Here is a 461,373-nt window from a genome sequence, read left to right on the forward strand (position 1 = left end):
CTGATGACCATAGCGAGTCGGTACCACCCCTTCCCATCCCGAACAGGACCGTGAAACGACTCCACGCCGATGATAGTGCGGATTCCCGTGTGAAAGTAGGTAATCGTCAGGCTCCCAAGCAGCAAGCACAAACCCCACCCCTTCAAGGTGGGGTTTTTGCGTTTAACAGCCACACTACATCCCAGCGGGCGCAAAACACTCACTCCCGCCCCAGCCGCACCGCGTCCGCGTATCCCGTCAGTTCCAGCTCAACTCTGAGCAACCTTCAATTCCATATCGAGCCTTGTGGCTATTTGCTTGCAACAGGGCACATTCACGCTCTTTTATTCCATTCCGAGCGAGCATCAGCAATCATCCGTCGCTCCTCTCCGTCTGCACACCTAGCCTCGACGCCTTAACAACCCTCTCAAAATACTGTATAAATATACAGTGAAATTGGTCGCTTACGCGTGCCCGATGCCGGGCAGGGCGAAGCTTTCCCTATTGAAAGAGCGTGTCTATGGCTGCAGCGATTCAGCTTGCGACGACCGAAATGTCGTCGCAATTGCGACGACAGGTATGGCAGGGCAATGAGCTTGCCGAGGCGGATTCGCGTGTGATTTCCAGTGGTTACGTCCCACTGGATCAGTTGTTGCCGGGACAAGGCTGGGCAGTCGGCGGCCTGACGGAGTTATTGATCGAGCATTGTGGTGTAGGGGAGATGCGGCTATTGGCCCACGCACTTTGTCATCTGACGAAGCAAGCTGGGCGGCATGTCATGTTCGTGGCGCCCCCCTATCAGCCGTGCGCCGCGGCGTTGAGAGCATGGGGCGTCGATGTCGAACGAGTTTTATGGGTGCGCTCGAGTGAAGATCAGGCGTTATGGGCCGCCACCCAGGCATTGAAGCAGGATGGCATCGGCGCTGTCCTGATATGGATGACGAAGGCGCGTGCCGATAAGGTCCGGCGTCTGCAAGTGGCGGCTCAGGAGTCGTCATCGCTGGCATTTTTGATCCGGCCCGTCGGGGCGGCCACGCAATCTTCGCCAGCGCCATTGCGAATGATCTGCGAGCCGATCCTGCCAGCCAATGCCCAGACGATCAATCGCCGCGAATGGTTGCAGGAAATAGGACTGTCCATCGACATCTTCAAGCGTCGCGGGCCGCCACTCGCTGAGCCTTTACGTCTCGTTTTACCTTTGCAAAGCGCCTTGTTGCCGATGACCGGAGCCGGCAGCCATCAAGGACGAGAGATCAAACATGTTGTGGATCGCAGTCACCTTGCCACTCCTGTCGCTGGAAGCGGTCAAGCCTCTCGCGCCGCTCCCGGATGGTTCGCCCGCGAAGCCGAGTCGGCGTGAGCCTCGCGACAGCGAGAATCAACCTCGAGATGCCGAGCCGGCTCCCGAGGCGCGTTGTTACGCGCTGGCCGATCACGCGCATATCCTGCTGCCTGATTTCGACGCGCAGTGTGCCGGCGTCCATGCGGGACATTCGCGTTCATCTGCCTTGGCGCTGGCGCCGGGCCTCGAGTTGCTTGTCGCCGATGTCGATCGCGAAACCCAGGCAGTCAAAGCGATGGCGCTCGCATTGCTGACGTACACGCCAAAAGTCTCGCTTGCCGAAGGACACACGTTGCTGCTCGAGGTCGGTTCGGGTTTGCGCTTGTTCGGCGGCTTGCGCACGTTGTTGTCGCGAGTGTCCGCCACGGTGGCCGAATTCGGTTATACGGCGCGCATCGCCTGCGCGCCGACTGCCTGGGGCGCGTGGTTATTGGCGCAAGCGCGCGCCGCACGACAGGGGCGGCGCTGGCATGTGGTCAAGGACACTTCGCTTGTACGCGTGCTCGACCGCCTGCCCGTAGCGTTGTTGCCGGTTGCGCAGACGCACCGCGAGGCGTTTGCGCATGTCGGCTGCAACACGCTGGCCGAGTTGCGGCAATTGCCGCGCTCGGGTGTGGTGCGACGTTTCGGCAGCGGCATTCTGGATCTGTTGGCACAAGCCTATGGCACGCGCGCCGATCCGCGCGAATCATTTCGTGCGCCGGCGTCGTTTCATGCACAGCTGGAGTTGCCGTCGCGGGTCGATAACGCCGATGCGCTGCTGTTCGCCGCACGTCGGCTGATTGTGCAGTTGGCTGGGTGGTTGAGCGCGCATCATGCTGCACTCAGCGCTTATACCTTGCTGCTCGAGCATGAATTGGCGGCCCGTCATGCGCCGAAGACATCGAGTTTGAGAGTCGCGTGGGCGATCCCGTCGCGTGATGCGGAACATCTGATCTGGCTGTTGCGAGAACAATTGAATCAGACCATTCTGGTGGCGCCGGTCATCGAGTTGAAGCTGGTCGCGGATCAGATCGCGGAACACGCCGGGAAGTCGGACACGCTGTTTCCCATGCCAGAATCAGATGGCGAGTCGATCGCGCGTCTGCTCGAGCGCTTGAGTGCGCGTTTGGGGCCGGAGAATGTGCTGAAGATGTCGGTGCAGGACGATCATCGCCCTGAGCGGGCAATGCGCATCGAGACTTACCAGTCGCAAGCGACTTCGGGTAAGAAGCGTACGCCGGCGAAGGCCAAGGCAAAAATCAAAGCGGATAAAACCTGGCTCACCGATGAGTTGCGGCATGCCGCATCGGAAGAAGAGCGGGCAGGCCGAGAGGTGGCGGCCTTCGCAACCCATACTGCCAACGCCTCTCTCGAGGCATCCACAACCCGCTCGTCATCCGGGCGCAGCAACACACACACCACACTCTTTACGCCAAAACCAGACGCCGCCCAAGCCTCGCTCGATCTACCCGACAGCGCGTTGCCTTCGCAACCTCGCCCAGTCTGGATGCTCGATAAGCCACTGCGTCTGATGATGCGCGACCAGCGTCCAATCTACCGACGCCCCTTGAAAATGCTCACCCGTACCGAGCGGATCGAAGCCGGCTGGTGGGATGGCGATCGAGTCGAACGGGACTACTACGTCGCGGCCGACGACCGCGGCCATATGTTCTGGGTGTATCGCGAACGCCTGAGCGGCGAGTGGTATCTGCAGGGCCTGTTCGGCTGAGCATCATGACGAACTCCCAGCCATCGCGCGTCATTCAGCAAGCACTCGCAGCCAACCTGCCTCCGTATGCGGAGCTGCACTGTCTGACGAATTTCTCGTTCCTGCGTGGCGCTTCGCATCCGTATGAACTCGTGGAACAGGCGATGTCGCGCGGCTACAGCGCACTCGCCATCACCGACGAATGTTCGTTGGCGGGCGTCGTGCGAGCCCACACGGCGTTGAAGGAAATCACCGGGGAGTGGAACCGTCAACAGAAAGAGCGCGCGGACAAGGCGAAAAAAACCGCATCCGCGGACTGCACGGAACCTGCAGAACCCGAACCATTAAAACCAATCCCTCAGCTGATCATCGGCAGCGAACTCCACCTGACCGACGACACCGGCGAGTCCTTCTGCACACTGGTTGCACTAGCAACCAACCGCAACGGCTACGGCAATCTCTCCGAGCTGATCACACTAGCCCGGTCGCGTGCGGATAAGGGAAGTTACCGCCTGAGTCCATCCGATTTCACTGATGCGTTGCCTCATCTGGAGCATCTCAAAGGATTGCCCGATTGCATCCTGATGCTCGTGCCGCAGCGCACGGCAACGTTGTCGCACACGCTGCGTTGCGCGCATTGGCTCGCCTCGTTCGCTGCGCCACGTGCGTGGCTCGCACTCGAACTGTGGCAAACCGGCAGCGACGATCTGCAGATCGACGCCTTGCGCATGATTTCAAACGAGTGCGGATTACCGCTCGTCGCGGCCGGCGGTGTGTTGATGCATGCACGCTCGCGCAAGCCGTTACAGGACACCATGACCGCCATCGGTCTCGTCACGCCGCTAGCGGCATGTGGTCACGCGCTCGAGGCGAACGCGGAGCGGCATATGCGTACGCGGGTGCGGCTCGGCAAACTGTATCCACGCGATACGCTCGAAGAAACGTTGCGTATCGCTGCGCTATGCCGCTTTTCGCTCGATGAACTCAAGTACGAGTATCCCGAAGAGTTGGTGCCCGCCGGCGAGTCGCCTTCGAGTTATCTGCGCAAACTGGTGATGGCGGGCGCCGTGGAGCGCTGGCCGAAGGGCATGGATCTGAAGCGGATCAATCAGATCGAAAAAGAGTTGCAGCTGATCGCCGATCTGAAATACGAAAAGTATTTTCTCACCGTGCACGACATCGTGAGCTTTGCGCGCTCACGAAACATTCTGTGTCAGGGTCGAGGTTCGGCCGCCAATTCGATCGTGTGTTATTGCCTGCATGTCACGGAGATCGATCCGGTGCATATGAACATGCTGATCGAACGTTTCATTTCGCGCGCGCGCAACGAGCCACCCGATATCGACGTCGACTTCGAGCATCAGCGACGCGAAGAAGTGATCCAATATATTTATGCGAAGTACGGTCGTCATCGCGCCGCGCTGACCGCGTCGCTGATCACGTATCACGCGCGCAGTGCACTGAAAGACGTCGGCAAAGCCCTGGGTCTCGAGGTGTCGTTGATCGAGCGGATCAGCAAGTCGCAACAATGGTGGGACGGCACCGACGCGGTCGCTAAATATCTGGCCGAAGCGGGCTTCGACGCCAACTCGCCGATCACGCAGAATCTGATCCGGCTGACGAAGGAATTGCGCAGTGTGCCGCGTCATTTGTCGCAGCACGTCGGCGGCTTTGTGATCGCGAAAGACAAGCTGTCGCGGCTCGTGCCGATCGAAAACGCGACGATGAAAGATCGTAGCGTGATCGAATGGGACAAGGACGATATCGACGCGCTCAAACTCCTGAAAGTCGACGTGCTGGCGCTGGGCATGTTGTCGGCGATCCGGCGTGCGCTGGAGTTCGTCGCCTTGAGGCGGGGCTTTCCGCAATTCAGGGTGCAGGACATTCCGCGCGAAGATCGAGCCGTCTACGAGATGTGCAGCCACGCCGATACGATCGGCGTGTTTCAGATCGAATCGCGTGCCCAGCAAAGCATGCTGCCGCGTCTGAAGCCGAACAAGTATTACGACCTCGTGATCGAAGTGGCCATCGTACGGCCAGGGCCGATTCAGGGCGGCATGGTGCATCCTTATCTGCGTCGCAAGCAGGGTCTGGAACCGGTCGATTACGCCAAGGATGAGTTGCGGCCGGTGCTCGAACGCACACTCGGCGTGCCGATTTTCCAGGAGCAGGTCATGCACCTGGCGATGGTTGCGGCGAAATACACCGGCGAGCAGGCCGACCAGTTGCGTCGTGCGATGGCCGCATGGCGGCGCAGCGGCAACCTGGCGAAGTATCAGAAGGACCTGAGCGACCGGATGTTGGCGCGTGACTACGAGCCCGAGTTTATCGAGCGTATCTGCAAACAGATCGAAGGCTTCGGCGAGTACGGTTTTCCCGAGAGCCACGCGGCGAGCTTCGCGCTACTCGTCTATCTCAGCGCATGGCTGAAGCGCTATGAGCCGGCGGCGTTTCTGGCCGGTTTGCTGAATAGTCAGCCGTTGGGTTTTTATTCGCCGTCGCAACTCGTGCAGGATGCGAAGCGCCACGGCGTCGAGGTATTGCCGCCCGACGTCACGCTGAGCGATTGGGAGTCGACGTTCGAACAACGCGGGCAGGTAGGGCAGCGGATCTTATCGGACGAGACCGGTTTGCATCGTCAGCAATCCGTATTGTCGGCGCAGCAATTACGCGATCTTTCGTTGCGGCACTTGAAAGTGAATAGAACGATCCGGCGTGCGGCGAGACGTTTGACCGCGCGGGTGTTTCAGCCATCGAGCACTTATGGCGCACGCGGTCCGGCGGTGCGTATCGGCATGCATCTGATCAAAGGGCTGGCGCAGGGCGCGGCCGAACGCATCGTGGCGGCTCGCCGCGACGCGCAATTTGCCGATGTCGACGATCTCGCGCGGCGCGCGGCCTTGACGCGGCGCGATCTCGAAGCGCTTGCCGCGGCGAATGCGCTGGTGAGCATTGCGGGCCATCGGCGTGAAGCCTGGTGGGCCGTGACGGCGCAGCATGTCGTGCCCAAATTGCTGCGCGATGCGCCGATCGCCGAGGCGCCGCTGGCGTTGCCGCAAGCAGCGGAAAGTCGCGAGATCGTCGACGATTACGCGAGTATCGGCCTCACGCTCAATCGTCATCCATTGGCGCTATTGCGAGCGCGGCTCGCCAAACAGCGTTTTCGCACGGCCGCGGAACTCGCCGCATGCCGGCACGGCACGCTGGTCCGGGCGTGCGGCATCGTCACCGTGCGGCAGCGGCCGGGCACGGCGAACGGCACCGTGTTCGTTTCCATCGAAGACGAGACCGGCTCGGTCAATGTGATTGTCTGGCCGTCGCTCGTGGAAAAACAGCGCAAGGTTTTGTTGGGAGCGTCGCTGCTGGCGGTGTACGGCGTCTTGCAGCGCGACGACGGCGTGGCGACGGGCGGCAATCCGGCCGGTAAGGCGGCTGAGGCGGCTGAGGCGGCGAATGGGGCGAGTGTGGCGAACGCAAACAGGCAGAGAAAGGCGGGGCAGAAACATCAAGGCGAAGTGATCCATCTCGTCGCCCATCGTCTTGAGGATCACAGCGAATGGCTCGGTGAACTGGCTACGGCGAGCCGCGATTTTCACTAAAGGCGGCTAGCCGTCTTCCACTCCCGCAACCACCTGGGATCAGGCGGATGTCGTGTCGCGCCACGCAAACGCAGCCAGCACTTGCCGGATCGCTTCATCGAACGGCGTGCGGCGGCCGATGCCGAGCGCTTCGAGCCGCTCCGACGCCAGATGGCAGTTATGCGGCCGCGGTGTCGTATCGGTCGGCGTGTATTGCGGTGTCAGTTGCGCGTCGAGTTGCAGCGCTTCGGCGAGGCGCTGGGCAATCTCGTACTTGGTCATCGGCTCGTCGCCCGACCATTGCACGATGCCGCGGATCGCTTCGTCGCGAGCGTGCCGCGCCAGCATTTGCCGGATCACGACCGCGACGTCGGGCGTAAAGGTGGGATAGCGGATCGCCCAAGCGTCCATCGTGGCCGGCTGGGCACCGATTTCAGCCGATGCGGCAATTGCCGGCACGAGACTCGTCACCGCCGATTCCGCCCAACTGACGATCGGCCCGTACAGCAAAGGCAGACGCAGCACGCAGCCGAGATCGGTGGTTTCGCTCATCGCGCGTTCGCCTTCGAGCTTGCTGTGTCCGTAAGCATTGAGCGGGGCAGGTGCCGAGTCATGCAGATAGGGCGGCTGCGTGCCGTCGAACACGTAGTCGGTGGAAATCGACAGCGTCCAGGCACCGCGCCGGTCCGCTGCTGCAGCGAGGGTGCGCACGGCGTCGACATTCAACGCGCGGGCAAGCGCAGGATCATGCTCGCAGACATCCGGCCGACGCTCCGCTGCGGCGATGACGAGCGCGTCCGGCGCTTCCCGTTCGACGAACTGCTCGACCGCCCGCGCGTCGCGAATATCCAGTACCACGGTGCTCGCCGATGGCCGACTGAACGCCGTGGCGACGACTTGCCAATCGCTTTGTTGCGCCAACTCGTCGACGAGCGCGCGGCCGAGCAGCCCGGAGGCGCCAATCACGGCAACTTTGAACATGACGTGAACTCGCTTAAGCGGCCGCGCTGCCGGTCACGCTTTTGACCGTGTAACCGGCATCGTCGATAGCGGCTTTCAAGGCGTCGGCCGCTTGCGACGACTCGACCGTCACGCGACCGGCTGCCAGATCGACCCGCACCTGCGCATTGGCATCGTGTTCGCGGATGGCGTTGGTGACCGCCGCGACGCAATGTTGGCAGCTCATGCCTTCTACCTGGAATTCGATCGTCATTGGAAAAGCCTCGAAGCGTAAAGGTTGCGATAGCTGGATTATGCCTGCCGATCCGGCGCATGACCTTCCCATTGTGGGAAGGTGTACGATCGACGAACACTCTGCAACAGTCACGGGATCCGTCATGAATATCGGTGAAGCGGCACGCGCGTCGGGCGTCACGGCAAAAATGATTCGCTATTACGAGAGCGTTGGCTTATTGACGGCGAAGTCGCGCACCAGCGCCGGTTATCGCGTGTACGGCCCGCAGGAGGTTCATTCGCTGCGTTTCATTCGTCAGGCGCGGCGACTCGGGTTTCTGGTCGAGGATATTCGAAAGTTGCTGGCGCTGTGGCATGACCGCTCGCGCGCCAGCGCCGAGGTGAAGGCGATTGCGCTGGAGCATGTGGCTGATCTGGATAGGCGAATCGCAGAACTCACCGATATGCGCGACACCTTGGCGCACCTCGCACACCACTGTCACGGCGACGATCGCCCCGACTGCCCGATCATCGAGGGATTGGCCGACGCTACTCCGATTACAGAAGCGGGTTGTCATGCGGACTGATGGGCTTTACGAGCAAAAGGTGCAACCCCACTCGATATTTCGTCGCAACCTTCAGTGATTTGCACCGATATTGTGCTTTAAAATTAGGGGCTCCAACGAGATGTACGCCAAAACCATCGCGGGTTCATTTAAATCAACGACTTATGTGCACCACGTCCGTGCACCATTCCAAAGCGGAATGCACGTCATGCGGGCATTTCATTGGCGCGGTTGCACTCCGAGGCTATAATTCGGGTTAACCCTTTTACGGGAAATCCCTGATGCCGAACTCACCGGGGATTCAATCTGATCCTTGGAGAACATCATGTTTGCAGTCATTCTTGAAAAGCTGAGCATCTGGTTTGAAACCGCAGAACGTAGCCGCCGTGAAGCCTATCTGGCATCGTCGTCGGATATCGTTCAGCTCGAGCAACGCATCCGCTCGCTGGAAACCAACGGCTACTCGCTGTAAGTTTCATTTGCGTCAGGTTGGACCCGGCGGCGTTGGTTGAGCGGCCGTTGCAGTTCAGTGTAAGCCCCGTCTATGCGGGGCTTTGTCACATCTGAAGCGCGAAAATCCGCCACACGTATGGCGTGAAAAGGCTATTCATGGCGAATGCCGACTAGCACGACTCTGAGCGCTGCGGTAACGTAAGGTGTTGCTGTGCAATCCGGCATCCTCAAAACCCTATCGGTCCGCCCATGAACCTAGTCCGTTCGTTCAGAACTATCCTGTCTGCGGCCGTCGCCGTTTCGCTGACAACAGGTTTTGCGGCATCGAGCGCATTTGCCGCGTCCAGCGATGCTCGCAAGCCGTTGATCCTGGACTCGCAAAACGGTATTAGCGACGGCCAAAGCGGCACCGTGCTGCAGACCGCTCCGCTGTCGAAGCAGCCAATCGTCGGCGCTCAGCCGATCGCTGCGCCCACGGAACTGGCGCCGAATTCGTCCACGCCCTATATCGTCGCGCCCTATATCCAGTTGCCGTCAGGCGGCGGCGCCATGCCGCAGCCGCAACCTCGCCCTGCGCCTCGCCCGCAATAGGCGTTTGCGCGCCATATCCGCGTTTCGGTTTCGTTCGGTTCCGTCGACGCATCGACCGGTTGGTTGATTGCCATTGGGGTTTCGGCGCATGGCGCCCCCGAAATCCACCGACGACAATCATTGCGCGGTCTCTCGCCGGCGCTCCGGATTTTGCAGAGCGCGCCTGCGCCGTCCGCATCAAATAAAAACCGAACAAGGAGACATTCCATGCCTACTCACTGGATGCGGCGCGCCGCCGGCGCCGGCCTCACGCTGTTCGCGCTCGCCATGCTGCCCGGTAGCGTGCTCGCCAAAGACACACCGGAAAAACCCACTCTGACCATGGCCGTTGGCGGTTTGCCGGGTCTTTATTATTTGCCGGTGCTGGCCGCGCAGCAATTGGGCTATTTCAAGGACGAAGGCCTCGATGTGACGCTGGAAGATTTCGCGGGCGGATCGAAAGCGCTCGAAGCGGTGGTGGGCGGCAGCGCCGACGTGGGCGCGGGCGCGTTCGAGCACACGCTGTTCATGCAGGCGAAGGGGCAGCACTACCGGGCGTTTGCGTTGATGGGTCGCGCGCCGCAAATCGTCGTCGGGGTGTTGAAGTCGAAGGCCGATCAACTCAAGACACTCGCGGATTTCAAAGGCGCGAAAATCGGCGTAAGCGCACCCGGTTCGTCGACGGATCTCGTGCTGACCGTGGCTTTGCGCAAGGCCGGTGTACAGCGTAACGAGATTTCGGCGATCGGCGTGGGTAGCGGCGCGACGGTGCTGGCTGCAGTAAGCGGTGGGCAGATCGACGCGCTTTCCAACGTCGATCCCATGATGACCAAACTGACGCGCTCGGGCGCCATCAAGGTATTGATCGACACCCGCACGGTGAAGGGCACCCAGGAAGTGTTCGGTGGAACGATGCCGGCGGCGACACTCTACGCCTCGGACAGCTTCATCCAGAAGAATCCGAAGACGACCCAGGCGTTGGCCAATGCGATCGTGCGCGCGGACCACTGGTTGCAGAGTGCGAGCGACGCGGATCTGCTAAAGATGGTGCCGCCCGCATATCTGCTCAACGACTCGGCGCTGTATGTGGAAGCGTTCCACAACGTGCGCGATGCCTACTCGCCGGACGGTCTGATGCCCGCCGACGGGCCGGCGACCTCATTGCGCGCGCTGTCGTCGTTCGATAGCCGGCTCGATCCGAAGAAGATCGATCTGAATGCCACCTATACGAACGATTTCGCGCATAAGGCGGCTAGCCAGATCAAGTAAGCGGAGCAACGCCGCTCATCATCCGCAGCCCGCGCTCGCCGTGGACTTCAATCGCCGCGATATTCCACCTTGAACTGCGCGGCCTTGTCCTCGCCGAGCGCTTTGACCAGATACGGCATCTGGTCTTTCAGCGTTTTTGCCAGCGTGTAGGGCGGGTTCAGGATGAACATGCCACTGCCGAAGAGGCCGAAGCCGTCCGTCGGCGGATTGCTGACGGTCAGGCTCACGTGCAGCCAGTTACGGTCCTGCAGCTTTTTCAGTTGATCGGGAAAGCGCTGCGATTCGAGACGCCGTACCTGCGGATACCAGACCGCGTAGGTGCCGGTCGGAAAACGCTTCAGACTTTCTTCGACACAGCGCAACGTACGGTGATAGTCGCGCTTGTCTTCGTACGACGGATCGAGCAACACCAACGCGCGGCGTGACGCCGGCGGCAGCAGGGCAAGGATGCCGTCGAAGCCGTCGCCCGCATAAAGCATGGCGCGGCGGCCCGCATCGCGGAAATTGTGCCGAAGCACATCGATTTCGGTAGTGTGCAGTTCGAACAGACGTATGCGGTCCTGCTCGCGCATCTGCCGCCATGCGATGTACGGCGAACCGGGGTAGAAGCGCAACTGGCCGTCCGGGTTGAGCGCGCCGACTTCGTCGACGTACTCGGAAAAGATGGGCGGCAGATCGTCACGTCCCCAAAGTTTGGCGATGCCGGTCTGGAATTCGCCGGTCTTGGTCGCGAAGCCTTCTTTCAGCGAATAGACGCCCGCGCCCGCATGCGTGTCGATGTACCAATAGGCCTTGTCTTTCTGGCCGAGGTAGCGCAATAGCTGCAAGACGACGGCGTGTTTCAGAACGTCGGCGTGATTGCCTGCATGAAAGGCGTGGCGGTAGCTGAGCATGATGAGGAGACGCTAAAGAGGGCGTGCCGGTCCAAGGCTGGATTCGGCGTTGCGGATGCAAGGCGCAAGCACGGCGGACATACAGCGCCAATGTGCTGCGCGGTCGCGTATTGTACGCGACGCGCGCGCAGCGCCTCGCGCTTTGCACTCTGACTCACGTAACGCGGCCCCGCGATTGCGAAGCCGGGTTGCGTGCGCCGCACGAGACTGCTCAGTCGTACGAGTCGCCGATGATGTCTTCGATCTTCTGCTTGATCTCCGGCGTGATGCGTTCGGCCACTTCGGCGGACTTCATGTTTTCGCCGATCTGCTCGACCCGCGACGCGCCCGTGATCACGGTGCTGACATGCGGATTCTTCAGAATCCACGCGATAGCCAGTTGACCGACGGTGCAGCCCAATTCGTCGGCCACTTCGCCGAGCTTGCCGACCACATTGTTCTTGCCGGAGTCCGTGACCTGCTTGCGCAGCCAGTCGTAGCCTTGTAACTGGGCACGGCTGTCGGACGGCACGCCGTCGCGATACTTGCCGGTGAGCAGGCCGGATGCAAGCGGGCTCCAGGTAGTCAACCCGAGGCCGATATCTTCGTAAAGCCGCTTGTATTCCTGCTCGACACGTTTGCGGTGAAACAGGTTGTACTGCGGCTGTTCCATCACCGGCTTGTGCAGACTGTGGCGCTCGGCGATGTCGTAAGCGGCGCGGATTTCGTCGGCGCTCCATTCGGAAGTGCCCCAGTACAGCGCCTTGCCACGCGTGATCATGTCGCTCATGGCCCAGACGGTTTCCTCGACGGGCGTGTTCGGGTCAGGACGATGACAGAACACCAGATCGACATAATCGAGTTGCAGACGCTTGAGCGACGAATCGATCGCGTTCAGCAGATATTTGCGGTTCAGCGTGTGGTACTGGTTCGGCGCTTCCTGCAGACCCCAGAAGAACTTGGTCGAAACGATGTAGCTGACGCGCGGCCACGCCAGTTCCTTGAGCGCCTGACCCATGATTTCTTCGGACTGGCCGGCGGCGTACACCTCGGCATTGTCGAAGAAGTTCACGCCCGCGTCGCGTGCGGCCGCGAGCGACTCGCGTGCCGCGCTGTGGTCGACCTGATTGCCGTAGGTCACCCATGAGCCGATGGACAGTTCGCTAACCTGCAGGCCTGAACGGCCCAGACGTCGATAATTCATGCATTCCTCCTTGTTGGTGATGCCACCGGAATCCCGCTGAAACATGTAGTGTAAAGAGATACCGTTCGATGTGCGTTTTACCGATGGAGTTCACACGCTTCATGCACAATAGCAGCGTTGGCCGCAGTGCAACATTCGGCCGGACGGCCTATGCCGTCTGGCTGACTTCACGCCGTCGGCGGCCTGTGGTCTCATTGCTCATCAACTGCACGGAGGTTCTGGATGTCGTCACCCAACACGAATCTGAATGGTAAGGTCGCGGTCGTTACCGGCGCCGCAAGCGGCATCGGCAAGCAGATCGCGCTGACCCTTTCCGCGGCTGGCGCGGCTGTCGCAATCGCCGACTTGAACCAGGACGGCGCGAACGCCGTTGCTGAAGAAATCAGAAAGGGCGGCGGCAAGGCAATCGGCGTGGCGATGGACGTCACGAACGAGGACGCCGTCAACCAGGGCATCGACAAAGTCGTCGCGGAACTCGGCTCGGTGGATATCCTGATCTCCAACGCCGGCATCCAGATCGTCAATCCGATCGAAAACTATTCGTTTTCGGATTGGAAGAAAATGCAGGCGATCCACGTGGACGGCGCTTTCCTGACCACCAAGGCCGCGCTCAAGCACATGTACAAGGACGATCGCGGCGGCATCGTGATCTATATGGGTTCGGTTCATTCGCATGAGGCCTCGCCGCTGAAGTCCGCTTATGTGACGGCCAAGCATGCGCTGCTCGGTCTCGCGCGCGTGCTGGCTAAAGAAGGCGCGAAGCACAACGTGCGCTCGCATGTCGTGTGTCCGGGTTTCGTGCGCACGCCGCTGGTCGACAAGCAGATTCCCGAGCAGGCCAAGGAACTCGGCATCAGCGAAGAAGACGTGATCAAGCGCGTCATGCTCGGCGGCACGGTCGACGGCATCTTCACCACGGTGGAAGACGTCGCAGAGACGGTGCTGTTCCTGTCCACCTTCCCGACGGCGGCGCTGACCGGCCAGTCCTTTATTGTGAGCCACGGCTGGTACATGCAATAAGGAGGCGCCCATGGCGCAGCGCAATCTCAAGCGGGCGCGCGCGGGTGCGCCCGGTGATGGGGAAGGCGAGGGCGCCGGTCCGGCGCCCGCAGCACAGCCGGGGCGGCATCTACATTTGCCCAATTACGAAACCGTCGCGCTCATGTTGCAAGGCGGCGGTGCATTGGGCGCTTATCAGGCCGGTGTCTTCCAGGGGCTCAACGAAGCCGGCATCGAGCCCAACTGGCTTGCGGGTATTTCGATCGGCGCATTGAACACGGCGATCATCGCCGGCAATCCGCCGGAAAAGCGGGTGGAGCGACTGCTGCAGTTCTGGGAGACGATCTGCCAACCGGCATTCGGGCCGCCGTTGCCTGCTTTCATCGAGCACGCGCTGTTCAATTCCAGCGACGCCGTGCGCAAGGCGTTCACGGCAACGCAGGCGATAGGCGCGATCGTCGAAGGGCAGAAGGGCTTTTTCGTGCCGCGTTTTCCGCCACCCTTGCCCACGGTGTCCGGGCCGCCGCAAATGGCCAGCTATTACGACACTACGCCGCTAAAGGCCACGCTCGAGGCCTTGTGCGATTTCGACCGGATCAATTCGCGTGAAATGCGGGTCTCGGTGGGCGCGGTCAATTGCGGGACCGGCAATTTCGCGTACTTCGACAACACGCATACGACACTGCGTCCCGAGCATTTCATGGCGTCGGGTGCGTTGCCGCCGGGTTTCGCTGCAGTGGAGATCGACGGGCAGTATTACTGGGACGGCGGTCTGATGTCGAACACGCCGCTGTACGAGGTGATCCAGTCCACGCCGCGCCGTGACACGCTCGCTTTCCAGGTCGATCTATGGAGCGCGATCGGGCCGGTGCCGGACAACATCACCGACGTCCAGGGGCGCATGAAAGACATTCAGTATTCGAGCCGCACGCGTCTCGTGACCGATATGCTGCAACGCTCGCAACGTTTCCGGCATGTTCTGCGCGAGGTACTCGACCGCGTGCCGTCCGAGCAGCGCGACGACCCGTGGTGCAAGCTGGCCGACGACCTATCGTGCTCCAAGCGCTACAACGTGATGCATCTGATCTACCGGCACAAGGAATACGAAGGGCATTACAAGGACTTCCAGTTCGGCCTGTCGACCATGCGCGAACATTGGCAGAGCGGCCTGGAGGACATTCGTCATTCGCTTGCGCAACCCAACTGGCTCGAGATGCCGGACAACGATGCGGGTTTCGTCACGCACGATATCCATCGGGATTCACGCTGAAAGCGCGAGTTCAAACAGAGAGTCAGACAAAAAAACGGCGCCTTGAAAAGGGCGCCGTTTCTACATTCCAGCCAGCATGTCCGGCAAAGCGCGCTTCACAGAACACGCGCGCCGGCTGCCTTACTTCAACACGTGAGCAATCGCGCTCGCCACCGCGTCGAGGTTGCGCGTGTTCAGCGCAGCCACGCAGATGCGGCCCGTGCCCACGGCATAAATGCCGAACTCTTCGCGCAGACGGTCCACTTGCGGCGACGTCAAGCCCGAGTAAGAGAACATGCCGCGTTGTGCGTTCACGAAGCTGAAGTCGCGATCCACGCCGCTTGCCTTCAGGCGTTCGACCAGGCCGTTACGCATTGCGCGAATACGGTCACGCATTTCCGCCAGTTCCGTTTCCCACGTGGCGCGCAGTTCCGGCGACGCCAGCACGGCTGCTACCACCGAACCACCATGCGTCGGCGGGTTCGAGTAGTTGGTGCGGATCACGCGCTTGAGTTGCGACAGCACGCGCGAGGCTTCTTCCTTGCTCGAGGTGATGATCGACAGCGCGCCGATGCGCTCGCCGTACAGCGAGAACGACTTCGAAAACGACGACGACACGAACACGTTCAGGTCCGAGGCCGCGAACAGACGCACTGCTGCCGCGTCCGCTTCGATGTTGTCGCCGAAACCCTGATAGGCGATGTCGAGGAACGGCACGAGGTTTCGCGCCTTGACCACTTCGACCACCTGCTTCCATTGGTCGACGGTGAGGTCGACGCCGGTCGGGTTGTGGCAGCACGCGTGCAGCACGACGGTCGTGCCCGCGGCGTAGCTGTTCAGCGCGCTCAGCATGGCGTCGAAGTTCACGCCGTGCGTGTGGGCGTCGTAGTACGGGTACGACAGAACTTCAAAACCTGCGCTTTCGAACAGCGCGCGATGGTTTTCCCAGCTCGGATCGCTGATCGCGACCTTGCCATTCGGGTTCAGACGCTTCAGGAAGTCGGCGCCGATCTTCAGCGCGCCCGTGCCGCCCAGTGCCTGCGCCGTCACGACGCGGCCCGCGGCGATCAGCGGCGAGTCGTTGCCGAGCAGCAGCTTCTGCACGGCCGCGTCATACGCGGCGATGCCTTCGATCGGCAAATAACCGCGCGGCAGAGCAGCTTCGACGCGCGCCTTTTCGGCTTCACGCACGGCACGCAGCAGGGGAATCTTGCCTTCTTCGTTGAAGTACACGCCAACGCCAAGGTTGACCTTGGTGGCGCGCGCATCGGCGTTAAAAGCTTCGTTCAGGCCCAGAATCGGGTCGCGGGGAGCAAGTTCGACGGCGGAGAACAGAGACATGATGGTGGGCAGCAGTAGTGAAAAGAGGGCGGCGTCGAGCGCTAAGGCGGCCCGGCCTGTGACGTCCGGCAAAAAACGCGGGCGGGTGGCGGGCGGCTGCAAGCGGGCGCGACTTGGCATTGTAACGAATTCGAGGTCGTTTTTTGAGCGACAACACCCGCGAAAGGGAATTAATTGCTTGAAAAACAGGCATCCGGGCGCCAGATGGGTGCAGTGAATCCGCTTCACGCCCAGGCGAAAAAGGCGGCAAACCGCCTTCAGTCCGCTACGGAAGACCGGCTCAGCCCGCCTGCGCGCAACCCGTTAGAATAGTTCTTTGCCCAAGGCCCGGTGCCGCCCCACATGTCCGAACAACATCTGACTGAAGCCGAAGACGCGCTCGACGAATCCAAGTTCGTCACGTTCGACGGCTCGCCGTTCCAGCTCTACCAGCCGTATCTGCCCGCCGGCGACCAGCCCACGGCGATCGACAAGCTCGTCGAAGGCGTCGAGGACGGCCTGTCGTTCCAGACGCTGCTCGGCGTGACCGGCTCCGGCAAGACCTTCACGATGGCCAACACGATCGCGCGGCTCGGCCGCCCGGCCATCGTGTTCGCGCCGAACAAGACGCTCGCCGCGCAGCTTTACTCTGAGTTCCGCGAGTTCTTCCCGCGCAATGCAGTCGAGTACTTCGTCTCGTACTACGACTACTACCAGCCGGAAGCGTACGTGCCGCAGCGCGACCTGTTCATCGAGAAGGACTCGTCGATCAACGAGCACATCGAACAGATGCGGCTGTCGGCCACCAAGAGTCTGCTGGAGCGGCGCGACGTGGTGATCGTGGCGACGGTGTCGGCGATTTACGGTATCGGCAATCCGTCCGAATATCACAAGATGATTCTGACGCTGCGCACCGGCGACAAGCTCGGCCAGCGCGACATCATTGCGCGGCTGATCGCGATGCAGTACAACCGCAACGAAGCGGACTTCCAGCGCGGCTCGTTTCGCGTGCGCGGCGACACGATCGATATCTTCCCGGCCGAGCACGCCGAGATGGCGGTGCGTCTCGAATTGTTCGACGACGAAATCGAAACGCTGCAACTGTTCGACCCGCTCACCGGCCGCGTGCGCCAGAAGATTGCGCGCTTCACGGTGTATCCGTCGTCGCACTATGTGACGCCGCGCGATACGGTGATGCGCGCGGTCGAAACCATCAAGAACGAACTGCGCGAGCGGCTCGAATTCTTCTATGGCGGCGGCAAACTGGTCGAAGCGCAGCGCCTCGAGCAGCGCACCCGTTTCGATCTGGAAATGTTGCAGGAGCTTGGTTTCTGCAAGGGCATCGAGAATTACTCGCGACACTTTTCGGGCGCGGCGCCGGGTGAACCGCCGCCCACGCTGGTCGACTACCTGCCGTCGGACGCGATCATGATGCTCGACGAATCGCACGTGCTGATCGGGCAGTTGAACGGCATGTACAACGGCGACCGGGCACGTAAAGAGAACCTGGTCGATTACGGTTTCCGTCTGCCGTCTGCGCTGGACAACCGGCCGCTCAAGTTCAACGAGTTCGAACGCAAGATGCGCCAGGTGGTGTTCGTCTCGGCCACGCCGGCGGATTACGAGAATAAGACGGCTGGGCAGGTGGCGGAGCAGCTGGTGCGCCCAACCGGTCTGGTCGATCCGGAAATCGAGGTGCGTCCCGCACGCACTCAGGTCGACGACGTGCTCGCCGAAATCAACGAGCGCGTCAAAGTGGGCGACCGCGTGCTGGTCACGGTGCTGACCAAGCGCATGGCCGAGCAGTTGACCGAGTTTCTCGCCGACCATGGCGTCAAGGTGCGATATCTGCACAGCGATATCGACACGGTGGAGCGCGTCGAAATCATCCGCGATCTTCGTTTGGGCACCTTCGACGTGCTGGTCGGCATCAACTTGCTGCGCGAAGGGCTGGATATTCCGGAAGTGTCGCTCGTGGCGATTCTCGACTCGGACAAGGAAGGCTTCCTGCGCGCCGAGCGCTCGCTGATCCAGACCATCGGCCGCGCGGCGCGTAACGTGAACGGCAAGGCGATCCTGTACGCGGATCGGGTCACGGATTCCATGCGCCGCGCGATCGACGAAACCGAACGTCGGCGCGCCAAGCAGATCGCCTTCAACCTCGAGAACGGCATTACGCCGCGCGGGGTGGTCAAGCGGATTCGCGACATCATCGACGGCGTCTACAACGTCGACGACGCCCGCGCCGAGTTGAAAGAGCAGCAGACGCGCGCGAAATTCGAGGACATGTCCGAGAAACAACTCGCCAAGGAACTCAAGCGTCTCGAAAAGCAGATGATGGAGCACGCCAAGAATCTGGAGTTCGAAAAGGCCGCGCAAACCCGCGATCAACTGGCGCTGCTGCGCCAGCGCGTGTTCGGCGCAAACGTCGGCGACCACATCTCCGGCGTCGAGTAACGCTGTCTGCGAAGGCGTGGCGATGTGCCACGCCTGGTCGACGGATTGCCGCGATTGGCTCCGCAGTTTGCCGACAGCGAGCCGACAATCACCCTACGCAATATGAACGAGGCCGCAATCACGCTCCGCGAGCGGCCGGCGCGTTATCCCAGTTGTGGCCCATCAGAATCCTTAGGCATCCCTTAAGACCCCACTGCCGTAAGGCTTTGGGCTGTTTCTCATTTGTCCTCTCCAGCGATCGATGATAAACTCATCCAATATTGAGAATGGTTCGCATTAACGTTCGTATATGCGGTTTGCTTACGGGCCGTCGCTTTCGTGAAAGACGTCGACGGTCGAGCCCGGCATGCGCAACGCACTGTTCCAATGGGTGTCTATCCAGTCTCGTCTGATAAAAACAAGGAGTTTCAATGCGGATTTCTTCATTTGTGCGTGGTGGCGCGGCAGCAGTGGCCGCAGTCGCGGCGCTGTCGGCAACGGCAGCGGAATACCCGATCGGCAAGCAGCAGATCCACGGCGGCATGGAAATCAACGCCGTCTACCTGCAGCCGATCACGATGGAACCCGAAGGCATGATGCGCAAGGCGTCGGATTCGGACGTCCACCTCGAAGCGGACATCCACGCCGTCAAGAACAACCCGACCGGTTTCGCCGAAGGCGACTGGATGCCGTATCTGCAAGTGCACTATGAACTGACGAAGGCCGGTTCGACCCAGACGCAGAAGGGCGACCTGATGCCGATGGTCGCCAACGACGGCCCGCACTACGGCGACAACGTCAAACTGCAAGGCCCGGGCAAGTACCACCTGAAGATGGTTGTCGAAGCGCCGATGCAAAGCGGCCATATGGCGTTCGGCCGTCACGTCGACAAGGAAACCGGCGTGGGTCCGTGGTTCAAGCCGATTACGCTCGAATACGACTTTACCTTCGCCGGCATCGGCAAGAAGGGCGGCTACTGATCGCCATGTGTCGTCACGGTTTACCGCGCGATGCGTCATGCGTCATTCAGCGCGGCTAACCCGCGACGACGCTTGAACGGGTCAACGCAGCAGGCGGCGCGCAGAAGGCCTCACATGTGGACTCCGACGCGCCGCGTTTTCCGGAAGGGCTAATGAGAATCAACCGAAAGATCGCGATTTTTGCCGCAGCGATGTCGCTGGCGGGTGCGGCCCACGCCGTCGACCTGCCCACCTTCAAGCTGGAAATGAGCGACGGCAAGCTGAATCCGGCGCGTATCGAAGTGCCGGCCGGCAAGCGCATCAAGATCGAAGTGCGCAATGTCGGCAAGGGCGCCGCCGAATTCGAAAGCTTGCAGCTGCGCAAGGAAACGGTGTTGGCGCCGGGCGCGGAATCGTTCGTGGTGATCGCGCCGCTCGAACCGGGCGAGTACAAGTTCTTCGACGATTTCCATCAGCAGGCGCAGGGTGTAATCGTCGCGAAGTAGTGGCCCTGCATGCGGACGTGCGCCTCGAATGGCCGCGAACGCCAGGGCAGTAGACGGGAGAGCAAGATGGGTCAGATTCTATTTGTCGTGTGGCGGGAAAGCGTCGAGGCGTTGCTGGTCGTCGGCATCCTGTACGCGTGGCTGAAAAATGGCGATGACGATGCGCGTCGCGGTTTGCCCTATCTGTGGGGCGGCGTGGTGGCGGGGCTTGTCGCGGCGGTGGCGCTCGGCGCGGCGCTGGTCGGTTTCACCGAGGTGCTCTCGGGCGACGCGCAGGATTATTTCCAGACCGCGATGGTGCTGGTCGCCTGCGTGCTGATCGTGCAAATGGTGCTGTGGATGAAGCAGCACGGCCGCACGCTCAAGCGCGACATGGAACAGTCGCTGCAAAAGAGTCAGCGCGATTCGAACTGGTGGGGAGTGGCCTTGCTGGTCGCGTTGGCAATCGCGCGTGAAGGTAGCGAGACGGTGATCTTCCTGTACGGTCTCGGCTTCGGCCAGTCGGGTCACGTGGACGCCAGCCAGATGCTCGCAGTCGTGATCGGTCTCGGGCTCGCGTTTCTCACGTTTTACCTGTTGCAGTTGGGCGGCGAGATCTTCTCGTGGCGGCTCTTTTTCCGCGTCACCGAAATCATGCTGCTGTTTCTCGGCGCGGGCCTGTTTCAGACCGGCGTCGACAAGCTGATCGACAAGGAAATCCTGCCGACGCTCGTCGACCAGCTGTGGAACTCGTCGGCGATTCTCGACGATTCGAGCACCTTCGGTTCGCTGGTCGCGACGCTCACCGGTTATCGCGCTCATCCGGCGCTGATGAACCTGCTCGCGTACGCGGTGTACTGGGCCGTGGTCTATCTGCTGGTGCGTCGCGCGACCCGCAAACCGGTGCAGCAGGCCGCAGGGCGCGCAGCATGAGTACGCTGATGTCCCGTCCGGGTCGCCTTGCCGCGGCCGGGCAGTGGATGCAACGGCATGGCGCGGTGATTCGCGGCATCCAGTGGGTCGTGGTGGCGGTGTACGCGTTTCTGATTCTCGTGCCGGCGGTGATGCCGCTGCCGGACGACACCGCGCATCTGTGGAACAACCTCACGCTCGCCGCGCAGTTCGTGTTCTGGGGTATCTGGTGGCCCTTCGTGCTGCTGTCGATGGTGATGCTCGGGCGGGTCTGGTGCGGCGTGCTGTGCCCTGAAGGTGCGCTCGCCGAATTCACCAGCAAGTACGGGCGCGGCTGGGCGATCCCGCGCTGGATGCGTTGGGGCGGATGGCCATTCGTCGCGTTCGGCATCACCACGATCTACGGTCAGATGGTGAGCGTCTACCAGTATCCGAAAGCCGTGCTGCTGGTATTGGGTGGCTCGACCTTCGCGGCGATGATCATCGGTTTGCTATACGGACGGGAGAAGCGCGTCTGGTGCAAATATCTCTGCCCCGTCAACGGGGTTTTTTCGCTACTGGCGCGTCTCGCGCCGTTCCACTACAAAGTCGATGAAGAAGCATGGCGCCGTTCGTACAAGAACGGCGAACATGGGCATCGCGTGATTCCGATCAATTGCGCGCCGCTCGTGCCCTTGCGCAATATGAAGGGCGCCTCGGACTGCCATATGTGCGGCCGTTGCAGCGGCCACCGCGACGCGATTGCCTTGACGTGGCGCGCGCCGTCGACGGAAGTCGTGCAACTCGGCGACAAGCAGGCCAATCCGTGGGACACTGCGCTGATCCTGTACGGCTTGCTGGGCATCGCAATCGGCGCGTTCCACTGGACGGCCTCGCGCTGGTTCATCGATCTGAAGATGTTCTTCGCGAACTGGCTGGTCGATCACAACATCACCTGGCCGCTCGACACCAACGCGCCGTGGTTTCTGTTCACGCATTACCCCGAGCAGAACGACGTATTTTCGTGGCTGGACGGCACCATGGTGATCGGCTACATCCTCGCCACGGCGCTGGTGTACGGCACCGCGCTGCTGGTGCTGCTGATGGGCGCGACGCGCATGTTGGGCCGTTTTAACGCCGTGCGTCTGCATCATCTGACGCAAGGGTTGATTCCGATCGCGGGCGCTGGCGTGTTCCTCGGTTTGTCGGCGACGACGCTGTCGCTGCTGCGCGCGGAACATGTGTCGCTTTGGTGGGCGTCGGATCTGCGTATCGCGATTCTCGCGATTGCGAATCTCTGGAGTGCATGGCTGGCGTGGCTCGTCACGCATCGCTACAGCGAGCGCTTTTTTCAGCGCGGTCTCGCGATGGTGTGGTTTATCGCGGCTTTGGCCGTGGTCGATAGCGCGTGGTGGCTGATGTTCTGGGGCTGGGCCTCGAAGTAAATTCATTTCGCCTGAGCGCTAAAGCAAAAAAGCCGTGGAGACGACCTCGTCATCCCACGGCTTTTTCATTTTCTGCATGAACGGTACACGGCGTTCGTGTATCCGCTTTGAGCGAGGACCAAAAAAGCGGCCTGGCTGGCTGCGACGGCTGGCTTGGTGTCTGCACGAAGGGGTCTAGTTCTCACGTGCAAGCCGTCGTGGCTGGCTAAAGCCCAACACCTCTCGAGGAGGTGGTCCCCACAATACCCGGTACGTACTGCCTGTTCGTTGCTACTTCGTCAGAATCAGCTTGCCCAGACGCGTGGCGCGCAGTTGGTAAGTCTCACCGTTATGCACGATGCTGACGTGACTCTGGCCTTGCAACAGCGTGTCGCTACGGACCACGCGCGTTGTCGATTTGCTGGAGCCGCTGTCGCGATCCGCAGCCGGCTTCGCCGCAGGCGCCGTCGTGCCCGAGGGCTTGGGACGGCTGGTCAGCGCGGCCACCGGGCGGCGCAGGCTGAGGGTCGAGGAGCGGTTGAGATCGGTCATTCGTTTTTGCTGTTCGTCGATTCGATGGAATGATTCTAAATGATAATCGTTCCCATTTACAAGTAAAGGATTTGATCGGAACGCGTTTCCGATAGTCTGTGCCGAGTAGCGGGGCGGCGTGTGATGTGGCTCATGTGCCGCCCCCGTTTTCCTGTTTCCCCATTTCCCGGTGAGTAGCCCGAATCAGGCGATGCCAGGACTGTCCGGTATGCCGGGAATCTCGATCTCCCGCCGATACCGGCCGGTGGCACGGCTGGGATGGATCAGGGGCAGCAGATGGACGCCCGGATGCGAGCCGACGATCGAGACGCAGTCGTCCGAGATATCGCCGTCCCAGGGAGAGTTCGTCGAGCTTTGGCTCCATGTGCTCGATCCTGACTCGGAAAACCGCCGAACCCGGTCGGCGCGATTGCCCCCCGTGTCAGGAGAGCTGGCCGCCCACGCCTCACGGCGCGTTGGACGCCCCGACGCCTCGTCGGTGTAACGTCGTGCCGTTTGGCCGAGTTGAAGATCGTCCGACGATGCGCTGCTGAAACCGGTTGTCGACGGCCGGTTCGAATCGAGCGAGGAGACGGACGTGCGTTGGCGCAGCACTGAATTTGCGTTGTCCGAATGAAGCCCCGAGCGAGCGCCCGATGGCGACGATGCCGCTGTGCGCGGGCTCACGTCCGCCACCTTTTGGCTTTTGAGCTTCTTGATACGGTGCGATGCCTTGTCGGTCAATTCGACGCCGCCGGAGATCAGTCCGAAGGCGAACGATTCCCACCCGAGGGCCTCGGAAGCCTGTTCGTCGGTTTGTTCGAGCGCGGCGCTGGCGATACCGGTTGCGTCAGCGAGGACGCCGACTGCGCCGCCGACCAGATCGAGTCCCGATGTCGCCTCGATCGCCGCCAACACACTTCCCTCCACCGCGATCGACACGCCCGCCGAAAAGATCGCCAACAGGATGCCCATGATGCCGCTTGCAATGCCAATGGAGGCCTGCCAGCTCATATGCCCGCTCGGATCGGCGCGATTGACCGGATCGCCCGCGCAATAGGCGTATGCGTTGAGCCCACCGGCGCCGAACGGGCTGAGCGCGTCTGGCGACACGAAGCGCATGAGTCTCGGGTTGTAGACGCGATAGCCGTCGCCCAGGTGGTACAGGTTCGTGACGGGATCGAGTCGTTCGCCCATGAAGCCAGGCAATCCGACGGTCCTGGAGGCTATGCCGTCTCCATAGGGGAGGTAGCTCATGAGTGACATTGCGTCGCGTGAGTCGATCGATAGCTGCGCGCTACCCGCTGCATCGACGCCGACCCGCGTGAGTGTCGAGTCGACATCGCTCGGCTGCAGCGCCGCTGATTCGTCGACGAGGGCAACACAACTTCTACCGAGCCGGATGATCGCCGCCTGCGCGTCGGGCGCTGTTCGAAGGTCGTTGACCAGCCGGCCGTCGCGATAGCAGAGCTCGCTCGATTCACTTTCACTCAGCGCCTGCGCGACCAGCCGGTTGAGTGCGTCGTAGCCGTAGGAGGTGCTTGCCGTCGCCGTCGCGGCGGCGTTCGCTTTCCGGAGTCGGCCGCCCACGTCGTAACTCAGCGTGCGACCCGCGTCGTCGGTGATCATGCGGCCGTTCGCGTCGTAGAGCAGGGTGACTGTCGCCGGATACGCGCCGTGTGTATGCGTCACCGACGTCAGTTGCGTGGGGTCCTGGGCATTGTCGTAATGGAAAGTTGCTGTGTCGTTTTCATTGCCCGTGCCGTTGCCGGCATCGCTAAAGACGGTCACGCACGTTGTCAGATTGTTCAGCGCGTCATAACTGAACGACTGCTCGGCGATCGGCTTGCCGTATGGGTCCGCATTCAAAGCCGTGCCCGCGCACGAATACTCGACCAGCCGATTGCGGCAGTCGTAAGCGAAGCTTTCGTCGCGCAAGACCGTGTCGTTGCTGCGGGTCACTCGCCGCCGAAGCTGCCAGTTGGGATTCCATTCCTGCGCGATGTCCAGTACCTGAGTCTCGTCCTGCAGATACTCGCGCCGGATCTCGCGACTGAAGTCGTCGAGCGTCAAGCGGGTTTGCAGGCGCATGCCTGTTGCGGTATCGAGCGTCGTGTAGCCGACCACGCGTCCCACCGCGTCGTATGTCGTGGCGACCTGCACGGCGGGATGATCGATCCCGACGTTGCGGCCGAGTTCGTCATATCGATAGGTCTGCAAGCGAGCCGAAACGTCGGTGACTTGCTGCAGGCGTCCACGCAACGAACCAGCATAAGCCGCGGATTTTTTCGAGTCGTCGTTCAGCGTCGATGTTTCCGCAGACAACGTTCCAGAAGCGGCATAACGCCATTCGCACGTCGGCGCATTGTCTTCCGTCGCAGTCAGCATTGCGCCTGTCACACGATCGTACGTGAACGATTGTGTGAGCGAACCCGCTGAGCGTTGCTCGAGTGCATCGTCGAGTTGCGCGACATAGCGGCTAGTGATCGTTTCGTTCGCCGGCGTCGTGATCGTTTGCGGACGGCTCGTCACGCCGTCGTAGCGATACGAGTATTTGCGGCCGCCGCTGCTCGATTGTGAAAGCCGCTTGAGGCTGTCGAAAGTTTGCGAGCCCAGCGTGGTCGTTTTGTTCTGCGCGTCGGTGACGCTTACGCTGGCGATGAGCGCGTCCGCGCTGAACGGCGCATACGTTCTGCTGATCGCCGTGTTGTCGGGTAGCGTGATGGTCTTGATGCGATCGAACGGATCATAGGCGTACTGGGTGACGCGACCCAGTTCGTCGATGTGTTCTCGCAAGCGACCCGCGCCATCGTATTGCTGGGCAATCGTGCTTTGGGCGATGCCGTTCGCGTCATAGTCGGTCTGTGAGAGGGGCAAGCTCCGCAAGTCGTATTGCGTCACGCGTTTGCCCAGCGTCACACGATCTGGCGGTCCGGCGTCGGCCGGTCCTTGCACTTGCGTGCTCAATGTCAACTCGACGGGGGCGTGGCTCTCGAGCAATGTGCGGCCATCGCTCCAGCTTGTCTCGCTGCGTTGTCCCCATGCGTCGTATCGAATCGCCGCTTCGTCCTGCACTGCCGTCTGCGCGGCGGCGCCGTTTGCACCGCGCAGATAGTCGCGACTCATGCCCGCAATCGAGTGGCCGAAGGCGTCGTATTGCTTCGAATCGATTTCGTACCAGTTCGCGGCATGCCGCGGCCCGCTGTCCAGTTCGTCGATGTCGTTTGCGAGCCGCCGCACGGCACGGCCGAAGCCGTCTACCTCCGCTCGCAGCGCGTTGCCGCTGGCGTCGGTGGTGGTCGTGGTAACGCTCAGTTGGCCGGTTGCGCTATCCAGGGTTCGCTCGTGAACGAAGCGCGTCGTGTTTTCGAATTCGGTGCCGGGATTACGCGTGCGGCTCAGCATGCGACCACATGCGTCGTAGGTGTAGGCCGTTTGATTGCCGTGGACATCCGATTCCGACCACAGCCGTCCGCTGAAGCACGATTGAGAGCGCGTGATCGATGCACTCAAGCCGTCGTGACCGGAAAAACTCGTGAGTTGCCAGAGTGCGTCGCTAGCGGTGTCGACGGTGAAGTCGAACGCGAGTGAACTGGAATAGGTGTCTCCAGTCCCGTTCAGATCATGCACGCTCGAGGTAATACGCTTGATGCGTCCATGCTCGGAAGAGGTGGGCGCGTCCACGTACTCGGTGGTTTTATCCACGATCGGCGCACCGTCGCAGGTGTGAGACTCTTGCGTCAGCACGACCAGTGAAGCAATCGGGGCACCGGCTAATTGTGCTGGCAGCATCGACCGATAGCGGAAATGCTCCGTGCGGATCGGTGTATCGAATCCGGACGCGCCCGGCGTGAGGGTTCTGGATTGCGTGAAGCGGACAAATCCATTGGGATCGGGCGGGCAGTCATCCGCGCTGCCTTGCGCCGGGTAATAGACCCAATCGACTTGCGTTCCGTCGGGCATGATCAATTGAAGCGGATTGCCGGCGGAATCGAATAGCGTCGCGACGGTTTCGGTGCGCGATTGAGCGCCGGCCGGTTTCGCGTAGTCGGTATAGACCGTATCGATTTGCCGGGGCAGCTGGAATTGCTTCGGCTGCTGGTCGAAAGGCGCATCGGCGATTGCATAGTAAGTCGTACGCGTGGTCTTTTCGCACGACGCCTGTCGCTCCACCTGTGCGACAAGTAAATGGAAGCTGTCGTAAGTACGGGTGACGGTGATGACGGCGGTGTCGCTTTGGGTCGTTTCGACGGATTGATACTGATAGTCCGTCAAAATCCCGTAGAGATAGTCCGCGTCCGGATGCCAGGCCGCATCGGCGCCGTAGCCCAGATAGTTTTCGGGCGTGTACTCGTAAGTGACGACGACGGCCGGCTGACCTTGTCCCGGATCCTGTACATAGCGCGCGACTGCCGGCAGCGGTGACAGATGCGCGCTATCGGGGAACTTCAATCTTGCAGTGTATGAAGCTGTTTCGACTAAACCGGTGGGCGCACGCATGCACGAGAGAAGATAGTACGAGTCGACCTGTTCATACTCGAACGACCAGCTAAGCGCCGTCTCGTCCGGTAGCGTCTCGATCGTCGTCAGATTGCCGTTCGACAATCGTAGTGTGACGTCGTAGGCTTCCTGCTTGTCGGGCCAGATGTGGAGCACCGTCGATGCGGCGTCGTCGTAGTTTATCCGTAGAAGGTCGGTGCTTTCGTCGCTGACCCGGCTGAGTTGAGGGCCCGGATCGTAGGACCACGAAAACTTCAATACGTGGCCGGCGGGTGTGTAAATGGCGTACGGTACTTTGATCGTATCAGCCGTGTCCGGTCCGCTCAGAAGTTCTATATCGCCGGATTTGTGCGTGATCTTATAGGCGTTCGGAAGCCGCTCGAACCTGAAGTTTGCGAGGCCTTGTTGACGCAGCCACACTCCGCTCGCATCTTCATCGACGATATAAACCTCGCCGGTCGAAACAGTGAGTCGTTTCTGCCCGGTATCGTACATGGAGTACTTTAGCGAGAAACCAGTGCCGAATCCCATGTTCTCATCGAGTAGCGCGCTATAGCCGAGCGTGATGTCGAAGCTCGGTCCCATGTTGGCATTGCCGACCAGTCTGGCAATGGGTGTGACTGGGTTGAATAGGCCCGTACGCGGGTCTACCCCGCGTGCTGCGGAACTGCAAAAGCTGAATGCGTGCGAATAGAACGAGTTGTTCATGGATCGACCTCTCGGAGCGCTGACGGTTTGGGGTGGCCAGACTCGGCCTTGGCGCGCGGTTGAAGAGGTCAGTCCGTCTGGCCTTCGATCAGCGACAGGGTATTTCCGTCATCGCTTGCCGCGACATAGAACTTGCCGGTATTTCCGTACTGGTCGTACAGGGTCACGTTGCGATTAAAATAATTTAAGTCCCAGCTTGAATCGGGATCGTCTTTTAAGCTGCCGACGCTTGAGCCTGTCGTGGTAAGCCGGGCCATGGTGAACTGCCCGCTGCGCTGATTCACGCTGAAATCCCTCTGGGACTGCTGCATGGAGATCATTGACATTTTTCCCGGCAGGCCCAATTGCGCGATGTAGCCGCTATTTTCCTGAAAGTTCGCTTCGACGCCCCAGTAAGTCCGTGCGTCGTACGCTTGTAAGCGAGGGATATCGTCCACGTCATAAGGCATGCTCGCAAACTCCGGGTCATCGATCGATTCGACGAACACCCAGTGAAACTTTTCATCGGTGATCTTGCAGTAGTAATTGTCATGATCGCAATTGCCGCCGTTATAGGTGTCTTCGCGAGAAACCGATATGTCGTCTTCGGTGTATCGCCTGGCGGGGTCGGCGCGACCGACGATGTGGTCTTCGAACCCTTGTGTGCCAACTTTGGCCGTCGAGATGATTTCTCCGCTGGGCAGGGCGAACCGAACGGAGATCGATTTGGGGTTTTCCTGGTAGTCCGCCGCGCACATCAGGAAGAAGACGCATTGCGATGCGTTTGCAGCCGACGCGGCGCCGACGTGATAGCGATTTTCCGTGACGGTGTAATTCCATTGGGTCTGCCTGTCCCGACTCAGATCGCTGCCATCGGCATAGTCGACCAGCCAGGCGTGATTGATTACATCGGCCGGCGTGAGGTCGATCTCTTTGCGATCTGAATCCAGGGCCGTGACGCTCACGACCACACCGATCTGATGATTGCCATTTGCATAAATCTTTCCGTCAGTGAGCCCGGTGTCAAACATCAGCGACAGCGAGCTCAGGCTGGTAATGTCATTCCACGATTTCGTAGCCATATCGATGTTCCTTTGCAAAGATGCACCCCGCCCGAACGCAGGTGCGATTGAGAAAGAAAGCGAAGTTGAAGGTGATGTTTGGAATCCTGAATATAGTGAATATTTAGGATGGGAATCACACAGATTCGTGCGGCGGGTAGTCGCGCCGCACGGATACGAACGAACGGCAAGGCGGGAGCGGGAAGGGTGCTGCGGAGTGACGCGGGGAAGTTTGTTGCCGATGCGCGATGCCGGCCGGCATCGCGCAGGGGTGACGCCTGGTGAGCTTAGTGAAGCTTGTTGCTTTCCTCGTTACGCGGTTGCACGAACTGACGGATCAGCCGCACCGTGTCGATATCGTTCTCGCGATACGCCGACTTGACGATTTCCTGCGTCTGATGCGCGTCCGGGTCGGTCGATTCCGGCAGCGTCGTGGCGTACTGGAAGCGCAGGAACAATTGCAATTCGTCCGGCTGCTCGATGGTCATGGTCAACGATCCGCCCACGTAGTCCGCAGTCGGCAGAATGTCATAGCGCACGCTCTGACGGTCCGCCAGCGTGACGCGATCGCGCACCGTAGCCTGACCGTAGTGCAATTCCCGTTCGAGCACGTTGCCTTCGCGCGAAAGGATCGTGCAGCTGTCGAGTCCGATCACAAACAATTGGGGCTGTTCGGCGCGCAGCACGAGCCCCTCCCACAATTGCTCGCGCGTCATGGATTCGACAAACGGATTCAACGGGTCGTTGATCTGGATAAGATGTTCGAAATTCAAAACGACAGCTTCCTATGAAAGCGTTGCAAGACGTCTCACGCGACGGCCAGACCCGAACGGATCGTGATCGAATGCGTGAGGATCTTATGAACTGGGCATGCATTGGCGATTTGCAGGAGCCGTTCCCGCTGTTCGTCGGACAAATCGCCTTCCAGCACGATCTTTCGGTCGATGGTCGTGCCGGCGTCGCCGGTTTCGAGCGAGAGCGCCACGCGCACGTCGGCGAGCGGCCACTCCTTACGCTGGGCGTACATTTTCAGCGTGATGGAGGTGCAGGCGCCGAGACTCGCCAGCAGCAACGTAACAGGTGCCGGCCCGCGATCGCCGCCGCCGAGGGACTCGGGCTCGTCGGCGAGCCAGCTGTGCTTGCCGTCGTCCAAAAGGACCTGGAAATTCGTCGAGCCGATATGGGCGGTGACGGTGGTTTCTGCCATGCGCGCTCCTGAACTGGGACGGAATTCGCCGCGCGTTGCACCCGCTACGAGTGAGCGGGGCGGCGCGCGGCCTGAATTGCTATTGTGAACGAATTTGGCGGCCTAGGCGCCCCGACTGCCACTCAATGGGTAATCTCGCCCATGCGTCCGGCCTGGTAGTCGATAACGGCCTGGCGGATCTCGTCCTCGGTATTCATCACGAACGGGCCATAACGCACCACCGGTTCCTTCAGCGGCACGCCGCCGAGCAGCAGGACTTCGAGCGGTTCGGCGCCGGCGCTCAGCGTGACGGAATCGCCGTCGTTCTGAAATACCACCATTTTTTGCGCGTCGATTGCCTGGCGCGCCTCGCCTTCGCCGTAAAAGCCCTTGCCGGACAAGCTATAAGCGAACACGCGATAGTCGGCGGGCACCGGTTGCTGGATGGTGGCGCCCGGTTGCAGAGAGAAGTGCTGATACAGGATCGGCGTGCGCGTTTCGATAGCCGCTTTCACGCCAAGCGCCTCGCCGGCGATCACCTTGACACGCACCTTGCCATCCGCGGATGTCGCCACGGGAATGCTCGCCGACGGCATCTCCTGATAGCGCGGCTCGATCATCTTGTCGCGGCGCGGCAGATTCACCCACAACTGCAAGCCGTGCACGCGTCCACCGGTGCGCACGAAAGACGGATCGGGCATCTCGCTGTGCACGACGCCCGCGCCGGCGGTCATCCATTGCACGTCGCCGGCGTGCAGGGTGCCGGAATGACCTGCGGAATCCTTGTGACCGAATTGACCCTCGAGTACGTACGTGACCGTCTCGAAGCCGCGATGCGGATGGTCCGGCGCGCCTTTGGCTTCGCCCGGCGCGTAATCGATCGGTCCCATTTCGTCGAGCAGCAGGAACGGATCGAAATCCATCAGCAGACGGGTGGGGAAAGGGCGGTGCACGATAAAGCCGCCACCCTCGGTCGTGCGAACAGCCGGAAACGTGCGTTCGATCGTGCGGTTCGTGCTCATCAAAGTCACCTCAAAAAATGGGGAATAGCGTTATTTTTGAAACATAGGGCTATTATAGGGACCGTTTTCCGGGGTGCCAGCCGCTGTCGCGCAATGGATTGTTCTATTAATGGAACGATGAGATGAAGATTGATTCGCATAACCTGAACGACCTGATGTACTTTTCGCAGGTCGTCGAACACGGCGGTTTTTCCGCTGCCGAGCGCGTGCTGGGCATTTCCAAGTCGCGCTTGTCGCGCCGCTTGACGGAGCTGGAGGCGTCGCTGGGCGTGCGTTTGTTGCAGCGCTCCACCCGCAAGCTCGCGCTGACCGAAGCCGGTCAACTGTTTTACCAGCACTGTCAGGCGATGCTGAGCGAAGCACAGGCGGCCGTGAACGTGGTTCAGCAACTGCGTTCGTCGCCGCGTGGCAATGTGCGCGTCAGCGTGCCCGTCACGATTTCGCAGACGATCCTGTCGCAGATCCTGCCCGAATTCATGCATCGCTATCCGGAAGTGCGGGTGGTGATGCGCGTCACGAATCGCGTGGTCGATCTGTTCGAAGACTCGATCGACGTGGCGCTACGGGTGCGCTCCGATCCGCCGGAAAATGCCAACATCGTGGTGCGGCCGCTGTGGCGCACCCAGCAGATGCTGGTCGGCGCGCCGAGTCTGTTGCAGCAGAATGCGCCGCCTTTGCAGCCCGCCGATCTGAACCGCTTCGAAACGCTGGACGTGCCGACCGGCGACGGTCGGCACGTGTACAACCTGATCGCGCCGGACGGCACGCGTCATGCGCACGAACACGAGCCGCGCCTCGTGACGGCCGATCTGATGACGATTCGCGAGGCGGTGCTGGCGGGCGTGGGTATCGCCGCGCTGCCGGAGATGATGTACGGTGCTGCGTTGCGCGCCGGGCAATTGTCGCCGGTCATGCCGGGTTGGACTTTTCCGACGCCGCAGTTGTACGCGGTATTCGTCTCGAGGCAGGGCATGGTGCCGGCGGTGCGGGCATTCGTCGATTATCTGGTGGAGATGCTCGATCCCGACGAAGGAAAACACATCATGGGCGAGTGCCCGGCGCACGAAGCAAAAGCCGCTACGCAGCGCGCTTTCGCCGTCGCCTCATAGCACTCGGCTCATAGCACGCATTACGCGCCGCAACATCGCTTTTAGCATTTAAGCGCGGCCTGTCATGAGTACTTTCAATGGCCGTTTCCTTGAATGCTCGCTCGCGCGGACCTATAGTGAAATCCCTTCGCTAAGGAGTCTCTTATGCGGAAACTCATGGCCGCTATGATAGCCGGCCTGATAGGGCTGACCGCGCTGTCCGTGTCGATCACGGCCGTCGCATGCGGTGATAACACGAGCTATCAATCTTCGAACGATGGCAAATGATCCCGCCGCCCGAAGGCGCCGAGTGCGCACAAAAAAAGGCCTTCATCTGACGATGAAGGCCTTTTACTTTTCGGCCCCTGTTTCAGGGGCTTTTTTACGCGCTCGTCAGTCGACGCTGCCGCTTACCTGCTCTTCGGCTGCGTGACGAAACCGATCTTCGTGAGGCCGCCGGACTGCGCCGCCGCCATCACTTGCGCCACTTTTTCGTACGCGACCTTGCGGTCCGCATCGAGGTGCAACTCGGGTTGCGGGTTTGCTTGCGCGGCTTCCGCGATCTTCGCGGCGAGCGCGGCCTCGTCGACCTTCTTGTCGTCCCACAGGACGTTGCCGTCGGCGTCGATCGCGACCGTGACCTGCGCGGGCTTGGTGTCTTCCTTCTGACTGCTGGCGTGCGGCAGATCGATCTTGACCGCGTGACGAATCACCGGAATCGTCACCATGAAGACGATCAGGAGAACCAACATCACGTCGACGAGCGGCGTCATGTTGATTTCGTTCATCAGGCCGTCGTCATCGTCGCCGGCAAAGGGGCTCATTGCCATGGGAGTGCCTCGTCGATCAGTGCGTGCGGGTCGCGAGACGCAGGCCGTCGCCGCGCCTGGACGACGACAGGCGCGCGCCCGTCACGAAGAAGGCGTGCAGACCGTGTGCGAAACGGCTGAGTTTGGCGACGACCGCCTTGTTGGCGCGCGTCAACGCGTTGTAGCCGAGCACGGCCGGAATCGCGACGAACAGACCGAACGCGGTCATGATCAATGCCTCGCCCACCGGACCGGCGACCTGGTCGATCGACGACTGACCGCTCGCGCCGATGGCCAGCAGCGCGTGATAGATGCCCCACACCGTGCCGAACAAACCGACGAACGGCGCCGTGCTGCCGATCGACGCGAGAATCGCGAGACCGCTCTGCATGCGCGCGACGCTCTCATCCATCGTGTCTTTCAGGCAACGCGTGACCCAGTCCGACACGTCCATGCGATCGTGCAGATGCGGCTGCGTCTGATGATGGTGATCGGCGGCTTCCTGACCCGACAGCGCGAGCGCGAGGAACGGGTTGTCCTGCGGCGTGGACGAACCGGCGCCGAGCTTCTTCACGCCGTCCGCGAGATCGTCCGAATGCCAGAACGCCTGCTCGGCATTCTTCGTCAGGCGCTTCAGGCGCATCACGTTCCAGCCCTTGATGACGATCACGCTCCACGACATCACCGACATGATCAACAGCGCGAGCGCGATACCGCGCGTCACGAAATCCCCTTGCGCCCACACGTGCGCTATTCCGTAGTTCTGCATTGCAATTCCTTTTTTTAAAATCTGCCTCAATCGTTCAGATTGAAGTCGTAAGGCTGGGTGTAGGCGGCCCGAATCGGCTGACCGTTCTCGAGAAATGGCTTGCAGCTGGTCTCATGCACAGCGGCAAGCGCGGCATCGTCAAGGCGGCTGAAGCCGCTGCTTTTCTTGAGCTCGATGTTTTCGAGCTTGCCGGTCAGACCGACCACGAACCGCACATAGGCCGTACCGGTTTCGCCACGCCGCCTGGATAGCGACGGGTAGTCCGGCTTGGCGATATTGCAGTCGAGGTGCGAAACGTTTTTCGGCGCCGTGATTTGCAGCGTCTCCCGGCCGACTGCGGGCGCTGCCGGAGCGGGCGGCGCAGCCGGGGCCGGCGGCGCGGGCGTCGGATCCGGTGCGGCGACTGCAACCGGCGACGGCGCGGCGGCCACTGGCAGCGGCGTCGGAGTCGGCCTGGGTGTCGGCTTCGGCTGGATCTTTGGCCTGGTATGAACCGGCGGCGTCGGCTTGGGCGGTGGCGGCGCGATCGACTGCACCGCGACGGGTGTCGCAACCGGAGCTGGCGGCAGCAACTGCGCGGTCATGACGTGCGATTCCAGCGTCGGCTGCACGGGTTCATGACGCAAGGTCATGATCACGGCCAGCAGCGCGACGTGAATCGCTGCAACCACGGCGGTTGCGGTCAGGGCGCGGGAGTTCAGTCGGGTGGACGAAGCCGGCACGGAGCCGGCTGAAACGGTAGGCGAGGCCTGCATGTTAGTGTGGCAGCGCGCTGCTTGAGCGGCGCGTCAGACAAGGCATCGTCATGTTCGAAAGATCAGCAACGAAATGAACAAAGTGGTCACGAAACCAATCAGCAATTCCATCTCTAACTCCTGGAAGGGGTGAGCGGGGTAGCTGGCTGGTACGAATACTGGCTTGCTGACGGTAGTGGGATAACGCTAAACAGCGTGAACAGCAGTAGGACCAGAAAGCGTCCCGACGCGCGGTGTGAACCGCGCCTTGAAAATCGCGTTGGACTCAGGCGGCCTTGCGTTCGTAGAAAGTCATCGGCATAGCCTGCGTGTGATGGTCGAGGCCACAACGGCTCGCGCACACGCCGCTTTGCATCATGACGTCGCGCACCGAATCCGCGCACTTGCCGCAGCACATCGCGACGCCGAGCTCGAACTGAAGTTCGTCGAACGAGTCGACACCTTCCGCAATCGATGAGCGGATCGTTCGGTCAGAAACAGACTTGCAGACACAGACAATCATGGCAGGGCGTCATAGCTAACGTTAATGCGAATTATTATCATTTTGTTTGAGCCGTTTGGCAAGCGCCCTGCATGGTTTTTTGTAACAAAACCAGACTCTTAGAAGGGTTTCATCTATAGGGCGGGATCGGATGCGGGCCGCTGACGACGGCCGCCGGCGTGCGAAAAGTCTGGGAAAACCGCCTCGCCGAGCAAAAATTCGCTGCTTTTTGCCGATTTATGCGGCTTGGGAGTCCGACGCTGCGGTGCGGCGCGAAGGAATCACCACTTGCTCGACCGTGGCTTCGATGCGCAGCAAACTGGCGGCAAGCTGCTGCTGATGTGAGCCGTCCGCGGTTGAATAAAAGCGGGGCAGAACGGCGGCATCCTCCGACGGAGCGGCGCGCAAACCGTGCTGGTCGAGAACGCGCTCCAATTGGCGCGCGATGGCCACGCTCGTGTCGATCAACATCAGCCGGTCGCCGACGATATCGCGGATCGCCGCATCGAGAAATGGATAGTGGGTGCAGCCGAGTACCAGCGTATCCGCACCGGCGTCGAGCATCGGTTCCAGATAGCTGCGCAGCAGGGTGCGTAGTTCGGCCGAACCGACGTCGCAGCGTTCAACGGCTTGCACGAGTCCGTGACCCGGCTGACAGAGAAAGCGGCAGTCCGCTGCGTAGCGTTCGAGCAACCCCTGAAAGCGCACGCTGCGCAAGGTCACTTGCGTGGCGAGCACGCCGGCGACGCGGGTTTTCGACTGCAGCGCCGCCGGCTTGACGCCGGGTTCGACGCCGACCAGCGGAATGGACAGCTTTTCCCGAACCAGAGCGATCGACTGTGCAGTCGCCGTATTGCAGGCCACGACCAGCGCTTTCGCGCCTTGTGCGACGAGCCATTGCCCAATCGCGAGCGTACGGTCGGCGATGAAGTCGTCGTCGCGCTCGCCGTAGGGGGCATAGCGCGAGTCGGCCACGTACAGCAGTGCTTCGTCGGGGAGTTGCGCCCGCACCGCGCGTAGCACCGACAAACCGCCCAGCCCCGAATCGAATATGCCGACCGGCGCGCGCGAAGCGGCATCGGAGGCGATAGTCCGGAGATTCGGAGAAAGCGATTCTGCAGGCATAGGCGAAGAGGGCGCGCGGTAAAGCCGTTAAGTTACGCCACTGAGTGACGTTCGGCAAAACAGGGAAGTGCGCAAGTATATCGCCCGCGCGGCGCAGCTCAGGACCGATGAGCTTGCTCGTGACCTGGCGCGCGGGCCGATGCAACCGGAGCCGATCAGGACTCGATCGAACCCATGGCGGTTTGCTGGTAGTTCTGAATGCCAACCTTGTCGATCAGGTCGAGTTGGGTTTCGAGCCAGTCGATATGTTCTTCCGTGTCGTCGAGGATCTTCACGAAGATTTCACGCGAGATGAAATCGCGAACCGATTCGCAATACACGATGGCTTCCTTGCACGTGCTCTGCGAAATCTGCTCGAGCTTCAGATCGCATTCGAGAATTTCCTTGGTTTCCTCACCGATCAGCAGCTTGTGCAGGTCCTGCAGATTCGGCAGGCCGTCGAGCATGAAAATGCGTTCGATGAGCCAGTCGGCGTGCTTCATCTCGCCGATCGATTCGTCGTATTCGTGCTTGCCGAGTTTCTCGAGGCCCCAGTGCCGATACATCCGTGCATGCAGGAAGTACTGGTTGATGGCAGTCAGCTCGTTCTTGAGCTGCGAGTTCAGATACTCGATAACTTTCTTGTCGCCTTGCATGATGTTTCCTTGAGGGGTCTTTGAATCGTGACTTTGAATTTTCAACAACAATAAACGCCATACCTGAAAAAGCCAAGGAAACAGACGCAACTTTTGACATTGTTTTCAGGTATCGCGCGTCGCATTGTTCGCGACATAAAAAAGCCGGGACCGCAGCCCCGGCTTCTTAATACAAGTGAGATGCAATTACGCCGTGGCGACCGGGATTTTGCCGATCTTCGCCTGCCATTCCTTCGGGCCGGTTTGATGGACCGAGATGCCGTTCGAGTCGACCGCAACCGTGACCGGCATGTCTTGCACGTCGAACTCGTAGATCGCTTCCATGCCGAGATCTTCGAAGGCGAGAACCTTCGCGCTGCGAATCGCTTTCGAGACGAGGTAGGCTGCGCCGCCCACGGCCATCAGATAGGCGGCCTTGTGCTTCTTGATCGCCTCGATCGCCACCGGACCACGCTCGGCTTTACCGATCATGGAAATGAGACCGGTTTGCGACAGCATCGTCTCGGTGAATTTGTCCATACGCGTGGCCGTGGTCGGACCTGCGGGACCGACGGCTTCATCGCGTACCGGATCGACCGGGCCGACGTAATAGATCACGCGATTGGTGAAGTCCACCGGCAGCTTCTCGCCCTTCGCCAGCATGTCGGCGATGCGCTTGTGAGCTGCGTCGCGGCCCGTCAACATCTTGCCCGACAGCAGCAGCGTTTGACCCGGCGCCCAGGCGGCGACCTGTTCCGGCGTCAGCGTGTTCAGATCGACGCGCTGGCTCTTCTCGGTGTCCGGTTCCCACTGCACCTTCGGCCATGCATCGAGCGAGGGCGCTTCGAGTTTGGCGACGCCCGAGCCGTCCAGCGTGAAATGCGCGTGACGCGTGGCCGCGCAGTTCGGAATGATCGCGATTGGCTTCGATGCGGCGTGCGTGGGGGCGGCCATGATCTTCACGTCGAGCACGGTGGCGAGGCCGCCGAGACCTTGCGCGCCGATGCCGAGCGCGTTGACCTTCTCGTGCAGTTCCACGCGCAGCTCTTCGATCCAGTCCTGCGGGCCGCGTGCGATCACGTCCTGAATGTCGATCGGGTCCATCAGCGATTCTTTGGCCATGAGCATCGCTTTTTCAGCGGTGCCGCCAATGCCGATGCCGAGCATGCCCGGCGGACACCAGCCCGCGCCCATCGTCGGCACGGTCTTCAGAATCCAGTCGACGATCGAGTCCGACGGATTCAACATCGCGAACTTCGACTTGTTTTCCGAGCCGCCGCCCTTGGCCGCGACCTGCACGTCGACCTTGTCGCCCGGCACGATCTCGTAGTGGATCACGGCCGGCGTGTTGTCCTTTGTGTTCTTGCGGGCACCTTCCGGCGGGCTCACGATCGACGCACGCAGCACGTTGTCCGGGTTCAGATAACCGCGGCGCACGCCTTCGTTGATCATATCGGTGACGCTCATCGTCGCACCGTCCCAACGCACGTCCATCCCGACCTTCACGAATACCGTGACGATGCCGGTGTCCTGGCAGATCGGACGCTTGCCTTCGGCGCACATGCGACTGTTGGTGAGAATCTGCGCGATGGCGTCTTTCGCCGCCGGGCTCTCTTCGAGCTCGTAAGCACGGCCGAGCGCCTGGATGTAGTCGAGCGGGTGGTAATAGCTGATGTGCTGAAGCGAATCAGCAATACTCTGAATCAGATCTTCCTGTTTGATGACGGTCATGGCTAAGCTCAGTGGGGACAATGGCGCTTATAGTCGGACGCGCACGGGTAGTGCGTGTCAGTCGTGCGCCTTCAGGGGAGTGGAATCGTTGGAACCCAGCACGTGCGAGCCGGCGGGTTCCTGAAAATGATGGGGATGCGTATGCGTGGTGAGGCGGTCGACCAGCGCCATCACCACGGCCGACAGCAGGAACGCGATGTGGATGATCACTTGCCACATGATCGTATGCGTCGTGTTCTGGTCGGGGCTGATGAAGGTCTTCAGCAAATGGATCGACGAGATGCTGATCAGCGCCATCGACAGTTTGACTTTGAGCACGCCCGCGTTCACATGATCGAGCCACTCCGGTTCATCCGGATGACCTTCGACGCCGAGACGCGATACGAAGGTTTCATACCCCCCGATGATCACCATGATCAGCAGGTTCGAGATCATGACCACGTCGATCAGGCCGAGCACGACCAGCATGATGTTGGTTTCGTCGAGCGTCATGGCGGCCGTGACCAGATGCCAGACCTCCTTGACGAACAGCACGACGTAGACGCCCTGGGCGATGATCAGGCCCAGATAGAGCGGCACCTGCAACCAGCGGCTCATGAAGATGATGGCGGGCAGCGGACGCATCGGGCGGCGCGGACGGTTGGAGTCGGGGCGCGGAGCGGACATAGGCAAGAGTCAGATGAAACGCAGGTGACGGGAGACGGACCGGATCGGACCCAATGCGTCGATCCGGCGTACGAACCACGCGCGCGAACCGGGCACATGGACCCGTTGCCGATGGCGCGTTGCACGACCTGTCAAGGCCGCGAAAGCTCGCGTCAGGCGCGCTATTGTACAGCGTCGGCCGGTTTTGCTGCGCCGCGGCGGGCACACAACAGGCCCGGCGGCGCGCCTGCTCACGAGGCCACCGGCGGCACTCGCCTGACCTTCAGGCTGGCCAGCCCGATCCCCGTGACCACGCAGGCCAGCGCGACGCCGTGCGCAAGGGTGGGCCGTTCGCCGAGAAACACGATGCCGTAGAGCGCCGCGGCCACCGGCAAGACGGCGCTGAATACGCCCGCGAGGCTGCCGGGCACGTGACGGATGCCCTTCATCCATAGCCAGAAAGAGAAGATGCTCGCCGACAGGCCGTACCACAGCACCAGCGTCCACACGCTGAACGGCACCGCGCGATAGTCGAAATCGAGCAGCGCGCCCGCGCCGAGCGGCAGCATCAGCACGAGGCCAAACAGATGCGTATAGGCGCAGATATCGATCGGCGCGAGCGTCTGCGTGAGACGGCGCGACAGAATGATGTAGAGCGATTCGCAGCACACCGCGCCGAGGATCATCAGGTTGCCGGTCAGCGAAGTTTCGCCGGCCGCACTCCGGTCCGCATGCGCGAGATTGATGACGAGCACGCCGACGATCGCCAGCGCAATCGACGCGAGCGCCCGGCCGTTTGGCCGCTCCTTGAGAATCAGCCACGACAGCAGCGCGACCACGGCGGGAATCGTGCTGGTGATGACGCCGGCCGCCACCGCGCTGGTGCGCTGCACGCCGTTGAGCATCAGCAGCGTAAAGCCGAAGGTGCCGAACAGCGCCTGCAGGAACAGATTGAACCACTCGTCGCGCTTCACGCGGCGCAGTTTGGCGAGCCGCAGCAACGGCCACAGCACCGCCATCGCGATCACGAAGCGCAGCAGCGCGAACAACGGAACGGGCACGAACTCGACGATCGATTTACCGATTCCGACATTGCTGCCGACCAGCAGCATCGAGGTGATGAGAAGCAGGGAATAGCGATTCAAAACGGACAATCCGGAAAAGTGCACGGCGCCGCGCAGTTTACCGGACGGGCCGCCGAATCGCACGGGCCGTCGCGCCCGACGACGGCGACTGTTTAGCGCAGAAGCCGTCCGCTATAGAGATCGTACGGCGGGAGCGAGGGCCATTCGGCGCGCGCAAAATGCGCGACGATGCACTCGCGATTCGCGCCCGCCGGCAATTCGACGGCGACGACGCGCAGCGCCTTCAGCACTAAAGGCACGCCCGGTGGCACGGCGACCAGATCCGCGCACTGGCCGGTCGACAGATTCTTCTGCGGGACCGTTTCGTCGAAGATCGAGAACACCTGTTGGGTGTCCTCGTCGCGATGCGCCCCAACGGCATTCGCGCGTGTCGCCCATTCGGCCGCGTGTCCCGGCAGCACGAACGCGCATAGCGCGCCGAGGTCGATGAACGGCTGGCCCTGCGCGCGCTGCAAGGTGCTCAGACCGTCGCGGCTGATGGTCCAGACGCGGTACGAGGTGCCGGCGTAATCGTCCATGAGCTGAAGCTCGTCGAGAAAACGCTGCACGATCGCATCTGGCGGCAAGGCCTGACGCAAAGCGTGGTTGATGTGTCGATGGCCGCTGTCGACGAAATCGTGGATGGCCGTGTGCAGCCCGGCATTCGAGCGTCGCACGAGGGTGGCGAGCCGCTCGCGATCGGCGGGACCTGTCCCGCTAGGAGTAGTCATTGCGTTCTGGAGGGAAGGGCAGGAAGGGCTGAGCCGGCGCCTCGCGGCGCCGCTGCGAACCCGGCCGGCCGCTTGATGGCGGCGGCCGGTCGATATCAGGCCTGCGTCAGGCCGCGCCCGTCCCCTGGCCGCCTTGACCGGCCGCGCCAGCGCCGCCCATCATCGAGCCGAACATGCCGAGCAGTGGCGGCGCCACGAGCATCACGGCGGACATCAAGCCCTGCACGACGTTCATGATCTGGCTCATCACGCCCGACATGCCGGCGCCGCCATTGCCGCCACCCATCATGCCGCCACCGAAACCCGCGCCGCCGAGCGCTTGAGCCGCCGGGAGCGGCGGTCGCATGGCGCCGGCGTTCATGCCAGCGTCGACGGGGTCCGGCGGAAACACCGGCGCCGTGCGGAACCTGGCGTTGATTTCCACGCCATTTTGAGCGGCCATCGGCGTTTCGCCGGGATTGAACGGCATGCTGTTGCCGAAGTTATTGATCGCATTCGTCATGGTCAAATCCTTGAAAAAAAATACAACGGTCTGGTTGTGTTGTTCGCGCAAGTCATTGCGCGCGTCGATCGATTGCTGGCCCGCGTTCGCTTGGAAAGGGAATGAATGAGCTTTTCTCCGATAGACCTCCTTGCACTAATTGATGCTGGTTGCATAGTTAATCCGCAGCGATCGTGTTCATATCGATCGGATAAGCTTGTTCGAGTATTTGAGTCACGCAAATGATTCGGATAAAGCCGGTAAAGTTGCAGATGGTTTCCTGTGTCATATCAATTTCAATTGCCCATTTTGAAATCAGCTTTCCCACTGTCAGGGATTCCTGACGCGCGATTTCTTCGATGATGCGCCAATAGATTTCCTCGAGTCGCAAACATGTCGCAAATCCGTTAATTCTGATCGAACGCAATTTGGGTTTTGCAAGCCGAGGCGCGAAGTTGCAATACCGTTTCATCCCCATGAGAAAGCGCGCGTAGGAATCTGACGCGGCAATGCCGAAATTAGGAAGGCCTTGCTGGACCATGCATGGGCGAAGGTCGGACAAGGCGATTCGTCACGAAGCAAATCAGGCGGGTCGTCTTTTTTCATAGTCGGATCGATGGATTAGCGAGTTCGCCAATCCTCTCTCTCTGTCAATTAGGCGGGTCATACAGGAGTATGACTTGCTGAAATTTTTTATCTTCTCCTTATTTTCAGGATGGGCCGGGATCGTCTTGGGTGAATGGTCCGATTGGTTAATTCAATGAATTGCATTTCGCTGAATTAATGTGACGTCGGGCCGCGTCTTGCCCTATCTGCTTATGTCGTATCTGTGTATTACCCGTCATAAGCGTGGCGCCATTAAATTCTCTACAACGCTGTCAATAAACGTAGCCAGGGATTTTTAATGCTTATGATGTGGCGCAAGGATTCGATTATCACAAAGGAAAGTGGCGGCTCGCATTCCTTCATGCCGTGCGCGATGAGCGCCGCCATGCGTCACATCGTGGTTCCGTTCGGGGTGCTCTGGGGACTGTTGCCGATCCCGGCGGCCGATGCCGCGACTCCTGTGTGGCATGGGGCGCCCGTGCACTACGCGGTAAACGGCGCACCGCTGCCCGACGTGTTGCGCGACGTGCTCGCCGTCGAAGGATTGAGTGCCGATATCGGCCGCGACGTGAAGGGCGTGGTGAATGGCCGCTTCGACGACACGCCGGGCAACGTCTTCACCCAGCTGACGGAGGCGTACGGGCTGGTCTGGTATTTCGACGGCAAGGCGATGCATGTGTCGGGCGCGGCGGATGTGCGCAGCCGCGTGATCCCATTCGCGCCGATGACCCGCGAAGCGGTCGCCTCGCTGCTGCGCAATCTCGATCTCGACGACGAACGTCTGCCGATCAAATACTCGGCGACCACGGTCAAGGTCGCCGGCCCATCGAAATTCGTCGACGCCGTCACGGAGGCGATCGACAAGGCGCAACGCCAGACCACCGTCGAGCCGTGGTTCGACCAGACGGTGATCCGCGTTTTCCCGTTGCGCTATGCCCAGGCGCAGGACATCCGCTACACGGTCGGCGCGCGTGAGCAGGTCATGCCCGGGGTCGCGTCGCTGCTGCGCCGCTTGATGGCGGATACCTGGCAGCCCACCGCGCCGCGCACACGCGGTGACGATGCGCGTGCGGAAGACCGTGCCGACGGACGCAACGACATGCACGTCAACACGCGCACCGAAGCCCGCACCGAAGCCCGCACCGCGCGCGGCGGGCCGCCGCCGCTGCCGAGCCTGCTGGGACTCGGCCTCGCCGGCGCGCCGTCCGCGGCCGACGACGCCGCGCCGCTGCCCGCGTCCGACACCAGGCCGCCTGCCATGACGCCCGCGCGCCGCAACATCGTGGCGGACCCACGCACCAACGCCGTGATCATCAGCGACCTCGTCTCGATGATGCCGAATTACGAACGCGCCATTGCGATGCTCGACCAGCCGCAGGAACTGGTCGAGATCGATGCGGTGGTGATCGACGTGTCGTCGACGGCGGCGCGTTCGCTCGGTATCAATTGGGGCGGCGCGAACGGGCGAATCAACGGTGCGGCCGGGACCGCGAGCGCGCCGCTCTCGTTTGGCGCGGCCGCGCTGTTGACGCCGGCCAGCGCGGCGGCCGGCCTGAATCTCGCGACGCTGGTCGGCAACTCGGCGCAGTACCTGTTCGCCCAGTTGCATGCGCTCGAGGACGCCGGCCAGGCCAAGGTGCTATCGCGTCCGCGGGTTCTCACCATGAACAACACGGAGGCGGCGCTCACCTCGCGCAGTTCGGTGTACGTGCGGGTCGCGGGCAATCAGGCCGTCGATCTCTACAACATCGACACGGGCCTGACGCTGAAGGTGACGCCGAGCGTCGAGTCGAGTGGCGAGCCGCGCCGCAATATCCGCCTCAACGTCCAGATCGACGACGGCTCGTTCAACACGTCGGCGTCGGTGGATGGCATTCCGCAGGTCGACAACCATTCGGTCGTGACGCAGGCGATCGTGCGCGACGGCGAAAGTCTGCTGATCGGCGGCTATCAATACGAGCGTAGCGAGCGGACCACGTCGAAAGTGCCGGTGCTCGGCGACGTTCCGTATGTCGGTGCGCTGTTCCGCTCGACCGCGGCCACTCACGAGCGGCTCGAACGCTTGATCCTGCTTACGCCGAGCCTCAAGCGTGCGTCGGGCGAGGGCGGTTCCGATGCGACGCTGGCCGGGGCTGGGGCTGGGGCTGGGGCGGGCGTTGGCGCAAGCACGACGAGCGCGGATGCATCGAACGCGCTGACCGCATTGCTGAGCTTGGCGGCGTCGCCCGGCGGCAACGCGTCCATAGCCACGCCATCGTTCGCAGCGCCCGGCGGCAACGCGTCCACAGCCACACCATCGTTCGCAGCGCCACCGCCGTCGTCACCGCCTCCGCTGCCTCCCGCGTCGCCGGTCCCGGCGCACGGTCTGCCGCTCGTCAACAAACTGCCGTGGGAGAAGCGCGATGACCGCTGACGCACAGATCGTCGTGATGGACGGCGTGCACGCCGGCGCGAGCGTGGCGTTAGCCGCCGGCAAGCCGCTGCGGATCGGCAGCGGTGGTGAGGCGGACCTGGTCGTGATCGACGCAGACGTCGAAGCGCTGCATGCCACCGTCGACTTGCAAGGCGACGCGCTCACGCTGGTCGCGCATCACGACGGCGTCGCCGTGTTCGGCCAGCGCGTGCCGACCAATCGCCGTGTGCGCCTCAGGCGCGGTGCGTGGTTCTCGGTGGGCTCGGTCACGTTCCGCTTCGGCGGGCGCGACGCGCCAGGACCTGCCATGGCACGCAACGCAGAACGTGCCTATCTGTTGCGTCATCAGCCGCTCAAGTATCTCGCCCGGCGCTGGTCCGACGCATCGCCGATGACGAAAGCCGCGCTGCCCGGCGTGCCGTTCGGCTTCGCGATGCTGATGTGGTTCGCCACGACACCTGCGCCATCCGGGCCGCCCGCGACACGCGTCGACGAGGCGTTCCGGCTGGTCACGACGCATCTCGACGCGAAGACCGGCGCGCTGGTCTACGAGGGCTACGTGCAGTCATCGACCGATCTCGCCGCACTGACAGCGAACGCGTGGGCGCGTCAGCGCGCGCCGGTGATGCACGTGATCGTGCTCGCGCAACTGCAGGAACAGCTCGGCGAATTGCTCGCGCGCTATTACCGCGGCGCCGAAGTGCGGGCCGCGCAAGCCGGTGCATTCGCGGTGACGCTGCCGGAAGTCCACGGCTTTCTTTCGCCCGAAGCGTGGGACTACGCCCGCGTGGCGCGGGTGGCTCACGCCGAGATTCATGGCCTGCGCGGGCTGGCGTTTCCGGGGCACACGCAGCAAGGCGCGCGAGTGCGCGTGCCGCTCGATGCGCTCGGCCTGAATCTGCTGACGAGCCGGCACGCCATGTGGCTGACCGACGCACAGGGCGTGCGCTATTTCGTCGGCGCGCGTCTGCCGATGGGGCGGATCACCCGGATCTCGGCGTGCAGCGCGGAAGTGTCGCGTGACGACGACGGTTCGATTTATGAGTTCGTGCTGGATGCCGCCCGTGCCCCCGCAAGCTGCCGGTGAAGGCGCGCTCGACGCGAGCCACGAAGCGTCGCTCGAAGCGCGCCTCGCCGAAGGCGGCGCGGCCGGCCGCGCCGCGATCGTCGCGCGACTGGGCGGCGAGATCGAGCACCTGAACAGGTCGTGGGCGAACGCATCGCCTGATCGGCGAAGAGAACTGATTCTGCTTGTCGAGTGTTTGCGCGCAGCTCGGCGAGTAGTGGAACGAAGCGCCAGCTTCGTCAACGCGCGCGGCAAATAGTAAGGAATAGAAAATGATGACTCCGAATGTGGCGAACGGAAATGGCGGCGACCTGTCGCTCGACTGGATCTTCCAGAAGGCGAAACAGGCGCTCGCCGACAAGGGGCAGGAAGTCAAAGACTCGACCCCTGCGACCCAGCCAAACGGTCAGGCCGCAGGCGTTCAGGGCGGGGCGGCCAATCAGGGCGGCACCGGCGATCAGGGCGGTACCGCCGCGCTGACGCTGCAGAAGCAGGTCAGCGAATACACCACGATGCTGACCGGCTTCTCCTCGATGATGCAAAGCGCCGGCGACACCTTCAAGGATGTCGCCCGTAACACCAAATAGCGATTTTTCAACCAGGACGGAGACGCCCGCGCGGCGTCTTCGGAAGCCCGTGCAGATAAAGGACGACACCTTGGAGCTGCTGCTCTCGATCGGTCATTTCGCTCGCGTTCATCGACGTTTCGATGAAGCGCGCTATCTATTCGAGCGGATGGCGCTGCTCTATCCGCAGCGCGCCTTTTCCTACCTCGGATTGGGGCTCGTCGAGATCGATCGCCTGAACTATCGCGGCGCGTCGCGATGGTTCGGCAGGGCGCTGGAGGCCGAGCCCGACAGCGCGCTGGCGCTCGTGTGGCTGGGTGCGTCCCAGGTGCTCGAAGGACATTACGCGCGTGGCGTACGCACATTGACGACGGCGGCCACCAGCGACGTGCCGGGCGCCAGTTCGATGGCGGCGGCATTCCTCCAGCTGCCGGAATGCGCACCGTATGCCGGCCGTGTGCACGCCGCTCGCGTCGCGGCTTCCCTTTCAACGATTGAACGACTGACCATTCGAGGCGGCTATTGATATGTTGCAACTTCCCATCACGAACCTGCCGGCGCTTGCCGGTCCTTCCACCCCCGCGGCTCCTGTGGACGCCGGCAACGGTCAGGCGGAGTCGCCGGTCGGGCGCCTGATCGACTCTGCGCAGCGCGCGCTGGACAGGTCGACGCAACCCATCGTCAGCCATCTCGAGCAGCTCGATTCCCGCCGCATTTCCACCGTCGACATGTTGCGCCTGCAGGCTGATATGACCCACTTCGCCGTGCGGGTGGAGCTGACGTCGCACCTCGCCGAACAGTTCGGCAGCGCGCTGCAGACACTCACGCAGCGAAGCTGATGCGCCGCGCTCTCATCGTGCTACCGGCTCTGCTGATCCTCGCCGGCTGCAAAACCTCTTTGTTCGAAGGCCTCGACGAGGATCAGGCGAATCGCATTGTCGCCGCCCTGAGCCACCATGGCATCACGGGCTACAAGGAGCGCAACGCGGAGCGCAGCTGGAACATCTCCGTCGACGATGCCGATGCGGTGATCGCCACCGAGCTGGCGAGCGCCTACGCGCTGCCGCGCGGCGGCCATGCCAATCTCGGCGATCTGTTCAGCCGTCAAGGCTTGATCTCGAGCCCCGAGGAAGACCGCGTCCGCTTTGTCTACGGACTCTCGCAGGAGTTGTCGGAGACGCTCGAAAAGATGGATGGCGTGTTGTTGGCTCGCGTGCATATCGTGCTGCCGCAGAAGGACCCGATGGACCCCGGACAGGACACACAACCGTCGGCGTCCGTGATGATGCGCTATCGCAGCGATTACAACTTCGATCTGATGCGCGACCGGATTCGCGCCCTGGTGGCGGGCAGTGTCGAAGGCCTTACGCCGGCGCGCGTCTCGCTGACGCTATTACCCGTTACGCCGGTTTTGACGTTCCCCGGTAACTGCCCGGGCGGCGCCGACGTCGCGAGCGCCGCGGGCGGCGTCGCGGCGGCCGACTGCGTGCACGACGAGAGCAGGGCACCGTCGCGCACCACGGCGATGCTCGGTGCGCTCGCACTGGCCGTGCTGTCGGTGGCCGGCTTCATGTGGCTGTGGCGTTCGGGCCGCCGCACGTGGTTCAGGTGGCCGCCGCGCGGCGGCGCGCCCGCGTCCCGAGCTGCAGATCGTCCCACGCGAAAGGAGGCCGGGCAGGACTCGCCCGGCTCCGGCCAATCCCAATCCGCACTGCGCGCCGGAGACGACGCATGACACAGCACGCGCATTTCTACGCACCCGCTGGCTGGGCGCATCACAGCTGGCTCGAGTGCGGACATCCGGTCCGCGACGAGCGCGCCGCACGTGTCGCCCACGCTTTTCTGTTCCGCCGTTATCCGGAACTGGTTCAGGTCGCGTGCGCCGACCTGCCGTCTGCTTTGCCGACCTGGCCGCGGCCCGCGTGCGCGCGCTTGTGCCGTCTCGCCGCCGCACTGGCGTTCGGCGGCTCGCTACGCCGCGTGGTGGCTGCGCAGGCTCGCTTGGCGTTCGCGGCTGCCGTCGCGCCGCATCTGCTCGACACGATTCAACGACATCCGCGCTCTGCGTCGGCCGACTTGCGGGTCGAGCCGGCACCTTCTCTGTTCAGTCGGCGCGACATGACGGCGCTCGGGCTCGCGCTGGCCAAACACGCCGCTTCGGATGCGTCGCTGGCTTTCTGGTGGAGCCTGCGCTTGCCTCGCGAAATGGGAGACGCGGCTCAACGCTATCGGATGCATGACGTGTCGACGGTGGAGGCGGCTGAGTTGCTTTGCGACGCACGGCGTTTGATGGAGGGCGAGGCATGCTGATCTGTCGGATGGGCAACTGGCGCATCGAATCGGATGGTCATCTGAGCGGGCACGAACTGATGTCGCTGGAGGGACTGCAAGCGGCCGAAGCACAACGCGCGGCGCAAGCAGCCGACCAGCGCGCCCGCCTCGAAGAGCAGGGGCGCGCACTCAAACGGCGGGCGTGGCGTCACGGCCACGCCGCCGGCAAGCTCGCGGCGCTGCGCGAGTGCGCGGCCCGCGAGGCCGCGACACTGTTCGCCGCGCATCGGCTCGAGCAGCAGCTCGCGCAGATCGTGCTGGATGCGGTGACCGACATTGTCGGCGAGATGCCGCCGTCGGTGCCGCTGACCAATCAATTGCGCCGCGCCATCGCCGTCGCGCAGTCGCAGCGGCTGATATCGGTGCGCGTTGCGCCGTCCGCATTCGACGACGCGACCCACGTGATCGCCGCGTTCGAGCGCGAGCTCGGTGTGCCGTTGTGCGCGGTTCTGGTCGATGCGCAATTGCCGCCGCATTCCTGCGTGATCGAGACAGAGGCCGGTGTGATCGACGGCGGTCTGCAAGTGCAGTTGCGAGCGCTGGAGCACGGTATCCGCGACGGCGTGGCCGCAGTGCTGAGCGACTACGACTTCGCGGATGGTGCCGGGCACAGCGCGCTCGACCCGGTCAGGCACGAGTTGCGACAGACGTTGGCTCTGCTGGCGACACCCGTTGCATCGGATACGCCTCGCAAGCCGCCGTCGCCGTCGACATCGCCTGGCGCCGCTTCGGCGCAGGTCGTTCAGCGGCCGTTTTCGCGGGAGGCGGCATGACGCTCTGGCCGGACCTGGAAACCTTCGCCCTGGCGGATGCCGAACGCCACAACCTGGCGTTGCGGCATGTCGGCCGCCGGAAAACGGTGCGTGTCGGCACGCGTTGCTTCACGCTCGAATTCGAGCCGTGCCGGGCGCGCTATCCGTTGCACCTGTCAGGCGTGGCCGCGCAGTTGCCGTTCAGCGCGGTGTGCGATGCCGGTGCACTACTGCCGGCACTGGCGCCGTCCGTGATCGACCCGCTCGGGGATCGCGCACCGGGTCATGTCGCCGGTGTATTGAGCGACTGGTTATGCGCGCTCGAAGGGCTGTTCGGCTTCACGATCGATGTCAGCGGCGTGGCGCTGGACGCCGCCCCCGAGCCGGGCGCTTACGGCATCGCCGTCACCCATACGGCAAGCCACCGGACCGCTCATTTTTCGTTTTGCAGCCCGGCGGTCGATTCGTGGCTGCGGCGGCATGTGCCGCCAGAGCGGGTCAGCGAGACGCTGCTGCAGCGACTGTATGTGCGCATGCCGATCTGCGTGTCCGGTCCGTCGCTCGCGCTACCCCGCTTGCGCAAGCTTGCCGCGGGCGACGCGCTGCTGTTCGACCGTGATGCGTGTTACCTGCGCGTGCCTTTGCGGCTAGGCGCGTGCCGGATCCTGTTGAAATTCTCCGAGGAGCAGACCTTGATAGACCATGTCCTGAACGATGAAACTCCGCCCGTCGAAGTGACCAGCGAACTGCTGCCGATCGACGCCCTCACGTTTGCGTTCGAAGCGGTGCTCGGCACGCTGTCGTTGTCCGTCGCCGAACTGGCGCATTTGCGCCAGGGATCGATCGTCGCGTTCCGTTTGCCGGCGCGGGAGCGGACCGTGACGCTGCTGTGCCAGGGCATTCCCTTCGCGCGCGGTGAGCTGATCGATATCGAAGGCTCGCTGGGTGTGCGCGTGACCCGGCTGACTCGGGAGGACCCACCGGCATGACGGATCAATTCGACCCGCTAGGGGTCATTAGCGTGTTTTTCATGCTCGGGCTGCTGCCGCTCGCGGTCACCATGACGACTTCGTTCACGAAGTTCAGCATCGTGCTGACGCTGCTGCGTTCGGCGCTCGGCGTCCAGCAGGCGCCGAGCAATCTTGCGATCTCGGGCATCGCGCTGGCGGCGACGCTGGTGGTGATGTCGCCCACGCTTGCCAGGATCGAAGCGGCGCTGCCGGCCGGGGACGACGGGGAAATCACGATGCCGCGTGCCGCCGAGTTATGGCAGGCGGTCAGCGTGCCGCTTGGCGATTTCATGATGACGCATTCGCGACCCGACGAGCGCAAGTTTCTGGTGGGCGCCGCGAAGCGCATCGACCCGGCGCGCGAGGCACACGAAACCGATTTTTCGTTACTGGTACCGGCGTTTTTGATTAGTGAAATATCGAGTGGCTTCGAAGCGGGCTTTCTGCTCTATATCGCGTTTCTCGTCGTGGATCTGGTCGTTGCCAACGTGCTCACCGCGATGGGCATGGTGATGCTGTCGCCCAGCACCGTGTCGATTCCGCTGAAGCTGTTTATTTTCGTATCGGTGTCCGGCATGTCGAAGCTCATGCACGGGCTGATTATTGGCTATGCGAGATGAACAGCGCTCCGTCTCTCGTCACTTTGTCCAGCGACGCGCTCATGCTCGTGTTCTGGCTGTCGCTGCCCGCGCTCGCGGTCGCCACCGTCGTCGGTCTGGCGATTGGGCTCCTGCAATCGGTCACGCAGATTCAGGATCAGAGCCTGCCGTATGGCGCGAAGATCATCTGCGTGGGCGTGGTGCTGATCGTGACCGCGCCGTGGGCGAGCCGCGAGCTGGCGCGCTTTCTCGCTCATGTGTTCAACTTCATTGCGGCGGGGCGGCTAGCTTGAATCCGAACTACATCGACTACCTCGAGGGTTTTGCGTTCTGCACGATCCGGCCCGCCGTGGCGCTTTCGCTGATTCCGTTCGGGCGCAGCGGCTCGCTCGGCGTTCTGTTGCGTGTGCCGATGCTGCTCGCGCTGGCCACGCTGCCGCAGCAGGTCGGCTGGCCGTCGCGGCTTGCACTGGGCATGTGCGTCGAAGCGATCACGGGCGCCATACTCGGTTTGCTACTCGGCACGATCTTTCATGCGGCGTCGGCGGCCGGGGCCGTGCTCGATCAGCAGGGCGGTTACGCGAGCGCGGCAATTTACGATCCGCACTTCCAGCAGGAGGCGGCGTTGTTCGAGACGCTGTTTTCCCAATTCGCCGCGCTGACCATGTTCACCGGGCCCGGACTGCCGCTTCTGTTCGGCTTCTTTACCGATGCCTGGGTGCTATGGCCGCCAGGCCGCTGGCGCGTCGATCTGCACGATGTATTTCAGCGCCTCGCGCTCGGCGATACGGCCGTCTCGCTGAGCGGCTCGCTCACGGAAGGCGTGCGGCTCGCGTGCCCGCTGCTCGGTCTCGCGATATTGATCGATGTGGCGTTCGGACTCATGTCGCGCCACGCAAAGCGGCTCAACCCGTTCGCCACTTCGCGTACCGTCAAGGCCTTGATCCTGTCGTTCGCGGTGATGCTTTGCGTGCCGGCACTCTTCGAGCAATTGCGTGTCGTGTTGGACCGTGTGCTTCGTCTGCCATGAGCAATAAGACCGAAGCCCCCACCCCTAAACGGCTACGCCGCGCGCGCCGCGACGGCGAGATTGCCAGAAGCGTGCATCTTACGGTCGCGTTCAGCGGTCTGTGCTGGTGGCTCTATCTGTTCATCGAAGCGCCGCATCTGTATGCGCTGTGCGCGCGGTTGATCGAGGCGGTGACGAGCCTGGACGCACGCCTTGCGTTCGACGATCGGCTGGTGCGGACCCTCGGCATGCTGAGATCGGTCGCGCCATCGATACTGAGCGCGCTCGGCGTCGGCGTACTGGCCGTGCTGATGCCCGAACTGCTGCAAACGCGCGGACTCATCGCGGGCAAGCGCATCACGCCCGACTTGAAGCATGTCAATCCGCTCAACGGCCTCAAGCAGATGTTCAGCCTGCGCCTCGTGTGGGACACGGCGCTCACGCTGCTGCAGTTCGCGATCCTGTTGTTTCTGTTCTGGCAGGCACTCGTCACGGCATTGCGGCAGATCGCGCCGATCCACGCGTGGCCGCTACCGGCGCAGCTTGGCTATATGGCGGCTTCGCACTCGCATCTGCTGGCATGGATGGCCGCATCGCAGATCGCGCCGGGCGTGCTCGACTATTTCATTCAGCGCGTCTTGTGGCTGCGCAATCTGCGCATGGACAAGAACGAAATCAAACGCGAATTCCGCGACGACGAAGGCGACCCCTATGTCAAAAGCCGTCGCCGCGCGCTTCACCGGGAGCTTGGTCAATAACATGTCGAACCGTTCCTTCCTGAGCCGCTACGATCTGTCGGCCTTCTTTGCGCGCCATGCCGACCTCGCCGTCGCGCTCGGCCTGCTGGCCGTGCTCGCGTTACTGATCGTGCCGGTGCCTCCGTTCGTGCTCGATCTGTTCATCTGCGTGAGTTTTGCTGCCAGTCTGACGATGCTGACCACCACGCTATATGTCTCGAAGGCCGCGGAACTCGCGAGTTTTCCCTCGCTGCTGCTGATTACCACGTTGCTGCGCCTCTCCCTGGCGATTGCTTCGACCAGGATGATTCTGCTGCACGCGCATGCCGGTCAGATCATCGGCGCGTTCGGTGAGATGGTGGTGGGCGGCAACGTCGCGGTCGGCCTCGTGGTCTTCATCGTGCTCGCGGCAATCCAGTTCATCGTGGTGGCGAAGGGCGCGGACCGGGTGGCCGAAGTGGCGGCGCGCTTCACGCTCGACGGCATTCCGGGGCGTCAGATGAGCATCGACGCCGATCTGCGCAGCGGCGTGATCGCGGCCCCGCAGGCGAGCCGCCTGCGCGCGGCGCTCGAACGCGAAACGTACTTCTACGGCTCGCTCGACGGCGCCATGAAATTCGTCAAGGGCGATGCGGTAGCGGGGCTCGTCGTCGCGCTGGTGAATATCGTCGGCGGGCTCGCGGTCGGCATTGCGCAGCGCGGCATGTCGTTCGGCGACGCGCTGCATGCGTACACGATTCTCACGGTTGGCGACGGTCTGGTGTCGCAGATTCCGTCGCTGATCGTGTCGGTGTCGGCCGGCATTCTGGTGACGCGCGTGGCGTCGGCCGACCAGCCGGACACCCATCTGGGCGGCGACATCTACCGGCAACTGGCCGGGCATCCGAAAGCGATCGGCATGGCCGGCGTCGCGTGCTGTTCGCTGGCGGCGATGCCGGGATTTCCGCACCTGCAGTTTGTGCTTGCGGGCGGACTGTTGCTGGCGCTGGCGCTCACGTTGATGCGTAACGCCGCGCTTGCGACCAACTCGCAGCGGGCAGTGATGCCGGAGATGACGCGCGACGGCGGCCACTACGTCCCGCGTATTCTCGACGACGTCGAACTGGGCACGAGTGCGTCGCTGCGACTGCGGCTCGGCCTGCAGGCATTCGACGCGTTGCGGCCCGAGGCGCTGAATCGTCAACTCGGTTTATTGCGGCGGCGTCTGATGGTCGAACTGGGTGTGCCGTTCCCCGGTCTTGCACTGTTGCGCGATGCGCGGCTCGCGCCCGAAGCCTACATCGTCGATATCGAGGACGTGCCGTATGCGAGCGGCACGCTGCTCGCCGCGCACACCTTGCTCAGCGGCGACGCGGGTCGTATCACCTTCGAGGGCGTGGCGGGCTATCGGCCGCGCGCGCCGAAATCGGTGTGGATGGCGAACGCGGCGGCAGCTTCGGTCGACGATCCGGCGATCAGTAAGGCGAGCGCCGACGAAGCGCTATGCGAGCACCTCGGAGAAGTGTGCGAACGCTCGGCGGCCGATTTCCTCGGCACCCAGGAAACGCGCTTTCTGCTCGATCAACTGGCGATCGAATTTCGCGAGCTGGTTGCGCAGGCAGGGCAGGCGGTGAGCACGGTGCAACTGGCGGGCGTGCTGCGGCAACTGCTGCAGCAGCACGTGCCGGTCCGTAATCTGCGGGCGATTCTCGAAGCGGTGGTACGGGTGCCGGCCGGTGAGCGCACCACCGACCGCATGGTGCGGGAGGCGCGCATCCAGTTGGGGCGGCAGATTGCACGCCTGCACGCCGACCTCGAGACCTGGACGATCGACGCAGCAGTGCTGGAGCCGGGTTGGGAAGCGAGTCTCGAAGCGCAGATTCGCAGCGGCGTCGACGGCGAACCGCTGTGCGTGTTGTCTGCTGACGAACTCGAACGCGCCCAGCAGATCTTTGCCGCGGAGCTGGACGGGATAAGTCTCGTCGTGACGAATGCGGTGTTGCGTCCGCACCTCGCGCGTCTGCTGCACGACTTTGGGCGAAACATCGAGGTACTCGCCATCGAAGAAATTCCGCTGGATGTCTACCGGATCAGGACCATCGCGACCTTGGGCGCGGATTGAAGGAGAGCATGATGAAATCGTCGGGACCGGGCGTGCCCAGGTTTTCGTCCGCGCCCACCTTGCGCGGTCGGGTGGTCGAAGCGCGCGGTGTGATTGCGCGTGTGGTGGGCGTGTCGTTGCGCATCGGCGAGAAAGTGCAGCTGGTGCGACCCGATACGCGGGAGGCACAGTATGGCGAGGTGGTTGGTTTCGCGCACGATGGCGCCTTGGTGATGCCGCTTGCCGGTCTGGCCGGACTGTCGGATATCACCGAGGCACAGGGCTGCGGCTCGACGTGGGGTGGTGTCGACGCAGTGGGCCTGCTCGGGCGTGTCGTGGACGGTCTCGGCAAGCCGCTCGACGGCGGTCCGCCGCCGCCATCGTCGCAGGGTGCGGCTGGCAGTCACGAGGGCACGGCGGCGTGGCTCAATCCGCTCGACCGTCCGGTCATCACGACGCCGTTCGTCACCGGCGTGCGTGCGATCGATGGTCTGCTGACTTGCGGCGTCGGCCAGCGGACCGGCATTTTTGCGTCGGCCGGCGGCGGCAAGAGCACGATCATGGGGATGATCGCCAACGGTGCATCGACCGACGCCGTGGTGGTCGCATTGATCGGCGAACGTGGCCGCGAGGTGGGCGAATTCATCCACGACCATCTGGCGCGGCGGCGTGCTTCGACAGTCGTGATCGCGGCGACTTCGGATCGTCCGGCCGCCGAGCGCATCAAGGCGGCGGAACTCGCGTCGCAGGTCGCGGTGGACTTGCGCGCGCAGGGTCGCAATGTGCTCCTGCTGTTCGACTCGCTGACACGTTACGCGCGTGCCTTGCGCGAACTCGGCCTCGCGGTGGGCGAACCGCCGTTGCGCGGCGGCTTTCCGCCGAGCGTGTTCGCGCGCCTGCCGCGTCTGATCGAAGCGGCTGGCGTGAACGCGCAAGGCAGCATCACCGCCTTCTATACGGTACTCGCGGATGAGACCGATCTGTCGGACCCGGTTGCGGAAGAAGCGCGGTCGCTGCTGGACGGACATATCCAGTTGTCGTCGAAGCTGGGTGCGAGCGGCCACTATCCGGCCATCGACGTTCTGCGCAGCCGCAGCCGCTTGATGAACCGCGTCGCGGACGCGCCGCAGCGCGCCGATGCTAACCGCGTGCGCGACTGGCTGGCGCGCTATGAAGAGATCGAGATGCTGTTGCAGATCGGCGAATACGAACGGGGTCACGATCTCGAGACCGATCTCGCCATCGACCGGCGCGGTGCGATCCAGGCGTTCTTGCGTCAACCGCACGATCGTTGCAGCGAGTGGGACGAGACGCGCGCGTTGCTGCAGGCATTGTGTGCTCACGGACGCGCCGCGTGATGCGGGGCGCGGCGCGAGAGGCGGAGTTCTGGCGGCTGCTCACGCGGGTGCGGGGTGTGCGCGTACGCCGCCGGCTGCGCGGGCTGGCCGATGCGCGTCGGCGGGAGCGGCAGGCGGCGGACGCGGTGGCTCGGCAGTTCGAGGCGCTGGAACAGCACGCGCAGCGACGGTCGAGCGTGCTCGCGTGGTGCCGGCGTGACGTGCGCGCCCGCGCGCAATGGCATGCCACGCTGCGGGGCCACGACGCGTTAATGCCCGGTTTGCAGAGGCTGTTGAGCGAGGCGCGGCACTTGCACGCGGCGGCGCGCGAGGCGGCGGGGGAGGCGCTGCGGGCGTGGCAGATCGAGCAGGCGCGGCATGATGACGCGAAAGATCGTTGGCGAGCCGCCGTTGCGCGGCGAAGAGCGCTGAGCATCGAGCATTGAGTTTCGAAGCTCGGGCTTTGGGTCTCAAGCTTCAAACGCGGCGGTCGCTAGCAGGCATTCCAGATGCCGCGCATCCATCGGCGCATGAATGCGCGGCGTCTAATGAGGACAACAACGTGCGCCGTTATCCCCGCGCGATGTGCCGCGCTTACGCGGCTTTCTTGAGGTCGTCCGCGGTCGGCTGCTTGCCGGTGGCCGGATCGACCCAGCCCGTACCGTTGCGCGCGGCCACTACGGTGTAGCCGTCCGGTGTGGCGGCGTCGAGCGTGCGGCCGTCGTTGCTTTTCTGCACGTTGAGGCCGGCCTTGTTTTCCTGACTCAAACCCGTGACCTGATAGGCCTGATTGCCGCGTGTGATCGTCACCTTATCCGCGTACGACACCGACGGATTGTTCTTAGCCGCCTGGGTGCTGACGGTGACCTTGGTATTGTCCGGCAGCATGAAGGTCATCGGACCGTTGAACATGGCCGAGGTCTTGTTGCCGCTGTTGGCATGCTGCACGAGATGCGGATCGCCGTAGATGTTCGTCGTGTCGCCGGTCTTCTTGTCGGTCAGCAGCATCGACGAGTCGCCTTTGCTGAAGTCGAGCTTGTAGTCTCCCAGGTCGATGCTGGATTTGTTGCCGGAGACGGGCGTGTTGCTCCATTGCGTTGCGTCGACCCGGCCCGAGTCGTTGCAGCCGCAACGCGGGTCCGGTGCCGGCGGCGTGCGGCTCGCGCAACGGTCGTCGCGTCCGGAACCGGGCGGCATCGGGTTGATGCCCTGACTTCGGGTGCTGATCGTTCCCTGCGCGATGAACGGCGTGCTCCGGCCATTCATCGTGGTTTGGCCCTGGACCGAGAACGAGGTCTTTGAGAAACCACTCACCGTGTTCGCCATCTGGTTCGACGGATTGCGCGGGTTGCCGAACGCCGGGGCGTTCGAGCGCGGTGACGATGCGCCGCCGAACGGCGTGGTCGTGTAAGTCTGGTGTGAGTTGAACGAAAGCTGCGTTTGCATCGTTGCTTGCATGTCGAGATTCCTGAGGTTTCGAAAGTCCGCTTGAAAAAAGCCGGAGCCGCGCGGCCGACGGTGTTGGGTTTGGCCCGGCTGTACAAATAGTAAAGAGATCGGTGATTAGTACGGCGTACTTATGTATAGAAGTGAAGTAGACCCACAGATCGCCGACCGCTCACCATCGGACATCGCTATAAATGTGACCTCGTGACGCGTCTGCGCTGTTGCAATGGACCGGCACTTTTCCGGGGCGACAGGTGTTCGGCGAAAGCCGATTTAGAATCTTCAGATAGACAAGTGACGATGCACGGCAACGCGAACCAGCCGGAACGAACTCCATGTTGACGCCGCCGGCGCCAAGGCGTGCCTGGTAGCGTAACCGTGTAGCAAGCCTCAGGCGGCGAGTGCGTCTGGAAGCCTGATCGGCGCTACGCCTGCCGTCGCCGCCGCAAAGCTAACGGCACGAGCAACCTGCGCTTTACGGGTTAACACCAGTTTTTCCGCGAGCACACGCATCGACTCCGGTATAACCCGGATGCCGATCGCGTGCGCGCCCGCTGGACGCGGCTCCTTGCGGTGTGATTCATGACATTGCCAGAGCGCATCAGCTAACATGACAGTCGCGAATACCTTGCGACGACCTGCCGCGCCAGGCGCATGTAAGTGACAGGTAAGTTGCACGCTCTATCTTGGCAGCACGCCATGGCATAGGTTTTACGTTTCATCTTCACCAAGGGGTTGTCGATGTCTGCGATTGAATCGGTTCTTCAGGAACGCCGCGTTTTCCCGCCCTCCGCTGAAGCAGCGGCTGGCGCCGCGATCTCCGGCATGGACGCGTACCGGGCGCTCGCCGCCGAAGCGGAACGCGATTACGAAGGTTTCTGGGGGCGCCTCGCCCGCGAGACGCTTAGCTGGAACAAGCCCTTCACCAAGGTGCTCGACGAATCGAACGCACCGTTCTACACGTGGTTCGAAGACGGCCAGCTGAATGCGTCGTACAACAGCATCGACCGTCACGTGGAAGCCGGCAACGGCGAGCGCGTCGCGATCATTTTCGAAGCCGACGACGGCACCATTACCAACGTCACGTATCAGGATCTGCTGCAACGTGTGTCGCGCTTCGCGAACGCGCTGAAAAAGCGTGGCGTGAAGAAGGGCGACCGCGTGGTGATCTACATGCCGATGTCGATCGAAGGCATCGTCGCCATGCAGGCGTGCGCGCGGATCGGCGCCACGCACTCGGTGGTGTTCGGCGGCTTCTCGTCGAAGTCGCTCAATGAGCGCCTGGTCGACGTGGGCGCGGTCGCACTCGTCACCTCGGACGAACAGATGCGCGGCGGCAAGGCGCTGCCGCTCAAGAACATCGCCGACGAAGCCATCGCCATGGGCGGTTGCGAAGCGGTCAGGAGCGTGATCGTGTATCGGCGCACGGGCGGCAAGATTGCGTGGCACGACGACCGCGATCTGTGGATGCACGAACTCACGCAAGCCGAATCGGATCAGTGCGCGCCCGAGTGGGTCGGCGCCGAGCATCCGCTGTTCATTCTTTACACGTCGGGCTCGACAGGCAAGCCGAAGGGCGTGCAGCACAGCACCGGCGGTTATCTGCTGTGGGCCGCGCAGACCATGAAGTGGACCTTCGACTGGAAGCCGACCGACGTCTTCTGGTGTACCGCCGACATCGGCTGGATCACGGGGCATAGCTACATCACGTACGGCCCGCTGACGATCGGCGGCACCCAGGTCGTGTTCGAAGGCGTGCCGACTTATCCGAACGCCGGCCGCTTCTGGGACATGATCGCCAGGCACAAGGTGTCGCTGTTCTATACGGCGCCGACTGCGATCCGCTCGCTGATCAAGGCCGCCGAGGCCGATCAGAAAGTGCATCCGAAGAGCTATGACCTGTCGACGCTGCGCATCATCGGCACCGTCGGCGAGCCGATCAATCCGGAAGCATGGGTGTGGTATCACGAGAACGTCGGCGGCGGCCGCTGCCCGATCGTCGATACGTGGTGGCAAACCGAAACCGGTGGTCACATGATTACGCCGCTGCCGGGCGCCACGCCGCTCGTGCCGGGTTCGTGCACCTTGCCGTTGCCGGGCATCATGGCTGCGGTCGTCGACGAAACCGGCCAGGACGTGCCGAACGGGCAGGGCGGCATTCTGGTGGTGAAGCGTCCGTGGCCGTCGATGCTGCGCAATGTGTGGGGCGATCCGGAGCGCTACAAGAAGAGTTATTTCCCCGAAGAACTCGGCGGCAAGCTGTACCTCGCCGGCGACGGCGCGGTGCGCGACAAGGACACGGCCAACTTTACGATCATGGGCCGCATCGACGATGTGCTCAACGTGTCGGGCCACCGCCTCGGCACAATGGAGATCGAGTCGGCGCTGGTGTCCAATCCGATCGTCGCGGAAGCCGCCGTGGTGGGTCGTCCCGATGCCACGACCGGTGAGGCGGTCTGCGCCTTCGTCGTGCTCAAGCGCGCGCGTCCGGAAGGCGAAGAAGCGGTAAAGCTCGCCAACGAATTGCGCGCCTGGGTCGCCAAGGAAATCGGTCCGATCGCGAAACCCAAGGACATCCGTTTCGGCGAGAACCTGCCGAAGACGCGTTCGGGCAAGATCATGCGTCGCCTGCTGCGCTCGCTCGCGAAGGGCGAGGAAATCACCCAGGACGTCTCCACGCTGGAGAACCCGGCGATTCTCGATCAGCTCGGCGAGTCGCTGTAAGTCCGGCTCGAACCATGCAAGCCGAAGCCACCGCGCGGACAATCCCGATTGCCTGCCCGGTGGCTTTTTGATACATAGGCGCATGGCCGCGCCTCACCACTCCCCTCACGCTACGCTCAATCCCGCGCCCGAACCGCCTCCGGTCTCGGCTGCGATGGCGCGCGCGCATCAGCGGTACTGGCGTTTCAACCTCGTGCTGATCGCCACGTTGATGGCCTTGGGCTTCGTCACATCGTTCGTTTTTCCGCTGCTGGCGCCGGCGCTCACGCGGGTGCGGATCGGCGGATTCAGTCTGCCGTTCTATGTCGGCGCGCAGGGCGCGATCCTGCTTTATGTGGCGCTTATCGTCGTCTACATCGTGTTGATGCAGGGCGCCGATCGACGGCTGCAACGTGCTTTCGACGCCGATGCGAAGGCGCATGCGGATACGGATGCGGATACGGATGCGGATACGGATGCCCACGCCGATGTCATCGAACGCGGACGCTGAGCCGATGAAACTCACGAACCGCCTGATCCGTTCCTACGCGCTCTATACGCTCGGCTTCCTGTTCTTCATCTACGTGATGTGGCGCATCGAGCGCGCGACGGGGCCTGGCGTGTGGATCGGTTACGTTTTCCTGTTCGTGCCGATCGCGGTATATGCGGTGATCGGCTTGCTCTCGCGGACCTCCGATCTGGTCGAATACTACGTGGCGGGGCGGCGCGTGCCGTCGGTCTTCAACGGCATGGCGACGGCGGCCGACTGGCTTTCGGCGGCCTCGTTCATCGGGCTTGCCGGTTCGATCTATGCCACCGGATACGACGGTCTCGCGTATCTGATGGGCTGGACCGGAGGCTACTGCCTCGTGGCGTTCCTGCTCGCGCCGTACGTGCGCAAGCTCGCGCGCTACACGATTCCCGATTTTCTCGGCACGCGATTTTCGAGCAATGCGGTGCGCGGACTCGCTGCGCTGGCGGCGGTCCTGTGTTCGTTCGTCTATCTGGTCGCGCAGATTCAAGGCGTGGGACTGATCGCGACGCGTTTCATCGGCGTGGACTTCGCCGTCGGCATTTTCTGCGGACTCGCCGGCATTCTGGTGTGCTCGTTTCTCGGCGGTATGCGTGCCGTGACATGGACGCAGGTGGCGCAATACATCATCCTGATTGCGGCGATCCTGATTCCGGTGTCGATGATCGCGCACAAGGACGGCCTCGGCTGGGTGCCGCAATTCAATTACGGTCGTTTGATGGAGCGTGTCGAAGGACTCGAGAAGCAGGTGCGCGACGCGCCGCTCGAGCAGACCGTGCGCGACGACTATCGACGCCGTGCCGACCTGATGCAGATGCGCATCGACACGCTGCCGCAATCGTTCGTCGATGAAAAGCTGCGGCTCATGCAGGAGGTGGCCGATCTGCGCCGGCACAATGGGCCGCTGCGCGAGATCAAGGAACGCGAGAAAGCGCTCGAACAGTTTCCTCGCGATGCCGCCGCCGCGCAGAGCGTCTGGACCCAACGCCGCGACGAAATGTTGAGCCGTGCTGCCGCGCCGGTGCCGATGCACGAACCGTTTCCCGCCTCGAACGATGAAGACCGGCGTACTCACGAGCGTAATTTTCTATCGCTGCTGTTGTGTCTGTCGCTCGGCACGGCGAGCTTGCCGCACATCCTGACGCGTTACAACACGACGACCTCGGTGGCTTCCGCGCGCCGCTCGGTGGGGTGGACGCTGTTCTTCGTCGCACTGTTCTATTTGACGGTGCCCGTGCTGGCCGTGCTGATCAAGTACGAGATGCTGACCAATCTGGTGGGCCATCACTTTTCCGATCTGCCGCAGTGGTTGATGCAATGGCGCAAGGTCGAGCCGAGCCTGATCAGTCTGGCCGATACGAATGGCGATGGCATCGTGCGCTGGAGCGAGATCCAGATGCAGCCGGATATGGTGGTGCTGGCAGCGCCCGAGATTGCGGGCTTGCCGTACGTCATGTCGGGATTGATCGCGGCGGGCGCGCTGGCCGCCGCGCTCTCGACCGCGGACGGCTTGCTGCTCACGATCGCGAATGCTTTGTCGCACGATGTCTACTACCACATGGTCGATCCGAATGCGTCGAGTCAACGACGCGTGACGATATCGAAGATTCTGTTGCTAGGGGTGGCGCTGTTTGCGTCGTATGTGGCGTCGCTGAACACGGGCAATATTCTGTTTCTGGTGGGCGCCGCGTTTTCGCTCGCGGCCTCGAGTCTGTTCCCGGTGCTGGTGCTGGGCGTGTTCTGGAAGCGCACCACGCGGCTGGGCGCGGTGGCGGGCATGCTGGCGGGGTTGTCGGTGTGCATCTATTACATCGTCTCGACTTACCCGTTCTTCACGCAGCTGACGGGTTTCGCGGGGGAGCGCTGGTTCGGGATCGAGGCGATCAGTTCAGGAGTGTTCGGCGTGCCGGCGGGTTTTCTGGTGGCGATCGTCGTGAGCCTGATCGACCGGAAACCGGATGCTTATACGACCGCGCTGGTGGACTATATCCGGCATCCTTAGACGTGTTTGCGCATGGGTCTGGCGCTCGGCGCGAAGTTTGCTATAATTCGGCTCCCCGCCGGAGAGATGGATGAGCGGTTTAAGTCGCACGCCTGGAAAGCGTGTATAGGTTAATAACCTATCCGGGGTTCGAATCCCCGTCTCTCCGCCAGGGCACCCCTCTGGAGCAATCCTGAACCGTCCGGTTCAATCGCCCAAACCCTTATCGAACAGGGCTTGCAGGGCAAAATCCCAAAATGAAATAGTCCGGAATGATTGCGTTCAGTCCGGTTTAGTCGTAAAGTTTTTGGTGGGTCGGTCGGTGGGTGGGCGCTTTTCGAGTGCTGTCCGCAGATACTTTCTGCGCCTCCTCCGCCGAACCCAGCAGAGCCCCGTCTGACGGGCCTTTCCGGCGAAAAGTTCGATTCATCCATGCCAAAAACGGCGAAAGAGATTGGCGCGCTGGCAGTGTCCCGCCTATCTGTTCCGGGGCGTCACACGGTCGGGAAAGTGGCGGGTCTCGCGCTGCAGATTACGCCGAGTGGCGCCCGTTCGTGGGTGCTTCGCGTTACCGTGGGCGAGCGACGACGTGAGATCGGGCTCGGTGCTTATCCGGGTATATCACTGAAGGAAGCCCAAGCGAAGGCGCAGGCCGCGCGCGATGAGATCGTTGCTGGCACTGACCCAGTTATGGCGCGCAAAGAAGCTGCCAGCCGGCTGCGCGCGGAGCAGGCGCTCGAGGTGACTTTCGAGGAGGCGGCGAAGCGGTTTATCAAAGCGAAAGCGCCCGAGTGGCGCAACGCGAAGCACGCTACGCAATGGACCAATACGCTGACGACTTACGCCTATCCCGTCATGGGGAATCTGTTGGTCCGACACGTCGATCGATCGCACGTGGTCGAGGTGCTCGAGCCGATCTGGACTACCAAAACGGAAACGGCATCCCGTGTGCGCGGCCGCGTTGAGGCAGTTCTCGACTGGGCTCGGGTAAATGGGTTAAGGGAGAACGGGATCAATCCCGCCGCATGGCGCGGCAACCTGGAAAAGCTGCTTTCCAAACCGAATAAAACGAAGCGAGTGCGGCACCACCCCGCGTTGCCGATCGAGCAGATGGGCAACTTCATGGTGACTCTTCGCGCGATGGGTAGCGTCAGCGCCCGGTGTCTCGAATTTGCGATATTGACGGCCGCTCGATCTGGGGAGGCGCGCGGCGCCGTGTGGACCGAAATCGATCTCAAGAAGGCAATCTGGTCGATACCTGGGCCGCGAATGAAAATGCAGCGAGAGCATCGCGTACCGTTGTCGCCGGCCGCCGTGAAACTCCTGAAGTCCATTGAGCGAGAAGACGACGTCGACCTGATTTTCCGGAATCAACGGTCGGGAAGCGCGCTCAGCGATATGGCGCTGCTCGAGTTGATGCGTGGGCAGAAGCTCGAGGCGACTCCTCACGGATTTCGATCGACGTTTCGAGATTGGGCAGGGGAGCACACCAACTATCCACGCGAGCTGGCAGAAGTCGCGCTGGCGCACATCAAGGGCGACGCGACCGAGGCGGCGTACTGGCGCAGCGACGTGCTGGAAAAGCGCCGGCGCATGATGACTGACTGGGCCGAATTCATCGCCAAGCCGATCGGAGCCGGGGACGCGCTACCGATCAACAAGACGGCATGACAGCCTTGCCGCAGGTTAGCCGTATGTGCCAACGAATGCGGCTAACTTCGTTCTCAATTTCGGTTATGTAGGGGCTTGCGGTGAAGGCACCAAAAAAATTCAAACGCTGGTATTCAGTCTCGGAAGCGGCGACCACACTCAGTCAGCTTTTCGAGGAGCCTATAAGCCAAGATGACGTTTTGGAACAGATCTTTAGTGGTGAGATGCCGGCATGGTGGGATGTCAGCGGCCGCTATGCCGTCGCGATGTACCCCGTCTGTCACTACTTTTCTGACCCGACGCAGAATCCCCTCTACGACTATTTTCCTGAGGCTTCTGAAGAGAGGTTGCAGTGGCTTCGAGCCGGTACGCTTGACTACAATTCCGAAGACTCCATAGAGGTTTTACATGGACTTCATCGCATCGCAGTGCTGGATCGTTCTGACTTGATAGTTGCTCCGATTGGGGAGCACGAGGCAAAAACAGAATACGTGCACGGGGTGCTTGTGTTTGATGAAGATGGCGAATCGGTTCTGCGAATAGTGCGGCGCAAGTCACCATCAGATTCGTTTTCTTATAAATCGAAGGACTACGTGAATATCACGAGTGGTGAATTTCCCGATCATTCTGAGTTTCGCATTGCTGCTTCCGACATCCACGCTGCGCTGAACGAGATCCCAGTCCATGCTGAAGGAGACTCTCCGCAAAAGCTTACTGACGCCGAACGGGACAAACTGCTTAAGCAGATCGCCGCTCTTGCGCTCGTGCTGGCAGAGAAGGGCGGAAAATACACTAGGGGTGGAAAACCCAACGTTAGCCAGATTGCCGCCGCGATAGGCGAGGTGATCGAAGCGCTGCCCGATGCGGACAGGAATGGACTAAAGAGCTCGAGCGTTCGAGACAGCATAAGCGCTGGGTTGACTTTGCTGGCCTCCTGATTTGCCGCTGGCAACTACTTTTGCCATGTGGCAAATAACCGTCGAAGTTAGCAATAGATTTCGTATCGACCCGTCCAATACCGGACGCCTCAGAGTCGATACGGATGAAAACAGCAAGCACCCTCAGGAACTTTGACGACCTACCAAATGCGGCAGGCGTCGATGTCAAAACGGTGGCCGCGCTCTGCGGCTGTAGCTCTTCAACGGTTTGGGAACGCGCTAAGCGCGGCGCCCTGCCCAAGCCAATTAAGATTGGCGGCAATGCGCGCTGGAACGTTGGCGAACTGCGCAAGATCTTGCTGAGAGAACCGGCATGACCGCCAACGCGACCGCTTCCTTTCTGGACATCCGCAAGAGCGACAGCGAGCGTCTGCGCGTCACCATCTCCGAGTACCGCGGCCGCTCGTTCATCGACCTTCGGGTCTGGTATGTGACGGAGTCCGGCGAGTTCAAACCCGGCCGTGCCGGCATCACGCTGCGACCCGATCAGATTCCAGAGATCACGCAGGGACTGCTGCTCGCGTCACGCGCGATCGATCCGAAGGGAGCGAACTGATGCTCCGCGTCTCAGAACATTGGCGACTTGCAATTGGTGTCCCAGCGCACATTCCGCGTTATAGACAGATTGACGTACGGGATCGCTTGACCGAAGGTACCCAAAGGGCCTACCATGGTCGTATGGGCTACGCAGTGTGCGCGGCCCGATTCTCCGAAAGGAAGCCCCTCATGAAGACCCTTCTTCGTGCGCTCAATTGCGCCTCAAAAAAACATGATCAATTACACTCCGCCGACTCCGGAGGACCTTCTCAAATTGAAGTCGGAACTCGGCATGAGCAGCACCGAAATGGCGGAGTTGTTCGGCGTCTCGACGGGGCGCCAGTGGCGCAAGTACACCTCATCGACCGAGCAGCGCGACATGGGGATGCACATGCTCTTCTTCGCGATTGCCCAGTTGGAGCTCGATCCGGAGACAATGGAACGAGTTCTTGCAAGGATGCGAGCGATCGGCGCGACAATCGAGATCAACAAGCCGTAAAGCGCGGGTATCTCGGCCGCCAGCCTCTCCAGAATACTCTCGGCGAACGCTACCCGCTGTTCACATACGCGGGCCGCAACGCTGCAGATCTCTGGCTCGTCGGCGCACAGATCAGTATGGGCGAGTATCGCGATCTTCGCTTTAATGCGTTGGTCAACAGCAATGCAGACCTGCCCAACGATGCCGCACGCCGCAAAGCATTCAACGATGCGTTTGCAGATCAAATTGCGCTGTCGATCGCCCGTCAGTTCAGCGGGGAGGCATCGCGATGAGCAAGGCAGTTATCAACAGCGAAACCTGGCGTGATCGCTCCGCTTCACATTCAACGCATGGCAGTCGTCGCGGCACCAATCTTTTGGGTTGGGATTCAATCGTCCTCGAGGTGCTGTCGCTCGAGCACCAGCGCGAAAGTTTGCTCCTAGCCCTGCGCTCAACAGAGCAGCTGCGTGCAACGCTTGATCCTGAGTCGGTCGAGTACGACCGTGCAGGCGGCCGCATTGCCTACATCAGTCATCAACTGAGCGAAATCAAGGCAAAGGGTGTTGTGGCAAAGCGGTATCAGAATCTGAGCGACCATCTCATCAAGATTTTCAAAGAGCGCGTCACGCGTGCCGAATGGAAACACATTGTCGCTGAAGCGCAGCGTCAGCACGGAAGCCAAGAATGTCTGGGCGAACTGCAGGTGTTGTTCGGTAACTCCGAAGCGGCAGAGGTAAGCCATGCATAAGCCGAATGAACTGGACCGCATGCGCCTTTCCGCGATCGGAGCCAAAGCCCAGCAGCTCGAAGCGCTACTCAACATGTGCTACGGCGCCGGCTTTGAGCAGTTCAACTGCCTCATCAAAGAATTGCAGGATTCTGCGCTTGAATTGGCGGCCGAGCTCGCCGGCGAGATCAATCGCATCGCTCGCGGGGCAGAGCATGCCTGAGAAAATCGACACAACGACTGAGCCGATCGACCTCAAAGACATCGTATTCCGTGTCGACAAGGCCAGTGGCCTGTTCGCTCACGCCGCGCAATCTTTCGCGGACATGTGCGCGATCTTCGAGGCGATCAGGGCTGCGGCGCCCGCCGGTTCTTTGCCCGCGCGACTCGCCCAGCTCGGCGTCAACAATTGCGAAACCCACGAAAGCGATTTCACTGAGTGGATGGAAGACTACGGCGCCCACGCTGAAAGCTATTCGGCTGCACTGCCCAACCATCCGTTTCGGCGTTTGCATGGCGCTGAGGACTCCTCACAGGGAGACGCATGAATATTCACCCGAAACTAATTATGTACATCGACGGCGAAGCACATGTCAGCGGCGCGGGCATCCTCATTTTGTCGGCGAGCGCCAGGCACGACAGTTCGATCGCTTTGGCACTTGACGCACGGGAGCGCGCTCAAAAGACGATCGATGCGCTGCTCAGCGCGGCACGCACAGGAGGCTTTACGCAAGGGGATGTTCTCGAAACGATGTTGTCGACAGACCGCGAATCGGATCGTGTCGTCGATCTTGCCATCCGCGCCGTCGACCATATCGGCGGGACGGCCGCGTTTCTTGCGGCTCTCGAACGTGCAGGCTTCGACCCGGAGGCAACATGAGCACTGTCCTCGATGAGCGTGCTGAGGTAGAGGCCGCACTGTTTTGTATCCCATCAACGGTTCCCCGCGACGTATGGTGGCGGCTCGCTGCGGCGTTAAAGCATACCTTCGGTGACGAAGGGTTCGATTTGTTCAGGCGCTGGAGCCAGGGAAGCGAGTCGTTCGTCGAAGCCGATGCACGAGATACGTGGAAGTCTCTCAGCATCGACGGAGGCATTACCGCCGGGACACTGTTTTCGATCGCGCGGGAATACGGACATCACCGGTCGAACTCTCGCCGAGTTGTCGTTTCGACTGTCGAACTCGAGCAGCGCAGAAATGAACGGGAAGCCGCGGCGAAAGCGGATGCGAACAAGCGCTCAATCGCAGCCCGCGAAGCCGCCACACTCACGCTCGCCGTTTGGCAGAAGGCTCTGGCCGCGCTCGCCGACCATCCGTATCTCGTGAAGAAGGGGCTATCGCCGACCAGCGCTCTGCGCGAAATGCCGGTAGAGAAACTCGCGAAGCTGATTGGCTATACGCCGGCGGCATCCGGAGAGCGACTTGTCGGGCGGATACTGATCGCCCCGGTCGAGGTCGACGGCGCCCTATCCACGATCGAGATGATCGATGAGTCCGGCCGGAAAGCAGCGCTCAAAGGCGGCATCAAATCGGCTGGCTTCTGGAGTACAGCTCCGTTGGACGGCGCGCGTAAAATTCTTGTTGCCGAGGGCATTGCAACGGCTATGTCAGCGGCAGCATGCACCGGCCTGCCGGCGGTCGCCGCGCTCTCCTGCGGCAACCTGCGTAAGGCGTGCGAATCGCTCGGCCGGATGTACATGAATGCTTCCCTGACGGTGTTGGCCGATCTAGGCAACGGCGAGGCCGACGCGCGCAAAGCTGCTGAAGCGGTCGGAGCGTCTCTTGCAGTACCGACCTTCGGTGGCAAGACCTCGGATCAATCGACAGACTTTAACGACATGCATCTCTATCGCGGCGCCGCGATGGTAAAAAACGCGATTGAGGCGGCGCAGCCTTGCGGCTTTCCCGGCCTGGAAGACCGGCCCTGCTACCGCGTGTATGAGGGGGCGCTGGAGATTGACGGCCGGAAGGTCAAGCCGGGCGTTTACTGGCACAGCTCCAAAGCCGAAAAGAACGATGCTCCGCCCGTTCTCGTCGACAAGTGGATCGCCACGCCGTTGCGAATTCTCGCCACCACGAGCAACGGCGAGGACGCAGAGTATGGGCGCCTGCTTGAAATCCGTTCGCCTGCCGGGAAGTGGAAGAAGTGGGCAATGCCGATGTCGATGCTGGCCGGCGACGGTAGCGAGGCGCGCGGCGTGTTGCTGAGCGAGGGTCTGGTATTCGATCTGAACGACCGCAACGCAATTTTGCGGTATGTCGCGGCCCAGATACCCAGCGTTCGTATGCGAGCAGCCAGCGTGACTGGCTGGAATCGAGATGCCTTTGTGCTACCGCACACCGTCATCGGAGCCGACGACATCTGGTTTCAGGCCTCCGGCCGCACGGCACCCTACGCGACGGCTGGAAGTTTCGACGACTGGAAGGATTTGGCAGCGCTCGCGAGCGGAAATTCGCTTCTCATGCTTGCCCTGTCAGCAGCGATGGCGGGCCCTTTGCTCGGTCCTCTCAACATTGAGGGGGCAGGCATCCACATCTATGGCGATTCGTCGACAGGTAAAACTACGGCGGAGATCGCTGCGGTGAGCGTTTGGGGTGGACCGCATTTCAAGCGGACATGGCGGGCGACCGCCAACGGCCTGGAAGGCGCTGGGACACTGCACTCGGACACGCTTCTGGCGCTCGATGAGCTGGGCGAGATCGACCCAAAAAGCCTTTACGAAGCCGCATACGCGCTGATCAACGGTACAGGGAAAACGCGAGCAAATCGGCACGGCGAAGCGAAGGCTGCTGCGCGTTGGCGTGTGCTGCTGCTGTCGACAGGCGAACTGACTATCGCGGCGCGGATGATTGCGGGCGGATTTGAGGCGAAAGCAGGCCAGGAGTTGCGGATTCTCGACGTGCCGGTTCAGGAACGCTATGGGCTTTTCGAAGACCTGCACGACCGCGCCTCCGGAAGCGCGCTGTCAGACGAGATCCGCAACAAGTCTGCGCAACACTACGGCCATGCCGGTCCAATGTTTGTCGAGGCGCTGATTCTGGCGCTGCGCGACGGCCTGCCCCTTGCCGATGAGCTGCATGCGATTACCGAGCGAATGAACGCAACAGAAGGTCAGGAACGGCGCGCGGCGCGCACGTTCGCGCTGTGCGGCCTGGCAGGCGAACTGGCCGCCCGATGGAATGTTGTTCCGTGGGCCGCCGGAGAAGCAACGAACTCAGCGGCGCACGCGTTCGGCATCTGGCGCAAGCGGCGCGGTGCATCAGGGGGCAGTTCGGAACACGGCGCCATCTTGCGTGCCGTCTCTGACTTTATCGACCGTCATTCGGACAGCCGCTTTTCGAATATCGAGGGCAGCGCCGACACAATCCGCGACCGTGCTGGCTACTGGAAGCAGGACGGATCACGCCGACTCTATCTGTTCACTTCAGTGGGGTTGCGCGAGGCGAGCAAGGGATTCGATTTGCTCCGGGTTACCTCGGCGCTTCACAAGGCTGGTGCGCTCGCCGCTACCGATCTGGACAAGCGTTCAAAAAAGACGCGAGACCCAACAGGCCGATCCGTGTCTCTGTACCACATCGACCCGGAAGCTCTCGACAGCGACAGATGACTGAGCGGTTTAGTTTTAACAGGGAACAGAGGGAACATAGGGAACACGCCTACAGATAAGGCTTTGCCCGTTCCCTATGGATGGTGTGGCAGGGAACAGAGGGAACATGGAATCTGCTGCTTGGTTAGTTCCCGCTGTTCCCCGTTCAAAGCTCGACTGGGAACGGGGGGACCCTTGCTGAATAAGGAGTTCCCTCAGTTCCCTCCGTTCCCTGACCTTATAGCCCAATGCACGCGTGCGTCGGTGTAGGTAGCAGTCCTCGCCGAACGTAGGCACGACCAGATAGACGTGAGGACCCCCATGAACTTTTACACCCTTCGAGAGGCGGCGGCAGCCATTGCCGCCGAACTGCATCCGGACGACGACGACAATCGAGCCGGTTCGGCCGCCCGCTACGCCAACATCATCTATGGGAAGCTATGCGACGGCCAATTGATCGGCAGAGATCCGAGCGACCGCGATCCTATTGATCCCAACCGGCTGGGCGCCGTCATCGCCTTCCATGGCTGCATCATTAACGAATCCGACCTCAATGGCTGGCTTGCGCGGCTCGGTAACGGCGTGCAAATAAGCGGTTCAGCCACGCAGAGGGAAGACTGCGCCCCTGAAATCGTCGACCGCGAAGATTTGGGTGTCGCCAATGCTCCTTCACATCGACCGACTAGCGCGCAACTGGCAGCGGCGCTTGGCCCGTTCCTGCAAGACGGCCGCGAAAGCGACTGGCTCAAGCGTGTGCTCACCGAAGTCGGCCGCACCCACAAGCGACTGCAGAAATTTCGAACGCTCATCGACAGCGGCAGAACAGCAATTTGGGATGTGGGCGGCGTAGTTTTGCATCTGTACGGCGAGAAGTACCTGACCGAACGATCCGCACGAGCTTTCCTCGAACAGAATTACCCAAACGATCTTTACGTGACCGAGCACATGGATGTATCAACTGGCGCGTCGGCAGCCGCCACCTGGTTCCCGACCGCTACTTAAGCAGTGAGACTTCAGACTCAGCGCCCCGCTTGCCATTTGGCAACGGGGCGCTTTCTTTTCTGCGGTGACCGTACTGTCACCGTACGGTCGCGCAGTCACGATTACCGTACTTACACTCCTCTCATGACTCGGCAATTCGTCGAGTTCAGTCACCCGGGAGTCGCGGGTCTCGTCGCCCCGATAAAACCGTACGGAAGACCATGAAACGCACAAACCAGATTGCAAGCAACGCAGAAGCCACCAAAAGCGCCGAACCGCTTGTCGACGCCGACGCGATCAATGAACTCAACGAGTTGCTCTCGCAACGCCGCAAACTCGACGACGCGGTCGATGAGGCTCCCGGGCAGATCGCGGCAGCTGAGCGCGAGCTATCGGGTCTGCGCGCGGATCTGGCCGCGCGGGAAGCCGACGTCGTATTCGTTGATGACTCGAAGCTTGCCGCCCTCCAGAAGGAGATCGCAAAGCTCGCCGATGCCGTCGACGCGAAGGATCTCGCCGTTCGCCGGCTGAAGGCCCGTGTCGAAGCTCTTGAGGCTCGCGCCCCGGAACTGGACTCGAAGATCGATCTGGCGATCGGGTTCGTGCGCGTCGATGCCAACATGGCGGCGCAGGACGTCCAAGCGGAACTGGCGGAGGAACTCCGCAGCGCGGTCGCAAAGGCTCAGGTGATCTACGCGAAGGTCCGCGCCCTACAGCGTCTTGTGCCGATGGATCGAACGAGCGACTTTCTCATCAGCGCCTACGTGCCGGATCTTGAGAGCTGCATGCGTGTCAATACCGGCACCGGGCACTATGACGCGGCGCCCAACCTCCTTGCGGCGGCGACTGATGAAACGAAGGCGGCCGAGGCCGAACTGGCCGAGCTGATGAAGCCGATTACGGACGCGGTCCACGCGGGGCGTAAGCATCGGCCCTATGTGCCGCTTTCGAGGCGTCAGCCCTACATCATCAAGGGATCAAACGAAGGCATCGGCGGCAAACCCGAGGCACCGCCAGTGAGAGTCGTCGAGCAACCCGCCTTCAAGGGGTATCGAATCGACGGGGAATACCAAGTCAAGGGCGACCAAAGCGGTGTCCGGACTCGCCAGGCTGCCGCAACCGAGATGGACATGGGCCGAGCAATCATGCATGCCGCCGATTCTGCACGACAGTAACGCTGTATCTCTTCAACAAGGAAAAGCACCATGGCAACGCAAACGTCCGCAGCAAAAGAGAAGCTGGTAACCGCAGTGGTCCGCAAGGGCACCGTCTATACGGAGGCCACAACGAACAAAGGCTGGGATCACACCCTGAACAAAGAGATCGATGTCACGAAGGCCGCCGGCGCGCGCGGCCCGGGCGAAATCGTTCAGTTGCCGTCCGCCGAAGTCGAGCGCCTGACGCGCCTGGGCTTCCTCGGCGATGTCGAAGATGACGAAGCCCCGCTTGCACCCGACACGTCCGTGAGCATGCTCAAGCTGCTCGATCGATCCGAAGTAGGTTTTGCCCGCAAGTCGGTTTGATTCATCTGGACAAGATCAAGCGCCAATAAAACGGCACCCCAGCCGGCGGTGGGTAAAAACACCGGCAACTGCGTGACGCTCATGGAAGCGGGTTCCTCTCCGGGCTTTGGGCCGGCCAACCCCGCGGCGGGCACGCAGTAACACCGAACAGGACTACTAATGGCAGCAATCCTCGATCGGCGCTATCGCGCACAAAGGAGAAATCGGATGGATGCAGATAACGAGTTGGCCGACGATCAGGAAATCGCGACCGAACGTCGGATAGGAGGTCCGCTTCACTGTCGCAATCCGGGAGCCAACGATACGACGTCAACGCAATGCACCCGCGTCGGCGAAAGCCGCACCGGCCTCCTTCGAATGGGTGACCCAATGGAGACCGGATGTCTGAGAGCTGGCGATCCATGCGCGACGGCCTTCGATCAACTGCCCGAAACCAAGCAACCCACCGCAAAGCAAGGAGATTAAACGATGTTTCAAGTTGATGAGGCTACTGCTTCGCCGACGTTGCCAACGCCGGTTGCCGCTGGCACGCAAGGATTCTTCACGAACGGCAACCCGGCCACCGGAATAGCCGCCACAATTCTGGATGCCGACTTTCTCAACATGGTCCAGCAAGAGTTGATCAATGTCGTAACGGCAGTAGGCCTGACACCGAGCAAGACAACCTACAACCAGGTGCTAGGCGCGATCAAGCGACTCGGTCAGAACACGGTTGTTTTAGCTGACACTGGCGCGGTCAATGCATACGCCGCGGCAAACGCGGTTCCCCTCGTTGCCGGTGCGTCGCCGACTTGGGTTGACGGTGTCGTGCAAGCGGTGAAGATCGCCCACACGAACACAGGCGCTTCGACGTATGCGCCCGATGGGTTGACCGCGATTCCAATCTACGGATTGGGGCTCCAGCCGCTTCAAGGCGGCGAACTGCTGCTCAACAGCACTGCGATCCTCATGCATTTGACGGTCGCGGGCGTGAACGGCGGCAATCCAGTCTGTGTGCTGATGGAATGCGCGGGGGGTACACAGCAGGTTCCTCCCGCGTCGGCCAGCCAGCACGCGGCGCAATTGGGTCAAGTTTCTGGGGTTGTCGGCCAAGTCCGGAACCTCACGTTCAACCTCACCGCGGCCAGCGCGACAGGCACCATCTCGGCCGACGAGATTGTCGTCGAGACCACGCTCGGCGGTCTGCGCTACTGTCTAGGCGGCTTCGGGCAGACAATCAATCTCGCCACGACTGGAGCGGGCGGGATGGATACCGGCACAGCGCCGGTCTCGGGTTATGTCGCTATCTACGCGATCTACAACCCGACAACGAGTGCGCGTGCGCTCTTGGCTACGAACGCATCGGCAGCGTCGGCGCCCAATATTTACGCGGGAGCGCTACCGTCGGGCTATACGGCAAGTGCACTGGTTTCCGTGCGCGCGACCACTGCGGCGGCCCTGTTCGCAGTGGCCTCGCAGCGTGACCGCGTCGTTAGCTTTCCGTTGATTGCCGTTCTCAATACCACGACCGCAGGCACCAACGTCAGCTTGAATGTCGCGACTGCCGCGCCGAAGAATGCGATCTCAGTGTCGGGGCAGTTGACAGCTGCGACCAACACTGGCTCTGGCGACGTGCAAACCATCGTCGCTTCTGACACGAATGCGAGCGGCGCGCAATCCGGCGGTGGCTATTCGACCGGCGCGGCGATCGGCTATGGGAACTTCAAAGACCTGCAGATCGTTGTTGCGTTGCAGACGATCTATTACAGCCTTACGGCCGTCAATGGGTCCGCGTGGACATGGGGTGTTTTCATCAACGGCTATACCTTTTAAGGACACGTATGACAACGGTAAATGTTCAGTTTTCGGATAACACGGAAACCACAGTAATCTCGTTTTTCGGCGGCCCTCAAGACGCGGATGTCTTTCCGAATCAAGGGGCGCTCGATACGAGTGATCCGCGCTGGGAGACCTACTACAAAACCGCCTATCCGAACGGTGCACCGTCATTCTGCAACATCCCGGCGCCTAGTAAAGATGGCGGGTGACCGCAGAAGCCATACATACACGCGATGAAGATGGAGGATTGCGGGCCTTGGCACCGTGCCGATGGCGCCGATCCTCCACGAGCGAAGCATCCTAAACAGATCAACCGGCCTTCTCTACTGTCAGCAACATCGACCAATGACCCACAGCATGTTCCGCGTCGGCAAGGTCTGGCACTACCGCTTCCAGATAAACGGGGTGCGCGTGCAGCGTTCCACTCGGGAGACGGTGAAACACCTCGCAGAAACGATCGCGAACCGGGCATACCGGCACGCCAAAACATGGGCGCGTGGCGCCGAGCCGGTCCCGACATTGCATGAGCTAGTTCGGCAGTGGATCGCGGCGCACGAATCTATTGTGAGCCCCGCATACATCAGGATCGTTGAGACATTTGGACGCTTGCACCTGTATCAGCTTGCCGACGTGATGGCCGACGAATTGTCAACGCAACTGGTGGAGGCGGCCATGCTCGATCATCGCAGGCATCACGCGCCTGTCACGGTCAATCACTGGTTGACCATCCTGAAAGTCGTCTGCAAATGGGCTGTGCGTCGCAAGGTGATGCCGGAAGTCCCGTGGTCGGTGAAGCCGCTTAAGGTCCAGAAGAAGCCGCGCGCGACCCTCCCCGTCAACCGGGCAACACAGTGGATTGAAGCGATCGACGCTTACGCCGCACATCGGCCAGAAATTCAGCTAGCGGTCCGGATGATGTTCGGGCTCGGACTCCGCGAATCGGAGGTCATCACCGCACGTTGGGAGTGGATCGACTGGGAGCGCCGGACATATACGCCAGGTGTCACCAAAGGGCGTGAGGCCGACCCGGTTCCGATTCCCCGATGGCTGGTTGACCATCTGACGTCCCAGCGGAGATCGAGCGGTCTGATCGTGCATGGCGCCAATGGCAAGCCCCTTGTATCGGGTTTCGCGCGTCGTGCTATGCGGGCAGCCAACGCGACCTGTGAGATCCATGGACTCACTCCGCATCGACTTCGCGGCACATATGCGACCTTGCTCAGCGAGCGGGGTTTGCCCATCCAGACGATCCAGCGCGTCATGCGTCACAAAGACCCCATGACAACGATGCGCTACCTCGAAGCGAATCTGTCGTCAGCGGTCCATGCTCAAGCGTCAATTGCTCGACTCGCCGGCCTGCAATGCGAATCGAAACATGGTGGCGAAGAAGTGGCGAACGACCTTGAGCAAACCCCCGTGGAATATGGCCCGCACAAATAGCCTGAGTTGTCCGTACGCAATGGCGAGATCGAGGGCCTCAGAAGGGCTGTTCGACCATCCGGCCCCCCGGTTTGACGCCTTACAAATCGTCAGGGTCCCTCTGTGGCCCTTCGTGCACTGCGCGGACGATAACCCCCGAGTTCTCTGCAGCTGTGAAGTTTTGAAATTTGCTTAACAGAATGGCTCATAGCGAAACTCTATCGCTTAACAGAAACGGCTCGCGCCCTTTCCCGGCAAGCCCTTTCGGTTGTTAAGCGAGGACAAGATCCACTTAACAGAAGTGTTAAGCAAATCGCCGCCGGCGGCACAAGCCGCTCATTTTGTTAAGCGCGGACGGGTCAATTACCGACTCTGGACAAGAAAATGACACTTATGAAGCAATCGGAATTCGCCGAACTCTGCAAGGTTTCGCGAGCCGCCGTGACGAACTGGCGGAACGCTGGTGAGCTGGTCATGGCAGGCACGCTGGTCGATGTCGAGGCAACGCACACCAGAATGCTCCGGCACCGGAAAGGGGGCTCGCCGATGACCGGCTTGCGCGTAGGTGGCGTCCTGCTTGGCGCTGCCGATTCGGCCGATGTGACAGTGCCGCCTGACGCAGCGCCCGTAACTGCACTTGAGAAATTGATCCGCCCCGGCGAATCCGCGGAGCAGGCCGTTGCCCGCCTCGCGTCTCAGGGGCCCGACGAGATGAGCTTCGACGAGGCACGTCGGCTGAAGGAATACTGGCTGATGCGGCTGAACGAACTTGAGTACGACCAGAAGTCTCGCCGGGTGGCACTGATTGAGGACGTAGCCGCGTTGGTAGGGATGCAGTTCGCAAGCGTGCGTACCCGATTGCGAGCAATTGGCCCAAACTACGGACCGCAGTTGGCTCGCCTCAAGACTCCCGAGCAGGCTTCCGCCTTCATCAGTGAGGTCATCGATCAGGCGCTTGAAGAGTTGACTGCCGACCGCGACGATATGCAGTGGGAACTGCACGCCGACGCATCTTAACGACCAGCACCCTTCCACTGAAGCATCTGCCAACCCTTAGACATCGAGAAAAATACACATGACGACCATTCCGAACGACGACACAAACGACAAATCAGCGTACCAGCCCGAACCCGTCGAAACCGCTGGTGCCGTTGCATTCAAGGCAGCTCTGGCTCAAGCTCGCAAAGACGGATTCGCTATCACACCCGCTGATCGCGAGCACATGCGTCTTCGGGCAATTCCTCTCGGCCTTGCTGATCGCCTAGCGCAAATGAGCGACCCAGCCGCCATCGCTGCAGTTTTGCTGCAAGCGATCAATAAAGCCTTGGATAGCAGCAAGGACTAGGGCCTCGCATTCCATCCCCGCGGCGACGGCAGAGGAGCAGCACCGCTCCTCTGTTTTTGCGAACCACACCTAACCACCGGTGATTCTATGGCTCTTGTCAAACAATCCGAGTTTGCGGAACTGTGCGGCGTTTCACGGCCGGCTGTGTTCAACTGGAAAAAGGAAGGCAAGCTTGTGATGCGGGGCGATCTTGTCGATGTCGACGCTTCACTTGCGCAGCTCGGGCGCGTTCGCAAAGGCGGATCTCCAGTATCTGAGCTACCGGGGATGCCCAAGGTGGTAGAGATAGCACTCGAGCCCGGCGAGACGGTTGACGATGCCGCCCAACGCCTCGTCGGCGAGATTGATGTCGATGCCACCAGCTTCGACGAGGCACGGCGCATCAAAGAGGTCTATCTCGCGCTGCTCAATCGACTTGAGTTCGAGCAAAAGTCGGGGGCGCTCATTGATTTGGAACTTGCCACGTCGATCCTATTCGAGACCGCCCGCGCGGCGCGCGACGCCTGGCTAAACTGGCCAGCCAAGTTTGCACCCCTGATCGCCTCGGAGCTTGGCGTCGAGGCGGACAAGGTGACGGACGTGCTGACCGGGTACGTGCATCGGCAGATCAGTGCGCTCGGCGAACCGCAAGCCGATTTCTCGGAGCGCTGAGACCCAATTTCCGGACAGCCGTAATTCAGGGCGCGAAAGCAATCTTTACAAAGGGGACGATACCAACTATGAAGCTGATCGCGGAAGCCGTCCCGATTGCACCGGCAACTTTAAAGCCAATTCTCCCGGCACTTACATCCTCGAATAGTTTTTCGGCTGTACGCTTCTGCTGGTCGAATTCGGTGATTCGCTTGCCAATCTCGCGCGATCTAGCTTGATACGCCAGGGTGTTGATATGCATGTCCAGTACCGCTAGGAGCAGACCAACGGTGAATGCGATGCTCGGAATCGAACCGATCTTAGTCGTGCTGTTGCTGGCATAAAGAGTGGCCGCCCCCGCTAGGCCAGCGCCATTTATAAAGGCCAAGTGTTTGACCGTTTCGAACGACCAGGTGGTCTGCTGGAGAATCATTTCTCTGCGCCACTCTAGTGCGAGGGATCGAATGGCTTTATGTTGATCGACCGCTTCCCTTATTTTCTCGTGCATATGCGTCTTCGTGCCGTAGTTGAGATTTCTTCCGTGTTGTTCGCGACCGTTACGGTCGCCCCTACCGACAGCTTCGTAGCGTAGCCATCCGAATACCAAGTGGCCCGCGCGTCAAAGGCAGCTACAGTGCAATTTTCCATTTCGGAGACGTCTTCCTGCGCTCCTCCGGACGGCCGTTCACCTGCTCCCACGTGATCATTGGGTGACCGTCTACCTTGCGCGGCGCCTTGATGCCCATTTGCCTCTCGATCCACCTCAACTGAGCGGCCCCCTGACGAAGGCCGCCCGTCAGCAGTACAAGTTCATCGTTTGTCAAAATTGTCATCGATCCGCCTCCGGTCAGAGCCTGGGTGACGATATGGCCACCGTGTGACCGTATCGTCTCCTATTGCTCGATATACATCCGCCATTCAGGGAACTGCTCGAAGAAGCTCTCGCTGACGTACACGAGATAGAGGATGGGCGAGCTCAGGTTAGTCGTCATACCGGGCTCGTTCGCGATTGTAAGGCGAGGGTCGACACCGCTGGAACTAGCCCAAGCGGTGAGGTCATCTGCGAAATCGGGAGCTTCCTCACGCGGCACACGCAATCTCATCGGCTTCATGGTGTTCCCTTCGATATAGGACGTCTGAGCGGACATAATACAAAAATGAGCTGAATCGCGGCCGATGGCGAGGAGCATGCCCCCTCCGACTAAGCGCTGCACAAACGCCGAAACGGATGGTTGGGCAGTGCAGCGGTATAGGCCTCAGCGTGGGCGCTGTAGTCTTCCATCCATTCTGTGAAATCGCTGTCGTGGGTTTCGCAGTTGTTGATGCCGAGCTGGGCGAGTCGCGCGGGCAAAGAACCGGCCGGCGCGGCCGCTTTGATTGCTTCGAAGATCGCGCATACATCCGCGAAGGATTGAGCGGCGTGAGCGAACAAGCCACTGGCCTTGTCGACACGGAATACGATGTCTTTGAGGTCAATCGGCTCAGTCGTTGTGTCGATTTTCTCAGGCATGCGCCACCCCGTCGGCAATGCGGTTGATCTGGCCAGCGAGATCCGCCGCAAGCTCGAGCACCGAGTCCTGCAGCACCTCTGTCAGGCCACTGAACTGCTCAAAACCGGCGCCGTAGCACATGTTGAGCAGCGCTTCGAGCTGCTGGGCCTTCGCGCCGATCGTCGACAGCCTGTCGGTCAAAGCGAACTTATCCATGGCACGCCTCCGCGAAGCAATCGGCTGCCGACGCGGCGCGTTCGCCGTAATTTGCAGTCAACTCTGAGCCGATCTGAGCGAGCAGAAACGCTTCAGCCGGATCACCCAAACCGCTCATCTTTTCCAAGATGCCAAATAGCGCATTCGCCTGATTCAACGCTACTACGGCTGCGGTCAGTTCGTTCGCCGCCCGCGCCCTGCACAATTCTTCTATGTCCTGCATCATCGCCAGTCTTCCGTGTGTGTCTCGGCCCGTCGCCGAATCGATACGCATTCTGGCCTACCCGCAGCTCAATCGATTCATCGAAAAGGCATCCATTTGGGTGGCATTTGAGTGGCTAAATAAGTGTGATATGGCACCTAAATTGCGCCGTCGCTAGAATCGCGACTATGCCAGCAGATACGATCACCAAGACGTCCGTGCGTCTCCCCAAGACGCTCCACGCCGAACTCGAGAAGGCGGCTGAAGCCGCGGGCCTAACCGTTAATGGGGAGATGGTTTATCGGCTGCAACACGACCCGCGAGGCGAGTCTGCGCGGGCGGTCTTGGCGGAAATCGAAAAGAGAGACGAGGCAATTACTAACTCGCTCCGAAAGCAGAACGCTGCTCTATGGGGTGTCATCGACCGAGCGGACGGCGTATTGGAGCATGTTGTCGCTGCGATGGCTCAGGTAAAGCCCGGCACGGATGCCGCAGCGCTGAAGCGGGAAGTGGAGTTTTCCCGCGAGCTGATCAATGCCATCAGGGCGCATCGATAGGGTCGGTTTTAGCCGCCTCGGAATAACATCAAACTGGCGGGGAGGGGCGAAGAAGGAGCTTCGGCGCTTTTTTCGTTTACTTGCCGCGCGACTAGGTTAGGCGGAACTGACGGCCGAAGCCGACCCTGTGAGGTCGGCTTTTTCATGGGCCGAACAATCCGGCATCAACGCTGCCGTTAGACGGGGATCGGGAGCAGCAATCCTTACGTGGGAAAGACCGCACAGAACGGTTGGGTATCTTTCCTTCGGCGAATCGTTGGGCTACTCTGTATATACAGAATGACGTACCGATCAACGATCCTCCTGCGCTAGCTTGTGCAATATTCATCCATTTTTATTGGGATTTTGGGTGTTTTCTTCTTGATATTGCAAATTTCTGCTATGGACTCATATGAAGACTGTATATACAATCTCGGTCCTGACAGTGACGCGGAGCGACCGTGGCGCAGAATTCGACCCCAAATTTGCAAATATCTCCCAGCGTTCAGGCGAAGTTGGCTGGGAAAACCCCGCCGGTAAAGCGGGACGAGATCCTACAGTGCTTTGCGAATCGAGAGGGTAAGTTTCTCTTAGATACTCGGGAGGATCACCAATCCGATCCCCCCACGCGATGGTTCATCGCGGAGACCAATTTCGGCCGAAAACTGAAGATCGCGTTCATCGCGCGCGGGCAGGTAGTCACAATTCGCACCGCTTACGACCCGAACGAAGATGAACTGCGGATCTACAGTAAGTACGCTATGTAAGCAATCTAGATAGGAGTTCGACATGAGCAAAGCCCCACGAATCCCGGCAAGCGACGAAGCATGGGACGAGGGTCTGCTGGGTCGCGAAGAGCAGTTCGTTGCTGTTGATGAGGGACAGGATTTCGCAGACCTCGACGCTGGCCTCGATCTACAATTGATTTCAATTCGCTTGTCCAAGAGCCTCATTGACGATTTCAAGGCCATCGCCCAGATCCATGGTCTCGGGTACCAGCCGCTAATGAGACAGGCGTTGCACCGTTTTGCCGAGGGGGAGAAGAAGATGCTTCTCCAAGCAGCGGCAAGCGAGCACATTAAAAATCAGAGGCAGCGAGAAGCCGATCGCGCAAAGCAAAAGGCCGAAAAGGCTGCGAGCGGCCGTGGGCCGATGGACAAACGTCCCCGAGAGAAAAAGGCGGCGTGACCCCTCGCTGTTATGTCCGTTAACAAAGCCTGCAGAACGCAGGCTTTGCCCATTTCGGCCCTAATGATCGTGTCGACGGATTTGGAGGGTTGGTTGGTGGGTACGATTCCTCAATAAGCCGGAAACCGCCGCCAAATATAGGCCTTTGGGGGACCGTCTCTCCGCCAGAATCAGATGATAAGCCGTTGAATCTATAAGGATTCAGCGGCTTTTTGTTTTCTGGCTCACAAAGCGACTATCAAACGTCGCATCCTCAACCGTCCGTGGCTTTTCGCTCGTCCGTCTAGCAGCATTCCAGCAATGTGGCATGTGGTCGAGCCGAACAAAGCATGGAAGTTGTCCTCGCGGCAAGTGGCTACTGGCGCAAATCTGTCGGTGATCGGCGGGTCGCTGAACTACGAGTCGACGCAGACAACGGCGATCGACGCGCGCCTGTGGATGACACCGGTAAGAGAGTCCATGCAGACAGCGGCGACAGCGACGCTGGCGGCAGCCGGCCTGAATAGCAAGAGCCCGGAAGATAATGAAATTTCGAGTTGCGAGTGACTTCGGTTTTGAATCGAATGATCGTTACGAGGGAAAGTTGCGCGGCCACTTCAAGGCGGGGACTGCCACGTTTGTCAGGCAGAGTGCGGCCGGTAGCGGACCTTCGAGGCCGCAATGAAGATCGTGAACAATCTGCTCGATCGCGGCCGTCTGATCGTACGGCCCAACCGAACGTCGGACCAATGAACGAACTGCAGCTTCAAACCAGCCGGTTTCTACTTTAGAAGACTTCGGCGATCTGATGCGCGTGCGATTTTCGATGCTTGCGCGCAGGACGATCGCGGGCGCAAAATAAATTGGATCGGCCGCGTTAGTGGCAACTGAATCTCCTGGCGTCATCAGTGGGTCGTGGCGAGGAATTCTGATCTGCGCACCGTCACCCTCGAAACCTGGAGATGTCTTTCAGCGGCGGTGCTCCAAAGAATCGACTATATTCCCGATTAAACTGGGATGGACTTTCATATCCAACCTGCTGAGCTGCGCTGGCAGCATCAATGCAATCAGTTAGCAGCAATCTCCGAGCTTCGTGTAGTCGAAGCTGCTTTTGGTACTGAAGCGGACTCATCGCAGTAAGTTCGCGAAAGTGGTGATGGAACGTGGATAACCCCATAGAGGCCCGTGCGGCCAAGTGCTCAACGCGAAAGGGCTGCTGGTAGTTGTCCTTTAACCATGCGATCGCCTTTCCCATTTGATGGCTCTGGCTGCCCACATAGCGCATCTGCCGAAGATGTTCGCCCTGTTCGCCAGCCAGCAATCGATAGAGCAACTCCTGTTTCAACATTGGCGCCAGCGCGGAGATATGTTCGGGCTCGTCAAGTAGTGCCACAAGTCGGGTAAGGCCTGTCAACAGCGGTAGTGTGAGTTCGCTTATCGCCATGCCACGCCCTGGTCCACCTTTCCGAGCATACGAGAAATCATGGTCGACCATCAACTGAGAAATCGCTTTGGGTTCGAGGGTGAGCATCAGCGAAAGATAGGGCCTGTCCTCGGTTGCTTCCATAACTTGACTGACGGTCGGAAGGTCCACGGCCGTCACCAGGTAGTGTCCGCCATCATATTCAAACATCTCGTCGCCCAGCGCAACTCGTTTGCGCCCTCTGGCAATGACCGCAATGCTGGGCGGATACATGCCACTGGCCGGTTGCCCAGGTGCGGTCCGCCTGTAAAGGGTCAATCCGGGAATTCCAGTCGGTTGGTCGTCAGACTGGCTTGTCCACCGTGCTATCTGCTCGATGAGATCGACCCGAGCCAACGCCATCCTTTCGTCGCTCTGCATTCGTTTCGGTAAAGTCGATTTCATGAAGATTTACCTCTTGTGACGCCGTCTAGAAAGAATAGCAACTCTAGTAACTCGACGCTGACCTTCTTCTTGGGATCGACACGAATAGGCAATAAACAGGCACGAATGATCTATCGCGTGTTGGCCGCCTCGACGCATACTTGGTCATTCGAGGAATGTCTCGTTGGGCGGAATGCAGTCAACATGGCGGCACTCGGGCGGGGCAATTTTCAATTGCGCCGCCGGCTGTGCGGCTTGCCGAAACGAAGAGAGACGTTTGAATGCGGAGCTTTTCAATGAGTAAAGTTTGGTTTATTACGGGTGCGTCACGCGGCATTGGTCTTGAACTGGCGAAAGCTGTGGTCGAGGCAGGCGACCGGGTGATTGCCACGGGACGCAAGCTTGAGAGCGTTGTAAGGGCGCTAGGAGAGTCGGAGAACGTGCTTCCGCTAGCGCTCGATGTATCCGATGAAAAGCAGGCGATTCTGTCGATCAAGGCAGGCTCGGAGCACTTCGGGCGAATTGACGTGGTCGTGAACAACGCAGGCTTTGCCGTGCTCGGTGCGCTCGAAGAGGTGAGCGACGTGGAAGTTCGCAGGCAGTTCGATACAAACGTCTTCGGCCTGCTCAATGTCACACGTGCGGCGCTTCCTGTTCTTCGCAATCAAGGCAGTGGACATATCATCAATTTATCGTCACTGTCGGGCTTTCACGGCGATGCTGGGGCCTCAAGTTACTGTGCGACGAAGTTCGCAGTAGAAGGCATCACGGAGTGCCTCGCGCTCGAAGTGGCGCGGCTGGGAATCAATGTGACGGTGGTGGAACCAGGCTTCTTTCGTACCGACTTTCTCAACAGCAACTCAGTGAAATATGCCGAGAAAGTCATCGACGCTTACGCTGAGACCGCCGGCGCAACGCGTACCGCGACCGTCGATGTGAACGGCAAGCAGGCAAACGACCCCAAAAAGCTCGCTGCTGCACTCGTCATGCTCGCCAATCAAAAACATCCTCCCCTTCGCTTCACCGCAGGCGCAGATGCGGTCGAGCTGTTTGAACAGGAGATTGCGAAACGTAACGAGAGTCTTCAGCAATGGCGGCACGTGTCGGTGACATTGCAGCATGATTGAATACCTGCGCGTTGTGGGTTCGCATGGCCATTCGCTGCTTGATGTCTGTCAGCGAACCGAGCGGGGAATGATTGCCGGACTGAGTGAGAATTCGGGCAGTCCCATGCATTGAAGGTAAAGGGAGGTTTGAATGTCGGAGAGTCTTCAAGGAACCGTGGCGTTGATTACCGGCGCGTCCAGCGGGATTGGCTATGCCGTCGCGTTGCGTCTCGCAACTGCAGGTGCCTCGATTGCCATTGTGGCGAGGCGCCGGGACAAGCTGGAGGAACTAGCTAGTAAGATAGGGGCGACCGGATCGAAAGTGCTGATTATTGAAGCGGATCTTGTCGACCCCGCGCAGGCTGCCGCAGCCGTAGCAAATACCGTGACCGAGTTCGGGCGGCTGGACACGGTAGTGAACTCTGCGGGCGTCATGCTGAACGGCGATTCGCTCACGACGCCAATGGCGGATTGGGAGTTGATGGTCGATCTCAATCTCAAGGCGTTGATGTACGTAACCAAAGCTGCGCTGCCTCACCTCATCCGGGATGTGGAAACTAGTCCCCGACATGTGGCTGACGTAGTGAACATCAGTTCGATAGCGGGGCGGGTTGCCCGTCGTCATGTGGCGATCTACAACGCGACCAAATTTGGTGTGACTGCCGCGACTGAGGCGTGGCGTCAGGAATATACGAGGCAATCGGTGCGATTCTCCGTCGTCGAACCAGGCGCGGTCGAGACGGAATTATTTGATCATCAAAGCTCAATTACGCAAGAGGCGTATCGGAAAATGTTTTCTGACGTAGAAAAGCTGCATGCGGCCGACATTGCCGAAGCCACAGCTTTTATTGTCACGAATCCGCGTCGTGTGGCCGTGAATGAAATCGTTATCCGACCAACCGATCAGGTCTGACGCAACGGCAACCAGCCGACGGCAGATGTGGCTCGGCTTTTCGCGAGATAGTCGAGACTTCGTGTTTTTTTGGATGAATCGAGCAATTCGACACCGCTCTGGAGCTTGCCTCGTATCGTACAACGGCCGCTTTCGGGAAAATGAAGGTCGCCTCAGGGTTGCATACTGCCGATTGCGTCGACATCAGATTCGCGGAGCGTTTGCCGTTTGCATGAGACGGTGATCGGGCCGGTTGAGACGCTCGCACAACGCAAACCACCGTCTGCTTATGCTCGAGCGTTCGACACTCGCTGTCGCCTTTTTGCCGACTTCCAGGATATCCCCGAGCGAAGTCTGGCAGCCTATGGATCCCTACTTTGCAACAGGCATAGCCGAAGGCGCGGAAACAGACTCATCAGCAACGCGGGCCCCTGCGTCCTTTAACATTTGCTGGAAATCCGGCGAATCGAGTATCAGCTTTCCAGCCGCGGCACGAAGGCGGTCGACTGCCTCGTCCGGCAGGTGAAACGACGTTGGCAATTGATTCAGGTAGTCATATTCGGTCTTGTCCTTCAGCGCCTGGAACGACACATCGATTACGTAGATGTCGGCGTTGGGCGCGTTTGCGATGTAATTGGGCTTTGGGTCCTTGCTGTTTGCGAACCCAGCCGAGTCGCGGAGTTCGCGTAAGGCTGTCCATCGGGCGTCGATGTCTTTCAGCAATTCCACCGACTCGCTGGAATAGCGGTCAATCGGTACCCCCGCCGCTTTGGTCAGAATGTCCAGGCTGCCGGGCGGGTTCTCGGACTGGTTCCATTTATTAGCCGGGGACGAAACCGAGTTGACGACAAAGATGATGAATCTGCGTACGTTATCAATTGGAGTGGGCTTGCCCGCTGCTCGCAACGCCTCGAACGTTTCGATGAAGTCCAGTACCCCGCGTAACCCCAGATTGTCGGAGACTCCACCGTCCACAAGATGGAAGTAGGGATCTTGTTCGGCATTGCTAAATTCCCGCAATTCCTGCAGGCGTTTGAGAACTCTACCGGCCGGCCTTGGCGGCTTGTAGGTGTCCGTAAACCGACGAATCCATTCGGGTTCGTGATAACCGCAGGTGCCTCCATAGTTATTGATCGTGATTGGCGAAAGTACGACCGGCACCGCCGACGATGCAGCTGCGGCGCGTGACAACCTGATCGGCCCAAGGTCCGCGCACATGACATCGAAGTTTTGCTGGAGAAAGACTAATCGCGATCCAGTCGTGAGTTCCGTAGCACTGACGGCGATCGCTGGTCCGTTGGCGCGATTGAGGTCATCAAACGTTGCCCCCTTAAACAGGATTTCGTCATAGAGCTGTGCGGCGAGATCGGACCGTCCCCAGCCTTTCGACGATAAGGCGGCCCAGTTCAATGGGTTCAGGACTCGGGATACGAGCTCGCCCTGCACGTTGCGTTTAAGGAAACTTTTCTCGTAGATATCGAACAGCTTTTCGCCATACAAACCGTAAGCAAGCGCCGTAAAACTTCCGCCTGACACCCCCGTGATGACATCCACCGAGTCGAGCAGACGTGAACGTTCGCCCGATATGTCGACGATTTCCGTGCGTCTCAGCGCTTCCAGCACCCCGTAGGAGAATGCCGCCGCACGCGTGCCGCCCCCTGAAAAGGCAAGAACTACGAGATCCTGCGGGTCTCCGCGGTTACGTTCCAGTTTCTCGAACTGCATCGTCTCATGGGATTCGTACTTGACTATTGGCGGGTTGATGGCCCGCGTCGCACAAGCGCCTAGCAGCAACGAGGCGACCAACGACAGAGCTATCGTGATCGAAGACATGTCTGTGCTCCGATGCGACTGAAAATCGATCGCGGATACGCAGTGGACGTAATGTTCGAACCGCCAGGCAGCTTGCAAGGCGTTCACTGGCCAGGCGTCGCGGATTTTCTGATGCCCGGCACACTGTGGCAGTCTAGTTCGCGACGCGCCGAATTAGGCGAATTCAAGAGGCTGTCGATGTTCGCGAAATGCTATGCTGTACTTGCTAACAGTAATGTCTCATGTTGAGCTATCTGCGGACGCCCACCGCACTTGGGCGCGTCTCCACAGGGTCGATATGCGTCTGACGCGAGAAGGGAAATCGGCTAGAGAACTGCCCGCTGCGTTCGCCTCGTCAAATTCTGTTTGCGAGCACCGGACGGTTATCCCGCCCAAGGACGATCGACAATGCACCGACACTGCGTATCGAGTTCCAATGCAGTTTCATGGCATCATCGTACGCACCTTCAGAGCCACCGCAGGAGCCTAAGCCATGGCGACTTATATTGTCTTCACAAGGGAAAGCACGCAGGATCAGGGTGAGCTCGACATCTACCAAAGCAGGGTGGGCGAGACTTTCAAAGGTCATCCCGTCAAGATTCTCGCTGCTTATGGACCTCAACAGGTCCTTGAGGGCGACGCGCCAGAGGGCGTCGTGATCGTGGAGTTCCCGTCGACGGCGGCCGCGCGTGCGTGGTACGACAGCCCGGCGTATCAGGAGGTTGCGCAACACCGGTTTAAGGGCGCACGCTATCGCGCCGTTCTCGTCGAAGGCATGTGAGAAAAGGCGGTGACGATCGGGCGCGCGGAACACCGTCGGCTTTGAGGATTCAGTGCGGGTCGGGGCGTCCTCCGGCCAGTAAACAGTCATTCGACAACAGCCAAGGAATCATGGCCAATCGCTGAGTTCGACCGGGGAAGGCCGCGCTTGCTTACACAGCGACGTTAAAACAAGAACGAAGGGAACGCGCACATCAGCTAATCCCTGATACTGGATGACGCTATGGATGAAACACTTGAATCGCGCTACGCCGTGATTCTGTTATCGCGCATTTCTCTCGCGATGGGGACTTTCTTACCATCGTTCACCATCGCGTAACGTCCAACTACCTTTCGATCGTGCAATCCATCACGCTCGCGAGCGGCACTAAAGCCTTCTCAAACGCATTGCGGTATCCGAAACAATTAATCCGCTCACACCAGCGCAAAACAAGACCGACCACTGCGAAGTCAGCAACCGCTCATTGCTGAACCTCAATCTGCCCGGCCGGCTTAACCAGACCAGACCTCGCAAACCGCGATCTCCACCAACTCGCGCGGCCTCAACAATTGAAACCTATAATCCGAACAGGCCTGCCCGGTCGATATCGTCGGAGCCTTCCCGACATCCCGCACACACCGGCACTTCACGCATCGATCTCGCTGGATCAGCGGCCGCCGCATTTCGAGCGGCTTAAAGGAGTGGCACACGGTGACCAACCTTCATACGAGAAGGAGCCGGCTGACCCGCCGGCTTTCAACGCTGCTATTTGTGGTGCTGTCGTGTTGCATGAACGGGGCGCTCCTTGCTGAGGAAAACGCGCCGGCCAGCGCCGCCACACAGACCAGCCCGAAACTCGACCGCAGCGGCAAAACCCGCACCGGGGAGGCCTCCTACTACGGCCACAAGTTCTACAAAAAGAAGATGGCCGACGGCACGCGCATGGATCCGCAGTCCAATTCCGCCGCGAGCAAGACGCTGCCGCTCGGCACCAAGGCCAAGGTCACCAATCTGGAAAATGGCCGCACCGAAGAGGTCGAGATCAAGGATCGCGGTCCCTACGTCAAGGACAGGATCGTCGACGTATCGCCCAAGACAGCAGACAAGCTCGGCTTGAAAAAAGACGGCACGGCCCCGGTCGAAGTGAAGCCGACGGAAGTGCCGCAGGCCGACGGCAGTGTGAAACCGGGCGCGGGCGCAACGCAGTCTCCGGCAGCCAGGTCGTCGGCCGATCTGCAAGGCGCGCGTTCCTCCAATTGATTCGACGCGATCGTGAGCGCGCCTTTCAGGTGTACTCTGACGTCATCGCGCGCGGCCGCGCCGTGGCCAAAACAAGAACAACAAGTTGCACTGATGAAATATTTTCTATTGCCATAGATCGTATGCCAGAGGGAACTTGATTCATGTTGACGCAACTACAATGCCCTTCATGCAGCAGCCTTTTGCTGGATTACAAAGAGAAAGCTCATGTCGTGATCTGCCGGTCCTGCAGAACCGAATTTAGCGCGGCTGACGGCGTTATCTGCTTCGTCCCGAGCCACCGTTTCACCCAACTGGACAATATCGATTACGACGCGCACTACTCGATTTCCAACGAGTCGTCGCAGCAAGCCTTCGCCGGCCTGAAGGCCGTTCTGGGCGAGCGGCTGAAAGACGACTACGAGGTCTTGCTGGAGATTGGCGCCGGAACCGGAGGTTTTACCAAAGGCTTGCTCACCAACGTCAAGGTGGGCAGCGCCATCGTCACCGATATTTCTTCGAAGATGCTGGCGGTTTGCAGAAAGAGGGTGCTCGCGGACGAGCATTTGGCCGATCAGGTCATTTTCAGCACCTACAGCGCAGTAGAAGACATTTTTCCTGCCTGCAGCGTCGACTGTGTCATCGGAAGCTTCGTCCTGCATCATATTCTCGACTACAAGGGCTTTCTGCGCACGTCATACGACCTGCTCAGGAAAGACGGCTCCTTCATTTTTGCCGAGCCCTCCTACAAGTTTCATTACGCGCTCGTCCAGTCGATGTCGGAAGTACTCGAGACTCTGGTCAACGAGGGGGAGTTGAACGCCGAGCACGATCTCATCAGACTGGGCAACTGGATTCACGAGTTGCACTTCAATCTGAAATACGTGGGCGATCAGGAGGTCCTGTCGGATCGGGAGGATAAGCATCTCTTTCTACGCGAAGAGGTGGAGCAGGCCGCGTTCGATGCGGGTTTCGACCTCGTGGAAACTATTCCCTATGGCGACCCCGAGCACATCGACTATTGCCTGTTGAGCTATCTGCCGCAGCTCGATCTATCGCCCGGGTTTCTGAAGCGGGCGACGGGTTTGTTCGATCTTTACCACACCCGATATTTCGATCTTCTGGAGCCGGCGGACTCGGTGCCGGCATACGCTTTCTTCTTTAAAAAGCGGGCCAATCTGATTTCGAGGGTGTTCAAACATGCTTGATCTGATCGAGTACAACGCGCTGCGGTTTCACCTGAGTGTCCAGCTCGATCGGGTAGACGGTCACGGGCGCATCAAGATCTCCGGGTGGATCTGCTGTCGCGCGGAGATATTCAAATTGAACGTGCGCCTGAATGCAGCGGAATTTCAGGCGCCGGTGGGATATCCGCGTCCCGATGTCTACAAGGCAATCAATCCGGATCGCAGGTATCCGTTTATGAATTCGTATTTCAGCGGGGTCGACTCGGAATTCAGGACCGACAACGCAGGGCTCGTCGAGGGGCTGAAATGCATGGCCTCCATGGTCGATAAAAAAGGCACGTTGTTTGCAGAAATTCCTTTCGAGTTCGACGCAGAGGGCAAGGCCAATCTCTACTCTTAGCGCGATCTGCGCCACCCAATCTCGCTGTGTCGGCTATAACCATTAGCAGCGTGCGAATTCCATCAGACTGCGGCCGTTTTCCTCATATCAATAGCGAGGCGCGGCGTGCGTTTCAAGCCGAGGTCCGGCTACCGATCCGACAAGCGTGCAGCGCCCATGCTCATCCAGTTCATTGCTCCAGCCGGTTTGTTTCGTGACGGCGTCGCGCGTCTGCTGGGCGACCTGGGAGGCGGCGTGGAAGTCAGGTGCGCCGATTACGCGTCGAGCAAAGGCCAGCGCCAGGCGGCCGTCGATATCCTCGTGCTCGACGGCGACTTCGCGGCCGACGCGCTGGTTACCGCGACAACATCCTATCGCCTCGCACCGGGCCTGCCGGTTCTCACGCTTTTGACCGCGGTCGATCCGCAAACCGTCGAGCAATTCAGTTCAGCCGGCGTAGCGGGACAACTGGAGAAATCCGCGTCGGCGCAGGCCCTGCTCGATGCGCTGCGTCTGCTGCTCGCGGGCGGCCGCTATCTGCCCACGGCGTTCCGTTGGCCGGAAGACCCCTCGGCGGCGCGTCTCGCGGACACTGCGCACAACCCCGACGCGGCAAGCCACTTTCTTACGCCTCGCCAGTTGCAGGTGCTCGCCCTGGCGGCGCGCGGCGACTCGAACAAATCGATCGCGCGCGAATTGAACATCAGCGAAGGCACGGTCAAAGTGCATTTATATACGGTGTACAAAGCATTGAAGGTCGGCAGCCGCGCGCAGGCGAGCGTGGCCGCTGCACGCTTGCAAAAAGTCGGCGACGCGGCGCTTCATCACGCTTTGGACGGTCAGCTTTCGGTGGGACGCCTGCTGGCCTATACGACGCCGACCCGTTTCAGATCGGGCGAAGTGCTATTTCACAAAGACGACCCGAGCGACGCGCTTTACTACGTCGTGCGCGGCACAGTCGCGCTCGACGAAATCGGCATTGAGGTAGGGGCCGGCACGGTACTGGGCGAGATCGGGTTGTTCTCGCCGGGGCATCGGCGCACTTGCTCCGCGCGTTGCAAAAGCGACTGCGAATTGTTGAAAGTGTCGGGTGCGGACGCCATGCGGCTTTATTATCAGGATCCCGAATTCGCGACTTATCTGATCCACCTGATTACCCGCCGGCTGGAAGCTGATAATCAGCGAAAGAGGCGCTAAGCCAGTGCATACCAATACGCGGGAATTTTGTCCGATATTGACTGATATAAATGTATGGGGTGGCAAAAAATCCGCATTCACCTGACATTTTTGACCTATAACACATACAAATCGCGGGTCTGTTAAAGAGGTGGGGTGCGCATTCGCGCAGCCCGTTCAGACGCGCGAGTCCCATGACGAGGTGCACCCCGGCGCGGCGCAGAGAGATCGCGGATGTGTGGCCGCGACTTTTCCCAACGTCGCATTCGATCGAATGCGCGATTGCGGTCATGTCCGTCGTGTGTAAAACAGGTGCACGGCTAAGAGGCTCGAAAAAGTGGTCGCAGATTTTTCCCGTTCATCCGATGGGATGTGCCGTGTCGTCCGCACGATCCTGTTCATGGACCTCGTGGAGTCATGCAGGCTGATGCAGGACAACGAGGCGCAAGCGGCGCTGCGCTGGCGCGCGTTCAAGTCGCGCATCGAGACGGCGATCGTGCCCACGCATTGCGGCCGTCTGATCCGAACGGAAGGCGATGGGCTGATGGTCACGTTCATCGACATTCAGGATGGACTCGCCGCGACCTTCGCCATCCAGCGCGCGTCGCATGAAATCAATGCAAGCGAACCGCTGGAGCGGCACATGCTCCTGCGCATGAGCTTGCACGTCACCGAACTGTTTGAGGACGAACGCGACGTCTACGGACGCGGCGTCAATCTGGCGGCGCGCCTCTATACGCTCGCGGGTCCCGGCGAGATCGTCGTGTCGGCGCAGGTGCGAGACCAACTCACGCCGGAACTGGACGCGCAACTCGACGATCTGGGTGAGTGCCATCTGAAACATTTCGAGCAGCCCGTGCGCGCTTTTCGTATCGGCCCGCCGGGTCCGCGGCCGGTGATCGAGCGGGGCGCGGCGTTCCTGCCCGAACTGCGGCCCACCATCGCCGTGGTGCCCTTCTGCTTGCGCGGTGGCGAGCCCGACCAGCAGATGCTGGGCGAAGTGCTGGCCGACGAGATCATCTCGTCGCTGTCCCGCACGGCCGAACTCCAGGTGATCTCGCGTCTGTCGACCACCGCGTTTCGCGGGCGCGGCGCGACGCTCGACGAAATCAGCGGGTTGCTCGGCGCGCGCTATGTGCTCTCCGGCGCCTACCGTGCGTCGGGCGACCGGTTCGTGCTGGTCACGGAACTGGCGGAGGCCAGATCGCGCCACATCGTGTGGACCGAAAGCATCAAAGGACGCATCAGCCAGGTGATGCTCGGCGAGGACGAGTCCATCGAGCAGGTGGTCGGCGGCGTCAGTCACGCGATCATCAACCGCGAGTTGCATCGGGCGCGCTCGCAGGCATTGCCCACGCTGGAAATCTCGACGCTGCTCATGAGCGCGATCGTGCTGATGCATCGCGGCGTCGCGGAAGACTTCAACCGTGCTCGCGACATGCTCGATGCGGTGATCGAGCGCGCGCGTCGACAGGCTTTACCGCACGCGTGGCTCGGTAAATGGCATGTGTTGCGTTTCAATCGCGGCTGGACCGACGACCGCAGCGGCGAAGCGCAGATCGCGCTGGCCTGCACGCGGCGCGCGCTCGACGCCGATCCCGAATGTTCGCTGGCGCTGACGATCGATGGCTTCGTGCACACCAATCTGCTCAAGCAGCTCGACGTCGGACAGCAGCGCTACGAGTCCGCGCTCGCGGTCAATCCGAACGATTCGCTGGCGTGGTTGCTCAAGGGCACCTTGCACGCTTTCGAAGGCGAGGGCGAGGAAGCGGTCGAGTCGACCGAGCGTGCGTTGAAACTCTCGCCACTCGATCCCTTGCGCTACTTCTACGAATCGCTCGGTGCTACGGCTGCGCTGTCGGCGGGTCGCTACGAACGCGCGGTGGATCTGGCGCAACGCTCCCTCCGTGTGAATCGCACCAACACGTCGACGCTGCGCGCACTGGCCATCGCGCAATCGCTGCTCGGCAATCTCGACGCGGCGCGAACGGCGCTGCACGAGGTGCTGGCGCTCGATCCGACGCTGACGGTGCAACGATATCTCGAACGCTCGCCGAGCGGCGCCTACAAGACCGGGAAAGTCTGGTCGGAGGCATTGCGGCAAGCGGGTCTGCCTGGCTAGATGAAGCGATGAACAAGCGGTGCATGCGGTGCTGGATTCCTGAGATCGGAGGCCTATCGTGAGTGGACTTGGCGGTGCGGGTGGAGCAGGCGGAGCGGGTGGCGCGGGCGGTGCCGGTGCGCCGGCGGGCGGTGGCGGCGCGGGCGGCGTCTACGCGCAGGGCGGATCGCCCTACGACGCGACGTTGATCACAAATGCGCTGATGGCTGAGCGCGACGGCATTGTCGGGAGTTGGCGCACGCCCGAACTCGTCACGCTCAACTTCGACAAGCAGAAGCTGCAGGACCAGCCGGGGTCGTCCATCACGGCGCCCCAACTCGACGACTATGCGCAGTTGTGGCGCTGGGAGCCGTGGGTGCGCGCGACGGTGTTCGATTTCGAACTGTTGTCGAACCTGCGTTTCGCGCTCGACAGCACCTCGTTCATCGCCGGGTTGTCGCATCGATCGAGCACGCCTGGGGGCGCCGACACCAACATCGTCAGTCTGAGTCGTCCGCCTCTGGCCGTCTTCGAGCAACAAGTCGAATGGCTGGATTTCTATGCCGACCTGCGCGCCGATCGCAGTGCGGAAATAATCTGCCAGATGGGCCCACAGGTGGCGTTCTGGAGCTCGCTGATCTACCTGAGCCCGAGTCGTACGCCGAGGACGCTCGAATTGTTCGACACTGTGGTGCGCCTCGCGATCTACGTGGAGATACGCTTCAAACATGCCATCGCGGCGCAGCGAGCCATTGAGTATTCCACTCAGGTCCAGCCGATGATCCAGACGCCGGGCCACGGTTCTTTACCCAGCGGTCATTCCACCCAGGCCTTTGTCATCGCGGTGGTGATGTGCGCGCTGTTTGGCCAGGCATACGGTTCCGTCTTCCAGCAGCAGGTGATGCGGCAGGCGTACCGCGTCGCGGTGAATCGCACGGTGGCGGGCGTGCATTTTCCGATCGACAGCATCGCTGGGCACGTGCTGGGCACCTCGCTTGGCGAGTACGTGGTGGCGCGCTGCACGCGCAACCTGGGCGGCAGTGGCCTCATCACCGCGCGCCAGTTCAAGGGCAAGGATATGGACGCGACCCAGCCGAACGGCAATCCCGACTTCGACTATCACGAGCCGCTGAGCGACGCCGATGTCACGACGTACCTCTTGAACAATACCAACGTAACCAAGCAACAGGTGGATGCGCTCTTTAGCTTCATTACGTGGGACGCGCAGGCGGTCGCGGTGGATGGCTCCGACATTCTGTCGTGGCTGTGGAGTCAGGCGCTTGGCGAGTGGAACGGCAACAGTCTCAACAACACGCGTTTCAACCAGCGTTCTGTCAGTTTTTCATCGATTGCGGCGCAGAGGAGGGGCATATGACCTGGCAAGCGTTGACAGGTGTCGGTGCATGGAGCGGCCTCGACTGGACCGGGGCTGCGGCCGCCGGCGTGCGGGCCGATCCGTATCTCGCATGGGCCGACGTGAGCGGTTTTGCCGACCTCGGCGGTCCTCCCGCTGGGTGGGTGCGCGTGATCATCGAACTGGAGAAGAACGCGCCCGACGGCTCCGTGCTCTCGGCGCAGTCGTTCGCCGAGAGCCTCGAAAACGCTAACAAGGCGTGGAAGACATGGATTCAGGTGCCGTCCGTGTATCGCTTTCCGCCGCCCAAACTCAAGGCCGCGCGTTTTCTGACGGCAGTCGTCACGCAGCAATTCTTCGTTGAACTCGACACGTCGTTGAAGGGCTTTGTGAAGCGCTTCGAACTGGGCATGCCAGTGGTTCCGGACGACACCTCGCAGTCCGCCGCGGCGGCCGCCACGCTCGCACCCGGAACCGGACCAGTCTTTGGCGCCATCGCCGCAACGTCCGGCGCATCCGGCAGCAAGCCGCACGTGGTGTTCATGGGTGTAATGGACGATGGACTCGCCTTCGCACACGAACGCTTCCGTGCGGTCGACGGCTCGCCCTCCACTCGGATCGACTACTTCTGGGATCAGGGTGCTGCGGACGCGGGCCCGCTTAGCCTCGATTATGGCCGCGAGCTCAGCAAAGCGGACATCGACGGTTGGCTGAAGCAGTGCACCGACGGCACGCTGATCGATGAGGACGGTGTGTATCGGCGAGCCGGTTATATCGTCGCCCGCAGGCGTTGGGCGCACGGCACGGAAGTGATGGACCTCGCATGCGGGGTCCGGCCGAATCGCATCGACGCCGCTTCGGTCGACCTGCAACGCGACTCGACTGCGGAAGTCCTGAGCTTGCGTGTGCTGTGCGTGCAGTTCAGGACGGCAGGGCGCACGGTGCGCGACACCTCCGGCCTATGGTTCGCCGCGCACGCGCTCGACGCGATGCACTACATCCTGCGCCGTGCGCATGATCTCGCGGACGGCGCAGGCTATTCGATGGTGCTCAATCTCAGCTACGGTTACATGGCGGGTCCGCACGACGGCAGCTCGATCATTGAAGCCGCGATGGACGAGCTGCTCGCCGGGCACGACAATCTTTCGCTGGTGCTGCCTGCCGGCAACAGCAATCTGGAGCGATGTCACGCGGAGATCGCGCTCGCCGCTGGCGACTCGCAGCCCTACACGTGGCGGGTTTTGCCCGATTGCGCCACGCCCAGTTTTCTCGAGATCTGGCTGCCGCCACACATCGATGCGGCGAATGTGACGGTGAAGATCCAACCGCCCTGGCAAGAGAGCAGCCCCGAGTTCGTCGTGAAAAACGTCTACACGTGGCAGCCGAAACGCACGGTCCTGTGTAGCGCCGTTTATCTGGAGCGCGTGGCGACCGGTGCGCGCAACATGCTCCTGATCGCGCTGGCTCCCACGCTCACGCGCGATGAGACGCGCGATGCCGCGCCGGCGGGCAACTGGGTTTTGACCTTGACCAACCGTTCCGACAGTGACGTCGACATTCACGCCTGGGTGCAGCGCAACGAAACGGCGTATGGCTATCCGTTGCGAGGACGGCAGTCGCGCTTCGAACATCTGCCTTATAAGCGCTTCGTGTTCGGTGCGCACCTCCGCGATTTCGACGACGGCAACGAGGCGACGTGGATCAAACGTGCCGGCACGCTGAGTTCCATCGCAACCGGCCAGAAGACGGTCGTGGTCGGCGCCTATCGACGCGTCGACGGACGCGCGGCGACGTATTCGTCGACAGGTCCGTCGCTCGACCTGAGCAAACGAACCGGTCCCGATGCGGCTGCCGTCACCGAAGACTCGATGGTCTGCTCGGGCGTGCTGGCCGCCAGTACGCGAAGCGGCTGTCTGCTGGCATTAAGCGGCACCAGCGCCGCGGCGCCGCAGGTGGCGCGCCTGCTGGCGAGGCGAAAAGTCGCCGAGTTTGCGCCCGCCGTGACGCCCGCCACACCGGCCACGCCAGCCACGCCAGCCACGCCAGCCACGCCAGCCACGCCAGCCACACCGGTTCCGAACCCACGTGAATGGGTGCAGGCGCAGGCCAACCAGCTCGACCCGGAACCGTCCATGATTGCGCCTCACAACCTGGCCGCGTGTCCCGCGACCTTGATGCCGGCGATCGTACCGATCGGCGGGCACGCCTATCTGCCGCGACTGCCCTCGGTTCGGGCGGGCTACGGCCGACTACCGGAGCCGCGTTGGCGAAAGCGAGGCATCAAGTTATAACGGCCACGCGTTACTGGCCGCCTTTGTAGAGTTCCTGAAGCCGCGCGGCTTCGCCGCTCTGTTGCGAGCGCACCAGATCCTGATAGACATCGGCGCGGGTCTTGCCCTGGAGCGCTGCGGGCCCACCCGACATCGAGTTGGTTGCGGTGGACGATCCTTGCGCGTTGTTCACGAGTTCCGCGTTGGTGGGTTGTGCCGGCGGATCGGTTTCCTGAGCGCTCGCTTGCCATGAGCCGACGCAAAGCATGCCGCTGACGAGTAACAGAGAGGTTTTCATTTGAATCTCCTGGTGGAAAAGAGTGACGCAAAACCGGTTGCGCCGAACTGGCCCGGTCTCTCGACGACGAGTAAAAACCGGGCTTCGGATGGCCTGGAAAAGCAGCCGCAGAACTTCTGGATGCCGCTCAGGTTGAATGGAGTATCGTGGCCACCGAGCCGTTGGGCTATATGGCGTTGGTGATAGACGGACCCTGCGCGGGCAGGCGCCCAGCAGCAAAAGCCGTCGTCTTGCTCTAAACTAGCCGTCGCCTACGCCAGCCCAGTCAAGAGCCCTCATTCAATGCCCCCAGCACCAGCCGACCCCCACGACACCACCCGCTTCAGCCTGCCGAAACACCCCGCCTTTCGACGTTTCTGGTGCACCCGTATCCTCTCGTCGCTGTCGTTTCAGATGCTTGCCGTCGCGATGGGCTGGCACATCTACGCGCTCACGCATAGCGCCTTCGCACTCGGCCTTGTCGGCCTCGCCCAATTTCTGCCGATGTTCCTGCTGACCCTGGTGGTCGGCCATGTTGCCGATCGCTACGACCGGCGTCGCATCGCCGCCATCTGTCAAAGCCTCGAAAGCGTCGCTGCGTTGCTGTTCGTGTGTGGCACATTTGGGGGCTGGATCAGCGCGCCGGTTATCTACGTGCTGGCGGCTTGCGTCGGCGCGGCCCGCGCTTTCGAATCGCCGGCGGTGGCGTCGCTGTTGCCGAGCGTCGTGCCGCGCGGGCAGTTGCCCAAGGCGACGGCATGGGCCACCTCCGCGAATCAGACCGCGCAGATCGCCGGTCCCGCATTGGGCGGTCTGCTCTACGGCATCGGACCGGGCGCGGCCTATCTCGCGTGCATGGTGTCGTTCGCGGCCGCCGCGACCGCGGTGTGGGGCATCCCCCTGCAAACGCGGCCGGTGAGCCGCGCGCCGGTCACGCTCGAATCGGTGTTCTCGGGGATCGCGTTCATTCGCAAGGAACCAGTGATTCTCGGCGCGCTCTCGCTCGATCTGTTCGCGGTGCTGTTCGGCGGCGCGACCGCGCTGCTGCCGGTCTTCGCGCGCGACATCCTGCATACGGGGCCGCTCGGTCTCGGTCTGTTGCGTTCCGGTACGGCCATCGGTGCGCTCGCGGGCACCATCTGGCTCGCGCATTTCCCGTTGCGCAACCGGCCCGGCGCGGCGATGTTCGGCGGCGTGATCGCATTCGGCGCGGCGACGGTGGCGTTTGGCCTGTCGCACCAGTTTCTGATGTCGCTGCTGGCCCTCATGGTGCTGGGCGCATCGGACACGATCAGCGTGGTGGTGCGGTTGTCGCTCGTGCAATTGCGCACACCGGACGAGATGCTGGGGCGTGTCAGCGCGGTGAATTCGCTTTTCATCGGCACCTCGAATCAGCTTGGCGAATTCGAGTCCGGCGTCACGGCAGGTTGGTGGGGCGCGCAACCGGCGGTGCTGGTGGGCGGCATCGCGACGATCGCTGTCGCCTTGCTGTGGATGCGCTTCTTTCCCGAACTCAGGCGCACGCGTTCATTGGAACGGGAAGAGGCGCTCGCGCCGAGCCGTTGAGCGCGATGGGCGCACCGGCGGCCAGCAGGCTTTCACCCGCTATGATGGCGTGATCGTCACCTGGCCGCCCACATCATGCGCATCGCCCCTTTGCCTCCGCTGCAGTGCCTCGTCGCCTTCGAATCGGCCATGCGGCATGCGAGCTTCACCAAAGCAGCCGCGGAGTTGCATCTCACGCAGAGCGCGATCAGCCGGCAAATTGCCCAGCTCGAAGAATTTCTCGGCCGCTCGTTGTTCGTGCGTGAACATCGCGCGCTGCGCTTGACGATCGCGGGCGAAGGCTACGCGAAGCACGTGCAGTGGCTCCTTACCCATTGCTCCGAAGCTACGCTCGACGTGATGAAACGCTACGGCGATCTCGAACTGACGATTGCCTGTTCGTCGGGCGTCGCGGTGTTGTGGCTCACGCCGCGGCTCGGTGCATTTCGCGCCGCTCATCCGAACATCAAAATCAGAATGATCGTGCGCGACGGGCTGGCCTCGTTGTCGCCCGCGGAATTCGACGTGGGCCTGTACTACATCCGGCAGCGCCCCGAACCGCATTTCGCGGCACGCCGTATTTTCGACGAAGACGTCTATCCGGTGTGTTCGCCCGGCTATCTCGCCGGCCGTGTGCTGGCCCCCGCCGACCTCGCGCACGAAACGTTGCTGATGCAGGAAGACGGTCAGCGGCAATGGATGTCGTGGTCCGAATGGTTCCGTCTGAACGACGTGCCGATGCCCGCGTCGCCGCGGGCCGTGGTCGTCAATCACTATCCGCAGTTGGTGCAGATGGCGATTCTCGGTCAGGGCGTCGTACTCGGCTGGCGTCACATGATCGACGCCTGTCTCAGCGAAGGCCTGCTGGTGCGTGCCACCCAGGCCTCGGCGAGCCACGGCGGCGGCTATTACGTGGTGTCGCCGAACGACCGCTCGCAGAATCAGGCGGCGCGCGTGTTCACGCGCTGGCTGTTCGAGCAGGCTGAACTGCAGATGGGCAACCCGACTGCCTGAACCGGCTTCGCATGCGCCACACGCATGCAAGCATGCGAATCTTTCGTTTCGAAAACAAATCAGGTCTCTCTACGATCGGCTCAATGCATGCGAAAGCGCCGCTCGATCACGGCGTGGCGCGTTGCGGACACTTCCGCCTGACAGGCAGCCAGATAGGGAAAGAGACCATGCAAGGAACGCTTTCATCCAACGTCGCACTCTCCGTGGACACGCTCGCGCGTCAGCGGCGCCGCGCCATCGTCGCGACGGTGCTCGGCAACGGTCTGGAGTGGTTCGACTTCACCGTGTACAGTTTTTTTGCGGTCATCATCGCGAAGCTGTTCTTTCCGACCGGCAATGAACTGACCTCGCTGCTACTGGCGGTCGCCACCTTCGGCGTGGGTTTTTTCATGCGGCCGGTGGGCGGCATCGTGCTGGGCGTGTATGCCGACAAGGTCGGTCGCAAGGCCGCGCTCTCGCTGACCATTCTGCTGATGGCGGGCGGCACCGCCCTGATCGGCCTCGCGCCGACTTATGAGCAGATCGGTCTGTGGGCGCCGGCGCTGATCGTGATCGCGCGTTTGTTGCAGGGCTTTTCCGCGGGTGGCGAAATGGGTACCGCGACGGCGTTTCTCACCGAATATGCGCCGCCGGAAAAACGCGCTTTCTATTCGAGCTGGATTCAGTCGAGCATCGGCTTTGCCGTGCTGCTCGGCGCAGGGGTCGGCACTTTCGTCACCGCGAGCCTGAGCGCGGATGCACTGCACTCGTGGGGCTGGAGAATGCCGTTTCTGATCGGCATTCTGATCGGACCCGTCGGCTATTTCATTCGCAGCCGCATGGACGAAACGCCGGCCTTCAGCGCAGTCGCCGACGAGGCCAGAAGCGACGCGCCGCTCGCGGAAGTCTTCCGCCATTTTCCGCGCGAGACCTTCGCCAGTTTCTCGATGGTGATTCTGTGGACCGTATGCACCTACGTGCTGCTGTTCTATATGCCGACCTATTCGGTGCGGACTTTGCATCTGCCGCAATCGACCGGTTTTCTCGCCGGCATGTTCGGTGGCCTGATGATCATGTGCTTCTCGCCGGTGGTCGGCAAACTGGCTGACCGCTTCGGCCGCCGGCTCTTTCTGTCCGGCGCCGCCGCCTTGATCCTGCTGCTCGCGTGGCCGATGTTCGCCTACATCAATCGCGCGCCGGGCCTTGCCTCGCTGATGGTGTTTCAGGGCGTGTTCGGCCTGCTGATCGCCGCTTACACCGGCCCGATTCTCGCGGCCTTCTCGGAACTGTTTCCGACCAGGGTGTTGTCCACGGGGCTGTCCGTCGCCTACAACTTTGCGGTGACGATCTTCGGCGGTTTCGCACCGTTCTTCATCACGTGGCTGATCGCCTCGACCGGCAGCAACATGGCCCCCGCCATCTACGTGATGATCGCCGCGGCCATCAGCCTGGTGGGCACGTTCTTCGTACGCGATCCGCGCCGGCGCGGCCTCTGAGGCAACCTGTGCGGCCGCGCTTCGAGGCCGCATCGATCCGGTCATCCAGTCAGCTAATCAGTCAGGAAGAGAGTCATGAGCATCACAGTAATCAGCGCCGGTAACGTACTCGATCTCGCGCAGGGCACGTGGCTCGAGCATCATCATGTCGTGATCGAAAACGGCCAGATCGTCGAAGTCACCGACCGCCCCGTCGATCTGCCGAACGCACGCGTGATCGACGCGCGCGGCAAGACGGTGATGCCCGGTTTGATCGATTGCCACGTGCATGTGCTGGCATCGCGCGCGAACCTCGGCATCAACGCGACGCAGCCGAATATCCTCACCGCGATTCGCGCGTTGCCGATTCTGAAGGCGATGCTCGGCCGTGGTTTTACGACGGTGCGCGACGCTGGCGGCGCGGATTGGGGTTTGACGCAGGCGCTGGAAAGCGGCCTGATTCCAGGGCCGCGCATTTTTCCGTCGGGCAAGGCGCTATCGCAAACGGGCGGTCACGGCGATTTCCGGCCGCGCGGCGATACGCTCGAACCGTGTTCTTGCGCTTTTCGCGCGGGCGCGATTGCGCGCGTGGTGGACGGCGTGGATGCCGTGCGTCTCGCGGTGCGTGAAGAGATTCAGAAAGGCGCCACGCAGATCAAGATCATGGCCTCGGGCGGCGTCGCTTCGCCAACCGATCCGATCGGCAACACCCAGTATTCCGAGGACGAGATTCGCGCGATCGTCGCCGAGGCGCACGCGGCCAACACCTACGTGATGGCGCATGCCTACACGGGCCGCGCGATTTCGCGCGCGATTCGCTGCGGCGTGCGCACCATCGAACACGGCAATCTGGTGGACGAGGCGGCGGCGAAACTGATGCACGAGCACGGCGCGTTCGTCGTACCCACGCTGGTCACTTACGACGCGCTCGCCAAACACGGTGCCGACTACGGCTTGCCGGCCGACTCGATTGCCAAGGTCGAAAGCGTGCGGCAGGCCGGGCGCGATTCGTTGGAGATCTACGCGAGAGCCGGTGTGCCGATGGGTTTCGGCTCGGATCTGCTGGGCGAAATGCATACGTTCCAGAGCGACGAGTTGCGCATTCGCGCCGACGTGCTCGGCAACCTGGAAGCTTTGCGTTCCGCGACCACCATCGCGGCGGACATCGTCGCGTCGAGCGGTCGGCTCGGGGTGATTCAGGCGGGTGCGATCGCCGACATGCTGGTGGTCGACGGCGATCCACTCAAGGACATCAGCGTGTTGACGGGACAGGGCGAACGCATCGCCTTCGTTCTGCAACGCGGCGAAGTGGTCAGCGAGCGGGGCGCGGTCGCCTCGCGTTGATCCAGCGGTGTGCGTGCCTGACTCGTGAGCTTTGTTTCAGGCGCGCGCCGGGGCGACTCGCCATGCGGTCCAGCGCACCGTCGCCAGAATCGATGCGGCGACGATCAGTCCGCCGCCCATCCAGGCCGTCGCGGAAATCCTTTCTCCCAGCCAGATCGACGCGAATAGGGCCCCGAACGCCGGTTCGCTGCCCATGAGCAGCGACACGCGCGTCGGGCTGCTGCGTTTGATCGCGAAGTTCTGGGCGAAGAAGGCGAACAGCGTGCACGCGATCACCAGATAGGCAACGTAGCCCCAGAACGCCGCGTGTCCCGCCAGCGACGGCAACGGCTGCCACTGTTGCGAAGAAAACGCGCACGCCGCGATGGCGCTGCCGAACGCCACCACACCCGCCTGAACTGCCGTCACCGACAGGGCCGGCAGGGTCGAGTCGCGCATCACGCGCTTGGTCACGCAGACGGTCAACGCGCGCAGCAGGGCGGCGAGCAGAATCAGCGCGTCGCCGGGATTGAGGCTCAGTGCGCCGTCGCCGGCCAGCAACCAGGCTCCCAGCAGCGACAAGCCCACGGCCATCCACTCGATGCGACTCGGCCTGCGCGCGAGCAGCATCCATTCGACGAGCGGCGTCAGCACGACACACAGGCTGATGAGAAACGCCGCATTGGCCGCGCGCGTCATCAGGATCCCAAAGGTCTCGCACAGAAAGATGCCGAGCAACAGCGCGCCTGCGATCAGCACGCCGCGCAGCGTGCGGGCGTCGGCGGCGCGCAGATGGCGCAACGTCGGCGACAGGATCGCGAAGGTGATACCGAAGCGCAGAGCAAGAAGACCCAGCACCGGGTAAAACACCAGCGCGCTTTTGACGACGCCATAACTCGTGCCCCACACGACGGCGACGGCGAGCAACATCAGATCGGCGAGCATGAGTAGGCGATTGGATTTCGACATGGCGGACCTCGAACGATGGAGCGTCTATTGTCGAGCTTTGCATTTGGCTTGATAATCGGGTCGTCGAGAACAACGTTTATGTCTCAGATGCATCAATCGACCGGCCGTATCCACGACTTCCATCCATGAGCCCAACCCAGCTTTTCGCCTTGCTGCCGGATATGGCGGTGTTCGCGCGCGTCGTCGATGCCGGCAATTTTTCGGTGGCGGCGCGCCAGCTCGGCAGTACGCCCTCCACCGTGAGCCGCCAGATCAAACGTCTTGAAGACGCGCTCGCCACGCGCCTGCTCGAACGTTCGACGCGCACGGTGCGGGTGACCGAATCGGGCGCTCAGGTGGCGCGCTTTTGCCGCGACATGGTGAGCGCCGCATCGGGCGCAATCGATGCCGCCGGTCAACTGGCCGCCAGGCCGCAAGGCAAGGTGAGCGTGAGCGCGCCGACCCAGTTCGCGCGGGCGGTGCTGCACCCGCTCGTCGCCGGTTTCCTGCGTGCTTACGACGAGGTGGATCTGCAACTCGTTTTCGCCGACCACGACATCGATCCGTTGGCCGACCAGGTCGATCTCGTGATCCGCCTGACCGAGCATCCGCCGCAGGGGCTCGCGGGGCGCAGGTTGGGCGTGGTGCGCTGGCTGCTGGTGGCGTCGCCGGCGTATTTGCAGGCGTGCGGAACGCCTGCCCAGCCGCGCGATCTGGTGAAACACGCTTGCATACACCTTGGCGAGTCCGTCGACGATAACCGCTGGCGCTTTCGTCGCGGCACGGAAACACAGAGCGTCGACGTGACGGGCCGCTATATCGCCAATCACGCCGGCGCACGGCTCGACGCGGCCTTGCAGGGCTTCGGCATTGCGTGCGTGCCGGAGTTCGCCGCCGCCGATTGCTTGCAAAGCGGCGCCTTACTCGAAGTGCTGCCGGAGTGGAATCTCGAAGCGCGCGCCTATGTCGGGTCGGTGTGGCTGCTGTATCCGCCCAACCGTTTTTTGCCACCGAAGGTGAGGGCGCTGATCGACTACCTTGTCGAACATCTCGATGCCCCGCATCTGTCCCGCGGTGTGGGTTCGAGTCCGGGACGCACGTAGAATCACCGACCAGACATCCCCATCAAAAGCGACCGCGCGATATCGGTCGATTACGAGGAGAACCAGCATGAGCAGTTTGCGCGAAACCGGGCCCATTGCGGCGACTGTCTATCGTGGCGAGTCGATCGAGAACACGCACCGGGCGCACATCGCGGTCGTCGACGCTGACGGCCGCCTGTTGCATTGGTTCGGCGACCCTTCGCGCATGACGCTGGCGAGATCCGCGGCCAAACCTGCGCAAGCGCTGGCGATTCTGGAAACCGGTGCGTTGGAACGTTACGGTTTCGACGCCGCCGACCTGGCCTTGATGTGTGCCTCGCACAGCAGCGAGGCGCGCCACATCGAGCGAGCGCGGGGCATGTTGGCGAAAGCGGGCGTCAGCGAAGCCGACATGCGTTGCGGCGGGCACCCGCCGTTATCGGACGCGGTGTACATCGACTGGCTCAAGCGCGACTTCAAGCCGGGCGCCGTATGCAGCAACTGCTCGGGCAAACACGCGGGAATGCTGGCCGCCGCCCGCGCGCTGGGCGCACCGGTAAAGAACTACGAGCAACCGGATCACCCCTTGCAGACGCACGTCAAGCACACGGTCGCCGACGTCTGTGACTTACCGGACGACGCCGTGCACTGGTCGACCGACGGCTGCAACCTGCCGACGCCGGCCTTTGCGCTGGACCGCCTCGCGCGTCTATTTGCGAAACTGGCGAGTGCCGAGGACGAGTCATCGAAAGGCGCGACGCTTGCACCGCGCACATCCGCACTCGCCCGAATCTTCCGGGCGATGACGACCTACCCCGAGCTGATAGGTGGCGAGGACCGCTTCTGCACGGAGTTGATGAGATCGTTCAACGGCGCGTTGGTCGGCAAGGTCGGTGCGGACGGGAGTTACGCGATAGGCGTGCGAGCGTCGGACCAAACGAGGAGTGCGGGCGCGAGGGGCGCACTGGGCATTGCAATAAAAATCGAGGATGGCAACGTGAGCGCGCTCTACGCATCGGTGGTGGAAGTGCTGACACTCCTGGGGATTGGCACAGCGGAGCAACGCAAAAAACTGGACCGCTACCACGCCCCAAAAATGCTGAACACGATGGGCCTGGCAACGAGCCACCTGAAATTCTCGATCACGCTGGACCGAGCCTCAGCACCAGCATAAAAAAGAGCGACCCTTCCACCGAGGGCTAATAGGCCACCACGAAGACCACCACGACTTCAAGGAAAGGCCAAAGCCCATCAAGCCACCGCCCCCAAAGCCTCCCGAATAGCATTGGCCAACTCGGCAGCGGCAAACTTGGCCACATACCCATTAGCGCCTGCATTCTTCACATGAGCCTCATTGGCCGCCCCGGTAAGCGAGGAATGAATAATCACCGGAATATCCCGAGTTCGCTCATCAGCCTTGATTTGCCGGGTCAACATAAACCCATCCATCTCGGGCATCTCGAGATCGGTCAACACCAGCGCAATACTATCCTTGGCCCGCCCGCCAGAAGACTGCGCCTCCCGCGCCACTTTCTGCAAAGTAGTCCAAGCCTCCTCGCCGGTCTTGGTCATCACATAATCCGCTCCGATAGCTGTCAAAGCCTGCTCGATCAGCTTACGGGCGAACCCCGAATCATCCGCGGCAAGAATCTTCGCTCCAGGTCGAATCCCCAGCGCTTCCCCAACCGACGTGGGATCCACACTCGGATGCTGTGAAGGAAACACATCCCGCAACACCTGCTCGACATCGATCACCTGTGCGAGCCGCGAGTCACCGGTGTTGCCGTCGATCCGCGCAATGCTGGTCACCAGATTGCCGCCTGCAGCCCCTTCCGCGGACAGCACCTGATTCCATTCCAGCCGCACGATATCGTCGACCTCTTCAACCGCGAAGGCCTGCGTCGAGCGCGCGAACTCCGTCACCAGCAGGATATTCAAACCGCGTGTCGGCGTGCATCCCATCAGGCGTGGCAAGTCGATCACCGGAATGATCTGGCCGCGAATATCCACCGCGCCCATCACATAGGGCGACGAACCTGCAATCGGCGTGACTTGCGGCATCGTCGAAATTTCGCGCACCTTGAAGACGTTGATGCCGTAAAGCTCATGCGCGTCACTGCCAGGAACCGAACCCAACCGATACAGCAACAGCTCGAACTTGTTCGAACTCGTCAGGTTGCTGCGTTCGTCATGCGCGCGGTTGTCTACTGCCATCGAGTCTCTCCAGAATTACGGTGCGAGCATGGCGCCGGGTCGTCGATAAGTTCGACGCAGGCGCGCGCTCTTCCTTTTTGTTATCGGCGCAACGCGCGGAAAATTCAGCGTTTTCAGGCACTTTCCAGAGATGTTCTGGTTAACGCGCAAGCACTATTCGAGCTCCAGAGTCTCTCGCGCCCCGACAGGTAAGGCGCGGCATTGATATGAAGGTTACCTAAGGTTACACAAGCGACACCGCCGTATCACATGGTGCACATCGCGGCTTCTAGAATCTTCAGCGATAAAAGCGTGGCGCCATGAATGCTTCGAAAGCTGACTGCAAGGTTGTGATTCAGTCATGACGACGCCCGAAGCGCACACGCATTGCAGTCGTTCACTTCCACCTCAAGGAAAAAATCCATGACCCGTTTGCCTCTCGCCACTGTCACCAGCGCCTGCATGGCCAGCCTGCTTATCGCGACTGCGGCTCACGCGCAAACCGCGCCGGCCGCGGCAGCAGACGCCGGCCGTCTGCACGCCGCCGACCAATCGTTCATCGCGGACGGCACCAAAGACGTCGCCACACAGCGCGATGCCGCGCGTATCGCCACGTCGCGTTCGACGGACCGCGACGTCAAGGCCTTCGCCGAACGCGTCTCGACGGACAACGCGAAAATCTCCGACGCGCTGCGCGCAGCCAGCCCGCGCGGGGTCGATGTGCCGAAGAACGATCCCGATGCGGCGGTGCTCGCAAGCATCAACAATCTGCGCGGCGCGGATTTCGACAAGACCTATATCGAGCAGGTCGCGCTTGCCGGCGAGCAGCACACGCTGTCGGCATTCCAGGCGGAAATCGCTTCGGGCCGCGACGATCAGTTGAAGGCGGTCGCGAAGCAGGCGCTGCCGACCATCCAGGAGCACTACGCGATGGCGCAGGACCTTGCCAAACGCAAGCATCTGAGCACCACGGCGCAGTAAGGATCGGCAAAGGCCCGGCGTAACCCGGTCGGGCGACCGTCGGCGCGTCATGTTGCGGCGTGACGCGCGCAGTTCGAATGCGTCTTTTCGGCGATAATCGGCAGCATCGTTTCGAGTCCGGTTCGCGCATCGTCTGTGCGAATCATCCAGTGCGAATCGACTCGCGCGTCTCGAAAGCATTCCGACGATTCCACGCGCATTCAATCGAAGCTCACCGTATGGGCAAGCCTGCCAATCTGCCGCAACAGTTAGACCACATGCTTCGGCAAGCCGTCGCGCTTCAGCAGAACGGCGCACTGACCGAAGCCGAAGAACTCTATCGCGAGATTCTCGAACTCAAGCCGCGCCATGCCGACGCGCTGCAATTGCTCGGCGCGCTCGCGTTGCAATCGGGCCGTCTGCTAGAGGGTGCCGATCTGCTTGAAAGAGCGCTCGCCCTCAACCCGAAGCAGGCGCCGGTTCACTCGAACCTCGCCTATGCGCTGAGCGCGCTACGACGTTTCGACGCAGCGCTCGTCAGCGCCGATCGCGCGCTCGCCTTGCAGCGTAATTTTCCAGATGCGCTGAACAATCGCGGCAACGCACAAGCCGGTCTCGATCGGCCGCTCGAAGCGCTTGCCAGTTTCGATCGTGCGATAGCTCTTGCGCCGGAATTCGCGCAGGCCTGGAACAATCGCGCCTGCGTGTTGCGCGATCTGGGTCGCCCCGCCGATGCGCTCGCGAGCTGCGATCGTGCGCTCGCACTGCAGCCGCACTATCCCGACGCATGGAGCAATCGCGGCAATGCATTGAGCGATATGAACCAGCCGCAGGAGGCGGAGCGCAGTTACCGTCGCGCGCTCGAATTGGCTCCGGCCTTTGCCGATGCCTGGAACAACCTCGGCCTCACGCAGATCGATCTCGATCAGCACACAGAAGCGCTGTCGAGTTACGAACGCGCGCTGGCCGTCGACCCGGCCGCTGCGGAGACGCACTGGAACGAATCGCTGTGCCTCCTGCAGATGGGCGAATTCGAGCGCGGCTGGCGCAAATACGAGTGGCGCTGGGAACGCAGCCGGATCAAAGCCGGCCAGCGCAGTTTCACCGAGCCGCTTTGGCTGGGCGATTTTTCGATCGACGGCAAAACGATTCTGTTGCACGCGGAGCAGGGCCTCGGCGACACGCTGCAGTTTTGCCGCTACGCCGCGCTAGTGTCGAAGCTCGGCGCAAAAGTCGTGCTCGAAGCGCCGGTCGAGTTGATGCGGCTCCTGACCACGCTCGACGGCGTGAGCCAATTGATCGAAGCCGGTCAGCCGCTGCCGCCATTCGATTGTCACTGTCCATTGCTCAGTCTGCCGCTCGCTTTCAAGACCGATCTCGCCACTATTCCGTCGGCCACGCCGTATCTGTTCGCGAACGCGCAGGCCGCCGCGCGATGGCATGAACGGGTCGATGCGCAGGCACGAGGGCGTCTGAAAGTCGGGTTGGTGTGGGCGGGCGGCAACCGGCCGCACGTCGCCGAATTACGCAGGAACGACGCACGCCGTTCGATGACTTTCGAGCGCCTCGCACCGCTTCTCGACGTGCCTGACGTGCAGTTCTTCAGTCTGCAAAAAGGCTCTGCCGCGCAACAACTCGGGCACGGCGAGGGCGCCCGGCAGGTGGTCGACTTCACCGAAGAACTCGATGACTTCGCCGATACCGCGGCCCTGGTCGCCAATCTCGATCTGGTGATTTCCGTCGACACCTCCACCGCGCATCTGGCCGGCGCCCTGGACAAGCCGGTCTGGATTCTGAACCGCTTCGATACCTGCTGGCGCTGGATGCTGACGCGGACCGACACGCCCTGGTATCCGCGTGCGCGGTTGTTCCGGCAGCCCGCGCTGGGCGACTGGGACAGCGTGATGCAAGCGGCGCGCGCGGCACTTGCGGCGCTGAACTCGCCACCCTGACCGGCACGCTCGCCGACGCGTTGACGGCAAGACGCGTAGACTGAATGTCCATTTATCGACGGCTAAGCCACGGAGATACATCAATGGAATACAGACATCTGGGTGCGTCCGGTTTTCAGGTGCCGGTACTGAGTTTCGGTACGGGCACCTTCGGCGGCAAGGGCGAATTCTTTCAGGCGTGGGGCTCGAGCGACGTGGCGGATGCGCGTCGTCTGATCGACATCTGTTTCGACGCGGGCGTCACCATGTTCGACAGCGCGGACATCTATTCGAGCGGCGCCTCGGAGTCGGTGCTCGGTGAAGCGCTCAAGGGCAAACGCGACAAGGCGATCATCTCGACCAAGGCGACCTTTCGTTTCGACGACACGCCGAATAACGTCGGTTCGTCGCGCTTCCATCTGATTCGCGCGGTCGACGCGGCGCTCAAGCGTCTGCAAACGGACTACATCGATCTGTTCCAGTTGCACGGTTTCGATGCGAGAACGCCGGTGGCGGAAGTGCTGTCGACGCTCGACGACCTGGTGCGCGCGGGCAAGATCCGCTACACCGGCGTGTCGAATTTTTCGGGCTGGCATCTGATGAAATCGCAGGACGTCGCGGACCGTTACGGCTATCCGCGCTACGTCGCGAACCAGACTTACTATTCGCTGATCGGTCGCGATTACGAGTCGGAATTGATGCCGCTCGGTATCGATCAGGGCGTGGGAGCGGTGGTGTGGAGTCCGCTCGGCTGGGGGCGTCTGACGGGCAAGATCAAGCGAGGCCAGCCGCTGCCCGAGACGAGCCGTCTGCACAAGACCGCCGACATGGGGCCACCCGTGCCGGACGACTATCTATTCCGTGTGCTGGACGCAGTGGAAGATGTGGCGGCTGAAACGGGCAAGACGGTTCCGCAGATTGCATTGAACTGGCTATTGCAACGGCCAACCGTCTCCACGGTGCTGATCGGTGCGCGTAACGAGGAGCAGTTGCGGCAGAACCTCGGCGCGGTGGGCTGGAACCTGACGCCGGAACAGGTCGCAAAACTCGACGCGGCAAGCGCCGTGCGTCCCGCTTATCCGTACTGGCATCAGGAAGGATTCGCGGAGCGTAATCCGAAGGCGGTGTAAGGCCGCTGCATGACATGAAGACGCGCTTCGGCCCGACACTCGCTTCGCGAGCAAAGCCGAAGCGCGGTATCACGACCCGCTCATGCGCTACACGTGCGACGCCTCAGGCCAGGCCGCCGTTCGCGCGCAACACCTGGCCGTCCACCCATCCCGCATCCGGTCCCACCAGGAACGCCACCACGGCGGCGATATCCTCCGGTTCGCCGAGCCGTTGCAGCGGCGGCATTCTGGCGAAGGTCTGGATCTGTTCCTCGGTCTTGCCGTCGAGAAACAACGACGTGGCAATCGGGCCCGGTGCTACTGCATTGACGGTGATGTTGCGGCCGCGTAATTCCTTGGCAAAGACCTTCGTGAACACTTCCACCGCCGCTTTGGTGGCGCTGTAGATCGCATAGCCGGGCATGTTCATCGCGACCGTGGTGCTCGAGAAGTTGACGATGCGCCCGCCGTCGTTCATGCGTGCGGCGGCTTCGCGCAAGGTGTTGAAGGTGCCGCGCACGTTGATGTCGAAGGTCTGGTCGTACAGGGCGTCGCTGGTGTCGGCGAGCGGCATGGTCTTGAGCACGCCGGCGTTGTTGACCAGCACGTCCACCTTGCCGAGTTGCTGTTCGGTGGTCTCGAACAGGCGGCGCACTTCATCGCCCTTCGAAATATCGGCCTTTACCGCGATGGCTTTGGCGCCGGTTTCCTGAAGTTCGGCGACTAGCCTGTCCGCCTCGGCGGCACTCGACGCATAGTTGACGACGACTGCGAAACCTTCTTTCGCGAGACGCTGCGCGATCGCTGCGCCGATGCCGCGCGATGCGCCGGTCACGATGGCAACTCGAGCGTTCTGGCTGGTGTTCATGATTCGCTTCCTCATAGTGGCAGTGGATGAATCGAATCATGCGCGCTTTCCCTTTCGGGATAATCCACCTAGACTTGCCATCATCATTCCATTTACTTTAATAATTCGCGGCTCAAGCGCCGCAATGGGCGGCGAGATGGATCGTTTCGAGGAAATGCGGGTGTTCGTGCGGATCGCAGAGCGGCAGAGCTTCACGCGCGCGTCGGACGACCTGCAGATTCCGCGCGCCACCGTCACCAACCTGATGAAGCGCATGGAACAGCGGCTCGGCGCGCGTCTGCTGGAGCGCACTACGCGCACCGTGCGCCTCACGCCCGACGGCGAAGCGTACTACCGTCGCTGCGTGCGTCTGATCGCGGATATGGAGGACGCGGAGGGCTCGTTTTCGAATCTCGCGCCCAAGGGATTGCTGCGAGTCAATCTGCAAGGCACGCTGGCGCGCTACTTCGTCGTGCCCGCGTTGCCGGGATTTCTCGCGCGTTTTCCCGAGATCGAATTGATGATCGCCGAGGACGACCGGCTCGTCGATCTGGTGCGCGAGGGAATCGATTGCGTCTTGCGCGCGGGCAATCTGCAGGATTCGTCGATGGTCGGGCGGCGCGTCGCGCAGTTGCCGCAAGTGAGCGTGGCGAGCCCGGCGTATCTGGCGGCGTATGGCGAGCCTCACGATCCGGCGGCGCTGGACACGCATCGGGCGGTCAACTACGTGTCGAGCGCGACGGGCAAGGCGGTGTCGCTCGAATTCAGCGTCGGCGGGCGCTTGACCTCGGTGGTGTTGCCGTCGGCGGTGTCGGTGTCGGGCGCAGACCTCTACACCGGCGCGGCCGTGGCCGGGCTCGGCATCGTCCAGGTGCCGCACTATCGTGTCGCGGGTGAATTGGCGGCGGGGCAGTTGAAGATCATCCTGGCCGCTTTTCCGCCGCCGCCGATGCCGGTTTCCGTGCTGTATCCGCAGAGCCGGCAATTGTCGTCGCGCGTGCGGGTGTTCGCGCAGTGGTTGCGCGAGATCTTCGATGCGGCGGATGTGAGCGGTAACGGCGCGGGGTGAAAGGCCGCGCCGTCTTCAACCCACGACCCGCCGGGGCCCGCTGCCGCGGCGCTTTCGCCGGTTATTCGCTGGTTATTCCCCGAGCCGCGCACGATCATGCGGCGCCGGGAAATCCTGCAGCGGACCGAGCGGCACGATGCCGGTCGGGTTGATGCTGCGGTGGCTCTCGTAGTAATGCCGCTTGATATGCGCAAAATCGACTGTCTGCGCGACGCCCGGCAGTTGATAGATGTCCCGCGTGTAGGCCGACAGATTCGGGTAATCGGCGATGCGGCGCAGATTGCATTTGAAGTGGCCGACATACACCGCGTCGAAGCGGATCAGCGTGGTGAAGAGCCGGATATCGGCTTCGGTCAGTTGCGCGCCGGTCAGGTAGCGTTGCGTGGTGAGTTGCGTTTCGAGCCAGTCGAGCGTGTCGAAGAGCGGGGTGACGGCTTCTTCGTACGCCTGCTGGGTCGTTGCGAAACCGGCTTTGTACACGCCATTGTTCAGCGTGTCGTAGACCCGCGCGTTGATCTCGTCGATACGCGCGCGCAGCGGCGGCGGATAAAAGTCGCCGGGCGTGGCGCCGATGTCGTCGAAAGCCGAATTCAGCATGCGGATGATTTCCGACGACTCGTTATTCACGATCGTGCCGCGCTCTTTGTCCCACAGGATGGGCACGGTGACGCGGCCGGTATAGTGCGGATCGGCGGCCGTATAGACCTGGTGCAGCAGCGTCGCATGGTTGACGTCGTCGGGCACGACGCCGGGACCGTCCGCGAAGGTCCAGCCGTTCTCCAGCATCAGCCAATGCACCACCGAGACGTCGATCATTGCTTCCAGTCCCTTCAGTGCCCGCACGATCAGCGTGCGGTGCGCCCACGGGCAGGCGAGGCTCACGTACAGGTGGTAGCGTCCGGCCTGCGCCGCGAAGCCGCCGCTGCCGCTCGGGCCCGCGGCGCCGTCCGCCGTCACCCAGTTGCGAAACGCCGCGTCCTTGCGCACGAAGCGTCCGCCGGTCGACTTGGTGTCGTACCAGCTGTCCTGCCATTGCCCATTCACCAGAAGTCCCATCGCGACGCTCCTTATGCGTGTGCCATGACAGCCATGATGGACCATTGCAAGCGCCATGCCGTACCATCTTTCCGATGAACTCGTTCGAAGGAATGGAACATGTTGTCAGAAGACGAACTGGCTCTGCTCGACGCGATTCGCGAAACCGGTAGCCTGTCACGCGCGGCGGCGCGCCTCGGCAAGGCGCCGTCGACGGTGTCGCATGCCGCCCGGCAACTCGAAACACGCTTCGACGCCTTGCTGTTCGACCGGCGCCGCTATCGCCTGCAACTGACCCCCGCCGGCCAGCTGCTCGCCGACGAAGCCGCGCGTCTGATGCTCGACATGTCGCGCATGACACAGCGCGTACGGCAGATCGCAAGCGGTTGGGAAGACCGTCTCTGGGTGGTCACGGACGAGATTCTCGAATTCGAACTGCTAATGCCCGTGGTGCGCGCGTTCGACGCGCTCGACTCCGGCGTCAAACTGCGCTTCACGCACGAAGTCTTGAGCGGCACATGGGAGGCATTGCGCGACGGCCGCGCCGATCTGATCGTCGGCGCCACCAACGAGCCGCCGGCGATTCCCGGCTTGCGCTGGTTCGAACTCGGCGTGATGGAGTGGGTGTTCGCGGTGTCGCCGCGCCATCCGCTGGCGGGCGTCGAAGGGCCGCTCGGACGTGAGCGGATCATCGAGCATCGCGCGGTCGTGGTGGCGGATTCGTCGCGCGCGACGGCGGGGCGTGCGTATGGTTTGATCGGCGGGCAGGTATCGCTGGCGGTGCCGTCCATGCGCGCCAAGATTCTCGCGCAACGCGACGGCCTCGGCGTGGGCTGGTTGCCGCGTCAGCGGGTGGCGTCGCTATTGAAGCGCGGGGAGCTGATCGAAAAAGTCACGGCCGATCCGCGCGAGCCGAACGTGCTGTATGTCGCCTGGCGCGGCGATCACGAGGGCCGCGCACTGCAATGGTGGCTCGACCAGTTGCGGCAACCGCGGCTCGCCAAACGCCTCGTGCGCGGCGTGGATATGATCATCGGCGCGTGACAGGCCTTCTCGTGGGATCATACGCACCGTGCCGGGCGATTCGGCTCGTGCACGATCAGTGATAACAGGAGCAGGGCGATGATCGATGGATTGGTGGGCGGGCGGTTGTATGGCGAGGCGCAGATTCGCACGGGGCAGAACGGCAGGCGTTTTGTCACCTGCAAGGTGCGCGCAACCACCAATGACGGCGACACGATTTTCGTCAATGTGATTGCTTTCGACGACGACGTGCAAACCGCGTTGCTGGCATTGGCCGACGCGGACAGCGTCGCGCTGAGCGGCACTATCACCCCGAAGGTGTGGACCGACAAGAACGGCCTCGTCAAGCCGGCCGTGGACATGATCGCCCATCGTCTGCTGACCGCTTACGACGGACGCCGCGAAGGCGAAGCCTGAAGCGCTTTGCGCGGCTCGCCGCCGGCGTCCCTGAGGTAATCGACGAAGCGGTCCGCGACCGGCTCCGCATCGCCGCTTCTGCGCAACAGCAACACCTGCGATAACAGCGTGTCGCCCTTCAACGGCAGAAAACAGACCCGTGGGTCCTGCACCTGGCGCAACGTATAGGGCACCAGCGCGACGCCCATGCCGAAGCCGACCATCGTCACCACGGTTTGCCACAAGCGGGCCTCGTGGCGGATCAACGGACTAAACCCGGCGCCGACGCACTGCGCGATGATCAGATCGTGATAATGCGGCGACACGGTGCGCGGAAACAGGATGAACGGCTCCTGTGCCAACGCCGCCAGATCGATCTTGCGCTTGCCGGCCAGCGGATGATCGACCGGCAGGCAACATAGAAACGGCTCGGAAAACATCGGTGTGGAAATCACATCGGATGGGAAGTTGCCCCAATGCGCGCAACCCATGTCGATCTGCATGCGCTGGATTGCATGCACCTGCTCGCTGGTATTCATTTCCTTCAGGACGATTTCGACACCCGGATAATCGGCCTCGAAACGGCTCACCGCCTGCGGCATACCGCGGTACAGCATCGAGTTCACGAAACCGATCCGTAGACGCCCCGCGAGTCCGTGCGCGGAACGCACCGTGATGCGTTCCGCCTCGCTTGCCTGTAACAACAGGCGGCGCGCCTCGCCGAGCAGCACCTGGCCGGCATTGGTCAGCGAAACCGTTTTGTTGTTGCGCGCGAGCAGTTGCACGCCGAGTTGCTCTTCGAATTTGCGAATGTCGAAGCTGAGCGCGGGCTGCGAAATGAAGAGCCGCTTGGCCGCGCGGCCGAAATGCAATTCCTCGGCGACCGCCACGAAATAGCGCAATTGCTTCAGGTCCACGGCGGTCTCCTCGTTCCGATCGATAAGCTGCGTCTATCGTACCGGATATAAGTTGTATTAGACGATTATCGAAGCCGCTTCTATGCTGCATCCACAAAGGAGACAAGCATGAGCGATTTCACCGCGCAGCCGGCATACGGCGCGTCCAACATTCCCGACAGCCGGGGCCTCAACTTTTTCACGAACGATCCCGACTTTGCGGGCCTGCTCAGGCTGCATCTCGGCGACACCCTGTTTCAGGAACTCGAGAGCCAGCTGGTTTCGCTGGGACAGCGTGCCTCGGATGAACTCGATATCTGGGCGCTGTCCGCCGATAAAAATCCGCCTCAATTGCGGCATCGCACGCGGCGTGGCGAAGCGCTCCAGAGTATCGACAAGCATCCGGATTACGTCGCGCTCGAACGCGTGGCTTATGCGGAGTTAGGTCTGGCGTCGATGAGCCACGCCACCGTGGACGGCAAAAAAGCGCCGCCGCCGCTCGTCAAATATGCGCTGACCTTCCTCTTCGTGCAGGCGGAATTCGGCTTGTGCTGTCCCGTCAGCATGACCGATTCGCTCACGCGCACATTGCGCAAGTTCGGGGCGCCCGAACTGGTCGCACGTTTTCTGCCGATGCTCGCCTCGCGCGATTTCGACACGCTGTTTCAGGGGGCCATGTTCATGACCGAACAGGCGGCGGGCTCCGACGTCGCGCGCATTGCGACACGCGCAGCCTGGGAGGACGACACGCACGGCGAGAAAGGCTGGCGTCTGTACGGCGATAAATGGTTCTGCTCGAACGCCGACGCCGACCTGGCGATGGTGCTCGCGCGGGTCGACGATGCGCCACCGGGCATCAACGGCCTCGGCTTGTTCCTGCTGCCGAAAACGCTGCCGGACGGCACGCTTAATCACTACCGGATCGTGCGTCTGAAGGACAAGCTCGGCAGTCGCTCGATGGCGAGCGGCGAGATCGTGCTGGAAGGCGCGCTCGCGTATCTGATCGGCGAAGTGGGGCGTGGTTTTCATCAGATGGCCGACATGATCAACATGTCGCGTCTGTCGAACGGCGTGCGGGCAGCGGGCTTGATGCGACGTGCGTTGACCGAGGCGCTGCATGTCGCGCGCAATCGCGAGGCGTTCGGCCGCAAGCTGATCGACATGCCCCTGATGCAGCGTCAGTTGCTCAAGATGATGTTGCCGGCCGAACAGGCTCGTTCGATGTTCATGCAGATCGCCATGCTGCTGGAAAAGGCCGACGCGGGCGACCGGCAAGCAGCCAAATGCGTGCGCATTCTCACGCCGCTGATCAAGTTCCGCGCCTGCCGCGACGCGCGCCGCGTGACCGGCGACGCGATGGAAGTGCGCGGCGGCACCGGCTATATCGAAGAATGGAGCGACGCGCGGCTCGTGCGCGACGCGCATCTCGGCTCGATCTGGGAAGGCACCAGCAACATCGTCGCGCTCGACGTCGCACGTGCGGCGAAACGCGACGGCGCGCTCGAACCGTTGCGCACGTATTTGCAGGACCTGCTCGGCACGGCGGGTTTGCCCGCGACGAGCCTCGCGCTGCTGCGCTCGACGCTGACGCGCGCCTGCGATGCGTTGATGAGCGTCGCCGAATCCGGCCATGACGAATGGGTGCGTCAGGCGGGGAGCGCGCTGTATCACGTGAGCACGGCGGTGCTGATGGCCTGCGAAGGCATGCGCCTCGCGCCGGATTATCGGCGTCTTGCGTTGAGTCATCTGATTCTGCGTCACAAGCTGTTGCCATTCGATCCGCTCGACGTGCAGGGCGCACCGGACGAAGGCGCGGTGCTCGACGCATTGGTCAACGGGCGCAGCGTCACGCTGGAGCAGGCGCAGGCAATATTGCCGGCAGGGAGTGTGCAATGACCGCAACCCTCGACAGCGGCGTACAACGTCCGCAAGGCGCGCTGCAAGGCATCAAGGTGATCGACTTGAGTCGCGTATTGGGCGGCCCGTACTGCACGCAGGCGCTCGCCGATCACGGTGCTACGGTAGTCAAGCTCGAACCGCCCGACGGCGACGAAACCCGTGGCTGGGGCCCGCCGTTCTATGGCGACACCGCGTGGTACTTCGCGGGCGTGAACCGCAACAAGCAGGGCATCGCCATCGACCTCTCACGCGACGAAGGCCGCGCGATTCTCTGGAAGTTGCTCGAAGACGCCGACGTGCTGGTCGAAAACTTCAAGCCCGGCACGCTGGCGCGCTGGGGCATGGACTACGAGCGCGATCTGCGCGAGCGCTTTCCCAAACTGATCCATTGCGCGGTGTCGGGCTTTGGCCCGGATGGTCCGCTCGGCGGCTTGCCCGGTTACGACGCCGCGATTCAGGCGATGACCGGCCTGATGAGCGTCAACGGCGAGCGCGACGGCCCGGCTACGCGGGTCGGCTTGCCGGTGGTCGACATGGTGACCGGCCTGAACGCGCTTGCCGGCATCCTGCTCGCGCTGGCCGAGCGGGTGAAGAGCGGGCGCGGGCAGTCGATCGATATCGCCTTGTACGACTGCGGCGTGTCGCTGCTGCATCCGCATCTGCCGAATTATTTCGGCTCGGGGCGCACTCCGCAGCGTAGCGGCAACGCGCATCCCAACATCACGCCTTACGACAGCTATTGCACCGCCACTGCACCGATCTTCCTCGCGGTAGGCAACGACCGGCAATTCGCGCGATTGTGCGCGCATCTCGGCGCACCTGAACTCGCCGACGATCCGCGCTATGTGGACAATCGCAGCCGCTGCGCGCATCGCGAGCCTTTGAAAGCGGCGCTCGAAAGCCTGCTGGCAGCGCACGACTGCGAGCCGCTCGCGCATGCGTTGATCAACGCGGGTGTGCCGTGCGGCCCCGTGCAAACGGTCGATGTGGTGGCGCGCCATCCGCACACTTTGCATCGCGGCATGGTGGTCGAACTGGGCGAGTATCGCGGCACCGCATCGCCGATCAAGCTGTCGCGCACGCCAGCTTCCTATCGCAGCGCGCCACCCGCGCTCGGCGCGGACACGCGCGAAGTGCTCGACGGCCTGGGTATCGACGCAGCTACGCAGCAGCAATTGTTCGAAGCGGGCGTCCTCAAGGGCGAATTGGAAAAAGCCCGGACGCCGTGATTTTCCCTGCTGTTTCCCGGTTAGCGGCACGCAGAGGCTGCGCCACCCAAAACAACGATTCTGGAGACACCGACATGAACCGCGAATCAGACGAACACGCCGCCGTCCGGCAACCGACCCGCGCCGCAGCCGCGGCCTTCGTCGGCACGACCATCGAGTGGTATGACTTTTATATCTATGCCACGGCGTCCGCGCTGATTTTCGGCAAGCTGTTCTTTCCCGGCAGCGATCCGTTCTTCGCGACGTTGGCTTCGTTCGGCACCTTCGCGGTGGGCTTTTTCGCGCGGCCGTTCGGTGGCCTCGTGTTCGGGCATCTGGGCGACCGCATCGGTCGCAAGAAGGCCCTCGTCGCGACGCTGGCGATCATGGGCGTCGGCACGGTCGGCATTGGTTTCCTGCCCACCTATGCCAGTGCGGGCATCTGGGCGCCGGTCCTGCTCGTGCTGCTGCGCGTCGCACAGGGCGTCGCGATCGGCGGCGAGTGGGGCGGCGCGGTGCTGATGGCGAGCGAACATGCGCCGCAAGGACGTCGCACTTTCTTCGCGTCGTTCGCGCAACTCGGCAGTCCGGCCGGACTGATTCTCTCGCTGGTGGCGTTTCGCGCGGTGGCGTCGATGGATAAGGCGGCGTTTCTCAGCTGGGGCTGGCGCTTGCCGTTCATCGCAAGCGCAGTGCTGCTGGTGGTCGGCCTGCTGATCCGCGCGGGCGTCGACGAATCGCCGGAATTCAAGGCGCTCAAGGCGCAGCGACGCGTCGCCGCGTTGCCGGTCGCCGAAGTGGTGCGCGACGCGTGGCGCACCTTGTTGTTATGCCTGGGCGCGAACGTGATCGGGGTGGCGGGCGCGTGGTTCGTCAACACCTTCATGCTCAATTACACGACCCAGACCCTGGGCCTCGACCGCTCGCTGATTCTCGACTGTCTGTTCGTGGTGGCGTTCATTCAGTTGTTTACACAACTGGGCTCGGGATGGTTCGCGCAACGCATCGGCACGGGCCGCTTCCTGAAGGGTGCGGCGGCGCTCGCGATGCTCTCGCCTTATCCGATGTTCGCGCTCGTCTCGACCGGTCGGCCGGTGGCGATCGTAATCGGCATTGCGCTCGCGGTGATGTGCATGTCGAGTTCGTACGCGGTGATGGCGGGCTTCATGTCGACGGCCTTCCCCGTGCGCGTCCGCTATTCGGCGATTTCATTGTCGTACCAGGTCTGCGCGGCATTGGCCGGCGGTTTGACGCCGCTGATCGGCACCGTGCTCGCGCACCGCTATCCGGGCGCGTGGTGGCCGCTGGCCGTGTTCTACAGCGTGCTGGCCGGGATCTCGCTGGTATGCATCGGCACGCTCGAGCGTCGCAAACGCGGCGCGGCGCCTGCCATGGCGGAGGTCGCCTGAGGGGGCCGGGAACGATTGCCGTTAGGGCCACTGGGCAAAGTGGCTGCAAAGGCTTGCTGCAAAAGTTCGCTGCTGGCGCTCGCTGCAAAACGTAAGGAAATGCGGGTTCGTGGTTAACCCCACGTCATACTCGGTCGACATAATGTCATCCTCAGGCGCACAAAAGCCGCCTACCATCGAGGCAGGCGGAGAAAACGACAGGGGAAGTCATCATGAATCGCTATCGTTCGCTGGGCGTGGTGACCGGCGCAGCGCAACTGGCCAGTGCCGACGTGCTGAGCCGAATGACCTGCGCCGCGCCGCATCACGGCGCGGCGTTGCCGTTCGATCTCGTACTGGAGCAGCGCGCCTGGTCCGGGCCGGCCTCGCAACGAACGGCGAGCGCGCAGTTCAAGATTCATGTCTTTGACAACCTGCGCGCTTTCGAGAAGCGTGGTGTCGACGCGATCGTCCTGCCGTGCTTCCTCAGCCACACCTTCATCGACGAACTCTCGGCCAACCTCACCGTGCCGATCGCCAACATCATGAGCGCGCTGACGGCGCACGTGCGGCAGGCGTTTCCGTCGGTGTGCCGGGTCGGCGTGCTGACCTCGGACGCGATTCGCGGCAATGGCCTCTTCGAGCGCTACTTCGACGCCGCGCATGTCGCGGTGATGCACCCACGACTCGATGCGGGTATCGACTGCGTGACGAGCGCGGTGTTCGGCGAGCAGGGCATCCGCAGCGGCTGCTTTTTTGGGCGCCCGGTCGAGTTGCTGCGTGCGGCCTGTGCCGATCTGATCGCGCAGGGCGCCGAGCTCATCGTGCCGGGGCTCGCGGAAATCGCGCTGGTCGACCGTCTGCTCGGCGCATTCGAGGTGCCGGTCATCGACACCAATCGGGTCTATGCGCGCTACGTGGCGGCAGCGAACTATGCGCAACGGGAGCGTCGTTTCAAGGTAGGCGTGGTGGGCGGACTCGGCCCGGCTGCGACCGTCGATTTCATGGCCAAGCTGGTGCGTAATACGCCGGCTGCCTGCGATCAGGATCATCTCAAGGTCATGGTCGAGCAGAACCCGCAGATTCCCGACCGCACCGCGGCGTTACTCGACGACGGCGCCGATCCGACGCTCGCGCTCTATGCCGCCTGCAGGACACTGGAAGACGGCGGCGCCGATCTGATCGCGATTCCGTGCAACACGGCGCACGCGTTTGTCGAACGGATTCAGCCGTCGCTCGGCATTCCGATCGTGAATATGCTGACCTGTACCGCCGATTATCTGCGTGACACCTTTCCGGGCCTGCGCGAGATCGGCGTGCTGGCCACCTCGGGCACGCTCGCCAGCTGCGTCTACCAGCAATCGCTCGAAGCGCGCGGCTTTGCCCAGATCACGCCCTCGGCGTCCGCGCAGGCGCGCCTGATGAATGCCATCTACGGGCCAAAGGGCGTCAAAGCCGGCTACACCGCCGGCGAATGTGCCGACGACCTCGCTGTGGCGGTCAACGACCTGGTGGCTCAAGGCGTGCAGGTGATCGTACTGGGCTGCACCGAGCTGCCGCTGCTGGCGCGCGACGCCACACTTGCCTGCCCAGGCGGGCTGGTGGTGCGGCTGGTCGATCCGACCGACGTGCTGGCGCGGCGCTGCGTAGCGTATGCGCTGGGCGACCGCGCGGCGTTGGGCGAAGTGCCGGCCCCGGCGGCGCAACCGGTAGCCGTCGCCCAATCGGGTGTGGAACGCCTCTACGGCTAGCCGCACCGCGCAAGTGGGCCGCGAACGCCAGCGCGGCCGCCATCGCGGCGCGCCGTGTCGTGGAAAACTGTATAAATATACAGTATAGTATCCCGTTGCAAGCTGGGCCTGGCGTGAGCGTGCTGCCGGCCATTTGCACTGAACTTGCGCGGTCGCGAGGCGTCCGTGAGAGGTGGCCCACTCATTCAGACGGTCGGAAAAATTGGCATCTAACGGCATCATCAAGATTCGCGGCGCGCGCCAGCACAACCTCAAGAACGTCGATCTCGACGTAAGAACCGGCGAGATGACGGTCGTAACCGGTCCGTCCGGTTCCGGCAAGTCGAGCCTCGTGTTCGATACGCTTTATGCGGAAGGGCAGCGGCGCTACGTCGAAACTTTCAGCGCCTACGCCCGGCAGTTTCTCGATCGCATGGACCGGCCGCAAGTCGACCGGGTCGACGGCGTGCCGCCGGCGATTGCGATCGACCAGACCAACCCGGTGCGCAGTTCGCGCTCCACCGTCGGCACCATGACGGAGCTCAACGACCACCTGAAGCTGTTGTACGCGCGCGCGGCCGAGCTGTTCGACCGCAAGACCGCGCAGCCGGTGCGTCACGACACCCCGGAAACGATCTACGCCGAGTTGCTCGAACGCACCGCGCAAGACGATCCGCGCCTCGTCGTCACGTTCCCGGTGGAGTTGCCCGAGTCGGCTTCCGAGCAGGAAGTGGAGCAGTGGTTGTCGGCGAGCGGCTACACGCGCGTGCAGGCGCAGCGCGAGGTGGATTCGCCCACCGGCAAACGCAAGCTGCTCGACGTGGTGGCCGACCGCTTCCGTCTGCGTGCGGTCGACAGGCAACGCGCGGTCGAGGCGATCGAAGCCTCGCTCAAGCGCGGCGGCGGCCGGGTCAATGTCTACGTGCTGCCCGCCACACCCGAGGCACCGGAAAGCCAGCCGGCGCAGCCCGCCATCTGGCGTTTCTCCACGGGCTTGCACAGTCCCGAAAGCGATTTGCGCTACGCCGATCCACAGCCGGCGCTGTTCTCGTTCAACTCGGCCTACGGTGCCTGCGAAGTGTGCCGCGGTTTCGGCCGCGTGATCGGCGTCGACCTCGGGCTGGTGATTCCGGACGCGCGCAAGACGTTGAGCGAAGGCGCGATCAAGCCGATGCAAACGCCCGCCTGGAAGGAGTGCCAGGACGATCTGATGCGCTACGCGGCGAAAGCCGGGATTCGCCGTGGCACGCCGTGGGGCGAGCTGACGGACGCCGAGCGTGACTGGGTCATCAACGGGTCGCCGGAGTGGAACGGCAAGTGGCAAACACATTGGTACGGCGTCAAACGCTTCTTCGAGTATCTCGAATCGAAAGCGTACAAGATGCATATTCGCGTGCTGCTGTCGAAATATCGCAGCTATACGCCGTGTGAAACCTGCGGCGGCGCGCGTCTGAAAACCGAATCGCTGTTGTGGCGCCTCGGCAGCAAGGCGAATGCGGACGACGTCCTGCCGCCGGCCCGGCGTTTCATGCCGCGCGGCGTCGAATGGAGCCGTGCCCAGCTCGAAGCCGTGCCGGGACTGACCGTGCACGATCTGATGCTGATGCCGATCGAGCGCATCCGCCGTTTCTTCGACGAAATCAGCCTGCCGAGCGCCTTGCTCGACGACGCGCTCAAGCTGCTGCTGGCCGAAGTACGCACGCGTCTCAAGTACTTGTGCGACGTCGGCCTCGGTTATCTGACGCTCGACCGGCAAAGCCGCACGCTGTCGGGCGGTGAGGTCCAGCGGATCAACCTGACCACGGCGCTCGGCACATCGCTCACCAAGACGCTGTTCGTGCTCGACGAGCCGAGCATCGGGCTGCATCCGCGCGATCTGAACCGGATCGTCGAAGCCATGCATCGTCTGCGTGATGCGGGCAATACGCTGGTGGTGGTGGAGCACGATCCGTCGGTGATGCTGGCGGCCGATCGTCTGATCGACATGGGTCCGGGGCCGGGCGAACGCGGCGGTTCGATCATTTACGACGGCGTGCCCGAAGCGATCCGTTCGTCGGGCACGCTGACCGGCGAGTATCTCGCCGGCCGCCGGCATGTGGCCGATGCGGCGCACTGGACGCAACGGCCAGTCGAGCCCGGCACGCCGCGCATCGTGCTCGAAGGCGCGACGGAACACAATCTGCGCGACGTCACGGTCGAGATTCCGCTGGAGCGGCTCGTCTGCGTCACGGGGGTGTCGGGCTCCGGCAAATCCACGCTGCTGCAAGACGTCCTGTATCCAGCCATGGCGCGGCATTTCGGACTCGCGACCGAATCGCCCGGCGCGTTCAGGAGCCTGAGCGGCGCCGATCAGGTCACCGACGTCGTGTTCGTCGACCAGTCGCCGATCGGCAAAACGGCCCGCTCGAACCCGGCCAGTTACGTGGGCGCGTTCGACGAGATCCGCAAGCTGTTCGCCAAGGCGCCGCTCGCGCAACAACGGGGTTACGGCCCCGGCATGTTCAGTTTCAACTCGGGCGACGGGCGTTGCCCGACCTGCGGCGGCTCGGGTTTCGAACATATCGAAATGCAGTTTTTGAGCGACGTGTACCTGCGCTGTCCGGATTGCGACGGCCGCCGTTATCGCGCGGAACTGCTCGAAGTGAAGATCGAGCGCGGCGAGCCGGCGCGCGCGTTGAGCATTGCCGACGTACTCGAATTGACCGTGAGTGAGGCGATCGCCTATTTCGGGAAGGATGCCGAAGTACTGCGTGTGCTCCAGCCAATCGTCGACGTGGGGCTTGAATACGTGAAGCTAGGCCAGCCCGTGCCGACGCTCTCCGGTGGCGAAGCGCAACGGCTCAAACTGGCCGGTTTCCTTGCGGAATCGGCGCAGCCGCGCACGGCGCGCAGCGCGAAACAGCCCGTCGCGAAGCGTCTTTTCATGTTCGACGAACCTACCACGGGTTTGCATTTCGACGACATCGCCAAGCTGATGCAGGCGTTCGGCAAGCTGCTGGCAAGCGGTCATTCGCTGATCGTGATCGAACACAATCTCGACGTGATCCGCGCTGCGGATTGGCTGATCGATCTCGGTCCAGAAGGGGGCGATGGCGGCGGCCGGGTGCTGTGCGCCGGCACGCCGGACCACGTCAAGCAATGTCCGGAATCGCATACCGGCGAGGCGCTGCTGCAATACGATCGTGCGATGGGCGCGGCCGCCGAACCGGCGTCGCAGGGCATACCGCTGCAGAAGGCGCTGAGCGCGGCACGTGCGCGCCGGGCGATCGAGGGCGAGGACGTGGTGCGCATCGTCAATGCGCGCGAGCACAACCTGAAGGCGCTCGACGTCGACATTCCGCACGGCAAGTTCAATGTCATTACCGGCGTGTCCGGGTCGGGCAAGTCCACCCTGGCCTTCGACATCCTGTTCCACGAAGGGCAGCGGCGTTATCTCGAATCGCTGAATGCCTATGCCCGTTCCATCGTGCAACCGGCGGGGCGGCCTGAGGTCGATGCCGTCTACGGCATTCCGCCGACGGTCGCGATCGAGCAGCGTCTGTCGCGCGGCGGTCGCAAGAGCACGGTCGCCACGACTTCCGAGGTGTGGCATTTCCTGCGTCTGTTGTACGTGAAGCTCGGTTTGCAGCACTGTATTCACGATGGCACGCCGGTCACGGCGCAAAGCGTCGAATCGATCGCGGCGCAGTTGCTGCGCGATCACAAGGGGCAGCATGTCGGTTTCCTCGCGCCGCTGGTGGTGAACCGCAAGGGGGTCTATACCGATCTCGCGAAATGGGCGAAAGCGCGCGGCAATTCGCATCTGCGCGTGGATGGCGAATTCGTGCCGGTGGACCCGTGGCCGAAGCTCGACCGTTTCCGCGAGCATACGATCGAACTGCCGGTGGCCGACCTTGTCGTATCGGCGGACCATGAGGCCGAATTGCGCCAGGCGCTCGACCAGACGCTTGAAGTGGGCAAGGGTGTGATGCATCTGCTGACGCCGCTCGACGGCCTGCACGACGCGATCAGCGGCGGCCGGCCCACGTCGAAACTTGGCGCCGTCAAGGTGCTGTCCACCAGGCGCGCCTGTCCGGTGTGCGGCACGAGCTATCCGGAGCTCGACCCGCGCATGTTCTCGTACAACAGCAAGCACGGCTGGTGCACGACCTGCGTCGGCACGGGCCTCGCGCTGACGCGAGAGCAACGCGCTGCCTACGACGACACGATCGTCGCCGACGACAACCGCGGTCGCGAGCAAAGCTTGCCGTCGGAAGAGCAGGAACCCGAAGGACTCGCGGACGAACCGTGTCCGGATTGCGCGGGCACGCGGCTGAATCCGACGGCGCGCGCGGTCACGTTCGATTCGCAGGCGATCGTCGACGTCGCCCAATGGACGGTGTCCGAGACGCGCGCCTGGATCGATTCACTGGAGATGACCGGCCGCGATGCGGAAATTGCGCGGGACGTCATCAGCGAGATCGGCAGCCGTCTGCAATTCCTCGAAGAAGTCGGGCTCGGCTATCTGAGCCTCGATCGCGCGGCGCCGAGTCTTTCCGGTGGCGAGGCGCAGCGTATCCGGCTGGCCGCGCAACTCGGCAGCAACCTGCAAGGCGTGTGCTACGTGCTCGATGAGCCGACCATCGGTCTGCATCCGCGCGACAACCAGATCCTGCTGAACGCGTTGCGCAAGCTCGGTGAGAAGGGCAACACGCTGGTGGTCGTCGAGCATGATGAAGATACGATCCGGCGGGCCGATCACATCATCGATATCGGGCCTGGCGCGGGCAAGCGCGGCGGCACGCTGGTCGCGCAAGGCAGCGTGGCCGATCTGTCGGCGCAGCCGGACTCACTGACCGGCCAGTTCCTCGCGAACCCGATCGTGCATCCGTTGCAGCCGCGTCGCACGGTGGTTGCGGCGAGCAGGCGCACGGCGGCGGTGCCGGAGCACTGGCTGACCGTGCATGGCGCCCGATTGCACAACCTGCGTGACGTCACGGTCGGGATTCCGTTGTCGCGACTCGTGGCGGTCACGGGCGTGAGCGGCTCGGGCAAATCGACGCTGGCGCGCGACGTGCTCATGGCCAATCTGCTGGATGCCGTCGGCCGCTCCGTGATGTCCTCGCCGGCCACCCGGCGGGCGCGCGCGGCGGCTGAAGAAAAGCCGGCCGCCAACCGGCGCTCGAGCGTGTTGGCGCGTAGTGCGCCGCGTGCGCCGTTGAACGTGACGCATGCGTGGCAAGGCTGCGATTCGATCACCGGATGGGAGCCTATCGACCGCGTGCTGGAAGTCGATCAGACACCGATCGGCAAGACGCCGCGTTCGTGTCCCGCTACCTACATCGGCGTGTGGGACGCAATCCGCAAGCTGTTCGCGGGCACGCTCGAAGCGCGCGCGCGCGGCTATACGGCGTCGCGCTTCTCGTTCAACACCGGCGACGGGCGTTGCCCGGCGTGCGAGGGTCAGGGCGTGCGCACGATCGGCATGAGCTTCCTGCCGGACGTGAAGGTGCCGTGCGATGTGTGTCACGGCCAGCGCTTCAACCCGGAGACGCTCGCGGTGACGTGGCGCGGCAAAAATATCGGCGACGTTCTTACGATGGAGATCGACGAAGCCGTCGAATTCTTCGCGCCGATCTCGAACATCGCGCATCCGTTGCAGTTGATGAAGGATGTCGGGCTCGGGTATCTCACGCTGGGTCAGCCGTCGCCCACCTTGTCGGGTGGCGAAGCGCAGCGGATCAAGCTCGTCACTGAGCTGAGCAAGGTGCGCGACGACATTACGCGTCGTGGTCAGAAGCCGCCGCATACACTTTATGTGCTGGATGAGCCCACGGTCGGCCTGCATATGGCGGACGTCGCCAAGCTGATCCGCGTGCTCCATCGTCTCGCGGACGGCGGCCATAGTGTTGTCGTCATCGAGCACGATCTCGATGTGATTGCCGAGGCGGACTGGATCATCGACCTCGGTCCGGAAGGCGGTGTGGGCGGCGGGACGATCGTCGCAGCCACCGATCCCGAAGGGCTGGCCCGTGTCGCTGCGAGCCACACCGGAGCGGCATTGCGACCCGTGCTCGCGCGAACGCAACACGGCGCGATGACGGCGAAAGGCGAGGGTACTAACGGGTAAAAGGGCGGAGCGGCGCAATTTACCGGAATTGCGCCGCTTGTGACGAATTGCATCGCTCGTCTATGCGTAAGCTATGTGTAATTTAATTCAATTGATTTGTAATTAGTCAAAAGACGTAATCGCCATGCCTATTTGAAGTGTCGTAAATAGCCCTAAAAAGAAATTCAAAGCCCGTTTTTCTTCTGCTATCTTCTCGCCTTCAGTCGAAGCCTCGTTTTGCTGTCCGATCATCGCAGCGAGGATCCGGCTGGCGATCCCGTCAGGCTGTTATGCATCCTCCGTGCAAGGCCCGTCCGGCGGGCTCTGCGGCATAAGATCGAAGCATCCTGCCAGCTGTCGTGAATGCTTTTGCGTCGCTCCGTGAGAGTGGCCGCGTCCCAAGTATCGAGCCGCGATAAGCGGTCTCCGCATCTGTCCGACATACGCTTTTTCTTTTAAAGCGGCGGAAATCCAGTGTTAGTTAGAGGGTTCTTTCTAAACTAAGTATGCTGGCATCAAAAAAAGTTTGACCGTACATTTTTTGTCCTGCTATCGTTGCCTCCCATGAAACGAATGTGACGTTCGCGCAAAAAGTCCCAGGCGCCATCGCGGACATCCATTACGTTGTCTTCTGCGTTCATGCGGCAAGAGAACGGGCGGGTCATATTTAATCTATTAGTAGTTCTACCTAGATTGGTGCCGAGCCAGTCAAGGCGTCGTTACGCCTGGCGAACGCCGACGCGCTCGTGCCGATCAATCCAGGTGGATCGGCAATACAGGAATTTTGGACTACAAATCAATGCAGTCAGATTGATCGGGTCGGTCGAAGTAAAGGATGTTGGCGGTAAGAAAGCGCACTGCAGTTACAGAAATGGACGGTTCACGCCGGAGGAGTAAAGGTGGGTACGAAAGTTGAAGGGCAATTTCCGGCAGCAACGGCCCGGATGGAACGGCCAGGACGCCCACGCGAGTTTGGGCGCAAGCAACAAAACCCAGTACGCCGCTTTGGCGGCATCGCAGTTGTTCTGCTCCTGCATATCGTGCTGATCTATGCACTTATCAACGGCCTCGCCACCAAGGTCGTGCAAGTCATCCAGCACCCCATCGAAACGAAGATCATCGAGCCGGTGAAGCCGCCGCCTCCGCCGCCGTTGCCGACCGTGCAATTGCCGCCGCCGAAGTTCGCGCCGCCGCCGCCGCCGTTCGTGCCGCCGCCGGAAGTGCAGGTGCAAACGCCGCCGCAGCCGACTATCACGCACCAGGCTGCGCCGGTCGTGTCGGCGCCTGCCGTGGCTCCGCCCGCACCGCCGGCCCCGCCCGCACCGAGCAAGCCCGTGAGTGCCGAAGTTGGCGTCGTGTGCCCGAACTCGGATCAGATCCGTTCGTCGATCCGCTATCCGAAGGAAGCACAGGAAAACAACGTGACGGGTGATGTGCTCATTGAATTCGTTGTCGACCCGCAAGGCCATATTACGAATGAACGTGTTGCCAAATCGGCAGACGATTCCTCGCTGGATCGCGCTGCGTTCAACGCGGTCAAGCAGTTCACGTGCGTTTCCCAAGGCCAGGCTGTCCGTGTGCAAGTTCCGTTCTCGTTTAACCTGAACTGATCCCACAGGCTGTTCGGTACCGGTAGCGATTTATCAGTCTTAGTTTAGAAGTTGTACTAATGAACTTGGAGCAGGCATGAAGAAGCGTACTCTCGCCGCACTGGCGGCAACCATGTTGTTCGCCGTAACCACGGTGGATACCTTTGTAGCACCGCATATGGCCCACGCGCAGGCTAGCGACGCAACCGCGTCGGCAGCCACGGCGCCGGCCACCGCAGCACCGCAAACCGCGAGCGCGGCAACCGACGACGCCGTGCCGCCGCCGGCGCCGGCTACCTCGGAAACGGTCAGCAACCCCTACGGCCTTGGCGCGCTCTGGAAGAACGGCGACTTCGTCGCACGCTTCGTCCTGATTCTGCTGGTGCTGATGTCGATGGGCAGCTGGTACATCATGATCACCAAGTTCGTCGAGCAGTTCCGTGCGAACCGCCGCGCGAAGAGCGCCGAAGAACAGTTGTGGACCGCGCCGTCGCTGGTTGAAGGCGCCAGGCTGCTCGACGAAGCGTCGCCGTTCCGCTTCATCGCCGAAACGGCTATCGAAGCAGGCGAGCATCACGACGAAGCCCTGCTCGAAGCAGTCGACCGCAATACCTGGATCGATACGTCGGTCGAGCGCGCGATCACCAATGTGTCGAATCGTCTGCAAGACGGCCTGGCCTTTCTCGGCACGGTCGGCTCGACGGCACCGTTCGTCGGTCTGTTCGGTACGGTGTGGGGTATCTATCACGCACTGACGGCAATCGGTATCGCCGGCCAGGCATCGATCGACAAGGTCGCGGGTCCGGTGGGTGAAGCGCTGATCATGACCGCAATCGGTCTGGCAGTGGCTGTGCCCGCGGTGCTCGGCTACAACTTCCTGGTTCGTCGCAACAAGTCGGTGATGGAACGTGTGCGTGGCTTCGGCGCACAACTGCACACTGTTCTGCTGGCCGGCAGCCGCCGCTCGGCGCGCGCCACGGCTCGCGAAACCTCGCTGGCCCAATAAGCGGAGTCCGTCATGGCAATGAGCGTTGGGCAGGACGACGACGACGAGGTCATCTCCAGTATCAACACTACGCCGCTCGTCGACGTGATGCTGGTCCTGCTGATCATCTTTCTGATCACGATTCCGGTAGTGACGCATACGGTGCCGGTGCAGCTGCCGAAGGAGACGATCCAGCCGCTGCAAACCACGCCGAAGAGCATCGTCATCGCGGTCAACCGCGACGGCGACTTCTTCTGGAACGAGAAGCAGGTCGATGCGCCTACGCTGCTGGCACGCCTGAAAACCGTGTCGGTCATGACGCCGCAACCGGAAGTGCATGTTCGCGGCGACCAGAGCGCGCGTTATGAATTCATCGGCCGGGTCATTACCGAGTGCGAGCGCGCTGGTATCGCGAAGGTTTCGTTTATCACCGAGCCGCCGGCACGCGGCGGCTAACTTTGCATGAGATCGGACGAGGCGCCACAGCGCGAAGTCCGATCGACAGGAGACGATCATGGGAATGAACGTATCGTCGGGTGGCGGTAGCGAACCGGATGTGATGGTCGACATCAACACCACGCCGCTGATCGACGTGATGCTGGTGCTGCTGATCATGCTGATCATCACGATTCCAATCCAGACGCACGCCATCAAGATGAACTTGCCGGTCGGCAATCCGCCGCCGCCGATCACGCAACCCGAAGTGGTGCAGATCGATATCGACTTCGACGGCACCACGACCTGGAACGGCCAGCCCGTGCCGGACCGCGCGGCGCTCGAATCGAAACTCGCTCAGGTGGCGGCCGAACCGGTGCAGGCAGAAATTCATCTGCGGCCGAACAAGCTGGTGCCGTACAAGGATGTCGCGGCGGTGATGGCGTCAGCACAACGACTGGGCGCGACGAAAATCGGCCTGATCGGCAACGAGCAGTACATGCAATAAGGAAGGGCAATGCAAACGATTCATCAACGCTTCAGGCGCGCCGTGATCGCGGCCGCTTTTGGTGGGCTGTCCGCGCTTACCGCATTGCCGCTCGCGGCGCATGCCGCCGACACGCTGCGGCCTGATGTAGCGAAGCCGCTGAATGCCGCGCAGGATCTGTATCGCGCGCACAAGTACAAGGACGCGTTGACGAAGATCGACCAGGCGGCGGCCGTACCCGGCAAGACGCCGTACGAAAGCACCATGGTCGAGGAAATGCGCGGCGCCGCGGCAGTGGCGGCGGGTGAAACGGGCATCGCCGCGCAGGCGTATGAAACGTTGCTGAGCTCCGGCAAGCTGACGGGCGCGGACGAACAGCGCACGACGGCGGCGCTCGCGGGCATCTACTTCCAGCAAAAGAACTACGCGCAAGCTGCCAAAGTTGCACAGCGTTATCTGAAAGCGGGTGGCGGCGATCCCGACATGCGCACCCTGCTGGTTCAGTCGTATTACCTGTCAAACGATTGCGCGAGCGTAGTGGGCCTGCTGAAGCCGACCGTCGATGCACAGGCGAAAGCCGGCCATGCGCCCGACGAGTCGCAACTGCAGTTGCTCGGCACTTGCGCGCAACGCGTGAAGGACGACGCAACGTATCGCAGCACGCTTGAAAAGCTGGTTGCCTATCACCCGAAGCAGTCGTACTGGGACGATATGTTCGCGGCGATCCGCAACAAGCCGGGCTATTCGTCGGCGCTCGATATCGATACTTACCGGCTGCGTCGTGCAACGGGTTCGCTCTCCACGGTCGACGATTACATGGAGATGACGCAACTGGCGATCGTCGCCGGTACGACCGCCGAAGGCAAACAGGTGATCGATCAGGGCTTTACGTCTGGCGTGCTTGGTCACGATGCGCAGTCGGATCGCGAGAAGCGTCTGCAGGCGCTCGCGGCTAAACGTGCGCAAGCGCCGGCCGATCCGGCCAATCCTGTTGCGCCGGTCAACGTCGCCTTCAATCAGGTGTTCGCAGGGCAGGCCAAGCAGGGTATCGCTGGAATGGATGCGGCGATCGAAAAGGGCGGTCTCGATCATCCGGACCAGGCGCAGTTGCATCTCGGCGTTGCCTACTACATCGCGGGCGATAAGCCCCGCGCTGTCCAGGCCTTCCGCGCTGTGAAGGGTACTGACGGATCGGCGGATCTCGCCCGTCTGTGGGTGCTGGTGGCGTCGAAGTAAAACCTCCGTTTCCACTTTGTTTCATTCGGTGAACCGCGCTCGAAACATGGCTGTGTCGAGAGCGCGGGCGCGCGCTCGCCTTCTCGAATGCAGGTTCACGCCGCTACCCGGCGATGGTTGCTCGCGCAACTTGATGGAGAGTGTTGTATTAGTTGAAACATAATTAGCTTCTATCAAACTATTTTTGACTACGGGATTCTGTCTTGCTATGGTTTTGCCACTCGATAACAAGGCACATGTTGCAGTCGCTATAGGAAGCAAAATCCGCGCGCTTCGCCAACGGCTGAAGCGAACGCTGGAAGAAGTGGCGAAGACCGCGGGGATTTCCAAGCCGTTTTTGTCGCAAGTGGAACGCGGGCATGCAACGCCATCGATTACGTCACTCGTTGGTATTGCTCGAGCTTTAGGTGTCACGGTGCAGTACTTCGTCGACACGCCGACTGAAGACAGATCGGTGCGTAGAGGAAGCGAGCTGAAGTACTTCGGCTTCGATGGAAGTGCCAATCTCTTTGGTCGACTGACGAATCTGTCGGTCGGCAGCAAGCTGGAAGTCATTCTCGTCAAGATGCCGGTGGGGCAGAACCCATCGGAGGTCACGACGCATGCAGGGGAAGAGTTTCTGTATGTGATGAGCGGAGAGATATCGCTCACGTTAGAAGGTACGACATTCGTGTTGCACGCAGGTGACACCGCGCATTACGAGTCCACCGTGCCTCATGCCTGGGCCAATACGGCACGCGAAGAGGCGGTGCTCGTATGGGTCGGAACGCCAAGATTGTTCTAGAGCCGCACTCCACGCTTTTTTAAAAAGCGGTCGCTCTGTGTTTCAAGCTTTACCTGAGGTTGCAAAGGACAGGTGCATGAAGAAGGGCAACGCATTGCTCCAGCCTGTGTCGTGTCGCATAAGAAGTGAAATCAATTAGAAAGCGCTGCGCATTTCGTTTGTAATAAATTAGTAGTCCGATTCTGATTCATTTGAAGTACTCCGTCTATCTGACTGTTTTTTTGCATGCCGGGTAAGGGGTAACCAGCATGCAAAGTGGGAAAGAGAGCGGAGCGGCTTTAACGGAGCGCGGCGCAAGATCGCCGTATATCGAGTGGCGAGGTTCAAAAGACCTCTCTTCACATACAGCTGTGGCCTTACTGACGAGCGGGAAGGGGAAAATGAAACAAAGGGCATTGGCGTTGGCCATCAAAAGAATAATCTGGGCTGAACTGGCGTTGTCGGCTGCGATCGCTATTCCGGCGTTCGCACAAAGCCAGCCGGCCGCAGCGGACACGGCGGCGGGTACGACGACGGAGAGCAAGCCCGCGGCAGCGGCAGCCGCTCCGGCATCAAGTACTGCCGCGACGCCCGCGACCGCGACTGGCAACGGCAACGTTGCGCAACTGAAGAAGTTCGAAGTCACCGGTTCGCTGATTCGCAGCGCCGACAAGGTCGGCTTCAATCAGGTCCAGACGGTTTCGCAGAAAGACATTCAGAATAGCGGCGCTTCGACCGTCGCTGACTTCCTGCGCACCACCTCGGCCAACTCGGCCAATAGCTGGGGCGAAGGCCAATCCGCCAACTTTGCGGCAGGCGCGGCAGGTATCGCGCTGCGCGGTCTGAGCGAAAAATATACGCTGGTACTGGTGGATGGTCAGCGCGTTGCGCCGTTCGCATTCTTCTCGAACAGCGTCGACTCGTTCTTCGACCTGAATACGCTGCCGTTGAACTCCATCGACCGCATCGAAATCGTGAAGGCCGGCGCCGTGTCGCAATACGGCTCGGACGCCGTCGCAGGCGTGGTCAACATCATCACGAAGCACGACTTCCAGGGGCTGCAGCTCGACGGCAGCCTTGGCAGCGCCCTGACCGGTGGTAACGGCGACGGCACCTACAAATTCGGCGTGCTCGGCGGTTTCGGCGATCTGAATTCCGACCGCTTCAACGTGACGGCCGCCGCGAGCTACTACAAGTCGAACGGCTTCACGCTGGCCGACCGCGACTCGACGCGCAATCAGGATTTCACGCAGCAGCCGGGCGGACTGTCATTGCTCTCGCCGTCGTACTGGAATATGCCGGACGGCACGGCACAGCCCTTGATGGGTTGTCCGCCGGGTAGTTCGGTTCACCCTGCAGGCACCAATTCCATCGCTTCGGCGGGCGTGACGGGCGGCGCGGTATGCGGCACCAACACCGCAGAAAGCCTGTCGATCCTGCCGCTGACCGAGCGTCTGAACGCCAAGCTGCACGCTGACTTCAAGGTCAACGATGCGACGACGGCGTTCGGCGACTTCCTGATCAGCAGCAACACGAGCACCAGTAACCAGGGCGTCAACGTGGTCGGCAATCCGCAGACCCCGACCCTTGTGTACAACCCGCAGACGAAGCAGCTCTCGCCGTTCAACACGGTGGTGCCGGCATCGAACCAGTACAACCCGTTTGGCGTCGACACACCGCTCACGTACACGTTCCCGAACGCCGTAGCGGAAGAAACGTACGCGACCTTCTGGCGCGCGTCGACCGGTATCAAGGGTTCGTTCAATCTGCCGAACGGTGAATGGGATTGGGCGACCTCGGTCAGCCACTCGCAGAGCACGGTTTCGAACGAATACTCGAACGAGCTGAACGCCGGTGCACTGAATAACATTTATCAGAACGGCACGTACAACTTCTCGAATCCGGCGGCCACCCCCAACGGGTCCGTGGGTCTGTACACGAGCGCGAACAACCTGGCTATCTCGAAGCTCGATACGGTCGACGCGACGTTGGCGACGCCGGAACTGTTCCATCTGCCGGCAGGCGACGTGGGTCTCGGCTTCGGTGCGCAGTTCACGCACCAGAGCGAAATCATGACGCCGGGCGGCGGGTTCGCGGACGGTACCGTCATCAACCCGAATCTCCAGACGGTGAACGGCCAGCGCAACGTGGCGGCTGTGTACTACCAGTTGGACATTCCTATCATCCGCAACCTGACGTTCAGCCAGTCGGGCCGTTACGACCACTACAGCGATGTCGGCGGTGCATTCTCGCCGCGCTTTGCGCTTCGCTATCAGCCGGTCTCGGCGCTCACGATGTACACCTCGTACAACCGCGGCTTCCGTGCACCGACGTTCGTCGAGGACAGCAATTCGCGTACGCTGGGTATTCAGGTCGATCAGGCCACCGGCCAGAATTACACGTCGATCACCGAGGGTAACCCGGACCTGAAGGCCGAACGCACACGTAACCTGGACATCGGCTTCCAGGTGTCGCCGACCCGTACGACCGACGTCGGTCTCGAGTGGTACAAGATTCGTGTCGATAACGTGATCGGCCAGGGTGCGCCTTCGTCGACGGTTGTCGACCCGACGACGGGCCAGACGCTGTACGTCAATATTCCGTACGCGAACCTGGGCTACCTCGATACGAACGGTTTCGAAGGCACGCTGCGTCAGTCGTTGCCGACGGCAGTCGGTATGTTCACCCTGTCGGGTGACTGGGCTTACGTGAACAGCTTCAAGCTCGGCTTGCCGGGTGGGGCGCCGGTGAATGGTGCGGGTAACAACTACACCATCACCCAACCGTTCGGCGGCAGCTTCCCGCGCTGGAAGGGCAACACCACGCTGGACTGGAATTACCACAAGTTCGACGCAGCGCTGACGTGGCAGTTCACGGGTCCGTACGCACAAAATCTGGCGTCGCAACCGAGCCGGGTGGGGTCGTACAGCCAGTTCAACCTGATGATGACGTACACGGGCTTCAAGCACTGGACGATTTACGGCGGTATCGACAACATCTTCAATCGTATCCCGCCGTACGATCCGATCTTTGCTAACGGCACGCTGGATCAGACGGGCTACGACACGTCGGTCTATACGTACATTGGTCGTTTCGCGCAGGTTGGCGCAACGTACAAGTTCTGATGAAAGCGTAGTCTGATTGCCTGGTAGGAACGGTCGCTTCGGCGTGCGGTACGGCGCTGGAGCGACCTCGTTTTTGATGCAGTAGAGTGAAGTACGCCCCGCAGGAAGTCCCCTTGGGGAGTCGGTGGCCAAGGCGTTGCGGGCTCGCGTTGCTGTTCGACAGGGCCTGGTTCGTTGCGGCATGGGCGAGTAACGCGAGCGATGACTGTGCGCATCGTCGCGTCAACCAGACGAACCATCCGACGGAGCGCGCTGGCCAGAAGCCCGCGTGAGTCCTCGCGCAGAACCATGAAAAGACTCGTGAAGTTACGGCCGTTGCGCGCGAAGCGAACCTTCCGCCGCGCATTCCCGGCCAACGGTGGGCGCGCCGCGTTGGCGGCGATCGCATTGTTTGGCGCGATGGCGACGTTCGCTCCCGGCGACGCAATGGCAAGTCCGGCGATTGCGCAATACGACCAGCCCAAATATCCCGCCAATTTCACGCACTTCGATTACGCGAATCCTGATGCGCCGACCAACGGCACGCTCAGTTTCGAGAACTACAACGAACTGCAGACCTACGATTCGCTGAATCCGTTTCTGGTGCGCGGTGCGCCCGCTCCGGACATTCTGAATCTGATGTTCGACACCCTGATGCAGCGCAGTTGGGACGAGTTGGCCTCCGAGTACCCGTTGATCGCGAACGACGTCGAGGTGGCCGCCGATCTGACTTCCGCGACCTTCCATATCAATCCCGCCGCGCGTTTTTCCAATGGCGATCCGATCACCGCAGCCGACGTCAAATATTCGTTCGACACGTTGACGAGCCCGCAGGCGTCGCCGCTTTTCAACGCCCAGTTCTCGGTGATCAAAAGCGCGACGGTGATCGATAAACAAACCGTCCGCTTCGATTTCAAGCATGCGCAACGTGACGCGCCGCTGATTGCCGGCGACCTGCCGATCTTCTCGCCGAAGTGGGGCATGCAGCCCAGCGGCAAGCGCCTGCCGTTCGATCAGATCGCCATCGCGCCGCCTATCAGCAGTGGCGCCTATCTGATCGAAGAGCGCAAGAACGACAAGCAGATCGTGTATCGCCGTAATCCCGACTACTGGGCGGCGAATTTGCCGTCGCGTCGCGGTATGTTCCGATTCGAGCGCATTACCTTCAAACTGTATCGTGACCATTACACACAACTCGAAGCATTCAAGGCCGGCGATGCCGATGCCGTGGTCGAATACAGCGCAACCCAATGGGCGCGCAAATACGTCGGCAAGAACTTCGACAATGGGCTGTTGAAAAAGGGCGAGTTCGCCGATGGCCCCGCGCAGATGCAAGGCCTGCTGATGAATATCCGCAAGCCGATGTTCCAGGACCCGCGCGTGCGCCACGCCCTGACGATGGCATTCGATTACGACTGGATGAACCGGATGATGTTCTACGGTCAATACCGGCGCACCAGCAGCTATTTCGAAGCAAGTCCGTTTGGCGCGACCGGCATGCCGAGTCCGAATGAACTGGCCTTGCTGGAACCGCTAAGAGGTAGCGTGCCGCCGGAAGTATTCGGTCCGATGCTCAAGCAACCCAACACGATTGCGCCGAATACATTGCGCGGCAATCTGCGGGTCGCGCGCGATCTGCTGGCACAAGCGGGCTGGCACTTTCGCGACGGCGCATTGCGCGATGCCAACGGTGCGCCGATGACGATCGAGATCATGGACGACCAGCCCGGCATGGACCGCCTGATCCTGCCGTATATGCAGGCGCTCAGCATGCTCGGCGTTCAGGCTCATATGCGCGAGATCGACAGTGCGCTGTACCAGAAGCGTCTGGACAATTTCGAGTACGACATGACCACCTTCATCTACTCCCCGGTGACGATTCCGGGCTCGGAATTGACGCGTCGATTCGGTAGTGCGGCGGCCTCGGAAGTCGGCTCGGAAAACTATCCGGGCATCCGCTCGAAAGCCGTCGATTCGCTGATCCACTCCGCGATCTCCGCCAACAATCTCGACGAGCTGGAAGCGGCGACTCGCGCGCTGGATCGCGTGTTGATCTATTCGTTCTACCTCGTGCCGGAATACTACGCACCCGGCGCGCGAATCGGCTACAAGTCGACGCTTGGCTATCCGGCGAAAGTGCCGATGTCGTATCAATACGAAGACTGGGTGATCGACTACTGGTACACCAAAGCGCAGGCCGCTCAGACTGCTTCTTCCACCACGGCTCCGGCCCACTGAGGCACAGCATGCTTGCCTACATTCTCAGACGATTGCTATTGATGGTGCCCACGCTGCTCGGCGTGGTCACACTGACTTTTGTCGTCACGCAGTTCGTTCCGGGTGGGCCGGTCGAACAGGTGATGACGCAACTCCGCCACGGCGCCAGTCGTGGCGGAGAGGCGGGGGCGGGCGGGGGCGGCTATCACGGTAGCCAGGGTGTCGACCCGCAGCAACTCGAGCAGATCAAGAAGCAGTTCGGTTTCGACAAGCCGCCGCTCGAACGCTATTTGCTGATGCTCAGGCACTACGCGACTTTCGATCTCGGCCAGTCCTATTACCAGCACGACAGCGTCTGGGACGTGATTCGTTCCAAGTTGCCGGTGTCGATCACGCTCGGCCTATGGACCGTGATGCTCACCTACCTGATATCGGTGCCGTTGGGGATCGCGAAAGCGGTGCGCAACGGCTCGCGGTTCGACACGGTCACGAGCGTGCTGGTGCTCTCCGGTTATGCGATTCCCGGCTTCGTGCTTGGCGTGTTGCTGCTGATGTTCTTCGGCGGCGGCACGTTCTGGCAGGTGTTTCCGATGCGCGGCCTCACGTCGGATAACTTCAACGATCTGAGCGCGTTCGGCAAGGTACTCGACTATCTCTGGCACATCGCGATGCCGGTCGCCGCCTCCGTGGTCGGCAACTTCGCGATCGTCACGATTCTGACCAAGAACACCTTTCTGGAAGAAATCGGCCGCCAGTATGTGTTGACGGCGCGCGCCAAGGGCGCACCCGAGCGCGACGTCCTGTGGAAGCACGTGTTGCGCAACGCTGCGATTCCGTTACTCACCGGTTTGCCGGCGGCCTTCGTCGGTGCGTTTCTGAACGGCAACCTGCTGATTGAAACGTTGTTCTCGCTCGACGGCATGGGCCAACTGTCCTACGACTCGGTGATTCGCCGTGATTATCCGGTCGTGCTCGGTTCGCTGTTTCTGTTCACGCTGATTGCCCTCGTAACCAAACTTATTGCTGACGTCTGCTATGTCCTCGTCGACCCCCGCATCCAATTCAACCGCCTGGACCGCTGACGCGGCCGGTGCGGCGCACGCGGCGTCGCCGTCTCCATGGCGGCGTACGTGGCTGCGCTTCAAGCAGCAGCGTCTCGGCTACTGGAGCCTCGTGATCTTCGTGACACTGTTCGCCATCAGCATGCTAGGCGAGGTGCTGTCGAACGATCGTCCGTTGATCGTCCGTTATGACGGGCACTACTACTTCCCGATCGTGAAGGACTATTCGGAGACGCTGTTCGGCGGCGACTTCCCGGCAAAGGCGAATTACCTCGATCCGTATATCCGTTCGCGGCTCGAATCGAATGGGAACTTCGCCGTCTATCCGCCGAATCATTTCCACTACGACACGATCGACTACTTCGCGGCGCATCCGTATCCGGCGCCGCCCACCAGAAGCAACTGGCTCGGCACGGATCAGTTCGGGCGCGATGTACTGGCTCGCCTGCTCTACGGCTTCCGTCTCTCGGTGCTGATGGCGCTCGCGCTCACGGTGTCCGGTGTGGCGATCGGCGTGCTGACCGGCGCCGTGCAGGGCTTTTACGGCGGCCGCACCGACCTGATCGGCCAGCGTCTGGTCGAGATCTGGAGTTCGATGCCGGATCTTTACCTGCTGATCATCTTCGCGTCGATCTTCGAGCCCACGCTGTGGCTGCTGTTCATCCTGCTTTCGATGTTCGGCTGGCTCGTGTTGTCGGACTATGTGCGCGCCGAGTTTCTGCGTAACCGTTCGCTCGACTACGTGAAGGCTGCCCGCACCATGGGCCTGTCGAACTGGCAGATCATGTGGCGCCATGTCCTGCCCAACAGCCTCACACCGGTGATTACCTTTCTGCCGTTCCGCATGAGCGCGGCCATCCTTTCGCTGACCAGTCTGGACTTTCTCGGCCTCGGCGTGCCACCGCCGACGCCGAGCCTCGGTGAGTTGCTGGCGGAGGGCAAGAATAATCTCGACGCATGGTGGATCTCGATGTCGGCGTTTGCGGCACTGGTGATTACGCTGCTGTTGTTGACGTTCATGGGTGATGCATTGCGTAACGCGCTCGATACACGTTCGCGTGGTTCGGCTTTCGGCGGAGGTCCGCGATGACAGATAGTCAGGCACCCATCGGCCGTCCGCTGCTGGAAATCGATCGTTTCTCGGTACGGTTCGGCGACAAGATTGCCGTGCACGAACTCAGTCTTTCCATCGCCCGCGGTGAGCGGGTGGCGTTGGTCGGCGAATCGGGTTCGGGCAAGAGCGTCACGGCGCTGTCGATTCTGCGTCTCGTCGAACATGCCGAACTGAGCGGACACATGTTGCTCGACGGTGAAGACCTGTTGCAGAAAACCGAGCAACAGATGCGCGGCTTGCGCGGCGCCGACGTTGCGATGGTGTTTCAGGAGCCGATGACCGCGCTCAATCCGCTCTTCACGATAGGCAAGCAGATCGCCGAGAGTTTGCGTCTGCACGAAGGCTTGCGACCGAACGCAGCACGCGCACGCGGCATCGAATTGCTCAGGCGCACGGGCATTCCGGAGCCGGAACGGCGGATCGACAGTTTTCCGCATCAGTTGTCCGGTGGTCAGCGGCAGCGCGCCATGATTGCCATGGCGCTCGCGTGCCGTCCGCGTTTGCTGCTCGCCGACGAACCGACCACCGCGCTCGACGTGACCGTGCGTCAGCAGATCGTCGACCTGTTGATTTCGCTGCAGGAGCAGGAAGCGGCCGAACGCGGCATGGCCGTGCTGCTGATCACGCACGATCTGAATCTGGTAAAGCGTTTCGCGCAACGTGTCGCGGTGATGGAAAAGGGCATTCTGGTTGAAACGAATACGACCGAAGCGCTATTCGCCAGTCCGCAGCATCCGTACACGCGACGCCTGCTGGACAGCGAGCCGCAGCGCGCCGTGGAACCGGTCGAGCCGGGCGCGCCCCGGCTGCTGGAAGTGCAGGGTCTGGCCGTCGATTACAGCACCGCCGCGAAAGGCTGGCGTTCGCTGTTCGGCCGCTCCACTTTCCGCGCGGTGCATGACGTCGATCTGAGTGTGCGGCGCGGCGAAACGCTGGGCATCGTCGGCGAATCCGGCTCGGGTAAATCCACGCTGGCGGCAACGGTGCTCGGGCTGCAGCATCCGGCGGCCGGCCAGATCCATATCGACGGCATGCCGCTCTCCATGCTGAAAACGGCAAGCTCACGCCGCGCGCTGTATTCGCGTATGCAAGTCGTGTTTCAGGACCCGTTCGGTTCGCTGTCGCCACGCATGACGGTGGAGCAGATCATCGGCGAGGGTCTCGTGATGCATCGGCCGGAAGTGGACGCGAAGGCGCGTCGGGCACGCGTCGGCAGTCTGCTCGAAGAAGTCGGCATGCCCGCCGACTCGATGTTGCGCTATCCGCATGAGTTCTCCGGCGGCCAGCGTCAGCGCATCGCGATTGCGCGCGCGCTTGCAGTCGAGCCGGAATTGCTGGTGCTCGACGAGCCGACCAGCGCGCTCGATGTCTCGATCCAGAAACAGGTGCTGAATCTACTGACAAATCTGCAGAAAAAGTACAAGCTGAGCTACTTGTTCATTACGCACGATCTGGCGGTGATGCGAGCCATGGCGCATCGCGTGATCGTGATGAAGTCCGGGCGGATTGTCGAGACAGGCGACACCCTCGATGTGTTGCACGCACCGTCGCATCCTTATACCCAGTCGCTGCTGGCGTCCTCGCTCAACGTGCCCGAGCCGGACGGTGCGGCGACTCATACGGGAACAGCTAATGATTGACGAACGTTGGGCGCAGGCCGCCCGCACGCTGAAGAGCCGGGCTGCGTTCTGGTCGCTGCGCATTGTCGACGAACGAATCGACGATCACGAGATCCGTAACGACATCGCGCAGCCGTTGCGCACCGTGCGCGATCGCGGCGCCATGCTGATTGCGTGGGTGGGCGCGGGGGCAGGCTATGCCGCCACCGCGAATCTGTCGGCGGCGGGCTTGCAGTCTGCGCTCGATATCGCCACCATGCGGGCCGAGGCAAGTGCGGGGCTGTCGTTGATCGATCACCGCGAAGTCGCGCGTCCGGCAGCGAGCGGTCACTACGTGTCGCCGAATGCACAGCGTGCGTTACCCCAACGCGCCGAATGGCTCGACCTGCTCGGCGCCGAATGCGCAGGGGCCAAACTCGACGACCGGATCGTCGAGCGCGTGGCATCGGTACAGATCACGCATACCGATCAGTTTTATATCACCAGCGACGGCGTGCGTATCGATCAGCAGTTTCAGTTCGTGATGCCTCAACTCAGCGTGGCCGCGCATGCCGATGGCGACACGCAAGTGCGCACCAACGGCGGCAATTACGGCACGCTCGGGCAGGGCGGCATGGAAGTGTTGGCGCGTTTTCGCTTCGAAGGCTCGGGCGTGCGTGTCGCGAATGAAGCACTGCAATTGCTGGCCGCGCCGAACTGCCCTTCGGGCAAGCGCGATCTGCTGTTGATGCCCGATCAGATGATGTTGCAGATTCACGAGTCGATCGGCCATCCGCTCGAACTCGACCGGATTCTTGGCGACGAGCGCAACTTCGCGGGCTGGAGCTTCGTCAAGCGCGACATGTTCGGCTCCTATCGTTACGGTTCGGAACTGCTGAATGTCACGTTCGACCCCGAACTGCGCGAAGAAGCGGCAGCCTACGCATTCGACGACGACGGGACGGCAGCCGACAAACAATATCTGATTCGCAACGGCGTGCTGGAGCGGCCGCTGGGCGGCGCGCTCTCGCAACAGCGTGCGCAGATGCCGGGCGTGGCGAACTCGCGCGCGTCGAACTGGAATCGTGCACCGATCGACCGGATGGCGAACCTGAATATCGAACCCGGCGACAGTTCGCTGGAGGACATGATCGGCGGTATCGAACACGGCATTCTGATGCGTACCAACACGTCCTGGTCGATCGACGACCATCGCAACAAATTCCAGTTCGGTTGCGAATTCGGGCAACTGATCGAAAACGGCAAGCTGACTCAAGTGGTCAAGCAGCCGAACTACCGCGGCATCTCGGCGAATTTCTGGCGTAGTCTGAGCGCGGTGGGCAATGCCGCCACGCGCGAGGTGTACGGCACGCCAATGTGCGGCAAGGGCGAGCCCGCGCAGATCATTCGCGTCGGGCATGCGTCGCCGGCTTGTGTGTTCAGCAACATCGACGTATTCGGAGGCGCATGATGAGCCAGTTCATTTCATCTCGCGCCGCCAACCCGGTCGACTGGCAGCGGCATTTCATGTCGCTCGCCGAAGCGATCGAAGCGCAACGGCAGGGCGCCGAAACCACGCTCAGTTCGTTCGCGGGCGAGCAGTCGGACTTTATCCGCTTCAATGCAGGCAAGGTGCGCCAAACCGGCAGTGTGTCGCAAGGCAAATTGACCTTGCGCCTGATCGACGGCGCACGTCAGGCTTATTCCACCCTGACTGTCTGCGGCGATCTGCGCCAGGATATCGACGACGTAGGCGCCGCGCTTGCCACTTTGCGTGAAGGTCTGCGCGATGCGGCGGACGATCCGCATCTGCTGTTCGACACGTCGAAGTGGGAGCGCAGCACGCAGCGCTCCGGCAAGTTGCCGGACCCGGACGGCTTGTTGCGCTCGGTGGCGCAGTTGGCGGAAGGACTCGATTTCGTCGGCTTTTACGCGGGCGGCACCATCGTGCGCGGCTTTGCCTCCACGAGCGGCAGTCGTGGCTGGTACGAGGTCGACAACTTCAATTTCAGCTGGTCGCTTTACGACCCGAGCGGTCGCGCGATCAAGACGACTTACGCCGGCGACGACTGGAACGACGCCGTGTTCGCGCGCAAAGTCGAGCAGGCGGCAACGCGTCTGACCGTCCTCGCGCGCACGCCGCGAGCGTTGGCTCCAGGGAAATATCGCGCCTATCTGGCACCCGATGCGCTCTCAGAACTGTTGGGCACCGCGTCATGGCGCGGTTTTTCTGCGCAGACGCAAGCGAGCTCGCGCAGCGCGCTCTACAAATTGCATGTAGGAGAAGTCGTAGTCGACCCGCGTGTTTCGATCAGCGAAGATCTCAGTCTCGGCATCACACCCGGCTTCAATGAAGACGGCTATTTGCGCGAGAACGTGTCGCTCATCGAAGCCGGGCGCAGTGTCGAGCGGCTGACCAATGCACGCAGCGCGCGCGAGTACGGCTTGACGCCCAACGGCGCGCTCACGGACGAGGCCCCCGCCGCGCTCGCCATGCAAGGCGGCGATCTGCTGGAAGAAGACGTGCTGGCCAAACTCGGCACCGGACTTTATATCGGCAACCTCTGGTACGTGAATTTCTCGGACCGTATGAATTGCCGCCTGACCGGCATGACGCGCTTCGCGACGTTCTGGGTGGAAAACGGCGAGATCGTCGCGCCGCTCGAAGCCATGCGTTTCGACGACAGTCTGTACCGCTTGCTCGGCAGTGAACTCGAACAGATCGGCGCGCAAGCCGAACTGCTACTCAGCGACTCCACATGGGGTGAGCGCGCCACGGGCGGCATGCAATTGCCCGGCATCCTGGTGAGGTCATTCGAATTGACGTTATGAGCCTATGGATCAACACATAAAAACAACATCAAAATCTGAGAGCTTGCCCGAGGGCCTCACGCTGCGCGCGGTGCGGCTGTCCGATGCGGAGCAATTCCATGCCTTGCTGCAGTTGCCGGTGGTGGCGAACGGCAACCCGCATGTACCGTTCGAGTCCGTTACGCGCACGCGTGAATTCATCGAAAAACTCGACGCCAGCGAGATTGCGATCGTCGCCATGGTCGGCGACACGCTGGTCGGCGAAGCAGATCTGACGCCATTCAGGGGACGTCGCGCGCATGCCGCCTCGCTCGGCATCTGCGTTCACGACGACTGGCACCGGCGCGGAATCGGCAATCTGCTGATGAACGAACTGCTCGACATTGCCGACAACTGGCTCGGTCTGCGTCGTGTCGAACTGCATGTGTTTGCCGATAATCACGCCGCGCTCGCGCTGTATCGCAAGCTCGGCTTCGAGATCGAGGTACGCCAGCGTGGCTCGGTGTTGCGCCGTGGCGAGCTGATCGATTGCTACATGATGGCGCGGCTGCGCGAGCCCGCGCCGTTTATGCCGGCGCCGTCCGCGCCCCATCTCGGAGCGCAATAGTCCATGAAAGAAGCTACCTCGACGGCTGAGACGGCCTCTGAGAATCGCATCGTCCTGAAGGCCTGCGAACCGGCCGACATGGAGGCGTTCGCCGACATCATGAGCCTGCCCGGCGTGCGAAGCGGGACCTTGTCTAACGGTTATCGCCGTACCGAACAGATCGCGGCGTGGCATAAGCGGCGCCTCGAAGGCAGCGTGAGCGTGTGCGCCTGGCTCGACGGGCGCATCGTGGGGCATGCCGGTCTGGAGTTGTACCGTCCCAGCCGGGCTCACGGCGCGTGTCTGGGTATCTCCGTGCACGACGATTATCATGGGCGGGGTGTCGGCACGGCACTGATGCAGGCTTTGACCGGGTCCGCCGATGGCTCGCTCGGTTTGCGCCGTATCGAACTCACGGTGTTCGCCGACAACGTCCCGGCCATCGCGCTGTATCGCAAGTTCGGCTTTGTCGAGGAGGGCCGCTCGCGCGCCTACGCGATGCGCGACGGCGTGCTGGCCGATGCGCTGCATATGGCGCGCCTGACCGACGCGCCACGCTTCGCTCCAATCTGAACGGACATTCGCGTGCCTTTTTTCTTCATCGACCGCCCGGTCTTCGCCTGGATCGTCGCGCTCGCCATCGTCGTGGCGGGCGCGCTTGCCATTCCGATGCTGCCCGTGGCGCAGTATCCGCGCCTCGCGCCACCGCGCATCGTCATTTCCGCCATGTATCCGGGGGCGTCGACCGAGGTGGTGGATGCGAATGTCGGCAGCATCATCGAGGAGAGTCTCGATGGCGCCGACAACATGCTGTATTACCAGACCACCAGCGACAATCTCGGCGAGCTTGAAATCGATGCGACCTTCGCCCCCGGCACGAATCCGGATCTCGCGCTCGTCGACATCCAGAACCGGCTCAAGCAGGTCGAGCCGCGCTTGCCGCAGCAGGTCGTGCAGCAGGGCATTAGCGTCTTCAAGGCGGCCAATACGTTTCTGATGCTGGTCGCGCTCACCTCCACCGACGGCACGCGCGACTCCGTGCAACTGAGCGATTACCTGAGCCGCTACGTGCTGCGCGAGTTGAAGCGCGCGCCGGGCGTGGGCGCCGCCGAACTCTGGGACGCCGACGAAGCGCTGCGGATCTGGCTGGACCCGATGAAGCTGCGCGAATACAACCTCGGTGCCGCCGAGGTGATCGCCGCGATCACCTCGCAGAACGCCACCGTCACGGCGGGTACGCTCGGCGACGCGCCTTTCGTTCCCGGCCAGCAGTTGACGGCGTCGGTGAGCGTGAAAGGGCAACTGATTTCGCCGGAGGAATTCGGCCAGATCGTGTTGAAGGCGCAGCCGGACGGCTCGGCGGTGCGTCTGCGCGATGTCGCGCGAGTCGAACTCGGGCGTGACAATTACTCGTTCTGGTCACGCCTGAACGGCAAGCCGTCGGCCACCGTGGGGATTCAACTCGGACCGCGCGGCAACGCACTCGAAACTTCGAACGCGATTCGTGCACGGCTCGACGAGTTGTCCAAAAGTTTGCCGCCGGGCGTCGCCGTCGAGATTCCGTTCGACAACGCCCATTTCGTGAAGATCGCCATTCGTGAGGTGCTCGTCACACTCGGGGAAGCGGTAGTGCTGGTGTTCTTCGTGATGTGGCTGTTCCTGCGCGATCTGCGTTACACGCTGGTGCCGACCGTCGTGATTCCGGTCACGCTGATGGGCGCGTTTCTCGCCATGTACGCGTGCGGCCTGTCGATCAATGTGTTCACGATGTTCGGCCTCGTGCTCGCCATCGGCATTCTGGTCGACGACGCGATCGTGGTGGTGGAGAGCGTGCATCGCGTGATGGAGGAAGAGGGCCTACCGCCGCGTGAGGCTACCCGCAAGGCGATGACGCAGATCGGCGGCGCGATCGTCGGCGTGACGGCGGTGCTGACCGCCGTGTTCGTGCCGATGGCGTTTTTCCCCGGCAGCGTCGGCGGCATTTACCGGCAGTTCGCCGTGGCGATGATTGCGTCGATGCTGGTGTCGTCGTTCATGGCGTTGTCGCTGACCCCCGCGTTGTGCGCCAATCTGTTGAAGGCGCATACGCAGTCGGTGCATCAGCGCGATGCGCGCCGTGGTGTGCTCGGTTTCGCCGCGCGTGCGGCAAGCGGTTTCACCGCCGGTTTCGATCGCGCGGCCAGCGGCTATCGCGGGTTGACTGCACGCACGCTGCGCCGCGTCGGACCGATGCTGGCGGTCTATGCGGTGCTGGTCGGCGTGTGCGTCGCGTTGTATTGGCAGATGCCGAGCGGTTTCTTGCCGAGCGAAGACGAAGGGCAGTTGCAGGTGATGGTGCAATTGCCGGCGGGCGCCACGCAGGAGCGCACGCTCGCGGTGGTGAAGAGCGCGGAGAAAATCCTCCACGCCGAACCGGCGATTGCCAACGTGACGAGCGTGATCGGCTGGAGTTTTGCCGGTAGCGGTCAGAACGTGGCGATGGAATTCGTCGAGCTGAAGGACTGGGACAAGCGCGATACCGATGCCCTCGTGTTACGCGACCGCCTCAACCAGAAGTTCGGGAAGATTCTCGACGGTGACGTGGAGGCGCAGTTGCCGCCCTCCGTGCCGGGCGTCGGGCATTCGGACGGCTTCACGTTCCGCCTCGAAGATCGCGGCGGCGTGGGACTCGATGCATTGAAGGCCGCGCGCGAGCAATTGTTCGAGCGAGCCAAGGCGAGTCCGATGCTGGCCTCGGTGCACTCCGAAGATCTGCCCGACGCGCCGCGCCTGGAGCTGATCGTCGATCGTGCCAAGGCGTATGCGCTAGGCGTGCAGTTCGAGCGTGTCGCCGACGTGCTCGGTAGCACGTTCGGCTCTACCTATATCAACGACTTCCCGGCGGGCGGCCGGATGCGTCGCGTCATGATTTCCGGCGAGGCCGCCACGCGCATGAGCGAAGACGATCTGCTCGCGCTCTCGATTCCCAATTCGACCGGCGGCATGGTGCCGCTTTCGGCTATCGCCTCGGAGCGTTGGACCATCGGCCCGGTGATGCTGAACCGCTACAACGGCTATCCGTCGCTCGACGTGAGCGGCCACGCGGCGCCGGGCTACAGTTCCGGTGCGGCGATGGCGGAGATGGAGCGGCTTGCCGCGTCCTTGCCGTTGGGCGTCAGCTACGACTGGGTCGACGCGGCACGCGAGGAGACCGTGGCCGCGCAGATGACGCCACTCCTGATCGGCCTGTCCCTGCTGGCGGTATTCATGGCGCTGGCCGCGCTCTACGAAAGCTGGACGATTCCTTTGGCGGTGCTGATGGTCGTGCCGCTCGGCGTGATCGGCGCAGTGAGTGCGGTGCTGCTGCGCGGCATGCCCAACGACGTGTACTTCAAGGTCGGCATGATTACCGTGATCGGCCTCGCGGCGAAGAACGCGATTCTGATCGTGCAATTCGCACGCGACCTGTATCGCGGCGGTCTGCCGTTGACGCGTGCGGTGACCGAAGCGGCCGGCGCGCGCTTCCGGCCGATCGTGATGACGTCGGCGGCGTTCCTGCTCGGCGTCGTGCCGCTGGTCGTGTCGAGCGGGGCGGGCGCGGAAAGCCGCCGGTCGATCGGCACCGGCGTGTTCGGCGGCGTGTTGGCCGCCACGCTGTTCGGGCTGGTGTTCGCGCCGCTCGCGTTTTACGGGATTGCGTCGCTCACGCATGGCAGGCGCAGGCTGGCCGACCTACGCCAGCAGCGCGCGGAGCGGCGAGCGTCGCGCTCACGACATACCGAGGATAAAACGCGGCCGCTCGACGGCTCGACGATGCGTTGAGTTCGCTGCCGCCAAGGTGGCGTTTAGTGAATCAGCCGGCCGGCTGATTCACGGCTTGAGTGGGCGCGCCACCCGCGGGCGACGTGGTGGTGTCGGCCGACACATGCGGCGCCGCCGGCAGGCAGTCGGCGCGATATTCGGTCTGGACCTTGTGCTCGGCGGCTTCCAGGTCACGCGGATAGTTGTCGTCGTCGCCAGACGGGTTGTAGCCCACGGCCTCCAGTTCACCGAGTTCGTTCATCAACTGCGTATGCGTCACCTCATGCTTTAGCTGTTTGAACGGATAGTCATTGCATTGCTGTGCCGTGAGACCAGGCGCGGCCATCGCCGAGGCGCTGCCGATCAGCAGCAGCGTGGTGATCAGCGTTTTCGTTGTGAGCTTCATTTTTACCATCCACGAGAAGGGTCGAGTCGGACCGCCGGTTGATTCGGCGGGATGGCTGTAGGCTAGTGGAGCCGGTATACCGAAGCGGCGTCGGCAAAATGAAATTTGTTTTATCGAGTTCGGCAACGTGTGTGCGAGGCTCTGCGCCGAACTTAAATATTTCTTCATGAAGCGGATATTCATCCGCTATACGATCCCGCGTAGCCTGCAAGCAGGCGCCGACGCACAGCTGCGGCCTCCAACGAACCGCACGCCCGTGCACTGAACGCGCAAGCCGAATATGGCATCATGTCCTTCTACTGATAACCGGTCGCGCCCGCCGCTTGCATCGGTAGAGCTGGCGGCGCACGCAATGATCATGTCGCGAGTGCTGACGATCGAAGACGATGAAATCACCGCGAACGAAATTGTCGGTGAATTGAAAAGCCGCGGCTTTACGGTGGATTGGGTGGCCAATGGCCGCGACGGCATGGCGCGCGCGATCAGCGAAGACTACGACGTGATCACGCTCGACCGCATGCTGCCCGGCGTGGACGGCCTCACGATTCTGACCACCATGCGCAGCATCGGCATTCAAACGCCGGTGCTCATGTTGAGCGCGCTTGGCGATGTGGACGAACGGGTGCGCGGTCTGCGTGCCGGTGGTGACGATTATCTGACCAAGCCCTTCGATCCCGAGGAAATGACCGCGCGTCTCGAAGTGCTGCTGCGCCGCAGCCAGACCCCGGCCGCGCAACTCGAAACGCATCTGCGAGTCGGCCCGCTCGAACTCGATCTGATTTCGCGCAAGGTTCAGCGCGACGGCGAAGAAATCGTACTGCTGCCCACCGAATACCGCGTGCTCGAATTCATGATGCGTCATGCGGGGCAGACCATCACCCGCACCATGTTGTTCGAGGCTGTGTGGGGTTACCACTTCGATCCCGGCACCAACCTGATCGACGTGCACATGGGAAGGTTGCGCAAGAAGATCGATCCGCCCGGGCTCGCGCCCTTGATCCAGACCGTACGAGGCTCTGGTTATATCCTCGCATGAGCGCACTTTTCTGATGGACACAATCTTACCCGGCCAGGCTGCGCTCGGGCGGCGCTGGCATTCCACGACCTTTCGCCTGCTCTCCATCTATGCGGTGATCTTTTCGTTTTCGGTGATGCTGCTGCTCGGCTTCATTGGCTGGGCCGTGACCGGCGACATGGAGCGTGAGACCGACGTCGTGATGGACTGGCAACTGATCTATTTCGACTCGCTGCCCGACGCGGGACTGGCGGATGCGATTCATCGGCGCATCGAGCGCGAGCGCATGCACACCAACTACTACGGCTTGTTCGATGCCAACGGCGGGCTGATCGCCGGAGACGTGCTCGCGTATCCCGCCGTGCTGCCCACTACCCGCAAGGGCAAGACGCTCGACCTCACGCTCTCGATGGGCCGCAACGATCAGGCGCCGGTGGTGCGCGCGATGGCCGAGAAGCGCAAGGATGGCTCCACGCTCGTGATCGCGCGCGACCTGACCCATATTCTGCGGATTCGAGAGACCATCATCAACGCGCTGGTAGGCGGGGGCGTGCTGTGTCTGCTGGCCGGCGTGGCCGGTGGACTGGCACTGAGCGTGCGGCAGATGAGGCGCCTGAAGGCGATCCGGCGCGTCACGCAACGCATTGCGCAGGGCGATCTCGCGCAACGTCTGCCAATTGGCGGACGCGACGAAGTGGATATGCTCGCGCATCTCGTGAACCATATGCTTGCCGAAGTCGAGCGCCTGATGAACGAAGTCAAAGGGGCGTGCGACGGCATCGCGCACGATTTGCGCACGCCGCTGGCGCACGTGCGGACCTTGCTCGCGCACGCGGCGGAGCGTACAGAAACGCACCACGATGCCGAGTTGGCCAAACTGATGGAACGTGCGCGCACCGAGACCGACGCGCTGCTCGATCGCTTTCGCGCGATGCTGCGCATCTCCGAGATCGGTACGTTGCAACGACGCGGCGGCTTTGGCGAAGTGCAGCTGGACACGCTGCTTCAGGAAGTCGGCGAGCTTTACGAGCCGCTGGCCGAGAGCCGTTCGATCCAGCTTTCCGTGGACGCCCCAGCGGCCGATGCGATCTACGGCGACCGCGCCTTGTTGTTCGAAGCGCTGAGCAATCTCGTGGATAACGCGATCAAGTTCACGCCGGAAGGCGGCACGGTACGCATGGAGCTGCGACAGACGGCGGCGGGGCCGCAGGTGGACATCGTCGACAACGGACCTGGTATTGCTCCGGATCAGCGCGACGCGGTTCTGCAACGCTTTTATCGTGGCGAGAGTACGCGTCATATCGCTGGGTCGGGGTTGGGGCTGAGCATCGTGTCCGCGGTGATGCGGGTACATGATTTCACCATGAAGATCGGTAGTGGCGAGCCGGGTACGCGGATTTCCATCGAGTGCTGGTCGCGAACGCTGGCGTGAGTTCTATTTCTTTTCTTGTTCTGGCAGGGTGGTGAATGCGCGTCCTGTTCGTGGGTCCCGCTCATCCGGAAGCGGCGTGGTTGTTCAAGGCGTTGCAGGAGAGCGCTCATAGTTTGCAGCGAGCCGATGATCTGCGCGATGGCGTGTTCCTCGCGGCTCAGGAGCCCTTCGACGTGATTGTGCTGATGGTCATCGAGGTCGGCTTGTACGCCGATCTGCTCGCGTTTCTCGGGGAGTTTGCCGCGGCGGGCAGTGGTGCGGCGATTGTCGTGGTGTTGGGGGCGGCTTCCGCTCAGGATCGCACGCGGGTTTTGCGGGCCGGGGCGGATGCGTGTTTCTGTCAGCCTTTTTCGTTTATCGAAATGCACGAGAGGCTGCAGGCGTGGCAGCGCAATGCCGGGGCGCGGATCGTCGGCGGCCCCGCGCGCGCGAGTGGTTCTCTGTCCGCGTATGGCGAGCGTGCGGTACCGTCTCTTGACGGGGCGACAAGGGAACTGGTGTTCGGCGTGCGCCGGATCGGTGTGACCCGGCGAGAGTTTCTTTTGCTCGAATGCCTGCTGAGGTAGGTCAATGCTCCGGTTGCAAGAGAGCAGTTGATTCGCTACGCGTGGCCCGAGAAGGAGGATGTCGATCCGTCCAGCGTCAATCTTGTCGTGTCCCGGCTTAGGAGAAAGTTGCTGGGCGATGTGCCTGAGTTGAAGATTGAGACGGTTAGCCGTTTCGGTTATCAGGTATCGGCTCCCTCTGCTTGACCTGCGTTGCCGAGCGCGCTTGCTGCGACAATCCGGGGCATGTAAAGAGCCGAATTCACGGCATAGCATGGAGCCCGAGGAGTATCTAATACAGTCAAACCGGACTGACCCTGGAAAGGGCCAGGCCGAACGCTCCTCACGTAGGAAACATAACCCTTTGCGTTATAGGAGCGAGCAATAATGACATCGTTGATTAGTAATCCTTCTCGGAAAATGTACAGTTTCTCCATCAATCGACGCACGAGAAAACTGCCACATCTGGTACTGGCCAGCTTCGCTTGCCTGTTCGGTGTATCGGCCGCGTACGCCGACTGTTCTCCGACGGAATTCAGAGGTCTTGTCCCCGTCACATTTCCGTCCACCGTCACCGTTTCCGACAACGCCGCGATAGGGACGGTGATTATGGCGGTAACCGTGCCGGTGCCGGTTGCGAGTTCGGGAGTGCAGTATGGAACCTGTTCGGGCGGTGGGAATGTCTATTGGTCGCTGATTGCCGGCCCGGCTATTCCAAACCGGGTCGGCGCAACATCGGTACAGGGGGTCGGCTACACCGCGTCGCTTTCTGGCGGCGGCCTTGCCAGCCCCGTGGGCTTCGACACGGCGATCAACGCCTCATGGTTGCCGGGAGGCCCCGGCGCGCCAACCTTTTCGTCGCAATTGTATGTGACGGTGAGTCTCGTCAAGACGGGGCATATCGTACCCGGCCCGCTAGCGTTGAATCCACACGGCGTGGGTGTGCGGGACGTGGTTGGCCATCTTTACGTCGGCGACAGGGGTTCGAGTTTCTTTAACATCGGACTGACGTCCAACGCGACTTCGGTTGCGACGTCCGCGTCGATGTGACTCGCTCTGCTGCTGCGGGTCAATAACCCGTTCATGAAAATCCAACGCGTTTTTTGAAAGTCTGTCTTGCACACGCGGGGCTTTCTGGTGTCGATATATTCGCCAGGTGGTGGCAATTTCCTTGCCACCACGGCGATCAGGCATCCTCAATTAAGCGAAAGGTTATTCATGAACCAGAAGATGAAACTGGCACACCTGGCCGGAGCTTTGCTGTGTATCGGCGCGATATCGACCGCCCATGCGCAAAGCAGCGTCACGCTCTACGGCGTCCTCGATACAGGTATCGATTTCGCCAGCAACGTCAACGGCAACCGGCTCTATCAGATGGCCAGCGGCGTTAGCGCAGGAAGCCGTTGGGGCCTCAGAGGCAAGGAAGATCTCGGTGGTGGCCTCGCCGCGGTCTTCGACCTGGAAAGCGGCTTCAATTCGACCGATGGCGCCCTGGGCAGCGGACTCGCATTCTCGCGCAATGCCTACGTAGGTCTCGCCAGTCAAACGCTTGGCACGGTCACCGTGGGGCGTCAGTGGGATCCGCTGGTCGACCTGATCGAACCGTTCTCGCTCAACGACAGCTACGGCGGCTGGTATTTCTCCCACCCGAACGATATGGACAATCTCGACAACGGATTCGCCGTCAGCAATGCGGTGAAGTACACGAGTCCCACCATCGGCGGCTTTACCGGTGAAGCACTTTACTCGTTCGGTGGACAAGCCGGACAGTTCTCGAATAACGCAGCCTACAGCGCGGCAGCGTCCTATACCCAGGGATCGTTCTCGATCGGTGCCGGCTATTTGCGGGTCAACGACCCGGAGCAGTCCATCCAGAGCTATCAGAACGGCTCCGGCTTTACCAATGCGGTGTACGGCGACTACCTGGCAAATGCCCGCAGTCAGGGAATCTTCGCCGCCGGCGCCTCCTATCAGTTCAACCGCTTCAAGCTGATGGGCAACTTTACCAACGTCGACTTCCAGCAGGGCGATGCGGGTCAGGACGTCAAGTTCCAGAACTATGAATTCGCCGGTACGTTCGCGGCGACCAGTCAGCTCAACCTGGCGGCAGGCTACACCTACACGGATGGACGCGATCACGCGACCAATCAGGAACCGAAGTATCAACAGCTTAATTTGAGCGCCGAATACGAGGTGTCCAAACGTACTGCCGTCTATGTGCTCGCCGCACTACAGAAGGCAAGCGGTGGCGCGGTCGCTCAAATCGCAGGCTTCGATCCGTCGTCGGATGGCAAGCAGGTGGTGGGTCGCGTCGGCTTGCGCCACACGTTCTAATCTGACTGCAATTAGCAGAAGAGCGCGCTATCCAGTCAGGGTAGCGCGCTCTTTCGTTATCAGGAACCAAAATAGATATTGCAGTAGTCGGGCGGCCCGACGCAGTTGTCGGCGGTGCTGGCGTTGGGCGCCGTCGTTGCGCAGCCGGACAGCAACAGTCCGGCTGCAACAGCGGCGGCGGCAAAACGAACGGATCGTTTGATCGCGGTACGAAGTGTCATTGATATCGTCGGGGAAAATACGGCGCTGTGTCGCTGATGTGAAGCTCAGTGCGCATACAGCGTCGAGTTCAGATACGCGAGTTGGCCATCTTTCTCCGCGTGTACCAGTTCCCGATAAACCTGGGCGCGTGTCTTTTCGCCCGTGGCCTGACCATACGGCGGTACCCACGAGCCGGCGCTATTGATCGCCATGCCGCTGTTGGCGGCAACCTGCATCGAGGGTGCGGCGCTCTGCTGCGTCGGTGCCGTAGTGGACTGTGCGAAGGCAGAGGCGGTGGCGGTCAGACCGATAAAGGCGATGGCGAACGTCAGAGATTTCATGTCGTAATCCTCACAAATAAAATTGGGTGGCCCCGGTTCGTGAACCTCATGGATTCGTCGAGCGGTTGATGAGAAGGATAGTCAACCCGCTTTAGCGGATCGGCGATGTGTGCATGAAAAGATATTTATCCGCTGCAGCGTCGGTCGTTCGCTGAATTGCGGGTCCATTGGGCGCGTGTCATCAACATAAAAAACGTTTCATGAAACGGCGGGTTTTGATCACGGGTATGTCACCGCGTCTATCTACATTGCGGCTACCCGCACGTTGTGCGGGATCGGTTCGTCGATGCGCGGGCCGGCATTCTCTCTTACCCGGAATCAGGACATGAATAAGGCATTGGCAACCACATTCGTCGCGCTGGCAGGCACTTTCTGCGCGGCGGCGCACGCACAAAGCAGCGTCACGCTCTACGGCACGCTCGATACGGGTCTCGACTACATCAGCAATCAGAAGACGGCCACCGGCGGCAAAAGCAACTGGATGATGGAAAGCGGCAACATCAGCACGGATCGTTGGGGCCTGCGCGGCAACGAAGATCTGGGTGGTGGAATGAGCGCCGTGTTCGATCTCGAGAACGGTTTCAATATCGACAGCGGCAAGTTCTCCAATGGCGGCGACGAGTTCGGCCGCCAGGCGTGGGTCGGCATCGCACGCAGGCAATGGGGCACGGTAACCTTGGGGCGTCAATACGACTTTCTGGTCGACTTCGTCGCGCCTCTGTCGGCGACCGGTTCGGGCTTCGGCGGCAATATCGCCGACCACCCCTTCGATAACGACAACCTCAACAACGATCTGCGGATGAACAACGCACTGAAATTCCGCAGCGCGACCTACGGCGGCGTCACTGTCGGCGGCGCGTACGCATTCAGCAATGCGGCGGGCGGCTTCAGCAATAACAACGCCTATAGCCTCGGCGCACAATGGGCGGGTGGTCCGTTCAATCTCGCACTGGCTTACCTGCAGGTGAACCAGCCGGGCGGTGTCAACACACCGGCCAACACGGGCGGTGCGGTGAGCAGCAGCGACGGCGACGCGACTTTCACGGGCGCGCGTCAACGTATCCTCGGCGCGGCGGGCCGCTACACGTTCGGCGCAGCGACCCTTGGTCTCGTCTTCACGCGCACGATGCTCAACGATCCGCATCAGATCACGCAGGGTGGTGCGTATTCGACGGTCAATGGCGATCTGCTGACCTTCAACAACTATGAGTTGAACGCGCGCTACGCGATTACGCCGGCGTTCACGTTAGGCGGTTCCTACACCTTCACGGACGGCCATTTCAGCGACGACGGCAGAAGCGTCGCGCCGAAATGGAATCAGTTCATGCTGCAGGCGGACTATGCGCTTTCGCGCCGCACGGATCTCTATCTGGAAGGCGTGTATCAGCATGTGTCGGGTGCCGACGGCATCGCGGTGCTGGGTAACGCTTCGATCTATTCGCTGGCGGCTTCGTCGAGTGACAGGCAGGCCGTCGTGGCGCTGGGTCTCCGTCACCGCTTCTAAATGCAGGCAGCGGGCGTCGTGCCCGCTTCCAGAAAGGTCGCCGGTAACGAACCGGCGACTTTTTTATTGCGTGTTCAACTCGCGGTATGACTGCTCTGCGCCGCCTGAACCTCAGGCGCGGGCTTGGCGCCCTCCGCGGACCAGCCGCCTCCCAATGCCTGGATCAGACCCACGGAGGCCAGCAGGCGACGCGTATCGAGGCTCAGTGCGTCGGTTTGCGTATTGAGCTCGGTCGTCTGCGCGGTCACCACGTCGAGATAGCTGACCACACCGTCGCGATAGCGCGACATCGACAGTGTCAGCGTGCGTTGCGCCGCAATCAGGGCCTGGTTCTGCTGCTGGGCTTCGTCGCCGAGATGGTGCAATTGCGAGAGATTGTCCTCGACCTGCTGGAACGCGAGCAACACGGCGGCCTTATACTTCGCGCCGTTTTCGGCGAGCCTAGCGCGGGCCTGCTGCGTCATCGCTTCGCGGCGGCCGCCGTCGAACAAGGTAAAGACGAGACTCGGCCCGACCGACCAGATTTCGTTCGGCGCCATCAACCAGGGCGAAAGCGTGTCGCTCTGATAGCCGCCGTCCAGCCCGAGGGAAATGTCCGGGAAGAAGGCGGCCTTCGCCACGCCGATCTGCGCATTGGCCTGCGCGACACGCCGCTCCGCAGACGCGATGTCAGGGCGCCGCTGTAGCAGCGTTGCCGGCACACCGGTGGGAATGGAGGGCAGATAAGTCGATTCGGTGACGGCCGCGATCGAAAGGTTCGAGGCGGGCGTGCCGGTGAGGCTCGCGATCGCATGTTCGTAGAGCGCGCGGCGCGCGGCGATGTCGTCGGCGGATGCGCGCGCGGTGTCGAGTTGGGTCTGCGCGCGCGACACGTCGAGATCCGACGCGATGCCGCCGGCGTGACGGCTCAGCGTGAGCGTCAGCGCGCGCTGGTAGGTGGCGATCGTGTCGTTGAGCAGTTGCTGCTGCGCGTCGAGTCCGCGCAGATTGAAATAGGCGCTCGCCAGATTCGCCTGCAAGCTCAGGCGCACCGATTCGAGATCGGCTTCGCTGGCCTGCATCGAGGCGCGTCCCGCGGCGACTTCATTGCGTATCTTGCCCCACAGGTCGAGCTCGTAACCGATGCCGACGTCGACCGTATTCGTGCCGTACACCGAGGGCTGGTCAGTGCCCCGCAACGGCCGGTTATCCGACTGCCGCTGTCTTTGCACCGACGCTTCGGCGCCGATGGTCGGAAAGAGCCCCGAGCGGGCCTGCGACAGATAGGCGGTGGCCTCATCGTGTCGCGCCATCGCGGCGGCCACGTCCGGGTTGGCGGTCGCCACCTGTGCCTCCAGATGGTCGAGCACGGCATCGCGATAGACTCGCCACCACGCGTCGCGCGGCACGCGGTCGGCCGGTTTCGCAAGCTGCCAGGCGCCGCCTTCCTTGAACGTGGTGGGGATGCTGGCAGCCGGCGCGTGATAGACCGGGGCAAACGAGCAGCCGCTCACCAGCATCGCGGCCGCCAACGCCAGGCACAGACGGCGTTTATCCATGCGAATTCTCCGCTGCGCGCCGTTCCGCCAGCGCCGTGTCGGCTGGATTGGTGGCGCTGCCCTGGAGTCGTACTTCGTCGCCCGAGGTGAGCGAGTCGGGCGGGTTGTCGATCACTCGGTCCGTCGCGTTCAGACCGGAAGCGATCTCGACGTGCGTGCCGAGATCGGTTGCGATCGAAACCGGTTTGAGTTCCGCGCGATTGTCGTGGCCGACCACGGCCACCTGCAATCCGCTTTGCCGGAAGATGAGCGAGCTCGCCGGAATCGACAAGGCGTGGGCATTGGTCGGCAAATCGAAATGGACCTCGGTGTATTCGCCGGGAATCAGCACGCCGTCGTGATTGTCGACCTGCAATTGAACGAGCAGGGTGCCTGAAGACGGCGTGATCGCATCATCGGTGTCGACCAGTTTCGCGTTGAACCTGACGCCGGGGCGTTCGGGCACGGTAAGCGTCGCGTTCATGCCGGGCTGGATCGCGGCGGCTTCGTCTTGGGGCACGCTGACATAGACACGCAACTGGCGCGCGTCAGAGACCGAAAACAGCTCCGGCCCATTGCCGCCGCCCGCGTTGATGAGCGCGCCGATGTCGGTAGTGCGAGCGGTGACCACGCCGTCGAACGGCGCGGTGATGCGTTTGAACGACTCCAGCGCTTCGAGCCGTCGCACGTTAGCCTCGGCGGCGGCCACCGTGGCCTGCTTCGCCACGAGGTCGCTGGTCTTTTCATCCGAATCCTGTTGCGACACAGAGTCCTGCTGCAGCATCCTGGTCCAGCGCGCAGCGGTCGATGCCGCGAGTTTTTCGTTCGCCACCGAGTTCTGCAGATCGGCGCGAGCCTGCTGCAATTGCTGATCGAGGTCCGGCGTGTCGATCACGCCGAGCAATTGTCCGGCTTTGACGTGGGTGCCGATGTCGGCGTACCACGCATGCAGATAGCCGGGCACGCGCGCATAGATCGGCGCATTGACGAACGCGGACAGGCGGCCCGGCAGCACCAGCGACTGCCCCTCGGTATCGGGTTTCGGCGGGTACGCCACCACCGTCGGAATGGCTTGCTGCGCGGACCAGGTGGTGAGTTCCTGCTTCGCATGCACGCGGCTCGTCACACCGGCGGCCACGACACCCGCCGCTACCAGCAGTGCGACGAGGCCGATCAGTTTCAGATGACGCAGCCGCTTCGGCGAATTGATCTGGATCTCAGTGGACATGATGGACTCCGGGTTCGGATGGTGAGTGATCTTGAGAGTGGGCGTCGCAAGCGCCATGCGCGGCGTCGTGCTCCGCGGCATCGCGCCGGTGCACGATGCTGAAGACGACGGGAACGAACAGCAGCGTGGCGAAGGTCGCGCAGATCAGGCCGCCGATCACGGCACGTCCGAGCGGCGCATTCTGTTCACCGCCGTCGCCGAGACCGAGTGCCATCGGCGCCATCCCGATGATCATCGCGAGTGCCGTCATCAGGACCGGGCGGAAGCGGGTGAAGCCGGCTTCCATCGCCGCCACCAGCGCGTTGCCGGTCACGGCCAGCCGTTCGCGCGCGAAGCTCACCACCAGAATGCTGTTGGCAGTCGCCACGCCCATGCAGAGAATCGCGCCGGTCAATGCGGGCACCGAAAGCGGTGTGTGCGTGGTAAAGAGCATCCACACGATGCCCGCCAAGGCCGCCGGCAACGCGGTGACGATCACGAACGCATCGCTCCACGAATGGAAGTTCACGACGATCAGCAGATAGATCAGCAGGATCGCGCCGACCAGACCCAGCGACAAACCGAGGAAAGCGCTGTTCATCGTCTGCACCTGGCCGCGTAGTGTCACGATCGAACCTTTCGGCACATCTTTCGCGGTGGCGTGCACGATGGTCTGGATCTTCGCCGCAACTGCGCCGAGGTCCTGGCCTTGGGTCGTCGCGAACACGTCGTACAAAGGTTCGATGTTGTAGTGCGAGACCACTGCATCGCCCACACCACGCTTGATCGTGGCGATGCCACCGAGAATCTGCGCCTGGCCGCTCTTGCCGGTCACCGGCAGGTTGCTCAGATTCGACAGCGAGGTCATGCGATATTGCGGTGTTTGCGCGACGATCGGATACGACACGCCGTTCTTCGGATTGAGCCAGTAAGTGGGCGACACCTGGCTCGTGCCGGAGAGACTCGCCACGACCGAATTGGTGACGTCCTGCTCGGTAATGCCGAGTTGATCGGCGCGCGAGCGGTCCACCGCGACGGTGAATTGCGGATAAGTCGCCGCTTGTTGCATGCGCGTATCGGCAATACCGGGAATCAGCCGCATGCGTCGCATCACTTCGTTCGCGTAACGGTGATTGGCGGCCTGGTTCGGTCCCGCGACCTGCAAATCGATGGGCGCGGGTGCGCCGAAATTCAGAATCTGGCTGACGATATCGGCAGGCAGGAAGGCGAAGGTGGTGCCCGGAAATTCTCGCGGCAAGGTCTCGCGCAACGTCCGCACGAATCTCGCCGTGGGCGCGTGGTTTTCATTCAGCGAGATCAGAATGTCGCCGTCTTGCGGGCCGATCGTGCCGCTGTTGTTATAAGTCAGGTTGATACCGCTGTTGGGCAGCCCGATATTGTCGACGATGCTGCGCAGCTGGTCGGGTGGAATCGCGCGCCGCACCGCGTTCTCGATGAGGTCGAACTGATCGGCGGTATCTTCGACTCGCGTGCCGATTGGCGCGCGTACGTGCAAGGCGATTTCTCCGGAATCGATATCCGGAAAGAAGTTACGCCCGAGCCACGGCGCAAGCAGGAAAGACGCGCCGACCACGATCAGAAACCCCGCCACGAAGCGCTTGCGATGCGTGAGCGCCAGACCGAGCACGATCCGGTAGACGCCGCGCACACGCTCGAAACGATGCTCGAAACCGCGCTGGAAACGCACCAGTGGATTACGTGACGGCCGGGTGTGGGAATGGCTGCCGTGCGGATCCATCGTCGCGGCCAGTTCGCCCGACGCGTGACCACCCGAAGCGTGCGCACGCAGCAGATACTGCGCCATCATCGGCACGAAGGTGCGCGAGAGAATGAACGAGGCGATCATCGCGAAGATCACCGCTTCGGCCATCGGCACGAACAGGAAGCGTGCAATGCCGTCGAGCAGCAACATCGGTACGAATACGATACAGATGCACATCAACGATACGAAAGCGGGCCCGACGATCTGCGCGGCGCCGTCGAGAATCGCGCGCTTCACGTCCTTGCCTTGCTCCAGATGCCAGTTGATGTTTTCGATCGTGACGGTCGCATCGTCGACCAGAATTCCTACGGCGAGTGCGAGGCCGCCAAGCGTCATCACGTTGAGCGTTTCACCCATCGCCGCGAGTCCGGCGATCGCGGCCAGCACGGCGAGTGGGATCGAGGCCGCGATGATCAGCGTCGAGCGCCAGCTGCCGAGAAACAGCAGAATCATCAGCGAGGTAAGCGCGGCGGCGATGACGCCTTCGCGCGCCACCCCGCTCACGGCGCCTTTCACGAAGGTCGATTGATCGCCCATGGTGACGAGCTTGAGGCCTGGTGGCAGGGTGGCTTCGATGCGCGGCAATTGTGCCTTCACACCCGAAATGATATCGAGTGTCGAAGCCGAGCCGTTCTTCAGAATGCTCATCAATACCGCGCGATGCCCGTCCACGCGCACCACGTTGCCTTGCGGCGGGTAGCCGTCGCGCACGTGTGCCACGTCGCGGATATAAATGGTGGCGCCGCCCACTGTCTTGATCGGCAGGGCGTTCAGTTCGTCGAGTGCGAGCGGGCTGTTGTTCAGCTTGATGTTGTATTCGAAGCGGCCGATCTTTTCGGTGCCCGCCGGAATGATCTGGTTCTGCTGGGCAAGCGCGGTGGCGACGTCGTTGGCGGAAAGTTTCTTCGCTTGCAAGGCCTGTGGATCGAGGTCGATCTGCACTTCGCGTGTCTTGCCGCCGTAGGGCGTGGGAATCGCCACGCCCGGCACGCTCAGCAATTGCGGGCGAATGAAGTTGGCCGCATAGTCGGCGAGTTTCTGTTCGTCGAGCGTGTTGCTGGTCAGCGCGAGTTGCAGCACCGGCACGGTGGACGCGTTGTAGTTCAGGATCTGCGGCGGCGTGGTGCCGGGCGGCATCTGCTTGAGCACCGTCTGCGAGACCGAGGTGACTTGCGCGGTAGCCGTGCGGATATCCACGGTCGGCTGGAAGAAGATCTTCACGATGCCGTAGCCGCGAAACGATTGCGACTCGATATGCGCGACGTCGTTGACGGTGGTGCCGAGTGTGCGTTCGTAATAAGTGACGATGCGTCCGGACATGTCGTCCGGTTGCAGGCCGGCATAGTTCCAGACCACGCTGATCACGGGGATACGGATGTCGGGAAAGATATCCGTCGGCGTGCGCAACGCGGCAAGCGGGCCGATCAACAGGATCAGCATCGCAAGCACGATGAACGTGTAGGGCCGGGTCAAAGCTAACCGGACTATTTTCAACATCGAAGGCTGCTCCGTTCAGAGGCGCGATTGAATCTGCGCGGGCGTGTGGCGGTTGAGGCTCGCACGGGTGGCGCGGGCGGTAACGGCATTCTGGAGAGCAAGGCCTAACAGGCGCGGACTAAACAAATGAAACTAGTTTTAGGAAGCAGTCGCCGTATCGCGATGGCGCCGACAGGCGTGCGCAAACAGTTTTAGCGCTGCTGCCAGCGCTAAAACTCCCATGTGGAATATGTCGAAACGGCGAGTGTCCGGATCAGCCGAACAGATAGCCGGAGCCGCGAATCGTGCGGATCAACGGACGTTCGCCGGGCATCTCGACTTTCTTGCGCAAGCGTCCCACGTGTACGTCGATCAGATTCGTGCCGGGGTCGAAGCGGCAGCCCCAGACGGCTTCGAAAATCATCGTGCGCGTGAGCACCTGGCCGGTATGGCGCATCATGAATTCGAGCACGCGAAACTCCGTGGGTTGCAGATCGAGTTCGTGTTGCCGATGCATGACCTTGCGCTTGACCAGATCCAGTTCGAGTGCGCCGCTGCGCAGCAACGTTTCGGCTTTTGCATGGCGTGGGCGGCGGCGCAACAGCACTTCGATGCGCGCGAACATTTCCTCAGGCGAAAACGGCTTGGTCAGATAGTCGTCGCCACCGGCACGCAGTCCCTGAATGCGTTGGTCGACATCGGACATGGCGCTCATCACCAGCACGGGCGTCTCCATGCCGACGCCGCGCATGGTCGCAACGATCGTCAGGCCGTCGAGATCGGGCAGCATGCGGTCGAGCGTGACGACGTCGTAGTCGCCGGCCATGACTTTGGCCATGCCTTCGCGACCGGTGCGCGCGACGTCGACGGTGAAGCCGCTCGCGCTCAGCGTGCGTTCGATGTCGTGGGCGATCAGTTCGTCGTCTTCGATCGTCAATATTTTGGGCATGATGCGCGCGCCCGCTTCAGGCAACGGCCCGCAGGGCGACCGGCCGATCCGGCGTGCGGTACTGGCCGACTGCGAAGTCGATGAAACTGCGTACGCGCATCGACAGGTATTTGCGGCCGGAGTAGATGATCGATATTTGACGTGGACCGCCATTGATCTCGAACTGTTCGAGCACGGGGATCAGGGTGCCCCGCGCGAGATCGTCGGCGACGATCGGCAGCGGCAATAACGCGATGCCCATATGATTCAGCGCGGCGACACGCACCATGGCACTGCTGGTCGCGGTGAGCGCGCTGCCGGTGCTGACGCGGTAAACACCGTCGGCATCCGCGAATTCCCATGCGCGCGAGGAACCGTCGGACACGGTCAACAACCCGTGGCGGTTCAAGGCAGCGGGGTCGCGCGGCGTACCGTTGCGCGCCAGGTAGGTTGGCGAGGCGATCGTGATTTCATCCACGCTGGTTAGAGTGCGGCTCACCAGCGTGGAATTGGTCAGGCGCCGGTCGTCGGAGAAACACACGTCGAAACCGCCCTCCACGAGATCGATATGCGTGTCGAAGGTGGTGACGTCGAAATCCACGCGTGGATGCAGTGTGCGGTACGACGCCATCAAGGCACCCAGGCCGGCGGCGGCGAATGTCATCGGCGTTGCGATGCGCAGCGTGCCCTGCGGGTCACGGGTGGTTTCCAGCAGATTCGATTCCATCTCGTCGAGCTTTTCGATGATCGCGCGACAACCGTCGAGATATTCCCGGCCCACGTCGGTGAGAGACAGGCTGCGCGTGGTGCGGTTCAGCAGGCGCATATTCAGATGCGCTTCGAGAGTGCCGACGCTGCGCGTGACCGCAGCAGCGGACATACCCAACTGTCTGGCGGCCAGATTGAAACTGGAGAGATCGACTACTCGTGTGAAGACACGCATCGCTTGTAGCTGGTTCATTGGGGAACAGTAGAGAAGGGCGATGGGTGCATCATCGGCGATCGCGGATAAAGCGCAGCTACTACGTGGATTAAGTCTTTTTTAACTTTGTGCAATGTTCATGAACTACGCTTTCACGAGGCGTAAAGTTCGGTGGATAAAATGTAAGCAAGGCTAATCAATCGGTAAACGGCAGGCAAAAAAAGAGCGCGGACGGAGCCGCGCTTCGAATAGAGACTTGAAAGAAAGTAGCCGCTGCTACACGGCGGAATGAAGTATAGGTGGGATGGCCGGCGCGTTGTTCGTGCGATTCTGAAATGCAGTGCTGCGCAAAGTGCAACAAGTCCGCGATGAGTTGCAATCAGCAGCGCGGGCCGCTCGCTTCAATTGAGCATGCCGTGAACTTCGAGCGACGCTTCGAGTTGCTGTGTCAGCGCATGATGTAGTTTGGCGAGGCTTTCGGTGGGCAGCGCAAAGCCAGCCCAACCGAGACCGGAGTGCCGCATGAACAACACGGATCCGTCGAACAGGGGATGCTTTTCGGCGTGCCAGCACGGGTCCATCTCGATCACGTACTGATGCGTGCGTTGAGGCGCCTTCGGCACTTCCGGACGCATGGTGGCGCGCAACGCGCTGAGGTGTTCGATCACGGCGTCCAGATCGGCGGCTTCGAGCAGCACCTCGCGGCCCTGAATGTCGATGCGGACCGCGTTGCGACCATATTCGTTGACTTTGTCGATGCTCATGGGGCGCGTCATGTCGTTGCTCCTTGCGGCTATCACGATGACGAATTATGGCGCTGCCTCCCTTAATCCATCCTTAAAGTGCGCGATCACCGCATGAAATTTTGTTTAATGAGCGGCTTGAGCAAGCTTGTCACGCTGGCCTCAATCATCTGAAGTTTATAAATGGAAAAATGAAGCGGGGTTTTAAGTCATACGAAAAGGCGCCGGAATGTTTCAATATAGAAACGTTTTTCGACGCCTCTTGAATCGGTCCGAAATTCATTAATCAACACCAATCCATGAATGCCGGGGTGGCACCTGGAATTAGCCCGGTAAATTCCCAATTTGCGAATAAAATCCGTAATGAACACGTATTATCAGCACGGTTTTGAGTTCAGGTTTGAAACACTTTCGAACGCGCCTCGCGGCGAGTCGATACTACGGATTTACATCCAGATGACATCTTCGTGTGCCTGTGAAGATACACGCAGAACGAGCCTGCATGCGGCTCTGCGCCGGAATGCCACGAAACGGTGCAGTACGTCTTACCGTCACCGCCGCGCAAACGCCGACAGTCATATGAAACGCGTGTTAATCGTTTTCGTCATACATTCCAATTCCCAGGAGCGATTTGTTTTTCAAATTTACTATATCGAGGCATTCCGCTAACATCACGCTTAATCCGTTAAGCGGCGTTGCCGGCAGTTTCAGCCGTGATAATTTATTCGCTCATATCGGCCGGTAACGGGGCATCGGGGTCTATCACGTACGACAGATTGGGGAAAGATCATGCCGCACATGCACCTTGATACTGCGAGGATCACCTGGTTACATACGCCGACCCTGAACGTGCGGAGCGCGGCGCGGCGAATCGGCGTGCTGCTGTTCGATGGCTTCTGGCTGCTCGGCCCGGGCACGGTGGTCGAGATGTTCCAGACGGCCAACGAGCTTTCGGGTTCGCGCGCCGGCGAAGAGCCACCTTATGAAGTCCAGTTTCTGTCGCTCGACGGTGGCAGTGTCGCCAGTTCTTCTTCGGCTCGCATCTGGACCGACCGGATCGACGCGCGCTACAGTAATGGCTTCGACGTCCTGTTCATCGCGGGCGGCTACGGCGCGCAGGAGGCGGTGGGCGACGAGCGTCTGCTGAGCTGGCTGCGCGCGGTGCAGTCGCGCACCCGTGCGATCGAAACCATCGGCGAGGGCAGGCTGGTGCTGGAAGCCGCCGCGCCCGCCGAGCCGGACGCAGCGCCGATCAATCGCTATCCCGGCAACCTCGCGGCCGAGGCGGCCTTCAGCAGCGCCGCCAACGACCGCAACGATTGCGCCCGCAGCGCGCTGATGTTCATCAAGCGCGACCTTGGCGCCGAACTGGCGCGTAGTGTTGCCGACCGGGTCATGCCCGGCATGGCGGCAACGTGGGTGCCGCTGCCGGCGGAAGGCGGCACATTGAGCGTCGCCGAAAAAATCCGCGCCGCGGCGCGCTGGATGGAAGCGAATTGCGATCGCCCCGTGTCGGTTGCCGACGCAGCCCAGGTGGCCGCGATGAGCGAGCGCAATTTTCTGCGGCGCTTCAAGCATGAGATGCAGGTCACGCCGTCGGACTATCTGTTGCAGGTGCGTCTGCGCATCGCCTGCAATTTCCTGACCGAGACCGAATTGCCGGTCGACAAGATCGCGCGACGCAGCGGCACCGGCAACGGCGATCGTCTCGCGAAGATTTTTCGCAAACGTATGGCCTTGTCGCCAACCGAATACCGTGCGCGCAGTCGGGTCGCGACAGAAGCGTAGTATTTCGTGAGGCGTGCTTGCCGACGGCGCGCCTCACGGCCGCCGCCGGCGAAACGCCGTGGCAGCCGAGTTTTCGCCGGGCAGTTTTCTTACGAGCACAGTGGCGATGGGCAACAAGGTCATGGCGACGGCTTTGCCGGAGGTAAAACTCATCGAGCCGGAAGTGTTCTGCGACGAATTCGGTTTCTGCTTCGAGAGCTTCAGCGAGGACGAGTTCGGCGACGATGTCTCGCTCGGTTTCAATTTCGTGCAGGACCGGCATTTGCGCGCGGCACGCGGCGTATTGCGCGGCCTGCACTATCAGGTGCAGCGTCCACAGGGGCGACTCGTGCAGGTCGTGGTGGGCGAGATCTTCGACGTGGCCGTCGACGTGCGGCTCAATTCACCGAACTTCGGCAAATGGAGCGGCACCTATCTGAGCGCGGCGAATCATCGCCAGGTGTGGGTGCCGCCGGGTTTCGCGCACGGCTTCGTGGTGTTGTCGGAGATGGCCGAGTGCCTGTGGAAGACAACTGAATACTGGTTCCCCGAGCTCGAGCGCTGCATCCTGTGGTGCGATCCCGACATCGGCATCGAATGGCCCATCGACTTCGAGCCGATTCTCGGCACGAAAGATGCCGCGGGCCGGCGTCTCTACGAAGCGGAAAACATCGCTTGATTGGCGCTTCAACGCGCCGATACCACGGCGCCCACACTCGCGGCCACCACCAGCAGCGTGCCCGCGATCTGCATGACCCCCATCGGCTGATGTAGAACGACGAAGCCCGCCGCCGCGCCGATTGCGGGTTCTACACTCATCAGGATGCCGAATGACCCGGCGGGCATGTGGCGCAACGCTACCATTTCGAGCGCATAGGGCAATAACGGCACGAGGAGTGCGAGTCCTGCCGTCGCGGCCAGTTGGCCTGCCGCGAGATGCGGACCGGTTTGCGCGAGGCCGAAGGGTGTGGCCACCAGCGCCGCAGCGATCAGCGACACGGAGAGCCCCTCGAGGCCGGCAAACAACGCGCCGGTCTTTTTCATCAATACGATGTAGCTGCCCCAGCCAAGCGCCGCGCCGCCTGCGAGCAGCACGCCGAGCGGCTCGCCGATCCATCCGGCGCGGTCGCGTGAAAGCAGCACCACGCCCGCGATGGCAAGCACGGGCCACAATAGCGCGCGCGCCCGACGCACTGAAAGCGTCGCCACCGTAAGCGGCCCAAGAAAGTCGATTGCGACGGCCAAGCCCAGCGGAATGCGCTGAAGCGCCGCGAAGAAACACAGGGTCATGCCGGCCATCGCTGCGCCGAGCGCGCCGGCCGCGAGCCAGTGCTCGCGCGAATAGCTCAGAAGGCGCGGGCGCACGAGCAACGCGAGCACCAGCGCCGCCCAGCAAAGACGCAACCATGTCGTGCTGAGCGAGCCGTACGCCGCCATCGTCGGCGCGGAGAGTGCTGCGCCGAACTGCACGCTCGACATCGACAGCACGCACAGCAGCGCCGCGCCCGCGGCAGCGCCGGTGGGCTTCATGGCCGGGTGCGCGGAATTCAGCGTGGGGTCGATCGTGGTGTCCTGCATGTCGTCGGGTGGTCGCTCTATCGGGTCGTTGGCCGCTATCTTAGCGGGACCGCAGGTATCCTGGTCGGCGCGAAGGCGTGTAGTCGCTTCATTCCGTGCCAGTTTTTACGACATTTTTTCTTGAGGGGCCGGGTCGCCAAACCTACACTTCGAGCATCCTGACAGCATGAGGGGCTTAACGTGAAGCGACCTGCAACGACGCGGCAGACGGTTCGTATCGACTATAGGTATCACGGCGTCGGCCGCATCGAGTTGCGCCGTTTCGACCCATCGCGCGACTCCTTTATCGCGTTGACGGCGTTGCTGCATCGCGCCTTCGCGCCGCTCGGCAAGAGCGGGCTCGATTGCACCTGCGTCGACCAGACAGTCGCGACGACCCGCTTGCGCGCCACACGCGGCGATTGTTACGTGGCGGTCTGCGAGGGGCGTATCGTCGGCACCATGACGCTCTATGCGCAGGACCGCGAATCGGCCTGCGAGTCATACCGGCGGGACGATATCGCGAGCTTGCGGCAATTTGCGGTCGAGCCGGCCTGGCAGGCGCGCGGAATCGGCACCTTGCTGCTGGCGTTCGCGGATCACTGGGCGGCCACGCGAGGTTATGCGGAGTTGGCGCTCGACACGCCTCAACCGGCCGCTCACCTGATTGCGTTCTATCGGCGCCAAGGGTTTCGTATCGTCGATTTCGTGCGCTTTGACGGTAAGTCCTACGACAGCGCCATTCTCAGCAAGCCGCCGGTCGCGAAGCGCAGGTTGGCGAACTGGTCGCGTCGATCAAGTGTGGTCGCGCCGGTCGCGCGCGCTGCGTAAAGCTTGCTGAAGGAAGTTGAAACCCCGGCTCGGGCAGCAACTATTGCAATATCGTGTGGCAACTATTGCAACGAGGTGCTGCGCGTCGAGCCGGGGCGGTGGGTCTTACTCGTGCCCGATCGATGTGACGACTAGCGTCGCATCACACCCATCAGCAAGGTGACGAGGAAAATCACGACGAAGATGAAGAACAGCACTTTGGCGATTTCCGTTGCGCCTGCGGCGATGCCGCCAAAGCCAAACACTGCGGCGATGATGGCGATAATGAAGAAAATTGCAGCGTATCGAAGCATGGGACCTCCCACCGATGGATTGCTGGATTGAATGGAAAACGGCGACTCGTTGCGAGCACTGCGTGCTTTGACGGGTTGTGTGCCGGCGAGCGGAATAGAGCAATAGGTGTGCCCAGACCCTTTGAACCAGGGGCTCGCCCGGATCGGCCAGCCGGTTTTCTGCTGTTACCATCGCGGATCGTCGATTTCCGCGGTCCCCTGCCATGCAATCCAATCCGCTCAGCGAGATTTCCCTGATCCGCAAGCTGAAGCTCAATCAGCTCATGATCTTCGAGCGTGTGCTGGAAACGCGCTCGGTCGTGCGGGCGGCCAATGAAATGCGCCTGACGCAGCCGGCCGTCACCAAGGTCATCCACGAACTCGAATCCTGTTTCGACGGTGCGCTCTTCGCGCGCTCGAATCGCGGTGTCGTGCCGACCGATCTGGGGCTGCTGCTTGGGCGGCGCGTCAAATCGCTGATGGCGGAGCTGCGCTACATGACCGACGAGCTCAACGATTTCCGGCTCGGCACCAGCGGCCATGTGATCGTCGGCACGCTGATCTCGGCGTCGGCGCGGCTGCTGCCCGCCGCGATCGCGATGCTCAAGGCGCGTACCCCGAACGTGCTGGTGACGGTGCGCGAAGGCACCACCGCGCATCTGTTCCCGGCGCTCGCCACCGGTGACCTCGATATCGTGGTCGGTCGCTTGCCTGAGCGCGAGTTGCCGATTGCCAGCGCGTTTCCGCTGACTCATGAGGCATTGTTCGACGAGTCCTTGTGCGTGGTGGTCGGCAAAGGCTATGGTCCGGCGCCTGCGGGCGTGACGCATTTGTCGGAACTGGTCGGCTCGCCGTGGATTCTGCCGACGCCGGATTCGCCCGCGCGGCTCTCGGCGGAGCATCTGTTCCGCGCGGCAGGTTTGCCGCTGCCGACGGATATCGTCGAATCGCTGTCGCTGCTGACCAACATCGGCTTGCTGCTGGATACGCCGCGCATCGCCTTGATGCCACGCGCCGCCGCGCAGCAATTCGAAGACGCGGGGTTGCTGCGGATTCTCGATCTGCCGGAGAGCGCTTCGTTCGGTACGGTGGGCTTTTCGGTGCGCTCGCACAAGGAGCAGAGCGCGGCCTGCCAGGCGTTTGTCGATTGCCTGCGGGAGGCGGTCAGCGTCGCCGCGTCCGCTGTCGATGCCGCCGCCTGAGGCCATCGTTTCTGGTATTCCCCTTTAGCATACCCACCGCCCAATCTTTGATTACCGCCGCGCCAGGCCGCGACTTTAGACTCCTGCCCATACTTCAATCGAGCAGGAGACGTCGTGACCTTCACCCCGGCCGCCGCGCAGCGCGCTCAACCTATTCCGCGATTACTTCGCCATTACGTCGATGGCGAATTCATCGCCACCGCCACCACCTTCGCTAACCTCAGCCCGGTCGACGGCCGCGAAATCGCGCGGGTCTGCGAGGCCGACGTCGCCACGGTCGACGCCGCGGTGCGGGCCGCGGCCACCGCGCAACGCGCCGGCTGGCGCAACACCACCCCGGCACAGCGCGCCGACTGGCTACACAGAATCGCCGACGGCATCGACGCACGTTTCGACGATTTCGTCGCCGCCGAAGTCGCCGATACCGGCCGCCCGATCGACCAGGCACGCAAGCTCGACATCGCGCGTGGCATTGCGAACTTCCGCACCTTTGCGGATCTGATCCGCACCGCGAACAGCGAGTTTTTCGAAACGCACGCAGCCGACGGTAGCGAACTGATCAACTACGTCACGCGCAAGCCGCTCGGCGTGATCGGCATCATTTCGCCGTGGAATTTGCCCTTGTTGTTGTTCACATGGAAAGTCGCCCCGGCGCTGGCGATGGGCAATTGCGTCGTGGCCAAGCCGTCGGAGGAAACGCCCAGCTCCGCCACCTTGCTCGCCGAAGTGATGCACGACATCGGCTTGCCGCGCGGCGTGTTCAATCTGATCCACGGTCACGGCCCGAATGCGGCCGGCGAGTTTCTCACGCGTCATCCGCAGATCAGCGCGATCACTTTCACCGGCGAATCGCGTACCGGCAGCACGATCATGAAGACGGTGGCCGACGGCGTCAAAGAAATCTCCTTCGAACTCGGCGGCAAGAACGCAGCGGTCGTGTTCGCGGATACGGACTTCGACGCGGCCGTCGCCGGTGTCCTGAAGTCGAGTTTCACGAACGCCGGCCAGGTTTGTCTGTGCAGCGAGCGCGTGTATGTCGAGCGGTCGATTTTCGGGCGCTTCGTCGCGGCGCTGAAGGAAAAAACCGAAGCGCTGCGAGTCGGCGCGCCGGACGACCCCGCGACCACGATGGGACCGCTGATCTCGCGAGGCCATCGTGAGAAGGTGCTGTCGTATTTCCGGCTGGCGCTCGAAGAGGGCGCCACCGTCGTCACGGGCGGCACGGTGCCGCAATTCGGCGATGTGCGCGATCAGGGCGCGTTCGTTCTGCCGACCATCTGGACCGGTCTCGCCGACGACGCCCGCTGCGTCAAAGAAGAAATCTTCGGCCCTGTCTGCCACATTGCGCCATTCGACAGCGAAGACGAAGTGATCGGCCGCGTGAACGATAGCGCCTATGGCCTCGCTGCCAGCATCTGGACCACGCAACTGGCGCGCGGTCATCGCGTGGCGCGTCAGATCGAAACCGGCATCGTGTGGGTCAATGCGTGGTTCGTGCGCGATCTGCGCACGCCGTTCGGCGGCGCGAAGCTCTCGGGCATCGGTCGCGAAGGCGGACGTCACTCGCTCGATTTCTATTCGGAACTGACCAACGTTTGCGTGAGGATCGCATGAGTGCCATCGACCTGAATGCCGCGCGACGCATCGCCGATTCACTCTGGCTGGCTCAACAAACTGCCGCACCGGTGGCGCCTGTACGCGACGCGGTTGCGGCATTGGGCGGCGATCCGCTCGATGCCGCATACACCGTGCAGCGTCTGAATACCGAACGCAAGCTGGCCAGCGGCCGCAGGCTGGTGGGACGCAAGATCGGTCTGACGTCCAAAGCCGTGCAGGCGCAACTCGGCGTCGATCAACCCGACTTCGGCATGTTGTTCGACGACATGTCGATTGCCGACGGCGAAGAGATCGCGCTGTCGCGCACGCAACAGCCGAAGGTAGAGGCAGAAATCGCGCTGGTGCTTGCCCGCGACCTGCCGCACGAGCGACACACGATAGCCGACCTGATCGGCGCGACCGCTTATGCATTGCCCGCGATTGAAATCGTCGGCAGCCGGATCGCGAACTGGGACATCCGTTTGACCGACACGGTGGCCGATAACGCATCGAGCGGCCTTTTCGTGCTCGGCAATCGCCCCGTCAAGCTCGATGCGTTCGACCTCGTGCAATGCGGCATGGTGATGGAGCGACGCGGCGATCAGGTGAGCGTCGGCATCGGTGCGGCGTGCCTCGGCAATCCACTCTACGCGGCCGTGTGGCTCGCCAATACGATGACGCGAGTCGGCGCGCCGCTGAAGGCCGGCGACATCGTGCTGACAGGCGCGCTCGGACCGATGACCGGCGTGAGTGCCGGCGACGTCTTCACCGCCCATATCGAAGGACTCGGCTCGGTGAGCGCGAGTTTTTCCCTTCATCCTGAATCCGCATCGTGAGCGGGAGCCCCATGCACGACAAACAAGACAAACAGGCCGTCGCCATCATCGGCTCGGGCAACATCGGCACTGATCTGATGATCAAGGTGCTGCGCCACGGCCGACACCTCGAAATGGGCGCGATGGTCGGCATCGATCCGGCTTCCGACGGTCTCGCTCGCGCCCAGCGACTGGGTGTGCCGACTACCGCAGGCGGTATCGAAGGCCTGGTCGCGATGCCGAATTTCGGCGATATTCGCATCGCCTTCGATGCGACCTCGGCCGGCGCGCATCATCGGCACGCGGCGATTCTCCGCGAGCACGGCGTCACCGTGATCGATCTGACGCCGGCCGCGATCGGACCGTTCGTGGTGCCGGTCGTCAATCTGTTCGCGCATCTCGACGCGCCGAATCTGAACATGGTGACCTGCGGCGGCCAGGCGACGATTCCGATCGTGCACGCGGTGTCGCGAGTCGCGCCGGTGTGTTACGCGGAGATCGTCGCCTCGATTGCGAGCCGTTCGGCCGGTCCGGGCACGCGCGCGAATATCGACGAGTTCACCGAGACCACCGCGAAGGCGATCGAAACCGTGGGCGGTGCGGCGCGCGGCAAGGCGATCATCGTGATGAATCCGGCCGAGCCGCCGCTAATGATGCGCGACACGGTCTACTGCCTGACTGAAGAAGACGCCGATACCGCTGACATCGAAAGCTCGATTCACGCGATGGTTGCGGCCGTGGCGAGCTACGTGCCGGGCTACCGTCTGAAGCAGGCGGTGCAGTTCGATCGCTATACGGCGGCGAATCCGCTCGCGCTGCACGCCAACGAACGACGTCCGGGCCTGAAAGTGAGCGTGTTCCTCGAAGTGGAGGGCGCCGCGCACTATCTGCCTTCGTATGCGGGGAATCTGGACATCATGACCTCGGCGGCGCTGGCCGCGGCCGAGCAGATTGCGGCGAGCCGCGTAGCGGCGTGACGGCGAAGACACGAGGAAAGAATCCAATGACCGCTAGCAACAAGAAAATCTATGTATCGGACGTGACGCTGCGCGACGGCATGCACGCGATCCGCCATCAGTACTCGCTGGCTCACGCAGTGGCGATCGCACGCGCTCTGGACGAAGCGGGCGTCGACAGTATCGAAGTCGCGCATGGCGACGGTTTGTCGGGCTCGAGCTTCAACTACGGCTTTGGTGCGCATACAGATCTCGAATGGATCGAAGCCGTCGCGGCCACGGTGAAGCGTGCCAAAGTCGCGACGCTGCTGCTGCCCGGCATCGGCACCGTCCACGATCTGCGCGCGGCCTACGATGCCGGCGCGCGCGTCGTGCGTATCGCCACGCATTGCACCGAGGCGGATATCTCGAAGCAGCACATCGACTATGCGCGCTCGCTCGGCATGGACACTGTCGGCTTCCTGATGATGTCGCACATGACCTCGCCCGACGCCTTGGCCAAACAGGCGAAGCTGATGGAAAGCTACGGCGCGCAATGCGTGTACGTGGTCGATTCGGGCGGCGCGCTGAACATGCGCGACGTGGCCGAGCGTTTCGACGCCTTCAAGGCGGTGCTCGATCCCACGACGCAAACCGGTATGCACGCGCATCACAATCTGTCGCTCGGCGTGGCGAATTCGATCGTCGCACTCGAGCATGGTTGCGAGCGCATCGACGCGTCGCTGACCGGCATGGGCGCGGGTGCGGGCAATGCGCCGCTGGAAGTATTCATCGCCGCCGTGGATCGCATGAAGCTCGATCACGGTTGCGATGTGAAGAAACTGATCGACGCCGCCGAGGATATCGTGCGGCCGTTGCAGGAGCGGCCGGTCCGCGTGGACCGCGAAACGCTCGCGCTCGGTTATGCCGGTGTGTATTCGAGCTTTCTGCGTCACACCGAAGCGGCGGCGGCGAAGTACGGCCTGTCCGCGTTCGAGATCATGGTCGAACTCGGTAAGCGCCGGATGGTCGGCGGCCAGGAAGACATGATCGTCGACGTCGCGCTCGATATGCTCAAGGCTCGTGAGCACGCGCAGGAGGCTGCATGATCGATCTCGACGTCATCGCTGCTCGTGTCGACGATGCGGCGCGCCACGCCGAGCCGATCGCGCAGCTCACCAGCGCCACACCGTTTTCACTCGATGACGCGTACGGCATTCAACGCGCGTCGATCGAGCGGCGCATTCATCGCGGCGAAAGCATGGTCGGCGTGAAGCTCGGTTTCACGAGCCGCGCGAAGATGATCCAGATGGGCGTGGACAGCCTGATCTGGGGCTGGCTGACCGACGCGATGCTCGATGAAGACGGTGGCCGCGTGGCACTCGATCGCTTCATTCATCCGCGTGTCGAACCGGAGGTCTGCTTTCTGACGAGCCGTGAGATCGACCGCCCGCTGACCCTGCTCGAAGCGTCGCGTTATCTGGAAGCGGTGGCCCCGGCGATGGAAATCATCGACTCGCGCTACCGTGATTTCAAGTTCACGCTCGAAGACGTGGTAGCCGACAACTGTTCGTCGGCAGGGCTCGTCATCGGCCCCTGGACAACGCGTTTCGACGGTTTGCGCAACGCCGGCGTGACGATGCGGATCGATGGTCGCGTCGTGCAGGCAGGCTCGACCGCCGCGATTCTCGGCGACCCGTTGCGCTCTGTCGTGCAGGCTTCGCGCCTGATTTCGCAGAGCGGCCTCGTTTTACCCGCCGGCTCGCTGATCATGGCGGGCGCGGCCACCGCCGCGCAGTCGTTGCCGGCGAACGCGCATGTGCACTGCGCCGTCAACGGTCTCGGCAGCACCGAATTCACCACTTACCGACTTTCATGAAACGCTCATGACCAACGAATCGACCATTCAAGGGCGCGTCGTGCCCGGCAAGGCCAGACCGCGCGGCCGTTTCCCGCATGTGACGCGGGCCGGCGATTTTCTGTTCGTCTCCGGGACCAGCTCGCGCCGTCCGGACAATACGATTGCGGGCGCCAGTGCCGACGAACTCGGCACGGTGCAACTCGACATACGCGAGCAAACCCGTGTGGTCATCGAGAACATTCGCGATATTCTTCAGAGTGAAGGCGCGGACCTGGCCAACCTCGTCGAGATCTCGTCGTTTCTCGTGAACATGAACGACTTCGGCGGCTATAACGCCGTGTACGGCGAGTATTTCGACGAAACGGGTCCGACGCGCACGACGGTGGCCGTGCATCAATTGCCTCATCCGCATCTGCTGATCGAGATGAAGGCGATTGCGTACGCACCGAAAAAATAGACCCGCAAAAAAAACAGAACCCAGAGACAGCCATGCTCACGTACGGCAAACCGTTCAATTTCCCACGCTGGATCGACGATCACGCGCATCTGCTGAAGCCGCCGGTCGGCAATCAGCAAGTGTGGCAGGACAGCGATTTCATCGTCACGGTGGTCGGTGGGCCGAACCGGCGCACCGATTACCACGACGATCCGCTCGAAGAATTCTTCTACCAGTTGCGCGGCAATGCGTATCTCTATCTGTGGAACGACGGCAAACGCGAACGCGTCGATCTGAAGGAAGGGGACGTGTTTCTGTTGCCACCGCATGTGCGTCATTCGCCGCAACGCCCGGAAGCGGGCAGCGTGTGCCTCGTGATCGAACGGCAACGTCCGGCAGGTCTGGTAGACGGCTTCGAATGGTATTGCGACGACTGCGGGCAGCTCGTCTATCGGGTCGAGGTGCAACTGAAGAGCATCGTCAGCGATTTGCCGCCGCTTTTCAATGCGTTCTATGCGTCGGAAGAAAAACGGCGCTGCGCGCATTGCGGTCATGTTCATCCGGGCAAGGCTGCCTAAACAAACAGAATTACGATGACACTTCGAATCGACATGCATTCCCACTTCTTTCCGCCCATCGGGCGGGAAGAGGCCGCGCGCCTCGACGCCGATCACGCGCCCTGGCTGAAAATCGACGCGGACGGCGAGCACGGCACGATCATGACCGGCGAGAAGAGCTTTCGTCCGGTGTATCGCGCGCTGTGGGATCCGGCGGCGCGCATTGCGGAAATGGATGCGCTCGGCGTCGATATTCAACTGATGTGCGCGACGCCCGTGATGTTCGGCTATCGCTACGCTGCCGCCGCCGCGCACGACTGGGCGGCCCGCATGAACGACCACGCGCTGGCACTCTGCGCGCATGCACCGCAACGTTTGATGGCGCTAGCGCAGGTGCCGCTGCAGGATATCGATCTCGCTTGCCGGGAAGCGACGCGTGCGCATCGCGCCGGCCATCGCGGCGTGCAGATCGGCAATCATCTGGGCGCGCGCGATCTCGACGACGAGCATCTGGTGACTTTTCTCACGCACTGCGCGAACGACGGCATTCCGGTGCTCGTGCATCCGTGGGACATGATGACCGACGGACGCATGAAGAAGTGGATGCTGCCGTGGCTGGTCGCGATGCCGGCGGAAACGCAATTGAGCATGGTGTCGCTGATCCTTTCGGGAGCGTTCGAACGGATTCCGAAGTCGCTCAAGCTGTGTTTCGCACATGGCGGCGGCAGCTTCGCATTTCTGCTTGGCCGCGTGCAGAACGCGTGGGAGCAGCGCGACATCGTGCGCGAGGATTGCCCGAATCCACCGGTTTCGTATCTCGATCGCTTTCACGTGGATAGCGCAGTTTTCGACGCAGGCGCACTGCGTCTGCTGGTCGAGACGATGGGCGAGGACCGCGTGCTGCTCGGGTCCGACTATCCGTTCCCGCTTGGCGAGCTGAAGATCGGTGATCTGGTCGCGCACCATCCGCAACTGAGCGATACGGCGAAGGCCGGGATTCTCGGCGCCAACGCACAACGCTTTTTCGATTTGCCGGTGGGTGTCGCTCACACGGTCTGATAGCAACACCGGCAACGCTCGTCACGACGTTTTGTCATTGCAACAAGAAATCACAGGAAATGAGCCAGATGATCACCCGGGAACACTGCGCCGCGCTCGATGCGGTCGACACGTTGGCGCCATGCCGCGCGCGCTTCGACCTGCCCGCCGATACGATTTATCTCGACGGCAATTCGCTGGGCGCGATGCCCGCTAACGTGCCCGCACGCATCGAGCAGGCGCTCAGGCAGGAATGGGCACACGGCTTGATCCGTTCGTGGAACGACGCCGACTGGTACCCGGCGCCGCAGCGCACCGGCAACAAGATCGCCAGATTGATCGGCGCGGGACAGGACGAAGTGATCGTCGCCGATTCGACCTCGGTCAATCTGTTCAAGGTGCTGGTGGCGGCCACGCGCATGCGACCGGGCCGCAAGGTGATTCTGGCCGAGCGAACCAACTTTCCGACCGACGTGTACATTGCATCGAGCGTGGCCGAGCTGACCGGTTGCGAGTTGCGCTGCGTCGATCCGGACGAGATCGTGGCAGCCATCGACGACAGTGTGGCGATCGTCTCGCTCACGCACGTCAACTACAAGAGCGGCAAACGCTACGACATGGAAGCGGTGACGCGCCAGGCGCACGAGGCAGGCGCGCTGATCGTGTGGGATCTGTGTCACTCCGCCGGTGCGATGCCGGTGGGTCTGAATCGTTGCGATGCGGACTTCGCCGTCGGCTGCGGTTACAAGTATCTGAACGGCGGCCCCGGCGCGCCTGCTTTCGTGTTCGTCGCGTCACGCCATATCGAAGCAGTGCGCCAACCGCTGACAGGCTGGCATGGTCACTCGAAGCCGTTCGCGTTTACACATGACTACGCGCCGCATCCGGGTATCGACCGCATGCTGACCGGCACCGCGCCGCAGCTTGGCGTGATCGCGCTCGAGAGCGCGCTCGAGGCATTCGACGGCGTCGATCTCGACGTGCTGCGCGATAAGAGCGTGGCGCTGGGCAATCTGTTCATCGAACTGAGCGATCAGGAACTGAAAGGCCTGGGCTGCACGCTGGCTTCGCCGCGCGACGCCGAACAACGCGGCAGTCAGGTATCGCTCGGGCACGCCGAAGGTTACGCGATCATGCAGGCGCTGATTGCACGCAACGTGATCGGCGATTTTCGTGCGCCGGACATCCTGCGCTTCGGCTTCGCACCGCTGTATGTGCGCTTCGTCGACATCTGGGACACCATCGCGCAACTCAAGGACATCATCGCGACGGATGCGTGGAACACCGACGAGTTCAAGGCGCGCAAGTCGGTGACCTGATATCGAGCCATAAAAGTAATACGACAACGCGGCACCGGCGGTTGCGTGCGATGCATGCAGCCGCATACAGGAGGAGACACGAGATGACGCAGGAGCAGCGAGGCTTCGACACGATTGTCGAACGTGAAAAGGGATTACACCGTGGATTGTCGACGGGGCAGCTGTCGATGATTGCGATTGGCGGGGCGATCGGCACAGGCCTGTTTTTAGGCAGCGGATTCGCCATTGGGTTTGCCGGACCGAGCGTGCTGGTGAGCTACGCGATCGGTGCGTTGATCGCCTTGCTGTTGATGGGATGTCTTGCCGAGATGACGGTCGCGCACCCGACGTCGGGTTCTTTCGGTGCTTACGCCGAGCACTATATTGCGCCGTGGGCCGGGTTCCTGGTGCGCTATGCGTACTGGTCGTCGATTGTGTTTGCGGTGGGAACGGAGGTCACTGCCATTGCCGTGTACATGAAGTACTGGTTTCCTTCCGTGCCGGGCTGGTATTGGATCGTGGGATTTTCTGCCGCGCTGATCGGTATCAATTCAGTGAGCGTGAAAGTATTCGGCGCGGTCGAGTATGTTTTCTCGATGCTGAAGATCGTCGCGATCGTCGGCTTTATCCTGCTGGGCGCTTATGTGGTGTTCGGCGCGCCGGCCAGTTCGCCAATTGGCTTTTCCAACTACACATCGCACGGCGGGTTCTTCCCGAAAGGTGTGTGGGGCATGTGGGTTGCCGTGATCGTGTCGATTTTCAGCTATCTGAGTATCGAAATGATCGCCGTCGCGGCAGGTGAAGCACGCGATCCGCAGAAGGCGATTACGCAGGCATTCCGCGCCACGATGGTCCGACTGGTGTTCTTCTATCTTCTTACTCTGGCGTTGATGCTGGCAATCGTCCCATGGAATGCGGCGGGTACGGATGAGAGTCCGTTCGTGCGGGTGATGGCGGCTACCCATGTGCCGGGCGCGGCGGGCGTGATCAACTTTGTGATTCTGGTCGCGGCTTTGTCGGCGATGAATAGCCAGCTCTATATCACGACGCGGATGATGTTCAGCCTGTCGCGGGCAGGGTATGCGCCGAGGCGCCTGGGGCAGTTGAACCAGAAGGGTGTGCCGGTGGCGGCGTTGTGGCTCTCCACTATCGGGATCGCGTTGGCGACGGTGCTGAATGTGGCTTATCCAGATGCGTCGTTTGTGTTGATGATGTCGGTATCCATGTTTGGGGCAATGTTCACCTGGCTCATGATTTTCGTGACCCATCTGTTTTTTCGGCGCGCTCACAAAGGGAGGGTGCTGGCTTTCAGGATGTGGGGGTTTCCTGTGACCTCACTGCTTGGCGCAGGGCTGATGGTGGGGGCGCTCGTTACCACCTGGTTTACTCGCGAGTTCCGGATGACGCTGGTAGTGGGCGTGCCGTTTGTCGTTGCGCTGGTGGTGGTTTATTTTGTCTGGTATCGGGGCAAGGCTGGCGAGGCGAAGGGTGTCGAGCTGGCGTGATGTTCGTCGTGGTCGAGCGCCAGCGGGTATCGCCCCTTGATAACAAAGCGCTCGCCTCGCTCGAAGCGAGGCGGCGTCAAACGAAGCTCACGTTCGTTTGATCAACGGGTCAGGCACCCGTCGCGAGGCGTGCGTTCTGCGGGAACAACGCTTTGCGCGTCTCGTCGTCCAGCTCGCTCTTGAATGTATGGCGGGCCTTGATCGCTTCAGCACGCTGCGCCGCCGGGCGGGAATTGATCTCGTCGAACAGGCGCTTGACGTTCGGCAGTTTGTCCCAGGCGTCGGCGCCGAGTACGAACGGCACGGCGCGGGCCCATCCCCATACGGCCATGTCCACCAGCGTGTAGTTGTCGCCAAGCATGTAGCGGTATTGCGCCAGATGCGCGTCGACGATGTTCCAGTGGCGCCACGCTTCGAAGTCATAGCGGTTCACGGCGTAGTCCTTGGGTTCCGGCGCATAGTGCTTGAAATGCACCGCCTGGCCCGCGTACGGTCCGATGCCCGTGGCCACGAACATCAGCCAGGAGTACATCTGGGCGCGCGCCTCGGGCGTGTTCGCTGGCAGGAACTGACCCGTCTTCTCGGCCAGATACAGCAGGATGGCGTTGCTGTCGAATACCGTCGCATCGCCGTCGACTAGCGCCGGGGTCTTCGCATTCGGATTGATCGCGGTGAATGCCGGAGCGTGTTGCTCGCCCTTGCGGGTGTCGACCGGCACCAGTTCATACGGTAACCCGCTCTCTTCGAGAAACAGCGCGACCTTGGCGGGGTTGGGGGAGGGGTGATAGTAAAACTTGATCATGGTGCGGCCTGTGAGCGGGTTGGATAAGTGATTATAGGCGGGTGACTTTTACTGGCGAGGAAGCGACCGGAACGCAGTCCGGCGCGTCCCGGGTTCACGCATGGGCGGCGGCGGAGGCCGCCGATTGTAACGAGCGAAGTGCTGAGAGTACGACATGCGGTTCGCAGCGCCCCCGGTAGTCGATGTCGACATGAGACAAAGCGATGCGTCCGTCGCTAGCGATCACAAAGGTCGCGGGCACCGGCAATGCCCAGCTTTCGTCGCCGTTGATGGCGGGCAGCGCTTTGTCGACCGAACGCAAGGCCTGGCGCAGTTCTTCCGGAAGCGAATACACGAGACCGAACGACTGGGCGACGTCATTGCCGGCATCGCTCAGCACCGCAAAATCAAGCGCATTGCGCTCGGCGGTGGAGAGTGACCCATCCGGCAACTGGGGCGAAATGGCGACCAGGCTGGCGCCGAGTTGCGATATCTCTGGTAGTGCCTGTTGGTACGCTCTGAGTTGAATGTTGCAGTAGGGGCACCACCCACCTCGATAAAAGACCAGAACGGCGGGGCCCTTGTGAAGAACTTCCGCCAGCGAAACCGTCCTTCCCCATGCGCTGGGCAATTCAAAAGCAGGTGCGTTTTCTCCTGCGGCGAGTACGCCGTCGATCGGAAAGCTTGCTTTCAGTTCTGCCACTTTGGCGTTGTAAAGCGCGATCCGGTCGGTTGGCGTCGTGCGCTCGTATTCGGCGCGAAAGGCCACTAGCTCCTGCTTGAGTCCCATCGTGGTTGCTCCTTGTAATTGTTCCCGCGTGACATCGGGAGGCATTCCGCCCATAGCGTTTCGATCCAGGTTTGCGCGGGCATATCGAACAGGATCTGAATTGGGTGGCCGTACGCCGTGTCAACTCTGTCCTATATCGCGGTCCAGCAGAAGCCATGCGCGGGCGATATCAGTCATTCCTTGCAGGAATGACCCGATGGACAGATCGATCGCGATGTAGACCTTCGTCAGCGTGATCGGCCTGATGCAACCGTGCCAGCCTCGTCCGCTACGCCGATGGCATCTCAGGCGATACCCAAGGCCTGCAATATCGGTAGATGAACCTGAGCAAAGCGGTGCGCTTTCGCGGCCATATCAGCGCGAGAGGGGAGCGCGGCGGACTGCGGCGCCGCTGGCTCGCGCCCGGACTGTGAGTCCGCGCGTAGCGCAGCCTCGGCGAATTCGGCCCATTGCGCCGGTTGCTGCAGATGATGCAGTCTCGCCAACAAAAAGAGTTGGGCCACACGTGGCATCAATATGCCCGAACCTGAAACCGGGCTCACCAGAAACTGAATGTCCTCATGATGGCGCGCCCGTTCGCAGATCGCCGCGTTCAGCTTCGCCGACAACGGCTGCGCGGCGCGGATCTGCGCGTCTTCCTGGGCATTCAACAACACGCCCATGCTAACCAGTAAGGTCACGGCCTCGACTATCTGCGCAAAGGTGACGCCCTGTGCGCGAACGCAGCTTTCGATCCCGGCGAGGCTTGTAGGGCGATAGCTGGACAGCGCGTCGAGAATGGGGGCGTATGTCGCTTCCGGTAGCATCGTCTCACCGAGCGCACCGCGCACCTTGAGCATCACCGACGCTCGTGGAAGCGCCAGGATCACGCGATGTGCGTGCAATGCCGCCTGCCGTTCAGCGTCGCTGAGCGGCCGTGGACCCTTCACCCAGTAATCGCGCCGCAACGATCGGTTGACACAGAAATCGCGCGCGGTCTCTCGCAACGCCGTATCTGCAATGTTCGCTAACAGATCGCGTTGCGCCGGCGTGAGGTTGATCTCGTCAACAAGGTCGCGATAGTCCGCAGATCCTGCATAAGTCAAACCCGCCGCATCGAGCGACGAGGCAACCTGGAGGAAAGACATGGGGTGCCAGTCGCGAGTGAAATACTCATGCGCGAGATAACTCGGGTCGGCTTGGGACAGCGCGTCGACGCGCTCGGCAAGCAGTGGGTTAACCAGCCCGTAGCCCGGTTGCGTCGCAAATACAGCCCGCGCAAAATCGACGGCGGCGCTAATGCGCCTGTGCATGGGTTCGTCGGAGTCCGGGCGATCGCCCGTTGCGGATACCGGGCCGATCTGAAAATGCCGCTGCATCAGTTCGTGCACGGGCAGCATCGCAGTCCAACCGGGTTGGGTGTTGTAGCTCAAATACAGCACGCCGCCCGATTTGAGCTTGCGGCCGATGAATTCGACAATCAACGCACGGTTCTCCGGGGAAATCCAGCTCCAGATGCCATGCATACCGATGAAGTCGAAGTCCGGCAAATCGTCTCGCCCGCAGAAATCCGCGAATGACTCGCCGAACAACTGCGCCTGCGATCCGGCATTGCTCGCGAGTTGCCGTGCGAAGTTGGCGTGCGACAGATTGAAGTCGGTGCCCCACCATTGCGCAGCCGACCCGGCCGCGTGAATATTGACGCTCACACCCTGGCCAAAGCCCAACTCGCAAGCCGTATGCACGGTCGGCAATACGAGTCCGGCATGGAGCAGAGGAAGTTTCAGGCGTAGCGGATTCAGCTCGTCGCAATAGCCGAACGTGTACTTGACCTCGTCAATGGAACTCGTTTCCCGCTCACTCACGTCCTGGCGCTCGCTCGTTGCACGGGGCCGGTATCGGCCCCGCAGATTGTCGAACCGGCTGTCCGGCGATGTCCGACACAATACCGGCGAGTGGTAGGGAAAGCAAAGTTCCTCGATGGGTCTCGAGCCGCGAGCATGGCTCACGCTTCCTTACTTGATTCCCAGAATCCACCGGGCAAACCTCTCTGCATCAGCGGCCGAAATATCATTGGGTGGCATCTGCGCTCCGGTATTCCACTTGCCCGAACTTCCCTGCAACATGCTCCTTTCCAGCTTCGCAACTGCATCGGGATCTCCGCGATACCGGTCGGAAATAGCCCTGAACGGCGGCCCAACCCTGGTCGTATCGATAGCATGACAAGCCCGGCAGGTCTGTTCACTAGCAGAAACAGACCGCCCCATACTCGCGCCGTCTCCAGGCGCCGCGGCAAAAACTTTCCCGGCAAAAAAACCACCGATAGCAAGCAGCAAAACCATTCTCTTCACAATTGCACTCCTGTAAAAACAAAAAACCCTGCCGACGGCAACCGTCGGCAGGGGAAAGCGCTGCAGCTCAACTGATCGAATACACGCGAAAAATCGCACCGCTCACCGAGGCGGCCACGGCTTCGCCGGCGCACCGATCACAGGCTTGCCGAGCAACGGCGTCGACAACGCATACGCACCGTTCTCCGTGAAGGCCCAGATGATGTTCCGGTCGTACTCGGTATAGATCGCCAGCACACCCTTGCCCAGCGTGTAACTCGGCAACTCGCTCTCGTCGGCCAACGCCGGCACGAAATACCCGGCGATGGTCGGCTTCTCCGGATTGCGCACGTCGAAAATCTGCACGCCGGCGTTATAGAACGAATACGGAATCACACCCTGACGCGAGCCGCCCGGCTGCCCGATCGCGTTCGACCGCTTCGGACCGAAATTGCCGCCACGCTGACAGAAGCTCGTGAACGGCGCACCTTCCGGCGGCGTCGGCTGCGGCAGTTTGGCCGCCACCTTCAGATGCGAAGGATCGCGCGCATCGACGACGAAGATGTCCTTATACGGCTCGTAGCAATCGCGATTCATCGGGTAACCGCTCGTCAGCACGAAGCCGGTGCGCTCGTACTGGCTGACGTCGGCATTGTCGTACTCGGTGCCCGCGAAACTCGGTGCGGTATTCACATTGCCGAGTACCTTCGGTTTGGCCGGATTCGACAGATCGAACGAGTAGAGACCGAGGCCGCCCATCGCGCCGAACCCGATCTTGCCGCCTTGTTCCAACGGCTTAGGCAAGAAGATGGGAATGCGCGAACCCATCCACGAAGTACGATTGCCGGCGCGCGGATTCTGCAGATAGGCCTGTTCGTGCGCTTCATTGCCAAGAATCTGACCCGGCACCGAAATCTGCGAAACGAATTTCGGATTGGCCGGGTCCGACATGTCCCACACCTGATAGCCCGGTGAATACAGATAGTTCGGGTATTCGGTCAACCCATAGGTGTCGTCCGGCGCGGCCGACAGGATCATGTACTTGCCGCCGTAGTATTCCGGCGCATCGAGCGAACCGGAACCCTGCTGCTGGCCGATCGGCGCATCGGGATGCTTGTAGTCCGTGGTGCGCGTCGCAATCAGCTTCCATTGAGCCGGCAGCGGGCCGTCCATTTCGAAGACCTTGAAGCCCTTGAGCGAGTTGTAGTGACGCTGCGCTTCGACCTTGTCCGGTTGCTCGCTCTTGTCGGTCATCAGACCGTATCGGCCGATTTCAAACGACGCCACCATGACCGGTTTGCCGAGCTTCCTGCTCCACACGATGGTGGCGCCGCCGAGGTAGTCGTGGACGTTGTTCGGATCGAAATGCTCGGTCGGTCCCTTCGGCCCCCACGTGCCGCCTTGCGAAAATACCACCTTGCCGTGGGCGGGATCGGTGACGTCCATGATGCGCAGATAGTCGCGATCGTGAATGTAGAGATAACGGTGGCCGTCGAAGTCGACGATATTGTTCCAGGCATGGAAGGGCGAATCGACGAGCGGATAGAACGCCAGCACCTTGACGTCTTTCGCATAGCTGTTCTTGTCCCACGTCGTCATTTCGCCGGGGAAGTGCTGGCCCTTGTGGACTTCAGGCGTCGCCTTCGGCCACACGAACTGGCCGGTCGCCGGGTCCATGCCGTAGTCGACGCCCGGCTTCAGCGGCACAGGCGGACGATCCGGCGTGAGTCGCAACCACGAAGCGAGATAAGGGTCCTTGACCGCAGGCGTGCCGGGCGTCACTTGCGCAGCGGACGCCGACGTCGCAGCCGCGGCCGCGTCCGACGCAGCCGCGACGGACGGCGCAGCTTCGCCGCTCGCGCACGCGGCGGCCGACATGAACGCCAGCAGTGCGGCGCTTGCGAGAGTTGATTTCAGATTGCTTGTGCGAAGCATGGGCTTCCTCCTTGTTATATTTAAAACGCGTGGCGGATACCGAACTGGAAGCCGCTCGGATTCTGCCCTGCGTTGGGATAGACCTGGAACGTCACCGGATAGGCGACCGGCACATCGTGCTGGCTCTTCACGTGCGCGAAAGTGGCATACAGGTCGGTCCGTTTCGACAGACCGTGCAGATAGCCGATCACGCCGCCGGTGGCGCTGGAGATGCTTTTGTTGTTGTCGTCATGACGATGCACCACGCTGACATACACGCGATTGCGCCCGTCGATATTCCAGCGCGCGCCGACCTGCGCATCCCAGCCTTGCGAGTTGAAGGCGACGTACGGCGGATACGCGTAGTAGCCGTTGTACGTGTGATAGATCAAGGTCGGCTCGAAGCCGCCGAACTTGTAGACGGCCGCGAAGTAGTTGTCGCGCGAGGAGTGGATCTGCGAGGCTCTGAAGATGTCCCGCGTGTACTGCAACTCGCTCACGGCGCCGATAAAAATCGGACCGTGGCGGTAGTCGAGGCTCGTGCTCACGAAGCGTCCCGCGCGCGTGCTGTCGCCCACGCCGGTCGTCGCCATGATGCGGCCGGTGAAGCCGTAGAAAGTCGGCGTCTTGTACTGGATCGCGTTGTCCACCCGATACGACGCGTAGAAGAACTCCATGTTGTTGACCATACTGAAGTCGGCCGCCCAACTCGGATCGGCGTAGCCCGCAATCCAGTACGACGGGGTGAACTGGCGGCCCATCGTCACTTCACCCCAGTTGCCCTTGAGGCCGACGAACGACTGGCGAAATTGCGCCGACTGCACACCGGTGTTCGCGGAGAACATCGGCTCGATGGTGAACACGGCCTTGTTGCCGCCGCCCAGGTCTTCCACCCCGCTCATGTTGAAGCGCGAGTTATTCAGGCCGCCGCTCGACATGCGCGTGACGTTGCCGCCGGAGCCGGAAGAAATCAGATGTTCGATATTCAGGTCGACATAACCGGACAGCCAGATGGCCGACTGAGCATGCGCCCCGGCGCATGCGAGCATGAGGGCGCCTGACACGAGAGTCTTCTTTTTCATTCAATCTCCAAACCAATCGTCGTTTTTTTCGTGTTGTAGAGAGTGCCGTCGTCGCGCTCGACAGCCGCGGTTGCATCCTGTTATGTCGTGTATACACAAACTGGAAAAAATTATACCCACGGCAAAATTTGGATTCCGAGCTTTATTTTTTTATACAAAACAGCGGTTTGGTTATAGCGGGTTGACCCGAATGGCATCGCGCGTCAAAACAGATGCCGGATTCCGGCTGCATAGGTCATCGCGGTGCCGTAACCGGAGAGCCGGTCGTAGACACTCAACAGGTAGAGATCGGTGCGTTTGGACAGGAAGTAGTCGAGCCCGGCGGAGCCGGTATTGCGCCCGCTGACGACGTTTTTCGGCGCGCTGCGGCGCGTGTAAGCCCATTCGGCGAGGGCCGTGAGTTGCGAGCTGAGTGGCACGGAAAAGCCGGTTTCGACGGTGTGCGCGCCGACACCGCTCGAATCGGTGCGCAGTCCTTGCAATGCGCCGTACACCTTGAACAGCGAAAAATCGTATGCGCCGCCGACGACGTACGCGTTCTGTGTCGGCGATGCCACACCGGCCACTACGCGTGTGCGTTGCACGGCTGCGACAGCGGTGAGCGAACCGCTTGCGTAGGTGGTCGATAACGCCGCGTTGTAGACGCCGTTCGAGCCGGCGATACCACCTGGCGCATACACGGCCGACGCGGTCAGTCCATTCAGATTGGGGCTCGTGTACTGGATGCCGTTGTTCCACACGGTGTCGCCCGCGAGACTGCCGCCATAGGGCGCGGTGAAACTCTGCATCACTAGCGGCGAGAACAGGATCGAGGCCTGAAACGGATTCGCTATCTGTTCGGCGAGATAGAGCAGGTTGGTGTGCCGGCCGAGCGTCACGCGGCCAAACGGGCCGGCAACACCGACATAGCTATTGCGCCCGAAGAACGGATCGGCGGACGTGCGGCCGATGCCGCCGTTGGTCGGCTGGAAGAAACTCTCGAGCACGGCGATCGCCCGATAGCCCGCGCCGAGTTCTTCATTGACGCGGATGCCCCAGTAGGGGGCGGTGAGCCCCGGACTCTGCCCGGCAATTGCGGCGGGCGGGCCGTTGCTGCGTTTGCTGCTGGCGATATCAAGGCCGACGAGTCCGTACAGCGTGACAGACGTTTGCGCATGCGCGACGCGGGACGCCATGCCCCACGTGGATGCGCAAATCAGCGCGAGCGCGCCCAACGAGCGAACGTTCATGGCGAGACCTCTTGTGCGGTTTGGGAGCGACGGGAATGACGAATGGCGAATGACGAATGGCGCAGCGCCTCGCTGGCGGCGCGTTGCAGCGCCGTGTTTCAGGCCGTGAGCACTTTGAATTCGACCGGCGCGTGCGCGAAGTGCTGGGACAGACTCGCGAGCAACGCGTCGCGCTGGGCGATCCAGGAAGCCGGCGAGCGTCCGGCGATGTGCGGCGTGACGAGTACGCCGGGATGCTCGAGTAACGCGCTCGGTACTTCGGGTTCGGTGTCGATCACATCGAGCCCCGCGCCGGCGATCGCGCCGTCGGCCAGCGCGTCGATGAGCGCTTGCGTGTCGAGCACCGAGCCGCGCGACACGTTCACGACGTAGCCGTCCGCGCCGAGTGCGCGAAGCACATCGCGATCGATCAGGTGGCGGGTTGCCGGGCCGCCGTTGCAGGCGATCACCAGAAAGTCGCTGGCGGAGGCGAGTTCGACGGCGCTCGCGTAGTAACGGCCCGGCGCATCGGCATGCGGCTGGCGGCCGTGATAGCCGAGCGTCACATCGAAACCTTGCGCGCGTGCCGCGATCAACCTGCCGATGCGGCCCATGCCGACGATCCCCAGCCGCGCCCCGCTCAGCGTGTGCCGCTCGGCGCGCGAGGTGTGCCAGCGGCCCGCGCGCACCGCTTCGGTGAGCGGCGCATAGCCGCGTGCGAGCGCCAGCAGCAGACCCATCGCGTGATCGGCGACGGTCGCCGCGTTTGCGCCCGGTGCATGCGTGACCACGATGCTGCGTCGCATCGCTGCAGTGACATCGACATTCTCATAGCCCGCGCCGAATGCGCAGACGATCTCGAGCGCGGGCAGCGCGGCCATCTGCGCATCGGATAAACCGGTCGAGCCGTTGGTCACCACCGCGCGTATCGCCGCCGCGTCGAACTGCAGGTGCAACGCCTCCGCATCCACGCCGTCGGGATGGTAATGCAGCGTGTAATCGCGCCGCAGTGCCGCGAGTGTCGCGTCGGGCAGTGCGATCAGCGCGAGCACGTGGATGCCGCTCACCGCCGCGCTCACGACTGCGGATCGGAAGATTGTTCGGCGGGCGCGACTTCCTTTACCGCACCTTTCCAGCCGTTTTCGGTGATGTCGAACACCGTGCCGTCGGGCATGCGGTACTTCACTTCGTAGAACACGTTCGGGTCTTTCTCATGGCGTCCCGTCAGATAGGTACCGCCGGCGGCGACCACGCGTGCCGCCGTGTCGTCGACGCTATCCACCCACATGCCGAAGTGGATCACGCCGCGCACGTCCTTCAGACCGGCGTACCCCGGCACGGTCTCGTCCCTGAAGTTGAGCAGCGCCACGTTCATCGTGCCGTCCGTCATATAGATGCCGCGCATCGCATTGCCGGCGCGGCGCATGCCGAACGCCTGCTCGAAGAATTGCGCGGCGGCTTCCGGGTCTTCGACCGACAGCGCGATGTGGCGGAGCTTGTCCATGAGTTGTCCTTGGGTTGTCCTGACGATGATTCGCCTATGGGCGAGAGAGGGTTGTCGTGACTGTGAATCAAGTGTGTCCGCAACTTCACCAGGTATACTACGGATAACAAATGTATACACAAAAACAATTTGATATACCAGGATGGTCTTCATACGCTGGCGGAGGCCGGCCGCGCTGAATCGCTGCGACGTATGAGGATCACCGATGCACACCTTGCAGGAACCGTTGGGCAGTTTGTCCGCCATGCTCAGGGCGCGCTTTGCGCAGATCGGGCCGGTGTGGGCGAGCGATATCAACCTGCATCGCGATCTGGTCATCGACGCGTATTCGCCGTTGCTGGCCGCCGCGCGGGAGGCGGGCGAGTCGTTCGAAGCGGCGCGCGATATCGCCTACGGCGACCATGAACGTCAACGTCTCGATGTATTCGCTTCTGAAGCGACACGGCGCGAAGGCGATGCCGATGTGGTGCTGTTCGTGCACGGCGGCGCTTTTCTGCGCGGCAGCAAGAGCTTTAACGGACTGATCTACGACAACGTGTCGCGCTGGTTCGCGCGGCAGGGCTGCGTGGCGCTGAACGTCGAGTACCGGCTCGCGCCCGCTGCGGCTTATCCCGCAGGCGCCGACGATGTCGCTGCCGCCCTGGCCTGGGCGTATGCGCACGTTGCCGGATTCGGTGGCAATCCGCGCAGGATCTTTCTGGTCGGTCATTCGGCCGGCGGCGCGCATGTCGCCAGTTATCTATGCGATCCACTCTTTGCCGAGTTGCGTGAAAGCGCCGCGGCGGTCGCGGGCGCAGTGCTGATCAGTGCGCGACTCGTGGCCGATGTATTACCCGACAACCCCAACGCTCCCGGCGTACGCGCCTATTTCGGCGCGGACGAATCGCGCTATGCCGCGCGTTCGCCATTCACTCACGCGAGCCACTTCGACACGCCGCTGATGGTGGTGGTCGCCGAATACGAGAACCCCTATCTCGACGCCTACGGTGCGGCGTTTTTCGAGCGCGTGTTGCTGGCGCGGCGACGCACCGGCGCCGCGCGTGCGCCGCGCGCGCCGCGCTTCATGCAGATGCTGCGGCACAACCATACGTCGGTGGTCGCGCATTTCGATTCAGGCGAGACGTTATTGGGCGACGCGATGCTGGATTTCTTCGGCGCGTCTTCGGCCATGTAATCGGGCCGTGCGGGCGTCCCGTCCATTCGCTTTTGTCCGCATCATCTACAAGGAGATTCGCATGTCGAGCAGCCTGTCCCTGAACCGGCCGTCCGCTTTTGCCAGGCCGCGCGTATTCGCGCCGGTGGTCACGCCGTTCAATGCGCAATTGAACGTCGACGCGCGGCGTTTCGTCGCGTTTTGCCGCTGGCTGGTCGGGCAGGGCGCCGGGCTCGCGCTCTTTGGCACCAATAGCGAAGCCAATTCGCTGAGTCTCGCCGAACGGCACGCCTTGCTGGATGAAGTGATCGACGCCGGCATCGACCCTGCGCAGATGTTGCCGGGCACGGGCGCCTGCGCGGTGCCCGATGCGATTGCACTGACGCGTCACGCGAGCGAAGCGGGCTGTGCGGGTGCACTGATGTTGCCGCCGTTCTTCTATCAGGGTGTCAGCGACGATGGCCTGTTCGCCTACTACTCCGACGTGATTCAGGCGGTCGGCTCGGATCAATTGCGCGTGCTGCTTTATCACATTCCACAGTTCACGGGCGTGCCGATCACGCACACGCTGATCGAACGGCTGATCGCCGCTTATCCCGATACGGTGGTGGGCATCAAGGACAGTTCAGGCGACTGGGCGAACACGGCCGCGATGCTGGAAAAGTTTCCGGGCTTCGCGGTGTTTCCCGCGTCCGAGGCGTTGCTTGGCAAAGCCTTGCCGCTCGGTGCGGCCGGCTGCATTTCGGCGACTGCGAATATCCAGCCGCATGCGATTGCGAGCTTGCTGAATGCGTCCACGGTGGAAGAGCGAACCCACTGGGAAGGGACGGTTGCCACGGTGCGCCTCGCGGTGCAGGCGCAACCGATGATCCCGGCATTGAAGAGCGTGGTCGCGCATTTCTCGAGCGACGACGCATGGACCCGCGTGCGTCCACCGCTCACGACGATGAACCCGGCGCATGCCGGCGCGCTCTTGCAGCAGTTGCAGGCATTGGGTTTTTCGATGCCGTCGATGTCGGCGCTTGCCGAGGCGGCTGCGTGAGCACGCCAGCGGCGCAATCAGCGCAATCGGCGCCGCGGACGTTACGAACCCCGCGTCTGGGCACGGCGTCGCTCGCCCGGCATTCAGACGTTCTCGCGTTCCGCGCGCTGCCGTTTGAGACGGCCGAGCACGACGATCGAGAGCCGCGCAGTGTGATCGCGCATCGCGTTGTACGCGCGTTCCGGCTCGGAGTTGAGGATCGCGGAGACGATCTCGCGATGCTCGTCGGTGGCGGCTTCGAAGCGCGACGGCGAAGCCGGCTGCGCCGCGCGAAAGCCCGCCAGACGCTGACGCTGCACCGCCATGATCGACGCCAGCGATTTGCTCTGCGCGCCCTTGCAGATCAGTTCGTGGAAGTCGCGATTGAGTTCGAAGTACTCCGCTTCATCGCCGCGCGCGATCGCGGCGTTCATTTCGCTCTGGAGCTCTTCGAGCTGCTTCTTCTCGACGAGGCTCATGCGCTGCGCGCTCAAACGGCAGCACAGCGCTTCGAGTTCGCACATGGCCTCGAGCATGTCGGCCAGTTCGTCGAGGCTGAACTTGGCGACCACCACGCCCTTGCGCGGCGTCAGCTCGACCATGCCGCGCGCGGCGAGCTCGCGCAGCGCCTCGCGGATCGGCGTGCGCGAGGCGTTGAAGCGTTCGGCAAGTGCGGCCTCTTCGAGCTTCTGGCCCGGTTCGAGCGTGCCGTCGATGATCTCGTCGCACAGCAGGCGGTAGATCTTGGAGGAGAGCGTGGTCATCGTGATGGTCTTGGGTTGAGCGAAACCGTGGGCAGGCGGCCTTCATTATGCGCCAGCGACCCAGCCGCCTCAATCGCCACCGCGCATATCCGCCCCGTGCAAGCCCATGCAGTGTAAGCGCGAACGTGTTCACGCCCCGATAAGTGTATACGAGGATTTTAATAGAAATACATGAGTGACTGAATGTATACGGTTTATTCGGTCCCATGACGGCTTCCCACAAACGAAAAAAGCGAGGCAACACGTGACCTGGTTTGGTATCGCAACTTATGAATTGAATGGCCATCGCGCCATGGGGCTGGCGGTCGGCGGCCGCTTGTACGACGCGCACGCCGCGTTGAAGCAAACGGCTTCGGACGCGACGCTCACCGAAGTCGGCGCGCTGATCGCCGCCTGGGAGCAGGAGGGCGCGGCTATCGTCGAACGGTTCGAAAGCGCCGCCCGCGCCATCGAGGCCGGCAAGCTCGATCTCGCGCCGCTCACGGGGCACACGCTGGGTGTGCCGTACCAGCCGCGTCGCATTTTCGCGGCAGCCTCGAACTATTATGAGCACGCCCGGGAGATGGGCACGGAGCTGGCGCCGCGCGAGGAAAGCACGCCGTACATGTTCATGAAGGCCGAAACGAGCGTGGTGCCGACCTTCGCCAATGTCGTGATTCCGCCGCACGCGGAACGGGTCGACTGGGAAGTGGAGCTGGCCGTCGTGATCGGCAGGAGCGGGCGCCATATCGCGCAGCAGGATGCTTACGACTACATCGCCGGCTATACGATCCTCAACGATGTCAGCGCGCGCGACCTGAATCGCCGCACCGACTATCCGTTCAAACACGACTGGTTTCGCGGCAAAAGTTTCGATACCTTTGGTCCGCTCGGCCCCTGGTTCGTGCCGCGCGCGTGTATTGCCGAGCCGCAGAATCTGCGTATGCGCCTCGCGGTGAACGGCGAGCCGATGCAGGACGGCAATACGTCCGGGATGATTTTCAACATCGCCGAGCAGATCGAATATCTGTCGACGATCCTCACGCTGCAACCCGGCGATCTGATCGCTACGGGCACGCCGACCGGCGTCGGCATGGGGCGCGGCATTTACCTGAAGGCGGGCGACGTGATGGTCGCGTCGATCGACGGGATCGGTTCGATCGAGAATCCGCTGGTGGCGGGCTGAACGTCGTGCTTCGAACTCGCCGCGCGGCTATTTTCACTTCACTCACTCATGGACAGGGACACGACATGTTGCAGCGGTTACGGCATGCGCTATCACGGCGGCTATTGGTGCGGCTATTACGGCCGATAGCGCAGGTGGCAGCGCAGCGCGAGCAGTTCACGCGGATGACGCGGCGTACGGTGTCGGTTACGGTGACGCTTGCCGTCGCCGCACTGTTCACGAGCGCTCCGGTGCAGGCAGCCGACGCCGTGCGGGTCAATCTCGCCTGGCTGCCGCAAGGCAGCACCGGCGGGATTCTGCTGGCGCAAGCAAAGGGCTACTACCGCGATGCCGGTCTCGACGTCAGCGTGATGCGCGGTTACGGCGGCCAGCGCACTGTCAACGAGGTGGACGGCGGCTTGTTCGAGTTCGGTTACGGCGACCCGGTAAGCGTCATGCTGAACCGCGCCCACGGTGGACATGCGGTGATGGTCGGCGCGATCAACACGCGTTGGCCGGGGGCGATGTGCTATCTCGAGCGTCCCGGCTTCAAGGTGAACTCGCTGAAGGATCTGTCGGGGCTCACGCTCGGTGGCGGCGGCGCATCACCCGTGCAGAACATCATGCCGGCCTGGCTCAAGCAGAACGGTTTGGCTCCCGACGCGATCAAGACTGTGCGTCTGGACCCGGCTGTGATCAATACGGCACTGCTGCAAAAGCGCATCGATCTGTCGGAGTGCTGGGAAGGTGCGAGCCTGCCGGTTCAGGCCGCGTTGGCGAAGCGGGCAGGGCAACAACTCGGCAAGGTGTACTACCGCGATTTCGGTCTGGATATGATGGGCAACGGCATCGTCACCACCGACACCTTCGTCGCCCAGCACCCCGACGTGGTCAAGCGCTTCGTGGCGACCACGTATCGCGGTTATGCCTTGATGCGCGAGCATCCGCAGGAAGCGGCGGATGCGATTGCCGCGCAATATCCGGTGCTCGACAAGACGATCCTGTTGCAGCAGATCGTCGAAACCAACGGCCTGATTAGCGACGACCCCGCGCAACACAAGACCGGCTGGCTGCGTCCGGCGCGCATGGAGTCGACGGCAGATTTCGTGGCGCGAGCGTTCGGCACGGGCGGGAAGGTGAAGGCCACCGATCTTTATACGAATCGATTCGTCGAATGAACCGAATGGACCACCATGCTTTGCATGGGACCGGAGCAGGCGATCAAGCGCAAGCTTCGATCGACAAAGGAGACAGGCAATGAACAGTTTGCGTCCGAAGCGGCTTGGACACATGGTGCTGATGGTGCGCGACATCCAGAAATCCGCGCGTTTTTATACCGACGTGCTGGGCCTGAAGGTGTCCGACTGGATCGGCGACCAGATGGTATTTCTGCGCGCCGGCAGCGATCATCACGATCTCGCGCTTGCTCAACTGCCGAAAGATTCCCCCGACTTCGACGATCTGCCGCGCTACTCGCGCCCCGGTCTCGAGCACTTCTCTTATCTGATCGACAGCTACGAGGAAATGGAACGCTCGGTGAAAGTGCTGCAGGAACATGGCGTCGAAATCGTTCGCGGTATCGGCCGGCATGGTCCGGGCAATAACCTGTTTCTCGTCTTCAAGGACCCGGACGGTAATAACGTCGAGGTGTATTTCGACATGACGCAGATCGGCGAGCGCGACGCGCATGAACCGCAAGTGTGGGAGCGCACGATCGAGTCGTTCGATCAGTATCGGTTCGAGCGCTTCGTGGTGCCGCCGCCACCGCATCTGGTCGCGCAAAAATCGGCGCAGGCAGCGGCTGAAACTGCGGCCCCGTCAAACGCCGCTACCGATCCAGCACCCGCCGATCCCTCTGAAAAATCCTGATTCGGCAAACTTCGGAACCCTTATGAAGCGATTGATCGAAACCGTCTTGTTCTGGATCGTAATCGGCCTGATCTGGGAATTCGGCGTGCGCTGGAGCGGCACGCGCGACTACGTGCTGCCGGCGCTGTCGCAAGTGTTCGCCGCCGGTTGGGAAATGCGTGGACAACTGCTGTCGGACACGCTGACAACGGCGTGGGAAGTGTTCGCCGGGTTCGCGCTGGCGCTGGCCGGCGGGCTCGCGATCGGTTTGCTCGCCAGCATGTCGGGCATCGCGCGGCGTACTTTGTTCCCGCTCGTCACCGCGTTGCAGAGCATGCCGAAGATCGCGCTCGCGCCTTTGCTGATCGTGTGGTTCGGCTACGGTTTCGCGTCGAAGCTGGCAGCGGCGGTGCTGTTCGCGTTCTTTCCGATCGTTATCGCAACGATGGGCGGTCTCGCCGGCGTGCCGCGCAATCTCGACGAGCACTTCCGCGCGCTCGGCGCGTCGCAGGCCAAGACCTTCTGGTATCTGCGCTTGCCGGCGGCGTTGCCCGCCTTGATCGACGGTTTGAAGATCGCGATGCCGCTGGCGGTGATCGGCGCGATCGTCGGCGAGTTCATCGGTTCGGAGTCGGGGCTTGGGCATCTGATCGTGTTCGCGACGTCGAACGCGCAGACGGCGTTGTCGTTCGCGGCGATCCTGATGGTGACCGTGCTGGCGATGCTGTTCTATTGGGCCGTCGAACTGGTATCGCGCGGCGTGTGGTGGAGAGGAGTGACGGTCTGATGGCAATGGTCGACAAGTTGCGTATCGTTGAGCGCGCCGTGGCAACCGGCGCAGCGGTTCATCCCTTGCCGCGCGACGGCGCGGCGCCCGCGCTGATCGCGGTCGAGCAGGCCGGCAAGCGGTTCGCCGCGCGCGGCGGCGCGCAGGCGTTCAGCGCGCTGGAAGACGTCTCGATGCAGATTCGGCAGGGCGAATTCGTATCGATACTCGGCCCGAGCGGTTGCGGCAAGAGCACCTTGCTGCGCATGGTCGCCGGCCTCGTGCCCTGTGACGACGGCCGCATCCTTCTTGGTGCCGAGCCGATCGGCGCGCCGGTGCCCGACATCGGCGTGGTGTTTCAGACCAGCAATATGCTGCCGTGGCTGACGGTCGGGGCCAACATCCGGCTTGGCGCGAAGCTGCGCAATCTGCCGCGCGCGCAAGTGGAAGAGCGGCTTCCTGCGCTGCTGGAAACCTTGGGCCTGACGGCCTTCGCCGACCGCTATCCGCACGAGTTGTCGGGCGGCATGCGCCAGCGCGCCGCGATCGGGCAGATTCTGCTGCTGCAGCCGCGTGTGATGCTGATGGACGAACCGTTCGGCGCACTGGACGCGCTGACCCGCGATCGCCTGAACGTCGAGTTGCTGAGAATCTGGCAGCAGAGCACGCTCACCGTGTTGCTGGTCACGCATAGCATCCACGAGGCGGTGTTTCTGTCCGACCGGGTGCTCGTCATGTCCGAGCGGCCCGGCCGGGTGATCCACGACGTTCGGATCGATCTGCCACGGCCGCGCCAGCCGGATCAGGTGAAAAGCGATCCGGCCTATGGGGAATATGTCGCTCATCTGTCGAGATTGATGGGCGTCTTCTGAGGTCGGGGCCGCCGCTGGGCGAGGGTGAAAGCATTCGTGTATTCGCCGACTCGCAGATCGCCGAACTGGCCGCGGAAATCGCGCGTGAATCCGGCGAATGAGACGCAGGGTCAATTCAGACGTAGAAACCGTGATATTGGCGGCGCCCGGATTATTCACGCGATAACGTTTGCGCGCCTTAATCCGCAGATGTTTAAATTTTGTTGATTCAGAAGCCGTGAAGGTTAAATCGGACTTTGCTATTTGCGAAGTCGAAAAAATCATGTCGCGTAAATTCAACAGGGTTATTGATAAGAGGAAAACGTTTGCGACGGCTGAACCCCCGGCTACGTCTGCAAAGTGGTCGATCGGGCGGCTTCGGTGCGCTTTGCGGGAGGCGTCGTATAGTCGCCATCGGACGTAAAAGTGGCGGGAAAGCGCGTTAGAATGCGCGGCGCTCAATGCGGCATGGCCAGCGGCGCACCAGCGGAGTGCGCGAATAAAGTCAGACGTTTTGCATCCGATCGTGCGAATCCTGCGTATAGGGATCGCCGGTAGCATCGGCCAGCGGCAAACTCGGACCGGTAAAAAGGGGTGTCACGATATTAATCCGCGCCTCGAGTCGCCCGCTGGGAATAAAACATTCTAAAAAAAGTAGGACTTATGGCAACGAGGATTCTGTCGATTTTCGGCACGCGGCCGGAAGCCATCAAAATGGCGCCGCTGGTCAAACAATTGGAAGCGTGCCCCGATATCGATTCGGTGGTGTGCGTAACGGGGCAGCATCAACAGATGCTCAATCAGGTACTCGATCTGTTCGAGATCGTACCGGACCACAATCTGGCCCTGATGACCGGCAACCAGACGCTCAACGGTTTGGCGTCGCGCCTGATCGCGTCGCTCGACGACGTGCTCGCGACCGTCCAGCCGGATCGCGTGCTGGTGCATGGCGACACCACCACCGCCTCGGCGGCGGCGCTGGCTTCGTTTCACCGCCGCATTCCGATCGGCCACGTCGAAGCGGGCCTGCGCACCGGCAATCTGATGCAGCCGTGGCCGGAAGAGATGAATCGCCGCGTCGTCGACGTGATGAGCGACCTGATGTTCGCGCCCACCGCCAGCTCGAAGGCCAATCTGGCGCATGAGTCGCTGCATGGCCGGATCATCGTCACCGGCAACACGGTGATCGACGCCTTGAACCTGACCACCGCGCGCATCGACAACGATCCGGCCCTGCGTGCCGAACTCGACGCGCGCCTGCCGTTCCTCGACGGCTCGCTGCCGGTGCTGCTGGTAACCGGCCACCGCCGTGAAAGCTTCGGCGAAGGTTTCGCGAATATTTGCGCGGCGCTCGCCGATCTGGCCAGAACGGACACCGTGCAGATCGTCTACCCGGTCCACCTGAATCCGAACGTGCGCGGCCCCGTGCAGGAAACGCTCGGCGCGGCGCGCAACGTGCATCTGATCGAGCCGCTGGATTACCTCGGTTTCGTGCGGCTGATGCAGCGCGCGTCGATCATCCTGACCGACTCGGGTGGCGTGCAGGAAGAAGCGCCCGCGCTCGGCAAGCCCGTGCTGGTGATGCGTGACGTGACCGAGCGCCCGGAAGCGGTCGCGGCCGGCACGGTGCGCCTCGTCGGCACCCAGCGCGACGCGATCGTGCGCGCGGTGAGCGGCCTGCTCAACGACGCGCGCGAGCGTGACGGTTTCGCTCGCCGCATCAACCCGTACGGCGACGGCCACGCTTCGCAGCGTATCGTCGCGGCGCTCACCGGCCGTCCGTTCGAGGAGTTCGCGAGCGCAAGTGGTGAGGAGTCCGCTCCGACGTCGCGCGTCCCGCTCGGCGAAACCGTGCAATAGCGACCCGCGGCCGCGGTTCGGCCGCGCAGGCGCCAGCGCCGACCGGTTTTGAACCGGCTGGCGCGCATTCGCTTCGCGCGCCCGTTAGCCGCCGCCCGCACGGGCCATCCAGTGAAACGCCCGCCGTGCCGATAACACGGCTAAGGACCACTGGCAAACCACCGTTGGCCTCCGGCTTCGCGCCGGACTGACCGTTCCAGACAATCCATGTCGCGTAAATCCGGCTGTGCCGCTTGCGCGCTAATTAAGAGATAAACAACGTGATCCCCGATCAACCGATGCGCCACCTTGCCCGCCCCCGTCTGACGGCACTCGCCGCGCTGCTGATGCTTGCCGCCAGCGCCCACGCCCAACAGCCGACCGACCTCGCCGGCAGCTTCGCGCAACTCGGCAGCGGGCGTCTCGCGACGCGCACGGTGTCGCTGGCCGAACTGGGCATGCGCGACCCGGTCGTGCTGCGCGCGCCGGACGGGCGTCAGGAACTCTACCTGCCGGTGCCGGCGGGCGTGCCGCTGAGCGACGCGGCCCTGCAGATCGACGGCAATTATCTGCGCGGCAACGGCGGGCGCACGACCATGCTGGTCTCGCTCGACGGCTCGCCCGTGCTGTCGCGCACGCCGACCCAAGATCAGGGCGACGCCTCGGCCAGCCTCGGCGTCGACGGTGCAGCGCGGCCGAGCGGGTTCGTGCGCGTGGGTCTGGACTGGTCGTCGGTGCTCAGTGACAACATCTGTACCGATCAGACCGCGATCGGCAATGTCTGGCGCATTGCGCCGACTTCGCGCCTGACCTATCGCTACGATCCGGACGCGATCGTCGATCTGCGCAGCGCCTGGAGCGCGTTGCCGCACAAGCCGGTGGTGATGCTCGGCGCCCGCACGCTGGCGGCGCCCGCTTTCGACGCCGGCTGGCGTGTCGAAGCGCTGTTGCAACGCGAAGGCCGCACGCCGGTCACGCGCGCATGGCCGTCAGTGGGCGAGACGGTGAATCTGAGCGATATCGACGTGCCGGCGCCGCTGCGCGCGATTCCGGCCTTTGCCGCGCTGGCCGCGGGCGGTTCGCACAAGCTGGCCAATCCGGCGGAAGCGGGCGCGCTGATCGCGCTCACGCCGCGGGCGGCCTTCGCGCCGGACGTCATCATTGCCGACGACACGCTGCGCAATACGCTCAAGACCACGCTCGACGCCTTGCGCGAGCAGGTCGCGAGCGCAGGGCCCGGCGCCGCCGAAGCATTCGATGCCTGGCGCGCCCGCGCGATCGATCCGATCGCCAAACCGCTTGCCTCCGGTGAAGTGCGCCTCGCGCATCTCGGCGGCCAGACCGCGATCGTGGTCGGCGACAACGACGCCGTTTCCGTGCTCGCGCGCGCATGGCGTCCGATCGACGTGACGAGCCGTCTCGTGGTCCATCAGATCGACAACGCACCGAACGCGCGCGGCGATGAGATCGCGCTGTCGCTGCTCGGCGGCGAACCGCGCACGCTCGACGTGCAGGGCCGCGCCACCTGGGACGCGAACTTCGACCTCGGCGCGGCATCGGGCAACGGCAAGCTGCCGGCTTCCGTGGTGCTCGACGTGGCCGCCTCGCCGACCGCGAACAACACGGCGCAGACCGCTTCGATCTTTTTCAACGACGTGCTGATCGGCTCGCAACTGCTGAACGCCAACGGCAAGCCGCAACGTATCACCGCGCGCGTGCCGCACTACGCACTCGCGCCGAACAATCTGCTGCGCGTGGTGTTCCAGCGCCAGCCGGAAGGCGGCTGCCAGCCGCGCGGCCAGGGCCATCCGATTGCGGTTTTGCCGAGCAGCCACTTGACGCTCGCCGACGCCAAGGTGGATGACGACTTCACCGGCATGGTGGCGCGCTTCGCATCGGAAGCGACGGTGATCGTGCCGGCCGCGTATCTGAACGACCCGACTCAGGTGCTGCCGCGCGTCGCACGCCTTGCCAATGCGAGCGGCATTGCGCCGACCCGTGCCACCTTCAGCGTCGCGCAGGACGGCCAGGCCGTGAGCCCGAAGGGCGCCTTCCTCGCCGCCGATGTCACACTTGCCGATGAAAAGAGCCTCGCGCGTCTGTCGAAAGACCGCCTCTCGCTGACCGATGCATCGGGCAAGATGCTCGCGGACGTGTCCGGTCTGAATCGCGTCGGCGTGATCGAAGCGGTGAAGTCGGGTACGGTCTCGGGTATCGCGTACCGCACGGTCGGCGATACGGCGGCGATTCTGCCGGCGACCCTGCAACTCTCGCGCGGCGACGTCGCGATCGTGGACGGCAGCGGCACGCTGCGCCAGTTCGATACGCGTCATCCGGGCGAAGTGGTCGATGCCGACGACGTCGAAGGTCCGTGGTACATGCAGGCATGGGTGCGCTGGGGCATTCCGGCCGCGCTCGTCGCGCTGCTGATCCTGCTGGTGCTGGTCGCCAACGTGGCGCGCAGCCGGAATCGGGACAAGTCGTGAACGTCGCGCTGATCAAGTGGTATGGGGGCTACGCGGTAGCCCACTACTACCATGCGCTCGAATATGTCGCGGCGCTGGTGGCGATCATCATCCTGCTGTCCAGCCTCGACGATCTGTTCATCGACGCCTGGTACTGGACCCGCACGATCTATCGCCGCTTCACGGTGCAGCGCGCCTATCGGCCGCTCACCAGCGCGCAGCTGTATCAGCGCGAAGAGCAGCCGATCGCGATCATGGTGCCCGCGTGGCACGAGTACGACGTGGTCGCCGCGATGATCGAGGACATGGTGCGGGTGATGGACTACCGCAACTATGTGGTGTTCGTCGGCACTTATCAGAACGACCCGCAGACCATCGCCGAAGTCGAACGGATGCGCCGCCGTTATAAACAGCTGCGCCGCGTGGAAGTGCCGCACGACGGTCCCACGTGTAAGGCCGACTGTCTGAACTGGGTGATCCAGGCGATCTTCAAGTACGAGGCCGAAGCCGGCATCGAGTTCGCCGGCGTGGTGTTGCACGATAGCGAAGACGTGCTGCATCCGGTCGAACTGCGCTTCTTCAATTACCTGCTGCCGCGCAAGGACATGATCCAGTTGCCGGTGGCGTCGCTCGAGCGCAACTGGTTCGAACTCGTCGCCGGCACCTACATGGACGAGTTCGCCGAATGGCACGCGAAGGATCTCGTGGTGCGCGAGAGCCTGGTGGGTTCGGTGCCTTCGGCGGGCGTTGGCACCTGTTTCTCGCGACGCGCGTTACTCGCGCTGAATGCGCAAACCGATAACCAGCCGTTCAACACCGAGAGCCTGACCGAGGACTACGACGTCGGCGCGCGCCTGGGCAAGATGGGCATGCAGTCGATTTTCGCGCGCTTCCCGGTGCAGTTCGCCACGCGCCGCAAGGCGTGGTTCGGGTTCGGCAAGGAACGCGACATCACCGTGACGATGCCGCTGTGCGTGCGCGAATTTTTCCCCGACACGTTCCGCACCGCCTACCGGCAACGCGCGCGCTGGACACTCGGCATCGGCCTGCAAGGCTGGAAGCAGACCGGCTGGACCGGCTCGCTGGCGAATCGCTATCTGTTGTTCCGTGACCGCAAGGGGATCGTCACCGCGTTCGTCGGCATCATCGCGTATGTTCTGGTGATCCAGTTTCTCCTTTTTGCCGGTGCCGATCTGTTTGGCTGGATGCCGGATCTGATCGCTTCGCCGTTTTCCGATTCGGCCTGGTTGCAGACTCTGCTGCTGGCCAACGGCTGCGCGCTGCTGTTGCGCGTCGTGCAGCGGATCTATTTCGTGACCCGCCTCTATGGCTGGGAACACGGTGTGCTATCCGTACCGCGGATGGTGGTGGGTAACTTCATCAACTTCATGGCGGTGTCGCGTGCGTGGAAGATGTTCCTCACGCATCTCGTGACGGGCAAGCGCCTCGCATGGGACAAGACCATGCACGATTTTCCCTCCGCGGACGGTTTCAACAATCGCCGTCAGCGTTTGGGAGAGTTGCTACTGTCGTGGCAAGCCATCGACCCGGACAAACTCGAACAGGCGCTCGGCGAAAGCCATGCGCGTGAGGCGCCGCTGGGCCGCGTGCTGATGGCCAAGGGTTGGCTCGACGAAGAAACGCTCGCGGAAGCGATTGCGTTCCAGGCCGATCTGCCGCGTGGCCGCCTGCATGCCGAGCATCTTCAGACGGACGCCGCGCGCCTGCCGCTCGAAGCAATCGTGCGGCATCGCGTGTTGCCGCAGTTCGACGAGGCAGGGCAGCGCACGATCCTGTTGAGCGCGAGTCCGCTGGCCGAGCCGGTATTGGCCGAGCTGAGCGCGCTGGTTCAAGGGCCGGTGGCGCAGGAGATCGTGCGTGAGGGCGAGATCGCCGCGGGGCTGCGCGTGCTGCGCGGCGTCGAGCTCGTGCAACCGGTGGTCGACGGTGCGCAGCAGGCAGGCGCGGCGGCGGATGCAACGGTCGATGGCGCGGCGGGTACTGCACCTGCGTCCGTGCCCGCACGCAGCGTGCCGCTGATCGGCGATCTGCTGATCGAGCACGGCTACGTGCGGCGCGAAGCCTTCGAAGCCGCCATGCAGCACTACCGTCCGGATCGCCATGGCCGTATTGGCGACTACATGGTGGCGCGCGACGTGATCTCGCGTGTCGCACTCGAGAACGTAATCCAACAACAGCGCCGCATGCAGGGCGCTTTGACGGCAACCGAATGATCGAATCATTTTTTGTCCGGCGCGCCGGTAAGACGCGCGCTTCTTTGACAGTGGGTGCATCGTGTGAATGGGCGGAGTCGGTCGCGCAGCGTCGGTCCGGTATGTGGCCGGCCGCGAGCACCGCGTTCGCGCTGCGCAGCGTCGCGGCGGCACTGCTGGCCGGCGCGTTGAGCGTGAGCGGCGCGGCGCATGCGGCGAACGTGGGGACCGCGACGAACGCGACAAACGCGGCAAATCCGGCGAACACCGCCAGGCCGGCGAGCCTGACGGACGCCGCGCAACTCGCCGCCACTGCCCAGGATCCGTTGCCCTTGAGCGGCGCGGCTTACCGAGTCGCGCAGCAGGCGTACACCGCCTACGGCAGTGGCGACTACACCGGCGCCATCGCCCACGCACGCGAAGCGATTCGCCAGCGTCCCGATGTGGTGTCCTTGCGCGTATTGCTGGCCAACGCGCTCGCCGCGCAGCGTCGCTACAGCGAAGCGAGCCGCTCGCTCGGCGACGCCATCGCCCAGATCGGCCGCGAACCGGCATTGGTGTCGCGCCGCAAGCAGATCGATGCGTTGAACGTGTCGACTCGCGCGGTCGCGCGGGCCGGCCGTCAACAGGCGGCCGATCCCGACGCGCTCAGCGGCCCGGCCTTGATTGCCGCGCAGCAGGCCTACAAGTCGTATAACGCCAAGGACTTCGCGGGCACGATCAAGCCGGCCAACGAGGCGATCGCGTTGCGGCCCGATCTGCTGCGTCTGCGTTTGCTGCTGATCGATGCGGCGAGCGCCGCCGGTCAGGACACCGATGCCTGGAGCGCCGACCTCGACGCCGTCAAACGTTTCGGCGACAACGACGATTTGCGTTTGCGCCGCAGCTTTATCGGCAGCCGCCTCGCGCCGACGGCGTCGGGCGCGTCGTATGCCGCGCGCAAGAAGGGCGATTACGCGCAGGCCGCCACGCTCGCGCGGCAGGCGGTCGCCTATGCGCCGGACCAGGTCGGCTATCGCATCCAGTTAATGGACGTGCTGTTCGCCGCCGAGGATCTGCCCGGCGTGCAGGCCGCCGCAAGCGACGCGATCGCTGCCGACGACACCGAAATCATGCCGCTCGCGTTGCGTGGCTATGTGCTCGCCGCGCAGGGCAAGACGGAGCAGGCCGAAGCGGACTTCACCAGGGCTCTGCATGCAAACGACGCCACTCAGCGCAACCAGCGCGTGGCGCGCGTGATCATCGCGGATGTCTGGATCGCCGAAGGGCAGCCGCAACGTGCGATCGATCTGCTCGCTCCGCTGAAGGTCAATAGCGACGACACCGATCCACCGATTGCACTGCGTCTGGCGCGGGCGCGCCGGATGGTGGGGCAAACGGCAGCGACGGCAACTGCAGCGACGGCAACTGCATCGACCGCAACCGCCGCCGCCACCACGCCACTGGACCCCCAACGCCGCCCCGTGATCGACTGTGTCGTCGACCAGTTCGGCGCGAGCTGCGACGTCTACGCCGCCGACCCCGGCTTCAGCGCTGCACGCGCATCGAACCTCGCCGCCGCGGCCAACGACAAGACCGGCGCGGTGGGTTATGCGCGCGAAGCCGTCAAGGCCGCACCCGACGACCCACAACATCGCGTGGAACTGATCAACGCGCTCAGCACCGCCGGCGACGACCGCGCCGCTGGCAAGGAAGCGCAGCGCATGATCGACGCCGGCATGCTCGACGCGATGCCCGCCATGAGCGCGGCCTACATCGCGCAACGCGCCGGCAACAATCGCGTCGCGTCCGAGCGCTTCAGCATGGCCGACAAAGCCGGCGCGATGCCGAGCAGCGCCTATGCCGACGCGGGCTACGCCGCCGAGGACGCGCATCGCAACAAGGACGCCGCGCGTTACTTCGAGCGCGCCATCGACGCGAGCGCCACACCGGGCGACGACGGCACGCCGCCCGCCACGCCCGTGCAGTTGAACGAGATGCGCAGCGCGCACGCCGAGGCGACCCGCAACTGGGGCTTCGACACCTCGCTGAACTATCGTGGCGCGGGCATGCAACCGGGCTATGCGTCGTCGCCCACGCCGGGCGGCACGTCGAATAACTGGCAGGCCGGCGTGGAAGCCTACTGGCGTCCGTTCGGCAGTCTCGGCGACCGCATGTTCGAGTTGTACACGCGCGGTTACGAGAGCTTCGGCGTGAAGAACGGCAGCCCGAGCGGCGTGGACACCTTGCAGGCCACGCTCGGTGCGCGCGCGAAACCGTTCGCGCAGATCGATGCGATCGTGGCCTTCGAGCGGATCTTCCCGATCGGCTCGAAGGTCAATCCGGACTGGCTCGCGCGGCTCGCGTATTCGGGCGGCTACGGCACCGAACGTCGCGTCGACGTGCCTTCCTGGTGGACCGTGCAGATGTACGCCGAAACCGGCACGTATCTGAACGCCGGGTCGGTCTATGCGACCACCAACATCGAAGCAGGCCGCACGTTCCGCATGGACCGTTACAGCCCGAAGTGGACCGTGTTCCCGTACGCCGTGATCGGTGCGGACTACGACTCGAGCGTCGACCACAGCATTCCGGTCGGTGCGGGCGTGGGTGTTTCGACGCGCTACTGGTTCCGCGACGGCAAATACGACGCGCCGCGTTCGTACGTCGATCTCTCGGTGCAGTACCGCTTGAAGATCACCGGCGACGATCGTGCGCGCGGCGTGTTCTTCGGTGCGATCTATTCGTATTGATCTGGATGAGTGACATGAAGAAAATCCGTCTGATTCATTTGAAGCTGGCCTTGAGCGCGACGCTGCTGCTGTCGGCCGCCGCCGCGCAGGCCGCCGCCGACGACGTCGCGAGTCTGTACGGTCCGCAGCCGCCCGCCAACGCATCGTATCTGCGCGTGCTCAACGCGTCGTCGCAGGCAGTGCGTGTCGCGCTCGCCGGCAGCGAAGCGCCGCAAACGCTCGCGCCGGGCGCGGCCACGCGCTTCAGCGTGCTGACGCAAGGCACGCCGGCGCGCGTCACGCTCGACGGCAAAGCGCTCGGCGAGGCCGCCGGTGCGGCGAACGCGGGCGACGCGGTGACCGTCGCCTTGCGGCACGACGCCAGGGGCTGGCACGGCACGCGCATCGTCGGCCGCTATGAGCGGATCGACGGCTTGAAGGCGACCTTGCGGGCGTTCAATTTCGCGCCGGGTTGCAGCGCGACAATCGGCGTGGATGGCAATGGCCCGACCGTGTTCACGCAAGTGGCCGAGGGGGCGCAGGGCGCGCGCGCCATCAATCCGGTCAGCGCGAAACTGGTGGGCCGATGCGGCAGCGCGGCCAGCGCCGCACTGCCGTTGCCGACCCTCGCCGCCGGTGACAGTTACAGCCTGTTCCTGACGGGCGATGCCGCCAGGCCGGTGTTGAGCGGCACGCGCGACGCGCTCGCCTGGCCACCGGCTGCGAACTGAGTAGCGACAGACGTCAGCAGGGCCAACAGAAGAGGGCGGCGCGGCACCGGCCGCTGCCTCACAGCTGCGGATCGACGCTGCGAATCAACGCTGCGACCCACGCTTTAATCCACATACGTTACGGGGATTTCACGACATGACCGACGCGAACCGTTCACTCGTCTCATCGTCCGGCCAGGGCGAGCCGTTCAGTGACGGCCGCCGCCGTCTGCTACTCGCGCTCGCCGCTGCGCCGCTCGCGGGCGTCCTGTCGCTCGCGCCGCGCCGCGCGTCGGCGGCCGCGTCGACCAGCGTGATCGAAGGCCGCAATCTGTGGCTCTATCCCGGCTGGGAGAGCATTACCGACGACGCCACGCCTGCGTGCCTGAAAGCCGTCGATCTGATCAAACAGACCGCCGACAAGCTTGCCGCGCGCGGCATTCACAGCGTCATCGTGATCGCGCCGCTCAAGGCGCGGTGCTGCGCGGAGAATCTGCCGGACGGCAGCGCGATGTCGCAAGCCGTCGCCGCACGTTATGAGGCCATGCGCACGCATGCCAACTCGCTCGGCCTCGCCTTCGTCAACGCGCCATCGGTGATCTCCGCAGTCGACGCCTCGCAGGAAAAATACATTCGCGCCGACTACCACTGGAGCGGCCATTCCGCCGAAGCGGTGGCCACGCGCGTCGCCAAACGGCTCACGACGTCCGGACCGCTGAAGGGCACGGCAGGTAGCGGCAACCGGCTCGGCAAGTGGAATGAGGAGATCCGCTACGGCGACCTCGCGGCGTTGCTGTCGCCGGATCGCAAGAAGGCAATCGGCAAGGATCATTTCGTCGTGCGCACGGCGGCCGCCGCACAGAGTCTCGTCGACGGCGGAGCGCCGCCGGTGCAGGTGGTCGGCAACAGCATGGTGCAACCGTACCTCGGGTTTCCGCAGAAGCTCTCGAACGCGATCGATCGCCCGGTCGGTTTGACGTGGACTTTCGGCGACACCGGTCCGTGGAAGACGCTGCTCAATTATCTGGAGTCGCCCGACTTCAAGGCGAATCCGCCGCAAGCGCTAGTCTGGCAATTCAATGAAGGGCAGATGATGAATCTGCCGAGCGCGGCGGGTCAGTGGGATGCGCCGTCGGTGATGGCCGACGACGCCTTCCTCGCGCGCGTTGCCAAGGCGCTCGGCTGATGAGCGAGTCGGTTGGCCGCACCGCGGCGCGCTCCGCGAGCAGGAATGCCGAAGCGGGGCAAGGCGAAAACGCTTCGTCGGCGCGCGCGCCCGGACGTGCGCATCGTCGCGTTGCGTGGCTGGTCGCGTCGTTGCTCGGGCTCGGCTGTGTCGGCGCGTTGAGTACGCTGGCCGTGCAGTCGCGCAACGGCGCATCGTTCGACGCACACGGTTGGCGCGACGGCAGTCTCGGCCACAGCCTCGATCGCGCGATCGACGTGCCGTACGCGGCCACGCTGCATCGCTGGCAAGCGGCGGCGCGTTACCGGTTGGTCGGCGACCTCGGGCATCAGGTGCGCGAGGGTTGTCCCGGCTGGCTTTTCTATGCGGACGGATTACGCGCGCCGGTGCAGGCGGGCCACGATCCCATCGAACGCGCGGACGGCGGCGATGCGCTGACCGACGCGCGCATCGCCACCTTGCAGCGCTATTCGACCGCGCTGCGTGGCATGGGCGTTCAACTGGTGGTCGTGACGGTGCCGGACAAGGCGCGCGTGCAAAGCGACATGCTGTGCGGACTGCAGCAGGACGCGCGCATGACGCAGCGCCTGAACGTGTGGGACCGCGCGCTGAGCGCGAACCACGTCGCGCACGTCGAACTGCTCTCCGCTTTGCAGGCTGCGCGTCCGGCGTTTTTCCGCACCGACGTGCATTGGAACGCGCGTGGCGCTCAAGCCGCCGCACAGGTGGTGGGCGCATCGCTTTTGCCGTTGCTCGGCAAGCCTGGCGATACGACCTTCACGCATACGACAGCGCAACCCGCGCCGCGCGTCGGCGATCTGTTGACGCTGGCCAATCTCGACAAGGTGTCCGACGCGTGGCGGCCGGCGCCCGATGTGGTCGCGGCGCAAACATTGCAGGCGCAACGAAGCGGCGGCCTGCTCGACGACGGCCCCGCCGCCGAAGTACTGCTGGCGGGCAGCTCATTCTCGCGCCGCAGTGCCTTTGCCGAGCGACTCGGCGAACAACTCGGCCGTGAAGTCTGGAACGTGAGCCTCGACGACGGCCAGTTCGATCGCGCCTTGCAGGCGATCTGGCGCGACCGCGCGAGCTGGCCGAAGACTTTGCGCGTGGTCGTCTGGGAGATGTCGGAAGACGCTCTGTCGATGCCGGTCGAGCCGGTCAGTGTCGACGCAACCCACCCCGGCACGACGCCCGCCGCGGCCACCGGCACGCTTTCCGCCACCGCGCGCCAGGACTGATCCCGATGCTCTTCAATTCGTTCATCTTCCTCACGCTGTTCCTGCCGCCCGCGTTGGCCGGCTACTACCTGCTCGGGCAACGCACGCCGCGCGCGGCAGCGGCCTGGCTGTGCTTGGCGTCGATCGTGTTCTATGGCTGGTGGAATCCGGCTTTCGTCGGCCTGCTCGCGGGTTCGATCGTGTTCAACTACGCGATGAGCTGCGCGATCGTCGCCGCGCCGCCCAGGTCGGCTCGGCGCAGCTGGCTGCTCGGCCTCGCGATCGCGGCCGACCTGGCGCTGCTGGTGCGCTACAAATATCTCGCGACGCTCCTGACCGCGCTGGTCCACGCAAGCGGCCTCGCACCGGCGGACTGGCTCGCGCACGGCATGCAGGATGTGATCCTGCCGCTCGGCGTGTCGTTCTTCACCTTCACGCAAATCGGCTATCTGCTCGATTGCAACGCGGGCATCGTCAAGGAACGCGATCCGCTCGGCTACGTGCAGTTCGTCACGTTCTTTCCGCATCTGATCGCCGGGCCGATCCTGCATCACAAGGAAATGATGACGCAGTTCGCGCAGCCGGCCACGTACCGGCTGCGGGCGGAGAATCTCTCGGTTGGCGCCTTCGTCTTCACGATCGGCCTGGCGAAAAAGGTGCTGTTCGCCGATACCATTGCGCCTTTCGCGGACGCCGGTTTCGCCGCGCCACACGAATTGCAGTGGCTGGCGGCGTGGGGCACCTGCCTCGCGTACGCGCTGCAGCTTTACTTCGATTTCTCCGGCTATTCGGACATGGCGATGGGTCTGGCGAAGATGTTCGGCGTGCGCTTCCCGCTGAACTTCAATTCGCCGTTCAAGGCAGCCAGCATCATCGATTTCTGGCAGCGCTGGCATATGACGCTCACGCGCTATCTCACGGCCTATCTGTACTATCCGCTGGCGATGCGTATCAATCGCAGCCGTGCGTTGCGCGGACTACCGATCGGCCGTCTCGCGCAGCGTTCGTCGCGCGGCTTTCTCGCGACCGTCGCGCTGCCCACGTTCTATACGATGGCGCTGGCCGGCATCTGGCACGGCGCCGGCTGGCAGTATCTGATCTATGGCTTGCTGCATGCGTCGTATCTGACTGTGAATCACGCCTATCGCGCGTGGCGGGCGGCTGCGGCGCCCGCGCCCGCTGCTGCAGGTGCAGCGGGTGTTGCTGGCGGTGTGAGTGCTGCAGGTGCAGTGCGCGCCGCTGGTTCGACGACGCGCGCGGCGTCGGCAAACGGGCTTGCCCTGCGCGCCCGTCATGCCGGTAATGTGCTGCTTACCTTTGTCGCCGCGCTGGTCGCGTTCGCGTTCTTCCGCGCGCACGGCGTCGGCGATGCCCTTGCGCTGTTGCAAGGCATGGCGGGGATGCACGGCATCGAATCGCTGGACTGGCCCGCCTGGGGCGCGGCCAGCATGAGCGCGGGCGAATGGCTGCATCTGGTCGCCGGGCGCTCGACGCTCGCCTTGCAGATCGCCGCCCTGCTCGTGATCGTGTGGTGCGCGCCGAATTCGCATCAGTTGATGGGGCGGTTCTCGCCGGCACTCGAACGCGCGGCCGAAGGCCTGCCTGCCGCGCTGACGTGGCGGCCGTCGCTACGCTGGAGCGTGGCGATGCTCGGCATGCTGGTGTTCTGCGTCGCGCAGTTGCATGGCGAAGTGCGGTTCCTTTATTTCCAGTTCTGATTGATCGAACGACGTTTGCGCAAGGACTCAACACAATGACTCAAAACGAAACGCTGCACGCCGAGGTCGCGTCGCTGGTGGAATCCGTGGTACTGCGCCCGGTGCAGGGCGATGAACTGCTGCTTGAAACGGGACTCGTCGATTCGGTGCTGGCCGTCGAAATCGTGATGGGCGTCGAGATGCAATTCGGCGTGCGGATTCCGCCGACCGAGATCGCCGAACATCTCACCTCGGTGGATGCGCTCGCCGCGTTCATCGCGGCCAATCGCTAGGCGCACCATGCGATTCGATCTGAGCGCGGGCCGCTTCGTCGAAACCGATGTGCGTGCCGACGCATGGGCGGTGATCGGTGCCGATCGCGCGTTGCACTGGCACGAACTGGCGGCCGAGGCGCAAGCGTGGGCCGAACGGGCGCGCGAGCAAGGCTTTGGCACCGACGTGCCGGTGATCGTGCGCGGCCACAAGGAAGCGGCGTTTTTCGTCGCGATGACCGGCGCGTTGTTGCTCGGCGCGCCGTTCGTGCCGGTCGATACGATCTATCCGGAAGAGCGCATGCGCCGTATCGCGACGACGCTCGGCGCGCAGATCTACTTCGACGCGCAGCACGACCGCTTCGTCAATCTGAATGGCGGCGCGCAGCCGAACTCGAACGAGCCGCCGGCGCAACCGTTGCGCGAGAAAAACCTCGCCTACGTGCTGTTCACATCGGGCACGACCGGCGAGCCCAAGGGCGTGCAGATCGGCCGCGAGAGCGTGGCCGCGCTCGCCGCATGGATGGCGGCGGATTTCGCCCTCGGCGACGCGCCGGTGTTCCTGAATCAGGCGCCGTTCAGCTTCGATCTGTCGATGTACGAGGTATTCGGCACGCTTGCTTCGGGCGGCACGGTCGTGCTCGCGTCGCGTGCGCTGACCGCGCAGGGCGCGGCGTTGCTGGCGACGCTCGAACACCACGGCGTGACGACGTGGGTGTCGACACCGTCGTTTGCGCAACAGCAGTTGCTCAACCCGCAGTTCTCGCAAGCGGGCTTGCCGGCGCTCAGAACCTTCCTGTTCTGCGGCGAAGTGTTGCCGCTCGCGCTCGCGCGGCAATTGCGCCAGCGCTTTCCAGCGGCGCGCATCATCAATACGTATGGGCCGACCGAGGCGACGGTGGCGACCACGTGGATCGTCGTGGACGATGCGGTGCTCGCCCAGCATGCGCGCCTGCCGATCGGCCACGCGAAGCGCGACGCCGAAGTATTCGTCGAGGCGGGCGAGTTGTGTATCGCCGGCGCGCACGTGATGCGCGGCTATCTGAATCGCGACGACCTGAACGCGGCACGCATGTTCACGCACCACGGCCAGCGCGCGTTTCGCACGGGCGATCTCGGCGCGCTCGAAGGCGACGGGCTGCTGTTCTGCCACGGCCGCATGGACGACCAGATAAAGGTGGGCGGCTATCGCATCGAACTGATGGAGATCGATGCGGCGTTGCGCGCGCTGCCCGGCGTGGCGAGCGCGGCGGCGGTGCCGTTGCGCCGGCCGGACGGGTCGGTGGCGCGGATCGTCGCGTTTGTCGCGTTCGTCGCCACCGGCAGCGACGATCGCCGTCTACCCGACGTGCTGCACGACTGGAAGACGCTGCTCGGCGCACGCCTGCCACCGTATATGATTCCGTCTGAATTGCTCGCGTGCCGCGCCTTGCCGGTGTCGGTCAACTTCAAGATCGATCGCGTGCAACTTGCACAGGATTACCGTGACGCTCATCTCAACGCACAGCGGCCGGCCAATGCGTGATCCGCTCGATTCGCGCCAACCCCGGACAGCGTCCGCGACGGGCGTAGCCGTCGCCGCACCGTGTTCGCCACGCCGACGGGCGCTGCTCGCCGCGGGCGTATGCGCGGCCTTCCTGAGCGCCTGTTCGGCGCCTGGTTCAGGCGACCCTGGCGCGCTCGCGCAGGGCGTCGTGTGGCAGGTCGATACCGACCATACCAATCCACAGGGCGACTGGAACCGGCTCGGCGTGACCGATCTGCTGGTGCAGTGGACAGCGGTGGACGGCACTGCGTTTCTGGCGGGCAACGATCCGGCGAGCACCGGTCTGCAAACGTCGGAGCGTCAACCGGACTGGACGCGCGTCGCCGGTGAGCCGTGGGCGCGCAACGTGATCGTTGGATTGGCAGGGCGTTTCGATGAGGCCACGGCGCGCGCGCAAGTGGCGCAACTGATCGCGCAGTCGAAGCAACTGGCGGCCGTGCGGCCACCGGTTCGCGTCGATGGCTATTACTTTCCCGTGGAAGTGGACCCGACCTGGCAGGACGCCGCGAAGCTCGGCTTGCTGCTCGATCAATTGCCGCGACCGCTGTGGATCAGCGTCTACGACAACTCGAATATCGGTGGCGCGGCGCTCGCCGCGTGGCTGGACGGTTGGCTGCCGAAGGATGTCGGCGTCTTTCTACAGGACGGTTGCGGCGTCTATGCACGTGGCCCGGCGGCTGCGCGCGGTTACGCGGATGCCCTGGTGCAGCGCCTCGGCAAAGACCGCGTGAGGATCATCGCCGAAGCGTTCCGGCCCGCGCCGGGTGGCGTGTTCCGCCCGGCCACGGCGGCCGAGCTCGAGCCCCAGTTGCGCGCCTATCGTGGTTACCGGACCTATCTGTTCGATGGTCCGCATTACGTATCGGCGCAGTTAGTGCAGGAGTTGCTGAGCCTGCAGCAACAGCAAGGGCAAAAGTAACCTTACGCGTGGGCAGGGCGCTTGCCGCCCTTCAACGCAGTTGCGTCACCGCGAGCAACAGCACCATGCTGCCGATCGCGCCATCCAGCACGCGCCACGCGGTGGCCCGCCGAAACAGCGGCGCCAACGCGCGTGCGCCATATCCCAGACCGACGAACCAGACCCCGCTCACCGCCATCGCACCGAGTGCGAAGGCGACCCGCGCACCTTGCGGCTCGCGTGCACCGGCGGTGCCGATCAGCAGGAAGGTGTCCAGATACACGTGCGGATTGAGCCACGTGAAGGCGAGCGTCATCAGCACGATCGGCATGGCGCGTTGCGCGGGCGCGGCGGTCGTGCCTGATGCACTGCCGTCCGCCGTCGTGTCCAGTACCGCATGCCCGGGCCGCACGGCGCGACGCAAGGCGTTGATGCCGAACCACGCCAGATAGGCGAGCCCGACGTACAGCATGGCGTGCACGAACACCGGATAGCGCTCCACCAGCACCGAGGCGCCCCCCACCCCCGCGCCGATCAGAATGAAGTCCGAAATCGCGCACAGCGCGACGATCTTGCCGATGTGCGAGCGCATGATCCCTTGACGCAGCACGAAGGCATTCTGGGCGCCGATCGTGACGATCAGCGATGCGCACAGGGCGGCGCCGTGGGAAAAAGACAGCCAGTTCATAATCGATCCAGTAGACGGGTGAGGCGAACAGGGCTAGTCTGCGGGTTCGCATCTCATAAGAGAAGCTAATTTACTTAACGCCGATTAAGGAACGCTAATGCTGGATTATGCGTTGCTCGACGCGCTCGCCGCGGTGGTGCGCCACGGCTCGTTCGACCGCGCGGCGAACGAGCTGAACGTCACGCCGTCCGCGGTCTCGCAGCGGGTCAAATTGCTGGAGGAGCGGGTGGGCAGCGTGCTGGTCAAGCGCGGCCAGCCCTGTGTCGCGACCACCTCGGGCGCGCTGCTGTGCCGCCACACCGAGCGCGTGCAATTGCTCGAGGCGGAGCTGACCGGCCGCCTGCCGGCCTTGCCCGGCGCGCTGGTCGAACCATGGCCCGCCTTGCGTGTGGCGGTCAACGACGATAGCGTCGGCACCTGGTTCATCGACGCGGTGGCGCCGTTCTGCGTCGAACGGGAAATGTTGCTCGATCTGGTGGTCGACGATCAGGATCACACCGCGCAACTGATTCGCGACGGCAGCGTGCAAGGCGCGGTGACCACGCAGGCCGAGCCGGTGCAAGGCTGCCGTTCCACACGCCTTGGACGCATGCGTTATCTGGCGGTCTGCTCGCCGGCCTTTTACGACCGGTATTTCATCGACGGCGTCACGCGCGAAAGCTTGCGGCGCACGCCGTGCGTCGACTTCAATCCGAAAGATCAGCTGCAAAAGCGTTTCATGCGCCGTATCACGCGAGCCGAGCTCGATCCGCCTTTGCACTGGATTCCGCACGTCGCCGGTTTCTTACGCGCCTGCGCGACCGGGCTTGGCTGGGGTATGTGCCCCGAGCGCATGGTCAGCACGCATCTTGCCAGCGGCGAGTTGGTCGACATGGCGCCGGGTAAGCCGATCGATGTCGATCTCTACTGGCAGAGTTGGCGCCTGTCGATCGGTTGGCTCGACGACTTCGGCGCCGTGTTGCGCAAGCGCGCGGCGCAGTTTCTCGATTGAGCCGCGTGGACGGCTCGCGTGCTCGACGCGGCATCAGCTTGCCGGCCAGTGCTTGATGTCGATCCGCACGCCGCTCGCCGCGGCTCCTGCCGTAAAGCGGTCGACCACTTGCCGTACGTCGTGATCGATATGATCGGCGTGGGTGGCATCGAGTATCAGCGTGGCGCCGGCGGGAACCTGTCCGAGATAGCGCTTCAACTGCGGCGTGCAGAAAAAGGTCGCGCTCTTGCGGATGGTCAGCAGATAGTGATCGCCGTCGCACGTGAAACTCAACACGCGGCGCAAGTTGCGCTCCATCGCGATCAACACGCTCAGCCCGAAACCGATTGCGATGCCGATCAGCAAGTCGGTGAGCAACACGCCGCCAATCGTGACGAGGAAGGGCGCGAACTGAGCGATGCCGGCCTTGTTCATCGAGACAAAGAGCTGCGGACTTGCGAGTTTGTAGCCGGTATAGATCAGGATCGCGGCGAGACTGGCGAGTGGAATCATGTCGATGACACCGCTCAGCGCGAACGTTGCGACCAGCAGGATGATGCCGTGGGTGACGCATGAGAGTCGCGTGCGGCCGCCCGCGTGCACATTGGCCGCGCTGCGCACGATGACCGCGGTGATCGGCAGCGCGCCGATCAGACCTGCGAGCAGGTTGCCGACGCCTTGCGCCTTCAACTCGCGATCGGGCAACGCCTTGCGATGCGCGGGATCGATCTGCTCGAGCGCTTCGAGGCTCAGCAACGTTTCCAGACTGGCGACGAGCGCAATCACTGCGGCAACCCGCCAGACCGCCGGGTCGGTCCACGCGGCAAAATCCGGAAACGCGAGCGCACCGAAAATCGCATCCCACGATCCCAACGAGGGCATTGCAACGCGATGGGCGGATGGGATGGCGTAGCCGGGCGCGAGGCGCTCCGCCAATGCCACGACAGCAATACCGAGCAGCACGACGGCAAGCGGCGCCGGAATCGCGCGCACGAGGCTGAAGCGGCGCAGTGCCGGCCGGTGCCACACCGCGAGAATGCCGAGCGAGGCGAGCGCGAGCAAAGGTATGGCGAGGTTCGTGTCGCCGTCCGCGAGGCCCGCTGCCACCGGCAACTGGTTCTGGATGAGCAGGATGCCGATCGATGCCAGCATGCCATTGATCACCGGCACGGGCACGTAGGCGGCGAAGCGTCCCGCACGCAGCAGACCGAATGCGAATTGCAGCGCGCCTGCCAGCATGAGCGCGCTGAGGAAGGTGGAAAAGCTGCCGAGCGTCGCAAGCCCCTGCATCACGATCACGACCAGGCCCGCCGCCGGACCGCTGACGCTCAGTGGCGAACCGCTCAGCAGGCCCACCACGAGACCGCCGATCACACCCGCGAGAATGCCCGCGAACGGCGCGACGCCGGAGGCGGAAGCAATCCCCAGGCAGAGCGGCAGGGCGATCAGGAAGACGGTGACACCGGCGAACAGATCGGCGCGCCACGTGGCGGTGCCGGCGTCGGCAACGGGCGACGGGTCCGGCGGCGCGGAGTTGGATTGCGTCATGACGAGGCGGGGCTCCTTACAGGATGAACACGGGGCAGGAAAAGCGTGCGTCGGACGCACGCGCCAGTGAGGATCAGCCGACGGCTTCCTCGGTGTCGCGAAGGCGATGCGATATCCAGTGCGGCTCGGTCAAGGCCTTCAGACGGCCGTCGATCAGCGAGAAGATCCAGCCGTGAATCCGGATCGGATGCCGGGCCTGTTGAATCAGAGGCAAGCGGTGAAGCGCATCGACCTGAGCCAGCACGTTGAGCTCCGCAAGCCTGTCGGCGCGTGCTTCGAAGCTCGGCAATCTGAGCAGTTCGGTGCGATGCAGCGCGCCGAGCCGGCGAATTCCACCGATGCGCCGGTTCACGTGCGGCAGGGCGCCGTCGGGCGGCAGCAACGCGGCGCGAACGCCGCCGCAGCAGTGATGACCGCAGACGATGACGTCCTCCACGCCCAGAACGACCAGCGCGTATTCGAGCACGCTCGCGAGGCTGTCGTCGTCATCGGAAACGAGGTTCGCGATGTTGCGATGTACGAATACTTCGCCGGGCATGACGCGCGCGATGGCTTCCGGCACACGGCTATCCGAGCAGCCGATCCATAAGACACGAGGCTGCTGCCGGTCGGCGAGACGCTTGAAATAGGTTGGATCGCGCTGAGCGATCTCGTCGGACCAGGCGAGGTTTTCGACCAGCATGCGTTTGGGGTAGGTCATGCGTGAATGTCCCGAATGCGACGTGCGCGTGGATGGGAAGGCCTCTTGTCGTCGAATCGTTGTTATTGGTTGGCGGCCCAATACCGCTCCACGATCGCGTGGCGGGCCTTGTTGATATCGATCGTCTGCTGGCTCGGCGGATAGTCGGCCTCGCTGGTGGGTATCCAGCCGTGGCGGCGCGCCTCCAGCAATTCAGCACGAACCTGCGCGCGCGTTTTGCCTTGCTGCTGGGGCTGGGCGGCCTCGGCCGGGTAGCGTGGATTGGCCTCGGCCAACGCGGACGTGGACAGTATGCTTAGCGCTATGGCGGCGATTGCTAGGGGATAGGTTTTCATCTGCTTCTCCTGTTTGATTGGGATGCCGAATCATCTTTATCCGACAGTTCCATTGTGAACAGGAGGCATGAGAAGAGGGTGAGATCAGCGTGATAGTTCTGTCATACAGCAGAGGGTTCAAACCATGCGAGCGTGTCTGGGAAAATGCAGATGGAACGTGGTACGCCGATGCGGCACGCTCTCGACGCTGCATTCGCCATGGTGTTCGTCCATGATCGATTTGACGATGGCGAGGCCGAGTCCGGCTCCGGCGGCCGAGTTGTGGCGTGCCGGATCCACACGATAGAAGCGGTCGAAGATTCGCGCCAGATGGAGTTGCGCGATGCCGGCGCCGCTGTCGGAAACAGACAGATGAGCGTAGTGTTCCTCCTCCGCACAAACCAGTTCGACCGTACTGCCGCGCGGTGCGTGGCTCAGTGCGTTCGACATCAGATTGCTCAACGCCCGCTGGATCAGCAGTGCATCGCCTGCGAAGCGGGCATTGCCGGTTACGTTGATTTCGACGCCGGCGTCCGCCGCCATGATTTCGTAGTATCCCGCGATACGCAGCGCTTCGGTGCGCGCATCGATTCGCTGCAGATTCAGGCGGCGTTGCGCGCTATCGGTCCGCGCGATGAACAGGATGCTGTCGATCAGACGCGACAGTCTATGAAACTCGTCGACGCTCGACTCGATGACGGTACGGTATTCATCGGCAGAACGCGGTTGCGAGAGCGCCACTTGCGCTTCGGCCAGCAGGTTGGTGAGTGGGGTGCGGATGTCGTGAGCGAGATCGGACGAGAACCCCGTGAGACGGGTGAACGATTCATGCAGACGCGCCAGCATGCGATTGAATGCGCGGCTCAACTCCTTGAGCTCGCCCGGCATGTCGCGCTCCGGCAAGGGCTGGGCTAGCCGGTTACTCGAGATCTGTTCGGCGCGCGCGGTAAGACGGCCGAGCGGCAACAACCCCAGATGCACGATGCACCAGGCGAGCAAGGCGTTGATCGCGGTACCGATGACGATCACGAACAGCACGTTCAGCGCATAGGCATGTAGCAGCGATTGCTCAGCGCTGACGTCGTATTGCACCACGACGCGTACCTGCGTGCGGGGCTCGTCGCCGAGCGGCGCCATGGCCACCATGAACCGTAGCGGTTTGCCCGTCACCGCAACGGCAGCCGGAGGGGGAAAGGCACCGGCGCGGACCGAAATCGCTGCCTCGTTGGATGAATAGCCATCGGTTTGGAAGAGCCGCTCGCCACGCTCGTCGAATAACGCGATGTCCAGATTCTGATGGCCGTACAGATGGTTGCGCCAGGTCTCGCGTTCTGCCGTGACGGCGGCGGTTCCGTCCATGGTTTGCAGACGCGATTGCAGGGCGGCGAGCGTCGCGCTCATCTCACGCGTCGAGGTGGTTTCGATACGCGTTCGCAGACCGTGATAAAGCAGAACGCCGTTGAAAACCAGTAGCAACCAGGTCGAGATGGCGAAGAGAATCGACAGCCTGGCCCGTAGCGTGTGCGGCAGGAGCGTCGTGCGCGTTTTTGGCTCGCCTCGTTTTGCTCGTGCGTGAAGGGCGGTCAGCCAGCGTGGTGTCATAGGTGTGGTGGACCGCGGTCTTCGAGTACATATCCCATACCTCGCACCGTATGGATCAGTTTGGGCTCGTAGTGGTCGTCGACCTTCGCGCGCACACGACGGATCGCGGCGTCGACAACGTTGGTGTCGCTGTCGAAATTCATGTCCCAGACTTGCGATGCGATAGCCGGGCGCGACAGGATTTCACCGTGACGGCGCATCAGGAGCCATAGCAGGGAGAATTCCTTGGCGGTCAGCAGAATGGTGTCGCCCTGGCGAGTTGCTTTACGTCGCGTCAGGTCCAGGATCAGGTCCGACACCTGAAGCATCGATGTTTCGCGCGCGTGGCCGCGCCGCAGGAGCGATCTGACACGCGCGAGTAGCTCGGCGAAATCGAAAGGTTTGACGAGGTAGTCGTCGCCGCCCATTTCGAGGCCCCGCACCTTGTCGTCTACATCGTCACGCGCGGTCAACAACAGGACCGGCGTGGAATGCGTACGGCGCAGGTTCTTCAGTACAGTCCAGCCGTCCTGTCCCGGCAACATCACGTCGAGGATCAGCAGGTCGTAATCTTCCGTGATGGCCAGGTGCTGGCCGGTTACGCCGTCGTCCACCCAGTCGACGACCAGGCCCGCTTCCGTCAACCCTTTTCGAATGTAAGTGCCGGTTTTGACTTCGTCTTCGACGATCAGGATGCGCATGGCTCTTTCTCCTGGTGACGCCCACACCGATGCAGAGGAGGACGTGTCGCCATCCGCGCAATTAAAACGGTGTACTGAACGTATGGGAAACTTATACCACGGTCAAAGTGGATGGTTTTTTTGGGATGAAGGGGCGGGCGAGCCAGGAAGGAAGGGTGGCGGGGCGAGGAAATCAGTTGCGTTGAGGCGCAGTACATCCGTTGGGGCAATCGACGTGGTAGCAAGCGACGTGAGCAAGGTGCAGGGGCATGCCATGCGAGGAAAGAGACAGATAATCGGGCAGCACAGCGGGCGGTCTTTGCGCGAAAAGGCCGGCTGGCTGACTTAACCAGAATGCCAGCGAGCCGATGACGATGACCGTCAAAGCGCCCATCAGGGAGGCGAATTCGCTTGCGTGCGAACACTCGGCAAGCGCCATGATACGGAGCATGCGGGGTCTCACGAGACGCTGGATCAGTCGGGCACGCTGCATAGGGCTTCAATGGGAGGTCGTGCGATCCATGGTATGCACGCGTTGCCGATTTCTCCGTGAGCGCCGCATGACATTTCTGTCATGCAATCAGCGGCCGGCGCCCGGCCGGCATGCGATGCCGTCGGGCGCCGATCGACCCTTGCGGCCTCAATGCAGGCGGATCACCGGATGCACGCGACGGCGCAACCAGTGGCTCGCCGTATCGATCGCCATGCGTGCGAACCCGGTCAGTGTCATGACGTGACGGCGGTAGATGAGCTTGTAGATGGCGGTGGCAAACCAGCCGTCGACGAATAGCGGTTGCCTGAGCCAGCTGCTGCCCAGATTGCCGATGGTGCCTTCGCGGCCAAAGCCGACCAGTGTGCCGGCGTCGCGATACACGAACTCCGGCAGCGGTTGTCCCGCCACCCGGCACTTCAGCGCGCGCGCCAGAAACAACGCCTGCTGATGCGCGACCTGCGCACGCGGTGCGAGAAACGCGCCCGCCTGGTCGGCTGGGCAGGCGGCGCAATCGCCGAGGCCGAACACGTTTGCATCGTTTGTACATTGCAGGGTGCGATCGACCTGGACCTGCGCGTTGCGATTCACCGCGATGCCGTCGAGCGTGCGCAGTACGGGCGGTCCCGCGATGCCCGCAGTCCAGATTGCGATGTCGCCCGGCAACGGTTCGGTCGCGCTGGTGAGCACGGCATCGGCGCGCACTTCGGTCACGCGCGTGCCGCTCAATACTTCGACGCCGAGATTGTCGAGCATGCGTCGTGCGCGTGCCGAAATGGTTTCGGACAGGGCCGGCAGAACACGCTCGCCGCTTTCGATCAGGCGGATGTGAAAGTCGCGCACCGGATCGAGCGAAAATGGGCTATAGCGGTTCAGCAAACGCACCGTGTCGCGCACCGCAGCGGCGAGTTCCACACCCGTTGCGCCCGCTCCGATGATATTGACCGACACGGGCACGTCCGCTTGCCGTGTTCGCATACGGCGCGCATGGCTGGCCCGCTGACAGGCGTCGAGCAGTTTGCGACGAAACGCTTCGGCGTGCGCAACTGACTCGAGCGGCAATGCATGATCGGCCGCGCCGGGCACGCCGAAATAATGCGTGACGCTGCCCATCGCCAATACGAGCGTATCGAAAGCGATCTGCCTTGCCGGCAGGATCTCGCGACCGTCGGCCTCGTGAAGCGCGTTCAGTGTGACGACCCGGTTCGCGCGATCGAGCGCGGCCAGCTCACCCTGTTCGAATTCGAAGCCATGCCGCTGCGCCTGCACGGCATATTGCAGTTGATGCGTGGCGGGATCGATCTGACCGGAGGCCGCTTCATGCAGCAGCGGCTTCCAGAAGTGCGTGGGCCAGCGATCGACCAGCACGATCTGCGCGCGACCCGTGCGCCCGAGCGATTCGGACAGACGGGTCGCCAGTCCGAGACCGCCCACGCCGCCGCCGACGATCACGATCCGATGCTGCGCATCCTGCGGCGTAGCTGTAGCTGCCGGTGTAGCTCTTGCGTCCATGATCCGCGTCCTCCTGAAGTTGTTCTTGCCGGCTCATCTGTCGGGCCAGTATAGAATCGGCGGAAACCGCAGCACAATTTAATGTTTATACGAGACATATAGGTTTTTACTTATGCTAAAAGCAGCCACGTTTCGTCAGTTGAAGGCGCTGCATACGGTGGCGAAGCTCGGTAGTGTGTCGCGTGCCGCGGAAGAATTGCGTCTGACGCAGCCTGCGGTGTCGTTGCAGGTGCGGCTGCTCGAAGAGTCGGCGGGTGCGCCGTTACTGCAGCGAGTCGGACGAGGCGTGCAACTCACTGCCGCCGGCGAAATCCTCGCGCGCTACGCGCTGGAAATTCTCGATCTCTGGAACGGCGCGGCCGACGACCTCGCTGCGCTGCAAGGCGAGCAGGGCGGCACCTTGCGCATCGGCGCGATCACCACCGCCGAGTATCTGATCCCGCCGTTTCTGGTGCGCTTCACCGAATCGCGTCCCCAGGTGAAGGTGCAATTCAAAGTCGGCAACCGCGCCGACATCATCCGCATGCTGGCTACGCACGAGATCGATCTCGCGGTGATGGGCAGCGCGCCGCGCGAATTACGCACCGTGGCAACGGCATTCGCCAAACATCCCATGGCGTTCGTCGCCTCGCCCGCGCATGCGTTGATGAAGAAAAAACGCCTGTCGCTCGACGATCTGCACAGCGCGAATCTGTTCGTCCGGGAACGCGGTTCGGGCACGCGTTCGACGGTGGAGAATCTGTTTCGTCTAGCGGGGCTGAAGCTTCATATCGGCTCCGAGTTGTCGAGCAACGAGGCGATCAAGCAGTTGGTGGAAGCCGGCCTGGGGATCGCGTTTTTATCGCTGCATGCCTGTTCGCTGGAATTTCAGGCGGGGTTGCTGGCGTTGCTGCCGTTGCCCGCCAATCCGATCGAACGCGACTGGTACGTGATGCATGTTTCCGATAAGCGCCTGCCGCACGTCGCCGGTCTGTTTCGCGATTTTCTGATCGAACACGGCATGTCGGGCGCGGTGCCGGTCCCGCTACCGGCTGTCGCCGCGGCGAAGCGCCGCCGCCAGACCCGCGGGGCGGCCGGCGGCTAAAGGGCGTCGATTCTCGCGATTTGTTTCCACGTTTGCGCGCTCCAGTACCCTCGCCGGGTCCCGCCTGGACCCTTCAGCTGTCGCGCAAAGCCTTATCTGGCAAGCCTTCTGTCTTACATCGCCCGGAATCGAAGTAAAGGTTGGAGGGTCGATATTTTTGCCGGCGCCGATTGTCTTTACAGTGGCGTCCAGGACATCAGAGAAAAGTGGACGCCGCATCCCCGTGGCGAGCCATCGTGATTGACCTGGCCGTAACAGGAGTCGGAGACAATGAGCAGCAACAGCATCACTCAAGTCGAAACATTCGGTTTCGAACGCATTCCGGATCGCTCGCGCTACGCGCGGCCGATCGATCTGTTCCGCCTGCTGTTCGGCGGCTGCAACACCTTTTCGACCTCGGTGCTGGGCAGTTTTCCAGTGCTACTCGGTCTGTCGTTCAAAGCAGGGGTCTATTCGATCGTGCTCGGCGTGCTGATCGGCTCGTGCATTCTTGCGCCGATGAGTCTGTTCGGCCCGCGCAACGGCACGAGCGATCCGGTTTCGTCGGGCGCGCATTTCGGCATTCACGGGCGGATCGTCGGCTCGTTTCTCGCTCTGCTGACTTCGGTCGCGTTCTTCTCGCTAGCCGTGTGGAGTTCCGGCGACGCGCTGGTGGGCGGCGCGAATCATCTGCTCGGCCTGCCGGTCAACTGGATGACGCTGAGCCTCGCTTACGGCGTTTTCGCGGTACTGGTGCTCACCGTCTGCATTTACGGTTTCCGCTTCATGCTGTGGGTCAACAAGATCGCCGTGTGGGCCGCGAGCCTGATGTTCGCGGTCGGCATCGCCGCGTTCGCCGGTCCGTTCAACAGCGCTTATGCCGGCAAGGTCGCGCTCGGCTCGGTAGGATTCTGGCCGGCGTTCGTAAGCGCCGTGCTGGTTGCGATGAGCAATCCGGTTTCGTTCGCCTCGACACTCGGCGACTGGGCCCGCTATATTCCGCAGGACACGCCGAAAAAACGCACCATGCTCGCGGTGATGATCGCGCAAGTGGCGACCTTCGTGCCGTTCTTCTTCGGCCTTGCTACCGCGACGATCATCGCCACCAGGGCGCCGGATTTCATCGCCTCGAACAACTATGTGGGCGGCCTGCTCGCGATCTCGCCGAACTGGTTCTTCCTGCCGGTGTGCCTGATCGCGATCATCGGCGGGATGTCCACGGGCACGACCGCGCTGTACGGCACGGGGCTCGACATGTCGAGCATGTTCCCCAGGCTGCTGAACCGCGTGCGTGCCACGCTGCTGATCGGCTGCCTCGCGATTGGCTTCATTTTCCTCGGCCGTTTCGCGTTCAACCTGGTGGAGAGCGTGTCGACCTTCTCGGTGCTGATCAACACGTGCAGCTGCCCGTGGATGATGATCATGATCATCGGTTTCGTCACGCGGCGGGGCTACTACCTGTCCGACGATCTGCAGGTGTTCAATCGCGGCGGCCGTGGCGGTCACTACTGGTTCACGCATGGCTGGAACTGGCGCGCAATGGGCGCGTGGCTGCCGAGCGCGGCGATCGGCTTGTGCTTCGTCAATCTGCCGGATCAGTTCGTCGGTCCGCTCGGCGAACTCGCGGGTGGCCTCGACATCAGCATGCCGGTTTCGCTGACGCTGGCTTGCACGTTGTACGTCGCTCTGCTGCAGTGCTTCCCGGAACCAGCCGGCGTGTATGGCCCGCGTGGCCGCCGCTGGCTGCGCAGCGGGGCGCAGGCGAATGTCATCGTGCATCCCGTGGTACCGGCGACTAAGCTTAGGGCTGTGGCGCAACCGCAAACCATGGTCCAGCCGGTGCATGAGCGCGAAGCGGCGCTCGACACGCAGGACGCAGGTTAACGCGCAGCTCGACGTGCAACGAATCGTGAAATACAAAGTACAGGCAATGGCATTCAAGTCAGGCAGGCAAACAAGATGAGCGAGTCAGTAAAGCGCGCGTTCGAAGGGGTGAAGCTGTTTCCGTTCTGGCTGGACAATCCGCGCGCGCCGGCTGTCGAACGGGAATTGATCGGACCGACCTCGGCCGGTCTGGTCGTGGTCGGCGGCGGCTTTACCGGATTGTGGGCGGCGATTCAGGCGAAAGAAGCCGATCCGTCGCTCGACGTGGTGCTGATCGAGGCGGGCAAGGTGGCCTACGGCGCATCGGGCCGGCCGGGCGGCATCATCTCGACCTCGGTCATGCACGGGCTGCCGAACGCGACGCGCGTCTTCCCACAAGACCTCGATGTGCTCGAAAAGCTGGGCCAGGAGAATCTCGACGGCTTCAAGGCCTCGTTGACGCGCTACGGCATCGAGGCCGATGTCGAATGGAACGGCGAGATGACGGTGGCAGTCGACCCCGCTCACCTCGGCCATCTGAAGGGCGATTACGAACTGCACAAGGAGCACGGCCACGACGTGGTGCTGCTCGATAGCGAGGGCGCGCGCGGACAACTCGACTCGCCGCTGTTCGCAGGGGCGATGTGGTCGCGCAATCGCAGCGGCACGATTCATCCGGCGAAGCTCGCGTGGGGATTGAAGGCCGCGGCGCTGAAGCTCGGCGTGCGTCTGCACGAGCATTCGCCGCTCACGCGTCTCGAAGACCGTGGCGCGACGATGGTGGTGCATACCCAGTCGGGCAGCGTCGAAACGCCGCGCGTACTGCTCGGCACCGGTACGGCGGATGTCGGCGTGACCGACATCAAGCGCCGCGTCATGCAGGTGCGCGATCACATCATCGCGACCGCGCCGTTGAGCGAGGAGCAGATGGCGCGCATCGGCTGGCAAAATCGTCAGGGCATTTACGACACGCGCACGCAGCTCAATTATTTCCGGCTTACCAAAGACAACCGCATCATCTTCGGCGGGCGCGTGAGCTATCACTTCGGCGGCGATCCGAACCCCGCTGCCGATCGCGACGAAAGCACGTACTACAAGCTCGCTGAAGCGTTCTATCGGACCTTCCCGCAGTTAGACGACGTGCGCTTCACGCACGCATGGGGCGGCCCGATCGACTACTGCTCGCGCGGTGCCGTATTCGCGCGCCGCTATCACGGCGGCAAGAGCGTGTTCGTCGCGGGTTATACGGGCTTCGGCGTGGCGGGCAGCCGCTTCGGCGCGAAGATGGGCCTCGACATGCTGTGGAATCGCGACACCGTGATCACCTCGCTCGATATTTCGCGCAAGGGGCCGTCGTACATTCCGCCTGAACCGGTCCGCTGGATCGCCGCGAAGATCACCTTCAACGCCTTCGACGGCGCCGATGATCGCGGCGGCTGGCGGCGTCTGTGGATCAACTCGATCAAGGCGCTGGGTTTCCCGATGTGACCGATCGACGACGGCGTTCGCGCCGTCGTCGCGCAGGTAGATTCGAAGCTGATTTTTTTAAATTGCCGCCTGAATAAAAAAACCGCACCTTGGCGGGTGCGGTTTCCAGTGCAGCAGCGCAGCGGCGCAGCAAGCATCAACCGCAGTACACGACGCTGTACTTCTTGGTCGCCACCGGCATATGCCACGTGCCCGAGAAGCCCTTGTGCAGGACGAAGGCGTCGCCGGCTGCATAGCGTTCGCTGCGGCCGTCTTCGCTGGTGATCACGACTTCGCCTTCGATCAGCACGCAGACTTCGGCGATCGGCAGGTCGGCCAGTTGCAGCGTGCCGGCGTCGCATTGCCAGACGCCGGCGGACAGCATGTTGGTCGCGTCGGAGTAGGCGTTCAGCGCGTGGGGTGCTTTGGCGCCGTCTAGAATGACGTCGGCCGGATCGTGCAGGGCCGGGTTCAAACCGGATGCGCCAGGGCCTTTAGCGTCGATGCGGGTGAAAGTGATGGTGCTCATGTGTCTCTCCTGGGTGATTGGTTCGATGACGCATCGAAACAGAACCGGAGTCTGAGCCAAAGCTGCGTAGCGATGAATTTCGATTTAAAGACATTCAGATTGAGCGGCGTCGATGTAAGGCAGGCGATGCCGCCGCCGGTGCGAATCGAAGCCCGGCATCTGACCTGAAACGTTCGTGTAAAGGACAAGCTCATGCAACATACCAAGCAGTTTTACATCGACGGCCAATGGGTCGATCCGGCCGATGCGCACGCCGCCACGCTCGATGTGATCGATCCGTCCACGGCGAGTGCGTTCGCGCAGATTTCGCTCGGCAGCGAAGCGGATGTCGGGCGCGCCGTCGCGGCCGCGAAGCGTGCGTTTGCGGCTTATAGCGAAACCACCGTCGCGCAACGGATCGATCTGCTGCAGGCAATCCTCGACGTCTACCGCAAGCGTTACGACGACATGGTCCACGCGATCAGCCGCGAGATGGGCGCGCCCTTGCAATACGCGAACGACGCGCAGGCGTGGACCGGTGTCGCGCATCTGGAAACGATGATCCGCACGCTCGACACCTTCGAGTTCGAGTCGATGAAAAACGGCATTTTCATCCGTAAAGAAGCGGTCGGCGTGTGCGGGCTGATCACGCCGTGGAACTGGCCGGCCTTGCAGATCACCACCAAGGTCGCGCCTGCGCTTGCAGCGGGTTGCACGATGGTGCTCAAGCCGTCGGAACTGGCGCCGTTGTCGGGCATCCTCTTCGCCGAAATTCTGCACGAAGCCGGCGTGCCGGCAGGCGTGTTCAATCTGGTGAATGGCGAAGGCCGCACGGTGGGCGAAGCGATGTCGCGCCATCCGGACATCGACATGATGTCGTTCACCGGCTCGACCCGCGCGGGGGTGCAGGTCGCGAAGGCGGCCGCGGACACGGTCAAGCGCGTGCACCAGGAACTGGGCGGCAAATCCGCCAACCTGATTCTCGAAGACGCCGACCTGAAGGAAGCCGTGATGCGCGGCACGCGCGCCTGTTTCGACAACAGCGGCCAGTCGTGCGATGCACCGACCCGCATGTTCGTACCGCGCGCACGCGAAGCCGAAGCATTGGCCTACGCGAAGGAAGCGGCCCAGGCGCTGAAGGTCGGCCCAGCCGATGCGTCGGGAATCGACCTCGGTCCGGTCATCAGCGAGCAGCAGTTCGACAAGATCCAGCATCTGATCGGCGTCGGCGTGGAAGAGGGTGCGACGCTGGTGGCGGGCGGACCCGGCCGTCCGGAAGGACTGAAAAACGGCTACTTCGTGCAGCCGACCGTATTCGGCAAGGTCACGCCGGGCATGACCATCGCGCGTGAAGAAATCTTCGGCCCGGTCCTGTCGATCCTCGCGTACGACTCCGAAGACGAAGCCATCGCCATGGCCAACGACAGCCTCTACGGTCTCGCGGGTTATGTGCAATCCGGCTCGCTGGAGCATGCCCGTGCGGTCGCCAAACGCCTGCGCACCGGCACGATCTACCTGAACTACGCGGACTACAACCCGGATGCGCCGTTCGGCGGCTTCAAGCAATCGGGCAACGGCCGCGAGTACGGCGAGTTCGGTCTCGAGGACTTTCTGGAGATCAAGGGCGTAGTGGGCTACGAGGGTTGAGCCTGAACCTCGTCTAGAGCAGCAACTCGATCGAATGAAACAGGCGGCGTTGCTCGGGGTCTTGCGAGCGCGCCCCTTCATCGATCACTTCACGCAGACAATCGAGAAAACACGCGGCCGCCGGACTGGTCGGCGCGCCGCGGCGTGAGGTGATACTGACGATGGTTTCATCCACCGTCTCGCGCAGCGGCAACGCCCACAAATTCTCCTTCGCGAGTGTCACTTCCGCGAGCGGCCATGGAAAGATGCTCAGCATGTCGGTGTGCGCGAGCAGGCCCAGCACGATCGCCAGCGAATGCGCGAGGTGGATCGTGTGCGGCACCCGCATGCCGCGCTTGCGAAACAGATTGTCTGAGATCGACTCGCGGCTCGCCGGATCCCAGTTCAACACCCATTCCGCGTCTTCCAGTTCGAGCAGCGTGCGGCAACCCGCCCTGGGGTGATCGCGCCGCGCGACGACCGCGGCGTGCGTCGAAAACAGCGGTACGTTGTGAAATTCCGATTGCGGCGAGGCGGGCGGTGGCCGGCCGATCGAAAAATCCAGGCTGCCGTCACGCAGACGCGGTTGCACGACCGCGAGCAGGCCTTCGAAAAATTCCAGCTGGACTTCCGGCATGCGCGAGCGAAAGCGCTGCACGGTGGGCGGCAAGAAAGTCAGCGCGACCCACGGCGTGACGCCGATCGACAGTTTGCCGGCCGCCGCGCCGCGCAAGGCTTCGATCTCCGCCTGCGCGCGTTGCAATTGCCCGAGCACCACGCGCGCATGCACGACCAGCGCGCGGCCGAACTCGGTGAAGGCGATGCCGCTGGCGCTGCGCACCACCAGCGGCGCCTGCAGATCGGCCTCCAGTTCGCGCATCGCTTTGGTCACGGCCGCGGGCGACAGGCCTAACGAGCGGGCCGCAGCCCGGATACTTCCGGTATCCGCGATCGCCGCTAACGTGCTGAGCTGATGGAGTTTCATCGGATAAACCCTGGGTGGCGTGGCAACCCGTGGTTGCTGTCGCAACGATTCTACGTCTGCCGCTGGAAATTCGGCGTCGTTATGCTGGGTTCACGCTTTCATAGACGGAGACGACACGTGAACACCATGGCCATCCCGGCGGGCATCGCCGAACTCGAAGACGAAATGATTGCGCTGCGCCATCGCATCCATGCGCGGCCGGAGTTGGCCTACGAGGAGTTCGCCACCGGCGACCTGGTGGCCGGGAGCCTGCAGAAGTGGGGCTACACGGTGCATCGCGGCATGGGGGAGACGGGCGTGGTCGGCCAGTTGAAAGTCGGCAACGGCACTCGCAAGCTCGGTTTGCGCGCCGACATGGACGCCTTGCCGATCCATGAAACGACGGGTTTGCCGTACGCGAGCCAGGTGCCCGGCAAAATGCACGCATGCGGCCACGACGGCCACACCGCCATGCTGCTCGCCGCGGCTAAATATCTGGCGCAGGAAAAGTGCTTCGACGGCACGCTGAATCTGATCTTTCAGCCTGCCGAGGAAGGCCAGGCCGGCGCCAAAAAAATGCTCGAAGATGGCCTGTTCGACACGTTCCCGTGCGACGCCGTATTCGCGATGCACAACATGCCCGGCTTTCCGACCGGCAAGTTCGGTTTTTTGCCGGGCTCGTTCATGGCCTCGTCGGATACGGTCGTCATCACGGTGACGGGACGCGGCGGTCACGGTGCCGTGCCGCACAAGGCCATCGATCCCGTGGTGGTGTGCGCGCAAATCGTGCTGGCATTGCAGTCGATCGTCTCACGCAATATCGCGCCGCTCGACATGGCGATCATCACCGTCGGTGCGATCCACGCGGGCGAAGCGCCGAACGTGATTCCGGAGACGGCCGAGATGCGCTTGTCGGTGCGCGCCTTGAAGCCCGAGGTGCGCGACTATCTTCAGGAACGCATTACGGCGCTCGCCTGCGCTCAGGCAGCGGTGTTCGGTGCGCGGGCACACGTCGACTATCAGCGCCGCTACCCGGTGCTCGTCAACGACCCGGCGATGACCGGGCTCGCGCGCGAGGTCGCGCTCGACTGGCTCGGTGAAGACGGTCTGATTCCCGACATGCAACCGCTGACCGGCAGTGAAGACTTTGCGTTTTTGCTGGAGCGCTGTCCCGGTAGTTATCTGATCATCGGCAATGGCGACGGCGAAGGTGGCTGTATGGTCCACAACCCGGGCTACGACTTCAACGACGACTGTCTCGCGACCGGCGCGGCTTACTGGGCGAGACTCGCGCAGACGTTTCTTGCGTAGGGCACTGCGCACCGTTTGAGCGGACGCAGGCGCGTGCGCCTTCATTGCGCTGGAAGCACATCACGGAGACACAGATGGACTATTCCGCCACACCCCAGGCCGTAGGCCCCGAGACGTCGACGCTCGAGAGCATGGCGCCGCCCGTGAAACGGGCCAGCCACGCCAAGGCGATTGCCGCGATCACGCTCGGCAACGGTCTCGAGTTTTTCGATTTCACGATCTACAGTTTTTTCGCCACGATCATCGGCAAGCTGTACTTTCCGGTGGAAGGGCAGCTTGCGCAGTTGATGCTGGCGGTGGGCACGTTCGGCGTGGGCTTCATCATGCGGCCGGTGGGCGGCATCGTGCTTGGCGCGTATGCCGACCGCGCGGGGCGCAAGGCGGCGATGAGTCTGACGCTGTGGTTGATGACACTAGGCTCGGGGATCATCGCGTTTGCGCCGACGTATGCGGCGATCGGACTTGCCGCGCCGATGCTGGTGATACTTGCGCGTCTGATTCAGGGTTTTGCGTTGGGTGGGGAGATTGGGGCGTCGACTTCACTGCTGCTGGAGTACGGCAGCGATAAAACGCGTGGCTTCTATGGAAGCTGGCAGTTCGTGAGCCAGGGGTTGAATACGGTCTGCGGGTCGTTGCTGGGCGTCGCCTTGGCGGCGGCGCTGTCGACTTCGGCGCTGGAAAGCTGGGGATGGCGTGTGCCGTTCGTGATCGGTATGGCGATGGGACCGATTGGGATTTATATCCGGCGGCATCTGAATGAGACGTTGCCTGGGGTCGAGGATACTGCGGGTGGGGTTGGCGAGGCGGCGGCCTCAATGCCTGTCCGGCAGATTTTTCGCGATCATGCGCGGGTGATTACTACCGGTGTTCTGACGACCATCGGAGGCACGGCTGCGAACTATATCGTGCTGTTCTATCTCTCCACTTATGCGATCAGGATTTTGCATCTGCCGATGTCGTCGGCGTTATGGGCTGCCTGGACGGCTGCCGCGGTGACCGTCGTGTGTTCTCCATTCGCTGGGGCGTTGTCCGATCGGGTCGGGCGCAAGCGCGTGTTGGGGGTGTCCAGAGTGCTGCTGATCGTGGCGGTTTATCCCGCGTTTATGGCGATTAATGCTGCGCCTACCGTGCCGGTTTTGTTGACCGTGGTGGCGGGGCTGGCTGTGCTCGTCGCGTTTACCGCCGTGCCTAATATCGTCATGCTGCCCGAGATGTTTCCGCGGCAGATTCGGGCGACCGGGATGTCGATTGTTTATTGTCTCGGCGTGTCGATCTTTGGTGGGTTTGCGCAGTTCTTTGCGACGTGGTTGATTCAGGTTTCGGGCAGTAATCTTGCGCCGGCGTGGTATTTGATCGGGTGTGGGGTTGTGTCGTTGTTGCCGTTGCCGTTTATTCGGGAGACTGCCGGGAGGGATATTGGTTGAGGGTTGTTTGGGGGCGCGTGCCGCGCCTTACCTGCTGGATTTGGATAGGCGGTGCCCCAAGCAGGCGCGCATTGGCCATGCGTCAGTTGGAAATCCCTGTCTTCGTGAACGGCTACTATAAGAAGACCGGCTGGGAAGTGATCGGACTCCACTGGAAGACCGGCAAAACGGTGCACCGGGTTTCTTTTGGCCGGAGCAACGTGCCGCGTCAGCCTGCTTTCGCACCCGGTAGCCCGTACCTATTCTGAACAACCCGTCTTTCACGAGGAGAAATCACATGTCGCGTGCGTACAGTATTGGGACCATGAACACGATTGCCGCTGCTTTCACGGTGATGCTGGGCTTCGCTGTCGCGGTGCCCGCGAGCGCGCAGGAAGCCTCGCAGGCGCAGGCCCAGCAGGTGGTGGGGGGCGGCGTGTTTCTGCACGTCCAGGCGCACGTCATCAAGATCGATGCGGACACCAACACCGTCACGTTGCGCGGTCCCCGTGGGAATGTTGCGGTGATGGAAGTCGATCCCGATGTCGCCGACGTCAAAAAGCTGCGCGTGGGCGACACGGTCGACATCGCTTACAAGAACGCCATCCTCATCAGTGCGGATAAGGTCGCCTCGAAGGGCATTCGTGAGCGAGTGGAAACGGAGGTCACCCATCCCGCCTCTGGCGGGGTGGTCTCGACCGCGCGACGGGTCGAGGTCATCGCGACGGTGCAAAAAATCGACCGCAAGCATCGCAAGGTCACATTGCGCGGGCCGAGCCGGACAGAGACCTTCGATGTGGTCCCCGACGTCTCGCTGACTAACCTCAAGGTCGGTGACTCGGTCAAGGCTGTTTTCATCGCGGCTGCAGCCGCTTCTGTCCTGCGCAATGGCGACGAGGTGAAGTAACGGTCTCGCCCGTTAAGAGACGGGCGATTTCTGGATGCTGCCGAAGCGGCCAGTAAGGCCGCCCAGGTGGCAACTACCAGACAGCAACGACCGCTACCTCGCCGCCGACTTCCCGCCATCGCCGACCGACGCCTTCGCCTTCGCCTCTGCCTCGGCAGCATCGCGAGTCTCCGGCATGGCCGCCCATACGAGCAGGACAGCCAGAGCCCCCGCGGCGGCCAGCCCAAAAAAGCTAACCGCATTGCCGAAGTGATCGGCTACGAAGCCGGCAGCGGTGGTGCTCAACGTCGCCCCAATCCCGGCTGCCAACCCGAACAACCCGATACAGAGGTTGTAGCGTCCTTTACCCCCGGCGACATCCGCGGCGATCAGCGGCAACATCACCCCAAAAACGGCGGCGCTCAACCCGTCGAGCATCTGCACCGGCACCAGCAAATACGGGCTGCTGATCCCGGCAAACAGCAACGCGCGAATGGGCAACGCGGAAAACCCCAGCAACAGAATCGGCCGACGTCCCCAGCGCTCGGCGGAGCGTCCGACCCACGGCGACATCATTGCCACGATCGCCTGCGGCACGATGATGCATGCCGCGATCACGAGCTGCACGTTGTCACCCATGCCGGCCGTGACTTCACCCGCGGCCAGATTGAGCATCGCCGCATTCGACAAATGGAACAGCACGATGCACGCCGCGAACAACAGCATCCGCCGGTCGCGCAGCAACTCGCGCAAACTCTCGCGCCGTTCGATCTGCTGCGGCGTCGGGCCGGCCTTCGGTAACTCGACCGTGTCGGTGCGCTGGATCGACATCAGCGCAAACAGCGCGGGCACCGCGAGCGCGGCCGTCAGCCAGAACACGGCGCGCGGTGAATAGTACTCGCCGAAAACCCCCATCAACCCAGCCGCCACCGCGCTGCCAATCGAGGCCCAACGCGCATTGCGCCCCAGCCGGTCGCCGAGATTCGCCCGACCCACCAGCGCGAACGAAATCGCCGCCAGGGCGGGTGTCAGCATGCAGCTCGCAAAGCCGTGGAACACCTCGGCCGCGATCACCGGCAGCACCGTCGGGCTCACGGCCAGCAATACCGCGCTCAGGATGATCGCGATGATCGCCCATGCCGCCGCGCCTTTCTTGTTGCGCAAGGCATCCACCGCGGCGCCGCCCGGCACCTGGCTCACCATCGCACTGATGGTGCCCACGGAGAGCGCCATGCCGATCTCCCCCTGAGTCCACTTATGCGAGGCGAGATACGACGCGATGAACGGCCCGAACCCCGTCTGCACATTCGCGACGAAGAAATTCAGCCAGTCGAGCGCACGCAGACTGCGCGCGGTTACCAGAGTGCGGCCTGTCATCGGGCCGCCCGTGCGTTGGAGACCGCGCTCACCGTGGCAGGCGCAGCCGCAGCGGGCGCGGGAGCCGCAGCGGGTGGCGGCGCGGGCGAGACTGCGCGAATCGGCTTGTCGTTGGCGTACGGCGGCGTGGCGTTGATCTGCGCGTCGGTCAAATCGATTTGCGGATGCAGTTCCTTGTCTTTCGTGACGAAGCGCAGCGCCGACCAGTTCGCGGCAATCGTGCGCCGCTCCGTGCTGACGATCCCGTTGACGTCGAGCACGACGGCTTGCGGTTGCGCGTTGGCGTCGATCAGCACGTCGATCACGCGGCCGATCTTCGCGCCGTTCGAGCGTTCGACCGTGGCGTCGATCAACGGCAATTGCACGGCAGCGGATTTGGCCGTATTCGGCGGAATCGCGGCCGCGTTGAGCGTAATGGGCGCGGCCTTGGCCGTCGGCGTGAAGCGGAAGGCGCTCCACGGGAAGTTCACCTTGCGGTCGCCGACACCGAGGAATCCTTGCAGATTCACCACCATCTCACGCGGTTTGCCGCCGGCGTCCGCGATCAGGTCCACGGCCCGGCCGACGACTTTGCCGTCCGCTTTCTGCACTTCGCTGTCGAGTAGCGCGCGCGCCTCGGAGCGCTCGATCGTACGCAGCACGATCAGCGGAGGCGGGGGGGGCGGCGGCGGAGCGGGCGCGACCACGGGCGGCGGCGGCTCGACCTTGTGCGGCTTGACGACCGGCTTCTTCGGCCTGCGCGGCTGCTCGGGTTCGACGGCTTCGGTTTCGACCGGCTCGGGCTCGGAGGCGGCCACCGGCGCGCTCGCGGGCTCGACCGGCATGACCGTGGCGTCGACGATCGGCGCCTGCTGCGGGCCCCACAGCAGGCTGCAACCGGACAGCGCGAATAACGCGAAGACAGCAAGAATCAGCAGACGCCAGGCAGGACGCGAAAAACCGCCGCTCATCAAGAAGGACTCCATGGGCCAGTGCGGACGGGCGCGATGGGCCGCCGCGATTGAGACAGGTAACGGGCCAGAGTGTAACCCGCGAGGCACCGCTGGACCGGTTTTGCAGGCGTTCTGACAGGTACGGCCCAAGCAGGGTTCATGCCGCGCACCGTGAGTGCGGCGCTCAGATTCCAGGCGCGAGCGGCGGTTTCGATAAACCCGATACGCCGATTTCGCTGCGCAAAGTGCTCAATACCCTTCCACATCTTCATGACAAACCGTAGGTGTAAACACGCGGGCGGGTTGGCTGCTTTGCCGTCCCTTAAGCGATATACGCGTCGCGACATGTGCGGCATGCCATTCATGCGATGGGAGACATATTTGTGTTGCCCTACATTTCGAGACAGCAAAAAAGAGACGACGTCCCACTAAACCAACGCAACGAGACGAACCTGATGACGGCCGCATCGACGGCTGTTTCAGCACGCTGATAAAGGAGGCACTCATCATGATGGAACCCCACGCCCAACCGATTTCTGAAGTCGGCGCCGAATCATTCGACGGAAAGGGCTTTCTCGACCGTTACTTCGAAATCTCCTCGCGTGGCAGTTCGCAGCGTCAGGAAATCGTCGCGGGCATCACGACCTTCCTCGCGATGGTCTATTCCGTATTCGTCGTGCCGGGCATGTTCGGCAAAGCGGGCTTCGACACCAGCGCGGTGTTCGTCGCCGTCTGCCTGACCACGGCGTTCGGCTCGCTGCTGATGGGCGTGTGGGCGCGTCTGCCGATCGCGATCGGCTGTGCGATTTCACTGACCGCGTTCACCGCGTTCGGCCTCGTGCTCGGTAAGGGCCTGCATCCGAACGTCGCACTCGGCGCCGTGTTTCTGATGGGCGTGGTGTTCACGGCGATCTCGGTGACGGGCGTGCGTTCGTGGATCCTGCGCAATCTGCCGACCGGCATCGCGCACGGCACGGGGATCGGCATTGGCCTGTTCCTGCTGCTGATCGCCGCCAACGACGTGGGCCTCGTCGTGAAGAACCCGGGTGCCGGTTTGCCGGTTGCGCTTGGCAATATCACGGCCTTGCCGGCGATCATGTCGGTAGCGGGGCTGGCGGCGATCTTCGGTCTGGTGCGCCGTCGCGTGCCGGGCTCCATCCTGATCGTGATCGTCGCGATCTCGGCGATTGCTTTGGCGATCGATCCGGCGGTGGCGTTCCATGGCGTGTTCGCGGTGCCGTCGCTGAGCGCACCGGGCCATGCCTCGCTGATCGGCGCAATGGACATCAAGGGCGCGCTGTCGATGGCGGTGCTGCCGAGCGTGCTGGCACTCGTGATGACGGCCGTGTTCGACGCCACCGGCACGATCCGCGCCGTCGCGGGGCAGGCGGGTCAACTCGATGAAAACGGCCGCATCATCAACGGTGGCCGCGCCTTGACGGCGGACTCGCTGAGCTCGATCTTCTCGGGCCTGCTCGGCGGCGCACCGGCGGCGGCGTATATCGAATCGACGGTGGGTGTCGCAGCGGGCGCGAAGACGGGCATGGCTGCGGCCGTGGTCGGTCTGCTGTTCCTCGTGGTGATGTTCTTCTCGCCGCTGGCCAGTCTCGTGCCTTCGTATGCAACGGCGCCCGCGCTGATGTACGTCGGTCTGCTGATGCTCTCGAACGTCAGCAAGCTGCATATGGACGACATGGTCGACTCGATGTCGGGCCTGATGTGTGCGGTGTTCATCGTGCTGACCGCCAACATCGTGACGGGCATCATGCTCGGCTTCGCGACGCTGGTGATCGGCCGCGTAGTGAGCGGCGAGTACCGCAAGCTGAATGTCGGCACGGTGGTGATCGCCGCGGTGCTGGTCGGCTTCTATCTGGGCGGCTGGGCGATCTAGTCGTGCAGCGGGCTCACGAGTGAGTCGGTGAGCGAGAAACGTTTTTTGCTGTAACGCGAGAACAGGGCGATGCGGTATCGGCCGCCTGGTTCGGACGTGTAGTCGGTTGTTCTCCACCTTTGCGCGGCGCGTGGCAGGTTTGTATCTGCGGCGCGCCGCGTTTCTTTTTTGCGGCTTGCTTCAGGCGTCTTTCTTGCGCGCGACTGGTGTCTCGCTCTCGACGAGCGGACGAAAGCAATCGGACCGACTGGGTGAAGCATGACGACCGCTACGACGATGAAGCGCACGGCAGTTGTGCCGCGTGCGCCTCGGCGACGCTCTGGCCGGTCTGATTCGAAGCGGAAGGGGAGTCTGAACGGAATGTCGGGGACATGGCGTTGCGTTGCGCAGCGTTATGTTCAGAGCGACATATCGAATGCGGGCTTGAGGAACAGCTCGATGGCCATGACGGCGAGCCCCATCGCGGCCGCTGACAGCGTCAACGTGCCGTATTCGTCGTAGCGTGCATCGTATAGGCACGCGACGACGAAAAGAATCGCTAGCAGATTGGTCAGCCAATCGAAATTCAGCGCGAAAGTCATCGATCGAATCCGGACTCGTGTGCAACCCGGACAGTCGGATCGCACGGACAATGAGCCGGATTCTAGCGAGTGGAGATTACGAATTCGCAACGGCGACACTTACACGGCTTACAGCCGGCGCGCGCCGCCGCCGCTCATTTTTCGACCTTCATATCGTGCTCGATCCAGTCGGTCACGGAGGTGCGTTTCGGCTGCCAGTCGAGCAGTTTGCGAGCGCGCTCGCCGCGCACGCGGCTATTCGAGCCGAGGCCATACGAGGCCATTTCATAGCCCCATTCCTTTTGCGCTTCTTCGAGCGGCCAGTCTTGTGCCTCGCCGAGTTTCATCGCGCGGGCAATCGCGGCGCTCATGTCGCGGAACGACGCTTCGCCGCTTTCCACGAAATAGAACATGCCCGCCGGCGTTCTTTCCAGCGCGAGGCGATACAACTCGGCGACGTCGTCGATATGGACGTTCGACCACGTATTGCCGCCGCTGCCGACGTGACGCACCACGCCGCTCTTTTGCGCCTGACGCACGAGACGCGGCAACTGCACGCTCGCGCTGCCGGCTACGGCGCCGTCGCCGTAAATCAGCGTATTGCAGAGCACGGCCGAGCGGATGTTCTGGCGCGCGGCCTTCAGCACCAGTTGATCGATAGCGACGCGAGCGGCCTTGTCGGCGGTCGGCTCGGGCAGCGTGTCCTCGTGATAAACGCGCGCCGCGCCCGCTTCGCCGCCCGACGCATCGCCGACGATGCTCGAACCGCTCGTATGCAGAAACACCTTGCCGGAACCGGCGAGGCCGTCGATCAGCGCTTGCACCGCGCCTTCATGATCGCTGCTTGCCGCGTTGATGACGGCGTCGGCGGCTTGCGCTTCGGCAATCAGCAACGCGCGGTCGTCGAGCGTGCCGATGACCGGCTCGATCCCCAGCCGCTGCAACTCGGCGCTCTGTCCGGCATTGCGGATCAGGCCGCGCACTGTGTGCCCGGCGCGTGCCAGATGCGCTGCGATCGAACCGCCGATGAAACCGCTGGCGCCAGTGACGAATACTTTCAAGACGTTCTCCTTGAGGGAAATACGATGGAATGCGTGCAGTATCCGCCGACTTGATTCTCGCAAAAAGCGTGTTAGTCTCAAATCAATCTTGATTTGAAATCAACAATGAAAACTTCCACCGACGAGTTACTGGTATTCGTCACGGTGATCGACAGCGGCTCGATCACGGCGGCTGCGGAAAAGCTGGGGCAAACGGTGTCCGGCGTGAGCCGGGCTCTCACGCGCCTCGAAAAGAAACTCGACACCGCGCTCGTGCGGCGTACCACCCGCCGTCTGCAACTGACCGAGGAGGGCGAGGCCTTCCTGCGACGCGCGCGGGCGATTCTCGCGGCGATGGAGGAGGCGGAGGAGTCCGTCACGCGCGGCCGGGAACGGCCATCGGGGCGACTGCGCGTGGATGCGGCGTCGCCCTTCATGCTGCATTGCGTGGCGCCGCATATGGCGGCGTTTTCCCAGCTCTATCCGGAGATCCGGCTCGAGTTGACCAGCAACGAGCGGATCGTCGATCTGCTCGAACAGAAGGTGGATATCGCGATCCGGATCGGCGCGCTGCAGGATTCGACCCTGCACGCGCGGGTGTTCGGCAGCAGCAAGCTGAGCGTGCTCGCCAGTCCGGCGTATCTGGCCGAACATGGCGAGCCCAAATCGATCGATGCTTTGCGTGGGCATCGGCTGATCGGCTTTACCGCGCCCGAGCACCTGAATCGCTGGCCGCTGCGCGAGGGCCGCAAGGGCAAAGCCGAACTGCTGAAAATCGAACCGGCGATGACCGCCTCGAGCGGCGAGACGATCCGGCAACTGGCGCTGTCAGGATGGGGCATCGCCTGCCTCGCCAGCTTCATGACCGCCGCCGATGTGCGCGACGGACGTCTCGTGCCGATTCTCGAGCACGTGCTGATGGACGAGCGTCAGCAGGTGAGTGCGGTGTTTTATCAGAGCGCGTCGCTGGCCGGCCGTGTGCAGTGTTTTCTGGATTTCATCGCGACGCGCGTGAATCTCTAGGCGCGCGACCCGCGCTCGCCTCTCCTATAACACTCTCATCGACCCCGGCGTGTGGCCACCGCCGGGGCGCGGCATTTTTTTGGTCGCGTGGCGCCGCTGATTTTGAAGGTGTATATACAAGTTGTGACCGGGAGAGCGTCTTCTCTACAGTCGAAGCCCGATCTGGACGCCAACGCGACGCCGCCCGCATCCTGCGGACACGGGCCACCTTAATGAAAACCCCTAGGCCGGGCATTTAAAAACAAGTTGTATATACAAGCCAGCGCCGCTAGACTTCTCTCAAATTGTATAGACAGGATGACAACCATCATGATGACTTTGAAGCCCGGCCACCTGACCCTCCCGCAACTGCGCCAGATCGCTCGCGAACACGTCGCGCTCAAGCTCGATCCGGCCAGCCACGCCGCGATCGACGCCTGCGCGCAAGCCGTCGCCGATATCGCGGCGAAGGGCGAACCGGCCTACGGCATCAACACCGGCTTTGGGCGTCTTGCCAGCACGCACATTCCGCACGATCAACTCGAACTGCTGCAACGCAATCTGGTGCTCTCGCACGCGGTCGGCGTGGGTGAGCCGATGTCGCGTCCGGTCGTGCGTCTGCTGATCGCGCTGAAGCTGTCGAGCCTGGGTCGCGGTCACTCGGGCATCCGCCGCGAAGTGATGGAAGCGCTGATCACGCTGTACAACGCCGACGTGCTGCCGGTGATTCCGGTCAAGGGTTCGGTGGGCGCTTCCGGCGACCTCGCGCCGCTCGCGCATATGTCGGCGGCGCTGCTGGGCGTCGGCGAAGTGTTCGCGAAGGGCGAGCGCATGGCGGCCACCGAAGGCCTCGCGCTGGTCGGTCTCAAGCCGCTCACGCTGCAAGCCAAGGAAGGCCTCGCGTTGCTCAACGGCACGCAGGCGTCCACCGCGCTCGCGCTCTACAACATGTTCGCAATCGAAGACCTGTACCGCACGGCGCTGGTGTCGGGCGCGTTGTCGGTGGATGCGGCCATGGGCTCGGTCAAGCCGTTCGACCCGCGCATTCACGAACTGCGCGGCCATCAAGGCCAGATCGACGCGGCAACGGCTTACCGTTCGCTATTGGACGGCTCGGGCATCAACGTCTCGCACGCAGATTGCGACAAGGTGCAGGACCCGTACAGCCTGCGCTGTCAGCCGCAAGTGATGGGCGCGTGTCTGGACCAGATGCGTCACGCGGCCAACGTGCTGCTGCTGGAAGCGAACGCCGTGTCCGACAATCCGCTGATTTTCCCGGACACCGGCGAAGTGCTGTCGGGTGGCAACTTTCACGCCGAACCGGTGGCCTTCGCTGCCGACAACCTCGCGCTCGCCGTTGCTGAAATCGGCGCGCTGGCGGAACGCCGCATCGCCTTGCTGATCGATGCCACGCTGTCGGGCCTGCCGCCGTTCCTCGTTCGCGATGGCGGCGTGAACTCGGGCTTCATGATCGCTCACGTGACGGCCGCCGCGCTCGCCTCGGAGAACAAGACGCTGGCGCATCCGGCTTCGGTCGATTCGCTGCCGACCTCGGCCAATCAGGAAGATCACGTGTCGATGGCGACGTTCGCTGCGCGCAAGCTCGGCGACATCGCTGAAAACACCGCCAATATTCTGTCGATCGAATTGCTCGCCGCCGCGCAAGGCGTCGATCTGCGCGCACCGCACAAGACCAGCCCGAGCCTGCAGAAAGTGATGGACACGGTGCGCAAGGACGTCGCGCATTACGAGCTCGATCATTATTTCGCGCCGGATATCGCGGCCGTCACGCGCCTCGTGCAAAACGGCACGATCGCGAAGCTGAGCCCGTTCTCGTTCGCCTCCGAGCAGTAAAACAGCCCATGAACGCACCGGCTTACCAGGGCATCAAGGACTTTATCCTCGCGCGCATTCATGCGGGCGAATGGGGTGAAGGCGACCAGGTGCCCTCCGAAAACGAACTCGCGCGCGAGTTCAGCGTGGCCCGCATGACGGTCAACCGCGCCTTGCGCGAGTTGACGTCGGAGCAGGTGCTCACGCGCGTGCAAGGGTCGGGTACTTTCGTGGCGCGTCCCAAGTACGAGTCGACGCTGGTGGCGATCCGCAGCATCTCCGACGAAATCATCGGGCGCGGTCATCGGCATCAGGCAAAGGTGCTGCATATCGGCGCGAGCATCGCCGATGCGGCGCTCGCCGAGGAAATGCAGGTGAGCGCGGGCAGTCCGGTGTTTCATTCGCGCGTGCTGCATTTCGAAAACGACGAGCCGGTGCAGCTCGAAGAGCGCTGGGTCAATCCGGTAGTCGCGCCCGAATATGCGCTGCAGGACTTCACCAACACCACGCCGAACCAGTATCTCGTGCGGGTGGCGCCGTTGCAGCGCGTCGAGTACCGCATCGAGGCGCTGGCGGCCGACCCCGACACGCGCGCCTTGCTGACCATGGACGAACTCGAACCGTGCCTCGTGCTGCATCGGCGCACGTGGTCGCAAAGCCAGGTCGCTTCGATTGCCAATCTCTGGCATCCCGGCAGCCGCTATCGCTTCACCGGACATTTCTGACGTCACCGTTTCTTCAAATCTCCCGACCATTTTGAGCAATCCGAGGGCCATCATGAACAACCCGAAACACATCGACCCGCGACTCGACCCGACCCGCACGATCCGCGCACCGCGCGGCGCGGAAAAGACCTGCAAGACCTGGATCGCGGAAGCCGCGTACCGGATGATCCAGAACAACCTGGACCCGGAAGTCGCCGAGCATCCGCATGCGCTGGTGGTGTACGGCGGCATTGGCCGCGCCGCGCGTAACTGGGATTGCTTCGATCAGATTCTCCAGTCGTTGAAAGACCTGAACGAAGACGAGACGCTGCTGATCCAGTCGGGCAAGCCGGTCGGCGTGTTTCGCACGCACGCGGATGCGCCGCGCGTGTTGCTGGCGAATTCGAACCTCGTGCCGCATTGGGCGACGTGGGAACACTTCCACGAACTCGACCGCAAGGGCCTGATGATGTACGGCCAGATGACGGCGGGCAGCTGGATTTACATCGGTAGTCAGGGCATCGTGCAGGGCACGTACGAGACGTTCTACTCGGTGGCGAACCAGCATTTCAACGGCGACCCGAAGGGCCGCTGGATCCTGACCGGCGGTCTCGGCGGCATGGGCGGCGCGCAACCGCTCGCGGCCACCATGGCGGGTTTCTCGATGATCGCGGTGGAGTGCGACGAGTCGCGCATCGACATGCGTCTGAAGACGCGTTACGTCGATAAAAAAGCCCACACGCTCGATGAAGCGCTCGCCATGCTCGAGGAAGCGAAGCAGGCCGGCAAGCCGGTGTCGATCGGTCTGGTGGGCAATGCGGTAGACGTGTTCGCCGAGTGCGTGACGCGCGGCATCACGCCGGACTGCGTGACCGATCAGACCAGCGCGCACGATCCGATTCACGGCTACCTGCCGCAAGGCTGGACAGTGGAAGACTGGCGCGAACGTCAGAAGACCGCGCCGGACAGCATCGTCACGCCGGCCAAGCAGTCGATGGCCAGGCAGGTGCAGTCCATGCTAACGCTGCAGGAACGTGGCGCGGCCACGCTCGACTACGGCAACAACATCCGTCAGATGGCGCTGGAAATGGGCGTGGAAAACGCCTTCGATTTCCCGGGCTTCGTGCCGGCCTACATCCGCCCGCTGTTCTGCGAAGGCAAGGGTCCGTTCCGCTGGGTTGCGCTGTCGGGCGATCCGGAGGACATCTACAAGACCGATGCGAAGGTCAAGGAACTGATTCCCGATGATCCGCATCTGCACAACTGGCTCGACATGGCGCGCGAACGCATCGCGTTCCAGGGCTTGCCGGCGCGGATTTGCTGGGTCGGTGTGAAGGATCGCTATCGTCTGGGCCAGGCGTTCAACGAGATGGTGAAGAACGGTGAACTGAAAGCGCCGATCGTGATCGGTCGCGATCACCTCGACACCGGTTCGGTAGCGAGCCCGAATCGCGAAACGGAATCGATGAAAGACGGCTCGGACGCGGTCAGCGACTGGCCGTTGCTCAACGCACTGCTCAACACGGCAGGCGGCGCATCGTGGGTGTCGCTGCATCACGGCGGCGGGGTTGGCATGGGCTTCAGCCAGCACTCGGGCGTCGTGATCGTCGCCGACGGCACGGACGCGGCCAAAGAACGCCTCGGCCGCGTGCTGTTCAACGATCCGGCCACGGGTGTGATGCGTCACGCGGACGCCGGCTACGAACTCGCGCAGGAAACGGCGCGCGAGGCCGGTCTCAATCTGCCGATGCTGGGCCGTTGACGTGACGGTGCTCGGTTGCAAGGCCCGCTTCACGCTGCTTCGCGGCGCCGAACTCGTAGCGGCGCCGTGGAAGAACGGCGGCGGCGTCACGCGTGAAATCGCGGCGTTTTCCGCTGAGGAACGCGATGCGCGCGGCGCCGGGCTCGATCGCTTCGTGTGGCGCGTGAGCGTGGCCGATGTCGGGCAAGCGGGGCCGTTTTCGCGCTTCGAGGGCATCGATCGCACGCTCGTGCTGCTATCCGGCGCGGGCATGCTGCTCGACGAAGCGCCGGCGGTTGCTTCGGCGAACGACGCGCAGCGCGTGAAAACGCACACGTTGACGCAAGCGCTCGACATGGCCCGTTTCGCCGGCGAGGCGCGCATCGACGCACGCCTCGTCGATGGTGCGACACGCGATTTCAACCTGATGGTGCGGCGCGACGCGGCGCAGGGCGAACTCGAGGTCTGGCGTGCGGACCGGCAGCAGGACACGCAACGCATCGTGTCCGGCGACGTGGCGCTGCTGTACTGCGCGAGCGGTGCGGTCTCGGTCACGCCGGCCGATGCACAGCCGGTGTCGCTCGAAGCGGGCGACACATTACGCATCGATACGCCCAATGCGCTCCACTGCACCGTTCAGGGCGCGGGCGCGCTACTAGCGATCACGATCCGCTACACGCAACGATGACGACGATTCGCGCGTACGTTCATGGGCACGAGACGCGCGCGCGAACCACCACGGACACGCAACGAGCTGCAATGAGCACGCGATGAAGCAAACCGTCTGGCATCACCTCAAACTTTGCCCGCAAGGCAATCCCGAACATACGCTGACCGATGCGGCAATCGCCGTTGAAGACGGCCAGGTCGCCTGGCTTGGCGCAGCCGCGGATTTGCCCGCGTGCTATGCCACGTGGCCGCGCGAAGATCTGCACGGCGCGTGGGTGACGCCGGGCCTGGTCGACTGCCACACGCACCTCGTGTATGGCGGTCAGCGCGCGGACGAATTCGCACAACGTCTTGCGGGCGTCAGCTACGAAGAAATCGCGCGGCAGGGCGGCGGGATCGTCTCGACAGTGCGCGCCACGCGCGCCGCGGATGAAGCCTCGCTGTTGCGCCAATCGGCGGCGCGACTCGAACCGCTGCTGGCCGAAGGTGTGACGGCTGTCGAAATCAAATCCGGCTACGGCCTCGACCTCGCGAGTGAGCGCAAGATGCTGCGCGTCGCGCGGCAATTGGGCGAGCGCTATCCGGTCAGCGTCTACACGACGTTTCTCGGCGCGCACGCGTTGCCGCCCGAATTCGCCGGCCGTGCCGACGCCTACATCGACGAAGTCTGCAACACGATGCTGCCCGCGCTCGTTGACGAAGGCCTCGTCGATGCCGTCGATGTTTTCTGCGAGCGCATCGGTTTTTCGCTGGAGCAGAGCGAGCGCGTGTTCAATGCCGCCGAGCGCTATCGACTGCCCGTGAAGATGCATGCCGAGCAGTTGTCGAACGCGGGCGGCGCGGCACTGGCGGCGCGCCACGGCGCGCTGTCGGCCGATCACCTCGAATTCCTCGACGAAGCCGGCGTGGCCGCGATGAAAGAAGCGGGGACCGTGGCCGTGTTGTTGCCCGGCGCGTACTACTTCATCCGCGAGACGCAACTGCCGCCGCTGGATTTGCTGCGGCGTTATCAAGTGCCGATCGCGATTTCAACCGACAGCAACCCCGGCACGTCGCCCGCCACCTCGTTGTTGCTGATGATGAACATGGCCACCACCCTGTTCCGCATGACGGTGCCCGAAGTGCTGCAAGGCGTGAGCTCACACGCGGCGCGCGCGCTCGGCCAGGCCGATCGGCATGGCGAACTGGCGCCAGGGCGCGCGGCGGATTTCGCGGTGTGGTCGGTCGATTCTTTGGCCGAACTGGCTTACTGGATTGGGCGCCCGCTGTGCGCGAGAGTCGTGCGCGCGGGCGAAACTGTCTATACGCGGCGCGAGCCGAGCTAGGTTTTAACGATGACACAATCAACCCCTCAACCGAATCGCGCGCTGTACGCCGCGCATGCCTACCTGCCCGACGGCTGGCGCCGCAACGTGCTGCTCGAGTGGGACGCAAACGGCACGCTGACCACCGTCGCGCCGGACACAGATACGGCCACGGTTGCGGCCGGCGTGCAGCATGCCGCCGGTCCCGTATTGCCAGGGATGCCAAACCTTCACTCGCATGCGTTCCAACGCGCGATGGCAGGCCTCACCGAATATCGCGCGAACGCTACGGATAATTTCTGGAGCTGGCGCGACCTGATGTACCGCTTTGCCGCGCGCATCACGCCGGAAGGCCTGGCCTCGGTCGCGCAGTGGTTGTACATCGAAATGCTGAAAGCGGGCTACACGTCGGTGTGCGAGTTTCATTACGTGCATCACACGCCGGACGGCGGTCGCTACGCGAACCAGGCGGAACTGGCGCAACGCGTGGTGGATGCGGCATCGGCGAGCGGCATCGGCATGACGATGCTGCCGGTGCTGTATCAGTACAGCGGTTTCGGTTCGCGCGCGCCGCGTGAGGATCAGCAGCGTTTCATCAATACGCCGGACAGTCTGCTTGCTTTGCTCGCCACGCTGCGCGCGGCACGCGCGGAAAACGGCGGCTTGCGGTATGGCGTGGCGCCGCATTCGTTGCGCGCGGTGTCGGCCGATTCGTTACAGGCGTTGCTCGGTGGCATCGAGGCCGATGCGCCGGTGCATATCCATATCGCCGAGCAGACTGCCGAAGTCGACGCCTGCATCGAAACGGAGGGAGTGCGTCCGGTGCAGTGGCTGCTGGATCGTTTCGAGGTCGACAGCCGGTGGTGTCTCGTGCACGCGACACATGTGGACGCAAGCGAAACGCAGGCGCTCGCCAGCAGCGGTGCAGTCGCCGGTTTGTGTCTGACCACCGAAGCCAATCTCGGCGACGGCATTTTCCCGGCGCAAGAATATCTCGACGCGCAAGGGCGCATCGGCATCGGCTCGGACAGTCACATCGGCGTCGACTGGCGCGCCGAGTTGCGCCTGCTCGAATATGGCCAGCGTCTCACGCGCCGGCAGCGCAACGTGCTGGCGTCGCCGCACGCCACGCACGTGGCCGACCGTCTGTTCGATGCCGCGCTCGACGGCGGCGCGCGTGCCACCGGCCGCGCGGTCGGCGCGTTGCAGCCGGGCCGCCGCGCGGACTGGCTCGTGCTCGACGCGAATCATTCGAGCATCGCGGAGCATCAGTCGGACGCCTGGCTGTCGGGCGTTGTATTCTGCGAGCATGGCGAGACGCCGATTCGCGACGTCTACACCGGCGGCGAGAAAGTGGTGGACAACCGTCGGCATCGCGACGAAGAGGGCGCATACGCGCGCTATCGCGTGGCGCTCGCCCAGTTGCTGAAATGATCCATTGATCTTATCGATTCCGGACTGACATGACTGCTTCGAACACTCCGCCGGTTTTCTCGCTGCACCAGGGAAGCTTGCCGTTGCTGATCTCCATTCCGCACGTCGGCACGCAGATTCCCGCCGATATTGCCGCGACCATGACGCCTGCCGCGCACCGCACCGAGGATTGCGACTGGCATCTCGACCGTCTCTATGCTTTCGCGAGGCGCATGGGCGCATCGATCCTCGCGCCGTCGAATGCGCGCTACGTGATCGATCTGAATCGTCCGCCCGACGGTGCGAACCTCTATCCGGGGCAGGACACGACGGGTCTGCTGCCGGTCGATACGTTCGACAAGGAGCCGCTGTATCTCGACGGACATCTGCCGACCGAGGCTGAAACGGCGCGTCGCCGCGACGCTTACTGGAAGCCTTATCACGCCGCGCTCGTCGACGAGCTGGCGGCACTGAAAGCGAAACACGGCAAGGTGCTGTTGTGGGAAGCGCACTCGATCCGCTCGCACGTGCCGCGTTTTTTCGAAGGACGCTTGCCGGATTTCAACTTCGGCACCTCGAACGGTGCGAGCGCCGTGGCGGGATTGGCCGAGGAAATGGCCGCCGTGGTCGAACGGCATGGCGGCTATTCGGCGATCGCCAACGGGCGCTTCAAGGGTGGCTACATCACGCGGGAGTATGGTCAGCCCGCCCAGGGCATTCACGCCTTGCAACTCGAACTCTCGCAGATCGCTTATATGGAGGAGCAGATGCCTTACGCGTACGACGAGACGCTCGCTGCGAAGGTCGAGCCGCTCCTGCAGGAACTCGTCGTCACTGCGCTGGAGCGCGTCAAGGCCGCTTGAGCGGTCGCAGTCCAGAGCGCTTCGAGTATTCGTCTCACCTTTTCCACACGAGCGACGCTGCCGCGCCACGCGGCGCCGTCTTCGTGTCGGCCCGCACATCCAAGGTGTAACAGCTTGTGACCGTGATTGCGCGCTGCCGTTTTCGCGCAGAACGTAGAGCACGTTGTCCGTCTCGACGGTTGCCGCGCTGTCCCCGCCAGAAACAAAAAAGCCCCGTTGATGACGGGGCTTTGCGATGCGCGCCGCACCCGTTGGGGCGGCTTTATCATCAATGGCAGTGCTTTTCCCAGTGATGATGGACGCGCACTTTGTGGCATACGGGGTGGTGATGCTCTTCAGCCTGTGCGGGAGCGATGGCGCTCATAGCGACGATAGCGGCAGCAAGGGCGAGGACGATCTTCTTCATTACAAAATCCTTAATTCAGTGTTGGGGTACTAACGCTGAAGCACGGGCCGTGCCGCAACGGGAGGAAAGCATGCCACACACCGCGCGCCGCGCCCAGGAACACTGGACGAAAGCATAGGTCAACTCAAAACGCCGGACGAAGCGATGGATCAGAGCCGGAAGTGGGCGCGCTGGAGCATGTCATTTCGACACGTCGGCGGCTCGCTTCGAGCAGGCGGCCATTGCGCATCCCGCGCCCGGTCGGCTACCCTTTCAAATCGATGACACGCGCGAGCGGGTCGTCTCTACATCGGGCAAAAGATGGAAGACCCAGCGATGGAAGATTCCGACGAATTGCTGCTCCCGGTCTGGCGGGCAAACCTGGTGCTGTTGACTCGCGAGGTCGGCGCGGCGACGCGACTCGCGCGCATGATGACCTTCTCCGCGAGCTATCTGAAACTGATGCTGTCCGGCCAGCGCGAATTCAGCGAGGAGTTCGTGCGCGGGATCGAAGCCGTCACGGGATTGCCGGGTGGCTGGATGAATGTAGCGCACGGCGCGCAGGACATTCCCGCCAACGCGCGTGAAGCGATCGACAACGAGCAGCCGCTCGCGCGTTTTCGCGGCACGGCGCATCCGGTGAGAAAGAAGACGGTGTTGCGGCCGCCCGAGCCGATTTTTGGCCAGCCGGGGCCCGCCAAACGCGTCGAGGAAGAGACGCTCGACGCCGAAGCGCATCGGCGTCAGGCGCATTTCCGCAAGGTGCGCGACGTGGCGATTCAGGACGTGCGGCGTTTCGAGCGGCATCTGAGTCATGCGCCCGTGGAACTCGCGTCGATGCGCTCCAAGGTGGAGGAGGTCATCGCCGCCGCCGAACTCGACGACCCGATCCAGGCGGATCTGGCGGGACGTCTGGAGCAGATTGAAAAACATCGCCATCTGCTGCTCAGGCACGTCGAGAAGTTGCAGGCGCTACTGGGGCAGCTCGGCGAGACCGAGTGAGCACCCGCTTGCCTTACCGCGCAGAAACTGGCGTGCTGCGCCGCGCCTGAAACTCGGCCTGGAGCGTCCACGTGACGCCGTCCTGCGCGAGCGCGACGCCAGTCCACCGGAACGAATCCTGCGTAATCTCGGTGAAATTCCAGCGAATCGGCGTGCCGTCGGCGCGTGTGCCGATCTGGACCAGATCGCGGCCGATGCGCCGGCCGATCAGGTCGTTGCGTTGGCCCGTCGCCGGATTGACGAACGTCACGCGCCAGGCTTGTAATGCCGGGTCCCAGATACGCAGGGTCGAGCCGTACATCGAGTGGGCGGCGGCCGGGTCATCCGGATGGTCGCCCGGCGGCATGATCCATACGTCCTGCACGGCACGGCCTTCCAGTACCCAGCCGCAATGAATTTCGCCGCGCCGGCGCACGCCGCCGAGGCCGACGCGATAGTGCAGGACGTCCATCTCCCACGTGCCGATCATCCAGCCGTAGCAGTCGTCCGCAGCGGCGATGGTGGCGGCTCGTGCGGGCGCGCGCAAGGCGTTCAGGAAGCCGTTGTCGAAGTCGTTTTCCAGCGTGGTCAACATGAGGTGCTCCTTGGGTTGAGAGTCGATTCGCCCCGGCGCAAGCAGCAAAAACACGCGAGCCGCCGATGTGCTAAAACCAGGATACGGACTCAGCCGAGGTGCATCTTGGGGAAAATTGCCATCACGCTCGACCAGGCGCTTGCCAGGCGCGAGCAGCAGGGTGCGCCCGGCAGTACCGCCGCGCGTCCGCTCGCCCACGGCGAGGGATGGAATGTCGCGGATATCGTTTGCACCTTCGGTCCACATGACCGGCCCTTCGAAGAGCGGCACGCGGGCATGTGCATCGCGATGGTCGCGTCGGGATCGTTCGGCTATCGCGCGGCGACGGGCCGCGAATTGCTCACGCCCGGCTCGTTGCTGCTCGGCAATCCGGGCGACTGTTTCGAATGCGGACACCGGCACGGCGCGGGGGATCGGTGCATCGCGTTTCGCTATGCACCGGCGTACTTCGAACGCCTTGCCGTCGATGCCGGGCTCGGGCGTGGTCCGCTGCGCTTCAACCATGTGCGCTTGCCGACGCTGCGGGCGTTGTCGCCACTCATCGCGCGAGCGTGCGCGACGGCCGTTACGGGAGCCGAACAGGCGGGTGGTGATGCGCCCGATCGCCAGAGTCACCGCGCGGGTGAGTGCGCGAGTCGGCGCGCCTCCGATCATGCAAGTGCACGCGCGTCTGAATACGATCCTCATCGAGCCGCCTGGCACGAACTCGCTGTCGAACTGGCTGTTGCAACGATGCAAGCGGTGGGATCGTTGAAGAACCCCACGGCGGCTCCGGGCGCCGCCGTCTCAGCGCGCGTCGCACAGGTCATCCGCCTGATCGACGACACCCCCGGCGCAGCCCATACGCTCACCAGCCTCGCCGCCGCGGCGGGTTTGAGCGAATTCTATTTTCTGCGCACCTTCCAGCGCGTGGCCGGCGTGACGCCGCATCAATACCTGTTGCGCGCGCGTTTGCGAACCGCCGCGCTGCGCCTTCGGGACGGTGGCACCAAAGTGGTCGATATCGCATTCGATTGCGGCTTCAACGATCTGTCGAATTTCAATCACGCGTTTCGCGCGGAGTTTGCGGCAACGCCGCGAGCCTGGCGCGCGCGCGGCAGGGCGGCTCGCGCATGACGCGTCGTGTCGCGGTCGCGTTCGTCAGATTAGCCGCCGGGTGGGTGCTCGGGGCGTGTGCGGTGGCGCTCGCCAGCGCGGCGGTCGCCGACACTGCACCCCCGGCATCCGACGGCGATCGCGTGCCTTTCACGATGGAGCGCGACGTCCACCTCTTCACGATCCAGAAGGACGGCTCGATCGAGGAGCATGACGACACGATCCTGCGGGCCAACACGACGAGCGGCGTCGACGAGATCGCGCAGCGCTACGTGTGGTTCAACAAGGACATTGAGCAGGTGCAGTTGCTGGCCGCCGAAACGATCGACCCCGACGGTACCGTGCATCCCGTCGGTCCCGAGGCGATCCGCGACGTGCAGGAGCCGCGCTCGGCCGGCGCGCCGAGTTTCGAGGACGGCGTGTTGCGCACGGTGATCTTCCCCGGCGTGGAGCCGGGCTCGCGCGTGCATCTGGCGTTTCGCAAGACCCGCACGAAGCCGCTGCAGGCCGGCACCTTCGCTTACCTGGTGGAACCGACGCGCGACCCCGTCGAGTTGCAGCGCCTGATCTTCGATCTGCCCGCCGAGGTGCCGCTCTATGCCGATACGCGGGGTTACGTCGCGGTGCCGCCGGTCACGGCCAACGGCCGCACTCGCTACGAGTTCGATTATCGGCATGGGCCCTATGCGCGACTCGAAACCGGCGCGGTGGGCTACGCGAACTGGGGTGATCGTTTGATGGTGTCGACGGTGCCGGACTTCGCGAGCTTCGCCGCGCGCTATCGCGGACCGGCGACGGACGCCACCATCGGCGACCCCGCGATCGTGCGGCTCGCGCAAGGCCTGAGCGCCAGCACTGCCGACCCGCGCGTGAAGGCGCAAATCCTTTACGACTGGATGCGTTTGAACATCCGCTACGTGGCCCTGTTTCTCGGCGAGACGGCGGCGATCCCGCACAAGGCGATCGACATCCTCCACAACCGGTATGGCGACTGCAAGGACTACGTCGCGCTCTACGGCGCGTTGCTGGCGGCTGTCGGCATACGCAGTGAAGCGGTGCTGCTCAATCTCGGGCCGTACTACAGCTTGCCGGACGTGCCCGGCTACGGCTCGAGCGCGATCAATCATGCGATCCTGTGGATTCCCGACTTGTCACTGTTCGCGGATACGACTTCGGGCGGCGTGGGCTTCGGCTATTTGCCGCCGAGTGTTATGGACCGGCCAGTGCTACTGGTCGACGAGGGCGTGCTGGCGCGCACGCCGGCCACGCAATTGCGCGAGCGCAACGCGCGCCTGCAGATCGAGGTCGACGAAAACGGCGCGGCGCATTACGCCTATCGGGCCGAGGACGTGGGCTTCAGCGCGGAAATCGAGCGCAATACATTCCGGCGCGCGACCCGCCAGCGGACCCAGCAGATCGCGGCGAACCGTCTGCTGGCGACGGGCCTGCACGGCACGGCGCAGTTGCGCACGGATGACGTAAGCGCGACGCAGGGACCGTTCGCCACGTCGATGCAGGGGACGGTGGAGCACTTCATCTGGACCGACGGCACCACGGCCGTGCCGGCGCTGACCAGTTTCTCCGGCGGCATGGGTTCGCAGGTGCAGGCGTGGCTGGAGGAGCCCGCGCGCACGCAGCCTTGGGCCTGCATCGGCGGGGAATACGACGAGACCCTGGAAATCACGCTGCCGCATTTCGCGCGCGTGACGGATGTGCCCGGCGAGACGACGCTGCAGGATCGCTTCCTGACGTTCTCATCGCGCTATGTTTTCGATCCTGCCACGCGGGTCTTGCAGGTGAGGCGGCACTTGCGTGCCGCCTTCGGCCATCAGATGTGTTCAGCGGATGAGTTCGCCGCGATGAAGGACGACCTCGTGCGTGTCGAGCGGGATCTCGATGCCGAGGTCGTAGTCAAGGTGGCGAACTGATTTGCTGCGCGGGCGGCGACCTTAACTGCCGCTCTTGGTGACGATCGGCACCCATGCGCCGTTCTTCACCTGATACAGCGTGGACGAACCGCTCTTCAATGCGCCCGTGCTGTCGAACGAAATCTTGCCGGTCACGCCGTCGAAATCGATCGCCTTCAGCACCGGACGATAGACCGCCGGCGAGCTGGATTTGGCCTGCTGCATCGCCTTGATCGCGGCCCACGCGCCGTCATAGCCGAACGGCGCATACGAGAGGATGTCCACCCCGAAGCGCTTCTTGAACTTCGCGGAGAAGTCCTTGCCGCCCGGCAACTGAGCCAGCGGACGGCCGTATTCCCAGGCCTGCACGCCTTCGGCCGCGTCGCCGGCGAGCTTGATGAAGTCCTCGTCCATCACGCCGCCGCCGCCCACCAGTTGCGCATTCAATCCCAGTTGCTTCATGCGCTTGGCAAAGCCCGCAGCCTGCGTGTCGAGGCCGCCGAAGAACACCAGATCGGCATTGATCGATTTGATCTTGGTGACCTGGGTGCTGAAGTCCACCGCCTTGTTGTCGGTGTATTCACGCGTGAGGATCGTGCCGCCGTGAGCCTTCACCGCCTTCTCGAACTCGTCGGCTTCGCCCTGTCCGAACGCGGTCCGGTCGTCGATGATGGCGATGCGTTTGGCCTTGCTCACCTCGACCGCGTAGACGCCTGCGTTGCCGGCGTTTTGCGCGTCGGTGGAAATCACCATGAAGGTGTTGGCAAAGCCGCGTCCCGTGATGATGGGATTGGTGGCGGCCGGATCGATCACCGGAATGCCGGCCTGCTCGTAGACCTGCGAGGCCGGAATCGTGGTGCCCGAATTGAAGTGGCCGACGACTGCCGCCACGCCCGCGTCGACCAGTTTTTGCGCCGCCTGCACGCCGATGCGCGGGTCGGCCTGATCGTCTTCGGAGACGAGCTGGAATTGCGCCACCTTGTCGCCGATCTTGATCTTCTGCGCGTTGGCTTCTTCAATGGCGAGCCGGACACCGTTCTCCAGGTCCTTGCCGTAACCGGCGTTGGCCCCCGTCAACGGGGCGGCGAAGCCGATTTTCACCGGCAGGTCGTCGGCGAAACTGGCGGCCGGCGCGATAGCGAACAGGGCGCCAACGAACAGAGCAAGGGGTTTCAGCGTGTTGCGAAGACTCATGGTCTCTCCTTCCATCGACAGTTTCAGGGTGTGAAAGCGGCAAGGCAGTTACGCTGGTTCGACGCGCGGGTTGGCAGATTCGCCAGGTGCGCATCGAGAGACTACGGATGATCGGTCGCCATAAACAATGCTGGAATACGCGCAGTTGCGCGGCGCTTGCGTTGTGCCTGAGTACCCGTGACGCGTCACGCGCCGATCAATCTGGCGCGAATATAGAAAGCCAATTTGCCGTCGTCTTGGCAGTTCGAGGCGCTTTGAATGAGCATTTCGGCACAGGCCGCTCAGCGCGTACGCTGGCGGGCTGCGGGTGGGCTCATGCGGAGTGAGGATTGCGGCACATGCTTAAGAGGCCGGCGCGAACGGCCGGCGCGGATCGGGACTTAGCGTGCGGCGTTCAACGCTCGCCCTGCTGGCGCAACAACTCTTCACGCAGACGCAACAGCGGCGCCTTGGTTTCGTCGTCGGCCCAGGTGTCGAGATCGTCGATGGCGCGCTGGCAGCCGTCGAGCACCAGGTCGAGATCGACCGGCACGCCGTTGTTCAACGCGAACTCGATCGTCTCGGCGAACTGCTCGCATTCGTCCTCGCCGTAGGAGATGTCGAGGTTGTCGGCGATCACTTCGGCGATATTGCTGCGCGCCTTGTCGTCGGGCGTCACCATGTCGACGATGCCGCGCGCCACTGCCGGCGAGTAGAAGAGCGCGATGTCGAGCCACTGGGTGGGATCGAAATCGGCCTGGTCGAACTGATTCTCGAAGAACTCGATCGCTTCCTGTTCGTGCGCCTCGTCGGCGTCCACGCTGATGCACAACTGTTCAAAAAACTCTTCCCGCTCGCTGCGGATATAACCGTCCATCGATGCCTCGTCTGCTGAAAACCGGATGCCTGAAAAAATGCTTCTGGACGGGCGCATTGCCACGTCCACGCGGCACGCATTATAGGACGCCCGGCTGACAACGGCACCGGCGGCCGACTGACACCTTGTCGGGCGGTGCAAGCCGCTCAGGCCGTGTCCGCTGCCCAAGCATCGAACCACTCGCGCGGCTGGGCGATTTCGTCCTGCGCGGCCACCAGTTCCAGCTCATAGCGGCCTGCCTGCCAGGTAGTCTTGACGACCGCGTTGACCGCGGCGAGCGTGTGCTCGAAAGCCGCGCGAATCGAATCGCCGAGCAGCGTGCGCGCGACGAACACCGCGCTCGTCAGATCGCCGACGCCCACCGGTTGCCGCGCGAACGGGTAGAGCGGGCGCTGTCCCATCCACGCCTCGCGTTCGGTGACGACCAGCATGTTGAAGCGGTCGGCAGGGCTGTTGCGGTCGAGCAGATGTTTGACCAGCACGAGCTTCGGGCCGCGCGCGATGAGTTCGCGGCACGCCGTCACGGCTTCTTCCAGCGTGTCGATCTCGCGGCCCGCGAGCCGCTGCAGTTCGGTATGGTTCGGCGCCATCGCGTCGGCCACCGACGGCATGGTGCGCACGAGAAACTCCTGAATACCCGGTTCGACCTTGCAGCCGCTCGCCGCGCCCATCACGGGATCGCAGAAGTACCAGGCACGCGGATTGGCGGCCTTCACGGCCTTGACGATTTCGACCACCGACTGCGCCTGCTCCGGCGTCCCGAGATAGCCGGAAAGCACAGCATCGCAGCGCGGCAGCATGCCGATCGCGCCGATGCCCTCGACCAGGTCTTCCATCTGCGAGGCGCCGATCGCGCTGCCGGTCCAATGGCCGTATTGCGTGTGATTGGAAAACTGCACGGTATTGAGCGGCCAGACATTGACGCCGAGCCGGCGCATCGGGAATTCGGCGGCGCTGTTGCCGGCGTGCCCGAAGACGACATGTGACTGAATGCTCAGAACGTTTTTTGTCATGGTGTGGCCCGCGCAGGCGTCGTGCGCGATCAGTGGGAACGGCTAGGGTGCGCCGCGTAACGCGCGCCGGCATGCGCCGGGCGCCTGTGCGGCAGGGCTCCTTCAGATGGTGCAGGAAAAATGCACGCTCTGCATGGTCTGGAAACAATACATGAGTTTGCCCACCGCGAGGCGATCCGTCCCCGAGTTGTTGCGTCGCGCCATCACATGCCGGGCGGCGTCGACGAGGCGAGGCGCCGGACTCAGCCCTCAGGCCAGCTCGCGGTACAACGCCAGATAGCGCTCGGCCGAGGCGCCCCAGCCGAAGTCCTGGCGCATGGCGCGCCGCTGGGTCGCTTTCCACTCGGTGCGGCGCCCATGCAGGGCGAAGGCGCGCCGAATGGCCGCGCCTATGCCTTTGAGCTCGAACTTCTCGAAGACGAAGCCCGTGGCGAGATCGTCGGCGAGGTTTTCGAGCGAGGCATCCACGACCGTGTCCGCAAGTCCGCCGACGCAATGCACGAGCGGCAGCGATCCATAGGCGAGCGCATACAGCTGCGTCAGTCCGCACGGCTCGAAGCGCGAGGGCACCGCGACCACGTCGCTGCCCGCGATGATCGTGTGCGCGAGCGTTTCATCGAAGCCCAGCTCCACCGCCACCGACTCGGGGTGGGTCTGCGAGACGCGTTTCAAACCGTTTTCCAGCGCCGGGTCGCCGGTGCCGAATACCACCAGTTGGCCGCCGCGCCTGACGATTTCGGGCACCGCTTCGAGCAGCAGATCGAGGCCTTTCTGTTCGGTCAGACGGCTCACGACGCCGAACAGCAGCGCATCGCTTTTTTGCGCCAGGCCGAAGCGCTTTTGCAGCGCTTCCTTGCAGGCAATCTTGCCGGCGAGACGCGTCGCGCTGTAGTGAGCGCCGAGCAGTGCGTCGCTGGCCGGATTCCACACGCTGTAGTCGACCCCGTTCAATATGCCGCTCAGATCGTGCGAGCGATGCCGTAGCAACGCGTCGAGACCGCCGCCCTGGGCAAGCGTCTGGATTTCGCGGGCGTAGGTCGGGCTGACGGTGGTGATGCGGTCGCTGTAGTAGAGGCCCGCCTTGAGGAACGACATCTGTCCATAGAACTCGACGCCGTGCATGTTGAAAAAATCGTTCGGCAAGCCGAGTTGGCCGAACTGATGGGCCGGAAAAACGCCTTGATAGGCCAGATTGTGAACGGTGAACACGCTGCGCGCGAACGAGCGGCCGTGCTCGCGTTCGGCCGCTTTCAGATAGGCGGGTGCGAGTCCCGCGTGCCAGTCGTGCGCGTGGACGATCTGCGGCGACCACGCCGGGTCCAGCTGCTGCGCCAGTTGTGCGGCGACCCAGCCGAGCAGGGCGAAACGCTGGGCGTTGTCGCCATAAGGCACGTGTTCGTCGTTCAGATAGGGATTGCCGGGGCGGTCGTACAGCGTGCCGGCGCGAATCACGTAGACGACCAGCCCGTTCGACGCCAGCGTGCCCCTTTCGAGCGTGACGTCCGGCGCATCGAAGCGACGGCCCAACCCGGCGACCGGACGCAGATCGCTCAAACCGGCGATCACCGCCGGGAAGCCCGGCAGCAGCACCCGCACGTCGGCGCCGCGTTCGATCAGCGCGGGCGGCAACGCGCCCGCGACGTCGGCGAGACCGCCCGTTTTGAGGAGGGGATACAGCTCGCTTGCGACGTGCAGGGCGCGAATCGTCATAGGCTCGGTCTCGTTCCGGTTGATCGGGGCAGGCGGTTGGCGCGGGCGGCGCGGGGCCGGGTTGGTTAGCCTTTGGGCCGCAGCGATTCAGGCGTGACCAGCACGACGCCGTCGTCGGTGCGGTAGAAGCGTTCCGCGTCGGCGACCGGATCTTCGCCGATCACCGTGCCTTCCGGGATCGTGCAACCGCGGTCGATCACCACCTTCTGCAGCCGGCAACTCGGGCCGACGGTCACCTGCGGCAACAAGACTGCCTCATTGATATTACAGAATGAACTCACCTTGACGTTCGACGACAGCACCGAGCGCGAAATCTGCGAACCCGAAATCACGCAGCCGCCGCACACGATCAGATTGTTGCCCGAACCCTGCAGGCCCTTCATGTCGCGCACGAACTTGGCGGGCGGCAACTGTTCCGTGTACGTCCAGATCGGCCAGCTACGGTCGTAGAGATCGAGCGTCGGGATGGTGGAGGCGAGGTCGAGATTGGCGGCCCAGTAGGCGTCGATCGTGCCGACGTCGCGCCAGTACGGCTCGACGTTCGGGTCCGACGACACGCACGACATGCTGAACGGATGCGCGATCGCCGTGCCTTGGGTCACGACGCGCGGCAGGATGTCCTTGCCGAAGTCGTGATCGGTGTCGAGGCTGGAGATGTTCTCTTCCAGCAACGAGTACAGGTAGTCCGCGTTGAAGACGTAGATGCCCATGCTCGCGAGCGCGATGTCGGGACGGCCGGGCATCGCGGGCGGATCGGCGGGCTTTTCGACGAAGCCCGTGACGCGGCGGTTTTCATCCACCGCCATCACGCCGAAGGCCACCGCCTCCATACGCGGCACTTCGATACAGCCCACGGTGCAGTCCGCGCCGCTTTCCGCGTGGTCCGCGATCATGCGCGTGTAGTCCATCTTGTAGATGTGATCGCCCGCCAGCACCACCACGTATTTCGGCCGGATCGAGCGGATGATGTCGAGGTTCTGGAATACGGCGTCGGCCGTGCCGCGATACCAGTGGGCGCCTTCCACGCGCTGCTGCGCGGGCCACAGGTCGATGAATTCGCCGAAATCGCCGCGCAGGAAACTCCAGCCGCGCTGCAGATGGCGCAGCAGCGAGTGCGCCTTGTACTGCGTGACCACCGCGATGCGGCGGATGCCGGAGTTCAGACAGTTGGACAGCGCAAAGTCGATGATCCGGTACTTGCCGCCGAAGTGCACCGCCGGCTTGACGCGTTTATTGGTGAGCGGCCCGAGCCGCGTGCCCCGTCCGCCCGCGAGGACGATGGCGAGGGTGGTGCGTTGCAGATCGTTCAGCCGTGCCGGCGTGTCCATGTCAGTCTCCTTTGCCGACGCGAGGTGGCGGGTTGGCGCCAACTCGGGTCGTCTGCAAGATAGTTGATGATTAGTATGCCCCGGGTGATCTGGTATGCCTGCTCGTCACCGACGTTTCGTGCTGCCAGGCGGCCGCCGTCTGTCGCGCGGTCCGTCAGCTAGTTCTAGCACCGATTGGCCGGCAGCGAGTAGTCTGAATTGTGCGGACGTCGCGTTCGTCGCTACCTTGTCCACGATCAACTCTTGCACGGACCGTCTCCGTGCGCCACGACACATAGGGCGCGAGGTGAGTCGCCGCAATATGCGTGCCACGACCGCCCGCGGCGCGATGAGCCTGCGTGAGCGCCAGCAAAGCGGGGTGGTGCGACGTAGAATCGTCCGCGTGCGGGAAGCGGTTCTCCGGGATAGCGGTGCGCCTCTTCTCCCCGTCGCCTTTTTCATCTTTTTCAATTGCAAAAAATATCGATGAGTTTCCGCTGCCTTTCCCTGCTCGCCAGGTTCGGCGCCAGCGCGCTAGTCATGGCGTCCGTGTCGGCCGCTTGCGCCGCCTCGGCCGCCAATGGCCCTGGTCCGGCGTACGGCCCCGAGTTGCAAGGGTTCAACTACCCGGCACCTGTCGAACAATACGATTTCACCTCGCAAGGCGTCGCGCTGCATATGGCGTACATGGACGTCCGGCCGGCCCATCCGAACGGGCGCACGGCGGTGCTGCTGCACGGCAAGAATTTTTGCGCGGCGACGTGGGCGGCCACCATCCAGCGTCTGAGCGACGCCGGCTACCGTGTGATCGCGCCCGATCAGATCGGCTTCTGCAAATCGAGCAAGCCCGAGCACTATCAGTACAGCTTCCAGCAACTCGCGCGCAACACCCATGCTTTGCTGGCGTCGCTGGGCGTGAGCGAGGCCACGATGATCGGTCATTCGACCGGCGGCATGCTCGCGATCCGCTATGCGCTGATGTATCCGCAGGAGACTCGGCAACTGGTGCTGGTCAACCCGATCGGCCTCGAGGACTGGCAGGCGAAGGGCGTGCCTTCGCTCTCGGTCGATCAATGGTATGAGCGCGAATTGAAGACGAACGCCGACGGCATTCGCCGCTACGAGCAGGCCACGTATTACGCGGGCCAGTGGCGCGCCGACTACGAACCGTGGGTGCAAATGCTGGCGGGGATGTACCGGGGACCCGGCAAGCGGATCGTCGCGTGGAATTCCGCGCTGCTGTACGACATGATCGACACGCAACCGGTGGTATACCAACTGGGGCAATTGAGCATGCCGACGCTGCTGCTGATCGGCCAGAAGGACACCACGGCGATCGGCAAGGATGCGGCGCCGCCCGAGGTGCAAGCGAAGATCGGTCATTACCCGGAACTGGGCAAGGCTGCCGCGGAGGCGATTCCGCATGCGACGCTGGTCGAATTTCCTGATGACGGCCACGCGCCGCAGATGCAGGATCCGCAGGCGTTTCATAAGGCGCTGCTGGACTGGCTGGCAGCAGCGCCGGAAAATCGTTGAGCAGGTAAGCGGATTTCCGTCTCGCCACTTGCCGACAGACGCAGGTGGCGGGCGCTCAACTATCAAGCCTGTATGTTTCGAGCGGGGCATGAACGGCATCAGCGCGTCCAGCCCCCGCTCGCAACTTCACTTCGCGCTGTCCGCCGCTTTGGCCCGCGCCGTATGCAACTTTCTGTAGCTGTCGATCAGGCGATGGTGCCTGTCGAGGCCCTCCAGTTTCATACTCGTCGGCGTCAATCCGTAGAAGCGCACGGTACCGTCCACGGACCCCATTGCCGCATCCATGCGCGCGTTGCCAAACATCCGGCGGAAGTTGGCCTCGTAATCCTTCAGATCGAGGTCGTCATCGAGCAGCACCTCCAGTACCACGTTCAAGGCCTGGTAAAACAAGCCGCGCTCAACCGTGTTGTCGTTGTACTGCAGGAAAGCGCCAACCAGCTCCTGCGCCGTTTCGAATTGCTGCAAGGCAAGATTGATCAGCAGCTTCAACTCGATGACGGTCAACTGCCCCCAATCCGTATTCTCGTCGAACTCAATACCGATCAAGGTGGCGATATCGGAGTATTCATCCAGTTCACTGTTGTCCAGCCGCTCAAGCATTGCTGCCAGCGCGGCATCGTCCAGACGGTGCACATTCAGAATATCGGCACGGAACAACAGCGCCTTGTTTGTGTTATCCCAGATCAAATCCTCTACGGGATAAACTTCGGAATAACCCGGCACTAAAATCCGGCAGGCCACGGCGCCCAACTGGTCATACACCGCCATGTACGCCTCTTTGCCCATCTGTTCGAGAATTCCGAACAACGTTGCGGCTTCCTCGGCATTCGAGTTTTCACCCTGAGCAGAGAAATCCCATTCGACGAACTCGTAGTCCGCTTTGGCGCTGAAAAAACGCCACGACACTACACCGCTGGAATCAATGAAGTGTTCAACAAAGTTATTCGATTCAGTAACGGCGTTACTGACAAAGGTGGGCTGAGGTAAATCGTTCAGGCCTTCAAAACTGCGCCCCTGCAGCAATTCCGTCAGACTCCGTTCCAGCGCCACCTCGAAGCTCGGATGAGCGCCAAACGACGCAAAGACGCCGCCTGTGCGCGGGTTCATCAATGTGACGCACATCAACGGGTAGACCCCACCCAGCGAGGCATCCTTTACGAGCACCGGAAAACCTTGCTCTTCCAGGCCCCGAATCCCGGCCAGAATGCCAGGGTACTTCGCCAGCACTTCCTGCGGCACATCGGGCAGTGCGATTTCACCCTCGATGATTTCGCGCTTCACCGCCCGTTCGAATATTTCGGACAGACATTGCACCTGCGCTTCGGCCAGCGTATTGCCGGCGCTCATGCCATTGCTGACGTACAGGTTCTCGATCAGGTTGGACGGAAAGTACACCACTTCGCCGTCCGACTGCCGCACGAACGGCAGCGAACAGATACCGCGCTGCACATTGCCGGAGTTGGTATCGTAAAGATGCGAGCCACGTAATTCGCCTTCGGGATTGAAAATTTCCCGGCAGTGCTCATCCAGAATTTCCGCTGGTAATGCATCCTTGCGGCCGGGTTTAAACCAGCGTTCGTTCGGGTAATGGACAAACGCCGCATTGGCGATGTCTTCACCCCAGAACGCACCACCGTAGAAATGATTGCAATTCAGGCGCTCGATAAACTCGCCCAATGCCGACGCCAACGCGCTTTCTTTAGTCGATCCCTTGCCATTGGTAAAACACATCGGCGAATGCGCGTCGCGGATATGCAGCGACCACACATTCGGAACGATATTGCGCCACGAAGCAATTTCAATCTTCATGCCCAGGCCCGCCAGAATGGCCGACATGTTGGCGATGGTTTGCTCCAGCGGCAGATCCTTGCCCGTAATATAGGTGCTGGCGTCAGTGGCCGGCTTCAGCATCAGTAACGACTGCGCGTCGGCATCGAGGTTTTCTACCTCTTCAATGACAAACTCGGGTCCGGCCTGCACCACTTTTTTGACCGTACACCGGTCGATAAACCGCAAAATGCCGCGACGGTCTGCTTCCGACATATCCGACGGCAATTCGACCTGAATCTTGAAAATCTGCTGGTAACGATTTTCCGGATCAACGATATTGTTTTGCGACAGGCGGATATTTTCCGTAGGAATATTGCGATTCACGCAATACAACTTCACAAAGTAAGCTGCGCATAAGGCCGATGAAGCCAGAAAATAATCGAAGGGACCCGGTGCCGAGCCGTCGCCTTTATAGCGGATAGGCTGGTCGGCCACTACCGTGAAGTCATCGAATTTGGCCTCAAGACGTAGCTTATCGAGGAAGTTGACTTTAATTTCCATGGGTGAATCCTAAAATGGTGCTCAAACGAACGTAGCGTGATGTACCCGCTATTATCCGTCACGAGATGAAGTTGCTGTTGCCGTCGCCTCGGCGCGACGCGCTAAACGTGCGCCGCGACAGCCGTACTACTCCTCGCCGAGCCAAACCCGATTAAACCGGTGATCGTGCAAAGGGCGGCTCGTGGCCGCCCTTTTTCGTGCATCAGTGCCGACGCGAGTTACGTGTTCGTACTCAGTTCGTCGCGAACTTGCGCGCCGATCTCGAACGAGCGCAAGCGTGCCTTGTGGTCGTAGATCTGTGCGGTCAGCATCAGCTCGTCGGCACCGGTCTGGGCGATGATCGATTGCAGACCTTCGCGTACCGCGTCGCGATCGCCGATCGCGGTGCAGGCAAGCGAGTGCGCCACGTTGTTCAGTTCCATTTCCGACGCCTCGAGCCGCTCGACTGGCGGCTGCAAGCGTCCCGGCGTGCCGCGTCGCAGGTTGATGAACTGCTGCTGCAACGAGGTAAAGAGAAGCTGCGCTTCCTCGTTGGTGTCGGCGGCGAACAGATTGACGCCGACCATCGCGTGGGGTTTGTCGAGCGTGGCCGACGGACGGAATTGCGAGCGATAGACCTGCAGCGCCGTGAGCATGTAATCGGGCGCGAAATGCGAGGCGAACGCAAACGGCAGTCCCAGCGCGGCGGCGAGCTGGGCGCTGAAGAGCGACGAGCCGAGCAGCCACAGCGGCACGTGCAGACCCGCGCCCGGCACCGCCTGAATACGCTGGCCCGGCACGGGGTCGGCAAAATAGCGCTGCAATTCGACGACGTCGTCGGGGAACGAGTCGGCGCTGTTCTGCAGATCGCGGCGCAGCGCGCGAGCGGTGCTTTGATCGGTGCCGGGCGCTCGGCCCAGACCCAGATCGATCCGGCCGGGGTAGAGCGAGGCAAGCGTGCCGAACTGTTCCGCGATGACGAGCGGCGCGTGGTTGGGCAGCATGATGCCGCCCGAGCCGACGCGAATGGTCTTCGTGCCGCCGGCCACATAGCCGATCACGACCGACGTAGCCGCACTGGCGATGCCGGTCATGTTGTGGTGCTCCGCGAGCCAGAAACGCTGGTAATTCCAGGTTTCCGCGTGCTGCGCGAGGTCGAGCGTATTTTTGAACGCATCCGCCGGCGTGGCGCCTGCGATGACGGGCGAGAGGTCGAGGACCGAGAAGGGGATCATTGTCTGTTGATTGGCTGTTTCCGGCGCTTTCACGCGATGGGGCATTCTCGCAAAGCCTGCGGTTTTCTGCTGACACCGCTTCGATGCCCACGTTGATCGAAGGGAGTTTGACCGGCCCGATGCGTGGCGCGGAAATTGCACACGACGTTGAGCGTGCAGGCTGACGCGCGTCGAATCACGACGAGGTTTATCCATCACGTGTGCAGGGTTTTTGGTGGACGTACGTCGATCCTCATTCGCGTGTACGGTGCAAATAGCGGCGCGCTCACGCGCTCAGTGTTGCCAGGCCATCTGGATTGCCACGAGGGAGTGTCTGATCTCATGAGTTTCACGCAAGCATTTCGTACCCGCTCGTTTGAAGACGTGCGCCGTGCACTACTCGAGGGCGAGGAAATCGCACTCGTCGACGTGCGCGAGGAAGATCCGCACGCGCAGAGTCATCCGCTTTTTGCCGCTCATCTGCCGCTTTCGCGGCTCGAACTGGAGGCGCCCGTGCGCCTGCCGCGTCGCGCGGTGCCGATTGTCGTCTTCGATGCCGGCGAAGGTCTTGCCGAACGTGCCGCGCGACGTCTCGGCGAACTGGGCTATACCGGTGTCGCGCTGCTCGACGGCGGCCTGCAAGGCTGGCGCAAGGCCGGCGGTGAGTTGTTTCAGGACGTCAACGTGCCGAGCAAGGCATTCGGCGAACTGGTGGAGAGCACCCGTCACACGCCATCGTTTACCGCGCCGCAACTACTGGCGCTGCTCGATCGCGAAGCCGATGTGGTGGTCCTCGACGCCCGCCGCTTCGACGAATATCAGACCATGACTATTCCCGGCAGCATCAGCGTGCCGGGTGCGGAACTGGTGTTGCGCGCCCGCCAGCTCGCCCCAGATCCGGCGACCCGAATCATCGTCAATTGCGCGGGGCGTACGCGCAGCATCATCGGCGCGCAGTCGCTGATCAATGCGGGCGTGCCCAATCCGGTGGCGGCGCTGCGCAACGGTACGATCGGCTGGACGCTCGCGGGACAGGCGCTGGCGCACGGCAGCACGCGCCGCTTCGAGCCACGCGTCGAGGACGCGCAGCGGCTGGCCGCCGCCGAAGCCGCACGCGGCGTTGCCGATCGCGCGCGGGTCGGCCGCACCTCGCGCGACGAAGCACGCCGCTGGGCCGACGAAGCGGTGCGCAGCGTGTATCGCTTCGACGTGCGTACGCCGGAAGAATACGAAGTGGGCCACGTCCCCGGTTTTCGCAGCGCGCCGGGCGGCCAGCTAGTCCAGGAAACCGACGTGTTCGTGCCCGTGCGCGGCGCGCGCGTGATTCTCGCGGACAACGACGGCGTGCGCGCAAACATGACCGCGTCGTGGCTCAAGCAGATGAACCTCGACGCCTATGTGGTCGACGGCCTGATGCCGGCAGACTTCGGCGAGAAGGGCGCGGCGCCGGCGGCGCGTCTCGCGCCCACGCCGCCCGAGGTGGAGGAAATCACGTCGGGCGCGCTGGCCGCGCTGCTGCAATCTCCAGGCACCGCCGTGCTGGATTTCACGGCCAGCGCGAACTATGTGAAGCAGCACATTCCGGGTGCGTGGTTCGTGATTCGCAGCGAACTCGACGAGGCTTTGCGCAAGTTGCCCGATGCCCAGCGCTATGTGGTGACCTGCGGCAGCAGTCTGCTGGCGCGCTTCGCCGCGCCCGAAGTCGCGGCCTTGACCGGCAAGCCGGTGCAGGTTCTGAGCGGCGGCACGACGGCATGGATCGAGGCGGGCTTGCCGGTCGAGAGTGGTGAGACGCGGCTCGCGTCGGCGCGGATCGATCGCTATCGACGTCCCTATGAAGGCGCCGATCACGCCCGCGAAGCGATGAACGCTTACCTCGAGTGGGAATATGGCCTCGTCGCGCAACTCGCTCGCGACGGCACGCATGGTTTTCGCGTGATCTGACTGGCACCTCGACTCGATCTGCCTCGCTGCGAGAGCGCACGAATCCTCTGTCGATTTGGTGTAAACGCGCTCTCGTCTAAACCTTGCAATCCGTTTAGATTAGCTGCACCTGAAGGCTTATCGAGGGACCAGGGCGGCCAGACAAGCGGCGGTCTGTGATGCCGGCGACGGTGCAAGGTGAGCGGCCAAGGTCGTTCACCCGCTTAGTCGGATCAGACCGCTGCGCGTCGTCCTCGATGTGGGTTTTTTTGGCGGCCTGTAGGCCGTGTCCGGTTTTCCGGTTGACCGTATCGACCGACTCGGCGACGCTTTGCACAGCGTCGCCTTTTTTGCTGGTGACGCCGGATTGCAATTCGTTTTGCCGCTGGTTCCGCCACGCGCCTAGCTGTTCATCGTTCTTCTCCTGAGTCGTTCCCCACGCGCAACATCTCCACACCTGCCATGGCGCGCCGGCTCGCGGTTTCGCGCACGCGCGGTTATCCTGTAGCAGACACTACACACTTCGACGCGGGTCGCCGATGGCCCGCGTCCGGACAGGAAAACTCGCTGTGAGTCTGAAACTGCTTACCGTCGCGATGCTGACCGCGTGCTTCGCACTAACCGCTTGCGACCAACAACAGAGCGATGCAGCCGTGCAAAAACTCAAGGAATTCTTCAACGCCGTCAAACCCGACGCGCTGCTCCTCAAGGACATGACGCCGGGCGTCACGACCGAAGCGCAGATCCGCGATCAGATGGGCAAGCCGGAAACGGAACGCACCTTCACGGACGGCTCGAAACGCTTCGAATATCCGCGTGGCCCGCAAGGACTGAATACGTACATGGTCGACATCGACCGGGACGGTAAATTGCAGGCCATCACGCAGGTGCTCACGGCGGCCAACTTCGGGAAAATCCGTCTCGGCATGAGCGAGGACGAAGTGCGGCGCCTGCTCGGCAAACCCGGTCAGATCGCGGTGTTTCCGCTCAAGCCGGAGACGGTCTGGAGCTGGAAGTGGCGCGAAGGCGGCGTGACCGAAGAAGGCATTTTCAACGTGCATTTCGATCAGTACCAGAAGGTGTACACGACATCGCGCTCCGACGTGATTCGTGGGCGATAACGACAGAAAGCGGGGAAAAAATGATACGTCGACGTCGATACAGCCGTATCGGGCTGGTGTTGGGGGGCGGGGCCGCGCGCGGCTGGGCGCATATCGGCGCGATTCGCGCGCTGCACGAGGCGGGCATCAAGCCCGACGTGGTGTGCGGCACGTCGATCGGCGCGCTGGTGGGCGCCGTGTATGCGAACGGCGATCTCGACTGGCTCGAAGAGTGGGTCTCGCGGCTCACCTGGCAAACGGTGGTGCGGCTACTCGATCTGCGTTTCTCGGGCGGCCTGCTCGGCGGGCGCAAGGTGATCCAGCTATTCGCCGACAAATTCGCCGGCCGCTCGATCGCGCAACTGAACATGCCGTTCGCGGCGGTGGCCACCGAACTCGATTCGGGCCGCGAGAGCTGGTTGCAGGATGGCAGCGTGACCGACGCGGTGCGTGCGTCGATTGCGATTCCCGGCATTTTCACGCCGGTGTGGCACAACGGCGTGTGGCTGGTGGACGGCGGCTTGAGCAATCCGGTGCCGGTATCGGTGGCGCGCGGCATGCGGGCCGACTGCGTGATCGCCGTCGATCTGAACAACGACATTCTCAACGGGCGCGATTTCGGCGGCGCGGTGGTCGAGACGCCCGCCATCGACCCGACTGCGCCACCGCCGGTCGCGCTGCGCCGCAATGGCAAGCCATGGCCGCGCTGGCTCGCGCCAGCCGAGTCCAGTGTCACCGACGACGTGCGCGTGCCACCCCCGCCGAGTGCACGCGTGCCTTCCATGCTGAGTTCGGTCGCGCAGAGCATCGACATCATGCAGGTGCGCATCACGCGTAGCCGGCTCGCGGGTGAACCGGCGGATATCCTGATCCAGCCGCGTCTGGGTGGGATGGGGATTTTCGATTTTCATCGCGCGACGCCGGCCATCGAAGAAGGGCGCGCGGCGGTGGAGCATATGCTGCCGGCGATTCGGGCGCGGCTGGGGATGGAGTAGGGGCGCCCCGTCTATCGAAAAAGCGACCCGAAACTGGCTAAATCGCGGCGGCGCCCGCCGCCCGCGACGCACCTTACAAACGGATATCCTCCGCAATACCCGGCGCTACGGCGCTCCCGTCCTGTCAAACGGTCGCATGCTGCAACGCAACACAAGACCCGTCCACCATTTGAGCAATTAATTTCCGCTTGCGAGACTGCGCGCCATCAATAGAACCTGGATGGAGACACGCGTGTTCCTATACGGCTTTGGTCCGGTGCTGCTCGCCGGCACGATCCAGACGATCGAGCTGTCCGTCCTGTCGCTGGCGGCCGCCGTGCTGCTCGGCCTCGCGGGCGCGGCGGCGAAACTCTCCTTCAACCGGCCGTTGCGGGCCATTGCGACCGGCTACACGACGCTGATCCGCTCGGTGCCCGATCTCGTGCTGATGCTGTTGCTGTTCTACAGCATCCAGATCGCGGTCAACAACCTGACCGACGCATTGAGCCTGCCGCAATTCGACATCGATCCGTTCGTGGCCGGCGTGCTCACGCTCGGCTTCATCTACGGCGCGTACTTCACCGAAACCTTCCGTGGTGCGTTTCTGGCCGTGCCGCGCGGCCAGCTCGAAGCGGGTAGCGCCTACGGCATGAGCGGCGCACGCGTGTTCGTCCGTATCCTGTTTCCGCAGATGATGCGCTTTGCGCTGCCCGGCATCGGCAACAACTGGCAGGTGCTGGTCAAGGCGACCGCGCTGGTGTCGATCATCGGTCTCGCCGACGTGGTCAAAGCCGCGCAGGACGCCGGCAAAAGCACCTTCAACATGTTCTTCTTCATCCTGATCGCCGCGCTCATCTATCTGGCGATTACCACCGCATCGAATCTCGTGCTGATCTGGCTGGAAAAGCGTTATTCGACCGGCGTGCGACACGCGGAGCTCTAAGACCATGATCGACATTCTCAATCAGTTCTGGCGCGCGTTTTTGTACTGGGACGGCCAGCGTCTCTCCGGGCTCGCGGTGACGTTGTGGCTGCTGGTGGCCTCGGTGGGGATCGGCTTCTTCCTGGCGATTCCGCTGGCCGTGGCGCGGGTGTCGAAGAATCGCTGGCTCTCCACGCCGGTGCGTCTCTATACCTACCTGTTTCGCGGCACGCCGCTGTACGTGCAACTGCTGCTGATCTACACCGGCATGTACAGCCTCGAATTCGTGCGCTCGCATCAATTGCTGGACGCGTTTTTTCGCAGCGGTTTTCACTGTGCGATTCTCGCTTTCGCGTTGAACACCTGCGCCTATACCACCGAAATTTTCGCCGGTGCGATCCGTTCGACCTCGCACGGTGAAGTGGAAGCGGCGCGCGCCTATGGCATGAGCTGGTTCACGATGTACCGGCGCATTGTGATACCGTCCGCGCTGCGCCGGGCGCTGCCGTTGTACAGTAACGAAGTGATCCTGATGCTGCACGCCACCACGGTCGCTTTCACGGCCACCGTGCCGGACATCCTCAAAGTGGCGCGCGATGCCAATTCGGCAACCTACGCGTCGTTCGATTCGTTCGGCCTCGCGGCGCTGATTTACCTCGTCGTGTCGTTTGCGCTGGTGGCCTTGTTCCGCCGCGCCGAGCGTCACTGGCTGGGTTATCTGGCGGTGCGCACGCATTGAAACGCGCTGTGTTTGCAAAGAGCTGCGCGCCCTCTCGGCGCGGTCACGAAGATTGATCCGTATTTTCAAAGGGAGAGCATCTTGCTCCACACGACTCAAACCGAAGCTTGCAAGCTCGCCGTACAGGACATCCACAAGCGCTACGGCGACAACGAAGTGCTCAAGGGCGTGTCGCTCAATGCGAACAAGGGCGACGTGATCAGCATCATCGGCGCGAGCGGGTCGGGCAAGAGCACCTTCCTGCGCTGCATCAATTTTCTCGAGCGGCCGAACGCCGGACAGATCGTCGTCGACGGGGAAGCCGTGAAGACGAAGACCGATCGCGCCGGCAATCTCGAAGTCGCCGATCACAAGCAGTTGCAGCGCATCCGCACGAAGCTCGCGATGGTGTTCCAGCACTTCAACTTGTGGGCACATATGAACGTGATCGAGAACATCGTCGAAGCGCCAATTCATGTGCTCGGCATGTCGCGTCGCGAAGCCGAGGAACGGGCGCGCGAATATCTCGAGAAGGTCGGGCTCGCACCGCGTCTGGAGAAGCAGTATCCGTCGCATCTGTCGGGTGGTCAGCAGCAGCGTGTGGCGATTGCCCGCGCGCTGGCAATGAACCCCGATGTGATGCTGTTCGACGAGCCCACTTCCGCACTCGATCCCGAACTGGTCGGCGAAGTGCTGAAGGTCATGCAGAAGCTCGCCGAAGAAGGTCGCACCATGATCGTCGTCACGCATGAAATGGGTTTCGCGCGCAACGTCTCGAACCACGTGATGTTCCTGCACCAGGGCCGCACGGAAGAAGAGGGCCTGCCTGCCGACGTGCTGACCACGCCGCGCAGCGAACGGCTCAGGCAGTTCCTGTCCGGCAGCCTGAAGTAACGCGCGGCTCGCGCACAGTCTCCCGATGGCCCGCACGTCCAACCCAACCCGCACTACCCAGGTCGCCATCGTCGCCTTGCCGCCCGTGTCGATGTCGGGCGTCGGGCCGATCGTGGACGCGCTCAATCTCGCCAACGAAATCGACGGCCGCGCGCTGTATCGCGTGCAGGTCTGTTCCTGGGACGGCCGCGCGGTGCCGCTGGCGGGCGGCGCGCAATGGCCCGCCGACGCCGCCTTTGGCGATGCGATCGCGTGCGACTGGCTGATCATCGTCAGCGAGCGGTTTCAGCAGTTCGCCGACTATCGGCTGTTTCTCGCGAGCCTGTCGCGCGTCGGGCAGCGCACGCCGCTGGTCACCGGCATTCATCACGGTGTGTGGTGGCTCGCCATGGCGGGGCAGTTGTCCGGCTATCGCGTGAGCGTCAACTGGGAAACCTATCAGCAGTTCTCCGAGCAGTTCGAGCGCTCCATCGTCACCCAGCAAATCTTTGAAATCGATCGCGATCGCGCTACCTGCGCGGGCGGTCAGGCGACCGTCGACTTCATGCTGGCGATGATCGGCCGCGAGCACGGCCCCGAGCTCGCGGACCGGATCGCCGATACGCTCGGCGTCGGCGTGTTGCGTGCGGGCGAGGAACGGCAGCGCATTCCGTTCGTGACGGCGCCGGGCGAGCGTCATCCGCGTTTGAACGATGCGCTGCTGTTGATGGAAGCGAATATCGAAGACCCGCTCACCACCGATGAAATCGCCGGTCTGGTCGGCGTGTCCCGCCGCCAGCTGGAGCGCCTGTTCCGTCAATATCTCGGCTCGATGCCGTCCAAATACTACTTGGGCTTGCGGCTTTCCAAGGCGCGCATGCAATTGCAGCGCACCAGCAAGTCGGTGGTGCAGATCAGCCTCGCGTGCGGATTTTCGTCGGCGGCGCATTTTTCGAATGCGTACCGCGAACGCTTTGATGTCACACCGCGAGAGGATCGTCGTAACTGGATCGACAAACAGACCGGCGCGACGGGCGCCGCGGCGAGCGAGCCGCGCCCCGGCGCGCTGATCGAGCGGCCGGATCAGACGGATTAGGCGAATCAGGCGGGTCTGGCACGCGAATCGAGCCTGGTTGCCTGCGCGGCTGCGTGGAAGCTCATAGAAAGCGTCGCGTATGCGCAAGACGTATCGCGGACGGTTTCCTACACTACCTGTATTACCTCTCACCTGTAACGAGGATTTGCCATGAACGACCTGACTGTGACACGCCAGACCTTCGACGAAGTCATGGTGCCGGTGTTTTCGCCCGCCGCCTTCGTACCGGATCGCGGTCTCGGCTCACGCGTCTGGGATACGCAAGGCCGCGACTATATCGACTTCGCCGGCGGCATCGCCGTCACCGCGCTCGGTCATGCGCATCCCGAGCTGCTGAAGGTGCTGCACGAGCAGGGCGGCAAGCTGTGGCACATCGGCAATGGCTACACCAACGAGCCGGTGCTGCGCCTCGCCAAACGCCTCGAAGAGCTGACTTTCGCCGACCGCGCGTTCTTCGCCAACTCGGGCGCGGAAGCGAACGAAGCGGCGCTGAAGCTGGCGCGCCGCGTCGCGTTCGACCGTCATGGCGTGGATAAAGACGAAATCATCTCGTTCACGCAGTCGTTCCATGGCCGCACGTTCTTTACCGTGAGCGTCGGCGGTCAGCCGAAGTATTCGGAAGGTTTTGGTCCGGTGCCGGCGGGCATCGTCCATCTGCCGTACAACGATATCGAGGCGGCGAAGAAGGCGATCGGCGCGAAAACCTGCGCGGTGATCGTCGAGCCGATCCAGGGCGAAGGCGGCGTGATCCCGGCGGATCCGGCTTTCCTGAAGGCGCTGCGCGAAGCCTGCGATCAGCACGGCGCACTGCTGATTTTTGACGAGGTACAAACGGGTGTCGGCCGCAGCGGCTATTTCTATGCGTATCAGGATACGGGCGTCACGCCGGACATCCTGACCACGGCCAAGGCGCTCGGCAACGGTTTCCCGATCGGCGCGATGCTGACCACGAACGAGCTGGCCGCGTATTTCAAGGTCGGTGTGCACGGTACGACTTACGGCGGCAATCCGCTCGGCACGGCGATCGCGGAGAAGGTGGTCGAGTTGGTGAGCGACCCGAAGTTGCTCGAAGGCGTGCGGATGCGCAGTGACGCGCTGAAGGGCCACCTCGCGAAGCTCAACGAACGTTTTGGTCTCTTCACGGAAGTGCGCGGCAAGGGTCTGCTGATCGGCGCTGAACTGACCGACGCTTTCAAGGGCCGTGCGAAAGATTTCGTCACTGCCGCCGGCCAGCATGGCGTGATCATGTTGATGGCGGGTCCGGACGTGCTGCGTTTCGTGCCGTCGCTCATCATGCCGCTCGACGACATGGAAGAAGGCTTCGCGCGTCTGACGAAGGCGATCGAAGGCATCGTCGGTGCCCAGACTGAAGCGGCGTCGCACTGATCGATGGCATTGAATCCCGTGCGTCACTTTCAACAGGAACGATGATGCTCTTCGTACGCCCCAGCCGCCTCGCCGATCTCGACGCGCTCGAGCACATGGCGCGCACCGCGCAACCGGTGCTGCATTCGCTGCCGCACGACCGGCGCGCACTCGAAGCGCGTATCGCGCTGTCGGAAGACTCGTTTCGCGCCGAGGTCGATTTTCCGGGCGAAGAGTTCTATCTGTTCGTGCTCGAAGAGGCGCAAAGCGGCAAGCTGATGGGCACGGCGAGCATCGTCGCCGCGGCCGGTTATTCGGACCCGTTCTACGCGTTTCGCAACGACGCGCTGATTCACGCGTCGCGTGAATTGCATGTGAATCGCAAGATTCATGCACTGACCATGTCGCATGAACTGACGGGCAAGAGCCGGCTCGCGGGTTACTACATCGACCCGTCGTTGCGTGGCGATGCAGCCGCGCATCTGATGTCGCGAGCGCGGATGATGTACATCGCCGCCAACCGCAAGCGCTTTACCCCTGAGGTGTTCTCGCTGCTGCTCGGCGTCACCGATGAGAACGGCGTGTCGCCGTTCTGGGAAGCAGTGGGGCGCAAGTTCTTCGGCCGCGATTTCGCGGATATCGAAATCGAATCGGGCGGACGCAGCCGCACGTTCATCGCCGAAGTGATGCCGACCTATCCGGTGTATGTGCCGCTCTTGCCGGAAGCGGCGCAGCGGGTGCTCGGCGAGCCGGATTCCAAAGCACTGCTCGCGTACGACATTCACCAGGAAGAAGGCTTCGAGACGGATCGCTACATCGACATCTTCGATGCGGGTCCGGTGCTGACCGCGCAGGTGGATCGCAGCGCCTGTGTCACGCGCAACGAAACGCGGGTGGTGCACGACGCTGCTTCCGTGGCGCAGGGGTCGGCGTATCTGATCGCGCATAACGGTATCGGCGGCGAATTCCGCTGCGTGCTCGGCGAACTGGCTGCGGACAGAAGCGTCGGTGCGCCGCTGTCGCGTGAGACGCGCGCCGCGCTCGGCGTGACGGCCGGCGATGCGGTGCGCTGCGTGCCGCTGCATCAGCCGCAGGAAGATGACCAATCGGGAGAGGCACAATGATCGTCGTTCGCGTTGTGCAACGAGGCGATGTGGACGCGCTCATGCGGCTCGCGCAGGAAACTGGCCCTGGCCTCACCACCTTCAAGCCGGATCGCGACGCGCTCGCGGCCCGGGTGGAACGCGCGCGCCGCACCATGGAAGACAAGGCCGAACCGTATGAGGCCGGTTACTTCTTCGTGATGGAAGACACCGAGACCGGCGACATCGCCGGCGTGTGTGGAATCGAAACCGCAGTCGGCCTGCAACAGCCGTTCTACAACTATCGCGTGAGCACGGTGGTGCACGCGAGCCAGGATCTCGGCATCTGGACGCGCATGCGGGCACTGAACATCTCGCACGACCTGACGGGTTACGCCGAAGTGTGCTCGCTGTTCCTGAGCCCGCGTTATCGCACGAGCGGCGTGGGCGGTTTGCTGTCGCGTTCACGTTTCATGTTTCTCGCGCAATTCCGCGAGCGTTTTCCGCAGCGGTTGTGTGCGGAGTTGCGCGGCCATTTCGATGCGGAAGGCACCTCGCCGTTCTGGCGCGCGGTCGGCTCGCATTTCTATCAGATCGATTTCAATGCGGCGGACTATCTGAGTTCGCATGGCCGCAAGGCGTTTCTCGCCGAGTTGATGCCGCGCTATCCCGTGTATGTCGAGTTGTTGCCGCAGGAAGCGCAGGACTGCGTCGGCCTCACGCATAACGACACGATTCCCGCGCGTCGCATGCTCGAAGCGGAAGGGCTGCGTTACGAGAATCACGTCGATATCTTCGATGCGGGTCCGGTGCTCGAATGTCACATCGCCGATTTGCGCACGGTGCGCGAAAGCGTGGTCGTGCCGGTCGAGATCGCGAGTGCGTCGTCGGCCGCGCAGCAGGACGGACCGAAGTCGATGGTATCGAATACGTCGCTGGGCGATTTCCGCGTCGGCGCGGTGACGGGCGTGCCGCAGGACGGCGTGTTCCGTCTGAGCGCCGCCGAAGCCGCGGCACTCGACGTCAAGGCAGGCGAGCTGGTGCGCGTGCTGCCGCAGAAACACAAACAAGGATGATCATGAGCGAGCTTTTCATCGACGGCGAATGGGCCGCCGGCACAGGACCCGCATTCGCATCGCACAACCCGGGTACGGGCGCGACGGTGTGGGAAGGCCACAGCGCCTCGTCGGACGATGTGGATCACGCGGTGCGCAGCGCGCGCCGCGCCTTCGCCGCATGGTCGGCCTTGAGCTTCGACGAGCGTTGCGGCGTGCTGCGCCGCTTCGCTGCGCTCGTGACGGAACGCAAGGAAGCGCTCGCCGAAGCAATCGGCCGCGAGACCGGCAAGCCGTTGTGGGAAGCGCGTACCGAAGCGGCTTCGATGGCGGCGAAGGTCGAGATTTCGATTCAGGCCTACAACGAGCGCACCGGCGAAAAGCGTTCGGCGATGGCCGACGGAACCGCCGTGTTGCGGCATCGTCCGCATGGCGTGGTCGCTGTGTTCGGGCCGTACAACTTCCCGGGCCATTTGCCGAATGGACATATCGTGCCGGCGTTGATCGCGGGCAATGCCGTGGTGTTCAAGCCGTCGGAACTCGCGCCCGGCGTGGCGGCGCTCACCGTGCAGATCTGGCGTGATGCAGGGCTGCCCGCCGGCGTGCTGAATCTCGTGCAGGGTGAGAAGGAGACGGGCATCGCGCTGGCGAATCATCGGCAGATCGACGGGCTGTTCTTCACGGGTAGTTCGGATACCGGGACCTTGCTGCACAAGCAGTTCGGCGGCCGTCCCGAGATCGTGCTGGCGCTGGAGATGGGCGGCAACAATCCGCTCGTGATCGGCCCGGTAGCGGATATCGACGCCGCCGTGCATCACACGATTCAATCGGCGTTTCTGTCGGCGGGGCAGCGCTGCACCTGCGCACGCCGCATTTTCGTGCCGAACGACGCAATGGGCGACCGCTTCATGGCGCGCTTCACCGAAGTGACGTCGCGCATCAGCGTCGGCGAATATGACGCCGACCCGCAGCCGTTCATGGGCGCGGTGATTTCGGCACGCGCGGCTGCGCGTCTCGTCGCTGCGCAGGAACGCCTGCTTGCTGACGGCGCCAAGGCCTTGCTGAAGATGGAGCAGCGCGATCCGACTCTCGGCTTCGTCACGCCCGCGATTCTCGACGTCACGAACGTGACGAATCTGCCCGATGAAGAACACTTCGGGCCGCTCGCGCAGATCGTCCGCTACGGCAGTTTCAACGAAGCGCTGGAGCAGGCCAACGACACCGAATTCGGTCTCTCGGCCGGCCTGCTCGCCGACGACGAAACGCTGTGGACGCATTTTCAGCGCACTATCCGCGCCGGTATCGTGAACTGGAACCGGCCGACCAATGGCGCTTCGTCGGGCGCGCCGTTCGGTGGACCGGGCCGCTCGGGCAATCATCGCCCGAGCGCGTACTACGCCGCCGACTACTGCGCGTTCCCGATGGCCTCGGTCGAAAGCGCGCAACTGCAAATGCCCGCGAGCGTCTCGCCGGGCCTCCAATTCTAAGGATCGACGATGCAAGCCACTGAAGCCAATTTCGACGGCCTGGTCGGCCCGACTCATAACTACGCGGGTTTGTCGTTCGGCAACGTCGCGTCGCAGAACAACGAGAAGTCGGTGGCGAATCCGAAGGCGGCGGCCAAACAGGGCCTGCGCAAGATGAAGCAGCTCGCCGACCTCGGCTTTCATCAGGGCGTGCTGCCGCCGCAGGAACGTCCGTCGATGCGTCTGTTGCGCGAACTCGGTTTCTCCGGCGACGACGCGACGGTGATCGCGCGCGTGGCCAAAGACGCGCCCGAGTTGCTGGCCGCCGCGAGTTCGGCGTCGGCGATGTGGACCGCGAATGCCGCGACCGTGAGCCCGTCTGCCGACACGCAGGACGGCCGCGTGCATTTCACGCCGGCCAATCTGTGCAGCAAGCTGCATCGCGCGATCGAGCATGAATCCACGCGCCGCACCTTGCGCGCGATTTTTAGCGAAGCCGATCACTTTGCGGTGCACGAGGCGCTGCCCGGCACGCCGGCACTCGGTGACGAAGGCGCGGCGAATCACACACGCTTTTGTGCGGAATATGGCACCCGCGGCGTCGAATTCTTCGTGTATGGGCGCAGCGAATATCGTCGCGGACCGGAGCCGAAACGCTTCCCGGCGCGTCAAACGTTCGAGGCGAGTCGTGCGGTGGCGCAGCGCCATGGCTTGCAGGAAGCGGCCACGGTGTACGCGCAGCAGAATCCGGACGTGATCGACGCGGGCGTGTTCCACAACGACGTGATCGCGGTCGGCAATCGCAGCACGCTGTTCTGTCATCAACTGGCCTTCGTCGAACAGAAAGCCGTGTATGACGAACTGCGCTCGAAGCTGGTCGGATTGAAGTCCGGATTCAACGTGATCGAAGTGCCGGACGCGCAGGTGAGCGTGGCCGATGCCGTCACCTCGTATCTGTTCAATAGCCAGTTGCTAACGCGCCCGGATGGCAAGCAGGTGCTGGTGGTGCCGCAGGAGTGCCGCGAAAACGCGCGCGTGGCGGCGTACCTCGACGATCTGACATCGCACACCGGCCCGATCGACGACGTACTCGTGTTCGATCTGCGCGAGAGCATGAAGAACGGCGGCGGACCGGCGTGTCTGCGTCTGCGGGTCGTGTTGAACGACACGGAACGCGCGGCGGTCACCCAGGGCGTGTGGATCAACGACACCTTGTTCGGGCGTCTGGATACGTGGATCGAAAAACATTATCGCGACCGTCTCGCACCGGCCGATCTGACCGACCCGCACTTGCTGGTCGAATCACGCACCGCGCTCGACGAACTGACGCAGATTCTCGGTCTGGGTTCGCTGTATGACTTCCAGCGCTGAGCCCGTCATGCCGGTTTCGATGCTGGACGATTTTCTTGCCTGCACGCTCGCGGGCACGCGACCTGCCGTGAATGAACAGCAGGGCACCTGTGGCGACGGCATACGCTGGTCGTGGCTGGACGACGGCATCCTCATGATGGAGCCCGCCGCGCAAGCGGAAGGCACGCGCAGCGTGCTGGTCTCGGCGGGCGTGCATGGCGACGAGACCGCGCCGATCGAACTGCTGTCATATCTGGTGCGTGACATCGCGCAAGGCAAAGCGGCGCTGACGTGTCGCCTGCTCGTGATTCTCGGCAACGTCGACGCCATGCGCGACGCCTGCCGTTATCGCGACGACGATCTGAACCGGCTGTTCAGCGGGCGTCATCTGCAGGTGCCGGCCAGTCACGAAGCGCCGCGTGCCGTAGCGCTCGAACAGGCCGCGACGCGGTTCTTCGCGGCGGCGTCGAGTGAGCCCGGCGCGCGTTGGCATATCGACATGCACACGGCGATTCGCGCCTCGGCGTTCGAGCAATTCGCGCTGCTGCCGCATACCGGCCAGCCGTTGTCGCGCGCGATGTTCGAATGGCTCGGCGAGGCGCATATCAGCGCCGTGCTGTTGCACACGACCAGAGGCAACACGTATTCGCATTTCACCGCGCAAGCCTGCGGCGCCGAAGCGTGCACGCTGGAGCTGGGCAAGGTGAGGCCGTTCGGCCAGAACGATCTGACGCGCTTCATGGGCGCGGATGAAGCGCTTCGTCATCTGCTCGCAGGCACGAGCGGCCGGGCACCGACAAGCTTGCCGCGCGTGTTCACGGTGATCGACCAGCTCACCAAGCAAAGCGAGGCCTTCGAGTTGCTGCTCGCGGCGGACGTGGCGAACTTCACGCCGTTCGCCAAAGACACCGTGCTCGCGCGCGATGGCGAGTATTGCTATACGGTGAGTCACGAAGAAGAGCGCATCGTGTTTCCGAATGCGAAGGTCAAACCTGGTTTGCGCGCCGGCCTGCTGGTGATCGAAACCACTCAGGACACGTTGTCGAAGCTCGTTTGATCGCGGCCTTCTTCACGAGGTCATGGCGCTGCCTTCCGCCTTGCCGGAAAACGACACGAATTTGCACCTTTACCGTGCGTCGATTCGTGTCCGTGCAACCCTGCCGCCAGCAGCCGCCCACCGGGCGCGTCCGGTGAAGCCTGTACAATCGCCGCCTCGCGGCTGTTGCGCTGCACCACATCGGCCGCACGAGTTTGAATCGCATTTTTGGCGCGGCAATCATGCTTGCCCGGATTCGGCTCCGTCTTATTCAATACCGTAGAGGAACACCTGTAATGAAGATGAATTGGCGAAACATGGCTGCGCTCACGCTGTTCGCAACGGCGACGCTCGCGGCTGGCACGGCAACGGCAGCGGATATCAAGGAAGTGCGCTTCGGCGTCGAGGCCTCGTATGCGCCGTTCGAATCGAAGTCGGCAACGGGCGAGTTGCAGGGTTTCGATATCGATGTCGGTAACGCCGTCTGCGCGAAGCTGAAGGCCAGATGCGTGTGGGTCGAGAACTCGTTCGACGGCCTGATTCCGGCACTCGAAGCGCGCAAGTTCAACGCCATCAACTCGGATATGACCATCACCGAGCAGCGTCGTCAGGCGATCGATTTCACCGATCCGATCTACACGATTCCCAATCAGATGATCGCGAAGAAGGGCAGCGGTCTTCTGCCGACGCCGGCCTCGCTCAAGGGCAAGCATGTCGGCGTGCTGCAGGGCACGATCCAGGAAACGTATGCGAAGGCGCGTTGGGCGCCGGTGGGCGTCGACGTCGTGCCGTATCAGACGCAGGACCAGATCTATTCGGACCTCGCCTCGGGCCGTCTCGATGCGTCGTTCCAGGACGCCGAGGCCGCGTCGAAAGGCTTTCTGAAGAAGCCGCAAGGCGCGGGTTTCGATTTCGCCGGTCCGGCCGTCAGCGACGAGAAGCTGCTCGGCGCGGGCGTGGGCTACGGCATTCGCAAGAACGACAAGGCGTTGAAGGACGCGCTCAACCAGGCGCTGAAGGAATTGAAGGCGGACGGCACGATCGACCGTCTCGCCGCGAAGTACTTCGACGTGAAGGTCGTCCTGAAGTAAACCGTTGCACCCTGTCTGAAGCAGAACGGCCGCAATGATGCGGCCGTTCTGCATTTTGGAGCGTAGTTCAACGCGCCTTCGCCGCGGGCTGATCGAGGTAGTCGAACACCACTTCGCCGAGCCCGAGCGTGAGATCCGCGAGCAGATGACGCGCTTCGACGATCTCCAGCACCGGCAGTTCCGCGACCGGCGCGAGCGCGTGCGGCGCCAGTTCGAGCGCGGCCGGTCCGGTCCATGCGCCTTTCAGATCGATATCCTTCAGGTAGTAACGCACCAGTTCGCAGATGCGCGGCGTGCCGTCTACGTGCGGAATCACCTTGAGCAGGAAGTTCGGCGTTTCGAGCCGCTTCTTTTGCTGCGCGAGATCGAGCTGCCGATGCTTGTAGCCCATCGTGCCGGTGGCGATCCGTACCGGGCCGTAGTCGAGCGTGCCGACCAGCGTATCGGTATGGACGGACAGCACCGGGTTCGCGAGCTTCTTCGGAAACCCCCACAGTTCACGGCCGCCGGCAATCGGTGGATGGTCGTCCAGATACATGGCGAGCGTGTAGCCGCCTGCCACGCCGTTGTACGACACCGGGATCACCTGGCCGCTTTCGGTGTAGTCGCCGAAACCGGTCGAATCCGGCATGCGGATGAATTCGTAGTGCACGAGCGGCTCGCCGATTTCCAGCGGCTCGGGCACCACGGCGCGCAGTTTGTCCGGATCGGTGCGATAGGTGATGATCAGGAATTCGCGATTGATGAACCGGTAGGGGCCCATGGGGAAAGCCGGGCTCGTGATCGGCATCGCGAAGGCATTCGACAGCACGCTTTTGACGTCCATGTTTTTCCTTGGTGGTGAACACGCGGGGGGAACACTTCTGCACTGCACAAGAGTATCGTCGATTCGCTGATGGACCGCTTCCAGACCGCTCAGCAATTATTTCCAGATATTGCTTCACGGGCATGTCCGGGCGCGACGCGCTGAGCTAAAATCGCCGGGCACGTCGCAGGCGTCGCACGCTTCAGCACGGGCGATGCGCGCTATCAATGCGGCAAAAATTAAATACAGCAGTCAGCGCCAGGGCAGCGCTCAGGGGGACCCGCAATGACCACCATCGCAATCGAGAATCCGGGCCATGCAGGCGCAACGGACGATGCGCAATTGAATGCCAGCTTCGCGCGGCAGCCCATCCTGAATCGGGACGGCATGCTGTGCGGTTACGAGATCAAGGTACGCGCGCCGGCCTTGCCCGAATCGGCGCACGATGCCGAAGCCGGCGCGGCGCAAGTGGTTGAAGAAGACGCAGAGGCGAACTCCGCAGCGGCCGACGGCGCGGGCGCAAATCGCGCGCCCACGCCCGCGCAACGCGTGGCACGCGCCATTCTTCGCGGCCTCGTCGACAACAGCGTGCGCAGCGCGCTTACCGGCCATCCCGCGTATGTGGATGTGAGCCGCGAGATGCTGTTCGACGACGCGATCCTGCGTTTGCCCGCCGAGCGTTTCATGCTCGAACTGCTGCCGTCGATCGTGGTGGACGACGAACTCATCGCGCGCATCGTGCATCTGCATGGCCGCCGCTATCGCTTCGTGCTCGACGAGGTCGCGCAGCCCAACGAGACCTTCGCCAAACTGCTGCCCTACGCGGAGGTCGTCAAGATCGACGTGAAGCGTGCACCGGCCGCACTGCTGCCGAAACTCTCGAGCGTACTCAAGTCGGCGGGCAAGCTGTTGCTCGCCGCCGGTGTCGACGCGCAAACCGATTTCGAAGCGGCGCACGCGCTCGGCTTCGATCGTTTTCAGGGCTACTTCTTCGCGCGCGCTCATACCTCGTCCTCGCGCCGCGTCAGCGCGCCGCGCCATGCCTTGCTCAACCTGCTGCAATTGCTGGCGGGCGACCCAACCGTCGCGCAACTCGAGTCCGAACTCAAGCTGAATCCGGTGCTGGTGATGCATCTGATGAAGCTGGCCAATTCGAGCGGCCTCGCCGTGGGCCACAAGGTCACCACGCTGCGCGAAGCGATCACCGCAACCGGCACGAACCGCATCGCGCGCTGGACGCAACTGCTGCTCTACGCAGACGGCCGCAAGGTGGCGCTGGAGGACGATCCGCTACTGCAACTCGCGGCGACTCGCGCACGCTTCATGGAACTGGCGATCGAGCGCTTGCCCAACGCCGGACGCGACGAAGCCGACTCGGCGTTCCTGACCGGCGTGTTTTCTTTCGTCGACGCGGTGTTCGGTGGTTCCCTCGAAAGCACGTTGAGTGTGCTGACGCTGTCGCGCCAGATTCAGGCGGCAATCCTGCATCGCGAAGGCGCGTTGGGATTGCTGTTGAGCACGGTCGACGCATTGGAGCGCGGCGATTGGGATCAGGTTGCCGCATCGTGCGAGCGACTGCAGCCGCTGACGGTGGAAGAGGTCGCGCAGCTGGCATTGGCGGCGGGTGCCTGGGCTGGCGTGGCCGATCGTAGCGCCGAAGGCCTCGAGCGGATCGAAGACTGAACTTGCGGGCGTCGCGAGCAAGCGGCGCTCAATGAAAAACGCCGCTCGGGAGCGGCGTTTCGGAACAACGGGTACGGCATGCATGGCATGCTGGCCAACTCTACGTTCGACTTCGGGCAAATCCAGAGAAGAGCTGTGAGGCAGCGTGATCAGCGATCACGCCAGGTCTTCACATCGTCTCCATTTCCTGCATTTGCCCCAGGCCAAAAAAACGGCCGAGCTCCCTAGCCATTTCATTCAGTACCGCCATCTCTTTCTGCGAGATGCGCCTGGGCTCCTGCGTATGAGACCAGTCTCCGTAGAGCAGCGCCACCGTCTGATCGGTTTCGTCGACAACCGGCAGCAGCACGAAGGCGCGGGCGTCGTCGAACGATCGGCGGAACCATTCGGGTAGCCGCGCGACCATCTTCGGGTCGCGTGCGTTTTCGATGAAGATGCCCACCGAGTTCGCGATCGCGAGATGGAACACATCGGGCTCGAACGCGGTGTTGAAGGTCAGCTTGGGCAGCGCCGAGTCGATCTTCGGGCCGAGACCCAGGCGCGCCTTGAAGGTGCCGTTGCTGTGCTTGACGAACACGACCGTGCGCGCGAAGCCCAAGCCGGCCAACACGGTTTCCGCAGCCATCGCAAGGGCCGCCGCGAGCGGGCTGCCCTCGGGCAGGCCGCGCAGATCTTCCACGCCGACCGCGATGCGCGCCTCGGGGCTGAGCGCCTCGCGTGCGATCGCGTCCGCGTTGGCGCGCAACTCGGTGATCTCGCGCATCACGCCGTCGCCGCCTTCTTCGCGGGCGAGGGCGATGCTCATCTCGAGCAGCACCTCGGGGTCCGTGTTCAGCGCGCGGCTATATTCGCGCGCCAGTTCGGCGATCTTTTCCTCGCGCTCCCAGTCCGGCATGTTCTGCTGGGTGAGCACGTCGGCCACTGCCGTCGAGTAATTGGTGATGGCGCGCAGCCATTGCACCTGGCGCGGCTGTTCGACGTCTTGCGGGTCGAATTCGCCCATGCCCGAGCGGATCATGTCCGGCAGGCGCCAACGCACCGCGGCTTCGGCGCCGATTTCGTCGAAGGTCACGCCGAGCACCAGCACGCAGGCCTCGCTTTCGAGCGTGCCGTCGTCGATATGGCGGCGAATCTGGTCCCACTCGGCATCCAGATAGAACACCACCAGCAGCTTGCCGATCTGACGCATCAGCGTGCAGACGACGGCTTCTTCGCCGGCGCGCAGATCGCCGCGTTCGGTCAGCTTGCGCGCGACGCAGCCCGACAGCAGCGTGCGGTTCAGTTCGAGTTTTGCGTCGATGCGGCGTGGTGCGCTGTGATGGAAGTGGTCGACGATCTTCAGACCGACCACGAGGTGGCCGACCGCGTCCATGCCGAGCACCATCAGCGCGCGCGAGACGGTTGTGATGTTGCCGCCGAACGCCATGTACATGGCCGAGTTGGCGAGGCGCAACACCTTTTGCGTCAGCGCGAAGTCGGACAGCACCACCTGCACGAGGCCGGTGAAGTCGAGGTCGTCATTGTTCATCGCCGCCATGGTGGTGCGCAGCGACTGCGACAGCATCGGAAAATCGCCGCGCTCGCTCATTCGCGTCCAGAGCCGGTCGAGCACCGCCGCCTTTACCATGTGAGTCCCGCCAAAGCCATACATGTTCCAATGAATGCCACGCCGGTCTGCGACCGGCTTGTTCCGCGGCGGTGGAGCTGTGCCTGCATCGTTACGCGGTGTGCAAGTGAAGCGTGCGCGCTTCGAAACGCTGCGCGAGTTCGTCGGAAGGCAATGCCTTGCAGACGAGCCATCCCTGAATATGGTCGCATCCCATCTCGGTGAGCAAAGCGCGTTGTGCTTCGGTTTCGACGCCCTCGGCAACCAGTTCGAGATCGAGTGTTTGCGCGAGTCCGACGACCGCGCTAACGATTGCCTGATCGTTTCGCGAGGTTAGCAGATTCTCGACGAAACTCCTGTCGATCTTTAATTTAGCCAACGGGAATCTTTGCAGGTACGCCAGACTCGAGTAGCCGGTGCCGAAGTCGTCGACAGCAAAACGGATGCCCATCGCCGTCAATTCTTCGAGTAGTCCCTTGGCGTGCGCCGGATCGTGCATCAGCAGACTTTCGGTGATCTCGAACACGAGGCGGCGCGGGTCGATGCCGGTCAGCGCGATCGCTTCGCGCACCGAGTCCTTGAAGCGCGGATCGCGGAACTGCTGCGGCGAGACATTCACCGCCACGTATTGCAATTCGATGCCGCGTGCATCCCACTGGATCAGTTGCATGCACGCAACCTTCAATACCCAGTTGCCGAGGAAGTTGATCAGACCGATCGACTCGGCGAGCGGAATGAACATCGACGGCGGCACGAGGCCATGTACCGGATGCAGCCAGCGGATCAGCGCCTCGACGCCGACCACGCCGTGTGTGCGGCTGCTCGTGATCGGCTGGAAGTGCAGCGAGAACTCGCCGTTGCGCACGCCGTCGTACAGATCGGCTTCGAGCTTCAGACGCTCGGCGTCGGCAGGGTTGTCGTCCGGGACGTAGAAGGCGAGCGTGTTGCCGCCCGCCGCCTTGGCTTGCAGCAGCGCGTGGTCGGCCCAGCGCAGCAGGTGCGTGTCGTGGGCGTCGGTGTCGTTGGCGTGGCGCACGTCCGGATAGAGCGCAATGCCGATGCTCGCCGACAGGTGCACCTGCTGGCCGTTGAAGACGTAGGGCTGCTGGATCGCGGTCAACAGGCGCCGCGCCAGGGTTTCGGCAGCCGCGGCCGCATCGGTGCGGCTGGCGGCGGGCTTGATCAGAATCGCGAACTCGTCGCTTGCCACGCGCGCCACGGTCTCGCCGGGGCTCGTCATATTCAGCAGACGCCGCGAGGTGTCACGCAGCATCTCGTCGCCGGCGTCGTAGCCGAGCGCGCGGTTCACGCGCTGATAGTCGTCGATATCGAGCAGCAGCAGCGCGGCGGGCGTGCCGTGCACGTCGGCCTGGCGTTGCGCGTCCAGCAATGCCGGGAGCAGCGCCGACTGGTTGGCCAGGTTGGTCAGGCGGTCCAGATGCAGCGCCTGGGTGAGGCGTTCCTCGGTGGCGCGCCAGGCCGACACGTCGAAACCGGCGATCGCATAGCCGTCGATGCCGTCGTGGCTGCTGTGCACCACGCGCAACTCGACGGTGATCGGGTAGGTCAGCGACTTGATCAGGCCGATGGTGGCCTTCTCGACATTGCCGGAGGCCGCGGCCAGCGACAGCAGCGCGTCGAGGCGCGGCACGTCGGCCGGCGCCACGAGGTCGTGCAGCGTGATCGTCTCGAGGTACTCGCGGTGGTAGCCGATGAAGCGCAGGCTGGCTTCCGACACGTAGACGAAGTGCAGCTGGCCGTCGACGTGCGCCAGCAGATCGACTGCGCCGACCGCCTGTTCCAGTTGCGCGGTCCGGCGCGTGCCGGGCTGCGGTTTGTCTTCCACGCGCCGGCCGAACGTACGCAGCCGGTCCATGACCGTGCGCAAGGAGCCCCGGCGGGGCGCGGTGATCCTGTTCGCTTCCATGTTTGTCGCTGGCAACCTGTATTCGTCTGCAAGCAGGGCGGCTCGGGCGCCCCAGATCAGGGCGGTCGAGGGGTATCAGGCCGCCCCATCAGAACGAGATAACGACCGGTGCCGGAAAATCTTTAGCGACTACTGCAAAAAACACCCGGTAATGAAAGCTTCGGGGTTCCAGCGGCGACCAGGGCGCGATTCGGTTAAAGTGAGGCGGCCTGGTGTCCGTTAATAGGACATACGTGTTGTGCAACATCGGCAATCGAGCCGGCGTTGCGTGGCTTTTCCGAATACTTGCACCGATGATCCATGTCTGAACGCCAATCTGCGAGGGCCATCCCCGGACTCGAGGTGCACGACTCATCCGCCGAAGACGCCGAACCGGGGTCCGCGGCTCAGTTTGTCTACCTGGGCCGCCAGCCGATCCTCGATCGCGACGGCGCGCTCTACGCCTACGAGCTGTTGTTTCGTGCCGGTGCGCACAACTATGCCGAGGTCACCGACGACGCCCAGGCGACGGCCCAGGTCGTCGCGCGCGCGATCGGTGGAATCGGCGTGCCGGCCGTGCTGGGCGTGCACCGGGGCTTCGTCAACATCGACCGGGCGCTGCTCTTCAACGACATCGTCCATCTGATGCCGCCCGAGCGCTTCGTGCTCGAAATCCTCGAAACCGTGAAGTTCGACGCCCTGCTGGGCCGCCGGCTGGCCGAATTGCGCCGCGCGGGCTTTCAGGTGGCGCTCGACGACGTCACCGCGCTCACGGACGAGTTGATCGAGATGCTGCCGTACGCGGATATCGTCAAGGTCGATTTTCTGCAGACCGACCGCAAGGCTCTCGCCAAGCTGGCTTCGACCCTGCGCGGGCATGGCAAGACGCTGATTGCCGAGAAGGTCGAGACGCGCGAGGACTTCACTCTGGCGCGCGAACTCGGCTTCGATCTGTTCCAGGGCTACTTCTTCGCCCGGCCGCAGGTGCTGGTCGCGCCGCGCAACCGCTCGCCGCGTCCGGGGCTGTTGCGGCTGCTTGCGCTGCTTTCCCGCGATGCCGGCATCGTCGAGCTCGAAGCGGAGCTCAAGCTGAACCCGAGCGTCGTGGTGCAATTGCTGCGGCTCGTGAATTCGAGCGCCTTCGGACTGGGACGCAATATTGCGTCGCTGCGCGAGGCCATCATCGCGACTGGCACGCGGCAGATTGCGCGCTGGGCGCAGCTGCTGCTCTATGCGGACAGCGGCGACTTGCCGTGGCGGGCCGATCCGCTGGTGGAGCTGGCCGGCACGCGCTCGCGCTTCATGGAACTCGCGGCCAACTGGCTGCGGCCGTCGGACGACGATTTTGCCGACGCCGCTTTCATGACCGGGATTTTTTCGCTCGTCCATGTGGTTTTGGGCAGTACGCCGGCGGCGGTGCTGGACAAGCTCGGCCTCGCGCCGCAGATCCGCGACGCAATCGTCGCGCGCAGCGGCGAACTGGGCATTCTGCTGCGGCTTGCCGAGGCGGCGGGCGAGGGTGTCGACGCCGCGGCCATCGCGGCCGGACCCGATGCGCCCGCCGGCTTCAATGCCTTCACGCCGGATGTGCTGGCCGAGCTGAATCTGTCGGCGGCGGCCTGGTTTGGCGCGCATATCCAGGAAGTGGCGGCCTGACGTGTCGAGCACGGCGCGCGGGTCGCGATGGTCGCGGTGGTCGCGTTGGTCATTTTGTTCCGCCTGCATCTTTCGAGCGGTTTCACACGTACTTGATGAGTACGTGGTCCAATAGCGCAAGTTGCGAACCCGGGCGTCCAGTTGGGCGACGCGGTTCGTGGCACATGGGACGAACTGCGTGCATCAACGCTCGGAGGAACATCAGATGAAAAAGACATTTATGCCGGTGGCGCTCGCTGCTGTGGCGTCGCTGGGCTTCGCCCTGTATTCGTTGACGGCCTCGGCCACCCTGAAACCGGGCGACAGTGCGCCGACCTTCACCACGCAGGCGTCGCTGGGCGGCAAGACCTACACCTATTCGCTCGCCGATCAATTGAAGAAGGGGCCGGTCGTGCTGTACTTCTATCCGGCCGCCTTCACCAAGGGCTGCACGATCGAAGCGCACGAGTTCGCCGATGCGGTGGACGAATACAAGAAATATGGCGCGACGGTGATCGGCGTATCGCACGACAACATCGACACCTTGACGAAGTTCTCGGTGAGCGAATGCCGCAGCAAATTCCCGGTGGCGGCGGATGCCGACTCGAAGGTGATCGGCGCGTACGACGCCGGGCTGCCGATGCATGCGCCGATGGCCAATCGCGTGTCGTATGTGATTGCGCCGGACGGCAAGATCATCTATGAGTACACGAGCCTGTCGCCGGAGAAGCATGTCGAGAACACGCTCAAGGCGGTGAAGGAGTGGGCGGCGGCGCATCCGCAACAGTAAGAGCTGCCTGGCGAGCGGCGGCGCATTTTCCGCAATGGTTTTTTGCGGTGAGGGAGGGGCATCGCGCGTGCTAGGCTGAGTTTTTTTGCCTTGTGAGCTTTGCGATGCCGATTCTGGTTGCGTTGATTGCGCTGATCGCGTTGGTGTATGGCGCGGTGCGGGCGTTTTATGCCTTGCAGGCGGCTTTCGGGCTGGGCGTGGCGGTTGGTGTGGCGGTTCTTGTCGGACTGGCTTTGATTGCTGCTGCGGTTTGGTGGTGGCGGCGGCGCCAGGCTGTTGCATCGAATATCCGCGATGGCGATTGGACGCATGAGCTCAAAGGAAGCTGGGGAGCGGTTCGGCTTGCTGCCGGTAAACGGCTTTGTGAGGTTCGGCTCGGGGAACAGCGGGGGGCTTATATTTTTGCCGATCTGCTGGGGGCTGAGGTGCAAGGTGACGGCGGGCAGTGGAGGGTCGCTTTGAAGGTCAAAGATCCCAGACATCAAGTGTGGGATTTGCCGATGCGGAATGAAGGGCAGGCTAAGCAGTGGAGGCGGATTTTTATGCTTGCTGCGGAGCAGAAGTTGTAGGAAAGGCCAATACTGAAGGACCTCAGCCAGGCGCCGCCCCAGCAAAAAACCGCACCTTAAACCGCCGCCGCCCGCCCGCGCCGCGCCTTCCTTCGCTCCCACCTCACACGAATCCGATCCATATAAAGATAAACGACCGGCGTCGTATAGAGCGTGAGCATCTGACTGACAATCAACCCGCCCACGATGGCAATCCCGAGCGGCGCCCTCAGTTCAGCGCCTTCACCCCGCCCGAACGCCAGCGGCAAAGCGCCGAGCAAGGCCGCAAAAGTCGTCATCATGATTGGCCGGAAGCGCAGCAAACAAGCCTGATAAATCGCATCCCGCGACGACAAACCCTGCCGCGAAGCTTCAATCGCAAAATCCACCATCATGATCGCGTTCTTCTTCACGATCCCGATCAGCAGAATCACCCCGATCAGCGCGATGATGCTGAACTCCGTCTTGAACAGCAGCAGCGCCAGCAACGCCCCCACCCCCGCCGACGGCAGGGTCGACAGAATCGTCAACGGATGGATATAGCTCTCGTACAACATGCCCAGCACGATATACACCGCCGCCAGCGCAGCCAGAATCAGAATCGGCTGATCGGACATCGACTGTTGAAACGCCTGCGCGGTCCCCTGGAAACTGCCGTGTATCGTCCCCGGCATGCCGATTTCGGCCATCGTGTCGTAGATCGCCTGAGTCGCCGTCGATAGCGACACCCCCGGCGGCAAATTGAACGAAATCGTCGACGCCACGAACTGGCTCTGGTGACTCACCGACAACGGCGTATTCCCCGGCCCGAAGCTCGCGATCGCCGACAACGGCACCATCGTCTCCTTCGCCGTCGACACCGCCGAGCCCGACGACGCGCTCGACTTGCCGCTCGCCGCAATCGAATTGATCGCCTGATTGCGCGCGGAATCGGCGGCGATGCTTGCCGCGCTCGAAGCCGTCGTGCCCGCCGTGCCGCCCGTGATCGCGCTGGTCGCGGGCGAAGCGGCCGCTGCCTTTGTCGTGACCGTGCCCGCCGGCGCATTCGTCGTCTGCGCGCCGCTCGCGCTGCCGCCCGAGGTGCTGACGTAGATCTGGTTCAGCATGTCCGGGCTTTGCCAGTACTTCGGCGCGACTTCCATCACGACGTGATACTGGTTTAGCGGGTTATAAATCGTCGACACCTGACGCTGGCCGAACGCGTCGTACAAGGTGTTGTCGATCTGCGCCGGCTTAATGCCCAGACGCGAGGCGGTGGCGCGGTCGATCGTCACCATCGCTTCGAGACCGCCTTGCTGCTGGTCCGAATTCACGTCGGCGAGTTCGGGTCGTGCCTGCAAGGCGTCGGTGAGTTTCGGCCCCCACTTGTAGAGATCGGGGGTCGAGTCGGCCAGCAGCGTGAACTGGTACTGCGCGTTCGATTGCCGTCCGCCGACGCGGATGTCCTGCACCGCCTGCAGGAAGGTCCGGGCGCCTGCTACGTCGCCGAGCGGGGCGCGCAGTTGCTGGATCACTTCATCGGCGGAGAGCTTGCGCTCGCTCTTTGGCTTGAGCGTCACGAACATGAAGCCGGAGTTGGTCTGCCGGCCGCCCGTGAAACCGGCCACACTGCTCACGGAAGGATTCTTGCCGACGATGTCCATCATCTGCGCGAACTTGCCCTTCATCGCCTGGAACGAGGTGCTCTGGTCGGCCTGAATCCCGCCGATCAGCCGCCCGGTGTCCTGCTGCGGAAAGAAGCCCTTCGGCACGATGATGTAGAGCCAGACGTTCAGGCCGATCGTCAGCAGAAGAATCGTCACGATCAGACGCGGATGCAGCAATGCCCAGCCGAGCGTGCGCTCGTAGCCGCGCTGCATCGACGCAAAGCCGCGCTCCAGCCAGCGGCCGAAGCGGCCTTCTTCCTTTTGCTCATGCCGTTCGCGCAAGAGGCGCGAACACATCATCGGCGTGAGCGTGAGGGAGACGATCAGCGACACGGCGATCGCGAGCGACAGCGTCAGCGCGAACTCGCGGAACAGGCGCCCGACGATGCCGCCCATCAGCAGAATCGGCAGGAACACGGCGACCAGCGAAATGCTGATCGACATCACCGTGAAGCCGACCTCGCGCGCGCCGAGGAAGGCGGCTTCCATGCGCGGCACACCGTTTTCGATATGCCGCGAGATGTTTTCCAGCACCACGATCGCGTCGTCGACCACGAAACCGGTCGCGATGGTCAAGGCCATCAGCGACAGGTTGTCGATCGAAAAGCCCAGCATGTACATGGCGCCGAAGGTGCCGATGATCGAAATCGGCACGGCGATACTCGGAATCAGCGTGGCGCGCCAGTTGCGCAGGAACAGGAACACCACCATCGTGACCAGCACGACGGCGATCAGCAGCGTGCGCTCGGTGTCCTTGAGCGACGCGCGGATCGTCGTGGAGCGATCCGCGGCCGGCGAGATGTCGACGTCGGCCGGCAGCGATGCGTGCAACTGCGGCAACATCTCCATTACGCGATCGATGGTGTCGATGATGTTCGCGCCCGGCTGACGATACAGAATCACCAGCACCGAGCGCTTGCCGTTGAAGAGGCCGAGGTTGCGCAGGTCTTCGACCGAATCGACTACTTCGCCCACGTCCGACAGTTTCACTGCCGAACCGTTGCGATAGGCGATCACGAGATCCTTGTATTGCGACGCCTTGCTCGCCTGGTCGTTGGTGTAGATCTGTACGCGGTTCGCACCGAACTCGATCGAGCCTTTCGGACTGTTCGCGTTGGCGGCGGCGAGCGCGGCGCGCACGTCTTCGAGACCGATGCCGTAGTGCGAAAGGGCGTTCGGTTCCAGTTCGACGCGCACCGCCGGATTGGCCGAGCCGCTCACGTCCACTTCGCCGACGCCGTCTACCTGCGAGAGCGACTGCTGCAGCACGGTGGCCGCCGAGTCGTACAACTGGCCGGCGGTCAGCGTCTTCGACGTGAGCGCCAGAATCAGGATCGGCGCGTCGGCCGGATTGACCTTGTGATAGGTCGGGTTGCTGCGCAAGCTCGCCGGCAGGTCGGCGCGGGCGGCGTTGATGGCCGCCTGCACATCGCGCGCGGCACCGTCGATGTCGCGGTTCAGGCCGAACTGCATGGTGATGCGCGTCGAGCCGACCGAGCTCTGCGAGGTCATTTCGGTGACGTCGGCAATCGAGCCGAGATGCCGTTCGAGCGGACTGGCCACGCTGGTCGCCACCGTGTCCGGGCTCGCGCCCGGCAGCGAGGCCTGCACCGAGATGGTCGGGAAATCGACCTGTGGCAACGGCGCGACCGGCAGTTTGGTAAACGCGAACACGCCGGCCAGCGCAATGCCGACCGCCAGCAACGTGGTGGCGACCGGGCGGGAGATAAACGGACGCGACAGGTTCATCGCTCAGTTCCCTGCGTCGGTGGCGGGCGGCGTAGCATCGTTGGACGATCCGCCTCGATTGAAGCGCTCGCGCGCGCGGCGGCCCAGCGAATCGAACGCGAGGTAAATCACCGGCGTGGTGAAGAGCGTGAGCAACTGGCTCACGATCAAGCCGCCCGCAATGGCGATACCGAGCGGCCGGCGCAGTTCGGAACCCGCGCCGGTGCCGAGCATCAGCGGCAGTGCGCCGAGCAGGGCGGCGAGGGTGGTCATCAAAATCGGCCGGAAGCGCAACAGACACGCCTGGTAGATGGCTTCACGCGGCGCCTTGCCTTCCTCGCGCTCGGCATAGAGCGCGAAGTCGATCATCATGATGGCGTTCTTCTTCACGATACCGATCAGCAGCACGATGCCGATGATGCCGATGATGTCCAGATCGTGTCCGGTGATCAGCAGCGCCAGCAACGCGCCGACGCCCGCCGAGGGCAGCGTCGAGAGAATCGTGATCGGGTGGATGAAGCTCTCGTACAGCACGCCGAGCACGATATACATCGTGACGATCGCCGCCAGAATCAGGAACAGTTCGTTCGACAGCGACGCCTGGAACGCCAGCGCCGCGCCCTGATACCGCGTCTGGAACGACGCCGGCAGGGCGATGTCCTTCTCGGCCTGATTGATCGCCTTGACCGCCGCGCCGAGCGACGAGCCGGGTGCGAGGTTGAACGACACCGTGGTGGCCGGGAACTGGCTCAGGTGCGTGACCAGCAGCGGCGCGGGTTTCTCGATGAAGCGCGCGATCGACGACAGCGGCACCTGGCCGCCCGTCGAGGTGGACGAGGGCAGGTAGATCGAATTCAGCGAGTCGGTGTAGTGCTGCATCGACGGCTGGGCTTCGAGGATCACGCGATACTGGTTCGACTGCGTGAAGATGGTCGAGATGATGCGCTGGCCGAACGCGTCGTAGAGCGCGCTATCCACGGTAGCCGGCGTGATGCCGTAACGCGACGCGGTGGCGCGGTCGATTTCGATGTAGACCGATTGGCCGTTGTCCTGCAGATCGGTCGCGACGTCGGCGAGTTCAGGCGACTGCTTGAGCCGGTCGATCAGCTTGGGCACCCACGTCGTGAATTCGCCGATGTTCGGATCGGTCAGCATGAATTGATACTGCGTCGGGCTCACGGTGGAATCGATCGTCAGATCCTGCACCGGCTGCATGTAGAGCGAGGCGCCCGGAATATGCGCGACATCCCGCTGCAACTGGCGGATCACGTCGCTCGCGGTGTTGCTGCGGTCGTCGCGCGGCTTCAGGTTGATCAGCATGCGGCCGCTGTTCAACGTGATATTGCTGCCGTCCACGCCGATGAACGAGGTCAGGCTTTCCACGTCGGGATTCTTCAGGATCTGCGCGGCGAGTTCCTGCTGACGCTCGGCCATCGAGGCATAGGAGACCGACTGCGGCGCCTGCGTGATCGCCTGGATCACACCGGTGTCCTGCACCGGGAAGAAGCCCTTCGGGATAAATACGTACAGCACGCCGGTCAGCACCAGCGTGAGCAGCGCGACGAACAGGGTGGAGCGTTGCCGGTCGAGCACCCAGGTCAACGCTACGGCGTAGCGTGCGATCACCCAGTCGATCGAACGGTGCGCTTTGGCCTCGAAGCGGTGGCTTTCATGCGGCGGCGTGTGGCGCAGCAGCTTCGCGCACATCATCGGCACGAGCGTGAGCGAGACCACCGCCGAGATCACGATGGTCACGGCCAGCGTGATCGCGAATTCGTGGAACAGGCGGCCGACCACGTCGCCCATGAATAGCAGCGGGATCAGCACGGCGATCAGCGAGACCGTCAACGAAATGATCGTGAAGCCGATCTGCTTCGAACCCTTCAGCGCGGCTTCGAGTGGGTCTTCGCCTTCTTCCACGTAGCGCGCGATGTTCTCGATCATCACGATCGCGTCGTCGACCACGAAACCGGTCGCGATGGTCAGCGCCATCAGCGACAGATTGTCCAGCGAGAAGCCGCACAGGTACATCACGGCGAGCGTGCCGATCAGCGAGAGCGGCACCGACAGACTCGGAATGATGGTCGCGTAGACGTTGGCGAGGAACAGGTACATCACCAGCACCACCAGCACGACCGACATCGCCAGTTCGAACTGCACGTCGCGCACGGACGCCCGGATCGTGGTGGTGCGGTCGGTGACGATGCGCACGTCGAGCGCGGCGGGCAAGGACTGCTGCAACTGCGGCAACAGCGCCTTGATGCTGTCCACCACCTGGATCACGTTGGCGCCCGGCTGGCGCTGCACGTTCAGGATGATGGCGGGCGTGCCGTCGACCCACGCGCCGAGCTTGGTGTTTTCCGCGCCCTGCACGATAGTCGCGACGTCGGTCAGCATTACCGCGCGGCCGTTCTTGTAGGCGACCACGGCGCTCTTGTACGCGTCGGCGTCGGTCAGCTGGTCGTTGGCGTTGATCGTGTAGTTGCGCGTCGGGCCGTCGAAGTTGCCCTTCGGCGTGTTGACGTTCAGGTTCGAGATGGTGGTGCGCAAATCGTCGAGATTCAGGCCGTACGCGGCGAGCGCGCGCGGGTTCGCCTGAATCCGCACGGCCGGGCGCTGGCCGCCCGACAGGCTCACCAGACCCACGCCCGCCACCTGCGAGATCTTCTGCGCGAGACGCGTGTCGGCCAGATCCTGCACCTGCGTGAGCGGCATCGTCTTCGAGGTGATGGCGAGCGTGATGATCGGCGCGTCGGCCGGATTGACCTTTGCGTAGATCGGCGGCGCGGGCAGGTCGGAGGGCAACAGGTTGCCCGCTGCGTTGATCGCGGCCTGGACTTCCTGTTCGGCGATATCGAGCGGCAGGTCGAGACTGAATTGCAGCGTGATGATCGAGGAACCGGCCGAACTCTGCGACGACATCTGGTTCAGCGACGGCATCTGCCCGAACTGTCTTTCGAGCGGCGCGGTGACAGACGACGTCATCACGTCCGGACTCGCGCCCGGATAGAAGGTCTGCACCTGGATGGTCGGATAGTCGACTTCAGGCAACGCCGAGAGCGGCAGGAAGCGCAGCGCGACGAGACCGACCAGCATGATCGCCGCCATCAGCAGCGCGGTGCCGACGGGACGCAGAATAAAGGCGCGAGAAGGATTCATGCAGTAAGTGCCGTGCCTTTATTGCGAGTCTTGCGACGCGTGTTTGCGACGATGTCCACGTGCGCCGGACGCGCCGGAAGCCGCTGCCGCGCCGCCGGCACTGCTCGCGCCGTGTGCACCCGAAGCGCCGCGCGGACGGTCGGCCGGAACCGTGATTTTGGCGCCTTCCTTGAGGCGGTCCGAACCGTCGATCACCACGCGCTCGCCGACCGCGAGACCCGACTTGATGCTGGTGCGCTCGCCATCCACGGGACCGATCTTGACCGGGCGCACGGTGACGGTGTTATCCGCCTTCACGACGTACACGAACTGACCCATCGAGCCGTTCAGCACGGACGGCGTCGGCACGATCACGGCGTCCTTGATCGTATTGACCAGCAAACGCGTATTCACGAACTGATTCGGGAACAGCAGGTTCTTCGGGTTCTGGAAAATGCCGCGCAGCTTGACCGTGCCGGTGGTGGTGTCGATCTGGTTATCCAGCGTCTCGAGCATGCCGCCTTCGAGCGAGGTCGTGTTGCTGCGGTCGTACGCCGTGACCGACAGCTTCCCGCCGCCCTGGGTCTGCTGGATGATCTGCTGCAGGTTGTCTTCGGAGGTGGTGAAGATCACGCTGATTGGCTGCAACTGCGTAATCACGACGATGCCGTTGGTCAGGCTCGGCGTGACGTAGTTGCCCGGATCGACCTGGCGCAGACCCACGCGGCCCGACGTCGGCGCGGTGATGCGCGCGTACACGAGGTCGAGCTTGTAGGTATCGATATTGGCCTGGTCGGACTTCACCGTGCCTTCGTACTGGCGCACCAGCGAGGCCTGCGTATCGACCTGCTGGCTCGCGATCGAGTCTTGCGCGAGCAGCGTCTGATAGCGCTTCAGATCGAGGCGGGCAGTTTGCAGCAGCGCCTGGTCGCGCGCGAGCGTGCCTTGCGCGTTTTCAAGCGAGATCTGGTAGGGACGCGGGTCGATCTGGGCGAGCACGTCGCCTTTCTTGACCATCTGGCCTTCCTGGAAATACACCTCCTGGAGGATGCCGCTCAACTGCGGCTGCACGGTGACGTTGGCGAGCGGCGTGACCGTGCCGAGTGCGGTCAGCACGACAGGCATTTCGCCTTGGGTCGCGGTGGCCACGTGAACGGGTTGTGCCATGTTGGCGAGGTTCGCGTTGCCACGGCGACCGGTGTGGCTGCCGCTCGCGCCGCCTGCCGCCGAAGCGCCGCTGGCGCCGCCGCCGGGGCCGCCCCACGGGTGCCAGCGCCACAGCACCACGCCGAGAATGACCAGTGCTGCAACGATCAGTGCGATGTTGCGTCCGCGATGCCGCTTCACCGCGCCCGCCGCGGGTCCAGGCGTGGCGCCGCCGGACGAGCTATTGGACGTTCTGGAGGCCGGAGCGGCGGGGCGAGAATTTTCCGAATGCTTTTGTTGTTCGTCCATCGGTTCGGTCTGGTGACTGGCTTGGATGTGAGCCGCTCGCGCGACCGTGCCGCTTCGACATTCGGCGGACCGGCACGCGGGTGGCACGACAGGCGGTTTCGACAGCGGGCGCATTGCGCAGATTCAGCGCGATGCTACCCGAGGCGCGGGACAGAGATGTTAACGCAACGCGGTATCAAATCAGCTCGGCCGAGCCGTTATCGAGGGCGAAAAACGGCTGTCCGGCCGTGCGTCCCGCGACGGGAATGCGTGATCCTACGTTGTCGGCTCTGTAACAGTCCACCTGCGTATTTTTCTTTTGATTACGAAGGTTACAGGATGTATTGAAGTTGCTCTACCCGCTGAGCCCCGACTGGCCAAGCAAGTTGCGTGTGGTGCTGCACGGGCGGCTCAGGTGTCGAGCCGGCGTCCCGGCGTGCCGCCGATCTCCAGCACGATCCTCGCCACGCACTCGAGCAGGGCCGGCGCGGCGCGCGCGATCAGCCAGTCGCGCGGACACTGGTCCGCCGAGCCGCCGCAGTTGACGGCATAGCGCTCGCCGGAGGGGCCGGTGAAGCCGAGTGCGATCGCGTTCAGCCCGTCGTGCCACTCGCCGGTGGCAATCGCGTAACCGCGTTCGAGGGTGTCCTGCACCGCGCTGTCGAGCCGATTGCCGACGTGACCCCAGTCGTCGCCTTCGGCGGCCTGCAGGCCGATCATGAGTTTCTCCCGATCCGGCACCGACAACGCCGCCAGATAGGCGCGCCCGATCGCGGTCCGGCTCAGATTCATGCGTGAGCCGATTTCGAGGCGCGATACCAGCACGGCCGAGCGAGGCCGGATCGCATCGATTACCACCATGTCGAGTCGGTCGCGCACGGCCAGATGCACGGAGAGCGCGGTGCGCTCGGCCAGATCGATCAGAAAAGGCCGCGCGCGTGCCCGAATATCGAAATTGCGTAGAAAACCATTGCTCAGTTCCAGTACCGACGAGGTCAGCACGAACCGTTCGCTGTCGGGCAGGCGGAACAGAAAGCCCGCGCTGACCAGCGTGGCGGTGATACGCGAGACCGTCGGTTTGGGAATGCCGGTCAGTTCCGTCAATTCGCGATTGGAAAGTGGGGCGTCGGCGGCGGCGACCGAACGCAGCACTGTCAGGCCACGCGCAAGAGCGGTGACTTCATCGCCCGAGCCATCTTTGTCTTTGGCGGCGTCCGCGGCAATTCTGGAAGACGTGGGTCGGTTCATGTGCGTTTTTTGGAACTTTATTTCAATTTTCTTGATCTTCCTGTGCGCGACGCGCTTACATCCGTGGCCTCACGCAGCCCCATTTTGGGGCGTCAACCTGTTTTTCATCGGAAGATTCATTGTATCGGAATATTTTGCCGAGGCACTTGAGACCATTTTAGATTTTGCTTGACTTAGTCAGCATAAGCATAAAAAATGGAATCTCATTTCGAAAGACGGTTTCAGGTTCTGCAGTTTCAAACGCGGAATTTGTCGCGGTCCGCGCAGTGTCTGGTCGAGTGTCTTCCATAGTCCTCCCAACAATCTGGCGGGCCCGTGCCCAGCATGCCTTGCAGTGCGCCGCATCGGCAACCCGGCGCTTTCGAATATCGTCTCTCAGGTTCTAGCACGGCCCTCGGAATGGCTAGAACTTTTTAAGGCGTCACGGCAACGTGACGCCTTTTTTTTCGTCCCGGCTTTAACCTGCTTTCGGCATGCCGCAGGTTATTTTGTCCTTTTGTCCGCTATTCATCTGCTGAATAAGCGTCGCGACAGTTTGGCCCGGCTTGCCCGCATGTTCCGTGATCTACCGCACGAAACCGGGCGGTTATTCATACGATCAGGCTCATGGCCGCCGTATCGAGTCGCCAAGGCGCGGCGCTTTTCAACGGCCGCAGTCGAGTGTCTGCGCTTCAGCGAAAGCGGTGTCGCGCCGGCCGGGGCATGCCTGACGGGCGCGAAGCCGCTTAGCGCGACAGCAGCGAGACCGTCGCGATACCGAGCACGGTCATCGCAATCGACGCGCCGACGTGCAGCACGATCTCGCCCGCCGCCCAGCCGAGTCGGCCGTCCTGCAGGCGCTGCACGACTTCGGCGGAAAACGTGGAGAAGGTCGACAGTCCGCCCATCATGCCGGTGATGACGAAAAGCCGCCATTCGGGCGCAATTTGCGGCGCGCGCGCGAAGCCGGCGACCGCCACGCCGATCACATAGCCGGCGATGACATTGGCCGCGAACGTCCCAAGCGGCAAGCTGCTGAACACGCCGTTCAGACGGATGCCGAGAAACCAGCGGAACAGCGAGCCGAGTGCGCCGCCGATGGCGACAGCGAGAAAGGACCAATACATGGGAACCTGGTAAATCTGGAAGGTCGACGATCCGGGCTGAGCGGAAAGCGCGACGCTGCGCTAGCCGTTCACCCGGGCGAGGCAGGCATCATCAGCCACGCGGGCGGTTGAGGGAGGATGCCATCTCCAGCGCCGCAGTCTAACATCGGCTCCACGCACGGGGGACAGCGTGCCGCGGCATGCAGCAAGCCAGGTTGCCTAGCCGACGCTTTCGCGCTCGGGCGTCGCCGAGATGCGGTGAATCGACAGATCCGCACCGTTGTATTCGTCTTCCTGGTCGAGCCGCAGTCCCACGGTCAGGCGGATCGCGCCGTAGACGAGCGTGCCGCCGAGCGTCGCGATCACGATGCCGCCCAGCGTGCCGACCAGCTGCGCACCGAACGACACGCCGCCCATCCCGCCGAGCGCCCGCAGGCCGAAGATGCCCGCGGCGATGCCGCCCCACGCGCCGCACAGACCGTGCAGCGGCCACACGCCGAGCACGTCGTCGACCCGCCAGCGGTTCTGTACGCAGGTGAACATCTGCACGAACAGCACGCCCGCGACTGCGCCCGTCACCAGCGCGCCGAGCGGGTGCATCACGTCGGAGCCGGCGCATACCGCAACCAGGCCCGCGAGCGGGCCGTTGTAGGTGAAGCCGGGATCGTTGCGGCCGGCAAGCCACGCGCTCAGCGTGCCGCCGACCATTGCCATCAGCGAGTTGACGGCGACCAGACCGCTGATCTTGTCGATGGTTTGCGCGCTCATCACGTTGAAGCCGAACCAGCCGACCGCCAGCACCCATGCACCCAGGGCGAGAAACGGAATGTTCGACGGCGGATGCGCGGCAATCCCGCCGTCGCGATGATAGCGGCCATGACGCGCGCCCAGCAGCAGGATAGCCGGCAAGGCGACCCAGCCGCCGAACGCGTGGACCACCACGGAGCCGGCGAAATCGTGAAACGGCACCCCGAACAGCTGGGTCAGCCAGCCTTGAACGCCGAAGCGGTTATTCCACGCGATGCCTTCGAAAAACGGATAGACGAAGCCGACCAGCACGAACGTGGCGAACAGTTGCGGATTGAATTTCGAGCGCTCGGCGATGCCACCCGAGACGATCGCGGGAATCGCGGCGGCGAAGGTCAGCAGAAAGAAGAAGCGCACCAGCGCGTAGCCGTTGTGCGCGGCCAGCGATTCGGCGTTGCCGAAGAATTGCACCCCGTAGGCAATCGTGTAGCCGATAAAGAAGTAGGCGATCGTCGACACGGCAAAGTCGACCAGGATTTTGACCAGTGCATTGACCTGATTCTTCTTGCGCACCGTGCCAAGTTCGAGAAACGCGAAACCTGCGTGCATGGCTAGCACCATGGCGGCGCCGAGTAAGAGGAACAGGGTGTCGGTGCCGGTTTTCAAGCTGTCCATCGAGATGTCCGCATTGCCAAAAAAGCGGGCATTGAATGCAAGAAGTGGGCCAAAGTTGTGCCGGAAAGCGCCTCGACGGTGCAATCCGGCACCGGGATGGACCTGTTGAGTCGGTCGGTCGACCCTCGTCGAATTTTCCGCTGCACGGCTATTGTGGCTCGATGCACCATATAAGTGCGTTAAGGCTCTAACTTGGAAGTTGAGATCCAAATTCGGGCTAAATATTCGATTTGATTTACGTTTAATTCAAAGTGCTGACGGCTTTCGCAGTTTCCGCGGTTTGCGCTTTCGCGTTGCCGTAGGCGTCGACACGGGACGTTTGGCGCTCAATGCCTGGTCCTTGGCGTGCAGCTATGTTTTCTTTTCAAACGCCGACATAATGTGCCGACCCCGTGCATGATCTGCCGGCCATCGACCTCCAATGCGCATGCATGAGACTGACCACTAAAGGCCTGCTGCTGATTGCGATTCCAGCCATCTTCGAGCTGGCGTTGCTGTCTGGATTGGTGAAGGCGCAGTCCGATGCGGCGCAGGCAGAGCGCTGGGCAATCCATAGCGAAGACGTGCTGCGCCAGACCACCGCGATCCTCGATCCGGTGCTGGGCGAATCCGTCGCGTTGCGCGGCGCGGTGCTCGTCAACGATGCGCACTTCGTCACGCCGGTCGCCGTGTGGATGGATGTCGACCGGCGTATCGATCAACTGGCCGAACTGGTCGCCGACAATCCGGCGCAGGTCGAGCGCGTGGTGGCGGTGCGCCAGGAGGTGCAGGCCTATCGCCAGTGGTCGGACCGGGTGCAGGACATGCTGCATTCCGGGCGGCGGCGCGACGTGCTCGAGCGCTTCCGCGATCTGGCGCAGTCCGACGTGCTCGATCGGTTCCGGGCCCAGGTGGTGGCGTTCCAGTCCGAAGAGCGGCGCCTCGACACCGTGCGCTCCAGCGCCGCCGAGGCCGCGCGCGAGCGTCAACAATGGCTGGTGGTCGCGGCGGTGCTCGGCTCGTTACTGTTCGTCGCGTTGTCCGTGGGGCTCTTCACCCGTGGCGTGCGCGGCCGGCTGGTCCTGCTGACCGACAACGCCGGGCGTCTCGCGAGCAATGAACCACTCGCGCCGATCGCGCCGGGCCGCGACGAAATTGCCCGACTCGACCTCACCTTGCACGACACGAGCCGGCGTCTGCTCGAGGCCGAGCGCATCCAGGCGCGCTTTCAGGCCGATCTGGCGCGCCGCACCGGCGAACTGGCGCGGATCAACGAGACGCTGCGGCAGCAGACTCAGGAAAACGAAATGTTCATCTACAGCGTGTCGCACGATCTGCGCGCGCCGCTGGTGAATCTGCAGGGCTTCTCGAAAGAACTGATTCGCGCCTGCGACGAACTGCGCGCGGCGGTACGCGAGTCGTCGCTCGCCGCCGAGACGCGACAGCGCATCGAGCGGGTGGTCGACGAGGACATCGGCGAGGCGCTGCACTATCTGCAGACGGCCGTCTTGCGCGCGTCGCATATCATCGACGCGTTGTTGCGCCTGTCGCGGGTGGGGCGTGTCGAGTATCGCCAGCAGAAAGTCGAGGTGCGCGATATCGTGCCGCGCGTGATCGACGCCATGCAGGGTTCGATCCGGGCGCGCAGCGCGCACGTGAGCGTCGACGAATTGCCGGCAGTATGGGGCGACCCCACTGCGCTGGAGCAGGTGTTCGCCAACCTGATTGGTAACGCGGTGAATTATCTGGACCCGTCGCGTGAAGGGCGCATCGAGATCGGCACGACGCCGGCGCCGCCGGGCGTTCATTCGCTGCGGATCTTTTACGTGCGCGACAACGGCTTGGGCATTCCCGCGGTCGCGTTGCCGCGTCTGTTCAATGCGTTTCAACGACTGCACGGCAATGTCGCGGCGGGCGAGGGCATCGGCCTCGCACTCGTACGGCGCGTGGTGGAGCGGCACGGCGGACGCGTGTGGGCGGAATCGAAAGAGGGGGTGGGAACGACGTTTTATCTGTCACTACCTGAAGCGGAGAAGCACAGCGTTGCGCAGAGTGCGGACGCGGTCGTCGTGTCGCAAGCGCCGCAAGTGGCGCAGTCTCGCGGGCATCGTGAGGCGCACTATCTGCGCGCGCTGGATTAGCAGGCGGTGAAGAGTCTGCGCGGTTTGAGCAGCTTGCTACCGCGAATCGACCAGTAACAGGCGCAGGCGATCAGGACGGCGACGCCCGCGAGCGCTTCGAGCGGCGCGGCACGCAAGCCCATTAATCCGTCGATCGTGAAGAGACCGCGCGCGCCGATCAGCAACGCGCCCCACAGCGAGCACGCAGCCTGCGCCAGCATGCGCGTGCCCGTGAGCCGCCGCGCACGGTTTTCCCGCGACCAGCTGGCCGAGGTCCGTGCGCAGAAAAAAGCAATCGCCATCAAAGTCACGGCGAGAATGACGATCCAGTCGGTCAGTTCCATGAAAACGCTCCCAAGTCAACGGGCGACTATAGGAAAGCCTTTCGCTACGAACTATCGGACTAGTCTCAAATATGGGATGTGTTGGCGAGCGCGAGAAGACTCATTGCCTGGCGCTCGCCGCGCTGCGCCGTGAGGCGGCCGCTCGTCGATCCGATCGGCGACGCGGCCAGCAAGCACTCGCTCAGAGTTCGATTTTCGTGCCGAGCAGCACGAGGAACTGTCGCAGCCATTCGGGATGCGCGGGCCACGCGGGTGCGGTGACGAAATTGCCGTCGGTGATCGCTGCGTCGACGGGAATGTCGGCGTACTCGCCGCCGGCCATTTTGACCTCGGGCGCGCAGGCCGGGTAAGCCGAAATGCGTTTGCCGCGGATCACGTCGGCGGCGGCCAGCAGTTGCGCGGCGTGGCAGATTGCGGCGATCGGCTTGCCGGCTTCGGCGAATTGCCGCACCAGCTCGATCACTTTGCGATTGAGCCGCAGATATTCGGGCGCGCGGCCGCCGGCGATCGCGAGTGCGTCGTACTGGTGGGGATCGGCGTCGTCGAACGATGCATTGAGCGCGAACAGGTGACCGGGCTTTTCAGTGTAAGTCTGGTCGCCCTCGAAATCGTGGATCGCGGTCTTGATGCGATCGCCCGCCTTCTTGTCCGGGCAGACCGCATCGACCTGGTGGCCGACTGCCTGTAGCGCCTGAAACGGCACCATCGTTTCGTAATCCTCGGCGAAATCGCCGGTCAGAAACAGAATCTTCTTTGCCGCCATCGTATGCCTCCAGTTGTTCAAAGGAACACAGCGAGCGCCAGTTGGTGCTCAGATAAGCTCAGGGAGTCTACTCCAACCCGTTTGACAGAACCGCGACGGCTTTCGCCGGCAAGCAGGTGGCGCGTCGGCAGTCCGTGGCGCGCGGGAGCGGTGCAACGGCGTATCATTGGCGCGTTTTCGCATGCGGAAGCCGCTTGAAGCGGCTCACACCCAATCATGACTTCATCTCTCAATTCATCTCTGCTGCGTCGCGCCGCTGTCGTACTGGTCGTGTTCGGTGGCCTCGCGGCTTGCCAGAAGAACGATGCGACCGCTGGCCAGGTGGCCGGCAAGCTCAACGACGCCACCCAGCTCGCCGGGCAGAAGCTCGATCAGGCCGCCAGCTACGTCGGTCAGCAGGTCGACGCCACCAAGGCTGCGACGGAGCAGAACCTCGAATCGGCTTCGGCGACGCCGTCCATCAATGTCGACCCGAGCGCGCTCGCTTCGACCGCGCAGGCCAATCTGCAGAACGCCGCGAGCGCCACCAACGCGCAACTCGGCAAGGCCGCATCGCTCACCGGGCAAGGGCTCGAAACGGCGGGGCGCAAGTTGCAGGAGTGGTCGGCGCAGAGTTCGGCGTCCGCAACCAGCGCGTCGTCGTCATCGTCATCCAACGATTCCAGCGACGCGCAGAAACAGATGGACAAGTAATGAGACGGCCAGCCTGCCGGGGTCGTTTGACAGTCGGATTAAATGTAATTACTATGGTTACACATTGTCGTCGTCGGGCGGATTTGCCGTGAACACGAGTAGCCGGTTTGCCTTTGCGGTGCATGTGCTTGCGTTGCTGTCGTTGCAAGAGGGTGTGCCGCTTTCGTCGGAAATGATCGCGGGCAGCGTGAACACCAACCCCGCGCTGATCCGGCGTTTGCTCACCATGCTCGCCGAGGCGGGTCTGACCGCTTCGCAACTCGGCGCAGGCGGCGGCGCGTTGCTGGCACGCGCGCCGGACCGGATCAGCCTGCTGGAGGTGTATCGCGCGGTCGACGACGCGCAGTTGTTCGCGCTGCATCGCGAGGAGCCGAATCCGGCCTGCATGGTCGGGCGCAATATTCAGGTCGTGCTGCGCGGTATCATCGACGAAGCGCAGCAGGCCATGGAGGCTTCGCTCGGCGCGCGTACGCTGGCCGATGCCACGGCCGACCTGGTGCGCGCCGAACGTCAGCGTGAACGCAAGCGGCGCTCGCACGGGGCAGGGTAGTCAGACACGCATATAGCAAGGCGGGCGTCGCATGGTGGCGCCGCACACCTTCCAAAGAAACGGGGCTCCAAGCCCTCTTTTTTCCGCTATATATGTAATCGATGTAGTTACATATAAGCAAATCAAAGGAGCAGTGAAAATGAGCAAACAGTTGAAGATCGCGTTGTTCGGCGCCACCGGCACGATTGGCTCGCGGATCGCCGCCGAAGCGGCCCGTCGCGGACATCAGGTCACGGCGCTGGCGCGCAACCCGGCCCGCGTGCCGACCGACGTCGCCAACCTGAAGGCAGCCCAGGCCGATCTGCTCGACGCCGCCAGCGTGGCCGCCGCCGTGCGTGGCAACGACGTCGTGGCCAGCGCCTACGCGCCGCCGCCGGACGATCTCGGCGGACTCGCCAAGGCGACCCGGGCGCTCGTCGAAGGCGTGCGCGCGGCGGGCCTGAAGCGCCTCGTGGTGGTGGGCGGCGCGGGCACGCTCGAGGTCGCGCCGGGCAAGCAACTGGTCGACACGGACGGTTTCCCCGACGCCTACAAAGCCATCGCGCTCGCGCATCGCGAAGCATTCGAGTACTACCGTGGCGTCACCGATCTCGACTGGACCTTCTTCGCGCCGGCTGCGCTGATCGCGCCGGGCGAGCGCACGGGCAAGTTCCGCACGGGCGCGACCATGCTGCTGGCCGACGCCGAAGGCAATAGCCGCATTTCCGCCGAAGACTACGCGATCGCTTTTGTCGACGAACTGGAGCAGGGCCGTTTCATTCGCGAGATCGCGACGGTCGCATACTAAGCGACTTCGCGCCCGCCAATCCCGCGCCCACGCGCAAGCCCTCTAACAATCGGTTACGCATGTTCGGGCGCGGCGGGGGAAACAACGGCTACACTGGCGTCTCCCGTTTTCTTGCGGATTGCCATGCAGTCATGCCTCATCCGGCGTGAGTCCGAGGCTGTGCCGCCCACCGGCGGGCAGCCTGCCGCTCTTGCCGCCTCTCGTTTTCCTGCTTCCACCGGTCACGACGCCCGTCGCCGCGCTTCCTCGCGCGTCGCAACGTGGTTCGGCGCATGGGCCGCGGCGCTCGGCGTCGCGCTGATCCTGCTCGCCGGCGGCATGCCGCTGAGCGCGCAAGCCGCCGGCGCCACGACGCCGGTGATTCCCGCCCTGCAGAGCCTGATCAACAGCGCGACGGTGACGTCCGCGCCCGCGTCGGCTGCTTCGGGCGCCTCGGCGGCGGATGCGGCCTCCGCGCCGTCGCCGGCCAGCCAGGCGGAACTGGCGCGCTCGCTCGACAGCGTCATCAGCACGCTCGACAACGACCGCCAGCGCAGCGCCCTCGTCGCTCAACTCAAGAAACTGCGCGAAGTCTCCCGAAACGTTGCGCCGCCCGCACCGGCCCAGCCGAGCCCGGGTTTGCTCGGGGCGATCGCGTCGGGCATCGCCTCATTCGAATCCGACGTGCATCAGGGCCGCACGCCGGTGCGCTATTGGGGCGGACGCTTCAATGCAGCCGGCAACGAGCTCTATACGATCATCACCAGCCAGGGCCACGAGAGCTTCGGCCGGGTGCTGTTCTCGATGTTTGCCATGCTGGCGGGCTGGGGCGCTTGCGCCGGCGCGCTGATTTATCTGCAACACCGGCTTTATCTGCGGCTCGGCATCACCATGGGTCTCCATCCGAATCCGACCACGCGCGAATTGCTGATTTTCGCGCTACGCCGCGTCGGCCCGTGGATCATCGCGTTTCTGGCGGCGCTGCTGTTCGTGCGCGCCATGCCGGATTCGCTCGGCCGCACGCTCGGCATGGTGGTGGCGTATGCGATCGTCGCGGGCGCGGTGTTCTCCGCGATCTGCCTGATCATGTTTTCGCTGTTCGGCTCGGGACACCGGCGCGTCGCGGTGCGCCTGCTGATCGATCACGCGCGGCGTGTGCTGTTCGTGGTCGGCGTATGCGGCGCGCTCGGCGACGCGGCCGTCAACTACGACGTGGCGCATCAACTCGGCTCGAACCTCGCCGCGCTGATCTCGACCGCCGCCAACATGACGGCGGCCGTGCTCACGGGCTATTTCGCGCTGGCGTTTCGCCGGCCGGTCGCGCATCTGATCCGCAACCGCCCTTACGAGCAGCGCACCAATCACAAGGCCGCGACCGACGCCTTCGACGTTCTCGCCGCGCTCTGGCACGTGCCGGTGCTGGTGCTGGCAACAGCCTCCGTGGTGGCCACGCTCGGCGGCTCCGGCTCGAATGAAAACGTGCTGCAGATTTCGGTGGTGACCGCGCTGCTGCTGGTGCTGGCCTTCTTCCTGTCGGCCATCGTGCTGCGCGTGACGCGTCCGCGCAATGCCCGCAAACGCCGCCGCTCGCCGTATCTGACGCGCCTGCTGCGCTTTTCCGGCACGCTGCTCACGCTGTTCATCTGGCTGTTCTTCTTCGAACTCGCGTCGCGTTTGTGGGGCGTTTCGCTGGCCGCGGTGGTCGAGGAAAACGTCGCGGCGCGCGGTATCGCGCATGCGGTGACGGCGATCATCGCCACCGTGTTCATCGCGTGGCTGCTGTGGATTCTGGTCGACACCGCGATCACCGAAGCGCTCAATCCTGGCGGTCCGCGCAACAAGTCGCGCTCGCCGAGCATGCGCGCGCGCACCATGCTGCCGCTCGTGCGCAACGTACTGCTCGTCACCATCATGACGATTGCGGGGATCGTCACGGCGGCCAATCTCGGGATCAACGTCACACCGCTGCTGGCCGGCGCCGGCGTGATCGGTCTGGCGATCGGCTTTGGCGCCCAGTCGCTCGTGACCGATCTGATCACGGGTCTGTTCATCATCATCGAAGATACGATTTCGGTGGGCGACTGGATCGACGTGGACGGTGGCCACGCGGGCACGGTGGAGCATCTGTCGATTCGCACCGTGCGCCTGCGCGACGGCCAGGGCGCGATCCACGCGATTCCGTTCTCGCAGATCAAGATCGTCAAGAACCTGTCGCGCGATTTCGCCTATGCGGTGTTCGAAGTACGCATGTCGTTTTCCACCGATGTCGATCAGATCACGCAATTGATTCGCGAAGTGGGCGCGGAACTGATGGCCGACTTCCGCTACCGGCGCGAAATGCTCGGGCCGATCGAGGTGTGGGGGCTGGACCGTTTCGATCCGAACTGGATGGTCGTGAAAGGGCAGATCAAGACGCGTCCGTTGCAGCAATGGAGCGTGGCGCGCGCGTTCAATCTGCGGCTCAAGCGCAAGATGGACGAAGCGGGCATCGAGATTCCGGTGCCGCAGATGCGGCTGTTCACGTCCTCGAAGGACAACGAAGGTCAGCCGTTGCGAGACGACGAAATGCCCGAGTTCGCCGAGCATGGATCTGGGCACGCGCATGGGTCATCGGGGCAATCGGCTGCGCACGCGCCGGCGGCAACGGCTTCATCGGCGCGCGCGGCTCAGGCGGCCGTGGCAGCGGCGCGTGACGTCTCGCATGAACCGCGGCCCGCGCCACCGCCCACCGGACAAACCGCGCCGATCCCGCCACAGATTCCCACGGCGGGCGATGCGGGCGGCAAGAGTTGATACGGGTTGAATTGAATCGCCCGCTGACAGGCGAGTGTCAGGCGAGCGCGGGTTCGTCGGACGTGCGCACGATGTCGTTCACGTGCGTGGCGATCTGCGCGCCGGATACGCCATAGATATGCAACGACACGGCCGGTGCATCGCTGCCGTTACCCAGCCGATGGATACCGCCGCGACCACTTCGCACGAACGAGACCGCACCGGTCTTGCGCGCTTGCGTGCGAGTGGCGCTTGCACAATGCTGCGCACCGTCCCATTCGAATACCGTTTCGCTTAGCGTGCCATCCAGCACTGCATAGCCGCACCACGTGTGATGCGCGTGCACGGGGCTCATCTGCTGCGGCAACCAGACCAGTGAGGCGATCGCGTAGCGGCCGTGCGGATCGGCGGCCAGCAGATGACGGCGGTAACGCTCTGTCGAGCCCTCGCGCTGTGCCGGTTCGAGCAGGTCGGGCTCGACAGTCGCCTCGGCGAGCGCCATGCGCATGGTGCGCGCGAAGAACGTGGAATGCGACGGCTCGGGGAAGCTCGCGCAGGTTTCGAACATCGCATCCAGCGTTTCGCACAGACGGGCGAGCGGCGTGCTGTGCCGGGTACGCGAAGGCGTTTCGAGCGGGGCGAGGAAGGCTGGGCGATGGTCTGGGTTCATCTTGTGGACGCAGTCACGCGACTGCTTTTCGATTGATTTTGAATAGCGATATTTATACCCGTTTGACTGGAGAAAGAGTTTCCATATAATTCCCCTTGGAGTCTTAAAAGTAGAATAATTTCCTATAGGGGTGTCATGATGGGAATGGATATCATCGACCGGAAGCTGCTGGAGCTGCTGCAGGAAGACGCGACCATGCCGATCGCCGAGTTGGCGCAGCGCGTGAATCTGTCGCAGACGCCTTGCTGGAAGCGGCTACAGCGACTCAAAGAGGCGGGCGTGATTCGCGCCCAGGTGGCGCTTTGCGATGCCCGCAAGCTGGGCGTGGGCACGACGGTGTTCGTGGCCGTGCGGACCAACCAGCACACGGAAGCCTGGGCGCAGACCTTCACGCGCGCGGTGCAGGCGATTCCGGAGGTGGTGGAGGTGTACCGGATGAGCGGCGAAACCGATTACCTGCTGCGGGTGGTGGTGTCCGATATCGACGACTACGACCGCGTGTACAAGCTGCTGATTGCCGCCGTGCCGCTGTACGACGTGAGTTCGAGTTTCGCGATGGAGCAGATCAAGTATTCGACGGCGCTGCCGGTGCGACCGGCCATGGTGACCTGAGCCACGTAACAATCCCGCGGGAGCGCCGCTTGCTGCAAGCCGTATGCAAGCTCGGGCGGCGTAGAATGCCGCCTTCCCAGACACTATCCGCGACCGCTTCGCGAACCGAGCCCGCCTCATGAACAAACCGCCGCGCAAGAAGAATCCGACCTTTGGCATTGCCGTCTTCATCGTGGTCGCGGTGCTGTTGGTGATCGCTACGCTGTTCTACAACGCCATCACGGAAAAGCGCGATTTCGACCGTCAGAACGAGGCGGTGCCGACGATTTCATCGGACGCCGCTGCGGCGGCTACCGCGGCGAAGCCTGCGAGCGGCACCGCGCAGTAGCGCGTGCTCGTGCCTCGGCAGTAGCGCATGCGCGTGCCTCGTCAAGGGCCGATTGCTGCTGCCGTCTCATTCTTCCGGCAACCGGATCACGCTCGCGTCCTTGCGAATCAGCAGTGCCGCCGAGAGCATCTGCTTGCATTGATGCGCCAGTAGCTTCATGTCATGGACGGCGTCCGCCGCATAGTCCGGCGACTTCTCCGCCTCGACCACCATCGCGTCGAGTTCGCGATTCAACTGTTTGACCTGTTCCCCCTGATCGGCCGGCGGTGCGCTGCCGGCTTCGGCCTCGGTGAGGTTGTCGCGTACGAAACTCAGCGCACGCTGCAGCGCTTGCAACGAAACGCTTTCGACCTGCTGCTGTTGCTGCGCGGAGGTGCGCAGCAGGGGGGCGGCCGCCGTGATCTGGGACGCCAGCACGTGGCTGCGCACCAGCAAACCGTTCAATTCCGGCACGAACTTTTGTGCGGACCTCGGTTCGAGCATCATGCGCTGAAACGCCTGGCCGAGATTGGCGAACGCCACATGCACGTTCTTGCGCGCGAGCCGATAGCGGTAGTCGCGATCGAGTGCGGTTGCAGCGGCGGCCGCGGCGGGAGAGGCGCCCGCGACCGGTCTCACGACATCGATCGCCGGATCGGCCATGGCTGCCGCCGGCGCGAATGCTCCGGCTTCGGTCACGGTGGCGGCCACCGCGGCGGCCGGCTTGCCGCTCCACCACCAGCTCGCTTCCAGATACTGACGCGTCGCGCCAAGCATGGTGCTGACGAGCTTGCCCATCAGGCGATATTCCCAGTACGGGAACAGATGACTTGCCGCGATGGCGATCGCGCAGCCCACCACCGTGTCGATCGCGCGTTCACCGATGATGCGCATGCTCCCCGGCGCCAGCAGATGGAACATCAGCAGCACATACGACGAAGTGAACACCACGCTCGCGGTGTAATTGAACAGCAGCAGGCTGTAGCTCATCACCATCGACGCGAACATCACCACCAGCAGGATGTGCGGCTCCTTGACGAAGACCATCAGCCCGATACTCGCCGCGCAGCCGATCAGCGTGCCGACGATCCGCTGCCCGTTGCGCTGTTTGGTGAGCGAGTAGCCGGGCTTCAGAATGATGACGGTGGTCATCACGATCCAGTAGGCGTTGGTGAGCGGCAGCAGGCGCCCAAGCCAGAAGCCCACGGCGACGGCGATCGTCACGCGTAGCGCATGGCGAAAGCTCGGCGAGGCCATGGTCAGATTCGAGAAGATCTGCCCGAACGGCACGCGCCGGCTCGACACGAACCGGCTGAGCGCCTGGTCGAGGCGCAATTCGGTTTCGGTTGCGCTGGCGTCGCTCGACAGGCTCCTACGCATCTTGTCGATCAGTCGCGTGGCGCTCCAGATGCGCCGGAAGGTCGACGAGATCGCCGAGTACGCTTCGTGGTTCTTGCTCGGCAGGTCCTGTTTGCGCATCAGTTCGATTTCGAACTCGATAGCGCGCAATTCCGCCTTCACGTTCACGCGAATCCGCGGCGGATGATTCTGCAGCACCGCGAGCCCGATCTCCTCGAGGTCGGCGGCCGCCTTGCGAATCAGATCGCGGTAGAACACCAGCAGATCGGAGCCGCCGAAGGTATTGCGCACCAGCGGGTAATCGGTGTGTGCGCCCACGAACAGCTCGTGCAGGTCGACCGTGTTGATGAACAGATTGAACAGCATGGCGCGGCGTGGCTCGAGCTTGCCGCTTTTGAGCCTGGGCAGATTGCGCAGCACGATGTCGCGTGCGGCGTCCTGCTGCGCCACCGCGGCAATCTGTTTATCGACCAGATTGCGATAACACTCGTCCAGATCGTTATCGAGGTCGTAGAACTCGGCGCGCGCCAGCAGATAGTCGGCACACGCGAAGACGCTTTCAGCGAGCGCCTGCTGTTCGATGCGATGCATCATCCAGCGGCTCACGAAGGTCGACCAGTAGGTGTACCACAGGCCGCCCACCAGAATCCACGATGCGTTGACGAGCGCCTGCACGGGCGTGAAATGCTCCTCCAGCGTCATGATCATCATGAACAGCGTGGCGAAGCTGATTTGCGGCCAGCGATTGCCGTAGACGACGATCAGCGACAACACGAACGTGAGCGGCACGACGGTGCACCATAGCGCCACCACGTTGACCGTGGCGAGACCCGTGGCCAGCGCCGACAGAAAGCCGATCACCGTGCACGCCAGCATTTCGTTGTGCTTGTACTTTAGCGGACCCGGCATATCGACCACGCAGGCGCCAAGCGCGCCGGTGGCGATCGTGAAGCCGAGATCGCGGTCGTGAAACACGATCAGACAGAGGATCGCGGGTAACGACACGCCGACAGCGATGCGCAGGCCGCCATAAAAATACTGGCTGTAAAGGAATTTCTTGATCTCGACCGAATAGCGCATCGACTACCTGGATTCCATTCTCTGGGCAAATCGCGATTGAAGGGCAGACTCAAACTGCCGTCGAGTCTAACTGATTTCGAGGGGGATTCGACCTCATCCATCTGGCCAGGTTCTGCCCTGGTGGCGCGTTTGTTATGCTGTCGCTTCACTGTCTGTCGCGGCTCCGGCTTACTGCTCGTGCCGCACGTTTCGCTCAGGATTTATGCTCCAGCTCTTCTATTCGAACCGCTACGAAACCCTTGTCGGCGCGCTGCTCGACGACCTCGCGCAAGCCCCGTCCGATCCATGGACGGCGCGACCCGTGATCGTTCCCAGCGCGGCGATAAGGCGTCGGCTCGAGCTGGACATCGCCACCCGCCAGGGCATCTGCGCGAATGTCAATTTTGGTTATCTCGCGCAATGGCTGTGGGCGCAGATCGGCGGCGTGATCAAGGTTACCCAGCACTCGCCCTTCGCGCCCGACCGGCTGGTATGGCGCTGCTACCGGCTGCTGGGCGAGACGGACGGGACGCTGCCGTGGAATGCCTCGCCGCGCCTGCGCACCTATCTCGATGCGGCCGACGCGTCGATGCGCTACGAACTCGCACGGCGCGTGGCGACCGTACTCGACCACTATCTGACGTATCGCCCGGAATGGTTGCAGCAATGGCAGAAGGGCGGTTCGATTTTCGCCGGTGGCGCAGCGGACAACACGGGTCCGCGTCTGGTCGGCGCGACAGAAGCGGCGCGTGAAGACGAGCGTTGGCAGGCCGCGTTGTGGCGCGCCGTGCTGGTCGAAGTGGCGGACGTGGCGGGCAATGCGCAGACGCCCGCCGCCGCCTTGCCGCCCGCTTATCGTTTCCTCGAAGAAATCGGCACGCTCGATCTCGAGGCGATCTCGAAGGCGCAGTGGCCCGAAGCCGTCAGCGTGTTCGCGTTGCCCACCATGCCGCCGTTGCACGTTGCACTGTTGCGTGCCTTGTCGCGCTGGGTCGACGTGCGCTTATACGTGATCAACCCATGCCGCGAATTCTGGTTCGACGTGGTCAGCGAGGGCCGTGTCGAAGCGCTCGACGCAGCAGGTCAACTCGACTTTCAGGACGTGGGTCATCCGCTGCTGGCGGAGTGGGGTCGGCAGACTCAGGCGCAGTTGCACATGCTGCACGAGCTGACCGAAAGTGCGGCATCGGGCGAGACCGGCGACTTCAGCGAGAACCCTGAGCCGAGTTGGCTCGCGGCCGTGCAGAACGGCATTCTCGATCTGCGTTCGGAAGCGCAAGCCGACGATCTGCCGGTCGAGCAGGGCATCGAAGTGCACGTGTGTCACAGTCTGTCGCGACAACTCGAGGTGCTGCACGATCGCCTGCTCGGCTGGTTCGACGAATTCGACGATTTGCAGCCGTCCGACGTGTTGGTCGCCGTGTCCGATCTCGCCGCCGCCGGCCCGTTGATCGACGCGGTGTTCGGCACCACGCCCGCCGGCGACACGCGCCGCATTCCGTATCGCATCACCGGCTTGCCGCCGTCGCAGGCCAATCCGGTTGCCCGCTTGCTGCTGGACTGGCTGGCTTTGCCCGAGCGCAGCGTCGGCGCGCCGGATCTGATCGAATGGCTGCGGGTGGATGCGATCGCCGTACGTTATGGAATCGACGCCGGCTCGCTTGAATCCGCGCAGGAATGGCTTGCGGCGGCCGGTGCCCGGCGTGGACTCGCGCCGGTCGAGCCGAGCGGCGAACACGTGCCGATCGCCCGCCATACTTTTGCGGATGCGCTGACTCGCCTGTACCTGGGCTACGCCATGCCTGACGGTGGCGAGCCGGTCGACGCCTGGTTGCCGGTCGAAGGCGCCGACGGCTCCGACGCCGAATTGCTGGGTCGCCTGTCGCGCTTCGTCGACGATATCGACACCTTCTCCGCGCGCTGTGCCGTTGAACAAACCCCTGTCGAGTGGACCCAACTTCTGCTTGAAACGCTCGCGCAATGTTTTGACGGCGGCGTCGATTTCGCCGATTCGCTAGCCGCTGTGCGCGACGCGATCGACAAGATGGGCGACGCGATGCAAGCCGGCGCGCAAGACGTGACGTTGCCGGCCGCCGTGGTGCGCGGCGCCCTCAAGGAGGCGCTCGACGACCCGGCGCGTGGTGGTGTGCCATGGGGTAGCGTGACGTTTTCTTCGCTTACCAGCTTGCGCGGGTTGCCGTTCAGAATCGTCTGCCTGCTCGGCATGGACGACGGCGTATTGCCAAGCCTCGCCCGCGCCGATGAGTTCGATCTGATGGCGGCGTTCGGCAAGGCTGGCGACCGCCAGCGCCGCGACGACGAACGCAATCTGTTCCTCGACCTGCTGCTGGCCGCGCGCGATCGTCTGTTCATCGCCTACACCGGGCGCAGTATTCGCGATAACGCGCCGTTGCCGCCCGCTGCGCTGGTCGACGAGTTGCTCGATCATCTGGGGCGCGTGTCGGCGGGCGAGGGCGCAAGCCCCGCGGAAGTCGAGAGCGCGCGTCACGCGTTTATCGTCGACCATCCGTTGCAGGCGTTTGCTGCGGATTATTTCTCCGCGAAACCCGAGTTGTTCAGTTACGACGCCGACCGCGCCGAACTGGCAACGTTACTGGCCGCACCGCAGCATCCCACGCCCGCACCGTTCTTCGATCAGCCCTTGCCGCCCGCGGACCCCGCGCCGGTCGCGTTCGACGAGTTCGTGCGCTTCTGGCGTCATCCGGCGCGCGCGCTGTTGCGTGATCGGCTGGGCATCTTGTTGTCGGACGCTCAAGGCGAGTTGCTCGATACCGAGCCGTTCGACCTGGATTACGCGGGGCGCGACGCGTTGGCCGATCGTTTGTTGCCTGTGCTGCTCGAAACCGAAACCGCTCTCGACGACGAACACGCCATGTTCGAGCGCGTCCGTCGCGTGGCCGCTGCGAGCCCGGAACTGCCGGGCGGTGCGACCGGCGCGGTGTGGCGCGCGCGTGAACTCGGCGCGTTGCGCCAGCTTGCCGATAGTGTGCGGCGCGAGGTGGCCTCCGGTGTCGAACGCTTGCCATTCGTGCTCGATATCACACCGCGCTGGCCCGAAGGCTCGGATCTCGCCGGCGCGCTATTCGGCCCGCATGACGCGGCGCTTCGTCGAGCGGCTGAAACGCCGCTGCAACTGCATGGCAGTCTGAATTTACTCACCGAAACAGGACAAGTGATTTTTCGCTACGCCAAAGCCACTGCGCGCGACTATCTTTCCGCATGGCTCGCGCATCTGGCTTATTGCGCCGCGCTTCCAGACGGGCCGCGACGCACGCTCTGGTATGGCAGCGGCGAGAGTTTCGAACTCACGCCGGTCGCCGCGCCGCTCGATGAACTGGCTCCGCTTGCCGCCTTGTTCAAGGCGGGGCGTATGCTGCCGCTGCGGTTTTTCCCCAAGAGCGCCTGGACGCGCGTGAGCGAAAGCGAATCGGCGGCGCAAGGTGTCTGGATCAACGACCGCGTGCGCGGCGAGTCGGACGATCCGGCGTTGCGCATCGCATTGCGCGGTACGCCGCTCACGCTCGACGAACCGTTCGGCAGTCTCGCGGCGATCGTCTACAAGCCGCTCATGCAGCATCTGCGGAGCGCGTCATGAGCGGCGCCCTGCAAAACTACGCGCTGGTCGCCGAGGAACTCGACGTCTTCGCCTGCTCGCTCGACGGTGTGAACCAGATCGAAGCGTCGGCGGGCACCGGCAAGACCTGGAACATCTGCGCGTTGTACGTGCGGCTGCTGCTCGAGAAGAACCTGAACGCGGACCAGATTCTGGTCGTCACGTTCACGAAGGCGGCGACCGCCGAACTGCACGAGCGGATTCGCGGGCGGCTCGCGGAACTGGATCGTGCGATCGAGATGGATCACGACGGTGGCGATCCGTTCATCAAGCGCCTCTTCGAAACCACGCTGGCGCCGGAGCGCGGCATCGAGCGCGACGCGGCGTTGAAGGTGGTGCGACGCGCGCTGCGCACGTTCGACCAGGCGGCGATTCACACCATTCACGCGTTCTGTCAGCGCGCCTTGCAGGAAGCGCCGTTTGCCGCTGCCATGCCGTTCGAGTTCGACATGGAGGCCGACGACGCCGCCTTGCGCTTCGAGATGGCCGCTGATTTCTGGCGTGAGCAGGTCGAGCCGGTGGCGTACGCGCACCCCGCTTTTGCTGCGTGGCTGGTGGCTAAACGCGCCGGTCCGGCATCGTTCGACGAACAACTCGCGCGCCGTTTGAAGAAGCCCTTGGCGCAATTGCGCTGGGGCAATATCGACGCAAGCGGTGGCGCCGATCCGCAAGCGGGTTTCGATGCCGCCTGCGCACTCTGGCAGGCCGAGCGTGATGCGATCGTCAGTCTGCTCGCGCAGGCGCAAGACCGTCTGAGCAAGACCACGCACAAGCCCGATCACGTGAGCGCGGCGATTGCCGCATGGACCGACTATTTCGCCCAGGGCGACTGTCACGCGCCGCCGCCGCGTGCCGCTTTGAAGCTGACCGTATCGGCGTTGAAGAAGGCGACCAAGGTCAAGTTCGAGCCGCCCGGGCATGCGTTCTTCGAACACGCCGAGGCACTTGCCGCTGCCGTGGTCGCGGCCGAGGCCGCGCAACGCGCACGCTGGCTTTCGCTGGTGGAGCTCTGGCTCGATTTCGCGCCCGCTGAATTGGCGGCGCGCAAGCGCACCCGTCGGGTCGTCTCGTTCGACGATCTGCTGTCGAACCTCTATCGGGCACTTGCCGCGCATCCATGGCTCGCCGATGCTCTGCGCTCGCGCTATCCGGCGGCGCTCATCGACGAGTTCCAGGACACCGATCCGCTGCAGTTCGCAATCTTCAGCCGCATCTTCGCGCCTCGTGGACCGCTGTTTCTGGTGGGCGATCCGAAGCAGGCCATCTACAGCTTCCGGGCGGCGGATCTGCATACCTATCTGGCCGCGCGCGCAGCGGCTTCCGCGTGTTACACGCTGGCTGTCAACCAGCGTTCCACCGCGCCGATCGTCGAGGCGTGCAACCGGCTGTTCGAGGCCAACCCGCAGGCATTCGTGCTCGACGGCCTCGACTATCAGCCGGTGCGCGCGGGCGAGCGGCGTCGGCCGCCGTTCGCCGAGCCCGATGCAGGCGGCGGCGATTTCCGTATCTGGTCCTTGCCTCAAGGCGAGGCCGCGTTGACCAAGCGCGAAGCGCAGCGCGAAGCGAGCGAGGCCTGCGCGGCCGAGATCGTGCGGTTGTTGCGCGGCGCGCGCGAAGCTCAGGTGACGATCGGCGACGCGCCGCTGGCGCCGGGCAATATCTCCGTGCTGGTGCAAACACATAAGCAGGGCAGTCTGATCAAACGCGTGCTGGCGGCGTGGGGCGTGGGCAGCGTGGAACTGGCGCAAGCCTCCGTGTTCGCGACGCTGGACGCCGAGCAGATCGAGCGCGTGCTGGCCGCCGTCGATACGCCGGGCGATCTGCGTCGCCTGCGTGCCGCGCTGGCGACCGACTGGCTCGGCCTCGACGCCGCAGCGTTGTGGCGTCTCGAGCAACTGGCCGATGCCCCGGCGGCCGCCGACGACCCCGCGCACGCAGCCGACGCGATGGGCTGGGTCGAACGCTTTTCCCGTTACCGCACACTCTGGCATGAACGCGGATTCGCGGTGATGTGGCGCACCTTGATGCGCGAACTGCGTGTCGCGCAACGTCTCGTCGGCGGGCCTGAAGGCGAGCGTCGTCTGACCAACGTGAACCATCTTGCGGAACTCGTGCAGGCGCGCGCGGCCACGCAGCCCGGCATCGCGCCAACTTTGCGCTGGCTCGCCGCGCAGCGTGCCCAGGGTGGTGGCGAAGACGCGCAGCTGCGTCTCGAGTCGGATCGCAACCTCGTGCAGATCGTCACGGTCCACAAATCGAAGGGACTGGAATACGCGGTGGTGTTCTGTCCATTCCTGAACGACGGCGCATTGCGCGATCCACCGTCCTCCGGCTTGCCCGATGCACGCGAGTATCACGACGAAACGGGCGACGCCGTGCTGCACTACGGCTGCGACGACGAGGAAGCCGAGCGCGCCTCGCGTTATGCCATGCGCGAGCAGGCAGCGGAGCGGGCACGGCTCGTCTACGTGGCGCTGACGCGCGCGGTGTACCGCTGTTATCTGGTGGCGGGCACCTATCTGTCGTCGCGCTCCACCAGGGAATCGCGGCGCAGCGTGCTGAACTGGCTGGTGGGCGGCAAAGGGCACAGCTTCGACGACTGGCTCGCCGAGCCGCCCGACGAAGCGGCACTGTCGGCGAGCTGGCAGGCGCTGGCGGGCGGCCCGGTCACGTTGCACGCGCTCCCGAAAGTGGAGCGGCGGGTGCCGTTGGAAAGCACGCAGGATCGCAGCGTGCATCTGCAGGCGCGGACCAACCGCCGACCCCTGCGCGATCAATGGCGCATGGCGAGTTTCAGTGGCCTGATCGCCGCCGGCAGCAGAAATGGCGAGACGCACGCGCCGCTCGAAGAGGTGCGTCCGGATCACGACGAGATTGCCGATGCACTCGCGTCTGCATCCGCGCCCGCGGTTGTTCCGCAAGCGCCGTCCTATCCGCCGGACGACATTCTCGCTTTTCCGCGCGGCGCGGCGGCAGGCGACTGTCTGCACCGCATGTTCGAACTCGCCGATTTCGCCAATGCACAGAGCTGGCCCGAAGCGATTCGTGGCGCGCTGCGCGAGCGTCCCGCGCCGGCTACGCCCGAACTCGCCGCACGTTTGCCGGCCATGATGCACCACCTGATCGCCGACGTCGTGGCGACCGAACTCGTGCCCGGCATGACGCTCGCGAATTTGAATCCGCGTCGGCGCATGAACGAACTCGAGTTTCTGTTCGCTGCGCCGTCACTCGATTTCCCCGCATTGCGCGAGTTACTGATCGAACACGGCTATCCGGATGTCGTGCTGGAGCCGGGCGTATTGCGCGGTTTCGTCAAAGGATTTATCGACATGATCGTCGAGCATGACGGACGTTTCTGGATCGTCGACTGGAAGTCGAACCATCTGGGCGAGAGCGCCGCCGACTACGCCGCAGCACCGCTCGAAGCCGCGATGGCGAGCCACGCGTATCACCTGCAGGCGCTGCTTTATACGGTCGCGCTGCATCGCTATCTGAAAACACGGGTACGCGATTATTCGTACGACACGCACATCGGCGGCTATCTCTATCTGTTCGTGCGTGGGGTGCGTCCACATTGGCGCGATGGCGACGTGCCGGCGGGCGTGCACATGAGACGGCCCGCATTTGAACTGGTGGCGCTGCTCGATGCGGCGATGATCGGAGTCCTCGTATGAGCACGTTCGACCCGACAAGCGCTGCACGGCCCGAACTCGACGACATCGGCGTGACGTTACCCGCACCGGCTGATTTCAGTATCGCGCTGGCCGAAGGCTTTGCGCGTCGTATCGGTGCGCTCGCGCGGCGTGGCGGTGTCCCCACCGAGGCTGTGAAGTGGGCCGCACGGGCCGCTTTCGCCGCGAGCCGCGCGACCAGTGAGGGCCACGTCTGTCTGCCGCTTGCTGCGCTGGCGCGACGCTTCGAAGCCGCCACGAACGAGGTGAGAGTCGCGCTCTTTGCAAGCGGTATGGCGAGCGACGGTTCAGGCAGCGCGGCGGCCTTGCGGCCGCTCGTCGTCGATGCACAAGGGCGCCTGTACCTTGCCCGTTACTACGATTACGAACGGCAACTGGCTCGCGCACTGGTCGCGCATGCCGGCGCCGGTAAAGACGCCGGCGCTAACGCCAATCCCGAAGCCGATGTCCGCTCCCTTCAGGCGCGTCTGCTGCGCTATTTCGGGCCCCCGAAAGACGGCGAGGTGGACTGGCAACGCGTCGCGGCCGTGATGGCGTTGTCCGGGCGGCTTACCATCGTCAGTGGCGGACCGGGCACCGGCAAGACCACGACGGTGGTCGGCGTGCTCGCCTGTCTGCTGGATACGCGCGCCGATCTGCGTATCGCCCTCGCGGCGCCAACCGGCAAAGCCGCGCAGCGCATGCAGGAGGCCTTGCTGGCGCGCGCCGGCGATCTGCCGCCCGAACTGGCCGCGCGTTTGCCGCAGACGTCCTACACCTTGCATCGTCTGCTCGGCTCGGGGCCGGGCGGACGTTTCCGGCATCATCGCGATAATCCCTTGCCCTACGACGTGGTCGTGATCGACGAAGCGTCGATGATCGACGTGGCGATGGCCGCGCATCTGCTCGATGCGATTGCACCGCAGACGCGCCTCGTCATGCTCGGCGACAAGGACCAACTCGCCGCCGTCGAGGCCGGTGCGGTGTTCGCCGAACTCAGCGCGCGACCGGAATTCACGCAAGACGGACGGCAGCGGATCGCACAGGCGCTGGACATCGACGCAACGCGGTTTGCGCAAGCCTTGCCGGTGGCAGCACGCGATATCGACGAAGAACTGGCTGATTTCTACGCTCAGACAGGCGCGCCAGAAACGTTCGAGATGCCACAAGCCGATCTGTCCGTCGAAAGGGACACGCCGGATCTATTCGACGCCCCCGGCAGCGGCGATCTGTTCGCAGACACAGCCACAACGGCGAGCGAAGGCAACGCACGCCCCCTTATTGCGCTGCCGCCCGACACAAACGCAGCGTCCTTATCGACGTCGCGTGCCCGGAATCCACTCGCTGACTGCGTCGTCTGGCTCGAGCGCAATTACCGCTTCGGACTCGAATCGCCGATCGGACGACTTTCGCTGGCGATCCGCAAAGGTTCGGCAAGCGAGGCCCTCGACGTCCTCATGACCGATCCCACGGAAGCATGCGCTGCGGCCCTGCACGAAGACACTCACGCAACACTTGCCGAGCGCACTGTCGCGAGGCTCGCCGCTGGCTTTGCCCCCTACGCCGAAGCATTGGCAGAAGCGCTCGCCGCCGACACGCCCGACCCGCTGCCGCTGTTCGACGCCCTGAACCGTTTCCGCGTGTTGTGCGCCACGCGTTCGGGACCGCGCGGCGTCGACCAGGTGAACACGGTCATGGCCGCTCAGGTGCGGCGCGCAGCGGGCGTCACCTTGGCCGTGGGCGCGCAATGGTTTGCCGGACGTCCGGTGATGGTCACGCGCAACGATTACGCGCTGGGTCTGTTCAACGGTGACATCGGGATTGCGTTGCCGGGCGCGGGCGGCGCATTGCGCGTCTATTTCCGTACCGGCGACGGTGGCCTGCGGGCGGTGTCGCCGGCAGCGCTGCCGCCGCACGACACCGCCTTCGCGCTGACGGTCCATAAATCGCAAGGGTCCGAGTTCGAGCACGCCGTGTTGATGCTGCCGTCGACGTTCAGCCGGGTGTTGTCGCGTGAGTTGGTGTACACGGCGATTACGCGTGCGCGGGAAAGGGTCGAAGTGATCGGCGCGCGCGCGGTGCTGGCCCAGGCGATTGCCACGCCGACGCAACGCGACTCGGGACTGGCCGCACGGATCGCGGAGGCCAGCACGAGATAGTACGTCGCAGGGATGCGACGAGCGCGCGGGGTTAAACGCGCCATGGACTTGCGTGTTTTTTCGCGTGCCTGTGCCTGTTTCGGGCCGCTTATCCCACGATCCCGTTCGCTTGTCCGTGTGCCTCGGCCCGGCCGCGCATGCTCTTGCGGTACCACAGCGTCCATAGCGCCAAGCCGCCGTAGATGCCGTAACCGATGAACGGCGAGACCACCAGAAAGCGTTCGACCGGCCAACTCAGTGCCATCCAGGCACGCAGCGCCGTCTCGCCGGTGAGGCCGACGCCCCACACGAGTGTCATCCGCCGCATGGCGCTGACCAGGCCTGGCCGTGCCTCCCACAGCGCTTCGAAGTGCGCGGCGCCGCCTTCCATTTCGCGCGCCACGGTGGCGCGCGCGAGATAAAAAATCAGCGGGCGCCGCAGCGGCAGCGACAACAGAAACACCACGCCGACCGCGCCGGAAACCAGCGACTCGCGCAACAGCAGCACGCGCGGACTGCCGCCCAGCGCCATCGCCGCGACCGATAGCACGATGCCGGCCACGACCATCACGCTAAGTGCGTCGACGCGGCGAAAGCGCACCAGTTCGATCAGACTCCAGACGATCGGCGGCACGGCGGAGGCAATCAGCGCGCCGGTCTCGCCGAGCCTCGGCAACGCGAGCTTGTACGCGAGCCAGGGCAGCAAGAAATTGACGGCCAGTTCCAGCACAAAACCCGGACGAAGCTTCATATGAATTTACGCTGTAAGCGAAAAACGCAGTATCGATGAACTCGCGCCGCCGAGGCAACCGGTTTTTGCATCGGCCAACGTGCCCGATTTCGGCCTGTGTACACTTGCGTCTCTTATTCCAATCTCGCGTCATGACTTCCCGCTATCCGATCCCGCCAAACGAAATCGAATTGACCGCAGTGCGCGCGCAAGGAGCGGGCGGTCAGAACGTCAACAAAGTGTCGAGTGCGATTCATCTGCGCTTCGACGTGCACGCCTCGTCGTTGCCGGACGTGCTGAAAATGCGCCTGCTTGCGCTGTCCGATCACCGTCTCACGCGTGACGGCGTGGTGATCATCAAGGCGCAGCAACATCGGACTCAGGAGATGAATCGCGCGGCGGCGCTGGCGCGGCTCGACGAGTTGATCGAAAGCGTCAGCGTGACGCGCAAACCGCGTGTCGCCACCCGGCCGACGCGGGCATCGAACCGGCGGCGTCTGGACGGCAAGGCCAAGCGCAGTGAGATCAAATCCGGCCGCGGCCGGGTGGACGACTAGGAATACCTGCGTCAACGAACCGGTTCAGCGTTTGCCGCCGCGCCCGGTAGGACGAGCATCCGCCGGTGTCGGCACGAAGTCGACGCACAGGACGTGCGTGCCGTCGCGCTCGAAAGCCAGTGCCGCCGTGTAGCAGTCCTGGCCGTCCGCGAGCGAATAGTGCGGCCCCATCATCGCGACACGCCCAGGTGCGGCGAGCGCGTGCTTGAAATAGGCGCGCCGTGACCAGTTGCTGCGCGTCTCGCTGTAGAGCGGCGCGAGCCGCAGCGGCGGTGGCGGCACCGAGGCCGCCGTGACCGAGGGCTGAGTCTGCTCGCCCTGTCCGTCGGTGAGAAAAACCCGGCGCGCTTCGCGCAGATGCCAGACCTTTTGCGCGGCCTGGCGCAGATCGCCAGTTGCCTTGTAGGCCTCCGCCGCGGCCAGCACGGCTTCAGCGAAACCCTCGAAGCCGAGCCGCCGATGGCCGGCATGCTCGCGTTCATAGGCGGCGAACTTGCTCCACATCGATTCGAGTAGCGGCGGCACGCGGGCGCAGGCTGCCTGCACCGAGCTTTTCGGCTGACCAAGCCAGAAACCTTGCACGAAATCGACGTCGGCCTGCATCAGAATCATCAGTTCTTCGTCGGTCTCGACGCCTTCCGCGAGCACCAGCGTGCCGGACTGATGCAGCATCGCGACCAGGTGACTGATCATCGAGTCGTCGCCTTCGCCTTTGCCTGCGCGCGCAACCAGCGAACGGTCGAGCTTGACGATGTCCGGGCGGAAACGCCACACGCGGTCGAAGTTGGAAAAGCCGGTACCGAAGTCGTCGATTGCGATCAGGAAGTCGCGCGGCTGCGAGGCGGCGAGCATGCTGGCGACGGCGGATTCGTCATCGGCGGGCTGCTCGAGCACTTCGATCACGATGCGTTCCTGCGGCAAGCCGAAGTGCGCGGACAATTCGTCGATGAAGGTGCGTTGCGGCCAGCCCGTCTCGAACACCTGCGGCCGCGTGTTCAGAAAGAGCCAGCCCGTGCTGATGCCTTGCTCCATGAAATTCGCCACATGCAGGCAACGGGCAATGCGGTCGAGTTCGCGTGCGTCGGCGGCCGAGCGCGTGCCCGAAAAAAGCACTTCCGGCGAAACCGGCAGGCCGACCGGATCGAAGGCGCGCAACAAGCCCTCGTAACCGACCACACATTGATGCGTCACCGAGAGCACGGGCTGAAACACGCTGTGCAATGTCAACGCGCGCCAGGTGGCGGTCCAGCCGGACTCGTCCCGGACCAGATGCGGGAGCAGGCCGCTCAGGGTCAATTCGCTGACGGTTGGCATAAAGGCAGGCATGAGGGCGGACATGGTGGCTTCGCGGCAAGCGGGTGGCGGGGCGCGCAAACCGATTCAGCGCGCAACGGATGCTCAGCCCCGAGGTCGGCAGGGCAAATCAGATGAAGCCCGCGAACGCTAAGCGCGATGCCAGCCATGCTGGACTCCGGCGGAGTTAGTCAAAACCAGTCTAGCAGCTTGCAATTCGCATGAATGTGCGGGTTATCACAGACGCGGTGCGGCTCCGTTGTCGGCACACGCTTGCGTGTTAGAGCCGTGTGGCAGGGCGTCGCCGGGAAGTCGCATGGGTTCTGGGCCGGTCGGCGCGAAGCATCGACCGCTTTCGGCGCCTCGCGTATCAATCGCGCGTATGAAGCCAAAGGTAGCAGGGCGGCAAGCGGACGCCCGCCAAACTCCAGGCGAGGACGGTGCTCAGACGTTATGCCTGGCGGCGGGTTGGTGTCGTCCGGAGCGGCGGGCGTCGATGCGGCGCGCATGGGTCAGTCACCGGCCTGCAGGTTTGGTGTGCGGCGGGTATGCTGCTGCTTTTCTTGAGAAGGGGATCAAGCATGTCGGAAATCGCGGTAGTCGCAATTTCGGTGGCCAAGCCGGGTTATGAAGAGCAACTGCGCACGGCGCTCGAAGGCATTGTCGGCCCGACGCGCAAGGAGCAGGGTGCGCTTCAGTACGATCTGCACCGAGATGTGCAGGAACCGCGCCGGTTCGTTTTCGTCGAGCGTTGGGAGAGCAAGGAGGCGTTGGCCAGCCACGCTAAATCCGCGCATATCGAGGCTTATAAGAAAGCCGTGGCGGATTGGGTCGAGCACTCGGAAATTCGCGTCGTGTCGAAGATCGCGTAAGGAACGGGAAGCAAAGCCGGTTTAACCGGGCGCGAGACGGCATCGCGCGACGGCGAGCGAACGGCGGGGCGGATATCGGCCTCGCGCGGTGCTCGCCGTTTGCTTTTTAGTGCGTGGATTGCGGCACGTCGAGGATCAGGATGATGGTCCAGTCGGCGTCGCCATCGTGGTGATACTGGCGTTCCGCGACGATGAACGGCTGTTGCTTGCCATCCGGGCCGAGAAACAGCACGTCGCCTTCCATCGGCAGGCATTCGACGGGCGGCAGCGCCAGAAACGCTTCCTGACCGCCGCGCGGCATCAGTTTTTCGATTTTGCGAGATGCTGCTTCAGTCCATTCGATATCTAGCTGGATATTGCTCATGCTGTCCTCCGCACCAAGGTGCGCACGGGTTAGGGGAACCGGCCAGGCGCCGGTCGGTGCGCGACTTTAGCACACCGTCGGGCGGGCGCCGCGGGCCTTCCTTGCCGGTCCATTAGACAACAAAAAAGCCGAAGCCGGCGGTGCCGGCTTCGGCTTTTCACCTTCGCGGCCCGGCCGCGGGTGAGCTTGCAGATGGTGCTTACGAACCGGCAGCCTCGGCCTTCTTCGGATGATGATGCGGGGCCGTCTTGTGATGTTTGGCCGGCATGGCCGGTGCGCTTTCCATCGCCTGCTGACGGTTTTGCAAATCTTGCGCACGCTGTTCGACGTCGGCGGCCTTGGCCGGATCGGTGCTCATCATGACGCCGTTGTCCTGCGCATAAGCCGCGCCCGTTACGGCACTGAGGGAAACCAGGATCGCCAGGGACACTTTCTTCATCTTTACCTCCGCAGAGTGGTTGTGGACCCGAGTAATTGCCCATCCATATGGAAAGACAATGCATTCTAGTCAGCAATATCCGCTCCAGCGGATGCTTTTGTAACTGCAATGACAATTCGTTACATCTTGTAACGGCCCAGCCACGGCGGGGCCTGGCGCGCTCCGGGCTAGCGAATTACCGATAAGTCCTTGTCGCCGTGAGAAATATTCGCATCTCTAAATAAAGCGGCGCGATCTTTTAGCGCTGTTTCAGAACCATCCGATGGCGCGATAGACATGAAACTGGGCAATGCCAATTAACTCGTGCAATGCGATCTCAGCATTCACCAGATTGTCATAGCGCGGCAGTACACCAAGGTCTGCCGCTCGCGCGCTCGAGACGAAGGGTTGCGGCGCGAGGCCGAAGCGCGCGAAGTCGAGCAAAGCGCGCGGCATCTGATACGCGGAAGTGACGAGTATCAAGGAATCGTAACGTGAGTGGTCGAGAATAGCGGCGACGTTGCGAGCGTTCTCGTACGTGGTGCGACTGGTGTTTTCCAGCACGATATCGGCGCGCGGTACGGCGGCGCGCAGCAGATAGGGCAGGTAGGTGTCGGCTTCGGTCGCGCGACGCCCCTGCGGATCGCCGCCGCTCACGATCACGTGACAGGTCGCCGCCGTCCGCTTGCAGGCGGCGTAGTTTTGCGCACTCGCGGTGATGCGCGCCATCACGTCGCGCGGCGGCATGAGTTCGTGGTCGCTGCCGTAAACGAGCCCGCCGCCGAGCATGATGATCGCGGTGCGTGACGCGAAGGTGGCCGGCGAACCGGTCTGCCGTTCGGGTTGCGCCAGTTGCAGGAGCGGCGCTGTTAGCCAGCCGGCGGCGAGCAGCCAGAACAGTGCGAGCGTGGCCGCGGCAAGGGGCCGGCGGGCGCCTTTCCATAGCACGATTGCCGCAAAAAAAAGCACTAATAAAGTTAATAGAATCAATTTAAATGGGGTAACGTATGTCTTTCGGGACGAATCCACGGGCTTGCTATCGCGCCGCAGCGGTTGCATCGTCGGCTAGTGGAGAGAACGCTAACATGCCGTTCATACGGGGGTTCCGAGAACGAGACCAGGCAGCACCTGGCGGAATTCGGCCGCACGGGTTGCAGCCAGCTTCCAGCCAAGGGCGGGTGCCAAGCGCGTCACTGGTGGCGCGGTGACGTGGTGGGCATGATGTGTCATAGCTGCACTTTAAGAAAGAAGTGAGATGACCACGTATTCCAACGAAGCGGTACTTGAAGCGCTGCGGCGGGCGCAATATCGTCAGGTCCCTTGGGCCAGAAGGCCGGGCGTCTTCCAATATCTTCGCGCGTTAGGCCTGATGGACACCGTTCGGCAGCGCACCGTCGCGCCGGCACCGGGTTTTCATGCTCCTGTCGACATCGCCGTGCTGACCGATCGGGGTCGCGCCGAGTTTGCGCGGCTCGCACACGACGAGCGTCTACTCAGTTGGACCGCTCAGCGAATGAACGACTACGTTCTCGCCACAGCCGATACGCGAGTTGCCGTCGCGCTCGAAGTCCGGCCCTAGCGTCACCGGCTGGCTGCGACAGGCCTTGTTCCAGCCGCTTCAGGCGGCTGGCGGCGGCTTTATCGCTTCCGATTTTCCGTCGATAGCCCCCACCTCCTGCCAGTCACTGCGACCCGCTGCATCATGCCGCGCTCGTGAATAGCGTCTTTCTGCGCGCAAAAAAAAAAGCCCGTATCACGAGGATACGGGCGTACCGGAATTACTACTGCCACGCTGTGCTAATGGCGTTAAATCAGACTGACGCAAAGCAGGGTGGTTCCCCGATTAATCAATTCGCACAATTGACGCAGCCGAAGCACGGGCGCGCGTTGCTAGCGGCGACGCGGCGGCTCCGCACGCGCCGATTCCGGGCGGGTGTGCACATTACTGGCGATATCGCCGCGCAAATCGCCACGCGGCGCCGGCGGCGTGAAGTCGCGGCGCGGTTCGCTTTGTTGCCAGGCTTCGATCGTGGCCGTGCGGTCCGGCCGCCAGTTCCAGCCTTGTGGGCGCTGCTGGGCAAGCGCCGGTGCGGCCATTGATGAAACGACAATGCCGCACAGAAGCAGTGACATTGGTTTCATGCTGAGCTCCCGTCAAGCCGATGGATTCACGGCCTGTTTGCATATCCATAAAGGTATGCCGAGTAGCGAAAGCACGCTGTAAGTAATAGTAAATGGATGTTTCATCCGCAACTTTCGCGCTGCGTCGACAATCCGATGCAGCGCGAAAGTGTGGTGGCCTGGGCGGCAGGGGACGACGGTGGTGGGCGCGCCCCGGTCGGCGGTGCCCATGTCGGCCGCGGCGGCGTCGTGAGACGCCCCGCGATGGCCCGGATAAACGCCGGGTGCCCGCAGGCACCCGGAGGCGAAACAATTCTCGCGTCAGGCCATCTTGACCGGCGCGCGCCACGATTCCGGATTGGTCCAGAATGCGCCGCGCAGACGATCGCGGCTCGGCGGTGCCGGCGGTTTCGCGGCGGTGGCGCCAATGCGTCCGCGCAGCGAAATTTCGCGGCCGCTCGTGCCAAGTCGCTTAACTATTTCGGCGAGCGTACCATCCGCTTGCCACTCGTCGAAACGGCGGCGGCAAGTCGGCGGCGACGGATAGCGGCCCGGCAGTTTGGACCAGCCTTCGCCTGTCGACAGCACCCACAGCACGGCATTGACGACCGCGCGTGCTTCCACGCGTGGCCGACCGCGCCGTTCGCTCCGTGCAGGTTCCGCACAGAACAACGCCTCGACCAGCGCCCACTCGTTGTCTCTCAAATCGTCGAACAGCATCATGTTTCACCTCAGCGAAGCTAACTCCGGTGCGCTGCCCCGCGCCGCGCACTCTCCATGCACTCGATAGGCGAGTGCCAAGGAGGGTCGGGCTTGCCACGGTCTGCTATGCAGTCAGAATCATGGCGCCGACCCTTGTGTGCAGGTAAATGCAGGAAGTGTGCCAAGTTAGGTCCAACCGCCTGAAAGCCCCGTGACAGCGGGCCAGCGCGGGCGCTAGCTAGGGGCGTATAAGAATCCAAAAAACCCATCACGCAAATCGGGACAATCACCAATCTTGTGCAATCAAGCCCGTCCAGCGTGCGCTTGCGCCTTATTGCTGCATTGCAGCGATTGGCCCGAGGGCGGATTTCGTCGACCGTTTCAGCTTACAATTCGCATCAAATAGAGTTATTGATGAGGTCGGTAAATGAATGTGACGTTGCGGCAGCTAAGGGTTTTCATTGAGGTTGCCCGTTTGCAGAGCTTTAGTCGGGCCGGCGACGAAATCGGCCTGACGCAATCCGCCGTGAGTCGTTGCGTGCGCGAACTGGAAGGCGAGATCGGGTTGAAGCTGATCGATCGCACGACGCGCGAGGTGCAGCTCACGGATGTCGGCGGCAATCTGGTGTCGAGTGTCTCGCGGCTGCTGACGGATCTCGACGACGCCCTGCGCGAGATTCGCGAAATCGGCGAGCAGCGGCGCGGACGCGTGGTGGTGGCCGCCAGCCCGACAGTCGCCTGCCGGCTCATGCCGGGCGTGGTGGCCTCATGCGGGCGGCAATTTCCCTACATCACGCTGGGTTTGCGCGACGACGTGCAGAGCGACGTCATGCGCAAGGTGAAATCGGGCGAGGTCGATTTCGGCGTGATCATCGGCCCGTTTTCATCGGACGACCTGATCAGTGAGTCGTTGATGACCGACTCCTTCTGCCTCGTCTCGCGCGAGGACCACCCACTGGCAGCGCAGAGCCAGGTTGCGTGGACGGACCTGGACGGCCAACAACTCGTGATGCTCGACTATGCGTCGGGGAGCCGGCCGATCATCGATGCCGTCATGCAGGACCACGGCGTAAGCGCCACGGTGGTGCAGGAATTGGGGCATTCTGCGACCGTTTTTGGGCTGGTCGAAGCCGGTGTCGGCGTGAGCGTGCTGCCTTGGCTGGCCCTGCCGCTGCCGGCGGGCGCCTCGCTGGTGGCGCGGCCGCTCGTGCCGCGCGCCGAGCGCACGGTGGAACTGGTGCGACGGCGCGACCGGTCGCTGTCGCCGGCGGCGGAAGCGGTGTGGGGCCTGATCCGGGAGTTGCCGGCGAGGGCGGAGGATCTGCTCTGACGGCGTCTGGGCGGTTGGCCGGCTTGGGCCGCCCAGACGCCGTCAACGACACGGCGTTAAAAGTAGACGTCAAGCTAAACTATTGGCTCCTGGCTGAGCGTCAGGCTTGGCCTTAGCCTTAATCTACATTGTCTGGAAGCGTCGATGAGCGAATCGGATCTGCCTGTGCCCTCCGTCCCGAATGCCCGCGAAGCCGTGCGCGCGTTGCGTCCTTCGCAGATTCGTGAAGTTGCAAACGCCGGTTTCGGCGTCGCCGATGTGCTGCCGTTCTGGTTCGGCGAGTCCGACCGCGTCACCCCGGCTTTTATCCGCGATGCCGCCAGCGCCGCGCTGGCCGCCGGCGCGACTTTCTATACGCACAACCTGGGCATCGCGCCGCTGCGTGAGGCGCTCGCGGGTTACGTTAGCGAATTGCACGGCGCTACCTCGCCCGATCACGTCGCGGTGACGAGCGCGGGCGTCAATGCCTTGATGCTCGCCGCGCAACTGGTGGTCGGCGCGGGCGACCGCGTCGTGGCGGTTACGCCGCTGTGGCCGAATCTGGTAGAGATCCCGAAGATTCTCGGCGCGCATGTCGACACTGTCGCACTTGGCTATGGCGAGCAGGGCTGGCAACTCGATATCGAGCAGTTGCTCGCGGCCTTGACGCCCGAGACGACCATGCTGCTGATCAACTCGCCGAACAATCCGACCGGCTGGGTCATGAGCCGCGACGAGCAGCGCACCGTACTGGCGCATTGCCGGCGCCACGGCATCTGGATCGTCGCCGATGAGGTCTACGAGCGTCTCTACTACCCGGACGCCGATGCCCATCCCGCCGCCGGCAGCAAACCTTCGCGCACCGCGCCTTCGTTCCTCGATCTGGCCGGGCGCGACGAGCGTGTGATCTGCGTCAATTCGTTTTCGAAAGCCTGGCTGATGACGGGCTGGCGGCTTGGCTGGATCGTCGCGCCCGCCGCGTTGATGGACGATCTGGGCAAGCTGGTCGAGTACAACACCTCCTGCGCGCCGGCTTTCGTCCAGCAGGCAGGTATCACGGCGGTCGAGCAGGGCGAATCGTTCACGCAAGCGCTCGTGCACGACCTGAGGGCTTCGCGCGACCACCTGGTGCGAGCGTTGTCGACGGTACCCGGCGTCGACGTCAAAGCGCCGCCCGGCGCCATGTACCTGTTTTTCTCGATGCCGGGTGCATCGAGCAGTCTTGAACTGTGCAAAGCGATGGTGCGCGAAGTCGGCTTGGGCGTGGCGCCCGGCAGTGCCTTCGGCCCGCAGGGCGAAGGCTTCCTGCGCTGGTGCTACGCTTGCGACACGGCGCGGCTCGACGCGGGCGTCGAGCGTTTGCAGCGGTTCCTGACTCAACACGGGTGATCGTGCGGTGAGGGCGGGTTGAAAAGTTGGTCGAAGCCGTCGCGAAACGAATCAGAACGGCCTGCGGCGTTATGCTCCGATACACTGCGCTTTCCTGAGAATGCACGTCGGCCAAGGCATCGCTGGAAATGCGCGGGGGATTTCGTCTTTACGCACCGATTGTTTTTGCGTAATATGGCGCTCAGTCACGCGATTCCTTCCAGGAACATCGCTGCTCCGTCCGGCTGGGTTTGGCTCGATAGTCTGTTTCGCCTCCCCCCGGTGCGTGCTCCCATCAATATGACCGATCAGAATCGGGCGAGCGCGTCTTCAGTTCCACATCGTCTGTTTGATCCGGTTCTTTGACCACAGGGTCTGACCTAGCTGCATGAATACCCAAGAGGCGAAAATCGTCCTCGAGACAGCCTTGATCTGCGCGCAGGAGCCATTGAAGCTCGGCGAGTTGCGCAAGCTCTTTGCCGACGGCGTGTCGGCAGACACCGTTCGAACGTTGCTCGAAGACCTCAGGCAGGACTGGTCTGGGCGCGGTGTGGAGCTGGTCGGGCTGGCGTCGGGCTGGCGGTTTCAAAGCAAGCCCGCGATGCGTTCGTATCTGGATCGTTTGCATCCCGAGAAACCGCCGAAATATTCGCGCGCGGTGCTCGAAACGCTCGCGATCATTGCATACCGGCAACCGGTCACGCGCGGCGATATCGAAGAGATTCGCGGCGTGACGGTGAATACGCAAGTCGTCAAGCAACTCGAAGATCGTAGCTGGATCGAAGTGATCGGCCATCGCGATGTGCCGGGCCGTCCCGCGCTGTACGCGACCACGCGGCAGTTTCTCGACGACCTCGGTTTGCGCGCGCTCGACGAATTGCCGCCGCTGGCCGATCCGTCGGCGCAGTTGAATGCGGATCTGCTGGGTCAGCATGCCATCGAGTTTGCCGAAGCGGCCGCCGTTGAGGTTGCGAGCGAGAATCAGGCTGCAGACCAGGGCGAAACTGGTGTCGGCGTCGAGGTGGGTCCTGCGGAATCTGTCGCGGCGACCAGCCATGATGAGAGCGCCGGGCAGGCTGCACCGGCTGACGATGCGGAGCCAGTTGATGGGCCCGAAACATCTGCCCCGTCGGCGCAAGCAGCCGAAGCGGCTGACGCATCAGGAACAGAAATCGCTGGCGAACCTGCTGACGAGCACGAAGCGGCACCCGTTGCATCGCAGGGCGGCATGGCGGACTCAGCACAGAATCACGATCCGGTCTCCCAGGCCGATCCGGCACTACCCGCGCACGGCTCGGGCGTACTCCGCGATACGGAGCACGCCGCCGAACCGAATCCGACCACGGCGGCGCACGGAGATCCTGAGGATCGCCGCGATGCCGCGCAGGACGCAGACGTTCTAGCCGACGACGAACCCGAGTCGCGCAGCGCCTGACGTAACCGAACTTTTTGCCACGCCCGCAATGGGCGTGCGCGACCTGACATTTTGAGGTTGTTTTGACACATACCCACGACACCGATTCGTCCGAATCCGAGCGCGCCGTGCCGTCGGCGCGCGCTGACGAAACGCGCACCAGCCAAGCATCGGCAGCCGAGGGCGAACGCCCTGCGCAAAACGCGGAAGCCGACGGCGAAGACCGTCCGCGCCGCGGCTTGCGTCGCGGCCCGCGCAGCCTGATCGCGCGCCGTCGCGCCGGAGCGAAGACGAAGGGCGCCGAAGGCGCGCCCGCGCAAGGTGCGCCGGTCGTCACCGAAGCGCCGCCGGACGGCGAGGTGGTCGCGCAGGTGCGCATGCCGCGCAAGGACGCGGGCGCCAAGGGTCAAGGTCAGCGCCGCAATGCCGGTGGCCAGAAGCGCGAAGGTGGTCAGCGTGACGCGGCACCGCGCGAAGGTGCGCCCCGCGACGGCGCACCCCGCGAAGGTCAGCGCGATGGCGCACCGCGCGAGCGTCAGCCGCGTCAGGGTGGTCAACGTCAGAATAATCGCCGCGGTAGCGAAGCGGCACCGGTGGCAGTGGCTGCGGAAGCCGCGCCGGACGATCTGTTTTCGTACGTCACGTCGCCCGCGTTCGACGCGGACAACGGCGGCACGGGCCCGAACGCCCCGATGCTGCGCCGTGGCAAGCCAGCCGCGCCCAAGCGCGTACTGGAACCGGACGACGACGCGCCGAAGTTGCACAAAGTGCTGGCCGAAGCCGGCATGGGTTCGCGCCGCGACATGGAAGAGTTGATCATTGCCGGCCGCGTTTCGGTGAACGGCGAGCCGGCTCACATCGGCCAGCGGATCATGCCGACCGACCAGGTCCGCATCAACGGCAAGCCGGTCAAGCGCAAGCTGGCCAATAAGCCGCCGCGTGTGCTGCTGTATCACAAACCGGCCGGCGAAATCGTCAGCCATGCGGATCCCGAAGGCCGTCCGTCGGTGTTCGACAAGCTGCCGCCGATGAAAACCGCCAAGTGGCTCGCGGTCGGCCGTCTCGACTTCAACACCGAAGGTCTGCTGATGCTGACCACCTCGGGCGATCTGGCGAACCGTTTTATGCATCCGCGTTATAGCGTCGAGCGTGAATACGCGGTGCGCGTGGTCGGCGAGCTCGCCGAAGGCATGCGTCAGAAGCTGTTGCACGGCGTAGAACTGGAAGACGGCCCGGCCAACTTCCTGCGTATCCGCGACGGCGGCGGCGAAGGCACCAATCACTGGTATCACGTCGCGCTGGCCGAAGGGCGTAACCGCGAAGTGCGTCGTATGTTCGAAGCAGCCGGCTTGATGGTGAGTCGCCTGATCCGTACGCGTCACGGCTCGATTTCGCTGCCGAAGGGCCTCAAGCGCGGCCGTTGGGAAGAGCTCGAAGACAACCAGGTGCGCGCGCTGATGGCGTCGGTCGGCCTCAAGGCTCCGACTGAAGAGCGCGGTAGCCGTAGCTCGGCGCCGGAGCGCAAGCAACCGGATCCGATGCAAACGTCGATGGGCTTCATCAACCGTGAACCCGTGCTGATGTCGCACGGCCGTTTCGACCAGCAGCAGCCGCGTGGCCAGGGCCGGCGTGGTGCGGCAGGGGGCGGTTTCGGCGGCGGTGCTGGTGGTGCTGGCGGCTCCGGCGGCGGATTCGGTGGTGGTTTTGGTAATCGCGGCGGTGCAGGCCGCAGCGCTGGCGGTTTCAGCGGCCCGATGGGCGGCGGCGCAGGCGGCGCAGGCGGCGCGGGTGGCCCGCGCGGCGGCCGTGACGTCGACGGCAATCGCGCGCCGACGGGAAACGGTAATCGTGCGCCGGCCGGCGGCAAGCGCACCGGTGGTCAAGGCGCGAATCCCGGCAATGGCGGCGGTCGTGGTCCGGGTGGCAATCGCGGCGGTAGCGCCAACCGCGCGGGTGGCGGCAACGCCAGCCCGGGCGGCGCGAATCGCGGCGGCGGTGCGCCGCGCGGCCGTTCGCGCGGTCGTTAAGGCGAAGCATCCATCTATGGCGGCCGGCCGCAGATCGTTGTTTCAACGCTCTGCTGCAATCGCCGTCATCGGATCGAGGGGCGGCGCGGTTTCTTTCATGTGATGCATAAAACCGCGACGCTGCACGAAGTAGGGGCAGATTTCATCGGCCCCACTTGAGCGGCCTGGCGCACGGGTCGCGCAAGCGGCCTCGCCAAAGGCCGGAAGCGTCGCCATATCGTTGAAAGATTCCCATGAAATCAAGCGGAAATGCGCGTTGGGCGGCGTTCTGCGGTTTGCGTTTGTCCCGAAAAATGGCTACAATCGCGAAGTCGCTGGGCGTGCGGCTTTTTATGTGCGGCTCAGGTGCGACCACCGGTAATAAGATGATGGGCGTTTAGCCCATTTTTTTTTGCCGCTCAGTTCTTCGTGGTTCGGCATCTCGGGTAGCACGAACGTGCGCCGGCCAGGCGCGCGGCCCGCATTGGTTGTTTGCAAAACAAGCGGCAGGCTCGCTGCGCGAACATCTAAGAGGGCACTGTGCAACTGACGGAACTGATTGAAACCACGGTCGTGGGACTCGGCTACGAGCTCGTCGATCTCGAGCGCACCGGGCGCGGCATGTTGTGTATCTATATCGACCAGCCGGCCGGGATCGGGATTGAAGACTGCGAGAAAGTCACGCGTCAGCTCCAGCACGTACTGACGGTCGAAAATATCGATTATGAGCGGCTCGAAGTATCGTCGCCGGGTCTCGACCGCCCGCTGAAAAAACTGGCGGATTTCGAACGCTTCGCAGGCAGCGAAGTGGTAATCACATTGAAAAAGCCATTGGACGGACGGAAATCGTACCGGGGCATCCTGCATGCCCCGCAAGGCGAAACGATCGGTCTGGAATTTGAAGGGAAGGAAGGCGCTGCGATGCTCGATTTCACGCTCGCAGACATGGATAAAGCACGCCTCGTTCCGAAAGTTGACTTTAGGAGCCGCAAACAATGAGTCGCGAAGTGTTGATGCTGGTGGATGCGCTGGCACGCGAGAAGAACGTCGACAAAGACGTGGTATTTGCCGCGCTCGAAGCGGCCCTCGCTTCGGCCTCCAAGAAACTCTTCGAAGAAGATGCGGATATCCGCGTCCAAATCGACCGTGAAAGCGGCGAGCACGAAACGTTTCGCCGCTGGAAGGTGGTGCCGGACGAAGCCGGTTTGCAGGAACCGGATCAGGAAATTCTGCTGTTCGAAGCACGCGAACAGCAACCCGAGATTCAGCTCGACGAGTTCATCGAAGAGCCGGTGCCGTCGATCGAGTTCGGCCGTATCGGCGCGCAGGCTGCCAAGCAGGTGATCCTGCAGAAGGTGCGCGACGCTGAACGCGAGCAGATCCTGAACGATTTCCTCGAGCGCGGCGAGCACATCATGACCGGCTCGGTGAAGCGTCTCGACAAGGGCAATTTCATCGTCGAAACCGGCCGTGTCGAAGCGCTGCTGCGCCGCGATCAGCTGATTCCGAAGGAAAACCTGCGCGTGGGCGACCGCGTGCGCGCTTACATCGCCAAGGTCGATCGCACCGCTCGCGGTCCGCAGATCGAACTGTCGCGTACGGCGCCTGAATTCCTGATGAAGCTGTTCGAGATGGAAGTGCCGGAAATCGAACAGGGCTTGCTGGAAATCAAGGCTGCCGCTCGTGATCCGGGCGTGCGCGCCAAGATCGGCGTGATCGCGTACGACAAGCGCATCGATCCGATCGGCACCTGCGTCGGTATTCGCGGTTCGCGCGTGCAGGCCGTGCGTAACGAGCTCGGTGGCGAAAACGTCGACATCGTGCTATGGTCGGAAGATCCCGCCCAGTTTGTGATCGGCGCCCTCGCGCCGGCAGCCGTCCAGTCGATCGTCGTCGATGAAGAAAAGCATTCGATGGACGTCGTCGTAGACGAGAACGAACTGGCGGTCGCGATCGGCCGCAGCGGCCAGAACGTGCGTCTTGCCAGCGAACTCACCGGCTGGCAGATCAACATCATGACGCCGGACGAATCTGCGCAGAAGCAGAATCAGGAACGCGGCGTATTGCGTGACCTGTTCATGGCGCGTCTCGATGTCGACGAAGAAGTTGCCGACATCCTGATCGACGAAGGCTTTACGAGCCTCGAAGAGATCGCTTACGTGCCGCTCAACGAAATGCTCGAAATCGAAGCATTCGACGAAGACACCGTTCACGAACTGCGCAACCGCTCGCGTGATGCATTGCTCACGCAGGCAATCGCGAATGAAGAAAAGGTCGAAAATGTGGCACTCGACCTGAAGAGCCTGGACGGCATGGATGCCGACCTGCTCGCAAAGCTGGCCGAACATCAGATCCAGACGCGCGACGAACTCGCCGAGCTGGCTGTGGACGAACTGGTCGAGATGACCGGAATGGAAGAGGATGCCGCTAAGGCGTTGATCATGAAAGCACGTGAACACTGGTTCCAGTGAGAAATGACCATGGCGCACTAAATTGAACGCGGCCGTCAGGCCGCATGACCCGATGCTAACCGCAAGGAATCGGTCCTTGCATTAAGAGGAATGAATGGCGAGTAACAACGTAGCCCAATTTGCCGCGGAACTGAAAATGCCTGCAGGCGTGCTGCTTGAGCAGCTGCAGGCGGCTGGCGTCACCAAAGCGAGCGAAGCCGACTCCCTGTCCGAAACGGACAAGGCGCGTCTGCTCGACCACTTGCGCAAGTCTCACGGCTCGACTGATGCAGACAAGCGCAAGATCACGCTGACGAAACGGCATACGTCGGAGATCAAGCAGTCCGATGCGACGGGCAAAGCTCGCACCATTCAGGTCGAGGTGCGTAAGAAGCGCACTTTCGTCCGCCGCGACGAAGCCGCCGGTGAAGGCGGGGATGCATCGAATCATGTGGCCGAAGACGTCGAAGTCGATGACGTCGAACTCCAGCGTCGTGAAGAGGAAGCTCGTCACGAAGCTGAGCTGCTCGAAAAGCAGGCTCAGGAGCTGAAGGCGCGTCAGGAACAACTCGAACGCGAAGAAGCCGAGCGTCAGGCACGCGAGCAGGCCGCTGAAGCCGAGCGTCGTCGCGCGGAAGAAGAAGCGGCGAAGAAGCGCGCAGCGGCTGCGGCCGAGGCGGCAACTCGCGAGAAGACTCAGACGGCGCAAGCTGCGCAGCCGGTCGCCGCGAAGGCTGAGCCGGCGGTTGCCAAGGCAGCGGAGCCGGTGGTCGCGAAGGAAAGCGAGCAGGACGACGAGCGCGCCGCAGCAGAACGCGCCGCGCAACGCGAAGCTGCGAAGAAGGCAGAAGACGCAGCGCGTCAGGCAGCTGACAAAGCGCGCGCCGAACAGGAAGAAATCGCCAAGCGCCGTGCGGCGGCGGAAGCCGAAGCGCGTGCGATTCGCGAAATGATGAACACGCCGCGCAAGGCGCAGGTCAAGGCGCCGGAACCGGCACCGATGCCCGCTGAGCCGGCCAAGGCCGTGGAAGCCAAGGGCACGCTGCACAAGCCGGCGCGTCCGCCGGGTGAAGCAACGGCACGTCCTGCAGCCAAGAAGCCGGCTGCTGCGGCTCCGGCTGCAACGACCACGCCGTCCGCAGGCGACAAGAAGAAGCCGGGCGGTGGTAAGGGCGGCTGGCAGGACGACGCAGCGAAGCGCCGCGGTATCAAGACGCGGGGTGACTCGAGCGGCGGTGTGGATCGCGGCTGGCGCGGTGGCCCGAAGGGTCGCGGCAAGCATCAGGATCTGAACACCACGTTCCAGGCGCCGACGGAACCGATCGTGCGCGAAGTGCACGTGCCGGAAACCATCACCGTCGCGGATCTCGCGCACAAGATGGCCGTGAAGGCGTCGGAAGTCATCAAGTCGATGATGAAGCTCGGCCAGATGGTCACGATCAACCAGATGCTGGACCAGGAAACGGCGATGATCATCGTCGAGGAACTGGGCCATCACGCGGTCGCGGCCAAGCTGGACGATCCGGAAGCCATGCTGGTCGAAGGCGAAGTGTCGGATGCGGAATCGCTGCCGCGTCCGCCGGTCGTCACCGTCATGGGTCACGTCGACCACGGCAAGACCTCGCTGCTCGACTACATCCGCCGTGCCAAGGTAGCAGCGGGTGAAGCGGGCGGGATTACGCAGCACATTGGCGCATACCACGTCGAAACGCCGCGTGGCGTGATCACGTTCCTCGACACGCCGGGTCACGAGGCCTTTACGGCCATGCGTGCTCGCGGTGCGAAGGCAACGGACATCGTGATTCTGGTGGTTGCAGCCGACGACGGCGTGATGCCGCAAACGAAGGAAGCGATCGCTCACGCGAAGGCAGGCGGCGTGCCGCTCGTCGTCGCGATCAACAAGATCGACAAGCCGGATGCGAATCTGGATCGCGTGAAGCAGGAACTCGTCGCGGAAGGCGTCGTGCCGGAAGAGTACGGTGGCGAATCGCCGTTCGTACCGGTGTCGGCTAAAACCGGCGCAGGTATCGACGACTTGCTCGAACAAGTGCTGCTGCAAGCCGAAGTGCTGGAATTGACGGCACCGATCGACGCACCGGCCAAGGGTCTCGTCATCGAAGCGAAGCTCGACAAGGGTAAGGGTCCGGTTGCAACGATCCTCGTCCAGTCCGGTACGCTGAACCGCGGTGACGTGGTGCTGGCAGGTAGTGCTTACGGTCGTGTGCGAGCCATGCTCGACGAAACCGGCAAGCCGACCAAGTCGGCAGGTCCGTCGATTCCGGTTGAAATTCAGGGTCTGTCGGAAGTCCCGCAGGCTGGCGAAGAAGTCATCGTCATGCCGGACGACCGCAAGGCACGTGAAGTCGCGCTGTTCCGTCAAGGCAAGTTCCGCGACGTCAAGCTGGCCAAGCAGCAGGCCGCGAAGCTCGAGAACATGCTGGAACAGATGACCGAAGGCGAAGTGGCGTACATGCCGCTCATCGTCAAGGCCGACGTGCAGGGTTCGCAGGAAGCGTTGGTGCAATCGCTGCTCAAGCTGTCGACCGACGAAGTGCGTGTGCAGATCGTGCACGGCGCCGTGGGTGGCATCAGCGAGTCGGACGTCAACCTGGCAACGGCTTCGAAGGCGGTCATCATCGGCTTCAACACCCGTGCGGACGCGCAGGCTCGCAAGCTGGCGGAGTCCAACGGCGTCGATATTCGCTACTACAACATCATCTATGACGCAGTGGATGACGTGAAGGCCGCGATGTCGGGCATGCTGGCGCCGGAAAAGCGCGAGATCATCACCGGTACGGTCGAAGTGCGTCAGGTCTTCAAGGTACCGAAGATCGGCGCAGTGGCCGGCTGTATGGTCACGGACGGTTTCGTCAAGCGCTCGTCGTCGGTGCGCGTGCTGCGCAACAACGTCGTCATCTTCACGGGCGAGCTCGATTCGCTCAAGCGCTTCAAGGATGACGTGAAGGAAGTCCGTCAGGGCTTCGAGTGCGGTATGTCGATCAAGAACTTCAACGACATCGTCGAAGGCGATCAGTTCGAAGTCTTCGAGATCACCGAAGTCGCGCGTACGCTGTAATTCAAGCGGCACGGCTCTAGGGGCGGAGCGGGCTTTCACGCCCGCTCCGCCCGTTGTTTTTTGGGGCCGCTGTTTCGCGCGAACCACTCAGCGCGAATCACTTTTTTGCATCCGCCCGAGCGGATCACACAACACCATGCCTAAAAAACGTTCTTCCCCCAATCGCAATGTACAGATCGCCGATCAGATCCAACGCGATCTGTCCGAACTGCTGCGCGAGGTCAAGGATCCGCGGATCGGCCTCGTCACGATTCAAAGTGTCGAGTTGACGCCTGACTATGCGCACGCCAAGGTCTACTTCACGACGCTGACGGGCGACCCGCAGCAGACGCTCGAAGCGCTGACCCATGCGGCCGGCCATCTGCACAATCAGCTGTTCAAGCGCCTGCACATCCACACCGTGCCGACGCTGCATTTCCATTACGACCAGACGATCGAACGCGCTGTCGAGATGTCCAAGCTGATCGACGAAGCGAACGCCAGTCGCGCGAAAGACGACGAGTGAAGAGCGTGGGGCGCCACCTCGGTGGCTGTCGCCCCGCCGTTTTACGTATCCATCAACATCCCGTCTTTCTGACATGACCGCACCTCAACGCCCCCGCGTGCCGCGTCGCGCGCTCGACGGCGTACTGCTGCTCGACAAACCGCTCGGCCTGTCGAGCAACGACGCGCTGATTCGCGCGAAGCGTCTCTATCTGGCGAAAAAGGCGGGCCACACCGGCACGCTCGATCCTCTCGCTACCGGTTTGCTGCCGCTCTGTTTCGGCGAAGCCACCAAGTTTTCGCAAGACCTGCTCGAAGCCGACAAGACCTACGAGGCCACCATGCGCCTCGGTATTCGCACGACCACGGGCGATGCCGAAGGCGAAGCAATCGATACGCGCGAAGTGACGTGCGACGAGGCGGCGATTCAGGCGGTGCTGCCGTCATTTTTCGGCGACATCATCCAGGTCCCGCCGATGTACTCGGCGCTCAAGCGTGACGGCAAGCCCCTGTACGAATACGCACGCGCCGGCCAGACGGTCGAGCGGGAAGGGCGTCCGGTGACGATCCTCAAACTCGAATTGCTCGCTTGCGCGCTGCCGGACGTGACGTTTCGCGTGACCTGCAGCAAGGGAACGTATGTGCGCACGCTGGCCGAGGATATCGGCGAAGCGCTGGGATGTGGCGCGCATCTGGTGGCGCTGCGACGCACGGGCGTCGGCGCGCTGACGCTGGAGAATTCGGTGACGCTCGACGCGTTGTCCGATGCAAGCGAAACCGAGCGCGATACCTGGCTGCAACCGGTGGATGCGTTGCTGTCGACCTTCCCGTCCGTCGAGCTGGATGAAGACGCGGCGCGGCGCTTCCTGCACGGTCAACGTCTGAAGCTGTCCGAACTGGATATCAGCGGCGAAGCGGTGAACGCACCGCGCGTGCGTGTTTATGCCGCGCAGGGCCGCTTGCTCGGCGTCGCGAAGCAGGGTGAGGGCGTGCTGGCGCCTGAGAGGCTGGTGGTCACCACCGGGCACTGAGTCGGCCATCGGCTGATGCGAAGGCGCGTGACGACACGCCAACGTGTATCGTGCGCCAGGCGCCAAACCCCGCGCGCCACAAACAAAAAGGCGGCACCGCTATCAAGCGGTCCCGCCTTTTTTCATGCCTTCAGCAGCCGACCAGTGAAGCTACGGCAAGCGCTTCAATGCGCGGCCGCTGCAGCAGCACCCGCATCGCCGCCAGCGCGTTCGGGCCTTGCTATCCAGATCAACGCGATCAGCGCCACGAAAATCCCCGCCGACACGAAGAACAGATCGTTCACGCCCAACTGCGCGGCCTGCTGCGTCGCCATCGTATTGAACAGACCGTGCGCCTGCGGCTGATTGAAACCCGCCGCGCCCATCTGCCGGACCGACTGGTCGAAGACCGGGTTGTACGCGTTCGCCTGTTCCGCCAATTGCGCGTGATGCATGATCGAACGATGATCCCACGCCGTCTGGAAGATCGAGGTACCAATACCGCCGCACATGATCCGCACGAAATTCGACAGCCCCGACGCCGCCGGAATCCGGTTGCCCGGCAATCCCGACAACGTGATCGACACCAGCGGAATAAAGAACCCGGCCATGCCGATGCCCTGAATCAGCGTGGGCAACAGCAGCGAGTACGTGTCCACGCCGGTCGTATAACGCGAGCGCATCCAGAAACACAACGCGAACACGAGGAACGACAGCGTTGCGATATAGCGCGGATCGGTGCGCGGCAGGATCTTGCCCGTGATCGGCGACAGCAGCACCGCGAACACGCCGACCGGTGCCATGACGAGACCCGCCTGAGTCGCGGTGTAACCGATATCGGTTTGCAGCCACAGCGGCAGCAGGACCAGGTTGCCGAAGTAAAGCCCATAACCGATCGACAGCGCGATCGTGCCGCTCGTGAAATTGCGCCGGCTGAAGAGCGAGAGATCGACCACCGGATGATCCGCCGTCAACTCCCACACGATAAAGAACGCGAGCGCGATCACCGCCACCAGCGCCAGCACGACGACGGTGGTCGACGAAAACCAGTCGAGGTCCTTGCCCTTATCGAGCATGACCTGCAGCGAGCCGACCCAGATGATCAGCAGCGCGAGACCCACGCCGTCAATCGGCGCCTTCCTGATGACCGAATCGCGATTGCGGAAGATCATCCACGTCGCGCCGGCGGCAATCGCGCCGACCGGAATGTTGACGTAGAAAATCCATGGCCACGAGATGTTGTCCGAGATCCAGCCGCCGAGAATCGGCCCGGCCACCGGCGCGATCAGCGTGGTCATGGCCCACATCGATAAGGCCATCGGCGCCTTGGCGCGTGGATAGCTGGCGAGCAGCAACGTTTGCGACAGCGGGATCATCGGGCCGGCCACCGCGCCTTGCAGCACGCGCGAGGCGAGCAGGAAGGGCAGCGTCGGCGCGAGGCCGCACATCCATGACGAGATCACGAACAGAATGATCGACGCCATGAAAAGGCGCACCTGGCCCACCCGCTCGGTGAGCCAGCCGGTCAGCGGCACGGAGATAGCGTTGGCCACCGCGAACGAGGTGATCACCCACGTGCCCTGATCCGACGACACACCGAGGTCGCCCGAAATCGACGGAATCGATACGTTGGCGATCGACGTGTCGAGCACGTTCATGAAGACGGCGAGCGACACCGCGATGGTGCCGATCACGAGTTGCGCGCCCTCGAGCGGCGGATGAGGGACTTGCGCCTGAGCCTGAGCCATTAATGAAGCCTTGTATGAATCGTCACGAGGCTTGCTTCAGCTTCGCTTGGCGGGCTTGTCGGCGGTAGCCTGCGACGACTTCAGCGAGCCGCCGTTCGGGCCCGCGTTTTCCGAAATGATGCGAGCGATTTCCGCATCGGCTTCGTCGCCGTACTTCTTGAACACGTCGGTCTGATAGATCGTGTTCGGCGCTTCGCCGAGCTGGCCGCCGCTCTGATCCTTGATGCTGACGTCGGCTTGCATCGACAGGCCGATACGCAGCGGATGCTTCTCGAGTTCCTGCGGGTCGAGCGCGATCCGCACCGGCAGACGCTGCACGACCTTGATCCAGTTGCCGGTCGCGTTTTGCGCGGGCAGCAGCGAGAACGCCGAACCCGTGCCTGCCGAGAAGCCGACCACCTTGCCGTGGTACACCACCGACGAACCGTACACGTCGGCCGTCAGTTCGACCGGCTGGCCGATGTGCATGTACTTGAGCTGCACTTCCTTGAAGTTTGCGTCGACCCACACGCCGCCGAGCGGCACGATCGCCATCAGCGGAGTGCCCGGCGAGACGCGCTGGCCGACCTGTACCGAGCGTTTCGCGACGTAGCCCGTGACCGGCGCCGGCAGGTTGTTACGCGCGTTGTTCAGGTACGCGTCGCGCACCTTCGCGGCGGCGGCCTGCACGTTCGGGTGATTCGCGATCGTGGTGTTGGCGGTCAATGCGCGGTTCGACGCCAGTTGCTGCTGGGCGGCGTCGACCGAAGCTTGCGCGCTCTTCACGGCGTCGCGGGCGTGTGAGATTTCTTCCTGCGAGACAGCGCCAGTCTGCGCGACCGCGATCCGGCGCTTCAGGTCGTCCTGAGCGCGCGACAGATCGGACTGGCGCATGGCGACTTGCGCCTGATACTGGTTGTCGTCGGCGAACAGGCCTCGCACCTGTCGCACCGTCTGCGCGAGATTTGCTTCGGCCTGCTCCAGCGCGACGCGGGCGTCGGCCGGATCGAGCACCACCACCGGGTCGCCGGCCTTGACGGTTTGCGTGTCGTCCGCGTTCACCGCGACCACCGTGCCGGTGACCTGCGGCGTGATCTGCACCACGTTGCCGTTCACGTAGGCGTCGTCGGTGTCTTCGTGGAAGCGCGCGACGAGGAAGTAGTAAAAGCCATACGCAATCGCGGCGATCAGGATCACGATGACGAGCAACGTCATCATGCGCTTGCGTTTGCTGTTGTTCGCCGGTTGGGTGGGCTGCGTGTTAGCCGCGGGAGCCGCGGGCTGCTGGGGGGTGCTCATCGATGTGCTCCGGGTTCTCTCAAACGTCGTCGTTTATTCGGATGTTCGTGCGTGGGTTCGATTGGTGCTGCGTGCGTTCCGCCTGGCGCTCAGTTCGCGGCGGCGGTCGCGGCGGTGGCCGATGCCGGGGCATCGGTCGGCACCACGAGGCCAGTCTGCGTCGCGTCGAAACCGCCGCCGAGCGCCTTGACGAGGCCGATCTGCATATCGCGGCGGCGCATCTTCAGGCCCGTCACCGTCTGGTCGGCGGCGAGGCGGTTCTGGTCGGCGGTCAGCACCTGCAACTGCGGCGACAGGCCCGCCTTGTAGCGGATCACGGCCAGCTGGTACGCCTTGGTCGAGGCGTCGAGCGCGCGCTGTGCGTCGCCCGATTGCTGGTCGATCGAGCGGATCGACGCGACTTGCGTCGCGACGTCGGAGAGGGCATTGATGAGCGTCTGGTTGTAGTTCGCCACGTCCAGGTCGAAATCGGCAAAACGACCCTTCAACTGCGAGCGCAGCGCGCCGGCGTCGAAGATCGGCAGATGAATGGCCGGCCCGATCTGCATCTGGCGGCTGCCCGATTTGAGGAAACGACCCCAGCCGAACGCGTCGAAGCCGATGCCGGCCGACAGGTTGATGTCCGGGAAGAACTCCGCTTTCGCTTCCTTCACGTCGTGCATGGCGGCTTCGACCTGCCAGCGTGCGGCGACGATGTCCGCGCGGCGCGCGACGAGGTCGGCCGGCAGATTGTCCGGCAATGCGACAGTGCCGCCGTTGGTCAGCACCGGCTTGTCGATTTGCAGACCGCGGTCCGGACCTTTGCCGAGCAGTGCGCCCAACTGATAGCGCACGACGGTGATCTGGCCGTCGAGGTCGGTCAAATTCGACTGGCTGGTCGCGATGTTGCCGTTCGCGGTTTGCCGCTCGACATTGGTGTCGAGACCGGCGGTCACGCGACCATTGGTGATGCGGCCGATATCCTGGCGGTTGGCGATTTCGCGCGCGGCGATGTCGCGGAACGCGTACAGCTGCGCGAGCTGGTTATACGTGCTGGCCACCGAGGCGGCGAGCGTGACGCGCGCCTGCTGCATGTCGGCCTCAGCCGCCTTTTCCTGCGACACGGCCTGGCCGAGACGCTCGCGGTTCTTGCCCCACAGGTCCAGATCCCACGATGCGCTCGCGAGCACGTTGTTCTCGCTATACCACGTGCCGCCATACGGAGGCGGGTAAAGCGCGTTGCCCGAGAACAGTTCGCGGTTCCACGAATAGCTGCCGTTGACCTTCGGATACAGCGCCGAGCGCGAGCTTTCGATATACGAGGAAGCCTTGGCGATGCGCGCCTGTGCCTGCGCAATCGACGGGCTGCCTTCCAGCGCCTCCGCGATCAGTTTCGACAGTTGCGGGTCGCCGAACTGGTTGGCCCAGTCGAGCGACGGCCACTGACCGCCCTGACCGGACAGACTCTGCGAGGACTCGTACTGAGCCGGCGACGAGATCTGCTTGTCGCTTTTCATACCGAAGTAGTTCGCGCACCCCGTAAGGGCGAGCGCCGTCACCGCAGCGGCGACAGCGGCCCGGCTCGAAAGCGCGGGCGCGGACAGGGAAAGGGATTTCATCGCTCGACTCTTTGAGTGGAATGTAATGATGGACACTGCAAGCAATCTGTTACGATTTACCGTCAAGATTGCTTGCTGCATCACGGGTTAGTCCCGTTTGTTCGCCGGAATTGATAAGCACGCGGCGCAGCATGCTTTTCAGAAACCCCACTTCTTCGGGGGTGAAACCGTTTAGCAGATCGTCCAGCACGCCGTTGAAGATGGCGGGCATTTTCGCCGCGATGGCGTGACCTTCCGGTGTCAACGCGAGCCGGACGACCCGCCGGTCTTCATTGCTGCGCACCCGGGTCAGCAGGCCGCGTTTCTCCAGCCGGTCGACCAGACGCGTGACGGCGCTGGCGTCGATGCCGTATTCGCGGGCCAGCTCGGCCGCCAGCAGGCATTTGCCGCTCGCCACCATGAACAGGATGCTGCCCTGCTGGCTGGTGATGCCCAACTCGGCCATGCTGCGCTGGGTGATCAGATTCGACATGGTCGATTTCACTCGCGAGAGCAGGTAGCCGACGCTTTCGCCGAGCTGATACTCGCTGAGGTCCGGCGTGGGTGTAGAGGACGGCTCCGTCATGATTCTCGTGCGAATGCAATGGTTGACTAGGCAGGATTATAGAGGCGGGTTGTTTGACGCGGCAAGTGTTATTACAGCTTAGGCAAGTATCTTTCCTCGCTCAAGTGACAATCGGCGCGGTTTTACGTAGTGGCGGGAGCTGATTCGGGGGTGATTCCGTGTGGCGCGACGGTCGAACACGTCAGGCCTGTCAGGGAATACCAGAAAGCTTCATTTGTGCGTGCTATAATGTTGGGTTCCCAAAAGTGCGCTTTGGGCTTGTCGTGGTTTCGTGGTTGTACAAGTAACCGGTATGAGCAAGCGGCGCACTCCCAACTGTCTCCAGGTTTCCTATGACCCGCGCCCTACGCAACATCGCCATCATTGCCCACGTCGACCACGGCAAGACTACGCTCGTCGACCAGCTCCTCCGCCAGACCGCCACGTTCCGCGACAACCAGGCGGTTGTCGAGCGCGTGATGGACTCGAACGACATCGAAAAAGAACGTGGCATCACGATTCTTTCGAAGAACTGCGCCGTCGAATACGAAGGCACGCACATCAACATCGTCGACACGCCCGGTCACGCCGACTTCGGCGGTGAAGTGGAGCGTGTGCTGTCGATGGTCGACTCGGTGCTGCTGCTGGTCGACGCCGTCGAAGGCCCGATGCCGCAAACGCGCTTCGTGACCAAGAAGGCGCTGGCGCTCGGCCTGAAGCCGATCGTCGTGATCAACAAGGTGGACCGTCCGGGCGCGCGTATCGACTGGGTGATCAACCAGACGTTCGACCTGTTCGACAAGCTCGGTGCAACCGACGAACAGCTCGACTTCCCGATCGTCTACGCATCGGGTCTGAATGGCTACGCAGGCTTGACCGCAGACGTGCGCGAAGGCGATATGCGCCCGCTGTTCGAGGCCGTGCTGCAACACGTGCCGGTTCGCCCGGCCGATCCGAGCGCGCCGCTGCAACTGCAGATCACGTCGCTGGATTATTCGTCGTACGTCGGCCGTATCGGCGTGGGCCGCATCACGCGCGGCACGATCAAGCCGGGTATGTCGGTGGCCGTTCGTTCGGGCCCCGATGGCGCGATCCTGAACCGCAAGATCAACCAGGTGCTGTCGTTCAAGGGTCTGGAGCGCGTGCAGGTCGACTCGGCTGAAGCCGGCGACATCGTGCTGATCAACGGTATCGAAGAAATCGGTATCGGCGTGACCATCTGCGCACCGGAACAACCCGACGCGCTGCCGATGATCACCGTCGACGAACCGACGCTGACCATGAACTTCCTGGTCAACTCGTCGCCGTTGGCCGGTCGCGAAGGCAAGTTCGTCACGAGCCGTCAGATTCGTGACCGCCTCATGAAGGAACTGAACCACAACGTCGCGCTGCGCGTGAAAGAAACCGGCGACGAAACCACGTTCGAAGTGGCGGGCCGCGGCGAGCTGCATCTGACCATTCTGGTGGAAAACATGCGTCGCGAAGGCTACGAGCTGGCCGTGTCGCGTCCGCGCGTGGTGATGACCGAAGTCGACGGCGTGAAGCACGAGCCGTACGAAAACCTGACCGTCGACATGGAAGACGGCCACCAGGGCGGCGTGATGGAAGAGCTGGGCCGCCGTAAGGGCGAAATGCTCGACATGGCGTCGGACGGCCGTGGCCGTACGCGTCTCGAGTACCGTATTTCGGCACGTGGCCTGATCGGCTTCCAGTCGGAATTCCTCACGCTGACACGCGGCACGGGCCTGATGAGCCACACGTTCGACTCGTACCAGCCGGTGCGTGAAGGCGCGGTCGGCGAGCGTCGTAACGGCGTGCTGATCTCGCAGGACGACGGCGCGGCAGTCGCATACGCACTGTGGAAGCTGCAGGATCGCGGCCGTATGTTCGTGTCGCCGGGCGAGCCGCTGTACGAAGGCATGATCATCGGCATTCACAGCCGCGACAACGATCTGGTCGTGAACCCGATCAAGGGTAAGCAGCTGACCAACGTGCGTTCGTCGGGTACCGACGAAGCCGTGCGCCTGGTTCCGCCGATCCAGATGTCGCTCGAATACGCGGTCGAGTTCATCGACGACGACGAACTGGTCGAAGTCACGCCGCAATCGATTCGTCTGCGCAAGCGTTACCTGAAGGAACACGAGCGTCGCAGCGCCAGCCGTAAGGGCGCAGTGGACTAAGCAACAAAAGGCACGGAGCGGCGTTAGTCGTCTCGCTGTCAGGCAAAAGCCACCTTCGGGTGGCTTTTGTCGTTTTGGGGCTGTTTGGGGCATTTAGGCGCGTTCCAGCCACTTACCGCGCATTCGTGTCGAGTTTGTCCCCGTTTCCCGCAGAACACCGTTGCGTATCCTGAAAGTAGCCCGAAAGCCTTGTCGCGCCGGGCTTCGGCGGCAATCCGTCTGCTATCTGCGGTATCCGTTCTGTGATATGCTCCCCGGGTGCAAAGTTTTAGGTCCTTCCAAGCAAGACTTGATTCGCGCAATCCGCTAAACGGTCAGGCCGTGTCGCGGAAGGTTCTGTAACCCGCTATTTCTCGAGAAACTCGAAGAAAGGTGAGCGTAAAAATGATGAAGCAATTCCAGTCGAACTCTTATCTGTTCGGCGGCAATGCTCCGTACGTAGAAGAAATGTACGAAGCGTATCTCGATAATCCGGCGTCAGTGCCCGAGAACTGGCGCAGCTATTTCGACGCGTTGCAGAACGTCCCTGCATCGGATGGCAGCAATGCCAACGACGTGGCCCATGGCCCGATCGTCGAATCGTTTGCTCAACGGGCCAAGGCTAATGCCTTCATCCCGCGCACGGCTGCCGGCGGCGAAGATCTCGCTACCGCGCGCAAGCAGGTCTATGTGCAGTCCCTCATCGGCGCATATCGCTTTCTCGGCTCGCAATGGGCCAATCTCGATCCCCTGAAGCGCCGCGAACGTCCCGCTATCCCCGAACTCGAACCCGCGTTCTACGACTTCACCGAAGCCGACATGGACCAGGAGTTCAGCGCCACGAACCTGTATTTCGGTTTCGAGCGCGGTTCGTTGCGCGATATCGTGAAGGCGTTGCGCGACACGTACTGCGGCACGATTGGCGCCGAGTACATGTACATCAGCGATCCGGAACAGAAGCGCTGGTGGAAAGAGAAGCTCGAGTCGATCCGTTCGACGCCGAATTTCTCGAACGACAAGAAAAAACACATCCTGAACCGCCTGACGGCTGCTGAAGGCCTCGAGCGCTTCCTGCACACCAAGTACGTCGGTCAGAAGCGCTTCTCGCTGGAAGGCGGCGAAAGCTTCATCGCCTCGATGGACGAAGTGGTCCGTCACGGCGGCAAGCAGGGCGTGCAGGAAATCGTCATCGGCATGGCTCACCGTGGCCGTCTGAACGTGCTGGTCAATACGCTGGGCAAGATGCCGGCTGACCTGTTCGCCGAATTCGAAGGCAAGCACGTCGACGATCTGCCGGCTGGCGACGTGAAGTACCACAAGGGTTTCTCGTCGGACGTCTCGACCGAAGGCGGCCCGGTTCACCTGTCGCTCGCGTTCAACCCGTCGCACCTCGAAATCGTCAACCCGGTGGTCGAAGGTTCGGCCAAGGCCCGGATGGACCGTCGCGGCGACGACAGCGGCCTGCAAGTGCTGCCGGTGCAGATCCACGGCGACGCGGCTTTCGCGGGCCAAGGCGTGGTGATGGAAACGCTGAACCTCGCGCAAACGCGCGGTTACGGCACGCACGGCACGCTGCACATCGTCATCAACAACCAGATCGGTTTCACGACGTCGGACCCGCGCGACTCGCGCTCCACGTTGTACTGCTCGGACGTCGTCAAGATGATCGAGGCGCCGGTTCTGCACGTGAACGGTGACGATCCCGAAGCCGTGGTTCTGGCTACGCAGCTGGCGATCGACTTCCGGATGCAGTTCCACAAGGACGTCGTCGTCGACATCGTCTGCTTCCGCAAGCTGGGTCACAACGAGCAGGACACGCCGGCGGTCACGCAGCCGCTGATGTACAAGACGATCGCCAAGCACCCGGGCACGCGCGCACTGTACGCTGAAAAGCTGGTGCAGCAAGGCGTGATCACCGCGGATGAAGGCGACGAATTCGTCAAGGCCTACCGTAAGGCGATGGACGAAGGTCACCACACGGTCGATCCGGTGCTGTCGAACTACAAGAGCAAGTACGCAGTGGATTGGGTGCCGTTCCTGAACCGCAAGTGGACCGACGCAGCCGATACCGCAGTGCCGCTGGCTGAACTGAAGCGCCTCGCTGAGCGCGTCACCACGGTTCCGGAAAACTTCAAGGTTCACCCGCTGGTCGAGCGCGTTCTCAACGACCGTCGCGCGATGGGCCGTGGCGAAGCGAAGCTCGACTGGGGTATGGGCGAGCACCTCGCATTTGCGTCGCTGGTCGCGTCCGGTTATGCCGTGCGTCTGACTGGTCAGGACTCGGGCCGCGGCACGTTCACGCACCGTCATTCGGTGCTGCACGATCAGAACCGCGAACGCTGGAACGACGGCACGTATGTGCCGCTGCAGAACGTCGCCGAAGGTCAGGCGAAGTTCAACGTGATCGACTCGGTGTTGTCGGAAGAAGCGGTGCTGGGCTTCGAATACGGTTACTCGACCGCTGAACCGAATACGTTCGTCGCGTGGGAAGCGCAGTTCGGCGACTTCGTGAACGGCGCGCAAGTCGTGATCGACCAGTTCATCTCGTCGGGCGAAGTGAAGTGGGGCCGCGTCTCGGGTCTCACGATGCTGCTGCCGCACGGCTACGAAGGGCAAGGCCCGGAGCACTCGTCGGCACGTATCGAACGTTTCCTGCAACTGTGCGCAGACCACAACATGCAGGTCGTTCAACCGACCACGCCGGCGCAGATTTTCCACCTGTTGCGTCGTCAGATGATCCGCCTGTTCCGCAAGCCGCTGATCGTCGCTACGCCGAAGTCGCTGCTGCGTCACAAGGAAGCCGTGTCGGATCTGTCCGAACTGGCGAAGGGCGCGTTCCAGCCGATCATCGGCGAAGTGGACGACACCGTCGACGCGAAGAAGGTCAAGCGCGTGGTGGCCTGCTCGGGCCGCGTGTACTACGACCTCGTGGCACATCGCCGCGAAGTCAAGTCGCATGACGTCGCGATCATCCGCATCGAACAGCTCTATCCGTTCGCGCATAAGCAGTTCGAAGCGGAAATGAAGAAGTACGACAACGCGACCGAAGTGGTGTGGGTGCAGGACGAGCCGCAGAATCAAGGCCCGTGGTTCTACATCGAGCACCATCTGAAGGAAGGCATGAAGGAAGGTCAGAAGCTGGCATACAGCGGACGTCCGGCTTCGGCCTCGCCGGCAGTCGGCTACTACGCGAAGCACTACGAGCAGCAGAAGGCGCTGATCGAAGGCGCTTTCGGCCGCCTCAAGAGCGCGTCGATCGCTAAATAAAGAAAACAGTCGAACCGGGAAGGCGCCATGCGCTTTCCCGTGCCGCATCTGAACCACAAGGTTCGCGGCACGCACGGTTCGCAGGCGGTCGTCGTTCACCGCGCCGTCACCCGATACGTATTCAGGATATTCATAATGGCTATTGTTGAAGTCAAGGTTCCCCAGCTTTCCGAGTCGGTTTCGGAAGCCACCATGCTGCAGTGGAAGAAGAAGCCGGGCGAGGCTGTCGCCATCGACGAAATTCTCATCGAAATCGAGACCGACAAGGTCGTGCTCGAAGTGCCGGCACCCGCAGCCGGCGTGCTCGCGCAAATCATCTCGAACGACGGCGACATCGTTGCCGCCGATCAGGTGATCGCGAAGATCGACACGGAAGGCAAGGCTGGCGCCGCCGCTGTCGAAGCCGAAGTGAAGCCGGCTCCGGTCGCCGAAGCGGCACCGGCTGCTGCACCGGCCGCTCAGGCTGCATCCGCAACGGGTGCGAACACCGCAGCTTCGCCGGCTGCCGGCAAGCTGATGGCCGAGAAGGGCCTGGCATCGGGCGACGTCGCCGGCACGGGCCGCGATGGCCGCATCACCAAGGGTGACGTGCTGACCGCCGGTCAAGCGGCTCCGGCTGCCAAGGCTGCACCGGCACCGGCAGCTGCCGCACCGAAGGCTGCCAAGCCGTCGCTGCCGGAAGTCAAGGGCCCGGCATCGGCCGACCAATGGCTGAAGGACCGTCCGGAACAACGCGTGCCGATGTCGCGTCTGCGTGCGCGTATCGCCGAGCGTCTGCTCGAGTCGCAGCAAACCAACGCCATCCTGACCACGTTCAACGAAGTGAACATGGCGCCGGTGATGGACCTGCGCAACAAGTACAAAGACAGGTTCGAAAAGGAACATGGCGTGAAGCTGGGCTTCATGTCGTTCTTCGTGAAGGCGGCCGTTCACGCGCTGAAGAAGTTCCCGCTGGTGAACGCGTCGATCGACGGTAACGATATCGTCTATCACGGCTACTTCGACATCGGTATCGCGGTCGGTTCGCCGCGTGGCCTGGTGGTGCCGATCCTGCGTAACGCAGATCAGCTGAGCCTCGCTGAAATCGAAAAGAAGATCGCCGAATTCGGCCAGAAGGCCAAGGACGGCAAGCTGTCGATCGAAGAAATGACCGGCGGTACGTTCTCGATCTCGAACGGTGGTGTGTTCGGCTCGATGCTGTCGACCCCGATCATCAACCCGCCGCAATCCGCGATTCTGGGCGTGCACGCCACCAAGGAACGCGCCGTGGTCGAAAACGGCCAGATCGTGATCCGCCCGATGAACTATCTGGCGCTGTCGTACGACCACCGCATCATCGACGGCCGCGAAGCCGTGCTGTCGCTGGTCGCCATGAAGGACGCGCTGGAAGACCCGGCCCGTCTGCTGCTCGACCTGTAAGACCAGGTTCGGCCGGCGTCGGCTTGTCATCGCGCAAGTCGACGCCATATATGCAGTATGTCTCCAGCATTCCGCAGTACAGGAACGGCATGCGCCACGAAGCGTGGCCGCGCGCCGTTCCGTCATCAAAAGGATTGTCATGTCCAAAGAATTTGACGTCGTCGTGATCGGCGCAGGCCCTGGCGGTTATATCGCCGCCATCCGTGCCGCGCAGCTCGGCAAGACCGTCGCGTGTATCGAGAAGTGGAAGAACCCGGCCGGCACGCTGAAGCTCGGCGGCACGTGTCTGAACGTCGGTTGCATTCCGTCGAAGGCGCTGCTTGCTTCGTCGGAAGAATTTGAAAATGCATCGCATCACCTGGCTGACCACGGCATCTCCGTGGAAAACGTCTCGGTCGATATTGCGAAGATGCTGGCCCGCAAGGAAGGCATCGTCGAGAAGATGACCAAGGGCATCGAATTCCTGTTCCGCAAGAACAAGATCACGTGGCTCAAGGGCCATGGCAAGTTCACCGGCAAGACGGACGCCGGCGTGCAGATCGAAGTCAGCGGCGAAGGCGAGACGGAAGTCGTCACGGCTAGGAACGTGATCATCGCCACGGGTTCGAAGGCACGTCATCTGCCGGGCATTCCGGTCGACAACAAGATCGTCGCCGACAACGAAGGCGCACTGACGTTCGACACCGTGCCGAAGAAGCTCGCCGTGATCGGCGCGGGCGTGATCGGTCTGGAACTCGGGTCGGTGTGGCGTCGTCTGGGCGCGGACGTGACCGTGCTCGAAGCGCTGCCGGAATTCCTCGGCGCGGCTGACGTGTCGCTCGCGAAAGAAGCGGCCAAGCAGTTCAAGAAGCAGGGTCTGGACATTCACGTCGGCGTAAAGGTCGGCGAAATCAAGGCGACCGACAAGAACGTGTCGATCGCTTACACGGACAAGGACGGCAATGCGCAAACGCTCGAAGCCGACCGCCTGATCGTGTCGATCGGCCGCGTGCCGAACACCGACAACCTCGGTCTCGAAGCGATCGGCCTGAAGGCCAACGAGCGTGGCTTCATCGACGTCGACGACCACTGCGCAACGGCGGTGCCGAACGTGTACGCGATCGGCGACGTGGTGCGTGGCCCGATGCTCGCGCACAAGGCCGAAGACGAAGGCGTGCTGGTCGCTGAAATCATCGACGGTCAGAAGCCGCATATCGACTACAACTGCATTCCGTGGGTGATCTACACCGAACCGGAAATCGCGTGGGTCGGCAAGACGGAACAGCAACTGAAGGCGGAAGGCCGCGAAGTCAAGACGGGCCAGTTCCCGTTCATGGCGAACGGCCGCGCGCTGGGCATCAACAAGGCGGAAGGTTTCGTCAAGATGATCGCCGACGCGAAAACCGACGAACTGCTCGGCGTGCACATCATCTCGGCGAACGCCTCGGACCTGATCGCGGAAGCCGTGGTGGCGATGGAATTCAAGGCGGCGTCGGAAGACATCGGCCGCATTTGCCATCCGCACCCGTCGCTGTCGGAAGTCATGCGCGAAGCCGCGCTGGCCGTCGACAAGCGCGCACTGAACATGTAATCACGCGCACGCCTGACGGATAGCACTCTGGCTTCACCACCAAGGCGGGCGGGTTCACTCCCTCCCGCCTTTCTTTTTTGCAGCAACACAATGAACGTCACCGAATACTACGAGAAAGAACTGCAGACGCGGGGCTATCAGTCGGACCCGGCGCAACGCGCGGCGGTCGACCGCCTGCAGCGGTGCTATGAAGAGTGGGCCGAGTACAAATCGCGTCGCTCGAATGCGTTCAAGAAGCTGCTCATTCATCCCGATCTGCCGCGCGGCGTGTACATGTGGGGCGGCGTAGGGCGCGGCAAGAGCTTCCTGATGGACAGCTTTTATACGGTGGTGCCGCTGAATCGCAAGACGCGGCTGCATTTCCACGAGTTCATGCGCGAAGTGCATCGTGAACTGGAAGATCTGAAGGGCCAGGCCGATCCGCTCGACGAACTCGCGCGTCGTATCGCCAGGCGCTACCGGATGATCTGCTTCGACGAATTCCACGTCTCCGACATCGCCGATGCGATGATCCTGTATCGCCTGCTCGACAAGCTGTTCGAGAACGGCGTGCAGTTCGTGATGACGTCCAACTATGCGCCGGACACGCTGTACCCGGACGGCTTGCATCGGGACCGGATGCTGCCGGCCATCGAGCTCATCAAATCGAAGCTCGACGTGATCAACGTCGACGCGGGCGTCGACTACCGTCAGCGTACGCTCGCCCAGGTCGAGGTGTATCACACGCCGCTTGGCGCCGCCGCCGACAAGGCTTTGCGCGACGCGTTCGGACGGCTTGCCGCCGTGCCCGACGAAAGCCCGATCCTGCACATCGAAAAGCGCGAGCTCAAGGCGTTGCGTAAAGCGGATGGCGTCGTGTGGTTCGACTTTGCGACGCTGTGCGGCGGTCCGCGCTCGCAGAATGACTATCTGGAGCTGGCGAGCCGCTTTCACGCAGTGATCCTCTCCGGCGTGCCGCAGATGTCCGCGCGCATGGCCTCGGAAGCACGCCGCTTCACGTGGCTGATCGACGTGTTCTACGACCACAAGGTGAAGCTGCTGATGTCGGCTGCCGTGCCGCCCGACGACCTGTACGTCGACGGTCCGATGGCCAACGAATTTACGCGGACTGTGTCGCGCATCGTCGAAATGCAGTCGAAGGAATATCTCGACGCACCACGCCGGCTAGTCGATACGTCGCTAACCTAAGCATTGACGCGAGGCAGGCCGCCTCGCTTTTGCGATAGATCACACGCCGGCAAGCGAGCCGGCAGCGTCGTCGGGCGTAATTTCAAGATTCGGATTGGTCTTATATTCCGGCTGCGGATGACTGGATATCTTTTGTCTCGGTTCTGACGAAGGAGAAACCATGTATCCACATCGCGATATCAATGATGAAGAATGGCAACGTGTCGCACCGTTGCTTCCCGAACTGCGTCCGCGTTCTGAGTTGCGCGGCCGGCCGCTGGCCAACACGCGCTCGGTGCTCAACGGCGTGCTCTGGGTGATGTACAGCGGCGCCACGTGGTCCGCCATGCCGCGCAAATACCCGTCGTATCAAACCTGTCATCGCCGCTTCAAGGCGTGGTACGAATCGGGCGTGCTCAAGCGGGTCATGGAGCAGTTGTTCGGCGCCGCCAGCGAAGAGCTTTGCACCCTGATGGAAGCGCGCATGCGCACGCATCAGAACGCGGCGCAGAAGGGCGCTGAGACCGACCCGTCCGCGAGCCGGCCTGCACCGTCTGGTGCGCGCAATCCGGCGTCGGGCACACCGCTGCCTTCGTCGCCATTCGCGTTCGGGTCGCCCTTCAAATACGCTGCATGACGACTTCGACCCGCCCGTTGCCTATAAACAAAACGGCCGAACGATTGCGATCGTCGGCCGTTTTTTTATGACTGTCGCGGGCGCATCGGCGCCGCGACCCTGCTTGAGTTACTGCTGACGCACCCACGTCTGCGAGCGGCCCAGCAGCGCCACGCCGATATAGCCGCGCACCACCAGTTTGTTGCCGCCGTCTTCGAGATGCATCTTGCACTTATAGATCTTGCCGTTTTCCGGGTCGAGAATATGCCCGTGATCCCAGCCGTCGCCGTCCTTTTTCATATCGTTGATGATCGTCATGCCGAGGATCAGTTGATCCTTGCGCGCATCCGTACATTCGGTGCAGCGGCGATCCGGCTGATCGTTCGCGCTTAGCCCCTTGATGACCTTGCCGTTGAGCGAACCGCTGCCGTCCTGCGAAATCTGCACGAGCGCCTTGGGCTGGCCGGTGTGATCGTCGATGGTTTGCCACGTGCCGACCGGGCTGTCGGTTTGCGCCATGGCCGTGACGGCGCTGGCAAGCAGCACGCCCGCGACTGCGGCGTGTTTGACGGTGCGAAGTGCGACAGCGCGGGCGCGCTGCGTGAATTGAGTGAGTTGGGTCATTGTCTTCCTCCTTGATTAAAGACGGCGCGATCGTGGTCGCGCGGCGTTATGTGCCTCTCCTGCATCGTCGTCGCAGAATACGTGAAAGCGCGCGTGCCGTTTGATAGTGGACCCTCTAATCAGGATGCGGCACTTTCGGGCATCGACCGCGCATCGACTCAGTTGAGTTGATAAGAGAAGGTCGCGTTCACACGCGGACTGCGCGACGCGCTTTCCACCGGCGCATCGCCCAGCGCCTTGGCCACCGAGAGATCCAGGCTGTAGTACTTCGCATCCGAGATGCGGAAACCAAACGCGATCGACGAAAGCCGCGACGGCGACGGCGTGCCCGCATGCAGATAGACGCGCGCCATGTCGAACGATACATACGGCGTCAAGGTGCGCAGATACGTGAAACCCGGCGTGAAGCCGCGGTTGACTTCGAACATCGCGCCCCAGCCCGAATCGCCCGACGCTTCGCCCGGTTGATAACCTTGCGCGAAACGTTGCGCGCCGAATGAAATCTGTTCCGAGGTCGGCAACGATACGGCGCTGTACTGGCCGGTCAGTTGCACGGCGGTACCGATCTTCATCGGCCACTGATTGGTTTGCGAAAACGTCGCACCGGTACGCACGAAATTGATCGACGCCGGATTGACGACCGTCGTGCCGGGCACATTCGAGTCGCCCGATTTCGACGCACCGAGAATATCGAACGCCTTCGCCAGGTTGACGCTCGCGCGGCGCACCTGATCGGTCTGCACGTTGGTGTAGTCGGCTTGCAACTGCATCACGCGCACTTGCGAGCGCAGACCGATCTGCGCACCGGTTTGCTGATTGTTGTAGCGGTCCTCGTCGTGCGAGGCATACACCGACGCCGTGCCGATTACGCTTTGCGTGTTGCTCAACAGAATCGGATAAGCGAGCGAGCCGCCGACCTTGTCGTTGATGACCGTGCGCTGAACGTAAGAGGGCAGGCCGGGATTGTCGACCGGGTTGCCGCGGTAGTGCGACGCGTCGATCTTCGCGATCAGTCCGTCGCTGCCGATCGGCGCGGACGCGTGCGCGGCGAGATAGGTGACGTTGTCGCGACCCTTGGGCAATAGCGCCGACACGCTCAGTTGCTCGCCGAGTGCCGTGAGCCCGTTTTCGGTGGCGGTCAAAAGCCCTTGCACGCCGGGGTGATTGAAATCGATGCCGGTGCTGACGTCGAACGGCTTGCGGTCCACCTTCAGTTCGAGCGTGGTGGCGCCGTCGGTGTTCTGCGGCGGCGGCACGTTGGCCGCGACCTTCACGCCGGGCAGCAAACCGAGCACGTTGATATAGCGCTCGAAGGTGGCGCGCCGCAATGGCCGGTCCGCGACGATGTGATCGGCGATCGCACGAATCTTGTCTTCCACCGCGCCCGCTTTGCCGGTCACCTTGACCGTGGAGACATAGCCTTCCACCACGGTCACGCGTACCACGCCGCCTTCGAAAGTCTGCGCCGGGATGAACGCGAACGAAAGCGCATAGCCGCGATCCTGATAGAGCCTGGTGACGCCGTTGGCGATCTGGATCAGGTCGCCGATGGTGGTGTCCTTGCCGACCAGCGGTGTGAAACGCTGCGCGACTTCGTCGAACGGAATGGACTTCACACCTTCGACCTGCACGCGTGTGGGCGTGATGTGACGGGCGAGCAGTTCCTGGAGTTGAGGGGCTTGCGGGGCGACCTGAACGGTCACGTTAGGGCCTTTGTCAGGCGCTTTGATCAACGGTAGCGAATCGAGCGGATTACCGCCGACCGCCGCACCGCCGGGACGCGACTGCGCGTGTGCTGCCACTTGCATGGTGCTTGCCGCAATTGCCGCAAACACCAGGGTCCATTTGCTGCCATACCCGAGTTTCATCGGATTTTCCTCGTAGGCCGTTCTTGTATCGCGGACGAACCGTCCTGGCCAGGCGGGTCGCGATCGCTTATGTGAGGCTCGACGCATACTGCCATGCTTGCCTGTATTACGTCACGTGCTCCGTGGGCCTTGAGCATGCGTTGCAAAAACGCAGAACACGTGATGAGACGGACTGCTTATGCGCACTGAATCACTCGCCGTCCTGGCGCACATCGCACATCGCACATCGCACGGCGGATGTTGCGGGGACGGCGTGCCGCGCGCGACAGCGGCGCGGCACTTGTGCGGACTACTACTTATGGCTCACCGGCAACAAGCCGCCGAGCAGTGTCGTCACACCGCTCGTCGCGCTACTCGAGCCGCTCGTCGAACCGGCTGCTGACGAGAGCGTGCCGGTCAACTGGCCGACCAGCGCGGTCACCGGTGCGAGAGGGCCGCTGCCCGAACTGCCGGTCGTGCCGGAGAGCGCGCCGGTCAGCGCCGAAAGGGGGCTCGACGCGCTGCCCGAGCCGCCCAGCGTCGACGTCAAACCGGCGAGCGGCGTGCCGCCCAGCGTGGAGGTCAAACTCGAGAGCGGCGAGCCGCCGAGCAGCGTCGACAGCGAGCCGAGCGGATTGTTGCCGAGCCCGAGGCTCGCGAGCGAGCTTTGCAGCGGACCGAACGGGCTGCTGTTGGCGGGCGGCCCATTGGCCACGCTCACGCTCGTGCTGCCGACCAGACTCGTGATCAGCCCGGGGATCGGCATCGCGCCATTCGGGCCATTCGGATTCACGAGACCGCCGGCATTCGTCACCGTATTGCCGAGCGAGCCGACCAGCGAACCAAGGTCCGCGCCGACCGGGTTTCTGGTCGCCGAACCGACTTGCGAGCCGGCCGAACTCAAGGTGCCGCCGAGCTGCGCCAGCACGCCGCCCAGCGGCGCGCCGAGGCCGGTCTGCGTGCCGACCGTCTGCGTGACGAGTCCGGCGGTGGTCACGATCGGCGTGATCGCGGTGCTGAGCGGTTGTGTGATCTGTTGAACCGGTGCGGAATTGAGCGAGTTGCCGAGTGTCGCGCCGCCGGCGTTGAGTGCGCCTGCCGCCGTCGAGAGCGTGCTCGCCAACGGCGTCGTGAGCGGCGAGAGCGGCGCGAGATTGCCGCTGCCCAGACCGCCGACCGCCACGCTCAGACCTTGCACCACGCCGCTCGTGGAGCCGACCACCGAACCGAGCCCGCCGACCGTGGTGCCGACCGGATTCGCCGTCGTGCCGGTCTGGCCGATGCCGGTGCTGACCGCATCGGCCAGCGAGTTAAGCGTGCTGCTCGTGCTCGACACCGCATTGCCGACGCCTTGCGTGACTTGCGGGCTGAGGCCAGGGATCGTCGTCGAGGCGATCATGCCGCCGAGGTCGGTGGTGGTCTGCGCGGCGGCGGTGGCGAGGCCGGTGGTGCCTTTGGCGGCGACCGTACCGCTGCCCGTGCCGGTCGAGCCCGAGCCGCTGCCGCTACCGGTGCTCGACGTGCTCGGCGGCGTGACGGTGCTGCCGCCACAAGCCGCGAGCAGGCCGGCGACCGCGACGGCGATCAGCGGTGCGCGCAGCGACGACACGGTCGCGCACGCCGCATGGAGAGAAAAAAAACGTTGAGTGGACATGGGGTGCTCCTCTGTGTCTTATGGATATCGTGTGCGGTGGTTCGACGCGCGGGTGTGTCGGGTGTCCGGGCGGCGCAGCCCGGTTCAGACGAAGTTCAAGTGGGACCGGGCGCGCGGCTGGCGGGCCGCGCTCCGGGTCGGGTGGTGCTGCACTTCTTTCAGATGCTCGAGAGGCTTGCGCTTATTTCTTCGAGATGCCGCCCAGCAGGCCGCCGAGGAGCGATGTCACTGGCGCGAGCGGGCTGCTCGTCGTGCCCTTGCCCGCGGAGCTCGAGAGCGACAGGCCGGTGCCCGTGCCGGTCGTCGAGGTCGGCGTGGCGGCAGCCGTGGTCGTCACGCCGCCCAGCGTGTTGGTGACGGTGCCGAGCAAGCTGGTCACCGGTGCGAGCGGGCTGCTGCTGCCGCCGGTGGCGCTCGACAGACCGCTTGTCACGGTCGTCAGCACGCCGGTGACAGGAGCGAGCGGGTTGCCGCCAGTGCCGCCCGACAGACCGCCGAGTGCGCTGGTGAGCGGTGCAAGCGGACCGCTGCCGGTGCCGCCCGACAGACCGCCGAGTACGCTGGTGAGCGGTGCGAGCGGACCGCTGCCAGTGCCGCCCGACAGACCGCCGAGTACGCTGGTGAGCGGCGCGAGCGGACCGCTGCCGGTGCCGCCCGACAGTCCGCCGAGTACGCTCGTGAGCGGCGCGAGCGGATTGCCGCCCGTGCCGCCGGTCAGCAGGCCGCCCACCGACGTGACCGTGGTCCCGGTGTCGCTGACCGTGTGGCCGAGCGCGGCCGTGATCGGGTTGCCACCGGCTGCGCCCAGCAGGCCGCCGGCCGTGCCGAGTCCGCCGCCGAGCGTCGAGAGCAGGCCGCTCACCGGCGCGCCGAGGCCGGTCGTGGTGCCGACCGTTTGCGTGGTCGAGGCGACCATCGAGGTGATCGGTGTGATCGCGGTGCTGAGGGTTTGCGTGACTTGCTGGACCGGGCCCGTGGAGAGCGCGGTGCCGAGCATCGCGCCGCCGTTGGTGACTGCGCCGCCCAGCGTACCGACCGCGCCGCCGAGCGGCGTCGTCAGGGCGGAGAGCGGAGCGAGCGGGCCGCTGCCGAGGCTCGTCACGAGGTTGCCGGTGTCCGTCACCGCGCCGCCGACGTGACCGACCACGCCGCCCAGGCTCGACACCGTGGTGCCGACGGCGTTGTTGCCGGTGCCGAGTTGGCCGAGGCCTTGCGACACGCCACTGCCGAGCGTCGACACGGCTGCGCCCACGTCCTGCACGACCGCACCGGCTGTCTGAGTGGTTTGCGCGCTGACGCCGGGCAGGCTTTGCGAGCCGAGCGTGGAGCCGATGCTCGAGACCGTCTGACCGGCATCGCCGATCACGCCGCCGCCGTTGTCCACCACCGTACCAAGCGCATTGGCGACTGGCGTGGTGCCGCCGCTCGTTCCCGAACCCGAAGTCGAGCCGCCCGAGCTGGAACTGCCGGAGCCCGAACCGCCCGAACCCATCGAACCGCTGCCGCTGCCGGTCGTCGTGAGCGTGCCGCCGGCCGAGCCGCTACCGTTGCTGCCGGTGCCGGAACTCAGGCTCCCCGAGCCTCCGCAAGCCCCGAGAGAGAGCATCGCGGCGACGCCCGCCGCAATCAGGGTTGCCCGTACCGTCGTGTTGGTCGTTTGAATGTTCATGTCGCCCTCGCATCGCATGTGTTGTTGGGTGTTGCTGCGTGCCTATCTCTGCATGAGCCGTGCCATTTCGACTGAGCAATTCGCAGAAATTTTTCGACGTGGGTCGCCGAGCCCGATTCGATAAGGCGGGGCGAGTCATTGATGGAGTAAACGCGGAATCAGAACGACACGAAAAAGAGCGCGTCGATCGATAGTTGGGAGGGCTACGTAACGTAACGAGCCACGCGCGCCGTTACGGTGAAGTGCGTAACGCGATTGCGAAAAACGCGTCATCGCGCTTGAAACGTTCTGTTCAAACAGATAATTAGTGAGGCGAATCTAACTAGTGGTTTTTCCTATGTGCTGCAACGCACGAACTGCCGTTAACCTGAGTGTGGACCTAAAACGCATAGGCCATGAGGCTGAGGGCTTAGGACAATTGCTTAAATAAGATTGTTCGGCTATAAAACCCGAAAGCATCAAAGGTTGACGAGGGAGGTGCGTTATCGAACAGACAACTCCAGCTGACCCGTTTTATTGAAGGCCGCTGTACGGCGGAGTTTCCGCAACGCAACAAGCAGGACCGGGGAATGAGAGAGCCACGGTCCATGCTGCGTCGAGGAAGACCGCCAGCAATGCAGCATGCATATAGACGAAATAAATGAAGTCCGAGGGTAAAAATGAACAAGTTCACCAAACGCTTTCTGAAAGATAGCAAGGGCGTGACGGCCATCGAATATGGCCTGATCGCGGGGCTCATCGTCCTCGTCATCGTGACGTCGGTGACCAACATCGGCAACAATCTGGAAAGCGTGTTCAGCACGATTGCCACCAAAATAACAGCCACACCCGCGGCGTAAAAGAGCAGCCCTGAAAGTCCCGCGGAGCGGGCGCTCTGTTATCTGCTCGTTTTCGCGGCTTTTTATGCCATTGCCATATTGGTTAATGCGTATTGCCTGGCAATACGCATGGCATTGCTTCGCGTGTCGAGTGCGAAATGAAAGCTTTCTTCGGGATTCTGTTATTTGTTGCCTGGTCGGCCTGGGTTGCTTATTGCGACGTCCGGCACCGGCGTATTCCCAATTCATTTGTCGTCGCGGGTCTGGCGACGGCACTGGCTTGTGCGCTCATTCAATGCGGGCCGTTCGATGTTTCGCTCGTGCAGGCTTTGCTCGGCGCATCGATCGGACTCGCCGCCTTATTGCCGTTTTTCGCGCTCGGCGTAATGGGTGCGGCCGACGTCAAGATATTCGCGGTATTGGGCGCGTGGTGCGGCATGCGCGCGTTGCCCGGTCTGTGGATGGCCGCGAGTCTCGCCGCCGGTGCCCACGCGCTGTGGCTGCTGCTGTCGACGCGCACGCCGCTCGCGAGCCTCGGCCGTCGTGGCGGCGCAACCTTCGAATTGGCAGGCAAGACGTCGACGCCGTACGCCGCGTGTCTGACGGTTGCCGCGAGCGGCTGGCTCGGTGTCGTGACGCTAGCCGGAGGTGTGCGGTGAAGGCGTCGCCAAAGCTCCACCAGGCGCGTGTGCCGATGAGCGCACGCACGCGGCGCCGGAGCGCGCAGCGCGGTTCCGTCGCCGTCGAATTTGCCCTGATTTTTCCGGTGTTCTTTCTGATCCTGTACGCGATCGTTACGTTCAGCCTGATTTTCGTGGCGCAACAGAACATGACGCTCGCCGCCGAGGAAGGCGCGCGCGCCGCGCTGAACTGGGCGAGCAATACGTCGATGGCCTCCGCGCTCACCAACCGCGGCGCCAATGCGTGTGCGGCGGCGAACCAGGCGGCCGCATCGATCTTGCAGAACATCATGCAATGCACGCAGACCGCGACGTCGTGCGGACCGGGCAACGCGATGTACTGCATCAACGTGTCGTTGAGCTACGACTACAAGAACAATCCGTTCGTGCCGACGCTGGGTTTAATGACTGCCCCGTTGCCGAATTCGCTGGTCGCCACGGCCACGGTTCAGCTCAACCCGGAGAACATTCAGTGATGCACGCGCCGGCCCTTACCGTCACCGTCACCGTCACCGGCTACGTGCCCGGCTGCCCGAACCGGCACACGCCAGGCCCGGCATCGTTCAACCGACGCAGCGAGTCCTCATGCCGAATCTGACCAAAATTCTCGCCGGTGTCCTGATCGCGCTCGCCGTGCTGCTCGGCCTGTTCGCATGGACATTGTCGCGCCGGCCGGTGCCGGTTGCGCCGGTCGTGGCCACGCCGGCGAGTTTCCCGGTCGTGGTTGCCACACGGCCGCTGCCGGCCGGCAAGGCAATAAGCGTCGACGCCTTGCGCGTGCAGTCGCTGCCGATCAATCCGAACGGCGCCTTCACCGATCCGACGCAACTGGTCGGGCGTGTGCCGAACGCCGAGATCGGCGCGGACTCGCCGGTGCTGGAAGCGCAATTGTCGTCGGGTCTCGCCGAGCGCATCGAGCCGGGCGAGCGGGCGTTGGCCGTGCGTGTCGACGAGGGCAACGCCGTGGCCAACCGGCTGCGTCCGGGCAATTTCGTCGACGTGTTCTTCACGCTCAAGCGCGACGGCGCAGTGGGTGCCGGTGCCGAAGTCGACCGTACCCAGGCGCGTTTGCTGATGTCGAAGGTGCGCGTGCTGGCGTTCGGCAACGCCACCGCCGCGGGCGACACCGCAGGCGACCCGAACGGGCTCGTGCGCACGGCGGTGCTGGCCGTACCGGTTGCGGACGTGGACCGCCTGACGCTCGCCGAGACCGCGGGCCGCCTGATCTTCGCCTTGCGCAACCCGAAGGATACCGAAGTAGTCGACGAAAACGCGTTGCCGGCTTATCCCGCTGTCCTGAAGACAGCGGCTCATGCGGGCGCGACCCAGCCATTGCAGGACTCGACCCGTGCCGCAGCCGGCGTGGCGCTCGACGCCTTGTCGGGCGCCAACGGCTCGGCGGGCCCGATGACGCGCCTGCCGCCTTTGCCGCCGCATTTGCCACTGCCGCCGACGCGCGTCGCCGGTAACACGACCAGTACAAAAAGCAGCGGTATCGAAGTGATACGGGGTGGGCGCACCGAGACGGTCGCCTGGTAAAGAGGTTTCTGGGAGCGGGCGGCGCAACTCGTCCATAACTACATGACAAAACGGTTTGCTGTTTCAGGAATGACGATGTGGCTGGGCATCGCGCTGCTGGGTGCATCGGCGGCGACCGACGCGGCCGGTCCCGTGCAGCGCGGACCCGCTGCGCAGGAACCGGCGCCGGTGATGCCCGCGCAGACGATCGAGTTGACGGTGGGCGCGCAGCAATCGCTCGCGAGCGGCCATGCGCTGCAGCGGGTGGCAATCGGCGACCCGAGCGTTGCCGACGTGCTGATCATCAAGGGCGACAAGCGTGGCGGCGTGTTGCTGGTCGGCAAGGCGGCCGGCACGACCAACCTGATGGTATGGGAGCGCGATCGCGCCGCGCCGCTCAGCTATACGGTCAACGTGATCACGCCGGCCGCAGCGTCGTTGCTCGGCCCCGATACACCGGCGCTCAAGGTGCTGGGCGGCACGGCCGTCGTGTCCGGCACCTCGGCGACCATGGAGGCGCATCAGCGCGCCGTGGTCGCGGCGGAGGGCTCGCTCGGCAAGGACGGCGCGGTGTTCGACACCTCGACGGTGGCGAGCCGCGCCGTGGTGCAGGTCGACGTGCGGGTGGTCGAGTTCAGCCGCTCGGTGCTCAAGGAGGTGGGCTTCAACTTCTTCAAGCAGAACAACGGTTTTACCTTCGGCTCGTTCGCGCCGTCGGCGCTGAGTTCGGTGTCGGCCGCCGCCGGGCAGGCGCCGAGCCTGACGAGCGTGACGCCGATCTCGTCGGCCTTCAACCTGATTTTCAACTCGGCGACGCATGGCCTGTTCGCGAACCTGAGCCTGCTCGAGAGCAACAACCTTGCGCGCGTGCTGGCCGAGCCGACGCTGGTGGCGCTGTCGGGGCAGAGCGCGAGTTTCCTCGCCGGTGGCGAGGTGCCGATTCCGGTGCCGCAGGCGCTCGGCGCGACCTCGATCGAGTTCAAGCCATACGGCGTGGGGCTCACGCTCACGCCGACCGTGCTGAGCCCGCAACGCATCGCCTTGAAGGTGGCACCCGAGGCGAGCCAGCTGGACTTCGCCAACGCGGTCACGATCAGCGGCGTGTCGGTGCCGGCGTTCACCACGCGGCGCGCCGATACCACGGTCGAACTCGGCGACGGCGAGAGCTTCGTGATCGGCGGGCTGATCGATCGCGAGACGGCGTCGAATGTGTCGAAGGTGCCCTTGCTCGGCGACCTGCCGATCATCGGCACGTTCTTCAAGCAGTTGAGCTATCAGCAGAACGAGAAGGAGCTGGTGATCATCGTGACGCCGCATCTGGTCTCGCCGCTCGCAAAGGGCGCGACCTTGCCGACGACGCCGGGCGAACTGGCCGAGCAGCGTAACGCGCCGGTGTGGCGTTCGCTGATCGGCGGCATGGCGGCGGTGCACGATGCGACGCCGGGGTTTTCGAAGTGAGGACGGCATGCGCCTGCAGGGCGTGCCGGTTGAGTAGCAGGTCGAACAGCAGGTCGAACAGCAGCATGGGCGGCGCAGTGAGCAGCGAGTTGAATCAGCGCGTGCGCGAACCCCGTGCGCCTGCTGACAAGCAGGTCGACGCGGGGGCTTTGCAGCCGATGCCGCATAAGGATGTCCACTATGAACGCGAGAACGCATTCATTGACTGAACGGGCGGTCACCGATTATTTCGTGTTTGCGTCGTTGACCGACGAGCACGTGCATTGGCTCGCCGATACGCTGGCGGGGGCGGGCGTGGTCGAAGCGGCGACGCTCGATCCGTCGCAGCTGATGCAGCGCATTGCGACGCTCAATCCCTCGCTGGTGTTCGTCGACTTTTCCGCCGGCCGGGCCGCGGCGGCGAGTGCGGCGGCGAGCGCGGTGCGCGCGGCCTATCCCGGCATGCAGATCGTTGCGCTCGGCTCGCTGGCCGAGCCCGAAAGCGCGTTGGCGGCCTTGCGCGCCGGCGTGCGCGATTTCATCGATCTGTCGGCGGCCGCCGAGGACGCCTTGCGGATCACGCGCCAGGTGCTCGACAACCTGGTCGAGCCGGTCAGCCGTCACGGTCACGTGACTACCTTGCTGGGCGCGCGCGTCGGCATGGGGGTGAGCACGCTCGCAGCGAATCTTTCGGTGATGCTGCAACGGCGCGACGTCGCGCAAGGGCGGCAAGCCGCGTTGCTCGATCTCGGCCTGCCCGCCGCCGACGGCTCGCTGTTGCTGAACACCCGCAGCGAATTCAATTTCGTCGAGGCGGTGCGCAATCTGCGCCGCTTCGATCAGACCTTCGTGCACACCGCGCTGTCGCATCACGCGAGCGGTCTCGCGCTCACCACGCTGCCGCCGAATCTGGCCGACATGCGCGAGGTCTCGTACTCGTCGTCGATCGGTTTGCTGAACCGGCTGCGCGCGTTTTTCGACCAGCAGATCATCGACCTCGGCGGCTTCACCAACAGCGAGTTCATCTCCCACGTCGTGCAGGCTTCCGACGAAACCTGGTTGCTGTGCGATCAGGGCGTCGCCTCGATCGTCTCGGCCGTGGGCGTGCTCGACGCGCTGCGCGAAGAGGGCGTGGATACCGCTAACGTGCGCTTGATCGTCAACAAGTTCGACGCCGACCTCGGCCTCGCCGCCGCGCAGATCGCGCAGCGTCTCGATCTGCCGCTGCTGGCCACCTTGCCGGAGCGGCGCGTCGCGCTCGGCCAGGCGGTCAATCAGGGCCATCTGCTGGCCGACGCCGCCGCGCGCGATCCGTACGTGCGCGCGCTGGAGCCCTTGATCGAGCGCCTTGGCGGCGCGCAGCGGGCGGCCGCGCAGGCCGGCGGCAAGTCGGCCTTCGGCGCGCTCAAGCGTCTCATTCCCACTCCTCATAAGCGGTCATAGACGATGGCAAAAGAAATCGAATTTGCCGACGACGCGCCTTCGTTCGCGCATAGCCAGCAGTTCCAGGACATCAAGAACGCGGCGCACGAACATCTGCTCACGCGTATCGAGGAACTCGGCTCCGAGTTCGGCCGCTGGTCGCGTAACGCGATCAACCAGTTCGTCGATCTGGAGATGGACAGCTTCGTCAGGCTGCGCCGCATCCCGATCAACGAGAGCGAGGTGCGTCTGATCGCCGAGGCGCTCACCAAGGAACTCGCCGGCTTCGGCCCGATCGAGGACCTGCTCGCCGATCCGGCCGTCGAAGATATTCTGATCAACGGCTACAACGACGTGTACGTGTCGCGCCACGGCATCCTGACGCGCATTCAGGTGCGCTTTGCCGACAACGCGCATCTGTTGCGCATCGTGCGGCGCATTCTTGCGCCGATCGGCCGGCGTCTGGACGAATCGAATCCGATGGTCGACGCGCGCCTGCCGAACGGCGGTCGCGTGAACGTGGTGATCGAGCCGCTCTCGATCGACGGGCCGATCGTCTCGATTCGCAAGTTCCGCAAAGACCCGATGCGGCCCGACGACCTGATCGCCAACGGTACCTACAACCCGGAGATCGGCGCATTGCTGGAAGCCGCGGTGGCCGCGCGTTGCAACGTGCTGGTCTCGGGCGGCACGAGTTCGGGCAAGACCTCGTTGCTCAACGCGCTGGCCTTTCACATTCCCGAGGCGGAGCGGGTCGTGACGATCGAGGACACCGCCGAGCTGTCGCTGAATCACCCGCACGTGGTGCGGCTCGAAAGCCGGCCGGGCGGCTTCGACGGCGCGGGTGTGGTGTCGATTCGCGACCTGTTGCGCAACACGCTGCGGATGCGGCCGGATCGCATCATCGTCGGCGAAGTGCGCGGCGGTGAAGTGCTCGAAATGCTGCAGGCGATGAACACCGGCCACGACGGCTCGATGGGCACCGTGCACGCCAGCTCGCCGCGCGAATGTCTGTACCGGCTCGAAATGCTGGCGGGTTTCGCCGGCTTCCAGGGCACCGAGTCGAGCCTGCGCCGCCAGATCGCCAATGCGATCGACTTCATCGTGCAGATCGGCCGGCTCTCGAACGGACGTCGGCGGATTCTGTCGATCACGGAAGTCACGGGGCTGTCGGACAACATCATCGCGACTCAGGAACTGTATCGCTACGAGCCGGTGCTGAATGCCGAAGGCGAGGAACTCGACAACTGGGTTTCGCTCGGCATTCATCCGCACTCGCCGAAGCTGGCGCGCTTCCGTCAGGCGCTCGGCGGCAACGAAGCGTTGCATGGGTTCGGCAATGCGGGCTTTGGCAGCGGTGGTGGATTCGGCGGTGCAGGTGGCGGCGGCTTCGGCGGAGGCTTCAATGTCTAGCGCCGTGCTGGTCTCTGTGGCGCTCGCGCTGCTGTGCGCGGCGCTGGCGTTGCTGGTCTGGCAACGCGGCGCGCAACGCAAAGGCCAGGTGAGCGCCGAACGTTTCATCGACAGCCGGATGGCGCCGGCGCTGCAAGGCGCGTCGGCGGGTGCAGCGGCGGGTGGTCCGCGCGTGGCGGCCGGGCGCGCGGCGGCCTCGACGGCGCCGGCGGCGATCGCGCCGCAGGCGCCGCCCCGGCACGCAAGTCTGCTCGAGCATTGGCGTTATCAGCAGGCGCGGGCGCGCTTCATGATGCAGCACGTAGTGGCGCGCGCGGGCGTGGGCAACACGCGTGGACCGGTCATGATCGCCGGGGTCGTCATTCTGGGCATCTGCCTGTGGGCCGCGGCCGTGGGCGGTTGGCTTGCCGCCGCGGCGTCGTGCGTAAGCTGCGTCATGTTTCTGTATTTCCTGCTGAGCCTGCGCGCGAACAAACGCCGTCAGCAGATCGTGCGGCAGTTGCCGCTGTTTCTCGATGGCATCGTGCGGCTCATCACGCTCGGCAACAGCGTGCCCGCCGCGTTCCAGGCCGCGCTGCAAACCGCCGAGGCGCCGCTGCGCGAATGTCTCGATCACGTTTCGCGCATGCTGCGTACCGGCGTCGAAATCGACCGCGCGCTGAATCACGTCGCGGTGATGTACGGCGTGCGCGAACTGGAACTGGTCGGCGCCGTGCTGCGACTGTCGGTCAAATACGGCGGCCGCGCCGACGTGATGCTCGACCGCATGTCCTCGTTCATGCGCGATCTCGAACAGGCCGAGCGCGAACTGATTGCGATGTCGGCGGAGACGCGCTTGTCGTCGTGGGTGCTGGCGGCGCTGCCGGTCGGCATCGGCGGATTTCTGATCCTGTCCAATCCGCGCTATTTCGCTTCGATGTGGTTCGACCCGACCGGGCGACAAATGGTCTACCTGGCCTTTGCGCTGCAGATCATCGGCGCGTGGCTGTTGTACCGCCTCGCGAACCTGAGGAGATGACGATGCAAAGTCATCAAATGGCGGCGATTGCGCTGGCGCTCGGCTCGCTCGGCCTGCTGCTGCTCGCCGGCCTCGTGCTCGCGCGCGTGGCGGCACAGCGGCGCACCGAACGCACGCTCGGCCACGCGCTCGACGAACGCGCGCTGCAAAGCGCCGCGCTCGCGGCAGCCACGGCGGCGCGCAACGTGGAAGGCGCGGCAAACGGCGCCAGGACGGCGGTGCGCAAGGAAGCGCCGCAGGGTTTCAAAAGCCTGCTCGAGCGTTTTGCACATGCGGGCATCCGCTGGCTCGATACGCCGTTCGGACGTCTCGTGGTCGCCGAAGAAGACCGCCGTCTGCTCGAACAATGCGGGTTCGTGGATACGCGCACGCGCGGCCTGTTCCTGGTGTCGCGGATCGTCGGCGCGCTGGTCCTGCCGGTGATTGCCGCGACCCTGGCGCGCGGTCATCTGGAGGGGCCGCGCTACATGACGCTCGTCGTCATGGCGACCGTGGCCGGCTTCATGTTGCCGAAGATCCTGCTCAAGCGCCGCGCGGGCAAACGCCGGCGTCACGTGGTGGACGAGTTGCCGCTACTGGTCGATCTGCTGCGGCTGTTGCAGGGCGTGGGTTTGTCGCTCGATCAGGCGTTGCAGGTGATGGTCAACGATTTCCGCAGCGTCTTGCCGGTGCTCTCGAGCGAGCTGGAAATCGCGCAGCGCCAGTTCGCCGCGGGGCGAACGCGCGAGCAGTCGCTGAACCGGCTGGCCTCGAGCTACGACAACGAAGACCTGCGCGCGGTCGTGCGCCTGCTGGTGCAGGTGGACCGCCACGGCGGCGCGGTGCAGGAGCCGCTCAAGCAGTTCGGCGACCGGCTGCGCGAAACGCGCCGCGCGATGCTGCGCGAAAGAATCGGCCGCCTCGCGGTGAAGATGACCGGCGTGATGATCGTCACGCTGCTGCCCGCCTTGATGATCGTGACAGCGGGTCCGGGCGTGCTGGCCGTCACGCGTTCGCTGCACACGCTGCACTAGGAAGGATCTGGCCATGGCATACCGTCTCCCATTCGAATTCATACCGCGCTGCGCGTCGACGCTGGTCGTGTGCTGCCTGCTCGGCGCGTGCGCGTCGAAGGATGTCACGGGCTACGGCGTCGGTCCGCAAGCCGAGCGTGCCGTGATGGCGCAGCAGGCCAATCGCGACCCCGCGCCGGATACGCCCGGCATGTATCTCGGACTGATCGACCAGATGCAATCGCAGGGGCTTTACTTTGCGTCGCTCGCGCATATCGACGCCTACGAAAAGCAGTACGGCGCGAATCCGGATACGCATCTGCTGCGCGCCGACGCGCTGCGCATGACCGATCAGCCGGCTGCTGCGGCCGACGCTTACAGCCTGTTGCTGAAGACGCCGCTCGCCGCGCGCGGCTACCGCGGTCTCGGGTTGATCGCCGGTGCATCGGGCGATTTCGCGCACGCCGCGCAGGAGTTGGAGCAGGCGGTGCAACTCGCGCCCACCGATCCGGTGGCGCTGTCCGATCTCGGCTATGCGCGGCTGCGCGATGGCGACGTGAACGGCGCGCGCGTGCCGCTGATGAAGGCGGCCGAACTCGACCAGAACAATCCGAAGATCGTCAGCAACGTGGTGTTGTATCTGCTCGCGAGCGGCGATCAGGCGCAGGCGCTGGCGGTGATGAACCAGCAGAAGCTGGCGCCGGAGGTGCGTACGGCGATTCGCGGCGAGGCGGCGAAAGTCGCGGCGGCGGCGCATGCGCAGACGCGCGGTTCGCAAGGGCAGGCACAACCTCGACCTGGGCCAGGCGCGGCGGCTGCGGGAACGGTCGCGAGCGTGCAGGGGATCGAGCCGGCGCCGCGTGTGTTGCAGCGGTTCGCACAGTAAGCGGGTACGGGCGAAACGAACAGAACGAACGGGCAGTAGGCGCGCATCAGGGAGCGAAAAAAATGAAGCAGGGAAAAATGAAGCGGGGTGGGGCCGCGCCGGCGCTGTGCGTCGCGGCGGCGGTGGCCATATCGATGCTCGCGTCGGCAGTCGCAGTCGCGCAGACGAACGACGGCGCTCCCGCGGCAGCGATGCAGGCGCCGGTCGCGAACACCGAAATCGGCCATTCGACGCTTGCCTGGCTCGACCTGCAACGCAGCAACACGCAGGCGGCGCCCGCCTTGCCGATGCTCGGCGCCGAAGCGGGTCTGGCCTACCGGCGTTACATGGAATCGTTCAAGAGCAAGATCCCCGATCTCTATGGGTCCGCGCTCAAGGCCGGCGGCTCAGGCGATGCAGGCGGCGGTAGTGGCGGCGCGCTGGGCTCCGGCGGCAGCGGGGCGAACTGAGATGCGCCGATCTGGGTCCGTGGCGCCTGCTGCTCGCTGTGCACGCCCGTTCGCGGCGTGGCGGGCCGGTGTGCCGCTGGCCGGTGCGCGTCGTCAGCATGGGGTGTTTTCGATCCTCGCGGCGCTGTGGCTCGCCATTGCGCTCGCCGCGCTCGGCGCGATCGACATCGGCAATGTGTATTTCGTGCGCCGGCAGTTGCAGCGCACGGCGGACCTGGCGGCGATGGCGGGGGTGCAGGTGATCGGCTCGCAAGGCGGCTGCACGAGCGCGAAGTCGGCGGCGACGGCGAACGCGACAGCCAACGGCTTTACCGCGGACAACAACACGACGTTTCTGACTTCGACCTGCGGACGGTGGGATACCACCAGCAGCACTTACTTCGGCACGAGCGGCAACCCGCAGAACGCGGTGCAGGTGCAGGCGACTCAAGCGGTGCCTTATTACTTCCTGGCGGCGACGACCTCGCACAGTGTCACGGCGACCAGCACCGCGTACGCCGCGAACATCGACGCGTTTTCGCTCGGCACCGGCATCGCGACGATCAACACCCAGCAATCGACGCTGCTGAACGCGATTCTCGGCGGCTTGCTGGGCAGTACGGTGGCATTGAGCATCGGCGACACGCAAAGTCTCGCGACGGCGCACATCAAACTGCAGGATCTGATGGTGGCGTTGGGGGCGTCGACGATGCAACAACTGCTCACCACCAGCGTGAGCTACCAGAAGATGATGGTCGCGATGGCCAACGCGCTGACGGCGGGCGGCGATACGGTGAACGCGGGCATTCTGAGAACGTTGGCTGTGGCGGTGCCCGGTGGACAGAACATTACCGTCGGCGACGGACTCAGCACGTATAGCAATGGCAATCCGGTGCCGGGGTTGCTGGCACTGGGACTGGCCAATGCGAATTCCGCAGCGACCGCAACGATCAATGCGTTCGATGCGTTGATGGTGGCGGCGCAGATTGCGCAGGCCAGTCCGGATGGGACGGCGGGCAATGCGCCGGCGATCAACGTGGTGGCCAATCTCGCAGGGGTGGCTGGCATTTCGCTGCAAATTATCAATCCGCCCGCGCTGGCCGCGGGTGACGGCGCATCGACGACTGTCAACGGGAAGACCACGTATAGCGCGACGGCGCGTACGGCGGTGATCTACGCGAGTATCAACCTGCTACCGATCAGCTTGCCGACCGCGACGGTCGGGGGTGCGCCGTTGCTCGCGGTGACGCTCTCGGCATTGAGCACGCCGCTGGTGGTGACGATCCAGGCCGCACCGGGTACAGCGGGATTAAGTTCGGTCGACTGCGAGACCACGAAGGCGGCCACGAATGCCACGATCCAGGTAACGCCGGGGATCGCCTCGGCCTGTGTCGCAGGCGATGCGAGCTGCACCAAGCCTGTCAATCTGGTGTCGTTGTCGGCGGTCGTCCTCGGTGTCACCGTGCCGGTGGGAACCGTGGCGCTCAATCCGACGGGATTCTTGAAACTTGCGCCGGGAACGACAACTCCGCTTGTTTTCGACGGTTCCTCCGGGAGTTTCGATGCGAGCAAAAGCGCCAATTCCAACGCGATTGGCAGCGATGGCTCGGTCCTCACCTCGCAATTGTTGGGCGTATTGCCCAAACTGTTGCAGGTCATACCCTTGGGTATCAATCTTTCCACCGTCCTGGCACCGATTCTTACCGGCGTGACGAGCCTTCTGATGCCGATCCTCAACCCCGTTTTCGGTCTGCTCGACTCGGTCTTCGTGCCGACACTGTCGCTACTGGGCGTTCAGATCGGCACCGCTACCGTTCACAACATGTCGCTGACGTGCGGCGTCTCGCAACTGGTCAACTAGCCTATCCAAGATGAGAACCACCACCAAAATCGAGGAACTCGATATCTACGTCTGGGAGGGCAAGGCCGACATCGTCGACCGGGTCGCGCGCTGCATGGCGAGCTTCGAAGTCGAAGTGATCCGTGCCGACGATATCGCGATCTCGCCCGAACGGACTGCGCTGCGGCCCTCGCTGGCGATCATCAGCGTCTCGGTGATCGACAGCGGCGCGCTGATCCTGCGCGACTGGCAGGCGGCCCACGGCATCCCCGTGGTGTGGGTCGGCGCGGCGCCGCGCGACCACGACCCGGCGAGCTACCCGTCCGAGTATTCGCACATTCTGCCGCTCGATTTCACCTGCGCCGAATTGCGCGGCATGGTGATGAAACTGGTGGCGCAGATTCGCGCGCACAGCGCCAAGACCCACCAGTCCGACGCGATGATCGCCAACTCGGAGTGCATGCAGGCGCTGCTGCACGAGGTCGACACCTTCGCCGATTGCGACACGAGCGTGCTGGTGCACGGCGAGACCGGCGTCGGCAAGGAGCGCATCGCGCAACTGCTGCACGAAAAACATAGCCGCTATGGACAAGGCCCGTTCGTCGCAGTGAACTGCGGCGCGATTCCCGATGGCCTGTTCGAATCGCTTTTCTTCGGCCACTCGAAAGGCTCGTTCACGGGCGCGGTGGTCGCGCATAAAGGCTACTTCGAACAGGCCGACGGCGGCACGCTGTTCCTCGATGAAATCGGCGACCTGCCGCTCTACCAGCAGGTGAAGCTGCTGCGCGTGCTCGAAGACAGCGCCGTCACGCGGATCGGTTCGGCCACGCCGGTGAAGCTCGACTTCCGGCTGGTGGCGGCGACCAACAAGCTTCTGCCGCAACTGGTCAAGGAGGGCACGTTCCGCGCCGACCTTTACTACCGGCTCGCCGTGATCGAGTTGAAGATTCCGTCACTCGAAGAACGTGGCGCGGTCGACAAGATCGCAATCTTCAAGGCGTTCATTGCCGAGGTGGTCGGCACCGAACGTCTGTCGAGTCTCGCCGACCTGCCGTACTGGTTGGCCGACGCCGTCGCCGATACTTATTTCCCCGGCAACGTGCGCGAACTGCGCAACCTCGCCGAGCGCATCGGCGTGACCGTGCGTCAGATCGGCGCGTGGGATGCGGCGCGTCTACAGCGGCTGCTCGCGCTCGCGCGCTCCACGCAACCGGTGCCGGTCGAGAGCGCCGCGGAAGTGCTGGTGGATCGCAGCAAATGGGATATGGCGGAGCGCAATCGCGTGCTCGCCGCGCTCGACGCAAACGGTTGGCGTCGGCAGGATACGGCACTCTATCTGGGCATCAGCCGCAAGGTGTTGTGGGAGAAGATGCGCAAGTATCAAATTTTCGACGAGGAGCCCGAAACACGCGAAAGTGAGTAATAATGAGACGGTTGTACTAAAACAAAAACTGTTCAAGCAGGAATTACATGGACCGAAAGTCGAAACTACGACAGATTGCCCTGGCGGCACTCATCACGTTGGGCGCCGGGCAGGCCGCATATGCCCAGGCTTTGCCGGACAGTTCCGCGAGCGCAAACGTCGGGGGTGGCGTTGTTTCCCAGCCGGGCACGACGACGGCATTGCCGGCCACGTCGCAGGCAGGACAGGCACAAACCTCTGCGCTCACGCCCGATGAGGCGAAGCAATCCGCCGCCGGCAACGTGGCGGAATTGCAGCAGATGATCCACGGCTCGGATCTCAGCGAATTGCGCACCACGTATAACGGCAGCTATGGCGCCAGCTTGCTGTTCTACGGCAAGGAAATGACGTACTACGTGGCGCTGTTCCAGCAGAAGAATTTCTGGCGCGTCATCAAGACTCAGGATGCGACGCGCGCCGACATGATCTACAAGGACTTCGTGCGTCAGACGATGCAACTGTCGGATGTGGAAATCCGTCGCACGCAACTCGAAGCGCAGAAGGCCTTCACGGAGCGCATGATCGCGTTGTCGCAAGATCGCGCGAATCGCCTGCAGGCGGACCTCGACGTGGCGCGTCAGCAGCAGACCATCGTCGCCACGCAGCAACAGCAAACGCGTGCCGAAGCGACGTCGCTGGCTCAGCAAAAGGCGGCCGCGCAGGATCAGTTGCGCTCGGCTCAGCGCCAGGTGCGCGAGTTGCAGCGTCAGTTGGAAAGCGGCTTGCCCTCGCATTGAGGGCGATGATTTAAAGCATGAACGTGGTGGGGTGGTGCGGCACGTGTGAAGCGTGTCGCCGCCCGCCTTGCCACGAAAAAAACCGCGCGCAGTTTTCTACTGCCTATCGCGTACTCTGTTCCGCATACTCTCCGTGTCGGCCGTGTCGGCCGTGTGACAACGTGGCTGTCTCTGCGCCGCACTCCAAGCGATCTTCCATCTTGCTTTAATGCGCACTCGCGTTGCGAAAGCGGCGGCAAACCTGTTCGGTTTCGCCGCGCCTTCGATGCAGGCAAACTCGCCGTCAGTGTCGCGAGGCGCACTCGACGCTAGTGATGCTTCTTTCCTTCCGAATGGGTTTCTTTCGCCGCGGGCTGACGCGACTCCGGCACGTCGATGGCAATCGGGTCGCTGGCCGGGAAGCTTTCTTCGAGCGCCTCGTCGAGGCGGCTATCCGTCGACTCGAGAGGCTGCTGCGTGGTCGTGGAATGAGAGGCGTGCGGCTTCTTGCTGGTCATGACATGCTCCATGAGATGAGAGTCGGTCATTCAGCATAGCGCAAAGCTCGCAGTGGCGACGTCTCGCTGCGCGAGCGGCGAATCTCGCGTCGTAAGCGTTCTCTTCATATCGCCTTCAAACCATTGCGCATCAACTCGTTTTCGATGTGTCGCCAGAAGCAGACCGCACTCACGAAACCAAGGCAGCCTACGACATGGACCTGAAGATCAGCACACCCGCCACCGTATGTGCCGCACCGGCCGCGCAGCGCTTTCACGCCTCGCACGTAGTGGAAGCGGAGTTGGAACACCTGGAGTGGGCAACGAAGCAACCGGCACTGCGCATGCTGGACGCCGGGTACTGGCGGCGTCGCGTGCTGGCGGTCAAATGTGGATTCGAACTGACGGAACTGCAGGGAATACGTCTGGAGAAGATCCTGGCGCGGCTCGGCTGTCCTGCGAAGTAGCCGGGCGCGACGCCGGATATGACGACGGTGAGCGGTTACTCGCTGCTGCCGCCGCCGTTGCCACCATTGCCACCGCTGTTGCCGCCATTGCCGCCATGATGACCACCGCCATGGCTGCCGCCACCGTGGTTGCCGCCGTCGCCGCCACCCGTGCCGAACAGACGCCGGCGACGCGTGACCACCACCGGGCCGTCGGACGGACTGCCGGTACGATCGGATGCCGGGCGGTCTGAGGACGGGCCATACGATTCGCGCGGCTCACGCGGTTCGCGATGCTCGCGCGGTTCACGCGAGCCATGCGGACCGCGCGTGGTGTGCTCGCCATGCGACGGGCGCCCGGCGCGCGGCGCCGGACGCGTGCCGGTGTCGAGCTGGATCGTGGAGATCGCGCGCTTGTAGATGCCTTGCAGGCCGACCGGCGTGCGCAGCATCACCAGATACTGATCGAACGACTCGATGCACCCAGTCAGGCGAATGCCGTTGACGAGATAGATCTCAACGCGCTTTCGTTCTTTGCGCGCAGCGTTCATGAAGTCGTTTTGCGGATGCGATTCTGCGGATGCCATGGACAATTCAGGTTAGTAAGACGGTTGTTCGCCGCGATTCTACCCTGTGTGGGGGCGGAACGCGTCGACGGGCGAACTGGGTCCACTATAACGGCTTGTGGACGCATAAGCATCTGATAACTATTGGCTGTAACGTTGAGTTACGAATCTGCGGACGAATCACGCATTCTTCCGCCACACCCAAGCCCATCGGGCGCGAATGGCGGAAAAAGATAGCGTCCGGCGTCGCTTCGACGGAATAAAACGGCGCTGCCGCGCGTTAAGTCAGGCATGGAGCACCGCATCATCCGCGTGGCCGACCGCTTGCAGGTTGCATGCCGGCCGGCATGCGCCGAACGGGTGCTCATCAGGAGACTTACCATGAAAACATCGCGCTTTCTTTCCGCCGTCTTCGTCCTGCTGGCGCTCGCGCTCGGCTCACTTGCGACCAGTGGCTGCACCACCGACGGCGCGGCCTCCGGCAGCAGCAGTAGCGGCAGCACCGGCGGCTATTGAGCCTCGCACGCCGGGTGAGTTTTGAAACCGAAGTGATTGCGTGGCTCCCGCAGTTGCGCCGCTATGCGCGCGCACTGACGGGCGACCGCGCCTGGGCCGACGATCTCGTGCAGGATACGGCGGAGCGCGCGCTCGCGCGCTGGGCGGCGTTCCGGCCGAACAGCAATCTGCGCGCGTGGCTGCTGACGATCCTGCGCAACATCTACATCGATCAGTTGCGCGGACGCCGCGAGATTGCCGTCGACGAAAGCAGCGCGCCCTGGCGTAATCTCGAAGCGCCGCAAGGCGAGGTCGACGGTCTGGTGCTGCGCGATCTGCAGCGTGCGCTGTACCGTTTGCCGCTCGAGCAGCGCGAAGTGCTGTTGCTGGTCTGCGTGGAGGAGTTGTCGTATCAGGAAGCGTCGCGCGCGCTCGGCGTGCCGATCGGCACGGTGATGTCGCGGCTCTCGCGTGCGCGTGAGCAACTGCGCGTGTTGTTGACGCAGGGGCCGGTTCCGGGACAGGAGCCGGCGCGCAAAACTGCGCCGCTGAAAGTGGTGAGAAATCCGTGATGAACAACGACGACCACGATTCCGGCTTGCCCGACGGGCTCGATCTGCGCACGCTGTCGGCGTTCGTCGACGGCGAGTTGCCGGATGCCGGGCGCGCCGCGCTCGAAGCGCAACTGGCGCGCCATCCCGAAGCCGCCGCGCGGGTCGCCGCGTGGCGCGCGCAGAAGGCCGCATTGCGCGCGCTGTGCGGCGCAACGTCGAGCGAGGAGATCCCACCGCACGACATCGATGACATGCGCGAGACAGTCGGCAGCCTCGGCGAACCGGCGTTCATCGTCGTGCGCCGGTCGACGCCATGGTGGCAGCGCACCGCTCTCGCAGCTTGCTGGCTCGCGGCCGGCGCGGGTCTTGCGCTCGCCCTGGGACCGCTTGCGCCACGCCTGACGGGCGGCGCCTGGAACGGTCTGGGCGGGCATCCACCGAGTTTTGCCGAGCGCGCCGATGTCGCCTACGCGGTCTACACGCCGGAGCAGCGTCATCCGGTCGAAGTAGCGGCAAGCGACGAAGAGCATCTGATCAACTGGCTGTCCAGGCGGCTGAACCGGCCGCTTTCGGTGCCGTCGCTGCAGGAATACGGCTACTCGCTGGTGGGCGGCCGTCTGTTGCCGGGCGAAGCGGGACCGGCTGCGCAATTCATGTATGAAAACACCCGCGGCGCACGCCTCACCTTGTACGTCACGGGCACCGCACGCGACGAAACCGCCTTCCGTCTCTTTCGCGACGGCAATCGGCGCACCTTCTACTGGATCAACGACGGCATGGGTTACGCGCTGTCCGGTCCGATCGCGGAAGGCAAGCTGCGCTCGATCGCGATCGACGTCTGCAGTGCGCTTGGTGGCAAACCGGAGTCGTGGCAATAACTCGCCTGGAATAGCGGCGCGCCCTGGTCCGTTTCCATCATTTTCATCACATGGATCATGTGCGCTATACGCACGACACCTATGCAATGGGCGGCCGTCAAGGAGAGGCTTTGATACGCAGCTTGCCGCCGAATGTATCCGCCGCGCAGTTCGATCGCGCGCTTGCCGCATGGCGCGCGATCGTCGGCGAGGCGCAGGTGATGACCTCGGCGGCGGCGCTCGCCGGGTATCTCGATCCGTTCGCGCCCGGCGAGCGCGACGCCTTTGCGGCAAGCGCCGTGCTGTTGCCCGCTTCCGTCGATGAGATTCGCGCCGTGCTGCGCATCGCGAATCAGGCACGCATTCCCTTGTGGACCGTGTCGACCGGACGCAATTTCGCCTATGGCGGTGCCGCGCCGCGACTGGCCGGGTCGGTGGTGCTCGATCTGCAGCGCATGAACCGCATCATCGAAGTGAACGAGACGCTCGCTTATGCGCTGGTCGAACCGGGTGTGAGTTACTTCGATCTGTATTCGCATCTGCGCGAGAAGGGCTACAAGCTATGGATCGATCCGCCCGCGGCGGGTTGGGGCAGTGTGGTCGGCAATACGCTGGAACGCGGTTTCGGCTACACCGCGTATGGCGATCACGCGGCTGCGCAGTGCGGCATGGAAGTGGTGCTCGCCAATGGCGACGTGTTGCGCACCGGCATGGGCGGCATCGACACCGGTACGGCCTGGCAGCTTTATCAGCCGGGTTATGGACCGTCGTTCGATGCGATGTTCATGCAGTCGAATTACGGCATCGTCACGAAGCTGGGCATCTGGCTGATGCCCGCGCCGCCCGCGTATCTGCTCGGTGAAATCCGCTTTCAGCACGAGGCGGATCTCGAAGCGATCGTCGAGATTGTGCGGCCCTTGCGGCTCGACGAAACGATCCGCAACCACGCGGTGATCGAAGGCGGCTTGCGACGCGCGGCGGGTTTGTCGTCGCGTGCGCAGTGGTACGAGGGAGCGGGCGCCATGCCGGAGAGTGCCGTTGCGGCGATGCTCGACAAGCTCGACGTGGGCCGCTGGAATCTGCATTTCGCGCTCTACGGGACGCCCGAATTGATCGACGCGCGCTACGCGATCGTGCAGCGCGCCTTCGCGCGCGTGCCGCAAGCGAGACTCTTCGCGGCGCGTTACACGGGCGACTCCCAGCCCAGCGGCGGCGGCGACCGCAATATGGCCGGCATTCCGGGGATGAGCGCGTTTCGCATGCTCGACTGGCGCGGCGGCGCGGGTGCGCATGTGGACTTTGCGCCAGTATGTCCCGCAACCGGGCGCGATGCGCTGCGTCAATACACGATGGTCAAGACGCGTGCGGCGGAATATGGCTTCGATTATTACGGCGGTTTTACGGCAGGCGTGCGTCATCTGCATCACATTGTCGCGGCGATTTTCGATCGTGACGACGCGAGCCAGGTGGAGCGGGCCGGCGCGCTACTGCGTTCGCTGATGAGCGATGCGCGGGCGGCGGGTTACGGCGAATATCGCGCGCATCTGGCGTATATGGATTTTGCCGCCGCTCAATACAGTTTCAACGAGGGCGCGTTGCTGCGTCTCTCGGAAACGATCAAGGACGCGCTCGATCCGAACGGGATTCTCGCACCTGGCAAACAGGGCATCTGGCCGGCAGCGTGGCGGGACCGGCGCGGCTATACCTGAGCGGTGAAGCCAGCGCGATATCGCGAGGATCGAGTCATGGACCGACGCACTTTCATGATGAGCGGCGCCTGCCTATCCCGTGCAGCAGGCGGCGCGTTGACGTGGCCTGGGCTCACGCATGGCGCGGCTTGCCATGGCACGCTGGCGCTTGTCGATTCCACCTTGCCGCATGGCGCCGCGTTCGCGGAGTATGCCGCTCATCGGCGCTGGCCGACTGTTGAAGCGGGTGACGACATCGGCGTGCTCTGGTACACGAAGCTCGCGCCGCTGCTGCTGTTGGAGCATGCGCCGGCGACGCTCGCCCAGACGTCGCTGATCGGTTTGACCCGCACCTCCGATTACTTCGTGCTCAAACGACTCGCTACCCGTCACGGCGAGTTGATCGAACACAGTCATGAACATGGCCCCGGCGCCGCGCATGTCACGTTCGTTTTTACGCCTGGCGCCGCCGTCCGAACTTAAAACTTGTATTCCTTGTTCTTCGGATCGAAGGTCGAGTCGTCGAACGTCTTCGGCGTGATCGTTTCGAAGACGATCTTTTCGAAGATCTTGCCGTCGTTGTCGTAGGACTCGACGGCGCGGAAATACGGGTGCCGCAGATCCAGACCCAAGGTTTCCTTCTTCGCATAGAACTGCGGCTGGCCGGTCGGCGTTTCGAAGGTGAAAGCGACCACGCGCACGCCGTCGAGCGTCTTCACGTCCACCTGAGTCGAGCGCGGCAAGCCGGCCTCGATATATTTTTTGCCCTCGCTGAGGTACTGATTGGCGATGTATTCGGTGCCGAGATCGCGCACCTGGTGATTCGATTGCGCGCGGGCGAGGGCGCCGGTCAGCGACGTCCACAAGGACGTCACGTTCAAGATCCCGCCCAGATGCCCGTACATTTCATCGGTACGTTTGGACTCGTCGTAGATGACTTCCTGGCCCGCATGCGCGCCGTCGGGCAACCATTCCGCGTAGATGCGTAGCGGGTCGTGCGCGAGGCGCACCAGCATGTGATCCGGCTTATCGGGCCATTGGCCGTGAATGCGCTCCGAGCGCGCCATCGTGAACTCGTACGACGGATAACCGTTCGGTCCTTCCTTGATGTAGCGCGGCAAGGCGAGCGGATCGAGCGACTGGAACAAAGCGACCAGTTGCGCGTCGTCGAGCTTTTCCATTGCGCCGCTCTGTTGCGCGGCGCGCAGCCATTTGACCTGCTGATCCAGCGTGAGCTTGCCGACCTGTGAAGACGGCGTGCTGGGCGCCTTGACGGCGCTGGCCGTGTCGAGCGGAGGCGGCGCGTCGTCGTTCTGTGCGAACGCCGATGGCGTGCCCATCCAGACAGTACTGACGACCAAAGCGCCGATCAGCAGCGTCCGCGACGCCACGCTGCGTAACCCTGCGTGGCTACGCCTCGCGCTCAGCGGTGCGACGGTGAGGCGCATGAAGGCCGGCGGGCGGCTCGGGCGTGCGGACAGGCTGTGCTTCATGAATCTCTCCGTAAGGTGACGCCTGGCGACGACGCCGGGCGTCTTGCCTGTCAGGCAGATTTTTGCTTCGCGAGTTCCTCGTCACGCAGCGCACGGCGCAGTATTTTGCCGACGTTGGTTTGCGGCAGCTCGTCGCGGAACTCGACGAGCTTCGGCACCTTGTAGCCCGTCAGGTTCTTGCGGCAATGGGCAATCACCTGTTCGGCCGTCAGCGACGGATTGCGCCTGACGATGAACACCTTCACCTTTTCGCCCTGCGCCGCGTCGGGTACACCGATTGCGGCTACTTCGCGCACATCGGGGTGGGCCGCGATCACGTCCTCGACTTCGTTCGGATAGACGTTGAAGCCCGACACCAGAATCATGTCCTTCTTGCGGTCGATCAGGCGAATGAAGCCGCGCGAATCCATCACGCCGATGTCGCCGGTCGCGAGCCAGCCGTCCGCGTCGATGACCTTGGCGGTTTCATCCGGGCGATTCCAATAGCCTTTCATCACCTGCGGGCCGTGTACGCACAATTCGCCCGCTTCGCCGATCTCGGCCCACGTGCCGTCGTCCTTCTTGAAACGCACTTGCGTGGAGGGTGCGGGCAGACCGATCGAGCCGTCGAAGTCGCGCATGTTGCTCAGATCGACCGGGTTCATCGACACGATCGGCGAGCACTCGGTGAGCCCGTAGCCTTCGATGATCGGCTTGCCGGTCACCTGCTTGAAGCGCTCGGCTACCGACCGCTGCATGGCCATGCCGCCGGCCATCGCGAGCTTGAGGTTGGAGAAGTCGCGCTGGCGGAATTCTTCGTTGTCGAGAAAGGCGTTGTAGAGCGTATTGACGGCGGTGATGCCGGTGAATTTCTCGTGACGGATGATCATCATCACGCGCTTCATGTCGCGCGGATTGGCGATCAGGATATTGCGCCCGCCGAGTCCCATGAAGATCAACGCGTTCACGGTCAGCGAATAGATGTGATAGAGCGGCAGCGGCGTGAGCACGGTTTCGATATCGCCGTTCAGTTGCGCCTCGGACCACGCCTTCGCCTGCAGCAGATTGGCGATGATGTTCCGGTGCGTGAGCATCGCGCCCTTGGCGACGCCGGTGGTGCCGCCGGTGTATTGCAGGAACGCGATGTCGTCGTGTACGAGGCGCACGGGTGTGACCGGGCGCGTGTAACCGGTCGCGAGCGCCTTGAGCAGCGGCACCGCCTGCGGCAGGTTGTAGGCGGGCACCATTTTCTTCACGTGCCGCAACATGAAATTGAGCAGACGTCCCTTCGGATTCAGACCGTCGGCGAGCAGATCGCCGAGACCCGTCACGATGACGTTCTGCACTTTGGTGCCGGGCAATGCGTCTTCGACGGTTTTGGCGAAGTTTTCAAACACGATGATGGTGCTCGCGCCGCTGTCCTTCAACTGGTGCGCGAGTTCGCGCACCGTGTAGAGCGGATTCACGTTGACCACCACGGCGCCGGCCTTCAGCGCGCCGAACAGCGCGACCGGATACTGGAAGGTATTGGGCAGCATGATCGCGACCCGCTCGCCCGGCTTCACGCCGATGCCTTGCAGATACGCAGCGAACGCGGTGGCCTTGCGGCCGAGTTCTCCATACGTCAGATTCGCGCCGACGCTCACGTAGGCCACGCGCTCGCGGAATTGCGCGATGCACTGGTCGAAGAACTGCACCACCGACTCGTATTGCTGGACGTCGATTTCGTGCGGCACGTCCGCCGGATAGGACGCGTACCAGATGCCGTCGGTGTTGGGGGCGTGGTTCGGCGTCCGGGTCGAGGCTGGTGAAGCGGGCGAGGACGGCGGCTGCGCGGCGGGCGCGAGCGTGGTCTGGGTGGGCTGGGTCATCGGTCGTCTCCTGAAGCAGTGGCTTCCTGTGTTTATGTGCTGGTCTTGCGGCCAGTCATCGAAGCATTCAAAGCAGATCTTGCAACGGTGTTCGAGGCAACACCATGTCTTGATACAGGTGTCGGCGTGCCGGGCTCAGCGCTCCAGAATCGCGACCACCCCCTGGCCGCCCGCCGCGCAGATCGAAATCAGTCCGCGCGCGGTGCCGGCGGGTTTGTCGAGTTGCGCGAGCATCTTGGCGAGACCGGCGACGATCCGCCCGCCCGTGGCCGCGAACGGATGGCCGGTGGCGAGCGAACTGCCGTTGACGTTCAGTTTCGCCCGGTCGAGCGCGCCGAGCGGCCCCGGCAAACCGAGTTGCGTGCGGCAATATTCATCATCCTGCCACGCCGTGAGCGTGCACAACACCTGCGCCGCGAAAGCTTCGTGAATTTCGTACAGATCGAAGTCCTGCAACGTGAGCCCGGCGCGCGCCAGCATGCGCGGCACGGCGTAGGCGGGCGCCATCAGCAGGCCCTCTTTTTTGTCGACATAGTCGACGGCGGCGGTTTCCGACCACGTCAGGTAAGCGAGCACGGGAAGCCCGTGCCGGGCCGCCCATTCTTCGCTGGCGAGCAGCACGGCCGAGGCGCCGTCGGTGAGCGGCGTGGCATTGCCTGCGGTCAGCGTGCCGGCGTCGCGGTCGAATACCGGCTTCAGTCCCGCGAGTTTTTCGAGCGTGAGATCCGGGCGCAGGTTGTTGTCGCGCGCGAGGCCGCGGTAGGGCGTCATCAGATCGTTGAGGAAGCCGCGCGCGTAAGCCTCGTTGAGCTTGCGGTGGCTGTCGTAGGCGAGCACGTCTTGCGCTTCGCGTGAAATGTTCCAGCGCTTGGCCATCAATTCGCAATGCTCGCCCATCGAGAGGCCGGTGCGCGGTTCGCCGTTGCGCGGCAGAAGCGGCTTGAAGAACATGTCGGGGCGCAGTTTGGTCAAGGCGCCGACGCGCTGCCCGGTGCTCTTGCCGCGATTCGCTTCGAGCAGAATCTTGCGCATGCGTTCGTTGACGCCGATCGGCGCGTCGGAGGTCGTGTCGACGCCGCCCGCGATACCCACTTCGATCTGTCCCAGGGCAATCTTGTTGGCGACGAGGATCGCGGCTTCAAGGCCGGTGCCGCATGCCTGCTGCACGTCGTAAGCGGGCGTTTCCTTCGCGAGCGTGGTGGACAGCACGGATTCGCGCGTCAGGTTGAAGTCGCGTGAGTGCTTGATGACGGCGCCCGCCGCGACTTCGCCCAGACGTTCGCCGTGCAGGTTGTAGCGATCGATCAGGCCTTGCAGCGTGAAGGTCAGCATGTCCTGATTCGAGGCGGTCGCGTACGCGGTGTTCGAGCGCGCAAACGGAATCCGGTTGCCCCCGACGATGGCGACGCGGCGCACGGCTGGCAGCGGGTTTGTCATGCTCGGCTCCTTTGGGTCGTTGCTGGGTTATCGGCTGATGATGCGCATGCCGCGAGCAGTGCGATGGCTGCGCGCCTCATTGCAGCCGCCATTGCATCCGGCCGCGCAAATGCGGTTTCTCTCCGGCGATATCGCGCACCTCGATATCCCGTTCGATCAGCGAAGGCGCGGCGCTCCACAGCGACACTTCGCCTGGCAGCAGCATCGGCAGTTTGAATTCGGCGCTGAGCGTGGCTTCGGCTAGCGGCTTGGGCGGTTGCAGCGCGGAGGCGGCGCGCGCCAGCGTCCACATGCCGTGCGCGATGGCGCGGGGAAATCCGAATATTTTTGCCGACAGCGCGCTCAGATGGATCGGGTTGTAGTCGCCGGAAACGTTCGCGTAATCGCGGCCGAGTTGCGAGGCCAACTGCCAGCGCGCGGTGCGTTGCAGCGCGAGCGGCCCCAGGTCGAGCGGCTCCAGCGCGTTGCCGGACGCCGGCACGCCGCGCTTCAGATAGACGCTGTCGCCGTCCCATACCGCTTCGCCGCGCCGATAGATACGCGTATGAAGCACGAACGCCTGGCCCTTGTCGTGACGCAGCAGCGCGCCGAACTCCACCTCCACGCGCAACAGATCCTTGTACGCGAGTGGACGGCGCAAGCGCACGTGATTGGCGAGATGCACGAGGCCGAGCGCGGGCCACGGAAACGCCGGGTCGGTCAGCATCAGCAGATGCAGGGGAAAGGCGAGCAGATGCGGATAGGTGAGCGGCACGCCATGCTCGGGGATAAAGCCGCACACGCGCGCATAACGCCAGGCCGGTCCCGCTTCGAGCGGCACGGCGGGGCGCACCAGGCGCAGTGCCGGCAGTTGCGTGTCGCGCCCACGTTTGACGATGCCGGACAACGCGCACGCATAGAGCCTGGACGGCGTAGGCAAGGTGTCGATGACGACGGTTTTCGGTCGCCCCGCGTCGAGCCGCATGGCGTGGGGTGCACGATCATTGCCGAACGGATCACCGGGCTCGGCCATGGTCACGCTCCAATCAGGCTTTGTCCGCACACGCGCACGATCTGGCCGCTCACGCCCGCCGATCCCGGATGCGCGAGCCAGGCGATGGTCTGCGCGACGTCGACCGGCTGGCCGCCCTGGCTCATCGAATTCATGCGGCGGCCGGCCTCGCGGATGGCGAGTGGAATCTTCGCGGTCATCTGCGTTTCGATGAAGCCCGGCGCGACCGCGTTGATCGTGATGCCGCGTGCGTGCAGATGCGGCGCCATGCTTTGCACGCGGCCGATCACGCCCGCTTTCGAGGTTGCGTAATTGGTCTGGCCGAGATTGCCCGCAATGCCGCTGATCGACGACACCGCGACGATGCGTCCGCCGTCGCGCAGAATGCCGCCGGCGAGCAAGGCGTCGTCGATGCGTTCCTGCGCGCCGAGGTTGATGTCGATGACGTTCTGCCACGCGGCATCGGTCATCTTCGCGATGGTCTTGTCTTTCGTGATGCCGGCGTTGTGCACGACGATATCGACACCGAGTTCGTCCAGCGCGGCGGCGATGTGTGCGGGCGCTTCGGGCGCGGCGATGTCGAAGGCGAGGGCGGTGCCGTTCAACTGCTGCATGGTCGATTCGAGCGCCTCACGCGCCGACGGGATGTCGATGCCGATCACGTGCGCGCCTTCGGCCGCGAGCACGCTCGCAATCGAAGCGCCGATGCCGCGTGCCGCACCCGTCACCACCGCGCGCCGTCCCGCGAGCGGCTGCTGCCAGTCGAACGCGGGCAGGCGCGTGCCGCCGGCGCTGCCGATCCGCACGACCTGCCCCGAGACATAGGCCGAGCGCGGCGACAGGAAGAAGCGCAGCGTCGCTTCCGTATTGGCCTCGGCGCCTTGCGCCACGTAGACGAGATTCGCGGTGACGCCACGGCGCGCTTCCTTGCCGAGCGAGCGCGTGAGACCTTCGAGCGCGCGCTGCGCGGTCCATGCGCGCGGCGTCGTGCAGGCCTCCGGTGGTCGTCCGAGGACGATGATGCGTCCGCATTTGCCGAGCGAGCGCAGCGTGTCGTGGAAAAAGCCGTGCAGCGGTTCGAGTTGCGTGCTGTCTTCGATCCCGCTGGCGTCGAACAGCAAGGCGGTGAGCTTGCCCGGCGAACCGGCCTCGGCCGCCTCGAAACGGCCGGTCATCAAGCCATGCCGATTGGCGAGCGGCACCCACAAACCCGCGCTTCCATGCGCGACGCTGGTGACGCCGATGCTCGTCACCAGCGTCGCGAGCGTGTCCAGCAGATGGGGTTCGCGGCCCGCGCCGATCGCCACCATGCCGTCGAACTCGGGCCGGTCCGCGCGATAGCGGCGCAGCACCTCGGGTTTCGGCAAACCGAGCGAACGCGCGAGGCGCGCGCCGAACGGCGAGTTGACGAAGTTCAGGTAAGAGTCGTTCATTTTATTGTTGCTCCGCTGGCCACGGCCGAAGGAAGCCCCGTAGGGCGTCGGACGTGTGTCAGTGTGCACCGGGTTCGGCGCGCATGGCGCGCCTGCCGGGTAAGTTTTTTTCGTGCACGCCGGGCGTGCTCAAGCCGCCAGTTCAAGCGCCTTGTCGAGCGTTTCCTTGCGTCGTTGCAGGTGCGTGAGCATGTCGAAGTCGGCCGGGAAATCGTCGACCTTCACCACCAGCGCGCCGTACTTCGCATAGTCCTCCAGCACGCGGCGGTCGTCGGCATCGATCAGGCCTTTCTTCAGCGCCGCGTCGGTCCACGCGCCCAGTTGCGGCAGGCTCTGTGGCATCGGCTCGAGCAGACCTTGTTTGACCGCATCGCGCAGCTTCTGGTCGATCTCCGTAAAGCGCGGGTTCAGTTCGAACGCGACTTCGCCATAGCCGAGCGCGTCGACATCGGGATGCGGCACGTACGAATCGGACACCAGACGTTCGCGCGCCGCGCCCGGCGTCTGCATCAATTCGGCGATCGCGGTGCCGAGGCTGTCGGACGGCTCGCGATACGGCAGGCCGAACGGGAAAGCCAGCACGCGCACGAGGCCGGCCGCCAAGCGGTTCGGATAGTTGGCGAGCACACCGTCGAGCGCATGCTGCGCCTTGTAGAGCGAATCTTCGACGCCCCAGCGCACCAGCGGAAGATCTTCCTCCTGACGGCCTTCGTCTTCGAAACGCTTGAGCGTGGCGGAGATCAGGTAGAGCTGCGACAGCACGTCGCCCAGGCGTCCGGAGATGCGCTCGCGGCGTTTCAGGTCGCCGCCGAGCACGAACATGGAGACGTCCGCGAGTAGCGCGAAAGCCGTGGAGAGGCGAGTCGCCGCGCGGTAGTACGCATGCAGCGGCGCGTGCGCCGTGCGTGGTTTGCCGATAAACGCACCGCCCGTCACCCCGTAGACGAAGCTGCGCACCACGTTGGACAGCGTGAAGCTGACGTGACCGAAGAAGGCTTCGTCGAAATCGCGCAAGGCTTTCGCGTGGTCGGTTTCGCGCGTCGCAGCCATTTCCTTCAACACATACGGATGGCAACGGATCGCGCCTTGCCCGAAGATGATCAGGCAGCGCGTGAGAATATTCGCGCCCTCCACGGTAATCGCGATCGGCACCTGCTGGTAGGCACGCGCGAGGAAATTCGACGGACCCATGCAGATGCCCTTGCCCGCGGCGATATCCATGCCGTCGTTAATGACCATGCGGGCGCGCTCGGTGATGTGATACTTCGCGATCGCCGAAATCACCGAAGGTTTTTCGCCGAGATCGACCGCATGCGCGGACAGGCGCCGCGCGGCGTCCATCACGTAGAGGTTGCCGCCCATGCGGCCGAGCGCTTCCTGCACGCCCTCGAACTTGCCGACAGCGGTGCGGAACTGGCGGCGAATCGCGGCATACGCGCCGGTGCCGCGCACGGCGATTTTCGCCATGCCCACGTTCGACGACGGCAGCGAAATCGCCCGCCCCGCCGCGAGACATTCCATCAGCATGCGCCAGCCGTTGCCGACTTGCGAGCGTCCGCCGATCACCCAGTCGAGCGGGATGAATACGTCCTTGCCTGAGTTCGGGCCGTTCTGGAACACCGCGTTCAACGGCCAGTGACGCCGGCCGATATTCACACCCGGATGGTCGGTCGGAATCAGCGCGCAGGTGATGCCGGGTTCGTCGCCGGCACCCAGCAGACGGTCGGGGTCGAGTGCGCGGAAGGCGAGGCCGAGCACGGTCGCGATCGGCCCGAGCGTGATGTAGCGCTTATCCCACGTGACGCGAAAACCCAGCGTTTCGCGGCCTTCGAAGCTGCCTTTGCAGACAATGCCGACGTCGGGAATCGCGGCGGCGTCGGAACCGGCATACGGGCTAGTAAGCGCAAAGCAGGGGATTTCGTCGCCGCGTGCGAGGCGCGGCAGATAGTGGTTCTTTTGTTCTTCGGTGCCGTAGTGCATCAGCAATTCGGCCGGGCCGAGCGAGTTGGGCACCATCACCGAGACGGCGGCCGCCGAGCAGCGGGTGGCGAGCTTCATGATGACCTGCGAATGCGCGTAGGCGGAGAACTGTTTGCCGCCGTACTGCTTCGGAATGATCATGCCGAGAAAGCCGCGTTCCTTGATGTACTGCCAGGTCTTCGGCGAGAGGTCTTGCCAGACCATGGTGGTTTCCCAGTCGTTGGCGAGATCGCACAACTGCTCGCATTCGACGTCGAGGAAAGATTGCTCTTCGGCGGTCAGCGTGGCCGGGCCATAGCCGAGCAGCTTGTCCCAGTGCGGGCGTCCCGAGAACAGTTCGGCGTCCCACCAGACCGTGCCGGCTTCGATCGCGTCGCGCTCGGTCGGCGACATCTCCGGCAGGATCTTGCGGAAAATGTCGAGCACCGGTCTGGCGAGCCAGGCGCGCCGCAGCGGCTTGAGCGCAAGCACGAGGGCAGGAAGGACCAGCACGACGGCGAGGAGCGTGGTCACAAGCGGACCCGCCGCACCGCTGACATGCGCGGCCGCCACCCAGACGATCATGAAGGCGAGCCACCCTGCGGCAGGGGCCTGCACATAGACCAGCGCGAAAGCGGCGATGACGAGCACTAGGATGAACCACGGCATGACGTTTCCTCCTGTTTCGATGGTGCGTGCGAACGCATCCGCAGGGCGCGGACGGCTCGCGTTCTATTGATCTTCGTTCTGCTTGTCGGCGTCGAACTGCCTCGCCACGTGCCGCTCCGTGTTGCCTGTCGCGTTAGAGGTTCGACAACGTGACGGCGCTTAGGTGCGGGACTTAGACCGTTTGCCCGGATGTACGGCTTTCATGTTCCTGGTGTGCAGTTCGCCCGCGTAATCGCGACGTGGGCGGTGATTCGTGATGCGTCTGAATGGCCGGTTGCGGTGGGATTGCGGTGCGCTTGCGTCCTGCGTCCTGTCGCGCCGCTTGGCGCGGACGACGCTTCCTGGCGCCGTCCGCGTCGTCGGACGAATTGTCGTCCGCATCGTCGTCCACTTCGCGCTGAACGTGCTGCGCGGCTAGTCCGCCCCATGCAACGCGTGATGAAACGCACCCGCTTCGACGTTGCCGCCGCGGCGCTCGCTGTCCACCGCCTGACCCGTCGATCCCTGTGCGACGCTCTGTGGCTGAGGTTGCTGAGTCTGCGCAGCACTCGCCGCTTGCGTCTCCTGAGCTGCAGCACACTCCGTGCCGCCGTCGCTCGCATCGCCCAACACCGCCGCGAACGCGGCCAACTGCGTGCCGTCGGGCAAGGGCGCTTTGAGCGCGGCCACCATCAGCGAAGCAAGACGCGCGATCAGTTGCAGATCGTTCATCGACTTGCCTTGCGAGAACTCGGAGATCAGGCTGTCGGTATCGGTGCCCGCCAGCACGCCCGAGAGCGCGCCGATCGCGAAGTGCAGACGCCAGCCGAGTTCCTCGCGCGGCAGATGCGGCAACGCACGCTGGAAGGCGTCGAAAAAGCGCACGGCCACCGACGCGTAGTGCCCATTCAGAAAGTCGCGAATGAACGCCGACGGGTCCGTATAAGCGCGGCCCAACAAACGCAGAAACGCCTTGCCGCCCACACGTTGATCGCGCGACAGACGCAGCGCCGGAATGAACATCGCGCCGAGCACGTGCTCGCAGGTCAGGCGCGCACCGAGCATGGTGTCGAAGCGGTCGAGCAGCTTGAGACGTTCTTCGTTGAGCTGATCGAGGCGGCGCGACAGCATCGAGTGAATCAGCGATTCCTTGCTGCCGAAGTGGTAGTTGACCGCGGCGAGATTCACTTCGGCACGCGAAGTAATCTGGCGCAACGACATGGCCTCGTAGCCGCATTCGATGAAGAGGGTTTCGGCGGCGTCGAGGATGCGGGACTTCGTATCGCCGGCATGCCGGCCTGTTGTGCGAACTGCCATGTTGCGTCTCCCAGTTGCCGGGCGTCCGGCCCGCAAACAAGTGATTCAAATAGATATTTGAAACAGCCGTTTTTTTCAGGATAAGAAGGATGCTGCGTGCGATCAAGGGGTCGGTGTCGACTAACTCCTCTAGAAGACCTGACGAGGGCCCGTCTTTCCACGGCGCGCGACGCGTCATTTCGCGCGGAAATAAAAAAGGCCGTTCCGATGGAAATCGGAACGGCCTCGTATTGCTTGCTACCTTCAGTTTGGCCTTGCTTGTCTTGCTGACGCCTCTTGGACGCCGCGGCGGTTCGAGCCGCCTTTGTCGCTATTGTGCCTGAGAAAGTTGCGGCGAAATAGCTGTTTAGTTCGAACGCTTAAAGCTGTGCCGCCACCTCTTTGGCCGACTGCGTCATGTCGATGCCGCGACGCTCGCGACTGAACGGAATCAGCGCGGCGATCACTACCGCCACGACGCCGATCACGATCGCCATGATGAGCGCGTAGTTGTTGCCGTGCGCTTCAGCCGCGCTCGCTTGCAGCGGACCGTTGACCGACGCGATCAGATTGCCGAGCTGATACACGAGACCTGGGAAGGTCGCGCGAATCGCGTCGGGCGAGATTTCGTTGAGGTGCACCGGAATCACACCCCATGCGCCTTGCACCGAGATCTGCATCAGGAACGCGCCGAGCGCGAGCAACGCGGGCGTGCTCGAGAAAGCCCACAGCGGCAGCACCGGCAGTGCGATCAACGCAGCGATGAAGATGGCGCGCTTGCGGCCGATCTTCTCCGACATCGCACCGAAGAACAGGCCGCCGCAAATCGCGCCGACGTTCAGCGTGATCGTGATCCACGACACCGTGTGCGCATCGAACTGATGCTGCACGCGCAGGAAGGTCGGATACAGATCCTGCGAGCCGTGCGAGAAGAAGTTGAACGCGGTCATCAGAATGATCGCGTAGATCGACAGGCCGACATTCTGCTTGAGCGTGGCGACCAGGCCCGGACGGGCTTTCTTTTCGAGCGTCTGGAAGGCGGGCGACTCCGGCACATGGGCACGCACGTACAGCACGAGCAACGCGGGCAGCACGCCGACGAAGAACATGCCGCGCCAGCCGATGTACTGATAGAACAGGCCGAACACGACCGAGGCGAGCAGGTAGCCGCTCGGATAGCCGGCTTGCAGCAGACCGGAGACGAAGCCGCGCGACTTGGGCGGCACGGTTTCCATGGTCAATGCGCCGCCGACGCCCCATTCGCCGCCCATCGCGATGCCGAACAGCGCGCGCAGCACGAGCAGGGTGATCAGGTTCGGCGAGAAGCCCGACAGCAATTCCAGCAGCGAGAAGCACGCGATATTGACCATCAGCGTGGGACGGCGGCCGTATTTGTCGGCCAGCCAGCCGAAAATCAGAGCGCCGACCGGCCGCATCATGAGGGTCAGCATAATGCCGAAGGCTACTGCCGGTATTTTTGTATTGAATTCGGCCGCGATATCTTTCAATACGAACACCATTAGAAAGAAATCGAATGCGTCCAGCGTCCAGCCCAGATAGGCAGCGATCGTTACGTTTCTCTGTTCCCGTGTCCAGCTCATTGATTGTTCTCCTGAGTCTCCAATAACCCGCCTTTTACGGCGAGCGGCTCGATTGCCCCGTACGCCCCGTAGCATGGGCTTCCGGCGAGTGTACGCCGACGATTAAACGCTTGCATGGTTGAACGTCGTTTTCTCGGTATTAATACCTAACGCGCATGTCGGACGGAATACGCTTATGTGTCCAATGTCGGCTTAATGTAATTATTGTAGTAATGGCGTTTGCTTTAATGTTGGTATTTTGTAATGTTATTTTTGCGGGGCTTTAAGCGAAATCCGGTCACTCTGACCTGGCCTTTTTCGGTCGCCGGTAGAGGAGATTCTCGCGCAATTGAAGTTGGCGGTGATCCGATGCGGCAGGTATAAAAGCGGCTCGCGGCTCGGACGCCGTCCAATTGGGGGAGACCAGCAATGACAATTCCGCATGTATGTCTGTTCATCGTGGCCATGCTGCCATTTCCGTGGACCGTTCTTTCCAAGCTCGGCAAACGCTACGACAACCGCACGCCACGCGTGTACCTCGCCAAACTGGACGGCTGGCGCGCCCGGGCTCATGCGGCGCACCAGAACTCGTGGGAGGCGCTGGCCCTGTTCACCGCTGCGATCGTCGTGGCCGGCCAGGCGGGTGGGTCGAGCGCCACGATCAACTGGCTGGCGATCGCCTTCGTGATCACGCGCGTGCTGCACGGCGTGTTTTACGTGGCGAATCTGGCTCCGTTGCGCTCGCTGGTGTGGTTCGTCGGACTGGTTTGTCTGGTGTCGATATTTTTCGTGTCGGCGCATTGAATCGGCCTGCCCGTCAATCGATATATGCGTGCGACGCATCAGTCGAGCAGAAAAATCAATTGGACTCATGTTGCATCGCGCAATAGGATGGCGGCTATCCCGTCCATCCGCTCGCCCGACTCGATATGTCAGCCAAATCAATCACTTCCCCGTCGGTGCGCCGTGAACATAGTCCGTTCTTGGCGCTCGCCGCAGTCGCGCTACTGACTGGCGTCGGCGCGGGTCTTGGCGGCATGCTCCTCGCGCTGCTTCTGCACGGCATCCAGCATCTCGCCTACGGCTACAGCGTGACGCACCTGATTAGCGCAGAGAGTTTTCTGCAAGGCGTCAGCGGCGCGTCGCCCGAACGGCGTCTTGTCGTGCTGACCGGTTGCGGTCTGGTGGCAGGCCTCGGTTGGTGGACGCTGTATCGCTATGGCCGGCCACTCGTGAGCATTCGTGCCGCCGTCAAATCCGACGATCCGCAGATGCCGTTGGTCAGCACAGCGGTGCATGCGCTGCTGCAGATCGTTACCGTCGCGCTCGGTTCACCGCTCGGCCGTGAAGTCGCACCGCGCGAGATCGGTTCGGCGTTGGCAGGGTGGTTGTCGCGGCGCGCGGGGTTGTCGGTTGCGCAGAGCCGGATCATGGTGGCGTGCGGGGCGGGTGCGGGCCTCGCCGCGGTTTATAACGTGCCGCTCGGAGGCGCCGTGTTCGTGCTCGAAGTGTTGTTGGGCACCTTCGGTTGGCCCGCGCTCGTGCCGGCCATCGTGACGTCGTCGGTGGCGGCGTTGGTGGCGCAACTCGGGCTGGGCAACGAACATCAATATCTGGTTCCATCGATGACGGTGAGTGCCTCGCTACTGGCATGGTCGATCGTGTGCGGGCCGGTGTTCGGTGTAGCGGCGTGGGGCTTCACGGAGCTGATGAAGCACTCGCGCGCAGCAGCGCCGAAGGACTGGCGACTGCCGGTGTTATCGTTGTTGAACTTCGCGGTGATCGGCGTGCTGGCGATGCACTTCCCGCAGTTGCTCGGCAACGGTAAAGGTCCCGCCGGTCTCGCATTCGATGGCGGACTCACCATCGGTCTCGCGGCGATGCTGCTGGTGCTGAAAGTGGTGATCACAGCAGGCAGTTTGCGCGCGGGAGCCGAAGGCGGTTTGCTGACGCCGGGGCTGGCGAATGGCGCGTTGCTGGCGATCGTGCTCGGCGGTATCTGGAGCGCGATGTGGCCGGGAGCGTCGCTCGGGGCATTTGCGGTTGTCGGCGCAAGCGCTTTTCTGGCTGCGTCGATGCAGATGCCGATCACAGCCGTCGTGCTGGTCTTCGAATTCACACGCGTGGGCCAGGATTTTCTGATCCCGGTTCTGTTTGCCGTCGGCGGTTCGCTGCTGGCTTTTCGGGCTTGCGTGAAATGGGCGCCCGCCGCGCAGTCCATGTTCGGTTGGAACTGGAACGGGGCAGGCAAAGCGCGCTAAGGAAAAGTTGGACGCCAGAAACAAAAAACCCCGCGAAGCACGAAGGCTTAACGGGGTGTTTCGTTTCACTTGAAGAGGGGTGGTGCCCAGGAGAGGACTCGAACCTCCACGGTGTTGCCACCGCTAGGACCTGAACCTAGTGCGTCTACCAATTCCGCCACCTGGGCACGTCTTCAAGCTAGACCGCTATTTTAGCGTGATGAAGGAAGCTGTCAATCCCCACATGCAAACCTCACAGCGCTTCAATCAGGCTTACTGCCACTACAAAACCGCCACTGCTGAACCGCGTATTTCGATCAGACCAACGACGATCGGAACAACCGGTCTCACACAAAAAGTAAAGCCGCTCGGAAGCGGCTTTACTTTTGAATCTGGTGCCCAAGAGAGGACTCGAACCTCCACAGTGTTGCCACCGCTAGGACCTGAACCTAGTGCGTCTACCAATTTCGCCACCTGGGCAGGTGATGAACTGCAAAGAACGCCATTATAGCGGCACATTCAGACCTGTCAAGCGTTTCTCAAAAACTGCTTAAACAGCGCGTCAGCCAGGCTGCGTGCGGCTCGCAGCGAGTACGCAGCAAGCGTTGAGAGGGCCGCTTGGCGCGCAATACGGGTGTTAGAATGCCTCGCAGTAGTTCGTTGGCACGGTGCACACGCCCGTCGGACTCAGCCTTGAATGAGCCGGACCCGAGAGAGTCTTTTCAGTGCAATTGCAAGTGCAACTCAAGCGTCCTGCAAACGCTTGCTTCTAAAGCCGAGCCACATCGCGACCGACGTCCATGCAACGAGAAAAAATCATCGACAAGCCCTTGAGCAAATTCCCGTATCCGATTCCAAGCCGCGAAGAAATTCTGGGCGTCCTGCGCACGAGTGAAACGCCGCTTGCCGCGAACGACATCGCCGAAGCTTTGTCGATCAAGCGCCAGGAGCGCGAAGGATTTTTCAAGCGCTTAGGCGCCATGGAGCGCGACGGCCAGATCCGGCTCGATCAGCGCAATCTGTATCAGCTCACCCATCCGTCGAACTTCGTCGCGGGCCGTGTGCAAGGTCATCGCGACGGCTTCGGCTTCCTGATTCGCGACGACGGCCAGGACGATCTGTTCCTGCCCACCGGCGAAATGCAGAAGGTCATGCACAACGATCGCGTGCTTGCGCGCATCGTCGGCTATGACCGGCGCGGCCGTCCGGAAGGGCACATCGTCGAGGTCACGGATCGCGCCAACAAGCGCGTGATCGGCCGTCTGCTCAACGAGAACGGCGCACTGATCGTCGCGCCCGAAGACAAGCGCATCGGCCACGACATTCTGATCCAGCAGAACACCAAGAAGGCCAAAGTCGGCCAGGTGGTGGTGGTCGAGCTGACCGATTTCCCGAGCCGTCATTCGCAGCCGCTCGGCCGCGTGGTGGAAGTGCTCGGCGATATCGACGACCCCGGCATGGAAATCGAAATCGCGGTGCGCAAGTACGGCGTGCCGCACGAGTTCAACCAGGCCGCGCTCGACGAAGCCGCCAAACTCCCCGACGAAGTCCGTCCGGTCGACGCGCGTCATCGCATCGATCTGCGCGACGTGCCGCTCGTCACGATCGACGGTGAAGACGCCCGCGACTTCGACGACGCCGTGTATTGCGAGCCGGTACAAGTTGGCCGTGGCGAAGGCTTCCGGCTGATCGTCGCGATCGCGGACGTCTCGCACTACGTGCATCCGAAGAGCGGGCTCGACGCCGACGCGATCGAACGCAGCACCTCGGTGTATTTTCCGCGTCGCGTGATTCCGATGCTGCCGGAGAAGCTCTCGAACGGTCTGTGCTCGCTGAATCCGCACGTCGACCGTTGCGTGCTCGTGTGCGACATGATCGTCACCGCGCGTGGCGAAGTGAAGGCGTATCAGTTCTATCCTGGCGTGATCAATTCCGCCGCGCGTCTGACCTATACGGAAGTCGCCGCGGTGTTGAAGAACACCAAGGGTCCTGAAGCCACGCGTCGTGCCGCCTTGCTGCCGCAACTGCAGAATCTGTATGGCGTGTACAAGTCGCTGTTCGCCGCGCGCCAGAAACGCGGCGCGATCGACTTCGATACGACCGAGACGTACATCGTCTGCAATGCGCAGGGCAAGATCGAACAGATCATTCCGCGCACCCGCAACGACGCGCACAAGCTGATCGAGGAATGCATGCTGGCCGCGAACGTCTGCGCGGCCGATTTCCTCAAGCGCAACAAGCACCCAGGTCTGTTCCGCGTGCACGCCGGACCGACTCCGGAAAAGCTCGAGAACCTGCGTACGTTCCTGCGCGGCATGGGCCTCACGCTGGCCGGCGGCGACAAACCGCACGCGAGCGACTACGCCGCATTGATGGCGCAGATCCGCGAGCGGCCCGATGCGCAGATGCTGCAAACGATGCTGCTGCGCTCGATGCAACAGGCCGTCTACAGCCCGGACAACATCGGCCACTTCGGTCTCGCCTACGAGGCGTACGCGCACTTCACGAGCCCGATCCGCCGTTATCCCGATCTGCTCACGCACCGCGCGATCTACGCGATCCTGCAGGGCCGCAAGTATCAGCCGGAGCCGCCGCAAGGCATCGAACTGAATACGGCGCTGTCGCCGCGCGCGCGCGCCATGCAGCAGTCGGATGAAGAAAAGCGCGGCCGCGCCCGTGCGAACAATGTGGCTATCTGGGAAGAACTCGGTCTGCATTGCTCGGCCAACGAGCGCCGTGCCGACGAAGCCTCGCGCGACGTCGAAGCCTGGCTCAAGTGCTACTTCATGCGCGACAAGCTCGGCGAAGAGTATGGCGGCATGGTGAGCGGCGTGACGTCGTTCGGCATTTTCGTGCAGCTCGATTCGCTCTTTATCGAAGGCCTCGTGCACGTCACGGAACTCGGCTCCGACTACTTCCAGTACGACGAGATCAAGAACGAGTTGCGCGGCGAACGCACCGGCATTCGTTATCGCTTGTCGGATCGCGTGCGTGTGCAGGTGAGCCGCGTCGATCTCGACGCGCGCAAGATCGACTTCCGCCTCGTGCGCGATACGCCGATCAAGCCGCCGGCAGCGCGTGGCTCGCACGCCGACAAGAGTTCCAGCGACAACAGTGGCAACGCTCGCGTGCGCTCGTTGCCGCCGCTCGAAGGTGGGCCGGGTGGCGCGGCCGCGCCGGGTGCGCGACGCAAGAAGGCAGCGCCTGCGCAAACCGCGGCGGTGAAGGAAGCACGCGAGGCGCGTGGCGCAGCTAAGAAGCACGGCGCGCCGACCAAATCGGCGTCGAAACCGCAGGCTCGCAAGAAGCGTTAAAGCCGCTTTTTCGCATGAACCGCGCGCATCGGGTACGTTCACACGTACCGGTTGCGCGCGTTCTTCGTTTCATCGTAGTCCCGTACTCGAGCAAGGCACGCAAGCATCCGTGCCTGAGCAAAGACCACGAGCTCGAATTCATCACAGCAGCGCGCGTTGCCGGCGCGCTCAATCAAAGGTTGCATCAGTCATGTCACGTCTCAAGGTTTTATACGGTTTCCACGCAGTGACCGCACGTATGCGGCACGATGCGTCGACGGTCGAAGAGGTCTATTACGATGCGACGCGCAAAGACCGTCGCATGACCGAATTTCTGCACGCGGCGAAAGAAGCCGGCGTGCGCCTCATCGCCGCCGACGAAACGCGTCTATGGGGTCTCTCGCACACCGAACGTCACCAGGGCGTGGTCGCCCGCGCGGGCGACATGCCGCTTGCGCAAAATCTCGCGGAACTGCTCGACGGGATCAACGGTTCGCCGCTGATCCTCGTGCTGGACGGCGTGACCGATCCGCACAATCTCGGCGCCTGTCTGCGCGTGGCCGATGCGGCCGGCGCGCATGCGGTGATCGCTCCGCGCGATCGCGCGGTCGGCTTGAACGCGACGGCGGCGAAGGTGGCGAGTGGCGCGGCCGATACGGTGCCGTACATCACGGTGACGAACCTGGCGCGCGCGCTGCGTGAGTTGAAGGATGCCGGCGTGTGGGTGGTCGGCACGGCGGACGGAGCGCCCAAGGGCCTCTACGAAACGGAACTCGACGGTCCGGTCGCCCTCGTGATGGGTGCGGAAGGCGAGGGCATGCGTCGTCTCACGCGCGATACCTGCGATGTGGTCATGCAGATTCCGATGGCGGGCACGGTGGAAAGCCTGAACGTCTCGGTGGCCTCCGGCGTGTGTCTGTTCGAAGCGGTGCGTCAGCGTTCGGTGAAGAAGAAGTAATCACCCGGCGTTCCCACGGCACTCCGGTAAACTAGTGGTTTTTACTGCTCGCCAGCCTTCCCCATGACTCAAGACGAACTCAAGCAACTGGTCGGCCAGGCCGCCGCCGACTATGTGAAGGCCAACGTACCCGAAGGCTCCGTGATCGGCGTGGGCACCGGCTCCACCGCGAACTGCTTCATCGACGCGCTGGCCGCCGACAGGTCGCGCTATCGCGGCGCGGTGTCGAGCTCGCTCGCCACCACCGCGCGGCTGCAATCGCACGGCTTCAAGGTGCTCGACCTGAACGAGATCGATTCGCTGCCAGTGTATGTCGACGGTGCCGATGAGATCGACCACAGCGGCGCGATGATCAAGGGCGGCGGCGGCGCGCTGACGCGCGAGAAAATCGTTGCCTCGGTGTCGGACGTGTTCGTCTGCATCGCGGACGCGAGCAAGCGGGTCGAGACGCTCGGCGGCTTCCCGCTGCCGATCGAAGTGGTGCCGATGGCGCGCACGGCCATCGGCCGCCGCATCACGGCGCTCGGCGGCGTGCCCGTGGTGCGCGTGACGAAAGAGGGCGTGCCCTTCATGACCGACAACGGCAACGAGATCATCGACGTCAAGGGTCTGCGGATCAGCGATCCGCGCACGCTGGAGATGCATGTGAATGCATGGCCGGGCGTGGTGACGGTCGGCCTGTTCGCGGGCCGCGGCGCGAATCTGTGCATGCTCGGCACGGATACCGGCGTCGAGACGATCGAATACAGCAAGGGCTAAACGAGCCTGTCAGCGCGCGATCGAAGCGCGCTGGAATCGCGCGGGAGTCCGGGCAAACCGGCTCCCGTCTTCACCCTCGAATGTCGGCACTCAAACCGCCTCACGGTCAGCACGAGATCGGTCCCGCCCGCGCAGCATTCAGCGCGCAGCCAGCTTGATCGCCTGACTCATCCGCTCCAGATACCGCGCCACCGAAAACTCCGATCGTGCGTCGCTCGACGCCTGGTCCGCGAGCCGCTGCGCCAGTTCCGGGTCCGCATGCAATGCCTTGATTGCTTCGGCCAGCGCGTCGGCGTCGGCGGGCTTCACCAGCCAGCCGTTGCGTCCATGCCGCACGATCTCCGTCACGCCGCCCGCCGCCGTCGCGATCACCGGACGACCCGCCGCCATTCCTTCGACGATTACCCGCCCAAAGGGCTCGGGTTCGGTCGACGTATGGACGATCACGTCCATTGCTTTCATCCACGTCGGCACGTCGTCCTGGAAGCCCGCGAAGTGCACGCGATCCGCGATGCCGAGTGCCGCCGCCTGCTCGCGCAGACGCTGCGCGTAAGCGTCCTCGCCGAACAGCGGCGCGCCCACCAGCACCAGGTGCACATCGGGTATACGCGCGATTGCCTCGAGCGCGACGTGCTGACCTTTCCAGGGCGCCAGCCGTCCGAACAGCCCCGCGAGCCACGCGTGCTCGGGCAAGCAGAGGCGCCGCCGCAACGCGACCAGGTCGGCGTCGTCGACCCGGCTGAAGGCATCCGCATCGATGCCGTTGTAGATCACCGGCGCAGCACTCGCATCGCGTCCCGTCAGTTCGGCAAGCGAGCGCGCCGAGGCCTGTGAATTCACCACTACGTGATCGACCGCCAGCCGCACCAGCCATTTGACGACGCTCAGTTGCACGCGTCCGAAATGCTCGCGCGTGAGAATGTCGTGCTGATACCAGATCACCGGTTTGCGATGTAGCGGTTTGCCGAGCGCGCCCAGCACGAGCGCTTTCTGCGTATTCAGAAACAGCACGTCGAAGGCGCGCGCACGCGCCGCGATCGCGCGCACCTGACGCACCATCGCGGGCACCACGCGCAGGCAATTCATCAGGGAAGCCTGGCGCACCACACCTGACACGCGGACCTCGTCGATCACCTGCACACGCGCACCGAGCGCTTCGAGCCGTGCGCGGAACGGCCCGTCGGCGAGCAGCACGACTTCGCTGCGTGCCGAGCAATGCGCGGCCAGTTCCAGCAGAGCGAATTCGGCGCCGCCGAGTTGCCCGCTCTGATCGACGAAAAGCACGCGCGGCATCGCGGGCGCAGCCGTTGCCGTCGCTAGTGGCGCGCCGGGCGCCGCGTGCGGGTCGAGCAAGACCGGCTGCGTCAGCGGCAAAGAATGGGACAAAGGCGAGACGTCGATCGTCGGGCGCATAGGAAGGCGAAGTAATTGAACCCGCGGGTTCGCAATTGGCGAACGGTCAGGCTTAATTATTCGCGAGCTGTCGCGTGTCGAATGTGGGCACGCGCACGCACGGCAAACGAAGCGACACCTACACTCGATGCTAAGCCCAACGAGGCGTCTACTAATAGGTGGGGAGATCATGAAAGTGGCGATCGTGCACGACTGGCTCGTCGCACCCGGCGGGGCCGAGAAGGTGCTCGAGCAGATCATCGAGTGCTTTCCCGACGCGGATCTCTTCAGTCTTGTCGATTTCCTCGAAGATCGCAGACCGCTCGGCGGCAAGCCGGTGACGACCTCGTTCATCCAGCGCCTGCCGTTCGCGCGCAGCCGCTATCGCGCTTATCTCCCCTTGATGCCGCTCGCGGTCGAGCAGTTCGATTTGTCTGGCTACGATCTCATCATCACGAGCTCGTACGCGGTCGCCAAGGGCGTGCTGGTCGGCCCCGATCAGACGCATGTGAGTTACGTCCATTCGCCGATGCGCTACGCGTGGGATCTGCAACATCAGTATCTGCGTGAAGCGAAACTCACGCGCGGACCGAAGTCGTGGGCCGCGCGCGCCTTGCTGCACTATCTGCGCGGCTGGGATTCGCATTCGGCGAATGGCGTGGATCGGCTGATCGCCAACTCGCATTTCGTCGCGCGGCGCGTGATGAAAACCTATCGCCGCGACGCCGCCGTGATTCCGCCGCCCGTCGACGTGCACGAATTCGAACTGTGCACGCAGAAAGAGGATTTCTATCTGACGGCTTCGCGGATGGTGCCGTACAAGCGCATGGATCTGATCGTCGAGTCCTTCAACGCGACGCCGCATCGCAGGCTCATCGTGATCGGCGACGGACCGGAAATGCCGACGATTCGCGCGATGGCGGGGCCGAACGTGACGATCCTCGGCTATCAGCCTTTCGAAGTGCTCAAGGATCATTTGCAACGCGCGCGCGCCTTCGTGTTCGCCGCCGAGGAAGACTTCGGCATCGTCGCGCTCGAGGCTCAGGCGTGCGGCACGCCGGTCATCGCATTCGGTAAGGGCGGGGCGCTCGAAACGGTGGTGCCGGTGGGCGAGGCGCATCCGACCGGCGTCTATTTCGCACGCCAGACCGTGGTCTCCGTGCTCGACGCGATCGACCGCTTCGAGCGTTTGCGCGAACCGATCACGCCGGGCGCTTGCCGCGCCAACGCCGAGCGCTTCACGCCGGCGGTTTTCCGCCGCGCCTTCATGGCGGAGGTCACGCGCACGATCGCCGCAGCGGGTGTACGTCATCGGGTCGGCACGGTCGAGCGTCTCGATCACGATCTGGCCACGCAGGATTTGCGCTGGCCCGGCGAAACGGCGCAGGAAAGCAGCTGGGGCCGTTAACGTTCGTCCCATTATTCGCTTATTGCGAACTTCGCATCAAGCGAATAAAATGGTTTTCGCCGTACCGCAGTAAGCTGTAAACAGCCGTTCGGACTATGCCGTCCGGCCGGCTATCGCTGTCAATCCGCTCCGTTTAGCCTTGCAGGTAGAACGCGCATGTTCGATGCGCGAGTACAGGCGAGGAAATCCGATGCGGGTCATTTCAAAGAAAGCATTGCTGGACTTCATACAACGACATCCGGGGGCGCGCAGTGCGCTATTGACGTGGTATTCACTGGCGCAGGCTTGCCTCGCGTATGGCTATAACGACCTGAAGCAGACGTTCGCCGCCGTGGATTACGTGCCGCCTCAATACACCGTTTTCGATGTAGGCGGCAACCGCTTCCGGATCGTTGCGGCGATTCACTACAACAGGCAGTCGTTATTCGTTCGTCATGTACTGACGCATGCGGAGTACGACCTTTGGACGAGGAAGAATTTAAACTCATGAATGCCGATCGCCTTCCGGGAGCCTATCCCGACATCGCTCAAAGCTGGGTCGCGTTGCGCACCCAGTTGCCGATCACTCCGATTCGCAGTGAAGAGGATTATCAGAAGATGGTGCGGCTCGCCAACGAGCTCGCCGACCATCTGAACGGCAACGAAGAAGATCCGCTTGCCGATCTTTTCGCCATCCTGACCGATCTGGTCGAGAACTGGGAATCGCATCACGTGACGATCCCGAAAGCGGAGCCGCGCGAGGTGCTGCGGCATCTGCTCGAGACGCACGGGCTCAAGCAGAAGGACCTCATGGGTATTGCCTCACCCACCGTGGTGAGCGACATCCTCGCGGGCCGGCGCGCGATCAGCAAGAAGGTCGCCAAGGCGCTCGCCGTGCGCTTCCATACCGACGTCAGCGCTTTCCTGTAAAAGCGCGAGCGGCGCCCGGTTCGGCCCGCGCCTTGCGCCGGGCCAGCAAGCTTTCCTCGTTTCGCTTCATCCCCTTTGTGTCATGACGGCTGTGTGTCTCGCAGCGGCGTCGGCATTGCCATCGGCATCGGCATCGGCAGTTTTGCCGCCCGGCAGTTCTGTCCTATTCCATTGGCCGTCCCGCAGCGAGCGCACTCGACCTCGCCCAAAACCGTCGCCCAAAACCCTCGTTCAAAAGACAAGGGGCTGTGCCTCGATCGGCACAGCCCCTTTGCATGTCACCTGCTTTTCAGTGCACGTCAGTGCGGCGAATGCACATCGGGCGGATCGCCGGCGGAGTAGGTGTAGGCATACGCATAGTCATACGTGCCGTTTCGGTGCTGACTCTTGAGCGGCACCGCATTCATCACGCCGCCCACCACACGGGCCCGTGCGCGCTTGAGCTTCTTCAGCGCCTCGGCCACGTGGCTTTCGGTGTGAGCGCCGGCGCGCATCACCAGCACGGTCGAACCGGCGATGTTGGCGACCACGGCGGCGTCGGCCACCGCCAGCAGCGGCGGGGTATCGATGATCACCAGATCGAACTCCTGCTCGAAGCGCGCCAGAATTTCGCTGAAGCGCGAGGAAGTCAGAATCTCCGACGGGTTCGGCGGATAGGCGCCCGCAGCGATGAAGTGCAGGCCATCCACGCCGGTGGCGCGCGCGGCAGCTTCCAGATCGACCTGGCCGGTCAGCAATTCGGTCAGGCCGCCGTTGGGCGAGCGGCCGAGATATTGCGCCAGCCGCCCGCGTCGCAGATCGGCATCGATCAGCAGCACGCGCTTGCCCGATTCGGCGATCAGCGCGGCCAGATTCGCGCACAGAAAACTTTTGCCGTCGGACGGCGCCGGGCTCGTGATCGCGACGATGCGATTGGGAGCGTCGATCAGGCCGAACTGCAACGTGGCGCGCAGGCCGCGCAAGCCTTCCACCGTAGTGTCGTACGGATGCGTCTTCACCAGCAACGGCCGCATCGGTGCCTTGCTCGACGCGATCACGGTCTGCGTGCCGACCGGCTCGCTAGCCTGACGGCCTGCTGCCGAGCGTGGCCGCAATAGCCGCATCACGCCGCCGGATTGCGACTCCACCGCGCGCACTTCGGTCGGTGTCGAGCGGGGCGCGTGCAAGGCGGCGGCGCGTGCGGCGCTCAACAGCCGGTCGTTGCGGGCCTGTTCGGGGCTGAAGGCGATCGAGCCGAAAATCGGCAACTGAAAGCGGCGTTCGACGAATTCCGGATCGGCCACGCCGGTAAAGAACGTACGACGGCAGAACGCGAAGGCAATCCCGCCGATCACGCCGAGCAGCGTGCCCGCCGAAATGATCATCGCGGACTTCGGCCGCACCGGCTGCGACGGCAACAACGCTTCGTCGATGATGTGCACGTTGCCGATCGTGCCCGCGCGCGAGATCGACAACTCCTGGGTCTTGTTCAACAACGCCACATAAATTTCTTCAGCGACCTTCGCGTCGCGCTGCAAGGCGAGCGCATTACGCTGCGTGCCCGGCAAGGTGGCGAAGTGATCTTCGAAGCGCGCTTTTTCGCGGGCCAATGCGGCCAGTTGCGCGTCGACCTGTTCGATTTCCGGTGCCCGCTCGGTGAAACGCTGCAGGAGTTGCGAGCGCTGGATGCGCAGCGCCGCGATCTGCTTTTCGTACTCGAGTCCGCCGGAGAGATACACGCCGGCTTCCTGGGTCGGTTGGAACGAACCGACCTTCGACTGATACTCCGACAAGGCGGTTTCGGTTTTCTTCACTTCATCGCGCACGCGCGGCAGTTCGCTGTTCAGGAAGGTCAGCATGCGGCTGGCTTCTTCCTGGGCGCGTTCGGTGCGTTGCTTCAGATACGACGCCGCCACCGCGTTGGTGATCGCGGTGATCGCGTGCGGATCGGTGCCGGAGAACGACAATTGCACGACGCCGGTGTCGCGGCCTTTTTCGGTCACCTGCAGGCCATTGGCGAGACCGGAAACCGCGTCGAGCTGATTGGAACGCGTCACATAGAATTCGGTGCCCGGACGGGCCACCAGCGTCTTGACGAACAGGGTCACGCCGTTGCCGCTCGCTTCCTGGCCGGCCACGCCGCTCAGGAGAGACTGGCCGAACGAGTCGGTGAGTTCATAGCGGCCGTTGTCCAGCGCATGCACCGTGAGGCGTGCGCCTTCGAGCGGCTTGGGCACGCTGATCGATTCGACGCTGAATTGCTCGCCGCCCCACGCATAGGAACTCATGCCGAAGGCCGCGCCGAGCGGATGCCCCGGCCGCGCGAACAACGCCGAAATCTTGCCGAGCACCGGCATCGTCTTGGTGGCGGTGCTGAAGTTCAGCTTGAACTGCGCGACCACCGGTTCGACCACCGCGCGGCTCTTGATGATTTCGACTTCCGCTTCGGTATGCGTCGGCGCTGCCGCCGGCACGAGCGACAGCGCATTCGGACTCTGCGAGCCGCTATTGCCGCCTTGCGTATCGACCTGCAGCAAAGCGTCGGCGGAGTAGATCGGCGTGGCGATTTCCGTATAGATCACCGAGGCGAGAATGACGCTGGCGGCGATACCGATCACCCACCAGATCTGATCCAGGATCATGCGCAACAGGTCGCGCACGACCGCGTCCTCATCGCCACGGGATGCGGGTCCAGGTTCCAGCATGTCGTACGTACTCATAGCAATACTCCGTGACTAACGGTTTTTTTTCTGGTGGTCATTTTTGGTCCCTCGCGTGAAGCTGGCGCGCTGATCGGTCAGTGCACCGCCTCCTGCCATGCCCCGCGCATCGCGCGTAAACCCACTCGCCATTTGCGAAGCGCAAGTGCCACGCCGCCGCGCTCGAATGCCAACGACAATGCGCGCACGAACCCCGGGTCCGCACGATCGCCGATCAGCGTCGAGTAAGCGACGAACGCCCATCGGCCGGCCGGCGTCAGGTATTCGCACATGATGAGTCGGAGATTGAATGACGCGTTATAGAAAGCCGCGTCGTTAAACGTGAAGCGTTGGTCGTCGTCGAACCGCTCGGCCGGGAAGTGATCGACCGCGACACGCGGGTCGTACATCAATTTCCAGCCGCCGTTTTTCACCGCGAGGCTGAACGCCATGTCGTTGTGAACCTGCGCGCCCATGCCGCGCAGACGCACGTCGAAACGCAGCAGTCCCACGGCGGCGCGCCGGTAGCTCATGTTGGCGCCCTTCAGGATGTCCACTTCGCGCGCGCCACCGACGCCCAGATGATGATTGCCGGTGATCTTGCCCGCCGCCGTGACCTTGCCGACGCGTTCCCGTTCGCCATCCAGTACGTGGCCCTTTTCATGCACCCAGTCGCGCCCGCCGAGACCGCCGAGCAGCGGATCGGTCTCGAACGCGGTGGCGATGCGCTCGATCCAGCAGACGTGCGGTGCGGCGTCGTCGTCGGTGATGGCGAGCACGTCGCCGTCGGCGACATCGAGTCCGCGATTGAGCGCGGCGACCTGGCCCGGCACCTCGACTAGCGTCAGCGTGAGCGGCAGCTTGCCGGTGACCGATGGATCGCGCAGACAGGCATGCGTCGCGGCGTCGTCGGCGCGCGCCACTACGACCACCTGGTCGGGCGCGCGCGATTGCCGCTGCAGCGCTCCGAGGCAGCGCGCCAGATCGGCTGGGCGATGGTAGGTCGGCACGATCACTGAGACTTTCACGAACGATTCCCGGTTATTTGCTTGATTCAGAATGCGTTGCGGCTGACAAAGCCCTTGAAGATCGTGATGAAGACGATCTTCATGTCGAACCAGAACGACCAGTTGTGGATATAGAACAGATCGAACTTCACGCGCGCTTCCATCTTTTCCACCTTGGTGGTGGCACCGCGGTAGCCGTTGACCTGAGCCCAGCCGGTGATGCCCGGTTTGATGCGATAACGGTGCATGTAGCCGTACACCTGATCCTTGTAGAGATCATCGTGTTCGATCGCATGCGGCCGCGGACCCACCACCGACATCTGCCCGAGCAGCACGTTCAGAAACTGCGGCAATTCATCGAGGCTCGTGCGGCGCATGAAGCCGCCGAGCTTCGTGATGCGCGTGTCGTTGCGCGAGGCTTGCGTCACCTGGCCATGCGCTTCGTGATGCACCGTCATCGAGCGAAACTTGTAGATCGCGAACGGCTGGCCGTCCACGCCTTTGCGGGTCTGCCGGAAAAACACCGGCCCCGGCGAACCCAGCTTGATGCCGATCGCGAGCACGACGAACACCGGCGCGAGCGCGAGCAGGGCGGCGGTCGCGAACAGGCGGTCGAAGATCAGCTTGGGCCACATCTGCGGCGGCGACACCGGCGTCGCGTTCAGATTGAGCGTCGGTAAGCCGACGACATCGACCAGCGCATGATTAAAGAGCGAGAGGCTGCGCACGTCGGGAATGAAACGCAGATTCACGAAGTCGTGTCTGAACATGCGCGTGAAGCGATAGATCGTATGTTCTTCAGACAACGGCAGCGCGAGCCACACCTCGTTCACATGCTCGTCACGCACCTTGGTGGCGAACGCATCCAGATCGGTCAGCACCGGCAGCCGGTTCAGGCGAGCGCCATACGCGGCGCAGCCCTCGACGCTGGTGTCGAACACACACACCGGCTTGAAGCCGGCTTGCGGCGCATGTTCGAGGTGAGCGAGCAGCGTGCGCGAGAAACCGGGCGCGCCGACGATCGCCACCGTGCGGTAATTCATCCCACGGCGCCGCACGCTGCGCAGCGCCACGTGCACGAGGCACTTGGTGACGACGATCAACGCGCCGGACATCAGCGTGGAATAGCCGAACCACAAACGCGACACCGCATCCATACGATGCAGCGTGAACGCCAGCACGAGCGCGGCGGCTACCACCACCAGCCACGCGGCGGCCACCCTCGCGAGCATCGCGGGTAAGGACTTGCCACGCCACGTATCGTAGACACCGAAGCCCGGAAACAGCAGCAGCACGAGCACACAGTTGAACGCGATCAGGAGGCGCTCCGTATCCGATAAAGCAATCGGCGTGGAGAAGCGCATCCAGTGAGCGAGCAGGCCGCCCGCGATCACGAACAGTGCATCGAGGCAACGCGCAGTATTCCTGAACATAGCTGACTCTACTCAGAAGACGAGCGGGACGAGACTTTATTCCACCGTTTCGGCCTGGCGCAGACGCGGCAGCAGGCGATCGAATTCGCGCTTGACGAGGCCGTAGCACTCGCAGGCACGTGCTTCGAGGCCCTTGCGGTCGAGCACCTTGATATGGCCGCGGCTGTGGTGGATCAGACCTTCGTCGTGCAACTTGCCGGCCGCTTCCGTAATCCCCTCGCGGCGCACGCCGAGCATGTCGGCGATCAGCTGCTGGGTCACTGTCAGATCGTTCGAGGCCACGCGGTCCACTTCGATCAGGAGCCACCGGCACAATTGCTTGTTCAGTGCGTGATGGCGATTGCAGGCCGCGGTTTGCGCGACTTGCGTGAGCAGAGCGTGCATGTACAGCAGCATCAGGCGGCGCAGGAAATCCGAGCGGGCAAACTGCTGCTTGAGCGCTTGTGCGCTCATGCGGTAAGCGAAGCCGGCGCATTGCACCTGCACGCGGTTCGGCATGGTTTCGCCGCCCGTGAGCACGGGCACGCCCGTCATACCTTCGCGGCCGACCGCGGCGATTTCGACCGAGCTGCCGTCTTCCATCGTCGAGAGCATCGAGATGATGGCGGTAGTCGGAAAGTACACGTGATGAATGCGCTGACCGGAATCACACAGCAACTGTTCATTGCGCAGGTGAACCAGTTCGAGGTGGGGAGCTAGTGCTTGCCATTCGTGCGACGGCAATGCGCCGAGCAAATGGTTACCGTGCAGATCTGATTGCAGTGTCAACATGATCGGTCCTCGCGTGAAGCCACGCGCTGCGTGACTTCTGATTTTGATCCGAAGCCTGTTTCCGTTAAAAAACGACAGCTGCCTGGCGAGCAGCAATGGATAAACAGGATCGGCCCCGTATTGGCCTTGATGCATCGCCGCTGTTTTTGTAGATCCCGTTTGCGGTGATGCGGTGTTGCAATCTCCTATTAGCGAGGACCGTGCCAAGGATAGGGAAAACGAGCACTGGTGCGGCGCAGCGATGTTGCCGTTAGCCAGTCGCGAAGCTAAATGTGACTTTTTGTTTCAATTCTGTACAACGGCCGTTCCGCGGGTCCGCCTTTCGCGAGCTATTTTTATTCGAGTCAAGTGCTTGATCGGATTGGCTTAGTGCCTGCTGGACGGGCTCTCGTGGAGGGTCTCGCAACCGTGCGAAAGCCCCTCGAAGTACGCTTTCAGGCGCTGTCCGGGATGTGCCGGAAATGATTCAGATGTGTTCAATACGCTGTGTACGCTGTCGCACGGTTGATCTTTATGGCGTCACGAAAGTCGCACAAAACCCAACACTTAATCCGCAGACCAGACAGTTGGATTCGCGCATCGCGAGGTTTTATGCGGCTTGCCAAGGTATGGCTAGATCAGCGCGACGTTTATCCGTAGAACGTGGCGGATATCGCATTGAGCGCATGGACTTCGCCGGCCGGCGTCGCACATGTTGCGTCTGCTTTAAACGCGGCGTTGGATGCGCTCGCAACCAGTCGCTCGCGTGGCACGAGCGGCACGACGCAGGGACGATTCGGCGGCAGATGGAACCAGTCGCGCGTGGCCCGGAAGTGCGTGTCATTGATATGAACGAAACGTGCAAAGCGTTTTGCTTCGATCACGAGCTGCCAGCTAGTGCCGTCGGCACCGCGCTCCACGGCGACGTTCAGGCCGCAGTCGTGGCGCTCGGTCGCGCGCCGCTGCGGCAGATGAAAGGCTTCCGCGACGATGCGCCCGCTCGCCGTGTCGCGCAGCGTGGCGATCGTGACGTCGTGCGCGCGCGGGCCGAAACGGTAAGCGTGGGTGAAATCGAAGAACTGACCGAGACACTCGGCCGCGCTCAGACGTTGCACGCTGTGCGGCGCGAGATCGACCGCACGGCTCGCCGACGCCACCTTGACGCTGCCGTCACGCAGGCACACTAGCTCCAGCGTCAGTTGCAACGTTTGCGCGCGCTCGTTGAGCAGATGGATATCGAGGCCGTTGAGGCCTTCGTCGGTGATGACCACCTGTATGGGTTGCAGCGCCTGCGCGAGGCCGTGCAGGGCGCTTTTAGGCCGTCCTGTGGCGTCGATCAAGCCCCAGCCCGCGCCGGCGCGTAAATCCTGCAGCTGCCAGACCAATGCGCCGCCGCAGGACGAGCCGGCGCGACGCCATTCGGCGAAGACGTCGCTCATCAATTCGGCGACCACCGCGCGCGACAGATCCAGGTAGCGCTGCGGATCCTCGTAGCGCAACCGGGCGGGTTCGACGCCATACAGCGTGTCCAGATAGTGGTCGCGCACGTCGTCGAAATCCCAGCCCGCGCCGGGGTCGCGCGGCACGGCGGCTTTCCAGCGCGGGTCGTGGGCGTGGATCGTGCCGAGCGCCTCGTGCAGCGTCGCATCGTCGGGGACGTTGGCGAACGCCAGACACTCGGCGGCGAAACGAACCTGCGAGCGGCGCACATCGTCGAGCGGACGTTGATACGCACCGACGCCGTAATAGTGAGTGATGCCCTCATTAGTCGAAAACGGCCACGCGCCGCCAATCGGCGAATTGCTGACATACGCGACATCCGGCCGCTCGCGTGCGACCACCGCAGGCAAGTGTTCGGTGAAGAGCGGTTGGGCGCGCAGGGAGGCGGGCAGGCCGAACATGGCTGCCTGCTGGTCGACTTCGCTGCCGCCGCATAACACCGCCAGCGCTGCAAAGCGCCGCGTGCGGATCAGAAACTGACTGGCCTCCTGTTCGACGGAAGCGCGAAATGCCGCGTCGTTCGGGTAGTCGAAATTCGCCAGCGCGAAGTCTTGCCAGACGAGCAGTCCGTATTCGTCGGCGAGTGTGTAGAACGTATCGGATTCGTACACCATGGTGCCGCCCACGCGCAGCATGTTCATGCCCGCGTCGCGAGCCAGCTCGAAGGTGTGACGCAGTTGCGCCTCGCTGCCGGCGAGCGTGACGAGGTCCGCGCTGGTCCAGCACGCGCCGCGGCAGAACACCGGCACGTCGTTGATACGCAAGGCGAAACCCATTCCGTCCGCGCCGCGATCCACTTCGATGCGGCGAAAGCCGACCGAACCCAGCGTATGGGACGTGGTAACGGAAGCTGCACCCGTGTCATCGAGTTGCAACGTCAGAGGATATAAAGTGGGCGCCCCATGCGTGTGGGGCCACCAGCGTTCAGCGTGAGGGACACGCACGTTGCCGGTCAGTGTGCACGCATCGGACCATTGCAAAGACGAAACAGAAGCGCCGCATTCAAGCGACGCACGGCTGGTGGCGGCGTCGTGCGGATGAACGAAATGTAGCGTAAGCGAAACAACGCCGTCGTCGGCATCGAGGCGGGTCGCCACGTCGACCTTATCGAAGGCGTGGGGCGCGTCGCTCAGTATTTCAATTGGGCGCCACGGACCGACCGCCTGCACCGAAGGACACCAGCCGGGCATATGGCCGAGCAGGGTGGTACGCACGTTGCGCAACGTCGGTGGCGACACCAGCCGTGGCCGCCAGCGCGCACGCGAGCGCCTGGCCTCCAACGCCGGTGTCAACGAGCGAAAGCACAGCGCGAGCGTCGCGCTGCCGTGCAGTTCGATGTCGAGATCGTGCGCGACGAACATCGAGTCGGAATCGAGCAGCCTGCGTTCATCGAGCCAGACTTCGGCAAGCGTAGCGAGGCCGTGCAGCCGCAGGCGGCGTTTGCCGTAGCCGTCGAGCGTGAGGCGATACCAATGATCGTCGAAGGCGAGCGGCGCGGGATTGAGCGCGTCGAAAAGTCCGGCGGCGGTGCGCGCGCCGGCCACCGTGCCGGGCACTTGCGCGGCGAGCCAGCCATGCGCGGGTAAATCGGCGGGCGACGCGCAGGCGCCCGCCGCCGTGCTCACGCACTGCCAGCCCGTGTCGAGCGGTTGCGGCCAGACATCCGGTGCGGCGGGCGTGTCGGCCGCGATCGCGGCGACGCCTTCAACGGGAGCCGGGTCGAGCATCAGGTCATCCACGGCAAGTCCCCGGGAAGTCTATTGAGCGATGGTTGAAGCAGTCTCCGAAGCGCGCGATTCCACGCTTCAGGAGCGACGCCGCTTCACAGCACCAGCGCCGCGAGCGGCGGCAGCGTCTTTTCATAAGCGCTTTCGAGCACGTCGAAGCAGTCGTCGCACAAATCGCGGCGCCCGCGTGCGATCGCCCGCACCAGCCGGAACTGCATCACCATCGATTCCGACGCGATGCTCTGCGCGGCCGCCGGGATCGTCGCCGGAATCTCGAAGCCTTGCGCGGACAGCCACAGCAGATACTTCGAGAGAAACTCGAAGTTCGCGCCGAGTTGCCGCATCAGGTTGAACGAATACGGATGGAAGAACGCTTCGCCGCGTTCGAGCAGCATCTCCAGATGGGCGGGAAAGGCCGCGCGCCATTGCGAAATCGGGTTGGTCAGCGGACGCCGCGCGAGATGCGCGCACAACAATTCCGCCGACGCCTCCGCGAGCGCGGTGCCTTCCAGCGCGGGCCGCGCCTGCTTGGCGAATTCCACATACGGAAACAGCAGGTCCGGCTGCTGCGCGAATTGCGGCAGCTTGCGGAACACGCCGTCGTAATCTTCGCCGTCGAGGCGGTGATAGCCGGTGTTATGGAAATAGCCGAGCCGATGCGCGACCGGATCGATGAAGTCGATGCCCACCGTGGTCTTCGGATGCTCGCGGCGATACGACGTGGCGCGCGTATTCGGCAGATAGTAGCCATCCACTTCCACCAGCACCGTATGGCCGCGCTGGGTCTGCGCGAGCACGCGGGCTTCGAGCGAGTCGTAAATCGCCAGTTCCTGCACCTGGGTGCCGTACAGCCGCTCGATGTCTTCCAGTGGGAATTTGAAGAAGGTGAACTGGTCGCCTTCGAAATCCTGTGTGACGGTGAAGCCGAACGCGGCGCGCGGATCGAGTCCGAAGCCGTGTAGCAGTTCGATCCACAGGTCGACGTAGCAGTTGGTCTCCTGCCACACGCGTTCGCCTTGATGCAGGGCATGCGGCGCGTGTTGCCGCAAGCCGGTGCCGGCCGCGCTGCGCTGAACGGGCAGATCGAGGCGACGAGGCGGCGGCGCGAACGCGGTGGGCGAACTTTTCTGCGCGGAAGTCAGGTGCGGGTTCATACGTGCTCTCCGGCGCGCTGCGCCTTCGTCTCGTCGAGTCCGTGCGCCACGCGCGCTTCGGTGTCGCCCCACAGCAGGGCGCGCACGTCGTCGGGCCAGGCGTTCACGTCGAGGCCATGATGGCGGAACAGCGCAAGCGTGATGCGCTCCATGCCGAAGCCGACACAACCGGTATGCGCCACCGTGCTGTCGTCGCAGGCAATCTTCCAGATCGCGCCGAAGTGGTCCATGTGATAGTTGAACGACAGGCAGGCGGTCTTGCCGCGCGGGTCGGCGATCGGGATCAGCAGTTCGAACTTGAGGGCCTGGGCGCGCTGGCTGTCGGCGACGATCTTGCCGCCACGGCCGAAGAACGGGTCGTTGGCGAGATCCACTTCGACCGGCAGTTGCAGCAGATCGATCAGCAGCGAGCCGCGTTCGATCCACATCTGACGAAACGCCATCACCTGGTCGGGGCTGCCCAGGCGCACGTATTCGCGCTGGCGGAACATCTGCATGCGACCCGGATCGAGCGACGGTTCATGGCGGAAGCAGTACGACAGCACGTCGATCGTGCGGCCGCCGGCGGGCAGCGGGCCGCGCCGCGCCATCACGGGATAGATCGGATAGCAGGCGGCCGGCGTCAGCACCACGCGGGTGGGCTTCTGCTGCGCCATCCATTCGTCGCTGCGCTCGTCGTCGCCTGCGGTCATGGCGTCGTCGAGGGCGCGCAGCAGACGCTGGTGGCCCATGTCGTTGCCGCAGAACGAGTGAATCGTGCCGGCCAGATTCGGGAAACTCTTCAGATATTCGCTATCTTCGAAGTCGGTGCGGCGCATGGCCGGCGGAAAGCGCAGGACTTCGGCATCCTGATCCGCGCCGAGGTGCGTGATCGCCACGTTCAGGCGGTCCACCACGTCTTCGAAAATCTGGCTGCGACCGTACAGGCCGTTTTCGCCGGTGTCGATCAGCAGGCCCGCGGCGATCAGTTCGTCGCGCAGGGTCAGCGAGGGCGCCAGTTCGGCGGGCGCGGCGGCCGCCAGCGCGGCGGCATCGGTCATCGTGTTCATCTCAGACTCTCCCCGGAGCGGCCGGGCGCTGCGCGAGCAACAGGCTCGCGGTGTTTTGCGCGATGCGGTCGTTATTGATCATCAGCGGCGCGGAGTACAGGTCGCGCATATGGCGTCCGACGCTGTACGGCGTGCCGTTCTTGTAACCCGCCATGCCGCAGATCATCAGGACTTCCTGAACGACCTGCAGGGCGGTGGTCGAGATGCTCGTTTTCAGCGTGTTCATATCGGAGGCGAAACCGAGCTGCGCCGCGAGCGGCGCGTCGGCTTGCGAGCCGCCATGCCGTGCGTGGTGGGCCGCACGGGCCGCCTCCAGCGCGACCGACAGACGCGCCTGCATCATCTGCAGCAGACCGACGGCCTCGGCGAGGCGCAGGCCGGCGGGCGGCACCGAACCGGGCGTCGAGCGGGCTTGCGCGCGGAAGAAGGCTTTGGCGCGATTCACCGCGTCTCCCGCCACGCCGGTCCAGACCGAGGCCCAGAGTGTGTGCGACACCGGCAGCATGGTCTGATCGGCGATCTCGGCGAAGGGCGTCGGCAGGATCTGTTCGGCGAGGCCCGTGGCGACCAGCCGGAAGCCCTCGCTGCAGGTGCCGCGCATGCCCATCGAATCCCAGCCGCCGCGCTTTTCCAGCTGCGTTTCTTCGCGTAACGCGACGATCAGCACCTGATCGGCTGCGGCCGCTTCGGCGGTGCGGCGCGCGGTGACCAGAATGCCGTCGGCGTGCGCGCCGTACGAAATCGTCGGCGCGAGCTTTTCGATGCGAAAGCGCGCGCCGTCGAGCTCGACCGAGCACGCGCTGGTGCGCATATTGCCGCCGATAGTCTCTTCCGAAGTCGCTGAAGCCAGCAGCCATTGCTGCTCGACGAGTTGCGCGAGCAGGCGCCGCTGCCACGGCGAATCGCTGCCGTGCGCTTCGATACAGGCCACCTGAATCTGATGCATCGCGTAGACCATCGCGGTCGACGCACAGCCTTGCGCAAGCGTCTCGCAGATCGCGCCGATGTCCGCCAGCGACAGTCCTGCGCCGCCAAACACGGCCGGCACCATCGCCGAAAGCAGGCGTTCGCGCTTGAGCGCGTCGAATGCTTCGCGAGGAAAACGCGCTTCGCGATCCACCGAGTCGGCGAACTGCGCGGCCACCGCCGCGCAACGCTGCGCGGCGGCGCGCCAGCCGGGTTCGGCTTCGACCGCGGCAAGCCCGACGCCGGCGTCGGCCTGAAGCGGAGTCTGGGCCAGCGGCGCCGCCGTGGCGGCCGCGTCCAGCAGCGGGGCGTTCATGCTGCCGCCTTCGCCTGTTGCAGCTCAGTGACCGCGGCGGCCATCGAGTCGATGCTGGAGAACAGCCGGCGTGTCAGCAGACGGTCGGGAATTTCAATGCCGAATTCGTCTTCGATGGCCAGCATCAGATGCACGGTCGCGAGCGATGACAGGCCGGCGGCGTACAGGTCGGCGTCGTCCGCAAGGCTGTCCGGCGGGACATCCAGGCGGGCCGATTCGGAAAGGATGCGGCGCAATGCAGTTTTCATGGTGAGGTGCCCCCAGTTGTTCAACGGTCTCTCGGATAGTGCCGACTTAAAACGAACCGACATGATCGATTTTTCGTACGCCTTGCCGCGGCGCGCGGCCGTTTCGCGATAAGTCGTATTTAAGAATTGTCAAAGCCCAGCGTCAGTGCGATGGCGCACGGAAGCAGGCGTATTGCGGACGTACCGTGTAGCCATGACAACTGGCCGATGTCTCGAGCCAGGCCGTGGGGGGCGGCGCGCGATACCGGCCTCGTTGAACTCATTGACCGCTGGGGGAACGTGATGAACTGGAAAACGCTGGAATTCGAGCAGCTTTCGGCACGCGAGTTGTATCTGATCTTGCGGGCCCGCAGTGCGGTGTTCGTCGTCGAACAATCGCACGTGTGTCTCGACGCCGACGGTCGCGATGAAGGCGCACTGCACGTTTTCGCGCTCGAGGACATCGCGCGGCCGATGCCGATCGTGGCTTACGCCCGTTTGCAGCCGGGCGACGCCGAGGACCCGGAAATCACCATCGATAAAGTCCTGACGAGCCCGCTGCGCCGCGGCGACGGCACCGCCGAGCTACTGCTCGAACGCGTGCTGCAGGCGATTGCCGAGCGCTGGCCGGGCCGCGCCGCGCGCGTGAGCGCGCCGCTCGGCTTGCGCGATTTCTACGAACAGTTCGGATTTCGCAAGACCGAAGGCCCGTATCTCGAACACGGCGTGCCGTTCATCGGCCTGACGCGTCAGGTGCGCGGCAGCCAGCCGCGCTTTGGCATGCGGCGGCGTGAGCGCGACGGCGCCGCGCTCGTCAACACCTTCGAGTTGCTGTGATGGGGCGCATGCTGGTCACGCCGTCCAGCGCACAGGTGAGGCTGCCGGCGGGCGTGGGTCAACGGCCGGCAGGTGCCCGTACGCCGGATGCCCGTGTGCCGGATGCCCGTATGCCTTCGCCCACTACGCCAAATGCGATGGTGCGCGGTAAAGGCCTGCTCCGTCCGCTGCTCCTGCCGCTGTTCCTGTTCGGGGTGAGCCTGCTGCTCGTCATCCTGCACCAGGGCAAGCTCCTCGAGTTCTTCTTTCCGGCGGGCGCGTTCGGCGTCGCGCTGGTGTTGTACTGGCGCTCGCCCGCGCACTACCTCGGCTTCGTCTGCTGGCTGTTTTTCCTCACGCCGGAAGTGCGCCGTCTCGCGGACTTCATGAACGGCTCGTTCAACCAGCAAAGCCCGATCATGATCGCGCCCTTGCTGGCGGTGGCGCTCACCGGCCTCACCCTGCTCAAGCATGTCTCGCTGCTCGGGCAGCGCCGCGCCGCGCCGCTGGTGCTGATCGTGATCGCGCTGTTCTACGCGTATATCGTCGGCATGGTGCAGGTCGGGCCGGCGGCGTCGACCTACACGTTGATCAACTGGCTCTATCCGGTGATGGTGGCGTTTTATCTGACCATCACGTGGCGCCACTATCCCGACTATCACCGCGTCCTGCTGAAGAGCTTCGTGTTCGGCGGCTTGCTGATGAGCGTGTACGGGTTGATCGAATTCGTCAGGCCGCTGCCGTGGGACGTGTTCTGGCTGCTCGCCTCGAAGATGGAGTCCGAAGGGCAGCCGGTGCCGTTCGGCATGCGCATCAGCAGCACGATGAATTCGTGCGGCCCGTTCGCCGTCACGCTCATGACGATTCTGCTGATGTCGCTCGCCGCACGCGGCAAAGCGCGTGTCGTGCTGGGCTGCGTGGGCATTCCCGCGCTGCTGCTCACCAGCGCGCGCAGCACCTGGGGCGGCTTCACGATCGCGCTGATCTATTCGTTCTTCATGCTCGACGGCAAGAGCCGCCGGCGTCTGCTGGCGGGCGTGCTGGGCCTCGTCGTGATGGCCGCGCCGTTGATGATGATCGACCAGGTCTCGGAGCCCGTGCTCAAACGCTTCAGCACGATGCAGAACATCACCGAGGACAGCAGCTATCAGTCGCGCACCGAGTTCTACAAGAGTTTCTTTGCCTCGGCGTTGACCGACATCGCCGGCAAGGGGCTCGGCACGATCGGCCTGGGCACCAAGCTATCCGACGACAAGTCCTCGGCCACCATGGTCGATTTCGACAGTGGCCTGATGGAAGTGCCGATCGTGATGGGCTGGCCCGGCACGCTGCTGTACACGACCGGCGTGCTGATGCTGATGTGGCGCGCGTATCGCGCGAGCCGTCTGCATCCCACCGACCTGCTGGCGATCTCCGGCGTCGGTGTGGCCGTCGCGATTTTTTCGATGATGATTTTCATCAACACGCTCAACGCGGTGTCGGGGATGTTCTTCTATCTCGGCGTCACCTTGCCGGTGATTTCGCTGCGCTATGCGCGCGAGCGCCAGGCGCTGAGCGCCGCGGCGTCCTCTCCTAACTCCACGCGATTCCGATGAAGGACAACAGGATGCGGATATTGATCGTCACGCATGTCGTGCGCAAAAACGACGGCCAGGGGCGCGTCAACTATGAAATCGTGCTGGCGGCGCTCGCCGCCGGCCACAGCGTGACGCTGCTCGCCGCCGAAGCCGCGCCCGAACTCGTGCAGCATCCCAATGTGCGTTTCGTGCAGATCGCCATCAGCCGGTTGCCGACGCGGCTCCTGCAATACCAGATGTTCGCGTGGCGCTGCGGCGCGTGGATTCGCGCACATCGCGACCAATTCGACGTGGTGCACGTGAACGGTTTCATTGCATGGGCGCGTGCCGATGTCAACGCGGCGCACTTCGTTCACGACGGCTGGTATCGCTGCGGCTTTTATCCGTTTCGACTCACGCACAGCCTGTATGACGCGTACCAGGTGATCTACACCTTGCTGAACATCGCCTGCGAAAAATGGGCCTTCCGGCATGCCGAGGTGATCGTGCCGGTCTCGCAGAAGGTGGCGGGCGAGGTGCGGGCGTTGGGCCTCGGTGCGGCACGCGTGCAGGTGATCCATAACGGCGTCGACCTCGACGAATTCACGCCGGGGCCGTCACAGCGAGCCCGCTTCGGCTTGCCGGATGGTCCGTTCATGCTGCTGTTCGCGGGCGATCTGCGCATGTCGCGCAAAAATCTCGACACCGTACTGCACGCGCTCACCCGGACTTCCGCCGACGTGCACCTCGCCGTCGCGGGCATTCTGCACAACAGCCCCTATCCGGCGCTGGCGGAATCGCTCGGACTGAAGGAGCGGGTTCACTTCACGGACATGGTGATGGACATGCCCGCGCTGATGCGCTCGGTCGACGCCTTCGTGTTTCCGTCGCGTTACGAACCCATGGGTCTGGTGCTGCTCGAAGCGCTCTCGGCCGGCCTCGCGGTCATCACCGTGCGCACGGCGGGCGGGGCGGAAGTAATCAGCGCGAGCAGCGGCATCGTGCTCGACGATCCCGACGACGCCGCCGCACTGGCGGAGGCAATCGGACGACTGGCCGGCGACCCGCAGCACGCGCGACGCCTGGGCGAGGCCGCGCGCGACGTGGCGGCTACCCTCGACTGGCAGACGATGGCGGAGCGCTATCTCTCGGTCTACGAGCAGGTGCAGGCGCGGCGCGCCGCACGCGCCTTGCCGGCAGGCTGCGCGACCGCGCCGGTGGAACTATGAGCCAGCCCCCGATCGATTCATTGCAAATCGGCATGCACTGGTTCAACGAACGGCCAGGCGGGCTCGACCGCATGTTCAAGGCGCTGATCGACACCTTGCCCGAGCAGGGCGTCAACGTGCGCGGCATGGTGGCGGGCAGCCCCGGCGTATTCGACTCGTCCGGTGGCCGCGTGCTGGCCTTCGCGGGGGCCCAGGAACAACTCGGCGCGCGGCTGTGGGGCTCGCGGATGCAGTCGCGTGCGCTACGCGCAGCCAAGGTGCCCGATGTCGTCGCCACGCATTTCGCGCTGTATGCCGCGCCGACGGTAGGCGTGTTCCATCGCGTGCCGAAAGTCGTGCATTTTCACGGACCGTGGGCCGCCGAATCGTATCCGGGCGGCGGGGGCGGCTGGTCGCGCGCCATGCGCATCGCGCTGGAGCGTTTCGTGTATCGCGGCGGCACGCGTCATATCGTGCTGTCGCAGGCATTCGGTCGCCTGCTGCACGAAACCTACGGCGTGCGCGAGGATCGCATCCGCATCGTGCCGGGTTGTGTGGACGTCGCCCAGTTCGATACGCGCGTGACGAAGCAGCAGGCCCGCAAGCGGCTCGGTTTGCCGCTCGACCGGCCGATCCTGTTCTGCATGCGGCGCCTCGTTTCGCGCATGGGCCTCGAAGATCTGATCGACGCGATGGCGATCGTCAAGCCGGTGCTGCCCGACGTACTCCTGACGATCGCCGGCAAGGGCCCGCTCGAAGCGCAATTGCAGGCACGCATCATCGCGCGCGGACTCGAGAACAACGTAAAGCTGGCCGGCTTCGTCGCCGACGACAAGGTCCCGCTCTGGTATCGCGCGGCCGACCTTTCGGTGGTGCCGACGGTGTCGCTGGAAGGTTTCGGGCTCACGACCATCGAGTCGCTCGCCGCCGGCACACCGGTGCTGGTGACGCCGGTGGGTGGATTGCCGGAGGCGGTGGCCCCGCTGTCGAGCGAGATGGTGCTGTCTTCGGGCGGCTTCAGGGCGATCGGCGAAGGCATTGCCGATGTACTGCTCGGCCAGCGCAAGTTGCCCGATTCCAAAGCCTGCCGCGCTTATGCGCGACAGCGTTTCGACCGGCCGGTGGTCGCGGCGCAGGTCGCGCAGGTCTACCGCGAGGCGATCAGCGCGTTCTGACGCGCCGGCGAGCATGCAACGCACTGCACGGAAAACTTTCGAGCGCCTGGTCTGCGCGGCCGCCGTGGCCTTGCCGATCCTGGTGCTGCTCGCTACCGGCGAGTCGGGCAGTGCGGCGCGCGGACCGGTGCCGGCGGCGCTTGCGCCCGACACCCCGGCAGCGCCTGGCGCCGTGGCATCGGCCAGCCGGCCTGCCGCCGAGGCGCGCGCGGCTGCCGCGCATCCGTCGCTCAGCTACCGGACGTCATGGGTCGGCAACACGTGGGGCAACGCGGATCATCGCTGGATGCAGATCGACGTCCAGGCGATTGCCGTGACACCCGACGGCGATGTGTTCACGAATGCTCCCTGGGACGAGAGCGGCGGCGAGATCGGCCAGTACCGTAACGGCGAACTGGTTCGCCACGGCGGCGAGTCGCATGGCTGGGGCATGCTCGGCGGCGACGCGATCGCCGTCAACGACGAATACGTGTACGCGGCGCAGACCATCAGCACGCTGGGCAACGAAAGCGTCAAGCATCGCGCGGGGCCGCGTGAGGGCGAGCTCTGGACCGGCGTGTCGCGGCGCAGCCGCTTCGATATTCGCGATGGCGTGCCGTTCGCGGGTCAGGTCAGGTTTCCGCCCGGCACCCGTCTCGCGTATCTGCAGATTGCCACTTATTCCGACAAGACCGACTACGCGATCCGCGGACTCGCCGCCGACGACACGCGTCTGTTCGTCTCGAACCCGCTCGATAACCGCGTCCAGGTGTTCGACGCGCAGACCATGCAGGCGGTCGCCGCCTTTCCGGTGCGCGAACCGGGGCGCCTCGCGCTCGCGCCCGACGGTTCGTTGTGGATCATTGAGAACAGCCGCACAGACGGCGCGCATCGCGTGGTCCACCATGCGCGCAATGGTGCACGTCTGGGCGAATTGTCGCTGCCGGACGGCGTGGTGCCGGTGGACCTCGCGGTCGATACGCATGGCCGCCTGCTGATCGCCGACAACGGCGTGCGCCAGCAAATCCTGATCTACACCGCGGACCCCGCGCAAGGGCCCGCCGGGACGACCCAGCAGGGAGCGGGGATGCAACTGTCGACGAGCTTCGGACAGCAGGGCGGCATTTTTGCGGGCCGGGAAGGCACACCCGGGCCGCAGCGCTTCAATGGGCTGACCGGCGTAGGCGTGGACCGGAGCGGCAACCTGTATGTGTCGATGAACAATGCCGGGCCGCGTCCCATCGACTCGCGGCAGAGCACCTTCGACGGCGCGCTGCTCGAAAGCTATACGCCCGCCGGCAAGCAGCGTTTCAGTCTGCAGGGCCTGCTGTTCGTGGACGGCGCGCAGTTCGTCGATGGCGAGCCGCCTTCGGTGTATAGCGGCAGCAAGCGTTTCACGCTCGATCTGTCGCGCCCGGCGGGCGAGGAATGGTCGTATGCCGGCTACACCGCGGACCGTTTCCGCTATCCGTACGATCCGTACTTTCATCTGGGTCTCGGCGGACAGCGCGGCATGCCGATGGTGCGCGACGTGCGCGGGCATCGCCTGCTGTTCACCACCGACATGTTCTCGGCGTACCTGCGCATCTACCGGTTCGCCGACGACCGCGAGACCGCGATTCCCGCCGGACTCTTCGCGCGCGGACACATCGACGGCGCCTGGCCGCCGAACCAGCCGCCGCATGGCGAATGGATCTGGCGCGACCTGACGGGCAAGGGCGATTTTTCTCCGGCGGCGTTCGATCAGGCCACCGGCGGCGCCAACGCGCCGGAGTTGCGCGGCTGGTGGGTGGATAGCCGGGGCGACATCTGGCAAGGCACGGAATCGCAGGGCATCCGCTGTTTTCCGTTGCAGGGCTTCGACCGGGTCGGCAATCCGGTTTACCGCTATGAGGCGATGCGGCAGTACGCGACGCCCGCACCGTTCAACCGGGTCGCGCGGCTGAATTATTTCCCCGAGACCGACACGATGTACGTCTCCGGCTCCACGCCGGAGCATCCCTTCGTTCAGGACAACTGGAATAGCGCGGGCTCGCAGCTGGCTCGTTACGACCACTGGAAAAGCGGCAAGCCGGTGCTGCGCTACATGATCGGCTTGCCTGATCGCGGCGCGCCGGATTGGGTGTCGATCAACGGCATCGCGGTGGCGGGCGACTACGTGTTCGCGGTCGAGACGCGCAGCGCCTTCGTGCGTGTCTACGACAGCGCCAACGGCCACGAAGCAGGCCGTCTCATGCCGGGCCAGGAAGTCGGCTCGAAGAGCGGCTGGGTCGACGTGCCGATGCCGATGACCGCCCACCGTCTGGCCAGCGGCGAATACCTCGTGCTGGTCGAGGAAGACGCCTACGGCAAAGCGCTGATGTATCGCTTCACGCCACCCGGCGCGCCGCTCGCAGCTGCCCCGGATAAACCCACTGACGTTTCAGCGAACCCATGAAAATCATCCATCTCGCCAATCATGCGCAGAGTGTCGGTAACGGCATCGTCAACGTCATGGTCGACCTGGCCTGCCTGCAGGCGCGCGCCGGCCACGACGTCACGGTCGCCTCCGGCGGCGGCGGCTTCGAGGCATTGCTGGCGCGGCACGGCGTGCGTCATGTGCTGCTGCCGCAGGCGCCGCGGCCGTCGCGGCTACCGGCGATGATCGCGGGTTTCAACCGGCTCGTCGCGCAGATCGACCCCGATGTCGTGCACGCGCACATGATGACCGGTGCGTTGATCGCGCGTCTCGGTGTGATCCGGCGGCGCTTCGTGTTGATCACGACCGTGCACAACGAATTCCAGAAGAGCGCCAACCTGATGCGGGTCGGCGATTGCGTGGTGGCCGTGAGCGAAGCAGTGTCGGACGCGATGGCGCGGCGCGGTATTCCGAAGGCGCGCCTGAGCGTGGTGCGTAACGGCACGGTCGGTACGCCGCGGCTGGCGGACAAGCCTGTGCCGCGGTTGCCGCAACTCGCGCATCCGTGCGTCGTCACGGTGGCAGGGCTGTATGAAAGAAAGGGCATTCGCGATCTGCTGCACGCGTTCGCGCTGCTGCGCGAGCGGGTACCCGAGGCGGTGCTGTATCTGGTCGGCGAGGGTCCCGACCGGGCCGCGATGGAGGCACTCGCGGAGCAACTCGGTGTGACGCAGTCCACCCGCTTCGAAGGTTTCGTGGCGGACCCGCGCGCCTATCTCGCGCAGGCCGATATCTTCGTGCTGGCCTCGCATAACGAGCCGGGCGGCCTGGTGCTCTCCGAAGCGCGCGAGATGGGGCGGGCGATCGTCGCGACGCGCGTCGGCGGCAATCCGGAAATGCTCGATGGCGGCGAAGCGGGCGTCCTGGTGCCGGCACACGATCCGGTTACGTTGGCCGGGGCGCTCGGACAACTTCTCACCGAGCGCGACACGCACGCTGCGCTGGCTGCGCGCGCCCCGCAGAATCTCGACAAGTTCAGCGCGCAGCGTGTGAGCGACGGCTATCTGGCGATCTACGAACGCACGCTGGCCAGCTGCCAGCCACGTCGGTTTGCGACGATGAGCTCACGCGATATCGCGACTTCGCGGATCGGCCCGGCCGGACTCGGCGTAGCGGATGCGGTTACGCAATCGAGCAGCGGCTTGTGAAAGTGCTTTAGCGGGTAGGGATGGCCAGTTGAAGCGCATGCGATGCATGCGCTTCAACTGGCACGTCAGATGGGCGTCAGGCTGAACTGAAGCCGAAACCTAGTTCAGCGATAGCGTGAAGCGCGTCCACACCTTGTAGACCACGTTGCGCAGTTCGCTCGAACCATGCAGCGACATCCCGAGATTGGCCGCCGCGAGTACGATCGCCGACACGATCAGCGTGGGCATCGCGCTCACCGAGTCGGCGAGCGCGAGCGCCACCAGCAGGAAGCCAAGATGCGCCAGCATGTTGCGCACGATGGTCCACACATGCAACCGGGCAAAGGCCAGTAACACGCCGTAGTCGAACAAGGTCTTCAAGGTGACGACGACGCCCGCGCCCATGATCCCGAACCAGTGAATACCGGCCCATAGCGCGCCGGCAAACACCGGCAATTCGAGCCAGCTCACGCCGGCGATAGACGCGGGGCTCGTCTGCGCCTGAATCAGGATCTGCAGAATGCCGCATTGACCGCTCAGCCACACGCCGAGCACGAGCACGCTCGCCACTGGGGCGGCAGCCGCTACCGTCGGACCGAGCCACAGCAGCAGGAACGGCTTGAGCGCGAACAGCGCGATGATCACGCAGGGCGTGAACGCGCCGTTCAGAAACGCGAGGGCGCTGTGGGCGAGCGCGTCGGCATCCGTGCGCGAGACGGCCGACAGACGCGGAAACAGCGTGCGGACCATCGCCACCGGCAGCAGATTCAGACGCGTGATGAGGTTCTGCGGCGTCGCGTAATAGGTGACGAAGCGCGCGCCGAGCAGCGCGCCGACCAGCACGCGGTCGAGCGTCGACGCGATCATGCCGGCACCCGAGAACAGCAGCATCCAACGGCCGTAGCGGAACAGTTCGAGCATCACGCGCCATTGCGGCATCCGGACGTGGCGGATGCCGAGCGCGCGGAATGCCGCCGCGCCGAGCATCAGGCCCGCCGCGAAGCGCGCCAGCACCGCCGCCGGAATCACGATCGCGAGCGACGGCGAAAAGCAGAAGATCGCCGCCAGCGGCAGCAACTGAAAGAGGGCCGTGCCCAGCAACTGGTTGATGTTGAAGCTGGCGAACCGCTCGACTCCGTTGATGGCGCCGGCAAACACCCACGACACATTGGCGATCGGCACGGCCACCGCGATCCACGGCAGGCTCGCCAGCACCTCGCCCTGGAACTCGGGTTCGATCTTCACGCCGTGCTTGATGTAGATGAAGGCACCGAGATAGATCAGCAGCCCGCCCACGATGCCGGTGCCCAGGTTCATGAACCAGGCACTCCAGAAAATGTGTTCGATGGAGTCGTCGTTGGCGGCGCGCGCCTTGGAGATCTGGTTTTCCGTCGCGAGGCTCGTGCCGAGATCGAGCACGCTGAAGTAGCCGATCAGGGTCCACACCAGATTGATCACGCCGTAGCGCTCGACGCCCATCAGGTGAATATAGGCCGGCACCGTGACGAGGGAGACGAACGTCGGAGCGATTGCTCCTGCGAAGTTGATGAAGATGTTCCTGACGATACTTCTTTCCATGGTGCGCAGTCCGGCGGCTGATGTCGTGTAGTAATGGTGGTGTTCGTCCCGGCCCGTGTCGGTGCGCAGTCGCACCCATGCAGGCATGCATGCCTGCCCGACGGCGTCGGCCCCGTCGCAGGTTCCGATATTGCCCTGGCGCACCGTGCACCTATGTGGGTGGCCGTACAGATAGGCGCGATCCGGAAGCGTTAAATGCCAATCATATGAGGGTAATGGGGCGCTGCCCCACGCACCCTGCGCGAACCGCTTCCGGAGCATTCATGATCGACCTTCACACCAGGCAGCGCGAAGCCGGCGAATCCGCGCCGCACGCGCAACTGATCTCTATCTGCATACCCGCCTGCAATCGGGCCGACCTGCTCGAAGAAGCGATCGACAGTTGTCTCGCGCAGACCTTTCGCGAATTCGAAATCCTGATCGGCGACGATTCGAGCGACGATAGTTCGCAGAAGGTGGTAGAGCGTTGCCGCTTGCGCAGCGACCGTCCGATTCGTTACGAACGCAACCAGCCGCGCCTCGGTCAGGCTGCCAATGTGAACCGCCTGTTCGCGCGCGCGCAGGGTGCGCGCCTGCTGCTGCTGCATGACGACGACCGGCTCGATCCGCGCGCCTTGAGCCTGCTCGACGCCTGCTGGCAACGCTATCCGGACCTGATCGTGGCCTTCGGCAAGCAGCGTGTGATCCAGCACGACGGCACGCCGCTGCCCGAATCCACCGAGCGGATGAACCGCGATTACCGGCGCGTGGCCGAGCGCGATGGGCGTTTGCCGGTGCCCGCGCTGGCCGGCATCGAGCAGATGTTCCCGAACAACGGTTATCTGATCGATACGCCGACCGCGCGCCGGATCGGCTATCGCACCGTGGCCGAAGTAGGCGACGCGTGCGACTTCGATTTCGGCTTGCGCTGCAGTCTCGACGCAAACGCGATCTGCTTCGTGAACGAGATCGTGTCGGACGTGCGCGAAACGACGCAGGCGATTTCAAAACAGGCCTTGCCCGCGATGCACGCCTTCATCCAACTGCGCGACAGCGTCGTGCCGGAGCCCGCGCAGGCCGCACGCGACGCAGCGATGCGGCGTCTTGCGCCGCGCGCGTCGTCCTCGTTTGCGCTGGCCGGGCAGCCGGGCGCCGCCTGGCGGCTGCTGCTCTCCCGGCACTATGCGCCGCGCGAGCGCTTGCGTGCGCGTTACGTTTACAACGTATGGCTCGCCGCACGCTCGACTTTTCGCTTCATTCTGGTCCCGCGTTTAAATCGGAATCAGAAAGAATGTGGCAAAGCATACAGATGAACCAGGTAATCTTTGCTGTAATGCCTCAAACGGGAGACCCCGTGAGGAGCGTAGCGTGAGGCCAGTAGTCTTTGATGGCCAGTTCGGCTGGTTGCATCCGGCGCGCGGCCCCGAAGGTGTGGTGCTGTGTTATCCGTTCGGGTACGACTCGCTTTGCACGTATCGCGGCATGCGCCGTCTTGCCGAGCGGCTCGCTGCGCGCGGCATGCCGGTACTGCGTTTCGATTATCCAGGCACCGGCGATTCGGCCGGCGACGCCAGCGAACCCGGCCGCTGGCGCGCGTGGATCGACAGCATCAAGCAGGCCGTGGCGTTGCTGCGCGAGTCTACCGGCGTGGAGCGCGTCAGCCTGGTCGGACTGCGGCTGGGCGGCATGCTGGCCGCGCTCGCCGCGCAGGAACTCGGCGATGTGAACGGTCTCGTGCTGCTGGCTCCCGTGCTGTCCGGCAAGAACTATCAACGTGAGTTGCGAGCGCATTATCGTCAGTGGCTGTCGATTCCGGCCGCGATGGACTGCACGCCCGAAGCCGACACCGACGCATTTGTCGAAGCGTACGGTTTCCGGCTCTATCAGGACACGCTGGAGAGCATGCGTGCCGTCGACCTGCGCCGCGACGCGAGTCGTCCGGCGCAGCGTGTGTTACTGCTCGATTCGCTGGACCCCGCCCGCATCGACGCGCTGACTGCGCACTATCGCGAGCAGGGCCTCGAGGTCGCGCGGCAGGACTTCGCCGAATACAGCAAGTTCATGCTCGAGTCGCTCGACAGCGAGATACCGCATGCGGCGTTCGAGTCGATCGCCGACTGGTTGAGCGGCGCGCGCGAGCGCGGCGCGAGCGACGCAACGGATGACGTCTGCGCTGGCTACGACGTGCGTCAGCGCGTCGAACCGGGCGTCATCGAGACGCCTGTATCGCTCGATCAAGGCCGGATGTTCGGCATCTATTGCCTGCCCGAAGCGCCGGCCGATCTGAGTGCGCCTGCCGTGCTGCTGCTGAACACCGGCGCTGTTTCGCGCATCGGCAATGCGCGGCTCGGCGTCAAACTCGCGCGGCGTCTTGCGCGCCAGGGCATCGTTTCGCTGCGCGTCGATCTGCGCGGTCTGGGCGACAGTCAGCCCTCGCGCGATTCGGTGAGCCTCGACGATCTCTACGCGCAGGCGGGCGCCGACGACGCCGCGTGCGCGGCGCGCTGGCTGAAGGCACGAGGTCATCGCGGCGCGGTGCTGCTCGGCATTTGCGCGGGCGCATTCGTCGGCCTGCATGCGGCGGCGCGTGAGCCGGCGGTGCTCGGCGCGGTGCTGGTCAATCTGCAGAAATTCACCTGGCGCAACATCTGCGACGAACACGGCAAGCCCACCATCGCGGTCGCTGCGTTCGGCTCGACGCGCAGCTATCTGCGCTCGATGGCGCAGCCGCGCAAATGGCTGCGTGTCGTCAAGGGGCAGTCGGGCGGCTGGCCGGTCGCGCGCAAGCTCGCCGCGCGCTTCACGTCCCGGCTCGGGAGCACGCTGGCTGACCGGCTGCAGCGCGTGAGCGGCCTCGAACTGGGCGCACGCGAAGAACGCCGCCTCATCGCCGCGCTCTGTGCGCAAGGCGGCGACACGCGGCTGGTCTATGGCGTACTCGACGAAGGCGTCGAGGAACTCGAGCGTTACTTCGGCGTGCGCGGTGCGCGACTGCGGCGCTTCGGTCGCGTGCGCGCGGACTTCTGCGAGCGCACGGATCACGCGATCCTGTCGGCGAGTGCGCAGGACAACGTGATGAACTACGTCGAGGATTATTACCGCACTACTTTTGGCGAGATGCGCCAGTCCGATGCGACTCCTGCCCGCGATTCGCGCGCGGCAAACGCGGGCTGGCGACATACGCGGGCCACCCAATGGCTTGTAAAGCGCGCGCGCGCGTTTCGTCTATTCGGGGAAGCGTCGTAGATGGGCATGCAGGTCTAATGGAGCCGCCATGATCAGTCAATCCGAGCTGGACCGCGTCAACCGTGTCGCCTGGAATTCGGCGGATGCCGCGCGTGTCTTTACGCTCGACAAGACTTACTCCGACCTCGGCGAACAGGCTGCTTTCGAATGGCTCGCGCCGCGTTGCGCGGGTGAGCCGCTACTCGATATCGGCGTCGGCACCGGCCGCACGATTCCGCTGATGACCGCGATCTCGAACGACTACACCGGCATCGACTACACGCAGAAGCTGCTCGACATGGCGAAGACGCGCCACCCGCAGCGCGACTTGCGTCACATGGACGCGCGCGATATGTCGACGTTGCAGTCGGGCCATTACGGACTCGCCGAATTCAGCTGGAACGGTATCGACTGCGTCGACTATAGCGATCGCACGAAGATTCTCGAAGAGATGTACCGCGTCGTGCGGCCCGGCGGCTATCTGCTGTTCTCCTCGCACAATCGGGGCGGTCCGGGCTACCAGGAAAATATCTGGCAACTGCTGCCGCACTTCAGCGTCAACCCGCTCAAGCTCGGTTGGCGCACGCTGCGTTCGATGCGGCGTTTCCAGCTCGGCACGCTGAACTACGTGCGCAACATGAAGCTCAATCGCGACTACGGCGGTTATGCGGTGAAGACCGCCGCGGCTCACAACTTCGGCATTGTGATCGTCTACACCACCTTGCCCGAGCAGCGCCGCCAGCTGGCGCAAGTGGGTCTGCATTGCGACGCCGTGTTCGGCAGCACCGAGGGCAACCGGATCGACGACGACGTGGACGAGAGCGACACGTGGTGGTTCCACTTCATCGCTCACAAGCCGTTTGCGGCCAGCCGCTTCGACTGACGCGGCAGGAAGGCGGAACAGGGCGGCGCAGCACCTACAAAATAAACCGATCAGACCAGCTTGAACACCAACGGGAATAGCACATGAATCGTCTTGTTGAACCCGGCAATCCGCTTACGCACGGTGCGAACGCCACAGAAGCAGCCACACGCCTTTCCGTGCAGCCGGTGATCCTCGCGGGCGGCTCGGGTACGCGGCTGTGGCCGCTCTCGCGCGAGCGCAATCCGAAACAGTTGATCGGTCTGATGGGCGAGGAGTCGTTGCTGGAGGCCACCTTACGCCGTCTCGACGCGGCATTCGGCGCGCCGGCAGCCGACCGGCAAGACCCGTGGCACAGCGTCGCGCAGGCCGCGCCACTGGTGGTCTGTAGCGAAGAGTTGCGTCTGCCGACGCGCGAATGCCTCGACAAATCCGCTCGCACGGTGCGGATGCTGCTCGAACCGGCGCCGCGCAACACCGCACCGGCGCTCACGGTCGCGGCTCTCGCCGCCCGGGCGGCGGCCGAACCAGGCGACGATCCGATCATCGTGGCGCTGCCGGCCGATCATCTGATCGCCGATCATGCGACGTTCGGCGCGGCGCTGGCCGAGGCGCTCAGACACGCGGCCGATGGCGCGATCGTCACGCTCGGGGTGCCGCCGCAACGCGCGGAAACCGGTTACGGCTATATCCGCACGGGCGTCGCGCTGGGCAGTCACGGCGCGCGCGCGATCGAACGTTTCGTCGAGAAGCCGGATGCCGAACTGGCCGAGCGCTACGTCGCTTCAGGCAATTACTGGTGGAATAGCGGCATGTTCGTGGTGCGCGCGTCGGTGTGGCTCGCGGCGATCGAACTGTGTCGCCCGGCGATCGCGGCCGCCTGCGCGAACGCCTTCGATCACGCCACGGTCGATGGCGACGGCGCCTTGCATCTCGCGCGCGATGCGTTCGCCGTCTGTCCGTCCGATTCGATCGACTACGCGGTGATGGAGCGCGTCGCCACCGATGCGCGCCTGACGGGCGTGGCGGTGCCGCTCGTCGCCGGATGGTCGGACGTGGGCGCGTGGGACTCGGTGTGGGAAGCGTCGAGTAAGGATGCCGACGGCAACGTCGCGCGCGGGCGCGTCATGTTCGACGGCTCGAGCGACAGCTTCGCGCATTCGGAAGGCCGGCTGGTGGCCTGTGTCGGCGTGAGCGGTCTGGTGGTGGTCGAAACCGCCGATGCGGTGCTGGTCGTGGCCAAGGATCGCGTGCAGGACGTCAAGGCGGTGGTGAGCCGCCTGAAGGCGCAGCGCGAGGCCGAGGCGCAGGAGCATCGCAAGGTCGGCCGGCCGTGGGGCTTTTACGACTCGCTCGAACGCGGCGAGCGCTTTCAGGTGAAGCGCATCGTCGTCAAACCGGGCGGGCGGCTTTCCTTGCAGATGCATCACCATCGCGCCGAACACTGGATCGTGGTGTGCGGTACGGCGCGCGTCACGCGCGGCGAGGAAAGTTTCCTGCTGACGGAGAATCAGTCGACGTTCATTCCGCTTGGCGTCACGCACCGGTTGGAAAACCCGGGCAAGACGCCGCTCGAAATGATCGAAGTGCAATCGGGCGGCTATCTCGGCGAGGACGACATCGTGCGCTTCGACGATCAGTATGGCCGCGATCAGGAGAGCGGCCATGCCGGCGAGGGCACTTCAACTTCAGGTCGATGAACCGCAGGCCGACCCACAATCGGCCTTCGACGAACGGCGGTTTCGTCAGGCGCTGGGGCGCTTCGCCACCGGCGTGGTGGTGATCTCGACGGGCAGCGGCGAGCGCCTGCACGCGATGACCGCCAACGCCTTCATGTCGGGCTCGCTCAAACCGCCGCTGATCGTGGTCTCGGTCGGGCATCGCGCGCGCATGCACGAGTGCCTGATGACGACCACGCTGTTCGGCGTGAGTGTGCTGTCCGAGACCCAGGAGCCGCATAGCCGCCACTTCGCCGGTGAGCCGCAGAACTGGCTCGCGCCGCGCTTTGCGCCCGTGGAAGGCCTGGCCGACGTGGTGCTGCTCGACCATGCGGCGGCCCGCTTCGCCGCGCGCGTGGTGGACCGCCATCCGTGCGGCGACCACACGTTGTTCGTGGGTGAGGTACTGGTGTTCTCGCTCGACGAACACGCTCCGCTGATTTTTTTCGGCGGCCGCTATGCGGCGGTGGCGCAGAGCGCGCCCATGCCTTCGGCCTGAACGTTTCCCAGAAACGCTGCGCCGCAGCCGAAGGCGCACGCCTTTCGATCATCATTTCCCGCCACGCTCTCACCACCAGGCTGTGGTGAATCAGACAATTCACGTTACTACGTGCGTCTTCGCACTATGCAAATTTTGCAGTGCAGGCACGCTTGGGACGCAAGCTTATGGCCCATCAGGATATGCGGCGTTACACGAACGAAACAATTCTTCAGAGGGATAACCCTCTCAGGAAGTTTCCCAACTGGCGCAACTGTTTTGAAGCTAGCAACGTATCGTAAAAGAACGAGGACAGACCAATAGAACGATACACAAGGGCTGCTTGGTCAACAGGAAACGCGGGGGCAAACACCGCTTCGGGGAGAGAGTCATGGAACAGGCAAACAAAGATCGATCGCTCGTGAGCAAAGTCATGGACGGGCTGGTGACGGGGATCGTCGAAGAAAAGTACGGCGCCATCCTGCCACCGCAGGATGTGCTGTCCAAGGAGTTCGACGTCAGCCGCACCGTCATGCGCGAGGCGCTGTCGATGCTGCTCGCGCGCGACATGCTGGACGTGCGGCCTAAAATCGGCACGCGCATCCGCTCGATGAGCGATTGGCGCATGATCGACGAGGACGTCGTGAACTGGCGTTTTCGCGCGAAGCCCGATCCGCTGTTTTTGCGCGACGTGATCGAGTTTCGTATTCTGATCGAGCCGCGTGCGTCGGCGCAGGCGGCCGCGCGCGGCACCGCTGCGGATATCGCGGCGATTCGCGAAGCATTCGAAGCGTTCCGCGTGATCCGTCCCGGCGAGCCGGGCTATCAGGAAGCCGACGAGTTGTTCCACACCCGCATCGTGGTGGCGAGCGGCAATCAGTTCTTCAAGCAGATGGCGGCGATCATTCGCGGCGCGCTGTCGACGGTGAATCCGATCGTCACCGAGAAGGACGGGCTGTGGGAGTCGGCGATCAAGTCGCACCAGCGGGTGGTCGACGCGATCGAACGGCGCGATCCGAAAGAGGCGGAGATCGCCTCGCTCGCCATGATCGACTACACGGCGGAAGAGCTGGGCGGCAGGTTCGCGCAGGAACCGCCGGCTCAGGCTTGAGCGTGGCCGCTACGGCGGCATGCGAGCGGGTCTGGTGGTTTCCCGAGGGGACCGTGCATCAGGTACGGCGCGAGCCGTGTCCAACGCGCGTGGCTGGCGCCGTGCGCGTTTGGCATAGGCGACAATAGCGCCTGTTCTGAACTGCATGGACTCGAAGGTACGATGACAATCGCAACGCAGGAAACCTCCGGCGGCCTGATTCGCTGGGGGATCGTGGGGACGGGTCGCATTGCCCGTCGCTTCGCGCAGAGTCTCGCGCATGTGCCGCAGGCGCAATTGGGCGCCGTATGGTCGCGTCGCGCGGAACCGGCCACGGCCTTCGCGGCGGAATTCGGCGGCGAGGTGTGCGCGAGTTTCGACGCGCTGCTCGCCAGCGGCATCGATGCGCTCTATATCGCCACGGTGCAGGACAGTCACGCCGACTACGCGGTCGCCGCGTTGCAGGCAGGTCTGCACGTGTTGTGCGAAAAACCCGCCACCATCAACGCGGCGCAGCTCGAGCGCGTGCTCGACGCCGCACGTGCCGCGAAACGGTTGTTCATGGAAGCCATGAAGCCGCCGTTCTATCCCCTCTATAGAAAGTTGCGCGCGCATCTGACGGCCGAACCGATCGGCGCAGTCGGGCTCGTGCGAGCGGGCTGCTCGGTGCCTGGCGTGCCGGACGATCACCCGTCGCTGTCGTTCGAGCATGCGGGCGGCGCGTTGCTCGATATCGGCATCTACGAAATATTTCTCGCCGTCGACTGGCTTGGCGCGCCGCGCGAGGTGCAGACGCTCGGGCGACTCGGGCCGACCGGGGTCGATATGTTCGCGAGCCTGAACAGTCAGCATGAGCGTGGCATCGCCCAATTGTTTTGCGGACTCGATCTGCACGGCAAGGGCGACGCGCTGCTGATGGCGACACAGGGTCACGTCACGATTCATGAACCCTGGTGGAACCCGTCACGCGCCACGATCCGTTACGCGGATGGGCGCGTGGTCGAACTCGAGGAACCGTTCGAAGGCGGCGGCCTGAACTACGAGACCGCGCACTTCTGCGAACTGATTCGTGCAGGTGAACTGGAGAGTCCGCTGATGCCGCACAGCACGTCCTTGCAGATGATCGCGATGGCGGACGCGGCGCGTGCGGCGCTCGGGTTGAAGTTCAACGGGGAATAGCAGGAAAGGGGCGGCTGAAGGCAGGCCGCGCGAGCCGGGCGGGTGCCGGCGCTGACGCCGGTGGATTGGTGACTTACTGGCTCGCGACTCGCGGAATCAATGACTCGACGGCAATGCAAGACGCCGTTCGTACCACCGTTGCACCCATTCGAGCGCCTGGCACAGCACCCAGTACACGGCTGCGGCGGCCAGATAGAGCGGCAGCGGCTGATAGGTCGAGGCGATGATTTCCTGCGCGCTGCGCAGCAGTTCGGTCACGGTAATCACCGAGACGAGCGAGGTGTCCTTGATCAGGCTGATGAGGCTGTTCGACAGACTCGGCACGGCGATGCGCAAGGCCTGCGGCGCAATCACATAGCGCAACGTCTGACGACGCGAGAGCCCGAGGCTATACGCGGCCAGCCATTGGCCCGGCTGAATGCCGAGAATCGCGCCGCGCATGCTCTCCGACAGATACGCCGCCACATTCGCCGACAACGCGATCACGCCCGCCGGCGTCGGATCGAGCGAGATGCCGAAACTCGGCAAGCCGTAATAGATCACGAAGATCTGCACCAGCAGCGGTGTGCCGCGCATCACGCTCACGTAGATCCGCGCGATCCAGTTCAGTGCGCGGTTGTGGCTCACGCCCATCAAGGCGAGCGCGGCGCCCGCGAGCAGGCCGAAGATCATCGACAGAACCGCGAACTTGACCGTCAGGACGGCGCCCTGCGCGAGCACAGGAAGCGATTCAACGAGCAGGGAAGTGGTGGACATGAGCGGTGGGTCGGTTGGCGCGCAAAGCGCACATCATAAACGTCGGCGGATTTTCAGGCCCGCCGCACAAAAGCGAAGGGCGGCATCGATGACGATGCCGCCCTTCGTTTCATTCGGTGTGTGTTACCTGATCGGCTTGCTGACGTCGATGCCGAACCACTTGTCCGAGATCTTCGCGAAGGTGCCGTCCGCTTCGAGCTGGGTCATGGCGTCGTCGATCGCCTTAGCGAACTTCGGATTGCCCTTCCTGAACGGAATGCCCGACGGGTTGCCCGCGCCGACGTTCGCGCCGCTGCGCAGCGGCAGCTGCGAGTTCTTCATCAGGTACGCAAGCATCAGGCGGTCGTTGAGCGCCGCGTCCAGACGGCCGGCGGCGAGGTCGCGCAGATACTCGGGCGCGCCCGGATACGTCTTGACGTCGATGCCCGGTACGGCTTTGGCCATGTCCATGTAGTTCGTGCCCAACGCCACGCCGAGCTTCTTGCCCTTCAGGTCGTCGAGCGACTTGAACTGACGGGTGTCGTCCTTACGCTGGATCAGTTGCGCCGCCGAATACGTGTAGGCCGGCGAGAAGTCGAGTGCCTGCTTGCGCGCGTCGGTGATGCCGACCTGGTTGGCGATCACGTCGAACTTGCCCGCTTGCAGGCCGGCAATAATGCCGCTCCATTCGGTCGTGACGAATTCCGGCTTGACGCCGAGCTTGCCTGCGATCGCCTTGGCGATGTCGACGTCGTAGCCGACCAGTTCGCCCGACGGCGTCTTCGAGTTGAACGGCGGGAAGGTGCCTTCGAGGCCGATACGCAGCGTGCCGCGCTGTTTGACCTGGTCGAGCAGATCGTCGGCGTGCGCCGCGACGGCGGTGAACGACGCGCCGATCAGTCCGGCGACCAGCAGCTTTTTCAGCAAACCCAATTTCATGTGTTCCTTTGATTCGTCCGACGTTTTAACGGACGAAAGCATAACAAAACAGACTATCGAAACGTAAATACCGTTTGTTTATGTCTATATTACCGGGCGATGGCGCGGGTTCGCCGCTTAGCGCAGCGCCTGCGCGCATTCGGCGATCAGCGCCGGTCCGCGATAGATGAAGCCTGTGTAGAGCTGCACCAGCGATGCGCCTGCCGCCAGCTTGGCGCGCGCATCTTCGCCCGAGAAAATTCCGCCGACGCCGATGATCGGCACCGTTTCGCCGACTTCGGCGCGCAGCTTGCGGATCACCTCGTTCGATGCGTCGAACACCGGCTTGCCCGACAGGCCGCCGGCTTCGTCGCCGTATTGCATGCCGGCGACGGCGGTGCGCGAGAGCGTGGTGTTGGTGGCGATCACCCCTTCGAACTGGTGGCGCAGCAGGGTGTCGGCGATCGACTTGATCTGTTCGTCGTGGAGGTCGGGCGCGATCTTCAGCGCGAGCGGCACGAGCTTGCCGTGCAGGTCGGCGAGACGCTGCTGCTTGTCCTTGAGCGCGGCGAGCAGGGCGTCGAGTTCGCCCGCGCCTTGCAACTGGCGCAGGTTTTTCGTATTCGGCGACGAGATATTGACCGTCACGTAGCTCGCGAACGGGTACACGCGTTCCAGACAGTACAGATAGTCTTCCGCGGCGCGTTCGATCGGCGTGTCGGCGTTCTTGCCGATGTTCAGGCCGAGAATCCCGCGATAACGCGCGGCCTGCACGTTCTTCACGAACTGGTCGACGCCCGCGTTGTTAAAACCCATCCGGTTGATGACGGCGTTCGCCTGCGGCAGACGGAACATGCGCGGCCGCGGATTGCCCGGCTGCGCGCGCGGCGTGACCGTGCCCACTTCGATGGAACCGAAGCCGAGCGCGGCCAGACCGTCGATGCACGCGCCGTCCTTGTCGAGACCCGCCGCGAGCCCGACCGGGTTGCGGAACTTCAGCCCCATCACGGTGCGCGGCGCATCCGGCACACGTGGCGCGAACGCGCCGGCGAGGCCGGTGCGGCCGGCGGCGCCGAGCATACGCAAAGTCAGGTGGTGAGCGTCTTCCGCGTCCATGCGAAAGAGTTGGGCGCGTACAAGCGGGTAGAGGGAACTGAACACGGGACGAAGCCGGGCGGCCGGAAAATGGGAACCCGCCATTTTACCGGCTTTGAGGCTTCAATGAGACCGAAAGGCCGACGGCGTGCTTTTCCCTTTCCCGGCAGTCGCCACGACTACGGTTTGAGCGGGCCGCGTCTGCCGTGAATCGCCAGATCGACCGGCGGCAAATCCATCGCATCGGGATCGAGCACCTGCCATGCGCCGTCGATCAAGCCTTCGAGCGGCCGGAAATTCGCCTTGTATGCCATTTTCGGACTCTCGCGAATCCAGTAGCCGAGGTACACGTAGGGCAATTTCAGGCTGCGCGCCTGCTCGATCTGCCAGTAGATGTTGTACGTGCCGAAGCTGGTGTGGGCGAGCCCCGGCTCGAAAAACGTGTACACCGACGAGAGCCCGTCGCCGAGGATGTCGATCATGCTGATCATGCGCAATATGCCGGGCACATCGGGCCGATCCGCAAACGGCTCGCGGAATTCGACCAGCCGCGAGTTGATCCGGCTTTGCAGCAGGAACTGCTCGTACTGGTCGCGGCTGTCGCGGTCCATGCCGCCGCCCGCGTGGCGCGCGGACTGATAGCGCATGTAGAGCGCGTAATGCTCTTCGTCGTAATGCAGCGGCGCGACGGTGGCGATCAACTCGCCGTGCTTCTTCCAGACGCGCCGTTGGGTGCGATTCGGCACGAATTGATCGACCGGCACGCGCACCGGCACACAGGCGCGGCAACCGTCGCAATACGGCCGATAAGTGAACACGCCCGAGCGCCGGAAACCTGCCTTGACGAGGTCGGTGTAGACGTCGGAATTGATGAGATGACTGGGTGTGGCGACCTGCGAGCGCGCGATGCGTCCGTCCAGATAACTGCAGGGATAGGGCGCCGTGGCATAAAACTGCAGCGCGGACAGCGGGGAAAGAGGCAGCTCGTTGGGATGAGTCACGTTGGCAGCTCGCGAAGCTTCTCTGGTAATGCAAACCCGGCGCGCCTTGCGGCTCGTGAACCCGCGGCTCGATAGGCGGCGGATCCGGATTCGGCCTGATTCTTCCTACGCCGCGGGCGCGACGATCTCGAGCAGCACGGTCTTGTCGAAACCCCACGGAATGGGCGGTGCCTCGACCGACGCGCGAACATGCGCGATGAACGCCTTGCGCGCTATCTCGCGACCGCCCAGCGACGCCAGATGCGACGTGTTCTGCTGGCAGTCTATCATTTCTATTTTGTGACGTCGCAAGTGTCCGACGAGCGCGGCCAGCGCCATTTTCGACGCATCCGTGACCTCCGCGAACATCGATTCGCCGAAGAACATCTTGCCGAACGAGACGCCGTACAAACCGCCCACGCGCTGACCTTCGAACCAGGTTTCGATGCTGTGCGCTTCGCCCCGGCGATGCAGCGACGAGTAGGCTTCGATCACATCCGCCGTGATCCACGTGCCGCGCTGGCCGCGACGCGGCGCCTGCGCGCAGGCACGCATCACGGCGGCGAAATCATGGTCGACGCGGATTTCCCATGCATCCTCGCGCAGTACGCGTTTAAGCGTCTTGCGCAGCGACGGCGAGAGTTTGAATTCGGCGGGGCGCAGGATCATGCGCGGATCGGGGCTCCACCACAACACCGGTTGGCCGTCCGAATACCAGGGGAAGATGCCGCGCCGATAGGCGTCGATCAGGCGCGACGGCAGCAGGTCGGCACTCGCGGCGAGCAGACCCGGCGCGCCGCTGTTTGCGCCGAGCGCACGCTCGACGGACGGGAACGGTTCGTCAGCTCCGAGCCAGGGAACCATGCGTGCCGCTTAACCTTCGCGCAACGAGCGGAAGATATCGCCCGTGTGCAGGCCGAAGCTGCCGGCGGCGCGGTCGGCGAAAAAGAAGCGCAGGGTTTGGCCGACCGTGGGAAAGGCAATCTCGTCCCACGGGATGTCGTGTTCCTCGAAGAGTTTCACTTCGAGCGATTCCTCGCCGGCGGCGATGTCGAGATCGAGCAGGCGCGCCATATAGAACAGATGCACCTGATGCACGTGCGGCACATTCAGCAGCGAGAACAGGCTTTGCACCTCGACGCGCGCGCCGGCTTCTTCCAGCGTTTCGCGCGAGGCCGCCTCGGCGGTCGTTTCGCCCATTTCCATGAAGCCTGCCGGCAGCGTCCAGTAGCCGTAGCGCGGTTCGATCGCGCGACGGCACAGCAGCACCTTGTCGTCCCAGACCGGGACGGTGCCGACCACGTTGCGCGGATTCTGATAATGCACCGTGCCGCAACTGGTACAGACGAAGCGCTCGCGGTTGTCACCCGGCGGAATGCTCAGGCTGACGCTTTGGCCGCAGACAGAACAGAATTTCATAGGAAGGGGACGAGAAAGAGTGATAGGAGTTTATCACTGGGGCGAGCTTTGCCAGAGCGGCAGTGTCGACGGTGGACGCGAGGCGTGAAACTGTTGCGCCGGAGATTGCGGATGCGCTGCGAAAGGCGGAACGTGTGCGCTTTTATGATCAGTTCGGATTCCGGAATATCTGGCGCGAAGTACGGTCGCGAAATGCGGTCGGTCAGCTACCGCGCACAATCCGGACGCAGAAAACAAAAAAGGCCTGCCGGTTGGGCAAGCCTTCAATGTTGTTTCCGACGATTCGAACCTGATGCTACTTGGTTGCGGGGGTAGGATTTGAACCTACGACCTTCGGGTTATGAGCCCGACGAGCTGCCAGACTGCTCCACCCCGCGTCCGTCGAAGAAAAGATTATAGAACAATCCTAATGCCAACGCAATAGCTATCTAAGAATCGACTTCAATGACTGTGTACGTTCGTTGGTAAGTGGCGCGACGCGTGTAGCCGATGTCGCATGCCGGAAGGCTCGTGTAAGGCGCTGCGCTAGAATCCGAAATCCCTGTGCGACGCCGTCGTGGTCATGTTCTGGCGAGGTCGCACGAGTCAACTTCATCCTGCACGGAACCCCATGGATATCGCACACGATCTGCAAGTGATTACCGCACAGGAACACGCACTGGTGTTTCCTCAATTCGATGCCGATCGCGCCTGGCAGCTCGGCGTCTATCTGCACGAAGTCGCGAAGGCGCGCGGCATTCCCGCCGCGATCGACGTGCGCACCTTCGGTCAGCCGCTCTTTTTCAGCCTGCTCGATGGCGCCACGCCCGACAACGTGGATTGGGCGCGCCGCAAGGGCAATACGGTCGCGCATTTTCGCCGCAGCTCGTACGCAATCGGTTTGAAGATGCAGCAGGGCGGCAGCACGCTCGCGGACAAACACGCCTTGCTCGCGAGCGACTACGCATCGCATGGCGGCGCGTTTCCGTTGACGGTGGCGGGCGTCGGCGTGATCGGTTCGATCACGGTGTCGGGCCTGCCGCAACGCGCCGATCACGAGTTAGTGGTGGAAGCGCTGTGTGCGCACCTCGGCCACGACTACGGCAAGCTCGCGCTTGCGAAGGTTTGAGGCGATGCGCCTGCCTCCCTATGCCTTGCTGGGTATCGCGATCGTCGCTGAAGTGATTGCGACCTCGGCGATGCGGGCGTCCGAAGGCTTCTCGCGGCTGGTGCCCTCGGTGGTGGTCGTGCTGGGCTACGGCATTGCGTTCTATTGCCTGTCGCTCACGCTGCGGACCATTCCGGTCGGCATCGTCTACGCGGTGTGGTCGGGCGCCGGCATCGTGCTGATCTCGCTGGTCGCGCTGGTGTTGTACCGACAGGTGCCCGACCTGCCGGCCATCATCGGACTCGGGCTCATCATTGCCGGCGTCGCCGTGCTGAACCTCTTTTCAAAGATGCAGGCGCATTGAGCATCGGCTCGGACGCGCCTATTTGCAGCGCACGATCATCGAACGGTTCTTGACGTTGGCCGACACGACGTTCGTGACGCTGCCGCCGGCGGTGCCGCCTTCGTCATTGTCTTTCGACACGATGTCGTAGCCGGTCGCGCCGCAGGCCTTGCCGGCCTGCACGTAGCACGAGGCCCAGCTCGAAGCGGCGTCGGCGCCGCTGCAATTGACTGCGAAGCCGGTCTGGCCGTTCGGCAGATTGATCAACGAAGTCGTGTTCGACGACGCGCAGCCGCCCAGTCCCGCGCCGAGGATAACGGCGGCGGGCAGGGCGGCCGCCAGCCACATCCGGCGAGCGGGTGCCGCGTTCGATCGCAGGCGAGCGGCGCGGCGCAGTTGCGTCATGAGATGCATCGTGATGTTCCTTTCAAATAGTGTGGCGGCCTGCCGTTAGACCCTGGGAGCGGAGGGCGCGTGGCGCGCAGCAGGCTACGGCGTTTCGATCGTAATGCCTGCCGCGCTGACCACCCGGCGGCTTTCCGTACCTTTTACGGTGGCCGCGTCTTCCCAGATGCTGATAGCTTTCGGAATGTCGATGCCGTGTTTTTCGGCGTAAGCAAACCAGGTGTTCGCCGCATCCGGCTCGGGCAGTTCGTGGTTCTGCAGAAAATATTTTCCCATATTGCGCTCGCTGGTCTCGAAATGGCGTCCTGATAGAGCACGGATCGTGCCGACACGCCTGTTCGACCGGCACCAGCCGCACAAGTGCGATCCAGCGCAACATGAACGCGCGCCGCGCAGAACTTATCGGCCCGCGCCGCGCCTTACTTACGTGTTGGGCGCGAGCGCGCGAGCGTGCAGCGTCGGCAAAAGCGGCGCAGTTTCACGCAGCGTCCGCCCATGAATTGCAACGAGGAGAACGAAGATGGCTGAACGGGTCAGCGGCCCTTATCGCGGTTATTACATCAGCGCCGCCGCGCGCTTCGTGCCGACGGTGGACGCGCCGGCTGCGTCCGCCGGTGCGGCGAGCGGCACGTATGTCGGCTCGGTGAGCCTCGCGGAACACGGCCCGGACGATCCGCGCCGGATGGAAACCTTGCTCGATCTCGGTGATGAGCAGCGCTTCGAAAGCGAGGAGCAGGCGCTGGTTTTTGTCGAACAATCGGCGCGCGAATATATCGATCGACTATTGGGAGGTCATTGATGGCGCGACGCGGTAACGAGCGAGGCATCGTGGAAAGCGCGGTGAAAACGGCGGATTCGCAGCGGGAGAAAAGCGCCGCGGCAGGCTGGACCGCGATCCGGCCGCGCGAGTACCATAATGGCGTCTTCCGGGGCCGGCCGGTGTTAGCCGGCGCCGGTCTCCTGCCGGAATCTTCTGATGAGGCGACCATGGAAATTCGGTTTCCCGCGGACGCGCCCGCTTACCGCGACTCCAATCTGACCGTTGTGTTTCCCGCGCTGGTGGACGGCGAGCCGGTGCCGTGCGCGATCTCGGTCGAAGCGCTCGAAGATCACTTCGGCGCTTATTCCGAGGACCTCGAAGGCTGGTTGCGCGCGTTCGACGCCGGTCGGCCGCGTATCGAAGCGGTGGCGCGCGAGCATCTGCAGATCAGTAACGGCACGCCCGTGCTGCTTAAAAGCGGGCACTTTCCTCCGGGCAACGTCGCGGGATAGCGCGTATCGCGTGTACGCCGCTTCGTATGTGTCGTTGCTTGCCGGACGCGCTCGCGGCTCATCGCTCGTCGGTCGTGGCTCGTTGCTCGTGGCTCGTGGCTCGTCGATCAAGCCGGATTCGCCGTGCTCCGGTCTGTCGCGGCACGCGTCGACGCCGCCGCCCGCGCGGCGTCGAACGCATGGCGAATTCCTTCCTCATAGGACGTCTTGCTGATCGGACCGATCAGCTCCGTCAAGGCCGAGTCGTCGAGCACCAGCGGCTCGGTGATCAGGTAGTTCATCTCCACCATTTCCCGCATGATCGGATTAAACAGGCCGACGACGCGCAGCATGGTTTTGCCCGCCACCGTGAGCTTCGGTTCGCGGCCGGCGAGGGCGTAAGCCTGTCTGGCCACTTCGCGTTGCGTGATCGTGCCTGCCCCGGCGAGATGCCACCAACGGCCGTAAGCGTCGGGTCTGCGGGTGAGCGTCTCGACCACCGGCCCGATGTCCGGCAGGTAGATGAACTCGTGCGGCACATCCACGGGGCCGATCACTTGCGCGCGCTTGCCGTTCGCCGCGCTTTCGAACACACCGTTCAGCAGACTGCGCTCGATACCGGGGCCGTAAAAATCCGGTAGACGCAGCACCAGAGTGGACAGGCCGCCGTGCCCGTGCGCCGCCAGCACCAGTTCTTCCTGGGCGAGTCGCATTTGGCCTTTGAAGGTGTGGGGCTCGCGCGGATGATCCTCCTTGACCGGATTGCCGCGCGCGCGGCCGTACGGATAGACCGTGCCGATCAGAATGAAACGCTCGACGCCCGCCGCCGTCACACCGGCCAACGTGCGCGCCATGAGCGGCGGGTGCTCGGCAAAGCGGTCGTAAGGCACGCCGACCAGATAAACCACAGTCTGCAGGCCTTCTGCTGCCGCGCGGATCGAGGCCAGGTCGTCAGGATTCCATGTGACGATTTCCGCGTGCGGATCCTGGCCAAACGCGGCCTCCAGCGGCCCGCGTGCCCGACCGACGACCCGATAGTCCCGGCCCGCCGCGCGCAGCGCCGCACCAACGATCTGGCCGGCCGCGCCCGCGGCGCCGAATAAACCCACTTTTCCGATGGCTTGCATGACCACTCCTCGAGGCGGCGCGCCTGCGCCGGGATGAATCAAATAGAAGATTTTGACACTAAAAAACTTAGTGAACATTGTTCAGTAAACGGTGTTCAGTTTAATTTGACTTTTCAGTTTGTCAACCCGAAAATGAGCGACATGGGAATTGCTGACCGAAAACACCGCCAGAAACAGGCACTGCGCGAACGCATCCTCGATGCCGCGCGGCGCATCGTGATGCGCGAGGGCTTTGCCGCGCTGTCCATGCGCAAGATTGCCGACGCCATCGAATATTCGCCCGCCACGCTCTATCTGCACTTCGCGAGCCGCGACGAGATCGCGCAAGCCTTGTGCGCTGAGGGTTACGCGCAATTGCTGGAGACCTTTGTGCCGCTTGCCGGCATCGCCGATCCGGCCGGGCGGCTCAAGGCACTGGGGCGCGCCTACGTGGCGTTCGGCGTCGCGCATCCTGAGACGTATCGGCTGATCTTCATGGAAGATCCCAGCTATACCGGCGCGGCGTTAGGCGGCGCGGCGGCCGCGAAGGCGGCAGCGGACCGGTCGGATAGCGGTTCCGGGTCCACGGGGAGCAACGGTACGCCGGCGCACGCCGAGAACGACGCTGGCGACGCCGCCTTGCAAATCATGCTCGGCGCCATCGAGGAACTCAAAGCAGCCGGGCGTCTGCCGGCTACTCAGGAGGCGGGCTTATGGGCCGAGGCGTTCTGGGCGACCCTGCATGGCATCGTTGCGCTCAATCTCACCTGTCCCGTGTTTCCCAACGCGCCGCTCGACACCGTGCTCGGCCTCGCGCTCGACACATGGCTCGGCCCGGCGTCGCAGCCGAAAACCGCTGCCGGCAAGGTGAAGGCGGCGGTTCCCCGTCAGAAAAAAAAGGCCGAAGCACTCGCCGTCCCGCTGTCCGAATCGGAAGGTCGGGACACGGAGCACGACCCTGCGCCGGACACGACGCCCGTCAGGAAAGCCGCCAGAACCTCCGCAAAAAACCCCGCCGCGGCGGGCGGCACCACCAAACCCGCGGACGCGTGATAACGTCTGGTTCCACTTGACCCTGCGCGGTAGCGCCTAGCTCTCCATGTCCATTTCCGTCTCGTCAGCCACGAGCGACGAAGTCTCGACCTACATCGCCAACCGAATCGGTTTCATCGAACTGGAGCGGCCCAAAGCGCTGAACGCGCTGTCCACCGGCATGATCCGCGCCATCCACGCGGCGCTCGAGCAGTGGCGCGAAGATCCCGACGTGCTCGCCGTCGTGGTGCGCAGCCAGCACCCGCGCGCGTTCTGCGCGGGCGGCGATATCCGCTTTCTGTACGAGTCGGCGCAACGCGGGGAGCATGACGCGCGCGACGAATTTTTCATCGAGGAATACCGGCTCAATCACGCCATCTTCACTTATCCGAAGCCGTATATCGCGCTGATGAACGGCGTCGTGATGGGAGGCGGCATGGGGATTTCGCAGGGCGCGCACCGCACGGGCGGACTGCGTGTCGTCACCGACTCGACGAAGATGGCGATGCCCGAAACCCGCATCGGGCTCTTTCCCGATGTCGGCGCGAGCTGGTTCCTCGCCCGCACGCCTGGCGCGATCGGCCGCTATCTGGCGGTGACCGGCGAGACGATCGGCGCGGCCGACGCGCTTTACGCCGGCCTCGCCGATCTCTACCTCAACGATGCGGCCTTGCCCGCGCTGGTCGACACGTTGCGCAGCGAATTGTTCGAGCGCGGCGCGGACGTGGTGGCGTGCATCGAGCGCGAGAGCCGCGCCTACGAGGTCGTGCCGCAGCCCGACGCCGCGCCGCTCGCGCGTGCGCGCGCGCTGATCGACCGACACTTCGCATTGCCCGACGTCGCGCAGATTCTGGCCGCGCTCGAAGCCACCCGCGACGCCGGTGGCGAGGCCGCCGAGTGGGCCGAGCAGACGATCGGGGTATTGCGCGAACGCTCGCCGCTATCGATGGCGGTGTCGCTGGAAGTGGTCACGCGCGCCGAGGGATCGATGGCGGACGTGTTACGCACCGATCTCGATCTGACGCATTCATGCTTCCAGATCGGCGACACGGTCGAGGGGATTCGCGCGCGCATCATCGACAAGGACAATGCGCCGCGCTGGCGTTTCGCGAGAATCGAGGACGTGAGCGAGGCGGAGGTCGCGAAGATGTTCGACAGCCCGTGGCCGGCCACTGAACATCCGCTACGCGATCTGAACGGCTAGAAGGAAAGCAGTTAAACCAGAAGATAAGAAACGACGAGGACGCTCAGTCCTCGTCTTCGCTCGCCATGAAGGCGCGCATGAATACCAGCGCGCCCCAGCCCCACATGGCGTTGGCCGCGAATCCCATCGCGAGGCGCGGCAGCATGTTGCCGCTCGGCCAGATGCCGCGCAGCGGATCCACTACGAACACGCTCGCCGCCGTCAAGGCAATGCCGCCGAACACGAAAGCCGGCACCCACGGTGCGCGGCGCTGCGGCGCGACGCGCAGCAGCCATGCCATCAGCACAGCCCAGAATGCACTCCAGACAGCGTTTGCAATGAACTCGGGCAAACCGAGCGGTAAAAACGGCGCTGTTGAAAAACCCGTCGGGTCGATCAGTCCGGCAGCGTGCAGCAGTGCCAGCGTGGATTCATGAAAAAACAGGGAAGCCAGAAAACCGGCGACGAACGGCAGGATGAGTTTTTGCATGCATTGCACCGCCAGGGTACAGACGGCGTGATTCGTGTGGTCTGTACCGGGTTATTGGAAACGTGCGCCATTATATCTAGGGGTCCCCGCTTTTCTGCGTGCACAACGCGCAACAACCGTATGCTTTAGCGTCGGGCTAATCACGAAAGTGGAAAACCTAAGCTAAAAAAAATCGTTCAAAAGCCGCGGCCCGATCCATAGACTGTTTCTCCATGCAGACGGTGTTTGTCGCCGTCGCCTCGCTGTCGCCGCTAGCCAGCCTCGACATCAACCGTTTTCCGTCTTTTGTAGCGCTGCATCGACCGGGCTCGTGCCTTGTGCATTGTGCCGGTGGGATGCGCGCGGCCGGCGTGCGCGCACGCGTGGCACGCGGCGTTTCCATTCAATCCAGTTACAACCAGGCAGGAGCAGCAAATGAATGTGTTCTGGTTCATTCCGACTCACGGCGACAGCCGCTATCTCGGTACGTCCCAAGGCGCACGCGCAGCCGATTACGACTACTTTCAGCAGATCGCCGTGGCCGCCGATACGCTCGGCTACGAAGGCGTGCTGCTACCCACGGGCCGTTCGTGCGAAGACGCGTGGGTCGTTGCATCGAGCCTGATCGCCGCGACCAAACGGCTGAAGTTTCTGGTGGCGATCCGTCCGGGTATTACTTCGCCGGGTTTGGCGGCGCGGATGGCGGCGACCTTCGACCGTCTGTCGAATGGGCGCTTGCTGATCAATGTCGTGACCGGCGGCGATGCCGCCGAACTGGAAGGCGACGGCGTGTTCGTCGACCACGACACCCGCTACGAGATCACCGACGAATTCCTGCATATCTGGCGCAAGCTGCTCGCCGCTTCGCACACCAACGAGGCGATCGAGTTCGAAGGCAAGCATCTGAGTTCGAAGGGCGGCAAGGCGCTGTATCCGCCGGTACAGAACCCGCATCCGCCGCTGTGGTTCGGCGGCTCGTCGCCGGCTGCGCACGACATCGCGGGTCAGCATATCGACACCTATCTGACATGGGGCGAGCCGCCCGCCGCGGTCGGCAAGAAGATCGCCGACATCCGCGCGCGCGCTGCGCAGCAGGGTCGCCAGATCAAGTTCGGGATTCGTCTGCATGTGATCGTGCGCGAAACCGAAGAAGAAGCGTGGGCCGCCGCCGACAAGCTGATCAGCAAGCTCGACGATGAAACCATCGCCCGTGCCCAGGCGTCGTTCTCGAAGATGGATTCCGAAGGACAGCGCCGCATGGCCGCGCTGCACGGCGGCAAACGCGGCGGCCGCGCTGAGCTCGAGGTCTATCCGCATCTGTGGGCGGGCGTGGGGCTCGTGCGCGGCGGCGCGGGCACGGCGCTGGTCGGCAATCCGGAGCAGGTGGCCGCGTTGATGAAGGAGTACACCGAACTCGGCGTGGACACCTTCATTCTGTCGGGCTATCCGCATCTCGAAGAGTCGTATCGCTTTGCCGAGCTGGTGTTTCCGTTGCTGCCGAATCGCCAGAGCAAGACGTCGAATGGGCCGTTGTCGGGACCGTTCGGCGAAATCGTCGGCAACAACTATTTGCCGAAGGCGGCGAGTTCGAGCTGAGCCCGCGTTGCTCGACACGTAAGGAGGAATGCAACCATGGCTGAAGCCACTGTGAATGCAGCAGCGGACCACGCTGCGAATGCCGGCGCGAGTCAGCGTGGCGATACGTTGCGTCGTCTCGGCGCGCATCTCGTGCCGTGGCTTGCGCCGCTCGCGATTCTGCTCGCATGGGAATTCGCCGCGCGCAGCGGCGTTTTGTCGACGCGGGTGCTGCCCGAACCGCTCGCGGTCGTGAAGGCGGCGTGGGCGTTGATCCAGTCCGGCGAGATGTGGGCGGATGTGAAGGTCAGCACGTGGCGCGCGGTGTCGGGATTTGCGATCGGCGGCGGCATCGGGCTCGCGCTCGGGCTCGCGACCGGCTTGTTCAAACCCGTCGAAATCGTGCTCGATTCAACCGTGCAGATGATCCGCAACATCCCGGCGCTGGCGATGATTCCGCTCGTGATCCTGTGGTTCGGTATCGAAGAAGAAGCGAAGGTGTTTCTCGTCGCGCTCGGCGTGTTTTTCCCGGTGTACGTGAACACTTTTCACGGCATCCGCTCGGTCGACAGCAATCTGATCGAAATGGCGCGCAGCTACGGCGTGAAGGGTTTCGCGCTGTATCGCCACGTGATTCTGCCGGGCGCGTTGCCGTCGATTCTCGTCGGTGTGCGCTTTGCCTTCGGGCTGATGTGGGTCACGCTGATCGTCGCCGAGACCATTTCGGCGCAGTCGGGCATCGGCTACATGACCATGAACGCGCGCGAATTCCTGCAAACCGATGTGGTGGTGGTCGGCATTCTGCTGTACGCGGGCCTCGGCAAACTCGCGGACCTGCTGGCGAAGAGCCTCGAGCGCGTGTCGCTGCGCTGGCATCCGGCCTATCAACGAGGAGCGAAAACATGAGTGCAACGACTTTGTCGACGTCGTTCGGCGGCATTGCGGGCAGCGATCTCGAAGCCGAACTCGCCCAGCCTCGCGTCGTCGATCACGACACGAATCAAGCCGACGTGGAGTTCAGCGATACGCGTCGTGCGCAGGCTCCTGCGCTGGCCCGCAACGACGCGCGCCGCGCCGGTGACCATGCGGTCGAATTGCGGGGCGTCGGCAAGCAGTACGGCGCGCGCAAGGTGCTGTCGGACTTCGATCTGTCCATCGAGCGCGGGAGTTTCGTCGCGATCGTCGGGCGCAGCGGCTGCGGGAAATCGACGTTGCTGCGGCTCGTCGCCGGATTGGAAAAGACCAGTGCGGGCACGCTGGAAAAGCGTACCGAAGATGGCCGGCCGCTCGACACCCGCATCATGTTTCAGGATGCGCGGCTGCTGCCGTGGAAGAGCGTCCTGCAGAACGTGATGCTCGGTCTGGGCCGCAGTGCGCGCGAAGACGCGCGCGCCGTGCTCGCCGAAGTCGGCCTGCTCGAACGCGCCAACGACTGGCCCGCGCAACTGTCCGGTGGACAACGTCAGCGGGTGGCGCTCGCTCGAGCCCTGGTACATCGACCGCAATTGCTGCTGCTCGACGAGCCGCTCGGCGCGCTGGACGCGTTGACGCGCATCGAGATGCACGCATTGATCGAACGCTTGTGGCGCGAACATCGATTTACCGCGCTGCTCGTGACGCACGACGTACACGAAGCGGTGGCCTTGGCCGACCGGATTCTGCTGATCGAAGCCGGGCGCATCGCGCTCGATCAGCCGGTGGCGCTGGCGCGACCGCGGGCGCGCGCGTCGGCGGGTTTCGCGGCGCTTGAGGACCATGTGCTGCAGCGCGTGCTGAAGAACGCACCGAATGACGACGCGCTGTCCGATCGCCCATACGAAGCACGTGACGAAGCTCGCCTGAGGCGACCGACAGACGTCCGCTGGGCCGTCTGACATTTTTTTCTTTGACTGACTGTTTTCTTCAATCGCTACTCTGGAGTCACGCGAAATGAGCATTACCGCAATCAACGTACGTAATCAGTTCAGAGGCAAGGTCAAGGAAATCATCCGCGGCTCCGTGGTGTCCGAGGTCGATGTCGAAACGCCGTTCGGCATCGTGACGTCGGTGATTACCACGCGCTCGGTCGACGAACTCGACCTGAAAGTCGGTTCGGAAGTGGTCGCGCTGGTGAAATCGACCGAGGTGTCGATCGCGCGGCTCTGAGCAGGCCGCTATTTGGCATTTGCGCCGCTCGCGGGCGGCGTGTGCATCATTTTGTCGTTGGTCGGCTTGCGCGGGCGCTTGATCGGCATGTTGTCCGGATTGCTCGATCCGCCCGCGCCTGACGCGGCTTCGGGCGGTTTCACCATCGGCGCGGCGCTGTCGGTCTGGGGCGTGGTTTGTGCGAGCGCCGTGGCGGCGCATGCACAGATTGCTGCCAGCGCGACGCCTGCCGCCAGTGCGGACCCTCTGTTTCGTCTCATGTCGTTCTCCTTTGCGGCAGCGCCTGCCTCGTGGTACGAGCTATACGGGTAGCGCGGTCGCTTTCGTGGAATTCCCATTCGCCATTGTCCATTCCCTCCTGACACGCAACTCGTGTGCCTTCAGATCACGCCGATGCGGGCCTGCGTGCGTCCCCGAAACTTGCTACGATGAATTGAGCATTTAGACGGAGACGAGCATGTCGAAGTCATTGAGTCCCGAAGCGGTAGAGGCCTTGCGACGCCTGAACGACGTTGGCGTCGGGCAGCAGGCGCCGGCGCTGACGTCGTCGGTATCGGCGGAATTGCTGGCGGGCGGCCTGGTGGCCGAAGCGGGTAGCGGCGAGGTGGAGATCACCTGCAATGGACGGCAATATCTGTCCGGCGATTGCGATTGATCGTCAGGATGGTGAAGCCTGAGCGCAGGGTGATGCGAGCGTGAATGAACGCCCGTCGGATCAGGCTCGCCGTCACATTTCAACATGACTCGACGGAGGCCGCGATGGAGCCTGAAGGCCACGACATGGGGGACTATCAGGAGCGATATCTGGACTGCGACATCGAGGTCGCCGTCGAGTAGGTGCTAACCGGTGTCAAGGCGCAGTAAGCTGGCGGTCCCGTTATGAATTGCAGGAGACCGCTGTGCATCTTGCGCGTGCCATTCCGATAATCCGCATTTTCTCCGAGGAAAAAGCCAGGGAGTTTTACGTCGATTTCCTCGGTTTCACCGTCGAATGGGAACATCGGTTCGAAGACAACTTTCCGCTTTATACGCAGGTGCGGCGCTCCGACCTGATCCTGCATCTAAGCGAACATCATGGCGATGCGACGCCGGGTTCGACGATTTTCGTGCCGATGCAGAACATCGACGCGCTACACGCCGAACTGCAGGGCAAGGACTACAGATATGGAAAGCCCGGCGTCGAGGCATTGCCGTGGGGCAGGGTGCTGACGACCACCGATCCATTTGCCAACCGCATCCGGTTTTGCGAATCGGCTGGATAGGCTGGGTAAACGCAACTGGGCGCCGGCATCAATACTGCATGCGCGGCGCCCAGTCTGTCGGCCGTCCTTGCGGACTGCCGACTCAACGACGAGTGCTTAGTGGCCGAAGAAAACCGATTGCGGGCCCGAAACCGGCTCACGCGTACCCGATTGCGACGACGTGTTGTTCACACCGCCGTACGCATTGGCTTGCGTGTTAGCGTGTTCGACAGCAACGGTTTGAGCGTTCTGGCCTTGTTGCGAAGCCGGTGCGCCGACCGACGGACGGTAGAACGGTGCCGGGCCGTAGCCGCTAGCGAATGCCGGTGCAGCGATCGAGGCAGAAACGGCAACCAACAGGGCGGCGATGAGCTTGGTCTTCATGGTGTGACTCCGATAACGTTACAACTTCAGTTCAGGATGGCGTCGCAGGAGTCCGGGAAGGTTGTCTGCAACGTCGATGGAAGGCAGTGTATACCCCTACTATCGAAAATTTGTGCTGATAATTTGAAATTACTATTCTTGATACTGAAATAATCGGCCAGAGGCAGATGGGGCAAGGGAATGGCGTGGTCCGACCCCGATCGGTAAGGGTTTTTCGAGGGTAAAGACCCGGCAAAGGGGCGGGTTATCAGATGCTTGTCACATACGGTGCAAGCCGGGCACAGCCGGCCTTGCGGTAAAATCGCTGTTTCGATTCAAGCAGTTGGCCCAACTCATGTCTTCACCGCAAATTCCTAGTCCTCGCCGCGTGTCGGTCGCGCCGATGATGGACTGGACTGATCGTCATTGCCGCTCGCTCCATCGCGTTATCTCGCGACATACCTGGCTGTATACGGAAATGGTCACGACCGGCGCGTTACTGCACGGCGATGTGCCGCGTCACCTTGCGTTTACGCCTGACGAAGCGCCCGTCGCTTTGCAACTCGGCGGTAGCGAGCCGGGCGATCTGGCCCGTTCGGCCAAGCTGGGCGAACAGTGGGGCTATGACGAGATCAATCTCAACTGCGGCTGTCCGTCCGAGCGCGTGCAGCGTGGCGCGTTCGGCGCGTGTCTGATGAACGAGCCGCAACTGGTCGCCGATTGCGTGAGGGCCATGCGCGATGCGGTGTCCATTCCGGTGACGGTGAAACACAGGATCGGCGTGGATGCGGTCGAGGAATACGGTTTCGTGCGTGACTTCGTCGGCACCGTGGCGGACGCCGGCTGTGACGTTTTCGTCGTGCATGCGCGCAATGCAATTCTGAAGGGCCTGAGTCCGAAGGAGAATCGCGAGATTCCGCCGCTGAAGTACGAATACGCATATCAGTTGAAGCGCGACTTTCCGCAGTTGGAGATCATCATCAACGGCGGGATCAAGACGCTGGATGAAGTGGAGGCGCATCTTCAGCACGTCGACGGTGTGATGCTGGGGCGGGAGGCGTATCACAATCCTTACGTGCTGGCGCAAGTCGATTCACGCTTTTATGGGTCGATGCAAACGCCGTTGACGCGTGAGCAGGTCGAGGCGCAGCTGATTGAGTACTGTGCCGCGGAGATGGCGCGTGGCACCTACCTCGGAGCGATCACGCGGCATGCGCTGGGGCTGTATCGCGGCGAAGCAGGGGCGCGTGGGTGGCGTCGTGTTTTGTCGGACAGCAAGCGCCTTGCTGCACGCGATCTGACCATCTTCGACGAGGCCCGGCAGCATCTGCGTGAGCCTGTCGAATTTTTTGAATAAAGGACTAGGCAAACGAGATTCTTGTTCGTATAATCTCGTTTCTTCATCGGCGAGCCAAGTTTTTCGGGCGAGTCAAGCAGATGTCAGTGGTGGCTGTAGCTCAGTTGGTAGAGTCCAGGATTG

405 protein-coding genes, 5 tRNA genes, 1 rRNA gene, 3 pseudogenes and 1 riboswitch (1 of these 415 only partly in view) are annotated in these 461,373 nt (G+C 63.2%); of the genes and pseudogenes, 265 read left to right on the forward strand and 149 right to left on the reverse strand.

The annotated features are described in order from the left end of the window. The 4 genes from rrf (at position 1) to FQ705_RS15430 (ending at position 6,610) form a co-directional block, all read left to right on the forward strand. Positions 1 to 112, forward strand: a 5S ribosomal RNA gene (gene rrf / locus FQ705_RS15415). Positions 113 to 499: 387 nt separating this feature from the next. After that, positions 500 to 1,339, forward strand: coding sequence for a translesion DNA synthesis-associated protein ImuA (gene imuA, locus FQ705_RS15420; RefSeq protein ID WP_144142540.1), 840 nt, complete (start codon positions 500 to 502; stop codon positions 1,337 to 1,339). Next, positions 1,239 to 3,032, forward strand: a complete 1,794-nt coding sequence (locus tag FQ705_RS15425) for a Y-family DNA polymerase (RefSeq protein ID WP_144142541.1) — start codon at positions 1,239 to 1,241, stop codon at positions 3,030 to 3,032. The genes imuA and FQ705_RS15425 overlap by 101 nt, the downstream gene beginning before the upstream one ends. A 5-nt stretch (positions 3,033 to 3,037) precedes the next feature. Then, a complete protein-coding gene (locus FQ705_RS15430; RefSeq protein ID WP_144142543.1) occupies positions 3,038 to 6,610 on the forward strand; it encodes an error-prone DNA polymerase in 3,573 nt (1,190 codons plus the stop codon). Positions 6,611 to 6,649: 39 nt separating this feature from the next. Here the strand turns inward: FQ705_RS15430 and FQ705_RS15435 are convergent, their stop codons facing one another. Together FQ705_RS15435 and FQ705_RS15440 are read right to left on the reverse strand one after the other, a co-directional pair. Next, positions 6,650 to 7,570, reverse strand: a complete 921-nt coding sequence (locus FQ705_RS15435; protein WP_144142544.1) for a dTDP-4-dehydrorhamnose reductase family protein — start codon at positions 7,568 to 7,570, stop codon at positions 6,650 to 6,652. A 13-nt stretch (positions 7,571 to 7,583) separates the two neighbouring features. Next, positions 7,584 to 7,802, reverse strand: coding sequence for a heavy-metal-associated domain-containing protein (locus tag FQ705_RS15440; RefSeq protein WP_144142545.1), 219 nt, complete (start codon positions 7,800 to 7,802; stop codon positions 7,584 to 7,586). Positions 7,803 to 7,926: 124 nt separating this feature from the next. Here FQ705_RS15440 and cueR point away from each other — a divergent pair, with 124 nt between their 5' ends. From cueR to FQ705_RS15460, 4 genes are all read left to right on the forward strand, one after another. Further along, entirely contained in the window at positions 7,927 to 8,349 is a 423-nt protein-coding gene (cueR, locus tag FQ705_RS15445) for a Cu(I)-responsive transcriptional regulator (RefSeq protein WP_144143531.1), read from the forward strand. Between the two features lie 304 nt (positions 8,350 to 8,653). After that, complete coding sequence (locus tag FQ705_RS15450; protein WP_144142546.1) at positions 8,654 to 8,800, forward strand: DUF3563 family protein; 147 nt, start codon at positions 8,654 to 8,656, stop codon at positions 8,798 to 8,800. 230 nt (positions 8,801 to 9,030) lie between these two features. Further along, positions 9,031 to 9,372 (forward strand): hypothetical protein, encoded by a 342-nt coding sequence (locus FQ705_RS15455; RefSeq protein ID WP_144142548.1) that lies wholly within the window; start codon positions 9,031 to 9,033, stop codon positions 9,370 to 9,372. 207 nt (positions 9,373 to 9,579) lie between these two features. Beyond that, entirely contained in the window at positions 9,580 to 10,620 is a 1,041-nt protein-coding gene (locus tag FQ705_RS15460; protein ID WP_144142550.1) for an ABC transporter substrate-binding protein, read from the forward strand. Positions 10,621 to 10,667: 47 nt separating this feature from the next. Here the strand turns inward: FQ705_RS15460 and FQ705_RS15465 are convergent, their stop codons facing one another. Both FQ705_RS15465 and FQ705_RS15470 read right to left on the reverse strand, forming a co-directional pair. Beyond that, positions 10,668 to 11,513, reverse strand: coding sequence for a 23S rRNA (adenine(2030)-N(6))-methyltransferase RlmJ (locus FQ705_RS15465; protein WP_144142551.1), 846 nt, complete (start codon positions 11,511 to 11,513; stop codon positions 10,668 to 10,670). 211 nt (positions 11,514 to 11,724) lie between these two features. Continuing rightward, the gene (locus tag FQ705_RS15470) at positions 11,725 to 12,696 is read right to left on the reverse strand and encodes a potassium channel beta subunit family protein (protein ID WP_144142552.1); all 972 of its coding nucleotides are present in this window, start codon (positions 12,694 to 12,696) and stop codon (positions 11,725 to 11,727) included. 222 nt (positions 12,697 to 12,918) lie between these two features. Between FQ705_RS15470 and FQ705_RS15475 the strand changes: the two genes are divergently transcribed. After that, positions 12,919 to 13,716: a 3-hydroxybutyrate dehydrogenase gene (locus FQ705_RS15475; protein ID WP_144142553.1), complete on the forward strand. Its 798-nt coding sequence runs from the start codon at positions 12,919 to 12,921 to the stop codon at positions 13,714 to 13,716. A 10-nt stretch (positions 13,717 to 13,726) separates the two neighbouring features. Continuing rightward, complete coding sequence (locus FQ705_RS15480) at positions 13,727 to 14,965, forward strand: DUF3734 domain-containing protein (protein ID WP_144142555.1); 1,239 nt, start codon at positions 13,727 to 13,729, stop codon at positions 14,963 to 14,965. A gap of 120 nt (positions 14,966 to 15,085) precedes the next feature. Here FQ705_RS15480 and FQ705_RS15485 read toward each other — a convergent pair whose 3' ends face one another. Next, positions 15,086 to 16,285, reverse strand: coding sequence for an amino acid aminotransferase (locus FQ705_RS15485; RefSeq protein WP_144143532.1), 1,200 nt, complete (start codon positions 16,283 to 16,285; stop codon positions 15,086 to 15,088). Positions 16,286 to 16,627: 342 nt separating this feature from the next. Between FQ705_RS15485 and uvrB the strand changes: the two genes are divergently transcribed. From uvrB to FQ705_RS15510, 5 genes are all read left to right on the forward strand, one after another. After that, positions 16,628 to 18,721, forward strand: coding sequence for an excinuclease ABC subunit UvrB (uvrB, locus tag FQ705_RS15490; protein WP_144142557.1), 2,094 nt, complete (start codon positions 16,628 to 16,630; stop codon positions 18,719 to 18,721). A 410-nt stretch (positions 18,722 to 19,131) separates the two neighbouring features. Then, a complete protein-coding gene (locus FQ705_RS15495; protein ID WP_144142558.1) occupies positions 19,132 to 19,680 on the forward strand; it encodes an iron transporter in 549 nt (182 codons plus the stop codon). A 152-nt stretch (positions 19,681 to 19,832) separates the two neighbouring features. Continuing rightward, positions 19,833 to 20,165, forward strand: a complete 333-nt coding sequence (locus FQ705_RS15500) for a cupredoxin domain-containing protein (RefSeq protein ID WP_144142560.1) — start codon at positions 19,833 to 19,835, stop codon at positions 20,163 to 20,165. A 66-nt stretch (positions 20,166 to 20,231) separates the two neighbouring features. Then, positions 20,232 to 21,077 carry an FTR1 family protein gene (locus FQ705_RS15505; protein ID WP_144142561.1) on the forward strand — a complete coding sequence of 282 codons (846 nt, stop codon included), beginning with the start codon at positions 20,232 to 20,234 and terminating at the stop codon, positions 21,075 to 21,077. Then, positions 21,074 to 22,480, forward strand: coding sequence for a 4Fe-4S binding protein (locus FQ705_RS15510; protein ID WP_144142563.1), 1,407 nt, complete (start codon positions 21,074 to 21,076; stop codon positions 22,478 to 22,480). The genes FQ705_RS15505 and FQ705_RS15510 overlap by 4 nt, the downstream gene beginning before the upstream one ends. A gap of 270 nt (positions 22,481 to 22,750) precedes the next feature. Here FQ705_RS15510 and hemP read toward each other — a convergent pair whose 3' ends face one another. From hemP to FQ705_RS15540, 6 genes are all read right to left on the reverse strand, one after another. Next, on the reverse strand, positions 22,751 to 23,011 hold the full coding sequence (hemP, locus tag FQ705_RS15515) for a hemin uptake protein HemP (RefSeq protein ID WP_144142564.1): 261 nt from the start codon (positions 23,009 to 23,011) through the stop codon (positions 22,751 to 22,753). Between the two features lie 183 nt (positions 23,012 to 23,194). After that, positions 23,195 to 28,198, reverse strand: coding sequence for an RHS repeat-associated core domain-containing protein (locus tag FQ705_RS15520; RefSeq protein WP_144142566.1), 5,004 nt, complete (start codon positions 28,196 to 28,198; stop codon positions 23,195 to 23,197). Positions 28,199 to 28,266: 68 nt separating this feature from the next. Next, complete coding sequence (locus FQ705_RS15525; RefSeq protein WP_144142568.1) at positions 28,267 to 29,259, reverse strand: hypothetical protein; 993 nt, start codon at positions 29,257 to 29,259, stop codon at positions 28,267 to 28,269. A 266-nt stretch (positions 29,260 to 29,525) separates the two neighbouring features. Continuing rightward, positions 29,526 to 30,011, reverse strand: coding sequence for an SRPBCC family protein (locus tag FQ705_RS15530; RefSeq protein WP_144142570.1), 486 nt, complete (start codon positions 30,009 to 30,011; stop codon positions 29,526 to 29,528). A 35-nt stretch (positions 30,012 to 30,046) separates the two neighbouring features. Beyond that, entirely contained in the window at positions 30,047 to 30,445 is a 399-nt protein-coding gene (locus tag FQ705_RS15535; protein WP_144142571.1) for an OsmC family protein, read from the reverse strand. Between the two features lie 122 nt (positions 30,446 to 30,567). After that, positions 30,568 to 31,446 carry a pirin family protein gene (locus FQ705_RS15540; RefSeq protein WP_144142573.1) on the reverse strand — a complete coding sequence of 293 codons (879 nt, stop codon included), beginning with the start codon at positions 31,444 to 31,446 and terminating at the stop codon, positions 30,568 to 30,570. A gap of 122 nt (positions 31,447 to 31,568) precedes the next feature. Here FQ705_RS15540 and FQ705_RS15545 point away from each other — a divergent pair, with 122 nt between their 5' ends. After that, positions 31,569 to 32,555, forward strand: coding sequence for a LysR family transcriptional regulator (locus tag FQ705_RS15545; protein ID WP_144142575.1), 987 nt, complete (start codon positions 31,569 to 31,571; stop codon positions 32,553 to 32,555). A 389-nt stretch (positions 32,556 to 32,944) separates the two neighbouring features. Here the strand turns inward: FQ705_RS15545 and FQ705_RS15550 are convergent, their stop codons facing one another. From FQ705_RS15550 to FQ705_RS15605, 12 genes are all read right to left on the reverse strand, one after another. Continuing rightward, complete coding sequence (locus tag FQ705_RS15550; RefSeq protein WP_144142577.1) at positions 32,945 to 33,364, reverse strand: ExbD/TolR family protein; 420 nt, start codon at positions 33,362 to 33,364, stop codon at positions 32,945 to 32,947. A 16-nt stretch (positions 33,365 to 33,380) separates the two neighbouring features. After that, the gene (locus FQ705_RS15555) at positions 33,381 to 34,112 is read right to left on the reverse strand and encodes a MotA/TolQ/ExbB proton channel family protein (RefSeq protein WP_144142578.1); all 732 of its coding nucleotides are present in this window, start codon (positions 34,110 to 34,112) and stop codon (positions 33,381 to 33,383) included. Positions 34,113 to 34,138: 26 nt separating this feature from the next. Further along, positions 34,139 to 34,867 carry an energy transducer TonB gene (locus FQ705_RS15560; RefSeq protein WP_144142580.1) on the reverse strand — a complete coding sequence of 243 codons (729 nt, stop codon included), beginning with the start codon at positions 34,865 to 34,867 and terminating at the stop codon, positions 34,139 to 34,141. A 265-nt stretch (positions 34,868 to 35,132) separates the two neighbouring features. Continuing rightward, on the reverse strand, positions 35,133 to 35,369 hold the full coding sequence (locus tag FQ705_RS15565) for a bacterioferritin-associated ferredoxin (protein WP_144142581.1): 237 nt from the start codon (positions 35,367 to 35,369) through the stop codon (positions 35,133 to 35,135). Positions 35,370 to 35,585: 216 nt separating this feature from the next. Continuing rightward, positions 35,586 to 36,473 carry a glutamate racemase gene (murI, locus tag FQ705_RS15570; RefSeq protein WP_144142583.1) on the reverse strand — a complete coding sequence of 296 codons (888 nt, stop codon included), beginning with the start codon at positions 36,471 to 36,473 and terminating at the stop codon, positions 35,586 to 35,588. A 155-nt stretch (positions 36,474 to 36,628) separates the two neighbouring features. Beyond that, a complete protein-coding gene (bfr, locus tag FQ705_RS15575) occupies positions 36,629 to 37,108 on the reverse strand; it encodes a bacterioferritin (RefSeq protein WP_144142584.1) in 480 nt (159 codons plus the stop codon). Between the two features lie 186 nt (positions 37,109 to 37,294). Further along, complete coding sequence (locus tag FQ705_RS15580) at positions 37,295 to 38,818, reverse strand: fumarate hydratase (RefSeq protein ID WP_144142586.1); 1,524 nt, start codon at positions 38,816 to 38,818, stop codon at positions 37,295 to 37,297. A 57-nt stretch (positions 38,819 to 38,875) separates the two neighbouring features. Then, on the reverse strand, positions 38,876 to 39,484 hold the full coding sequence (locus tag FQ705_RS15585) for a TIGR00645 family protein (RefSeq protein WP_144142587.1): 609 nt from the start codon (positions 39,482 to 39,484) through the stop codon (positions 38,876 to 38,878). Positions 39,485 to 39,714: 230 nt separating this feature from the next. Next, positions 39,715 to 40,608 carry a DMT family transporter gene (locus tag FQ705_RS15590; protein ID WP_144142589.1) on the reverse strand — a complete coding sequence of 298 codons (894 nt, stop codon included), beginning with the start codon at positions 40,606 to 40,608 and terminating at the stop codon, positions 39,715 to 39,717. A 92-nt stretch (positions 40,609 to 40,700) separates the two neighbouring features. Beyond that, positions 40,701 to 41,318, reverse strand: a complete 618-nt coding sequence (locus FQ705_RS15595; protein ID WP_144142591.1) for a hypothetical protein — start codon at positions 41,316 to 41,318, stop codon at positions 40,701 to 40,703. 106 nt (positions 41,319 to 41,424) lie between these two features. After that, complete coding sequence (locus tag FQ705_RS15600; RefSeq protein ID WP_144142593.1) at positions 41,425 to 41,820, reverse strand: hypothetical protein; 396 nt, start codon at positions 41,818 to 41,820, stop codon at positions 41,425 to 41,427. Between the two features lie 157 nt (positions 41,821 to 41,977). Next, entirely contained in the window at positions 41,978 to 42,361 is a 384-nt protein-coding gene (locus tag FQ705_RS15605; protein WP_260854531.1) for a ribbon-helix-helix domain-containing protein, read from the reverse strand. A 429-nt stretch (positions 42,362 to 42,790) separates the two neighbouring features. Here FQ705_RS15605 and sctC point away from each other — a divergent pair, with 429 nt between their 5' ends. The 17 genes from sctC (at position 42,791) to FQ705_RS15690 (ending at position 56,751) form a co-directional block, all read left to right on the forward strand. Beyond that, the gene (sctC, locus tag FQ705_RS15610) at positions 42,791 to 44,818 is read left to right on the forward strand and encodes a type III secretion system outer membrane ring subunit SctC (RefSeq protein WP_260854532.1); all 2,028 of its coding nucleotides are present in this window, start codon (positions 42,791 to 42,793) and stop codon (positions 44,816 to 44,818) included. After that, positions 44,808 to 45,905, forward strand: a complete 1,098-nt coding sequence (locus tag FQ705_RS15615; protein WP_144142596.1) for an FHA domain-containing protein — start codon at positions 44,808 to 44,810, stop codon at positions 45,903 to 45,905. The genes sctC and FQ705_RS15615 overlap by 11 nt, the downstream gene beginning before the upstream one ends. Continuing rightward, complete coding sequence (locus FQ705_RS15620; protein ID WP_144142598.1) at positions 45,883 to 46,143, forward strand: hypothetical protein; 261 nt, start codon at positions 45,883 to 45,885, stop codon at positions 46,141 to 46,143. Before FQ705_RS15615 ends, FQ705_RS15620 begins: the two co-directional genes overlap by 23 nt. Positions 46,144 to 46,156: 13 nt before the next feature. Further along, positions 46,157 to 46,471, forward strand: a complete 315-nt coding sequence (locus tag FQ705_RS15625; protein ID WP_144142599.1) for a hypothetical protein — start codon at positions 46,157 to 46,159, stop codon at positions 46,469 to 46,471. Positions 46,472 to 46,541: 70 nt separating this feature from the next. Next, positions 46,542 to 46,976, forward strand: a complete 435-nt coding sequence (locus FQ705_RS15630; protein ID WP_260854533.1) for a tetratricopeptide repeat protein — start codon at positions 46,542 to 46,544, stop codon at positions 46,974 to 46,976. A 1-nt stretch (position 46,977) separates the two neighbouring features. Further along, positions 46,978 to 47,289, forward strand: a complete 312-nt coding sequence (locus tag FQ705_RS15635; RefSeq protein ID WP_144142601.1) for an acyl carrier protein — start codon at positions 46,978 to 46,980, stop codon at positions 47,287 to 47,289. Beyond that, positions 47,289 to 48,185: a type III secretion system inner membrane ring lipoprotein SctJ gene (sctJ, locus tag FQ705_RS15640; RefSeq protein ID WP_144142603.1), complete on the forward strand. Its 897-nt coding sequence runs from the start codon at positions 47,289 to 47,291 to the stop codon at positions 48,183 to 48,185. Before FQ705_RS15635 ends, sctJ begins: the two co-directional genes overlap by 1 nt. Further along, positions 48,182 to 48,760: a hypothetical protein gene (locus FQ705_RS15645; protein ID WP_144142605.1), complete on the forward strand. Its 579-nt coding sequence runs from the start codon at positions 48,182 to 48,184 to the stop codon at positions 48,758 to 48,760. Before sctJ ends, FQ705_RS15645 begins: the two co-directional genes overlap by 4 nt. Continuing rightward, positions 48,754 to 49,554, forward strand: a complete 801-nt coding sequence (locus FQ705_RS15650) for a FliH/SctL family protein (RefSeq protein WP_144142607.1) — start codon at positions 48,754 to 48,756, stop codon at positions 49,552 to 49,554. The genes FQ705_RS15645 and FQ705_RS15650 overlap by 7 nt, the downstream gene beginning before the upstream one ends. Further along, positions 49,551 to 50,522 (forward strand): FliM/FliN family flagellar motor switch protein, encoded by a 972-nt coding sequence (locus FQ705_RS15655; protein ID WP_144142608.1) that lies wholly within the window; start codon positions 49,551 to 49,553, stop codon positions 50,520 to 50,522. Before FQ705_RS15650 ends, FQ705_RS15655 begins: the two co-directional genes overlap by 4 nt. Then, positions 50,519 to 51,163, forward strand: coding sequence for an EscR/YscR/HrcR family type III secretion system export apparatus protein (locus FQ705_RS15660; protein WP_144142610.1), 645 nt, complete (start codon positions 50,519 to 50,521; stop codon positions 51,161 to 51,163). Before FQ705_RS15655 ends, FQ705_RS15660 begins: the two co-directional genes overlap by 4 nt. Then, entirely contained in the window at positions 51,160 to 51,435 is a 276-nt protein-coding gene (sctS, locus tag FQ705_RS15665) for a type III secretion system export apparatus subunit SctS (protein ID WP_144142612.1), read from the forward strand. The genes FQ705_RS15660 and sctS overlap by 4 nt, the downstream gene beginning before the upstream one ends. Further along, positions 51,432 to 52,172 carry an EscT/YscT/HrcT family type III secretion system export apparatus protein gene (locus FQ705_RS15670; protein ID WP_144142614.1) on the forward strand — a complete coding sequence of 247 codons (741 nt, stop codon included), beginning with the start codon at positions 51,432 to 51,434 and terminating at the stop codon, positions 52,170 to 52,172. Before sctS ends, FQ705_RS15670 begins: the two co-directional genes overlap by 4 nt. Then, the gene (locus FQ705_RS15675; RefSeq protein WP_144142616.1) at positions 52,169 to 52,909 is read left to right on the forward strand and encodes an EscU/YscU/HrcU family type III secretion system export apparatus switch protein; all 741 of its coding nucleotides are present in this window, start codon (positions 52,169 to 52,171) and stop codon (positions 52,907 to 52,909) included. Before FQ705_RS15670 ends, FQ705_RS15675 begins: the two co-directional genes overlap by 4 nt. A gap of 1 nt (position 52,910) precedes the next feature. Then, on the forward strand, positions 52,911 to 54,989 hold the full coding sequence (locus FQ705_RS15680; RefSeq protein ID WP_144142618.1) for a flagellar biosynthesis protein FlhA: 2,079 nt from the start codon (positions 52,911 to 52,913) through the stop codon (positions 54,987 to 54,989). An 8-nt stretch (positions 54,990 to 54,997) separates the two neighbouring features. Beyond that, the gene (locus FQ705_RS15685) at positions 54,998 to 56,326 is read left to right on the forward strand and encodes a FliI/YscN family ATPase (protein ID WP_260854534.1); all 1,329 of its coding nucleotides are present in this window, start codon (positions 54,998 to 55,000) and stop codon (positions 56,324 to 56,326) included. Continuing rightward, complete coding sequence (locus FQ705_RS15690) at positions 56,326 to 56,751, forward strand: hypothetical protein (RefSeq protein WP_260854558.1); 426 nt, start codon at positions 56,326 to 56,328, stop codon at positions 56,749 to 56,751. The genes FQ705_RS15685 and FQ705_RS15690 overlap by 1 nt, the downstream gene beginning before the upstream one ends. A 148-nt stretch (positions 56,752 to 56,899) precedes the next feature. On the opposite strand, the gene FQ705_RS15695 is transcribed toward FQ705_RS15690, so the two are convergent. After that, positions 56,900 to 57,763, reverse strand: coding sequence for a DUF1521 domain-containing protein (locus FQ705_RS15695; protein ID WP_144142622.1), 864 nt, complete (start codon positions 57,761 to 57,763; stop codon positions 56,900 to 56,902). Positions 57,764 to 58,492: 729 nt separating this feature from the next. Here FQ705_RS15695 and acs point away from each other — a divergent pair. The 25 genes from acs (at position 58,493) to FQ705_RS15815 (ending at position 78,622) form a co-directional block, all read left to right on the forward strand. Next, positions 58,493 to 60,475 (forward strand): acetate--CoA ligase, encoded by a 1,983-nt coding sequence (gene acs, locus FQ705_RS15700; protein ID WP_144142624.1) that lies wholly within the window; start codon positions 58,493 to 58,495, stop codon positions 60,473 to 60,475. An 82-nt stretch (positions 60,476 to 60,557) separates the two neighbouring features. Next, complete coding sequence (locus FQ705_RS15705) at positions 60,558 to 60,965, forward strand: DUF4212 domain-containing protein (protein WP_144142626.1); 408 nt, start codon at positions 60,558 to 60,560, stop codon at positions 60,963 to 60,965. A gap of 4 nt (positions 60,966 to 60,969) precedes the next feature. Further along, on the forward strand, positions 60,970 to 62,988 hold the full coding sequence (locus tag FQ705_RS15710) for a sodium:solute symporter family protein (RefSeq protein WP_144142628.1): 2,019 nt from the start codon (positions 60,970 to 60,972) through the stop codon (positions 62,986 to 62,988). A gap of 60 nt (positions 62,989 to 63,048) precedes the next feature. After that, positions 63,049 to 63,139: transfer RNA gene (locus tag FQ705_RS15715), tRNA-Ser, on the forward strand. A gap of 260 nt (positions 63,140 to 63,399) precedes the next feature. Next, positions 63,400 to 64,638, forward strand: coding sequence for a tyrosine-type recombinase/integrase (locus FQ705_RS15720; RefSeq protein WP_144142630.1), 1,239 nt, complete (start codon positions 63,400 to 63,402; stop codon positions 64,636 to 64,638). A gap of 80 nt (positions 64,639 to 64,718) precedes the next feature. Then, positions 64,719 to 65,555, forward strand: coding sequence for a hypothetical protein (locus FQ705_RS15725; RefSeq protein WP_144142631.1), 837 nt, complete (start codon positions 64,719 to 64,721; stop codon positions 65,553 to 65,555). Between the two features lie 104 nt (positions 65,556 to 65,659). Next, complete coding sequence (locus FQ705_RS15730) at positions 65,660 to 65,872, forward strand: helix-turn-helix transcriptional regulator (protein WP_144142633.1); 213 nt, start codon at positions 65,660 to 65,662, stop codon at positions 65,870 to 65,872. Next, positions 65,869 to 66,111 carry a transcriptional coactivator p15/PC4 family protein gene (locus FQ705_RS15735; RefSeq protein WP_144142635.1) on the forward strand — a complete coding sequence of 81 codons (243 nt, stop codon included), beginning with the start codon at positions 65,869 to 65,871 and terminating at the stop codon, positions 66,109 to 66,111. Before FQ705_RS15730 ends, FQ705_RS15735 begins: the two co-directional genes overlap by 4 nt. 273 nt (positions 66,112 to 66,384) lie before the next feature. Continuing rightward, complete coding sequence (locus tag FQ705_RS15740; RefSeq protein ID WP_313955673.1) at positions 66,385 to 66,591, forward strand: XRE family transcriptional regulator; 207 nt, start codon at positions 66,385 to 66,387, stop codon at positions 66,589 to 66,591. Positions 66,592 to 66,707: 116 nt separating this feature from the next. Beyond that, positions 66,708 to 66,863 (forward strand): hypothetical protein, encoded by a 156-nt coding sequence (locus FQ705_RS34100; protein WP_186307876.1) that lies wholly within the window; start codon positions 66,708 to 66,710, stop codon positions 66,861 to 66,863. Next, positions 66,860 to 67,318: a hypothetical protein gene (locus FQ705_RS15745; protein ID WP_144142637.1), complete on the forward strand. Its 459-nt coding sequence runs from the start codon at positions 66,860 to 66,862 to the stop codon at positions 67,316 to 67,318. The genes FQ705_RS34100 and FQ705_RS15745 overlap by 4 nt, the downstream gene beginning before the upstream one ends. After that, positions 67,311 to 67,520 (forward strand): hypothetical protein, encoded by a 210-nt coding sequence (locus FQ705_RS15750; RefSeq protein WP_144142639.1) that lies wholly within the window; start codon positions 67,311 to 67,313, stop codon positions 67,518 to 67,520. The genes FQ705_RS15745 and FQ705_RS15750 overlap by 8 nt, the downstream gene beginning before the upstream one ends. Continuing rightward, the gene (locus tag FQ705_RS15755) at positions 67,513 to 67,845 is read left to right on the forward strand and encodes a hypothetical protein (protein ID WP_144142641.1); all 333 of its coding nucleotides are present in this window, start codon (positions 67,513 to 67,515) and stop codon (positions 67,843 to 67,845) included. Before FQ705_RS15750 ends, FQ705_RS15755 begins: the two co-directional genes overlap by 8 nt. Beyond that, positions 67,842 to 68,177, forward strand: coding sequence for a hypothetical protein (locus FQ705_RS15760; RefSeq protein WP_144142643.1), 336 nt, complete (start codon positions 67,842 to 67,844; stop codon positions 68,175 to 68,177). The genes FQ705_RS15755 and FQ705_RS15760 overlap by 4 nt, the downstream gene beginning before the upstream one ends. After that, entirely contained in the window at positions 68,174 to 70,906 is a 2,733-nt protein-coding gene (locus tag FQ705_RS15765) for a DUF927 domain-containing protein (RefSeq protein WP_144142645.1), read from the forward strand. Before FQ705_RS15760 ends, FQ705_RS15765 begins: the two co-directional genes overlap by 4 nt. 300 nt (positions 70,907 to 71,206) lie before the next feature. Beyond that, a complete protein-coding gene (locus FQ705_RS15770) occupies positions 71,207 to 71,887 on the forward strand; it encodes a hypothetical protein (protein WP_144142647.1) in 681 nt (226 codons plus the stop codon). Positions 71,888 to 72,087: 200 nt separating this feature from the next. Further along, complete coding sequence (locus FQ705_RS15775; RefSeq protein ID WP_144142648.1) at positions 72,088 to 73,041, forward strand: hypothetical protein; 954 nt, start codon at positions 72,088 to 72,090, stop codon at positions 73,039 to 73,041. A gap of 30 nt (positions 73,042 to 73,071) precedes the next feature. After that, positions 73,072 to 73,389, forward strand: a complete 318-nt coding sequence (locus FQ705_RS15780) for a hypothetical protein (protein WP_144142649.1) — start codon at positions 73,072 to 73,074, stop codon at positions 73,387 to 73,389. A gap of 159 nt (positions 73,390 to 73,548) precedes the next feature. Continuing rightward, positions 73,549 to 73,854: a hypothetical protein gene (locus FQ705_RS15785; protein ID WP_144142651.1), complete on the forward strand. Its 306-nt coding sequence runs from the start codon at positions 73,549 to 73,551 to the stop codon at positions 73,852 to 73,854. Between the two features lie 3 nt (positions 73,855 to 73,857). Next, positions 73,858 to 75,201 (forward strand): hypothetical protein, encoded by a 1,344-nt coding sequence (locus FQ705_RS15790; protein WP_144142652.1) that lies wholly within the window; start codon positions 73,858 to 73,860, stop codon positions 75,199 to 75,201. Positions 75,202 to 75,209: 8 nt separating this feature from the next. Then, positions 75,210 to 75,416, forward strand: a complete 207-nt coding sequence (locus tag FQ705_RS15795) for a hypothetical protein (RefSeq protein ID WP_144142654.1) — start codon at positions 75,210 to 75,212, stop codon at positions 75,414 to 75,416. A 136-nt stretch (positions 75,417 to 75,552) separates the two neighbouring features. Continuing rightward, positions 75,553 to 76,647: a tyrosine-type recombinase/integrase gene (locus FQ705_RS15800; protein ID WP_144142656.1), complete on the forward strand. Its 1,095-nt coding sequence runs from the start codon at positions 75,553 to 75,555 to the stop codon at positions 76,645 to 76,647. Positions 76,648 to 77,010: 363 nt separating this feature from the next. Beyond that, the gene (locus FQ705_RS15805; protein ID WP_144142658.1) at positions 77,011 to 77,643 is read left to right on the forward strand and encodes a hypothetical protein; all 633 of its coding nucleotides are present in this window, start codon (positions 77,011 to 77,013) and stop codon (positions 77,641 to 77,643) included. 58 nt (positions 77,644 to 77,701) lie between these two features. Beyond that, positions 77,702 to 77,971, forward strand: coding sequence for a hypothetical protein (locus FQ705_RS15810; RefSeq protein ID WP_144142660.1), 270 nt, complete (start codon positions 77,702 to 77,704; stop codon positions 77,969 to 77,971). 87 nt (positions 77,972 to 78,058) lie between these two features. Next, the gene (locus FQ705_RS15815) at positions 78,059 to 78,622 is read left to right on the forward strand and encodes a hypothetical protein (RefSeq protein WP_144142662.1); all 564 of its coding nucleotides are present in this window, start codon (positions 78,059 to 78,061) and stop codon (positions 78,620 to 78,622) included. A gap of 25 nt (positions 78,623 to 78,647) precedes the next feature. Here the strand turns inward: FQ705_RS15815 and FQ705_RS15820 are convergent, their stop codons facing one another. From FQ705_RS15820 to FQ705_RS15845, 6 genes are all read right to left on the reverse strand, one after another. Next, positions 78,648 to 79,109: a hypothetical protein gene (locus FQ705_RS15820; RefSeq protein WP_144142664.1), complete on the reverse strand. Its 462-nt coding sequence runs from the start codon at positions 79,107 to 79,109 to the stop codon at positions 78,648 to 78,650. Between the two features lie 121 nt (positions 79,110 to 79,230). Next, positions 79,231 to 79,434, reverse strand: a complete 204-nt coding sequence (locus FQ705_RS15825) for a DUF4224 domain-containing protein (protein WP_144142666.1) — start codon at positions 79,432 to 79,434, stop codon at positions 79,231 to 79,233. Positions 79,435 to 79,494: 60 nt separating this feature from the next. Further along, positions 79,495 to 79,791 carry a hypothetical protein gene (locus tag FQ705_RS15830; protein WP_260854535.1) on the reverse strand — a complete coding sequence of 99 codons (297 nt, stop codon included), beginning with the start codon at positions 79,789 to 79,791 and terminating at the stop codon, positions 79,495 to 79,497. An 11-nt stretch (positions 79,792 to 79,802) separates the two neighbouring features. Further along, complete coding sequence (locus FQ705_RS15835) at positions 79,803 to 80,111, reverse strand: hypothetical protein (RefSeq protein WP_144142668.1); 309 nt, start codon at positions 80,109 to 80,111, stop codon at positions 79,803 to 79,805. Next, the gene (locus tag FQ705_RS15840; RefSeq protein WP_144142670.1) at positions 80,104 to 80,307 is read right to left on the reverse strand and encodes a hypothetical protein; all 204 of its coding nucleotides are present in this window, start codon (positions 80,305 to 80,307) and stop codon (positions 80,104 to 80,106) included. The genes FQ705_RS15835 and FQ705_RS15840 overlap by 8 nt, the downstream gene beginning before the upstream one ends. Further along, the gene (locus FQ705_RS15845) at positions 80,300 to 80,533 is read right to left on the reverse strand and encodes a hypothetical protein (RefSeq protein ID WP_144142671.1); all 234 of its coding nucleotides are present in this window, start codon (positions 80,531 to 80,533) and stop codon (positions 80,300 to 80,302) included. Before FQ705_RS15845 ends, FQ705_RS15840 begins: the two co-directional genes overlap by 8 nt. Positions 80,534 to 80,697: 164 nt before the next feature. Here FQ705_RS15845 and FQ705_RS15850 point away from each other — a divergent pair, with 164 nt between their 5' ends. From FQ705_RS15850 to FQ705_RS15865, 3 genes are all read left to right on the forward strand, one after another. Further along, positions 80,698 to 81,066, forward strand: coding sequence for a hypothetical protein (locus tag FQ705_RS15850; RefSeq protein ID WP_260854536.1), 369 nt, complete (start codon positions 80,698 to 80,700; stop codon positions 81,064 to 81,066). A 768-nt stretch (positions 81,067 to 81,834) separates the two neighbouring features. Further along, a complete protein-coding gene (locus tag FQ705_RS15860) occupies positions 81,835 to 82,233 on the forward strand; it encodes a hypothetical protein (protein WP_186307877.1) in 399 nt (132 codons plus the stop codon). 300 nt (positions 82,234 to 82,533) lie between these two features. Next, positions 82,534 to 82,779 carry a hypothetical protein gene (locus FQ705_RS15865; RefSeq protein WP_186307878.1) on the forward strand — a complete coding sequence of 82 codons (246 nt, stop codon included), beginning with the start codon at positions 82,534 to 82,536 and terminating at the stop codon, positions 82,777 to 82,779. A gap of 24 nt (positions 82,780 to 82,803) precedes the next feature. Here FQ705_RS15865 and FQ705_RS15870 read toward each other — a convergent pair whose 3' ends face one another. After that, complete coding sequence (locus FQ705_RS15870) at positions 82,804 to 83,118, reverse strand: hypothetical protein (RefSeq protein WP_144142673.1); 315 nt, start codon at positions 83,116 to 83,118, stop codon at positions 82,804 to 82,806. Between the two features lie 37 nt (positions 83,119 to 83,155). Next, positions 83,156 to 84,079 carry an AraC family transcriptional regulator gene (locus tag FQ705_RS15875; protein WP_144142675.1) on the reverse strand — a complete coding sequence of 308 codons (924 nt, stop codon included), beginning with the start codon at positions 84,077 to 84,079 and terminating at the stop codon, positions 83,156 to 83,158. Positions 84,080 to 84,354: 275 nt separating this feature from the next. On the opposite strand from FQ705_RS15875, the gene FQ705_RS15880 reads away from it, so the two are divergent. Both FQ705_RS15880 and FQ705_RS15885 read left to right on the forward strand, forming a co-directional pair. Next, a complete protein-coding gene (locus tag FQ705_RS15880) occupies positions 84,355 to 85,185 on the forward strand; it encodes an SDR family NAD(P)-dependent oxidoreductase (RefSeq protein WP_144142677.1) in 831 nt (276 codons plus the stop codon). A 130-nt stretch (positions 85,186 to 85,315) separates the two neighbouring features. Next, positions 85,316 to 86,077: an SDR family NAD(P)-dependent oxidoreductase gene (locus FQ705_RS15885; protein WP_144142679.1), complete on the forward strand. Its 762-nt coding sequence runs from the start codon at positions 85,316 to 85,318 to the stop codon at positions 86,075 to 86,077. Positions 86,078 to 86,428: 351 nt separating this feature from the next. Here FQ705_RS15885 and FQ705_RS15890 read toward each other — a convergent pair whose 3' ends face one another. Beyond that, positions 86,429 to 87,889 carry a patatin-like phospholipase family protein gene (locus FQ705_RS15890; protein ID WP_144142681.1) on the reverse strand — a complete coding sequence of 487 codons (1,461 nt, stop codon included), beginning with the start codon at positions 87,887 to 87,889 and terminating at the stop codon, positions 86,429 to 86,431. Between the two features lie 472 nt (positions 87,890 to 88,361). Here FQ705_RS15890 and FQ705_RS15895 point away from each other — a divergent pair, with 472 nt between their 5' ends. From FQ705_RS15895 to FQ705_RS15930, 8 genes are all read left to right on the forward strand, one after another. Then, the gene (locus FQ705_RS15895) at positions 88,362 to 88,649 is read left to right on the forward strand and encodes a DUF1330 domain-containing protein (RefSeq protein ID WP_144142683.1); all 288 of its coding nucleotides are present in this window, start codon (positions 88,362 to 88,364) and stop codon (positions 88,647 to 88,649) included. Positions 88,650 to 89,339: 690 nt separating this feature from the next. Further along, on the forward strand, positions 89,340 to 89,888 hold the full coding sequence (locus FQ705_RS15900) for a septal ring lytic transglycosylase RlpA family protein (RefSeq protein ID WP_260854537.1): 549 nt from the start codon (positions 89,340 to 89,342) through the stop codon (positions 89,886 to 89,888). Between the two features lie 182 nt (positions 89,889 to 90,070). Then, a complete protein-coding gene (locus tag FQ705_RS15905) occupies positions 90,071 to 91,075 on the forward strand; it encodes a class I SAM-dependent methyltransferase (protein ID WP_186307879.1) in 1,005 nt (334 codons plus the stop codon). Further along, positions 91,068 to 91,454: a hypothetical protein gene (locus FQ705_RS15910; RefSeq protein ID WP_144142687.1), complete on the forward strand. Its 387-nt coding sequence runs from the start codon at positions 91,068 to 91,070 to the stop codon at positions 91,452 to 91,454. The genes FQ705_RS15905 and FQ705_RS15910 overlap by 8 nt, the downstream gene beginning before the upstream one ends. Positions 91,455 to 91,610: 156 nt before the next feature. Continuing rightward, entirely contained in the window at positions 91,611 to 92,630 is a 1,020-nt protein-coding gene (locus tag FQ705_RS15915; protein WP_144142689.1) for a LuxR C-terminal-related transcriptional regulator, read from the forward strand. A gap of 379 nt (positions 92,631 to 93,009) precedes the next feature. Next, on the forward strand, positions 93,010 to 94,731 hold the full coding sequence (locus tag FQ705_RS15920) for an adenylate/guanylate cyclase domain-containing protein (RefSeq protein ID WP_260854538.1): 1,722 nt from the start codon (positions 93,010 to 93,012) through the stop codon (positions 94,729 to 94,731). Between the two features lie 58 nt (positions 94,732 to 94,789). Further along, positions 94,790 to 96,085 (forward strand): phosphatase PAP2 family protein, encoded by a 1,296-nt coding sequence (locus FQ705_RS15925; RefSeq protein ID WP_144142693.1) that lies wholly within the window; start codon positions 94,790 to 94,792, stop codon positions 96,083 to 96,085. Next, positions 96,082 to 98,355: a S8 family serine peptidase gene (locus FQ705_RS15930; RefSeq protein WP_144142695.1), complete on the forward strand. Its 2,274-nt coding sequence runs from the start codon at positions 96,082 to 96,084 to the stop codon at positions 98,353 to 98,355. The genes FQ705_RS15925 and FQ705_RS15930 overlap by 4 nt, the downstream gene beginning before the upstream one ends. Before the next feature lie 10 nt (positions 98,356 to 98,365). Here the strand turns inward: FQ705_RS15930 and FQ705_RS15935 are convergent, their stop codons facing one another. After that, the gene (locus FQ705_RS15935) at positions 98,366 to 98,632 is read right to left on the reverse strand and encodes a hypothetical protein (protein ID WP_144142697.1); all 267 of its coding nucleotides are present in this window, start codon (positions 98,630 to 98,632) and stop codon (positions 98,366 to 98,368) included. Between the two features lie 282 nt (positions 98,633 to 98,914). Between FQ705_RS15935 and FQ705_RS15940 the strand changes: the two genes are divergently transcribed. The 4 genes from FQ705_RS15940 (at position 98,915) to FQ705_RS15955 (ending at position 103,968) form a co-directional block, all read left to right on the forward strand. Then, positions 98,915 to 100,177, forward strand: coding sequence for an MFS transporter (locus FQ705_RS15940; RefSeq protein ID WP_144142699.1), 1,263 nt, complete (start codon positions 98,915 to 98,917; stop codon positions 100,175 to 100,177). A gap of 75 nt (positions 100,178 to 100,252) precedes the next feature. Next, on the forward strand, positions 100,253 to 101,170 hold the full coding sequence (locus FQ705_RS15945; RefSeq protein WP_144142701.1) for a LysR substrate-binding domain-containing protein: 918 nt from the start codon (positions 100,253 to 100,255) through the stop codon (positions 101,168 to 101,170). A 167-nt stretch (positions 101,171 to 101,337) separates the two neighbouring features. Beyond that, positions 101,338 to 102,645, forward strand: a complete 1,308-nt coding sequence (locus tag FQ705_RS15950; protein WP_144143541.1) for an MFS transporter — start codon at positions 101,338 to 101,340, stop codon at positions 102,643 to 102,645. 75 nt (positions 102,646 to 102,720) lie between these two features. Next, positions 102,721 to 103,968: a metal-dependent hydrolase family protein gene (locus FQ705_RS15955; RefSeq protein WP_144142703.1), complete on the forward strand. Its 1,248-nt coding sequence runs from the start codon at positions 102,721 to 102,723 to the stop codon at positions 103,966 to 103,968. 36 nt (positions 103,969 to 104,004) lie between these two features. Here the strand turns inward: FQ705_RS15955 and FQ705_RS15960 are convergent, their stop codons facing one another. Then, entirely contained in the window at positions 104,005 to 104,916 is a 912-nt protein-coding gene (locus tag FQ705_RS15960; protein WP_144142705.1) for a DMT family transporter, read from the reverse strand. Positions 104,917 to 105,041: 125 nt separating this feature from the next. Here FQ705_RS15960 and FQ705_RS15965 point away from each other — a divergent pair, with 125 nt between their 5' ends. Both FQ705_RS15965 and FQ705_RS15970 read left to right on the forward strand, forming a co-directional pair. Continuing rightward, positions 105,042 to 105,998, forward strand: a complete 957-nt coding sequence (locus tag FQ705_RS15965; RefSeq protein WP_144142707.1) for a LysR family transcriptional regulator — start codon at positions 105,042 to 105,044, stop codon at positions 105,996 to 105,998. Between the two features lie 67 nt (positions 105,999 to 106,065). Then, positions 106,066 to 107,151: an asparaginase gene (locus FQ705_RS15970; RefSeq protein ID WP_144143542.1), complete on the forward strand. Its 1,086-nt coding sequence runs from the start codon at positions 106,066 to 106,068 to the stop codon at positions 107,149 to 107,151. Positions 107,152 to 107,228: 77 nt separating this feature from the next. On the opposite strand, the gene FQ705_RS15975 is transcribed toward FQ705_RS15970, so the two are convergent. Further along, a complete protein-coding gene (locus FQ705_RS15975) occupies positions 107,229 to 108,191 on the reverse strand; it encodes a chemotaxis protein CheV (RefSeq protein WP_144142709.1) in 963 nt (320 codons plus the stop codon). Between the two features lie 402 nt (positions 108,192 to 108,593). Between FQ705_RS15975 and FQ705_RS15980 the strand changes: the two genes are divergently transcribed. From FQ705_RS15980 to FQ705_RS15990, 3 genes are all read left to right on the forward strand, one after another. After that, a complete protein-coding gene (locus tag FQ705_RS15980; protein ID WP_144142711.1) occupies positions 108,594 to 109,151 on the forward strand; it encodes a DUF4142 domain-containing protein in 558 nt (185 codons plus the stop codon). A 218-nt stretch (positions 109,152 to 109,369) separates the two neighbouring features. Continuing rightward, complete coding sequence (locus FQ705_RS15985) at positions 109,370 to 111,082, forward strand: tetratricopeptide repeat protein (RefSeq protein ID WP_144142713.1); 1,713 nt, start codon at positions 109,370 to 109,372, stop codon at positions 111,080 to 111,082. 83 nt (positions 111,083 to 111,165) lie between these two features. Then, the gene (locus FQ705_RS15990) at positions 111,166 to 112,191 is read left to right on the forward strand and encodes an aldo/keto reductase (RefSeq protein WP_144142715.1); all 1,026 of its coding nucleotides are present in this window, start codon (positions 111,166 to 111,168) and stop codon (positions 112,189 to 112,191) included. Positions 112,192 to 112,294: 103 nt separating this feature from the next. On the opposite strand, the gene FQ705_RS15995 is transcribed toward FQ705_RS15990, so the two are convergent. Next, positions 112,295 to 113,038, reverse strand: coding sequence for an SDR family oxidoreductase (locus tag FQ705_RS15995; RefSeq protein WP_144142717.1), 744 nt, complete (start codon positions 113,036 to 113,038; stop codon positions 112,295 to 112,297). Between the two features lie 136 nt (positions 113,039 to 113,174). Here FQ705_RS15995 and FQ705_RS16000 point away from each other — a divergent pair, with 136 nt between their 5' ends. Beyond that, entirely contained in the window at positions 113,175 to 114,086 is a 912-nt protein-coding gene (locus FQ705_RS16000) for a LysR family transcriptional regulator (protein ID WP_144142719.1), read from the forward strand. A gap of 72 nt (positions 114,087 to 114,158) precedes the next feature. On the opposite strand, the gene FQ705_RS16005 is transcribed toward FQ705_RS16000, so the two are convergent. Next, complete coding sequence (locus FQ705_RS16005; protein WP_144142721.1) at positions 114,159 to 115,142, reverse strand: glutathione S-transferase family protein; 984 nt, start codon at positions 115,140 to 115,142, stop codon at positions 114,159 to 114,161. A 99-nt stretch (positions 115,143 to 115,241) separates the two neighbouring features. Here FQ705_RS16005 and FQ705_RS16010 point away from each other — a divergent pair, with 99 nt between their 5' ends. After that, a complete protein-coding gene (locus tag FQ705_RS16010; protein WP_144142723.1) occupies positions 115,242 to 116,165 on the forward strand; it encodes a LysR family transcriptional regulator in 924 nt (307 codons plus the stop codon). 78 nt (positions 116,166 to 116,243) lie between these two features. Beyond that, positions 116,244 to 116,561 (forward strand): single-stranded DNA-binding protein, encoded by a 318-nt coding sequence (locus tag FQ705_RS16015; protein WP_144142725.1) that lies wholly within the window; start codon positions 116,244 to 116,246, stop codon positions 116,559 to 116,561. Here the strand turns inward: FQ705_RS16015 and FQ705_RS16020 are convergent. Continuing rightward, complete coding sequence (locus FQ705_RS16020) at positions 116,531 to 117,457, reverse strand: LysR family transcriptional regulator (protein WP_144142727.1); 927 nt, start codon at positions 117,455 to 117,457, stop codon at positions 116,531 to 116,533. The two genes, FQ705_RS16015 and FQ705_RS16020, sit on opposite strands and share 31 nt — an antisense overlap. Positions 117,458 to 117,565: 108 nt before the next feature. Here FQ705_RS16020 and FQ705_RS16025 point away from each other — a divergent pair, with 108 nt between their 5' ends. The 21 genes from FQ705_RS16025 to FQ705_RS16125 all read left to right on the forward strand — a co-directional run bounded on the left by FQ705_RS16025 (position 117,566) and on the right by FQ705_RS16125 (position 151,536). After that, entirely contained in the window at positions 117,566 to 119,332 is a 1,767-nt protein-coding gene (locus FQ705_RS16025; RefSeq protein ID WP_144142729.1) for an acyl-CoA dehydrogenase family protein, read from the forward strand. Beyond that, positions 119,329 to 120,564, forward strand: a complete 1,236-nt coding sequence (locus FQ705_RS16030) for a CaiB/BaiF CoA transferase family protein (RefSeq protein ID WP_144142731.1) — start codon at positions 119,329 to 119,331, stop codon at positions 120,562 to 120,564. Before FQ705_RS16025 ends, FQ705_RS16030 begins: the two co-directional genes overlap by 4 nt. Before the next feature lie 74 nt (positions 120,565 to 120,638). Further along, positions 120,639 to 121,952 carry an MFS transporter gene (locus FQ705_RS16035; protein WP_144142733.1) on the forward strand — a complete coding sequence of 438 codons (1,314 nt, stop codon included), beginning with the start codon at positions 120,639 to 120,641 and terminating at the stop codon, positions 121,950 to 121,952. Positions 121,953 to 122,164: 212 nt separating this feature from the next. Continuing rightward, positions 122,165 to 123,682: an amino acid racemase gene (locus FQ705_RS16040; RefSeq protein ID WP_144142735.1), complete on the forward strand. Its 1,518-nt coding sequence runs from the start codon at positions 122,165 to 122,167 to the stop codon at positions 123,680 to 123,682. Positions 123,683 to 123,884: 202 nt separating this feature from the next. Continuing rightward, a complete protein-coding gene (gene uvrA / locus FQ705_RS16045; RefSeq protein ID WP_144142737.1) occupies positions 123,885 to 129,770 on the forward strand; it encodes an excinuclease ABC subunit UvrA in 5,886 nt (1,961 codons plus the stop codon). Between the two features lie 878 nt (positions 129,771 to 130,648). Continuing rightward, positions 130,649 to 131,359: an energy transducer TonB gene (locus FQ705_RS16050; RefSeq protein WP_144142739.1), complete on the forward strand. Its 711-nt coding sequence runs from the start codon at positions 130,649 to 130,651 to the stop codon at positions 131,357 to 131,359. 76 nt (positions 131,360 to 131,435) lie between these two features. After that, positions 131,436 to 132,344, forward strand: coding sequence for a MotA/TolQ/ExbB proton channel family protein (locus tag FQ705_RS16055; protein WP_144142741.1), 909 nt, complete (start codon positions 131,436 to 131,438; stop codon positions 132,342 to 132,344). Between the two features lie 12 nt (positions 132,345 to 132,356). After that, on the forward strand, positions 132,357 to 132,779 hold the full coding sequence (locus tag FQ705_RS16060; protein WP_144142743.1) for an ExbD/TolR family protein: 423 nt from the start codon (positions 132,357 to 132,359) through the stop codon (positions 132,777 to 132,779). Positions 132,780 to 132,837: 58 nt separating this feature from the next. After that, positions 132,838 to 133,266, forward strand: coding sequence for an ExbD/TolR family protein (locus tag FQ705_RS16065; protein ID WP_144142745.1), 429 nt, complete (start codon positions 132,838 to 132,840; stop codon positions 133,264 to 133,266). A gap of 9 nt (positions 133,267 to 133,275) precedes the next feature. Then, entirely contained in the window at positions 133,276 to 134,481 is a 1,206-nt protein-coding gene (locus FQ705_RS16070) for a tetratricopeptide repeat protein (protein WP_144142747.1), read from the forward strand. Between the two features lie 208 nt (positions 134,482 to 134,689). Further along, positions 134,690 to 135,265, forward strand: coding sequence for a helix-turn-helix domain-containing protein (locus FQ705_RS16075; RefSeq protein WP_144142749.1), 576 nt, complete (start codon positions 134,690 to 134,692; stop codon positions 135,263 to 135,265). A 380-nt stretch (positions 135,266 to 135,645) separates the two neighbouring features. Further along, positions 135,646 to 138,369, forward strand: a complete 2,724-nt coding sequence (locus tag FQ705_RS16080; RefSeq protein WP_144142751.1) for a TonB-dependent receptor — start codon at positions 135,646 to 135,648, stop codon at positions 138,367 to 138,369. A 399-nt stretch (positions 138,370 to 138,768) separates the two neighbouring features. Continuing rightward, positions 138,769 to 140,586, forward strand: a complete 1,818-nt coding sequence (locus tag FQ705_RS16085) for an extracellular solute-binding protein (protein WP_144143543.1) — start codon at positions 138,769 to 138,771, stop codon at positions 140,584 to 140,586. Positions 140,587 to 140,594: 8 nt separating this feature from the next. Then, positions 140,595 to 141,647: a microcin C ABC transporter permease YejB gene (locus FQ705_RS16090; RefSeq protein ID WP_144142753.1), complete on the forward strand. Its 1,053-nt coding sequence runs from the start codon at positions 140,595 to 140,597 to the stop codon at positions 141,645 to 141,647. Continuing rightward, positions 141,601 to 142,716 carry an ABC transporter permease gene (locus tag FQ705_RS16095; protein WP_144142755.1) on the forward strand — a complete coding sequence of 372 codons (1,116 nt, stop codon included), beginning with the start codon at positions 141,601 to 141,603 and terminating at the stop codon, positions 142,714 to 142,716. Before FQ705_RS16090 ends, FQ705_RS16095 begins: the two co-directional genes overlap by 47 nt. After that, entirely contained in the window at positions 142,713 to 144,380 is a 1,668-nt protein-coding gene (locus FQ705_RS16100; RefSeq protein WP_144142757.1) for an ABC transporter ATP-binding protein, read from the forward strand. Before FQ705_RS16095 ends, FQ705_RS16100 begins: the two co-directional genes overlap by 4 nt. Beyond that, a complete protein-coding gene (locus FQ705_RS16105) occupies positions 144,373 to 145,809 on the forward strand; it encodes a TldD/PmbA family protein (protein WP_144142759.1) in 1,437 nt (478 codons plus the stop codon). Before FQ705_RS16100 ends, FQ705_RS16105 begins: the two co-directional genes overlap by 8 nt. Then, a complete protein-coding gene (locus FQ705_RS16110; RefSeq protein ID WP_144143544.1) occupies positions 145,809 to 147,170 on the forward strand; it encodes a TldD/PmbA family protein in 1,362 nt (453 codons plus the stop codon). Before FQ705_RS16105 ends, FQ705_RS16110 begins: the two co-directional genes overlap by 1 nt. 43 nt (positions 147,171 to 147,213) lie before the next feature. Further along, positions 147,214 to 147,756, forward strand: coding sequence for a GNAT family N-acetyltransferase (locus FQ705_RS16115; protein WP_313955674.1), 543 nt, complete (start codon positions 147,214 to 147,216; stop codon positions 147,754 to 147,756). 3 nt (positions 147,757 to 147,759) lie between these two features. Further along, positions 147,760 to 148,308 carry a GNAT family N-acetyltransferase gene (locus FQ705_RS16120; protein WP_144142763.1) on the forward strand — a complete coding sequence of 183 codons (549 nt, stop codon included), beginning with the start codon at positions 147,760 to 147,762 and terminating at the stop codon, positions 148,306 to 148,308. A gap of 12 nt (positions 148,309 to 148,320) precedes the next feature. Beyond that, complete coding sequence (locus FQ705_RS16125; RefSeq protein ID WP_144142765.1) at positions 148,321 to 151,536, forward strand: multidrug efflux RND transporter permease subunit; 3,216 nt, start codon at positions 148,321 to 148,323, stop codon at positions 151,534 to 151,536. Positions 151,537 to 151,567: 31 nt separating this feature from the next. Here the strand turns inward: FQ705_RS16125 and FQ705_RS16130 are convergent, their stop codons facing one another. Continuing rightward, the gene (locus FQ705_RS16130; RefSeq protein WP_144142767.1) at positions 151,568 to 151,921 is read right to left on the reverse strand and encodes a DUF4148 domain-containing protein; all 354 of its coding nucleotides are present in this window, start codon (positions 151,919 to 151,921) and stop codon (positions 151,568 to 151,570) included. Positions 151,922 to 152,279: 358 nt separating this feature from the next. Between FQ705_RS16130 and FQ705_RS16135 the strand changes: the two genes are divergently transcribed. The 6 genes and pseudogenes from FQ705_RS16135 to FQ705_RS16155 all read left to right on the forward strand — a co-directional run bounded on the left by FQ705_RS16135 (position 152,280) and on the right by FQ705_RS16155 (position 157,247). Beyond that, entirely contained in the window at positions 152,280 to 152,957 is a 678-nt protein-coding gene (locus tag FQ705_RS16135; RefSeq protein ID WP_144143545.1) for a response regulator transcription factor, read from the forward strand. A gap of 13 nt (positions 152,958 to 152,970) precedes the next feature. Next, the gene (locus FQ705_RS16140; RefSeq protein ID WP_260854539.1) at positions 152,971 to 154,368 is read left to right on the forward strand and encodes a sensor histidine kinase; all 1,398 of its coding nucleotides are present in this window, start codon (positions 152,971 to 152,973) and stop codon (positions 154,366 to 154,368) included. Positions 154,369 to 154,403: 35 nt separating this feature from the next. Continuing rightward, positions 154,404 to 154,934: a DNA-binding response regulator gene (locus FQ705_RS16145; RefSeq protein WP_313955675.1), complete on the forward strand. Its 531-nt coding sequence runs from the start codon at positions 154,404 to 154,406 to the stop codon at positions 154,932 to 154,934. An 18-nt stretch (positions 154,935 to 154,952) separates the two neighbouring features. Next, positions 154,953 to 155,120: pseudogene (locus tag FQ705_RS34830) on the forward strand (helix-turn-helix domain-containing protein); the annotation flags it as partial. Between the two features lie 180 nt (positions 155,121 to 155,300). Then, the gene (locus tag FQ705_RS16150; RefSeq protein WP_144142769.1) at positions 155,301 to 155,963 is read left to right on the forward strand and encodes a hypothetical protein; all 663 of its coding nucleotides are present in this window, start codon (positions 155,301 to 155,303) and stop codon (positions 155,961 to 155,963) included. A 180-nt stretch (positions 155,964 to 156,143) separates the two neighbouring features. Continuing rightward, the gene (locus FQ705_RS16155; protein ID WP_186307880.1) at positions 156,144 to 157,247 is read left to right on the forward strand and encodes a porin; all 1,104 of its coding nucleotides are present in this window, start codon (positions 156,144 to 156,146) and stop codon (positions 157,245 to 157,247) included. A 59-nt stretch (positions 157,248 to 157,306) separates the two neighbouring features. Here the strand turns inward: FQ705_RS16155 and FQ705_RS34105 are convergent, their stop codons facing one another. Together FQ705_RS34105 and FQ705_RS16160 are read right to left on the reverse strand one after the other, a co-directional pair. Further along, a complete protein-coding gene (locus FQ705_RS34105; RefSeq protein ID WP_186307881.1) occupies positions 157,307 to 157,468 on the reverse strand; it encodes a hypothetical protein in 162 nt (53 codons plus the stop codon). Between the two features lie 45 nt (positions 157,469 to 157,513). Next, positions 157,514 to 157,789: a DUF4148 domain-containing protein gene (locus FQ705_RS16160; protein ID WP_144142773.1), complete on the reverse strand. Its 276-nt coding sequence runs from the start codon at positions 157,787 to 157,789 to the stop codon at positions 157,514 to 157,516. 325 nt (positions 157,790 to 158,114) lie between these two features. Between FQ705_RS16160 and FQ705_RS16165 the strand changes: the two genes are divergently transcribed. Further along, positions 158,115 to 159,293 carry a porin gene (locus FQ705_RS16165; RefSeq protein WP_144142775.1) on the forward strand — a complete coding sequence of 393 codons (1,179 nt, stop codon included), beginning with the start codon at positions 158,115 to 158,117 and terminating at the stop codon, positions 159,291 to 159,293. A 74-nt stretch (positions 159,294 to 159,367) separates the two neighbouring features. On the opposite strand, the gene FQ705_RS16170 is transcribed toward FQ705_RS16165, so the two are convergent. The 6 genes from FQ705_RS16170 to FQ705_RS16195 all read right to left on the reverse strand — a co-directional run bounded on the left by FQ705_RS16170 (position 159,368) and on the right by FQ705_RS16195 (position 167,902). Further along, positions 159,368 to 160,831: an efflux transporter outer membrane subunit gene (locus tag FQ705_RS16170; protein WP_144142777.1), complete on the reverse strand. Its 1,464-nt coding sequence runs from the start codon at positions 160,829 to 160,831 to the stop codon at positions 159,368 to 159,370. Then, positions 160,824 to 162,038: an efflux RND transporter periplasmic adaptor subunit gene (locus FQ705_RS16175; RefSeq protein WP_144142779.1), complete on the reverse strand. Its 1,215-nt coding sequence runs from the start codon at positions 162,036 to 162,038 to the stop codon at positions 160,824 to 160,826. Before FQ705_RS16175 ends, FQ705_RS16170 begins: the two co-directional genes overlap by 8 nt. Next, complete coding sequence (locus FQ705_RS16180) at positions 162,028 to 165,297, reverse strand: efflux RND transporter permease subunit (RefSeq protein ID WP_144142781.1); 3,270 nt, start codon at positions 165,295 to 165,297, stop codon at positions 162,028 to 162,030. The genes FQ705_RS16175 and FQ705_RS16180 overlap by 11 nt, the downstream gene beginning before the upstream one ends. Before the next feature lie 253 nt (positions 165,298 to 165,550). Beyond that, entirely contained in the window at positions 165,551 to 166,225 is a 675-nt protein-coding gene (locus tag FQ705_RS16185) for a response regulator transcription factor (protein WP_144142783.1), read from the reverse strand. A gap of 16 nt (positions 166,226 to 166,241) precedes the next feature. Next, positions 166,242 to 167,165, reverse strand: coding sequence for a LysR family transcriptional regulator (locus FQ705_RS16190; protein ID WP_144142785.1), 924 nt, complete (start codon positions 167,163 to 167,165; stop codon positions 166,242 to 166,244). Between the two features lie 362 nt (positions 167,166 to 167,527). Next, entirely contained in the window at positions 167,528 to 167,902 is a 375-nt protein-coding gene (locus tag FQ705_RS16195) for a hypothetical protein (protein WP_144142787.1), read from the reverse strand. Between the two features lie 756 nt (positions 167,903 to 168,658). Here FQ705_RS16195 and FQ705_RS16200 point away from each other — a divergent pair. Both FQ705_RS16200 and rfbC read left to right on the forward strand, forming a co-directional pair. Further along, positions 168,659 to 169,657, forward strand: coding sequence for a GlxA family transcriptional regulator (locus FQ705_RS16200; protein WP_144142789.1), 999 nt, complete (start codon positions 168,659 to 168,661; stop codon positions 169,655 to 169,657). Positions 169,658 to 169,763: 106 nt separating this feature from the next. Continuing rightward, positions 169,764 to 170,315 (forward strand): dTDP-4-dehydrorhamnose 3,5-epimerase, encoded by a 552-nt coding sequence (gene rfbC / locus FQ705_RS16205; protein ID WP_144143547.1) that lies wholly within the window; start codon positions 169,764 to 169,766, stop codon positions 170,313 to 170,315. Positions 170,316 to 170,323: 8 nt separating this feature from the next. Here rfbC and FQ705_RS16210 read toward each other — a convergent pair whose 3' ends face one another. Beyond that, a complete protein-coding gene (locus FQ705_RS16210) occupies positions 170,324 to 171,214 on the reverse strand; it encodes an EamA family transporter (RefSeq protein ID WP_144142791.1) in 891 nt (296 codons plus the stop codon). Positions 171,215 to 171,394: 180 nt separating this feature from the next. Here FQ705_RS16210 and FQ705_RS16215 point away from each other — a divergent pair, with 180 nt between their 5' ends. Continuing rightward, a complete protein-coding gene (locus FQ705_RS16215; protein ID WP_144142793.1) occupies positions 171,395 to 172,024 on the forward strand; it encodes a GNAT family N-acetyltransferase in 630 nt (209 codons plus the stop codon). A gap of 131 nt (positions 172,025 to 172,155) precedes the next feature. Here the strand turns inward: FQ705_RS16215 and FQ705_RS16220 are convergent, their stop codons facing one another. Next, positions 172,156 to 172,317, reverse strand: coding sequence for a DUF1328 domain-containing protein (locus FQ705_RS16220; protein ID WP_007182451.1), 162 nt, complete (start codon positions 172,315 to 172,317; stop codon positions 172,156 to 172,158). A gap of 203 nt (positions 172,318 to 172,520) precedes the next feature. Between FQ705_RS16220 and FQ705_RS16225 the strand changes: the two genes are divergently transcribed. The 11 genes from FQ705_RS16225 (at position 172,521) to FQ705_RS16275 (ending at position 183,539) form a co-directional block, all read left to right on the forward strand. Next, positions 172,521 to 173,498, forward strand: a complete 978-nt coding sequence (locus FQ705_RS16225) for a LysR family transcriptional regulator (protein WP_144142794.1) — start codon at positions 172,521 to 172,523, stop codon at positions 173,496 to 173,498. Positions 173,499 to 173,612: 114 nt separating this feature from the next. Next, entirely contained in the window at positions 173,613 to 175,112 is a 1,500-nt protein-coding gene (locus FQ705_RS16230; protein ID WP_144142796.1) for a 2-hydroxymuconic semialdehyde dehydrogenase, read from the forward strand. Continuing rightward, positions 175,109 to 175,930, forward strand: a complete 822-nt coding sequence (locus FQ705_RS16235; protein WP_144142799.1) for a 2-keto-4-pentenoate hydratase — start codon at positions 175,109 to 175,111, stop codon at positions 175,928 to 175,930. The genes FQ705_RS16230 and FQ705_RS16235 overlap by 4 nt, the downstream gene beginning before the upstream one ends. Before the next feature lie 11 nt (positions 175,931 to 175,941). After that, positions 175,942 to 176,886, forward strand: a complete 945-nt coding sequence (locus FQ705_RS16240) for an acetaldehyde dehydrogenase (acetylating) (RefSeq protein ID WP_144142801.1) — start codon at positions 175,942 to 175,944, stop codon at positions 176,884 to 176,886. A 26-nt stretch (positions 176,887 to 176,912) separates the two neighbouring features. Next, on the forward strand, positions 176,913 to 177,953 hold the full coding sequence (gene dmpG / locus FQ705_RS16245; RefSeq protein WP_144142803.1) for a 4-hydroxy-2-oxovalerate aldolase: 1,041 nt from the start codon (positions 176,913 to 176,915) through the stop codon (positions 177,951 to 177,953). Continuing rightward, positions 177,950 to 178,723, forward strand: a complete 774-nt coding sequence (locus FQ705_RS16250; protein WP_144142805.1) for a 2-keto-4-pentenoate hydratase — start codon at positions 177,950 to 177,952, stop codon at positions 178,721 to 178,723. Before dmpG ends, FQ705_RS16250 begins: the two co-directional genes overlap by 4 nt. Positions 178,724 to 178,730: 7 nt before the next feature. Beyond that, positions 178,731 to 179,162, forward strand: a complete 432-nt coding sequence (locus tag FQ705_RS16255) for a RidA family protein (protein WP_144142807.1) — start codon at positions 178,731 to 178,733, stop codon at positions 179,160 to 179,162. 32 nt (positions 179,163 to 179,194) lie between these two features. Next, complete coding sequence (locus FQ705_RS16260) at positions 179,195 to 179,719, forward strand: 3-hydroxyanthranilate 3,4-dioxygenase (RefSeq protein ID WP_144142809.1); 525 nt, start codon at positions 179,195 to 179,197, stop codon at positions 179,717 to 179,719. A gap of 15 nt (positions 179,720 to 179,734) precedes the next feature. Beyond that, entirely contained in the window at positions 179,735 to 180,757 is a 1,023-nt protein-coding gene (locus FQ705_RS16265) for an amidohydrolase family protein (protein WP_144142811.1), read from the forward strand. A gap of 68 nt (positions 180,758 to 180,825) precedes the next feature. Continuing rightward, on the forward strand, positions 180,826 to 182,055 hold the full coding sequence (gene kynU / locus FQ705_RS16270) for a kynureninase (RefSeq protein ID WP_144142813.1): 1,230 nt from the start codon (positions 180,826 to 180,828) through the stop codon (positions 182,053 to 182,055). 83 nt (positions 182,056 to 182,138) lie between these two features. After that, positions 182,139 to 183,539: an amino acid permease gene (locus FQ705_RS16275; protein WP_144142815.1), complete on the forward strand. Its 1,401-nt coding sequence runs from the start codon at positions 182,139 to 182,141 to the stop codon at positions 183,537 to 183,539. Positions 183,540 to 183,648: 109 nt separating this feature from the next. Here the strand turns inward: FQ705_RS16275 and FQ705_RS16280 are convergent, their stop codons facing one another. The 9 genes from FQ705_RS16280 to FQ705_RS16320 all read right to left on the reverse strand — a co-directional run bounded on the left by FQ705_RS16280 (position 183,649) and on the right by FQ705_RS16320 (position 193,127). Continuing rightward, positions 183,649 to 184,341 (reverse strand): glutathione S-transferase family protein, encoded by a 693-nt coding sequence (locus FQ705_RS16280; protein WP_144142817.1) that lies wholly within the window; start codon positions 184,339 to 184,341, stop codon positions 183,649 to 183,651. A gap of 94 nt (positions 184,342 to 184,435) precedes the next feature. Further along, complete coding sequence (locus tag FQ705_RS16285; protein ID WP_144142819.1) at positions 184,436 to 185,110, reverse strand: peroxiredoxin-like family protein; 675 nt, start codon at positions 185,108 to 185,110, stop codon at positions 184,436 to 184,438. A gap of 284 nt (positions 185,111 to 185,394) precedes the next feature. Beyond that, positions 185,395 to 186,681 (reverse strand): methyltransferase regulatory domain-containing protein, encoded by a 1,287-nt coding sequence (locus FQ705_RS16290; protein WP_260854540.1) that lies wholly within the window; start codon positions 186,679 to 186,681, stop codon positions 185,395 to 185,397. Between the two features lie 423 nt (positions 186,682 to 187,104). After that, positions 187,105 to 187,431, reverse strand: a complete 327-nt coding sequence (locus FQ705_RS16295; RefSeq protein ID WP_260854559.1) for a c-type cytochrome — start codon at positions 187,429 to 187,431, stop codon at positions 187,105 to 187,107. A 111-nt stretch (positions 187,432 to 187,542) separates the two neighbouring features. After that, on the reverse strand, positions 187,543 to 189,354 hold the full coding sequence (locus tag FQ705_RS16300; protein ID WP_144142825.1) for a hypothetical protein: 1,812 nt from the start codon (positions 189,352 to 189,354) through the stop codon (positions 187,543 to 187,545). 20 nt (positions 189,355 to 189,374) lie between these two features. Beyond that, a complete protein-coding gene (locus FQ705_RS16305) occupies positions 189,375 to 190,415 on the reverse strand; it encodes a porin (RefSeq protein ID WP_144142827.1) in 1,041 nt (346 codons plus the stop codon). A gap of 203 nt (positions 190,416 to 190,618) precedes the next feature. Continuing rightward, entirely contained in the window at positions 190,619 to 191,644 is a 1,026-nt protein-coding gene (locus FQ705_RS16310; protein WP_144142829.1) for a porin, read from the reverse strand. A gap of 98 nt (positions 191,645 to 191,742) precedes the next feature. Then, positions 191,743 to 192,690, reverse strand: a complete 948-nt coding sequence (locus tag FQ705_RS16315) for a 2-hydroxyacid dehydrogenase (RefSeq protein WP_144142831.1) — start codon at positions 192,688 to 192,690, stop codon at positions 191,743 to 191,745. Between the two features lie 8 nt (positions 192,691 to 192,698). Beyond that, the gene (locus FQ705_RS16320) at positions 192,699 to 193,127 is read right to left on the reverse strand and encodes a VOC family protein (protein WP_144142833.1); all 429 of its coding nucleotides are present in this window, start codon (positions 193,125 to 193,127) and stop codon (positions 192,699 to 192,701) included. A gap of 205 nt (positions 193,128 to 193,332) precedes the next feature. Here FQ705_RS16320 and FQ705_RS16325 point away from each other — a divergent pair, with 205 nt between their 5' ends. Together FQ705_RS16325 and FQ705_RS16330 are read left to right on the forward strand one after the other, a co-directional pair. Next, positions 193,333 to 194,301, forward strand: coding sequence for an alpha/beta hydrolase (locus tag FQ705_RS16325; protein WP_144142835.1), 969 nt, complete (start codon positions 193,333 to 193,335; stop codon positions 194,299 to 194,301). A gap of 61 nt (positions 194,302 to 194,362) precedes the next feature. Then, on the forward strand, positions 194,363 to 195,322 hold the full coding sequence (locus FQ705_RS16330) for a dihydrodipicolinate synthase family protein (RefSeq protein WP_186307882.1): 960 nt from the start codon (positions 194,363 to 194,365) through the stop codon (positions 195,320 to 195,322). 83 nt (positions 195,323 to 195,405) lie between these two features. Here FQ705_RS16330 and FQ705_RS16335 read toward each other — a convergent pair whose 3' ends face one another. Then, positions 195,406 to 196,065, reverse strand: coding sequence for a GntR family transcriptional regulator (locus FQ705_RS16335; RefSeq protein WP_144142837.1), 660 nt, complete (start codon positions 196,063 to 196,065; stop codon positions 195,406 to 195,408). Between the two features lie 244 nt (positions 196,066 to 196,309). Between FQ705_RS16335 and FQ705_RS16340 the strand changes: the two genes are divergently transcribed. From FQ705_RS16340 to FQ705_RS16415, 16 genes are all read left to right on the forward strand, one after another. After that, entirely contained in the window at positions 196,310 to 197,230 is a 921-nt protein-coding gene (locus FQ705_RS16340) for a fumarylacetoacetate hydrolase family protein (RefSeq protein WP_144142839.1), read from the forward strand. 134 nt (positions 197,231 to 197,364) lie between these two features. Continuing rightward, a complete protein-coding gene (locus tag FQ705_RS16345; RefSeq protein ID WP_260854541.1) occupies positions 197,365 to 198,387 on the forward strand; it encodes an ABC transporter substrate-binding protein in 1,023 nt (340 codons plus the stop codon). 79 nt (positions 198,388 to 198,466) lie between these two features. Further along, positions 198,467 to 199,078, forward strand: coding sequence for a VOC family protein (locus FQ705_RS16350; RefSeq protein ID WP_260854542.1), 612 nt, complete (start codon positions 198,467 to 198,469; stop codon positions 199,076 to 199,078). 22 nt (positions 199,079 to 199,100) lie between these two features. Continuing rightward, positions 199,101 to 199,844: an ABC transporter permease gene (locus tag FQ705_RS16355; RefSeq protein ID WP_144142843.1), complete on the forward strand. Its 744-nt coding sequence runs from the start codon at positions 199,101 to 199,103 to the stop codon at positions 199,842 to 199,844. Then, complete coding sequence (locus tag FQ705_RS16360) at positions 199,844 to 200,695, forward strand: ABC transporter ATP-binding protein (protein WP_144142845.1); 852 nt, start codon at positions 199,844 to 199,846, stop codon at positions 200,693 to 200,695. The genes FQ705_RS16355 and FQ705_RS16360 overlap by 1 nt, the downstream gene beginning before the upstream one ends. Before the next feature lie 642 nt (positions 200,696 to 201,337). After that, positions 201,338 to 202,534 carry a non-hydrolyzing UDP-N-acetylglucosamine 2-epimerase gene (wecB, locus tag FQ705_RS16365; RefSeq protein WP_144142847.1) on the forward strand — a complete coding sequence of 399 codons (1,197 nt, stop codon included), beginning with the start codon at positions 201,338 to 201,340 and terminating at the stop codon, positions 202,532 to 202,534. A 278-nt stretch (positions 202,535 to 202,812) separates the two neighbouring features. Beyond that, complete coding sequence (locus FQ705_RS16370; protein WP_144143549.1) at positions 202,813 to 204,999, forward strand: cellulose biosynthesis cyclic di-GMP-binding regulatory protein BcsB; 2,187 nt, start codon at positions 202,813 to 202,815, stop codon at positions 204,997 to 204,999. Then, complete coding sequence (locus FQ705_RS16375) at positions 204,996 to 207,212, forward strand: glycosyl transferase family protein (RefSeq protein WP_144142849.1); 2,217 nt, start codon at positions 204,996 to 204,998, stop codon at positions 207,210 to 207,212. The genes FQ705_RS16370 and FQ705_RS16375 overlap by 4 nt, the downstream gene beginning before the upstream one ends. Further along, positions 207,209 to 209,923 carry an NfrA family protein gene (locus FQ705_RS16380; RefSeq protein ID WP_144142851.1) on the forward strand — a complete coding sequence of 905 codons (2,715 nt, stop codon included), beginning with the start codon at positions 207,209 to 207,211 and terminating at the stop codon, positions 209,921 to 209,923. The genes FQ705_RS16375 and FQ705_RS16380 overlap by 4 nt, the downstream gene beginning before the upstream one ends. 14 nt (positions 209,924 to 209,937) lie before the next feature. After that, positions 209,938 to 210,633, forward strand: coding sequence for an alginate O-acetyltransferase AlgF (locus tag FQ705_RS16385; RefSeq protein ID WP_186307883.1), 696 nt, complete (start codon positions 209,938 to 209,940; stop codon positions 210,631 to 210,633). A 136-nt stretch (positions 210,634 to 210,769) separates the two neighbouring features. Further along, positions 210,770 to 211,798, forward strand: a complete 1,029-nt coding sequence (locus tag FQ705_RS16390; protein WP_144142855.1) for an alginate O-acetyltransferase AlgX-related protein — start codon at positions 210,770 to 210,772, stop codon at positions 211,796 to 211,798. Beyond that, positions 211,798 to 213,039 carry an alginate O-acetyltransferase AlgX-related protein gene (locus tag FQ705_RS16395; protein ID WP_144142857.1) on the forward strand — a complete coding sequence of 414 codons (1,242 nt, stop codon included), beginning with the start codon at positions 211,798 to 211,800 and terminating at the stop codon, positions 213,037 to 213,039. Before FQ705_RS16390 ends, FQ705_RS16395 begins: the two co-directional genes overlap by 1 nt. Before the next feature lie 5 nt (positions 213,040 to 213,044). Then, positions 213,045 to 214,736 (forward strand): MBOAT family O-acyltransferase, encoded by a 1,692-nt coding sequence (locus FQ705_RS16400; RefSeq protein WP_144142859.1) that lies wholly within the window; start codon positions 213,045 to 213,047, stop codon positions 214,734 to 214,736. Between the two features lie 35 nt (positions 214,737 to 214,771). Further along, positions 214,772 to 215,008 carry an acyl carrier protein gene (locus FQ705_RS16405; RefSeq protein ID WP_144142861.1) on the forward strand — a complete coding sequence of 79 codons (237 nt, stop codon included), beginning with the start codon at positions 214,772 to 214,774 and terminating at the stop codon, positions 215,006 to 215,008. A 7-nt stretch (positions 215,009 to 215,015) separates the two neighbouring features. Further along, entirely contained in the window at positions 215,016 to 216,512 is a 1,497-nt protein-coding gene (locus tag FQ705_RS16410) for a D-alanine--poly(phosphoribitol) ligase (RefSeq protein WP_144142863.1), read from the forward strand. Then, the gene (locus tag FQ705_RS16415; protein ID WP_144143550.1) at positions 216,505 to 217,452 is read left to right on the forward strand and encodes a hypothetical protein; all 948 of its coding nucleotides are present in this window, start codon (positions 216,505 to 216,507) and stop codon (positions 217,450 to 217,452) included. Before FQ705_RS16410 ends, FQ705_RS16415 begins: the two co-directional genes overlap by 8 nt. A gap of 31 nt (positions 217,453 to 217,483) precedes the next feature. Here FQ705_RS16415 and FQ705_RS16420 read toward each other — a convergent pair whose 3' ends face one another. Further along, positions 217,484 to 218,119, reverse strand: coding sequence for a LysE/ArgO family amino acid transporter (locus tag FQ705_RS16420; RefSeq protein ID WP_144142865.1), 636 nt, complete (start codon positions 218,117 to 218,119; stop codon positions 217,484 to 217,486). A 97-nt stretch (positions 218,120 to 218,216) separates the two neighbouring features. On the opposite strand from FQ705_RS16420, the gene FQ705_RS16425 reads away from it, so the two are divergent. Continuing rightward, positions 218,217 to 219,110, forward strand: coding sequence for a LysR family transcriptional regulator ArgP (locus FQ705_RS16425; protein ID WP_144142867.1), 894 nt, complete (start codon positions 218,217 to 218,219; stop codon positions 219,108 to 219,110). 33 nt (positions 219,111 to 219,143) lie between these two features. Here the strand turns inward: FQ705_RS16425 and FQ705_RS16430 are convergent, their stop codons facing one another. The 7 genes from FQ705_RS16430 to FQ705_RS16460 form a co-directional block, all read right to left on the reverse strand. Further along, complete coding sequence (locus FQ705_RS16430) at positions 219,144 to 220,637, reverse strand: SulP family inorganic anion transporter (RefSeq protein WP_144142869.1); 1,494 nt, start codon at positions 220,635 to 220,637, stop codon at positions 219,144 to 219,146. A 73-nt stretch (positions 220,638 to 220,710) separates the two neighbouring features. Next, positions 220,711 to 221,337, reverse strand: a complete 627-nt coding sequence (locus tag FQ705_RS16435; RefSeq protein WP_144142871.1) for a carbonic anhydrase — start codon at positions 221,335 to 221,337, stop codon at positions 220,711 to 220,713. Between the two features lie 62 nt (positions 221,338 to 221,399). Continuing rightward, positions 221,400 to 221,672 carry a DUF4148 domain-containing protein gene (locus tag FQ705_RS16440; RefSeq protein ID WP_144142873.1) on the reverse strand — a complete coding sequence of 91 codons (273 nt, stop codon included), beginning with the start codon at positions 221,670 to 221,672 and terminating at the stop codon, positions 221,400 to 221,402. A gap of 117 nt (positions 221,673 to 221,789) precedes the next feature. Next, positions 221,790 to 223,253 carry a heavy metal sensor histidine kinase gene (locus FQ705_RS16445; RefSeq protein WP_144142875.1) on the reverse strand — a complete coding sequence of 488 codons (1,464 nt, stop codon included), beginning with the start codon at positions 223,251 to 223,253 and terminating at the stop codon, positions 221,790 to 221,792. Continuing rightward, positions 223,250 to 223,933, reverse strand: a complete 684-nt coding sequence (irlR, locus tag FQ705_RS16450; protein ID WP_144142877.1) for a heavy metal response regulator transcription factor IrlR — start codon at positions 223,931 to 223,933, stop codon at positions 223,250 to 223,252. Before irlR ends, FQ705_RS16445 begins: the two co-directional genes overlap by 4 nt. 172 nt (positions 223,934 to 224,105) lie before the next feature. Next, the gene (locus FQ705_RS16455) at positions 224,106 to 224,363 is read right to left on the reverse strand and encodes a hypothetical protein (protein WP_144142879.1); all 258 of its coding nucleotides are present in this window, start codon (positions 224,361 to 224,363) and stop codon (positions 224,106 to 224,108) included. Between the two features lie 189 nt (positions 224,364 to 224,552). Beyond that, on the reverse strand, positions 224,553 to 225,914 hold the full coding sequence (locus tag FQ705_RS16460; RefSeq protein WP_144142881.1) for an NAD(P)/FAD-dependent oxidoreductase: 1,362 nt from the start codon (positions 225,912 to 225,914) through the stop codon (positions 224,553 to 224,555). 112 nt (positions 225,915 to 226,026) lie between these two features. Here FQ705_RS16460 and FQ705_RS16465 point away from each other — a divergent pair, with 112 nt between their 5' ends. From FQ705_RS16465 to FQ705_RS16475, 3 genes are all read left to right on the forward strand, one after another. Further along, positions 226,027 to 226,998: a LysR family transcriptional regulator gene (locus tag FQ705_RS16465; RefSeq protein ID WP_144142883.1), complete on the forward strand. Its 972-nt coding sequence runs from the start codon at positions 226,027 to 226,029 to the stop codon at positions 226,996 to 226,998. Positions 226,999 to 227,268: 270 nt separating this feature from the next. Then, positions 227,269 to 228,861, forward strand: coding sequence for a purine-cytosine permease family protein (locus FQ705_RS16470; RefSeq protein ID WP_144142885.1), 1,593 nt, complete (start codon positions 227,269 to 227,271; stop codon positions 228,859 to 228,861). Between the two features lie 75 nt (positions 228,862 to 228,936). Next, entirely contained in the window at positions 228,937 to 230,328 is a 1,392-nt protein-coding gene (locus FQ705_RS16475) for an NAD(P)/FAD-dependent oxidoreductase (RefSeq protein ID WP_144142887.1), read from the forward strand. A 136-nt stretch (positions 230,329 to 230,464) separates the two neighbouring features. Here FQ705_RS16475 and FQ705_RS16480 read toward each other — a convergent pair whose 3' ends face one another. After that, positions 230,465 to 230,836, reverse strand: a complete 372-nt coding sequence (locus FQ705_RS16480; protein ID WP_144142889.1) for a cupin domain-containing protein — start codon at positions 230,834 to 230,836, stop codon at positions 230,465 to 230,467. A gap of 192 nt (positions 230,837 to 231,028) precedes the next feature. Between FQ705_RS16480 and FQ705_RS16485 the strand changes: the two genes are divergently transcribed. Then, complete coding sequence (locus FQ705_RS16485; RefSeq protein WP_144142891.1) at positions 231,029 to 232,462, forward strand: aldehyde dehydrogenase family protein; 1,434 nt, start codon at positions 231,029 to 231,031, stop codon at positions 232,460 to 232,462. A gap of 13 nt (positions 232,463 to 232,475) precedes the next feature. Here the strand turns inward: FQ705_RS16485 and FQ705_RS16490 are convergent, their stop codons facing one another. After that, the gene (locus FQ705_RS16490; RefSeq protein WP_144142893.1) at positions 232,476 to 233,426 is read right to left on the reverse strand and encodes a LysR family transcriptional regulator; all 951 of its coding nucleotides are present in this window, start codon (positions 233,424 to 233,426) and stop codon (positions 232,476 to 232,478) included. A 117-nt stretch (positions 233,427 to 233,543) separates the two neighbouring features. Here FQ705_RS16490 and FQ705_RS16495 point away from each other — a divergent pair, with 117 nt between their 5' ends. The 3 genes from FQ705_RS16495 to FQ705_RS16505 all read left to right on the forward strand — a co-directional run bounded on the left by FQ705_RS16495 (position 233,544) and on the right by FQ705_RS16505 (position 237,026). Further along, positions 233,544 to 234,716, forward strand: a complete 1,173-nt coding sequence (locus FQ705_RS16495; RefSeq protein WP_144142895.1) for a M20 aminoacylase family protein — start codon at positions 233,544 to 233,546, stop codon at positions 234,714 to 234,716. Between the two features lie 74 nt (positions 234,717 to 234,790). Further along, entirely contained in the window at positions 234,791 to 236,140 is a 1,350-nt protein-coding gene (locus FQ705_RS16500; protein ID WP_144142897.1) for an MFS transporter, read from the forward strand. Between the two features lie 304 nt (positions 236,141 to 236,444). Continuing rightward, on the forward strand, positions 236,445 to 237,026 hold the full coding sequence (locus FQ705_RS16505; protein WP_144142899.1) for a copper-binding protein: 582 nt from the start codon (positions 236,445 to 236,447) through the stop codon (positions 237,024 to 237,026). Between the two features lie 93 nt (positions 237,027 to 237,119). On the opposite strand, the gene FQ705_RS16510 is transcribed toward FQ705_RS16505, so the two are convergent. Next, on the reverse strand, positions 237,120 to 238,382 hold the full coding sequence (locus FQ705_RS16510; RefSeq protein ID WP_144142901.1) for an MFS transporter: 1,263 nt from the start codon (positions 238,380 to 238,382) through the stop codon (positions 237,120 to 237,122). Then, entirely contained in the window at positions 238,379 to 239,332 is a 954-nt protein-coding gene (locus tag FQ705_RS16515) for a PRC-barrel domain-containing protein (protein ID WP_144142903.1), read from the reverse strand. Before FQ705_RS16515 ends, FQ705_RS16510 begins: the two co-directional genes overlap by 4 nt. Before the next feature lie 490 nt (positions 239,333 to 239,822). On the opposite strand from FQ705_RS16515, the gene FQ705_RS16520 reads away from it, so the two are divergent. Then, positions 239,823 to 241,205 carry an NCS2 family permease gene (locus FQ705_RS16520; protein WP_144142905.1) on the forward strand — a complete coding sequence of 461 codons (1,383 nt, stop codon included), beginning with the start codon at positions 239,823 to 239,825 and terminating at the stop codon, positions 241,203 to 241,205. Positions 241,206 to 241,603: 398 nt separating this feature from the next. Here FQ705_RS16520 and FQ705_RS16525 read toward each other — a convergent pair whose 3' ends face one another. After that, positions 241,604 to 241,786 carry a hypothetical protein gene (locus FQ705_RS16525; protein WP_144142907.1) on the reverse strand — a complete coding sequence of 61 codons (183 nt, stop codon included), beginning with the start codon at positions 241,784 to 241,786 and terminating at the stop codon, positions 241,604 to 241,606. 134 nt (positions 241,787 to 241,920) lie between these two features. After that, a complete protein-coding gene (locus FQ705_RS16530; RefSeq protein WP_144142909.1) occupies positions 241,921 to 242,826 on the reverse strand; it encodes an NAD-dependent epimerase/dehydratase family protein in 906 nt (301 codons plus the stop codon). A gap of 105 nt (positions 242,827 to 242,931) precedes the next feature. Between FQ705_RS16530 and FQ705_RS16535 the strand changes: the two genes are divergently transcribed. From FQ705_RS16535 to hutG, 8 genes are all read left to right on the forward strand, one after another. Further along, positions 242,932 to 243,828, forward strand: a complete 897-nt coding sequence (locus FQ705_RS16535; RefSeq protein ID WP_144142911.1) for a LysR family transcriptional regulator — start codon at positions 242,932 to 242,934, stop codon at positions 243,826 to 243,828. A gap of 309 nt (positions 243,829 to 244,137) precedes the next feature. After that, positions 244,138 to 245,661 (forward strand): histidine ammonia-lyase, encoded by a 1,524-nt coding sequence (hutH, locus tag FQ705_RS16540; RefSeq protein ID WP_186307884.1) that lies wholly within the window; start codon positions 244,138 to 244,140, stop codon positions 245,659 to 245,661. Between the two features lie 8 nt (positions 245,662 to 245,669). Further along, on the forward strand, positions 245,670 to 246,365 hold the full coding sequence (hutC, locus tag FQ705_RS16545; RefSeq protein WP_144142913.1) for a histidine utilization repressor: 696 nt from the start codon (positions 245,670 to 245,672) through the stop codon (positions 246,363 to 246,365). A 52-nt stretch (positions 246,366 to 246,417) separates the two neighbouring features. After that, entirely contained in the window at positions 246,418 to 248,106 is a 1,689-nt protein-coding gene (gene hutU, locus FQ705_RS16550; RefSeq protein WP_144142915.1) for a urocanate hydratase, read from the forward strand. Position 248,107: 1 nt separating this feature from the next. Next, positions 248,108 to 248,773: a HutD family protein gene (locus tag FQ705_RS16555; RefSeq protein WP_144142917.1), complete on the forward strand. Its 666-nt coding sequence runs from the start codon at positions 248,108 to 248,110 to the stop codon at positions 248,771 to 248,773. Positions 248,774 to 248,855: 82 nt separating this feature from the next. After that, on the forward strand, positions 248,856 to 250,079 hold the full coding sequence (hutI, locus tag FQ705_RS16560) for an imidazolonepropionase (protein ID WP_144142919.1): 1,224 nt from the start codon (positions 248,856 to 248,858) through the stop codon (positions 250,077 to 250,079). A 9-nt stretch (positions 250,080 to 250,088) separates the two neighbouring features. Next, the gene (locus tag FQ705_RS16565; protein ID WP_144142921.1) at positions 250,089 to 251,492 is read left to right on the forward strand and encodes a formimidoylglutamate deiminase; all 1,404 of its coding nucleotides are present in this window, start codon (positions 250,089 to 250,091) and stop codon (positions 251,490 to 251,492) included. A gap of 29 nt (positions 251,493 to 251,521) precedes the next feature. After that, the gene (gene hutG, locus FQ705_RS16570) at positions 251,522 to 252,334 is read left to right on the forward strand and encodes an N-formylglutamate deformylase (protein WP_144142923.1); all 813 of its coding nucleotides are present in this window, start codon (positions 251,522 to 251,524) and stop codon (positions 252,332 to 252,334) included. Between the two features lie 268 nt (positions 252,335 to 252,602). On the opposite strand, the gene FQ705_RS34110 is transcribed toward hutG, so the two are convergent. Further along, entirely contained in the window at positions 252,603 to 252,740 is a 138-nt protein-coding gene (locus tag FQ705_RS34110) for a hypothetical protein (RefSeq protein ID WP_186307885.1), read from the reverse strand. A gap of 315 nt (positions 252,741 to 253,055) precedes the next feature. Between FQ705_RS34110 and FQ705_RS16575 the strand changes: the two genes are divergently transcribed. Then, positions 253,056 to 253,721 carry a hypothetical protein gene (locus FQ705_RS16575; protein WP_144142925.1) on the forward strand — a complete coding sequence of 222 codons (666 nt, stop codon included), beginning with the start codon at positions 253,056 to 253,058 and terminating at the stop codon, positions 253,719 to 253,721. A 13-nt stretch (positions 253,722 to 253,734) separates the two neighbouring features. Here the strand turns inward: FQ705_RS16575 and FQ705_RS16580 are convergent, their stop codons facing one another. Continuing rightward, positions 253,735 to 254,295 (reverse strand): hypothetical protein, encoded by a 561-nt coding sequence (locus FQ705_RS16580; RefSeq protein ID WP_144142927.1) that lies wholly within the window; start codon positions 254,293 to 254,295, stop codon positions 253,735 to 253,737. Positions 254,296 to 254,400: 105 nt separating this feature from the next. Here FQ705_RS16580 and FQ705_RS16585 point away from each other — a divergent pair, with 105 nt between their 5' ends. Continuing rightward, positions 254,401 to 255,411: a helix-turn-helix transcriptional regulator gene (locus FQ705_RS16585; RefSeq protein ID WP_144142929.1), complete on the forward strand. Its 1,011-nt coding sequence runs from the start codon at positions 254,401 to 254,403 to the stop codon at positions 255,409 to 255,411. After that, entirely contained in the window at positions 255,408 to 257,318 is a 1,911-nt protein-coding gene (locus FQ705_RS16590; protein ID WP_144142931.1) for a DUF3857 domain-containing transglutaminase family protein, read from the forward strand. The genes FQ705_RS16585 and FQ705_RS16590 overlap by 4 nt, the downstream gene beginning before the upstream one ends. A 21-nt stretch (positions 257,319 to 257,339) precedes the next feature. Here the strand turns inward: FQ705_RS16590 and FQ705_RS16595 are convergent, their stop codons facing one another. From FQ705_RS16595 to glgC, 5 genes are all read right to left on the reverse strand, one after another. Further along, entirely contained in the window at positions 257,340 to 258,491 is a 1,152-nt protein-coding gene (locus FQ705_RS16595; RefSeq protein ID WP_144142933.1) for a branched-chain amino acid ABC transporter substrate-binding protein, read from the reverse strand. Positions 258,492 to 258,885: 394 nt separating this feature from the next. Continuing rightward, on the reverse strand, positions 258,886 to 259,347 hold the full coding sequence (locus tag FQ705_RS16600) for a hypothetical protein (RefSeq protein WP_144142935.1): 462 nt from the start codon (positions 259,345 to 259,347) through the stop codon (positions 258,886 to 258,888). A 146-nt stretch (positions 259,348 to 259,493) separates the two neighbouring features. Next, positions 259,494 to 260,360 carry a pyridoxal kinase PdxY gene (gene pdxY, locus FQ705_RS16605; RefSeq protein ID WP_144142937.1) on the reverse strand — a complete coding sequence of 289 codons (867 nt, stop codon included), beginning with the start codon at positions 260,358 to 260,360 and terminating at the stop codon, positions 259,494 to 259,496. A 249-nt stretch (positions 260,361 to 260,609) separates the two neighbouring features. Then, a complete protein-coding gene (gene glgA / locus FQ705_RS16610; RefSeq protein WP_144142939.1) occupies positions 260,610 to 262,070 on the reverse strand; it encodes a glycogen synthase GlgA in 1,461 nt (486 codons plus the stop codon). A 65-nt stretch (positions 262,071 to 262,135) separates the two neighbouring features. After that, positions 262,136 to 263,398 (reverse strand): glucose-1-phosphate adenylyltransferase, encoded by a 1,263-nt coding sequence (glgC, locus tag FQ705_RS16615; RefSeq protein ID WP_144142941.1) that lies wholly within the window; start codon positions 263,396 to 263,398, stop codon positions 262,136 to 262,138. Positions 263,399 to 263,917: 519 nt separating this feature from the next. On the opposite strand from glgC, the gene FQ705_RS16620 reads away from it, so the two are divergent. Then, positions 263,918 to 264,913, forward strand: coding sequence for an alpha/beta fold hydrolase (locus FQ705_RS16620; protein ID WP_260854545.1), 996 nt, complete (start codon positions 263,918 to 263,920; stop codon positions 264,911 to 264,913). Between the two features lie 126 nt (positions 264,914 to 265,039). Here FQ705_RS16620 and FQ705_RS16625 read toward each other — a convergent pair whose 3' ends face one another. Together FQ705_RS16625 and FQ705_RS16630 are read right to left on the reverse strand one after the other, a co-directional pair. After that, the gene (locus FQ705_RS16625; protein WP_144142945.1) at positions 265,040 to 267,244 is read right to left on the reverse strand and encodes an OsmC domain/YcaO domain-containing protein; all 2,205 of its coding nucleotides are present in this window, start codon (positions 267,242 to 267,244) and stop codon (positions 265,040 to 265,042) included. A gap of 218 nt (positions 267,245 to 267,462) precedes the next feature. After that, entirely contained in the window at positions 267,463 to 268,458 is a 996-nt protein-coding gene (locus tag FQ705_RS16630; protein ID WP_144142947.1) for an LLM class flavin-dependent oxidoreductase, read from the reverse strand. A 321-nt stretch (positions 268,459 to 268,779) separates the two neighbouring features. On the opposite strand from FQ705_RS16630, the gene FQ705_RS16635 reads away from it, so the two are divergent. Continuing rightward, a complete protein-coding gene (locus FQ705_RS16635; protein ID WP_144142949.1) occupies positions 268,780 to 270,381 on the forward strand; it encodes a rhodanese-related sulfurtransferase in 1,602 nt (533 codons plus the stop codon). A 94-nt stretch (positions 270,382 to 270,475) separates the two neighbouring features. Here the strand turns inward: FQ705_RS16635 and FQ705_RS16640 are convergent, their stop codons facing one another. Next, positions 270,476 to 270,733 carry a hypothetical protein gene (locus tag FQ705_RS16640; protein ID WP_144142951.1) on the reverse strand — a complete coding sequence of 86 codons (258 nt, stop codon included), beginning with the start codon at positions 270,731 to 270,733 and terminating at the stop codon, positions 270,476 to 270,478. Between the two features lie 196 nt (positions 270,734 to 270,929). Between FQ705_RS16640 and FQ705_RS16645 the strand changes: the two genes are divergently transcribed. From FQ705_RS16645 to FQ705_RS16705, 13 genes are all read left to right on the forward strand, one after another. Next, positions 270,930 to 271,481, forward strand: coding sequence for a hypothetical protein (locus FQ705_RS16645; protein ID WP_144142953.1), 552 nt, complete (start codon positions 270,930 to 270,932; stop codon positions 271,479 to 271,481). A gap of 20 nt (positions 271,482 to 271,501) precedes the next feature. Further along, complete coding sequence (locus FQ705_RS16650; protein ID WP_144142955.1) at positions 271,502 to 272,455, forward strand: patatin-like phospholipase family protein; 954 nt, start codon at positions 271,502 to 271,504, stop codon at positions 272,453 to 272,455. 232 nt (positions 272,456 to 272,687) lie between these two features. Further along, a complete protein-coding gene (locus FQ705_RS16655) occupies positions 272,688 to 273,377 on the forward strand; it encodes an ABC transporter permease (RefSeq protein WP_144142957.1) in 690 nt (229 codons plus the stop codon). Between the two features lie 4 nt (positions 273,378 to 273,381). After that, positions 273,382 to 274,095, forward strand: a complete 714-nt coding sequence (locus FQ705_RS16660; RefSeq protein WP_144142960.1) for an ABC transporter permease — start codon at positions 273,382 to 273,384, stop codon at positions 274,093 to 274,095. 81 nt (positions 274,096 to 274,176) lie between these two features. Further along, positions 274,177 to 274,968 carry an ABC transporter ATP-binding protein gene (locus FQ705_RS16665; protein WP_144142962.1) on the forward strand — a complete coding sequence of 264 codons (792 nt, stop codon included), beginning with the start codon at positions 274,177 to 274,179 and terminating at the stop codon, positions 274,966 to 274,968. Between the two features lie 25 nt (positions 274,969 to 274,993). Then, positions 274,994 to 276,043, forward strand: coding sequence for a GlxA family transcriptional regulator (locus tag FQ705_RS16670; protein WP_144142964.1), 1,050 nt, complete (start codon positions 274,994 to 274,996; stop codon positions 276,041 to 276,043). Between the two features lie 150 nt (positions 276,044 to 276,193). Further along, positions 276,194 to 277,429: an aspartate aminotransferase family protein gene (locus tag FQ705_RS16675; protein WP_144142966.1), complete on the forward strand. Its 1,236-nt coding sequence runs from the start codon at positions 276,194 to 276,196 to the stop codon at positions 277,427 to 277,429. Between the two features lie 44 nt (positions 277,430 to 277,473). Next, entirely contained in the window at positions 277,474 to 278,532 is a 1,059-nt protein-coding gene (gene aruF / locus FQ705_RS16680; protein ID WP_144142968.1) for an arginine/ornithine succinyltransferase subunit alpha, read from the forward strand. Continuing rightward, positions 278,529 to 279,566 carry an arginine N-succinyltransferase gene (astA, locus tag FQ705_RS16685; protein WP_144142970.1) on the forward strand — a complete coding sequence of 346 codons (1,038 nt, stop codon included), beginning with the start codon at positions 278,529 to 278,531 and terminating at the stop codon, positions 279,564 to 279,566. Before aruF ends, astA begins: the two co-directional genes overlap by 4 nt. A gap of 2 nt (positions 279,567 to 279,568) precedes the next feature. Continuing rightward, positions 279,569 to 281,032, forward strand: coding sequence for a succinylglutamate-semialdehyde dehydrogenase (gene astD, locus FQ705_RS16690; protein WP_144142972.1), 1,464 nt, complete (start codon positions 279,569 to 279,571; stop codon positions 281,030 to 281,032). A gap of 9 nt (positions 281,033 to 281,041) precedes the next feature. Then, on the forward strand, positions 281,042 to 282,382 hold the full coding sequence (astB, locus tag FQ705_RS16695) for an N-succinylarginine dihydrolase (RefSeq protein ID WP_144142974.1): 1,341 nt from the start codon (positions 281,042 to 281,044) through the stop codon (positions 282,380 to 282,382). Then, complete coding sequence (gene astE / locus FQ705_RS16700) at positions 282,366 to 283,418, forward strand: succinylglutamate desuccinylase (protein WP_186307886.1); 1,053 nt, start codon at positions 282,366 to 282,368, stop codon at positions 283,416 to 283,418. The genes astB and astE overlap by 17 nt, the downstream gene beginning before the upstream one ends. Positions 283,419 to 283,693: 275 nt before the next feature. Then, positions 283,694 to 284,488, forward strand: a complete 795-nt coding sequence (locus tag FQ705_RS16705; RefSeq protein WP_144142976.1) for an ABC transporter substrate-binding protein — start codon at positions 283,694 to 283,696, stop codon at positions 284,486 to 284,488. Positions 284,489 to 284,555: 67 nt separating this feature from the next. On the opposite strand, the gene FQ705_RS16710 is transcribed toward FQ705_RS16705, so the two are convergent. Then, positions 284,556 to 285,314 (reverse strand): acetoacetate decarboxylase, encoded by a 759-nt coding sequence (locus FQ705_RS16710; protein ID WP_144142978.1) that lies wholly within the window; start codon positions 285,312 to 285,314, stop codon positions 284,556 to 284,558. 264 nt (positions 285,315 to 285,578) lie between these two features. On the opposite strand from FQ705_RS16710, the gene FQ705_RS16715 reads away from it, so the two are divergent. Continuing rightward, positions 285,579 to 286,976 (forward strand): EAL and HDOD domain-containing protein, encoded by a 1,398-nt coding sequence (locus FQ705_RS16715; protein WP_144142980.1) that lies wholly within the window; start codon positions 285,579 to 285,581, stop codon positions 286,974 to 286,976. 169 nt (positions 286,977 to 287,145) lie between these two features. Here the strand turns inward: FQ705_RS16715 and FQ705_RS16720 are convergent, their stop codons facing one another. Together FQ705_RS16720 and FQ705_RS16725 are read right to left on the reverse strand one after the other, a co-directional pair. Then, positions 287,146 to 288,603 (reverse strand): HDOD domain-containing protein, encoded by a 1,458-nt coding sequence (locus FQ705_RS16720; protein WP_144142982.1) that lies wholly within the window; start codon positions 288,601 to 288,603, stop codon positions 287,146 to 287,148. Between the two features lie 91 nt (positions 288,604 to 288,694). After that, positions 288,695 to 290,509: a putative bifunctional diguanylate cyclase/phosphodiesterase gene (locus tag FQ705_RS16725; protein ID WP_144142984.1), complete on the reverse strand. Its 1,815-nt coding sequence runs from the start codon at positions 290,507 to 290,509 to the stop codon at positions 288,695 to 288,697. A gap of 300 nt (positions 290,510 to 290,809) precedes the next feature. Here FQ705_RS16725 and FQ705_RS16730 point away from each other — a divergent pair, with 300 nt between their 5' ends. The 3 genes from FQ705_RS16730 to FQ705_RS16740 all read left to right on the forward strand — a co-directional run bounded on the left by FQ705_RS16730 (position 290,810) and on the right by FQ705_RS16740 (position 293,482). Next, positions 290,810 to 292,144: an EAL and HDOD domain-containing protein gene (locus tag FQ705_RS16730; protein WP_144142986.1), complete on the forward strand. Its 1,335-nt coding sequence runs from the start codon at positions 290,810 to 290,812 to the stop codon at positions 292,142 to 292,144. Between the two features lie 205 nt (positions 292,145 to 292,349). Beyond that, positions 292,350 to 292,913, forward strand: coding sequence for a peroxiredoxin (locus tag FQ705_RS16735; RefSeq protein ID WP_144142988.1), 564 nt, complete (start codon positions 292,350 to 292,352; stop codon positions 292,911 to 292,913). Positions 292,914 to 293,017: 104 nt separating this feature from the next. Then, positions 293,018 to 293,482 carry a hypothetical protein gene (locus tag FQ705_RS16740; protein WP_144142990.1) on the forward strand — a complete coding sequence of 155 codons (465 nt, stop codon included), beginning with the start codon at positions 293,018 to 293,020 and terminating at the stop codon, positions 293,480 to 293,482. A gap of 56 nt (positions 293,483 to 293,538) precedes the next feature. On the opposite strand, the gene FQ705_RS16745 is transcribed toward FQ705_RS16740, so the two are convergent. The 6 genes from FQ705_RS16745 to FQ705_RS16770 form a co-directional block, all read right to left on the reverse strand. Further along, the gene (locus FQ705_RS16745; RefSeq protein WP_144142992.1) at positions 293,539 to 296,856 is read right to left on the reverse strand and encodes an efflux RND transporter permease subunit; all 3,318 of its coding nucleotides are present in this window, start codon (positions 296,854 to 296,856) and stop codon (positions 293,539 to 293,541) included. Between the two features lie 3 nt (positions 296,857 to 296,859). Next, entirely contained in the window at positions 296,860 to 299,994 is a 3,135-nt protein-coding gene (locus tag FQ705_RS16750) for an MdtB/MuxB family multidrug efflux RND transporter permease subunit (protein ID WP_144142994.1), read from the reverse strand. An 18-nt stretch (positions 299,995 to 300,012) separates the two neighbouring features. Further along, a complete protein-coding gene (locus FQ705_RS16755) occupies positions 300,013 to 301,428 on the reverse strand; it encodes an MdtA/MuxA family multidrug efflux RND transporter periplasmic adaptor subunit (protein ID WP_144142996.1) in 1,416 nt (471 codons plus the stop codon). Between the two features lie 390 nt (positions 301,429 to 301,818). Then, positions 301,819 to 302,655, reverse strand: a complete 837-nt coding sequence (locus tag FQ705_RS16760; protein ID WP_144142998.1) for an IclR family transcriptional regulator — start codon at positions 302,653 to 302,655, stop codon at positions 301,819 to 301,821. A gap of 725 nt (positions 302,656 to 303,380) precedes the next feature. Next, positions 303,381 to 303,761: a fluoride efflux transporter CrcB gene (gene crcB / locus FQ705_RS16765; RefSeq protein ID WP_144143000.1), complete on the reverse strand. Its 381-nt coding sequence runs from the start codon at positions 303,759 to 303,761 to the stop codon at positions 303,381 to 303,383. 75 nt (positions 303,762 to 303,836) lie between these two features. Beyond that, a riboswitch (Fluoride riboswitch) is annotated at positions 303,837 to 303,898 on the reverse strand. Positions 303,899 to 303,959: 61 nt separating this feature from the next. Beyond that, entirely contained in the window at positions 303,960 to 305,162 is a 1,203-nt protein-coding gene (locus FQ705_RS16770) for an ammonium transporter (protein WP_144143002.1), read from the reverse strand. A gap of 431 nt (positions 305,163 to 305,593) precedes the next feature. On the opposite strand from FQ705_RS16770, the gene FQ705_RS16775 reads away from it, so the two are divergent. Beyond that, entirely contained in the window at positions 305,594 to 307,282 is a 1,689-nt protein-coding gene (locus FQ705_RS16775; protein ID WP_144143004.1) for a sensor histidine kinase, read from the forward strand. Here FQ705_RS16775 and FQ705_RS16780 read toward each other — a convergent pair. Then, complete coding sequence (locus FQ705_RS16780) at positions 307,279 to 307,605, reverse strand: hypothetical protein (RefSeq protein WP_144143006.1); 327 nt, start codon at positions 307,603 to 307,605, stop codon at positions 307,279 to 307,281. The genes FQ705_RS16775 and FQ705_RS16780 overlap by 4 nt on opposite strands. Positions 307,606 to 307,786: 181 nt before the next feature. Beyond that, on the reverse strand, positions 307,787 to 308,368 hold the full coding sequence (locus FQ705_RS16785; protein WP_144143008.1) for a DJ-1/PfpI family protein: 582 nt from the start codon (positions 308,366 to 308,368) through the stop codon (positions 307,787 to 307,789). Positions 308,369 to 308,584: 216 nt separating this feature from the next. On the opposite strand from FQ705_RS16785, the gene FQ705_RS16790 reads away from it, so the two are divergent. From FQ705_RS16790 to FQ705_RS16805, 4 genes are all read left to right on the forward strand, one after another. Next, the gene (locus FQ705_RS16790) at positions 308,585 to 309,061 is read left to right on the forward strand and encodes a hypothetical protein (protein ID WP_144143010.1); all 477 of its coding nucleotides are present in this window, start codon (positions 308,585 to 308,587) and stop codon (positions 309,059 to 309,061) included. An 88-nt stretch (positions 309,062 to 309,149) separates the two neighbouring features. Then, complete coding sequence (locus FQ705_RS16795) at positions 309,150 to 309,611, forward strand: Rrf2 family transcriptional regulator (RefSeq protein ID WP_144143012.1); 462 nt, start codon at positions 309,150 to 309,152, stop codon at positions 309,609 to 309,611. A gap of 139 nt (positions 309,612 to 309,750) precedes the next feature. Beyond that, positions 309,751 to 310,398, forward strand: coding sequence for an NAD(P)-dependent oxidoreductase (locus FQ705_RS16800; RefSeq protein WP_144143014.1), 648 nt, complete (start codon positions 309,751 to 309,753; stop codon positions 310,396 to 310,398). A 123-nt stretch (positions 310,399 to 310,521) separates the two neighbouring features. Beyond that, a complete protein-coding gene (locus FQ705_RS16805; protein ID WP_144143016.1) occupies positions 310,522 to 313,170 on the forward strand; it encodes a mechanosensitive ion channel family protein in 2,649 nt (882 codons plus the stop codon). A 37-nt stretch (positions 313,171 to 313,207) separates the two neighbouring features. On the opposite strand, the gene FQ705_RS16810 is transcribed toward FQ705_RS16805, so the two are convergent. After that, entirely contained in the window at positions 313,208 to 313,819 is a 612-nt protein-coding gene (locus tag FQ705_RS16810; RefSeq protein ID WP_144143018.1) for a cysteine dioxygenase, read from the reverse strand. 138 nt (positions 313,820 to 313,957) lie between these two features. On the opposite strand from FQ705_RS16810, the gene FQ705_RS16815 reads away from it, so the two are divergent. Together FQ705_RS16815 and FQ705_RS16820 are read left to right on the forward strand one after the other, a co-directional pair. After that, positions 313,958 to 314,431 carry an Lrp/AsnC family transcriptional regulator gene (locus FQ705_RS16815; protein WP_144143553.1) on the forward strand — a complete coding sequence of 158 codons (474 nt, stop codon included), beginning with the start codon at positions 313,958 to 313,960 and terminating at the stop codon, positions 314,429 to 314,431. A 118-nt stretch (positions 314,432 to 314,549) separates the two neighbouring features. After that, a complete protein-coding gene (locus FQ705_RS16820) occupies positions 314,550 to 314,759 on the forward strand; it encodes a hypothetical protein (protein ID WP_144143020.1) in 210 nt (69 codons plus the stop codon). A gap of 66 nt (positions 314,760 to 314,825) precedes the next feature. Here the strand turns inward: FQ705_RS16820 and FQ705_RS16825 are convergent, their stop codons facing one another. After that, positions 314,826 to 317,177 (reverse strand): FUSC family protein, encoded by a 2,352-nt coding sequence (locus FQ705_RS16825; protein ID WP_144143022.1) that lies wholly within the window; start codon positions 317,175 to 317,177, stop codon positions 314,826 to 314,828. A 202-nt stretch (positions 317,178 to 317,379) separates the two neighbouring features. Between FQ705_RS16825 and recC the strand changes: the two genes are divergently transcribed. From recC to FQ705_RS16840, 3 genes are read left to right on the forward strand one after another with little or no spacing between them, the layout of a single operon-like run. After that, positions 317,380 to 320,772: an exodeoxyribonuclease V subunit gamma gene (recC, locus tag FQ705_RS16830; protein WP_144143024.1), complete on the forward strand. Its 3,393-nt coding sequence runs from the start codon at positions 317,380 to 317,382 to the stop codon at positions 320,770 to 320,772. Next, positions 320,769 to 324,464 carry an exodeoxyribonuclease V subunit beta gene (gene recB, locus FQ705_RS16835; protein WP_144143026.1) on the forward strand — a complete coding sequence of 1,232 codons (3,696 nt, stop codon included), beginning with the start codon at positions 320,769 to 320,771 and terminating at the stop codon, positions 324,462 to 324,464. The genes recC and recB overlap by 4 nt, the downstream gene beginning before the upstream one ends. After that, the gene (locus tag FQ705_RS16840) at positions 324,461 to 326,620 is read left to right on the forward strand and encodes an AAA family ATPase (protein WP_144143028.1); all 2,160 of its coding nucleotides are present in this window, start codon (positions 324,461 to 324,463) and stop codon (positions 326,618 to 326,620) included. Before recB ends, FQ705_RS16840 begins: the two co-directional genes overlap by 4 nt. 88 nt (positions 326,621 to 326,708) lie before the next feature. Here FQ705_RS16840 and FQ705_RS16845 read toward each other — a convergent pair whose 3' ends face one another. Next, entirely contained in the window at positions 326,709 to 327,350 is a 642-nt protein-coding gene (locus FQ705_RS16845; protein WP_144143030.1) for a VC0807 family protein, read from the reverse strand. Positions 327,351 to 327,481: 131 nt separating this feature from the next. On the opposite strand from FQ705_RS16845, the gene arfB reads away from it, so the two are divergent. Then, on the forward strand, positions 327,482 to 327,886 hold the full coding sequence (gene arfB / locus FQ705_RS16850) for an alternative ribosome rescue aminoacyl-tRNA hydrolase ArfB (protein WP_144143032.1): 405 nt from the start codon (positions 327,482 to 327,484) through the stop codon (positions 327,884 to 327,886). A gap of 24 nt (positions 327,887 to 327,910) precedes the next feature. Here the strand turns inward: arfB and FQ705_RS16855 are convergent, their stop codons facing one another. Beyond that, the gene (locus tag FQ705_RS16855) at positions 327,911 to 329,224 is read right to left on the reverse strand and encodes an EAL domain-containing protein (protein WP_260854546.1); all 1,314 of its coding nucleotides are present in this window, start codon (positions 329,222 to 329,224) and stop codon (positions 327,911 to 327,913) included. 536 nt (positions 329,225 to 329,760) lie between these two features. Here FQ705_RS16855 and FQ705_RS16860 point away from each other — a divergent pair. Next, a complete protein-coding gene (locus FQ705_RS16860) occupies positions 329,761 to 330,051 on the forward strand; it encodes a putative quinol monooxygenase (protein WP_144143034.1) in 291 nt (96 codons plus the stop codon). A gap of 106 nt (positions 330,052 to 330,157) precedes the next feature. Here FQ705_RS16860 and FQ705_RS16865 read toward each other — a convergent pair whose 3' ends face one another. The 3 genes from FQ705_RS16865 to FQ705_RS16875 form a co-directional block, all read right to left on the reverse strand. Then, positions 330,158 to 330,415 (reverse strand): DNA-binding protein, encoded by a 258-nt coding sequence (locus FQ705_RS16865; RefSeq protein ID WP_117333940.1) that lies wholly within the window; start codon positions 330,413 to 330,415, stop codon positions 330,158 to 330,160. A gap of 199 nt (positions 330,416 to 330,614) precedes the next feature. Then, positions 330,615 to 330,854: a hypothetical protein gene (locus tag FQ705_RS16870; protein ID WP_144143036.1), complete on the reverse strand. Its 240-nt coding sequence runs from the start codon at positions 330,852 to 330,854 to the stop codon at positions 330,615 to 330,617. A 249-nt stretch (positions 330,855 to 331,103) separates the two neighbouring features. Further along, positions 331,104 to 331,823 carry a YdcF family protein gene (locus FQ705_RS16875; RefSeq protein WP_409934721.1) on the reverse strand — a complete coding sequence of 240 codons (720 nt, stop codon included), beginning with the start codon at positions 331,821 to 331,823 and terminating at the stop codon, positions 331,104 to 331,106. 265 nt (positions 331,824 to 332,088) lie between these two features. Between FQ705_RS16875 and FQ705_RS16880 the strand changes: the two genes are divergently transcribed. After that, the gene (locus FQ705_RS16880) at positions 332,089 to 332,412 is read left to right on the forward strand and encodes a hypothetical protein (RefSeq protein WP_144143040.1); all 324 of its coding nucleotides are present in this window, start codon (positions 332,089 to 332,091) and stop codon (positions 332,410 to 332,412) included. Between the two features lie 311 nt (positions 332,413 to 332,723). Here FQ705_RS16880 and FQ705_RS16885 read toward each other — a convergent pair whose 3' ends face one another. Continuing rightward, positions 332,724 to 332,975 carry a hypothetical protein gene (locus FQ705_RS16885; protein ID WP_144143042.1) on the reverse strand — a complete coding sequence of 84 codons (252 nt, stop codon included), beginning with the start codon at positions 332,973 to 332,975 and terminating at the stop codon, positions 332,724 to 332,726. Positions 332,976 to 333,278: 303 nt separating this feature from the next. Continuing rightward, positions 333,279 to 333,674 (reverse strand): annotated as a pseudogene (locus FQ705_RS16890) (transposase); the annotation flags it as partial. Between the two features lie 409 nt (positions 333,675 to 334,083). Between FQ705_RS16890 and FQ705_RS16895 the strand changes: the two are divergent. The 4 genes from FQ705_RS16895 (at position 334,084) to rluB (ending at position 339,774) form a co-directional block, all read left to right on the forward strand. After that, complete coding sequence (locus FQ705_RS16895) at positions 334,084 to 334,986, forward strand: LysR family transcriptional regulator (protein WP_144143044.1); 903 nt, start codon at positions 334,084 to 334,086, stop codon at positions 334,984 to 334,986. A 144-nt stretch (positions 334,987 to 335,130) separates the two neighbouring features. Continuing rightward, entirely contained in the window at positions 335,131 to 336,354 is a 1,224-nt protein-coding gene (locus tag FQ705_RS16900) for a pyridoxal phosphate-dependent aminotransferase (RefSeq protein ID WP_144143046.1), read from the forward strand. 367 nt (positions 336,355 to 336,721) lie between these two features. Then, positions 336,722 to 337,768, forward strand: a complete 1,047-nt coding sequence (scpB, locus tag FQ705_RS16905) for an SMC-Scp complex subunit ScpB (RefSeq protein WP_144143048.1) — start codon at positions 336,722 to 336,724, stop codon at positions 337,766 to 337,768. Positions 337,769 to 337,830: 62 nt separating this feature from the next. Next, entirely contained in the window at positions 337,831 to 339,774 is a 1,944-nt protein-coding gene (gene rluB, locus FQ705_RS16910; protein WP_144143050.1) for a 23S rRNA pseudouridine(2605) synthase RluB, read from the forward strand. A gap of 42 nt (positions 339,775 to 339,816) precedes the next feature. On the opposite strand, the gene FQ705_RS16915 is transcribed toward rluB, so the two are convergent. Beyond that, positions 339,817 to 340,017 (reverse strand): hypothetical protein, encoded by a 201-nt coding sequence (locus FQ705_RS16915; protein WP_144143052.1) that lies wholly within the window; start codon positions 340,015 to 340,017, stop codon positions 339,817 to 339,819. A gap of 276 nt (positions 340,018 to 340,293) precedes the next feature. On the opposite strand from FQ705_RS16915, the gene rimP reads away from it, so the two are divergent. The 5 genes from rimP (at position 340,294) to truB (ending at position 346,793) form a co-directional block, all read left to right on the forward strand. Beyond that, entirely contained in the window at positions 340,294 to 340,752 is a 459-nt protein-coding gene (rimP, locus tag FQ705_RS16920; protein WP_035550921.1) for a ribosome maturation factor RimP, read from the forward strand. Then, a complete protein-coding gene (gene nusA, locus FQ705_RS16925) occupies positions 340,749 to 342,224 on the forward strand; it encodes a transcription termination factor NusA (RefSeq protein ID WP_144143054.1) in 1,476 nt (491 codons plus the stop codon). Before rimP ends, nusA begins: the two co-directional genes overlap by 4 nt. Positions 342,225 to 342,318: 94 nt before the next feature. After that, a complete protein-coding gene (infB, locus tag FQ705_RS16930; RefSeq protein WP_144143056.1) occupies positions 342,319 to 345,279 on the forward strand; it encodes a translation initiation factor IF-2 in 2,961 nt (986 codons plus the stop codon). Between the two features lie 136 nt (positions 345,280 to 345,415). After that, on the forward strand, positions 345,416 to 345,784 hold the full coding sequence (gene rbfA / locus FQ705_RS16935; RefSeq protein ID WP_144143058.1) for a 30S ribosome-binding factor RbfA: 369 nt from the start codon (positions 345,416 to 345,418) through the stop codon (positions 345,782 to 345,784). 73 nt (positions 345,785 to 345,857) lie between these two features. Continuing rightward, on the forward strand, positions 345,858 to 346,793 hold the full coding sequence (truB, locus tag FQ705_RS16940; protein ID WP_144143060.1) for a tRNA pseudouridine(55) synthase TruB: 936 nt from the start codon (positions 345,858 to 345,860) through the stop codon (positions 346,791 to 346,793). Between the two features lie 164 nt (positions 346,794 to 346,957). Here the strand turns inward: truB and FQ705_RS16945 are convergent. The 4 genes and pseudogenes from FQ705_RS16945 to FQ705_RS16960 all read right to left on the reverse strand — a co-directional run. Continuing rightward, positions 346,958 to 348,532 (reverse strand): annotated as a pseudogene (locus FQ705_RS16945) (DHA2 family efflux MFS transporter permease subunit); the annotation flags it as partial. A gap of 24 nt (positions 348,533 to 348,556) precedes the next feature. After that, a complete protein-coding gene (locus FQ705_RS16950; RefSeq protein WP_144143064.1) occupies positions 348,557 to 349,798 on the reverse strand; it encodes an HlyD family efflux transporter periplasmic adaptor subunit in 1,242 nt (413 codons plus the stop codon). A gap of 89 nt (positions 349,799 to 349,887) precedes the next feature. Beyond that, the gene (locus FQ705_RS16955) at positions 349,888 to 351,396 is read right to left on the reverse strand and encodes an efflux transporter outer membrane subunit (RefSeq protein WP_144143065.1); all 1,509 of its coding nucleotides are present in this window, start codon (positions 351,394 to 351,396) and stop codon (positions 349,888 to 349,890) included. A gap of 49 nt (positions 351,397 to 351,445) precedes the next feature. Next, positions 351,446 to 351,961 carry a MarR family winged helix-turn-helix transcriptional regulator gene (locus FQ705_RS16960; RefSeq protein WP_144143067.1) on the reverse strand — a complete coding sequence of 172 codons (516 nt, stop codon included), beginning with the start codon at positions 351,959 to 351,961 and terminating at the stop codon, positions 351,446 to 351,448. Between the two features lie 332 nt (positions 351,962 to 352,293). Between FQ705_RS16960 and typA the strand changes: the two genes are divergently transcribed. The 6 genes from typA to FQ705_RS16990 all read left to right on the forward strand — a co-directional run bounded on the left by typA (position 352,294) and on the right by FQ705_RS16990 (position 362,159). Then, positions 352,294 to 354,120, forward strand: a complete 1,827-nt coding sequence (gene typA / locus FQ705_RS16965; protein WP_144143069.1) for a translational GTPase TypA — start codon at positions 352,294 to 352,296, stop codon at positions 354,118 to 354,120. Between the two features lie 384 nt (positions 354,121 to 354,504). After that, on the forward strand, positions 354,505 to 357,366 hold the full coding sequence (locus FQ705_RS16970) for a 2-oxoglutarate dehydrogenase E1 component (RefSeq protein ID WP_144143071.1): 2,862 nt from the start codon (positions 354,505 to 354,507) through the stop codon (positions 357,364 to 357,366). A gap of 135 nt (positions 357,367 to 357,501) precedes the next feature. After that, complete coding sequence (odhB, locus tag FQ705_RS16975) at positions 357,502 to 358,785, forward strand: 2-oxoglutarate dehydrogenase complex dihydrolipoyllysine-residue succinyltransferase (RefSeq protein WP_144143073.1); 1,284 nt, start codon at positions 357,502 to 357,504, stop codon at positions 358,783 to 358,785. Positions 358,786 to 358,924: 139 nt separating this feature from the next. Beyond that, entirely contained in the window at positions 358,925 to 360,355 is a 1,431-nt protein-coding gene (lpdA, locus tag FQ705_RS16980; RefSeq protein WP_144143075.1) for a dihydrolipoyl dehydrogenase, read from the forward strand. 90 nt (positions 360,356 to 360,445) lie between these two features. Then, entirely contained in the window at positions 360,446 to 361,543 is a 1,098-nt protein-coding gene (gene zapE / locus FQ705_RS16985; RefSeq protein ID WP_144143077.1) for a cell division protein ZapE, read from the forward strand. Between the two features lie 160 nt (positions 361,544 to 361,703). After that, positions 361,704 to 362,159, forward strand: a complete 456-nt coding sequence (locus FQ705_RS16990; protein ID WP_144143079.1) for a transposase — start codon at positions 361,704 to 361,706, stop codon at positions 362,157 to 362,159. A gap of 108 nt (positions 362,160 to 362,267) precedes the next feature. Here FQ705_RS16990 and FQ705_RS16995 read toward each other — a convergent pair whose 3' ends face one another. From FQ705_RS16995 to FQ705_RS17010, 4 genes are all read right to left on the reverse strand, one after another. Further along, on the reverse strand, positions 362,268 to 362,762 hold the full coding sequence (locus FQ705_RS16995; RefSeq protein ID WP_144143081.1) for a DUF2147 domain-containing protein: 495 nt from the start codon (positions 362,760 to 362,762) through the stop codon (positions 362,268 to 362,270). A gap of 158 nt (positions 362,763 to 362,920) precedes the next feature. Then, a complete protein-coding gene (locus FQ705_RS17000) occupies positions 362,921 to 364,630 on the reverse strand; it encodes a POTRA domain-containing protein (RefSeq protein WP_144143083.1) in 1,710 nt (569 codons plus the stop codon). Between the two features lie 292 nt (positions 364,631 to 364,922). Further along, positions 364,923 to 366,263: a collagen-like triple helix repeat-containing protein gene (locus FQ705_RS17005; protein ID WP_144143085.1), complete on the reverse strand. Its 1,341-nt coding sequence runs from the start codon at positions 366,261 to 366,263 to the stop codon at positions 364,923 to 364,925. A 181-nt stretch (positions 366,264 to 366,444) separates the two neighbouring features. Next, the gene (locus tag FQ705_RS17010) at positions 366,445 to 367,932 is read right to left on the reverse strand and encodes a collagen-like triple helix repeat-containing protein (protein ID WP_144143087.1); all 1,488 of its coding nucleotides are present in this window, start codon (positions 367,930 to 367,932) and stop codon (positions 366,445 to 366,447) included. Positions 367,933 to 368,591: 659 nt separating this feature from the next. Here FQ705_RS17010 and FQ705_RS17015 point away from each other — a divergent pair. The 14 genes from FQ705_RS17015 (at position 368,592) to FQ705_RS17080 (ending at position 382,583) form a co-directional block, all read left to right on the forward strand. Continuing rightward, positions 368,592 to 368,771, forward strand: a complete 180-nt coding sequence (locus FQ705_RS17015) for a Flp family type IVb pilin (protein WP_144143089.1) — start codon at positions 368,592 to 368,594, stop codon at positions 368,769 to 368,771. Positions 368,772 to 368,908: 137 nt separating this feature from the next. Beyond that, the gene (locus FQ705_RS17020) at positions 368,909 to 369,409 is read left to right on the forward strand and encodes a prepilin peptidase (protein WP_144143091.1); all 501 of its coding nucleotides are present in this window, start codon (positions 368,909 to 368,911) and stop codon (positions 369,407 to 369,409) included. Between the two features lie 35 nt (positions 369,410 to 369,444). Then, positions 369,445 to 369,906, forward strand: a complete 462-nt coding sequence (locus FQ705_RS17025; RefSeq protein ID WP_144143093.1) for a TadE/TadG family type IV pilus assembly protein — start codon at positions 369,445 to 369,447, stop codon at positions 369,904 to 369,906. A gap of 109 nt (positions 369,907 to 370,015) precedes the next feature. Continuing rightward, positions 370,016 to 370,969: a Flp pilus assembly protein CpaB gene (gene cpaB / locus FQ705_RS17030; protein ID WP_144143095.1), complete on the forward strand. Its 954-nt coding sequence runs from the start codon at positions 370,016 to 370,018 to the stop codon at positions 370,967 to 370,969. A 42-nt stretch (positions 370,970 to 371,011) separates the two neighbouring features. Next, the gene (locus FQ705_RS17035) at positions 371,012 to 372,406 is read left to right on the forward strand and encodes a type II and III secretion system protein family protein (protein ID WP_144143097.1); all 1,395 of its coding nucleotides are present in this window, start codon (positions 371,012 to 371,014) and stop codon (positions 372,404 to 372,406) included. Positions 372,407 to 372,586: 180 nt separating this feature from the next. Continuing rightward, a complete protein-coding gene (locus tag FQ705_RS17040; RefSeq protein WP_144143099.1) occupies positions 372,587 to 373,828 on the forward strand; it encodes a fimbrial protein in 1,242 nt (413 codons plus the stop codon). A 3-nt stretch (positions 373,829 to 373,831) separates the two neighbouring features. Continuing rightward, entirely contained in the window at positions 373,832 to 375,220 is a 1,389-nt protein-coding gene (locus FQ705_RS17045; RefSeq protein WP_144143101.1) for a CpaF family protein, read from the forward strand. Next, complete coding sequence (locus tag FQ705_RS17050) at positions 375,213 to 376,238, forward strand: type II secretion system F family protein (RefSeq protein ID WP_144143103.1); 1,026 nt, start codon at positions 375,213 to 375,215, stop codon at positions 376,236 to 376,238. Before FQ705_RS17045 ends, FQ705_RS17050 begins: the two co-directional genes overlap by 8 nt. Before the next feature lie 2 nt (positions 376,239 to 376,240). Next, positions 376,241 to 377,251: a type II secretion system F family protein gene (locus FQ705_RS17055; protein WP_144143105.1), complete on the forward strand. Its 1,011-nt coding sequence runs from the start codon at positions 376,241 to 376,243 to the stop codon at positions 377,249 to 377,251. Between the two features lie 13 nt (positions 377,252 to 377,264). Beyond that, positions 377,265 to 378,116, forward strand: a complete 852-nt coding sequence (locus FQ705_RS17060) for a tetratricopeptide repeat protein (RefSeq protein ID WP_260854547.1) — start codon at positions 377,265 to 377,267, stop codon at positions 378,114 to 378,116. 62 nt (positions 378,117 to 378,178) lie between these two features. Beyond that, complete coding sequence (locus tag FQ705_RS17065) at positions 378,179 to 378,565, forward strand: DUF3613 domain-containing protein (RefSeq protein ID WP_260854548.1); 387 nt, start codon at positions 378,179 to 378,181, stop codon at positions 378,563 to 378,565. Between the two features lie 19 nt (positions 378,566 to 378,584). Further along, entirely contained in the window at positions 378,585 to 380,405 is a 1,821-nt protein-coding gene (locus FQ705_RS17070; protein WP_260854549.1) for a TadG family pilus assembly protein, read from the forward strand. Between the two features lie 10 nt (positions 380,406 to 380,415). After that, positions 380,416 to 381,807, forward strand: coding sequence for a sigma 54-interacting transcriptional regulator (locus FQ705_RS17075; protein ID WP_144143109.1), 1,392 nt, complete (start codon positions 380,416 to 380,418; stop codon positions 381,805 to 381,807). A gap of 47 nt (positions 381,808 to 381,854) precedes the next feature. Beyond that, complete coding sequence (locus FQ705_RS17080; RefSeq protein ID WP_144143111.1) at positions 381,855 to 382,583, forward strand: DUF2968 domain-containing protein; 729 nt, start codon at positions 381,855 to 381,857, stop codon at positions 382,581 to 382,583. 308 nt (positions 382,584 to 382,891) lie between these two features. Here FQ705_RS17080 and FQ705_RS17085 read toward each other — a convergent pair whose 3' ends face one another. After that, entirely contained in the window at positions 382,892 to 383,080 is a 189-nt protein-coding gene (locus FQ705_RS17085; protein WP_144143114.1) for a hypothetical protein, read from the reverse strand. Between the two features lie 194 nt (positions 383,081 to 383,274). Here FQ705_RS17085 and FQ705_RS17090 point away from each other — a divergent pair, with 194 nt between their 5' ends. Then, positions 383,275 to 383,526 (forward strand): hypothetical protein, encoded by a 252-nt coding sequence (locus tag FQ705_RS17090; protein ID WP_144143116.1) that lies wholly within the window; start codon positions 383,275 to 383,277, stop codon positions 383,524 to 383,526. A gap of 35 nt (positions 383,527 to 383,561) precedes the next feature. Here FQ705_RS17090 and hfq read toward each other — a convergent pair whose 3' ends face one another. After that, positions 383,562 to 384,092, reverse strand: a complete 531-nt coding sequence (hfq, locus tag FQ705_RS17095; protein ID WP_144143118.1) for an RNA chaperone Hfq — start codon at positions 384,090 to 384,092, stop codon at positions 383,562 to 383,564. Positions 384,093 to 384,452: 360 nt separating this feature from the next. On the opposite strand from hfq, the gene FQ705_RS34545 reads away from it, so the two are divergent. The 5 genes from FQ705_RS34545 to FQ705_RS17115 all read left to right on the forward strand — a co-directional run bounded on the left by FQ705_RS34545 (position 384,453) and on the right by FQ705_RS17115 (position 388,148). Further along, complete coding sequence (locus FQ705_RS34545; RefSeq protein WP_260854550.1) at positions 384,453 to 384,587, forward strand: hypothetical protein; 135 nt, start codon at positions 384,453 to 384,455, stop codon at positions 384,585 to 384,587. 14 nt (positions 384,588 to 384,601) lie between these two features. Then, positions 384,602 to 385,138 carry a sigma-70 family RNA polymerase sigma factor gene (locus FQ705_RS17100; RefSeq protein WP_144143557.1) on the forward strand — a complete coding sequence of 179 codons (537 nt, stop codon included), beginning with the start codon at positions 384,602 to 384,604 and terminating at the stop codon, positions 385,136 to 385,138. Continuing rightward, positions 385,138 to 385,998: an anti-sigma factor family protein gene (locus tag FQ705_RS17105; RefSeq protein ID WP_144143119.1), complete on the forward strand. Its 861-nt coding sequence runs from the start codon at positions 385,138 to 385,140 to the stop codon at positions 385,996 to 385,998. The genes FQ705_RS17100 and FQ705_RS17105 overlap by 1 nt, the downstream gene beginning before the upstream one ends. A gap of 110 nt (positions 385,999 to 386,108) precedes the next feature. After that, a complete protein-coding gene (locus tag FQ705_RS17110; protein WP_144143558.1) occupies positions 386,109 to 387,686 on the forward strand; it encodes an FAD-binding oxidoreductase in 1,578 nt (525 codons plus the stop codon). A gap of 36 nt (positions 387,687 to 387,722) precedes the next feature. Beyond that, positions 387,723 to 388,148 (forward strand): hypothetical protein, encoded by a 426-nt coding sequence (locus FQ705_RS17115; protein ID WP_144143121.1) that lies wholly within the window; start codon positions 387,723 to 387,725, stop codon positions 388,146 to 388,148. Here the strand turns inward: FQ705_RS17115 and FQ705_RS17120 are convergent. The 8 genes from FQ705_RS17120 to FQ705_RS17155 form a co-directional block, all read right to left on the reverse strand. Then, a complete protein-coding gene (locus tag FQ705_RS17120) occupies positions 388,145 to 389,005 on the reverse strand; it encodes a DUF1571 domain-containing protein (RefSeq protein ID WP_313955677.1) in 861 nt (286 codons plus the stop codon). The two genes, FQ705_RS17115 and FQ705_RS17120, sit on opposite strands and share 4 nt — an antisense overlap. A gap of 203 nt (positions 389,006 to 389,208) precedes the next feature. Further along, entirely contained in the window at positions 389,209 to 391,008 is a 1,800-nt protein-coding gene (locus FQ705_RS17125; RefSeq protein WP_144143125.1) for an AMP-binding protein, read from the reverse strand. 135 nt (positions 391,009 to 391,143) lie between these two features. Further along, positions 391,144 to 392,445, reverse strand: a complete 1,302-nt coding sequence (locus tag FQ705_RS17130; RefSeq protein ID WP_144143127.1) for an acetyl-CoA C-acetyltransferase — start codon at positions 392,443 to 392,445, stop codon at positions 391,144 to 391,146. Between the two features lie 76 nt (positions 392,446 to 392,521). Beyond that, entirely contained in the window at positions 392,522 to 393,457 is a 936-nt protein-coding gene (locus FQ705_RS17135; protein WP_144143129.1) for a MaoC/PaaZ C-terminal domain-containing protein, read from the reverse strand. Positions 393,458 to 393,459: 2 nt separating this feature from the next. After that, complete coding sequence (locus FQ705_RS17140) at positions 393,460 to 394,869, reverse strand: 3-oxoacyl-ACP reductase (RefSeq protein WP_144143131.1); 1,410 nt, start codon at positions 394,867 to 394,869, stop codon at positions 393,460 to 393,462. A 129-nt stretch (positions 394,870 to 394,998) separates the two neighbouring features. After that, positions 394,999 to 397,497, reverse strand: a complete 2,499-nt coding sequence (locus FQ705_RS17145; RefSeq protein WP_144143133.1) for an acyl-CoA dehydrogenase — start codon at positions 397,495 to 397,497, stop codon at positions 394,999 to 395,001. Between the two features lie 414 nt (positions 397,498 to 397,911). Next, complete coding sequence (locus FQ705_RS17150) at positions 397,912 to 398,793, reverse strand: TetR/AcrR family transcriptional regulator (RefSeq protein ID WP_144143135.1); 882 nt, start codon at positions 398,791 to 398,793, stop codon at positions 397,912 to 397,914. Between the two features lie 359 nt (positions 398,794 to 399,152). Then, positions 399,153 to 400,373: an MFS transporter gene (locus FQ705_RS17155; RefSeq protein WP_144143137.1), complete on the reverse strand. Its 1,221-nt coding sequence runs from the start codon at positions 400,371 to 400,373 to the stop codon at positions 399,153 to 399,155. A 408-nt stretch (positions 400,374 to 400,781) separates the two neighbouring features. Here FQ705_RS17155 and FQ705_RS17160 point away from each other — a divergent pair, with 408 nt between their 5' ends. Then, a complete protein-coding gene (locus tag FQ705_RS17160) occupies positions 400,782 to 401,156 on the forward strand; it encodes an MAPEG family protein (protein ID WP_144143139.1) in 375 nt (124 codons plus the stop codon). A 125-nt stretch (positions 401,157 to 401,281) separates the two neighbouring features. Next, positions 401,282 to 402,613 (forward strand): chloride channel protein, encoded by a 1,332-nt coding sequence (locus tag FQ705_RS17165; RefSeq protein ID WP_144143141.1) that lies wholly within the window; start codon positions 401,282 to 401,284, stop codon positions 402,611 to 402,613. 80 nt (positions 402,614 to 402,693) lie between these two features. Here FQ705_RS17165 and FQ705_RS17170 read toward each other — a convergent pair. Then, a tRNA-Leu gene (locus FQ705_RS17170) sits at positions 402,694 to 402,780 on the reverse strand. A gap of 205 nt (positions 402,781 to 402,985) precedes the next feature. Beyond that, a tRNA-Leu gene (locus FQ705_RS17175) sits at positions 402,986 to 403,072 on the reverse strand. A gap of 320 nt (positions 403,073 to 403,392) precedes the next feature. Here FQ705_RS17175 and rnr point away from each other — a divergent pair. From rnr to rpiA, 3 genes are all read left to right on the forward strand, one after another. Then, entirely contained in the window at positions 403,393 to 405,906 is a 2,514-nt protein-coding gene (gene rnr / locus FQ705_RS17180; protein ID WP_144143143.1) for a ribonuclease R, read from the forward strand. 190 nt (positions 405,907 to 406,096) lie between these two features. After that, complete coding sequence (gene rlmB, locus FQ705_RS17185; protein WP_144143145.1) at positions 406,097 to 406,843, forward strand: 23S rRNA (guanosine(2251)-2'-O)-methyltransferase RlmB; 747 nt, start codon at positions 406,097 to 406,099, stop codon at positions 406,841 to 406,843. A 63-nt stretch (positions 406,844 to 406,906) separates the two neighbouring features. Further along, positions 406,907 to 407,602: a ribose-5-phosphate isomerase RpiA gene (gene rpiA, locus FQ705_RS17190; protein ID WP_144143147.1), complete on the forward strand. Its 696-nt coding sequence runs from the start codon at positions 406,907 to 406,909 to the stop codon at positions 407,600 to 407,602. Between the two features lie 138 nt (positions 407,603 to 407,740). On the opposite strand, the gene FQ705_RS17195 is transcribed toward rpiA, so the two are convergent. Further along, positions 407,741 to 409,015 carry a glycosyltransferase family 4 protein gene (locus FQ705_RS17195; RefSeq protein ID WP_144143149.1) on the reverse strand — a complete coding sequence of 425 codons (1,275 nt, stop codon included), beginning with the start codon at positions 409,013 to 409,015 and terminating at the stop codon, positions 407,741 to 407,743. A gap of 169 nt (positions 409,016 to 409,184) precedes the next feature. Here FQ705_RS17195 and FQ705_RS17200 point away from each other — a divergent pair, with 169 nt between their 5' ends. The 3 genes from FQ705_RS17200 (at position 409,185) to FQ705_RS17210 (ending at position 411,311) form a co-directional block, all read left to right on the forward strand. Beyond that, complete coding sequence (locus tag FQ705_RS17200) at positions 409,185 to 410,402, forward strand: glycosyltransferase family 4 protein (protein ID WP_144143151.1); 1,218 nt, start codon at positions 409,185 to 409,187, stop codon at positions 410,400 to 410,402. Positions 410,403 to 410,592: 190 nt separating this feature from the next. Continuing rightward, a complete protein-coding gene (locus FQ705_RS17205) occupies positions 410,593 to 410,892 on the forward strand; it encodes a type II toxin-antitoxin system HigB family toxin (RefSeq protein WP_144143153.1) in 300 nt (99 codons plus the stop codon). Continuing rightward, the gene (locus FQ705_RS17210; protein ID WP_144143155.1) at positions 410,889 to 411,311 is read left to right on the forward strand and encodes a type II toxin-antitoxin system HigA family antitoxin; all 423 of its coding nucleotides are present in this window, start codon (positions 410,889 to 410,891) and stop codon (positions 411,309 to 411,311) included. The genes FQ705_RS17205 and FQ705_RS17210 overlap by 4 nt, the downstream gene beginning before the upstream one ends. Before the next feature lie 299 nt (positions 411,312 to 411,610). Here the strand turns inward: FQ705_RS17210 and FQ705_RS17215 are convergent, their stop codons facing one another. The 9 genes from FQ705_RS17215 to FQ705_RS17255 all read right to left on the reverse strand — a co-directional run bounded on the left by FQ705_RS17215 (position 411,611) and on the right by FQ705_RS17255 (position 424,139). Then, entirely contained in the window at positions 411,611 to 414,010 is a 2,400-nt protein-coding gene (locus FQ705_RS17215) for a polysaccharide biosynthesis tyrosine autokinase (RefSeq protein WP_144143157.1), read from the reverse strand. 77 nt (positions 414,011 to 414,087) lie between these two features. Beyond that, positions 414,088 to 415,017 carry a glycosyltransferase family 2 protein gene (locus FQ705_RS17220; RefSeq protein ID WP_144143159.1) on the reverse strand — a complete coding sequence of 310 codons (930 nt, stop codon included), beginning with the start codon at positions 415,015 to 415,017 and terminating at the stop codon, positions 414,088 to 414,090. Between the two features lie 26 nt (positions 415,018 to 415,043). Next, the gene (locus FQ705_RS17225; RefSeq protein WP_144143161.1) at positions 415,044 to 416,429 is read right to left on the reverse strand and encodes an undecaprenyl-phosphate glucose phosphotransferase; all 1,386 of its coding nucleotides are present in this window, start codon (positions 416,427 to 416,429) and stop codon (positions 415,044 to 415,046) included. A 36-nt stretch (positions 416,430 to 416,465) separates the two neighbouring features. Next, positions 416,466 to 417,200 (reverse strand): Crp/Fnr family transcriptional regulator, encoded by a 735-nt coding sequence (locus FQ705_RS17230; RefSeq protein WP_144143163.1) that lies wholly within the window; start codon positions 417,198 to 417,200, stop codon positions 416,466 to 416,468. A gap of 629 nt (positions 417,201 to 417,829) precedes the next feature. Continuing rightward, on the reverse strand, positions 417,830 to 420,406 hold the full coding sequence (locus tag FQ705_RS17235; protein WP_409934722.1) for a glycosyl hydrolase 2 galactose-binding domain-containing protein: 2,577 nt from the start codon (positions 420,404 to 420,406) through the stop codon (positions 417,830 to 417,832). A 95-nt stretch (positions 420,407 to 420,501) separates the two neighbouring features. Then, positions 420,502 to 421,560 carry a DUF1839 family protein gene (locus FQ705_RS17240; protein WP_144143167.1) on the reverse strand — a complete coding sequence of 353 codons (1,059 nt, stop codon included), beginning with the start codon at positions 421,558 to 421,560 and terminating at the stop codon, positions 420,502 to 420,504. Then, positions 421,557 to 422,609, reverse strand: coding sequence for an amino acid--[acyl-carrier-protein] ligase (locus tag FQ705_RS17245; RefSeq protein ID WP_144143169.1), 1,053 nt, complete (start codon positions 422,607 to 422,609; stop codon positions 421,557 to 421,559). Before FQ705_RS17245 ends, FQ705_RS17240 begins: the two co-directional genes overlap by 4 nt. Position 422,610: 1 nt before the next feature. After that, positions 422,611 to 423,891, reverse strand: coding sequence for an acyl-CoA dehydrogenase family protein (locus tag FQ705_RS17250; protein ID WP_144143171.1), 1,281 nt, complete (start codon positions 423,889 to 423,891; stop codon positions 422,611 to 422,613). Next, entirely contained in the window at positions 423,888 to 424,139 is a 252-nt protein-coding gene (locus FQ705_RS17255) for an acyl carrier protein (protein WP_144143559.1), read from the reverse strand. Before FQ705_RS17255 ends, FQ705_RS17250 begins: the two co-directional genes overlap by 4 nt. Before the next feature lie 282 nt (positions 424,140 to 424,421). Between FQ705_RS17255 and FQ705_RS17260 the strand changes: the two genes are divergently transcribed. Genes FQ705_RS17260 through FQ705_RS17285 form a run of 6 tightly spaced genes read left to right on the forward strand, consistent with a single transcriptional unit; the run spans position 424,422 to position 432,458 of the window. Next, a complete protein-coding gene (locus FQ705_RS17260; protein WP_144143173.1) occupies positions 424,422 to 424,955 on the forward strand; it encodes a GNAT family N-acetyltransferase in 534 nt (177 codons plus the stop codon). Then, positions 424,955 to 426,529: an O-antigen ligase family protein gene (locus tag FQ705_RS17265; protein ID WP_144143175.1), complete on the forward strand. Its 1,575-nt coding sequence runs from the start codon at positions 424,955 to 424,957 to the stop codon at positions 426,527 to 426,529. The genes FQ705_RS17260 and FQ705_RS17265 overlap by 1 nt, the downstream gene beginning before the upstream one ends. 11 nt (positions 426,530 to 426,540) lie before the next feature. Further along, complete coding sequence (locus FQ705_RS17270) at positions 426,541 to 427,719, forward strand: glycosyltransferase family 4 protein (RefSeq protein ID WP_144143560.1); 1,179 nt, start codon at positions 426,541 to 426,543, stop codon at positions 427,717 to 427,719. Further along, positions 427,716 to 428,873: a glycosyltransferase family 4 protein gene (locus FQ705_RS17275; protein ID WP_144143177.1), complete on the forward strand. Its 1,158-nt coding sequence runs from the start codon at positions 427,716 to 427,718 to the stop codon at positions 428,871 to 428,873. Before FQ705_RS17270 ends, FQ705_RS17275 begins: the two co-directional genes overlap by 4 nt. A 13-nt stretch (positions 428,874 to 428,886) precedes the next feature. Beyond that, complete coding sequence (locus FQ705_RS17280; RefSeq protein ID WP_144143179.1) at positions 428,887 to 431,289, forward strand: hypothetical protein; 2,403 nt, start codon at positions 428,887 to 428,889, stop codon at positions 431,287 to 431,289. Further along, on the forward strand, positions 431,286 to 432,458 hold the full coding sequence (locus FQ705_RS17285; protein WP_144143181.1) for a glycosyltransferase: 1,173 nt from the start codon (positions 431,286 to 431,288) through the stop codon (positions 432,456 to 432,458). Before FQ705_RS17280 ends, FQ705_RS17285 begins: the two co-directional genes overlap by 4 nt. A 99-nt stretch (positions 432,459 to 432,557) precedes the next feature. On the opposite strand, the gene FQ705_RS17290 is transcribed toward FQ705_RS17285, so the two are convergent. Beyond that, positions 432,558 to 434,015 (reverse strand): oligosaccharide flippase family protein, encoded by a 1,458-nt coding sequence (locus FQ705_RS17290; protein ID WP_144143183.1) that lies wholly within the window; start codon positions 434,013 to 434,015, stop codon positions 432,558 to 432,560. A gap of 263 nt (positions 434,016 to 434,278) precedes the next feature. Between FQ705_RS17290 and FQ705_RS17295 the strand changes: the two genes are divergently transcribed. The 7 genes from FQ705_RS17295 to FQ705_RS17325 all read left to right on the forward strand — a co-directional run bounded on the left by FQ705_RS17295 (position 434,279) and on the right by FQ705_RS17325 (position 442,546). Next, on the forward strand, positions 434,279 to 435,307 hold the full coding sequence (locus FQ705_RS17295) for a glycosyltransferase family 2 protein (protein ID WP_144143185.1): 1,029 nt from the start codon (positions 434,279 to 434,281) through the stop codon (positions 435,305 to 435,307). Positions 435,308 to 435,362: 55 nt separating this feature from the next. Further along, positions 435,363 to 437,240 (forward strand): alpha/beta fold hydrolase, encoded by a 1,878-nt coding sequence (locus FQ705_RS17300; RefSeq protein WP_144143188.1) that lies wholly within the window; start codon positions 435,363 to 435,365, stop codon positions 437,238 to 437,240. Between the two features lie 28 nt (positions 437,241 to 437,268). Beyond that, on the forward strand, positions 437,269 to 438,102 hold the full coding sequence (locus FQ705_RS17305) for a class I SAM-dependent methyltransferase (protein ID WP_144143190.1): 834 nt from the start codon (positions 437,269 to 437,271) through the stop codon (positions 438,100 to 438,102). Positions 438,103 to 438,185: 83 nt separating this feature from the next. Continuing rightward, positions 438,186 to 439,781, forward strand: coding sequence for a mannose-1-phosphate guanylyltransferase/mannose-6-phosphate isomerase (locus tag FQ705_RS17310; RefSeq protein WP_144143192.1), 1,596 nt, complete (start codon positions 438,186 to 438,188; stop codon positions 439,779 to 439,781). Next, positions 439,747 to 440,298 (forward strand): flavin reductase family protein, encoded by a 552-nt coding sequence (locus FQ705_RS17315; RefSeq protein WP_144143194.1) that lies wholly within the window; start codon positions 439,747 to 439,749, stop codon positions 440,296 to 440,298. The genes FQ705_RS17310 and FQ705_RS17315 overlap by 35 nt, the downstream gene beginning before the upstream one ends. A gap of 370 nt (positions 440,299 to 440,668) precedes the next feature. Beyond that, positions 440,669 to 441,388, forward strand: a complete 720-nt coding sequence (locus tag FQ705_RS17320; RefSeq protein WP_144143196.1) for a FadR/GntR family transcriptional regulator — start codon at positions 440,669 to 440,671, stop codon at positions 441,386 to 441,388. Between the two features lie 162 nt (positions 441,389 to 441,550). Continuing rightward, complete coding sequence (locus FQ705_RS17325; protein ID WP_144143198.1) at positions 441,551 to 442,546, forward strand: Gfo/Idh/MocA family protein; 996 nt, start codon at positions 441,551 to 441,553, stop codon at positions 442,544 to 442,546. 96 nt (positions 442,547 to 442,642) lie between these two features. Here the strand turns inward: FQ705_RS17325 and FQ705_RS17330 are convergent, their stop codons facing one another. From FQ705_RS17330 to FQ705_RS17360, 7 genes are all read right to left on the reverse strand, one after another. Then, positions 442,643 to 443,302, reverse strand: coding sequence for an amino acid ABC transporter permease (locus FQ705_RS17330; protein ID WP_144143200.1), 660 nt, complete (start codon positions 443,300 to 443,302; stop codon positions 442,643 to 442,645). Positions 443,303 to 443,425: 123 nt separating this feature from the next. Next, on the reverse strand, positions 443,426 to 444,220 hold the full coding sequence (locus FQ705_RS17335; protein WP_144143202.1) for a cystine ABC transporter substrate-binding protein: 795 nt from the start codon (positions 444,218 to 444,220) through the stop codon (positions 443,426 to 443,428). Positions 444,221 to 444,337: 117 nt separating this feature from the next. Further along, a complete protein-coding gene (locus FQ705_RS17340; protein WP_186307887.1) occupies positions 444,338 to 445,399 on the reverse strand; it encodes a quinone-dependent dihydroorotate dehydrogenase in 1,062 nt (353 codons plus the stop codon). A 74-nt stretch (positions 445,400 to 445,473) separates the two neighbouring features. Beyond that, entirely contained in the window at positions 445,474 to 446,295 is an 822-nt protein-coding gene (locus tag FQ705_RS17345) for an arginyltransferase (RefSeq protein WP_144143205.1), read from the reverse strand. A gap of 105 nt (positions 446,296 to 446,400) precedes the next feature. Continuing rightward, a complete protein-coding gene (gene aat, locus FQ705_RS17350) occupies positions 446,401 to 447,138 on the reverse strand; it encodes a leucyl/phenylalanyl-tRNA--protein transferase (protein WP_144143207.1) in 738 nt (245 codons plus the stop codon). Positions 447,139 to 447,147: 9 nt separating this feature from the next. Next, on the reverse strand, positions 447,148 to 447,693 hold the full coding sequence (locus FQ705_RS17355; protein ID WP_144143209.1) for an NUDIX hydrolase: 546 nt from the start codon (positions 447,691 to 447,693) through the stop codon (positions 447,148 to 447,150). Positions 447,694 to 447,993: 300 nt separating this feature from the next. Continuing rightward, a tRNA-Met gene (locus tag FQ705_RS17360) sits at positions 447,994 to 448,070 on the reverse strand. A gap of 233 nt (positions 448,071 to 448,303) precedes the next feature. Here FQ705_RS17360 and FQ705_RS17365 point away from each other — a divergent pair. Both FQ705_RS17365 and FQ705_RS17370 read left to right on the forward strand, forming a co-directional pair. Further along, positions 448,304 to 448,801, forward strand: a complete 498-nt coding sequence (locus tag FQ705_RS17365; RefSeq protein WP_144143211.1) for a heme-degrading domain-containing protein — start codon at positions 448,304 to 448,306, stop codon at positions 448,799 to 448,801. 4 nt (positions 448,802 to 448,805) lie between these two features. Further along, complete coding sequence (locus FQ705_RS17370; protein WP_144143213.1) at positions 448,806 to 449,144, forward strand: DMT family transporter; 339 nt, start codon at positions 448,806 to 448,808, stop codon at positions 449,142 to 449,144. A gap of 18 nt (positions 449,145 to 449,162) precedes the next feature. Here FQ705_RS17370 and FQ705_RS17375 read toward each other — a convergent pair whose 3' ends face one another. Continuing rightward, on the reverse strand, positions 449,163 to 449,537 hold the full coding sequence (locus FQ705_RS17375) for a hypothetical protein (protein ID WP_144143215.1): 375 nt from the start codon (positions 449,535 to 449,537) through the stop codon (positions 449,163 to 449,165). A gap of 75 nt (positions 449,538 to 449,612) precedes the next feature. Then, positions 449,613 to 449,804, reverse strand: coding sequence for a hypothetical protein (locus FQ705_RS17380; RefSeq protein WP_144143216.1), 192 nt, complete (start codon positions 449,802 to 449,804; stop codon positions 449,613 to 449,615). 244 nt (positions 449,805 to 450,048) lie between these two features. Between FQ705_RS17380 and FQ705_RS17385 the strand changes: the two genes are divergently transcribed. Continuing rightward, positions 450,049 to 450,327 (forward strand): hypothetical protein, encoded by a 279-nt coding sequence (locus tag FQ705_RS17385; protein WP_144143218.1) that lies wholly within the window; start codon positions 450,049 to 450,051, stop codon positions 450,325 to 450,327. Continuing rightward, a complete protein-coding gene (locus FQ705_RS34980; RefSeq protein WP_409934718.1) occupies positions 450,327 to 450,800 on the forward strand; it encodes a DUF1488 domain-containing protein in 474 nt (157 codons plus the stop codon). The genes FQ705_RS17385 and FQ705_RS34980 overlap by 1 nt, the downstream gene beginning before the upstream one ends. 107 nt (positions 450,801 to 450,907) lie before the next feature. On the opposite strand, the gene FQ705_RS17395 is transcribed toward FQ705_RS34980, so the two are convergent. After that, positions 450,908 to 451,906, reverse strand: a complete 999-nt coding sequence (locus tag FQ705_RS17395) for an NAD-dependent epimerase/dehydratase family protein (protein ID WP_144143220.1) — start codon at positions 451,904 to 451,906, stop codon at positions 450,908 to 450,910. A 141-nt stretch (positions 451,907 to 452,047) separates the two neighbouring features. Here FQ705_RS17395 and FQ705_RS17400 point away from each other — a divergent pair, with 141 nt between their 5' ends. Both FQ705_RS17400 and FQ705_RS17405 read left to right on the forward strand, forming a co-directional pair. Beyond that, on the forward strand, positions 452,048 to 452,938 hold the full coding sequence (locus tag FQ705_RS17400; protein WP_144143562.1) for a TetR/AcrR family transcriptional regulator: 891 nt from the start codon (positions 452,048 to 452,050) through the stop codon (positions 452,936 to 452,938). A gap of 46 nt (positions 452,939 to 452,984) precedes the next feature. Continuing rightward, the gene (locus tag FQ705_RS17405; protein ID WP_144143222.1) at positions 452,985 to 454,121 is read left to right on the forward strand and encodes an enoyl-CoA hydratase/isomerase family protein; all 1,137 of its coding nucleotides are present in this window, start codon (positions 452,985 to 452,987) and stop codon (positions 454,119 to 454,121) included. 43 nt (positions 454,122 to 454,164) lie between these two features. Here the strand turns inward: FQ705_RS17405 and FQ705_RS17410 are convergent, their stop codons facing one another. After that, positions 454,165 to 454,590 (reverse strand): hypothetical protein, encoded by a 426-nt coding sequence (locus FQ705_RS17410; protein WP_144143224.1) that lies wholly within the window; start codon positions 454,588 to 454,590, stop codon positions 454,165 to 454,167. Positions 454,591 to 455,004: 414 nt separating this feature from the next. Between FQ705_RS17410 and ssuD the strand changes: the two genes are divergently transcribed. The 4 genes from ssuD to FQ705_RS17430 are packed head-to-tail and all read left to right on the forward strand — an operon-like array spanning position 455,005 to position 458,289. Further along, a complete protein-coding gene (gene ssuD, locus FQ705_RS17415; RefSeq protein WP_144143226.1) occupies positions 455,005 to 456,165 on the forward strand; it encodes an FMNH2-dependent alkanesulfonate monooxygenase in 1,161 nt (386 codons plus the stop codon). 36 nt (positions 456,166 to 456,201) lie between these two features. Continuing rightward, positions 456,202 to 457,050, forward strand: a complete 849-nt coding sequence (gene ssuC, locus FQ705_RS17420; protein ID WP_144143228.1) for an aliphatic sulfonate ABC transporter permease SsuC — start codon at positions 456,202 to 456,204, stop codon at positions 457,048 to 457,050. Further along, positions 457,047 to 458,018 (forward strand): ATP-binding cassette domain-containing protein, encoded by a 972-nt coding sequence (locus FQ705_RS17425; RefSeq protein WP_144143230.1) that lies wholly within the window; start codon positions 457,047 to 457,049, stop codon positions 458,016 to 458,018. The genes ssuC and FQ705_RS17425 overlap by 4 nt, the downstream gene beginning before the upstream one ends. Before the next feature lie 55 nt (positions 458,019 to 458,073). After that, a complete protein-coding gene (locus tag FQ705_RS17430) occupies positions 458,074 to 458,289 on the forward strand; it encodes a molybdopterin-binding protein (protein WP_144143232.1) in 216 nt (71 codons plus the stop codon). A gap of 8 nt (positions 458,290 to 458,297) precedes the next feature. Here the strand turns inward: FQ705_RS17430 and FQ705_RS17435 are convergent, their stop codons facing one another. Then, positions 458,298 to 458,549: a hypothetical protein gene (locus FQ705_RS17435; RefSeq protein WP_144143234.1), complete on the reverse strand. Its 252-nt coding sequence runs from the start codon at positions 458,547 to 458,549 to the stop codon at positions 458,298 to 458,300. Positions 458,550 to 458,746: 197 nt separating this feature from the next. Between FQ705_RS17435 and FQ705_RS17440 the strand changes: the two genes are divergently transcribed. Both FQ705_RS17440 and FQ705_RS17445 read left to right on the forward strand, forming a co-directional pair. Beyond that, positions 458,747 to 458,944, forward strand: a complete 198-nt coding sequence (locus FQ705_RS17440) for a hypothetical protein (RefSeq protein WP_144143236.1) — start codon at positions 458,747 to 458,749, stop codon at positions 458,942 to 458,944. Positions 458,945 to 459,188: 244 nt separating this feature from the next. Beyond that, the gene (locus FQ705_RS17445) at positions 459,189 to 459,551 is read left to right on the forward strand and encodes a glyoxalase superfamily protein (protein WP_144143238.1); all 363 of its coding nucleotides are present in this window, start codon (positions 459,189 to 459,191) and stop codon (positions 459,549 to 459,551) included. A 96-nt stretch (positions 459,552 to 459,647) separates the two neighbouring features. Here the strand turns inward: FQ705_RS17445 and FQ705_RS17450 are convergent, their stop codons facing one another. Next, a complete protein-coding gene (locus FQ705_RS17450; RefSeq protein ID WP_144143240.1) occupies positions 459,648 to 459,914 on the reverse strand; it encodes a hypothetical protein in 267 nt (88 codons plus the stop codon). A gap of 334 nt (positions 459,915 to 460,248) precedes the next feature. Between FQ705_RS17450 and dusA the strand changes: the two genes are divergently transcribed. Together dusA and FQ705_RS17460 are read left to right on the forward strand one after the other, a co-directional pair. After that, positions 460,249 to 461,250: a tRNA dihydrouridine(20/20a) synthase DusA gene (dusA, locus tag FQ705_RS17455; RefSeq protein ID WP_144143242.1), complete on the forward strand. Its 1,002-nt coding sequence runs from the start codon at positions 460,249 to 460,251 to the stop codon at positions 461,248 to 461,250. 89 nt (positions 461,251 to 461,339) lie between these two features. Further along, positions 461,340 to 461,373 (forward strand) — tRNA-His (locus FQ705_RS17460); it runs 42 nt beyond the window's last position.

The organism is Paraburkholderia sp. BCC1884, assembly GCF_900996225.1.
GTDB lineage: Bacteria > Pseudomonadota > Gammaproteobacteria > Burkholderiales > Burkholderiaceae > Paraburkholderia.

Excerpts from the sequence above, each read along its gene's own strand:
- imuA (WP_144142540.1), top strand. The coding sequence starts at position 500 with ATGGCTGCAGCGATTCAGCTTGCGACGACCGAAATGTCGTCGCAATTG.
- FQ705_RS15425 (WP_144142541.1), top strand. The coding sequence starts at position 1,239 with ATGTTGTGGATCGCAGTCACCTTGCCACTCCTGTCGCTGGAAGCGGTC.
- FQ705_RS15430 (WP_144142543.1), top strand. The coding sequence starts at position 3,038 with ATGACGAACTCCCAGCCATCGCGCGTCATTCAGCAAGCACTCGCAGCC.
- FQ705_RS15435 (WP_144142544.1), bottom strand. The coding sequence starts at position 7,570 with ATGTTCAAAGTTGCCGTGATTGGCGCCTCCGGGCTGCTCGGCCGCGCG.
- FQ705_RS15440 (WP_144142545.1), bottom strand. The coding sequence starts at position 7,802 with ATGACGATCGAATTCCAGGTAGAAGGCATGAGCTGCCAACATTGCGTC.
- cueR (WP_144143531.1), top strand. The coding sequence starts at position 7,927 with ATGAATATCGGTGAAGCGGCACGCGCGTCGGGCGTCACGGCAAAAATG.
- FQ705_RS15450 (WP_144142546.1), top strand. The coding sequence starts at position 8,654 with ATGTTTGCAGTCATTCTTGAAAAGCTGAGCATCTGGTTTGAAACCGCA.
- FQ705_RS15455 (WP_144142548.1), top strand. The coding sequence starts at position 9,031 with ATGAACCTAGTCCGTTCGTTCAGAACTATCCTGTCTGCGGCCGTCGCC.
- FQ705_RS15460 (WP_144142550.1), top strand. The coding sequence starts at position 9,580 with ATGCCTACTCACTGGATGCGGCGCGCCGCCGGCGCCGGCCTCACGCTG.
- FQ705_RS15465 (WP_144142551.1), bottom strand. The coding sequence starts at position 11,513 with ATGCTCAGCTACCGCCACGCCTTTCATGCAGGCAATCACGCCGACGTT.
- FQ705_RS15470 (WP_144142552.1), bottom strand. The coding sequence starts at position 12,696 with ATGAATTATCGACGTCTGGGCCGTTCAGGCCTGCAGGTTAGCGAACTG.
- FQ705_RS15475 (WP_144142553.1), top strand. The coding sequence starts at position 12,919 with ATGTCGTCACCCAACACGAATCTGAATGGTAAGGTCGCGGTCGTTACC.
- FQ705_RS15480 (WP_144142555.1), top strand. The coding sequence starts at position 13,727 with ATGGCGCAGCGCAATCTCAAGCGGGCGCGCGCGGGTGCGCCCGGTGAT.
- FQ705_RS15485 (WP_144143532.1), bottom strand. The coding sequence starts at position 16,285 with ATGTCTCTGTTCTCCGCCGTCGAACTTGCTCCCCGCGACCCGATTCTG.
- uvrB (WP_144142557.1), top strand. The coding sequence starts at position 16,628 with ATGTCCGAACAACATCTGACTGAAGCCGAAGACGCGCTCGACGAATCC.
- FQ705_RS15495 (WP_144142558.1), top strand. The coding sequence starts at position 19,132 with ATGCGGATTTCTTCATTTGTGCGTGGTGGCGCGGCAGCAGTGGCCGCA.
- FQ705_RS15500 (WP_144142560.1), top strand. The coding sequence starts at position 19,833 with ATGAGAATCAACCGAAAGATCGCGATTTTTGCCGCAGCGATGTCGCTG.
- FQ705_RS15505 (WP_144142561.1), top strand. The coding sequence starts at position 20,232 with ATGGGTCAGATTCTATTTGTCGTGTGGCGGGAAAGCGTCGAGGCGTTG.
- FQ705_RS15510 (WP_144142563.1), top strand. The coding sequence starts at position 21,074 with ATGAGTACGCTGATGTCCCGTCCGGGTCGCCTTGCCGCGGCCGGGCAG.
- hemP (WP_144142564.1), bottom strand. The coding sequence starts at position 23,011 with ATGACCGATCTCAACCGCTCCTCGACCCTCAGCCTGCGCCGCCCGGTG.
- FQ705_RS15520 (WP_144142566.1), bottom strand. The coding sequence starts at position 28,198 with ATGAACAACTCGTTCTATTCGCACGCATTCAGCTTTTGCAGTTCCGCA.
- FQ705_RS15525 (WP_144142568.1), bottom strand. The coding sequence starts at position 29,259 with ATGGCTACGAAATCGTGGAATGACATTACCAGCCTGAGCTCGCTGTCG.
- FQ705_RS15535 (WP_144142571.1), bottom strand. The coding sequence starts at position 30,445 with ATGGCAGAAACCACCGTCACCGCCCATATCGGCTCGACGAATTTCCAG.
- FQ705_RS15540 (WP_144142573.1), bottom strand. The coding sequence starts at position 31,446 with ATGAGCACGAACCGCACGATCGAACGCACGTTTCCGGCTGTTCGCACG.
- FQ705_RS15545 (WP_144142575.1), top strand. The coding sequence starts at position 31,569 with ATGAAGATTGATTCGCATAACCTGAACGACCTGATGTACTTTTCGCAG.
- FQ705_RS15550 (WP_144142577.1), bottom strand. The coding sequence starts at position 33,364 with ATGGCAATGAGCCCCTTTGCCGGCGACGATGACGACGGCCTGATGAAC.
- FQ705_RS15555 (WP_144142578.1), bottom strand. The coding sequence starts at position 34,112 with ATGCAGAACTACGGAATAGCGCACGTGTGGGCGCAAGGGGATTTCGTG.
- FQ705_RS15560 (WP_144142580.1), bottom strand. The coding sequence starts at position 34,867 with ATGCAGGCCTCGCCTACCGTTTCAGCCGGCTCCGTGCCGGCTTCGTCC.
- FQ705_RS15565 (WP_144142581.1), bottom strand. The coding sequence starts at position 35,369 with ATGATTGTCTGTGTCTGCAAGTCTGTTTCTGACCGAACGATCCGCTCA.
- murI (WP_144142583.1), bottom strand. The coding sequence starts at position 36,473 with ATGCCTGCAGAATCGCTTTCTCCGAATCTCCGGACTATCGCCTCCGAT.
- bfr (WP_144142584.1), bottom strand. The coding sequence starts at position 37,108 with ATGCAAGGCGACAAGAAAGTTATCGAGTATCTGAACTCGCAGCTCAAG.
- FQ705_RS15580 (WP_144142586.1), bottom strand. The coding sequence starts at position 38,818 with ATGACCGTCATCAAACAGGAAGATCTGATTCAGAGTATTGCTGATTCG.
- FQ705_RS15585 (WP_144142587.1), bottom strand. The coding sequence starts at position 39,484 with ATGTCCGCTCCGCGCCCCGACTCCAACCGTCCGCGCCGCCCGATGCGT.
- FQ705_RS15595 (WP_144142591.1), bottom strand. The coding sequence starts at position 41,318 with ATGACTACTCCTAGCGGGACAGGTCCCGCCGATCGCGAGCGGCTCGCC.
- FQ705_RS15600 (WP_144142593.1), bottom strand. The coding sequence starts at position 41,820 with ATGACGAATGCGATCAATAACTTCGGCAACAGCATGCCGTTCAATCCC.
- sctC (WP_260854532.1), top strand. The coding sequence starts at position 42,791 with ATGCGTCACATCGTGGTTCCGTTCGGGGTGCTCTGGGGACTGTTGCCG.
- FQ705_RS15615 (WP_144142596.1), top strand. The coding sequence starts at position 44,808 with ATGACCGCTGACGCACAGATCGTCGTGATGGACGGCGTGCACGCCGGC.
- FQ705_RS15625 (WP_144142599.1), top strand. The coding sequence starts at position 46,157 with ATGATGACTCCGAATGTGGCGAACGGAAATGGCGGCGACCTGTCGCTC.
- FQ705_RS15635 (WP_144142601.1), top strand. The coding sequence starts at position 46,978 with ATGTTGCAACTTCCCATCACGAACCTGCCGGCGCTTGCCGGTCCTTCC.
- sctJ (WP_144142603.1), top strand. The coding sequence starts at position 47,289 with ATGCGCCGCGCTCTCATCGTGCTACCGGCTCTGCTGATCCTCGCCGGC.
- FQ705_RS15645 (WP_144142605.1), top strand. The coding sequence starts at position 48,182 with ATGACACAGCACGCGCATTTCTACGCACCCGCTGGCTGGGCGCATCAC.
- FQ705_RS15650 (WP_144142607.1), top strand. The coding sequence starts at position 48,754 with ATGCTGATCTGTCGGATGGGCAACTGGCGCATCGAATCGGATGGTCAT.
- FQ705_RS15655 (WP_144142608.1), top strand. The coding sequence starts at position 49,551 with ATGACGCTCTGGCCGGACCTGGAAACCTTCGCCCTGGCGGATGCCGAA.
- FQ705_RS15660 (WP_144142610.1), top strand. The coding sequence starts at position 50,519 with ATGACGGATCAATTCGACCCGCTAGGGGTCATTAGCGTGTTTTTCATG.
- sctS (WP_144142612.1), top strand. The coding sequence starts at position 51,160 with ATGAACAGCGCTCCGTCTCTCGTCACTTTGTCCAGCGACGCGCTCATG.
- FQ705_RS15675 (WP_144142616.1), top strand. The coding sequence starts at position 52,169 with ATGAGCAATAAGACCGAAGCCCCCACCCCTAAACGGCTACGCCGCGCG.
- FQ705_RS15680 (WP_144142618.1), top strand. The coding sequence starts at position 52,911 with ATGTCGAACCGTTCCTTCCTGAGCCGCTACGATCTGTCGGCCTTCTTT.
- FQ705_RS15685 (WP_260854534.1), top strand. The coding sequence starts at position 54,998 with ATGATGAAATCGTCGGGACCGGGCGTGCCCAGGTTTTCGTCCGCGCCC.
- FQ705_RS15690 (WP_260854558.1), top strand. The coding sequence starts at position 56,326 with ATGCGGGGCGCGGCGCGAGAGGCGGAGTTCTGGCGGCTGCTCACGCGG.
- FQ705_RS15695 (WP_144142622.1), bottom strand. The coding sequence starts at position 57,763 with ATGCAAGCAACGATGCAAACGCAGCTTTCGTTCAACTCACACCAGACT.
- acs (WP_144142624.1), top strand. The coding sequence starts at position 58,493 with ATGTCTGCGATTGAATCGGTTCTTCAGGAACGCCGCGTTTTCCCGCCC.
- FQ705_RS15705 (WP_144142626.1), top strand. The coding sequence starts at position 60,558 with ATGGCCGCGCCTCACCACTCCCCTCACGCTACGCTCAATCCCGCGCCC.
- FQ705_RS15710 (WP_144142628.1), top strand. The coding sequence starts at position 60,970 with ATGAAACTCACGAACCGCCTGATCCGTTCCTACGCGCTCTATACGCTC.
- FQ705_RS15720 (WP_144142630.1), top strand. The coding sequence starts at position 63,400 with ATGCCAAAAACGGCGAAAGAGATTGGCGCGCTGGCAGTGTCCCGCCTA.
- FQ705_RS15730 (WP_144142633.1), top strand. The coding sequence starts at position 65,660 with ATGAAAACAGCAAGCACCCTCAGGAACTTTGACGACCTACCAAATGCG.
- FQ705_RS15735 (WP_144142635.1), top strand. The coding sequence starts at position 65,869 with ATGACCGCCAACGCGACCGCTTCCTTTCTGGACATCCGCAAGAGCGAC.
- FQ705_RS15740 (WP_313955673.1), top strand. The coding sequence starts at position 66,385 with ATGAGCAGCACCGAAATGGCGGAGTTGTTCGGCGTCTCGACGGGGCGC.
- FQ705_RS34100 (WP_186307876.1), top strand. The coding sequence starts at position 66,708 with ATGGGCGAGTATCGCGATCTTCGCTTTAATGCGTTGGTCAACAGCAAT.
- FQ705_RS15745 (WP_144142637.1), top strand. The coding sequence starts at position 66,860 with ATGAGCAAGGCAGTTATCAACAGCGAAACCTGGCGTGATCGCTCCGCT.
- FQ705_RS15750 (WP_144142639.1), top strand. The coding sequence starts at position 67,311 with ATGCATAAGCCGAATGAACTGGACCGCATGCGCCTTTCCGCGATCGGA.
- FQ705_RS15755 (WP_144142641.1), top strand. The coding sequence starts at position 67,513 with ATGCCTGAGAAAATCGACACAACGACTGAGCCGATCGACCTCAAAGAC.
- FQ705_RS15760 (WP_144142643.1), top strand. The coding sequence starts at position 67,842 with ATGAATATTCACCCGAAACTAATTATGTACATCGACGGCGAAGCACAT.
- FQ705_RS15765 (WP_144142645.1), top strand. The coding sequence starts at position 68,174 with ATGAGCACTGTCCTCGATGAGCGTGCTGAGGTAGAGGCCGCACTGTTT.
- FQ705_RS15770 (WP_144142647.1), top strand. The coding sequence starts at position 71,207 with ATGAACTTTTACACCCTTCGAGAGGCGGCGGCAGCCATTGCCGCCGAA.
- FQ705_RS15775 (WP_144142648.1), top strand. The coding sequence starts at position 72,088 with ATGAAACGCACAAACCAGATTGCAAGCAACGCAGAAGCCACCAAAAGC.
- FQ705_RS15780 (WP_144142649.1), top strand. The coding sequence starts at position 73,072 with ATGGCAACGCAAACGTCCGCAGCAAAAGAGAAGCTGGTAACCGCAGTG.
- FQ705_RS15785 (WP_144142651.1), top strand. The coding sequence starts at position 73,549 with ATGGCAGCAATCCTCGATCGGCGCTATCGCGCACAAAGGAGAAATCGG.
- FQ705_RS15790 (WP_144142652.1), top strand. The coding sequence starts at position 73,858 with ATGTTTCAAGTTGATGAGGCTACTGCTTCGCCGACGTTGCCAACGCCG.
- FQ705_RS15795 (WP_144142654.1), top strand. The coding sequence starts at position 75,210 with ATGACAACGGTAAATGTTCAGTTTTCGGATAACACGGAAACCACAGTA.
- FQ705_RS15800 (WP_144142656.1), top strand. The coding sequence starts at position 75,553 with ATGACCCACAGCATGTTCCGCGTCGGCAAGGTCTGGCACTACCGCTTC.
- FQ705_RS15805 (WP_144142658.1), top strand. The coding sequence starts at position 77,011 with ATGACACTTATGAAGCAATCGGAATTCGCCGAACTCTGCAAGGTTTCG.
- FQ705_RS15810 (WP_144142660.1), top strand. The coding sequence starts at position 77,702 with ATGACGACCATTCCGAACGACGACACAAACGACAAATCAGCGTACCAG.
- FQ705_RS15815 (WP_144142662.1), top strand. The coding sequence starts at position 78,059 with ATGGCTCTTGTCAAACAATCCGAGTTTGCGGAACTGTGCGGCGTTTCA.
- FQ705_RS15820 (WP_144142664.1), bottom strand. The coding sequence starts at position 79,109 with ATGCACGAGAAAATAAGGGAAGCGGTCGATCAACATAAAGCCATTCGA.
- FQ705_RS15825 (WP_144142666.1), bottom strand. The coding sequence starts at position 79,434 with ATGACAATTTTGACAAACGATGAACTTGTACTGCTGACGGGCGGCCTT.
- FQ705_RS15830 (WP_260854535.1), bottom strand. The coding sequence starts at position 79,791 with ATGCTCCTCGCCATCGGCCGCGATTCAGCTCATTTTTGTATTATGTCC.
- FQ705_RS15835 (WP_144142668.1), bottom strand. The coding sequence starts at position 80,111 with ATGCCTGAGAAAATCGACACAACGACTGAGCCGATTGACCTCAAAGAC.
- FQ705_RS15840 (WP_144142670.1), bottom strand. The coding sequence starts at position 80,307 with ATGGATAAGTTCGCTTTGACCGACAGGCTGTCGACGATCGGCGCGAAG.
- FQ705_RS15845 (WP_144142671.1), bottom strand. The coding sequence starts at position 80,533 with ATGATGCAGGACATAGAAGAATTGTGCAGGGCGCGGGCGGCGAACGAA.
- FQ705_RS15850 (WP_260854536.1), top strand. The coding sequence starts at position 80,698 with ATGCCAGCAGATACGATCACCAAGACGTCCGTGCGTCTCCCCAAGACG.
- FQ705_RS15860 (WP_186307877.1), top strand. The coding sequence starts at position 81,835 with ATGAGCAAAGCCCCACGAATCCCGGCAAGCGACGAAGCATGGGACGAG.
- FQ705_RS15865 (WP_186307878.1), top strand. The coding sequence starts at position 82,534 with ATGTGGCATGTGGTCGAGCCGAACAAAGCATGGAAGTTGTCCTCGCGG.
- FQ705_RS15870 (WP_144142673.1), bottom strand. The coding sequence starts at position 83,118 with ATGACGCCAGGAGATTCAGTTGCCACTAACGCGGCCGATCCAATTTAT.
- FQ705_RS15875 (WP_144142675.1), bottom strand. The coding sequence starts at position 84,079 with ATGAAATCGACTTTACCGAAACGAATGCAGAGCGACGAAAGGATGGCG.
- FQ705_RS15880 (WP_144142677.1), top strand. The coding sequence starts at position 84,355 with ATGAGTAAAGTTTGGTTTATTACGGGTGCGTCACGCGGCATTGGTCTT.
- FQ705_RS15885 (WP_144142679.1), top strand. The coding sequence starts at position 85,316 with ATGTCGGAGAGTCTTCAAGGAACCGTGGCGTTGATTACCGGCGCGTCC.
- FQ705_RS15890 (WP_144142681.1), bottom strand. The coding sequence starts at position 87,889 with ATGTCTTCGATCACGATAGCTCTGTCGTTGGTCGCCTCGTTGCTGCTA.
- FQ705_RS15895 (WP_144142683.1), top strand. The coding sequence starts at position 88,362 with ATGGCGACTTATATTGTCTTCACAAGGGAAAGCACGCAGGATCAGGGT.
- FQ705_RS15910 (WP_144142687.1), top strand. The coding sequence starts at position 91,068 with ATGCTTGATCTGATCGAGTACAACGCGCTGCGGTTTCACCTGAGTGTC.
- FQ705_RS15915 (WP_144142689.1), top strand. The coding sequence starts at position 91,611 with ATGCTCATCCAGTTCATTGCTCCAGCCGGTTTGTTTCGTGACGGCGTC.
- FQ705_RS15920 (WP_260854538.1), top strand. The coding sequence starts at position 93,010 with ATGGACCTCGTGGAGTCATGCAGGCTGATGCAGGACAACGAGGCGCAA.
- FQ705_RS15930 (WP_144142695.1), top strand. The coding sequence starts at position 96,082 with ATGACCTGGCAAGCGTTGACAGGTGTCGGTGCATGGAGCGGCCTCGAC.
- FQ705_RS15935 (WP_144142697.1), bottom strand. The coding sequence starts at position 98,632 with ATGAAAACCTCTCTGTTACTCGTCAGCGGCATGCTTTGCGTCGGCTCA.
- FQ705_RS15940 (WP_144142699.1), top strand. The coding sequence starts at position 98,915 with ATGCCCCCAGCACCAGCCGACCCCCACGACACCACCCGCTTCAGCCTG.
- FQ705_RS15945 (WP_144142701.1), top strand. The coding sequence starts at position 100,253 with ATGCGCATCGCCCCTTTGCCTCCGCTGCAGTGCCTCGTCGCCTTCGAA.
- FQ705_RS15950 (WP_144143541.1), top strand. The coding sequence starts at position 101,338 with ATGCAAGGAACGCTTTCATCCAACGTCGCACTCTCCGTGGACACGCTC.
- FQ705_RS15955 (WP_144142703.1), top strand. The coding sequence starts at position 102,721 with ATGAGCATCACAGTAATCAGCGCCGGTAACGTACTCGATCTCGCGCAG.
- FQ705_RS15960 (WP_144142705.1), bottom strand. The coding sequence starts at position 104,916 with ATGTCGAAATCCAATCGCCTACTCATGCTCGCCGATCTGATGTTGCTC.
- FQ705_RS15965 (WP_144142707.1), top strand. The coding sequence starts at position 105,042 with ATGAGCCCAACCCAGCTTTTCGCCTTGCTGCCGGATATGGCGGTGTTC.
- FQ705_RS15970 (WP_144143542.1), top strand. The coding sequence starts at position 106,066 with ATGAGCAGTTTGCGCGAAACCGGGCCCATTGCGGCGACTGTCTATCGT.
- FQ705_RS15975 (WP_144142709.1), bottom strand. The coding sequence starts at position 108,191 with ATGGCAGTAGACAACCGCGCGCATGACGAACGCAGCAACCTGACGAGT.
- FQ705_RS15980 (WP_144142711.1), top strand. The coding sequence starts at position 108,594 with ATGACCCGTTTGCCTCTCGCCACTGTCACCAGCGCCTGCATGGCCAGC.
- FQ705_RS15985 (WP_144142713.1), top strand. The coding sequence starts at position 109,370 with ATGGGCAAGCCTGCCAATCTGCCGCAACAGTTAGACCACATGCTTCGG.
- FQ705_RS15990 (WP_144142715.1), top strand. The coding sequence starts at position 111,166 with ATGGAATACAGACATCTGGGTGCGTCCGGTTTTCAGGTGCCGGTACTG.
- FQ705_RS15995 (WP_144142717.1), bottom strand. The coding sequence starts at position 113,038 with ATGAACACCAGCCAGAACGCTCGAGTTGCCATCGTGACCGGCGCATCG.
- FQ705_RS16000 (WP_144142719.1), top strand. The coding sequence starts at position 113,175 with ATGGATCGTTTCGAGGAAATGCGGGTGTTCGTGCGGATCGCAGAGCGG.
- FQ705_RS16005 (WP_144142721.1), bottom strand. The coding sequence starts at position 115,142 with ATGGGACTTCTGGTGAATGGGCAATGGCAGGACAGCTGGTACGACACC.
- FQ705_RS16010 (WP_144142723.1), top strand. The coding sequence starts at position 115,242 with ATGTTGTCAGAAGACGAACTGGCTCTGCTCGACGCGATTCGCGAAACC.
- FQ705_RS16015 (WP_144142725.1), top strand. The coding sequence starts at position 116,244 with ATGATCGATGGATTGGTGGGCGGGCGGTTGTATGGCGAGGCGCAGATT.
- FQ705_RS16025 (WP_144142729.1), top strand. The coding sequence starts at position 117,566 with ATGAGCGATTTCACCGCGCAGCCGGCATACGGCGCGTCCAACATTCCC.
- FQ705_RS16030 (WP_144142731.1), top strand. The coding sequence starts at position 119,329 with ATGACCGCAACCCTCGACAGCGGCGTACAACGTCCGCAAGGCGCGCTG.
- FQ705_RS16035 (WP_144142733.1), top strand. The coding sequence starts at position 120,639 with ATGAACCGCGAATCAGACGAACACGCCGCCGTCCGGCAACCGACCCGC.
- FQ705_RS16040 (WP_144142735.1), top strand. The coding sequence starts at position 122,165 with ATGAATCGCTATCGTTCGCTGGGCGTGGTGACCGGCGCAGCGCAACTG.
- FQ705_RS16055 (WP_144142741.1), top strand. The coding sequence starts at position 131,436 with ATGAAGAAGCGTACTCTCGCCGCACTGGCGGCAACCATGTTGTTCGCC.
- FQ705_RS16060 (WP_144142743.1), top strand. The coding sequence starts at position 132,357 with ATGGCAATGAGCGTTGGGCAGGACGACGACGACGAGGTCATCTCCAGT.
- FQ705_RS16065 (WP_144142745.1), top strand. The coding sequence starts at position 132,838 with ATGGGAATGAACGTATCGTCGGGTGGCGGTAGCGAACCGGATGTGATG.
- FQ705_RS16070 (WP_144142747.1), top strand. The coding sequence starts at position 133,276 with ATGCAAACGATTCATCAACGCTTCAGGCGCGCCGTGATCGCGGCCGCT.
- FQ705_RS16075 (WP_144142749.1), top strand. The coding sequence starts at position 134,690 with ATGGTTTTGCCACTCGATAACAAGGCACATGTTGCAGTCGCTATAGGA.
- FQ705_RS16080 (WP_144142751.1), top strand. The coding sequence starts at position 135,646 with ATGAAACAAAGGGCATTGGCGTTGGCCATCAAAAGAATAATCTGGGCT.
- FQ705_RS16085 (WP_144143543.1), top strand. The coding sequence starts at position 138,769 with ATGGCGACGTTCGCTCCCGGCGACGCAATGGCAAGTCCGGCGATTGCG.
- FQ705_RS16090 (WP_144142753.1), top strand. The coding sequence starts at position 140,595 with ATGCTTGCCTACATTCTCAGACGATTGCTATTGATGGTGCCCACGCTG.
- FQ705_RS16095 (WP_144142755.1), top strand. The coding sequence starts at position 141,601 with ATGTCCTCGTCGACCCCCGCATCCAATTCAACCGCCTGGACCGCTGAC.
- FQ705_RS16100 (WP_144142757.1), top strand. The coding sequence starts at position 142,713 with ATGACAGATAGTCAGGCACCCATCGGCCGTCCGCTGCTGGAAATCGAT.
- FQ705_RS16105 (WP_144142759.1), top strand. The coding sequence starts at position 144,373 with ATGATTGACGAACGTTGGGCGCAGGCCGCCCGCACGCTGAAGAGCCGG.
- FQ705_RS16110 (WP_144143544.1), top strand. The coding sequence starts at position 145,809 with ATGAGCCAGTTCATTTCATCTCGCGCCGCCAACCCGGTCGACTGGCAG.
- FQ705_RS16120 (WP_144142763.1), top strand. The coding sequence starts at position 147,760 with ATGAAAGAAGCTACCTCGACGGCTGAGACGGCCTCTGAGAATCGCATC.
- FQ705_RS16130 (WP_144142767.1), bottom strand. The coding sequence starts at position 151,921 with ATGAAGCTCACAACGAAAACGCTGATCACCACGCTGCTGCTGATCGGC.
- FQ705_RS16135 (WP_144143545.1), top strand. The coding sequence starts at position 152,280 with ATGTCGCGAGTGCTGACGATCGAAGACGATGAAATCACCGCGAACGAA.
- FQ705_RS16140 (WP_260854539.1), top strand. The coding sequence starts at position 152,971 with ATGGACACAATCTTACCCGGCCAGGCTGCGCTCGGGCGGCGCTGGCAT.
- FQ705_RS16145 (WP_313955675.1), top strand. The coding sequence starts at position 154,404 with ATGCGCGTCCTGTTCGTGGGTCCCGCTCATCCGGAAGCGGCGTGGTTG.
- FQ705_RS16150 (WP_144142769.1), top strand. The coding sequence starts at position 155,301 with ATGACATCGTTGATTAGTAATCCTTCTCGGAAAATGTACAGTTTCTCC.
- FQ705_RS16155 (WP_186307880.1), top strand. The coding sequence starts at position 156,144 with ATGAAACTGGCACACCTGGCCGGAGCTTTGCTGTGTATCGGCGCGATA.
- FQ705_RS34105 (WP_186307881.1), bottom strand. The coding sequence starts at position 157,468 with ATGACACTTCGTACCGCGATCAAACGATCCGTTCGTTTTGCCGCCGCC.
- FQ705_RS16160 (WP_144142773.1), bottom strand. The coding sequence starts at position 157,789 with ATGAAATCTCTGACGTTCGCCATCGCCTTTATCGGTCTGACCGCCACC.
- FQ705_RS16165 (WP_144142775.1), top strand. The coding sequence starts at position 158,115 with ATGAATAAGGCATTGGCAACCACATTCGTCGCGCTGGCAGGCACTTTC.
- FQ705_RS16170 (WP_144142777.1), bottom strand. The coding sequence starts at position 160,831 with ATGGATAAACGCCGTCTGTGCCTGGCGTTGGCGGCCGCGATGCTGGTG.
- FQ705_RS16175 (WP_144142779.1), bottom strand. The coding sequence starts at position 162,038 with ATGTCCACTGAGATCCAGATCAATTCGCCGAAGCGGCTGCGTCATCTG.
- FQ705_RS16180 (WP_144142781.1), bottom strand. The coding sequence starts at position 165,297 with ATGTTGAAAATAGTCCGGTTAGCTTTGACCCGGCCCTACACGTTCATC.
- FQ705_RS16185 (WP_144142783.1), bottom strand. The coding sequence starts at position 166,225 with ATGCCCAAAATATTGACGATCGAAGACGACGAACTGATCGCCCACGAC.
- FQ705_RS16190 (WP_144142785.1), bottom strand. The coding sequence starts at position 167,165 with ATGAACCAGCTACAAGCGATGCGTGTCTTCACACGAGTAGTCGATCTC.
- FQ705_RS16195 (WP_144142787.1), bottom strand. The coding sequence starts at position 167,902 with ATGACGCGCCCCATGAGCATCGACAAAGTCAACGAATATGGTCGCAAC.
- FQ705_RS16200 (WP_144142789.1), top strand. The coding sequence starts at position 168,659 with ATGCCGCACATGCACCTTGATACTGCGAGGATCACCTGGTTACATACG.
- rfbC (WP_144143547.1), top strand. The coding sequence starts at position 169,764 with ATGGGCAACAAGGTCATGGCGACGGCTTTGCCGGAGGTAAAACTCATC.
- FQ705_RS16210 (WP_144142791.1), bottom strand. The coding sequence starts at position 171,214 with ATGCAGGACACCACGATCGACCCCACGCTGAATTCCGCGCACCCGGCC.
- FQ705_RS16220 (WP_007182451.1), bottom strand. The coding sequence starts at position 172,317 with ATGCTTCGATACGCTGCAATTTTCTTCATTATCGCCATCATCGCCGCA.
- FQ705_RS16225 (WP_144142794.1), top strand. The coding sequence starts at position 172,521 with ATGCAATCCAATCCGCTCAGCGAGATTTCCCTGATCCGCAAGCTGAAG.
- FQ705_RS16235 (WP_144142799.1), top strand. The coding sequence starts at position 175,109 with ATGAGTGCCATCGACCTGAATGCCGCGCGACGCATCGCCGATTCACTC.
- FQ705_RS16240 (WP_144142801.1), top strand. The coding sequence starts at position 175,942 with ATGCACGACAAACAAGACAAACAGGCCGTCGCCATCATCGGCTCGGGC.
- dmpG (WP_144142803.1), top strand. The coding sequence starts at position 176,913 with ATGACCGCTAGCAACAAGAAAATCTATGTATCGGACGTGACGCTGCGC.
- FQ705_RS16250 (WP_144142805.1), top strand. The coding sequence starts at position 177,950 with ATGATCGATCTCGACGTCATCGCTGCTCGTGTCGACGATGCGGCGCGC.
- FQ705_RS16255 (WP_144142807.1), top strand. The coding sequence starts at position 178,731 with ATGACCAACGAATCGACCATTCAAGGGCGCGTCGTGCCCGGCAAGGCC.
- FQ705_RS16260 (WP_144142809.1), top strand. The coding sequence starts at position 179,195 with ATGCTCACGTACGGCAAACCGTTCAATTTCCCACGCTGGATCGACGAT.
- FQ705_RS16265 (WP_144142811.1), top strand. The coding sequence starts at position 179,735 with ATGACACTTCGAATCGACATGCATTCCCACTTCTTTCCGCCCATCGGG.
- kynU (WP_144142813.1), top strand. The coding sequence starts at position 180,826 with ATGATCACCCGGGAACACTGCGCCGCGCTCGATGCGGTCGACACGTTG.
- FQ705_RS16275 (WP_144142815.1), top strand. The coding sequence starts at position 182,139 with ATGACGCAGGAGCAGCGAGGCTTCGACACGATTGTCGAACGTGAAAAG.
- FQ705_RS16280 (WP_144142817.1), bottom strand. The coding sequence starts at position 184,341 with ATGATCAAGTTTTACTATCACCCCTCCCCCAACCCCGCCAAGGTCGCG.
- FQ705_RS16285 (WP_144142819.1), bottom strand. The coding sequence starts at position 185,110 with ATGGGACTCAAGCAGGAGCTAGTGGCCTTTCGCGCCGAATACGAGCGC.
- FQ705_RS16295 (WP_260854559.1), bottom strand. The coding sequence starts at position 187,431 with ATGGTTTTGCTGCTTGCTATCGGTGGTTTTTTTGCCGGGAAAGTTTTT.
- FQ705_RS16300 (WP_144142825.1), bottom strand. The coding sequence starts at position 189,354 with ATGCTTCGCACAAGCAATCTGAAATCAACTCTCGCAAGCGCCGCACTG.
- FQ705_RS16305 (WP_144142827.1), bottom strand. The coding sequence starts at position 190,415 with ATGAAAAAGAAGACTCTCGTGTCAGGCGCCCTCATGCTCGCATGCGCC.
- FQ705_RS16310 (WP_144142829.1), bottom strand. The coding sequence starts at position 191,644 with ATGAACGTTCGCTCGTTGGGCGCGCTCGCGCTGATTTGCGCATCCACG.
- FQ705_RS16320 (WP_144142833.1), bottom strand. The coding sequence starts at position 193,127 with ATGGACAAGCTCCGCCACATCGCGCTGTCGGTCGAAGACCCGGAAGCC.
- FQ705_RS16325 (WP_144142835.1), top strand. The coding sequence starts at position 193,333 with ATGCACACCTTGCAGGAACCGTTGGGCAGTTTGTCCGCCATGCTCAGG.
- FQ705_RS16330 (WP_186307882.1), top strand. The coding sequence starts at position 194,363 with ATGTCGAGCAGCCTGTCCCTGAACCGGCCGTCCGCTTTTGCCAGGCCG.
- FQ705_RS16335 (WP_144142837.1), bottom strand. The coding sequence starts at position 196,065 with ATGACCACGCTCTCCTCCAAGATCTACCGCCTGCTGTGCGACGAGATC.
- FQ705_RS16350 (WP_260854542.1), top strand. The coding sequence starts at position 198,467 with ATGAACAGTTTGCGTCCGAAGCGGCTTGGACACATGGTGCTGATGGTG.
- FQ705_RS16355 (WP_144142843.1), top strand. The coding sequence starts at position 199,101 with ATGAAGCGATTGATCGAAACCGTCTTGTTCTGGATCGTAATCGGCCTG.
- FQ705_RS16360 (WP_144142845.1), top strand. The coding sequence starts at position 199,844 with ATGGCAATGGTCGACAAGTTGCGTATCGTTGAGCGCGCCGTGGCAACC.
- wecB (WP_144142847.1), top strand. The coding sequence starts at position 201,338 with ATGGCAACGAGGATTCTGTCGATTTTCGGCACGCGGCCGGAAGCCATC.
- FQ705_RS16370 (WP_144143549.1), top strand. The coding sequence starts at position 202,813 with ATGCGCCACCTTGCCCGCCCCCGTCTGACGGCACTCGCCGCGCTGCTG.
- FQ705_RS16380 (WP_144142851.1), top strand. The coding sequence starts at position 207,209 with ATGATCGAATCATTTTTTGTCCGGCGCGCCGGTAAGACGCGCGCTTCT.
- FQ705_RS16385 (WP_186307883.1), top strand. The coding sequence starts at position 209,938 with ATGAAGAAAATCCGTCTGATTCATTTGAAGCTGGCCTTGAGCGCGACG.
- FQ705_RS16390 (WP_144142855.1), top strand. The coding sequence starts at position 210,770 with ATGACCGACGCGAACCGTTCACTCGTCTCATCGTCCGGCCAGGGCGAG.
- FQ705_RS16395 (WP_144142857.1), top strand. The coding sequence starts at position 211,798 with ATGAGCGAGTCGGTTGGCCGCACCGCGGCGCGCTCCGCGAGCAGGAAT.
- FQ705_RS16400 (WP_144142859.1), top strand. The coding sequence starts at position 213,045 with ATGCTCTTCAATTCGTTCATCTTCCTCACGCTGTTCCTGCCGCCCGCG.
- FQ705_RS16405 (WP_144142861.1), top strand. The coding sequence starts at position 214,772 with ATGACTCAAAACGAAACGCTGCACGCCGAGGTCGCGTCGCTGGTGGAA.
- FQ705_RS16410 (WP_144142863.1), top strand. The coding sequence starts at position 215,016 with ATGCGATTCGATCTGAGCGCGGGCCGCTTCGTCGAAACCGATGTGCGT.
- FQ705_RS16415 (WP_144143550.1), top strand. The coding sequence starts at position 216,505 with ATGCGTGATCCGCTCGATTCGCGCCAACCCCGGACAGCGTCCGCGACG.
- FQ705_RS16420 (WP_144142865.1), bottom strand. The coding sequence starts at position 218,119 with ATGAACTGGCTGTCTTTTTCCCACGGCGCCGCCCTGTGCGCATCGCTG.
- FQ705_RS16425 (WP_144142867.1), top strand. The coding sequence starts at position 218,217 with ATGCTGGATTATGCGTTGCTCGACGCGCTCGCCGCGGTGGTGCGCCAC.
- FQ705_RS16430 (WP_144142869.1), bottom strand. The coding sequence starts at position 220,637 with ATGACGCAATCCAACTCCGCGCCGCCGGACCCGTCGCCCGTTGCCGAC.
- FQ705_RS16435 (WP_144142871.1), bottom strand. The coding sequence starts at position 221,337 with ATGACCTACCCCAAACGCATGCTGGTCGAAAACCTCGCCTGGTCCGAC.
- FQ705_RS16440 (WP_144142873.1), bottom strand. The coding sequence starts at position 221,672 with ATGAAAACCTATCCCCTAGCAATCGCCGCCATAGCGCTAAGCATACTG.
- FQ705_RS16445 (WP_144142875.1), bottom strand. The coding sequence starts at position 223,253 with ATGACACCACGCTGGCTGACCGCCCTTCACGCACGAGCAAAACGAGGC.
- irlR (WP_144142877.1), bottom strand. The coding sequence starts at position 223,933 with ATGCGCATCCTGATCGTCGAAGACGAAGTCAAAACCGGCACTTACATT.
- FQ705_RS16455 (WP_144142879.1), bottom strand. The coding sequence starts at position 224,363 with ATGCTCCGTATCATGGCGCTTGCCGAGTGTTCGCACGCAAGCGAATTC.
- FQ705_RS16460 (WP_144142881.1), bottom strand. The coding sequence starts at position 225,914 with ATGGACGCAAGAGCTACACCGGCAGCTACAGCTACGCCGCAGGATGCG.
- FQ705_RS16465 (WP_144142883.1), top strand. The coding sequence starts at position 226,027 with ATGCTAAAAGCAGCCACGTTTCGTCAGTTGAAGGCGCTGCATACGGTG.
- FQ705_RS16470 (WP_144142885.1), top strand. The coding sequence starts at position 227,269 with ATGAGCAGCAACAGCATCACTCAAGTCGAAACATTCGGTTTCGAACGC.
- FQ705_RS16475 (WP_144142887.1), top strand. The coding sequence starts at position 228,937 with ATGAGCGAGTCAGTAAAGCGCGCGTTCGAAGGGGTGAAGCTGTTTCCG.
- FQ705_RS16480 (WP_144142889.1), bottom strand. The coding sequence starts at position 230,836 with ATGAGCACCATCACTTTCACCCGCATCGACGCTAAAGGCCCTGGCGCA.
- FQ705_RS16485 (WP_144142891.1), top strand. The coding sequence starts at position 231,029 with ATGCAACATACCAAGCAGTTTTACATCGACGGCCAATGGGTCGATCCG.
- FQ705_RS16490 (WP_144142893.1), bottom strand. The coding sequence starts at position 233,426 with ATGAAACTCCATCAGCTCAGCACGTTAGCGGCGATCGCGGATACCGGA.
- FQ705_RS16500 (WP_144142897.1), top strand. The coding sequence starts at position 234,791 with ATGGACTATTCCGCCACACCCCAGGCCGTAGGCCCCGAGACGTCGACG.
- FQ705_RS16505 (WP_144142899.1), top strand. The coding sequence starts at position 236,445 with ATGAACACGATTGCCGCTGCTTTCACGGTGATGCTGGGCTTCGCTGTC.
- FQ705_RS16510 (WP_144142901.1), bottom strand. The coding sequence starts at position 238,382 with ATGACAGGCCGCACTCTGGTAACCGCGCGCAGTCTGCGTGCGCTCGAC.
- FQ705_RS16515 (WP_144142903.1), bottom strand. The coding sequence starts at position 239,332 with ATGAGCGGCGGTTTTTCGCGTCCTGCCTGGCGTCTGCTGATTCTTGCT.
- FQ705_RS16520 (WP_144142905.1), top strand. The coding sequence starts at position 239,823 with ATGATGGAACCCCACGCCCAACCGATTTCTGAAGTCGGCGCCGAATCA.
- FQ705_RS16525 (WP_144142907.1), bottom strand. The coding sequence starts at position 241,786 with ATGACTTTCGCGCTGAATTTCGATTGGCTGACCAATCTGCTAGCGATT.
- FQ705_RS16535 (WP_144142911.1), top strand. The coding sequence starts at position 242,932 with ATGAAAACTTCCACCGACGAGTTACTGGTATTCGTCACGGTGATCGAC.
- hutH (WP_186307884.1), top strand. The coding sequence starts at position 244,138 with ATGATGACTTTGAAGCCCGGCCACCTGACCCTCCCGCAACTGCGCCAG.
- hutC (WP_144142913.1), top strand. The coding sequence starts at position 245,670 with ATGAACGCACCGGCTTACCAGGGCATCAAGGACTTTATCCTCGCGCGC.
- hutU (WP_144142915.1), top strand. The coding sequence starts at position 246,418 with ATGAACAACCCGAAACACATCGACCCGCGACTCGACCCGACCCGCACG.
- hutI (WP_144142919.1), top strand. The coding sequence starts at position 248,856 with ATGAAGCAAACCGTCTGGCATCACCTCAAACTTTGCCCGCAAGGCAAT.
- FQ705_RS16565 (WP_144142921.1), top strand. The coding sequence starts at position 250,089 with ATGACACAATCAACCCCTCAACCGAATCGCGCGCTGTACGCCGCGCAT.
- hutG (WP_144142923.1), top strand. The coding sequence starts at position 251,522 with ATGACTGCTTCGAACACTCCGCCGGTTTTCTCGCTGCACCAGGGAAGC.
- FQ705_RS34110 (WP_186307885.1), bottom strand. The coding sequence starts at position 252,740 with ATGAAGAAGATCGTCCTCGCCCTTGCTGCCGCTATCGTCGCTATGAGC.
- FQ705_RS16575 (WP_144142925.1), top strand. The coding sequence starts at position 253,056 with ATGGAAGATTCCGACGAATTGCTGCTCCCGGTCTGGCGGGCAAACCTG.
- FQ705_RS16580 (WP_144142927.1), bottom strand. The coding sequence starts at position 254,295 with ATGTTGACCACGCTGGAAAACGACTTCGACAACGGCTTCCTGAACGCC.
- FQ705_RS16590 (WP_144142931.1), top strand. The coding sequence starts at position 255,408 with ATGACGCGTCGTGTCGCGGTCGCGTTCGTCAGATTAGCCGCCGGGTGG.
- FQ705_RS16595 (WP_144142933.1), bottom strand. The coding sequence starts at position 258,491 with ATGAGTCTTCGCAACACGCTGAAACCCCTTGCTCTGTTCGTTGGCGCC.
- FQ705_RS16600 (WP_144142935.1), bottom strand. The coding sequence starts at position 259,347 with ATGGACGGTTATATCCGCAGCGAGCGGGAAGAGTTTTTTGAACAGTTG.
- pdxY (WP_144142937.1), bottom strand. The coding sequence starts at position 260,360 with ATGACAAAAAACGTTCTGAGCATTCAGTCACATGTCGTCTTCGGGCAC.
- glgA (WP_144142939.1), bottom strand. The coding sequence starts at position 262,070 with ATGACGATTCGCGCCCTGCACGTCGCAAGCGAGCTGTATCCCCTCCTC.
- glgC (WP_144142941.1), bottom strand. The coding sequence starts at position 263,398 with ATGGACACGCCGGCACGGCTGAACGATCTGCAACGCACCACCCTCGCC.
- FQ705_RS16620 (WP_260854545.1), top strand. The coding sequence starts at position 263,918 with ATGGCGTCCGTGTCGGCCGCTTGCGCCGCCTCGGCCGCCAATGGCCCT.
- FQ705_RS16625 (WP_144142945.1), bottom strand. The coding sequence starts at position 267,244 with ATGGAAATTAAAGTCAACTTCCTCGATAAGCTACGTCTTGAGGCCAAA.
- FQ705_RS16630 (WP_144142947.1), bottom strand. The coding sequence starts at position 268,458 with ATGATCCCCTTCTCGGTCCTCGACCTCTCGCCCGTCATCGCAGGCGCC.
- FQ705_RS16635 (WP_144142949.1), top strand. The coding sequence starts at position 268,780 with ATGAGTTTCACGCAAGCATTTCGTACCCGCTCGTTTGAAGACGTGCGC.
- FQ705_RS16650 (WP_144142955.1), top strand. The coding sequence starts at position 271,502 with ATGATACGTCGACGTCGATACAGCCGTATCGGGCTGGTGTTGGGGGGC.
- FQ705_RS16660 (WP_144142960.1), top strand. The coding sequence starts at position 273,382 with ATGATCGACATTCTCAATCAGTTCTGGCGCGCGTTTTTGTACTGGGAC.
- FQ705_RS16670 (WP_144142964.1), top strand. The coding sequence starts at position 274,994 with ATGGCCCGCACGTCCAACCCAACCCGCACTACCCAGGTCGCCATCGTC.
- FQ705_RS16675 (WP_144142966.1), top strand. The coding sequence starts at position 276,194 with ATGAACGACCTGACTGTGACACGCCAGACCTTCGACGAAGTCATGGTG.
- aruF (WP_144142968.1), top strand. The coding sequence starts at position 277,474 with ATGCTCTTCGTACGCCCCAGCCGCCTCGCCGATCTCGACGCGCTCGAG.
- astA (WP_144142970.1), top strand. The coding sequence starts at position 278,529 with ATGATCGTCGTTCGCGTTGTGCAACGAGGCGATGTGGACGCGCTCATG.
- astD (WP_144142972.1), top strand. The coding sequence starts at position 279,569 with ATGAGCGAGCTTTTCATCGACGGCGAATGGGCCGCCGGCACAGGACCC.
- astB (WP_144142974.1), top strand. The coding sequence starts at position 281,042 with ATGCAAGCCACTGAAGCCAATTTCGACGGCCTGGTCGGCCCGACTCAT.
- astE (WP_186307886.1), top strand. The coding sequence starts at position 282,366 with ATGACTTCCAGCGCTGAGCCCGTCATGCCGGTTTCGATGCTGGACGAT.
- FQ705_RS16705 (WP_144142976.1), top strand. The coding sequence starts at position 283,694 with ATGAAGATGAATTGGCGAAACATGGCTGCGCTCACGCTGTTCGCAACG.
- FQ705_RS16710 (WP_144142978.1), bottom strand. The coding sequence starts at position 285,314 with ATGGACGTCAAAAGCGTGCTGTCGAATGCCTTCGCGATGCCGATCACG.
- FQ705_RS16715 (WP_144142980.1), top strand. The coding sequence starts at position 285,579 with ATGACCACCATCGCAATCGAGAATCCGGGCCATGCAGGCGCAACGGAC.
- FQ705_RS16720 (WP_144142982.1), bottom strand. The coding sequence starts at position 288,603 with ATGGTAAAGGCGGCGGTGCTCGACCGGCTCTGGACGCGAATGAGCGAG.
- FQ705_RS16725 (WP_144142984.1), bottom strand. The coding sequence starts at position 290,509 with ATGGAAGCGAACAGGATCACCGCGCCCCGCCGGGGCTCCTTGCGCACG.
- FQ705_RS16730 (WP_144142986.1), top strand. The coding sequence starts at position 290,810 with ATGTCTGAACGCCAATCTGCGAGGGCCATCCCCGGACTCGAGGTGCAC.
- FQ705_RS16735 (WP_144142988.1), top strand. The coding sequence starts at position 292,350 with ATGAAAAAGACATTTATGCCGGTGGCGCTCGCTGCTGTGGCGTCGCTG.
- FQ705_RS16740 (WP_144142990.1), top strand. The coding sequence starts at position 293,018 with ATGCCGATTCTGGTTGCGTTGATTGCGCTGATCGCGTTGGTGTATGGC.
- FQ705_RS16745 (WP_144142992.1), bottom strand. The coding sequence starts at position 296,856 with ATGAACCTGTCGCGTCCGTTTATCTCCCGCCCGGTCGCCACCACGTTG.
- FQ705_RS16750 (WP_144142994.1), bottom strand. The coding sequence starts at position 299,994 with ATGAATCCTTCTCGCGCCTTTATTCTGCGTCCCGTCGGCACCGCGCTG.
- FQ705_RS16755 (WP_144142996.1), bottom strand. The coding sequence starts at position 301,428 with ATGGACGAACAACAAAAGCATTCGGAAAATTCTCGCCCCGCCGCTCCG.
- FQ705_RS16760 (WP_144142998.1), bottom strand. The coding sequence starts at position 302,655 with ATGAACCGACCCACGTCTTCCAGAATTGCCGCGGACGCCGCCAAAGAC.
- crcB (WP_144143000.1), bottom strand. The coding sequence starts at position 303,761 with ATGTATTGGTCCTTTCTCGCTGTCGCCATCGGCGGCGCACTCGGCTCG.
- FQ705_RS16770 (WP_144143002.1), bottom strand. The coding sequence starts at position 305,162 with ATGGACAGCTTGAAAACCGGCACCGACACCCTGTTCCTCTTACTCGGC.
- FQ705_RS16775 (WP_144143004.1), top strand. The coding sequence starts at position 305,594 with ATGAGACTGACCACTAAAGGCCTGCTGCTGATTGCGATTCCAGCCATC.
- FQ705_RS16780 (WP_144143006.1), bottom strand. The coding sequence starts at position 307,605 with ATGGAACTGACCGACTGGATCGTCATTCTCGCCGTGACTTTGATGGCG.
- FQ705_RS16785 (WP_144143008.1), bottom strand. The coding sequence starts at position 308,368 with ATGGCGGCAAAGAAGATTCTGTTTCTGACCGGCGATTTCGCCGAGGAT.
- FQ705_RS16790 (WP_144143010.1), top strand. The coding sequence starts at position 308,585 with ATGACTTCATCTCTCAATTCATCTCTGCTGCGTCGCGCCGCTGTCGTA.
- FQ705_RS16800 (WP_144143014.1), top strand. The coding sequence starts at position 309,751 with ATGAGCAAACAGTTGAAGATCGCGTTGTTCGGCGCCACCGGCACGATT.
- FQ705_RS16805 (WP_144143016.1), top strand. The coding sequence starts at position 310,522 with ATGCAGTCATGCCTCATCCGGCGTGAGTCCGAGGCTGTGCCGCCCACC.
- FQ705_RS16810 (WP_144143018.1), bottom strand. The coding sequence starts at position 313,819 with ATGAACCCAGACCATCGCCCAGCCTTCCTCGCCCCGCTCGAAACGCCT.
- FQ705_RS16815 (WP_144143553.1), top strand. The coding sequence starts at position 313,958 with ATGGGAATGGATATCATCGACCGGAAGCTGCTGGAGCTGCTGCAGGAA.
- FQ705_RS16820 (WP_144143020.1), top strand. The coding sequence starts at position 314,550 with ATGAACAAACCGCCGCGCAAGAAGAATCCGACCTTTGGCATTGCCGTC.
- FQ705_RS16825 (WP_144143022.1), bottom strand. The coding sequence starts at position 317,177 with ATGCGCTATTCGGTCGAGATCAAGAAATTCCTTTACAGCCAGTATTTT.
- recC (WP_144143024.1), top strand. The coding sequence starts at position 317,380 with ATGCTCCAGCTCTTCTATTCGAACCGCTACGAAACCCTTGTCGGCGCG.
- recB (WP_144143026.1), top strand. The coding sequence starts at position 320,769 with ATGAGCGGCGCCCTGCAAAACTACGCGCTGGTCGCCGAGGAACTCGAC.
- FQ705_RS16840 (WP_144143028.1), top strand. The coding sequence starts at position 324,461 with ATGAGCACGTTCGACCCGACAAGCGCTGCACGGCCCGAACTCGACGAC.
- FQ705_RS16845 (WP_144143030.1), bottom strand. The coding sequence starts at position 327,350 with ATGAAGCTTCGTCCGGGTTTTGTGCTGGAACTGGCCGTCAATTTCTTG.
- arfB (WP_144143032.1), top strand. The coding sequence starts at position 327,482 with ATGACTTCCCGCTATCCGATCCCGCCAAACGAAATCGAATTGACCGCA.
- FQ705_RS16855 (WP_260854546.1), bottom strand. The coding sequence starts at position 329,224 with ATGTCCGCCCTCATGCCTGCCTTTATGCCAACCGTCAGCGAATTGACC.
- FQ705_RS16860 (WP_144143034.1), top strand. The coding sequence starts at position 329,761 with ATGTCGGAAATCGCGGTAGTCGCAATTTCGGTGGCCAAGCCGGGTTAT.
- FQ705_RS16865 (WP_117333940.1), bottom strand. The coding sequence starts at position 330,415 with ATGAGCAATATCCAGCTAGATATCGAATGGACTGAAGCAGCATCTCGC.
- FQ705_RS16870 (WP_144143036.1), bottom strand. The coding sequence starts at position 330,854 with ATGAAGAAAGTGTCCCTGGCGATCCTGGTTTCCCTCAGTGCCGTAACG.
- FQ705_RS16880 (WP_144143040.1), top strand. The coding sequence starts at position 332,089 with ATGACCACGTATTCCAACGAAGCGGTACTTGAAGCGCTGCGGCGGGCG.
- FQ705_RS16885 (WP_144143042.1), bottom strand. The coding sequence starts at position 332,975 with ATGAAACCAATGTCACTGCTTCTGTGCGGCATTGTCGTTTCATCAATG.
- FQ705_RS16895 (WP_144143044.1), top strand. The coding sequence starts at position 334,084 with ATGAATGTGACGTTGCGGCAGCTAAGGGTTTTCATTGAGGTTGCCCGT.
- FQ705_RS16900 (WP_144143046.1), top strand. The coding sequence starts at position 335,131 with ATGAGCGAATCGGATCTGCCTGTGCCCTCCGTCCCGAATGCCCGCGAA.
- scpB (WP_144143048.1), top strand. The coding sequence starts at position 336,722 with ATGAATACCCAAGAGGCGAAAATCGTCCTCGAGACAGCCTTGATCTGC.
- nusA (WP_144143054.1), top strand. The coding sequence starts at position 340,749 with ATGAGTCGCGAAGTGTTGATGCTGGTGGATGCGCTGGCACGCGAGAAG.
- infB (WP_144143056.1), top strand. The coding sequence starts at position 342,319 with ATGGCGAGTAACAACGTAGCCCAATTTGCCGCGGAACTGAAAATGCCT.
- rbfA (WP_144143058.1), top strand. The coding sequence starts at position 345,416 with ATGCCTAAAAAACGTTCTTCCCCCAATCGCAATGTACAGATCGCCGAT.
- truB (WP_144143060.1), top strand. The coding sequence starts at position 345,858 with ATGACCGCACCTCAACGCCCCCGCGTGCCGCGTCGCGCGCTCGACGGC.
- FQ705_RS16950 (WP_144143064.1), bottom strand. The coding sequence starts at position 349,798 with ATGAGCACCCCCCAGCAGCCCGCGGCTCCCGCGGCTAACACGCAGCCC.
- FQ705_RS16955 (WP_144143065.1), bottom strand. The coding sequence starts at position 351,396 with ATGAAATCCCTTTCCCTGTCCGCGCCCGCGCTTTCGAGCCGGGCCGCT.
- FQ705_RS16960 (WP_144143067.1), bottom strand. The coding sequence starts at position 351,961 with ATGACGGAGCCGTCCTCTACACCCACGCCGGACCTCAGCGAGTATCAG.
- typA (WP_144143069.1), top strand. The coding sequence starts at position 352,294 with ATGACCCGCGCCCTACGCAACATCGCCATCATTGCCCACGTCGACCAC.
- FQ705_RS16970 (WP_144143071.1), top strand. The coding sequence starts at position 354,505 with ATGATGAAGCAATTCCAGTCGAACTCTTATCTGTTCGGCGGCAATGCT.
- odhB (WP_144143073.1), top strand. The coding sequence starts at position 357,502 with ATGGCTATTGTTGAAGTCAAGGTTCCCCAGCTTTCCGAGTCGGTTTCG.
- lpdA (WP_144143075.1), top strand. The coding sequence starts at position 358,925 with ATGTCCAAAGAATTTGACGTCGTCGTGATCGGCGCAGGCCCTGGCGGT.
- zapE (WP_144143077.1), top strand. The coding sequence starts at position 360,446 with ATGAACGTCACCGAATACTACGAGAAAGAACTGCAGACGCGGGGCTAT.
- FQ705_RS16990 (WP_144143079.1), top strand. The coding sequence starts at position 361,704 with ATGTATCCACATCGCGATATCAATGATGAAGAATGGCAACGTGTCGCA.
- FQ705_RS16995 (WP_144143081.1), bottom strand. The coding sequence starts at position 362,762 with ATGACCCAACTCACTCAATTCACGCAGCGCGCCCGCGCTGTCGCACTT.
- FQ705_RS17000 (WP_144143083.1), bottom strand. The coding sequence starts at position 364,630 with ATGAAACTCGGGTATGGCAGCAAATGGACCCTGGTGTTTGCGGCAATT.
- FQ705_RS17005 (WP_144143085.1), bottom strand. The coding sequence starts at position 366,263 with ATGTCCACTCAACGTTTTTTTTCTCTCCATGCGGCGTGCGCGACCGTG.
- FQ705_RS17010 (WP_144143087.1), bottom strand. The coding sequence starts at position 367,932 with ATGAACATTCAAACGACCAACACGACGGTACGGGCAACCCTGATTGCG.
- FQ705_RS17015 (WP_144143089.1), top strand. The coding sequence starts at position 368,592 with ATGAACAAGTTCACCAAACGCTTTCTGAAAGATAGCAAGGGCGTGACG.
- FQ705_RS17020 (WP_144143091.1), top strand. The coding sequence starts at position 368,909 with ATGAAAGCTTTCTTCGGGATTCTGTTATTTGTTGCCTGGTCGGCCTGG.
- FQ705_RS17025 (WP_144143093.1), top strand. The coding sequence starts at position 369,445 with ATGAGCGCACGCACGCGGCGCCGGAGCGCGCAGCGCGGTTCCGTCGCC.
- cpaB (WP_144143095.1), top strand. The coding sequence starts at position 370,016 with ATGCCGAATCTGACCAAAATTCTCGCCGGTGTCCTGATCGCGCTCGCC.
- FQ705_RS17035 (WP_144143097.1), top strand. The coding sequence starts at position 371,012 with ATGACAAAACGGTTTGCTGTTTCAGGAATGACGATGTGGCTGGGCATC.
- FQ705_RS17040 (WP_144143099.1), top strand. The coding sequence starts at position 372,587 with ATGAACGCGAGAACGCATTCATTGACTGAACGGGCGGTCACCGATTAT.
- FQ705_RS17045 (WP_144143101.1), top strand. The coding sequence starts at position 373,832 with ATGGCAAAAGAAATCGAATTTGCCGACGACGCGCCTTCGTTCGCGCAT.
- FQ705_RS17050 (WP_144143103.1), top strand. The coding sequence starts at position 375,213 with ATGTCTAGCGCCGTGCTGGTCTCTGTGGCGCTCGCGCTGCTGTGCGCG.
- FQ705_RS17055 (WP_144143105.1), top strand. The coding sequence starts at position 376,241 with ATGCAAAGTCATCAAATGGCGGCGATTGCGCTGGCGCTCGGCTCGCTC.
- FQ705_RS17060 (WP_260854547.1), top strand. The coding sequence starts at position 377,265 with ATGGCATACCGTCTCCCATTCGAATTCATACCGCGCTGCGCGTCGACG.
- FQ705_RS17065 (WP_260854548.1), top strand. The coding sequence starts at position 378,179 with ATGAAGCAGGGAAAAATGAAGCGGGGTGGGGCCGCGCCGGCGCTGTGC.
- FQ705_RS17075 (WP_144143109.1), top strand. The coding sequence starts at position 380,416 with ATGAGAACCACCACCAAAATCGAGGAACTCGATATCTACGTCTGGGAG.
- FQ705_RS17080 (WP_144143111.1), top strand. The coding sequence starts at position 381,855 with ATGGACCGAAAGTCGAAACTACGACAGATTGCCCTGGCGGCACTCATC.
- FQ705_RS17085 (WP_144143114.1), bottom strand. The coding sequence starts at position 383,080 with ATGACCAGCAAGAAGCCGCACGCCTCTCATTCCACGACCACGCAGCAG.
- FQ705_RS17090 (WP_144143116.1), top strand. The coding sequence starts at position 383,275 with ATGGACCTGAAGATCAGCACACCCGCCACCGTATGTGCCGCACCGGCC.
- hfq (WP_144143118.1), bottom strand. The coding sequence starts at position 384,092 with ATGGCATCCGCAGAATCGCATCCGCAAAACGACTTCATGAACGCTGCG.
- FQ705_RS34545 (WP_260854550.1), top strand. The coding sequence starts at position 384,453 with ATGAAAACATCGCGCTTTCTTTCCGCCGTCTTCGTCCTGCTGGCGCTC.
- FQ705_RS17105 (WP_144143119.1), top strand. The coding sequence starts at position 385,138 with ATGAACAACGACGACCACGATTCCGGCTTGCCCGACGGGCTCGATCTG.
- FQ705_RS17115 (WP_144143121.1), top strand. The coding sequence starts at position 387,723 with ATGGACCGACGCACTTTCATGATGAGCGGCGCCTGCCTATCCCGTGCA.
- FQ705_RS17120 (WP_313955677.1), bottom strand. The coding sequence starts at position 389,005 with ATGGGCACGCCATCGGCGTTCGCACAGAACGACGACGCGCCGCCTCCG.
- FQ705_RS17125 (WP_144143125.1), bottom strand. The coding sequence starts at position 391,008 with ATGACCCAGCCCACCCAGACCACGCTCGCGCCCGCCGCGCAGCCGCCG.
- FQ705_RS17130 (WP_144143127.1), bottom strand. The coding sequence starts at position 392,445 with ATGACAAACCCGCTGCCAGCCGTGCGCCGCGTCGCCATCGTCGGGGGC.
- FQ705_RS17135 (WP_144143129.1), bottom strand. The coding sequence starts at position 393,457 with ATGGCCGAGCCCGGTGATCCGTTCGGCAATGATCGTGCACCCCACGCC.
- FQ705_RS17140 (WP_144143131.1), bottom strand. The coding sequence starts at position 394,869 with ATGAACGACTCTTACCTGAACTTCGTCAACTCGCCGTTCGGCGCGCGC.
- FQ705_RS17145 (WP_144143133.1), bottom strand. The coding sequence starts at position 397,497 with ATGCCGTGGTTCATCCTAGTGCTCGTCATCGCCGCTTTCGCGCTGGTC.
- FQ705_RS17150 (WP_144143135.1), bottom strand. The coding sequence starts at position 398,793 with ATGGCAGTTCGCACAACAGGCCGGCATGCCGGCGATACGAAGTCCCGC.
- FQ705_RS17155 (WP_144143137.1), bottom strand. The coding sequence starts at position 400,373 with ATGAGCTGGACACGGGAACAGAGAAACGTAACGATCGCTGCCTATCTG.
- FQ705_RS17160 (WP_144143139.1), top strand. The coding sequence starts at position 400,782 with ATGACAATTCCGCATGTATGTCTGTTCATCGTGGCCATGCTGCCATTT.
- FQ705_RS17165 (WP_144143141.1), top strand. The coding sequence starts at position 401,282 with ATGTCAGCCAAATCAATCACTTCCCCGTCGGTGCGCCGTGAACATAGT.
- rnr (WP_144143143.1), top strand. The coding sequence starts at position 403,393 with ATGCAACGAGAAAAAATCATCGACAAGCCCTTGAGCAAATTCCCGTAT.
- rlmB (WP_144143145.1), top strand. The coding sequence starts at position 406,097 with ATGTCACGTCTCAAGGTTTTATACGGTTTCCACGCAGTGACCGCACGT.
- rpiA (WP_144143147.1), top strand. The coding sequence starts at position 406,907 with ATGACTCAAGACGAACTCAAGCAACTGGTCGGCCAGGCCGCCGCCGAC.
- FQ705_RS17195 (WP_144143149.1), bottom strand. The coding sequence starts at position 409,015 with ATGCGCCCGACGATCGACGTCTCGCCTTTGTCCCATTCTTTGCCGCTG.
- FQ705_RS17200 (WP_144143151.1), top strand. The coding sequence starts at position 409,185 with ATGAAAGTGGCGATCGTGCACGACTGGCTCGTCGCACCCGGCGGGGCC.
- FQ705_RS17205 (WP_144143153.1), top strand. The coding sequence starts at position 410,593 with ATGCGGGTCATTTCAAAGAAAGCATTGCTGGACTTCATACAACGACAT.
- FQ705_RS17210 (WP_144143155.1), top strand. The coding sequence starts at position 410,889 with ATGAATGCCGATCGCCTTCCGGGAGCCTATCCCGACATCGCTCAAAGC.
- FQ705_RS17215 (WP_144143157.1), bottom strand. The coding sequence starts at position 414,010 with ATGAGTACGTACGACATGCTGGAACCTGGACCCGCATCCCGTGGCGAT.
- FQ705_RS17225 (WP_144143161.1), bottom strand. The coding sequence starts at position 416,429 with ATGTTCAGGAATACTGCGCGTTGCCTCGATGCACTGTTCGTGATCGCG.
- FQ705_RS17230 (WP_144143163.1), bottom strand. The coding sequence starts at position 417,200 with ATGTTGACACTGCAATCAGATCTGCACGGTAACCATTTGCTCGGCGCA.
- FQ705_RS17235 (WP_409934722.1), bottom strand. The coding sequence starts at position 420,406 with ATGCTCGACCCGGCTCCCGTTGAAGGCGTCGCCGCGATCGCGGCCGAC.
- FQ705_RS17240 (WP_144143167.1), bottom strand. The coding sequence starts at position 421,560 with ATGAACCCGCACCTGACTTCCGCGCAGAAAAGTTCGCCCACCGCGTTC.
- FQ705_RS17245 (WP_144143169.1), bottom strand. The coding sequence starts at position 422,609 with ATGAACACGATGACCGATGCCGCCGCGCTGGCGGCCGCCGCGCCCGCC.
- FQ705_RS17250 (WP_144143171.1), bottom strand. The coding sequence starts at position 423,891 with ATGAACGCCCCGCTGCTGGACGCGGCCGCCACGGCGGCGCCGCTGGCC.
- FQ705_RS17255 (WP_144143559.1), bottom strand. The coding sequence starts at position 424,139 with ATGAAAACTGCATTGCGCCGCATCCTTTCCGAATCGGCCCGCCTGGAT.
- FQ705_RS17260 (WP_144143173.1), top strand. The coding sequence starts at position 424,422 with ATGAACTGGAAAACGCTGGAATTCGAGCAGCTTTCGGCACGCGAGTTG.
- FQ705_RS17265 (WP_144143175.1), top strand. The coding sequence starts at position 424,955 with ATGGGGCGCATGCTGGTCACGCCGTCCAGCGCACAGGTGAGGCTGCCG.
- FQ705_RS17270 (WP_144143560.1), top strand. The coding sequence starts at position 426,541 with ATGCGGATATTGATCGTCACGCATGTCGTGCGCAAAAACGACGGCCAG.
- FQ705_RS17275 (WP_144143177.1), top strand. The coding sequence starts at position 427,716 with ATGAGCCAGCCCCCGATCGATTCATTGCAAATCGGCATGCACTGGTTC.
- FQ705_RS17280 (WP_144143179.1), top strand. The coding sequence starts at position 428,887 with ATGCAACGCACTGCACGGAAAACTTTCGAGCGCCTGGTCTGCGCGGCC.
- FQ705_RS17285 (WP_144143181.1), top strand. The coding sequence starts at position 431,286 with ATGAAAATCATCCATCTCGCCAATCATGCGCAGAGTGTCGGTAACGGC.
- FQ705_RS17290 (WP_144143183.1), bottom strand. The coding sequence starts at position 434,015 with ATGGAAAGAAGTATCGTCAGGAACATCTTCATCAACTTCGCAGGAGCA.
- FQ705_RS17295 (WP_144143185.1), top strand. The coding sequence starts at position 434,279 with ATGATCGACCTTCACACCAGGCAGCGCGAAGCCGGCGAATCCGCGCCG.
- FQ705_RS17305 (WP_144143190.1), top strand. The coding sequence starts at position 437,269 with ATGATCAGTCAATCCGAGCTGGACCGCGTCAACCGTGTCGCCTGGAAT.
- FQ705_RS17310 (WP_144143192.1), top strand. The coding sequence starts at position 438,186 with ATGAATCGTCTTGTTGAACCCGGCAATCCGCTTACGCACGGTGCGAAC.
- FQ705_RS17315 (WP_144143194.1), top strand. The coding sequence starts at position 439,747 with ATGCCGGCGAGGGCACTTCAACTTCAGGTCGATGAACCGCAGGCCGAC.
- FQ705_RS17320 (WP_144143196.1), top strand. The coding sequence starts at position 440,669 with ATGGAACAGGCAAACAAAGATCGATCGCTCGTGAGCAAAGTCATGGAC.
- FQ705_RS17325 (WP_144143198.1), top strand. The coding sequence starts at position 441,551 with ATGACAATCGCAACGCAGGAAACCTCCGGCGGCCTGATTCGCTGGGGG.
- FQ705_RS17330 (WP_144143200.1), bottom strand. The coding sequence starts at position 443,302 with ATGTCCACCACTTCCCTGCTCGTTGAATCGCTTCCTGTGCTCGCGCAG.
- FQ705_RS17335 (WP_144143202.1), bottom strand. The coding sequence starts at position 444,220 with ATGAAATTGGGTTTGCTGAAAAAGCTGCTGGTCGCCGGACTGATCGGC.
- FQ705_RS17340 (WP_186307887.1), bottom strand. The coding sequence starts at position 445,399 with ATGGCGGGTTCCCATTTTCCGGCCGCCCGGCTTCGTCCCGTGTTCAGT.
- aat (WP_144143207.1), bottom strand. The coding sequence starts at position 447,138 with ATGGTTCCCTGGCTCGGAGCTGACGAACCGTTCCCGTCCGTCGAGCGT.
- FQ705_RS17355 (WP_144143209.1), bottom strand. The coding sequence starts at position 447,693 with ATGAAATTCTGTTCTGTCTGCGGCCAAAGCGTCAGCCTGAGCATTCCG.
- FQ705_RS17365 (WP_144143211.1), top strand. The coding sequence starts at position 448,304 with ATGGATATCGCACACGATCTGCAAGTGATTACCGCACAGGAACACGCA.
- FQ705_RS17370 (WP_144143213.1), top strand. The coding sequence starts at position 448,806 with ATGCGCCTGCCTCCCTATGCCTTGCTGGGTATCGCGATCGTCGCTGAA.
- FQ705_RS17375 (WP_144143215.1), bottom strand. The coding sequence starts at position 449,537 with ATGCATCTCATGACGCAACTGCGCCGCGCCGCTCGCCTGCGATCGAAC.
- FQ705_RS17380 (WP_144143216.1), bottom strand. The coding sequence starts at position 449,804 with ATGGGAAAATATTTTCTGCAGAACCACGAACTGCCCGAGCCGGATGCG.
- FQ705_RS17385 (WP_144143218.1), top strand. The coding sequence starts at position 450,049 with ATGGCTGAACGGGTCAGCGGCCCTTATCGCGGTTATTACATCAGCGCC.
- FQ705_RS34980 (WP_409934718.1), top strand. The coding sequence starts at position 450,327 with ATGGCGCGACGCGGTAACGAGCGAGGCATCGTGGAAAGCGCGGTGAAA.
- FQ705_RS17395 (WP_144143220.1), bottom strand. The coding sequence starts at position 451,906 with ATGCAAGCCATCGGAAAAGTGGGTTTATTCGGCGCCGCGGGCGCGGCC.
- FQ705_RS17400 (WP_144143562.1), top strand. The coding sequence starts at position 452,048 with ATGGGAATTGCTGACCGAAAACACCGCCAGAAACAGGCACTGCGCGAA.
- FQ705_RS17405 (WP_144143222.1), top strand. The coding sequence starts at position 452,985 with ATGTCCATTTCCGTCTCGTCAGCCACGAGCGACGAAGTCTCGACCTAC.
- FQ705_RS17410 (WP_144143224.1), bottom strand. The coding sequence starts at position 454,590 with ATGCAAAAACTCATCCTGCCGTTCGTCGCCGGTTTTCTGGCTTCCCTG.
- ssuD (WP_144143226.1), top strand. The coding sequence starts at position 455,005 with ATGAATGTGTTCTGGTTCATTCCGACTCACGGCGACAGCCGCTATCTC.
- ssuC (WP_144143228.1), top strand. The coding sequence starts at position 456,202 with ATGGCTGAAGCCACTGTGAATGCAGCAGCGGACCACGCTGCGAATGCC.
- FQ705_RS17425 (WP_144143230.1), top strand. The coding sequence starts at position 457,047 with ATGAGTGCAACGACTTTGTCGACGTCGTTCGGCGGCATTGCGGGCAGC.
- FQ705_RS17430 (WP_144143232.1), top strand. The coding sequence starts at position 458,074 with ATGAGCATTACCGCAATCAACGTACGTAATCAGTTCAGAGGCAAGGTC.
- FQ705_RS17435 (WP_144143234.1), bottom strand. The coding sequence starts at position 458,549 with ATGAGACGAAACAGAGGGTCCGCACTGGCGGCAGGCGTCGCGCTGGCA.
- FQ705_RS17440 (WP_144143236.1), top strand. The coding sequence starts at position 458,747 with ATGTCGAAGTCATTGAGTCCCGAAGCGGTAGAGGCCTTGCGACGCCTG.
- FQ705_RS17450 (WP_144143240.1), bottom strand. The coding sequence starts at position 459,914 with ATGAAGACCAAGCTCATCGCCGCCCTGTTGGTTGCCGTTTCTGCCTCG.
- dusA (WP_144143242.1), top strand. The coding sequence starts at position 460,249 with ATGTCTTCACCGCAAATTCCTAGTCCTCGCCGCGTGTCGGTCGCGCCG.